Below are 348,295 nucleotides of genomic sequence, written 5' to 3'. Positions count from 1 at the left end.
GGGGGGGGGGGGGGGGGGGTGGGGGGGGGGGGGGGGCCCCCCCCGCCCCTCACCTGCCCCCCCACTCGCGGGGGGGGGGGGGGGGGGGGGGGGGCGGGGCCGCCCCCCCCCCCCCCCCCCCCCGACGGCTCTCAGTCCTCCCCGAGGTACGACTTGCGCACCGACTCGTCCTGCAGCAGCGCAGCGCCCGTGCCGCTGAGCACGATCCGGCCGGTCTGCATCACATAGCCCTGGTCGGAGAGCGAGAGCGCGGCTTGGGCGTTCTGCTCGACCAGCAGGACGGTGGTGCCGGCGGACTTGAGCTCCACGATGGTCGCCATGATCTTCTGCATCATGAGCGGGGACAGGCCCATGGAGGGCTCGTCGAGCATCAGCAGCTTGGGGCGGGACATCAGCGCCCTGCCCATGGCGAGCATCTGCTGCTCACCGCCGGAGAGGGTGCCGGCGGCCTGCTTGCGGCGTTCGCCGAGGATCGGGAAGAGCGTGTAGGCGCGTTCGATGTCCTCGGTGATGCCGGGCGGGTCCTTGCGCAGGAACGCGCCGAGCAGCAGGTTCTCCTCGATGGTCATGCGCGGGAAGATGTGCCGGCCCTCGGGGGAGTGGGCCAGCCCCAGCGAGACGATCCGGTGGGCGGGGATGCCGCCGAGGGCCTGCCCGTCGAACCGGATGCTGCCGGCGGTGGGGCGGAGCAGGCCGGACAGGGTGCGCAGGGTGGTGGTCTTGCCGGCGCCGTTGGTGCCGATCAGGGTGGTGACCGAGCCCTGGGCGACGGTGAAGCTGATGCCCTTGACGGCTTCGATCTTGCCGTAGGCGACGCGGAGGTCCTCGACCTCGAGGAGTGCGGTGGTCATGCGGAGGGCTCCGTGGATTGTGCGTCCGTGGGCTGTGCGTCCGTGGCTTGTGCGCCTGCGGGTTGCTCGGCGGTCGGCTGCCCGGCAGGTGTCTGCTCGGTGGGCGGCTGCTCGAGGGGCTCGCCGAGGTAGGCGGTGATGACCCGTTCGTCGTTCTGGACGGTCTCCCGGTCGCCCTCGACGATCTTCTGGCCCTGCACCAGCACGGCGGTGCGGTCGCAGAGGTTGAAGATGAAGCGCATGTCGTGCTCGATGACCAGGATCGCGATCCCGCGGTCGCGGATGGCGAAGACCAACTCCTCGGCGGCCCTGGTCTCCTGGGGGTTCATGCCGGCGGTGGGTTCGTCGAGCAGCAGCAGTCCGGGTTCGCTGGCCAGGGCGCGGGCGATCTCCAGTTTCCGCTGCTCGCCGTAGGGCAGGTTGCGGGCCAGGTGGTCGGCCTTGTCGGCGAGGCCGGTGAACTCCAGGAGGGCCATGGCCTTCTCGCGGTTGTCGGCCTCGGAGCGGCGGTAGCCGGGGCCGCGGATCAGGGCCGCGATCAGGCCCTCCCTGGTGCGGGTGTGCCGGCCGACCAGGACGTTCTCCAGCACGGTCATGTTGGCGAACAGCCGGATGTTCTGGAAGGTGCGGGCGATGCCGGCCTGGGTGACCAGGTGCGGCTTGGGCGGCAGTACCCGGTCGCGGTAGCTGACGGTGCCCTCGGTGGGGACGTAGAGCCCGGTGAGGCAGTTGAAGAAGGTGGTCTTGCCGGCGCCGTTGGGGCCGATCAGCCCGATGATCTCGCCTTCGCGGACGGTCAGGTCGACGTTGTTGACGGCGGTGAGGCCGCCGAAGCGCATGGTGACGCCGCGGGCGTCGAGGAGCGGGGTGCTGCCGGTGCTCATGGGTCACGCCCCTGCCTTGCTGAGGCCGACGGTGTCGGTGGCGGTGCCCTGGGCGGGCAGGTCGGTGTCGTGGAACTCGGCCTGGCGGCGGCGGTTGGCGATGATGCCCTCGGGGCGGAAGCGCATCAGCAGGACCAGGGCCACGCCGAAGGCGAGCAGTTGGTAGTTCTGCAGGAAGACGAGCTTGTCCGGGATCAGGTAGAGCAGGGCGGCGCCGAGCAGCGGGCCGGTGACGGTGCCCATGCCGCCGAGGACCACGGCGGCCAGCAGGAAGGCGGAGTTGGGCGGGGCGGAGCCGGCGAAGACGTAGGGGTCGGGGACCACGTTGTAGGTGACGTGGGCGCTGACGGTGCCGGCGAGTCCGGCCAGGGTGGCGCCGAGCGCGAAGGCGATCAGCTTGGTGCGGAACCCGTTGATGCCCATGGCCTCGGCGGCGGTCTCGTCCTCGCGGATGGCGATCCAGGCGCGCCCGATCCGGGAGTTGCCGGCCCGGCTGAAGACGGCCACCACGATCAGGGTGACGATCAGCATCAGGTAGAAGTAGTTGGCGAAGCGTCCGATGGTGATCGAGCCGAGCTGGTGGACGTTGCCGAGGTTGATGCCGAAGAGGTTGATGTCGGGGATCTGCGGGATGCCGTTGGGGCCGTTGGTCAGCTTGGGTCCTGACGATCCGTCAAGGTTCTGCACGGTGATGTGGAAGATCTCACCGAAGCCGATGGTGACGATGGCCAGGTAGTCGCCGCGCAGTCGCAGGGTGGGCGCGCCGATCAGCACGCCGAACACCAGCGAGACCGCTCCGCCGAGCAATGCGGCTGCCCAGAACGGGAATTGGGTGTGGATGGTGGAGAACTGCGACCCGGAGACCAGGGCGGCGGTGTAGGCGCCGACGCCGAGGAAGGCCACGTAGCCGAGGTCGAGCAGGCCGGTGAGGCCGACCACGATGTTCAGGCCGAGCGCCACGGTGGCGAAGATCAGGATGTTGACGCCGACGTTGGCGTTGTGGTCGTTGCTCTGGGTGAGCGGGAACAGCGCGGCTGCGACGAAGGCGGCTGCCGAGGCGAACGGGCGGTGCCGGCCGAGGAGTTGAGAGAGCCGCTGGGTGGCACCGGAACGGGCGTAGCTGCCTGCCGCGCAGCCGGCGGCGATCAGGAAGCCGATGAACAGCTCGCCGTAGTCGGTGTCGATCGCGTAGGTGAAGACGCCCAGGCCGATGGCGGCGGTGACGACGATCGCGGCGCGTTCCACCCAGGGGTTGGTGTCGGCCACGGGCGGTGCGGGCCGGCTGTCGGTGGGCAGCGCGAGCGCCCCGAACAGGGCCGGGAGCACGGCGAGTCCGGCGATCACCCCGCCGGCGGTGAGGTTGACCAGGCCGCCCAGTTCGTAGCAGATGGCGATCAGGGTGAACCAGGTGGTGGCGAAGGCGGTGAGGGCCAGGCCGCGCAGCGGGCCGGTGTGGCCGGTGGGCGCGAGCACCTTGAGGCCGGGCACGCCGTAGGCGGCGAGGGCCTGGAGGAGCAGCAGGAGCCCGGTGGCGACGGTGAGCCACTGCAGGCCGCCGGGGTAGCCGGTGACGGTGAGGTTGCCGGGGAAGCGGTCGGTCCAGGTCCAGTCGAGGAAGGCCGAGGCGGCGGTGAGGACGGCTCCGCCGGCCACCAAGGCGCGGGCCACCGGTGCGGGGACGGTGCCTTCGAGGCGAGCCAGCAGGCCGGCGATGGCACTGACGGTGCTGCGCGGGAGGTCGGACAGGCGGTTGCCGGATGCGGTGTTGGTGGTCATCTCTGGTTCTCCTTCGGCCTCAGGCCCGGTCCGCTACGCGTTCGCCGAGTAGCCCTTGCGGCCGCAGCAGCAGGACCAGGATGAGCAGCACGAAGGCCCAGACCGAGGCCCAACTGCCGCCGCCCAGCTGGTGCATGCCGGGGATGTCGGAGATGTAGGCGGTGGCCATGGCCTCGGCCAGGCCGAGCACCAGGCCGCCGAGCATCGCGCCGTAGATGTTGCCGATGCCGCCGAGCACCGCCGCGGTGAAGGCCTTGAGGCCGGCCTGGAAGCCCATGCTGTAGTCGACTTCGCCGTAGCGCAGGCCGTAGCAGACGGCGGCGACGGCGGCGAACAGGGCGCCGATGGCGAACGCGGCGGCGATGATCCGGTTGGTGTCGATGCCCATCAGCTGGGCGGTGTCCGGGTCCTGGGCGGTGGCCTGCATGGCGCGCCCGGTGCGGGACTTCTGCACGAAGACGGCGAGGATGATCATGCAGATGGGGGCGGCGATGATGGTGAACAGGTCACCGGACTGGATGTGGATGCTGCCCAGGTTCCATGGCCCGGCCTGCAGTTGCGGGAAGACCCGGGGGCTGGTGGCCTTGGGGTAGAGGTTGTGCACGGCCTGCTGCAGGCCGAGGGACAGGCCGATGGCGGCGATCAGCGGGGCCAGCCGGGGCGCGGTGCGCAGCGGGCGGTAGGCGAACCGCTCGGCGCCGAGGGCGATCAGTACCGAGGTGATGGCGCCGCCGATCAGCATCAGCGGCAGGGCGAGCCAGAGGCTGGTGCCGTGGGGCAGTGCGAGATAGACGGTGAGGGCGCCGAAGCCACCGGTCATGAAGATCTCGCCGTGGGCGAAGTTGATGAGCTGCACGATGCCGTACACCATCGTGTAGCCGATGGCGATGAGCCCGTAAGTCGCGCCAAGGAAAAGGCCGTTGGCGAGTTGTTGCGGCAGGGTGTGCACCGCGGCCTCCATGTCGCTGTGGTGGCGTCTCGGGTGGATGAAGGGACGAGGGGCCGCCCGCGCGGGATGGGCGTGGGCGGCCCCGGTGCCGGAGGTCTGGGTCAGCCGCTGTAGGTGCCGGTCTTGACCGCCGCCCACTGGCCGCTCTTGACCTGGTAGACGGTCAGCTGCTTGTTGGTGGTGTCGCCGTACTGGTCGAAGGAGACGTGGCCGGCGATGCCGTCGAAGTCGGCCTTCTGCACGCCGTCGACGACCTGGGTGCGGGCCGGGAGCGACTTGCCGCCGCCGGCCATCGCGGTGCCGACCGCCTTGATGATGGCGGTGGCCGCGTCGTAGGAGTAGCCGCCGTAGGTGTCGTAGTCGCCGGGGTAGCCGGCGGCCTTGTACTTGGCGATGAAGTCCTTGGCGCTGTCCAGGGTGTTCACCGGCACACCGACCGAGGTGACCAGGTCGCCTTCGGCGGCGGTGCCGGCGGTGGTGATGTACGTCTGGGAGTACATGCCGTCGCCGCCCATCAGCGGGATGTTGTCGCCGGCCGCCTTGAGCTGCTTGGTGATCAGCTCGGACTCGTCGTACTGGCCGCCGTAGTAGAGCAGGTCGGCGCCGGACGACTTGATCTTGGTGACCAGGGCGGAGAAGTCCTTGTCGCCGGTGTTGACGTGGTCGGTGCCGACCACCTGGCCGCCGTCCTTGGTGAAGGAGTTCTGGAAGATGCCGGCCAGGCCGGCGCCGTAGGTCTGCTTGTCGTCCACCACGAAGGCCTTCTTCTTGCCCGCGGGGCCGCTGGCGTACTGCGCGGCGAAGGCGCCCTGCAGCGCGTCGGTGGTGGCGGTGCGGAAGTAGGTCGGGAACTGGCGCTTCTTGTCGTTCTTGGCCCAGTTGGGGCCCTGGGTGAGCGCCGGGTTGGTGTTGGAGGGCGAGATCTCCACCAGGTTGGCGGTCGCGAAGACCTGCTGCATCGACTGCGCCACACCGGAGTTGAGCGGGCCGACGACGCCGAGCACGCTGCTGTCGCCGACCAGCGCGGTGGCGTTCTGCTGGCCGATGGTCGGCTGCGCCTGGTCGTCCAGTGCCTTGACCTTGAAGGTCACACCGGGGACGGTCTTGTTCTTGTTGGCGTCGTCGACGGCGATCTGCACGCCGTACTGGATACCGAGGCCGGTGGCGGAGTTCTGACCGGACAGCGGGGCGTCCACCCCGATGGTGACGGTGAGGCCGTTGCCCGACGTGTCACCACCGCTCTTGCTGCCGCCGCGCGAGCCGCAGGCGGTGACGGTGAGGGCGCCGGTCAGGGCGATGCTGAGGACGAGCAGTGAACGATGGCGCACGAGTGGTCCCCTTCAAAGGCTGGCGGTGACTGGCCGTGACTCTAGAGCTCCCCGGCCGACGGGGGCAGGCCTGTGCGACTGCTGTGATTCTTCTGTTATGAGAGCCACATGCCCGACGTCTCGAATCGTGATCAATCGGCTGTGGCTCAGGTCGGGCCGAACCATGCGGACCGTTACAAGATCACTCAAGTCGCCGAAAATAAGTGGCAGTAGACGATCCGTCCGATGGCCGGACGATCATGTCCGTCGTAAGTCGACCGGGCACCGTTGTCCGCAATGCGGACATGACGCCGTGTCGAGGGAGTCGTCGAGGGAGGGGTGGGGTGCTCGACGGTCGGAGGCGCATTGCCCGAATATTACGCAGCGTTACGATTCGGGGTGCGGCTTCCGGTCGGCGCGCATCGGCCGTGGTGCCGTCGCCGGTTCGTGGGAACCCGTCCAGTAGTCCCCGGACATGCGAAACGCCCCCTCGTCGGCCAGACCTGCCCAGTGCGGGCGGCGGCCAAACGAAGGGGCGCGGGAAGGTTCGTGTGACGTGCGGTGGTGCTGTTACAGGTCGCGCAGCGCGCAGGTGAGGCGGCAGCTGGTGATCCGGCGACCGGTGTCGTCGGTGATCGCGATCTCGTAGGTCGCGGCGGTGCGGCCCTTGAAGACCGCGGTCGCCACACCGGTCACCAGGCCGGAGGTGGCCGAGCGGTGGTGGGTGACATTGAGGTCCACGCCCACCGCGTAGCGGCCGGGGCCGGCGTGCACCATCGCCCCTATCGACCCGAGGGTCTCCGCCAGCGCCGCCGAGGCGCCGCCGTGCAGCAGGCCGTACGGCTGCTGGTTGCCCTCCACCGGCATGGTGCCGACCACCCGGTCCGCCGAGGCCTCCACGATCCGGATGTCCATCTTGTCGCCCAGGGTGCCGCCGGTGAACGTGCTGGGCTCGACGCCGAGCTTGGCGAAGTGGTCGAGCACGTCCTGCGGCACGTCCAGCTTCAGGGGGGCGCGGCTGTCGTGCGCGGCGGAGCTCGCGGCGTCGGGCAGCTCGGTCATGGGGGTCACTCCGGGGGTCGAGGGTCCGGCCGCGGGGCACGGCCATTCGTGATCGTAGCTTTCGTGATCGACAGCATTCCATGGTCATCGGGGGCGGGACGGCCCGACTGACACCGCCGACCGGCCGGCCCGGCGGGCCGTGGCTGGTCGGCGATGTCAGTCGGGCCGCCTAGGATCGATGGCGGCAGTTGGAGTCGGCAGGAACGGACGTTGACGTGGCTACGCAGAGTGCGGTGCAGGGCGCGGGCGGTGCTGGAAAGGCGGCCCGGCCCCGGCTGATGCTGCTCGACGGGCATTCGCTCGCCTACCGGGCGTTCTACGCGCTGCCGGTGGAGAACTTCAACACCTCGACCGGCCAGCCGACCAATGCCGTCTACGGCTTCGCCTCCATGGTGGCCAACACGGTGCGGGACGAGGCGCCCAGCCACCTCGCGGTCGCCTTCGACGTCTCCCGCAAGACCTTCCGCTCCGAGCAGTTCCCCGACTACAAGGCCAACCGGGCCACCACGCCCGACGAGTTCCGCAGCCAGGTCGGCCTGATCGGCGAGCTGCTGGACGCGATGAAGGTGCAGCGGCTGGCCATCGAGGGCTTCGAGGCCGACGACGTCATCGCCACCCTGGCCACCGCCGCCGAGGCGGCCGGCTTCGAGGTGCTGATCGTCACCGGCGACCGGGATGCGCTGCAGCTGGTCACCGACCACATCACGGTGCTCTATCCCACCAAGGGCGTCTCCGAGCTCACCCGCTACACCCCCGAGAAGGTCGGCGAGAAGTACGGGGTGACGCCCCGTCAGTATCCCGACCTGGCCGCGCTGCGCGGCGACCCGTCGGACAACCTGCCCGGCATCCCCGGCGTCGGCGAGAAGACCGCCGCCAAGTGGGTCAACCAGTTCGGCTCCTTCGACGAACTGGTCGCCCGGGCCGACGAGGTGAAGGGCAAGATCGGCGAGAAGCTGCGCGACAACCTGGAGTCCGTCAAGCGCAACCGGGTGCTCACCGAGCTGATCCGGGACGTCGAACTGCCGCTCGGCGTCGACGACTTGTCCCGCGAGCCGTTCGACCGGGAGGCCGTCGGCCGGCTGATGGAGGCACTGGAGTTCCGCAACCCCAACTTCCGCGAGCGCCTCTTCAACCTCGACCCGGGTGCCGCCGAGCCGGCCGCCGCGGCCGCCGCCCCCGGCGTCGAGGTCGAGGGCGAGCTGCTCACCGAGCCGGGCGCGCTCGCCGCCTGGCTCACCGAGCGTGTCGTGGTGGGCGAGCGGGTGGCCCTGGCGTCCGTCTACGACTGGGCGCTGGGCAGCGGCGAGGTGCGCGAGGTGGCGCTGGCCACCGCCGAGGCCGCCACCTGGTTCGACCCGGCCCAGCTCGCGGAGCAGGACGAGCAGGCCTTCGCCGCCTTCCTCGCCGACCCCAAGCAGCCCAAGGCCCTGCACATCGCCAAGCAGGTGATGCGCGCCTTCGCCGAGCGCGGCTGGACGGTCAGCGGGGTCGCCGCCGACACCGCGCTCGCCGCCTACCTGGAGAAGCCCGGCCGGCGCACCTTCACCCTGGAGGTGCTCGCCGAGGAGTACCTGGGCCGCTCGCTCGCCCCGGCCGCCGCCGCCGAGACCGGCCAACTCGCCTTCGACGCACCGGAGGAGGACGCAACCGCCGGCGCCCAGGCGCTGATGGTGCAGGCCCGCACCGTGCTCGACCTCGCCGAGCTGTTCGACAGCCGCCTCGCCGACGTCGGCGCCGTCGAGCTGATGCACGAGATGGAGCTCCCGATCGCGGCCCTGCTGGCCCGGATGGAGCGCACCGGCATCGCCGCCGACCGGGAGTGGCTGAACTCGCTGGAGCAGCAGTTCGCCACCGAGATCCAGCGCGTCGTCGAGGAGGCGCACGCCGCCGCCGGCCACCCGTTCAACCTGGGCTCGCCCAAGCAGCTGCAGGAGATCCTGTTCGGCGAGCTCAACCTGCCCAAGACCAAGAAGATCAAGACCGGCTACACCACCGACGCCGACGCCCTCACCTGGCTGGCCACCCAGACCGACAACGAACTGCCGGTCATCCTGCTGCGCCACCGCGACCAGGCCAAGCTGCGCACCACGGTCGAGGGCCTGCTCAAGACCGTCTCCCCGCAGGGCCGGATCCACACCACCTTCAACCAGATGGTCGCCGCCACCGGCCGGCTCTCCTCGCAGGACCCGAACCTGCAGAACATCCCGGTGCGCACCGAGGAGGGCCGGCTGATCCGCCGCGCCTTCGTGGTCGGCGAGGGCTACGAGTCGCTGCTGACCGCCGACTACTCGCAGATCGAGCTGCGGATCATGGCCCACCTCTCCGAGGACGAGGCGCTGATCGAGGCCTTCGCCAGTGGCGAGGACCTGCACACCACGGTCGCCTCCTCGGTCTTCCAGGTCGCCCCGACCGAGGTCGACGCCGAGATGCGCCGCAAGATCAAGGCGATGTCCTACGGCCTGGCCTACGGGCTCTCCGCCTACGGCCTCTCCCAGCAGCTCGGCATCAAGCCGAACGAGGCGCAGGGCCTGATGGACACCTACTTCGAGCGGTTCGGCGGCGTGCGCGACTACCTGCACCGCGTCGTCGAGGAGGCCCGCGCCACCGGCTACACCGAGACCCTGCTCGGCCGCCGCCGCTACCTGCCCGACCTGACCAGCGACAACCGCCAGCGCCGCGAGATGGCCGAGCGGATGGCCCTCAACGCCCCGGTCCAGGGCTCGGCCGCGGACATCGTCAAGATCGCCATGCTGCACGTCGACGAGGCCCTGACCAAGGCCGAGTTGAAGTCCCGGATGCTCCTCCAGGTGCACGACGAAATCGTCCTGGAGCTGGCCCCCGGCGAGCGCGACCAGGTCGAGTCCGTCGTCCGCGAGCAGATGGCCGGCGCCTACGACCTGCGTGCGCCGCTGGACGTCTCGGTCGGCGTGGGCGCCAACTGGGAGGCGGCGGCGCACTGACGGCGCTGTGACGACGGGCCGGGCTTCCTGGGGAGTCCGGCCCGTTTCGCGTGTCAGTAGCGTCAGTAGGGGAGCAGGGCGCTGGTGTCGAGGGTGAAGGAGAACGGCGCCGGGACGTGGATGGACTGCCCGAAGTCGGCGTCCTCCCGCAGACGGTAGCGGCCGTCCTCGGGCTCGCTGAACAGGGTCACGGTCTTCTGGCTGGGGTCGACGATCAGGTAGAGCGGGATGCCCATCAGCGGGTAGTCGCGGACCTTGCCGTGCCAGTCGTTGTCGGGGTTGGAGGGGGAGACGATCTCGACGGCGATCAGAGCGAGATCGGCGGAGACTCCGCCCTTGGGCGATGTCATGACCTCGTCCGGGAGGTAGGTCAGGTCGGGGTTGCGAACCTTTTCAACGGCTGGCGAGACCAGGTCGGTGTTTTCTGACGGCAGCCAGTCGCTTGAGTGTGCGTCGAACTGGCGACGAACCAGGAGGAGATTGCGTTGGTGGATCGTCGAGGGACTCGCCTGCATGATGATCACATCGCCGGATAGCTCGGCTTTGAAGTCAGGGAGTAGGCGGCGGGCTTCTTCGAGCAGTTCGAAATGCCGGGGGGTCATCGTCGGTCCTCCAATGTTGGCCCGCTCACAGTTTATTCGCGCCGCGGGTTCGCCCGCCGGGTCGGCTCCGCCGTCGTCGGGTCCTCGGGCCAGGGGTGGCGGGGGTAGCGGCCGCGGAGGTCGGCGCGGACGGCTCGGTAGCCGGTGTGCCAGAAGGAGGCGAGGTCGCCGGTGACGGCGGCGGGGCGGCCGGCGGGGGAGAGCAGGTGGACGGTCAGCGGGGCGCGGCCGCCGGCCAGGGCCGGGGCGGCCTGCCAGCCGAAGAGCTCCTGGAGTTTGACCGCGAGAACCGGATGGTCGCCCGAGTAGTCGACCCGGATCCGTGAGCCGCTGGGCACGGTGATCCGCTCCGGGGCCAGCTCGTCCAGCCGGCCGGCCTCGCCGGTGGCCCAGGGGAGCAGGCGGTTCAGGGCGGTGGCGGTGTCGATCCGCTCCAGGCCGGCGCGGCCGCGGGCCCGGGAGAGCTCCGGCTCCAGCCACTGGTCGGCCGCGGCCAGCAGCGCGGCGTCGTCCACCGCGGGCCAAGGGGCGCCGAGTTCGCGGTGCAGGAAGGCCAGCCGCAGGCGCAGCGAGCGGCCGGCCTCGGTCCAGCGCAGCAGCTCGCTGACGCCCTCCCGGGTCAGGCCCTCCAGCAGCGCGGTCCGCACCAGCGCCGGGTCGGGCTTCGACAGCGCGGCCGCATCCAGCTCCAGCGCGCCGAGCGCCGTCACCCGGCGGGCCGTCAGATCGCCGCGCCGACTGCCCGGCGGGGTGGCCCAGTGCACCTCCTCGCGGTCCGTCAGCAGGTGGGCGGCGGCGGTGCGGGCGGTCGGCTCGTCGATCACCGCCGCACGCTGGATCCGGGCACTCGGCGCACCCGCCGGACGGTCCGCCACCGCCACCGCCAGCCACGGCGCACCGCCCAGCGCCGACCCCGGCGCGGTCTCGCCCGCCGTGCCCGAGGCCATCAAGTACCCGGCGCGGCCGCCGGGTTCGGGACGCGGCGAGCGGGCCCGGGCCACCCGCTCGGGATAGGCGAGCGCCACCACCAGGCCGGCCGCCGAGGCATCGTCAGCCGTGCCGCCGCCGGGAACGCCGTCCAGCTGGCTGCGCAGCCGACGGGTCTCGTCACGCCAGCGGGCCCGGTAGCCCGCCGGCAGCTCACCGCCGTCGGCCCGCACCGAGCGCCAGATGCCCGCCAGGTCGTCGCCGAGCGTGCGGGGAGGCTCCTCGGAGAGCAGCGCCACCAGCTCCGCCGCGCGCCGTCCGCCCACCAGCGGTGCGCCGTCGTGCAACGCCCGCGCCAGGCGCGGGTGCAGGCCGGTGCGGGCCAGCAGGCGCCCGCGCTCGGTGGCGCGTCCGGTCGCGTCCACCGCGCCGAGCGCCGTCAGGGTCTGCCGGGCCGCCGTCATGGCGCCCGCCGGCGGCGGGTCGAGCAGTGCAAGGTCGCCGGCGTCCGGGGAGCCCCAGCAGGCGGCCTGGAGGGCGAACGGGGTCAGGTCGGCGAGCGCGATCTCCGGGGTGGGGAACCGCGCGGCGAGTGCGTCGGCCGCCTCCGGCCAGCAGCGGTACACCACGCCGGGGCCCTCGCGCCCCGCGCGGCCGGCTCGCTGCCGTCCGGCCGCCAGCGAGGCGCGCACCGTCACCAGGGCGCTCAGCCCGCGTGCGTGGTCGGTGCGCGGCTCCCGGGCCAGCCCGGCGTCGACCACGATCCGCACCCCGGGCACGGTCAGCGAGGACTCCGCCACCGAGGTGGAGAGGATCACCCGGCGCCGTTCGCCGCCGGTCAGCGCCGCGTCCTGCACGGCCGCCGGCGCCTGCCCGTGCAGCTGCAGCACCTCGGCCGGCACCGTGCCGTCCAGCAGCCCGGCCACCCGGGCGATCTCGCCGACCCCCGGCAGGAAGCAGAGCAGATCGCCGTCCCGCTCACCGAGCGCCCGCCGCACGGTGGCCGCGACGTGCTCCAGCAGCGCGGGGTCGGTGCGGGTGCCCTGCGGCGGCCGCACCGGGCGCGGCGGCGGCGCCCACACCACCTCGACCGGGTGCGTCACCGCCTCGGCGGTCACCACCGGTGCGCCGCCCAGCAGTTCGGCCCAGGCCGCGGTGTCCGAGGTGGCCGAGGCGACCAGCAGCCGCAGCTCGGGACGGAGCGCCGCGCGGACGTCCAGCAGGAAGGCGAGCGCGGTGTCCGCGTCCAGGTGCCGCTCATGGCACTCGTCCAGCAGCACCACGTCCACCCCGGGCAGCTCCGGATCCCGCTGCAGCCGCTGCAGCAGCACCCCGGTGGTCACCACCTCGACCACCGTGCGCGGCCCCACCACCCGGTCGCCGCGCACCGTGTACCCGACGCGGTCGCCCGCCTTCTCGCCGAGCAGCCAGGCCATCCGCCGGGCCGCTGCCCGCACCGCCAGCCGGCGCGGCTCGGCGACCAGTACGCGGCGTGCGGCCGTGCCGTCGTCCAGCAGCCCGGCCAGCGCCAGCGGCACCAGGGTGGTCTTGCCGGTCCCGGGCGGGGCGGCGAGCACGGCCGCACCCTGCTCGTCGAGGGCGGCGGCCAGTGCGGGCAGCGCGGTGCGGACGGGCAGGTCGAGGTTCTTCCGGGCGACGGGACTCACCCGACCAGTATTCAGCCCCGCTGCGTGACGAAGATCGCGGTGCCCGGGATGTGCCGCCCCCGCAGCGGGCTCCAGCCGCCCCAGGTGCTGGTCAGCTGGGCCGGCCACTCCGGCTCCACCAGGTCGAGCAGCGTGAAGCCGGCGCCGGCCAGCTCGCGCACCCGGTCGCCCAGGGTGCGGTGGTGCTCGACGTAGCTGGCCCGCCCGGTCACGTCCTGTTCGACGTAGGGCGTGCGGTCGAAGTAGGAGGCGCTCGCGGTCAGCCCTTCGATGCCGGGCTCGTCGCTGAAGGCCCAGCGGATCGGGTGGGTCACCGAGAACACCCACCGCCCGCCCGGCCGCAGCACCCGGTGCACCTCGCGCATCAGCTTGGCGGTGTCGGCGCTGAACGGCACGGCGCCGTAGGCGGAGCAGGCCAGGTCGAAGGAGGCGTCGGCGAACGGCAGCACCGCCGCGTCTGCCTGCACCACCGGTATCCGGGCGGTGCCGCGCTGCTCGTCGATCCGCCGGGAGTGCTGCAGCTGGCGGTGCGAGATGTCCAGCGCCACCGGCCTGGCGCCCCGCCCGGCCAGCCAGCGCGAGCACTGCGCGGCACCCGCGCCGATCTCCAGCACGGCCAGCCCGCGCAGTGCGGCGGTCGGGCCGAGCAGCTGGGCGTCGGCCTCGTCCAGCCCCTCCGGGCACCAGGTGAAGCGGTCGTCGCCGAGGAAGGCGCCGTGCTCGTCCTGGTACTCGTCGGCGTTGCGGTCCCACCACTGGCGGCTGGCCCGGCTGCTCTCGCCGGCCGCGGCGGGGCGGCGCACGGCGAGGTCGTCGTCGAGGTCGTCGTCGAGCTCGCCGTCGGGGGTGGTGTGAAGGGTCATGGTGGGCCTCGCGTAGGCTATGGGTGCGGAAAGCGCCGCTGCTCGGCACTGCCCCTCGGGGCCGGGTCGGCGGTGGCATCCGGGGTGACTGGGCCCCGAGAACTGCCCCACGCATCACGACCTGCCGGTCGGATACGGGCGCAGTTGGAGGATATGGCCTGATCCATACCGGCCTGGACGGTCTCGCGGGCTTCGACGTTGACCGTTCCTGCCTGTCCCCGTATGCTACAAGTTGCGCTGCGGGCCTGCGCGCCTCGGACGGAGCAGGTCGCGCTCGCATCTGTCGAAGACCCCACGGGCTTTTCGGTGGGAGCGATACGGGCCCCCGCGTGGCATTACCTACGACTTCATGTCCGTACCGGAGCCCTTTTCCTAATGACGAGCCCCACCGACACCTCTGTCAGCACCACCCCGCAGGTCGCGGTCAACGACATCGGCGACGCGGAAGCGTTCCTCGCGGCGATCGACGAGACCATCAAGTACTTCAACGATGGCGACATCGTTGAGGGCATCATCGTGAAGGTCGACCGTGACGAGGTGCTCCTCGACATCGGTTACAAGACCGAGGGCGTCATTCCGTCCCGCGAGCTGTCGATCAAGCACGACGTCGACCCGCACGAGGTCGTCTCCGTCGGTGACGAGATCGAGGCCCTGGTCCTCCAGAAGGAGGACAAGGAGGGTCGTCTGATCCTGTCCAAGAAGCGCGCCCAGTACGAGCGCGCCTGGGGCACGATCGAGAAGATCAAGGAAGAGGACGGCATCGTCACCGGTACCGTCATCGAGGTCGTCAAGGGTGGTCTCATCCTCGACATCGGCCTGCGCGGCTTCCTCCCCGCCTCCCTGGTCGAGATGCGCCGCGTGCGCGACCTGCAGCCCTACGTGGGCAAGGAGCTCGAGGCCAAGATCATCGAGCTGGACAAGAACCGCAACAACGTGGTCCTGTCCCGCCGTGCCTGGCTGGAGCAGACCCAGAGCGAGGTCCGCCAGACCTTCCTCACCACCCTGCAGAAGGGCCAGGTGCGCTCCGGCGTCGTCTCCTCGATCGTCAACTTCGGTGCCTTCGTGGACCTGGGTGGCGTCGACGGCCTGGTGCACGTCTCCGAGCTGTCCTGGAAGCACATCGACCACCCGTCCGAGGTTGTCGAGGTCGGCCAGGAGGTCACCGTCGAGGTTCTCGACGTTGACATGGACCGCGAGCGCGTCTCCCTGTCGCTGAAGGCGACCCAGGAGGACCCGTGGCAGCAGTTCGCCCGTACCCACCAGATCGGCCAGGTCGTTCCGGGTAAGGTCACCAAGCTGGTTCCGTTCGGTGCGTTCGTCCGCGTGGACGAGGGCATCGAGGGTCTGGTCCACATCTCCGAGCTGGCCGAGCGCCACGTGGAGATCCCGGAGCAGGTCGTCCAGGTCGGCGACGAGATCTTCGTCAAGGTCATCGACATCGACCTCGAGCGTCGTCGCATCAGCCTCTCGCTGAAGCAGGCCAACGAGTCGCTCGGTGCCGACCCGGCGTCGGTCGAGTTCGACCCGACCCTGTACGGCATGGCCGCGTCCTACGACGACCAGGGCAACTACATCTACCCCGAGGGCTTCGACCCCGAGGCGAACGACTGGCTGCCCGGCTTCGAGAAGCAGCGCGAGGAGTGGGAGCGCCAGTACGCCGAGGCGCAGGCCCGCTTCGAGCAGCACCAGGCCCAGGTCATCAAGAGCCGCGAGGCCGATGCCGAGGCCGCTGCCGAGGGTGGCGACGCGGTTGCCGCCGCTGCCGGTGGCAACTACTCCTCCTCCAGCGACGAGGGCGCCGGCGCCCTCGCCTCGGACGAGGCGCTGGCTGCCCTGCGCGAGAAGCTGGCCGGCGGCCAGAGCTGAACCGCGTAGCTAGCCTGCTCTAGCCCTGTGGGCCCCACCCGGATTCCGGGTGGGGCCCACATGCGTTTCCCGGCGATCGCCTCCGTATTTCAACGGTCATCAGTTCATTGATCATCATTTCGGTGATCATTTTTATGATCATTCCTGGGTCGCTATTCATGCCCCGCTCATGATCGTGTTCGTGTGCGGATCGTCCCTGTTCAACTGCGGATTGTGCTGTGATCAGGGGCTCATTGCGTTTTTATGGGTCTTTTAGGAGCGACCACCTAGCTTGGGGGGAGTTGCCCGACGGGTTTCCCGCCCCGAAATGCTTAGGCAGACCCGCTTGATGCGCCTCAATGCCACCACCGAGCACCACCTGGCCACGGCGGCCCCCGGCCGCCTGGCCGCCCTCGGCCGCTTCTGCCACCGGCACCGGCGGTGGGTGCTGGCGTTCTGGGTGGCGGTGCTCGCGCTCGGTGTGCTGATCGGCGGCCGGGTCTTCGAGGGCTCGGTCACCCACACCTCCTCCGGCGGGGCCGAGTCGGCTCGCGGGGACGCGATCGTCGCCGCCGCGGATCCGTCGGCGGGCTCCATCACCGCCGTGGTGGCCGGCCGGCCGGTGGACGACCAGGCGGTGCGCACGGCCGTCACCGGCGCGGCCCAGGACATCGCCAAGCTGCCGGGCGTGCTCTCGGTCGCCGACGCCTACCAGGGCGGCCAGCCGAGTGCGCTGACCGCCGTGGACGGCAACGGCAGCCTGGTGAACGTCCGGATGACCGACAGCGCAACCACGGCGCAGCAGCAGGCGGTCGGCCAGCGGCTGGCGCAGATCCAGGCCCCCGGCACCCAGGTCAAGGTCGGCGGCGACCTGGTGGTGCAGCAGGAGGTCAAGAGCCAGACCCAGTCCGACACCACCTTCGGCGAGATCGTCACCCTGCCGCTGACCCTGGTGGTGATGGTGCTGGTCTTCGGCGGCCTGGCGGCCGCCAGCCTGCCGGTGATCGGCGCCGTCGCCTCGGTGGGCGGCGCGCTGCTGGCGATGTTCGGCTTCAGCCACCTGATGGACCTGGACACCTCGGTGCTGCCGATCGCCACCGTGCTGGGCCTGGGCCTCTCCATCGACTACGCGCTGCTGATGGTCAACCGGTTCCGGGAGGAACGCGGGCATGGCTCCTCGCCGGCTGCCGCGATCGAACGCACCGCCGCCACCGCCGGCCGCACCGTGGCGTTCTCCGGCCTGACCGTCGCGGTCGCGCTCAGCGGACTCTTCGTCTTCACCAGCCCGGTCTTCTCGGCCGTGGCCGCCGCCGGGGTCAGTGTGGTGGTGATCGCGGTGCTGGCCGCGCTCACCCTGGTGCCGGCGCTGCTCGGGTTCGCCGGGCACCGGATCAAGCCGCCCAAGCACAGCGAGCCGGACGAGGGGTTCTTCGCCCGCACCGTGCGCAAGGTGCAGCGCCGGGCGGTGCCGGTGGCGCTGGTGTGCGTCGCCCTGCTGATGGCCGCCGGTGCGCCGTTCCTGGGCGCCGACATGCGCAGCACCGGCGCCGCCGCGCTGCCCAGCGGCTCGGCCGGGCGCCAGGTGGCCGACATCGTCAAGGCGGACTACCCGCAGGCCGCTCCGGCGCCGGTGACCGTGGTGGTGCGGGGCAGCGAGCAGGCCGCCGCGCAGTACGCGGACCAGGTGGTGGCCAAGCTGCCGGGCGTGGCCGGGGTGCGCGCGGTGCAGCCGGTCGACGCGCAGCTCAGCACCGTGGAGGTGCTGGTGCACGGGGATCCGCAGGGCTCGGCGGCCAAGCAGGTGGTCAATGAGCTGCGGGACCACCGCGGCGGCCTGGAGACCTATGTCACGGGGGACGCCGCCAGCGTCGTCGACTTCCAGCACGAGCTGACCAGTCGCGGGCCGTGGGCGTTCGGGCTGGTCGCGGTCGGCACCCTGGTGCTGCTCTTCCTGATGACCGGCTCGGTGGTGATGCCGGTCAAGGCCCTGCTGATGAACGTGCTCTCGCTGGGCTGCTCGCTCGGCGCGCTGACCCTGGTGTTCCAGCACGGTTGGTTCGCGAGCACGCTCGGCTTCACCCCGACCGGGGGGCTGGAGACCTTCATCCCGGTGCTGGTCTTCGCCTTCGCCTTCGGGCTGTCGATGGACTACGAGGTCTTCCTGCTCGCGCGGATCAAGGAGCTGAAGGACCGGGGGTACGACTGTCGGCGGGCGGTGCAGCTGGGCCTGCAGCGCAGCGGTCGGATCATCACCTCGGCCGCGCTGCTGATGGTGATCGTCTTCGCCGGGTTCGCGGCCGGGCAGATGCTGATGGTCAAGGAGATGGGCATCGCGCTCGCCGTGGCGGTGGCGGTGGACGCCACGCTGGTGCGCTGCCTGCTGGTGCCGGCCGCGATGAGCCTCTTCGGCGAGTTCAACTGGTGGGCGCCGGCTCCGCTGAAGCGGCTGTACCGCCGGTTCGGGCTGCGCGAGCATGTGGAGCTGCCGCCGGTGGAGGCGGGGGAGGGGGTTCCGGGCGAGGCGGCTCTGGGCGAGGCGGGCGTGGCTGCTCCGGTGGCGCAGGGCGCTGTGGTGCCCGCGCCGCGCGGGGCGGGGGCGACGGCTTCGGCTTCCGCTTCGGGGTGACCGAGCGCTTGCTCAGCTGGTGGGTGCGGTTGCCGGCTGATCGTGACCAAGCGCTTGCTCAGGGCCTCGGGTAGCGGGAGATGCGGCGCAGCAGAGCCATCGCCTGACGGAGCACCAACTGCTCCGCCTCGGACATCTCGCTCTCGATCGCGGCAGCCATCCGGTCCTCGCGCCGCCGCCGCTGCTCCTGCAGCATGGCGATGCCCTCCTCGGTGGCATGCAGCACCACCTTGCGGCCATCGGTCGGGTGCGGCTCCTGGCGGATCAGCCCGGCCTCGCGCAGCTGGGTCACCGTGCGGGCCATCGACTGGTGCCGCACGTGCTGGTGCTCGGCCAACTCGGCGGTGGTGCGCGACCCCTCGCGCACCAGCAGACCGAGCGCGGCGGCCTGCGGCTGCGGCAGCGCCGACTCCTCGTCCCGCAGTCGGCGGGCCAGCTCACCGATGGTGCTGCGCACGTCGAAGGCAAGCTGCTGCGGGTCGATCCGGTCGGTCTGGCTGCTCATGGGGGTCACTCTAGGGCGTGCGGTACCGCCGGGTACCTCCTGGCGGCCGGGCGACGGCTACGGGCGAGTAGTCTGCCGCTATGCGGAAGATCGGACTGACGGGCGGGATCGGAGCCGGCAAGAGCGCGGTCTCCCAGCTGCTGGCCTCCCATGGCGCGGTGCTGGTGGACTCCGACCTGATCGCGCGTGAGGTGGTGGCCCCCGGCACCCCCGGACTCGCCGCCGTGGTCGAGGAGTTCGGCCCCGGGGTGCTGGCGGCGGACGGCTCGCTGGACCGCCCCGCCCTCGGCGCCGTCGTCTTCGCCGACCCGCAGCGGCTCCAGGCCCTGAACGCCATCGTGCACCCCCTGGTCCGGGCCCGCTCCGCCGAACTCGAGGCGGCCGCCGCCGATGACACGATCGTCGTGCACGACATCCCGCTGCTCGCCGAGAACGGCCTGGAGTCCCTGTTCGAGCAGGTGATCGTGGTCGACGCCGACGAGGACGTCCGCCTCGACCGCCTGGTCCGCCTGCGCGGCATGCCCGAGGCCGAGGCCCGCTCCCGCATGGCCGCCCAGGCCACCCGCGAGCAGCGCCTCGCCATCGCCGACCTGGTGGTGGAGAACAACGGCACCCTGGCCGAACTGGAGCAGCGGGTCAACGCGGTGTGGGAGCAGCTGACTTCAAGCTGACGGCCGGCTGACTTCAAGCCGACGGCCGCTCAGCCGACCGGCTCCAGCAGATCCCAGCGGTTCCCGTACAGGTCCTCGAACACCGCCACCGTTCCGTACGCCTCGTGCCGCGGCTCCTCCAGGAACCGCACACCGGCCCCGCGCATCCGGGCGTACGCGCCGGCGAAGTCGTCCGTGCACAGGAACCAGCCCACCCGGCCGCCCGTCTGGTCGCCGATCCGCTCCACCTGCTCGGGCTTGGACGGCCGCGCCAGCAGCAACCCGCTCTCCGCCCCCTCCGGCGCGACCACGACCCAACGGCCGCCGTCGGCGCGCGGGGCGTCCTCGCGCAGCTCGAAGCCGAGCGCGTTGACGTAGAAGGCGATGGCCTCGTCGTAGTCGCGGACGAGGAGCGAAGTCAGGGCGATCACGAGGGTGAGCGTAGAGGAAGGACGAGAAGGGCGTCGGCCTGGCGTCGGAGGTCTGCGGCTGGGAGCCTACGCCGGCCAGCCGGCGGTGCCGATGCATGCTTCGTTGCCCTCGGGGTCGGCCAGCACCCAGTGGGACGGTGCGTGGGCGTCGGTCACCAGGCGGCCGCCGGCGGCGATCGCCGCGGCGATCCGGGCCTCGGCCTGGTCGTACGGGAGCCAGACGTCCACGTGGACCCGGTTGCGCTGCGGGCGTGGGGCGTCCAACTGCTGGAAGTAGAAGGGCGCACCACGACGGCGCGGGTCGATCAGGTCCTCGGCGCTGCCGGCGCGGTCCTGGTAGCCGAGCAGGGCGCGCCAGAACGGCACCACGGCGGGGAGGGCCAGGGCGTCGACGGTGACCTGGACGGTCTGCACGGCGGACGGCTCGGACAGGATGCCGAGCCGGCGGGCGACCGCGGAGATCTGCCGGGCCAGCTCGACATGGCGCTCGGTCAGCCCGTAGTAGTCGTCTGCGACCGTGATCAGCCGCACCGTCACGCCGTCGTTCCGCAGGTCGACGTCGGGGTACTGGCCCTCCAGGCCGGTCAACTCGCCGATCTCCTGCACCAGTCGGCTGCCGGCCGCGAACGAGCCGGTGCGGAAGTACGCGCACGCTCCCTCGCCCAGCACGCGCCAGTCCTCAAGACCGGCCCTCTGGTGGAACTCCTGCGGCCTGATGCGCGTGATCTTGTCCTCGACATGGCTCATGCGCCGACCGTACCGGCCGGCGCCGACAGTGTGGCGGGCCCGGCAGCGGGGTCAGCCCTTGCGCGCCACGCCCGCCCAGATGCCCACCTGGGCGTCCGTCTCGCCCGGCGGCTGCTCGGGGTGCCACAGGGGTGCGGTGACCACGCCGGGGGCGAGTAGGTCCAGGCCGTCGAAGAAGCGGGTGACCTGGGCCTTGGTGCGCAGGGTGAGTTGGGCGGTGGCGTTGCGGTAGATGGCGGGGCCGCGGCTGGTTTCGGGGGCGGGGATGAAATCGCCGGTGCCGTGGGAGAGGGCCAGGTAGCTGCCCGGGGGCAGGGCGTCGACCAGGGTGCGGACGACGCGGTACGGGTCGTCAGCCTCGTCGATGAAGTGCAGTACGGCGAAGAGCAGCAGGGCGACCGGCTCGCCCGTGGAGAGCAACTGCCGCACGGTCGGGTCGGCGAGGATGGCGGCCGGCTCGCGCAGGTCGGCCTGGACCACGCTGGTGCTGCCGGGGGCCCGGGAGGAGAGCAGGGCTCGGCTGTGTACCAGCACGATCGGGTCGTTGTCCAGGTAGGCGACCTGCGCATCCGGGTGCACCCGCTGGGCGACCTCGTGGGTGTTGCCCGCCGTGGGGATGCCGGTGCCGATGTCGATGAACCGCCGCACCCCGAGCCCGGCCAGCTGCCGAACCGCCCGCTGCAGGAACGCCCGGTTGGCGCGGGCGCTTTGCCGCACCATCGGCCCGAGGGCGAGCACCTTCTCGGCGGCCTCCCGGTCGGCCGGGAAGTTGTCCTTGCCACCCAGGTAGTCCCCCAATTCACACATTGGTGCGAGGAGGGGTGGGCATCATGTCTGATGTGATCACAACGGACTACGACGGATGCGGGATGTGCTTCGTCGCGACGCGCAGGCTCAGCCGGACGACCGACAGCACGAGCAGCCCGGAGCGGCAGGCGAACCAGATCATCGATGCCGTCAGCCAGGTGGGCGGGCACATCATCGCGTGGGCGGACGACTGGGAGGTGTCCGGCGCGACCGATCCCATGACCCGCAAGGGGCTTGGTCCCTGGTTGCAGGGGAAGATGGGCCCGTATGACGGGATCGCCGCCGCGAGCGTGGACCGAGCCGGGCGCAACGTGCGGGATGTGCTCAACACGCAGGAGTTACTGACCAGCCAGGGCCGGAAGATCGTCACGGCCGATCACGTGGGCGTGTGGGACTTCAGCAACGTCAACGACGAGAACGAGTGGATGTTGAAAGCGTGGGGCTCGCAGATGGAGCTGAGGGCGATTCAGAAGCGCAACCGTGACGAGACGTTGCGTGCCCGTGCGGCAGGCCAGCCCAAGCAGCGCCCGTCGTACGGGTACATGTACGTGCGGGTGTTCGCGGGAGGCAAGGTCGATCACGTGGAGATCGATCCGGTCGGGGCGGAGATCATCCGCACGGTGGCCGAACGCATCCTCACCGACGAGACCGGAAAGATCACGTGTGCCACCGAGGCCGCACGGCTCAACCGAGAAGGTGTCCCCAGCCCGGGGGACCGCCGCGCCCAGCTGTACGGCCGCGAGCAGAAAGGCTCACTGTGGACGGCGAAGACCGTCAAGCTGATCTTGACCAGTGAGGCCGCACTCGGCTACCTCATGCACGACGGGGCACCCGTCATCGGCGAGGAGGGGCAGCCCAGGCGAATCGCCGAACCCCTGTGGGAACCGGCCACCAGGGACGCGCTGATCACGGCGACCGCCATCAAGCGCACGGCCAGCCGAGCCCCCAAGGGAACGCGCCTGCTGTCGGGCATCGCGTTCTGCGGAACGTGCGGGATGCGCCTGTACATCGCTGGTCGCAAGGGCCCCACCATGGCCTACGGGTGCACGGCCCGGGTGCGCGGCATCGCTACTTCCCAGCACTGCAAGCCAGCCCCCGGCATGTACGTCGATGTGCTTGATCAAGCAGTGGCGGACTGGTTCCTGGTTCGCTTCGGAGCGGCCGAGGTGATGCGCAAGGTCTACGACCCGGGCACCGGCTACGCCGCGCGGATCGCCGAGTTGGAGAAGAGCCGCACGCGTCTGCGCGACGATCGGCAGGCCGGACTGTACGACTCACCCGCCGAAACCGAGTGGTTCCAGGCGAACTACACCCGCATGAGCAGGGAGATCACGGAGCTTCAGGCACTGCCCGAACGCGCGCCCGGGATGCGGATGATGCCCACCGGTGTCACGGTCGCCCAGCAGTGGGAGCAGGCCAGCGACGACGCGGCGCGACGCGAGGTCCTCAACCAGTACGACGTGCGCGTGGTGCTGCACCCCAGGCGCAGGGGCGAGAAGACCTCCCGCTACGAGATCACCGGAATCAATAGCGAGGAGTGGTTTCCGGCCCACTCGTAAGGTACGGCGCACGGTAGTCGCACGTGGAGGGGATCTTCGCGTGCGGCTGCCGCGCCCAGGCATCAACCGGCGTCAGCTGGGACAGCGCCGGGGCCAGGTGGCGCACGAACCCGCCGCCCCGGTGCTTGACGATCACGACCCGTGCTCCCAGGTCACCGAGCGTCCAACCGGCCAGCCTCGCCGCAGTATTCGGCCCGAAGACCTCATCCACCGTCCACGGGCCCAGGTCCAAGCCGATCACTCTGCCCGGAGCCCAGAGCAGCCAAAAGCCCACGACCGACCCCGACGCCCACTTGATCAGCACCCGCAACGTGGGCGCGTCCGTGATCACGACCCAGTCGCCCGAGCCGTCCGGTTCCGCCGAGCCGCCGAGCAGCCCCGCCCAGTGTTCCGCCCGTTCTTGATTCTCCGTCACCAGGCGCCACACCGCCTCCAGATCCCCGCCGGGCACCCGTACACCGTGCACCGTCGCCCAGCCCACAACGTCAGCCCCCACAGCACCCACCTCCTTGATCATCCGTGTTCACCCACTCCCGTCAGCCCGCCTTGGACCCCGCCGCGCCCCACCCACCCGCCCAAGAGCGGGGCCCATGCCGGGTGAGGTTCGCGGTACGCATCAGCCCCGCACCTTCCGGTCACTGCGGACCCCCATCCGAGCCAAGCTCCACACGCGCGATCTCTCGATTAGTGGCGATGTCCTCGGCGACGCCCCGGGCGAACAGCGCCTCACCCGGCGTGTAGCCGCGTCCCACATACCGCCAGGACGCATCGGTGACGACCTCCACGCCGGCGGGCGGCTCAGACGTGCGATGCCGGGCCCTGGCAGCTCGAAGTTCCCCGTAAGTCGTGGAATACGCAACCGACTTGGTCAGACAGTGGCCCCGGTATCCCAGCATGTGAGCCCACGCCCGCAGCCGCAGATGCTCCAACTCAGCCAGACCACCCAGGCGCCAGCACGTACCGATCAGAGCCCGCACATGCGGCGACACGGCCAGACCCGGGATATCAGCGGCGGAGGTGATCGGGTAGTCCACCGCCCCGGCCACCTCAGCACTCTTGGTCACGTACTTGGCGACATACCCGGCCACCGCGTCATCGCGCAGCGCCTCATCGTCCGCGAACCCCCGGATCGGCCGGATGTCCAGCTGCTCACCCCAGCGCAGGACGACATCCCCGTACGCGGCGGACGGCGGCGCCTCCACGTACACGCCAGCCGCAGCGTGCCGTAGACAGTCCTCCAGGAGCAACGCCGACACCCACGACGGAGGCAGTGAGCCGGGGCCGCCCGGACCGTCCAGGCGCACGACGGCATGGAAGTGCACCGCACCGCGCTTCTGGTACTCGGCCACCTTCGCGAAGGAGACGATCACATGCTGGCGCAGCTGAGCCCGGGGCACCCCCACCGCAGTGGCCACAGCCCGGCGCGTCTGATCGGTGAAGCGGTTCCACAGCCGCCCGGCGTGCGCTTGCCACAGCACTTGACCCGGGTAGTCGTAGCAAGCCGGGCACAGCGGCGAGCCGACCAGCGGATCATCCGCAGCATGGACCGCAGCGCAACCGGTGGGCTGACCATGCTGACAGCGCGATGCGCTCCGACGTGACCGGCACAACTCCCCGTCAGTGGTAGCACGGTGGACCCGGCCGAAGGACGGTGCGGTCAGCGTCACGAACAGTCGCGGATGACCGGACACCGTCTCGGGCAGACCCTTGCCGCCGGTCAAGCCCGCCCGGACGAGGTGGAACGTATCTCCCTGGTACAGCCGAGAGCAGGCGGGGCAGCGGGTGACACGGCGGTTGCCGCAGCGCACGGCCAGCCGCTCACCCGGTTCATCGGCGGTCGAGTAGGCGGAGAGGATCTCACCCGTCGCCGCGTCCACGGTCGCCGTGTGGCCGGACAGGTAGACCGGCTCAGCGCACCCGCCGACGCCGTGAACCTGCTCAAGCCAGCGAGTGAAGCCCGGAGCGGAAGCGGTGCGAACCATGTCCCGATCCAGGTCGGACAGAGCACGCAGCCTGGCGTCAAGCTCCAGCTGGGAACGGCGGGCAGTCGGGTCGGACCACGGGTCAGGGCCAGGTCGAGCAGGGATGAACGCGCCATCGGTGACGGACACGATGCCTCCTCCAGGCATGCCAAACGGTCGGGGAGTCGAGCCGAACGAGCAGACCGACTGGTCGTGGTCGATGCATGACGAGCGGTTCCTTTCAAGATCACCAGCTGACGCCGGACGGTCGTGGCCTAGAACGGCGAAGTCGCTTGCAGGCCACGGAAGTTCGCCTGAAGAGACTCCGATACTGACAGTCTCTCAAACAGCACTGACATTCGCCATCATGTTCGAATCAGCTTGCGGGCAGGGCCCCAGCCCAGTGGCGTAAGTCTTCTTTACGTTCCTCAAGCGGCGGCGCATTCGCGCCGCCGGGCGGCCCTTGCCGCTCCGGCCGGGCATGCGGCCTGGCGGCCGGTCCCGGCCGGGCGGCCAGGGCGCCCCACGCGAACACCCACCACGAGAACGACGATCACCCGGGCCAATGCAGCACTCGGACAGCCAAGATCATCCAGCGCCAAGCCGCGGGAGACCAGCCGATCAGCCCGCGGCACGGATGCGCGGGCCCGGCCACCACCAAGGCAGCCGGACCCGTCGAGCCATCGTCACTCCTCCCCGTCGTCCTGGCCTTCGTCATCCTCTTCCGCTTCGCCGTCCTCCACCTCGGCCCACAGAGCCGCTTCTGCGGCAGCCCGCTCCTCGGGGGTCAACCGCTCCAAGCTCGGCGGTGCCTCGGGGTCGAAGAACACCTTGAGGTCACCGAAGCCCCCCGGGTGCACGAACACCCACCGTTGTTCCAACTCGCAGACCGGACGGGCGTAGCGGATCAACGCCGTCGCCACCTCGCCCGCCCGCAAGCCCTCCTCGTCATCGGCGCCCACCGCGCAACGCAGCACATGCCCGACCATCTCCGGGAAGTGGTCAGTCCCGCACGACCCGCTGACCGTGGAGCCAAACTCGTGGGTAAACCAGTACTCGGCGGACCATCGCTTACCCCACCCCGGCGGCAACCCCAGGTCCGACACCATGCGGGGAGAGAAGTCCTCGCTCACTTTCTTCTACTCCTCTGGCTAGCTGTAGCTGATGCCCTGATAGGTGATGCCGTGGACGTGCGCCAGGTGGTTCCGCCACAGCACCCGGGCATCCACCTCAGCGGTCCCGTCTCCCTGCCCGATGGCGATCTCATGCCGCTTCTGGAACTCCAGGCACACACCACACCCGGGACTTGTCTCCGGCATCGGCAGCCTGCCGAACACGGCATCCACGATCGAGGCGGTTTCGTCGGACATGCGCTCTCCTCACGGTTCGGCGTCGCTGGTGCTCACCTCCGGCGAGGACACGCGGACGCCAGATCTCAAACTTCGGTGATCAGTTGCTGATGCGGGCCCAGGTCACTCACTCGGACCGATGACCGCCCAGATCCGTTTGCCACCACCACCGCACGGCTCGTGCCCCCACTCCAGGGCCAGCTGATCCACCAGCCACAGCCCCCGACCGGACTCGTCCTCCGCGCCCGCCAGACGCTGGCTCGGCAGCTTGCTACTGGCGTCGTGCACCTCGATCAGCAGACGCCCCGGCAAGCACTGGAACCGGACGAAGACCGGCTGAGCCGACTGCGCGCTCCCGTGCACGACTGCATTCGAGACCAGCTCGCTCAGCACCAACTCGGCGTCAGAGCAGTAGAGTTCACCGCTCTCGTGAGCCGCCACATACTCCCGCAGCATCGCGCGAGCCCGCCCCACCGAGGTCTCGTGGGGAGGCAGCCACGCCGAACACTCACCAGCCACTACGGGCGGCCCGTCCAAAGCTCGGGATGCCGCGACCGCTTCCATGCACGGGACGCTAAAATCCTGCATGTCGACCTGCTTTCGTCAGGTTGGCCACGCCCCCGGACCGGTCACGCGGTCGCGGGGGTTTGACGTTTCTTGACGCGCAGTGGGATAGCTGCGCCCTGGCGCAGATCGCCTGACTGCCCGTCATGATCACAGTCTGTTGAGACTGATCTCACGCCGAGTAGTCTGCTCCTGACGGCACGCTAAATGCAAGCCATCACCGAAGCTTGCATTTAGCGTGCTATCGAACGGTGAGCGAGCTTGCAGCAAGCATGCAAGGGTGCTTTCATTTCTCATGCTGGGAAAGCTCCCAGCGAGCCAGGAGGGGTGACTTGTGGCAGAGCGAGAGCGGCCGATCGGATCCACCGTTCCCCGGCGTCAACTGGGGAGGCAGCTACAGCACCTGCGTACCTTGAAGGGGTACACGGTAAAGCGCGCAGCGGTGCGTTTTGAGATCTCCGAAGCAAAGCTCTGGAGGATCGAAACGGGTCGAACCTCGGTCCGGGCCATGGAAGTAGAAGCCATGTGCCGGGAATATGACGCCAGCCCCGCTCTTATGGAGGCCCTTGTGGGCCTCGCGCGGGAAACCAAGAACAAGGACTGGTGGTACAGCTTCAAAGACGTGATCCCGGACGGATTTGATCTCTACATCGGACTGGAGCAAGCCGCCACGGAGATCAAGACGTTTGAAACGTCGTTGGTTCCTGGGCTTCTGCAAACCGATGGTTATGCGCGCACGCTCTTCCGGGCCGGCCAGCCCGACGCCGAACCACGAGGGATCGAGCGCCGCGTCCGCCTGCGGACGGCACGAAAGGCCATCCTCGACCGGAATATCGGAGCACCCTCCCTCCAAGTGGCCATTGGTGAGGCAGTGCTCAGGCGTCAGATCGGGTCTCACGAGGTGATGGCAGAGCAGCTGATGCATCTGACTGATCTGCTCGACCGTGTTGACCTGCGGATTATCCCCTTCTCGGCCGGACTTCATCTCGGGGTGCTCAGCGGATCGTTCACCCTCTTGCACTTCCCACTTACGCCAGACGGTGAGGACACCGAACCCCCAACCGTCTACTCCGACGGTTATGCCGGGGATCTTTACCTTGACAGCTTCCGGGAGGTCGATCTGTACGAGAAGACTTTCAAGAGTATCTGGAGTGCCGCACTCACTACTGAGGAATCGAGGCACATGATTTCTGAAGCAGCAAGGAGTAGCAAGAATGCGTGACCTGACGGCCGCCGAGTGGTACAAGTCCAGCTACAGCAACCATCAGTCCAACTGCGTTGAACTTTCGTTGACCGCACACGCGGTCCCGGTTCGTGACAGCAAGGACCCCGAAGGCCCTGCACTGACTTTCCCGCAGACGTCATGGACGGCTTTCGTCAACAGCATCAAGGCTGGCGAGCTGCCGCATTCCTGACTGAATATCAGCCTGTCAGCCCCGGCGGTGACGACGTCTCCGTCGGGGCTTCGCTGCTCCAGGGTCGAGCGCCCGACTGGTTGCCCATGCTGACCTCATCAGGCTGCCGCGCCGGGCTGGGGCCGGTGGCGGGAAGCTTTACGCACCCACCGCTGGCGGGGCCCGAGTCGGGCAAGACCGGGGGGCCACTCGGCCAAATTGCGGTCAGGCCCAGAAGCCTGCCCGAGACCGCCGCCAGCTTACGGCCCCCCGGCCATGCCCGACCCCACCACCGGCAGGACCCCGCCCAAAGCTTCCCCCCACCTCCGCGCGCCAGGTGTCCGACCCACCTTCCACGCCATCAAAAAGGCCCGCTGACCTGCAAACTCAGGCAGCGTGCACGTTTAGCCGAGGCCGCAAAGGGCAAGCTCTGTATAGAGGGACTACCTGCCGAGGTAGTAGTCGTACATCCGGGCCGGGTGGGGGATCTCCGGGTAGAGCTCGGCGGGCGGCGGTGCATCGTCGTCCCAGGACATCCAGCGCTGATCGACGGTCATGGTGGTGTCCCCCCACGGTTGATGACGGTGCGGCGACAGGATACTGGGGGGGTGGTCAGCGGGACGCCAGTGCCTGCGCCTGTGCCTGCGCCCGGGTCAACCGCCAGACCCGGTCCTCGCCGCTCTCGCTCGGGGCGAGCGGCTCGGTGGCCGGGCGGTGATGGTGCTCGGTGTAGCCGAGGCGGGCCGGGACGGCGCCGCTCGCCTGGTTGGCCTTGTCGTGGATGATCTCGACGTAGTCGACGCCGGGCAGTTGGAAGGCCTGCTCGGTCAGCGCCCGGGCGGCCCGGGTGGCCACCCCGCGCCCGGTGGCGGCGGGGTGCAGCCAGTATCCGATCTCGCGTCCGTTCTCCGGGGTGTCCTCACGCCGGAACAGCCCGCAGGCGCCCACGATTTCGCCGTCCAGCGTGATGGCGTAGCTGAACTCCCGCCCGCTGTCCCACTGTTCCGCGCGGCCGGCGAGCCACTCGCCCTGCGCGGCCAGGCTGTGCTCGGCGGCCCAGGGCATCCACGGGCGCAGGTGGTCCAGCGACTCCTCGATGACCCGGAAGAACTCCGGCAGGTCCGCCTGGCCGGCGAACCGGCGCAGCGTCAGGGAGTCGTCCAACTCGATGAGCGCCTGGGTGTGTTCCACGAAGGAGGGGTCCATACGAGAGGATCGTATACGGGCGGCCCCGGTGGCAACAGGGTCAGCAGGATACGCACTCAGCGCGCGGCGGTCGCGAACACGCCTCGGCCGGTGCTGCCGTCGGGCCAGGCCCACTCGGCGACCAGCTGCGCGGCGTCGCCCGCCGCCTCGCCGGCCCGCAGCACCCGGGTGAGCCGCGGCTCGAACTCCTGGGCGTCGGCGGTGCCGTGCACGGCGACCGTCAAGTCCGGGGTGTCGTCCTCGTCCTGGTCCTGCGGCACCGCCGCGCCGGCCAGCAGCGCGCGCAACTGCGCCTGCACCACCGGGTCGTGCGCGCCGTCGTAGAGCCAGCGGGTGCCGAGCACGCCGTGCTCGGAGGTGCCGACCAGCGCCGCCTCGGGCACGCCGTCCAGCGGCTCGCCGCGGTAGCCCATCGGCACCAGGTAGGCGACCGGTTCGGCGCCCGCGGTGTCCACGACCACCACGAACTCGATGCCGACCTCGCCCGCCGGGTCGTCGAGCCGGAACCCGCCCGCCTTGGCCAGCACGGGCGTGCCGGCGCCGCCGAGGTACCAACTCTGCTTCGGCAACCAGTCGGTGAGCAGCTCCACCTTGGTGGGCTCCATGCTGGTCTGGTGGATGATCGCCATACGGGTTCCCTCACGAAAACGGACCACGGCCCGCCGGTCGACGGGCCGTGGCCGAACTTATCCCAGGAGCCTGGTCCCAGTGGTCACCAGCTGTCGTTGTTCGTCGCGTTGCCCGAACCGCCGGTGGTGAAGTACTTGTTGGTGCCGGGCTCCCAGACCACCGAGCCGTCCGGGTTCTTGATGAGGTACTTGTACTCGACGTAGGTGTTGGCCGGCAGCGTGACAGTGCCGTTCCACACCGGGTAGCCGGCCGAGGAGAGCGGGATCGCCTGGCTGGTGGTCCAGCTGCCGAGGGCCGGGATCGAACCGACCAGGAAGACGTTCTGGCCGTACGTGGTGGTCTCGTTGACGCTGAAGGTCTGGCCCACCGTGCCCGCGGCGGCGCTCGGGCTGTACAGCGCCACGGCGTCCATGGCCGGGACGGTGACGGTCGCCGTGCCGTTGGCGGCCACGGTGACGGTCGAGCCGGAGCAGGCGCCGCTGGACGGGGTCAGGTTGCCGTGGATGACGTCGCAGTAGCTGCCCGCGGGCAGGCCGGTCGTCACGGTGACGGTCTTGGCGCTGCTCTCGTTGTTGATCGCGATCCAGCCCCGGTTGCCCCGGCTGAACGCGATCAGGTTGCTGCCGTCGTCGTACCAGTTGCTGACCGACTGGCCGGCCGTGGCGTTGTGCCAGCCGACCATGTTGGATATGCCCTGGTTGCGGTGGGTGCAGAACCAGCCGTTGGAGCAGTCGGTGTTGGTGACGAACCCGTTGGCGTCGGCCGGTGGGGAGTCGTCGCTGTTGGTCCAGGTGAAACTGGAGTACACCTGAGGGACGTCGTAACCCCAGGCCAGTTCGAAGAGGTTGGCCAGGATGTAGGGCGCGCCGCTCTTGTAGTTGAGGGTGCTGCCGTTGCGCTCGGTGTCGTGGTTGGTCACCATCGAGGTCGAGGTGCCGGGCGGCTCCAGGCCCCAACTCTGGCCGAAGCTCTTGAGGTTGGCGATGTTGCCGGTGAACTGGGCCTTCAGGTCGTCGGCGTAGGTGAACTCGATCACGCTGCCGTTGGACTCGAACGCGCCGGGTGCCAGCGAGCCCGAGCTGCCCGGGATGACCTCCTGGTAGACGTACGGCCGGCTGTTGGTCCAGGAGGTGTTCTGCACCTGGGCGAGGATCGCCGCCATGTCGGCCTGCGCGATGTGCTTGGCCGCGTCCATCCGGAAGCCGTCAACGCCCACGGACACCAGGCTGTTGAGGTAGCCCGCCTCGGTCTGGCGGACGTGGCCGCTCTCGGTGTAGAGGTCCTCCAGGTTGGACAGGTCGCACTCCTGCACCTGCTGGACGTTGTTCCAGTCGCTGATCGACAGATCCGAGTTGGGGCAGTTCGCCGGGTAGGCATGGAAGTCGGAGGAGCTGTAACCCGGCTGGGAGTAGCTGTAGTCGGCGGAGTTGAAGGTGTCGCCGCCGTAGGAGTCGGTGCTGGTGTTGTTGTTGCCGGCCATGTGGTTCAGCACGGCGTCCGCGTACACCTTGACCCCGGCGTTGTGGCAGGCCGTCACCATGGACGCGAACTGCGCGGCGGTGCCCATCCGGCTGTTGAGGTCGTACCCGATCGGCTGGTACACCTCCCACCACGGGTGGCTGCTCTGGTTGAGCCGGATCGAGTCCTCGGGCGGCGCGACCTCGACGGCGCCGTAGCCTTTGGGGCCGAGGACGGTGGTGCACTCGTTGGCCACGGACGGCCAGTTCCACTCGAAGAGGTTGGCGATCACATCGCCGCCGTTGGGGGCACTGGTCGCATGGGCGGCGGTCGGGGTGCTGAGCGGCAGTACCGCGCCGCTGAGCAGGGCGCCTGCCACCATCAGGGCGGCTCGACCGCGTCGGCGGGCTCGCTTCATGTGGGGGTCTCTCCTGGGCTGGCGGCCCGGCCACGGGCACCGGGTTGCCGGGCAGCGCGAAGCGTCGGCGCAGCGTCGCGCGAGCACACCAGGAGGCCGTGGGGAGCCGAGGGGTGGGGGGTGCCCCGGGCAGGCTTGGGGGGCCGCCCGGAGCGTGGCAGGCCGTGCGCCGCGCCGAGGTCCCGCCCGGCGCCGGCGACCGACCGGGAGCCGCACGGCCCGTGGACCGCCCGACTCCCTCGCCACTGCGGTGAGCCACCCCGCTGGGGAGGGCAGCCGCCGCGCAGCAGACCTTCTCGCGTGCCGGTGTGGGCGTCAAGGGGGAGTGCAGGTGCTTGCCGAAAGTTGCTGCAAATATTTACATGACGCTGCATGGTGCCCGGGTGGGCCGAGGCTGCCGTGGACAGCACCAGGACCGTGTCCTGCTGCAGTGCAGCTGGCGGATTCTCAATCGGTCTCATCCGCGTTGTCGGATTCTCACTGCGTCACGCTCTCAGCGGCGGGTCTCCTCGTCCGGGGGTATCGCCATGGGGCAACTGTCCGCTACTGCCGCAATATCGGCGGTCCGTTGCCCGCTTGTGTTCAGAGATTGCGTTGTGGTGCTCCAGCTCTACTCCCGCCGTGACCGTCGGTAGTAGAAAGGAAGGATGGGAAGACAGGCAGTCGTCGTGCTCTACGTGGTCGCGCTGGTCGCCGTCGTGGTTGGCGTTGACGTGCTGTTCTTCAGGCACCAGGCCTGGGAGCGGCTGATGGTGAACGTCGGAGTCGTCCTGGTGTTCGGGGCGTTCTATTTGAGGTTCCTGAAGGGTTCATGATCAGACCGCCGAGAGGGTGCGCATCGAACGGCTCCGGACCCGCAGACTTCGCGCCGGAGGCCCGATGCCGACGCGGCTCGCCTTGCAGCCCACCCCGGATTCCGCAGAAGCCGGATGCACTGAGAATTCCGAGTTGAGTGTTCTCATCCGATCTGGCAAGCCCGCGGCACAGCACAAGATCTACAGACAAGCTCAACGCGACAGGACAGCCCGCCGCGACGGGGGTGCGGCGGGCCTGTGAGCGAGCGGCGGGTTACCGTCGGCGCGCCGGGGCGGCTTGTTTGCGCTCGTGGTCCATCCAGGCGCCGCGCTCCCTGATCGTGCGGGCGGTGAGGATGTCCGGCAATACGGCGCCCAGCAGGTAGCCGGCCATGACCGGCAGGATGACGAAGCCCAGCAGAACCACTGGCAGCTGTCCGGCTCTGGCGAGCCCGGGGCCCCGTCCCCTCTTGCGACGCACCTCCTCCGGCGTGGGCGGTGAGGCAGCCCGGCGTCGGAAGTCACGCACGCCGAAACCCACGGCGACCACGGCGGCACCCGTGAGGAGCAGCGTGGCCGCTGGCCGCCACCGCCCCCAGCCCGCGCTGAACTGGATGAACAGATAACTGCCCAGACCTGCCAGGAAGGCAATCAGCGCGAGCTGGAACAGTGCCAGCCAGGCCCGGCGCAGCCAGTAGCCGGCGTCACGGCGGTACCAGCTGCGCTTGAGGAACGGGATGGCCTCAACCCGCTCAGAGGAGGCTGCTGATTTCATGCCAGACCCCCTCATGCCAGACCCCCTCGCCATGCCGCCGACCGCCTTGACGGACTGTATCGGCGACCGGGCGCGACGGTAGCACCGGATACGGATACGGATACGGATACGGATACGAATTACGAAATAGGGATTGCGGACGTGGACAGGGACGGACCGTGACCCGGGTCGGCAGGTGCGTCAGGCGCCGTGCTCCGCGTGGTCCAGACCTGCGGCGCGGGCGGCGAGTTCGAAGAGTGAGGCGTAGTCGGACTCGCCGTGGCCGTGGGCGATGGCGGTCTGGATCAGCTGCTGCACCATCGCGCCGAGCGGCATCGGGACCTCCAGGGCGCGGGCGGCGGCGAGGCCCAGGTCGAAGTCCTTGCGCAGCATGGTGGTGGTGACGGTGGGGGTGTAGTCGCGCTCGGCGAGCGCCCTGCCCTTGTGGCGGGTCACCGTCGAGCCCAGCACGGAGCCGTTGATGAAGTCGATGAAGTCCGCGCGGCTCACCCCGCCCTTCTCGGCGAGCGCCGTCACCTCCACCAGTGATTGGGTGACCATGCCGAGCATCAGGTTGTGGCACAGCTTGACCAGCAGGCTGGTCTGGCCGGGCCCGGTGTACGTCACGGTCGGGGCGATCTTGTCGAGGTACGGGCGCACCCGCTCGAAGGCCTCGGCCGTCCCCGAGGCCACGATGGCCGCCCGCCCCTCCGCCACCATGTCCGGGTTGCCGCTGACCGGTGCGGCGAGGAACGCCACGCCGGCCTCGGCGGCTGCCGTGCTCGCCTGGGCCGATGCCTCGGCGGAGACCGTGGAGAAGTCGACGATGACGGCCGGGCGGTGACCGTTCGCGCCCCCGTGCAGCAGGCCGGCGGGCCCGGTGACCACCTCCAGGAGGTCGGCGGAGGCCGTCACCACGACGAAGACGATGTCGGCATGCTCGGTCAACTCGCCTATGGTGTCGGCGACTTCGGCGCCCTTGTCGGCCAGTGGTGCGGTCTTGGCCCGAGTCCGGTTCCAGACGGTGAGCTTCTCGCCGGCATCGAGCAGGCGTTCACTCATCGCCACGCCCATCCGGCCGGTGCCGAGCCAGCCGAGGCGGGGGTGCGGGTAGTGCTCCATGGTGGGGCCTCCTTCTTGGTGATCTTCTGCGAGGGTGCCCTACCCAATGCCTGCTCTGAACAGTCCGTCTGACTGATCATCAACCTGCAGTGTGGTTGGGGGTGCCGGGTGACGGCGGGCGCTCGAAGAAGGTTTCCAGGGAGACCGTCGAAACCCACCGCGTCGGAAGGGGGCGGGCCTGGCATCCGACGCGGTGGGCCGACGTCACCTCACTCCCGCCCGGTTCCGTGTTCGCGTGCCGACGCCTGCTCCTGCAGCAGCGCGGAGATCTGGTTGACGTCGCCGACCACGTTGAAGAAGCTGTCGATGGTGGGAGTCGACGCACCGGTGACGCCGATGAAGAAGGTGTGCAGGCAGCCGCCGTCCGTCTTCAGGTAGCCGGCCAGGGTCTGGGTGCCCACGGCGACCTGCTGGTTGAGCTGGTCGAAGCCGACCGCGCTGCCCGGCTTGGAGAAGACCTTGCCCTTCGCGGGGCAGTCGTGGGTGCAGAACATCGCGCCCGAGCCGTCCACGCCCAGGATCGGCAGCGACAGGCGGAAGGCGTCCGCGTCAGGGGTCTTCAGCCAGTAGGCGAGGATCTCGTTGAGGCCGATCGGGGTGGCCCGGTCCACCGGGTCGCCGCCGCGCCCGTCGGCGAGCTGGAACTGCGTCGGGTCCACGTGCGCGACCTGGCTCAGGAAGTCGTGCTCGATCTTGAAGGCGTCGAAGCAGTCCTTGCTGCCGTGCGAGACCGCCATGTTGCAAAGGGCCAGGTTGGCACCGAGGTTGTGACTGACCTTCAGGATCAGCTTGGCGTACTCGTGGTACGGCGGCGAGGTGAACGCGGCGACCCGCGGGTCGTTGCCGTACGAAGCGGGCAGCGAGCCCAGCGGGTTGGGGCCGGTCGGCGTGGCGGTGACGGTGACCCCGGCCCGGGCGAGCGCCTCGATCAGCGCGGTGCGGCCGAACGCGTTCGGGTCCTGGACGGGGGAGACCTTGAGGGTCGGCTTCGCATCTGCGGCGATCGTGCCGGACAGGGTGATCCGGGTGCCGTCGGGGGAGGTGGCGACCTGGATGTCCGTCGGCCCGCCGGCTGCCACCGTCCTTACCGTGGAGGTCACTTGGTACGGCGCGACCTGTGGGCGCCAGCTCAGCTCGGCGGGCTGCCCAGCGGCGGTGGGGGTGGTCAGCAGGTCGATCAGGTTGTCGTTGATGATCAGGGGGGTGGGCTGCGGGTCCAGCGCCGGGGGCGTGAACAAGCGCGGGTCGACGATCACATCGCCGTCCACCCGGGTGATGCCCGCGTCGCGCACCTGGCGGGCGAGCTGGTCCAGGCCGGCCAGCGGGTCCTCGGGGGTGAGGGTGGCGCCGGGCAGGTCGTCGGCGTAGGTGTGGTCGATGTCGGTGAACGCCACCGAGCCGTCCGCCCTGGTGCGCCCGCCCATCGTCAGGTCGCCCTGGGCAACGAGCGCCAGGTTCCCGTTGAGCGTTGACCCGTCGCGCGCGCCGACCGCGATGAGCGGCGTGGTGAACCGGTGGTCAGGGCCCAGGGTGTGCCAGGCGGCCGAGATGGTGACCAGCTTGGCGGTCGAGCCCGGGATGAAGAACTGGTTGGCGAAGCGGGAGTGGACGACCTTGCCGGTCGCGGTGTCGACCTCCAACAGGCCCCACTGCGCGTGCTCGTAGCCGGGCTTGTGCATGATCGCCTCGATGGCCGGCCCGAGGTCGTCGTCCGCTACCGCCGTAGGGGCGGAGGCGGACGCGCCCGCCATGGCCACGAGTGTCGCTGCGGCACTGGCAGCTGCCCAGGCCCGCAGCCGGCCGCGGATCATTGCTCTCATGCGTTCCGCCGTTCCTGGAGTGGAGTCGAGGAAGCCCGGGGCCGGGCGCTCACGGCGGCATGCTATGAACCGAAGTCGCTCACTTCCCGGTGGTGGTAGATGAACTGACGGTGTGTGGGACGAATGTCATCCGGTCGGTCGAGCGGTACCGGGTCGGCTGGTGCTGCGATGCGGCGGCGATATGGCAGCGATATGGCAGCGATACGGGCTGCCGTCAGACTCTCCGCCCGGTGCGACGGCGGGTCGGCCGGCGGCAGGGAGAAGAGGAGAGCGCCATGCGTTCGTTCACGAGTTCGTCCATGGGTTCGTTGGCGGGTTCGTTCCCGGGTTCGTTCGCGGGTTCGTTCACGCGGAAGGTCGCCGTCGCCGGGGCGCTGGCGCTCGCGGCGAGCGGGGTGACGGTGGCGACGGCCGGCACCGCATCGGCCAGCGGCTGGGGCTGCTCGGGCACCGAGGTGGCCTCGTACCCGCTGGTCCGGCCCGACACGGGCACCACCTACAGCTACGTCCACCTGTTCTGGGACTCCTCGACCGGCTACAACTGCGCCGTCAACGTCAAGGTCGGCAGCCTCTACGGCGTTCAGACTTCGACGTCCGTCGAGCTCGACGAGTGCGCGCAGGACGCGCCCGGCAATTGCACCATCGTCGGCAACCCCGCGGTGGACAACGGCGCCTACTCCTACTACGCGGGCCCGGTCCGGGTGTACGGCCAGGGGCACTGCATCCAGCTGAAGGCCGACACCTGGGACCAGGACGACAACCTGGCCGGATACAACAGCCTTGGCGGGTACCACTGCTGATCGATCATCAGCTGATGGCCCGCACGTCGCCGAGCCGCCTGTACAGCTCTGCCGCACGCTCGAAGAGCTCCAGCTCCCGCGCTTCCTCGACCCGCTCCTCCAGGAAGCGGGCGTGGATCACCCGGCCGCGGGCCAGTGCAAGGTCCGCCTCGACCTCGTCGAGGCCCCGGTCGGCGGACGCCAGCGCACCGCCGTCGCCGCCGAACACGGCACGTTCGTAGAGGAGTCCGGCCTGCTTGATTCGCTCGTCCGCAGTCATGCCGTGATCGCATCGACCGCACGCAATAGAATTGACGATCAGTCAAACATGATGAAGATGGCGCCAAGGAGCCTTTCATCATCGCGGCGGGCGAGCACAAGAGCCGGTGCACCCGGCCAGTCGCAGCCGAGTTCAAGGCCGTGCAGAGCTCCACTCCGGTGCGTGACGCCGGTTACTGTAGCTCTTCCGTCACCTCGGCGTGGACGACGATCGGGGCTTCCGTATCCGCCCGGGTACGCCGAGCCAATCTTCGCCAGGGCCAACTGGAGCGCGCCTGCTCGATCAGCTGCCTCTGACGGCCCAGAAGGGCATTCTGAGACGATCGGTTCAGTCAGGCGGAGCGCCGGGCGGCCAGCTCCTTCGCCTCCAGCGGGAGCGCCTCGGCGGGCAGCAGCCGCGGCAGCAGGTCGGGCTCCAGGGTCAGGGCGCGGAAGGTGAGTTCCACCGTTACGTCATGGTCGGGCCGGTGGACGACGGCGATGCGGTCGCCCGCCCGGATCTCGCCAGGGTGGAGTACGCGCAGATACGGGCCGGGGCGGGCGGCGGCGGTGAACTGCTTGAGCCAACCGTCGCGGTCCAGCCAGCCCTGGAAGGTCGAGCAGGGGATCCGCGGGCAGGACACCTCCAGGACGACGTCCGACCCGATCTGCCAACGTTCGCCGATCAGGCTGGTGTTGACGTCAATCCCCATAGTGGTGAGGTTCTCCCCGAACGTGCCGTTGGGTAGTGGCCGTCCCAACTCGGCTTCCCAGTCGTCGAGATCCTCACGGGCGTAGGCGTAGAAGGCCTGGTCGGCGCCGCCGTGGTTTCGCACGTCGTACGCCCGATCGCCGGCGAGGCCGACTTCCCCTGTGCCCTTGGGGCCGGGTGCCTGGACGGCGACCGGGCCCTGAACAGGTCGCTTGTCGATGCCCGTTGTGCTGGGGCGCTTCCACGGATTGGGCCGTGGCCTGCCGATGTTGACGGAGAGCAGCATCATGGGGTGACGGTAGGCGGCCGGCTGAGGTGCCGCGACTGAATTCGAGCACCCCTCCGAGAAACGAAGGGCGATCACTGGCGAGCGTCCGTACGAAGGAAGCGTGGAGCTCGTCTTCTCACCCACCGGCGACGGTAGCTGCCGTACCGTCATCCGCCGCCGCGACGGCGTGGCCCTGGAAATGCGCTCATACTCCCGCAGGCACCGCGTGCCCCACGACCTGGCCCATGCTGCAACCGAACGCGAACTCCGGCTGGGTGCAGGCGTCTTCGGCTGCATCGCCGCCGGAGCCGTGTTCTCCTCGATGCACCTGCTGACCAGCACGCCACGACACGACGCTGCGGCACGCAGCGCCGCATCATCAAGGGCAACGCCGGCTCGATCACCCTCGCCGAGGTGCTCAGCGGGGTGGTCCACAAGGCCGTCGAGGGCTCCGGAGTTGAGCTGTTCCGTGAGGCGAGGGACGGGTGGGGGACCGTGGAGGAGCGTCCCTTCCCCTACACGGCAGCCACCCTCGCCGCGGCGGCGGAGACCTTGAGGACGCTGGCCGAGCGATGGTGTGCCCTGACGCCTGGCGCGGAGCTTGCGTTCACCTGGCCCAACGACCTGGCTGCGCCAATCCCGACCACCCGCCGCTGAGAAGCCGTTGTCGTACCGATCTTGCTGAGTATGCGTTCGAATACGGTGGCTCGGTCGGGTGATCTTCGGTCTGTCCGTGCATGAAGACAGGGCCTCTGGTGCAGCTCGGGGTCTGCTCAAAGGGAGCCCGGACCGTCCGGAGGACTGGCCGGGGCCCCGGTCCGCCCGCTCAGGCGCTGAGTTCCCGGGACTGTCCGGCCCACCGGACCACGAACGGCATGGCCAGGCCGGCCGCGACGAAGACGCCGCCCATGACCAGCCAGCCGGGGACGCCCCAGCTCAGGCAGAGCAGGCCGAGCAAGCCCGGAGCGATGGTGTAGCAGAGGCCCATGCCGATACCGAACACGCCGGAGTACTGTCCCTGCGCGTGCGCGGGGGCCAGCCGGAACCGCAGCTCCATCGACCCGGCCGCGTGCCACAGCGAACCCACGGTGTGGATGGCGACGCCGACCGTCATGATCGCCGCGGCGGCCCAGCCCGGCAGGCCCGAGGCCATCGCGATGACCGCCATGCCGACCAGGAACGCCAGCCCGGCGCGCCGGGTGGCCCGGCCGGCGACCTGGCCACCCTTGATCCCGCGGCTGGTCCGGATCTGAAGGATGACCACCATCATGGTGTTGACGGCGAGCGCGATGCCGGTGAACCAGCGCGGTGCATGGGTGTGCAGGACCACCCACAGCGGCAGGGCGTAGGTCACCACCTCGCCCTGGATCCACAGGATGCCGTCCAGTACGACGAACGCCATGTACGGCTTGTCCCTGAGCGCGAGCCACCGGTCCGACTCGGTCGAGGAGGGCAGCGGTTCCAGCTTGGGCACCCCGAGCATGACGGCCGCGCAGCCGATGAAGGTCAAGGCGTTGGCGACGATGAGCGCGCGGTAGGCGGAGCCGGAGTCGAGCTGGATCACCACACCGGCGGCCAGCGCGCCGAAGGTACTTGCCAGGAAGGCGGTCGAGCGCAGGTAGGAGCGGAACTTCGGCACCTCGTCACCGCCGAACCGGCGGATCATCGGGCCGCGCGCCGCGCCCCCCGAGGCACCGGCCAGGTCGGTCACCGCCATGGACACCATGAACACCACGAACGAGTGGGCGAACAGCAGCGACAGCATGGAAACGGTCTGGATCAACAGGGTGACCAGGAAGACGCCGTGAGGGCCGCGGCGGTCGGCGAGGTGCCCGACGGGCGGGCCGGCGAGCAGGCCGACCACTCCCGCGACCCCGAGGCCGAGGCCGACCTGCTCGATCGGCAGGCCGACCACCCGCAGAGCGTACAGCGGCGCCGTTGCCAGGAAGGCCGCGGTGCCGAGCTGGTTGATGAAGCCTCCGAGAGCCAGTCTGCGCTGGGGGCCGGACTCGAGGAGCAGCCCTCGGCGCACCAGCCAGGGCCGACGGTCCGGGGCGATGTCCTCCTGACAGTCGTCGGGGGACAGGGTGCTGGTCTGACTCACGTGGTACTCCTGGATGTTGATCACGGCTGGGCGAGGACGGACGGTGCGGCGCAGTGCCCGGGAGCGAGCCGCGCGTCGAGCGCCTCGGCGAACCCCGGCGAGGGGTTCAGCCGAAGCCGCCTCTATTGATCCGCTCACCGCGACCCCGGTCTGCGAATCAAGGCTTCAAGATCATCTCAAGAGAGAATGCTCGCTGCTCTCGCACCTGGCGAGCCGTCAATCCTCTTTTGGAGGTGCTCGTGCCCCTTTTGGAGATGCTCGTGCCCCACGCCGCCCTGATTGCAGCCGCCCCTGCCATCCTTTGCCTCGCACCAGGCTGCGGCCCCTCGAAGAGCTCGTCGACGTCAGCGGATCGGGCATCGCAGAGACTCGGCGAGATCACCGGGTAACGGGATGCCGAGGATCCGTTCCGCGGCCCGAATCTCCTCTGGTGTCGCCGGTGGGTTGAGCAAGGCGAGGTCGGAAGCCGAGTGCGTCGCCAGCCAGGAATCGATCCGGCTCCATGACTCTGAGAAGCCGCTGTCGTACCGGTCTTGGTGAGCATGGGTTCGAATGCGGCGGCTCGGTCGGGCGATCTTCGGTCTGTCCGTGCATGAAGACAGGGCCTCTGGTGCAGCTCGGGATTGTCGAGACCTTGAGCACACCAGGAGGCGCTGTTGTCGCTGTTCTATGCCCTCGCACCGGCTGGCGCCAACTCGGCTTCACCTGAGTGTGATTGCCAGCGGACGTTCGCGTGGCTGATGCGCTCACGCCGCCTCGCCCGCGACTACGAGGGCCGCACCGACACCTCGGAGGCGATGATCCGATGGTCGATGAGCATGGTCATGAGCCGCCGACTCGCCCGCCGGCCACACTGAACATGCCCGGCTTCTCCTCCGCCAGCCAGCCCCGCGCGACCAGCCGCTTCGCCTTCGACCGCACCCCTTCCACCTTCGCCGGAACCGGCTCCAGCCCGAGTGCCACCGCGAGTTGCCGACAGTCCCTCACCTCCCCACCCGCCCGGCTCCCACCAGTCAGCGCCTTCACGAGCCGCTGATAATCCGGCGCCAGCACACCGACGTTGAGCCCTTCACACCACTGCGGCACCACGGAACCGGGCACCGGTCCGGGTGTCAGGCCCATCTGCGCAGCATCACGTCGCCGCCATTGTCGCCGCGATGAGCTCGCGCGCCTGCTGGCCGTACACGGCCGAGGACTTGAGCAGGCCGAACGCCTTGCGGAACACCGCCAGCCTGGCCGGCTCCGCGATCGTCTCGGAACCGCGGAAGCCCTCGACTTCGATGCGGCAGTCGTCGAAGAAAGAGAAGCCCTCGGCCGGATAGATCAGGAGCCGGGCGCGGGCCGGGATGATCCCCAGGGTGAGCCCCGGCAGGGTGGTGGCGTCGAGCAGCCGCCGCAGCTGGCCGCGCATGACGTCGGCGCCGCCGATGTTGGTCAGCAGGGCCTGTTCGCCCAGGAGCACGTGGTAGGTGCGTCCTTCCCGACCGATGTACTGGGCTCGGGCGGTCCGGGCGGCGACGCCGGCCTCGATGTCGTCGGGGATCTCGTGGAAGTCGACGACGAGTCGCAGCATGGCGGCGGCGTACTCCGGGGTCTGGAGGTCGCCCCAGACGACATCCGGGCTATAGCCGACGTAGTCGCGGGTGTTCTTGGCCAGCTCCAGGAAGCTCTGCTGCACGGGACTGGTTCCGGACTGGAGCAAGTTGTCCCAGGTGGCGTTCGGGGGAGGGGAGTTTTGCACGTGGGTCATCCTTCTTCTTGGTCTGGTCCACCGCTGCCTCGTACACGGGTGGAACGTCGACGGGGCCGACTTTTCCCCGCGCGAGAGACGGCGGTGCGTCCGGTGGGTCTGGCTCCTTGGCGCCGGCGTGGGTTGGGCCGTTGCGGAGGCGGGCGTGTAGGACGTTGGCTGGGACTCGGCGGGGACTGTCATGCCGTCAGGCCGCATAGAGCAGTGCGACCGTCTTCTGAATCTCCATGATGGTGTTGGTGAAGTCGTCGGGGTCGCCACCCCAGGGGTCGGTGATGCCCGGGGAGAGGATGCGGACCGGTCGGTTGGGCCCGGCCAGGTCTTGCACGGCTTGGGCGGTTTCCTGGTCCACGGCGATCAAGTCGTCGGCCCACGCGATGAGTCCCTCGTCGAGGATGGTGCCCCGGTGGTGGGTGAGGTCGTAGCCGAGGGCGGCGGCCGCCTCGATCATCAGCGGGTGTGCGGGTTTGCCGACGTGCCAGTTGCGGAGTCCGGCGGAGCGGACGTCGAGGGTGCCGCCCGATCGCTCGGCGATGATGAGGGCGGCGATGGGGGAGCGGCAGTGGTTGCCTTTGCAGATCACGAGAACTCTGCGGCGGGTGCTACTCATCGGTGTTCACGTTCGTGATCTCGAAGGTGATGACGCCGAGGGCTTCCTTGTGGGGTGGGAAGATCGCCTGAATGGCGCGCAGTTGCTCGGCTTCGGTGGCGTGGGGGTTGACGGCCTTGGGGTCTTCGGTGTCGAACATCTCCTTGAAGGTGCGGTAGTGGCCGATCCGGGTGACCCGGGTCAGGCATTCCTCGCCTCGGCAGGTGAAGTTGAGCAGGTCGCCGACGCGGATCCGCTTCATGGAGTCGTAGGCGACGCGCACCTCGACGGTCTTCTCGCCGGAGGCGATCAGGTCGAAGTACTGCTTGTAGATCTGGATGTTGCGGGGGCGGCCGTGCGTCTGGGGCTGGTGCTTGGCCGGTTGGCGGGTGGTCATGAGGGTTTCCAATGCGGTGGTGGTGTAGGACCGGTAGAAGTGCCTGGGGTTGCTGAGCATCAACTCGCCGAGCCCCGAGAGCGCTGCCAGGTAGTCCGCTTGCGTGCCGGGCCACGTCGTGGGGTCGAGCAGCCAGCCTGAGTGGCCGAGGTCCGCAGCGGGCCCGTGACTGGCGGCGTCGCGAAGGAGGCTCTTGGATAGCTTTCCGCCGTCGCTGCCGAGGACTTGCGGGGTGAAGATGCGCAACGGCAGCGAGCGCGACGGGATGCCAATCGAAACGTGTGCGCCGTCCACGAGTTGGCAGCCGAACGCCCAGTCGCCGCCCTTGACCATGACGTGCAGCGTGCCGTCATCGGGCGGGTAGGAGCGTTCCTTGACCACGTTGCGGTACAGCGTCGCCAGGTCCAGGTAGCCGCCACCGAGCGGAGTGATGTCCGCCTCGTAGCGCCCGTGCTCGTGGCACATCGCCTCGAACAGCGCGCCCGAGCCGTCGAGTTCCAGCAGCCGCGTACGGTCGGCGTACTTCTCGGCCCACCCGCAGTCGGGGCACGGTAGGCGGATGTGCGCGGTGCCGCTGGCCGGAGCGAGCCAGTAGCGGATCTCGTCCAGGTATTCCAGCGTGCGGAGGAACTCGGCGCGGAAATCCGGGCTTGCCTGCTGCTCGGTGTACGTGGCGAGGGTGTACTCGACGCCGGTCCGGTGGGTCATCGTGTCGAGCAGCGGTGTGTAGTACTCGGTCACCAGGGCGCGGATGCCATCGCCGGCCAGCTGGTGATGGTACGTCAGCTGGTTCTTGCGGCCCTCGGATGTGATGGTTCGTGCCGGGGCGTTGTCGAGCGCGGTGAAGGCGACTGCGGCGTCGATGCCGAACTCGTCGCGGGCTCGCTCGGCGATCAGGAACGACAGGCTCTGCACCAGATGCGTGCCGATGTGCGGTCGTCCGTTGATCTGCGTGCCAACGGCGAACTCGATCCGATCCGCTCCAGCTTCCAAGATCCGGGGCCGAAGCACGTCCAACGCATCGTCAACAGCATTGGCCAGCACGGTGTTCGGCGACCTGAGAAGGTCAGCAGTTTTCATGCGGTGTTCTCCGCTCTGCTCGCGAGCCGTCTGGTTGGCGGCCACTCGCCCCGCTTTTTATGACGGGAAACCACGCTAAGACCGATGGAGGCCAGAGGTGGCGGTTAGTCGAGTTCTCGCATGAACTCGTCGGCGCGATCCCGGAGAAACGCGGAGGCAGCCGCGCCGGTAAGGGCGCTGCTCATGAAAAGGTCGAACAGGTCGATATGATGATTGACATCCTGCGGGTCGCGCAGCACGACCTCTCCAGAGAAAAGCTCAACGGTGACCAGTCGGTCGTCATAGATGACGAAGATATTCATGGGCGTGCCACGAACGGCAACTCCTTGGGGAATAACCCCGATCTCGATATTGGGCTTCTCGGAGACATCGGCCATATGTTCGGCTTGTGCGGCCATCACACAGGCCGGCGCGCGACGCCATCGGACAGCCTGCTCCGTCATGAGAAAGACGAACTGACGCGACGGATCATCCAAAATGGCCTGTCGGTCCATTCGCGCTTGAACCACCCTGCCAATGTTCCTGGCCGGGGCGCTTCGCACTGAGGGCGTCAGCGTCGCCATCGCGTACTCCCGCACGTGCAGCAGTCCTGTGGGGATCGCGGGCAGGAAGTGGCGCATCACCTGGGATGACTGCTCGAGGGCTCTCAGCTCGGCCTGCTTCTGGTAAAGGCCCAGTCGAGCATACGTCCGCCAGGCGGTGTAATCGACGTTGGCTACCCTCGCGAGTTCGAGAAGTTCTTGTGCGACCTCGGTGGGGACGTTCAGTGCCGCAAGAATTCTCTCCACATCGATGACGCTCGGAAGAGTCTTTCCATTCTCTATCCGACTAATTTTTGACTGGCTCATGGCGCAGCGGACGGCGAGACGCTCTCCGGACAGATTAGCAGCCAGGCGGAGGCCCCTGAGGGCCTCCGCCAGATCTTTCCGCTGCTTCCCTTGGTGCTCAGGTTCTAGCACTGTTCCACTCTGCGAAGGGTACGGCCTCAGCCAGGGCGGTATCCTGCCAGCGGCGATACATGGCCAGGTCCGGACGCTCGATCAAGGTTCGGTCGATTTGCGTGCCGTCGGGACGATAGTTCAGGTGCACGACGGTGGATTCGTCGAACATCCAGAAGTCCTGGTTAGGGAGGTCGATCTCCCGGTCTGTCAGGTCGAGGATTCGGATGTCCTCGCCGGCCGCCACGTTGCCGGGAATTCCCCAAGCGAGCTGATATCGCTGGTAGTTGGTCAGCGGCTTGCGGATTACTCGGACCCGACCGAAGCTCCTGCCGGCGGCCACGGCAGCTCGCACGGTCACGTGCCAAGGCGCGTTGTGGTTGGACGGCTTGGGCTCACCACGGAGGAACCGTGCCAGGCTCTCCGTCTCGGCTGGCATGGTGTACGTGGGTTGAACCTCCAGCCGCCAGGCGGTTCGCTCGAACTCACGGAAGTGGCGCTGCCATTCCTCACCATCCAAGAGCACGCGCGGCCTCCTTCAGTACAGACTGCGGAATCTCCACCACGGACTCGCCAGCCGGGGTGGCACGGTCAATGTCGTAGCCCTGAACGGCGAGCGTGCCCCGATCAGTCACATAGATCGTCGGGCAGTCGCCCGAGTCGCAGTCTTCTCCATTCCCAGAGTTGCCACACGGGCCACCGGCAATCATGGTCAGCTCCACAGCGCCTCCTTTGTAGGGTGTGCGCGATACGTTACGGACCGTGAAGATCGCGGACAAGGGTGATCGTGCCGCTAGTCGCGTTCTCGCATAGATCGGCTCGTGGCTTGGCGGCTGGGGGTGATCGAAGGCGCCCTGTCAGCATGGCGCTCCAGCGGCCGTGGGCCGCCCTACGCAGTGGCAGGGGGCCGATCTCGACGCACTGGTTGGGCACCAGACGTGAGCGAGGTGGTGCCGACTGCTCAGATAGCGTCGTGCGCCTGGAACTTGATGATGAAGGCCTGCCAGGCACCGCCGGGAAAAACGAGGGCGGGGCCGTGGGGGTCCTTGGAGTCGCGGACGGCCATGGCGCCGGAGACGGTATGTCCCACCTCGACGCACTCGTTGGCCTGGGCGCTGTAGCTGCTCTTGTGCCAGCCTCGCGTGTCGATCTCCGGAGCAGTCATGCGTGGACACCTCGTGTCTGTTCGACTTCTCAAACTTCTGCCGCGATGGCGGTGATCATATCGAGCGACTGCGCCGGATCGAGTGCCGATGAGCGAAGGTGGTCGAAGACCAGGCTGTAGCCGTTGAGTTCTGCTGGCTGTTCGAGATAGTGACTGCTGGTCAGGTTTTCCAGAAACACTGCGCCGGGCAACGCTGAGTCGGTGAAGCCGATCATCACGAACCCGCCGCATGCACCGGCGGTCGCGCCGCCACTGAGCGGCATCACCTGGAGGGTGATATTCGGATGCTGGACCGCGTCGGCAAGGTAGCCGAGCTGGGACCGAAGTACCTCGGGACCGCCTACCGGGCATCGAAGGGCCGGCTCCCAGATGATCGCGCAGAACCGGGCCGGGTTGTCGGCCCGAAGCACTTCCTTCCGCTCCATGCGGATCTTGACGAGTTGATCGATCCGTTCGGGGCGCACGGCGGCGGGGTTGGCTTCGAGCAATGCGTGGGCGTAGCTCTCGGTTTGCAATAGGCCTGGGATGACCAGCGGCTGCCATGTCCGGATGTACCGAGCGTCCCGTTCGAGGTCCAAGTAGTCCGCGTAGATCGGAGGGATCGTGTCCTCGTAGTCGTGCCACCAGCCGCGCTTCTTGCTTTCGCGGGCCAACTCTTCGAGGTTGTCGCGGGTTTTTTGCTCGGAGACCCCGTAGAGGTCGAGCAGCAGCCCGAGGTCCAGCCTGCGGATGCCGGAGGCCCCGGTCTCGATACGGCTGATCTTGGCGCGGGAACACTTGAGCGCACCAGCCGCGTCCTCGGTGGACTTCTTGGCTGCTTCGCGCACGCGCCGAAGTTCTGCGCCCAGGCGGCGGCTTCGCACCGTGGGTCGTGATTCCTCTGGCACCGGTCCTCCCTCTCTGAAAGCCAGTCTGCCCGTTGACCGTGGGTGCGGGACAGAGCCGGCGGCCAGTTGCATCGTTGCAAGCGTTTCGCTTGCATCCTGCACCACGTCGGGGGCAGACTGCAAAGGGTAGTCGCATGGATCGTCTCCGTAATGATGATGATCCGTCGTCGGGCATTCCTTTGCCCTCATCCATGTCTTCTCGGGGGTATGCCCGAGCCCAAATCCCTTCATCTGCACAACTGTTAGGGAGCACCACCATGTCTGAAGCCCTTACCCAGCCCGCCCGGGACCCGCAGACCGCAGAGGGGTGGCTGCCGTGCAGTGGGCGCGCTCCGCTTCTCGCGCGCCGGGCGTTGCGGGAGTTGCTCGCCAGGGTCGATGGGGGTGGGCGGTTCCTGGAGGACGGGGAGCTGTTGGTGAGTGAGTTGGTGACCAACGCGCTGGAGCACGGTATGCAGGCGGCCGGGCAGCGGATCGGCTATGCGTTCAGCGTGGAGGGTGAGTTCCTGCATCTCGCAGTCGAGGATGAGAGCGAGCAGAAGCCGATTCCGCGTCAGGTTGACGGCAGCCAGGAGTCCGGGCGGGGGCTGCTCCTGGTGGAGGTGTTGGCTGTGGAGTGGGGGTTCGAGCCGCAGAAGGGTGGAGGGAAGCGCGTGTGGGTGAAGGTTGGCTGTGTCAGCTGACCCGCTCCCGCTTGGGCAGCAGCCGTCGCGCCCCCGGGCCTTGCTCCCCCTGGATATCGTGCGGGTTGTAGAGCGCGCACCGCCCGAGCGACAGGCAGCCGCAGCCCACGCAGCCCGTCAGGTGGTTCCGGAGGCGCTGGAGATCGGCGATCTGCTCGTCGATGCGGGCCTGCCAGGCCGTCGCCACTGGGCGCCACTCCGCGAGGGTGGGGGAGCGGTCCGCTGGGAGGTCGGCCATGGCGTCGCGGGCCTCCTCCAGTGACAGGCCCACCGTCTGGGCGGCCTTGATGAAGGCGAGCCGCCTGAGGGTCTGCCGGGCGTAGTGGCGGCGGCCCCCCGCCGTGCGTTCGGCGTGGATCAGGCCGAGTTCCTCGTAGTAGCGCAGCGCGGAGTGGGCGATGCCGCTGCGGGCGGCGAGTTCGCCGATGGTGAGGCGGTCGCGAGGGGGGACGGTCATAGAAGTGATCTTACTGCTTGACCTCAAGTCGGCTTGAGGTTGCAGAGTTACAGCCATGACCACGACGTACGCGGATCTCCCCCGCCTGATGGGACGTATGACCGGCGCCGAGAAGCACGGCCCGGCGGCCACCTCCACCCTGGACGCGCTCTGGGTGCTCTATGACCGGGTGCTGAGCGGCACCCCCGGCGACCCCGACCGTGACCGCTTCCTCCTCTCCAAGGGCCACGGCCCGATGGCCTACTACGCCGTGCTCGCCGCCAAGGGCCTGATGCCCGAGGAGTGGCTCAACGACTTCGGTGGGTATGACTCGCCGCTCGGCCACCACCCGGACCGGGTGCTGATCCCGGCTGCCGAGATCGGGTCCGGCTCGCTCGGGCACGGGTTGCCGCTCGCCGTCGGCACCGCGCTCGGCCTCCGGGCCCAGGGCAACCGGGCCGCCGTCTGGACCCTGATCGGTGACGCCGAGTTCGACGAGGGCTCCAACCACGAGGCGCTCGCCTACGCCGGCGCGCTCGGCCTGGACCGGCTGCACACCATCGTCATCGACAACTCCTCGGCCAGCCATGCCTGGTCGGGCGGCATCGCGGCCCGGTTCGCGGCCCACGGGTGGTCAACGGCGACCGTCGACGGCCACGATCACCAAGCTCTGTACGCCGCTTACACCACACCGCACGCCGGGCGGCCGCACGCCGTCATCGCCCAGGTCGAGCCGAAGAACTAGCAAAGAGGAGAAGGAAAGAAATGGACACCATGCGCGAGCGCTTCATCACCGTCACCACCGAACTGCTCACCGAAGACCCCCGAACCGCCCTGGTGTTGGCCGACATCAGCGCCGCCTCCTTCGGCCAGGCCCAGCAGGCCCACCCCGACCGCGTGCTCAACGTCGGCATCCGCGAGCAGCTGCTGATCGGGGTGGCCGGCGGGCTGGCGCTCACCGGGATGCGGCCGATCGCGCACACCTTCGCCAGCTTCCTGGTCGAACGGCCCTTCGAGCAGATCAAGTTGGACCTGACCCACCAAGGCGTGGGAGCCGTCCTGGTCAGCGCCCTGGGCTCCTATGACTGGCCGGCCGGCGGCCGTACCCACATGTCACCCGGTGACGTCGCCCTCCTCGACACCCTCCCGGACTGGACGATCCACGTTCCCGGCCACCCGGACGAGGCCGAGGTCCTGCTCCGTCACGCCGTGGCCGACGGCGACCGCAACGTCTACGTGCGCCTGTCGAACCACAGCAACCAGGACGCGCACCACGTGGAGCCCGGCCGGTTCCTGACCATGCGCCGGGGAACCAGGGCCACCGTCATCGCCGTCGGGCCGATGCTGGACGCCGTGCTCGCCGCGACCGCCGACCTGGACGTCACCGTGCTCTACGCCAGCACCGTCCGCCCGTTCGACGCGGCGGCCCTCCGCGCCACCGGGCACACCGACGTCGTCATCGTCGAGCCCTACCTGGCCGGCACCTCCAACAACGAGGTGCACCAGGCGCTTGCCGATCTGCCGCACCGGGTGCTCGGCCTGGGTGTGCCGAAGGCCGAGCACCGCCACTACGGCAGCATGGACGAGCACCTGCACGCCTACGGCCTGGACGCCGCCGGGATCCGCGAGCAGATCCTCACGTTCACTACGAAGCAGCAGCCGAAGCAGCAGTCGAGGTGATGACGCAGGAGCGCGGCCCGAGCCAACTCCTGGACACCTCGCCCCAGCTGAGCACCACCTCGCCCTCCGGTAGGTCCACCGACTTCTCGCCGAAGTTGACCGCGATCCGGAACCGCCCCCGGTGCACGGTGAGCCGGCCGGCCTCCTCGTCGAAGTCGACCCGCACCCGGCTCAGGTCCGGGTCGGTCAACTCCGGCGTGGACTTCCGCAGCCGGATCAACTCCCGGTACCACTGGAGCAGTTCGGCATGGACCCCGGTCCGGGTCTCGCTCCAGTCCAGGACCGAGGCCCGCACGGTGGCCGGGTCCTGCGGATCGGGGACCTCCTCCGCAGTCCAGCCGTACGCCTCGAACTCCCGCCGCCGCCCCTGCCGGACGGCCTCCGCCAACCCGGGGTCGGTGTGGTCGGTGAAGTACTGCCACGGCGTGCTCGCCCCCCACTCCTCACCCATGAACAGCATCGGTGTGAACGGCGAGGTGAACACCAGCGGCGCGGTCAGGGCCAGTTGGCGAGGAAGCAGCCGGTCTCCGATCGCCCGGTTCCCCACCTGGTCATGGGTCTGCGCGTAACCGAGCAGCCGCTGCCCGTACGCCACCGGGAACGGTCGCCCGTGGTGCCGCCCACGGAACGACGACCACGTCCCGTCGTGGAACCAGCCCCGGGTGAGCACTCGTGCCAGCGCGGCCATCGGCGCCCGCCCGAAGTCGGCGTAGTACCCCTGCGATTCACCGCTCGCCGCCGCGTGCAGCGCATGGTGGAAGTCGTCGCTCCACTGCGCGGTGAGGCCGTAGCCGCCGGCCTGCCGGGGCGAGGTGTGCCGGGGGTTGTTGAGATCGGACTCGCCGATCAGGAACAGCGGCCGCCCCACCGACCCCGCCAACGCATCGACAGCCGTCGACAGTTCCTCCAGGAAGTGCACCGCCCGGTCGTCCACCAGCGCGTGCACCGCGTCCAGCCGCAGCCCGTCGATCCGGTAGTCGCGCAGCCAGGTGAGCGCGCTCTCCCGCAGATAGGCGCGCACCTCGTCCGACCCCGGCGCGTCCAGGTTCACCGCCGAACCCCACGGCGTCTGGTGCCGCTCGGTGAAGTACGGGCCGTACGCGGGGAGGTAGTTGCCGCTCGGCCCCAGGTGGTTGTGCACCACGTCCAGGATCACCCCGAGCCCCAGCCCGTGGGCCGCGTCCACGAAGTGCTTCAGCCCGTCCGGCCCGCCGTACGGCTCGTGCACCGCCCACGGCGCGACCCCGTCGTAGCCCCACCCGCTCCGCCCGGGGAACGGGCAGACCGGCAGCAATTCGACGAAATCCACGCCCAGTTCGACCAGATGCCGCAGCCGCTGCTCCGCCGCCGCGAAGGTGCCCTCCTCGGTGAAGGTGCCGACATGCAGCTCGTACACCACCGCACCGGCCAGTGGCCGCCCCCGCCAGGTGGACGCCGACCACCGGTAGGCGCCGTGGTCCACCAGCCGGCTCAACCCGTCGGGGCCGTACGGCTGGCGGGCCGACCGCGGATCGGGCAGCGCCCGCCCGCCGTCCAGCCGGAACCCGTAGTCGAGCCCGGCCGGGGCCTCGCCGCGCCACCAGCCGCCCTCGCCGCGGGCCAGTGGATGGGCGGTGCCGTCGACCTCGACGTCGACGCGGCCCGCGGACGGGACCCAGACCTGGTATTCCACGGTTACTCCTGGATGAGCAGGGCGGCGGCGGTGACCTCGCCGGTGAACGGACGGTCCGTCAACAGATCGCGCCACTGCCCCGGCAGATCGAGCGTAACCGGAGTGACGCGCTGGGCGAGGGTGTACGGAAGTCGCGGGGCGACGATCGTCAGGTTGGACCCGCGCTGGTACACCACCAGGTGCGGGTCGGCTTCCACCGGTCGGTACGGGCCGAGCGGTCTGGGAAGGTGCAGTGCCGTGCGGGTCAGCGCCAACTTGCGGCGGGCGAAGTCCGACAGCCCCGGCTCCGAGACCCCCGACTCCGAGACGCCCGACTCCGACAGCCCCGACTCCGGCCGGTCGAACACCACGGGCGCCCGGTTGTCCGGGTCGACCAGGGTGTGCAGCGGCAGCTCCGAACCCTGGTAGAGGTCCGGAACCCCCGGCATGGTCAGGTGCAGCAGCGCCGCCGACAGCGAGTTGGACTGCGCGAACGGCTCCAGGAACGCGACGAACTCGCCGATCCGGCTGACGAGTTCGGGCGAGGCCAGAACGGAGCGGGCGTAGCCGGTGACGGCGGCCTCGTAATCGGCGTCCGGGGAGCGCCAGTTGGTGGCCTGCTTGGCCTCGCGCAGCGACTTCAGCAGCACGCCGACCAGCCGGTCCGGCTCGATCGGCCAGGCCGCCACCAGGGTCTGCCAGAGCAGCCATTCGGCGTTGCGGTCGGGCAGCCCGCCGGCCAGCTCGGACCAGGCGGCGCACTCCGCCGCCCAGCGGTCGGGCAGCTCGGAGAGCACGGCGAGCCGGCAGCGGGCGTCGGCGCTGCGCTTGGTGTCATGGGTGGAGAGCACCGTCATGGTGTGCGGCCAGTGCTGCTCCATCCACTTGGCCCAGCAGTGGAAATCGGCCGGGTCCAGGCCGGGGTGGGCCGGGTCGCCACCGACCTCGTTGAGGCTGAGCAGCGGGTGGTAGCGGTAGAAGGCGGTGTCCTCCACGCCCTTGGCGGCCACCGCCGAGGCGGTCTGGGCGAACCGGGTGCGGAACTCGTCCTTGGCAGGGCTGGAACCCAAGTGGCCCTGGGTGAGCAGTTCGACGAACTGCTTCGTGGTCTCCGGCACCGTTATGGTCCGCTCGGCGGGGAACGGGTAGGGCCGGTAGACGGTGTAGTGGGTGAACAGGTCGCACAGCGCGGTGCGCACCGCGAGCGGCGTGTGGTCGGCCAACTCCGGTTCCTCGGTGCCGATCCGATCGGCGAGCCGCACCAGACGGTTGATCTCGGCGGCCAACTCGCCGTGCGCCACCGTCATTTCGGCTCGGCCCAGGCGGCCCGCCTCGGCCGCGGTGGTGTGCACGTCGGTGTACTGGGCGTAGCACTCGGCGAGTCGGGCGACGCCCGCGCGGTCGGTCAGTACGCCGTCGATGTGACGCAGTGCGTCATAGCCGGTGGTGCCCGCGCAGGCCCAGTCCGGCGGGAGGTGCTCCAGGCCGCTGAGGATCTTCTCCACCACGGTGTAGGCGCCGTTGCTGCCCTCTGCCAGCCTGGCCAGGTACCCGCGAGGGTCGGCCAGGCCGTCCGGGTGGTCCACCCGGAAGCCGTCGATCACGCCCTCGGAGTGCAGCCGCAGCAGTACCGCGTGGGTGGCCTGGAAGACCTCGGGGTCCTCGACGCGCAGCGCGATCAGGGTGTTGATGGTGAAGAAGCGGCGGTAGTTGAGCTGGCTGTCGGCCAGCTTCCACCAGGCCAGCCGGTAGTGCTGGCGGTTCAGTAGCTCGGTCAGCGGCAGGTGCTCGGTGCCCGGCCGCAGCGGGAAGACGTGGTCGTAGTAGCGCAGGGTGTCCCCGTCGACCTTCAGCTGGTCCAGCACCGCGCCGAGCCGGTCGCCCAGCACCGGCAGCAGGATCCGGCCGTTGTGCGCCGCCCAGTCGATGTCGAACCAGCGCGCGTACGGCGACCGGGGGCCGTGCCGCAACACGTGCCAGAGCGGGGAGTTGAGGGATTCGGGGACCGGTACCGCCATGTGGTTGGGCACGATGTCGGCGATCAGCTTGAGACCGTGCTGCCGGGCGGTGGCGGCGAGCGCGCGCAGGGCGCGCTCGCCGCCGAGCTGCTCGCTGATCCGGGTGTGGTCGACCGTGTCGTAGCCGTGGGTCGACCCCGGGGCGGCCTCCAGCAGCGGGGAGAGGTGCAGATGGGACACGCCGAGCCCGGCCAGGTACGGGACGGCGGCGGCGGCATCCGCAAGCGTGAACGAGGGTTGGAGCTGCAGCCGGTAGCTAGCAGTTGGTGGTGAGATCACAACCCATTGCTACCCGGTCGGCAGGTGCGGCACGACCGGTTTCGCCCGACCGGGTTCAATGACGTCGCTTGACCGGTCGTTGAAGCACCAGCAAGGAGCGGTCGGTCAGCTTGATCTCCTCGCCGGCGTTGAACCGAACCCCGGTCCCCGGAGTCGGGAGTGTCGCAAGCGTGGTGTCGACCACGACTTGCCACAGTTCACCGAGATCCCGGGGAACGGTGAATTTCAGCGACTCGTAGTGCGCGTTGAACAGCAGCAGGAACGAGTCGTCGGTGATCCGCCCGCCGCGCCGGTCCGGTTCGGAGATCGCCGCACCGTTCAGGAAGACCGTCAGCGACTTGGCGTAGCTGGTGGACCAGTCCCGCTCGGTCATCTCCTCGCCGCCCGGGGTGAACCAGGCGATGTCGGTGAGCGCGTCGTTCGCGCTGGCCACCGGCCGGCCGCGGAAGAACCGGCGGCGGCGGAAGACCGGGTGGTTGCGGCGCAGCCAGACCATGCCCTGGGTGAACTCCAGCAGCGGGCAGTCGTGCGGCCAGTGCACCCAGGAGAGCTCGTTGTCCTGGCAGTAGGCGTTGTTGTTGCCCAGCTGGGTGCGGGCCAACTCGTCGCCGTGCGAGAGCATCGGCACGCCCTGGGAGAGCAGCAGGGTGGCGATGAAGTTGCGCTGCTGGCGGTTGCGCAGCTCGTTGACGGCCGGATCGCCGGTGGGGCCCTCGACGCCGCAGTTCCAGGAGCGGTTGAACGATTCGCCGTCCCGATTCTGCTCGCCGTTGGCCTCGTTGTGCTTGTCGTTGTACGAGACCAGGTCGTGCAGCGTGAAACCGTCGTGGCAGGTAACGAAGTTGATGGAGGCGATGGGCCGCCGGCCGTCGTGCTGGTAGAGGTCGGAGGAGCCGGTCAGCCGGGAACCGAACTCGGCGAGCGTGGCGTTCTCCCCGCGCCACAGGTCGCGCACGGTGTCCCGGTACTTGCCGTTCCACTCCGTCCACAGCGGCGGGAAGTTGCCCACCTGGTAGCCGCCCTCGCCGACGTCCCAGGGCTCGGCGATCAGCTTCACCTGGGAGACCACCGGGTCCTGCTGGACCAGGTCGAAGAACGAGGACAGCCGGTCCACCTCGTGGAACTGCCGTGCCAGGGTGGCCGCGAGGTCGAACCGGAACCCGTCGACGTGCATCTCGGTGACCCAGTACCGCAGCGAGTCCATGATGAGCTGCAGCACGTGCGGCGAGCGCATCAGCAGGCTGTTGCCGGTGCCGGTGGTGTCCATGTAGTACCGGCGGTCGGCGGCCAGCCGGTAGTACGAGGTGTTGTCCAGGCCGCGCATCGACAGCGTCGGGCCCAGGTGGTTGCCCTCGGCGGTGTGGTTGTAGACCACGTCGAGGATCACCTCGATCCCGGCCGCGTGCAGCGACTTGACCATCGACTTGAACTCCTGCACCTGCTGGCCGCGATCACCGGCCGAGCAGAAGGAGCCGTGCGGGGCGAAGAAGCCGATGGTGTTGTAGCCCCAGTAGTTGGACAGCCCCAGGTCGCGCAGCCGGTGGTCGCGGACGAACTGGTGCACCGGCATCAACTCGATCGCGGTGATGCCCAGTTTGCACAGGTGCTCGATCAGCGCCGGGTGCGCCAGCGCCGCGTAACTGCCGCGGATGTCCTCGGGGATGCCGGGATGCAGCTGGGTCAGCCCCTTGACGTGCGCCTCGTAGATCACCGACCGGTGGTAGTCGGTGCGCGGCGGACGGTCGTTGCCCCAGTCGAAGTAGGGGTTGATGACCACCGAGTGCATGGTGTGCGGGCCCGAGTCCAGGTCGTTGCGACGGTCGGGCGCGCCGAAGTGGTAGCCGTAGACCGACTCGTCCCAGTCGATGGTCCCGCTCATCGCCTTGGCGTACGGATCGAGCAGCAGCTTGGCACCGTTGTGGCGATGACCGCGCGCCGGGTCGTAGGGACCGTGCACCCGGAACCCGTAGCGCTGGCCGGGCTGGATGCCCGGCAGGTACGCATGTCGCACGAACGCGTCGGTCTCACGCAGTTCGACGATCTCCTCGGAGCCGTCGGGCTGCAGCAGGCACAACTCGATGCGATCGGCGCTCTCGGAGAACACAGCGAAGTTGGTGCCCACCCCGTCGTAGGTGGCACCAAGGGGGTACGGCTGCCCCGGCCAGACCTGCATATAGCCTCAACTTCCCTGATGTCGAGGGGAGCTGACGCTCCCTCGGGAGTCGGCGCACCGCTGGCTGCGGTATGCCCGGGTGGCGCACGTCACATGTCCGCGCCCCGCCCAGCGTGACGCACGGCACACTGCCGACTGACACACTGTCATTGGCATGGATGCCGCTCCGAGCGCATTCTGACGCCCTTTCGGGGCGCATTAACCCGAACGAGCGGCCAGCCGGAGGGGTTGGCTAGGTCTGCGCCCGTGCTGTCGCAGACCCGTCCTGACGCTCTTTCGAGTCGCCCGGCAGCCGGCCGCAACCAGGGCTCGCACTGGGCTGCCCGGCTGCCCGGCCGGGCAGTACCCTTGATCGTCACGTCGCCTCCAGCCCGGGAGGGGCGGCCGAGAGGTGAGGTAGCGCATGGGGTTCCCCGCCGACGACTGGCCGGACGGGCCCCCGCTCGGCTCGGGTTCGAGAGCCGAGGCGCCGACCGTGGTGCTCGGCTCCCCGGGCGGCGGGCGCCTTCTGCCCGGTCAGGGGAGCGCCGAGGCGGGCGCGCCCGGCTGGACCGGCGAGCAGTGGCAGCGCGCCTACCAGCGGGTCCGGCTCACCGGCCGCGCCTACGTCTGGCTCAACCTGGTCGAGCAGCGGCTGCGCGCCCTGCTCGACCAGCTGCTGCGCCCGGTGTACGCCCCCGCGCACGGCGCGGACTGGGTGACCGCCGCCGCCGGGCCGGTCGGCGAGGAGTGGGTGCGCCGGGCCACCGCGGTGCGCGAGGTCAGCCGGCGCAAGGGGTACCTGCTGGACCCGGCCGACGACGACCCGCTGGTCTTCCTCACGCTGCCGCAGCTGCGCGAACTGATGGTGCAGCACTGGCCGTGCTTCGAGCCGTACCTCGACGACCGGCGCGAGATCGAACTCGCCCTGGACGAACTGGAGGTGGCGCGTCACGTCGTCTCCCGCAACCGCAGCCTGTCGGCCACCGTGCTGGCGCAGACCGAGCGGGCCGCCGCCCGAGTGCTCGGACTGCTGGACGGGCGGCCGGCGGCGTCCGCCGCACCGCCCTCCGATGTCATCGAGGAGCTGGTGGCCGGCCGGTTCGCCGACGTCGCCGCGGTGCACGCCGACCGGGTGCGGCTGCAGCGCGACCTGCCGGTGGAGGACCTGCTGGAGGGCGCCCGGCGGCTGGACGCGATCGGCATCGGGCTCGGCATGCTCTGTCAGAACTTCACCGGCAAGCGGCTGGTGCGCCTCGCCTCCGACGGCTGCCGGGCCCGGCTGCTCTTCCTCAACCCGGCGAGCAGCGCGGTCCGCCGCCGGGAGCGGGAACTCGGGCTCGGGCGCGGTGAGCTGTCCCGCTCGATCGAGATGAACATCATGCACGTCCGCCGGGTCCGCGCCCGGCTGCGCGACCCGGGCGGCTTCGAGATCCGGGTCTTCGACGAGACCCCGCGGTTCACCGCCTACCTGGTGGAGGGCGCCCGGGTGCCCGGCTCGCGGCGGCGCACCGGCGACCTCGGGGTGGTGCAGCCGTACCTGCGCCGGGCGCGCGGGATCGAGTCGCCGGCGCTGGTGCTGCGCGCGGTGGCCGGCGGCGGGGAGGACGGCGAGCAGGGGCTGCTGGACGTCTACCGCGAGGAGTTCGAGGGGGTGTGGACCGACTCCCGGCCCATCAACTGAGGCTCGCACCGGACCCCCCTCTCGTGCCGCGACTAAGGTATGCCTAAGCTAACCTTGGTCGCAGTCGCGGCCCACGCACGCCTAGGGGAGTTCGCCACCGATGTGGGACGACGCGTTTCCAAGCTTTCTGATCGGGCTTCGGGAGGGCCTGGAAGCGGGACTCATCGTCTCGATCCTGGTCGCCACCCTGGTCCGCTCCGGTCAGAAGGGCCGGCTGCCGCAGGTCTGGACGGGCGTGCTGGCCGCGATCGCGCTGGCGCTCAGCTTCGGCGCCGTCCTCACCTTCACCGCGGCCAACCTCTCCGGCACCGCGCAGGAGGCATTCGGCGGCGCCCTCAGCCTGATCGCCGTCGCCTTCGTCACCGCCATGGTGTTCTGGATGCGCAAGTCGGCGCGCAACCTCTCCACCCAGATCCGCGAGAAGGTCACCGCGGCGCTCGGGATGGGCACCGGCATGCTGGTCGTCACTAGCTTCCTGGCGGTGGGCCGGGAGGGCCTGGAGACCTCGCTCTTCCTGTGGACCACCGCCCGCTCCGCCGGTGAGGCCACCGGCCCGGCGATCGGCGCCGGGATCGGCCTGGTGCTCGCCGCCGGGCTCTGCTGGGGCCTGTACCGCCGGGTGCTGAAGATCAACCTGACCAGGTTCTTCACCTACACCGGCGAGGTCCTGATCGTGATCGCCGCCGGGGTGCTCAGCTACGGGCTGCGCGACCTGCAGGAGGGCGGCGTGCTGCCCGGCGGGCACGCCTACGCCTTCGACCTGAGCGGCACGCTGGACGCCGGCTCCTGGTACGCGACGCTGGTGCAGGGCGTCTTCAACATCACCGTCACCATGACCTGGCTGCAGGTGGTCGCCTACGCGGTCTGCCTCGCCGTGGTGATGACGCTCTTCGTCCGCGGAGTGCGGGCGGCGGCGCCCAAGGCCAAGCCCGTCAAGGCCGTTGAGAACACCGAGGCCGTCGAGACCTCGGAAGCCCCCGAGGCCGAGACAACCCCGACCCGCAATCGCTGGCTGCTGCCGGCCGCGCTGGTCACCGTCCCCGCCGTGGTGGCCGGCGTGGTGATCGCGGCCGGCGGCGGCAAGCCGGCCGCCGCCGCCACCGTGACCGTCTCCGACGACAAGACCCAGTGCGGCAAGGGCTTCGCCACCCCGCAGCCCGGCCGGCAGACCTTCCAGATGCACAACGCCGGCTCCAAGACCTCCGAGGTCTACCTGGTCAACCCGGCCACCAACGCGGTCTACGGCGAGATCGAGGGCCTGGCCCCCGGCACCACCCGCCCGCTCACCGCCACCATCGGCAGCGGCGACCTGGCCTGGCGCTGCGTGCCCACCGGCGGCGACGCGGTCACCTCGGCGGCCGTCCACGTCACCGGCGGCGGGCAGGACGTCAAGGCGGTGCTGCCGGTCTCCGAGGACGACCTCAAGGGCCCGCTCGACCAGTACAAGGCCTATGTCAACTCGGGCCTGGCCGACCTGCTGACGCTGACCCAGAAGCTGCAGTCCGACGTGCACGGCGGCAACCTCGACGCGGCCCGCGCCGACTGGCTCACCGCCCACCTCAAGTACTCCTCGCTGGGCGCCGCCTACGGCACCTTCGCCGACCTGGACAAGAAGATCAACGGCCGCGCCGACGGCCTGCCGGACGGCGTCAACGACAAGGACTTCACCGGCTTCCACCGCGTCGAGTACGGCCTGTGGCACAACCAGAGTGCCGCCGACCTCACCCCGGCCGTCGACCAACTGACCGGTGACGTCGCCGACTTGATCAAGGCGTTCCCGACCCAGGACTTCGACCCCGGCGACCTGCCGCTGCGCACCCACGAAATCCTGGAGAACACCCTGCAGTTCGAGCTCTCCGGCGACACCGACGAGGGCAGCGGCACCAACCTGGCCACCGCCGAGGCCAATGTCGCCGGCACCCGCGAACTGCTCACCGTGCTGCAGCCGTTGATCCAGACGCGCAGCCCGCAGCTGCTCGACACCGTCAACGCCGAAATGTTGCGGGTCGGCGACCTGCTGGCCGCCGCCCACCACCCGGACGGCAGTTGGACCCCGGTGCAGCAGCTCGACCAGCCGGCCCGGATGCAACTCAACGGCGCCACCGGCCAGTTGCTCGAAGACCTCGCCCCGATTCCCGACCTGCTTGAGATCCGGAAGTCCGCCTGATGACCAGCCAGCCCACCTCCACCGGTTCCTGCCCGTTCCCGCACGCGGCCGCCGCCCCCGAGGCCGCCTGCCCGGCCGGCCCCGCGCGCCGCAGCTTCCTGGGCGCCGCGCTCGGCGTCGGCGCGGCCGGCGCGGCGCTGGCCGGCGGTGCCTTCGCGCTCGGCGGCGGCTCGCAGCCGGCCGAGGCGGCGGACGCCGGCGCAGCGGACGGCGTGGTGCCGTTCCACGGCGAGCACCAGGCCGGGGTGCTCACCCCGCAGCCGATGGCCGCGGCCTTCCTCTCCTTCGACGTGATCGCACAGGACCGGCCCGCCCTGGAGCAGCTGTTCCACACCCTGACCGAGCGGATCCGCTTCCTCACCGCCGGCGGCACCCCGCCGGACCTGGGCGTCGGCGCGCCGCCGGCCGACAACGGGATCCTCGGCCCCACCGTGCCCAGCGACGACCTGACCGTCACGGTCGGCGTCGGCGCCTCGCTCTTCGACGGCCGCTACGGCCTGGCCAAGGCCAAGCCGGTCAAGCTCGCCCCGATGAAGACCTTCCCCAACGACAACCTGCAGCCCGACGAGCTGCACGGCGACCTGTCGCTGCAGATCTGCGCCAACAGCCAGGACACCGTGCTGCACGCGCTGCGCGACATCGCCCGGCACACCCGCGGCGCGATGCAGGTCAAGTGGCGGATCGACGGCTTCCAGAACGCCCCGCGCCCGGCCGGCGCCCAGCGAAACCTGCTCGGCTTCAAGGACGGCATCGTCAACCCCGATGTGAAGTCCGGCCGCGAGATGGACCGCCTCGTCTGGGTCAAGGACGGCATGGGCGAGCCGGCCTGGGCCACCGGCGGCAGCTACCAGGTGATACGGATCATCCGGATGCTGGTGGAGTTCTGGGACCGGGTCTCGCTGGCCGAGCAGGAGAAGATGTTCGGCCGCCGCAAGGACACCGGCGCCCCGCTCGACGGCGCCAACGAGAACGACGCCCCCGACTACGCCAAGGACCCGGACGGCAAGGCGATCCCGCTGGACGCCCACATCCGCCTCGCCAACCCGCGTACCGACAAGACCGACGACACCCGCATCCTGCGCCGCGGCTACAACTACGACCGCGGCATCGACAAGGTCGGCAACCTCGACATGGGCCTGGCCTTCTGCTGCTACCAGCAGGACGTGGTCCGCCAGTTCGAGGCCACCCAGACCCGCCTGATCGACGAGCCCCTGGTCGACTACATCTCCCCGACCGGCGGCGGCTACTTCTTCGTGCTGCCGGGCGTGAGGGACGCCGGGGACTGGCTGGGGCGGGGGATGTTCGCGGCGGCGTGACGGGCCGTCAGGAGCTGGTCAGATGCCAGGCAGCTGGCCGGCGCCTGGTGCGTCGACCACTTGGTCGGCGGGGGGTTGCGTGATGGTGACCGGGGAGTTGAAGGCGCTGAGGGTGAGAGTCTTGATGCCCTTCTTCTCCTGCAGGACATAGGGTCCGGAGTCCACCGAGACGAGGATGGTCGACGTGCTGCCGTCGGCCGAGGTGTCGGTGATCCAGACCGCCTGGTGGCCGTCGGCGGATATCGTGTCGCCCTTGGTCATGGTGCCGCGCCCGTCGATCAGCTTGGAGATCATCGGGTCGAGCTGACACGTACGAAGCATGTCCTTGAGACCCGGAGAGCCGTTCGGGGTCTTGAAGTAGTGACCTTTCAACCGGTCGGCAGCAGGGGTGGAAGGGTACCCGGCCTCCAGTCGCTCCCAGTTCTGGCCGGCCTTGATGACGAAGCTGAGGTAGGGCGCGCCCTCGACGGCCATCGTTCCCGCGCAGTTCCCGGCGAGCTGATCGACGTCCAGGTGCTCGACATCCCCCTTGTCGGCGGGATTGGTGGCGTCCACCTTGAGGGTCTGGATCTTGTCCGTCGCGGTCACAGCGTCGCTGAGCAAGTCGCCGGCCGACAACCCTGCCCAACCCTGCCAGCCCTGCGGCGATGCCGAGGACGAAGCAACCGGCGTGGCGCTTACGGCGGGTGAGGCGGCGGCCGAGGTGCTCACTGTCGGGCTCGCCGCCTTCTGGCCGCTCGACCCGCAGGCGGCGAGGGCGGCTATCAGCGGCAGGCAGAGCAGGGGGCGCGGCAGGCGCACGGACGGTACTCCTTCATGGGAACGGAGAGCGCACCGGACGCTAGCAGCACCATCACATCTGTGAAGGCGAATTCGTTCGAACAGGGCCTACCAGCCGGATTGTCACAGGTAGCCGTGATGATGGACCCCGACGAACCGAGAGACGGGACGGAAGGGGCGCTGGTGATGGGCGAGCTTGACGCGGGGCCGGTGGCGGCGCCGTGGTGGCAGGGGCCGCTGGTGGGATTCGACCTGGAGACGACCGGGACGGAGCCGGCCGAGTCGCGGATCGTCACGGCCGCGCTGGTGGAGGCGGTCGGCGGGGTGCCGGTGCGCACCACCCGTTGGCTGCTGGATCCGGGGGTGCCGATACCCGAGCAGGCGCGGGCGATCCACGGGATCAGTGACGAGCAGGCCCGCACCCGGGGGCGCCCGGCCGCCGAGGCGGTCGAGGAGATCGCGGTGGCGCTCTGCGAGAAGCTCGGCCGGGGCACCCCGGTGGTGGCGTTCAACGCGCCGTTCGATCTGTCGCTGCTGGACGCCGAGCTACGGCGCCATCAACTGCCGTCGCTGGCAGAGCGGTTGGCGGGAGAGCTGGTGGCGCCGGTGCTGGACGCGCTGGTGATCGACCGGGCGGTGGACCGCTATCGCAAGGGCTCCCGGGGGCTGCAGCGGGTCTGCGAGGTCTACGGGGTGGAGCTGGCGCACGCGCATGATGCGGCCAGCGATGCGCTCGCCGCCGTGCGGGTGGCGGTGGCGCTGGGCCGCCGCTATCCCGCCGAGGTCGGCGAGCTCACCCTGGCCGCGCTGCACGAGCAGCAGGTGCACTGGTACCGCGAGTGGGCCGAGGGCCTGCAGTCCTGGCTGCGCGCCGGCAAGGACCCGCAGGCCGTGGTGGATGCCCGCTGGCCGCTGCGCTGACGGTCGATCAGCTGGTCAGCCGGCCGGGAAGTCGTCAGCCGGCCGGGAAGTCGAAGGTGTAGCCCTGCTGAACCAGCCACGGCAGCAGCTGGGCCAGCGCCGCGACGCTCTCGGAGCGGTCGCCGCCGCCGTCGTGCATCAGGATGATGCCGCCGGGCTTCAGCTCCGACTTGGCATTGGCCAGGATCTGGTCCACGCCGGGCCGGGCCCAGTCGCGGGTGTCCACGGTCCAGCCGAGCGGGCGCAGCCCGTCCTGGGCGGCGATCTGGCGGTTCGCCTTGCTGAAGTCGCCGCCGGGCGCGCGGAACCAGCTGACCTGGGTGCCCGGGCCGCCGGCCGCGACGATCATGTCCTTGGCGGCGGTTATCTCGTAGGTCTGCTTGTCGAGCGAGAGCGTGTGCATCGGCTGCGGGTGGTGCACGGTGTGGTCGCACAGCCGGTGGCCGTCGGCCACGATCCGCTTCACCAGCGCGGGGTTGGCGGTGGCCTGCGGGCCGATCTCGCAGAAGGTCGCCTTGACGTGGTACTGGTCGAGCAGGTCGAGGATCTGGCCGGTGTACGGGCCCGGGCCGTCGTCGAAGGTGAGCGCGACGGTCTTGCCGTTGGTCGTGCTGCTCGCGGTGTTGTAGACGATCGAGGTGCCCGGGGCGTCGGGCGCCGGGCGCGGGGCGGCGGCCGTGGTGGCGGGGGCCGGGTCGGCGGAGGGCGATGCCGGGGTGGTGCGGCCGCCGGTGCCCGCCGAGCCGGACGGAGTCGAGCCGGTGGGGGTCGAGCCGGTGGGCGAACCGCTGGGGCTGCCGCTGGTCGGACCCGCCGTGGTCGTGGGGTCGCCGGTGCTCGCCGAGCTCGACGGATCCACGCCGGCCGAAGCCGAGCCGGCGGACGCCGAGCCCGAAGGGCCCGCGGCCGGAGTGCCGGCGGCGTGGCCGGACCCACCCGAGCTCGGGCCGCATGCGCAGGCCAGAGCGAGCGTGAGGGCCGCTACGCCACCGGCGGCGGCGCGGCGGAGCACGGTGCGGTGGGTGCGGACCGGCATGCGGCGACTCCTGACGTCATGAGGCGGGTTCGGCCGCACCGAAAGTGGTGGCGGCCGCTCCCTACGACGATGACGGCGCGGTCCGCAGTTCCGAAATGCTGAGAGGATTGTGAGAGCTATCTCACCAATCCTGGGAGTTCACTCAGCTTTCGGGTCCGGGTGGTTCTGCAGAGCACCTCTTCGGCCCGCCCGCGGCCGTTCAGAACGCGTGCCAGCGCACCGACTGGTCCGCCTCGCGCAGCGAGGTCACCCGGCGGCGGAATTCGGCCAGCGCGGCCGGATTGCCCGGCACCCGCTGGGCCAGCCAAGCGGTGCCGGCGGTCTCCCGGGCGCCGCGGAGCACCGGGTAGCCGGCCCAGTCCCGCACGTCCCAGCCGTAACTGCGGGTGAACGCGACGTAGTCGGCCTCGGGCAGGCCGTAACGGTGGTGGCTGACCGACAGCACCACCAGGTCGTGCTCCCGCAGGTCGTCGGCGACCGTCTCCAGGTCCAGCAGGACCGGCCCGTGCGGGCCCAGGTGGACGTTGCGCGGCAGCGCGTCGCCGTGGATCACCCCGGTGTGCAGCATCGGCACCAGCTCGGCCACCGCCGGCTGCTGCTCGTCGCGGCGCCGCAGCAGGAACGCCACGTCGGCCGGATCCAGTGCGGTGCCACCGGCCCGCAGCCACCGCTCCACCGGCGCCAGCAGCTCCCGGTGGGGCAACTGCTGCCGGGCCGGGCCGGGCGGGCCGGGCAGCAGGTGCAGCGCCCGCAGCAGCGGTCCGAGGTCGGCCGCGGTGGCCGGCCGCACCGCCGGCGCCAGCCGGTGCCAGAAGCTGACCGGGTGGCCGTCCGCCGGCTGGTCGACCAGCCCGTCGGCCGGCCGCACCACCGGGATGCCCGCTCCGTCCAGCCAGCGGGCGACGGCCAACTCGCGCGCGGTGCGCTCGGCCAGCACCGGGTCCCGGGCCACCTTGGCGACCACGGCGGGGGTGCCGAGGTCGAAGACCGCGTTCTCGCCCAGCGCGAGCAGCCGGGCGCCGGCCGGGTCGGGTAGGCCGGCGGCGGTACAGGCCCGCGCGAGCAGGGTGCGGGCCCGCGCCTCGTCGAATGGCGGTTCTTGGAGGACGTGCATGCCCACGAACTTACCGGCCGCTCCCAAGATCGAGAACGGTCGGTTCCAGCCGCACTGAAAGGCCGTCAGTTGATCAGGGCCGGCTCCGGGTGCGCCCGGCGGAGGGTTCACGCCGGTCTTGCCGCTGTGGGTCTCCAACTGAACGTAACAGGGCGGGAGTTGACCGTTGATCCGGCCGACGGGCGAGTCCCGCCGGGGCTTCCCTCGGGGGAGTGAGGTGGGGTTTTCCCTGGCATCCGCTCCACCTTGGGTACGGGGAGAACTCCACCCTGAGGGGGAGGGATCTCCACCCGAGGGACGAGGTCGGGGGCGCGGATGGCAGGCCAGGATGGTTGCGGGGCAGTAAGCGGGCCCCTGGGGGAAACGTCACGACGTGGTTCAGGGACGGCACCGGCGCTGGTCATAAGTCACTTGCCGGGCGGCCAGTAAGTTCTCGTATGATGCTTCTCCTGACTATCACTTACCTGCCGACCGGCTAAGGTCCGCGACCTCAGCCACAACCCGTCGCCCGTCGTCCCCGTCCCTCAGGGCTGCGGTGAACCCATGCCAGGAGGCATCGGAAGCCATGTTCCACCGAATCGGACAATTCGTCGTCAAGCGCGCCTGGTGGGTGATAGCCGCCTGGGTGGTCGCCGCCATCGCGATCATCGCCACGGCGCCCCAGCTGACCAGCTCGAACGATGAGAGCGACTTCCTGCCGAAGAGCTCCGAGTCGATCCAGGCGGCGAACCTGCAGCAGCAGGCCTTCCCGGCCGCGTTCACCCCGAACGGGTTCCTGCTCTTCCAGCGGACCGACGGCGGCCAGCTGACCGACCAGGACAAGCAGGCCATCAACAAGGTGACCAGCGGTCTGACGGCGGAGAACATCCAGTACGTCAAGACCATCGTGCCGGTCTCCGACAAGGCGGTCTCCAAGGACGGCAAGTTCGCGCTGTCCTCGATCGGCCTGGAGAAGAACGCGCCGCCGCAGAGCACCGACCCCGCCAAGAAGCTCCGCACCGACGCCAAGTCGCTGGCCAACGGCACCGACCTCAAGGTGCAGCTCGGTGGCCAGATGGGTCAGGGCCTGGACCAGGCTGACTCCTCCAACACCGCCAACGCGCTGATCTTCCTCGGCAGCTTCGTGCTGATCGTGGCCATCCTGGCGATCATCTTCCGCAGCGCGATCATCTCGGTGCTGCCGCTGCTGCTGATCATGGCCGTGATCATGCCGACCAGTAACGCGCTGATCGCCGACGCCACCAAGCTGTTCGGGCTCAAGGCGAACGACACCATGTCCGCGATCCTGATCGTGGTGCTGCTCGGCGTCGGCACGGACTACTTCCTCTTCCTGATGTTCCGCTACCGCGAGCGGCTGCGGGCCGGGGAGCCGCGCAAGGAGGCCATGGTCAACGCGATCGGGCGGGTCGGCGAGGCCATCGCCTCCGCCGCCGGCGCGGTGACCGTCGCCTTCGCCGTCCTGATCATCTCCAGCCTCGGCCTGTTCAAGGCGATCGGCCCGGCGCTGGCCATCGCGGTCGTCACCACCGCCATCGCCTCGCTCACCCTGGTGCCCGCGATCTTCTCGGTGATCCCGGAGCGGGCGCTGTTCTGGCCCGGCAAGAAGTGGATGCACGAGAAGGACGGCGCCCGCTTCGCCGCCCTCGGCCGGATGACCCAGCGCCGCCCCGGCATGGTCGCCCTGGTCTCCGGCGGTCTGCTGGTCGCGCTCACCCTGGCCGGGCTCGGCTACAAGGGCACCTTCGACCTGGCCTCCGGCTCGATGCCCGCGAGCAAGGAGTCGATGGTCGTCCAGAGCTCCATGCAGAAGGCCTACTCGGCCGGCGCATCCGACCCGTCCGAGGTCTACGTCACCTCGACCAACGGCTCGCCGCTCGACAAGGGCCAGTTCCCGGCCTACGTCCAGGCGCTCGGCAACGTCAAGGGTGTCGCCGACGTCGTCCCGCAGCCGACGGTCAGCAAGGACGGCATGACCGCCGACTTCACCGTCACGCTCAAGGACGACCCGGCTTCCAATGCGGCGCTGGACACCATGGACGGCCTGCGCTCCGCCGCGCACAAGGCCGCCCCGGCCGGCACCAAGGCCATGGTCGGCGGCATGACCGCGATCGAGGCGGACATCAACTCCGCGATGGACCACGACTACAAGACGGTCTTCCCGATCGCCGCGCTGCTGATCATGATCATCCTCGGTCTGCTGCTGCGCAGCGTCGTGGCGCCGTGGTACCTGATGGTCTCGGTCGGCCTCGGCTTCGGTGCCACCCTCGGTGCCACCAGCCTGGTCTTCCAGCGGTTCGACCACCAGCCGGGCATCATGTTCATGATGCCGATCTTCATCTACCTGTTCGTGGTCGCCATCGGCACCGACTACAACATCCTGATGATCGCCCGACTGCGGGAGGAGGCCCGCGAGGGCCGCGACCCGCGCGCGGCGGCCTACGAGGCGATCAAGCACGGCGGCCCGACCGTCGGCTCGGCCGGCACCATCCTCGCGGCCTCCTTCGCCACCTTCATGCTGGCCGGCAACGTGCTGTTCAGCGAGATCGGCTTCTCGATCGCCTTCGGCATCATCGTCGCGGCCTTCGTGATGGCGATGTTCTTCACCCCGGCGCTCACCGCGCTGCTCGGCCGCGCCGCCTGGTGGCCCGGCCACCAGGAGCCGAAGCCGGTCCCGGCGGGCGAGTGGACCGAGCGGGACGAGATGGTCCCGGCCCGCTACCACACCCCGCAGTAGCAGGGGAGCAGCCGGCGCCGCGCCGGCTGCCCCTCGCAGCACCGCTCATGCACGGCGGACGGGCCGCCCCGGGTACTCTCGGGGCGGCCCGTCCGCCTGCGTCACCGGCGGTCCGCCGACCGTCCACCCGGGCGTTGCGCGGCGGACGAACGGCCGCTGACCTGCGGACTTGCCATGGTGCGGATCGAGCGTCCCGGGTGAAAAATTATCCGATCATTTTGACCCGCACCGTGCTACAGTCGAACCAGTTGCAGTTTTGGTTCCCATGAACGTTTGTGTGCGCCTGCTGGTAATCAACCAACAGGCGCATTTGTTTTGTCCGGTGGGTCATCTCCGGATGGGGATCGCGGCGACGCGAGGCACACGCCGTGTGTGCTTCGTTGCCCCAGGTATGTAGAGGAAATCGGTTATGGCTACCGGCACCGTGAAGTGGTTCAACAGCGAGAAGGGCTTCGGCTTCATCGAGCAGGAGGGTGGCGGCCCGGACGTGTTCGCCCACTACTCCAACATCAGCGCCAACGGCTTCCGCGAGCTGTTCGAGGGCCAGAAGGTCGAGTTCGACGTCACCCAGGGCCAGAAGGGCCCGCAGGCCGAGAACATCACCATCGTCGGCTGACCAGCGGCTTCGCTGGAATCGCTTGACACAGCGAAGGCCCGCACCGCTAGGTGCGGGCCTTCGCCCATGCCGCCGCATCGGCCGGGGCGGCGCACTCACTCCTGGCGGCCGAACCATGGGTCAACCCACCGCGGTGACCACGCAGGACGGAGTACTCCCGTATGACCGATCAGGCACGCCCGGCCACCGGCCGTCGGCCCCGCAGCCGACAGGCGCAGGCGCCCCGCAACGGCCAGGCCACCCGTAACCCGGGCCAGGGCCGCCCCCGCAACTCCGGCGCCGCCGCCCGCACCCGCCCGGTGCCCGCCGCCGCCGACTTCACCACCGTGACCGGCACCCCGGCCCGCCCGCCGGCGGCCACCTTCGCCGAGCTCGACATGCCCAAGGGCCTGCTGTCCGCGCTCACCCGGGAGGGCGTCACCGAGCCGTTCCCGATCCAGTCCGCGACCCTGCCCGACTCGCTGGCCGGCCGCGACGTGCTCGGCCGCGGCCGCACCGGCTCCGGCAAGACCCTGGCCTTCGGCCTGTCGCTGCTGGCCCGGATCGCCGGCGAGCGGGCCGACGCCCGCCGCCCGCTCGCCATGGTGCTGGTCCCCACCCGCGAGCTGGCCCAGCAGGTCACCGAGGCGCTCACTCCCTACGCCACCGCCGTCAACGTGCGGATCGCCACCGTGGTCGGCGGCATGTCGATCACCCGGCAGGCCAACGCGCTGCGCCGCGGTGCCGAGCTGCTGGTCGCCACCCCGGGCCGGCTGGACGACCTGATCGCCCGCCAGGACGTCCGCCTCGACGAGGTGCGGATCACCGTGCTCGACGAGGCCGACCAGATGGCCGACATGGGCTTCCTGCCGCAGGTCAGCAAGCTGCTGGAGCAGGTCGCCGAGGGCGGCCAGCGGATGCTCTTCTCCGCCACCCTGGACAAGAACATCGACCGGCTGGTGCAGCGCTTCCTGACCGACCCGGTGGTGCACTCGGTCGACCCGTCGGCCGGCGCGGTGACCACCATGGACCACCACGTGCTGCAGCTGGAGCCGGCCGACAAGGCCTCCGCCACCGCGCACATCGCCTCCCGGGACGGCCGGGTGATCATGTTCGTGCACACCAAGCACGGCGCCGACCGCCTGGCCAAGCAGCTGCTGGCCAACGGCGTCCGGGCGGCCGCGCTGCACGGCGGCAAGTCCCAGCCGCAGCGCAACCGCACCCTGGAGCAGTTCCGCGACGGCCGGGTCAACGCCCTGATCGCCACCAACGTCGCCGCGCGCGGCATCCACATCGACGGCCTGGACCTGGTGGTCAACGTCGACCCGCCGATCGACCACAAGGACTACCTGCACCGCGGCGGCCGTACCGCCCGGGCCGGCGAGTCCGGCACCGTGGTCACCCTGGTGCTGCCCGAACAGCGGCGCGACGTCTCCAAGTTGATGACCGTCGCGGGCATCCGGCCGACCACCACCAAGGTCCGCCCCGGCGACGCCGAGCTGGCCCGGATCACCGGCGCGCGCACGCCCAGCGGGGTGGCGGTCACCATCGCCCCGGTGGTGGCGCCGGAGGCGGCGGCCGCATCCGCGCCCAAGGCGGGCGGCAGCGCCGGCAACAGCGGCAACCGCCGCCGCTCCGGCGCGCGCAGCAAGCTCCCCACCGACGTGGACATCAACGGCAACGCCAAGCAGCGGCGCCCCAAGCAGCGCCTCGGGGGCACCGCGAGCACCACGAGCACCGGTGGCGGCGGTCGCCGGATGGCGTCCGGCTTCATCGGCAAGGCCAGCGGGTCGCCGGCGCCGGGCAGCGGGTCGAAGAGCGGCTCCAACTACGGCACCGGGCGGCAGCGCCGCAAGGCGAACTGAGGTCGCGAGGCTGATGCGGTTGCCGAGGCCCCCGGTTGAGGCCTCGCTGCCGTCGCGCTGAGTGGAAACGCCCTGCCTCCCCGTCTTCTGGACGGGGAGGCAGGGCGTTCTGCATGGGTCGGGGCTGTCAGACGGCGGCCGGGGAGCCCAACGCGGCCCCCATGGCGGTCAGCAGCGGGAGGCGGTCCGCCGTCGCCAGGTCACGCGGCGACAGCACCACCAACTGCAGCTCGTCCGGGGCCCGCAGCACGATCTGGTCGAAGCGCAGCGGGCCGAGGCGCTCGTGCTCCATGTCCTTGTCGGCGCCCTTGCGGTCCTGCACCTCGTGCTCGTCCAGCCAGGCGGCGGCCTCCGGGAAGTGCTCCCGCAGCCGCTCCAGCAGCGCGGCCATCCGCCGACCGCCCACCGTGGCCTCGCCGCCGCGCTCCGCGTAGGCGGACCGCAGGTGGGCCAGCATCCGTCGGCCGTGCCGCTCCCAGTCCACCGTGCGGGCCCGGCCCGGCCGGTGCGCGAACGCCACCCAGGGGAGGTTGCGGTCCTCCAACTCCCAGGCGGAGAAGTCGAACAGCGCCTCGGCCTCCGGGTTCCAGGCGCGCACCGTCCAGTCCGCGTCCATCAGGAACGCCGGCGCCGGGGACTGCGCCTGCACCAGCCGGACCAGCGCGGCCGGCAGCTCGGGCGGGGCTGAAAGCGTGTGCGGGGCGGGCTGGTTGCCGGCCAACCGGAACAGGTAGTCGGTCTCGGCAGGGTCCAGCCGCAGGGTGCGGGCCAGGCTGCCGAGCACCTCGGGGGACGGGTTGATCTCGCGCCCCTGCTCCAGCCAGGTGTACCAGGTGACCCCGACCCCGGCGAGCACCGCGATCTCCTCCCGGCGCAGCCCCGGCGTGCGGCGCCGCACCCCGGGCGCCATCCCCACCTCGGCCGGCGTCAGCCGGGCCCGCCTGCTGCGCAAGAAGTCGGCGAGTGCGTCCCGCCGCACCTGCCGCCGCTGCTGATCGATCGTCACCACGACCTCCCCCTGGGTATCCGACCACCAGTATCTCCGCGCGCCGGGCCACCCGGCTGCCGCAGACCCGCCCGATCGAGGCCGTCCATGCCCTGATCGGCCGAAACCCGGACCGTGCCCCGCAGACCGTCGTTAACCATGGCGACGCGCAGCGGCTTGCCACCGGGACCGCCGACACGCCCACAGAAACCGCCACCAAGGAAGCCAGCTGATGACACCTCAGGACAACGCCCGGCCCGCCGAGGCCTCCGGCACCTTCGCCCTCGGCGGCGACCTCACCGTCAACCGCCTCGGCTACGGCGCCATGCAGCTCACCGGCCCCGGCATCTGGGGCGACCCGAAGGACCCGGAGGAGGCGGTGCGGGTGCTGCGCCGCGCCGTCGAGCTGGGGGTGAACCTCATCGACACCGCCGACTCCTACGGCCCCTTCGTCAGCGAGCAGTTGATCCGCAAAGCGCTGCACCCCTACACCGACGGCCTGGTCATCGCCACCAAGGCAGGCCTGACCCGCCAAGGCCCGGACCAGTGGCTGCCCGTCGGCCGACCCGAATACCTGCGCCAGCAGCTTGAGCTGAGCCTGCGCCACCTCGGAGTCGAGCGGATCGACCTCTACCAGCTGCACCGGATCGACCCGCAGGTGCCGCTCGCGGAGCAACTCGGTGCGCTGACCGACCTGCAGCGGCAGGGCAAGATCCGCCACATCGGACTCTCCGAAGTCACCGTGGCGCAGCTGACCGAGGCCCGGCAGCACGCCGAGATCGTCTCCGTCCAGAACCTCTACAACCTGGCCGACCGCTCCGCCGAAGCGGTGCTGGAGCACGCCGAGGCTGGGGGCATCGCCTTCATCCCGTGGTTCCCCATGGCCACCGGCGAACTCGCCCGCCCCGGGGGCCCGTTGGACGCCGCCGCCAAGCAGCACGGCGCCACCCCGGCGCAGTTGGCGCTGGCCTGGCTGCTGCGCCGCTCCCCGGTGCTGCTGCCCATCCCCGGCACCTCCAGCGTCGCGCACGTCGAGGAGAACACCGCCGCCGCGCAGTTGTCGCTGACCGATGGCGAGTTCCAGGCGCTCGCCGACGCCGTCTGAGCCACCCGGCCGGGGGCGGCTCCCCAGGCTTCCAAGGCTCCCCCTGGCTCCCATGGCTCCCCTGGTAGTGCGACTACCAGTATCCCCACGCACTGCTGCGCCCGCCCGAACCGCACGAGGCTTGGAGCAGCCAAGTGACAAGGGGAGCAAGCATCATGACGAAGAACGTTGTCCGGGCCGCGCTGGCCGCCACCCTGGCGGTCACCGGCCTGCTGGCCACCGCGGAGAGCGCTGCCGCCGCGGAGACCGCTACTGCCGCGGCGCCCGCTACTGCCGCGGCGCCCGCCGCCGTCGCGGCCGGGGCCGGTCAGTACGCCGCCGTGATCAGCGGGCACGGCGACGCGCTGCACCCGGAGAGCGCGAGTTGGGACCCGATCCACCGCCAGTTCGTCGTCAGCTCGATCCACCAGGGCGTGGTGAGCAGGGTCGGAGCGGACGGCATCGCCCGGCCGCTGGTGACCGACCCGCGGCTGGTCTCGGCCCTCGGCGTCAAGGTGGACGCGGCGCGTGGCCGGGTGCTGGTCTGCAACGCCGACCCGGCGGGCCTGTCGGTGCGCAGCACCGCGCAGACTCCGGGGCACGTCGCGGGGCTGGGCAGCTACGACCTGACCACCGGGCGGCCGCTCTGGTACGTCGACCTGGCCGCGGTCGCCGGCGACGGCGGCCGGCACCTGGCCAACGACATCGCGTTCGACCCCGACGGCACCGCCTATGTGACCGACTCCTTCGCGCCGATCGTCTACCGGGTCACGGCGGACGGTCATGCCTCCGTGCTGCTGCGGGACGACCGGATCGGCGCCGGGCCCGGCCAGATCGGCCTGAACGGGATCGTGCTGCGCGGCGGGCGGCTCTTCCTGGGCAACTACGCCACGGGCGCCGTCTGGGAGTTGCCGCTGCACCGGCCGCAGGCGGTCCGGCTGCTGGTCGCGGACCCGCGCCTGGTCGGCCTGGACGGGCTGGCGGCCGGGCCGGACGGCAGCCTGGTCGGCGTGACCAATCGGATCGGGGTGGATTCCTCGGGCGCGGTGGTGACGGTCCGTCCCGGTGCCCACGGCGGGCCCGCCACGGTCACCGCCCGCCCGTCGGCCGACCCGGCGCCGACCGCCGTCACCCGGGGGCCGGGCGGTGCGCTGTGGGTGCTGTCGGGACGGATGGACATCCTGTTCGGGGGCGGGGTGTCGGACGCGTTCACCTTGCGGCGGGTGTGAGGGGCAGCGGGGGTGGGGCCTGAGGCGTTCCGAAAATAGTAGCCATGGACATAGTAGCCATGTACTGTATTCGGTGTGAGTTCAGCAGCTGAGCGCGCCACGGCGGGGTTCCTGGTGTGGCGCTTGTCGATGAAGTGGCGGGTGGCCGTCGATCGGGCGGTCGCACCGCTGGGCCTGACCCATGCGCAGTACGCGCTGCTGGGGTCGCTGTACGGCATGTCGCGCTCCGGGCTGCAGCCCAGCCAGCGCCGGCTCGCCGACCACACGGGGCTCGAACCGCTGTACGTCTCCAAGCTCGCCCGCGCCCTGGAGGCCGCCGGACTCGTCGCCCGCACCCGGGACCCGAACGACCCGCGCGCCATGCGGCTCGCACTCACTGAGCAAGGGCACGACGTCACCCGCCGCGCCATCACGGTGGTCCAGGGGCTCCTGGACCAGCTGCTGGCGCCGCTCGGGGGACAAGACAGCCCGCGCACAAGGCAGTTCACCCGCGAGCTGGCAGCCCTGCTCGACGCACCTCTTGATGCACCTCTTGATCCACACACCGAGAACGATGAGGAGCAGTCATGACCACCACCGCACCCACCACAGTCAACGGCCGGGTCATCGCCCTGGCCCACAACGCCGCCCGAGCCCTCCTGGAGGGCGTGCTGACCCGCCACGGCGCCACCTTCCACCAGAGCGTGACGCTGCCGTCGTCGTGGTCGCGGGCGGGTCCATCGGCCGCGATGAGCTCGTCGCCGACGTCACCGGCTCGCTGAAGACCGACGGGTCCGTCGTGCTCGGCGTCATCGCAGAGCTGGCGGCCGCGAAGCTGCTGGAGGCGGACCCGTCGCAGGAATCCAGGCTGCAACTCACGGACGCCGGACGGGAGCTGTACGAGCGCACCAGCGCCGAGACTGCCGAGATCACCGCCCGGCTGTACGACGGCATTCCAGTCGAGGACTTGGCGGTCGCGGGCCGCGTGCTGACCCTGATCACGGATCGCGCGAACGCCGAGCTGGCCGGCGTCTGACCACCCGGCGTCTGACCACCCGGAGACGCCCACGGCCCACGGCTACCATGGTGGGCGCATCGCACACGAGTTGTCGGCCGCTCTCCCCCCGCGGCGGCACCGCCCCGGGGCGACCGAAGGAGCACGGTACTGATGACGAGAGGCACGACTGAGGGCGCCGAGGTCGAACGAACCCTGGTGGCCACACCGGTCGGCGATGCGCGGATCAGCTGGCACCGCCCGGCCGGCCCCGCCCGCGCGCTGCTGGGCCTCGTCCACGGCACCGGGCGCGGGATCGAGGCGCCCGACATGGTCGCGCTGGCCGCCGCGCTGCCCGCACAGGGGATCACCGTGGCACTCGTCGAGCAGCCCTGGAAGGTGGCGGGCGAGCCGGACTCGCCCGCCGCGCCGACCCTGGACGCAGGCTGGCTGCCGGTGGCCGAACGGCTGGCGGCCGAAGGCCTGCCGCTGCTGGTCGGCGGGCGCAGCGCCGGGGCCCGGGTGGCCTGCCGCACCGGCGCCCGGAGCGGCGCGGTGGCGGTGCTGGCGCTCTCCTTCCCGCTGGTCCCGCCGGACCGGCCGCAGGAGTCGCGGGCCGGTGAGCTCCTCGGCAGCGGCCTGCCCACCCTGGTCGTCCAGGGCACCGACGACGAGTTCGGCGGCCCGGACGTGTTCCCCGAACTGCCCGCCGGCTGGCGCCTGACCGGGGTGCCGGCCGCGGACCACATCTTCGCGCCGCCCGGCGAGAGCCTGCACCCGACCCCCGAGGCGCTGGCGCTGATCACCGCCACGGTCGCCGACTGGCTCGCGAGCCTGACGCTCTAGCGCTGCCGATGTCCTGGTGACCGTGTTTGGCGGTGCGCCACCGGCCGTCGTACAACTGTCGGGTGCCATCGAACGCCCTGCGCCGCCGCTACCTTTCCGCTTGCGCCGCCGCGCCCAGCTACCCGGAGGTCGGGGCCACCGGGTCGGCCGCGCTGCCGCCCGGCTACTCGTGGCTGCGTCGCCGGATCCACCTCGGCCGCGGCGCCGCGGTGCTGGACCGTGCCGGTGCCTGTGTACTGGGCTGGGGAGCCCAGTTGGGCTCGGGCTTCGCGGTCTACCCGCCGCCCGCGCGGATCGCGGCCGGCGGCACCGTACTGCTGCGGATCGGCCTGCCCGGGCTGCGGCTGCCCCGGCTGGTGATTCCGTGCCGGGTGGTCTGGACCGTCGAGGAGCCCGACCGGATCGGCTTCGCCTACGGCACGCTGCCCGGGCACCCGGAGTGCGGCGAGGAGTCGTTCGTGGTGAGCATGGACGCGGCCGGCGACGTGTGGTTCGAGGTGGCCGCCTTCTCCCGGCTGGCGGCCTGGTACGCGCGGCTCGGTCGACCGGTGGCGGCGCTGCTGCAGCACCTGGCGATCGAGCGCTACCTGCGGGTGGTGGCGCGCGCGGCCGCCGCGGCGTGAAACACCGGGAGCCGCGCCCGCCACCCGCCGTGTGCGGCAAGCGAGTTGGGGCCGGGACCGCGCGCGGTCCCGGGCTCAGGACAGCATGTTGATCCGGTACTGCATGATCCGGTAGTTCTTCGGGTCGTACCACTGGCTGACGACGATGTGGAAGTTGCCGAACGTCGAGCCGGGGATGACGAAGCCGCCGTACGGGCTGGCGACGAGGTTGGCGGCCTCCTGGCCCGGGTTGCAGGGGAGGATCATGGCTTGCTCCAGCGTCCTGGTCAGGTCCGAGGTCGGGAGGGGGAAGACCATCGCCCTGATCGACAGCGGGTTCATGTTCAGCCAGGTGAGGACGTACTTGCCGTCCATCGCGCGGAAGCACATCTCGCCCCACTTGCGGGTGCCGAAGACCGTCGTCGGGGCCGGCGCGTTCCACCGCCAGCCGCCGTCGGCATAGCCCCACGGCTCGTAGGCGTCCGGATGGCCGAGGCTCTCCTTCCGTACCCGGTGCAGCAGCATTCCCGATTCCACGTCGCGGTTGAAGACCGTGGACAGGACGTAGCAGTAGCCGTCGTCGGCCACGGCGTACGTCTTCTGCTGGAACTGGCCGCCGTGCAGGTCGCCCGGCCACTGGCACAGGTACTCCCAGGTCTCACCGTTGTCGGTGGAGCGCCAGAAGTCGGTGTGGTGGGTGTCGTAGATGACGCCGCGCATGAGGTGCATGTACATCACGCCGTCGACCACGAACACGTCGGACGGGATCGCCGTCGTGGCCTTGTCGCCGACCGGGTTGTGCGGCTCGTTGACGAGGCTGTTGGCGTGGCCGCCGCCGACGCTGCCGTCGATGCGCAGGTTGTTCACGTCCGCGCTGCTGGAGCGCAGGCCGACCGGGGCGCGCCAGTCGGCGGCGCCCACGTGGTCGCCGCCGAAGGTGTCGCCGCAGACGAAGAGCATGGTGCCGTTCGGGCACCGCACGGGGATGCCGAGGTCGGTCCACGGCGAGGCGAACGGCCCGGTCTCGACCGGGCCGCTGAGGTTCTTCACCTTGGTGGCGATCGTCGGGCCGGGCGGGTCGTTCGGGCCGCCGGCGAACGCCGCGGGGGCACCCGAACCGATGGCCCCCGCTCCCACGGCGACGCCGAGGCCGATCTTGAGGAGCCTGCGGCGCGAGGGCCCGCCGGTCGTCGCGTCGTTCCTGCCGGTCGTCGCGTCATTCCCGTCCGATGAGTGTGTCATTCTGTCAATGGCCCTTCCGAGTTGAACGAATTCCTGCGGCTTCGAGGCTTCGAATGGATCGCGCACCTCAGTGGCGACGGGTCGCCGATCGAGGCTACGGCGACCCGCCGCCGCTGCGTCGGTCGGTGGACAAACCTTCACTCAAATGAGTTAGGCCCCACGGAAGTTCACGATCCGGACGCCGGGTGGAGACAGCACTCGCCCCACACTCCTGACCAGGCCCCCAAGGGCTGGATGGGCCCGCGCTGTTACCATCGGCCGCGATTCCATTGGGAGGGGGCGGGCGTGGCCGAGACCGACATCCGTAGCGCCGAGGCGGCGATGATCGCGGAGGCGCGCAAGGCGTTCTTCGTGGTGTTCGGGCTGCTCGCGCTGGTCTGGGCGGTGCAGTTGGGCAACTGGTCGGACGGCAACAGCCTGGCCAGGCAGTTCGGCATCCGCCCGCAGGAGTTCGACTCGCTCGGGAAGATCTTCACCGCCCCGCTGCTGCACTACGGTTGGGACCACCTGGAGGCCAACTCCGGCCCGCTGTTCGTCTTCGCCTTCCTGGCCGCCTACCGCGGGGTGGCCCGGTTCCTGGCGCTGACCGCGCTGCTGGCGGTGACCAGCGGCCTGACGGTGTGGATCTTCCAGAACCCGCAGACCGAGACGGTGGGCGCCAGCGGGCTGGTCTTCGGCTACTTCGCCTACGTGGTGCTGCGCGGGATCTTCGACCGGCACCTGATCGACAGCCTGATCGGGCTGGTGATGGCGGCCAGCTTCGCCTACCTGGTGTTCGGCGCGCTGCCCAGCGCCCCGGGCGGGGTGAGCTGGCTGGGCCACCTGGGCGGGCTGATCGGCGGCTGCCTGGGCGCCTGGCTGCTGCGCGACCGCCGCACGAGTGCCACCGCCGGCCCAGCTGCGGCCGCCACCGCACCCGGGCCCGCCACCTCCGAGCGCTCGGCGCTGCTCAAGGAACTCGACGACCTGGGCCTCTGATGAAGGCGCAGCCCTCGCCGTGGCGCGGGCTGCTGGACCGCTACATCGGCACCCCCCAATTTCCTGGCTTCGTCCACCGGTTGACCCACCGGCGCTGGCCGTTGTGTTTGCCGACCCCCTGTACACGATGTCTTCGCAAGGGTGTATGAATGTCCTCCTCGAGCTCACCATACGAGGGGGGAATTCCTCATCATGCGCAAGCGCATGCTCATGCGTGCTGTCGGCATGCTGGTCGGTGCGGGCCTTGCGGCCACCGTCGCTCCTGCGGCCGTGGCCGCCCCGGCTCCGCAGCTCCAGAAGGCTCCGGTCACCAAGAACCAGGTCCGCGTCCAGGCGCCCCGGACGGCCAAGGTCACCGGGAATGCCACCGCCAACGCCGGGAAGCTGACCGCAGGCCAGCAGCTCCTGCCGGGCGCCAAGGCCGTCGACAACGACGCCACCCTGGAGATGCAGGTCGACGGCAACCTGGTCATCTACCTGAACACCTCCAGCGGCCAGCACTTCCAGGCGGCCTGGAGCACCCACACCTGGGGCAACGCGGGCGCCTACCTGGACATGCAGGCCGACGGCAACCTGGTGCTCTACAAGCAGGGTGGTGGCCCGACCACCGGTGGCGCCCTGTGGAGCACCGGGACCTGGGGTCACGCGGGCGCCCTCGCCGACTTCGTCACCGGAGAGCTGGCGGTCCACATGCCGGCGGCGAACCCCATCTGGGCCACCGGCACCGGATACCTGCCGGCGAAGGACGCCGCCGGCAACTACATCGACAGCCCGAGCGACACCCTCTACAGCAACTGGTCGCTCATCCCCGGCAGCTGGATCGAGTCCACCAGCGCCTGGGTGCTGATGCAGGGCGACGGCAACGTGGTGCTCTACCGCAAGCGGGACGGCAAGGCGCTGTGGAGCTCCGGCACCTGGAACAAGTCCAACGTGGTGGCCGTGATGGACCCCAAGGGCGTGCTCGCCGTCATCGACAAGAACACGGGCTACCCCTACTGGGACACCAACACCTGGAACAGCCCCAACGCCTACGCGAAGATCCAGTCCGACCTGAACTTCGTCGTCTACACGCCGGGCGGCAGCGCGGTCTGGAACTCCCAGACCTGGGCGCAGTACTGATCGGCAGTAGCGATCGGTAACGCTCCGAGCAGGGCGTGACGTGCCCGGTGCAGCGGCTTCGGCCGCCGCGCCGGGCACGTTCTCTTCTGCGATGCCGTTGCAGCCGAGCGGGCGGCCGTACGATCGTCGCCATGACCTCCGCATTGATCCTCGTCGACCTGATGCCGCGCCTCATCGCCCTCCCGCTCGCGCCGCACTCCGGGGACGAAGTGCTCACGCGCTGCTGTGAGTTGGCCGAGTCGTTCAGGGCGAGCGGGCGGCCGGTGGTGCTGGTCCGGGTGGAGCGGCCGAACGTCAACGAGCAGCCGCCGGGCAGCGACTTCGCCGACGGCCTGGTGCAGGACGGCGATGTCGTGGTGGTGAAGCGCACCATCGGCGCGTTCTACGGCACAGGCCTCGACGAGCAGTTGCGCGCGCTGGGCGTGGACACCGTGGTGCTCGCCGGGCTGGTCACCACGATGGGCGTGGAATCCACCGCTCGGGCCGCGGCTGACCACGGGTACCAGCTGGAGTTCGTCGCCGACGCGATGTCCGGACTGGCCGCTGACGAGCACGAGTTCGCCGTGCAGCGGACCTTCCCGCGCTTCGGCGAGGTGCGGCAGGCCGCGGACTACAGCTGACGCCCACTCAGCGCCCGTACGCCGGCTGGGCTGAGGGCCCCTTGGCCGGCGAGGGTGACCGGGCGGCATCCGCCGAGGAGAATCGCTCCATGCGCATTCTGATCATCACCGCCGGTTCACGGGGAGACGTCGCGCCCTACACAGGCCTGGGGCGCCGCCTGCTGGACGCGGGCCATCAGGTCGCCGTGGCCGCTCACCCGTCCCACGCCGCACTCGTCGGCGGGTGCGGTCTCGACTACCGGCCCGTGCCGGGAGACCCGCAGGGGCTGATCCGGGAGTGGTCCCGGGCGGCGTCGCGGGAGGAGGCCCAGGCGTTGAGGAGGGCGTACGCGGACGGGCTCGCCGATGGGGTGGCGGATGCCGTGGCGGGCGGAGCCGATCTGCTGCTCACCGCCTTCGGCCCGGCACCGCTCAGCCGGACGGCCGGCGAAGCGCTCGGCATCCCCGTCATCGGCACCTACCTCGCACCGTCGTTCGCCACCAGGCAGTTCCCGCTGCCCAACGCGCGGAACAACGCCGGCCTGGGGCCGGAGGGCAACCTCGCCGCCGGCCGGGACGTGCTGGGGCGCGCGGAAGGGCTCTTCGCGGGCTCCGTGACCCGGCTGCGTGCCCGCCTCGGGCTGCCCGCCGGCGCGCCCTCGGCAGCGGCGGACATCCGGCCGGTCTTCCACGGCTTCAGCCCACTGGTGGTGCCGCGCCCCGAGGACTGGCCGTCCCGGGTCGAAGTGGTGGGCTACTGGTGGCCCGCGCGGCCGGACCGCTGGCAGCCCCCGACCGAACTGGTCGACTTCCTCCAGGCCGGCCCGCCACCGGTGTTCATCGGGTTCGGCAGTATGGCGGTGGGGGAGGGGGAACGGCTCAGTGAGCTGGTGGCCGCGGCGGTGAAGCGGGCAGGCGTGCGCGCGGTGGTGCAGGCGGGGTGGGCCGAGCTGAGCGGCTGCGGCGACGACGTCCTGGCAATCGGCGACGTTCCGCACGACTGGCTGTTCCCCCGCACCGCCGCCGTCGTCCACCACGCCGGGGCGGGTACCACCGCCGCCGGACTGCGGGCCGGCGTACCTGCCCTGCCCGTACCCGTCATGGCCGACCAGCCGTTCTGGGCGGCCCGGCTGCACCGGCTGGGAGTTGCCCCCCGGCCCCTGCCGTTCCAGGACCTCACCGCCGAAGCCCTCGGCGACGCGATCACCGCCTGCCTGTCCGACCCGGCCCACCGCCACCGCGCCGCCGAACTCGCCCACGGGATCGCCGAGGAGGACGGCGCCGCTTCGCTGCTCGCCCACCTCGGCTCACAGGGAGGCGGGTGAACCCGGGGAGTGCTCGGCCTGGATGTGGGCCCCGGACGATGCCGAGGTCGTCGAGGGCGACGAGTTCACGATCGTGCGGCTGCCCGAGCATTTCGCCTGGGACCTCTCGGTGCTCGCCTTCACGCCGGCCGGGCCGCTCGGCCCGGCCGTGGACGCGGTGATTGAGCGGGCGCGAGCGTTCGAAGTGCCGGTGCTGGATTGGGAGGTGGGGCTCGGCGCTCCGGCCGGGCTGGCCGCCGAGCTGACAGCGCGCGGCGGGCAGGTGAAGCTGACCGTGGACGTCCTGGCCAGGGACCTGAGCCAGGACGTGCCCGCGCTGCCGCCGACCACGGCGGACATAACGATGCGGTGGGCGACGGACTTCGAGACCGCGCGGGACGGATCGGCGGTCGCGGTCACCGGGTTCGGTGGGGCGCTGCCGCCCGACGAGCGGATCGAGGCAGCGGCCGCCAAGCACGCGGCCGCCGTCCCCGCGGGTGGTGGCGGCATGCTGGTCGCCTACGTGGACGGGACGCCGGTGGGTTTCGGCGGCCTCTCGCTGGTGGACGGCGTCGCACGGCTGTCGGGCGCGGTCGTGACGCCCTCCGAACGCGGCCGGGGCATCTACCGGGCGCTCATCGACGCGCGGCTGTCCTACGCGGCGACGCACGGGGCGACGATGGCCCTGGTGAAGGGGAACGTGGTTACCTCGGCCCCGATCCTGCGCAAGGCGGGCTTCACGTCCTTCGGTCAGGAGCCGATCTACGCCGTCCCGCTGCGCTGATCCCCCGCCGCCTGGCCTTGCCGGCGAGGCGACGCCCGGGCCCCGCCGCCCCGAGAGCTACCTCACCGACCTCCACCTTCATGCCTCGACGCACTGGCCGCCGCTCTTGCCGCTGTAGCTGGACTTGAACCAGGTGAGCTGCTTCATGTCCGGGGTCGCTCCAGCGTCAGATGGCGTCGAAACCAGCCGACTTGACGCCGTTGACGAAGGCACTGAAGGAGGTGGTGGGGAAGGTGAGGGCGGGGCCGTCGGGGTTCTTGGAGTCGCGGATCGGCATGAGGCCGAGGGGGCGGAGGTCGTGCGAGGTCTGGACGCACTGGCCGCCGTTTTCGCCGGTGTAGCTGGACTTGAACCAGGACATGGCGGTCGGCAGTGGCTGGAGTTCGGGGGACACGTTCAGCAGTCCTTCCATGGTGCGGCGGATCAAGTCGGCTGACTCGGACGCCGAGAGGGCATCCGCTCGCAGTCGATCATAGGCCCGCGAGAGCCGCTCGATCGCGTCTGGACGACGCGAAAAGTGGCCGCGGTCAACGCTCTCCGAGTAGATCACCTCGGTACCGTTGGGCAGCTCCAACAGTGTGAAGCCCATGGTGGCGGCCACGCGTTCACCGAGCTCGTCCGGAGCGATCTGCACCACGATGTTGGGGAAGCGCCGGATCACGTCGAGGGTGTGCTTCAACTGACGGATCATCACTAGGCGGCCGCCCACCATCCGACGCAGCACCACTTCGTCGATGATGAAGATGGCCAGCGGGCCGTCCTCCAGGAAGAAGCGTGCCTGGCGACTCATTCGAGCTGCTACGCGCTGGTCCAGGGTTGGTCCATCCTTGCGGGATGGTCCTCTCGCAAGAAGCGCGCGGGCGTATTCCGGAGCCTGCAGCAGGCCAGGGAATCGGGAGATCTGGTATTCGCGCAGGCTAACAGCGGTTGCTTCCGTCTTGACGAAATGCTTGAACCAATCCGGGTGCTCGATTTCCCGGTGCCAATCCGTATTGTGCCATGCCCGTTCCAGTCGTCCGCCCGTGCCGAGCAGTTCGTCGATCTGCTGAACGATAGTCAGCTTCGGTTGACGCTCGGCCGACTCGTATCGTGACAACAGCGAGCTGTCACAGGGGATTTGGCGGGCGAGCTGGACGATTTTCATACCGGCTGCTTCGCGGAGATCACGCATCAGCCAGCCGAACGCCTCCGGCGTGAGCAGCCGTACAACCTCTTCCGTGGTCCGACGCAGCGCCATTGTCCCAACCTCTTTCTTGCCATCCGGCGAGCGGAAAGCGACGAATAGGAGTCGACCGATGACGAACCACCGTGGTTCCACTCGTATCCGCGAGCTCGCCGCCAATGCTCGCCAGGAAGCCCGCGATGCGATCGACGAGTTGCGCGCCGTGCTCGCGCAGGCGGGGATCGATCTGCCCTCGCTCGGCGAGGACTGGCAGGGCTCGTTCACCGGCGTGGTGCTGGTCGAGCTTGGCCGGGCGCGGCCGGATGTGGTGCGCCGGATCGCGGAGTTGCTGCGCGACGGGCTCGCCGCCCGCGCCCAGCAGCCGAGTTGAGCGTGCCGAGGGCCGCGAGGTCCGAGCAGTGCGCGTGGCCGCCGGGCGCACAGCCGGTGGCCAGGCGAACGCTGGGTTCGGTGGCTGGACGGCTTGCGTGGTCTGGCCTGGTCGACCGGCAACGGCGGGTGCGGCGTTCGGGCGTCCGAAGCACTCACCCGGTACAACCCTGATCATGCGCGCGTCTGCGACGGAGGCCTGCCCGCTCGGCTGGCCGAACTGTCCGGTGTGCGCGAGGAAGTGAGCAACCCATGAGCGACCCCAAGTGCGCCCCTGCGCGCGACCCCGAGCCCGAGCCCGAGCCGCAGCCCGGGGCCAACCCCGACCCCACCCCCACCACCGCCCCGCACCCCGAACCCGATCCCGAGGCCAGCCAGATGACGCTGCAGGTGTTCCGGGTGACCAGTTCGGGCACCCTGATCGAGGTCATCCGCAAGAAGGTCTGGCGCGGCGAGTCCTACTGGAAGAGCCCGATCGGCGGCGAGTGGCCGCCGTGCCGCTGCCCGCGCTGCCTGCCGATGCTGCGCTCCCGGATGCGCCGCGCGGGGCTGATCTGAGTAGGGGAGCGCGGAACTGGCAGAAGTAGCCGCCCCGCTACGGCAGTTGGGATGCCTGGAGACGTCAGATGCTGACCGGCGCGTACTCGCCGACGTAGGCGTCGCGCATGGTCAGCCGCACCTCGGTGAGCCGGGCCTTGACCTCACTGCTCGGGGCAACCCGGTCGGTGACGGGCCGTTCGACGTCCAGGCGGCGCCGGGCGTGGTCCGCGTCACCGCCCTTGTGCCCGATCGCACGGCACATGGGCGCGCAGGGCGAAACCACTCGATCGGGTGACCTTGGAGAGTGGGGTCCCCGTTATGACGATCCGTCAGGCTGCCGCTATGGCCGCCGGCATTCCCGCCTGTTCGTAGCGGGCCAGCAGCAGGCGGGCGATCTCGGGGGCGGCGCCCAGGACGGGCGCGAGCACGTCGGCCCCGGCCTCGGTGGCGGCTGCGGCGATGCGGTCCGGGAGTACGCCGGGGGCGAGCAGGTAGGGCGCGACGGCGGTGCGCTGCACGCCCCGGGCGCGGAGTTCGGCGAGGGCGTCGGGCACCCGGGGGCCGGTGGCGGAGGCGTAGGCGACTGCCACCGCGCCCCAGCCACCCCGGCGCTGCCAGTCGGCGGCCAGCGCGCGGGTGGCGGCGTCGGCGGCCGGGTCGGAGGAGCCGGCGGCGGCCAACACCACGCCGGTGGAGGCCCGTTGGGCGAGGTCCAGCCCGGCCTGCGCCAACCGCCGTTCCAGCGCGGCCAGTAGCAGCGGAGCGGGCCCGAGGACATCGGCCACCGGCATCCCCGCCGCGCCGGCGGAGCGCAGCGCGGCCGGGATGTCGTGCTTGGCGTGGTAGGCGCGGTTGAGCAGCAGCGGCACCGCCACCGCCGGCCCGTCGAGCCGCGCCACCACCTGTGACAGGCGCGGCGCGCAGTGGTCCAGGTAGGCGGTGGCCACCTCCAGGCCGGGCCGCTGCGCCCGCACCTCGCGGACCAGGGCGTCGACCGTCGCCGCGTGCCGGGGGTCGCGGCTGCCGTGGGCGATCTGGAGGAGCGCGGGAGGCATCAGTGCCCGCTCTGCAGCAGGCCGCGGCTGCGCAGCACGCGGTTCTCGATCGGCGTGAAGACCAGCAGATCGATCGCCACGCCGACCACCAGGATGAGGATGATGCCGAGCAGCACGCCCGACATGTCGGAGGCGTCGCGCTGGTTCTCCAGGTAGCGGCCCAGGCCGATGCCGAGGTCGGGGGAGGAGGCGATCAGCTCGGCGGCCATCAGGGAGCGCCAGGAGAAGGCCCAGCCCTGCTTGAGGCCGGCCAGGTAGCCGGGCAGGGCGGCCGGAAGCAGGACGTGGCGGGCGCTGGTGAGGCCACGGGCGCCCAGGGTGCGGCCGGCGCGCAGGAAGAGCGGCGGGACTTGGTCGATGCCGGAGATCAGGCCGTTGGCGATGGACGGGACGGCGCCGAGCAGGATGACGGCGTACATGGCCTGGTCGTTGATGCCGAGCCAGATGACGGCGGCCGGCACCCAGGCGACCGACGGCAGCGACTGCAGTCCGGAGAGCACCGGGCCGACGGCGGCGCGCACGAACTTCACCCGGGCGACGATCAGGCCGATCGGGGTGCCGATGACGACGGCTGCCAGGAACCCGGAGATGCCCCGCCACAGGCTGGTCCAGATGATCGAGAAGAGTGTTCCCTGGTACCAGAGGTCGGTCAGGGAGTGCCAGACGTCCAGCGGGCTGGGCAGTTTGTAGGACGGGGTGACGTGCAGGCTGTAGACGAGCTGCCAAACCGCCAGCACCAGCAGCACGCCCAGCAGCGGCGGCAGCACCTTCTCGCGCAGCACCTGGGTGAGCGGCACGCGCTGGGTGGTGACGGTCTCCAGGGCGTCGAGGCCCTGCAGTTCGTCGTCCACCCGGGTGGTGGGGGTGGTGTCAGTGCTGGACATGGCGGCGGATCTCCCCACGCAGGTGCTCGGTGATCTCGACGGACAGGTCCGCCACGGCGGCGCTCTCGATCCGGCGCGGCTGCGGCAGGTCGATCCGCCACTCGCGGGCGATCCGGCCGGGGCGGGAGGAGAGCAGCACCACGCGCTGGGCGAGCCGGACGGCCTCACGGACGTTGTGGGTGACGAACAGGATGGTCAACTGCCGTTCCTGCCAGATCCGGACGAGCTCCTCGTGCAGCAGGTCGCGGGTGATGGCGTCCAGCGCGGCGAACGGCTCGTCCATCAGCAGCACTTGGCTGCCCTGCGCCAACGCCCGTGCCAGCGCCACACGTTGGCGCATGCCGCCGGAGAGCTCGTGGATCCGCTTGCGGTGCGCGCCGCCCAGGCGGACCAGCTCAAGGAGGCGTTCGGCTTCGGCCTTGCGCTGGTCGCGCGGGGTGCCGTTGAGGCGCAGCGCGAGTTCGATGTTGCGGCCGGCGGTCAACCAGGGGAACAGCGCGTGGTCCTGGAACATCAGGGCGGGCCGGCCGGCCGGGACCTCGATGCTGCCGCTGCTGGGCTGGTCGAGTCCGGCGACCAGGTTGAGCAGCGTGGACTTGCCGCAGCCGGAGGCGCCGAGCAGGCAGAGGAACTCGCCGGGCGCGGCGGTGAGGTTGATGTCGTCCAGGACGGGCGTGGTGCCGTAGGTCTTGTGCACGCCGGCCAGGCGCACGGCGGTGTCGGCAGTGGTGACGGTGGCGTCGGGAGTGGTCAGTGCCGTGCTCATCGCGGGCACCTCCTGGCGTGTGGATGGCGAGCGGGAAGCTGTGCGGGGGCCGGAGTCCGGCCCCCGCCCGGCCCCTGTCAGCAGTGGGGGCATCGACGCGGGGCGGGGCGGGGGACGGACGCCGGAGCTACCGGTGCGGTGCGGTCGGCTAGTTGGTGCCGAGGCCGGCGTCGGCGACGGCGGGCCTGCCCGCTTCCTTCAGCACCTTGTCGAGCAGCGTCAGGTCGTAGATCCCGGCGATGTTCGGCTTCTTCAACAGGCCTGCGGTGACGGCGTGGTCGGCTTCGGCCTGGAGGGTCGAGGCAAGCGGGTCATCGGTGAAGTCGATGCTCTTCCAGGCAGGGTCCAGGATCGCGGCCGGCAGGGCGTTGCCGCCGGCCGTCTTGATCGCGTCATTGGCGTCCTGCTCGGCCTTGGCCGGGTTCTGCTTGATGAAGGCGTTGGTCTTCACCGAGCCGCGCAGCACCGCCTCGACCACGTCGGCGTGCGCCTTGAGGAACTTCTGCGACACGATGATGTTGGTGATCACGAACTGCCGGTCGGGCCACAGGTCCTTCTCGTCGAGCAGGACCTTCGCTCCCTTGGCGACCAGGGTGGAGGCGGTCGGCTCGGGCACCCAGGCACCGTCGATGGAGCCGGAGCTGTAGGCGTCGGGGGTGACCTTGTTGTCGGTGCGGACCACCGAGACGTCACCGGCGCCGGACTGGGCGTCCTCCTTGAATCCCTTGGTGGCCAGGTAGTTGAGCAGCGCCACGTCCTGGGTGTTGCCCAGCTGCGGGGTGGCGATCTTCTTGCCCTTGAGGTCGTCCAGCGACTTCACCTTGGCGGGGTTGACGACCAGTTCGACGCCGCCGGAGGCCGAGCCGCCGATGATCCGCAGGTTGGCACCGCCGGACTGGGTGTAGCCGTTGATCGCCGGGGACGGGCCGATCCAACCGATGTCGATCGAACCGGCGTTGAGCGCCTCGATCTCGGACGGGCCGGCGTTGAAGACCTGCGTCTTGATCCCGGTGCCGCCCAACTCCTTCTGGAACAAGCCCTCTTGCAAGCCGACCAGCGCGGTGCCATGGGTCAGGTTGGCGAAGTAGCCGATCTTCACCGTGTCGGCCGACAGCTTGGCGCCCGAGGCCGCGGCGGCCGGGGCGGCGTCGTTCTTGGGGGCCTTGGAGCCGTAGCTGCACGCGGTCAGCAGGCTGACGGCGGTCAGGCCGGCCAGGGCGGCGGGCAGTGCGCGTCTGGCGCGGCCGGCGTTGGGGCGGGGCCGGGGATGCGTCGGGGAGGGGGCCATCGGAGGAGTCCTTCGCTGGAAAAGGGATGAGGGCGGTGGTGCCAGGCACGCCGGATATCGTCCGCGTGGTGCTCACGGACAGTCAGGTGCTCCGGTGACGGGGTGTCAGTGACCCCGTCCGGACCCACATCGGCCGATGCCGCCCTGGCCGCTGCCACGGACGCCGCTGCCTATGCGGCCGCCCTCCTTGTCCATGCGCGAGAACGCCTCGCCGGACATCAGACCCAGTCCTCCTCTTGCGCTGCCGGGGTGGTGAGGGCGCCGTCGAAGGCTTCGCCCACCATGCCCGCGGTGAGGGTGCTGCCGTCGGCCGGGTCGATCAGCAGGAACGAGCCGGTGCGGCGGTTGTCGGCGTACGCGTCCAGCGCCAGCGGCTCGGCGGTGCGCAGCGTGATGCGGCCGATCTCGTTGACGTTCAACTCGGTTGCACCGGTGTGCTGTTCGAGGGTGTCGATGTCCAGCTGGTAGACGACGTCCTTGACCAGGGCGCGCACCGTGCGGGTGGTGTGCTTGAGCAGCACCTTGTCGCCGGGCTTGAGCGCGCGCTCGTTCAGGTGGCAGACGGTGGCCTCGATGTCCTTGGTGGGCACCGGAGTCGGGCCGGCCGCGATCAGGTCGCCGCGCGAGATGTCGATGTCCTCGGTGAGGCGCACGGTGACGGACTGCGGGGCCCAGGCGAGGTCGGTCTCCGCACCCAGCACGTCGATGCCGGCCACGGTGGTGGTGTGCCCGGAGGGGAGCACCGTCACGGGGTCGCCGGTGCGCAGCACGCCGGAGGCCAACTGGCCCGCGTAGCCGCGGTAGTCGGGGTGCTCGGCGGTCTGCGGGCGGATGACGTACTGCACGGGGAAGCGGGCGGGCTCGTCGCTGGGGTCGGTACCGACCGGAACGGTCTCCAGGTGCTCCAGCAGGGTCGGGCCCGGATACCAGTCCATGTGCGCGGACGGCTCGACCACGTTGTCCCCGGCCAGCGCCGAGATGGGGATGGCGGTGATGTCGGTGACGCCCAGGGAGGCCGCGTAGCCGGTGAACTCGTCGGCGATGCGCGCGAAGACGTCCTCGGCGTAGTCGACCAGGTCCATCTTGTTGACCGCGAGCACGACGTGCGGGACGCGCAGCAGGGCGGCGACGGCGGCATGGCGGCGGGTCTGCTCGACGACGCCGTTGCGGGCGTCGACCAGGACGACGGCGAGTTCGGCGGTGGAGGCGCCGGTGACCATGTTGCGGGTGTACTGCACGTGGCCAGGCGTGTCGGCGAGGATGAAACGGCGCCGGGTGGTGGCGAAGTAGCGGTAGGCGACGTCGATGGTGATGCCCTGCTCGCGCTCAGCCCGCAGCCCGTCGGTGAGCAGGGCGAGGTCGGGGGCGTCCTGGCCGCGGCGGCGGGAGGCGTGCTCGACGGCCTCCAACTGGTCGGCCAGCACCGACTTGGAGTCGTGGAGCAGGCGGCCGACCAGGGTGGACTTGCCGTCGTCGACGGAGCCGGCGGTGGCGAAACGCAGCAGGGAGGTGGCGGTCAGCTCGTGGGTGGTGGTCATGGTTAGAAGTACCCCTCGCGCTTGCGGTCTTCCATGGCGGCCTCGGAGAGCTTGTCGTCGGCCCTGGTGGCGCCGCGTTCGGTGAGGCGGGAGGCGGCGATCTCCGCGATCACCTGGGCGATGGTGGCGGCGTCGGAGTCGACGGCGCCGGTGCAGGACATGTCGCCGACCGTGCGGTAGCGGATCAGGCGCCGCTCGACGGTCTCGCCCTCGCGCGGGCCGCCCCAGTCACCGGCCGTGAGCCACATGCCGTCGCGCTTGAAGACGTCGCGCTGGTGGGCGTAGTAGATCTCGGGCAGGTCGATGTTCTCGCGCTCGATGTACTGCCAGACGTCCAGCTCGGTCCAGTTGGACAGCGGGAACACCCGCACGTGCTCGCCGGGTGCGTGGCGGCCGTTGTAGAGCGCCCACAACTCCGGCCGCTGGCGGCGCGGATCCCACGCCCCGAACTCGTCGCGCAGCGAGAACACGCGCTCCTTGGCGCGGGCCTTCTCCTCGTCGCGGCGGCCGCCGCCGAAGACGGCGTCGAACTTGTTGGAGTCGATGGCGTCCAGCAGCGGCACGGTCTGCAGCGGGTTGCGGGTGCCGTCCGGGCGCTCACGCAGCCGGCCCTCGTCGATGAACTGCTGGACGGAGGCGACGTGCAGGCGCAGGTTGTGCTCGGCCGCCACGCGGTCGCGGTAGGCGATGACCTCGGGGAAGTTGTGCCCGGTGTCCACGTGCAGCAGCGAGAAGGGGATCGCGGCCGGCGCGAACGCCTTCAACGCCAGGTGCAGCATCACGATCGAGTCCTTGCCGCCGGAGAACAGGATCACCGGCCGCTCGAACTCACCCGCCACCTCACGGAAGATGTGCACCGCCTCCGCCTCCAGGGCGTCGAGGTGCGAGAGGGCGAAAGGACTGTCGCTGTGCTCGATCGGCTGTGTGGTCGCGGTCGTCACGCGAGGCCCCTCTCGGTCAGGAAGGCGTGCAGCTCGGCGGCGGACTCGGCCACCGAGCGGCCCTGGGTCTGCAGGCGCAACTCCGGTTGCTCCGGCGCCTCGTAAGGGTCGTCGACTCCGGTCAGGCCGGAGATCTCGCCTGCCGCCTGCTTGGCGTACAGGCCCTTGACGTCGCGCTCGGAGCAGAGCTCGACAGGAGTGGCGACGTGGATCTCCAGGAACTCGGCGCCCTGCTCGGCGTGCCGGGCCCGCACCGCGGCCCGGGAGCGGGCGTAGGGCGCGATCACCGGGGCGAGCACCTTGACGCCGTTGCGGGCCAACTTCTCAGCCACGAAGCCGATCCGGGTCACGTTGGTGTGCCGGTCCGCCTCGGAGAAGCCCAGGCCCTTGGAGAGGAACTCGCGGATCTCGTCCCCGTCGAGCACCTCCACCCGGTGGCCCTCGGCGCGCAGCCGCTCGGCCAGCGCGAAGGCCAGGGTGGTCTTGCCGGCGCTCGGCAGCCCGGTCAGCCACACCGTGGCGCCGCGCTCACACGGAGCGGCCGAACGGGCCGCCTCCGCGGCGGCCAGGGTGTCGGCTGTGGTCACTTTCACTCCTGAATTAAGTAACGGAAAGAAAGAAAGACGCAGGTCAGTGCGGGTGAACGGATGGTGTCGGCCTATCGACCACGGTCAGAGATGGCAGCATCCATCCACCATCAGAGATGGCAGCATCCATCCACCATCAGAGATGGATCCCGCACTCCTGCTTGCCCGACCCCGCCCAGCGCCCGGCGCGGCCCTCCTCGCCCTCGCCCGGCTTGCGGGTGCAGGAGAGCGGCGAGCAGCCCACCGAGGTGTAGCCCTCCCACAGCAGCGGGTTGAGCAGCACGCCGTGCTCCTGGACGTAGGCGTCCACGTCCGCCTGGGTCCAGCGGGCGATCGGCGCGATCTTCACCTTGCGCCGCTTGGCGTCCCACGCCACCACCGGGGTGTTGGCCCGGGTCGGCGACTCGTCGCGGCGCAGGCCGGTGGCCCAGGCGTCGTAGGCCGTCAGCCCGCGCTGCAGCGGCTCGACCTTGCGCAGCGAGCAGCACAGGTCCGGGTCCCGGTCGTGCAGGTCGGGGCCGTACTCGGCGTCCTGCTCGGCCACGGTCTGGCGCGGCGTCAGGGTGATCACGTTGACCGGCATGGTCGCGGCGACCGCGTCCCGGGTGCCGATGGTCTCCGGGAAGTGGTAGCCGGTGTCCAGGAAGACCACGTCGATCCCGGGCAGCGCGGAGGACGCCAGGTGGGCCACCACCGCGTCCTCCATCGAGGAGGTCACGCACAGCTTGCTGCCGAAGGTCTCGGCGGCCCAGCGCATGATCTCCTGCGCCGAGGCGTCCTCCAACTCGCGGCCGGCCGCGGTGGCCAGCGTCTCCAGGTCAGTCATCGGTCGTTCCCCCAGTCGAAGGCGCCAGCAGGCCAAGGAACTTAACCTGGAATGCCCGGCGGCAGCCGGCGCACTCCCAGGCACCGTGCCCGCCCTCGGCGGACGGGCGCAGGTCCTCGTCGCCGCAGTACGGGCAGTAGAACGGGGCTGCGCGCTCGCTCATGCGGCCGCCTCGCAGAGTTCGGCGGTCGCTTCGCGAAACGCGCACCTCTCGATGGCTCTCCCCCAGCCTTCGGCCGGGGGGACCCCCATGCTTCGCTCGCTCACGACAGCTGCTCCTCGCCGGCTCGGGCCGCCCACTGGGCGAACCGCTCGCCGTCCGCGCGGTCGGCCTGGAAGCGGGTCAGCAGCCGCTCGATGTAGTCCGCCAGGTCGTCCTTGGTCACCTTGAGCCCGCGCACCTTGCGGCCGAACCCGGCCTCCAGGCCGAGCGCGCCGCCGAGGTGCACCTGGTAGCCCTCGACCTGGTTGCCGTGCTCGTCGGTGACCAACTGGCCCTTGAGGCCGATGTCGCCGACCTGGATCCGGGCGCAGGAGTTCGGGCAGCCGTTGATGTTGATGGACAGTGGCTCGTCGAAGTCCGGTAGCCGGGCCTCCAGTTCGTCGATCAGGGTGCGCCCGCGCTCCTTGGTCTCGACGATGGCGAGCTTGCAGTACTCCAGGCCGGTGCAGGCCATGGTGCCGCGCCGGAACGGGGACGGGCTGACCCGCAGGTCCAGCGCCTCCAGACCGGCCACCAGCGAGTCGATCCGGTCCTCGGGCACGTCGAGCACCAGCATCTTCTGCTCGGCGGTGGTGCGCAGCCGGTCGGAGCCGTGCGCGGCGGCCAGTTCGGCGACCTTGGCGAGCAGCGCGCCGTCCATCCGGCCGACCCGGGGGGCGAAGCCGACGTAGAACCGGCCGTCGTTCTGCCGGTGCACGCCGACGTGGTCGCGCCAGACGCCGGCGGGTTGCTCGGGCGCCGGGCCGTCGACCAGCTGGTACTTGAGGTACTCGTCCTCCAGCACCTGGCGGAACTTGGCCGCGCCCCAGTCGGCGACCAGGAACTTCAGCCGGGCCCGGTTGCGCAGCCGGCGGTAGCCGTAGTCACGGAAGATGCCGATCACGCCGCCGAAGACGTCCGGCACCTCGTCCAGCGGGACCCAGGCGCCCAGCCGCACGCCCAACTTGGGATTGGTGGACAGGCCGCCGCCGACCCAGAGATCGAAGCCCGGGCCGTGCTCGGGGTGGACCACGCCGACGAACGCCACGTCGTTGATCTCGTGCGCCACGTCCAGCAGCGGGGAGCCGGAGACCGCGCTCTTGAACTTGCGCGGCAGGTTGGAGAAGGCCGGGTTGCCGATGAAGCGGCGCTGGATCTCGTCGATGGCGGGCGTGCCGTCGATGATCTCGTCCGCGGCGATGCCGGCCACCGGGGAGCCGAGGATGACACGCGGCGTGTCGCCGCAGGCCTCCGTGGTGGACAGGCCGACGGCCTCCAGCTTCTGCCAGATCGCGGGCACGTCCTCGATCCGGATCCAGTGGAACTGGATGTTCTGGCGGTCGGTCAGGTCGGCGGTGCCGCGCGCGTACTGCTGCGAGACCTCGGCGATCGCGTTCAGCTGGGCCACCGTCAGCCGGCCGCCGTCGATCCGGACCCGGAGCATGAAGTACTCGGCGTCCAGCTCGTGCGGGTCGAGGATCGCGGTCTTGCCGCCGTCGATGCCCTCCTTGCGCTGGGTGTACAGGCCCCACCAGCGCATCCGGCCGCGCAGGTCGGACGGGTCGATCGAGTCGAACCCGCGGTGCGCGTAGATCGTCTCAATGCGTGTCCGCACATTGAGACCGTCGTCGTCCTTCTTGAACTGCTCATTGGCGTTCAGCGGGGTGTGGTGGCCCATGCCCCACTGGCCCTCGCCGCGATGCCGGGTCACCTTGCGGGCGGCGCGCGGCGCCGGTTCGCTCGCGGGCTGGGCCTCGACCGAGTCGGAAGTGGTGGCCATGTGAACGTCCTTCGGGCAGCAGACTGATGATCCGATGGCTGCCGGTACTCATGGCTCCGACCTGCGGCGACCAGCGCATACCCGCGGGTGGGCGGGTATGCGGGGCGGCGATCGGGAGCCCTGGGCGCCGGGCGTGACCACGGGCGGCTGGGCTGGCGGCGCGGCGGCGCCGGTGCGGTGCTGGCGGGCTTGGGTCGTGCTCTCAGATCACCGGACAGATGGCGCTGGACACGCGAAGGAGATCGACGTGGAGTCGACCGACCAAGGTGGTTCCGGCGCTGGGCATGGCAAGAGACTCGCATGCCGAACTATCCCCGGTCCACCACCATCCATTATCTGGACTCAAGTGTTCCGAATAGCGGGACGAGTACCTGTCTGCCCAGGCGGCAGCGGGTGCCGGGGTGGTGCCGGCGGCGCGAGGGCCGCCGGAGGGGCGGGGGATGCGGCTGGGGGCGTGCGTTTGGACCCGCCCGATACCTTAGGGGTGTGCAGTCACCAGGTGAGATCAGCAAAACGGCCGCCGAACGGCCCACCCGGCGTCGGGGCAAGGGCGGCCGCCGAGCCGCCCGCCGGTCGACCTGGCGGGCGACCGTCTGGGCGCTGATCAAGGACACCACCAACACCTGCGTCGAGTACCGGGTGACCGGGCTCGCCGCCGAGGCGGCGTTCTTCACCCTGCTGTCGATCCCCCCGCTGCTGCTCGGCCTGGCCGGCACCCTCGGCTACCTCGACGACCTGCTCGGCGCCGGCACCATCCAGAAGCTCCAGGCGGACATCCTCTCGGCCGCCGGCACCGTGCTGTCGCAGTCCTCGATCCACCAGACCGTGCAGCCGCTGCTGAACAGCGTCTTCGCGAGCGGCCGGCCGGACCTGATCTCGATCGGCTTCCTGTTCTCGCTCTGGTCCGGCTCCCGCGCGCTCTACATCTTCATCGACACCATCACCGTGATGTACGGGCTGGACGGCAAGCGCGGCATCGTCAAGACCCGGGCGATGTCACTCGGCCTCTACATGGGTGCCCTGGTGATCGGCTCGCTGGTGCTGCCGCTGCTGGTCGCCGGCCCCGGCCTGGTGGTGAACGCGGTGCCCGGCATCGCGGGCGCGGTCAGCGCGCTCTACTGGCCGGTCGCGATCCTGCTGCTGATCGTCTTCCTCACCACGCTCTACCACCTGGCCGTGCCCGTCAGGACGCCCTGGCGCGAGGACATCCCCGGCGCGCTGGTGGCGCTCGGCGTGCTGGTGATCTGCAGCCTGGTGCTGCGGCTCTACCTGGTGCACTCGGTCGAGGGGCCGAGCGTCTACGGCTCACTGGCGGCGCCGATCGCCGTGCTGCTGTGGATCTTCGTGGTCGCGATCGCGGTGCTGATCGGCGCCGCGATGAACGCCGCGATCGACCGCCGGTGGCCCACCGTGGAGACCGCCGACGCCCGCGCCGAGCACGACCGGGCCGCCGAGCAGGCCGCCGCCACCCTGGTCCGCGAGGCCGGCGCCCGGCGGGCCGCCGAACGGGCCGAGCTGGCCCGGGTGCTCGGGCTGGCCGACGGCTACGAGGACGGCGAAGGGGACGTCGACGAGGACGAGGGCGACGACGTGCCCAGCGAGTACCCCGAGCGCTGGGCCGACATGCTGGCGCCGACCAACGTCCGCGGCCGGCTGCTCGCCGGCTCCAAGCGCCGCCGCACACCGCCGCCGCCCCCGGACAGCGACCGCCCCGGCCCGGCGGCCCCGGCCGCGCCGCCGCGGCCGGTGCACCCGCCGCAGCAGCAGCCCCAGCCGCCGCAGCACCGGGTGCACGGCGTGGCCGGCACCGCGATGCCCGGACCGGCGGCGCCCGGGCCCGCGTCCGTCCCCCCGGCCGCTCCCGCTGGCGCGCCCGGCGCCGCTGCCGGTCCGCGCCCGGCGGCGAACGTCCAGGGCGGCACCGGGGAGCCGGTGGTGGAGCGGCCGGAGCAGCCCTGGGGGTCGGACGGCCGGTTCCCCGGCGAGCGCGGGCCGGTGGACTCGGCGCTGCCCAGCTACCCGCCACGGCCGCCGTGGGAGGGGCGCTGAGCGCGGTGCGGGGCGGTCCGGAAGGCTGAGCGCGCTGCGGGGTGGCCCGGGACGGCCGAGCACGGCGCAAGGTGGCCCCGGAAAAACGGATGCGTTGGCGCGGCGCGTGCTCTAGGCTGCCGTCCGCAAGCGGTCACCAGGTAGGTGATCCACCGTCAGGGCCGGTCCTCGGCCCGGGAGCAGAAACAGGAGGTGGGCCCGATGGCTGTCACCGCGTTCGCCGCTGCCCAGCGCAGCGCTTGCCTTCACCTCCACCTCCTCCCGGTTGCCGGCTGACGATCGCTCAGCCCCCCGGGAACCTCAGCTCCCGAAGGGCTCATCCGCGTTGTTCAACGCACTCTCCACCCCTGACAACCTGCTCGCCGCCTACGGCTGGACCGACCGGCTGACCGAGCAGTTCGCCCCACTCACCGACGCCGGCCTGGTCGCCGGCCGGCTGGCCCGGGTCGACCGCGGCCAGGCCGATGTGGTGATCGCCGACCCCGAGACCGGCGCCCTCACCACCGTGCGCGCCGACACCCGACCGGTCAGCGGTGCCGAGACCATCGACAACCCGTGCACCGGCGACTGGGTGGCCGTCGACCCGCACGCCGAACCGATGGCCACCGTCGCCGCCCTGCTGCCGCGCAGCACCGCGATCGTCCGCAAGGGCGCCGGCAAGAGCTCCGACGGCCAGGTGCTCGCCGCCAACGTCGACACCGTGCTGATCGCCGTCTCGCTCGCCACCGAGCCCGACCTCGGCCGCGTCGAACGGTTCCTCGCCCTCGCCTACGAGAGCGGCGCCCAACCGCTGATCGTGCTCACCAAGGCCGACCTGGTCGACGACGCCGAGTACATCCGGGCGGACGTCGAGCAGGTCGCCCCCGGCGCCACCGTGCTGGTGGTCAGCGCCGAGACCGGCGACGGCCTCGACGTGCTGCGCGCCTGCCTGGGCGGCACCGCCGCGCTGATCGGGCAGTCCGGCGCCGGCAAGTCCACCCTGACCAACGCGCTGCTGGGCAGCGAGGTGATGACCGTCCAGCAGACCCGCGACAGCGACAACAAGGGCCGCCACACCACGACCACCCGCGAGATGTTCCCGCTGCCCGGCGGTGGCGTGCTGATCGACACCCCCGGCCTGCGCGGCGTCGGCCTCTACGGCGGCGAAGGCCTCCAGCAGGCGTTCGCCGAGATCGAGGAACTGGCCGAGACCTGCCGGTTCCCGGACTGCTCGCACCGCAGCGAGCCCGGCTGCGCCGTCCGGGCGGCGCTCGCGGACGGCACGCTGGCGCACCGCCGCTGGGACAGCTACCTCAAGCTGCAGCGCGAGAACGAGTGGATCGCGTCCCGCAGCGACGCACGGCTGGCCGCCGAGCGGGAGCGCGTCTGGAAGACGCGCTCCAAGAACGCCCGCGGCAACATCCGCCCCTGGCACGGCAGCCGCGCGCCGAAGTAGGCCCTGGGCCTGCGCGACCCCGGGCGGGGACGGACCTGACGGTGATGTCCGATTCCCGCCAGTCCGACCCGCCCGGGAGGCGCAGACTGGAGGACGTGATCGACGACGAGACCCGCTACCGGGCAGTGGACAGCCGGGACGCCAGGTTCGACGGCGTGTTCTTCACGGCCGTCACCACCACCGGCATCTACTGCCGCCCGAGCTGCCCCGCAGTCACCCCCAAACGGGTCAACTGCACCTTCTACCCGACCGCGGCCGCCGCCCAGGGCGCCGGCTTCCGGGCCTGCCGCCGCTGCCGGCCCGACTCGGTGCCCGGCTCGCCGGAGTGGAACCACCGCGCCGACCTGGTCGGCCGCGCGATGCGGCTGATCGGCGACGGCGTGGTGGACCGCGAGGGCGTCGCCGGCCTCGCCACCCGGCTCGGCTACAGCGCCCGCCAACTGCAGCGCCAGCTCACCGCGGAGCTCGGCGCCGGGCCGATCGCGCTGGCCCGCGCACAACGGGCGCAGGCCGCCCGGCTGTTGCTGCAGACCACCGAACTGCCCGTCACCGAGGTCGCGTTCGCGGCCGGCTTCGCGTCCGTGCGGCAGTTCAACGACACCGTCCGCGAGGTGTACGACCGCACACCGAGCGCACTGCGCACCGAGAGCGGCACCAGACTCGCCACCACCGCCACCCCCGGCGCGCTCAGCCTGCGCCTCGCCTACCGGGGCGCGATCGACGCCGAGCACCTGATGGACTTCCTCGCCCTGCGCGCCGTCCCCGGCGTCGAGGAGGTGGTGCCCGGCAAGCGCGGCATCCGCACCTACCGGCGGACCCTCGCGCTGCCGCACGGTCCGGGCATCGCCGAGGTCGACTCTCCCGCTCCGAGCGGGAGCGGGTCGGCCGCGCGGGGCTGGCTGGACTGCCGGCTGCGGCTGGCCGACCTGCGCGACCTGACCACCGCCGTGCACCGGTTGCGCGCGCTCTTCGACCTGGACGCCGACCCGGAGGCGGTCGCCGAGCAACTCGGCGCCGACCCGCTGCTCGGGCCCGCCGTGGCCGCGCGGCCCGGACTGCGCTCGCCCGGCCACGTCGATCCGCATGAACTCGCGGTCCGGGCCGTACTCGGCCAGCAGGTCACCGTCGCCGCCGCCCGCACCCTGGCCGGCCGGCTCGCCGCCCGCTACGGCACCCCGCTGCCCGAACCGAGCGGCGGCCTGACCGTCCTCTTCCCGACCGCCGCCGCCCTCGCCGAGGCCGACTCGGCGGACCTGGCGATGCCCGCCGCCCGGCAGAACGCGCTGCGCGGCCTGTGCGCCGCGCTCGCCGACGGCAGCGTCCGGCTGGACGCCGGCGTGGACCGCGAGCAGGCGGCCGACCAACTGCTGGCGCTGCGCGGGATCGGCCCGTGGACGGTCGGCTACCTGCGGATGCGGGCGCTCGGCGACCCGGACGTCTTCCTGCCCAGCGACATCGGCGTCCGCGACGGCCTGCGGCGGCTCGGCGCCGCCGCCGACCCGAAGGCCGCCGCCGAGGCCGCCCGCGCCTGGGCGCCGTGGCGGTCCTACGCGGTGCACCAGCTGTGGGCGCTGGCGTCGGCGGGCTGAGGGTCAGGGGTGCCGAACCCCGTTCCGGGCAACCGAGTTGGGCTCAGGGCTCCCGAGTGCTGGGCAACCGAGTTGGGCTCAGGGCTCCCGAGTGCTGGGCAACCGAGTTGGGCTCAGGGCTCCCGAGTGCCGTTCCCGGCGAGCGCTTTGGCGAGCTGCTCCAGGCCGGGCAGGGCCGCCATCACCGCGTCGTGGTCGGCGGGGGAGAGGGTGGCCAGCGCGGCGGCGATCCGGCGCTCATGGGCGTGCTGCCAATCCGCCAGCTGCTGGTGACCGGCCGCGGTGAGCGCGATCCGCGCGGTGCGGCGGTCGCCGGGATCGGCCTGCCGGTCCACGAACCCGGCCTCCAGCAGCTTGCCGACCAGCCCGCTGACCGTGTTCGGCGCCAGCCGCTGGCGGGCCGCCAACTCGCCCACCCGCAGCGGCGCGGCCGCCAGCGTCTGCAGCAGCTCCACCTGCGCCATCGGCAGCGACTCCCACGGGTAGTCGGTGCGGATGCTGCTGCGCAGGGCCCGGCGCAACCGGGTGACCACATCGGTCAGCCGCTGGGCGCGTTCGATCGCGAGCGCCTCGCCGGAGGCGCCGGCGGAGTCGGGGTCATCGATGGGTGTGCGGTGGGGCGCGGCTGACATGGCCGACAGCGTATCCCGTGAACAGACGGGGTCTCAGTCGGCGTTCCGCCAGCTGAGACCCCGTCTCACGATCGCCGTCCGGTGATCACATGTCGGCTGATCACATGTTGGTCGAGTCCGGGAGCGGCTTGGCTCCGCGCTCGGCCAGCATGTCCGTCATCAGCTGGATCTCCGAGCTCTGCGCCGTCACCATGGACTGCGCCAGCCGCTTCTCGGCAGCGTTCTGCGCCACGTCCACATAGCCCTGGGCCATCTCGACCCCGCCCCGGTGGTGCTGGATCATCAGCTGCAGGAAGAGGACCTCCGCGTCCTTGCCGCTGAGCGAACGCAGCTGGTCCATCTGGGCGTTGGTGGCCATGCCGGGCATCAGCGAGCCGTCGTGCGCCTGGTAGCTCATCGGCATCTTCATCCAGGCCATCGGCTGGGCCGCCGAGTTCTGGGTCAGACCCCACTGGTCCAGCCAACCCATCATCATGCCGCGCTGGTTGGCCTGGGTGTTGATGATGTCGAACGCGAAGTTGCGCACCTCGTCGTTGCCGGTGCGGTCCCGGACGATGAACGACAGGTCGATCGCCTGCTGGTGGTGCGTCGCCATGTCACGGGCGAAGCCGGCCTCGGGCGAGTCCGTGGCCGGGGCGGCCGCCACCGTGCCGGAGGCCGAGGAGCCGCTCGCCACCAGCGCCGGCACCCCCAGGCAGAGCGCGACCGTCGCCGCCAGCGCGGCCGGCCACCAGAGCGTGCGGCGCCGCTTGACCGGCGTCGCCGCCGGCTCGTCGACGGACTCGTCGAGCTCCGCGAGCTCCTCGGGCGTCAGGTCGTCGTCGCTCATCACATCTGCCCATCGCTGCAGGACGCGCCGGGCTCCTGGGTCTGCGGGCCCTGCACGTACTTGGTGAAGAACTCGTTGACCCGCGGGTCGGTGGCGCTGTCCACGACCAGCTGGGTGCCCCAGGCACTGAGCGTGATGGTGCCCGACTCGGTCGGGTACGGGCTCATCATCGAGTACTGGGTCGCCTTGACCTTGTCCGAGAGGACCTTGATGTCGCTCGGGGTGGCCTTGCCGTTGTACGTCACCCAGACCGCGCCGTGCTCCAGCGAGTGCACCGCGTGCTCGTTCTGCAGCGGCTGGGTGTAGACGTTGCCCATGCAGGTCTGCCAGACCGGGTTGTGGTCACCGCCGACCGGCGGGGTCATCGGGTAGTTCACCGTGCCCTGCACGTGGTTGCGGGTCAGGTTGTCCCAGGTCTTCACGCCCGGGATCGGCGCCTTGGCGGCCGCCGCCTTGGCGTGCTGCTTGTTCTGCGCGTCGACGATGATGTACGTGCCGCCGGCGATGGTGCCCGCGACCAGCACACCGGCGATCGAGAAGGCTATGACCTTCATCCGCTTCTCGCGGCGCTGCTCCTCGGCACGCAGCTTGGCGATCCGCTCGCGGCGGTCCGCGGCGGCCTGCTTGCCCGGCCGCACCTTGTTGGAGCCGGACGAGTTGGTCTGCTGGGAGGCGGAACCCACGGAAATCTTCCTTGTCCCCGCCGGCGGTAGGGCGCGCGGCGGCATGAGAGGTAAACAGGGCAGGGCGAGACCGCAGGTCAGCCGCGTGGGCCGGGGCGCCGACGGGAGCCGGTGCCACGGCCGCAGGGGCCGACTGCGGGGGTTCCGCTCAGGGCCGATTGACCTGGAGCAGGTGAAGATCAGGAGTGGGGGCCGGCCAGGCCGCCGCGATCACCGGCACCGTCACGGGCGCGGGGCGGGGCGGGACCAGCCGGGGCAGCGCGGCCGCGACCGGCTGCGGCGGGGCGTTCGGCAGCTGCGCCTGCTGACCGCACCACGAATCGCCGGAGCAGCCGTGGCCCGGGCCGGGCAGCGGGGCCTCCTTGGAGCACCAGGCCTTGTCGAACGGCACGGAGTGGGTCCGGGCCGGAGCGGCCGCGGGGGCGCTCTGGGTGGCGGTGCCCCGGGCGGCGCTGCTCTGTGCGGTGCGGTTTCCGGCCGTCCCCGGGGTGGTCCCGGCGGCGGAGCTCTCGGCGGCGGGACCCGGGACGGGCGGCACGGCGGCCAGGGCCGAGCCGGCGCAGGGGAGTGCCACCAGCAGGGCGGCCAGCAGACCGATCAGGGACAGGGCCCATGTCACACCACCCGGGCGGCGCGCGAAAGCGACGCTCCCCGGGGCGGGTTCGACAGGTCCTGGCGCGGTCATGCGCACATATTAGTCAGCCGAATGGGTGAAATGGTCCCCCTGTTAGGGAGCCAGTTTCGGTTTAATCCGATGCTCCGGCTGTTGGCCTGATCCCTACGAAACCCCGGACAGCGCGCCTGCCGGTGGGCAGAATGACCACTGCCCGCCACCCGTTGCCCGTGAGGAGTCGCCAGATGACCGACCAGGGTGGTCCCACCTCGACGAGCTCGGCGGACGCCTGGTGGGGGCGGGTCTATGACGGACCGGCCGGCCGGCTGCCCGACACCCCCGAGGCGGAGGGCGGGAGCGAGAGCGTCGACGAGTGGTTCGACTCGATCGCCTCGGTCGTCGGACTGATCGGCCGTCAGCGGGACAGGGACGTGGTCGACGCGGCGGAAGCAGTCGAACCTGCTGAGCCCGTCGAACCTGTTGAGCCCGTCGAACCTGCTGAGCCCGTCGAACCTGTTGAGCCCGTCGAACCTGCTGAGCCCGCTGAGCCCGCTCCTCGGGTGTCCCTCGTCCCCACTCCCCGGGTCTCCCTCGTCAAGCCGCCCCGCACCCCCAGCACGGCACCGCCGCCACCCGCGGCCCGACCGCCCGCCCCCGCCCCGCACGTCGGAACCCGCCCGCCGACCTACAGCCCCGAACCCACCCTGCTCCCCGCCGCCCCCGAGCAGCTCGCCGCCGTCGTCCCGGACACCGCCCTCGACGGCGCCCAGTACCCGGGGCTCACCCTGCGCGCGGCCTCGATCCGCGGCGACTCCGCCCGCTACCGGGGCGAACCCCGCACCGACGCCCTGCTGCTGACCCGGTTCGGCGACGGCCCCGACGGCCTGCTGCTCGCCGTCCTCGGCAGCCGGGCCCGCCCGCCCGCCGCCGTCGACCCGCGCACCGCGCCGCCGGCAGGCACCGCGCCCGAGCTCGACCTCGGCGCCGCCCCGGCCTCCCACGCCGTCCACCAGGCAGCCACCCACCTCGCCGAGGCGGTCGGCCGCAGCCGCGCCGAACTCGCCGCCGACCTGCGCGCCGGGGCCCGCGACCGGCTCCGCTACGGCCTGCAGCGCCTCACCGCCGGCGCCGCGGCCGGCCTGCGCGGCCCGGCCCCGCACACCGCCGGCGCCCTGCACTGCCTGCTGATCTCCCTCGATCCGCAGGCCAGCCACCGCGCCGCCTTCGGCCTCGGCCCCGGCGGCCTCTACCTGCTCCGCTCCGGCCACTGGATCGACGCCTACGCCGCCCGGCTGCTGCACCACCCCGACGGGCAGGACGACCCGGCCCCCGAGCCGCCCGAGCCGCGCCCGTTCCGGTTCCGCCTGGTCCCGGCCACCCCCGGGGACATCCTGCTGCTCTGCTCCCCGGGCCTGGCCGACCCCGTCGCCGAGGAGCCCGCCGTCGGCCACTTCCTCGCCACCCACTGGTCGCACCCCCACCCACCGGGCACCGTGGACTTCCTGCGCCAGATCCAGGTCCGCGCCAAGGGCTACGCGGACGACCGCACGGCCGTCGCCCTCTGGGCAGACTGACGGTACGTCAACTCTCCTCGTCCGCGCTGATTTCCTCGTCCGCGCCGATTTCCCCGTTCACACCGAGCAGCGCCGCCGCCACCGCCCGCACCCGGCCCAGCGACCGCTCCCGGTCCGCACCCGGCAGCCCGATCGCCAGCGGCACCGAGTACCCGTCCAGCACCGCCCGCAACTGCTCGGCCCGCTCCGCCGCCGCCCCGCCCCGGAACGCGCCGGCCGCCACCCCCTCCTCGATCAGCGCCTCCAGATCGGCCTGCCACGGCGCCTCGATCTCCAACTGCCCGGCCCGCAACTCCGCACTCGCGGGCGACCGCCCCCACACCTCCACCCACAGGATCCACCGCGGATCCCCCGGCCCGTCCGCCAGATACAGCTCCGCATACGCCCCGAACCGCTCCCAGGCACTCACCCCGGCCCGCCCGAGCTCCGCCCGCCGCCGCTCGCCGAGCTGCTCCTCGCTCCACCGCAGCGTCTCCAGCAGCAACTGGTCCTTGCTGCCGAAGTAGTAGAGCAGGTGCCCCGCACTCATCCCCACCTGCTTGCCCAGCCCCGCCATGGTGAGCTTCGCCAGCCCGTGCTCAGCGATCGCCGCCATCGCCACGGCCAGCACCTCCTCCCGCGGTCTCGCGGGCCGCCGAAGACGTGGCGCGGTCATGGTGGGGGCTCCTCGGGGTGGACCTGTGGGGGACTGCCCAGCTTACGGCGCGGGGGTGGAGCTTCCGTTCCGACGTCCGTTCCGGCGTCCGCTCCGACTTCCCACGAGAGGACGGCCCGACTTCCCGCGAGAGGACGGCACCCGTTCGGCCTAACGTTGCGGCAAGAGGGTTCGGTACGTCGGCGATTCGGCTTACCTTGCTGGTGGATCTGGTGGTCCGTCAGGGGAGGAGGCTTCCGTGAAACTGGTGACCCGTGCCGAATGGGGCGCCCAACCGCCCAAACAGCCCTGGACGTATGTCGCGAGCACTCAGGGCGTGAAGGTCCATTACGAGGGTGATCCGGTGCCCGCGGATCTGGTGAGCCATCACGAGTGGTGCGCGGGCCGGGTGCGCGGCATCCAGGCGGCGCACATGGCTGACACCAGCCAGGGCTGGATCGACATCGCGTACACCGCGGTCGCGTGCCCGCACGGCTACGTCTTCGAGGGCCGCGGGCTGCACCACGAGACCGGCGCCAACGGCAACCAGCCGCTCAATCTCGCGCACTACGCGGTCTGCGGGATGGTCGGGAACTCGGGCCTCACCCAGCCGAGCGACGACATGCTCAACGGCCTGCGGGATGCCATCGAGTGGCTGCAGCAGCAGGGCGGCGCCGGGCCCGAGATCAAGGGGCACCGGGACGGGTACCCGACCGACTGCCCGGGTGGCCCGCTCTATGCCTGGGTGCAGCGTGGTGCCCCGCGGCCGGGTGGGGGCGGCGGCTCCGGGGGTGGGGCTGCCGCGCCGCCCTGGCCCGGGGAGTACCTGCGGCTGCAGAGCCCGCTGCTCAACGACGACAACGTCCGCACCTGGCAGCAGCGGATGGCGGAGCGCGGCTGGCCGATCAGCGTGGACGGCTGGTACGGCGCGGAGAGTCAGAGCATCTGCGAGCAGTTCCAGCAGGACTGCACCGCGCACGGCTGGCCGCTGACCGCGGACGGCATCGTGGGTGAGCAGACCTGGAACGCGGCCTGGCAGCGCCCGGTGTCCTGAGCCGCCCGCAGGGGAGTTGACGCTCCGTCCGGTGATTGTCAGTAGTGGGCCGTAGGGTGCCGCCATGACCAACGCACCTGTTCACAGCGTCGACCTCGAGCCCTGGGGTGAAGGCGACTTCTGGCTGCTCGAACGCAACAACACTCCCGAGATGACCGAGCACCTGGGCGGTCCGGAGACCGCGGAGCAACTGGCCGCCCGGCACCAGCGGTATCTGGCGCTCGGGGAGCGGGGGCGGATCTACCGGGTGGTGCTGCCCGATACGGGGGAGACGGCCGGTTCGATCGGCTTCTGGGAGCACGAGTCGAACGGTGTCATGGCGTGGGAGGCCGGCTGGTCGGTGCTGCCCGATTTCCAGGGGCGGGGGGTCGCCGTCGCGGCCGCGCGCGCCGCTGTCGAGGCGGCGCGCGCCATCGGGACGCACCGCTATCTGCACGCGTTCCCGAGCGTCGACCACGCGGCGTCGAACGCGGTCTGCCGCAAGGCCGGGTTCGAGCTGGTGGAGACCATCAAGTTCGAGTACCCCAAGGGGAGTTGGATAACGTCGAACGACTGGCGGCTGGACCTGCTGGGGGAGTGAGGCGACCGCCGGCAGGTCCCAGCCGCCGCTACCCCTAGCCCTGGCTGCGGGGCCTCGCCTGGCTGCGGGGCCTCGCCTGGGTCAGGGCCGCGCCCGCCAGGACGATCACCGCGCCGATCGGGGTCGACCAGCTCATGCGCTCGCCCAGGATGGCGACGCCCGCGATGGCGGCGATGACCGGGATGAAGTAGGTCACCATCTGGCCGGTCGTCGGGCCGACCTCGGCGACCAGGCCGTACTGGACGAGGACGGCCAGGCCGGTGCCGAGCGCGCCCAGAGCGGCGATGGCCAGCAGCGGCAGCACGGCGACATGACTGGGCAGCTTGCTGAACAGCGGTGTGACGACGGCCAGTTGGATGGTGGCCAGGAGCAGCTGGGCGCCGGTCAGGGAGAGGTGGGAGTGGCTGGAGCCGGCCAGGGTGCGGCGGACGTAGATCCAGCCGATCGGGTAGCTGAGCGAGGCCAGCAGGGCCAGCGCCGTGCCCGTGGCGTTCAGGCCGTGGAAGCCCTGCCAGGCGCCGAGCACGGTCAGGACGCCGAGGAAGCCCAGGCCGAGGCCGGCCACCCGGATGCGCGTCGGACGGTCCTCGGAGAGGGCGACCAGGGACAGGACCATGCCCCACAGCGGTGAGGTGGCGTTGCAGATGCCCGCCAGCGTGGACGGGATGGTCAGCTCCGAGTAGGCGAAGAGCGAGAACGGCAGGGCGTTCAGCAGGAAGGCGGCGACCGCGAGGTGCCCCCAGGTGCGCGCGCCGCGCGGGAGCCGTTCGCGCTTCACCGCCATCGTGACCGCCAGCACCACGGTGCCGAAGAACAGCCGCCCGAACGCGACCTGGAGGGGCGGGTACCCCTCCGTCCCGATCTTCATGAAGAGGAAGCTGAAGCCCCAGATCAGCGACAGGGCGCCGAAGCGCAGCCGCCAGTCGAGGCGCGGACCGGGGTGTGCAGGGGCGCTGACCTGGGATCGGGTAGCGGTGGCGGTGCTGGTGCTGCTCATACAGGCAACGATGCTTGCGCCGATCTCGTAGCACAAGCGAGAATTCGAAACCAGTACCTCGTAGTATTGCTAACGTATCGCAGGTCGTTGTATGTCGTTGTCTGGAGCCCGGCCTGTAGCGAGCCCGGCCTGTAGCGAGCCGGACCTCTATGGAGCCGGACCTGTATGGAGCCGAACCGGGAGCGGGCATGTTGAACCTCGAGCGACTGCGCACCCTTGACGCCCTCGCCCGGCACGGCTCGGTCAGCGGCGCGGCCGATGCGCTGCACGTCACGACGTCGGCGGTGTCGCAGCAGATGTCCAAGCTGGAGCGCGAGGTGGGCCAGCAGCTGCTGGCCAAGAACGGGCGGGGCGTGCGGCTGACGGACGCCGGGCGGCTGCTGGCCGAGCACTCGGCGCGCATCCTCTCGCAGGTGGAGCTCGCCGAGTCCGATCTGGACGCGCACCGCGGCCAGGTCATCGGTGAGCTGCGGCTCTCGGCGTTCCCGACCGCCGCGCGCGGGCTGTTCCCCGCCGCGCTGACCATCCTGCGCGCCCAGCATCCGGCGCTGCGGGTGCGCTCCAGCGAGCTGGAGCCGGAGTCCGGCATCGCGGGCGTCATCCGCGGCGACCTCGATCTCGCGGTCGTGCTCGACTGGTACAACAAGCCGATGCCGCTGCCCGACGGCCTGGTGAAGGCACCCCTCCTCGACGACCCGGCCGATGTGGCCATGCACGAGGGCCATCCGCTCGCCGGCCGCGACGAGGTGGACTTGGGCGAGTTCGCCGACGATGAGTGGATCACCTGGGGGGAGGGCGAGTTCTGCCACGAGTGGCTGCTGTTCACCCTGCGCTCGCGGGGCGTGGAGCCGGTCATCGGCCACCGCGCCGCCGAGACGCACACCCAGCTCGGGCTGGTCGCGGCCGGGCTGGGCGTGTGCGTCGCGCCCGTGCTCGGGCGCCAGCCGATCCCGCCCGGCGTGGTGACCGTTCCGCTCAAGCAGCGTGTCCGGCGGCACGTCTATGTCGTCTGGCGAGCGGACGCCGACCGCCGCCCGTCGATCCGCGCGGCGGTCGAGGCACTGCGGGCGGCGGCGGAGAAGGTCCCCGCCTGCTAGACAGCTCTGCTGGAGAGCCCATTGATAGATCCCATCGTCGCCGGATCGCGTCGAACGCGGGGTGAGCAGCTCATGGCGATCCGTCAACTGGGCATCCGCGCCAGGGGTAGCCGGTCCATCATGGAATCCCGCCGGCCGTACGGAGAAGGGCATGGATCGCCATGAGCCAGACCCCACCACCCGCTGCCCCCGGTCCGTCCTGGCCCGGCGGGCGGCGCGGTTCGCGGGGGCCGACGCGCCGAACGCAGCGGCCGCACCCGCCGTTCCCGTATCCGTACCCGGGGCCCGATCCGGGGCCGGCCATCCCCGGTCCCGGTTGGTGGGGGGATTCGCAGCAGGAGGACGGAGAGATCATGAGCCCGCAGAAGGAGCCCTCCGGGGGCCCGAGCAACCTCCCCGGTGTGCCGCCCCCGCCGCCCGGCCCCCGCAACCCGCCCACGCCAGGTGGCAACCCCAACCCGCCGTCCGAACCACCGAAGAGGTAGCGGGAGCTGTAGCAGGATGCCGTCATGAACCGTGACATCCTGAGCTTCCTGCACGCCCGCCTCGACGAGGACGCCGACCTGGCCCGGCGCTGCGACGGCGGTGACGACTGCTGCGGGACGTGGCTTGCCAGCGGGGGCGCGGTGGACTTCTGCCAGTACGAGCTGCCGGGCTTTCATCCGACGACAGCCGCGCACGTCGCCAGCCACGACCCGGAGCGAGTGCTGCGCGAGGTCGCCGCCAAGCGCCGGGTGCTGGCCCGCCACCGGCTCGGCCCGGTGATCGGTGATCCGTTGCGGCCCTGGGACACCGAGGACGACTGCCAGTACGACGGTTTCGACTGGCCCTGTCCGGATGTCGTCGACCTGCTCCTGCCGTACATCGGGCATCCGGAGTTCGGTGCGGGGTGGCCGATGGAGCCGCAACTGCCCTAGCGCGGCTGGGCCGAGGGCATAGGGGACAGGAGAGGCACCACGTGCCTACGTCGCTTTGGAAGACGCCCCGGTTTGCTGGTTACTGAGGGACTTTGAAGTGCCTTGTCGCGGCCTCTGACGACTTGCTGCAGCCTGCCGGGTAGCCGTGCCTTCTCCGGTCAGGTAATTGGCTGCAGCGAGAAGAACATGTGCATCGTCGCGAGCTTGTCCCAAGAGCCGATTGCATCTCGCACACAGTAGCCCTCGGACACATGCGCCACACGAGATCTTCCCCGGGCAACAGGAGTGGTCGTGGTCGACGTGCAGCCGAGACCCGGCATCGGGGAGCTCACGGCATATCGCACACACTCCAGCCTGACTCGCCAGTAGATTCTCAAACTCCTGTTGCGTCAAGCCATACTGACGCTCCAACCAACGTTGCTTCTGTCGAATGCTGTTTCGACTCGCGTAGTCAGGGTTGTCGGCCCGATGTTTCTTCGAGTACGCGGCAGCGCAGGGCCTGCATTTGGCTGCAACTCCCCGACTCCTGCCGGCGCATACGCCGTACTCCGATAGCGGCTTGACCTCTTCGCAAGAGGGGCACCGCTTATGCTGATCGTCTGGGAAGACGCTACTTCCCCAGCGCGAGCGTTTCTGAGTCAGATCAGCAGCTGACCCGTGCCGTCTCCATCGCTGCCAGTGCATGGAGCACATATTTCGTGCCATCGCAGGACGCTCGCACTCATCGATTGTGCAGGTGCTCAATCTATCTTCCAGTCGCAGCCTCGGACTTGCACCGGATGGCCCATCATATTCGTATCTGGGCCAGCATGTTGTGTCAGTCAGTACGTTGACTATCAGCTTGGCCGCCTCGATCAGGCTGAAACCCCAGAAGCCCGCGCCGCTCATGGGCGACCTGCATGGCCTGGATCCCGACGAGCAGGCCATACACCGATAGGCACTGATAAGCACTGTGACCGGCACGACTGCGCTGGAGCTCACGAGACGCCGTGTCAGTCGCCGTGTCAGGACGGTGTCAGACGGGTGACAGGCCCGGCCTGGACAGTAGTGGGCATGAAGAGTTCAGCGATCGCGGTTGCAGGACTGCGAAAGACACACGGGACCAAGGCCGTGCTCGACGGCATCGACTTCGAGGTTGCCGAGGGATCGGTCTTCTCCATGCTCGGCCCCAACGGGGCGGGCAAGACGACCACGGTGAACGTCCTGACGACGTTGACGAAGGCCGACGCCGGCACGGTGCGCGTCGCCGGGCACGACGTGGTGACCGGGACCAAGCAGGTGCGCAAGGCCATCGGCGTGACCGGTCAGTTCGCCGCGGTGGACGAGCTGCTGTCGGGCCGGGAGAACCTGCAGCTGATGGCGGAGCTGAAGCGCGTGCGCTCCGCCGACCGGGTGGTCACGCAACTGCTGGAGCGGTTCGAGCTGGTGGAGTCGGCGCAGAAGATGGCGGCCACCTACTCCGGCGGCATGCGCCGGAAGCTGGACCTGGCGATGACGCTGGTCGGCAATCCGCAGATCATCTTCCTGGACGAGCCGACGACGGGCCTGGACCCGCGCAGCCGGCGCACGATGTGGCAGATCGTCCGCGAGTTGGTGGCCGACGGCACCACCGTCTTCCTCACCACCCAGTACCTCGAGGAAGCCGACCAGCTCGCCGACCGGATCGCGGTGCTCGACCAGGGCCACATCGTCGCCCACGGCACACCGGAGGAGCTCAAGCGCCAGGTCCCCGGCGGCCACGTCCGGCTCCGCTTCACGGACCTGTTCGAACTCGACGTGGCGGCGCGGGCCTTGGCCGGAGCCACCCGGGACGACCAGGAGCTGACCCTGCGGGTGCCCAGCGACGGCGGGCCGAGGTCGCTGCGGGCCCTGCTGGACAGGCTCGACGAACACATGATCAACGCCGAGGAGTTCTCCGTGCACACGCCGGACCTCGATGACGTCTTCTTTGCCCTGACCGGTCAGACCACCACGGAGGCGAACGCACGATGAGCACTCTCTCCACGTCGCTCGGCGACTCGGCGATCATGATGCGCCGCAACTTCAAGCACACGCTGCGGAATCCGGTCACCGTGTTCCAGGCGGTCCTGTTCCCGATCGTGATCATGCTGATGTTCGTCTACGTCTTCGGCGGTGCCTTCAGAGTCCAGGGCAGGTACATCGACTACGCGGTGCCGGGTCTGCTCGTGATGGCCATCAGCTACGGCCTCGGGCCGACCGCGGCGGCCGTGAACGGCGACATGACGAAGGGCATCATCAACCGCTTCAAGGCCATGGACGTCTCGCACGGTGCCGTACTGGCCGGGCATGTCGTCTCCACGACGCTGCGCAGTCTGATCGCCGACGCGGCCATCGTCGGCGTCGGCTTCGCGATGGGATTCCGCCCGCACGCGAGCTTCCTCCAGTGGCTCGCCGCGATCGGCATCATGCTGCTGCTCGCCTTCGCTACCAGCTGGCTCACCGTCGCCATGGGGTTGGGCGCGAAGACCGTCGAATCGGCGGGCATGGCCACCGTGCCGCTGATCATGCTGCCGTTCCTGAGCAGCGCGTTCGTCCCCGCCAGCTCGATGGGGCCCGGCATCCGGCAGTTCGCGGAGTACCAGCCGTTCACCCCGATCATCGAAACGCTGCGCGGACTGCTGGCCGGCCACCCGGCGACCGGCACCGCCCTCACCGCCGTCGCCTGGTGCGTCGGGCTCGCGATCGTCGGGTACGCGTGGGCGGTCTCGACGTTCAAGAAGCGGGCGTGACCGTCCACGAAGCGGGCGTGACCGTCCACGAAGCGGGCGTGGCCATTCAAGAAGCCGGCCTGACCGCTCAAGTAGCGAGCGTGCCAGTTCAGGTGGCGAGCGTGACCGCGACCAGCTCGGACCAGCCGGCCTGCTCCCCCTCCCGAGCCGCCTCGGCGAACTTCGCGTCGCCGAGGCGGCGCCGTGCGGTCTGCGTGATCCGAACCACGTCCGGATGGGAGCGGTCCGGCAGGCCGCGCACGCCGACGCTCGCCGCCAGCAGCCGCGCGGCCTGCACGTACTCGTCGCGGCACAGCGCCAGGTCCGCGACCCCGACGATCGCCTGCGCGATCATCGGCGCGTGGCCCGCCTCGGTCGCCGCCTCGCAGGCCGCCGCGCGGTGCGCCCGGACCTCGTCGAGATCGTCGGCGAGGTAGCCGAGCAGGTCGTGCGTCATCGCGCGGATGTGCACCCCCTCCGCCTCGGCACCCAGAAGGCCCGTTGCGACGCCGAGTTGACGACGTGCCTCGGCGGCGTCGCCGCCCCACCGGGCGAGTTCCGCCCGCGCGAGGGCCAGCTCGGCCAGCGCGTCCGGCCAGGCGACCCGCTCCGCGTACCGCTGCGCCTCGGCGAGGGCGGCCGCGCTGGCGTCCTCGTCGCCCAGCAGCCAGTACAGCTGCGCCTGCCGCGACCGCATCCGCAGGACGTCCTCGGTGGCACCGACCTCGCTGACGACCGCGACCGCCTGCTCGTACTGCTCGCACGCCTCGGCCAACTCACCGCGCACGGTGATCCGCTCCGCCAGCTCGCTGCGGGCGAACGAGATCCCGAACCGCTCGCCGAGCGCCAGGAACTCGGCGAGCGCCGTCTCCAGGTACACGTCGGCCTCCCGCCCCTGCTGACCGAGCACGACCCGCATCTTGCCCAGCTGCAGCCGGGCCAGCGCGCGCACCCAGGGGTCCTCGTCGTCCAGCAGCTCTTCGAACGCGGACAGGACCGACTCGGGCGCCTCCAGCATCCGTTCCAGCGGGACGATGAGCCGCAGCGCCGGGTGGTGGCCCTCACCGCGCCGGCTGAACAGGTACGCCTGGTGGATCCACTCCGCGACCTGGTGCTGGTCGCCCCGCCCGGAGCTGGCGAACATCGCGATCAGTCCGTACACCGTGGCCCGGGCCTGGTCGGTCACCTCACCCGGCGTCTCGGCGGCCGCGGTGAGCAGCTCCATGCCCTCGGCCCGGTGCCCGCCGAGCCACCAGTACCATCCGGCGCCCGCCGCCAGCCGCATCGCCGCCTGCGCCTCACCCGCCGCGAGTGCGCCGCGCATCGCGGAACCGATGTTGTCGTGCTCCGCCTCGAGCACGGCCAGCCACTCCAACTGCTCGGCGCGGCGAAGATGCGGCTCCGCGGTCTCGGCGAGCTCGGTGACGTAGGCGAGGTGTGCCCGGCGTGCCGGCTCGGCTTCCGCTGCCTCCGCGAGCCGGTGCCCGGCGTACTCCTTGATCGTGCCGAGCATCCGGTAGCGCGGCGCGGCGTGGTCCGCCGTGAGCAGCAGCGACTTCTCGGCCAGCGAGGTGAGCAGTTCGAGCACCTCGTCCGGCTCGACCCCGTCGCCGGCGCAGACCCGCTCGGCGGCCTCCAGGCTCGCCCCGCCCGCGAACACCGAGAGCCTGCGCAACACCGCCCGTTCGGCGTCGGTGAGCAGCTCCCAGCTCCAGTCGACCACCGCGCGCAGCGTCTTGTGCCGGGGCAGCGCCGTCCGGCTGCCGCTGGTCAGCAGGCGGAACCGGTCGTCCAGCCGGTTGGCGAGCTGCTCGATGGACATGGTGCGCAGCCTGGCCGCGGCCAGTTCGATCGCCAGCGGCATCCCGTCCAGCGCGCGGCAGACGCGCACCATCGTCGCCAGCGTGCGGGCGTCGGCCGGCGCGTGGGCGTCGACCGCGAGATCCTTGCGCACCGCGCCCGCCCGGTCCCGCAGCAACCGGACGGCCGGGGAGGACTCCATCGCGGCGGCGTCGGCGTACGCGTCCGGCAGGGCCAGCGGCTCGACCGGCCACAGCGCCTCGCCGGTGATGCCGAGCGGTTCCCGGCTCGTCGCCAGGATCCGCAGCCGCCGGCACTCCCCGAGCACCCGGTGCGCGAACACCGCCGCGGACTCGATCACATGCTCGCAGTTGTCCAGGATCAGCAGCGCCTCCCGCTCGCGGACCGCGGCGATGAGACGGTCCGTCAACTCCGCGTTCGAGGCGCCGCCGAGCAGGGCGTCCCGCAGGCCGAGCCCGGCGAGCGCCGGCTGCGCCACGTCGCCGTCCGCGCCGATGGCGGCGAGCTCCACCAGCCAGGCACCGTCCGGCAGATCGCCGGCGCCGAGCAGCGCCCGCGCGGTCTCCGTGGCCAGCCTGGTCTTCCCCGAACCGCCGGGCCCGACCAGGGTAGTGAGCCGGTGCCCGGCGATCAGCTCGCGGACCGCGGCGAGATCGGCGTCCTTACCGACGAAGGTGGTCAACTCGGCGCGCAGGTTGGTCCTGGGGCTCTCCTCGCGCGGCCGCTCCAACTCGCCGCGCAGCAGCGCGACGTGCAACGCGGCCAGCTCCGGCGAGGGGTCCGCGCCCAACTCGTCGGCCAGCACCTCCCTGGCGCGCTGGTACACCTGCAGCGCCTCGCTGTCCCGCCCGACCGCGACCAGGGCGCGCATCAGCGCGGTGACCAGCCGCTCCCGCACCGGGTAGGCGGCCACCAGGTCGGTCAACTCCGTGACCAGCGCCGCACCGTGCCCGAGGGCAACCTCCGCGTCGAACCGCTCCTCCCGGGCGGTCAGGCGCAACCCCTCCAGCCGGACCACCGCCGCGTCGAACGCCTCGCTCTCCTGGAGACCGACATCCTGCATGGCCGCGCCGCGCCACAGTTCGAGCGCCTCGCGCAGCAGCCGCACCCGCCCGGAAACGTCCTCAGCGCGGGCCTGGCCGGCGATGACCAGCCGCTCGAACCGCACGGCATCGACCGCCTCCGGCTCCACCGCCAACCGGTAGCCGTCCGGCTGCCCCTCGATCACCCCGTCCGGCAGCACCTTCCGCAACCGGGAAACCAAGCGCTGCAGCGCGTTGGTCGCATCGGCGGGCGGCTGCTCCCCCCAGATCCAGTCGACGAGCGACGCCTTCGTCACCACCTGCCCCGCCCTGAGCGCCAGGGCCACCAGCAGCCCGCGCAACCGCGCGCCCGGCACGTCGGACAGCCCCCCGTCGCCCGTGCGAATCTCCAATGGCCCCAGCATCTTGATCTGCACCCGCCGATTCTGTCACGGCGTGCTCGCCAAGCACCCTGGTGGTGACGGGCTCATCGCCGCACGGCACGACCGATCAGCGTGCCGATGTGCCCCGGGGTGGGGGCGTGGATCTCGCGCACGTCCACCTGGCCGAAGCCAGCCTCGGTCAAGTACCGTGCCCAGCCCTCCGGTTCGTAGCTGTAGCGGTAGGTGTACATCGCCGGCCCGGCGAAACCGCCCTTGTACATGCCCTGCGGCCCGTACGCACCCGGGATCGCCGGCGGCTGCGAGAAGACGAAGACGCCACCCGGGTTCAAGTGGGTGGCCACCAGGGGGAACAGCCGCTCCGGGGCGGTGAACCAGGCCGCACCGAAGACGGAGTACACGGCGTCGAACCGCTGCGTCGTGCCGCTCAGGTAGTTGAGGACGTCCGCCTGGACGAACTCCACACCCAGCGACCCCCACCGCTCGGCTGCTCGCTCCACCATCACCGGGGAGAGGTCGACACCGGTGCCTTTGACGCCCCGCTGCGCGAGGTAGGCCAGGGCGCGGCCGGTGCCGCAGCCGATCTCCAGGACTGCTGCTGGGCTGCCCAGCAGTTCCGGGCCGGGGGCGTCGGGGTGGTCCTGGTACTGCGTCCAGCGGAACACCGGTTCCAGGTCGTCCTTGAACGCCGACCCGGCGTAGGCGTCCCACAGTTGGCGTTCGTGGTCCAGGTTGTGCGGGGCGGTCGGCATCGGGGTGTCCTCACTCGGCTTGGTTGGAACGGGAGGGCCCCGCCGTGGTGCGCCGGCGGAACCCTCACTTGAGAACGGTCCGTCAGCCGTCAGTGACTGTCGGGGACCTTGCTGTCGCACGGGGAGCACTCGGCTCCGTCGCGGGCCCACAGCTCCTCATCGGGGTCGAACCCGATCGAGCGCAGGAACTCGGCGGTGTCGAGGATGACCTGGTGCACGCCGATGTCCACGACCTTGCCCACACCCAGGTGGACATCGGGGTGTTCCATGGACGCGACCACATACATCACGGCATTGCCGAGGATCCGCTCGGCGAGGTCCCGGACCATGACCTCGTCGCGGAGCAGCAACGCGACCTCGCGGTCCCAGATGGTCATACCGGAGTCGAGGACGTTGACGCTCAGGTGCTGGATGCGGGGCTGCACGGCGTTCAGCAGCTCGCGCGGGTCCCGGGGTCGCGTGGCGCCGGGGCTCTGCAGGGTGACGGTCACGATGGTGCTCCTCCGTGAGTGTGGGAGTGGTGCGTTCACGACCTGGGTGGCGAGGTCCACAACGGCGGGTGGCTGCGCTTCGACGGCTCCCGGCTGGCTGAACAGCGGGGGTTGTGCCATCTCGCCCTTGGGCAGATCGACTCAGCGGAGCGGTACCTGTCGATGGCCGTCCGCCAGGGTCTGTCCGCCCGGCGGCAAGGTGCGGTGCTCGCGGATCTAGCGGAGCTGGGGGCCCGCCACGGCGACGCGGACCGGGTGGTGCACTACTGCTCAGCCGCGCTCGCCCTGGCGGAGCGAACCGGCTCCGGGTACATCGCGCGCAGACTGGATGGGCTGCGGGGCCCCCTTGCGCCGCTTATGTCCGACCCGCGAATCGAATCTCAACGAGCAGATCACCTACCGAGGAGCGTCATGACTGACACGACTGCGCTGGAGCCCGGCGAGTTCTTCCGTGAGGCGTGGGTGGCCGGGGTGAAGAAGTACTTCCCTGGTGAGCCGAAGGCTGGCTACGTCGCCCCCTGGGCCGAGACTCCGGAGTGGGAGCGGCAGGCTGCGGCAGCGGTGTACCGGCAGGTGGCCGACTTCGTCCGTGTCTCGGATGGCAGCACCGCCAAGCTGTCCCGCGAACAGAAGGGGCGTTTCGTCGCCCTGTGTTGGATCGCGCAGATCCACAAGCACTTTGACAGCCCGAAGCCGGGCTATGTCGCCGACTGGGACGAACTGCCGCAGTGGCAGCGGGAGACGGACAGCGACATCTTCGAGCGGATCGAGCAGGCCATCTGAGCGCCAGATCAGGGCTGGAGGTGGCGAAGCGTGAAGTCCGGTTCCGCATAGGGGCCGGCCTGCGGGGACTCGGGGTCGGGCGGGGTGGCGGCGCCCGGGATGTCGGCCGCGTAGGTCTCGGCGTCGTCGATGGGCGTGTAGGCGAGGACATCGGGAGTGGGCAGTTCCCAGAAGCGGCGGGAGTTGGCGGAGACGGCGTACGCGGTGGCGAATCGGGTCGACGCCGGGGCGGTCAGCGCCGCCTTGACGTACCCGATGGCATCGCGGGGGCTCAACCAGGTTGCCAGGTGCCGAGGTTCGCTGGGTGCCGGCTCGAAGCTGCCGATCCGCAAGCAGATGACGGACAGGCCGAACTTGTCTGCGTAGAGCCGCCCTAGGGCCTCCACGGCCACCTTGCTCACCCCGTACAGCCCATCCGGACGCACCGGCTCTGCGGGGTCGGTGCGGTGACCGGTGGCGTAGAAGCCCGTGACCCGGTTGCTGCTGGCCAGCACCACCCGGTGGATCCCCGAGCGGCGGGCGGCCTCCAGGACGTGGTGGGTGCCGAGCACGTTGGCGTCCAGCAGGTCGGGTAGCGGCGCCTCATCAGGGATCCCGCCCAGGTGCAGCACGGCGTCCACGCCCGCGAGCGCCGACTCCACGGCGGCCGCGTCGCGCAGGTCGACGGTGTGCACCGTTTCGTTCACATGCTCGGCGTGGAGTGGAACCCGGTCGAGTAGGACCAGCCGCGTTGCTTCCCCGCGCAGTGCCGTCCGCATGACCTGCCCGATGGTCCCCGCCGCGCCGGTGATCGCGACTGTTCCCAGTGCCATCGCTCCCCCTGTCGCTGAACTGCTTCGAAGCCCTGACAATGCACCGGCAGCGTAGCGGGCGTGACCGGCTCGATGCAGTGTCCGCTGTTCCGGGCCGCCGGGCGACCGTTCGTCCGGGTGGACGACGAGATCACCGACGCCGATCGGGCGTGGGTGGCGGCGCATCACTCCGGCGGTGCTCTGCTGCATCGCGTGGATCCGAAAGTCGGCCTGGCCGACGTCGACTACCAGGTTCTTTCATCCTGGCTGAGGTGACGTTCAAATCAATGTGGGTGAGCGGAGTTTGCCGCGGCTGATGGACGGTCAGAACGTGTTTGTTCGGCGGATAGGGCACGGGGGAGCCCTTCACGTCACCCCCTCCGGCCCTCCTCTCCATCCTCACGAAGGAGAACTCCTGATGGGTATCTTCGGACAGGACTGGGCGTCGTACCAGTCGTCCGCCCCGGGCACCAACGGGCTCAGCTTCGCGTTCATCAAGGTCACCGAGGGCCTCACGTACACCAACCCGGAGTGGGCCAGTCAGCGGGACGCGGCGCGCAACGCGGGTCTGGTGGTCGGCTACTACCACTACCCGGACATGCGGAACTCGGCGCAGAGCGAGGCGGATCACTTCCTCTCGATCGCGCAGCCGGCGGTCGGTGAGCTGCTCTGCCTGGACTGGGAGGGCTACGACGCCGCCAACTCGGGTGTCTCGCACGGGAACCAGTTGGCGTACAAGGAGGCCTTCCTGAAGCACCTGAAGGCCTCGGCTCCGCAGCGGCCGGTCGGCATGTACTGCAACGCCGACTACTGGAACAACGTCGACACCACCGGCTACTACCAGGACTACCTGTGGATCGCCACCGAAGGCCGACCGGTCGGCCAGCCCGGGGTCAGCGCCAACTGGCTGTTCCACCAGTACAACAGCGCCAGCGGTGTCGACCAGGACTTCTGCCACCTCGGCAGCACCGCCGAACTGCGCTCCTGGGCCTCATCGTTCGCGTCTGCGCCCGCCGGGCACCAGCCGTGGCCCGGCTATGACTTCAAACTCCAGCCGAACGAGATGCACGACGGCAACATCTTCAACTGGCAGCAGCAGATGGCCCACCGCGGCTGGCAGATCACTGTGGACGGCTGGTACGGCCCCGCGTCCGCGAGCATCTGCCGGCAGTTCCAGCAGGACAGCACCGACCACGGCTGGCCGCTGACGGTGGACGGCATCGTCGGGGCGCACACCTGGGACGCCGCCTGGCAGCGGCCCATCAGTCACTGATCGGCCATGGCGGCCGTGGCGGCCGTGGCGGGCGATGGCGGCGACTCCTGGTCGGTGTCATCACTGGCGCTATGGCCGGTCGGCATACCAGTCGACGCGCGTCCGGGGGGTGACCGGCAGGGCCTCGAGTTCATCGTCACCAAGGAGCCGCTCGGCGGTCCGCGCAGAGCAGCCGACATAGGTGGACAGCAGGTCGTAGTCGCTGGTGACCACCCAGCTCCGGTCCTGCGGCCACCAGAACTCCGGGCCGCTGGTCCCCACCGCGTCCGCCACCGCCTCCCGTACGGTCTCCAGGTCGGCCAAGGTGGAACGGCGAACGAGGGGCTCCTCCTCGCCCCGGCAGAGGGCCGCAAGGTCGTAGGCGAAGAAGACGGCCTGGTCGCCGGTCACCCCGGCGAGGCAGCGTGACAGCGCCCGCCGACTGCGGTCATCGAGGGCGCCCTCCTCGGTCTGCCACCGAGGGCCGTCACCGTCGCGGCCCTCGTCACGCAGCGACAGATGGGACAGCTCGGCGTGAAAGGGGACGGCCGTGTCGTCGGCCCACGCCTGCCAGGTGCGACTACGGCCGGACCCGTCCGAGGCCTCGAAACGGTGGAAGATCCGCACATACGCCTCGAAGCCGCTCGGCACGAGCTCGGCCACCACGTGGCCGGGCCCGGTCTCGGGCTGTCCCAGCTGCTCCTGGAGCCAAGCCAGCCCTGTCCCTTCGTACGTCCATGCGCGGGTCTTCGTCATGGCGCCCATTGTCTCGGCGTCGGCGTCGGCTTCGGCGGGGCAGGGTGGGGGCGGTTCACCCTGCATGGCTCGGCGGCCCGTCCCCGGCTGGTCGGCTCCTGCGGGAGCCAAGCTCACGCCCTCGGCTGCTGCTGGGTGATGCAGTGGATGCCGCCGCCGTTGGCGAAGATCTCGCGGGCGTCGACGAGTTCGACGGTCCGGCCCGGGTAGGCCTTGCCGAGGATGGCGGCGGCTTCCTGGTCGCGGGGGTCGTCGAAGGCGCAGAGGATGACCGCGCCGTTGGCGACGTAGTGGTTGATGTAGGAGTAGTCGACCGGTTCCCCGTCGGCGTCGTGGATGACGGTGGGGGCCGGGACCTCGATGACCTCAAGGGGGCGGCCTGCGGCGTCCGTTGAGGCGCGCAGCAGGGCGACGAGATCCTGGCAGACGGTGTGGTCCGGGTGGGCCGGGTCGGGCTGGACATGGGCGAGGACGACGCCCGGGCGGGCGAAGGAGGCGACGATGTCGATGTGGCCGCGGGTCCCGAACTCGTCGTAGTCGCGGGTGAGTCCGCGCGGCAGCCAGATGGCCTTGGTGGTGCCCAGGTGGGCGTGGAGCTCGGCCTCGACCTCCGCCTTGGTCCAGTCGGCGTTGCGGCCCTCGCCGAGTTGGACGGTCTCGGTGACCAGCACGGTGCCCTCGCCGTCGACGTGGATACCGCCGCCCTCGTTGATCAGGCGGGAGGCGAACCGCTGGACCCCGGTGAGGCCGACGATCTCCTCCGCGATGTGCTGGTCGTTCTCCCAGCGGGCCCAGGACTGCGCACCCCAGCCGTTGAAGATCCAGTCGGCCGCGGCGAGGCGGCCGCCCGGGCCGAGCAGGAAGGTGGGGCCGATGTCGCGCATCCAGGCGTCGTCCAGCGGGCGTTCGACGATCTCGACGTCCGCGGAGACGTAGTCGCGTGCGGCCTCGGTCTCGCCCACGTTGACGACCAGCGTCACCGGCTCGTAGCGGACGATGGTGTCGGCGACCTTGGCCCAGGCGAGCCGGGCGGCGTGCAGGTCCTCGGCGGAGGAGAAGGTGGGGTTGTCGGTGGGGAAGGCCATCCAGGTGCGCTCGTGCGGGTGCCATTCGGCGGGCATCGAGTAGCCGAGCGAGGCGGGAGTGGTCATCGCAGTGAAGTCCTAAGCGGGGAGGGGAAGTCAGAGGAAGTAGAGGCGGCTGAGCGAGACGCTCTCGGAGGGTTCGGAGCGCAGCGGGGTGCCGTCGAGCGAGACCAGGCCGCTGGCGGCGTCGACGCCGACCTGGCCGGTACGGGCGTTGCGCACCATGTCGCGCGGGCCGATGCCGCGGGTGCCGCGTACGCCCACCCGCCGTCGCCTGGTGGGAAGTTGGTCGCCGTTCTGGACGGCTGCCCCGGCGACGAACGCCACCGAGAGGTCGGCCGCGGTGGCACCGTGGGCGCCGAACTGCGGGCCGAGCACCAGGGGTTCGCAGCGGTCGGTGGAGGCGTTGGGGTCGCCGACCACGCCGTAGGCGGGGAATCCGGCCTTGAGGACCAGCTGCGGCTTGGCGCCGAAGTGGTCGGGGCGCCAGAGCACGAGGTCGCCCAGCTTGCCGACCTCGATCGAGCCGACCTCGTGCGAAAGCCCGTGCGCGATGGCCGGGTTGATGGTCAGCTTGGCGATGTAGCGGAGCACCCGCTCGTTGTCGTCGCCGCTCTCCCGGGTGCCGTAGCCACCGTCGGGGCCGTCCAGCGGGCCGCGTTCGGCCTTCATCTTGCCGGCCATCGCGAAGGTGCGGCGCACGGTCTCACCGGCCCGGCCCATGCCCTGGGCGTCGGAGGAGGTGATGCCGATCAGGCCGAGGTCGTGCAGCACGCCTTCGGCGCCCATGGTGCCGTGCCGGATCCGGTCGCGGGCCATGGCGGCGTCGCCGGGCAGGTCGAGCTTGAGGTCGTGGGCCGAGACGATCATGCCGGCGGCCTCGGCCAGCGCGTCCCGGCCGAAGGGCAGCGTCGGGTTGGTGGAGGAGCCGATGACGTTGGCGACGCCGGCCATCTTCAGCACATTGGGCACGTGGCCGCCGCCGCAGCCCTCGATGTGGAAGGCGTGAATGGTGCGGCCTTCGAGCACCGCGAGGGTGTCCTCCACCGACAGGCACTCGTTCAACCCGTCGGTGTGCAGGGCGACTTGGACGTCATACTCCTCGGCGACCCGGAGCGCGGTGTCCAGTGCGCGGGTGTGCGCGCCCATGTCCTCGTGCACCTTGAAGCCGCTGGCCCCGCCCTCGGCCAGCGCCTCCACCAGCGGGCCGGGGTCGGAGGACGAACCGCGGCCCAGGAAGCCGATGTTGACCGGCCAGGCGTCGAAGGCGTTGAAGGCGTGCCGCAGTGCCCAGGGGGAGTTGACGCCGACGCCCCAGACCGGGCCGAACTCCTGGCCGATGATGGTGGTCACGCCGGAGGCCAGCGAGGCTTCCATGATCCGCGGCGACAGCAGGTGGACGTGGGTGTCGATGGCGCCGGCGGTGGCGATCAGGCCCTCGCCGGAAACGATCGTGGTGCCGGTGCCGACCACCACGTCGACGCCGTCCATGGTGTCGGGGTTGCCGGCCCGGCCGATCGCGGCGATCCGGCCGTTGATCAGGCCGATCGAGGTCTTGACGATGCCCTGGACGGCGTCGATCAGCAGCACGTTGCTCACCACGACGTCGCAGGTGTCGCGCACGGTGGCGGCCTTGAGGTGCAGGCCGTCGCGGGCCGTCTTGCCGAAACCGGCCAGGAACTCGTCGCCGGGGGCCTGGGAGTCGTGCTCGACCCGGACGATCAGGCCGGAGTCGCCGAGTCGGATCCGGTCGCCGGCCCGGGGGCCGTGCACGGAGATGTAGTCGTGCGGGGAGATCGACGTCATGACTCCACCTCCGTGTCATCGAAGTTGATCAGGTATCCGGTGGCGCGGGCCTTCTCCAGGGCGGCTTCGCGGGCGCCGGGCGCGTCCAGCGGGCCGTCCACCAGTCCGGCGAAGCCGATCGCCACCCGCTCACCGCCGATCGGGGCCAGGCCGACCTCGACGACCGCGCCCGGGTCGAACCGGACCGAGGAGCCGGCCGGGATGGCCAGCCGGGTGCCGTAGGCGGCGGCGCGGTCGAACGCCAGGCGCGGGTTGACCTCGAAGAAGTGGTAGTGCGAGGTGACCGAGATCGGCACCGGCGAGGTGTTGTGGACGGGCAGCACCACGGTCTCCTCCACCGGGTCGTAGCCGGCACCGGAACCGGGCAGAGCGGCCCCCGGACCGTCCTCGCCGAGTGAACCGGCGCCCTGGAACGGGTCGTTGACCACGGCCAGCCGGGTGCCGTCGTCGAAGACGGCCTCCACCTGGATCACGGTGACCACGTCCGGCACGCCGGGCAGCACGTCGGCGGCGGTCAGCACGGAGCGGCCGGCCTCGATCGCCTCGGCCAGCCGCTTGCCGTCGCGGGCGGCCTCGCAGACGGTGTCGGCGATCAGCGCGGTGGCCTCCGGCACGTTGAGCCGCAGGCCCCGGGCGCGCCGGGCCCGGGCCAGTTCGGCGGCTGTGAAGATCAGCAGCCGGTCCCGTTCGGTGGGGGTGAGTCGCACGGTGCCTCGCTGAGGTCTGAGGTCGGAGGGGCGAGTGGGGAGAGTGGGGCGAATGAGTGTTTAGAACGGCGTTCAAACGTAATGCTGGTCATTGAACCCGGAACGGGTCGCCATGTCCAGCCTTGCCCGGCACGGCCGGTTCCGCCCGCTGCGATGACCGCTCGGCGTGTCGTCCGGCCCCGGCGGGGCGGGCGCGCGGACGCGGGCGCGACGGAGATCGCGGCGGGGGCGTAGTTGACGAACTGTCAGCAGCACGTCACCTCGCGAGCCCCCGCACGCACCGTTGCGGCCCAGGGCGGCGGCGCTCACGATGGACGGGAACGAACCGGGCGTAGCTGGGGGGCGTGCCTGATGGACCGTCAGCAGCAGTGGGACACCCCGCACACCGCGTGCGCGCTCCAATGCGCCGTGGCCCCCGCCGACCTGGCCGCGCTGGCCCCGCTGCGGGCCCGGCTGCGCGAGGCGCTGGCCGACTGGGGCCTGGCCGAGCTGGCCGACACCGCCGAACTGCTGGCCAGCGAGCTGGTCACCAACGCCCTGCTGCACACCGGCACCGGTGCCCGGCTGGCGGCCGCCGTCACCTCCGAGAACCGGCTGCGGATCGAGGTCAGCGACGGGGGCACCGGCCTGCCCCGGCCCCGAGCGGCCGACGCGGACGCCACCGGTGGCCGCGGCCTGCTGCTGGTCGACGCACTGGCCGACGACTGGGGGGTGCGGCTGCGCGCCAGCGGCAAGGTCACCTGGTTCGAGCTGGGCGGTTAGCCGGCGAGGGCACGGTGGTGCCGGCCGCCGCTGCCGGTCGCCATTGCTCCCGCGCCGAACATTCGACAGGATAGTGAGAATGTGTGCTCGGACCTGGCGTCCCGCACCACCACCACTGGACCTGGCATGGGCAGGAGAACCATGGCGACTGAGCCCGAGCCGCAAGGGCCCGCAAGTCGTCGGATCGGCCCGCCGACCCAGGGCGGCCGCCGCCCCGGGCCCCGAGCCACCGGCCACACCGCAGGCCTGAGTACCGTCCCCACCGCGCTGCCGGCCGTGCAGCCGCTCCCTACCAAGGGCGGCGACTCCACCCCGGAGTGGCTGGAGCCGGCGATGGCCGCCAACGGCATCGGCTCGTTCGACTGGGACATCCGGCGCGACCTGATCGAGGCCGACCATCGCGCCGCCACCATTCTCGGCGTGGCAGGATCCAACCTCAGCCTGAGCTCCGAGGCCTTCCTCGCGCTGCTCCACCCCGAGGACGCGCCGGTGGTGCGCCGGCGGGTTGAGCGCGCGGTGGCCGAGCTCGGCCAGTGCGGCGCCTACTACCGCACCGTCTTCCCGGGCGGCGCGCTGCACGCGGTCCGGTTCCGGGGCCGGGTGCTCGCCGACGCGTTCGGCCGGCCCTCCCGGATGGTCGGCTTCATCTGGGACGCCACCGCCGAGCTGCACAAGCGCGAGGACGCCGACCGGCACGCCGCGCTGCGCGAGGACCGCTCGCGGTTCATCAAGGAGGCCGCCCGGGCGCTCTCCGAGGCGGTGACGGTCCGCGACGTGGCGCGGGTCTTCGCCGAGCTGCCGCTGCCCGGCCTGCCGCCGGACGGCCTGGTGCTGGCCGCCTTCGAGACCGGCCGGCTGCAGGTCCTCGGCGCCACCGGGTACCCCCGGGAGACGGTCGCCAACTACGACCGGATGCCGCTGGAGCCGTTCCAGCCGGCCGCCGAGGCGATCCGCAACCGCCTGCCGATCTTCCTGTCCAGCCGCGCCGAGTACCAGGAGCGCTACCCGGAGGCCTGGCCCAAGGCGGCCGCCGCCGGCCGCAGCGCCTGGGCCTTCCTGCCGCTGGTGGCGAGCGGGCGGACCATCGGCCTGTGCGTGGTGAGCTTCGACGAGGCCCGCGAACTGGACGCCGACGAGCGCACCCTGCTCTCCACCCTGGGCGGCCTGGTCGCCCAGTCGCTGGCCCGGGCCCGGCTGCACGACGCCGAGCACGAGCTGGCCGCCGGCCTGCAGCGGGTGATGCTGCCCCGCACCGTGCCCAGCGTCTCCGGGGTGACCACGGCGGTGCGCTACCTGCCGGCCGGCTCAGGGCTGCAGATCGGCGGCGACTGGTACGACGTGGTGCCGCTGCCCGGCGGCCACGTCGGCCTGGTGATCGGCGACGTGCAGGGGCACGACGTGCACGCGGCCGGGATCATGGGCCAGCTGCGGATCGCGCTGCGCGCCTACGCCGCCGAGGGCCACCCGCCGGCCGCCGTGATGGCCCGCGCCTCCCGCTTCCTGGCCGACCTGGACACCGACCACTTCGCCACCTGCACCTACGCCGAGGTCAACGTCGACTACGGCGTCGTCTACGCCGTCCGGGCCGGCCACCTGGACCCGGTGGTGCGCCGCGCGGACGGCAGTAGCGCCGTGCAGAGCGTGGTCGGCGGGCTGCCGCTCGGCCTGTCCGCCGACCAGGAGTACCAGGTCACCCGGTTCAGCCTGGACCCGGGTGAGACCGTGGTGCTCTGCACCGACGGGCTGGTGGAGTCCCGCTCGATGGACCTGGACACCGGGATGAGCCGGCTCTGCGGCTCGGTCGCCGGGGACCTGCCGTTCGCCGACGGCGACCCGATCGAGGCGCTGGCCGACCGGATCGCGAACCGCGCCGCCGACTCGGCCGAGCGCGAGGACGACATCGCACTGCTGCTGCTGCGCTGGGACGGCCCCGAGGGCGGGCTCGCGGCCCAGCAGCTGCGCCGCCGGATCGGCCAGGCCGACCTGGCCCGGGTCTCCGAGCTGCGCGGCGAGCTGCGGGACGCGCTGCGCCGCTGGGGAGTCGCCGAGCTGATCGACACCGCCGAGCTGCTCGCCTCCGAGCTGGTCACCAACGCGATCCGGCACACCGACCGGGACGCGATGTTCACCGCCCGCCTCTACCGCGAGGACGGCCGCGAACCACGGCTGCGGATCGAGGTCGAGGACGAGTCGGACCTGTGGCCCAAGCGCCGCACACCCGGTGAGCAGGCCTCCTCGGGGCGCGGCCTGATGCTGGTCGAGGCACTGGCCGACTCCTGGGGCGTGGAGCCGCGCGGCTCGGGCAAGCGGATGTGGTTCGAGCTGACGGCGGGCGGCGAGGAGAACTGACGCTGCGTCAGTCATCTGTTGTCAGTTGGCTCTGGCTTGGCGGCAGTTGCGCGGGCAGCCGGCGCAGGGCCGGTCCGGGCGCAGCGTGTAGAAGAGGCAGCAACTCACTCGGGAGCGCCGCAGGTCCGGGCCGTCGGAGCGGAAGGAGGCCGCGCCGGCGAACGGTTCGGCGGGCAGCAGCCCGGTGAGCGCCGCCACGGCCCGCGCCTCCTCGCCCAGCAGCCTGGCGGCGAACCAGAGCCCCTCCACCAGCTCATCGGTGGCCAGCCCCCACAGGGTGCGCGGGCCGCGCCGCAGCTCGGGGCCGAACGCGGCGAAGAGCGGCCCGAGTTGGGCCGCGACGGTGCGGCGCAGGGCAGCGTCCAGGGTGACCTGGTTCGGTAGCACCAGGGCGCCCGGGTGGCCGGCCGACGGATCGTCCGGCAGACAGGCGAAGCGCGTCGAGCCACTGCCCAGCACGGCCAACTCGGCCGGTCCGCCCCGAGGTTGGTGACGGCACGCCAGGCGCTCCGGCCCGAACAGCGGCACCCGCCGCTGCAGCAGCCAGGGCAGCGTGAACAGCAGGCACAGCGGCCAGGCGTACCGGTGCAGCCAGAAGCCGGCGGCCACGTCCGGGCGCGGCGCGCGGCCGTAGCGGCGCTCGGCGGCGCGCAACTCGTCGGTGATCAGCCGGGCCCGCAGCGCAGGTGAGCCCAGCAGTCGGCGGACGGGCACCCAGCCGTGCTCCAGCCGCCCATCCAGCCGCCGGTCCAGCCGCACCCGCAGATCCGGGAAGACCCGGGTGAACGCCGGGTAGGCCGTCGCCCAGGGGACGGGCGGGGCGGCGCTGCGCGCGGTCATGGCGAGGCCCCCAACGGGTCGGCCGGTGCTCCACACGAGCCCGGGTGCGGCGGAAAACCGATCGGGTGAGGCGCGCACGCCTCACCCGATCAAGTAAGCCTCACCTTAGCTGACAGGGCGTCCGATCTCCGCTGGGGCCTGGTCCGTCCGGGTGGCCCGCAGCACGGCCACACGGCGCTGCGGGCGTGCGGGTGCGGGTGCGGGCGTGCGGGCGTGCACGCTGCGGCGCTCGGCCCTGCGGGTGCGTGGGCGCGTGGGGTGCCGGGGTGGGGCGCCTAGGGGTGCACCTGGTGGGTCGCTGAGGGTGGGGCGGCCGGCCGGCCAGGGCGGGGCTGTGCCGAGTGGTTGGGCCGGCCGCGTGGCTCCTCAGTTCGTCCTGCGGCCGCGGGGGGCGCCGGGGCGGGCTCGGGGTGGGGCGCCCAGGGGGGCGCCTGGTGGGCCGCTGGGGGGTGGGGCGGTGTCGCCGAGGCGGCCGACCAGCCAGACCGGGACCCCGCCGAGCGACTGGACCAGCCGCCCGGCCTCGGCACGCAGTTGCTGGGCTTCGTCCGGCTCGCTGACCTCGGCGAGCGCCGCCAGCGCCGGCGCCACCCCGACCATGAAGCCCAGCTCCTCGCGCAGCCGCAGTGAGGCGGCGAACCCCTCGCGCGCCCGTACCCGGTCGCCGCCGGCCAGCGCCAGCGCGGCCAGGTGCCGCCAGGTCGAGGAGGCCAGCAGGGTGTCGCCGTGGGCCAGCGCGCCGTCATGCGCCCGGCGGTAGGCGATCCAGGCGGCGGTCTGGTCGCGCAGCAGGTTCTCCGCGACCAGCCCGCGTCTGAAGTCCAGCAGTGGCCGGCCGGCCGCGTGCGGCGGCAGCAGTGCCGAGGTGCGGCCGAGTGCGGCCTGGGCCTCGTCCAGCCGGTCGCGCGGGCCGAGCACACTGCCCAGATAGGCGAGGAACCCCCGGGCGCAGGCGGCCGCCGCCCGTTGCTCGGTACTGGTCACCCCGGCCTCGGCCAGCCGCAGCGCGGCCTCCGCCTCCTCCCAGTGGTCGGCGGTGAACAGGCATTGCTCGATGAGGAGTTCGGCTCGGCATAACGCCGCCCTCGGGTCCCGGTCGGCGGTCGGCGTCAGTAGTTCGGCGGCCTCCTGCCAGCAGGCGCGGGATCTCAGCCGCCAGACCGTGCCGCTGGTGATCTCGTCCAGATGGCCGGCCGTGCCCGGATGAAGCCCCCCACCGTGCGGTGGCACCCCTGGCGGCCCGTGATGTTCCGCCCCGGTGCCTCTTCCGCGCGTCTCCCCGCTCAGCGGGGCTGTTCCGTGCTCCGACAACGCCACCTCCTTGTGTGCGTGTCCCACGGGCCTGCGGTGCGCCACGGCGTGGCCGTGGAGCATCGCAATTCAACACGCGACCGAGCTTGTGCACCAGATCACGAGCGCGACGGGTTTTTTCCCTCATCCCGGGCCGCACGGCGTTTACGGAGGTAGATGGCCTGCCAGGGGAGATGGATTGACGATGGATCAGGAGCTCAATCGATCAGGAAGCCCAACGGGTCAGGACGTCCAAGCCCAACGGGTCAGGACGTCCAGCCGGTCTCCAGCAGTGCCTCGGCGGCGCCGTTGACGGGGTGCGGCACCCCGCCCTCGTCCAAGCTGAAGAGGGCGACCAGCAGTTGCTCGCCGCGGACGGTGGCCTGGTGCGAGTAGCCGGACATGGTGAACATGGCGGCGGCCATCTCCTCGGCATGCAGGGTCTGCAGCCACAGGCACTCCACCGAGCGCAGGTCGGCCTGCTCGGGCCAGGTGTCGACCTGGGCCACCATGCGGCCGGTGAGCAGCGTGACCGCCTCGCGTTCGGTGCCCTCGGCCAGCTCGACCTCCCCGAAGCCGAGCCACTCCAGGTAGCGGGCGGCGGCCAGTACGGCGTCCTGGTTGGAGCGGATCGGATGCGGGCGGAACGGCTGGCGCTGCTGGTGCCGCTCCCGCGAGGCGCCGGACCCCGGGTGGGTCGGCGGGCGCCGGTCCGGTCCGCCGGCGGGGCCGGGCTGCGGGCCGCCCTCGGCGTAGAACGGCGCGGTCGGGGTGTCGGGGCGTGGACTGCCGAGCGGGCGCGAGGCCGCACCGCGGCGGGGTGCGCGGTCCACCGGCAGCCGCACCGTGGCACCGCAGTTGCAGATGAACTCGGGCTGCGGCCACTGGTCGGAGCGGCCGCACTGCGGGCAGCGCATGCTCAGCCAGGAGTCCTCCCAGGAGCGGAACCGCACCTGCACCGGCACCCCACCGCGCAGCAGCGGCACCTTGAGCGCCGCCCCGCACGGGCACGGGAAGGTCGGCGGCTCGTAGACGTGCTCGCGGCGGCAGGCCGGGCAGCGGATGGCTCGCGCGGCGGCCGGGCTGGTGGCTGCCTCCGGTAGGTCCGGGGTGCCGGAACCGGTGAAGTCGTCGGGCAGTTGGTAACCGGACAAGGCACACCGTCCGTTCTGGTGGAGTGGGCGGGTCGCCTCCATCGTCCCCGATCCGGGGCCGCCGCGGCAGTGATTAACGTAATGATCAGGGTGCAATCAGGGTCAAATAGCCCACGTGTTCACGGGCGGCAGCGCGGCCCGAGGTTTCGTCAGCCGCCCTCTTCTTCGACCCCTTCAGTCGACGCCCCAGCGCTCCAGGTCCTCGGGCGTGTCCAGGTCGTCGGGGACGGCGATGTCGCCGCACTCGACCAGCCGCAGCTCGGCCCGGTGGGCGGCCAGCAGGGCACGGGCGCCGGCGTCGCCGGTGGCCCCGGCGGCGGCCTCGGCGAAGTGGCGGGCGCCGATCAGCACCGGGTGGCCGCGGCGGCCCGCGTAGCCGGCGGCGGCCAGCTGGGCGCCGTCCCGGTGGGCGGCGAGCAACCGGGCCACCGCGGGCGGGGTGACGCCGGGGGTGTCGACCAGGGTCACCAGGACGGCCGGGCTGCCGGGCGGCAGGGCGGCCAGGCCGGCGCGCAGCGAACCGCCCATGCCGGCGGCCCAGTCGGGGTTGGCGACCACCGTGCAGCCCGTCAGGTCGGCGGCGGCCGCCACCTGGTCGCGGGCGGCGCCGAGCACCACCACGACCGGGGCGCAGCCGCCCTCCCGGACCACCCGGACGGCGTGCTCGACCAGCGGCCGACCGTGTAGGCCGAGCAGCGCCTTGGGGCGGCCGCCGAGCCGCCGCCCGCCGCCGGCGGCCAGCACCAGGGCGGGGACGGCGGGTACGTCGCCGAGTTCGGGCATGCCGCTACTCCGTCACGTTTCGCTGGGCCAGGTCGGACATACCGCTACTCCGTCTGGTCCTGCTGGTCCAGGTAGTCCTCGTAGCAGTGGACCTTGTGGGTGATCACGTCCATGCAGCGGCCCAGCTCGGCCAGTTGGCCGCGCAGCCGCTGCTGGTGCTCCCGCAGCAGCTCCAGGCGCTCCCGCTCGGTGCCGGCGCCGGCGCGGGCCAGTTCGGTGTAGCGGCGGATCTCCGGCAGCGGCATGCCCGAACCGCGCAGCACCACGCAGAGGTTGAGCCACTCCACGTCGTGCTCGGCGTAGAGCCGGTGGCCGCCCGCGGCGCGGCGCGGCGGCGTGGCCAGCACGCCCTCCTTCTCGTAGAAGCGCAGCGTGTGGACGCTCAGCCCGGTCCGCTCGGCCACCTGCCCGATGGTCAGATCCATGCTGGTCAGGATAGGGGCCCAGGACAGGGGCCTTGATCTAGAGCCGACTCTAGTCCCTACAGTTCCCAGGCAGTGAGCGACGCCGGCAAGCAAGGCGACGCCGGCGAGCAAGGGGGCACCACCATGCGTTACCGCACTCTCGGCGGTACCGGGATCGAGGTCAGCAGCTACGGCCTGGGCACCATGATGTTCGGGTACATCGGCAACGGCGACCACCAGGAGTGCGCGCGGATCGTGCACACCGCGCTGGACGCGGGGATCAACTTCGTGGACACCGCGGACATGTACTCGGCCGGGGAGTCGGAGGAGATCGTCGGCAAGGCGCTGCGCGGGCGCCGGGACGACGTGGTGCTGGCCACCAAGGTGCACTTCCCGCTGACCGAGGGCCCCAACCGGGGCGGCAACTCGCGCCGCTGGATCACCCGGGCGGTGGAGGACAGCCTGCGCCGCCTGGACACCGACTGGATCGACCTCTACCAGGTGCACCGGCCGGACCACACCACGGACATCGAGGAGACCCTCGGGGTGCTCGGCGACCTGGTCCGGGCCGGCAAGATCCGGGCGTTCGGCCACTCCACCTTCCCGGCGGAGCAGATCGTCGAGGCGCAGCACACCGCCGAGCGCCGGGCGCTGCCCCGGTTCCGCACCGAGCAGCCGCCCTACTCGTTGCTGGCGCGCGGCATCGAGGCCTCGGTGCTGCCGGTCTGCCAGCGGTACGGGATGGGCGTGATGACCTGGAGCCCGCTCGCCTTCGGCTTCCTGACCGGCCGCTACCGCAAGGATCAGCCGATCGATCTGACCCACGGGCGGGCCGCGCTCGCCCCGGCCCGCTTCGACCCCGAGCTGCCCGTCACGGCCGCCAAGCTGGACGCCGTGGAGCAGTTCGTCGCCCTGGCCGAGCAACTCGGCTGCACGCTGCCGGAGCTGGCGATCGCCTTCCCGCTGGCGCATCCCGCCGTGACCTCGGTGATCGTCGGCCCGCGCACCCCGGAGCAGCTGGACGCGCTGCTCAAGGGCGCCGAACTGGAGCTGGACGACGCGGCGTTGGACCGGATCGACGAGATCGTGCCGCCCGGCACCAACCTCTACCACCCGGACGGCGCCTGGACCCACCCCGCCCTGACCGACCCGGCGCAGCGGCGGCGCCTGCCGGGGCAGCGCGCGGCCGCCTGAGCCTGGGAGCACCCGCAGCCGACGCGCGGCCGCCTGAGCCCCGGAGCACTGCGGCCGCCTGACGCCCGGAGTACCGCGAATTCCTTATAGTGCCGGCGGGTCCTTAGGTGAAAGAGTGTTCGAAGTGACGGAACAATCCACTTCGAGCGGCTCCCTGACCCTGGTGCAGGGCACCGCCATGTACGTCGGCGCGGTGCTCGGCACCGGTGTGATCGCCCTGCCCGCGCTGGCCGCCAAGGTCGCGGGCCCGGCCTCGCTGCTCGCCTGGGTGGCCCTGGTGGTGCTCTCCGCGCCGCTGGCGGCGGTCTTCGCGGCGCTCGGCTCCCGCTACCCGGACGCGGGCGGGGTCTCCTACTACGCCAGGCTGGCGTTCGGGCCGCGCGCCGCCGCGGTGACCGGCTGGTGCTTCTACTTCGCCATCCCGTGCGGAGCGGCGGCGGCCGGCCTGTTCGGCGGGGCCTATGTGGCCGCCGCGGTGGGCGGCGGTCAGCTGACCACCGGGGTGACAGCGGCCGTGCTGATGGTGCTGGTCGGGCTCGGCAACACCTATGGCGTCAAGGTCTCCGGGCGGTTCCAACTCGGGCTGGCCGGCCTGCTGGTGGCCCTGCTGGTGGCGGCCGTGGCGGCCTCGCTGCCGCACGCCGACCTGGCCCGGCTGCACCCGTTCGCGCCGCACGGCTGGGGCGCGGTCGGCTCGGCGGCGGCGCTGCTGGTATGGAGCTTCGCCGGCTGGGAGGCGATCACCCACCTGGCGGGGGAGTTCCGCTCGCCGCGCCGCGACCTGCCCCGGGCCACCGCGCTCGCGGTGGTGCTCGTCGGCGCGCTGTACCTGGCGCTGGCGTTCGCGGTGATCGTGGTGCTCGGGCCGGGCGCCGCCGACTCCTCGGCGCCGCTGGGCGATCTGATGGCCACCGGCCTCGGCGGCAACGCCCGCTGGCTGGCGGCCGGGTCGGCACTGCTGCTCACCCTGGGGGCGATGAACGCCTACTGGGCGGGCGCGGCCAAGCTCGGCGCGGCGCTCGGCCGGGACGGGCAGCTGCCGGCCGGGCTGGCCCGGGGGAGCATGGCGGGGGAGGTGCCGCGGCGCAGCCTGGCCGTGATCACGGTGCTCTCCGGGCTGTCGCTGGGTGCGGTGGAACTGGCGGGCGTCGGGCCGCAGCCGCTGGTGCTGCTCACCACCGGCTGCTTCACCGCGGTCTACGTCATGGGCGTGGCGGCCGCCGTACGGCTGCTGCCGCGCCGCAGCCCGGCCTGGTGGCTGGCGCTGGTGGCGCTGGCCGCGGTGGCGGTGCTGCTGGTGATGTCGGGCCCCTACCTGCTGTGGCCGCTGCTGCTGGCGGCCGGCGCGCTGGGCTACCAGCGCTACCGGGGGCGGGAGATGAAGCCGGGAGTCCGCGAACTCGCCTGAGTGCGGCAGGGTTTGCCGCGGCACGCGTGGGAAGGGCGGCCGACCTGCTAGGACGGGGAGCAGCTCAGGGACCGCGGCTTCAACCCGATCGGGGCCGACCCGTCCGAACTGCTGCCGACCGGCGGCAGCGTCAAGTGCCGCACCCTCGACCTGCGTTCATGATCCGCTGACACGACGGAGCGGCCCGGGACATCTCGTCCCGGGCCGCTCCGTCGGGTGCGCCGTTACTTGGCGGCGACTGGGAGAGCCGTCAGAGCGCGCATCAACGTGCTGTTCCGGTAGCGGAGTTCCTGCGGCTGCCGAGCCAGTCGCAGCCCCGGGAAGCGCTCGAAGAGCCGGCGCAGCGCGATCTCGATCTCCACCCGGGCCAGCGGTGCCCCGACGCAGTAGTGCACGCCGTGGCCGAAGCCCAGCACACCGGCGTGCTTGCGGGTGACGTCCAGGACCTCGGGCTGCTCGAACTTGTGCGGGTCCCGGCCGGCCGAGCCCAGCGAGAGGACCAGGATCTCCTCGGCGGGGATGGTCACGCCGTCGCTCAGCGGGATCGGCTCCTTGGTGAACCGGAAGCTGGCAATGCTGACCGTGCTGTCGTAGCGCATCAACTCGTCGAAGGCCGACCCGTACAGCTCGGGGGCGCCGGTCAGCTTGGCCAACTGCTCCGGGTTGCGCAGCAGCGCCAGGATGGAGTTGCCGATCATGTGTGTCGACGCCTCCTGGCTGGCGACCACCAGCAGGAAGAACATCGCGACCAGTTCCGCCTCGGACAGCGACTCGCCGTCCTCGGTGGCGTGCACCAGGCCGCTGAGCAGGTCGTCCTGGGGCTCTGCGCGCTTGCGCTCCAGCAACTGCCTGGCGTACTCGATGACCGCGTTGGAGGCGGCCTCCACCTCCTCGGGCGCGTGGTCGGCCCCGACCAGCGTGGTGGCCCAGCCCTGGAACGGCGCGCGGTCTTCGGCCGGGATCCCCAGCAGTTCCGCGATCACGGTGATGGGGATCGGGACCGCGTAGTCGGCCACCAGGTCGATCTCGTCGCGCCCTTCCATCCGGTCCAGCAACTCGTCCACCACCGCGACGATCTGCGACCGGATCTGCTCCACCCGGCGGGTGGTGAACTCCCGGGCCACCAGCTTGCGCAGCCTGGTGTGCTTGGGCGGGTCCGAGTTGAGCATGTGGGCCGTCAGGTCGTCGTTGAAGCTGGTCGACGACTCGTCGGCCCCCGAGTGTCTCGCGTAGAGCTGGTTGACCCGTCTTCCGTCCTTGCTGACCCGGTCGTCGGCCAGCAGCATCCGCACGTCGTCGTAGCGCGTGACGATCCAGACCTTGACGCCGTGCGGCATCACGATCTCCTTGGCCGGGCCCTCGGCGCGCAGCCTGCCGTAGAGCTCGTAGGGCTGGTGAATGAAATCGGCGGCAAGGCGCTCGATCGCCTCTGGACTGCTCATCACGGTGGTCCTTTCCGGACTGACTGAACTCACTTGTCCACGTGGCTGGTTGACAGATTCACGGTTCATACACAGGACCGTCAAGGGGATCGACAGGTGTACGGATACGAATTCATGCGGCGGCCGGAATTGGGCGAATTCGTCCTGGTCGATGCTTCCAGATGAAGATCACCGTATTGACAATGGGCATTCAATTTTATCATTGACAATGGGCACTCAACTTTGTCCGGTGGCCAATCCGGCCAACGGAAACGCCGAAAGCGACAGGAGTGCCATGGCCTTGGAGATATGCGATCGCTGCGAAAAGTGCCAGACCGCGGCACTTTCGCCCGCCTCGCCCGTATCTGCCGGCACGGGCGCACATTCCGCGTGCCGCGAGGTGACGCGATGCGGGACATTTGCCCCAACTGCGGCGGTGAACTCGTCACCCGCCCTCGCGGTATTCCGATCTCGGCCGGCAAACCCGCCCAAGTGCGCCCGCGTTCGCCCCGACGGCCGCCACAACCCCGGTTCGCCTGCTACGACGGGGAGATGAGCGGATCTCAATTCGTGGCGGCCGGTGCGCCCCTGGCGCCGATCGGCGCCCACTCGATGCTCCTGCTGCTGCTCCAACTCGCCGCGCTGCTGGGCCTGGCACTGCTGCTCGGCCGGCTCGCGGTGCGCCTGGGCTGGCCGGCGGTGGTGGGCGAACTGGCCGCCGGGGTGCTGCTCGGGCCCTCGCTGCTCGGCGCGCTCGCGCCCGGGGCGGCCGGCTGGCTGTTCCCGCAGCACAGCGAACAGGTCCACATGCTCGACGCGGTCGCCCAGTTGGGCGTGCTGCTACTGGTCGGGATCAGCGGCAGCCACCTGGACGTCGACCTGGTGCGCCACCAGAGCGGCGCCGCCCTGCGGGTGAGCCTCTTCGGGCTGACGCTGCCGCTGGCCCTCGGCGTCGGGCTGGGGCTGCTGCTGCCCGCGAGCGGCCACACCGATCACGCCGTCTACGCGGCCTTCCTCGGCGTGGCGATGTGCGTCAGCGCCATCCCGGTGATCGCCAAGACTCTGCTGGACATGGACCTGCTCCACCGCGACATCGGCCAACTCACCCTCACCGCCGGGATGATGGACGACGCGGTGGGCTGGGTGCTGCTCTCGCTGGTGACCGCGATGGCCACCACCGGGGTGACCGGCGGCGCCGTGCTGCATGCCGTGCTGGCCCTGCTGGTGGTGCTGGCCGCCGCGGTGCCACTCGCCCGTTGGGTGATCCCGCCGCTCTTCCGCCGGGCCGAACGGACGGGCGGCGCGGGCGTGTTGTCGGCGACCGCCACCGTGCTGATGCTGCTGGCCGCCGCCGGCACCCAGGCACTCGGCCTGGAGCCGATCTTCGGCGCCTTCGTGGCGGGGGTGACGATCGCCGCCTCCCGCTCGGTCGGGCCGATGGCCCTGGCACCGCTGCGCACCGTGGTCACCGCGGTGCTGGCGCCGGTCTTCCTGGCCTCGGCCGGACTGCGGATGGACCTGACGGCGCTGGGGCGCCCGATGGTCGCGCTGACCGCCGCGGCCGCCCTGCTGGTCGCGGTGGCGGGCAAGTTCGGCGGGGCGTTCCTGGGCGCCAGGGCCAGCCGACTGAACCGCTGGGAGGCGCTGGCGCTGGGGGCCGGGATGAACGCGCGCGGCGTGGTGCAGGTGGTGATCGCGATGGTCGGGCTGCGCCTCGGGGTGCTGGACTCGGCCGGCTACACGGTGATCGTGCTGGTCGCCGTGGTCACCTCCACCATGGCGCCGCCGGTGCTGCGCGCCGCGATGGCCAGGATCGTCCAGACGCCCGCCGAACTGCGGCGCCGGGAGCGGCAGTTCGGGCAGGCGAAGGAGGTGGAACGGGTGTAGCGCTGCTCAGCGGTCCCGCAGAAGGCTCTCAGAGCGCCGTCAGGAGGCGGTCAGCGCGGCCGGCACGGACAGCTGGTGGCCCAGCCACTCCAGGGCCGGCGGCATCTCCCGGGACCAGGTGTGGAAGTTGTGGCCGCCGCTGTTCAGCGTGATCGTGGAGAGCTTGGTGGGCGCCTTGAACGCGCCCACCATCTCCTGGGTGGCCTTGTAGTTGTCCTCGTTGTAGCTGGTCGCCAGCAGCAGCGAGACGGGGGCCGCCGGGGCGTTGCGCAGCCGCCAGACCAGGTCGTTCTCCTGCTTCAACTGGGCGCTGCCGCCGAACAGGTCGCCGGTGGTCGGGTCGTTGCTGACCGAGTAGTCGGCGGACAGCGCGACCGCCGCGCCGTAGGCGTCCGGCTTGCGCAGCGCGAACTTCAGCGCGCAGTAGCCGCCGGTGGAGTCGCCCATCGCGGCGTGCGCGGAGGCGGCCGGCAGGATCCGGTAGCCGGTGGCCAGCGCCTTGGGCAGGTCCTCGGTGAAGAAGGTCTCCACCTGCGGGCCGTGCGGCACGTCCATGCACTCGGTGTCCCGGTTGCCCACCAGGGTCGGCCGCATCATCACCAGCACGGTCGGCGGCAGCTTCTTGTCCTGGATCGCCTGGAGCGTGGTGGTCGGCCACTGCATCAGCGTGATCAGCTTCTCCGCCGTGCCCGGGTAGCCGGTGAGCACCAGGGCCATCGGGAACTGCTGCTTGGCGTAGCCGGCCTGGAAGTACTGCGGCGGCAGGTAGACGTAGCCCGAGGTGCTCAGTCCGGACTGCGCGCCGGTCAGGTTGATCTTCTGGATCAGCCCGGAGCGCTCCGGGGCCGAGCCCTGGGTGCTGTAGACCTTCTGCTCGCCGGTGACCGACAGGGCGTTGCTCGGCTTGTGGTCCACCACCGTGCCGGGCCCGCCGGCGGTGCCGAGCAGATCGGTCCAGGAGGTGTAGAAGCCGAAGTAGGAGTTGGCGATCAGGCCCATCGCGACCAGCACCAGCACCTGGGTGCCGAAGAACGCGCCGAGTCGGCCGAGCATCGCCTTCCAGCCCTTGCCGCCCAGCTTGGGCCAGAGCCAGATGGTGGCGACGAAGGCCAGCAGGGCGAGCACGCAGGCAATGATCTGCAGTGGGGTTCCGGTCAGCGCGAGCACCCGGCGATCCTAGTTGACCTTTTCATACCGGCTGCGTCGGGGCTCCTCCCCGAGCGGCCGACCAGCCGTGTTGACCGGCCGAACCGGACTGCGGGAGGCTGATCGCGCACGCGCACGCGAGGGCTGCGCACGCGAGGAGTCTTGGGGGGCTGGCTGTCTTGCCCGGTTCACACATGTCCCGTTCACTGCCGCACGCCGCGCTGCTGGTCGGCGCGGTGCTCCTGGTCACGAGTTGCAGTTCCACGCCCGGTCCGCCGCCGAAGCACAGCGGCAACGGCGGCGACGCGATCGGCACCATCACCTCGCCGAGCCCCGATCCCTACGGCGCGACGCTGACCACCTACGTCGGCCCGGTCAACGACGCACTGGCCAAGGTGGCCTCGGCCGGCAGCATGGACGACCTCCGCACCGCGCTCTCCAACCTGGAGACGGCGGCGAAGAGCGGCGCCACCGGCCTGCAGGGCGCCTCGGTGCCGCCCGCGGTCAGCGTCGACAACGGGCAGCTCGCCACGGCGCTCACCACCCTGGGCGGCAATGCGGGCGAGGTGCAGACCGACATGGGGGACGACAAGGTCTGCGCGACCTCCTCCGCGCTGGCCGAGGTGGGCGGCATGCAGGGCCTCAAGGACATTCAGTCGGCGCTGCAGACCATCTCCGGCTCCGGCTACAGCTTCACCTTCACCGTGCCGCAGACCCCCGCCGCGCAGCACCGCGCCCTGGACAACGGCACCGCCGTCCGCCAGGGCCAGAACGACGGCAGCGGCCAACTGACCGTCGACAACGGCAACGGCGACGTGGACGCCGTGCTGACGCTCTCGCAGAACGGTCAGGCCGCGTACTCGTTCTACGTGCAGAAGGGCCAGACCGCGAAGATGAACGGGCTTCGCGACGGCCACTACGACATCTACTTCGCGGGCGGCGGCGACTGGGACTCCGGCACCAAGAAGTTCACCCAGAACTGCAGCTACACCAAGTTCGACCAGGGCGCCGACTTCACCACCACCGACACCACCTACTCGACGCTCACCCTCACCCTGAAGGCCACCCTCGGCGGCAACGCCACCACCAGCGACGTGCCGCCCGGCCAGTACCCGCAGCCGTAAGCACCACGGCCCCCGCGCACCGTCAGCCGCCGGTGCGCGGGATCCGCCGCTCCCAGTCGCGCTCGAAGAGCACCGCGCCGCCCTCCCAGGCGGTGAGGCGGCTGCGCGCCGTGAAGGCGTCGGCGTCGCAGTCCAGCTCGGTGCCGGCCCGCACGGTGACGTCCCAGCCCAGCTCGGGCCGTTCCAACCGGATGCTCCAGTCGCAGTGGACGGCGGCGGCCAGCGGGTCGTGCTGCTGGATGCGGTAGTACTCCCGGGCCTCCTCGGCGCGCACCAGGCCGTCCGGCAGGGTCACCGCGCCGCCCTGGTGCGGGGCCAGCTCGACCCGCCACTGCCCGGTCGCCGTGAACTGCTTCAGCACCCGCTCGGGGCGCGGCGCCACCGGGCTGGTGCGCCGCACCGGCGGCGGCGCGGCCTGCTCGGGCTCGGCGAAGACCACCGGGGGCCGGCCGACGTCGGCGGCCAGATGGCGCACCGGCAGGGTGAGCGCGCCGTGGCCGGGGTCGACCAGCACGCCCTGGGTGGCCGGCTGCGGCCAGACCAGCGGCCAGTAGGCCGAGGAGAGGGCGAGCCGGAGCCGGTGGCCGACCGCGAGGGCGTGCCCCGTCGCGGCGAGGTCGAACGCCACCTCCTCGACCGCGTCCGGCGGCCACGCCACCGCGAGATCGGTGCCGCGCCGCGCCGCGAGGTTGAGCGCGCCCCGGGTGATCGGCACCGAGCTGCCGTCCGGCGCCACATCGCAGAGCCGGGCGGCGAGTTGGCCCCCGGTGACGCCGCCGGGCAGCCGCACCCGCAGGCGCACGGCGGGTCGGCCCAGCAGCACCAGCGGTTCGGAGAGCGGCGCGCTGTCGAAGCAGACCGAGCGGCCGTCCTCGGCCCGCTGGTCGACGGGCCGGCCGTGCCACGGCGCGTCGGCCCCGGTCTGCTGCGGTGAGCGGACGGTGACGAAGCGCTCCCCGGCGGGGGTGCCGGCCGTGCGCAGCGCCTCGGTCAGGTCGTAGTGGATCTCCCGGACGTCGTCGGACGGCCAGGACTCGTCGCCGATCCAGTGGCCGGCGTCGCTCTCGCCGGGTGTGGCCAGCCAGCTGCGCAGCCGGGGCTCGGCCGGCATGCCGGTGTCCTGCCGCCGCAGCCAGTGGTCCCACCAGCGCAGGGTCTCCTGGAGGAACCCGATCGCCGGCCCCGGGTCGCCCTGGTCGGGGTAGCCGTGCCGCCAGGGGCCGATGATGCCGAAGGCCGGCGCGGTCAGCCGCTCCAGCAGCCGCAGCACGGTGTCGGCACCGGGGCCGGCCCAGCCGGCGACGGCCAGCACCGGCGCGGTGATGGCGGTGAGCGGCGCCTCGGCCCAGAAGGCGTCCCGGGTCTGGTGGGCCAGCCGGCCGTGCAGCGGCGGCTGCAGCTCGGCCAGCCGGTCCAGCCACTGGCGGCGCCAGTCCTCGCCGACCCGGACCGGGTCGGGCGGGCAGGCGGCGGCGGCGAGCCGGGCGGTGGCCGCGGCGGGCAGTTCGGCGGCGCGCACCGAGCCGCCGAGGTAGTGCTCGCCGTACCGGTCGTCGCTCGGGCACACGGCGACCACGGCGGCCACCGCGGCCGGCCCCTGGGCGGCCAGTCGCAGTGCGGTGGTGGCGCCGTCGCCCAGCCCGAGCAGGCCGATCCGCCCGTCGCACCAGGGCTGGGCGGCCAGCCAGTCGAGCACCGCCAGCCCGTCGGCCGGTTCGGTCTCGCCGCCCTCGGGGCCGGGAACCCCGCCGGAGCTGCCCCAGCCCCGGGCGTCCACCCGCAGCGACGCATAGCCGTGCCCCGCGTACCAGGGGTGGCGTTGGGCGTCGCGCTCCACCGTGGCGTCGCCGAGCCGGTCGGCGCAGTACTCCAGCACGGCCGGCACCGGCTGCTCGGTCACCGGGCGCCAGAGCCGGCCGGACAGCTCCGCCCCGTCCGGCAGGGGGATCCGCACGTCCGCGCGGGTGGCCTGGTGGGGGTAGGAGGCGGGGTGGTGCACGGCTGCCTCTCTCCGTTGTCGAAAGTGTCGAAGCGCACGGCAGTAAGCCGACCATAGCGGACATACCCCTTCACTACCTGACGAATCGGTAGCCGCCCGCCGGCCGGAGTTGGCCGCTTATTGCGAGAGGCTTGCAAATGCGCATGTTCTCGGGGAAGGATGACCCGGTTCCAATCCGTCCCAGAGAGAGCAGAGGCCCGCGCCGATGAGCAGCGCACCCCGTTGGACGGCACGGCTGACCAGGCAGGAGTGGCTGCGCCTGGGCGGCATGGGCGGCTTCATCCTGGCCCTGCACGTGATCGGCTGGTTCACCCTGCTCGCCGTGATCGCCCCGCACCACTACCACGTGGGCACCGAGGTGTTCGGCGCCGGCATGGGCCTGACCGCCTACACCCTGGGCATGCGGCACGCCTTCGACGCCGACCACATTGCGGCCATCGACAACACCACCCGCAAGCTGATGGGCCAGGGCAAGCGGCCGCTCTCGGTCGGCTTCTGGTTCTCGCTCGGCCACTCGTCGATCGTCTTCGGCCTCTGCGCGCTGCTCGCCTTCGGCATCCGCTCGCTGGCCGGGTCCGTGGAGGACGACGGCTCCAGCCTGCACCAGACGACCTCGCTGATCGGCACCGCGGTCTCGGGCACCTTCCTGCTGCTGATCGGCCTGATCAACCTGGGTGCCTTCAACGGGATCCTGCGGGTCTTCCGGAAGATGCGCACCGGCGAGTTCGACGAGGCCGAGTTGGAGGAGCAGCTCGACAAGCGCGGCCTGCTCAACCGGATCCTCGGGCGGGCCACCCGGGCGGTGACCAAGCCCTGGCACATGTACCTGGTGGGCCTGCTGTTCGGCCTCGGCTTCGACACCGCCACCGAGGTCTCGCTGCTGGTGCTGGCCGGCGGTGCGGCGGCCTTCTCGCTGCCCTGGTACGCGCTGCTGGTGCTGCCGGTGCTGTTCGCGGCCGGGATGAGCCTGCTGGACACCATCGACGGCTCGTTCATGAACTTCGCCTACGAGTGGGCGTTCTCCCGCCCGGTCCGCAAGATCTACTACAACCTCACGGTGACCGGCCTGTCCGTGCTGGTCGCGCTGGTGATCGGCCTGATCGAGCTGGTCGGGCTGCTGGCCGACAAGTTCGGCATCACCGGCGGTCCGCTCGGCTGGATCGCCTCGCTGGACCTGAACAACGTGGGCTTCGCGATCGTCGGCCTGTTCGTGCTCACCTGGGCCGGGGCGCTGGCCTTCTGGAAGTTCGGCAAGGTGGAGCAGAAGTGGGGGGCGGGACTGCGCGAGCGGGCGCTGCCGGAGGCGGCTGAGGCGTCGACCTCCGGCAGCTGAAACCCCCGCTACCGCAGGGAGTTGAGCACCGCCTGTGCCATGGCCTGCTCGCCGGTCGCATTCGGATGGAACGGGACGGCCGGCGAGCCGGGCAGCGCACCCTCGATCCAGCGGTCGTCGGAGCAGACGTCATGCCCGGCGGTCGGCGTCCGGGTGTCCACGTACGTTGCGCCGTTGGCCGCCGCGGTGCTCGCCAGCATGGCGTTCACCTTGGCCAGGATGCCGTACAGGTAGGACACGTCGCCCACCGTCACCGGCTGCCTGCCGGCGCAGCTCGCCGCGTCGGCCGGCAGCACCGACGGGTAACCGACCAGCAGCACCCGGGCGCCCGGCGACTTGGCGTGGATCTGCTGGAGGTCGGCGGCCAGTTGGGGCGCGGCACCGTTGATCCGGTCGACCAGGTCGTCCCCGCTGTAGGTCCACTGCCAGCGGAACGATGACCAGTCCCAGGCCCAATGCCCGTGCTCGTACACGTCCTTGCACGGGGTGCCGGCCGGGTTCACCACCGCGCCGGCGATGCAGGTGGCGATCACGTCGGCGATGCCGAGCGAGGAGGTGCCCAGGTCGTTGCCGCCGATCCCCAGGGTGACCAGCGTGGTGCCGGGGGTCAGGGCGTTGAACTGCGGGTCGTTGACCGGGATGCCGAAGTCGGTCTGGGTGCCGGTCAGATCCTTCACCTTGGCGGCCGAGCAGGTCACGTCGGTGTAGGAGGCGGCGCCGAGGGCCGCGGCGACCAGGTGGCCGTAGTTGTGGTCGGAGCGCAGGCAGAGCCCGGCCGACTGGCCGGGCACCCCGGCGCCGGCCGCGTAGGAGTCACCGAGGGCGACATAGGCGGGGCCGGTGCTGCCGTCCGCGACGGCGGGCGTGGCCGAGAGTGCGGCCAGTGCAGTGGCCGCGAGCAGGCCGCCGATGATTTTCCGGGCAGGGCGAAGCACGGTTCCTCCTGGGGGAGAGAAACATGGGTGGGTGGGGGCAAAGCCGCGGCTGCTACTCCCAAGTAAGTTACCGTCAGGTTTCGTAACCGTCTACGGAAAGCGGGCGGGGAAATTTGCCGCCGAATTACGCGTCATTGCGGAGCGAAATTCGGGCGGATAGTCGGCCGGTTGACGGAGCCGAACGGAACCCCACAGGATCGGACCGACCTGGAAATCCCTGGAGGACGCCGTATGGCACTGGACGCCGACGTGATCGTGATCGGAGCCGGCCTGGCCGGACTCGTCGCCACCGCCGAACTGGCCGACGCCGGACGCAAGGTGATCCTGCTCGACCAGGAGCCCGCGGCCTCCCTCGGCGGCCAGGCGCACTGGTCGTTCGGCGGCCTCTTCCTGGTCGACTCGCCCGAGCAGCGCCGGATGCGGATCCGCGACTCACGCGAACTCGCCTGGCAGGACTGGCTCGGCACAGCCGGCTTCGACCGCCCCGAAGACCGCTGGCCGCGCGCCTGGGCCGAGGCCTACGTGGACTTCGCCGCCGGGGAGAAGCGGGCCTGGCTGCGGGCCCAGGGGGTGCGGTTCTTCCCGGTGGTCGGCTGGGCCGAGCGCGGCGGACTGCTGGCAGACGGACCGGGCAACTCGGTGCCCCGCTTCCACATCACCTGGGGCACCGGGCCGGGCCTGGTCGAGCCGTTCGCCCGCCGGGTGCGCACCGCCGCCGCAAAGGGCCTGGTGGAGCTGCGGTTCCGGCACCGGGTCACCGAACTCGCCGCCACCGCGGGCAGCTTGGACACGGTGCGCGGCGAGGTGCTGGCGCCCAGCGCCGTGCAGCGCGGCCAGGCCAGCTCGCGCAGCGCCGTCGGCGCCTTCGAACTGCGCGCCCAGGCCGTCATCACGGCCTCCGGCGGGATCGGCGGCAACCACGAACTGGTCCGCAAGGCCTGGCCGGCCCGGCTCGGCACCCCGCCCACCCGGCTGCTCAGCGGCGTGCCCGCCCACGTCGACGGGCTGATGCAGCAGGTGGCCGGCGCGGCGGGCGGCCACCTGATCAACGGCGACCGGATGTGGCACTACACCGAGGGCATCGAGAACTGGAACCCGATCTGGGAGCGCCACGGCATCCGCATCCTGCCCGGCCCGTCCTCGCTCTGGCTGGACGCCCGCGGCAACCGGCTGCCCGTCCCGCTCTTCCCCGGCTTCGACACCCTGGGCACCCTGGAGCACATCATGCGCACCGGGCACGAGCACACCTGGTTCGTGCTCACCCAGAAGATCATCGAGAAGGAGTTCGCGCTCTCCGGCTCCGAACAGAACCCCGACCTGACCGGCCGCGACATCCGCCAGGTGCTGGGCCGCGCGCTGCCCGGCGCGCCCGCCCCGGTGGAGGCGTTCAAGAAGTACGGCGCCGACTTCGTGGTCGCCGACCGGCTGGACGAACTGGTGGCCGGGATGAACAGGGTCACCGGGGACGAGCTGGTCGACGCCGCCGCGCTGCGCCGCCAGATCGAGGACCGCGACCGGGAGCTGGCCAACCCGTTCAGCAAGGACCTCCAGGTCACCGCGATCCACGGCGCCCGCCGCTACCTGGGCGACCGCCTGGTGCGCACCGCCACCCCGCACCGGCTGCTCGACCCCAAGGCCGGCCCGCTGATCGCGGTGCGGCTGCACATCCTCACCCGCAAGTCGCTCGGCGGCCTGGAGACCGACCTGTCCGGTCGCGTGCTGCGCGCCGACGGCTCGGTGCTGGACGGGCTCTACGCGGCCGGCGAGGTGGCCGGCTTCGGCGGCGGCGGGGTGCACGGCTACCGCTCCCTGGAGGGCACCTTCCTGGGCGGCTGCCTGTTCTCGGGGCGCGCGGCGGGGCGGGCGGCAGCCGCGGCCACGGCTTGACGCGCCGGGGGCTGGAGCCGTGGTGGCCGCCGCCCGATGCGTCGGGGGCTGCGCCCGTGGCGGCCGCCTGATGCGTCGGGGGCTGCGCCCGTGGCGGCGGCCCGGGTGGTGGCTTGACGCGTCGGAGCTGCTGCCCGGGTGGTGGCCTGACGCGTTGTGAGTGGCTCCTCGGGAGAGAATCGTTCCGGAGACCGTTCGGGATCCATCCGTTTGAGAAAGGTCAGGGCCGTATGTCACAGCAGGTCAGGGGCGTCATCGCACCGGGCAAGGGTGAACCGGTACGGGTCGAGACGATCGTGGTGCCCGACCCGGGGCCGGGCGAGGCGGTGGTCCGGGTGCAGGCCTGCGGTGTCTGCCACACCGACCTGCACTACCGCGAGGGCGGGATCAACGACGACTTCCCGTTCCTGCTCGGGCACGAGGCCGCGGGCATCGTCGAGCAGGTCGGCGAGGGCGTCACCGAGGTCGCGCCCGGCGACTTCGTGATCCTCAACTGGCGTGCCGTCTGCGGACAGTGCCGCGCCTGCCGCCGAGGCCGGCCGCAGTACTGCTTCGCCACCCACAACGCCAAGCAGCCGATGACGCTGCTGGACGGCACCAAGCTGTCGCCCGCCCTGGGGATCGGCGCCTTCGCCGAGAAGACCCTGGTCGCCGCCGGCCAGTGCACCAAGGTCGACCCGGCCGCCTCCCCGGCCGCCGCCGGCCTGCTCGGCTGCGGTGTGATGGCCGGCCTGGGTGCCGCCGTCAACACCGGTGCGGTCGGCCGCGGCGACAGCGTCGCGGTGATCGGCTGCGGCGGCGTCGGCAACGCCGCCGTGCTGGGCGCCCGGCTGGCCGGCGCCGCCAAGATCATCGCCGTCGACCTGGACCCCCGCAAGCTGGAGCGCGCCCGCGGTCTCGGCGCCACCCACACCCTGGACGCCGGTGACGGCGACGTGGTGGAGGCCATCCGCGAGCTCACCGGCGGCTTCGGCGCCGACGTGGTGATCGACGCGGTCGGCCGCCCCGAGACCTACAAGCAGGCCTTCTACGCCCGCGACCTGGCCGGCACCGTGGTTCTGGTCGGCGTGCCCACCCCGGAGATGACCCTCGAACTGCCGCTGCTCGACGTGTTCGGCCGCGGCGGAGCGCTGAAGTCCTCCTGGTACGGCGACTGCCTGCCGTCCCGCGACTTCCCGATGCTGATCGACCTCTACCTGCAGGGCCGCCTGGACCTGGACGCCTTCGTCACCGAGACCATCGGCCTGGACGACGTCGAGGCCGCCTTCGAGAAGATGCACGGCGGCGACGTGCTCCGTTCGGTGGTGCTGTTCTGATGCGTCAGCTGCCCCCCGAGCCCGAGATCGAGCACCTCGTCACCGCCGGCACCTTCGAACTGGACGGCGGCAGTTGGGAGGTGGAGAACAACGTCTGGATCATCGCCAACGAGGACGAGGCGGTGGTGATCGACCCCGCGCACGACCCCGTCGCCATCGCCGATGTCCTCGGCGAGCGCCAGGTGCTGGCCATCATCTGCACCCACGCCCACAACGACCACGTCAACGCGGCCCCCGAGCTGGCCGCGATCACGGGTGCCCCGATCTACCTGCACCCCGAAGACCTGCCGCTGTGGAAGCAGGCCCACCCCGACGACACTCCGGACGAGGAGCTGACGGACGGCCAGCGCATCGTCGTCGGCGGCCTCTACCTGCACATCCGCCACACCCCGGGCCACACCCCGGGCGGCGTGAGCGTCTACGTTCCGGCGCTGGGCGTGGTGTTCACGGGTGACACCCTCTTCCAGGGCGGCCCGGGCGCCACCGGGCGGTCGTTCTCCGACTTCCCGACCATCATCCGCTCGATCGAGACCCGGCTCTTCGACCTGCCCGGCGAGACGGTCGTGCACACCGGCCACGGGCCGACCACGACCATCGGCGAGGAGCGCCCGCACCTGGGGGAGTGGGTGGCGCGCGGGTACTGATTGCATTGTGATGGGCCGTCAGCTCGGTTGAGCTGACGGCCCGTTGGGTCTTCTGCGGACGGATCTCGGCCAGGCGAACGGACCGCCCTTGGCCGCGGCGTGGTCGACGGGGACTCCCCGTGCGTTGATCGTAACGATGTTCGCAGCGCCGGCCGCACTCACCGCATCAGTCTTGCTCTGCCGCCGGGGCCAGTCGACTCGATGCGCGGGCCCTCGGGCAGTCGAACTCGACACCCGCATCGACCTGCGCGACGCGGTCGGCCGGATCACCGCGCCCACCCTCGTGCTGTCGAGCGCCGACGACCAGATCATCCCGCCCCACCACCAACGCGAACCGGCCGCCGCCATCCGGCAGGTCGACCACCTCCAGGTCCCCGGCAGCCACGGCCTGCCTGCCGTTCGAGGACCCCCGGCGCGGTTCTTCTCGATCGTCACCGAGGACGTCGACAAGCAGCAGGCGCAGGGCCGGATTTGAGGCCACGTGTCGAGGCCACCACCTGCGCGTCCGGGCCATGCGGAGGGTGCCTGAGGGGGCGCTGCTAGCCTGATCGGCGTGATCGGGAAGGGCACCAGACCGCGGATATCCGGCTTACTGGCGCCAAGCGGTCCGCAACGGGCGCTCATCGCCGCGAGCTTCGTCAACCGGGTGGGCAACGGGCTGTTCAACACCGCCGCGGTGCTCTACTTCACGCTGGTGGTGCACCTGCCCGCCGCACGGGTCGGTGTCGGCCTCACGATCGCCGGGCTGGTCGGGCTGCTGTCCGGGATCCCGGCCGGAAACCTGGCCGACCGGTACGGGCCGCGCACGGTCTGGCTGACGGCCCTCGCGATGCAGGCCGCGACGATGGCCGCCTTCGTCTTCATCCACGGCTGGGTCACGTTCACGCTCATCGCCGCCCTGGACCGGCTGGCGGCAACGGCGAGCGGCGCCGCAGGCGGTGCGCTCATCGCCCGTGCCGGCGGCGAGCGCCCGGCCGCCTTCAGGGCGAAACTCCGCACGTTCGTCAACCTCGGCGTGGTTCTGGGCGCCCTCGGCGCTGCCTTCGCCGTCTCGGTCGGCACCCGCACGGCCTACACCGCGCTCATCCTCGCCAACGCCGCCAGCTTCGCCTGCGCCGGCCTGATCGCCCTGGTCGGCGTCCCGAACTACCAGCCCCTGCCCCGGCCCAAGGAACACCACCGCGGGGCCGTCCTGTCCGACCGGCCGTTCGTGTCCTTCGTCGCGCTCTACGGCGCGATGGGCCTGCAGTACCAGACCGTCTCCCTGCTGCTGCCGATCTGGCTCTCCGCCCACACCGACGCGCCCCGCTGGACCGTGGCGGCGGTCAACGCCGTCAACAGCGGGGTGTGCGTGCTGCTCCAGAGCCGGATCGGCTCCCGGGTGGAAACGCCGCGCCAGGGCGGCCGGGCGTTCCGCCTCGCGGGGCTGCTCTTCCTGGTCAGCTGCCCCTTGATGGCCCTGACCGCGGACGTTCCGGTCTGGGTCGCGCCAGTGCTCGCCGTCCTCGCCGTCGGCGTGCACAGTCTCGGCGAGGTGTGGGAGTCCTCCGGCGGCTACGCACTCGGCTACGGTCTCGCCCCCGACCACGCCCAGGGGCAGTACCAGGGCCTCTTCGGCGCCGGCTTCGACGCCGGCCAGGCCCTGGCTCCGGTGGTCCTCACCACAGCAGTCCTCGGACTCGGACACGCCGGCTGGCTGCTGCTCGGCGCGCTCTTCGCGGCTGTCGGCGCGGCCGGCCCACCGGTGGCCGCCTGGGCGGAGCGCACCCGCCGCCCGAGCCCTTCGCCGACTCCGGTTGCGCCCACCGCCCGGTGATCCAAACGACCGACGCCGAGAGGGGCCGCGCGGGAGCGGATCCGGCTTCAGGCCGTGGTCCGCTTCGGGGGCGGGGGGAGAGACTCGGGCTCGCCGATCCACAGGTGGACCGAGTATCCAGCCAGGGCCGCGCAGCGGTTCACGTGTCGGCTTGGTCTCGGGGCGGCCGGATCCTCGGCAGGCCGAAGCCTGCCATCTGCTTCTCCTCGTAGGAGAGGAAGCCCATCTGCCGGTAGAAGGCGTGGTTCCTCTTCCCCTCCGGTGTCGACTCATGGTCGGTGGACAACAGGAAGAAGCGACAGTGCGCGTACCGCTCCATCAGGTGTTCAAGCAACGCCCGGCCGATGCCGTGCCGGTGGAACTTCGGGTTGACCAGCAGGTCCTGGACGTAGCAGATGCTTTCATCGTCGGAGACCGTTCTGGCCAGGCCAAGGAGCATGCCTGACTCATCGCGGGCAGTGATGACCAGGTGTGAGTTGGCCAGACCGCGACAGAGCTTGTCGACGTCGCAGGTGTACCCCTCCCAACCGACCGAGTCGTAGAGCTCGAACATCTCCTCCGGGTCGAACTCGGTTTCCTCCGCAAGGACCATGCCGGACTCTCCCACTCCACTCAGCCACCTCGCGCCGGCACGGCCCGGGGCTCAGTCTGCGCTGCCTGCGACTTCCCCGCCCGGGCGGCAAGCAAGGTGGTGCCATCCAGCTGCCCGTCCAGCATGCATCCTCTATTGATCTTGCCGGATACACAACGCATGCCGGTCTCCAGGTTGGCGCCCCGCAGCGATCAATTACCCGGTCGACCAATCGAGCCGAGCCACTACACGCCGTAGCTGTATCCGATCGTCAGCCGCGTCGGGAGGCACCACTCCGAGTACTGGATCAGCCCCGCGTCATCGCCCCAGCGGGTGGCCCCGGCCAGGATCGGCGCACCGACTTCGAGCCCGAGGGCAGCGGCCTCGCGCGCATCGGCGGCCCGCCCGTGCATGTCGTCGCGGGCGGTGGTGATGCGGCGGTTCGTCGCTTCGAGAACGCGAGCGGTGATGCCGTCGTTCTTCGCGGGCGCGGTACTGAGTAGATCGGGCACCAGCACCGCGAATTGAGCTGGAAACCAGTCCACGGCGAACAGCGTCCGCACACTGCTGCGGCCGGCCACGTACTCGCGCCGCACCACCTGGTCCCCGTGGTCGAGGTCGAACAGGTCGGCCACATACACGGGAGGAACGACCAGCTGAGCTGCCGTCACAATGCTGGTCTCGCCGTCCATGAAGGTCCGCATGGTGCTCCGGACTGCGGAGAGACGGTCGGCCGGGCTCGCGGCGGCGGGGGTCTCGTCCGCTACGAAGGTGCCGCGCGGGCTGGTGCGGATCAGCTTCTCCACCTGGAGCTGCGAGAGCGCCTTGCGCACCGTCTCGACTGCGACGCCCCAGGTGGTGGCAAGTTCCTTGTTGCTGGGGAGCTTTGCGCCTGCCGGGAGGGCGCCGGTGAGGATCTGGCGCCGGTAGTGGTCGGTGAGTTGGGCGAACGTCTTCTCAGCAGGCATGAATGAATCCTCCTCCGCTTGGACGGTCTCTACGGTCAGGGGCAGTCTCAACACCTCACGTTGCGCGCGGCCAGCAGCGGCCTGGCCCGCTCGTACAGGCTCCGAGCGAGGTGGTTGCGGCGGATGTGCGGGCCGATGGCTGTCAGCATGGCGCGCATCCGGTCGTCCGCTCGGCCGGACTGCACCAGCGGGTAGTCGTCCAGTACTTGGTGCCAGTCCGCGCAGGCCTCCTCCAAGTGGCCGATCTCCAGTTTCCGTTCTGCCAGCAGCGAGTTGTAGCGGACGCGGGTTTGGCGATTACCAGGGCCGCGGAGCCGGGCGGACTCCTGGAGGTCAGCGATCGCCCCGGCGCGGTCGCCCAGTTCGTAGCGCACCTGACCCTTGTGATAGGCGAGAGCTGACCAGTCGTAGGACCCGACCACCGTGGTTCGCGACTCGGCGTGGTCCATGGCGACCTCGGCTTCCCTGAGGTGCGCAAGCGCCTCGGCCCGGTTCCCGACCTGGGCTGACGCGTGCGCCAGCTGACCGGCGAGGAAGGCCCGCTTGCGTGGCCCGGCGGTCGGACTGGCAGACGAGGCCGCCCCGGCCAACCGCAGCGCCACCTGGCTGTGCCTGAGATCGACGGCCTGCACACTCATGCCACGCAGCGCGGTGCAGTAGGCCTGGTGATCGCCCGCTGCCCCGGCCAGTTCAAGCGCGTTGACGTAGTACCGCTGCGCCAGGTGGTCGGCGCGCTCGTCCATCGCCATGTGTCCTGTCAGATAAAGGTGATCGGCGGCGGCAGACAGCATCGCCTTGCGGACCTTCTCGGAGGCGTTGGCCCGCAAACAGGGGGCGATGTTGTTGACCAGGAACGCGGCGGCCATCGGCCGGGCCGTACGGCCGCCGAACTGGTCTTCCAGGTCGCTGATCCGCTCGGTCATGGCGGTGACCGAGTCGACCTCGGCCATCCCGATCCGCGCGTGCGGATTGGTCTTCAGCCGGGCGAAACGTGAGAGAGAGTCAGGCCAGTCCGGGATGGTCAGAGCGACCGAGTACAGGCCGGCTGCGAGGACGCCCCTGCGTGATGGATCCATGTCCGTGCTCCCAAGGTCGACCAACCCGACGACGGCGTCAGGGGATTCGGGCTGCAAGTCGGGCTGGTCGGCGAATCCGGCTTCGAAGGCCGTGATCTGCCGTCCGAGCTTTCGAGTGAGGGCTTCGAGGACGATCGGCTGGTATTTGGCCATGGGGCGTGTGCCGGACAGCCAATGAGAGACAGCAGACTCGTCGTATTTCAGGCGACGGCCGGTCTCCGTGCCCAAACGATTGACGGCGCGGGCGAAGTCACCGAGACCCCAGCGGGTCTCCGCCAGCAGTGCGGAGAGCTTGAGATTCGGGGTCTTCACACGCGCCATCTCGGCACCTCCTGGAGAGGTTTCAAGGGTTTCAAGGTCCTGCGTCAGCCATGCAACGCCCACAACCAGTATCCGTCTGTTGACTGTACGTCATGCAGGTCACTCGGGTCACGGGCTTCTGAAGATGCCCAAGGCCGGGCTGCGGCCTGCCCCCGTTGCACCTCATGAAGGGCTCACCGTCCATGCGCGTGTCCAGCAACAGCTTCCTCCTGATCCGGGCCGCGAGCGCCGTCCCGGCCAGCCGAGCGCACGTAGCCCGGCTGCTGCGCCGATGGGGAGTGCGAACTGACGAGGACTCTTCGCTGGCCCTGGAAATCGTCGTGTCGGAGCTGGTGACCAACGCGGTGACGCATGGTGCGGGGCTGCTGATCACGGTGGCGCTGGCTGTCAACGTCGGTGCTGGGAGCCTCATCGTGGAGGTCCATGACCGGTCGGCGAGGATGCCGCGGTGCCGTCAGGCTGCGGAGGATGATGAGGGCGGTCGGGGCCTTGCCCTGGTTGCGGCGCTGGTCATCGCGCATGGGTGTGAACGCACCCTGCGCGGCAAGAAGGTGTGGGCTGAGATTGCCTTGCCTCCCCAGGTGTTGACCCGTCGCCAGTTCATTTTCCGGTCCCGCCGCGCCACTTGGCCGCCGCTCCAAATGGTTTCTGGCGCGATGCGGCGATTGGCAGAGCAGCGAGATGACGAGGTGCGCTGAAGGAACATGTTCATGTAACTGATCTGTGGCATGAGGATGGTTGGTCGGGGACCGTCTTCCCGTCAACATGCAGACTACTGCCGGGATATGAGCCGCCGACTCCCCTGCTATGGTGCGCCAATGTCATCGATCAAGAAGTTCCAAGTCACCTTTGACTGTGCAGAACCTGAGCGCGTCGGCCGCTTCTGGTGTGAGGTGTTGGGGTACGTCGGACCGCCGGCGCCGGAGGGGTTCGCCAGTTGGGAGGATTTCGACCGCTCCCAGTCTCCTGACGATCAGGGTTCATGGTTCGCCTGCAGTGATCCCACGGGTGTGGGCCCGCGACTGTACTTCCAGCGCGTTCCCGAAGGGAAGGTCGCCAAGAACCGGGTGCACCTTGACGTGAGGGTCGGCACCGGACTCGTGGGTGAAGAGCGCCTCGCCGTGCTCGAAGCCGAGTGCACACGACTGATGGCGCTCGGCGCGGTACGCGTGGAACTGCTGTATGACGGCCACGACTCATGCATCGTGATGCAGGACATCGAGGGCAACGAGTTCTGCGTCGACTGAGCATCCTCCGAGCAGGCGAGGTGGAGCCGAGCCTCGCGGTGTGAATGCCGTCGCCCTCCGAACTCAACCCAGCGTGATCCACCGGATGCCTAAGCGGCCCACCTCCGCCAGCTCCCCCTCGCCGATCGGGTCGCGTCCCGTCGCCTTGCGCAGGAAGCGGAGTTGGCCCCAGCCCAGTTGCTCCAGGCTTGCCGTGCTGTCCGGGCCGAGCAGGAGTTCCTGCACCACGCTCGCCGCTTGCGGGGTCAGCCACGGCTCACGCCCGAGCGCATCGGCCAGGTCGAGGCCGTGGATGGCGAGTTCGACCACTCTGGTCACCAGGAAGTCCGACAGCAGCATCGGATCGCCGTGCCGGGTGCGGACCACGCGGCTGTCGGGCTCGGCTTGGCACAGGCGGTACGCCTCCTGCCAGGTGGCGTCGAAACCCTCCACGAGGCCGTCCCCGTCCGCCTGTTGGGCTGCATCGTGCTGGGCCAGTGCGATGCGTGCCGCGTTGGTGCCCGGGGCGAAGCGGGCGTCGGGCCGGTAGTACTCGGTTGCCGAGACCTCCGGGCGGGGCGGTGCCGGGGCGGCCAGCATGCCGGGCAACCAGGCGATCACTACCCGGACATGGGCCAGGAGTTCGCCAACCGTCCACGGCGTGCACCGCGTTGGCAGCCGCCACTCGGCCTGCGCTACCCCGGTCATGGCCTGGGTGAGCCGCCCGGCCTCCAGGCGAAACGCCTCGACTACCCGCCCCTGGTTCATGCTGATCAAGCTACCCGGTGCTGACTCGTGCGCCCCACGCGCTGGAGGATTGGCGACGCCCTTGTGGGCATGGAATGGCTGCCTCTTTGGGAACTCTTTGTCTTTATCAGGCTTTTGCATTGCCTGGCTGGTTACCGTTCACCACAAGCGGGTTGCGAATGCGACCCACCACAGACGGAGGTTCAGGTATGCGACGAACCATCAGCAAGCTCGGCGGTATCACCGCTGTCTCGATGCTCGCCGTGGCGTTGGCCCAGCCCGCGCAGGCGGCTCAGAGCAGTAGTGCCGCTGCCCGCCCCGCGGACGCCACGGCGCCGGCCTACTTCGAGTTCACCGACGGCACGGACACCTTCGTCATCCAGCTGACCGACCCGACGAGGATCCAGCAGGCGCGGAACGTCCTGGCCGGCGTGGACACCGAGAACGTCAGCGTGATGGGGACGGTCGTCAAGAGCCCGGCTCCGTACAACCAGCAGTGGAACTACCAACTCGACCCGAACTCGGTGAAGTTCTTCAGCATGGCCACCGAGGTGTGCGACGCGAGCATCGCGTACGTCAACGACCACCTGAACGAGGTCGGCGGCGCGTTCCTGCCCAACTCCACCTGGTGCCCCTGGCATTCGAAGCTGACGCGCGAGGTCACGGCGCCGTAAGGCGGTACCGTCCGCACGGCTGAGCGCCCCGGCGGCTGGAGCGGCAGGCTTGGTGTGCCGCTCCAGCCGCTGGGGTGCCGCCGTTCGGGTGGCACTTGGGCCCGCCCGGCATGGCTGGGATCCCGCCCTGGAACACCTGCCGGTGAACCCCGACCCCCCAGTCCCCGGTAGGTCCTCATGCCCGAGAACGAGCTCCCGCGCTTCCTCGCCGCTCTCAGCCCCGCCAGCCTTGAGAAGGTGCGGCAGCAGACTCCCGAGAAGCAGGCGCAGTTGGCCTCGGCCTGGGAGACCGAGCTCATCGAGGACACCGATCTGGACACGCTCAGCGAGCTGTCCCCGCCGGCGGCGGAGGAGGAGGCGGCCGAGCGGGTGGTGAGGGCCTACTTCAAGCAGTGACCCCGGCCCCGGCTCCACCCCCGCGCCCGGCCGCCTCTAACCTCTGAACCCTGGTCCGAGGGAGGCGGGAGGGCGCGGGTAGTGAGTGGTGTCGAATCCGTCGCCGCCCTGGTGCGGCTGCTGCGGGCGCACCCGGACACCTGCCGGTGGACCGGCGGCCTCGGCCCCGCGGACCTTGCACGTGCCGAGCGGGAACTCGGCTCCCCCTTCCCGTCCTCCTACCGCTACTTCCTTGCGGAGCTTGGCAGTTGCGAGGCCGACGGTACGGACTTCCTCGGCGTCTACCGGACGGCGGCCCTGGGGGACACGCTGCTCGGGACGGTCGAGGCGACCCTTGACGCCCGCACCGACGAGCGCTTTCCGCGTGAACTCCTGGTCATCCAGTACGACGGCATGGGCGGCCTGGTGTCACTCGACACCGCACAGCGCGACGCGGACGGCGAACACCCGGTCGTCGTCTGGGATCCGGGCTCGGGCGACCGCGGCGGCCCCGAGCGGCTCGCCGACGATTTCGGCAGCTACGCGCTGCGGCAGTGCAGCAGGTCGTTGCTCGACGGGTGACCAGGCTGTCGTGGCGTCACCGATGACAGCTGTCATACCGGATTGCTGCCTGCGGACACTGAGGCGCGATCGGCTCCCCGGCCTACCGTTGGGGCCATGGAGATCAGCAAGAACCTCAGCGTCCCGGCCGTCCGCGGTACCCAGTGGAGCGTCGCCCTGCTCGGCGGTCTGAAGCGGGATGGTGCCTTCCGGGCCAAGGAGCGGACCGTGCACGTCTCGGCAGTGGGTGGCGCCAAGCTGGACCACTCCGAGGCACAGCTGCCGGCCGGCCCGACCCACCTGGTGAAGGCGAGCCTGGTCGGTGGCGCGGAGCTGACCTACCCGGCCGGCGCCTCCGCCGAGGTCGACGCCTTCTCGGTGCTCGGCGGCGTCGACCTCGCCGTCCCGGCGGGCACCACGGTCGAGGTGAGCGGCTTCTCGCTCTTCGGCCCGCGCAGCACGGGCGTGGCCGGTGAGGTGGACGGCCCGGTGGTCAAGGTGCGGTCCTACTCGCTGATCGGCGGCGTCAAGGTCCGCCAGGCGTGACCCCCGAGCGGCCGAAGGGCGGCTCAGAGCGCCGCGAGTTGCTCGGTCAGGGTGTCGGTCTGCTGGAAGGTCAGGCCGGCCAGGGCGATGTGGCGCCAGTGGACGGTGCCGTCGGCGTCGAGGATGAAGACGGAGCGGCGCAGGCCGAGGCCTGGGACGGCGATACCGTAGGCCTTGGCGACGGTGCGCTCGGGGTCGGCGAGCAGCGGGAAGCGCAGGTCGTAATGGCGGGCGAAGGCCTCGTGGCTCTCCAGGCCCTGCGGGCTGATGCCCCAGACGGTGGCGCCGAGGTCGCGGAAGCGGTCCAGGTCCGAGGTGTAGGAGCAGAGCTGCTTGGTGCAGACGGGGGTGTTGTCGCCCGGGTAGAAGACCAGGACCAGCGGGCTGCCCTTGGCGTCGGCGAGGCGGTAGTCGCGGTGCTCGGCGGTGCCGTCGGTGGAGAGCAGCAGGCCGGGAAGGGTGAAGTCCGGGGCGGGGGAGCCGACTTCGGGGGACTTGGCCATCGGAGAATCCTTCGGCAGGCAGGAGAGAGAACGTTCGTTCTTCCAGCGCATGGTAGTACGGTCGCAGCTGTGAGTACACCTTCCCCCGCCCGTGAGCGCCTCCTCACCACCGCCACCCGCCTGTTCTACGCCGAGGGGATCCACGCGGTCGGGGTGGACCGGATCGTGACCGAGGCCGGGGTCACCCGGGCCACCTTCTACCGGCACTTCCCGAGCAAGGAGGACCTGGTCCGCAGCTACATCCAGGCGTGGGACGCCGGAGTGCGGGCCGAGGCCGCGGCGGCGATGGCCGGCGGGCTGACGGGGGAGCAGGGGCTCGCGTTGCTGGTGAGCCGGCTTGGGCAGGAGATGTGCGGGCCGGGGTTCCGGGGGTGCCCGTTCATCAACGCGGCGGCGGAGTACCCGGATCCGGCGCACCCGGTGGCGCAGGCGATCGTGGCGCACCGGGAGTGGCTGCTCGGGGTGTTCGAGGAGTGGCTGCGGTCTGCCGGGGTGCCCGAGCCGCAGCAGCGGGCCGGGGTGCTGATGCTGCTGCGGGACGGCGCGATGGTGGGGGCCGCGCTCGGGGAGCCGGAGGCGGTCGCGGAGCAGCTGACGGCGGGGGTGACGGCGCTGGTCGCGGGGGGCTGACGGGCGTCGGAGGGGCGGCCCGTGCACCTCAGCGGTCTGGACGGCGTCAGCGTCCGCGCCCTTCAGCGGCGCGGGCGGCTCAGGCGGTACAGGCGGTACAGCGTCAGCCGCACAGGCGTTACGGCGTCAGCGGCGCGGCCCGTACATGATGACGGCGACCCCGGCCAGGCAGATCGCGGCGCCGATCAGGTCGTAGCGGGTCGGCCGGAATCCGTCGGCGACCACGCCCCAGGCGAGCGAGCCCGCCACGAAGACGCCGCCGTACGCGGCCAGCACCCGGCCGAAGTGGCTGTCCGGCTGCAGGGTGGCCACGAAGCCGTACGCCCCGAGCGTCACCACGCCGGCCCCGATCCAGGCCCAGCCCCGGTGCTCCCGGACGCCCTGCCACACCAGCCAGGCGCCGCCGATCTCCAGCAGCGCGGAGAGCAGGAACAGCACGATGGAGCGGGCGACGGTCATGAGCAGCGAGTTTACGGTGTGCCCGGGGCGGGACAGCGGGACGGCGGGGGGCGGTACGCCCGGGCACGCGGCCGGGCAGGCGGCCGGGCCCGGTCGGGTCGGGCGGCTCATGCGGTCGGGACGCGGGCGCACGGACCGTGAGAGGGCAACCAGGTCCGGGGATGCTCACCTTCGACCCGTTCGGCCGGGGCCCGGGCGCCGTGCTCCGCTACGGGCAGGGCACCGCGCAGGGTCTGCTGCTGGCGGCGCGGCTCGCCGAGCGGCTCGGGCTGCTGGATGCCGCCGGGGCGGCCGCCCACCTGCGGTTGCTGGCCGCGGCGGGGCTGCCCACCGAGCTCGGCCGAAAGGCGGTGGCAGCACGGGAGTTGGTGCTACTGCGGGCGCTCGGGAACCCCCGGGTGGCCGGCGGATCGATGCTGACCGCCGTCTCGCCGGACGACGCCGACGCGCTGCGCCCGGTCGAGCAGCCCGCGGTGCCGGTGGCGCGGGCGGTGCGGGCCGCAGTGGTGGCGTAACCCGGAGCCCTCCCGCAAGCGGGGCTCCCAGCGTGCGGCCCCCTGTGACCGCCGCCCCAGGACCCGGCCGTGGCCGTACTCCCGTGCGATCGGGACATCAGGACACGGAACTGGAGCCGTTCTACGCCGAGGCCGAGCGGCTCTACCGGGTGCACGGCCACCCGCGCGGCGCCGAGCGGCCGGGCGACCCGACCGCGCCGCCGCGCTCCGGCCCGTTCCCGCACCCGCCCGTCGAGCACGAACCCTATGTGGCCGACCTGGAGCGGCGGTTGCGCCGACAGGGCCTGCACCCGTTCCCGCTGGAACTCGGCATCGACCTCGCCCTGGGCCGCTCCTGCCTGCGCTGCGGCACCTGCGACGGGTTCCCGTGCCGGGTCGGCGCCAAGAGCGACGCCGAGACCCGGGCGCTGCGCCCCGCGCTGCGCCGCGGCAACGTCCGCCTGCTAACCCACACCCGGGTCACCCGGCTGGACACCGACAGAGCCGGCCGGGCCGTGACCACTGTGCACGCCCTGCGCGAGGGCCGCCCGGTGACGGCGACGGTGACCGCCGGCCGGGTGGTGCTCTCCGCCGGCGCGATCAACTCGGCTGCCCTGCTGCTGCGTTCGGCGAACAAGCAGTATCCGGACGGCCTGGCGAACGGCTCAGGCCTGGTGGGCCGCAACCTGATGCTGCACAACAACAGCGTGGTGGTGGCGGTGGATCCGCGCCGCCGCAACCCGGTCACCTTCCAGAAGACCCTGGCCGTCAACGACTTCTACCACTCGGGCCCCAGCGGCCGGTATCCGCTCGGCAACCTGCAACTGATGGGCAAGGTGCGCCCCGAGATGCTGCCCGCCGCCTGTCCCCACGGGCTGCGGGTCGGGCTCACCGCGCATAGCCTCGACTGGTGGGTGATGTCGGAGGACCTGCCCGACCCGGACAACCGGGTCACCCCGGCGCCCGACGGCCAGATCGTGCTGCGCCGCGAGCCCACCAACCTGCGTGCCCACCGCGAACTGCTGCGGGCCGCCCGCCGGATGCTGCGCCGAGCCGGTTATCCGCTGGTGCTCGCCCACCGGATGGGCATCGACGCGACCGGTCACCAGTGCGGCACCACGGTCGCCGGGCTGGACGGGGCACGCTCGGTGCTCGACCCGCTGCGCCGCAGCCACCAGCTGCGCAACCTCTATGTGGTGGACGGCGGTTACTTTCCGTCCTCCGCCGCCGTCAACCCGACCCTGACCATCGCGGCCCGAGCCCTGCGCACCGCCCGACTGGGCGGACTGCTCGACTGATGAAACCCAACGGGTGAACCCTCAAGAAGCAAGAAGAGCAAGAGAGTTGCTCAGACAGCTAGGAGAGTCATGTCAACCGCAACCGCAACCGCCGCCGTCGCCCGGTCCGCCGGGCAGGCGTTCGGCATCGAGCGGATCCAGCTCGACGACCCCCGCCCGCACGAGGTGCTGGTGGAACTGGAGGCCGTCGGCATCTGCCACACCGACCTGAGCGTGCGGGCCGGTCACACCCCGTTCCCGCTGCCCGGCGTGCTCGGCCACGAGGGCGTCGGCACGGTCGCCGCCGTGGGAGACGCGGTCACCGCGACCACCCGCGGTGAGCGGGTGCTGCTCAGCTTCGACTCCTGCGGTGCCTGCCGGGCCTGCCGGGAGCTGCGCCCGGTGCAGTGCCTGCACTGGCAGGCGCTCAACCTGTTCGGCGGCCGCCGCCTGGACGGCTCGCCGGTGCTGTGGGACGACGCCGGCCGATCGCTGCACGGCAAGTTCTTCGGGCAGTCGTCCTTCGCCACCCTGGCACTGGCCTCCGACCGCAACGTGGTGCCGGTACCCAAGGGGTTGCCCGCCGAGGCGCTGGCCCCGTTCGGCTGCGGAGTGCAGACCGGCGCCGGCGCGGTGCTGAACGTGCTGCGCCCCGAGCCCGGCCACACGCTCGCCGTCTTCGGAGCCGGCGGCGTCGGCCTGGCCGCCGTGATGGCCGCCCGGCTCACCGCCGCCACCCGGATCATCGCCGTCGACCTCCACCCCGCCCGCCTGGAGCTGGCCCGCGAGCTGGGCGCCACCGACATCGTCGACGCCCATGAGCAGGACGCCGTGGCCGCGATCGAGGACCTGACGGACGGTCATGGCGCCGACCGCGCACTGGAGGCCAGCGGCGCCCTCCCGGCGCTGCGGCAGGCGGTCACCGCGCTGGCCGTCGGCGGCGTGCTCGGCGTGGCCGGCGCACCGCCGCAGGGCACCGAGCTCGGGCTCGACATCCCGCAGCTGCTGGACCGGGCTCCGCGGATCGTCGGCATCAACCAGGGCGCCAGCATGCCGCAGCGGTTCCTGCCCGCCCTCGTGGAGCTGTTCCGCACCGGCAGACTGCCGGTCGACAAGCTGGTCCGCGGCTATCCCTTCGAGCAGATCGACCGGGCCGCCGAGGACGCGCTGTCCGGAGCGGTCGTCAAACCCGTGCTGCAGATGAGCGGATAGTTGCCACTTCGTTACTGATGGTGTTCGAATGTGGAAGGGTCGCACGAAGAACAGCAGTCGCACGAGCAGCACCCGGGCGGCGTCGTCCGGGTGCTGCTCGTCGACGACCACCCGCTCTTCCGCGCGGGTCTGCGGGCCGCCCTGGAGAGCGACGCCGGCGGGCTGGTCGTGGGCGAGGTGCCGGACGCCGTCAAGGCCAACGGACCCGACGGCGGTGGGCAACCTGGGCCTGCCGGGCGCCCGGGTCACGGTGGCGACCCGTGGCGGGCCGCGCGAACTGGCCGCCCTCGGGGAGACCGGGCCTGGCGCCGAGGTCTTCCCGATCACCTTCGAGGGCGCGGAGATCGGCGAACTGCACGCCCGACCCCGCTCCGGGCAGCCGCTGCTCGACCGGCAGGACCGCGTGGTGCTGCGCTTCCTGGTCGACGAGTCGGCACCCGCGATCGCCTCGCTGCGCCTCACCGAGGAACTGCAGAGCAGCCGCAAGCAGCTGGTGCTGGCCCGCGAGGAGGAGCGCAAGCGGCTGCGCCACGACCTGCACGACGGCCTGGGGCCCGCGCTGTCCGGACTGCGGCTGCAGATCGACACGGCCCGCAGCGGGCTGCCGCCCGAGGGGGCGGTGGCGGCGTCGCTGCGGACCGCCTCGCTGGGCATCGGCAACGCGATCGACGAGCTGCGCCGGATCACCGACGGCCTGGCACCCGCCGACCTCGGCCGGGTCGGCCTGACCGGGGCACTGCGCGAGCTGGCGGGCCGGATGGACGGCCGCCGGGTGCAGGTGACCATCGAGCTGGCGCCCGACCCGCTGCCGCCGCTGCCGGCCGCCGTGGAGGTCGCCGCCTAGCGGAGTGGTTCAGCGGCGGGCGGCGACCGCGAGCCGGGCGGCGGAGGTGCCCAGACCGGTGAGCTCGCCCGCCCAGCCGGCCGTCGGCGCCGCGGCGGCGGCCGCTGCCGGAGCGACGGCGGCTGGGCGGCGCGGCAGCGGCGGATGGGGCACGGCCGGCACCCGGGCGGCTGCCGCCTCGGGCACGGCCGGTGCCGCCTTGAGCGCCGGCGCCGTGGCGGGTGCCGTCGCCGCGGCGGCCGGGCGGCCTGCCGCCTCGGCCAGCCGGGCCTGGTAGGCCGCCGGCTGGTGCTCCAGCTCGGACTCCCGGTACCGGAGGATGTCGCGGTGCCAGACGTGGATACCGCTCATCCAGTTGCGCAGATCCTGTACGTAGGCTTCCATTTCGGCCCGCTGACCGTCCGTCAGCCGGAAGTCCTGGTAGAGCTGCGGCAGTTCGTTGGCCACCAGGTGCTGGAACTGCTCCAGCCGCGAGTGCTGCAGGTCGCTGACCACCGACAGGGCGTGCGGCAGATCGCAGTTGAGGAAGTTCTGCACCACCAGGACGGCGTTGTGCATGTCGCCCTCGTACTGGATCTCCTTGCGGTGCGAGTAGAGGTCGTTGATCAGCCAGGCGAAGTCGGCGGCCGCGTGCTCCAGGGCCTGGACGGTGCCGGACTCGAAGACCTCGTCCGGCACGGTGCGCTGGTGGGCGAACCGGTTGAGCGCCATGGTCAGGTCGGTGCCGAAGGTGTCCCGGCGCATCTCGATGAAGTCCACCGGATCGGGGATCCGGTTCTCGGCGAGGTTGGCGACCTCCCAGACCCAGCTGCGCAGCATCGCGTTGATGGCGCCCTGGAAGGTGCGGCGGGCCTTCTCGTCCATCGGGCCCGCGGTCTTCGCCCACAGCTCGGCGAGACCGCGCTCGATGGCGCTGGCGGGCTCGGGCCCGGCCGCCGGATCGTCCAGCGGCATGAAGGCGGCCAGCCGCTCCACGCAGGCCCGGGCGCCGGTCACATCGCCGCTGTAGCCGAAGGCGAGCGGGAACCAGTCGTCCGCATAGGTGCCCCAGATCAGCCACCGGGCGGAGAGCAGCAGTTCCTCAGGCGTGCCGTCCGGGTCGAGGCCGGCCGAGCAGAGCGCCAGGTCGTAGTCCCGGAACTTCTTCTCGCTCCACACCCCGGAGTCGGGCACGCCCGGGACCACCTCCAGGTATCCCAGCTCGCGGGCCCAGGTGGCGGAGTCGCGCCGGGCCGACTCCAGATGGGGGTTGCGGCCCGGGGTGAACGGCATCGGGATCTCGGGGCGCTCGTAGGGCGGCAGCACCTGGTAGCGCCGGTGGGCGAACTGCCGCAGCGCGGGGAGGTGGATCAGCTTGCGCAGATCGGCGGCGGCGGTGCCCAGGCCGGTCGGGACCGCCGAGAAGCCCGGCAGCTCGCTGCTGCCGACCAAGCCCTTGTTCATGTAGCGGCTGGACCGCATGTGCCACTCGTGGCCGCCGGACTGCCAGTCCTGCAGGCCCTTGGCGTAGGCCAGCACCCGGCCCATCTCCGCCATGTCCAGCTGGTGCTGGGCGAACAGCGGCGGCAGTTCGGTGAAGAAGGTGTTCTCGAACTGGTGCAGCCGGGAGCTGAGCATCTCGTTGACCGCGTCGGCGGCCTCCTGGGTGGAGTAGTCGAGGAACCGCTCCAGCACCAGCACGCCGTTGCTCAGCTCGCCCTCGGAGCCGATCTCGCGCTCGTAGGAGAAGAGGTCGTTGCGCAGGTGGACGCCGTCGGAGAAGGTGTCGCGCAGCACCCGCAGCGGGCGGCTGCCGGCCACCCGGGCGGGCACCTCGGCGTTGGCCGCGAACTCCACCAGCCCGGCGGACCAGGGCGCGCCGCCGACCTTGCGGCGCATCTCGATGTACTCCACCGGGTTGGCGACCCGGCCCTTGTTGATGTTGGAGAGCTCCCAGAGCGACTCGTTGAGCAGGTGCTCGGTGGACTCGCGGAACCGGGCCCGCCAGTCCAGCGACATGTGCGGCACGGTGCGCGCCCACAGGTCGGCGAGGCCGGCCTCGACCGGGTTGGTCGGCTCCGGGAAGCCATCTTCCAGGTCCATCGGCATGAAGAGCGGCAGCCGGTCCAGATACGCCTTGCCGCCGGCCCGGTCCAGGGTGCGCTTGAAGATCTCCAGGAAGTGGTCGTCGAAGAAGAACACCCAGACGTACCAGTCGGTGACCAGGTCGAGCGCCTCGGCATCGCAGTCGGGGTGGGTGTAGGCGCAGAGCAGGGCGTAGTCGTGGTCCTCCAGGTCCTGGAGCTCCCAGACGCCGCTGCCCTCCAGCATGCCCATCCGGCGGGCCCACGCCCTGGTGTGCTCGCGCGCGCCCTCCAGGTGCGGGTTGAGCCTGGCCGGGTGCGGCAGGTAGAAGTCTGGTAGCTGGAACGGCTGCGCCATCGGAAGATCCCCCCACCGGGAAGTCGGAACGTCGATCTTCCTCATCTTCGGCGGAAGATCGACGTCCGTTAAGCCGCGCGCAGCAGCGCGGACCCGGCGTGCGGTTCTCGGTGTACGTGTTCTTTCGAGTGAATTTCCGTCAGATCGGCATGATCCAGCGAAGGGCCCCCGTGCGGGCTACTGCTTGTAGGTCGTCAGGAACCGGCCGATCCGGCTGATCGCGGTCTCCAGATCGTCGGCCCGCGGCAGCGTGACGAACCGGAAGTGGTCCGGGCGCGGCCAGTTGAAGCCGGTGCCCTGCACGATGTGGATCTTCTCGCGGAGCAGCAGGTCCAGGGCGAACTGCTCGTCGTCCTTGATCTTGTGCACCGCCGGGTCCAGCTTGGCGAAGGCGTACAGGGCGCCCTTGGGCTTGACGCAGCTCACCCCGGGCAGCTCGTTGAGCGCCCGCCAGGTGACGTCGCGCTGCTCGGTCAGCCGGCCGTTCGGCAGGGTCAGGTCGTGGATCGACTGGTGGCCGCCGAGCGCCGCCTGCACCGCGTACTGGGCCGGCACATTGGGGCAGAGCCGCATGCCGGCCAGCATGGTCAGCCCCTCCAGGTAGTCCCTGGCGTGCTGCTTGGGGCCGGAGACCACCAGCCAGCCGCTGCGGAAGCCGGCCACCCGGTAGGCCTTGGAGAGGCCGTTGAAGGTCAGGGTCACCACGTCGTCGGCGAGCGCGGCCAGGCAGTGGTGCTCGGCATCGTCGTAGAGGATCTTGTCGTAGATCTCGTCGGCCAGCACCATCAGGCCGTGCCGGCGGGCGAGTTCGAGGATGCCGGTGAGCAGTTCCCTGGGGTAGACCGCGCCGGTCGGGTTGTTGGGGTTGATCACCACGATGGCCTTGGTGCGGGAGGTGATCTTGGCGGCGATGTCGTCCAGGTCCGGGTACCAGTCGGCCTCCTCGTCGCACAGGTAGTGCACCGCCTTGCCGCCGGCGAGGCGGACCACGGCCGTCCACAGCGGGAAGTCGGGGGCCGGGACCAGCACCTCGTCGCCGTCGTCGACCAGCGCCTGGACGGCCATCTGGATCAGCTCGGAGGCGCCGTTGCCCAGGAAGACGTCATTGACGTCGACGCCGGTCACGCCACGCTGCTGGTAGTACTGCACCACTGCGCGGCGGGCCGGCAGGATCCCGCGGGCGTCGCTGTAGCCGTGCGCCCTGGGGAGGTTGCGGATGATGTCCTGCAGGATCTCCTCGGGCGCCTCGAAGCCGAACGGCGCCGGGTTGCCGGTGTTCAGCCGCAGCACGCTGTGCCCGGCCTCCTCCAGGGCGTTGGCCTGGTCGACCACCGGGCCGCGGATCTCGTAGCACACGCCCGCGAGCTTGCTGGACTGCCGGAACTCCATGACTGAGCCTCCACACCGCCGAACCTGGTTGCTTTGTTCTACCAAGCGAGCACTTGGAAAGTCCAACCTCTTGGCTATGCTGATGCCATGTCACGCCGAAGCTACGACCAGTACTGCGCGATCGCCCGGGCCCTGGACGCGGTGGGAGAGCGCTGGAGCCTCCTGATCGTCCGTGAGCTGCTCGGCGGACCGCGCCGCTACACCGACCTGCACGCCGACCTGCCCGGGGTGTCCACCGACATCCTGGCCGCCCGGCTCAAGCAACTGGAGGCCGAGGGCCTGGTGGTCCGGCGCCGGCTGGAGCGGCCGGCCAACGCCACGGTCTACGAGCTGACCGAGCGCGGCGCGGCGCTGCACCCGGTGCTGACCGCGCTGGGCGACTGGGGGCTGCCGGCGCTGGGGGAGCAGCGGCCGACCGACGCGGTGCGCGGGCACTGGGTCACGGGCGGTGCGCCGATCAACGGGGTCAGCCCGGCAGGCGCAGCGCCGAGTTGATCCACTCGTGGGCGTCGCCCATGGTCGGCCCCGGGTGCAGGGCGCGGGCCAGGTGCCAGTAGCGGGCGATCACCGGGTGGGTCAGCTCGAAGGCCGCCAGTTCGCGGCGGAACGCGGCGTCGTCGACCCGCCCGGCGCCGCGGGCGAACGCCGCGACATAGGCGTCCAGTGCCTCCCCGGGGCCCGGCTCGGCGCCCCGGGCCAGCTCGGCCAGGGCGAGCCGGTAGGCCTCGCTGGTGCCCTCGTAGGTCAGGCTGAGGCTGGGCGTGTCCTTCGCGGCCGGGGTCCGGGCGGCGGCGGCCAGCTCCCGGTCACTGCTGAGCGCGTGCAACCGGGCATAGGCAAGCGCTTGTTGAGGCGTCGGCTCGGCGGGTAGCTCCGGCAGCACGGCGTCCACGATCGCGCGCTTCAGCCCGGTCGGCAGCCGCACCGGCAGCACCCGGCGCCAGAAGGCCGCGAAGACATCCATCCTGGGCGCCTCGCGCAGCGCCTCGCCCAGCGTCAGCAACTCCTCGGGGTGGTCCGCCAGCGCGGCCAACGCGGCCTCCCGCCAGCGCAGTTCGGTGAGCTGCCGGGCCAGCTCGGCCCGCTCCTGGGCCAACGCCCGGTCAAGCGCCAGCTCACCGGCCGCCACCTCCCCGGCCGTCGGCAGCGACAGCCCCAGCGCCCGCAACCCGCGAAGCTGCCGCAACCGGGCCAGCGCCGGAGTACCGTAACGCCGGTGGCCGCCCGCGCTGCGCTGCGCGGCGGGCAGCAGCCCCTGGTCCGAGTAGTAGCGCACGGTCTTGACGCTGACCCCCGCCGCCTCGGCCAGCATCCCGATGCTCAGGCTGGTTTCTCCCCCTGGGGGAGTTCCTACGGTCACGTCCATGAGCATATTCGTACTGATTCCCGGAGCCTGGCTGGACGGCTGGGCCTGGCGGCAGGTGGCGGCCGAACTGACCGCCGCCGGACACCGCGCGGTGCCGGTCACCCTCGGCACCGCGCCGAGCGACGGACTGACCGAGCACATCGCCCAGGTCTCCAAGGTGCTGGCCGAGCAGGACGAGCCGGTGGTGCTGGTCGGCCACAGCTACGGCAGTTTCCCGGCGCTGGCCGCGGCCGACGCCTGGCCGGAGCGGGTGGCCCGCACGGTGCTGATCGACGCGCCGCTACCGGAGGACGGCGAGTCGCTGGTCGACCTGGCGCCGGGTGAGCACGGGGCCACCGTGACGGGCGAGTTGGTGCCCTACCCCGAGGTGGCCTGGTTGTCCGGCGGCGACCTGCCGGCCGAGATCGCCGAACAGCTGCCGCAGCGGGTGCCGTTCTGGCCCGCACGCAGCATGACCGAGCCGATCCGGCTCACCGGCGCCTTCAAGCGGCTGCCGATGACCGGCGTGCTCTGCACCCTCAGCGGCGCCGACCTGGCCCTGGTGCGCGGCCTGCACGCCACCGGCGCGCCCAGGTTCGCCTGGCTGGCCAACCCGGCCAACCGCTACGTCGAACTGCCCAGCGGCCACAGCCCGATGTTCTCGATGCCCGAGCGGCTGGCCGAAGTGCTGGCCGGGGCCGCACGGGGCGAGGGCGAGCCGCTGCTCGCCGACTAGCGCACGGGTGCTGACGGGCCGGGCGAGGGGACGGCCCGTCAGCACCCGGGGGCTACTTGATCGAGCAGCCGCCGGCCCGGTTGCTCCAGAGCGGCTGCATCGCGAAGGTGCCGGTGGGGAGTGCCACCTTCTGGAAGTTGCTCTCGCAGGTGTCGCCGATCTCCTGGCCCGCGTAGTTGACCCAGCCGGAGCTGGGCTGCGGGTCGCTGATCGACTCGGCGTACTCGTGGCCCTCGACGATGCTGAAGGCGTCCAGTTTGCCGCCGAGCGCGCTGTTGGGGCAGCGGCTGCCGGCCGGGGCGTCCAGCTGGTAGGGCATGTTGGTGTACGAGACGCTGCCGCTGTAGTCGTGGTAGGCGCAGAAGCCCGAGTTGGGCCAGCCGTCGGGCGAGGTGCCGTGCGGGCTGAGCACCACGATCTGCGCGTCCGTGTCGCCGGCCACCCCGAAGTGGTCGGCGGCGTTGTCGGCCTCGGCGGCGATGTCGTACTGCTGCGAGGAGGCGGGCGCGGGAGCCGCGTTGTCCACCCAACTGCCGCCCAGTACCGGGCCGCTGAACGTGGGGCCGGTGCCGGAGGAATCGGTGTACTGCGAGGTGATGGCGGACCAGGTGTCCTGGCTGGTGCCCAGGCCCTGGAAGAGCTTGGTCAGGTAGGGCTGCACACCGTTGGTGTCGCTGTTCCACTGGCTGCCCCAGAAGTCGAGGTAGACGACCGGGTGGTGCTGCACGGGCCCGCCGTGGTAGCGCATCTGCGAGCTGCTTCGGGTCGGGCTCTGCTGTGCGTAGGAGGCGCTGTGGGCGGGGCTCGCAGCGGCGCCTGGGGCGGCGGCGAGTTGGGCGGCCGGCAGCGCGGCCACGGCCAGGGCGGCGGCGACGGCGGCCATGGCGCGGCGGACGGAAGTGCTCTGGCGAAGAGTCATGGGGGCGCTCGCATTCACGGATCAGGAAGAACGTGTGGGGGGCTGTGCTGCGGCGACTCGGTCCAGATACTGGTGGCGTGCCGCGCGGTCCTCAAGCTCGCCGGCGAGACGTATACACGCCAAGGCGGGAAACCGTCCCAAGGGAGTCGCCGTGACCAACCCCACCCCGACCGACCGCTATCGTGCCGCGCGGGACCTGCTACTGCGTCAGGAGCCGTTCGCCTGGCCCGAGCTCGGCGAGCGGTTCAACTGGGCCGTCGACTGGTTCGACGCGATCGCCCGGGACAACGACCGCACCGCGCTGTGGATCGTCGAGGAGGACGGGCGGGAGCAGCGCCACAGCTTCGACGAGCTGGCCCGCCGCTCCGACCAGGTCGCCCACCACCTGGCCGGCCTCGGCGTGCGCAAGGGCGATCGGGTGCTGCTGATGCTCGGCAACCAGGTCGAGCTGTGGGAGGCGATGCTGGCGGTGATGAAGCTCGGCGCGGTGATCATGCCGACCACCACCGCGCTCGGCCCCGCCGACCTGGCGGACCGGATCGAACGCGGGCGGGCCCGCCATGTGGTGGCCAACGCCGCCGACACGGAGAAGTTCACCGGCGGCGACTGCACCAGGATCGTGGTCGGCGGCCCGGTCGAGGGCTGGACCCCCTTCGAGGACGCCTACCGGATCACCGAGCCGGCACCGCTGCCCGCCGTCACCGCGCCCGAGGACCCGCTGTTGGTCTACTTCACCAGCGGCACCACCAGCCGCCCCAAGCTGGTGCAGCACACCCAGGTCTCCTACCCCGTCGGCCACTTGACCACGATGGCGTGGTCCGGCCTGCGCCCCGGCGACGTGCACCTCAACATCAGCTCACCGGGCTGGGCCAAGCACGCCTGGAGCTGCTTCTTCGCGCCGTGGATCGCCGAGGCCACCATCTTCGTGCACAACTACACCCGCTTCGACCCGGTGCGGCTGCTGGCCGAGCTGCGGCGGGCCGAGGTGACGACCTTCTGCGCGCCGCCCACGGTCTGGCGGATGCTCATCCAGAGCGACCTGTCGGCCGGCCCGGGCACGCTGCGCGAGCTGTTCGCGGCCGGTGAGCCGCTCAACCCGGAGGTGATCGCCCAGATCGAGCGGCGGTGGGGGCTGACCATCCGGGACGGCTTCGGGCAGACCGAGACCACCCTGCTGATCGGCAACACCCCGGGCGGCACGGTCAAGCCCGGCTCGATGGGCCGTCCGCTGCCCGGCGTGCCGGTGGTGCTGGTCGACCCGGTCAGCGGCAAGCCCGCCGACGAGGGCGAGATCTGCCTTGACCTGGCGCAGCGCCCGGTCAACCTGATGACCGGCTACCTGGACGACGAAGAGCGCAACGCCGCCGCCATGGCCGGTGGTTACTACCACACCGGCGATGTGGCCGCCCGGGACGCCGACGGCTACATCACCTACATCGGCCGCACCGACGACGTCTTCAAGGCCTCCGACTACAAGATCTCCCCGTTCGAGCTGGAGAGCGTGCTGATCGAGCACCCGGCGGTCGCCGAGGCGGCGGTCGTCCCGGCACCCGATCCCACCCGTCTGGCGGTACCGAAGGCCTATGTCGCGCTGGCGCCCGGCTGGGAGCCGACCCGGGAGACCGCGCTGGCGATCCTGCGGCACGCCCGCGAGAACCTGGCCCCCTATCTGCGGGTGCGCCGGCTGGAGTTCTTCGAGCTGCCGAAGACCATCTCGGGCAAGATCCGCCGGGTCGAGCTGCGCACCCGCGAGGAGCAGGGCGGCGAGCTGTCCGCCGAGTGGCGCGAGGACCAGTTCCCGGAGCTCAGGAGCTGAGGGCGATCCGGATCCCGACCGTCCCCCCGGTGCCGCGGCGCAGCCGGCTGCCCAGCATGGTCAGCCGCCCGAGCAGGCCGTACTTGCGGGCCAGCAGGGGACGGTACGGGGCCGCGTCGACGAGCTCGGCGGTGGCCGGCACCGGTTCGCCGGTCGGGTTGCCGCGCATGTCGCACGGCCCGACCAGCACCTCGGGCCGGCGCCGGATCCGCTTGACCTTCCAGCTGTCGGCGGCCGTCCACACACCCAGCGCCTGCCCGTCGCGGACCACCCACACCGGGGTGGCCACCGGCGTGCCGTCCTTCTTGTACGAGGTGATCAGCAGGTACTTGCCGTTCCCCAGCCGGTCCAGCAGCGCGTCATCCATATGCGGACTGTACAGCTGACACAATGCGGTGCGTACGTGCAGCGACACACTGGAGAAGGTGACCGGCTTCGTGACCACACCAGCCGAAGTAGCAGTCGGGCGGCGGATCGCCGAGGAGCTCGGGGTCCGGGAGGGGCAGGTGAAGGCGGCGGTCGAGCTGCTGGACGGCGGGTCGACCGTGCCGTTCATCGCCCGCTACCGCAAGGAGGTCACCGGCGAGCTGGACGACGCCCAGCTGCGCACCCTGGAGGAGCGGCTGCGCTACCTGCGGGAGCTGGAGGAGCGCCGGGCCGCCGTGCTGGAGTCGATCGAGGCCCAGGGCAAGCTGGACGACCCGCTGCGCGCGCAGATCCTGGCCGCCGACTCCAAGGCCCGGCTGGAGGACATCTACCTGCCCTTCAAGCCCAAGCGCCGCACCAAGGCGCAGGCGGCCCGGGAGGCCGGCCTGGAGCCGCTGGCCGACACCCTGCTGGCCGACCCCGCCCAGGACCCGGCCGCGCTGGCCGCCGGCTACCTCAATGAGAACGTCGCCGACGCGGCCGCCGCCCTGGACGGCGCCCGGTCGATCCTGGTCGAGCGGTTCGCCGAGGACGCCGACCTGATCGGCTCGCTGCGCGAGCGGATGTGGACCCGCGGCCGCCTGGTCGCCAAGGTCCGCGACGGCAAGGAGCAGGACGGCGCCAAGTTCGCCGACTACTTCGACTTCGCCGAGCCCTACAGCAAGCTGCCCTCGCACCGGATCCTGGCGATGCTGCGCGGCGAGAAGGAGGAGGTGCTCGACCTCGACCTGTCGCCCTACGAGGGCGAGGAGGCCGACCTGCCGGACGAGCGCGACTACGAGCAGCGGATCGCCGCCCGGTTCGGCGTCGCCGACCACGGCCGTCCGGCCGACAAGTGGCTGGGCGACACGGTCCGTTGGGCCTGGCGCACCCGGATCCTGGTGCGGCTCGGCCTGGACCTGCGCGGCCGGCTGCGCCAGGAGGCCGAGGACGAGGCGGTCAAGGTGTTCGCCGCCAACCTGCGCGACCTGCTGCTGGCCGCGCCCGCCGGCACCCGCGCCACCATGGGCCTGGACCCGGGCTTCCGCACCGGCGTCAAGGTCGCGGTGGTGGACGCCACCGGCAAGGTGGTCGCGCACGACACCATCTACCCGCACCAGCCGGCCAACAAGTGGGACGCGGCGCTGGCCACCCTGGCCAAGCTGGCCAAGGCGCACGACGTCGACCTGGTGGCGATCGGCAACGGCACCGCCTCCCGGGAGACCGACAAGCTCGCCGAGGACCTGATCAAGCGCCACCCGGAGCTGAAGCTGACCAAGGCGATGGTCTCCGAGGCCGGCGCCTCGGTCTACTCCGCCTCGGCCTTCGCCTCCCAGGAGCTGCCGGAGCTCAACGTCTCGATCCGCGGCGCGGTTTCGATCGCCCGCCGGCTGCAGGACCCGCTGGCCGAGCTGGTGAAGATCGACCCCAAGTCGATCGGTGTCGGCCAGTACCAGCACGACCTCAGCGAGGTGAAGCTGTCCCGGTCGCTGGACGCCGTGGTCGAGGACTGCGTCAACGCGGTCGGGGTGGACGTCAACACCGCCTCCGCGCCGCTGCTCACCCGGGTCTCCGGGGTGACCTCGACGCTGGCCGACAACATCGTGGCGCACCGCGACGCCAACGGCCCGTTCCGCACCCGCAAGTCGCTCAAGGACGTGGCCCGGCTGGGCCCGAAGGCCTTCGAGCAGTGCGCGGGCTTCCTGCGGATCCCGGGTGGTGACGACCCGTTGGACGCCTCCGCGGTGCACCCCGAGGCCTACCCGGTGGTGCGGCGGATCCTGTCGAAGACCGGCGGCACCGTCAAGGAGCTGATCGGCAACGGGTCGGCACTGCGGGCCCTGAAGCCGGCCGAGTTCGCCGACGAGACCTTCGGCATCCCGACGGTCACCGACATCCTGGGCGAGTTGGACAAGCCGGGCCGCGACCCGCGCCCCGCGTTCCGCACCGCGACCTTCAAGGAGGGCGTGGACACCATCGGCGACCTGGTGGTCGGCATGGTGCTGGAGGGCGTGGTGACCAATGTCGCCGCGTTCGGCGCCTTCGTCGACGTGGGCGTCCACCAGGACGGCCTGGTGCACGTCTCGGCGCTGTCCACGAAGTTCGTCAAGGACCCGCGCGAGGTGGTCAAGCCGGGTGACGTGGTGACCTGCAAGGTGGTCTCGGTCGACGTGCCGCGCAAGCGGATCGGCCTGTCGCTGCGGCTGGACGACGAGGCGCAGCCGGCCCGTGGCGGCGGCCAGGGCGGCCAGGGCGGCCAGGGTGGCGGTCAGGGCGGTGGCGGTCGGGAGCGCGGCTCGCGCCCGCCGCGTCAGGACCGGCGCGGTGGCTCGGCACCGGCGCCCGTGGTGAACAGCGCGATGGCGGACGCGCTTCGCCGGGCCGGGCTGAGCCGCTGAGCCAGCTGAGCCAGCTGAGCCGCTGAGTCAGCCGAGCGGAGCGGGGCGGGTCCGTGACCCGCCCCGCTGCGTCATGCCCGGCGCAGTTCGGCGGCGAGCCTGATCAGTTCGGCCCGCCAGGGCTCGGCGCCCATCAGCGCGGCGGCCTCGGCGACCGGCAGGGCCCGGACCTGGACGACCTGTTCGCCGTCGTCCGGGTTGGTCGGCGCGCCGTCCAACTCCACCTCGGCCCAGCCCCAGAGCCAGGCCTTCTCCGGGTGCGGCTGCCACGGTCGGTAGGGGGCGGGCCGGTCGGTCACCGCGAGGTGCGCGCCGATCCAGAACGGCTCGCCGCACAGCCGCGCGCCGGCCTCCTCGCGCAGTTCGCGGACCAGGCAGTCGCGCACCGTCTCGTCGGCCTCGCGGGTGCCGCCGGGCAGGAACCAGTGGCCCCGGTTGTCCTCGCAGACCACCACCTGGTCGCCGATGAAGCCGATCAGGTGAATGTTGGTGATCAGTCCGTCGGGCGGCATGGCTAGGCTGAACTGGGCGTCGATGCCGCCCCACTCCCACCGCTGGGGCGCGAACAGCGCCGGATACCGGTCCTGCGGCGGGCTGATGAGCTCAGGGCTGTTGGTCACCGCTGGATCCTAGTCGCGGCTACCCGTGTGGCGTGAGTGACTACGCACCGTATTGACGTCGTATGGTTTCGGTGACGCATTGGTTGTGGATCGGTGCTGGGAAGGCGGAAGACATGGCGGTGCTCTGCAGGCCGGCGACCGAAGTGCCGGAACACGTCATCACTATGGACGACACCCTGGCGATCGCCCGCGACAAGCACCGGGACCACCCGGACCTGGGCCTGGTGCTGCGGCTGATCAAGAACACCGGGGTGCGCAAGCGGCACATCGTCCAGCCGATCGAGCGGACCCTGGCGCATCCGGGCTTCGAGAGTCGCAACCTGCTGTTCTTCGAGGAGGCGCGCAAGCGGGTGCCCCGGGTCGTCCAACAGGCCCTGGACCATGCCGAACTGACGGTCCGCCAGATCGATCTGATCGTCTTCGTCTCCTGCACCGGCTTCAGCATGCCGTCGCTGACCGCCTGGCTGATCAACGAGATGGGCTTCAACGCGCAGACCAGGCAGCTGCCGATCGCCCAACTCGGTTGCGCGGCAGGCGGCGCGGCGATCAACCGGGCGCATGACTTCTGCACCGCCTACCCGCAGCGCAACGCCCTGGTCGTGGCCTGCGAGTTCTGCTCGCTCTGCTACCAGCCGGCCGACCTCGGAGTAGGCCAGCTGCTCTCCGACGGCCTGTTCGGGGACGCGGTCGCGGCGGCCGTGGTGCGCGGCGGGGACCAGGGCTGGGGGGTGCGGCTGGAGCGCAACGGCTCCTACCTGATCCCCGGGACCCAGGACTGGATCTCCTACGCGGTGCGGTCCACCGGCTTCCACTTCCAGCTGGACAAGCGGGTGCCCGGCACCATGGAGCCGCTGGCCCCGGCGCTGGAGGCGCTCGCCGACGAGCATGCCTGGAAGGCCGCCAACCTGGACTTCTACATCATCCACGCGGGCGGCCCGCGGATCCTGGACGACCTCAGCCGGTTCCTGGAGGTGCCCGGCGAGGCCTTCCGGCACAGCCGGGCCACCCTCACCGAGTACGGCAACATCGCCAGCGGCGTGGTCCTGGACGCGCTCGGCCGGCTCTTCGACGAGGGCACGGCGATCAGCGGGCACCGCGGCATCCTGGCCGGGTTCGGTCCCGGCATCACCGCCGAGATGTCGCTCGGCACCTGGATCGACCGCCGTCGCGAGCGACTGAACTGAACCGAACGGAAAGGGTTTCGGATGTCGGAAACCGAGCCGGTCTTCTGGACCGTCGACGAGTTGGACGAGTTGGAGTTCGACCCGGTGCTGCACGGCGCGCTCTCCCGGGAGGACCTGGGCCGGATCCGGCTGCCGCACGGCACCGGCCAGGCCTGGCTGGCCGGCAAGTACGCCGACGTCACCAAGGTCACCTCGGACGCGCGGTTCAGCCGGACCCGGCTGCTGCGCCAGGACGTCACCAGGCTGGCGCCCAACCCGATCCCGCTGAACGACGCGGTGGGCTTCGCCGACCCGCCCGAGCACACCAAGCTGCGCCGCGCCGCCTCAAGGGCCTTCACCAGCAAGCAGACCGAGGCCCGGCGGCCGCACTCCGAGGCGCTGGCCGACCGGCTGCTGGACGCGATGGTCCAGCACGGCTCGCCGGCCGACCTGATGGAGCACTACTACACCCCGTTCGCGCTGCACGGCATGAGCGACCTGATGGGCATCCCGGAGGCAGGCCGCGCGCAGGTCGCCGACTGGACGGTGCAGATCATCACCGCCGCGCGCAGCCCCGAGGAGAGCGAGCGGGCCAAGCAGGAGATCGGCGCCTACCTCGACGGCCTGGCCGAGCAGCGGCACCCCGAACCGCGGGACGACCTGCTCAGCCACCTGGTCCAGGGCGAGAAGGACGGCGAGCTGACCCGCGAGCAACTGGTGGCCTTCGCGGTGCTGATGCAGATCAGCGGCATGAACTCGGTGCGCTTCAACAGCAGCACCATGGCCTACATCCTGCTCACCCGCCCGCACTTGTGGCAGCGGCTGCTCGACGAGCCGCAGCTGCTGCCGCAGGCGGTGGAGGAGCTGCTGCGCTGGCTGCCGCACCGCAATGCCACCGGGCAGGCCCGGATCGCCACCGAGGACGTCGAGTTGGGCGGGGTCACGGTCCGCGAGGGCGAGGCGGTGCACTCCTCCTACCTGGCGGCCAACCGCGACCCGGCGGTCTTCGCCGATCCCGACGAGCTGGACTTCGACCGGCAGCCCAACCCGCACCTGGCCTTCGGGCACGGCCCGCACTACTGCGTCGGCGCGACCTTCGCCAGGATGGAGACCCAGACCATGCTGCGCGCCCTGCTGAACCGCCTGCCAGGGCTGCGACTTGCCGTGCCCGCCGATCAGGTGCCATGGCGCAAGGGCGAGTTGATCCGCGGCCCGCGCGCCCTGCCGGTCACCTGGTGAGCGGCCCGTTGAGCGGGCTGATCCTGCCGCCCGGCGGCGGGCGGACGCTGACCGGGCCGGCCCAGCACGTCACCTTCAAGATCACGGGGGAGCGCAGCACCGTCGGCTCGCTCTTCGAGGTGGTGGTCCCGGTGGGCTTCGACGTCGGCGCCCACCGGCACACCAGGACCGAGGAGTTCTTCTACGTGCTGGACGGCGAGGTGGACATGTTCGCCTTCGAGCCCGAGGTGCGCACCGCCGGCGGCTGGCAGAACTGGCGCTCCGCGGAGGGCGAGACGGTGCGCCGCGGCACCCCCGGCGCCCTGATCCACATTCCGCCCGGCTGCCCGCACGGCTTCGCCAACCCCGGGCCCAACCCCGCCCGGATGCTCTTCCAGGCCGCCCCGCCGCCCGACCACGAGCGCTACTTCGAGGAGCTCTTCGAGCTGCTGGCCGATGGCGCACCCCCGCCCGGCGCAGTCGAGGAGCTGCGCCGCCGCTGGGACGTCGAGCAGTTCACCCCGCTGAAGCCGGGGCAGCCGCTGCCCACCGAGCCGCTCGGGACCGATCCGCTCGGCACCGATCCGGCCGGGGTCGGTTCGACTGGGGCCGGTTCGACTGGAGCTGGCCCAACCGGCGCGGGATGAGGCAGGCTGGGACTGACACTTACTCACGAGTAGGGAGCAGGCCGTGCCGCACACCCACGAGGTCACCAACCAGGTTCCGCTGCCGTACGGGCACAACACCGCCGAGGACCCGGCCATGCTCGCCGCGCTGCACCGGGCCGGGGCCGACTGGGTGCTGCCCGAGCTGCACGAGCTGGGCCGGCTGGCCGGTACCGAGCAGGCCGCCGAGTGGGGGCGCCTCGCCAACGAGCACGAGCCGGTGCTGCACACCCACGACCGGTTCGGCCACCGGATCGACGAGGTCGAGTTCCACCCGGCCTGGCACGAGCTGATGACCATCGCCGTCGAGCACGGCCTGCACGCCGCGCCCTGGCAGGACGCCCGCCCCGGCGCGCACACCGCCCGGGCCGCCAAATTCTACCTGTGGAGCCAGGTCGAGGCCGGGCACGGCTGCCCCATCTCGATGACCTACGCCTCCGTCCCGGCCCTGCGCACCACCCCCGAGCTGGCCGGCTGGCTGGAGCCGCTGCTGGCCGCCCGGCACTACGACTTCGGCCTGCGCGAGCCGCACGGCAAGCGCGGCCTGATCGCCGGCATGTCGATGACCGAGAAGCAGGGCGGCTCGGACGTGCGCACCAACACCACGGTGGCGCTGCCGGCCGGCGACGGCACCTACCACCTCACCGGGCACAAGTGGTTCACCTCGGCGCCGATGTCCGACGTCTTCCTGACCCTGGCCCAGGCGCCGGGCGGGCTCAGCTGCTTCGTGCTGCCCCGGGTGCTGCCGGACGGCACCCGCAACGCCCTGCGGATCCAGCGGCTCAAGGACAAGCTCGGCAACCGCTCCAACGCCTCCTCCGAGCTGGAGTACGAGGAGGCGGTCGGCTGGCTGGTCGGCGAGGAGGGGCGCGGGGTGCGGACCATCATCGAGATGGTCAACATGACCCGCCTGGACTGCACCCTGGGCGCCGCGGCCGGCATGCGGGTGGCCGTCCAGCGGGCCGTGCAGCACGCCACCCACCGCAAGGCCTTCGGCGCCGAGCTGATCCACCAGCCGCTGATGCGCAACGTGCTGGCCGACCTGTCCCTGGAGTCGGAGGCGGCCACCACCATCGCGCTGCGCCTCGCCGAGGCCACCGACCGGTCACTGGCCGGCGACGAGGACGAGGCCGACTTCCGCCGGCTGGCGCTGGCCGTCACCAAGTACTGGACCTGCAAGCGCGGTCCGGCGCACGCCGCCGAGGCGCTGGAGTGCCTGGGCGGCAACGGCTACGCGGAGGAGTCCGGCATGCCCCGGATCTACCGGGAGGCGCCGCTGGTCTCGATCTGGGAGGGCTCGGGCAATGTCGCGGCGCTGGACGCGCTGCGCGCGATGGCCCGCAACCCGCGCTCGGTGGACGCCTACTTCGCCGAGCTGGAGGCGGCGGCCGGGGCCGACCGCCACCTGGACGCGGCCGTCGCCGGGCTGCGCAAGCAACTCGGCGACACCAGCGAGCTGGAGTACCGCACCCGGCGGGTGGTGGAGCAGATGGCCGTCACGCTGCAGGCCGCGCTGCTGGTCCGGCACGCCCCGGCCGCGGTGGCCGACGCGTTCTGCGCCTCCCGGCTGGGCGGCGACCACGGCGCCGCCTTCGGCACGCTGCCGACCGGGGTGGACACCGAGACGCTGATCAGCCGGGCCGCGATGGTCCAGGCGTGATTCCCGGGGCTTGATCTCGTGGGGGCGGGCCGTCAGCAGGCGGTCCGCTCCTTGATCCAGATCAGCTTCTTGCCGGTCTCGGCCGGGGTGGTGGGGGACTCCTCGTGCACCCGGTCGAGCCGGTAGCCGAGCTTGCGCGGCACCGCGGCGCTGGCGGCGTTGGCCTGGTCGCAGTGGATCTCCACCCGTTCGACGTCGGGCAGCGCCAGGGCGGCCTCGGTGAGCGCGGCGGCGCCGTTGGTGGCCAGCGAACGGCCGGTGTACTCGCGGGCCACCCAGTAGCCGATCTCGATCGCGCCCGGCCCGATCCGCCGGTGCAGGCCGAACATGCCCAGCACGCTGCCGGGTTGGTCGGCCCGGCCCAGCACGTACATGAAGTCCGTGCCGTCCTCCCAGAGCTGCCAGCCGATCTTGGTCATCTCCCGGGAGCGCTCCAGGGTCGGGGCGGTGGTGGCCCAGGCCATCCACGGACGCAGATGCTCCAGGTCGCGGACAATCACCTCGTTGACCGTGTCGGCGTCCGCCAGGGTGCGGCGGCGCAGCACGAAACCGTCGGGCAGGTCGAGGAGCTCGGGCGGCCGGGCGGTGGCCTGGGCGATGGTCTGCGTGGTGGTCGGCGCCGCGAGACTGACAGGGCCGTCGTCAGTGTGGTTCATGTCAAGCATCATGGCAGCCGGATCCCCTCGCCGACCACGGAATTCGTGCGGTCGGCCGGCGCCGTCACAGCCGGACCAGCACCTCGTCCAGCTCCTTGCGGTGCAGGTCCGGCACTCGGGCGCCGTCGGCCGGGTAGCCGACCGGGATCACATAGGCGGCGCGCTCCTCGGGCGGGCGCTCGCAGATCTCGTTGAGGAAGCGCATGGGGCTCGGCGTATGGGTGAGGGTCGCCAGGCCGGCCTGGTGCAGGGTGGCCAGCAGCAGGCCGACCGCGATGCCGACCGACTCCTTGGTGTAGTACGGGCGTGGCGTGTCGGGGCCCTTGTGCACCTCGAAGACCACGATCACGGCCGGCGCGTCCTCCAGGAACGGCTTGTGCCAGTCGGTGCCGATCGGGGCGAGCGCGGCCAACCACTCCTCGGAGGCGCGGTGGTCGTAGAACTCGCGCTCCTCGGCCTCCGCCGCCTCCCGCAGCCGCCGCTTGCGCTCCGGATCGGTGACGACGACGAACCGCCACGGCTGCACGTGCGCACCGCTGGGCGCCGTCGCCGCCGTACGGATCGCCCACTCCAGCACCCCGTCCGGCAGCGGGCGCGGCGAGTAGTCGCGAACGGTCCGCCGCCGGGCCATCACGTCGTGGAAGCTCCGGGCGCGCGCCTCGGCCTGGTCGGCCGGCACGGGCATCGGGGCGAGCGGGACGGTGGGGTGGGACGTCGTCATACCAGCAAGTATGAGAAGCCCCGCAGTGGTCTAAACCTCCGTCAACTTCCCGTCCGCCATGGAGATCCGGCGGTTCACCGCGACCGACTCCAGCATCCGGCGGTCGTGGGTGACCAGCAGCAGGGTGCCGGTGTAGGAGGCGAGCGCCGACTCCAACTGCTCGATGGCCGGCAGGTCGAGGTGGTTGGTCGGCTCGTCCAGCACCAGCAGGTTCACCCCGCGCGCCTGCAGCAGCGCCAGCGCGGCCCGGGTGCGCTCGCCGGGGGAGAGGGTGTCGGCCGGGCGCAGCACGTGCACCGCCTTGAGGCCGAACTTGGCCAGCAGGGTGCGCACATCGGCCTCGTTCAGCTCGGGCACGGCAGCCCCGAACGCGGCCATCAGGGTCTCCGGGCCGAAGAACAACCCGCGCGCCTGGTCCACCTCGCCGACCACCACGCCCGAACCCAGCGACGCCTGGCCGGAGTCCAGCTCCAGCCGGCCCAACAGCGCTGCCAGCAGAGTGGACTTGCCGGAGCCGTTGGCGCCGGTGATGGCCACCCGGTCCGCCCAGTCGATCTGCAGGTCCACCGGCCCGAAGCCGAACTCGCCGCGCTTCAGGACGGCTTGGCGCAGCGTTGCCACCACCGAGCCGGAGCGCGGGGCGACGGCGATCTCCATCCGCAGCTCCCACTCCTTGCGCGGCTCCTCGACCACCTCCAGGCGCTCGATCATCCGCAGGGTCTGCTTGGCCTTGGCGGCCTGCTTCTCGGAGGAGGAGACCGAGGCGGCCTTGCGGTTCTTGTCGTTGTCCGGGCTCTTCTTCAGCGCGTTGCGCGTGCCCTTGTCCGCCCAGGACTTCTGCATCCGGGACCGGGCCTCCAGCGAGGCCTTGGTGTCCGCGTACTCCTCGTACTCCTCGCGGGCGTGCCGGCGGGCCCGGTCGCGCTCGTCCAGGTACGACTGGTAGCCGCCGCCGTAGAGGTTGACCTGCTGCTGGGCCAAGTCCAGCTCCAGCACCCGGGTCACGGTCCGGGCCAGGAACTCGCGGTCGTGGCTGATCAGCACGGTGCCGGCGCGCAGGTTCTTGACGAACGCCTCCAGCCGCTCCAGACCGTCCAGGTCCAGGTCGTTGGTCGGCTCGTCCAGCAGGAAGACGTCATAGCGGGAGAGCAGCAGCGAGGCCAGCCCCGCGCGGGCCGCCTGGCCACCGGAGAGCGAGGTCATCTCCTGGTCCAGGCTGACGGTCAGGCCGAGCGAACCGGCCACCTGCTCGGCCCGCTCCGCGAGGTCGGCGCCGCCGAGGTCCAGCCAGCGGTCCAGGGCGTCCGCGTAGGCGTCGTCGGCCCCGGGCGCCTCGGCCACCAGCGCTTCGGTGGCGGCGTCCAGCGCCGCCTGGGCGGCGGCCACCCCGGTGCGCCGCTCCAGGAACTCCCGCACCGACTCGCCGGGGCGCCGCTCGGGCTCCTGCGGCAGGTGGCCCACGGTGGCGCTCGGCGGGCTGAGCGCGATGCTCCCGTGCTCCGGCCGGTCCAGCCCCGCCAGCAGCCGCAGCAGCGTCGACTTGCCGGCGCCGTTCACGCCGACCAGTCCGATCACCTCGCCGGGGGCGACGACGAGGTCGAGTCCGCTGAACAGGGTCCGCTCGCCGTGTCCGGCGGCCAGGTCTTTGGTGACGAGAGTTGCGCTCATGATGGTGTCGATCCTATTGGCTGCCCGGCGAAGTACCCCAGCACCATCGTGACCAGGGCGTCGACGTCGGCATCGGCCATCGGTTCGCCGGTCATGCCCATCCGGTGGAGCAGGGTGCCGACGACGACGTCGATGAAGAAGAGGACCCGCTGCGAGGGCTCGTCGAGCGCGCTCAGCAGGGTGAGCCGGTAGGGCTCCTGCAAGCGCGCGGCCAGGACTTCGCGCAGGGCCGGGTCGCTGACGGCGTCGCTGAACACGCCGGCGAACGCGTCGCCCACCCCGGGCTCGCTGATCTTCGCCGCGATCCAGCGGATGGTTGTGGCCAGCAGCTCGGCTTGACCGGCGCCCTCCTTGAGGGGCGCCGGCCCGAACGCGTCGAGCAGGCAGTCCACGATCAGCTCGCCCTTCGACGGCCAGCGGCGGTAGACCGTCGTCTTCGCCACGCCGGCCTTGGCGGCGATGCGTTCCACGGTGGCACGGGCGTAGCCGAGCTCCTGGACGGTGCACAGGGTGGCGGCGAAGACCTCGGTGGTGACGCCGGTGCGCGGGCGGCCGGGAGGTCGGGGCGAAGAGGGCATTCCCATACGGTAGCTTGTTTCGCTACCTTAGGTATCGATACCTGAGGTAGCGAAACTATGGGCACCGAGGAGAGACGACATGAGCCAGGCTTTAGCGGCACAGCAGGACTGGGCGACGATGACGGACGAGGAACTGGCCGCCTACCGGGAGGCGGAGAACCGCAGGCGGGCGGCGCCTCAGGCGCGGGAGATCACCGGAGTGCCGGATCCGGGCGCGGCGATCGACTGGCAGGAGCTGGCGCTGCCGGGGCGCCGCCTGCCGGTGCGGGTCTACCGGCCGGCGTCCCTCGGGCACGGCGACCTGCCTCTGGTGCTCCATGTGCACGGCGGCGGGTTCGTGGGCACGGCGGTGCAGAGCGACTGGGTCAACAGCCACCTCGCCGCCCAACTGCCCGCGCTCGTCGTCTCGGTGGAGCACCGCCTGCTCGCCCCTGACACCGCGCTGGCGGCCGCGGTCGACGACGGCTGGGACGTGCTTGAGCATGTGGTGCGCCACGCCGACGAGTTGGGCATCGACCCGGCGCGCGTCGCCGTCTTCGGTGAGAGCTGCGGCGGCCTGATCGCCGCCCTGGCCGCCATCCGGGCCCGCGCGGCCGGCCTCGATGTGAGGGCGCAGGTCCTGGTCAACCCCGTCGTCGACGTCACCGGGACGATGCTCGACCACCCCTCGATCGCCGAGCACGCGGTCAGCCCGACCCTCACCGTGCCCCAACTGCGCCTGCTCCAGCGCCTCGCCGTCCCGTCGGGAACCGACCCGCGCACCCTGTCACCGCTGTACGCCGACGACTTGAGCGGCCTCGCCCCGGCGCTGGTGGTGCTGCCGACCCACGACCCGCTCGCCGACCACGGCCGCCGCTACGCCGAACGCCTGCGCGAGGGCGGGACGTTGGTGCGGCTGACGGAATACCCCGGTGCCCGGCACGCCTTCCTCAGCATGCCGGGCGTGGTCGGGCCGGTCGCCGAGGCCGCACGGGCGGAGGTCACCGAGTTCCTCCGGGGTGCCGTCAGCACCGCACTCGACTAGCCAGTACTGCAACGGTGTTCATCGTTACGGCTGTTCGGATCGGTCGCCGACCCAGTCATGGTCGGGCGAAAATATCGGGCGATCACAGCTGAACGATCGTCATGCTGAGCACCGTTGCCGTACTAGCGCGTGCCTGCGGAATCCCCGGTGCGGATCCGCTGGCGCAGGAAGAGGGCGGCCCGGTCCAGGGCCTCGTCCGCCTCGTCGAGGACGCCGGCGAACGCCTGGAACACGTGCGGCACGTCGGCGGTGACGTCGAGGATCACGTCCACGCCCGCCGCGCTTGCTCGCGCGGCCAGCCGGGTGGAGTCGTCCAGCAGCACCTCGTTGGCGCCGACCTGGATCAGCATCGGGGGCAGGCCGGTCAGGTCGGCGTGGACGGCCGGGCTCAGCAGCGGGTGGCGGGGGTCGGCGCCCGCCAGGTACATGGCTCCGGTGTGGGCGAGGGCCGCCCGGGTGAAGATGGGGTCGACGCCCTCCTTGCTGTCCATGCTCTCGCCGGTGCGGGTCGCGTCCGTGCCGGGGGAGAAGGCGAGGACGGCGGCGGGCATCGGCAGGCCCGCGTCACGGGCGGCGAGGCAGGTGGTGACGGCGAGTCCGCCGCCGGCCGAGTCGCCCGCGATGACGATGGCCGCGGGGTCCCCGCCGCTCTCCAGCAGGGCGCGGTAGGCGCTCAGGGTGTCCTCGATCGCGGCCGGGAAGGGGTGTTCCGGAGCGAGCCGGTAGTCCAGCGAGTGGGCGCCGAGGCCGGTCCTGGCCACCAGCTGCCCGGTCAGCGAGAGCGCGGTCTCGGGCGAGCCGAAGACCCAGCCGCCGCCGTGGAAGTAGAGCATCGTCCCGGCTCCCGGGCCCGGTCCCCCGACCGGCTCGACGCGCAGCGCGGGCCGGCCGCCGAGCGTCGACGGTGCGGTGCGGATGCGGTCGTGCGGCACGATCATCTGGCCCATCAACTGCCGGAATCCGGCGCGGATCTCCTCGACCGACCGGGGTCCCTCGGGGCCTGGCTGTCGCAGGATCGCGTCGACCCGGATGCGCTGTTCCCTGCTCATGGCACACTCCTGCCATAGGTAGCTTCCTGTACAGTATATGCCGTGGAATATACATCCGGCGCAGACGGCGCCGCAGCTGATTTCCCCGGGGTGTTCGCCGATCTGGTCCGGTGCGAGACGCGCCTCTACAACGCCGTCGGCGACCGCCTCCGCGAGCGGCACGGGATCGTCACCTCGCAGTACGAGTTCCTGGGCTATCTGCGCGACCACCCCGGCTGCCGGGTGGCGGACCTCGCCGCCGAGTTCGCCATCGGGGTCGGAGCGACCAGCAAGGGCATCGACCGCCTGGAGAAGCGGGGCTGGGCCGCCCGCCGCCCGAACCCGGCGGACCGCCGCTCCTCGCTGCTGGCCCTGACCGATGACGGTGCCCGGCTCGTCGCGGAGGCGGAGCGGACGTTCGCGGAGGCCTTGGCGGAGCTGCTCGGGGGCGCCCTGGATGCTCCCGCGCTGGCGGCGGTCGCGCAGGCCCTCGCGGTGCTGCGGTCCGCGCTCGAACGCGACCAGGTCGGGATGCCCACGGGCTGACGAGCGCGTCGGCACGCGAAGCCGGGGGCAGGATCGCGGCCCGGGCTTGGGACGCCGGGCCGGCGTCCTGGCCCAACTCGCGCGGAGGGGGAGTGCGGAGGGCCGATCGGGCAGGCTCCTGCCGGACATGGTCTACTTCGGCGTCGACCGCCCGAATGATCGACCGGAAGCCGAGGCCATGACGCGACACTGCTGCGACCAGATGACGGAACAGGTCAACTGGCAGTGCGACCAGCACGACGACCCGTTCTCCTGCCCCGATGCCCTGGTGTACTTCGCGGCCAAGTACCAGGAGTACGGGCTGATCATCCACGACGGTGGTGCGTCGGTCATCGGGATCGAGTTCTGCCCGTGGTGCGGACGGCGGCTCCCCGAGTCCCAACGGGACCGGTGGTTCCAGGAGTTGGAGAGCCGCGGCATCGATCCGTGGGAGGACGAGGTGCCCGCCGAGTTCGAGGACGAGCGGTGGCTCGCGCTGTAGGTCGGTGACTGCGGTGACTGCGGTGACTTCGGTGCGACGCCGCTGCGGTGCTCAGAGAAGGCGGCGCAGGAGACGGGACTTGACGGCGGTGAAGGGCGGGTAGGCGAGGCGGAGGGGGTCGGCGAGGAGGGGCTTGTCGAGGACGGACTTGGTGTGGCTGAAGGTGTCGATGGAGTGGGCGCCGTGGTAGCCGCCGAGGCCGCTCTCGCCGACGCCGCCGAACGGGAGCCCGGGGACGGCGATGTGGGCGTTGGGGACACCGAAGGCGAGGGCGCCGGAGGAGGTTTCGGAGGCGAGGCGGCGCTTGGTGGTGGGGGATGAGGTGAAGGCGTACAGGGCGAGGGGCTTGTCGCGGGCGGTGATGAACGCGATCGCGGCATCCAGGTCGGGCACGCGGACGATCGGCAGGACGGGGCCGAAGATCTCCTCCCGCATCACCGGAGCCTCCGGGTCGACGTCGGCGAGGACGGTCGGAGCGAGATAGCGGTCGGCGCGGTCGTGATCGCCGCCGGTGACGATCCGGCCGTCGGAGAGCAGGGCGGCCAGGCGCTCGAAGTGGCGCTCGTTGACGATGCGGCCGTAGTCGGGGCTCTTCGCCGGGTCGGTGCCGTACATCTCGCGGATCGCCGCGGTCAGGTGCCGTTCGAGGGCGGTGGCGGTGTCGCCGATGGCGAGGACGTAGTCGGGGGCGACACAGGTCTGGCCGGCGTTCATGAACTTGCCCCAGGCGATCCGGCGGGCCGCCGTCGCGAGGTCGGTGCCGGGCTCCACCACGACGGGGCTCTTGCCGCCCAACTCCAGGGTGACCGGGGTGAGATGGCGGGCTGCGGCGGTCATCACGACGCGGCCGACGGTGCCGTTGCCGGTGTAGAAGACGTGGTCGAAGCGCTGCTTCAGCAGGGCGGTGGTCTCCGGCACCCCGCCCTCGACGACGGCCACGGCCTGCCGGTCCAGCGTGCGGGGCAGCCAGTCGGCGAGCGCCGCCGAGGTGGCCGGGGCGAGTTCGCTGGGCTTGACCACCGCGCAGTTGCCCGCCGCCAGCGCGCCCACCAGCGGGGCCAGTGCCAGTTGGAGCGGGTAGTTCCACGGGCTGATGATCAGCACGGTGCCCAGCGGCTCGCGCACCGTACGGGCCCGGGCCGGCTGCAGCGCCAGCGGCACCGGGATGCGGCGCGGGCGCACCCAGCGGTCGAGGTGGCGCAGGGTGTGGTCGATCTCGGTGATCGTGAAGCCGATCTCGGTGGTGTACGCCTCGGCGGCGCTCTTGCCGAGGTCGGCGCGCAGGGCAGCGGTGAAGGCGGCCTCCTGCTCGACCAACAGGCGCCGCAGGGCGCGCAGTTGGGCCTTGCGCCAGGCGAGCGGCTTGGTGCGGCCGGTGGCGAAGGCGGCGTGCAGGCGGGAGACGGTCGCGGCGGGGCCGGTGCTGTCGGCGGTGTCCGTGGTCGCGGTGGGCTCGTTGCTCTCGGCGTGGCGAGTGTCAGCGCTCATGCCTTGAGCATAAACGAAACGAAACGATTTCGTTTCTTGTTTTGAGTAAACTCTGTGGCATGACCCGCAGCACGTTCCCGTCACAGCCCGCCGAGTCCGCATCCGCATCCGCATCCGCAGCCGAGTCCGCGCCGCGTCGGGGCCGCCCCCGCGATGCCGGCCGGGACCGGGCGCTGCTGGACGCCACGCTGGCCGTCCTGGCGGAGAGCGGTTACGGCGGATTGACCACCGCCGCCGTGGCGGCCCGGGCGGGGGTGTCGACGGCGACCCTCTACCGGCGCTGGTCGTCCAAGGAGGAGTTGGTGATCGCCGCCGCCGCGCTCCACGGGGAGGTGTCGTACGACCAGCCGGACACCGGCAGCCTCGAAGGTGACCTGCGGGTCGTCCTGCACGACAAGGCTGCCAGCATGACGGGTGAGGGGGGCCGACTGATCCGGGCCCTGATCGGCGAGGCGGCCCACAACAGCACCCTCGCCGGGGCGCTGGTCACGGCATTCCTCCAGCCGCTGTACGGGAGGGTGGCGGAGGTGGTGCGGCGGGCGGTCGAGCGCGGGGAGATCCCACCGGTCGAGGACGCGGACCTGCTCGGCGAGGTGGTGGCCGGCCCGGTGATGACCCACTTCCTGCTGACCCCGCAGCTGCCGGAGGACGTCGACGAGACCACGGCCCGCGAGACCGCCGACCGGCTGCTCCCCTTCGCCCTGCGGGCCGTGGGCGGTCGGCCGGCCTGAAGAGTGATCGTCCAGCGCAGACGCGAATGCCCAGAGGGTGATGTCTGAAATACCGGACTAGGAGTCAGCCAGCCACGACAGCAAACGGCCCTGCGACCAGCAGCGGCCAAGGGCCTCGGCGCGCAGAGCCGACTGCTCGAACACCGCCAGGCCGATGATGCTGTGGCCAGACGCGCGGCGATCGCCAAAGGTCGGGATCGTCGGCGCGACTCCCACCCCCTCCGCTGACGCCCACGCGACCGGCCGGCCGCTCGCCGCTTCGTCGAGGCGGTGCAGGAAGCGCAGGCGGCTCTCGAGCGAGAAGCGCGACAGCGCCCATGTGGTGGTGACGACGGGCAGGGCGTCCGCAGGAACCCGGGCGAAGGCGTCAGGCAGCACCTCGACGGCATCGCCCGTCAGCAGCAGTGGAGGGGCTGTCGCCGCCAAGGCCAGTTCCGCGTCGAGCTTCGCGGCGCGATCCGGCTGATCGGGCCACAGGCAGGCGCGCAACCATCGAGCTTCATCAGCGTCGGTCACGTCCACCGGATCAAGGTCGACACCCACCCGGGCGACCACCTCGGGCATCGCCCCCGTTGGAACGGGCCGGTCTCCCACGAGAGAACACGACAACTGCACCGGAGACAACGAGTCGCCCAACGATTGGCCGTTGCTGTAGGTGATGCCAACGCGATCGACATTGAGATTGAGCCCAGCCGAACAGCCCACGTCGATCAGCCCGACCGTCTTCGCACCCACCCGACGCGCCGCCTCGGCAATGGCCGGATACAGCACGGCGCAGTGTCCGGACTCGGTGGCCCGCATCCGGCGCCGCGCGGCGATGGCCACGACCGAGTCGGTCATTTCCAGCAGCGTGTCGATCGCCGCGCCGGCGGCAGCGTCGCCATCCGCAGCGGCATAGGCCGCAGCAAGAGCCGGGGCGCGTCCAGCGAGGGCGAGATCGTGCAGCGCTGCGAGAATCACCGTGGGTTGCCGCTTGCGCGCCGGCGCCGTCTCGATGGCGCGCAGAGCCTCGCCGGACTCACTCATGGCGAGGGCGACGCGCGCGTACAGCGGCGATGCCTCGGCGGCGTCGACCTCACCGAAATGCCGGTATACCTGAGCGAGCGTGCGAGCCCCACGCCCGGGAACGGGGTCTCCTGCGGCCGACTTTGGCATCCGACGACTCTAGCCCCCGTTCACGTCTCGCAGTTGATGCTCCCCCTCATCCCGAGAAGTCGGACCAGAAGATCCCGACGCCCGCCCCGCTCTCGTCCCGGCCGACCAGGATGCTGTCCGAGTTGAATTGGCAGGTGGGGAACACCAGGGCGTTCGCCTCGTTCGCCGGGTCGACCACCACATCGAGCACCGGGGTCCGCGAGCCGGCCTCCTGCTGAGCCTCGAACTGGGCCACGGCATGCGCCTCCGGGTCCTCGGCGTCCGCGAATCCGGCGGTCCGCCGGAGCGCCCAGCCGACCACCAGGTTGTCGGGAGTGCTGGAGGAGATCGCCGAGGCCCGGTCGCTCAGCGCGTTGACGTCTTCCGCCGCCTCCTCCCAGGTCGCCCCCGCCAGGGCCTCCGGCGTCGTCCCACTCGCCACCAGCGCGACGGCGGAGACGGTGGCGCCCTGCTCGTCATCCCAGTCGTACGCCAGATACACCTCGTGCAGGCCGTCGGCGACCTCGTCGAACGTGAAGAAGTCGCCGCCCTCCAAGCCGCACACCGCGATGTTCCCACGGCTCAACAGCTGCCCGGCCAGCGTGAACTCACCCCGGTAGCCGAGGCGTTCCTCCCCCGCCCCCCAGAACGACGGCTTGCTGTTGGCTTTCAGAACCGCTTCGATCGCGTCGATCATCTTCATGGCGGCGAGTTTGGCATCCTCCTCCGACAACCTGGTCGTCACCCTAGGGAACGTGCGATGCGGAATCCCACGTCGTCGACCTGGAAGGTGGGGTGGCTGCGGCGCCGCGCGGAGGCCCGGCAACTCCAGTGCTCATCGAACCAACCGCCGCCACGGAGCACCCGGTAGGTGCCGTAGACCTCGGCGTCGTAGACGTCCCAGCACCAGTCCCAGGCGTTTCCGAGCATGTCGTAAATCCCCCACGGGTTGGGGCGTTTACCGCCCACGTCGTGGATGCGCTCGTCCGAGTTGCCGCGATACCAGGCGATCTCGTCGAGGTCCCCGTAGCGCGGTCCTGCCGTACCGGCACGGCAGGCGTGCTCCCACTCGGCTTCGGTCGGCAGTCGGTACCCGTCGGCGGACGCGTCCCACTCGATACCTTCGCCGTCCGGGTGGATGTGGTACGCGGGCGTGAATCCCTCGCACAGGGACAGGGCGTTGCAGAACCGCGCCGCGTCCCACCAGGAGACGCACTCGACGGGCAACTGGTCCCCATGGGCGGTACTCGGCCGCCGGCCCGTGATCTGTGCGTACAACGCCTGGGTGACCGGGAATGCCGCGAGCTGGTAGGGAGCAAGCTCGACCGACCAACTGCGCTGCGTCCGCCGGTCCGACAGCGTCACCTGCCCTGGCGGGATGGCGATCATCTCATTGCCCATCATGACGTCCATGATCAGGAGATCCTAACGAAAGCCGCCGGTGCGAGACGGCAGAGCCGAACCAGATCGACTGAGGCAAGGTCTGGTACCAAGCGCCTCAGTGGTGGCGGGCAGCGGGCAGCGGGAGGTAGGCGGCCTCGACGATCTTGCCGCCGGGGATCCGGCGCCAGTTCATGCTGGTGGCAGTGGCCTTGACGAGCGCGAGCCCACGGCCGCCCTCGGCGAGGTTCAACCAGTCGTCGTCCTGGGGGAGTTCACCTGCGGCGGGTGCCTGCTCGGAGGAGTCCCGGACGCGGACGACGATGCCGCCGCTGCCCAGGAAGTCGACGGTGACGACGGCGCGTCGGTCCGGGACGTGCTCGGCCACGTTGGTCAGCAACTCGGTGAGCCCGACCTCCATGTCCGCGATTCTCGGGCCGTCGAGCGCCCCGAACAGGTGCGCCAGCTCCCGGAGTTGCCTCCTGAGGCCGCCGATGATCTGCGGCTGGGAATCGACCGGCGAGTGGCAGACCTTCGTCACCGGCCTCACCACCGGCGCTGCACCCTCCACCGTCACCGAGTAGGGCAAGCAGAGCGACTGTCCGCTCGGAGTGGCAGCGCAGCACCGTGCCCGCCGACCCAGCCTTGGGGCGGCGGGCACGGTGCTGAAGGCCTGCGGAACCTCACCAGTGCAGCGGGTCTCCTTCGACCCGCCGTGGATCGAGCTGCTCCGTCGGCTGCTTTCCTACGTGAGCGGGCTCCCGTTGCGATCGGTCGCTTCCTCGCCGGCCAGTCCTGACCCTCCGGGCCCGGTACCTGGCGTGCCGACGAGCGGGCGATGCCACCGGCGGCTACATTTCCCGCACCCCACACGCTATTTGATGCGGGTCGGCTTCACTTCCAAACGGCAGGCGGTGAGGCCTACTGTGGCGAAGCACCTGCACCGTCCCGACGGAACTGGCAGCGGCCGTGTGGCGGCTGTCCCTCTGCCATCCGCCAGTCGAGGGCTGTGCTCCATCACAGCCTGGTGGCCAGCCAGGTGGTCACAGCCGCGGTGGTGGTGAGCCCGACGTTGAGTGCGATCCGGTGGTCTTCGCCGGGCAGGTGGACGGCGATCGCACCTGCCTGGAGGAGTACGAAGCCGCTGGCCGCGGCCAGCGCCAGCGGGGGCGCGATGCCCGTCAGTGGCGGCAGGATCAGGCCGGTCGCGCCGAGTAACTCGACCGTTCCCAGCGCCCTGAGGGCGGGCAAGGGTATGCGGTCGACCCAGGCCATCATCGGTCGGAGCTGATCGCGGCTGCGGGTCACCTTCAGCGTGCCCGCGTAGAAGTAGAAGAGGGCGAGCAGTCCCGCGACGATCCAGTAGGCGATGTTCATGGTTCCCGTTCATGAGTCCCCGGTTCACGGGGAGCCGTCGGCTGCCTCAGGCGGGGTCGGTGGCAGGCTCGGTCGCGTAGCGGCTCATCGCGTCGACATTGGCCTGCGGCGTCAGCGGCCGGCCACCGGCGAGCACCTCTTGGAGGTCTCGGAAGTACTGCACGTACAGGTCGGGGGTGAATGTGCTGAGCATGACGGCGGGTTGGTCGGTCAGGTTGGCGAAGGTGTGCGGGGTGCCGGGCGGAACCATCACGAGCGTGCCCGCGGCGGCGTCGTGCTCCTCGTCCCCGGCGGTGAACCGCACGGTGCCGGAGAGGATGTAGAAGCCCTCGTCGTGCTGGGCGTGGCGGTGCTGCGGCGGTCCCGGAGTGTGCGGGGCGAGGACGGACTCGGCGATCGCGAGGCGGTGCCCGGTGTGGCTGCCGTCCTCCAGGACGCGCATCCGCGTGGTGCCCAGAACGATCGTCTCGCCGTCGCCAGGGCCCACCACCGATACGGCGGGGTGGGCCTGCGATGCGTTGGTCTTCGCTTCTTCGGTCATGCCACAAGTGCACCGCCGGGGGCCTGCCAGTGTCCAAGACCCATCCCGCGGCGCCGATACCTCGTGGGTATCGTTGCAGCGTGGAGCTACGGACTTTGCGCTACTTCGTGGCGGTCGCCGAGGAACTCCACTTCGGCCGGGCCGCCACCAGACTGCACATGAGTCAGCCGCCGCTGAGTCGGGCGATCAAGCAGTTGGAGGCCGATGTCGGGGCCCTGTTGTTCGCCCGCTCGCCGATCGGCGTGACGCTCACTCCCGTGGGCGAGGTGCTGCTCGACGAGGCGCGGGCCCTACTCGACCACGCCGACCGCGTCCGGGTACGCGTGAGCGCTGCGGCCGGCGTCGCGACCATCACCGTCGGCATCCTGGGCGATGGCACCGACCCGGGCGTGTCCAGGCTGGCCGCCGCCTACCGCCGAACCCACCCGGGCATCGACATCCGCATCCGCGACACCGATCTGACCGACCCGACCTGCGGGCTGCGCGCCGGACTGGTCGACGTCGCCCTGACCCGGGCGCCGTTCGACGAGACCGCCCTGACGGTGTGTGCGCTGCGAACCGATCCGGTCGGCGTGGTCCTGCGCGCCGACGATCCGCTGGCCCGCCGCGAGCGGCTGCGGCTCGCCGAGCTGAGCGACCGCCGCTGGTTCCAGTTCCCGCAGGGCACCGACCCCATCTGGCAGGCGTATTGGAACGGCGGCAGGCCGCGTGAGGGCCCAGTGGTGCGCGCCGTCCAGGAATGCCTGCAGGCCGTGCTGTGGAACGGCACGGTCGGCCTGGCCCCGCTCGGACACGACCTGCCCGCCGAGTTGGCGGTGGTGCCGCTGATCGACATGCTGCCGAGCCGAGTGGTGGCGGTGTGGAATGAAGGGGACACCAACCCGTTGATCCGATCCTTCATCGAGATCGCGACAGCCGCCTACCGCAACTGAGTTGTCGCCGACTATCGCCCGCGTCCCACGCCAAGCACCGGCTGCGCTCGAACGGCGATGGCGGACGTGAGGGGAGGCCCAAACATTCAGTCCGTTTTGGACTCTTGGAATTCCACCACGGCCGCGCCGTGCTCGTGAGCCCACTCGGTCAGCACGGCGATCGGCTTCACCAGCGTCCGGCCCAAGTCTGTCAGCACGTACTCGATCTTCCCGGCCTCGGCGTGGCGGTCGACCAGGCCGTACCCCTGCAACCGCCGCAGCGTCTGGGTCAGCACTTTCCGCGAGATTCCGCCGATCAGGTCGACCAGCTCGCCGTGCCTGCACGGTTCCCGGCTCAGCGCGAACAGCACGACCACCGCCCACTTGTCGGCGATGATCTCGATCGCCAGCCGAGCCGAGCCGGGCAGTCGGCGAGGAAGACGCTGCCGGGGTACTCACGCATACCCCGACGGTAGCCCGCTGCCAGGAACCTGGAGGTACCCGCCGCCTCACTAGCGTCCACGGCAGAAGCTACCGAGCGGGGGAACCGAATGAGGGCAGTAACCGACTGGCCGGGCGGGCGGAAGGTCGTCGCGCTGATCACCGTCGCGTTGGAGCTGTGGTCACCAGGGCACTGGCCCGCCTACGCGCCGATGGCCGCGGCGTGGCCGCTGTCCGGCATCGACGACACCCACAGCACCTCCTGGGCGGACTACGGCGTCACCACCGGCATCTGGCGGTTGCTCGACGTCCTCGGTGACCTGCCCGCCACCGTCGGCGTCAACGGACTGGTGGCCGAGCGGCACCCCGAGACCGTCATGGCCGTGCACGAGGCGGGCCACGAGGTCGCCGCACACTCCTGGGCCCAGGACGTGGTGCCCGCGCTGCTCGACGTCGATGCCGAGCGGACCAACATCCGTCGCTGCACCGACATCCTTCGCCGAGTCACCGGCGTTCGCCCGACGGGGTGGATGAGCCCACGCGCCACCGGTTCGAGGCACACTGCCGACCTGCTCGCCGAGGCCGGCTACCGCTGGACCGGCGACCACGGCGACCACGACCTCCCGCAGATCCTGTCCACCGCTCACGGTCCACTGGTCTCCCTCATGCACAGCGACCACTCCGACGTCCGCGACGCCGCGGCCGGCCCGTACGCCTACCGCGACCTGCACCGTGAGCTACTGGACCAGCTGCTCGCCGCCCCCGGCCCAGGCGTCTTCCGCCTGACCATTCACGCCCACGTCGGAGGCCGACCGCTCCTCGCGGGCATGGTCGGCCAGATCCTCGACCACATCCGTGAGTCCGGCGACGTCTGGGTCGCCACCCACGCCCAAGCGGCCGAACACGTCCTGACACACCAGGGAAGAACGCCATGACCCACGTCCTCGTCGTCGGCGGCACCGGAGCCATGGGCAGCCACGTGATCCACCACCTGCTGGCCACCACCGACGCCACCATCACCGTCCCCACCCGCCACCCGGAGTCCGCCCACGCCACCGAACTCACCGCCACCGCGCCCGACCGCGTGCGACTGGTCCACTCCGACCCGGCGGCCCTCGATGTCCTGATCGGGAAGGCCGACCGCGTGTTCGCCAACACCGACTTCTTCGCGACGGGCAGCGCCGTGGGTGAGTACCGGCAAGGGCTGCACTTGCTGGCCGCCGCGGAGCGGGCCGGCGTGGAGCGCTTCATCTGGTCCTCGTTGGACAGCGCGGTGTCCCTGACCGGCCACCCCGTCCCGCACTTCGACAGCAAAGCCGCCGTCGCCGCCCACATCGACCTGATGCGGTCGGAGGAAATGCTCCGCAAGGAGACCGACGGCTGGTACACGGACCACGTCTCGGTACTGACCACGGCGCCGTACTTCGAGAACCTGCGGGACCGACTCACCCCCCGACCGGACGGCCGGGGCGGCCTGACCTTCAGGCTCCCCCTCGGCACCGCCCGCTACCCGCTCGTCGCCCTCGACGACATCGCCTGGTTCGCCTGCCACATCTTCGACAACTGGCAGTCCTGGGGCGCCCGCGACCTCGCGGTGATCGGCGACAGCCTCACCGGCGACGAGATCGCCGCTACCTTCGCTCAAGTCACGGGCACCCCCAGCACCTACATCCCGATGCCGCACGACGACCTGCGCGCCGCCGTCCCCGACTTCGGCCACGACTACGCAGCGATGTTCCAGTTCTTCGCCCACCGTGATCTCTACGCCCGAGACCGGGACATCAACCTCCTGCGCCGCCTGCACCCCGCCTTGATGACCTTCGAGCACTGGCTGCACCACACCGGATGGACGGGACGACCACCCACCACGTCACGTCCGAACGCGAGCACGCACGACAGGCGTCGTCGCTCCGGACCGGGGCCGACGCCAGCCTGAGACCTGGCAAACCTGGCATGGCACACACCAAGGACCCGCCGAGGAAGATGCCACGGTTTGAGACCGATCACGACGGCAGCACGGAGAGTTGCAAAGATTCCTTGCAAATGTCATTTGCAACTCGTAGCCTTCGGACATGGCCGAACAACCGCCTGCCCAAGAGATCACCGATGTCGAGGCGCTGCGCGCCTTCGCGCACCCGATGCGGCAGAAGATCGAGCAATGCCTGCGCCGGGGACCGGCCAACTCTGCCGCTCTCGCACGCGAGTTGGGTGAGAGTACGGGGTTGGTCAGCTACCACCTGCGACAGCTGGCCAAGCACGGCTTCGTCGAGGAGGTACCGGAGCTGGCGAAGGGGCGGGAGCGGTGGTGGCGTGCGGTGCCGGGGGACCGGCGGTTCCCGCCGTACAGCCGGCAGACGCCGCAGATGCGCGAGGCGCTGACCGAGATGCACCGGCTGAACCTCGCCGAACTGATCGACTCCGCCCGGCGGTTCGAGGAGGCGCGCGACACGCTGGGGCCCTGGGCCGACGCGGCGCTCTTCTCGCGCGCCACGCTCCGGGTCGATCCCGGCCAACTCCGTGCGTTCTTCGAGGAGTACATCGCGCTCCTCTACCGGTACTCGGTCCCGGAGGGCGAGGCGGCGCCCGAGGCGCGGGCCGTGCTCGTCCGGCTGCTCGGCATTCCCGAGATCAACTGACCGCCAGGCCCAAGCGACTGCGAAGGGGGACGCACGCCGTGCTGTTCCGGGCTCGTTCCGCATTACTGATACGCACCGTACTGGCCGTCCTGTCCGGGGCGTTGGTCGGCGCCCTCCTCCTGCTGGCCGCGCCGGTGGCGTACGCCGGCGGGGACGGGCTGGTCCGCCAGGAGGTCACCTTCCGGGGCGGCGGTGGGCTCGTCCTGCACGGCACCGTCCTCAGCAAGGACGGAGCATCCGGCCCGGGGCCCGGCATCGTGCTCGTCGGCGGCTCGGGTGCCGGGCCCCGGGAGGAGTACCGGCAGGAGGCCGAGGCGTTCGCGCGGGCCGGGATCACCACGCTCGTCTACGACAAGCGGACCGTCGGCTACTCCCGGCTCCACGTGTACTTCGGCCTGCTCGCCGACGACGCACTCGCCGGAGTGCGGCTATTGCAGTCCAGGAACACGGTGAACCCACGCCAGGTCGGGATGTGGGGGTTCAGCGAGGGGGGCTGGGTGGCGCCGCTGGCCGCGTCGCGCTCGGCTGACGTAGCGTTCGTCGTCACCATCGGCGGGTCCGGCTACGACCCGCTGCGTACCCAGGCCTGGAACCTCACCACGCACCTGCGCCACCAGGGGGTTGACGGACCGTTCCGTCGCACCGTGGCCGGCGCGACCGCCCAATTCCTGGGCTCGACCGGCCTGTTCCCCGAAGGAGGCTACGACCCCGTGCCGGTGCTCGAACAGCTGCACCGAACACCGGTGCTGGCGCTGTGGGGTGAGCACGACACGCAGGTGCCGCCCCAGGAGAGCTCGCGGATCTTCCGCGAGACCCTGGCCCGGGCGGGAAACCAGCACGCCGTCATCGGCTTCGTCGCCGGCGGTGCGCACAACGGGCACCGCACGACGGACGGGTTCGACCGGATCGGCGGCCCACTCTTCGACGGCAAGAACCTGGGGGAGCTGGCCCCGGGTTATGCGCAGACCATGACCTCATGGGTGCGGGCCGTGGCCGCCGGCCACCCACCGGCGTCGAGTGCCGCCCCCGCGCCCGGGCAGGCGCTCACCACGACCCCCGTACCGAGCCATGCCTGGTACGCCTGGCTTGCACCGGCGTTGCTGCTTCTCGGCTTCGCCGCCTATCCGGTGAGTGCCGTCCTGCGCCGGGGCCCAGTCCTGCGCCCGGTACGGTGGTTGGCCGTCTTCGGCCTGCTGGCGGTCGTGGCGGCGGTGGCCTGCCCGCTCGCCGTCTTCGTGGCGGGGGACGGTACGGCGGCGCCCGTTGTGTGGGGCCGTCCCGTGGTATGGCTGGTGGTGCAGGGGCTCGCCGTCGCCGTGGTGGTGTCCGCCGGTGTCTCGGCAGCCGCACTCTGGCGCCGACGGGTGACGCCGAGCTGGGCGCTCTGGCTGCGCCTGGCCCCGGTCGGGCTGGCCGCGGTCGGGTTCGTACCGTGGGCGGTGTGGTGGGGTGTTGCTCCGTGACGGTCATTGCGGTGAACAGGGGCGCCGAACTCCGTCCAGGCGACCGGCGATGTCGGGGGCTTCTCCAGTCCGTGCGGCCCCTCCGGCGTCAGCGCCACCGTGGACACCTCACCGTAGCGGTCTGAACCAACCTGAGGAGGGAGATCCGGTCGCCGCAGCAGGAGTGACGATCCGTCATCTGGCCGGGCGGGCCTCCGGTGCAACGGGCTGGCTGAAGGCGGCGGTGCGCGGAGGCCGTGGTGGACGGCGTCGCCGACCGGATCGGAAATAACCCTTTGCGCCCGTGGCGAGTCTGGGCGTACCGTTGTTGTCGTTGGTTCGCCGGAAGTCTGGAGAAGGCCGTTGCTCTACTGAGGTCCTGAGACACCGCTCTCGCGCTGAGGATTCGCGCGGTTCATGGAGCGTGCCTGCGATCTCGGTATGGAGCTGTCCCCGTGCGGACGCCTTCCGTTGCTCTCGCTTCGCCCTCCTGGCGGTGTCTCCCGTGTTGCTCGTTCCCACATTCGCGCAACCTCGCAGGAGGCCCCTATGGCATCACCTACCACCGCGATCCTCTGTACTGACCTCAGCTTCGAGTGGCCCGACGGCAAGCCCGTGCTGGAGAACTTCCACCTTGTCGTCGGGCCCGGCCGGACCGGGCTGATCGGCCTCAACGGGGCCGGCAAGTCCACGCTGCTGCGGTTGCTCGCCGGTGAGCTCACCCCGACCGGCGGGACTGTCCGGATCGGTGGTGAACTCGGCTATCTGCCGCAGGACTTGGCGCTGGACACCGGCCTGCGGGTGGACGAGGCACTCGGCATCCGGGGCCGCCGGGAGGCGTTGCGGGCGATCGAGTCCGGGGACGTCGCCGAGGAGCACTTCGCCGTGATCGGCGACGACTGGGACGTTGAGGAGCGGGCTGAGGCCACCCTCGACAAGCTCGGCCTCGGCGCGCTGGGGCTGGACCGGACCGTCGGCGAACTGTCCGGCGGCGAGGCGGTGTTGCTCCGGCTGGCCGCTCTGCTGCTGGACCGCCCCGACGTGCTGCTGCTCGATGAGCCGACCAACAACCTGGACCGCGCTGCCCGCGAACGCCTGTACGAGGCGGTGGAGAGCTACTCCGGCGTGATGGTGATCGTGAGCCACGACCGGGAGTTGCTCTCCTATGTGGACCAGATCGCCGACCTGCGGGACGGCGAAGTCCACTTCTATGGCGGCAACTTCGAGGACTATGAGGCTGCGCTCGCCGTGGAACAGGAGGCCGCCGAGCGGATGGTCCGGGTCGCCGAGAGCGATGTGCAGCGGCAGAAGCGTGAACTGGCCGAGGCCCAGGTGAAGTTGGCTCGCCGGGTGCGCTACGGCAAGAAGATGTACGAGAACAAGCGGGAGCCCAAGATCGTGATGGGCGAACGCAAGCGGCAGGCCCAGGTCTCCGCAGGCAAGCACCGCACCCTGCACGCCGACCGGTTGGCCGACGCCCAGGAGCGGCTGGTCGCCGCCGAGGAGGCGTTCCGCGAGGACGCCGAGATCCGGATCGACCTGCCGCGCACCGAAGTTCCGGAGGGGCGCAGCGTGGTGCGGATGGCGGACGTCGCGCTGGCGCACGGCGGCACTGTCAACCTGACCCTGCGCGGCCCCGAGCGGGTCGGCCTGGTCGGGGGCAACGGCGCCGGCAAGACCACGCTGCTGCGCACCATCGCCGGTGAACTCGCGCCAGTCAGTGGCGAGTTGCTGACGCCGGTGACCATCCGCTACCTGCCGCAGCGACTCGACCTGCTGGACGACAAGCTCAGCGTGGTGGACAACGTCAAGGCGCTGGCGCCCGGGATCAGCGACAACCTGGTGCGGGCCCGGTTGGCGCGGTTCCTGTTCCGGGGGAGGCGTGCCGACCAGCCGGCCGGCACGCTCTCCGGCGGCGAGCGGTTCCGCGCCACCCTGGCGGCGCTCCTTCTCGCCGACCCGCCGCCGCAGTTGCTGCTGCTCGACGAGCCCAGCAACAACCTCGACCTGGCCAGCATGCGCCAGCTCACCGAGGCGCTGGAGTCGTACCGCGGTGCGTTCGTGGTGGTCAGCCACGATGTGCGCTTCCTGCGGCGGCTCGGGCTGACCCGGTGGCTTCAGCTGGACGGTGAGGGGTTGCGGCAGGTGGATCCGATGTAGGCGGTGTAGGAGATGCAGGAGTGGTGATCGGTGCGCCGATCCGTCCCCCGGGCGGATCGGCGCACCGGCCGTTCCGGCGCGGCTACTTGGTGGGGCCGTGCCAGGTCGGGCTGATCGCGATCGCCTTGACCTGGTCGACGGTGAGCGCGGGCAGGCTGCGGGTGATCATGTCGCCCTTGTAGTCGATGCCGTTGAAGGCCTCGACCAGCACCATGACATGGTTCGGCGTCAGGACCTGGGCCCAGTTGCGGGTCACGCCCTTGTAGTTGAAGGCCGGGTTGTCGGCGCCGGAGTTCAGCTTGTCGCCGTTCGGCAGGACGGTGGCGTCGGTGAACTCGGTGTCGATCGGCGGTCCGCTGTACCGGGTCTGCTTGAAGTCGCTCCAGTCCTCGACGGTCAGCCGGACCATGCTTGCCCCGGAGCCGTCGTCGACGGTGAAGGTGGCGAATCCGTCGTCCTTCGCAGCCCCCGTGATCTGCTTCTCGGTCAGGCCGGCCGGCAGCAGCGGGGCGGCGATCCGCAGGATGTCGTCGGTCGGCAGTCCAGCCCACTGGGGGTGGGCCGACTGGTTCTCGGGGACGTCCTGCGCCGCGGCGAGTGCGGCGCCGACTTGCAGCCAGACCGGGTCGAGGGCGATGGCCTTCAGCTGATCGGCCGTCAGTACCGGTGCGTCGCGGGTCGGGGTGGGGCTCATGGGCTGGCCGGGGCCGGGGAGATCGCTTGAGCTGGCCGTTACCACGATGCCATCGGGCCGCTGCAGTTGGACTGCCCAGAGCTGCTCGCCGCCGGCGGCCTTGGGGGGCAGGTCGAGGCGCAGATAGCTGCCGTCGGGCTGGGCGGTCCGGGTGCAGTTGGTCCAGCCGGGGGAGCAGACCATGCCCGCCGAGTTGAGGTCCGCCTTCTGGTGGGTGACGGTGATCTCCACCCCGCCCGAGCCCTTGCTGTCCACGACCGTGTAGCCGGCCATCGCCTCCTGGATGCCGGACTGGCTGTCGGACCCGGTGCCCTGGCCGAGCGGCCTGGTCAGCTGCAGGCCGCTCGGCAGCTTCGTCTTGAACAGGGCCAGCATCTGATCGCCCGTCATCGACTTCGGGGCAGCGACATCGGCCTGAGCGGCGGAGCGCGAGGGGGAGGCGCTGTCGGCGGCGGCCGACAGGTTGGTGGCGGGGGCCGGGCGGGTCACCGGGGCGCCGAGCTTCACGGCCAGGGTGCCGGCGACGGCCAGCACGGCAACCGAGGCGGTCGCGGCGAGCACGGTGCGGCGGCGCTTGGTGCGCCGGCCGCGCTGGGCGGCGCCGGTGGCCATCAGCTGCACCGGCGGTGCTTCGGAGGCGTCGGCCGCCTCTCGTAGGGCGTTGCTGAAGTCATCCTCAAAAGGCATGGCTTAGGCCTGCTTTCTGGTCAGATCTGACAGGACGTGGTCGAAGTCCGCTTGGGCGGAGGGTGGATCCGCGCTCAGCGGGGTCCGCCGCTCCCGGTCTGTTCGGCGAGACTGTCGCCGAGCAGGGCCCGCATCCGGTTGAGCGCGCGGTGGGCGCGCGACCGGACGGCGGTGGGACTCAACTGCAGTGCGGCTGCCGTCTCCTCGACGCTGCGGTCCTCCCAGTACCGCAGCACCAGGACCGCGCGGTCCGAGGCGGAGACGTCCTGCAGCGCGCGCAGCAGGGTGAGCCGGAGGGTTGGATCGGTGTCGCTGACGGCCACTTCGGGGAACTCGAAGGTCACCCGCTCGGTGCTGCTGCGCCGGCGACGCAGCGAGAGAAAGGTGTTGACCAGCACCGTCTGCGCGTAGCCGGCCGGGTTCTCCACCTTGCACACCCGCCGCCAGCGCACGAACAGACGGCTGAGCGCCTCCTGTACGAGGTCCTCGGCCAAGTGGCGGTCGCCGCCGGTGAGCAGGTACGCCGTCTTGAAGAGGTGACCGCCGCGGGCCGTGGCGAATTCCAGGAAGTCAGGCGGGCCTGGAGCTGCCGGTCCGGTCGTCGGTGAGTGCTTCATGCCTGGCTAACGCGATGGGCTGGTGGGCCTGTTGCAGCCGTTCGCGAGATAGTTCGATCGCCCTCCCGGGCCGGTACCTCTCCGGTACCCTGAGCGCATGCCAGCACTCAACATCGAGTACACCGAGGCGGAACTGGCCGCGATCCGCGAGGCCGCCGCGGCAGACGGCAAGACCGTCAAGGCGTATGTGCACGATCTGAGCGTGCGTGAGCAGCAGCGCCGAACCTTCGTCAACCACGCGGTGGCGTTCTGGAACGCGCACCTGGAGGAGTTCGACGCCGCCTTTCCCGAGGACACCCCGGCGGCAAGGCGCACCGCGGCGTGAGCATGCTGCGCGTCGACATCCGCTGGCTGCTCGACGTCCAGGAGCAGGCCTCGCCCGAGGATCTGAGCGTGCGGGACTACTCGGCGCTGCAGGCCGCCGTCGCGCGGCACCGGGTGAACACCGCTCAACTCGGCCATGACGCCGACCCGGCCTGGTGTGCGGCCGCCCTGATGCACACCATCGTGCTGCTGCGCCCGCTGCCGGTGCGCAACAACCTCTACGCCTGCATGGCGACGGCGGCCTACATGCACGCCGCGAAGGAGGGCATCGACCCGCCGTACGGCGCGCTGGTGGAGCTGGCCCGGGACGTGGCCGCCGCCGAGGCCGACATCTTCGCGGCGGCCGACCGGATCCGCTCCTGGCGGATCTGAAGCGGCCAGGCGGCCAGGCGGCCAGGCGGTCAAACGGCCAGGCGGCCGGACGGCGTTCAGGCGCTCGGGGCGGCGGCCGCTTCCCGTTCCGGCTCGGCGATGGCCGCAGCGGTGTCGCTCAGGCCGAGGCGGAGATGGTCGACGTGGTACAGGGCCTGGTCGAGCAGTTCGCAGACGTGGTCGTCGTAGAGGGAGTACACCACCGAGCGGCCCTTGCGGGTGCCGACCACCAGGTCGAGGTTGCGCAGCAGGCGCAGCTGGTGGGAGCAGGCGGACTGCTCCATGCCGACCTCGGCGGCCAACTCGGTTGCCGGGAGCGGGCCCTCGCGCAGGCGGGCGAGGATCAGCAGCCGCGACGGAGTGGCCAGTGCCTGCAGCGTGGCGGCCACCTTCGCGGCGTTGTCCGCCGTGAGGCGGGTGCGCGGGACGCGGCTGGCGGGAGGTGCTCCATGACCCATGCGACTATCGTACGCTGCCTTGTTATGAACACATGAATCGGTGTTCATGTATTCCTGTTACGGTGGTGGGGCTGGACGCTGCCCGCCCACATCCGCGTAAGGACCCCGTCTCGATGTCTTCCACCCTCACCCGCCCGGCGCCCGTCGGCGACGCAGCCGTGCGCGACGCGGCCGCGCCCAGGCGGCGCACGCGGATCTTCGCGCTCCCCGAGGCCCGCTGGGCGGCGGCCGCCCTGGTGCTGTTCCTGATCGGACTGCCGCTGCACCTGCTCGGGGCACCGGCGTGGGCGTGGGGGCCGCTGTTCGCCCTGGCCTACGCCGCCGGCGGCTGGGAACCCGGCTGGGCGGGCCTGCAGGCCCTGCGGGAGAAGACGCTGGACGTGGACCTGCTGATGGTCGTCGCGGCCCTGGGCGCGGCGGCGATCGGGCAGGTGCTGGACGGCGCTCTGCTGATCGTCATCTTCGCCACCTCCGGTGCCCTGGAGGCGGTCGCCACCGCCCGCACCGCGGACTCGGTCCGCGGCCTGCTCGACCTCGCCCCGACCACCGCCGCCCGCCTGCTGGACGACGGCAGCGAGGAGACGGTGCCCACCGGGCAACTGGCCGTGGGCGACACCATCCTGGTGCGCCCGGGCGAACGGGTCGGCGCCGACGGCCGCGTCGTGGACGGCGCCAGTGAGGTGGACCAGGCGACCATCACCGGCGAGCCGCTGCCGGTGGCCAAGGAGGCCGGGGACGAGGTGTTCGCCGGCACCCTGAACGGCACCGGCGTCCTGCGGGTGAAGGTCGAGCGCGACCCGGCCGATTCGGTGATCGCCCGGATCGTGGCCATGGTGGAGGAGGCCTCCGAGACCAAGGCGCCGACCCAGCTGTTCATCGAGAAGGTCGAGCAGCGCTACAGCCTCGGCATGGTCGCGGCGACGATCGCGCTGTTCGCGCTGCCGCTGCTCTTCGGCGCCGCGCTGCAGCCCACCCTGCTGCGGGCGATGACCTTCATGATCGTCGCCTCGCCGTGCGCGGTGGTGCTGGCCACCATGCCGCCGCTGCTGTCGGCGATCGCCAACGCGGGTCGCCACGGTGTCCTGGTCAAGTCCGCCGTGGTGATGGAACAGCTCGGCCAGATCGACGCCGTGGCGCTGGACAAGACCGGCACCCTGACAGAGGGCACCCCGCAGGTGACCGAGCTCCGTCCGCTGGCCGCCGCCGGCCTGACCGAGGAGGAGCTGCTGCGGGTCGCGGCGGCGGCCGAGCATCCCAGCGAGCACCCGCTGGCCCGAGCGATCGTGGACGCCGCCCGTGCCCGCGACCTGGACATCCCGGCGGCGGAGGACTTCAACTCCGCCCCGGGCACCGGTGTGACCGCCACCGTCGAGGGCAAGGCGGTCGCGGTCGGCAGCCCCGCCCGGCTGTTGGCCGGGCGCACCGACCATCCGGCCGCCGCGGTGGCCGCCCAGCTGGAGCAGGAGGGTCGCACCGCGGTCCTGGTGGAGGTCGAGGACACCCTGGTGGGCGTGCTGGGAATCGCCGACCGGCTGCGTGAGGAGGCCGCCGCCACCGTCACCGCCCTCACCGGCCTGACCGGCGGCACTCCGGTTCTGGTCACCGGCGACAACCCGCTCGCCGCCGCCCGCCTCGCGCAGGAAGTCGGCATCACCGACGTCCGTGCGGGACTGCTGCCCCAGGACAAGGTCAACGCCGTACGGGAGTTGGAGAAGGCCGGGCGCAAGGTGCTGGTGGTGGGCGACGGCGTCAACGACGCCCCCGCGCTGGCCGCCGCCCACACCGGCATCGCCATGGGACGGGCCGGATCCGACCTCGCGTTGGAGACCGCCGACGCCGTCGTGGTGCGCGACGAGCTGGCCAGCATCCCCGCGGTCGTGGCGCTCTCGCGCCGGGCCCGGCGCCTGGTGGTGCAGAACCTGGTGATCGCCGCGTTCTTCATCACCGGCCTGGTCGTCTGGGACCTGGTCGGCACCCTGCCGCTGCCGCTCGGTGTCGCCGGGCACGAGGGCTCCACCGTCATCGTCGGCCTCAACGGCCTGCGCCTGCTGGCCGATTCCGCCTGGCGCCGCGCCCGCCACGGGAACGGGCGCTGAGCCGTCGGTTCGTGGGTGGTGGTACGGCTGGAGGCCGCCCCGCTTGGGGCGGCCTCCAGCCGTACCACCACCGGTCAGACGCCAGGCCGGATCAGAAGATCTTCATGGCGTCGAGTTCCACCCCGCCGGGGTGGTTCGGGAACGTGAAGTAGGTGTACTTCCCGACCGGGTTGTCGGGCTGCCACCTGCGGTCCGACTCGTACTGCACGACGTTGTTGCCCGTCGAGAACGCGTCGAGCCAGCAGGGACCGCCGCTGCACTGCGGAAACTGGAACGTGTACGTCCCGGCGTTGGCGAAGCAGGTCTCGTCGGTGCGCGGGTTTTCGTACTCCTGGTGCCACCAGACCTGCAGGTAGTCATTGCTGTTGCAGGGGACGACGCTGATGGCCGGCTTGGCGGTTTCCGCCGACGCGCTTCCGGTGGGGGCGATTGCCAAGCCGACGGTCGCCAGGGTGGCGACGACAGCGGCTGCGATCTTGTTCTTCGGGCGTGCCACGGGGGCCTCCTCGCAGTCCAGTACGCCTGAGCGGCCGACCAGGGATCGGCCTGCCGGCAGGCCCGGATCAGGTCCCGCCCGGCGACCTCACTATGAGGCCGCGGAACATATCCTGACTATTGAATCTTTTGCATGGACCAATGCGCGAAGCGTATTGCCCAGTAGGGCTGGGTATACGAAGGATCGCCATGGTGATAAGAGGGATTCGGTCGAAAAGATGCTTAAATTGCCGCCGCCTCGGGTGACCTTCGACCTGGACCTGGTGTGGTGCTTCATCGTCGTGGCCGAGTTCCGGCATTTCGGGCGCGCCGCCGAGGCGCTGCACACCACTCAGCCGTCACTGAGCCGAAAGATCCGCCGCCTTGAACAGCGGCTCGGTGCCCAGCTGTTCGACCGCACACCGCACGGCAACCGCCTCACCCGGGCGGGCGAAGTCTTCCTCCCGCTGGCCGGCGCGCTGCTGCGCTCCGCCGACCAGGCCGCGGCACGCACCCAGGCCGCCGCCCGCCCCGACCGCGTCACCATCGGCTACACGCCGGGCATCATCATCACCCCGGCCGTGCGCGAACTGCGTCGGCATCACCCCGGCGCTGCGGTGGCGACCCGTCACCTGACCGTGCACGACTGGCGCCAGGCCCTGGCGGATCACCGCGTGGACGCCGTGGTCACCCGGCTGCCCTTCCCGACCGACGGCCTGGAGCTGACCCCGCTCTACGACGAACCCCGCCTGCTGCTGGTGCCGTTGGACCACCGCCTGGCCGGCAGAGACTCAGTCACCCCGGACGACATCGCCGACGAACCCCTGCCCAGGATCCGGGGACTCGACCCGATGACGAGCGCCTTCTGGCGCCTCGACCCCAGACCCGACGGACGCCCGGCCCCCGACGGACCGCTCGCCGACGCCATCGAGGACGTTGTCGAACTCACCGCCGCCGGACAGGCCGTGATGACGACTGTCCCCGCCCACCCCGTGCGCCCGGACCTCACCGCCATCCCGCTGGAGGGGGTCGAGCCCAGCCACGTCGTCCTGGTCACCCGTGCCCACGACCGCAGCCCCCTGGTGGCGGCCTTCCGCGCCCGGGCCCGCGCCCACCTCACCGGCCCTGCCTCAACCGGACATCTCCCAAGAGCCCGCTCTTCCTGAAGCAGGCTCACGAGCTCGTCCATCGACTGCCGGCCGGACATCCCTTCCCCCTCCCCGCTCGCCGGGTGGGGCGGTCAGCGGACCCGACCCGGTGGAGCCGCGCGGCCAGAGCGCTGGCTTCGGAAGCTGGTCACCTCGGAAGCCTCTCACTTCGGAAGCTGGTCACCTCGGAAGCCTCTCACTTCGGAAGCTGGTCACCTCGGAAGTGGTCACTTCGGAAGTACGAAGCCGGAGTCGTAGGCCATGATCACCGCCTGCGTCCGGTCGCGGGCGCCCAGTTTGGCGAGGATGCCGGCCACATGGGACTTGATCGTCTCCGGGCTCACCACCAACTCGGCAGCGATCTCCCCGTTGTTCAGGCCGGTCGCCATCAGCCGCAGCACCTGACCCTCGCGGTCGGTCAGCCGGCGGATCGGTCCGCCGCCGTCCTTGCGGGAGGGGCCCGGGCCGTCCGCAGTGGCGGACGCGGCCCGGTGGGCGGCCAGCTCGCGGATGGCGGCCGGGTAGAGGAGGGAGTCGGTGCGGGCCACCAGGCGCACCGCCTGCACCATCTCCTCCGCACTGGAGCGCTTCAGCAGGAACCCGGCGGCCCCGGCCTGCAGTGCCTGGTAGACGTAGTCGTCGTGCTCGAAGGTGGTGACCACCAGGATCCGCGGCGGCTCCGGCATCGCGGCCAGGATCAGCGCGGTGGCCCGGATACCGTCGATCTGGGGCATCCGGACGTCCATGAGCACCACGTCCGGTGCTGTTTCGCGCACCAGCGGCACCACCTCGCTGCCGTCGGCCGCCTCGCCGACCACGGTGAGGTCGGGCTCCGAGTCGATCACTACCCGCAGGCCGAGCCGGACCAGCCGCTCATCGTCGGCGATGACCACGCGCAGGGCGGGGGCGGCCGCGTCCGGTGCGCCCGTGCTGATCCCGCTCATGCCGCCCCCACCGGCAGCCAGACCGCGAGCCGCCAACCGCTGCCGTCAGCCGTGCGGCCGCTCTCGCAGCCGCCGCCGCGCGCCGCCGCGCGCTCGGCCACTCCGCGCAGCCCGCGCCCGCCGCCGGGCCGGCTCGGGCGCGCCGCGCCCATCGGGTTGATCAGTTCCACGGTCAGCCGTCCTTGGTCGATGTCGAGCGTCAGCGTGGCCGGCACCGAGCCGGCATGGCGCAGCACATTGGTCAGCCCCTCCTGCACGATCCGGTACGCCTCCCGGGAGAGCGCATCGGGCAGCGCCGTCACCCCGGGGCCGGTCCGTGCCGCCACCGAGACCCCGGCCAGGCCAAGTTGACGGATCAGCAGGTCGAGCGCGGCCAGCGTCGGGCCGGTGGCGTCACCGGCGCCGCCGGTCGGGCGGCCGGCGCCGTCGTCGACGTCCTCGCGCAGGATGCCGAGCACGGTGTCCAGCTCGCCGACCGCGGCTCGGGCCACCTCCTCGATGGCGAGCAGCGCCTCCTCGGCGAACGCGGGATCACGGTGCAGCACCCGGCGGGCCGCGCCGGCCTGGATCGTCACCGCGGTGAGCGCATGCCCCACCGAGTCGTGCAGCTCCCGGGCCAGCCGGTTGCGCTGCGCCAGCACCAGGGAACGGCGCTCCGCTGCGGCCAGTTGCTCGGCCGGCGTCGGGCCGAGCAGCACCGGGGCGCAGCGGGCCAGCAGGGCACCGGCGCCAGCGTTGACCAGGAGCAGCCCGAGCAGCACCGCCAGGCCTAACGGGGGAGTGGGCGGCGGGTGCGCGCCGAGCGCCTGGTGGACCAGCGTGCGCCCGGGGTGGCCCAGGAACCCCAGTGGCGAGACGCAGAGCAGTAGAACCAGCGGCGGCACCGCCAGCGACAGCCCGCTGACCACCCCGCCGACCAGCAGATGCAGCACGAACCAGTGCGCGGTGCGCCGCCGGGCCGCCCAGCTGTGGGCCGGCGTGTGGGCGAACTCCCCGGCGTGGCTGGCCGCCAGTGCCCGGGAGGCGGTGGCGAGCAGCACCCGGGCGACCGGCAGCAGCGCCACCACCCAGGCCATCGGCAGCGCCACCAGCACCGCCAGCAGCTCAGCCACCACGGTGCGCTGCGGATCGGTCTGGCCGTTGGCGCCCGGGTTGACGTAGACCGCGGAAACCAGCACCGTGCCGAGCATCCAGAACGGCATCAGCAGCGCACCGCCCAGCACCAGGTGCACCCAGCGCACCCAGGCCGTGCGGCCCACCAGAAATGCCGTCAACGTTCGCATAGGACCGACCCTACGGCGCCGCAGCTGACCATGCGTCAATCGTTTGGTTGATCTCCGCATCCCCCATGCGAGGGAGGGGTCCGAACAGAGCGCGGAGGAGGGTCAGGCCGGCGGCGTCCAGCGGTACTGGGTCGCCGTGGTGATCGCCTGGAAGCCGAGCCGGCGCAGGATCGGCGCGCTGTGGTCGGAGGCCTCCACATGCAGATAGCGGTAGCCGTGCTGCTCGGCGATGCGGGCCCGGTGGGTGACCAGCGCACGGTAGATGCCGCGACCCCGCCAGGCCTTGAGCGTGGATCCGCCGAGCAGGGTGGCGAAGTCGCTGTCCTCGCGCAGCAGCATCCAGGCGCTGCACACCAGGGTGCCGTCGGCGGCCTCGGCCAGCAGGATCGGGATGCCGTCCGGCCGGTCGGCCAGCCGGTCCTTGAGGATCTTGGCGAGGAAGCCCAGATCCTCGCCCCACACCTCGGTGTGCTGGTCGGCGATCCGGTCGGCGTCGGCCGGATCGGTGGTCCGACGGATCGTCACGCCGGGCGGCAGTGGCACGTTGGCCGGCAGCGTCACCCCGGTCGGCAGCGGCACCCCGGCCGGCGGCGTCACGTCGGTCGGCGGCGCCAACTCGCCCGTCAGGGCCGCCGTCTCGCCGACCAGCACGGTGCCGCTGCGTTTGGCGGTGAACCCGGCGGCCAGCAGCCGGTCGCCCAACTCGCCAGGCCGGTCGTGACCGTGGAGCCGCCAGTCCACCGCCGTACCGCCCGCGATCTGGCGGTGGATCAACTCGTCCAGCGCGGCCCCCGTCACCCCGAGATCGGGCTGTCGGCTGGTGAGGATGCCGCTCACGCCGCCCCGCACCAGCGGGCCGCTGTCGTCCGCCAGCAGCCTGCCCCGGGCATCGGAACTGCGGCGGAACTGGCGGTCGTACAGCTTCAGGAGTGCATCGGGTGTCGTCACCCGAAGGAGCCTACGGGCGGCTGCAACCAGTTTTGCGGACGCGGAAGTTGCTCCGAGACCAGCAGCGCCGCGCCGGCCACCGCGCCGGGCATCAGCAGCACGGTGGCGAACGGGACCAGGAAGGCCAGGACCAGCGGCAGCCCGAAGCCGATCGCCAGCATCCGGCGACCGCGCAGCCGCTCCCGGGGCGGCACGCCGTGCAGGTCGAAGACGATGCCGGTGAGCTCCACGGTGAGGAAGTACCCGGCGACGCAGAACCCGAGCGCCGGCGCCAGCAACTGGCCGAGCAGCGGCACGCAGCCGATCGCGAACAGCCCGACCGAGCACAGCGCGGTGCGGAACCCGATCCGCACCGCAGCGGCCAGCGCATCGCCGATCCCGATCTCCGGCCCACCGGGCGGCGGCGGTGCCACCGCGCGCACCAACCGCTCGTAGAACGGCTGCCCGATGGCCAGGGTGAGACCGGTGAACGCGACGATCGCGATCAGCACCCCGCCGCCGATCAGCAGCGCGGTGGCCACATCGCGGAACAGCACCCGCTCCCCGGAGCTCCAGTGCGCGGCGAACGGAGTGGCCCAGTTGACGATGTCGCCCGCCCACCAGGCGAGTGCGCTCAGCGCTGCACCGATCAGCACCATCGCGATCAGCGCCGGGAGCAGCCCGAAGAACCACCAGCGCGGCCGCCGTGCGACCCACGCTTGCCCGCGCCACAGCGCGCTCACACCCGTCAGCAGATCAGACATGCGGCTTAGCCTATGGGGCGCCGCTGACCGGCTGTGATGCCAGGACCACGGTTGTTGCGGTTCCGGCACTGTGGCCGGTTCCGTCCGCCCCCGGGCACCGTCGTCCGGGCAGCTCGGGCGCTGTCGCCCAGGTACCCCGGGGGCTCCGCCGCCCCGGGCGCCTCGGGGCCGTCGCCCAGGTACCCCGGGGGCCCCGCCGTCCGGGCGCCTCGGGGGCCGTCGCCCAGGTATCTCGGGGGCCGTCGCCCCGGCTTCCCGGGGGCTGTCGCCCAAGCACCTCGGGCACCGCCGCCCCGGCTTCCCGAGCAGTTCAGTCCGGGCATCCCCAGGCACCCCGGCCCGGGCACCCCCGGCTCTTGTTACTCGCCGGTCACCGGCATACCATCCGCAGTGTTACAGCTTCACTGTCACGCTCGCGAGGAGGCGATCGCGTGGTCGGTTCCGGGACAGCCGGCACAGCCGGGACAGCCGGCGCGGCCGGGCCGCTGGCCGGTGTCCGGGTGGTCGAGCTCGCGGGCATCGGCCCCGGGCCGTTCGCCGCGATGCTGCTCGGCGACCTGGGTGCCGATGTGGTGCGGGTCGACCGGCCGAACGGCTCGCCGCTGGCGCAGGATCCGGTGCACGACCTCACCAACCGCAACAAGCGCTCGGTGCTGGTCGACCTCAAGACCCCCGAGGGGGTGGAACAGGTGCTGGCGCTGGTGGAGCGGGCCGACCTGCTGATCGAGGGCTACCGGCCGGGCGTCGCCGAACGGTTGGGCGTCGGCCCCGAGGCGTGCCTGGCCCGCAACCCGGCGCTGGTCTACGGCCGGATGACCGGCTGGGGCCAGGACGGGCCGCTCGCCACCACCGCCGGCCACGACATCGACTACGTCGCCCTCACCGGCGTGCTCGGCATGATCGGCCCGCCCGACGGCCCGCCGTCGATCCCCGCCAACCTGCTCGGCGACTTCGCGGGCGGCTCGCTCTACCTGGTGGTCGGCCTGCTCGCCGCCATGCACCACGCGCGCGCGACCGGCGCCGGCCAGGTGGTGGACGCCGCCATCGTGGACGGCACCGCCCATCTGGCCACCCTGATCTGGGGGTTGCTCGCCCAGGGCAGTTGGCACGACCGCCGCGGCGTCAACCTGCTGGACGGCGCAGCCCCGTGCTACGCCGTCTACCAGGCAAGCGATGGCGGGCACTTCGCGGTCGGCGCGCTGGAGCCGCAGTTCTACGCCGAGTTCGCCCGTCTGCTGGAGTTGCCGGCCGATGCGCCCGGCCAGTACGAGATGAACCGCTGGCCCGAACTTCGCGCGCTGATCGCCACCCGCTTCGCCTCACGCACCAGCGCCGAGTGGCGGACCGTCTTCGCCGGCTCCGACGCCTGCGTCACCGAGGTCCTGACGCTCCGTCAAGCCGCCGCAGATCCGCACCTGGTGGCCCGTGGCACCTATCCGACGTGGCACGGCGTCACCCAACCCGCCCCCGCCCCGCGGTTCTCCGCCACCCCCGGCGCACTGCGGCGCCCGCCCGGTCAGCCCGGTGCCGACACCGCCGAAGTCGCCCGCGACTGGGGCGTTCCCGCACTTGACCCCGCCGACCGTCCGTCCTGACTCCGCCCGACCGTCCTGATCCCGCCGACCGTCCTGACCCTTCAGAGAGGCCATCGTGAGCACCGAAGCGTACGTCTACGAGGCGATCCGCACCCCGCGCGGGCGCGGCAAGGCAGGCGGCGCCCTGCACGGCACCAAGCCGATCGACCTGGTGGTCGGGCTGATCCGCGAGATGCGCCACCGGCTGCCCGACCTCGACCCGGCCGCGATCGACGACATCGTGCTCGGCGTGGTCAGCCCGCACGGCGACCAGGGCTCCGACATCGCCCGGATCGCCGCCATCGCCGCCGGCCTGCCCGACACCGTGGCCGGCGTGCAGGAGAACCGCTTCTGCGCGTCCGGCCTGGAGTCGGTCAACATGGCTGCGGCCAAGGTCCGTTCGGGCTTCGAGGACTTGGTGCTGGCCGGTGGCGTCGAGTCGATGTCCCGGGTGCCGATGGGCTCCGACGGCGGCGCCTGGATGATGGACCCGATGACGTCCTTCGACGTCAACTTCGTGCCGCAGGGCATCGGCGCCGACCTGATCGCCACCATCGGCGGCTTCTCCCGTACCGACGTGGACGGTTATGCGGCCGAGTCCCAGGCCCGCGCCGCCAAGGCCCAGGCCGACGGCCTCTTCGACCGCTCGGTGGTGCCGGTGCGCGACCGCAACGGCCTGGTGGTGCTGGAGCGGGACGAGTACCTGCGCCCGGGCACCACGGTGGAGACCCTGGCCGCCCTCAAGCCCGCCTTCGCCACCATCGGCGAGCTGGGCGGCTTCGACGCGGTGACGCTGCAGAAGTACCACTGGGTCGAGCAGATCGACCACGTGCACACCGCCGGCAACTCGTCCGGCATCGTCGACGGCGCCTCGCTGGTGGCGATCGGCAACCGCGAGATCGGCGAGCGCTACGGGCTGCGTCCGCGCGCCCGGATCGTCTCGGCGGCGGTCTCCGGCTCCGAGCCCACCATCATGCTGACCGGCCCGGCCCCCGCCACCCGCAAGGCGCTGGCCAAGGCCGGCCTGACCGCCGCCGACATCGACCTGGTCGAGATCAACGAGGCGTTCGCGTCGGTGGTGCTGCGCTTCATGGGCGAACTCGGCTTCTCGCACGAGCAGGTGAACGTCAACGGCGGTGCGATCGCGCTGGGCCACCCGCTGGGCGCAACCGGCGCGATGATCCTCGGAACCCTGATCGACGAGCTGGAGCGCCGCGAGCTCCGCTACGGCCTGGCCACTCTCTGCGTGGGCGGCGGCATGGGCATCGCCACCATCGTCGAGCGCATCTGACCGCCCCCTCACTGGAGTTACTGGAGCTACCTGTTATGAGCGAGCTGACCGTGATCCGCTGGGAGCAGGACCAGGAGGGCATCGTCACCCTCGTCCTCGACGACCCGGACCAGTCCGTCAACACCATGAACTCCCGCTTCACCGAGCAGTTCCAGGAGGTCGTGGCGCGCCTGGCCGCGACCGAGGGCCTGCGCGGTGTGATCCTCACCTCCGCCAAGAAGACCTTCTTCGCCGGCGGTGACCTGCGGCTGCTCTCCGCCGTCCAGCCCGAGCACGCCGAGGAGTTCCTCGCCGGCTCGTTGAAGCTGAAGCAGGCCATGCGCACCCTGGAGACCCTCGGTGCTCCGGTGGTCGCCGCGATCAACGGCAGTGCCCTGGGCGGCGGTCTGGAACTGGCGCTGGCCTGCCACCACCGGATCGCGCTGAACACGCCGAAGAGCAAGATCGGGTTCCCCGAGGTGACGCTCGGCCTGCTGCCGGGCGGTGGTGGCGTGGTGCGCACCGTGCGGCTGCTCGGCTTGGCCGACGCGCTGCTGAAGTGGCTGCTGACCGGCCGCCAGTACCGCCCGGCGGCTGCGGTCGAAGCCGGCCTGGTCCATGAACTGGCGGACACCCAGGAGGAGTTGCTCGTCAAGGCGCGGGCCTGGGTGCTGGCGAACGAGACCGCCCAGCAGCCGTGGGACGTCAAGGGCTACAAGATCCCGGGCGGCACTCCCTCGACGCCCGCGCTGGCCGCCCAACTCCCGGCCTACCCCGCGAACTTGCGCAAGCAGCTGAACGGCGCGCCGTACCCCGCGCCGCGCAACGTGCTGGCGGCGGCGGTGGAGAGCAGCCAGGTCGACGTCGACACCGCGATGGTCATCGAGGCCCGCTACTTCACCGAGTTGGCGACCGGCCAGACCGCCAAGAACATGATCCAGGCGCTGTTCTTCGACATGCAGGCGGTCAACGCCGGCGCCTCCCGTCCGACCGGGGTGCCGGAGCGGCCGGTGTCAAAGGTCGCCGTGCTGGGCGCCGGGATGATGGGTGCGGGCATCGCCTACGCATGCGCCAAGGCCGGGCTGCAGGTGGTGCTCAAGGACATGACCGTCGAGGCCGCCGAGCACGGCAAGGCGTACTCCGCCGGGCTGTTGGACAAGGCGGTCGCGCGCGGGCGGAGCACGGCGGAGCAGCGCGACGAGCTGCTCGGCCGGATCACGGCCACGGCGGACGTCGCCGACCTGGCGGGCTGCGACGCGGTGATCGAGGCCGTCTTCGAGAACGTCGAGCTCAAGCACAAGGTCTTCCAGGAGGTGCAGGGCGTCGTCGCGCCGGACGCGCTGCTCTGCTCCAACACCTCCACCCTGCCGATCAGCCTGCTGGCTGAGGGAGTCGAGCGGGACGCCGACTTCATCGGCCTGCACTTCTTCTCGCCGGTCGACAAGATGCCGCTGGTCGAGATCATCCGCGGCGTGCGGACCGGCGAGGAGGCGGTGGCCCGCGCCTTCGACCTGGTCCGGAAGTTGGGCAAGACCCCGATCGTGGTCAACGACTCGCGCGGGTTCTTCACCTCGCGGGTGATCGGCCAGTTCATCAACGAGGGTGTCGCGATGGTGGCGGAGGGCGTGGAGCCGGCCTCCATCGAGCAGGCGGCCGCCCAGGCCGGGTACCCCGCGAAGGTGCTTTCCCTGCTGGACGAGTTGACGCTGACGCTGCCCCGCAAGATTCGTGGCGAGGCGCGCCGCGCGGTCGAGGAGGCCGGCGGGGTGTGGGAGCCGCACCCGGCGGACGTCGTCTTCGACCGGATGGTCGAGGAGTTCAACCGGCCCGGGCGCAGCGGCGGCGCCGGCTTCTACGAGTACGACGAGAACGGCCGGCGCGGTCGCCTCTGGCCGGGCCTGCGCGAGCACTTCGCCCGCCCCGACGTCGAGGTCCCGTTCGAGGACATGAAGGAGCGGATGCTCTTCGCGGAGGCGCTGGACAGCGTGCGGTGCCTGGAGGAGGGCGTGCTGACCTCGGTCGCCGATGCGAACGTCGGCTCCATCCTGGGCATCGGCTACCCGGCCTGGACCGGTGGCGTGCTGCAGTACATCAACGGCTACCAGGGTGGCCCGGCCGGATTCGCCGCACGGGCCCGGGAGTTGGCCGCCAAGTACGGTGAGCGGTTCGCCCCGCCGGCGATGCTGGAGCGGATCGCCGCTGAGGGCGAGACGTTCAGGGACTGAGCGGGTCGCGCAAGGACTGAGCGGGACGTTCAGGGACTGAGCGGGACGTTCAAAGAGTGAGCGGGTCGCGCAAGGCATGACGCCGCGGGTGCCCACCGGCATGGTGGGCACCCGCGGCGTCGGTGCTCGGGCCACGAGGCCACGAGGCCACAGGGGGCACGGGATCACGAGGGCACGGGGTCACCGTGTCACGCGGTGTACCCGCCGTCCACCGCGAGGGCGGTACCGGTGATGTAGCGGCCGCCGGGGCCCGCCAGGTAGGCCACCGCGTTGGCGATGTCGTCGGCCTCGCCGTACTGACCAAGGGCGGTGAGGTCGCGCTGGACCTCGGCGCTGTCGCCGTCGGCCGGGTTCATGTCGGTGTCGATCGGGCCCGGGTCCACGATGGTGGCGGTGATGCCGCGCGGCCCCAGCTCCCGGGCAAGTCCCTTGGTCAGCCCGATGAGTGCGGACTTGGCCGTCGCCTGCAGCACGAAGTTCGGGAACGGCACCCGCCCGTTGAAGCACGAGCCGATGCTGATGATCCGCCCGCCGTCGCTCATGCGGTTGGCGGCGGCCTGGGCGGCGAGGAACACCGAGCGGACGTCCACCGCCAGCACCCGGTCCAGTTCCTCGGCGGACACCTCGGCCAGTGGGCCGTAGGTGAGGAAGCCCGCGTTGTTCACCAGGATGTCGATGCGGCCCAACTCCCGCACCGTCTGCTCCACCGCATCCGCCGCGGCGTTCGGCCGGGTCAGGTCGGCCTGGATGGCAACGGCCTTGCCGCCGGCCGCCTCGATCCGCTTGACGACCTGGCGCGCCTCGTCCGCCGCCCGGACGTAGGTGAGCGCCACCGCCGCGCCCTCGTCGGCCAGTCGCCTCGCTATCGCCGCACCGATCCCGCGGCTGCCACCGGTCACCAGGGCCACCTTGCCAGTCAGGTCACTCATCGCTTTCTCCTCCGTTGACGCGGGCGTTGACGTGAGCGGTGCGCTCGTTCACACCGGCATGGTAGAAGTTGCCATCAGTGTCAGATTCAAGGTCGAGTGGCGGTTTCAAGCTGAAGCGTCAGTGTCAGACTCGAGTTGAAGCGGCATCAGGTGAGGGGTGAGGACATGCGGATCGGTGAGCTGGCCCGGCGCAGCGGGGTGAGTGAGCGCTCCCTGCGCTACTACGAGACCCAGGAACTGCTGCGCGCCGAGCGCACGCCAGGCGGCCACCGGGACTACGGGGAGTGGGCGGTGGACCGTGTGGTCCGGATCCAGACGCTCTACGCGGCGGGCCTCAACAGCAAGAAGATCGCCCAACTGCTGCCCTGCATGAGGGACGCGGACGGCCGCCCGAACGAGATCGCCACTCCGGAGCTGGTCGATGAGCTCACTGCGGAGCGCGACCGCATCAACCGCATGATCACCGAACTGGTGCGCTCCCGCGATGTGCTGGACGAAGTGATCGACACGGCCTCGGAGACCGCGACCATCGGGGCGGCGTAGCCCGCCTCGGAATCGGCAGCAACCAAGGGGGAGGGGAACCGGGATGGAGTTGAGGATCAGCCGGATCGTGGGCGCCGCCGTCGTGTTGGCGGTGGCGGGCGCGGCGCTCGTCGGCTGCGACGGCAAGCAGGCGGTGAGCTGCGGCAAGACGGCCATCACCATCACCGGTGATGTGCAGGACTTGACGGATTCGGCCACCAACGTCGGTCAGCTGACCGACCAGGCGCGTCGTCAACGCACCGCCGACGCGCTCAAGAAGCTGAACGACGACGCCAAGAAGGTCCACGCCGGTAGCGACAGCGCCAAGGCGGCCGACAGCCTCTCCAAGGCGGTGCAGAACGCCCAACAGGCCGTGGCGGACGGCAAGCAGCCCGATCTCGGGCCGATAGCTTCTGCGGCAGGTGACTTGAGCAAGGCCTGTGCTTCAGCAGGCTGATGACGATGCGTCAGTCAACGTGATCGGGAAGGGTACTGGACACGGTGAACATGTTGGACGAGGTGCTGAGGGGTAATCCCTACCCCGGGCGCGGTGTGCTGTGGTGCCGGACCGGCGACGGCAGCACGCTCGGCGCGTACTTCCTCACCGGACGCAGCCCCGCATCCCAGGCCCGCACCCTCCATCGCACTCCGCGGGGTGAACTCATCGTCGCCCCATCGGATGACTCACCCGCCCAGGACCATCTGCGCCACTACGTCGCCGCCCGCCAGACCGGAGACTGGCTGGTCTTCGGCAACGGAGAGCAGATCGCCATAGTCGCCAACCGCCTCACCGTGGGCCAGACTCCCACCCTGGCCCTGGACGGCCTGGACTACGAGCCGGACCCGCCGATCTTCACCCCGCGCCTGACCGTCATCGCCGACGGACGTGGCGGCGGCCCGGTGTGGTTCGGCGCCGCGCGGCGCAGCGGCGGTGACCGCGCTGCCACCAACCGGATGACCTTGCAGATCAGCGACCTTCAGCCGGGCCAGGGCGTGCTGATGACCACCTACCGCTCGGACGGGCAGGAGATCGCCACGGGCGAGCCGTTCACCGAAGTGTGTACACGTGCGGAGAGCCGTGGTGCGCTGCTCGACGAGCTGTGGTCCGCCCTGGCACCGCAACTGCGGGTCGCCGCAGCGGTCTTCGCGCCGGGCGGGCTGGCGGAGGCCGACATCCGGCAGGCGGGGGCGGGACTGAGCTGACGGCCTGACGGCCTGACGGCACTGCCAGGCACCGGGCCTGCCACCACTGCAGGTCGAGCCAGGTGCCGGGTCGGCCGCCCCCGCTCAGGAGTTGGTGCCGCCCTTGCAGAACTCGGCTTCCAGTTCCGCCGTGAACACCCCGATCGGCCATGTCCAACTCCCGTTCGCCCAGTCGCCGTTCACCTCCGTGGACAGCATGTGCCGCCTGTCCCGGGTGCCAACGGTGTACGACCACGAGCCGTCGATCGCGCCGCCCATGCCCCAGACCTCACCGCAGGAGAGGGTGATCTCACCGACGCCCAGACCGTAGTGGGACTTCGGGACCCAGCCGTCCCCCGGGTCCTGCATCACGAACATCTCGCCCTGCTGCGCAGGCGGCAGCAGCCGGCCCTGCATCAGCGCGCGGAAGAAGGTGTCGAGGTCACCGGTGGTGGAGATGATGTCGCCCGAGCCGTAGCCCCAGGAGGGGTTGAGCTCGGTCACGTCGTAGAACGGGGTGTGGTCGCCGGACGCTCCCAGCTTGGAGTAGAAGCGGCCGTGCGGGCCGTGGATCCGCGGGTCGACTCGCCCGCAACGAGGGGAGCGCCCATGCCAGATGCCAGGCTGACTCAGGAAGACCGCCAGCGGATCGCCGACGGACTCGCCGCGAGGCTCGACCATGCGGAGATCGCCAGCCGGCTCGGCCGCCCCAGCCCTATCGCGCGCGTCAGTTCGGGACGGTGAACTGCATGCCGGCGACCGCGATGGTCCCGTGACCCAACGCGGATCCATGCGCCGCGCAGACCCTGGCGTTGATGCTTCTTCGTGCACGAGAACATGCGCATCTCCACCTTTGTGTCACAGACCTGTCTCAGCTTCCCTTGATCCGCAACGTGGCTGACCGGCGGTCACGTCTGCCTGCTCAGAAAGCCATTTATCGGGGAGAAAATCATGCGTGTCCGCAAGGTCTCAGTGTTCACCCTTGCCGCTGTGGCTGTCGGCCTGTCGCTGACAGCCTGCAGCGGTGGCAGCAACACGGCCTCGGCATCCGCTGCCAGCGCATCGGTCGCGACGAGTACCGCTGCCACGCCGACCGGTACCCCGCAGACCAACGCCGGCCACGACTCCGCCGACGCCGCCTCGTCGGGCACCCCGAAGTCGTCAGGTGCCCCGAAGCCGTCGGGCACGCCGAAGTCGTCGGGCACGCCGAAGTCGTCAGGTACCGCGAAGCCGTCGGGCACCGCCAAGAAGCCCGGCGTGAGCTGCACGAATCAGGTCGACTACGCGGGGGACCCGAGGTCCAACGCCGAGATCAACTCGATCGGTGAGGAGACCGGCTACTGCCCGGTGCCGGAGAAGGGCAGCACGCCGTCGGGCACCCCGAAGAAGGCGGGGGTGAGTTGCACGAATCAGGTCGACTACGCGGGGGACCCGAGGTCCAACGCCGAGATCAACTCGATCGGTGAGGAGACGGGCTACTGCCCGCCAGTCCAGCACTGATCAGCCGTGGACAGCTCCCGGAGCTCCCGGAGCCCGAGACGTCGGACGGCCATCAGGTGGCCGTCCGCGTCCCAGGGCACCATCGACCTGTTCAACAAGTCGATCTCCGAAGCGAGGTGGCGCAGTGGCCGGTGAGTTCATGATGGACGCCGACGAGGGGATGCGACGCTTCTTCTCGCAGATCGCCGACGAGATGATCACGCTCTTCGGCATCGACCGCGCCGAGGCCGTGGCCCGCCTCAACGAGGCCTGGGGCTCGCTGGCCTTCGACCCCTACCCCGATCTGGTCTGCCACGAGTCCGCCGAGTACTGGGCCTACGGCATGTACTACGGCGACGTCCCGTACTGGGACGAGCAGGCCGACCGCTCCGAGTGGCAGGTCGGTCCCCTGCCACCAGCGGACTCTCCGGCCTGGACCCTGCCCCGGAGCGGGTGAAGGCGCCCGGAGAAAAAACTTCGGTCGATGTCCGGCTACCGTGTCGATCTGCGCCCGCGCCGTTCGACCTGGGGTAGAGAGGGTCGAGAGGCGACCCCCGTTCAAGGAGAACGACGATGGCGAAGTACATGCTGATCATGCGAGGCACGGACGAATCCGTCGCGAAGATGATGGAGACGCCCTTCGAGGAGATGCTCGAGACGGTGGGCCGCTTCAACGAGGAGTTGATCCGGGCGGGCGTGCTCGTCGCAGCCGAGGGCCTGGACGACCCGTCGCAGGGCGTGGTGGTCGACTTCAGCGGGGAGACCCCGGTCGTCACCGACGGCCCGTACGGTGAGACGAAGGAACTGTTCGGCGGCTACTACGTGCTCGACGTCGCCTCCAAGGAGGAGGCCGTCGAGTGGGCCAAGCGGCTCCCGCGGTTCCCCGGCTCGAAGGTCGAGGTCCGTCGGGTGCCGGGCATCGAGGAGTTCCCGCAGGACAACGAGTGGATCATCAGGGAGCGGGCGTGGCGCGAGCGGACGGGCCAGCTCTGACAGCCGCGGCCTCCGACGGCCCGCCGAGCGCCGAGTCGGCGCGGCGGGCCGTCGAGGCGGTCTGGCGGATCGAGTCCGCGCGGATCGTCGGCGCGCTGGCCCGCTACACGGGGGACTTCGCCCTCGCCGAGGACGTCGCGCAGGAGGCGCTGGCGGAGGCCCTCGTCTCCTGGTCGCGCGACGGTGCGCCGGCCAACCCGGTGGGCTGGCTGCTGGCGACCGCACGGCGGCGGGCCATCGACGCCTTCCGCCGCAGGTCGGCGCTGGACGAGCGGTACACCATGCTCGCGGGCCAGCTGGCCGACGGTGAGTTCAGCTCGGGTGCGGTGGCCTCGCGGGACGGGTCGGACGACCTGCCGTGGGATCCCGACCGGGTCGACGACGACGTCCTCGCGCTGATGTTCACGGCCTGTCATCCGGTGCTCTCGCCCGAGGCCCGGGTGGCGCTCACGCTGCGCGTGGTGGGCGGTCTGTCCAGCGAGGAGATCGCCCGGGCGTTCCTGGTGCCCGTGCCGACCGTCCAGGCCCGGATCACCCGGGCCAAGAAGACGATCGCCGCGGCGCACGTGCCGTTCGAGCTGCCGCCGGCCGCCGAGCGGCGGGAGCGGCTCGGCGGCGTCCTGAGCGTCCTGTACGTGATCTTCACGGAGGGCTCGACGGCGTCGACCGGCGACCGCCTGCTGCGTACCGATCTCGCGTACGAGGCGGTCCGGTTGGCCCGGACGCTGGCCGCCCTGCTGCCCGGTGAGCCGGAGGTGTCCGGGCTGCTCGCGCTGTTCGAGCTCACCGCCGCGCGCTTTCCGGCGCGTACCGGGCACGACGGGGAGGCGGTGCTCCTGGAGGACCAGGACCGGCGGCTGTGGGACCGCTCCGCGATCCGTCGTGGTCTGGCCGCTCTCGGCCGGGCCGCGGCCGTCGGGCAGGGCCTCGGACCGTACGGTCTGCAGGCCGCGATCGCCGCCTGCCACGCGGCGGCGCCCTCGGTGGGGGAGACCGACTGGGAGCGGGTCGTGCTCCTCTACGAGGCGCTCGGCCGGGTGGCTCCGTCACCCGTCGTCGAGCTCAACCGGGCCGTGGCCGTCGCGATGGCGAGCGGACCGCAGCAGGCGCTGTCCATGGTCGACGAACTGGTCGCCTCCGGCCGCCTGTCGGGGTCGCACCTGCTCCCGAGCGTGCGCGGCGAACTCCTGGCCCGCCTCGGCCGGACCGCCGAGGCCCGGGCCGAGCTGGAGCTCGCCGCCCGGCTGTGCAGCAACACCCGCGAGCGGTCGGTGCTGCTGCGCAAGGCGGCGGAGCTGGGGTGACGGCCATCGGCCGGGCGTGGGGCCGCCGTAGTGGGGTGTGGCCTGGGCGAAGGCCCGGGCCACACTGCCCCCCATGACCGGTGCCCGCGCCTCCGTCTACGGACCGAACTGACGTCGCCGGCTGAATCGGCTAGCGCCCGCCAGCCCCATCGCCCAGCGCCCAGCGCCCAGCGTCCAGCGTCCGCCGGCCGGGAGAGCAGAACAGCCGTACGTGGGCGGTCATTCCCGCGATGACAGGAAATCGACGATTGGACGTGGACGCGTGACCCACAATCTCTGACGCTTGATCAGGACCAGCCGCTGGAGCGGGAACTGTGGCGGCGGCTTCGTGGTTGGCGAGAGTGGACCAGGCCGTGCCGTCCAGAGGCGTGGCCATCCCTCGATGGAGAGTGATTGTCGTGCCTTCCAGCTCCAGTTCCGGTTCCAGTGACTCGACCGCCCGTGCCACGAGTGTGCTGGCCCGCCCCTTCACTCTGGGCAGCCTCACGCTCCGGAACCGGATCGTGATGGCGCCGATGACCCGCGAGTTCTCGCCCGGCGGGGTGCCGGGCGCCGATGTGGCGGAGTACTACGCCCGCCGGGCGGCAGGCGGGGCGGGCCTGATCGTCACCGAGGGGACGTACATCGGCCACGACTCGGCGGGGACCAGCGACCGCGTGCCCCGGTTCCACGGCGACGACGCGCTCGCCGGCTGGAGCGAGGTGGCGCAGGCGGTCCACCGGGCGGGCGGGAAGATCGTGCCGCAGCTGTGGCACGTGGGCATGGCGCGCACCGCCGGTGCGCCGCCCGTCCCGGAGGCCCCGCAGGTCGGCCCCTCGGGGATCTCCATCGACGGCTCGGCGGCGGGAAAGGCGATGACCTCGCAGGACGTCGACGACGTGATCGCGGGCTTCGCCGCCGGTGCGGCCGCCGCCGAAGCCCGCGGCTTCGACGGCGTCGAACTGCACGGAGCCCACGGCTATCTCATCGACCAGTTCCTGTGGGCCCGGACGAACCAGCGCAGCGACGGCTACGGTGGCGACATCGCCTCCCGGGCCCGGTTCGCCGCCGAGATCGTGGCCGCATGCCGCCAGGCCGTATCGTCGGACTTCCCGATCATCTTCCGGCTCTCCCAGTGGAAGATGGGCGCCTACGAGGCGAAGATCGCCGAATCGCCGCAGGAGCTCGACGCGCTCCTCGCCCCGCTCGCCGAGGCGGGTGCCGACGCCTTCCACTGCTCGACCCGCCGCTTCTGGCTGCCGGAGTTCGACGGCTCGGACCTCAACCTCGCGGGCTGGGCGAAGAAGGTCTCCGGCAAGGCGACGATCAGCGTCGGCTCGGTCGGCCTCGACGTCGACTTCACCAAGGCACTGTTCCAGGGCGAGCGCTCCAGCGCCACGGACATCGCGGCGCTGCTGGACCGGCTGGAGCGTGACGAGTTCGACCTCGTGGCGGTCGGCCGCTCCATGCTGGGCGACCCGGAGTGGGCCGCGAAGATCCTCAGCGGCCGCGCCGACGAGCTCAAGCCCTTCGACCTGCGGGCACTCGGCACCCTGTACTGAGTCGACGGTCCCGGTCCGCGTCGGCTACGCCCTCACCCCGCTCGGCCACTTCGGCGCCTCGACGACGGTGGCGGCACTACGGCGAGACCAACCCCGTCTCGTACGCCGTGATCACCAGATGCACCCGGTCCCGCACCCCCAACTTCATCATCAACCGGGCCACGTGGGTCTTCGCGGTACCCGGCGCGATGCCCAGTCGCGTCGCGATCTCCTGGTTCGACAAACCGCGCCCGACGAGAGTCAGCACCTCGCACTCCCGCTCGGTGATGGCGTCCAGCCGTGGCCCGTGCCTTCGGCGCCGCCCCGCGAACTCCTCGATCAACTGCCGCGTCACGCTCGGCGCGATCAGGCCGTCGCCCGCCGCGACCAGCCGGATCGCACCGAGCAGCTCCGGCACCGGCATGTCCTTCACCAGGAATCCGCTGGCGCCGGCTCGCAGTGAACCGAACACGTTCTCGTCGTCGTCGAACGTGGTCAGTACCAGTACTCGAGTGTCGGCCGTCTGACTCGTGATCAGCCGGGTTGCCTCGATGCCGTCGACGCCCGGCATCCGGAGATCCATCAGCACCACATCCGGTGCGAGTGCGCGCACCACCCGCACCGCCTCCGCGCCGGTGCCCGCCTCGCCCACCACCTCCAGGTCCGACGTCCGCGAGATCGCCAACTTCAGGCCCGCGCGGACCAGTTCCTGATCGTCCACCAGGACCGTCCGCACCCTCATACCGGCAGCCTCGCGCTCACCCGGAAGCCGCCCTCCGGCCGTACCCCCGCGCTGAACCGGCCCGCCAGCAGCTCGACCCGCTCGCGCATCCCCGCGATGCCGTAGCCGTCCCCGTCCCCGTCCCTGTCCCCGGAACCCGCCCCGCCCCGCCCGTCGTCCACCACCTCGATCGCCAACTCCGCCTCCCCGTAGTCCACCGACACCCAGCAGCGCCGCGTGTTCGCGTGCCGCACCACGTTGGTCACCGACTCCCGCACGATCCGGAAGGCGGAGAGCTCGACGTCCGGGGCCAGCGTCCGCCGCCGGCCCTGCCACCGCACGTCCACCCGCACGCCGGACTGCGCCGCGGTCTTTGCCAGCCGGTCTGCAGCTGCAGCAGGCCTTGCGGGACGCCACCGGCGACAACCCGCTGATCCAGGTGCAGTCCAGTCACGACCTCCAGGCCGCGTACGCCTCGCGGATGTCCCTGCTGATCGAGGTGATGTACGGGCTGCTCGGGATGGCCGTGGTGATCGCCGTGCTGGGCGTGGTCAACACGCTGACCATGTCGGTCTTCGAGCGCCGGCGGGAGATCGGCCTGCTCCGGGCCGTCGGCCTGGACCGGCGCGGGATCCGGCGGATGCTACGGCTGGAGTCGGTGGCCATCGGTACCTTCGGTGCGGTGCTCGGCATCACGATGGGTGTGCTGATGGCCTGGGTGGTGGTGCGGATGTCCAAGGACGAGGTGAGCGATCTGACCACCGTGGTGCCGTACGGCCGGCTCGCCGCCTACGTACTCGGCGCGGGCGCGGTGAGCCTGCTGGCGGCCCTCTGGCCGGCCCGGCAGGCGACCCGGCCGAGCATCCTCGACGGGATCGCGACCGACTGACGGGGCGTCGGCTGGACGTCGTCAGTAACCGGACTTCGGGGATACCTGCGCGGTGGTGAGAGCTGAAACGCCCGCCCGGCCCGCCCGGCCCGCCCGGCCCGCCCGGCCCGCCGCCTGCCTGACCGGGCAGCCCGCCGTGCTACGGGTGCGCGGCGGGTGCGGCATCGGTGCCGCTCATGCCGAGCCGGCGGGCCAGCTCGTCCTCACCGGCCGAAGTCAGGCGCAGAGCACGGGTATTGGCTGCTCGGGTGATCCATCCGGCGGTGCTGAAGACATCGAGCAGGTCCGCGCCGAGACGCCCGGCCAGGTGGTGCCGTTGCTCGGTCCAGTCCAGGCAGAAGCTCAGCAGCGGGCGCTCCTGATCGTCGGTCAGGTGGCTCTCCGGCACCCCGAGGCCGGTCAGCACCGGTATCGCGGCCGGGCCGAGCCGATATGGGTGCTCCGACTCCGCGGTCTGCCCGGCAGTCTGCTCGGTGCCGCCCACGGGGACCAGCGCGCCGCTGCTCAGCAGGGCCTCGGTGATGGTGACCCCGAGCAGCCCGGCGGTGTGGTCGTAGCAGACGCGCGCCCGCCGCAGCGCTGCACTGCGGCTGCTGGCGCGGAGCGTCCGCGCCACCGGCTGGGCGGGGGCGAGCGCGGCCAGGCTCTCCATCAGCTCGGCGATCCGGCGGTCGGCGAGCTCGTAGTAGCGGTTCCGCCCCGACGGCCGGACGGTGATCAGCCCGGCCTGGCTGAGCCGGTTCAGCTGGGTGCTGGCGGCCTGGGGAGTGACGCCCGCGTGCTCCGCCAGCACGCTCGCGGGCAGGCTGCCGCCTCCGGCGAGCGCCATGAGGATGCGGGCGCGGGTGCCGTTGGCGAACAAGCTCGCCACCCGGGCGATGTCAGGTTCGCCGGTGCGCGCGGGGGAGGTCATGCGGTCATTGTCACCCGGGCACACTTCCACCGGCGTGGAGGTGAACCGCTGCCATGGTCGGGGCATGAACGAGACAGTCCAGGCCATGCCACCACCCGCGAGGCCGGCGCCGCAGTCCGCGACATCGGGCGCCCGGCATCAAAGACGCGTGCTGGCGGCGACCGGTGTCAGCTATGTCGTCGTCCTGCTGGACGCGTCGATCGTGAACGTCGCACTGAACGGCATCTCCGGCAGCCTCGGCGTCGGCATCGACGGCCTGCAGTGGGTGGTGAACGCCTACACGCTCGCCTTCGCCGGCCTGCTGCTGACCGGTGGCACCCTGGCGGACCGCTGGGGCGCCCGCCGGGCGTATCTGGCGGGCCTGCTGCTGTTCACCGCCGCATCCGCAGGCTGCGGCCTGGCGACCGGCCTTCCGGTGCTGGCCGCCGGCCGGGCGGTACAGGGCCTTGGCGCGGCGGTCCTGGTACCGGCCGCCCTCAAACTGATCAACCAGGCCCATCCCGAGCCCGAGCTGCGGGCCCGGGCGATCGGGATCTGGATGTCGCTCGGCGCAGTCGCCATGGCCGCGGGGCCGTTGATCGGCGGCGGCCTGATCAGCTGGCTCGGCTGGCGCAGCATCTTCTTCGTCAATGTGCCCATCGGGCTGGCTGGGGTGTGGCTGGCGCGGACCGTCGCCGACCAGCCGGCCCGGTCGCTGCCGCAGCGCCTGGACCTGGTCGGGCAGGGGAGCGCGGTCGTAGCGCTCGGCCTGCCGATCGCCGCCCTCATCCAGGGCCGTGACTGGAGCCCGCCGCTGCTGTGGGCAGCCCTGGCGGTCGCCGCCGTGGCCGCGGCCGCCTTCGTCGTCACCGAGAGCCGCAGTCCGCACCCGATGCTCCCGCTGTCGCTGTTCCGCGGCCGCGTGTTCGCGGGTTCCACGGTGGTCTCCGCGACCTCGGCGCTGGTCTTCTACGGCCTGCTGTTCGTCTGCGGCCTCTACTTCCAGCAGGTACGCGGATACTCGCCGTTCCAGGCCGGGCTGGCGCTGCTGCCGCTGACCGCGACGGTCGCCGTCGGTGGCTTCGGCTCCGCCCGGGCAGCGCGTCTGCTCGGTCCGCGCTGGTCGATGTGCGCGGCCTTCGGCGGTTACGCGCTCGGGGCGCTGGGGCTGCTCAGCGCCACCCGCAGCTCGCCGTACTGGCTGGCGCTCGCGCCGATGGCGGTGATCGGGCTGGCCGGCGGATTCATCTCCCCGGCCGCCACCGCACCGGCCCTGGGCACCGTCGGCGATGCCCGCGCGGGCATCGCCGCTGCCGCGCTCAACACCGCCCGGCAGTTCGGATCGGCGGTCGGCGTCGCCGCCTTCGGCACACTTGTCACCGCCGTCCACCCCTTCACCCGTGGACTGCACGCCGTCCTCTGCGCGATCACCCTCGCCTCGATCGGCGCGGCGGTCGTGTGGGCGTACACCTGGCGGCGGTCAAGCAAGGCCTAGGAACTCACCCGGGAACGCGGCCAGTTGGCCTGGGGTGGGTGTGGGTGAGCGGCTCGCTGGCTCGCCGAGCATGTCAGCCGGATGGTTGCGCGCAGGGTCGGGTTATCCCCCCAACGGCCCGGGGTGGCTTCCCCATTGGCCCGGTCCGGGGCACCCAGCGAGACTGGCGCTTGCGCGCCCCGCCCGCGCGATTTCCATCCTCACACCGAGCCGATCGGGCCACCATGACCACCACCGCAGCCGCTCCCACCACCCCCGTCACGCGAGCCAGGAGAGGCTCACGGGTGAGCTGGAGCGTCGTCCTGCTGACGTCCCTCGCAGTAGTCGGGTATGCCGTGGGCAGCTACGCCGATGTCGAACTCCCCATCAGAGCAGGGCACCAGGGCCTGGCCGCGACCTACGCCGAGCGCCCGATCGCCATCCAGGTCGCCTTCTACCTCCACATCGTGACGGCCGCGCTCGCGCTGCTGGTCGGCCCGTTCCAGTTCTCCACCGTGCTGCGCGAACGGTTCCCGGCCGTGCACCGCTGGAGCGGCCGGCTCTACGTCCTCGGGGTCGGTGTCGGATCGGTGGCCGCGTTCCTCATGTCCTTCTTCAACTCGGCGGCCTTCGACGGCTTCTTCGGGTTCGGCGGCCTCGCCGTGCTCTGGGCCTGGTCAACCTGGCGCGGATACCGGGCCATCCGCGAGCGCGACGTGCCCAACCACCGTGCCTGGATGATCCGCAGCTTCGCCATCACATACGCCGCCGTAACGCTCCGGGCCTGGCTCGGTGTCCTCATCGTCCTCCAGCTGGCCACCGCGCACGGAACCGTCGACGGCACGCGCATCTTCGACAACGCCTACGCCCCGCTGCCCTTCCTGGCCTGGCTTCCCAACCTCGTCGTCGCCGAGTTCCTCATCCGCCGCCGCGGACTTCCCTCCTACCGGCTCACCCCGGTTGCCGGCTGACGGCCCGTCATGCGGGTTGCACCGGCGTCGCGGAGGAGGCGGCTGCAACTCCGCCGCGACGAGGCCGTGATCGACATGGCACACCGTAAGGACCCCATGCCGTACGGCCATACGGGCTTGAGGACCACCAAATACGCCCCTTGAACTGGAGTTCATCGAGCCGCAGCTGCCGATTGGCGTCACTCCCCTGCCCGTGCAGAGGGGTGACGCCCATCGGCCCCGCGCGGTCAGAGGATCAGTAGTAGGCGTACGCGGCGCCCGCCGTCACGTCGGTGTTCCCGCTGGTGGGCTGCGAGTGGATTGCGTCGGTGACGAAGCCCCCGGTTACGGCAGCAACGGTGAAGGCCAGGGCGGCGAGCCGGGCCAGGTACTTCTGACGCACGCTCATTCCCCACTGTCGCCGGGGAACAGTCCGCCAAGCGTGAGAGGTGGTGTCGTCGCTCACCCGTTTCTCCGTAGGAGAGTTGGGCTTGATCCAGCCGGATGCGGTTCCGCGGCGGACCTGTTTGACGTCAACAGTGGGGTGCGGCTGTTCTGGAGGAAGGGCTGATCTGGGAGAACACTGTCCGGTGACCTGCCGGAGGTCAGCGATGCCGTGCGCAAGTTGATCGGCCACTGGCCGGTTGCCTCGAACAGGAGGGTCCGCCTTCGCGATTCGCGACGGCGGGCCGTGCGCGGTTGACGTGCTGCCCAGGCTGGGGGGCTGACGCGTGGGCTGGGCAGGGGAGTTGAGGCGATGGGCCGTCAGGGGCCGGTGGGGCGGATGCCGGCGATGGCGGACTTGCCGCGGGTGGGGCGGGACTTGACGCCCCAGGCGTCGCTGAGGGACTCGACGGTGATGAAGAAGGCGGCGGGGGACCTGAGGAACGCTACCGCTGCGCCAGTGGTGGGTACGTGGTGACGCCGGTGGAGACGATGCGAGCCGGCAGCCTCGGCGGGTTGCTGATGTCGCTGGTGCTGCTGGTGGGCGCGCTGGGCCCCGTCGGAGCAGCATCCGAGCCCTCAGAGCGGGCCTGAGCACCCCTGCCGCCCGCCCCCGAGTTCGGTGGCGAGCAGGCCGGTGCGGGCGGCGATGACCCCGGCCTGGAAGCGGCTGCGTGCGTCCATCCGGTCCAGCAGTTCGGCGATGTGCTGGCGGCAGGAACGGACCGACAGACCGACGCGCTTGGCGATCACCTCGTCCTTGAGCCCAGCCGCGAGCAAGGTGGTGATCAGGCACTTGATGTCCTCCGCGCTCTCGTGGGCGGCCTGCGGACCGGTCCGGTACTCCGAGGCGGTGGCCCAGGCCTGCTCGAAGGACGCGCACAGATGTGCCACGATCGACTCCTCGCGCACGATCACCGCGCCACCGGGCCGCTGCCGATGCGGCAGGAAGGCCACCTGCCGGTCGAAAATGACCATCAGTCCGGGGATTTCGGCCATCGTGCGGATCTCCGAACCGGCCTTGGTTACCGCCTCCACATATGCCTGGGTCGCGGCGTGGAATCGCGCGGTGTGCTGGTAGAGCGTACGGATCCGGATCCCTCGCTCCAGCATGGCGAGATCGCGGGGCAGTGCGTCCGCCAGTGCCGCGGGCGGTCGCGCGCCTCCTGGCTGACATGCCATCAGTTCACTGCGGCAATTGGCCCCGTGCTCGGCCAGCATGGTTCGGACGGTGAACTTGTCGTCCAAACTGTCGACCGCCTCATCCTGATTGCGCTGCCGGCGGGCATCGAAGTAGATCCCGGAGAGTGCCGACAGCGAGCTGCGGACCCGCTCGCTCTCCCGCTGCCTTCGCTTCAACTCGGCTTCTGCCTCGCGCAACTCGTCCTCGGTTGGGCCGAGCAGCGCGGCGATCGCGGCGTCAGGACCGTTCGGCAGCAGAAGGCTGCTGCCGACCACCGGAGTGAGTAGGTGAAGCGCGGTCAGGACGTCAACGGAGGCCGCCAATTCGCTTGTCTTGAGGCCGAGATCGCCTGCGCTAAGGGCAATTTCCGCGGCATCCAGGCCGCCGTGGCGGACCGCCCAACGGTAGGCAGCAACCGCCGACTCGTCGATCACGGGGGAGTCAGCTGGACCGTTCTGTTCGGATTTGCCCATAGATGCCATCCCTCATTTCGTTGCTGCCACAGCAGATGACCCATCAAATACATGTCAACGAAGCGGTGTCCACGGGCACTCTGGAGTCAGCCGAAGGGCCGGATCCCCACAGCGGGGAAACGGCCTGATGACACGGGGGGAGGACTCGTGCGAGCAGCAATTCGCAAAGCCTGTCTGGGAGTTCTGATGGCCATCGCCGTGGTCGCGGCGGTGCCCGCGATCGGGACCGCAACGGCCCGACCTGCGGGCACCACGCCGCGAGCGGACAGCGGCTGGGGCGACGGCGGACACTCCGGCAGCGCAACGAGTACCTTCCCGCTGCCGCCCGGTCAGGCCGGGTGAGGTTGCGACGGCAGCAGCCTGCTGCCGCCGGGTGGGAGGTGGGACCTTTCCCAGCCGACCGGACCGCACATCAGGCAGCACCGGATACCGCGAAGCGCCGATCTCCACCGGCGATTCGGAAGCGACACCATCACAACCGCACCATCACATCCACATCAGACCCAAGGAGAACCGAGGATGCTCAAGAAGATCGAAGAGCTGGGCGGGCGCCTGCTGGAGCGCTTCGTCCCCAAGACCGACGCCCAGGCCTGCGGCTACTACAGCTGGAGCCAGTGCTGGCAGTGCGCGGGGTCGCCCTGCACCGTCAACACCTGCACCGGCCAGCTGTGGTGCAACTGACCCGAACCACTGCCCGGCCCAGCCGTGCATGAGCACCGCCGGGGCACTGGTAGCCGAGCCCAGCTCGGTCACCAGCGCCCCGGCGCCTTGTCCGAGGGAATCCCGAGAGCCCGCACGAACCTCGAGAGCCCGGCCGAACCCCGACGAGAACGCCGGTCACCTGACGGCGTCCACCGGAGGAGAGGGAGATGCACTACCTGTCCGTCGGCATCCGTGCCTTGCTGGGCATGGTCTTCCTGGCCTCATCCGTCGGCAAGCTCGCGGGCGGTGCCCGACACGCGGCCTTCATCCAGTCGGTCCTGGAACTGGGTGCCGTACCCGAGCGGTTGGTCCGCCCGGTTGCCCTGGCCGTTCCGCTCGCCGAACTCGCCGACCTCGTCCTGCTGATGCTCCCCGCCAGGACGGCCACGCTGGCCGGACTGCTGCTCGCCGCCGGACTGCTGCTGGCCTTCACGCTCGCGATCGGCCTGGCGCTGCGTCGCGGCGTACGGGCGCCCTGTGGCTGCTTCGGCAGCTCCACCACCCCACTCGGGCCGCGTCACGTGACGCGCAACCTGCTGTTGGCAGCGAGCGCGCTGGCCGCCGTCCGCCTCGACGCCACCGCCGCCGGCACTACCGCCACCGCGCCGACCCTGCTTGCCGTGGTGGCCGGAGCGCTGCTGGGCGTTCTGGTCGCGGTGATCGACGACCTGATCGAACTGTTCCGAACCGTCCACCCCGCGGAGGTCACCGATGTCCGTACTGATCCCGGCCCTGCTCATCGTCGGGGCACTGACCGTGCTGAACCTGCTTCTCACTCTCGGCGTGGTCAAGCGCCTGCGTGAGCACACCGAATTGCTGGCCGTCCCCGGCGGGCCAGGCGGTGCCCCGGCCGCCGTCGAAGTCGGCACGGAGATCGGCACGTTCAGTGCCGAGACGGTCGACGGCGAACGGCTGACCGACGCCGATCTGGGCGATGACACCGTTGTGGCCTTCTTCTCGCCGACCTGCGCGCCGTGCAAGGCAAAGCTGCCCAAGTTCGTCGAGTACGCGGCCGGGCTCCCGACGGGCCCCGCTGGAGCGCTGGCGGTCGTGGTGGGTGAGCCCGAGGAGTCGTCTGCCTTCGTGAGCAGGCTTTCAGCGGTGGCGCGAACGGTGCAGGAGAGTCGTGGTGGCGAACTCGCCGAGGCGTTCCAGGCGCGGGCCTTCCCGACCGTGCTGCGGGTGGGCCGCCCGGCGGACCGACTGGCGGTCACCGCCAACCGGGTTGCGCTGACCCCGGCCGCCCGCGCCCGCGTAGCGGCGTGAAGGCGACACCACGGCCGGGTGGCGACCGCAGGACCTCCTGGCAACTCGTCAGTTCCTGTCTACGGCTGGCCGCCGAGGCCGCCCCCGCTGCCCTGGCCGGCTATCTCGCCTGCTCGCTCTCGGCCGCCGCCGTTCCGGTGGCGCTCGCCTGGTTGACCCGCTCCCTGCTGGACACCTTGGTGAGTCGCGGCAGTTCGGGCCAGCTGGCCGGTCTCGGTGCCGGACTGGTCGCCCTCGGGGTGGCCACCGCACTGCTGCCGCAGGTCAATCGCTACTTGGCCGCCCAACTGCAGCGCCGCACCGGCCTGCTGGCCCAGGACCGGTTGTTCACCGCCGTCGAGTCCTTCACCGGACTCGCCCGGTTCGAGGACCCGCGGTTCCTCGATCGGCTCCGACTCGGCCAGCAGGCCGGACGGACGGCCGTCGGTTCGGCTCTGGAGGGACTGTCCGGCATGGCCCGGTCGGCGCTGACCGCCGCCGGCCTGCTGAGCTCGCTCCTGGTGCTCTCACCAATGCTGGCCGGATTGGTTCTGCTGGCCGGATTGCCCACGCTGGCCGCAGAGTTGATGTTGGGAAGGCGCCGGGTCAGGCTGCTCTGGACCATCGGGCCGGCCGAGCGGCGCGAGGTCTTCTACAGCGAGCTGCTCACGCGGGTGGAGGCAGCCAAGGAGGTCCGACTGTGCGGCTCCGGCACCTTCCTGCGGACCAGGATGCTGGCCGAACGGCGCCGGGCCGATGCTGCCAAGCAGGCTCTGGACCGGCGTGAGGTGCGGGTGCAGTGCGGACTCGGACTGCTCGCCGCCCTGGTCTCCGGCGCTGGGTTGCTCCAGGCGGTGGCACTCGCCCGCAGTGGTGCGACCACACCGGGCGGCGTCACCATGTTCGTCGCGGCGGTGGCGGGTGTGCAGGGCGCGGTCGCCTCTCTCGCCGTGACAGTGGCGACCGCCCAGCAGGCGCTACTGCTCTTCGCCCACCACCTCGCCGTGCTGGACACCCCGCCCGACCTGCCCACCTCCGGCACGGCTCCGAGTACCCTGCCCGCACTGCGCTCGGGCATCGAGCTGCGCGACGTCTGGTTCCGCTACTCGCCGGACCACCCCTGGGTCCTGAAGGGCGTCAACCTCACTATCCCGCATGGGAGTTCGATTGCTCTGGTGGGCCTGAACGGAGCCGGCAAGTCGACCTTGGTCAAGCTGCTCTGCCGGTTCTACGACCCGACGGAAGGCAGCATCCGCTGGGACGGGGTCGACCTGCGGGAGGTGGATCCGAGCGACCTGCGGGCTCGGATCGGCGCGGTCTTCCAGGACTTCATGCAGTACGACCTGACGGCCGCCGAGAACATCGCAATCGGCGACCTCCGGCACCTGGACGACCGCCGCCGGATCGAGGCGGCTGCCGAACGGGCGGGGCTGCACGGCACCTTGGCTGGACTGCCGCATGGCTACGACACGCTGCTCTCCCGAATGTTCCTGCCCGGCGACGCAGATCAGGACGAGGACCCGGGCACCAGCGCGAACCCAGGCACCGGCGTGGTGCTCTCCGGCGGGCAGTGGCAGCGGCTCGCGCTGGCCAGGGCGCTGATGCGAGACCGGCGTGATCTCATGATCCTCGACGAGCCCTCGGCCGGGCTGGATGCCGAGGCCGAAGCCGAGGTGCACGCCTCGCTCCGGGCCACCCGGGCCGGCCGGACGAGCCTGCTGATCTCGCACCGGCTGGGCGCCGTCCGGGAGGCGGACCTGATCGTGGTGCTGCGAGACGGCCGGGTGATCGAGACCGGCGGGCATGAGGAGCTGGTCGCGGCCGCCGGGGCCTACCAGCGGTTGTTCGCTCTTCAGAGCCGCGGCTACCAGGAGACGGCGGTGGCCCCGTGAACGCGCTGACGGTGGCGCCCGGCTTGCTGATCGGTACGGCCGGCGTGCTCGGCGCCGTCGGGGTGGCCGGTTGGATCGCACGCCGACTGCTGGTGGTGGTGACGGTGCGCGGCGCCAGCATGCTGCCCGTATTCTGCGACGGAGAGCGGGTCTTGGTGCTGCGCGCCCAGTCTCTGACGGCCGGTCAGGTAGTGGTGATCGCAGCCCCGGCCCTCCGGGAGAGGACCGCAGCACAGCCACGACAGCTCGGCATCCGGGGCCTGCGAACCGGTGCGCTGGACGGGCGGCGCTGGGTCATCAAACGGGTCGCTGCCCTCCCGGGGGACCAGGTGCCACCGGCAGCCCGCTCGGGTCCCGCGGGAAGCGGGCCGGTGCCGCCGGGCCGTCTCGTCCTGCTGGGGGACAACCCGGCGGCCAGCTTGGATTCGCGCCAGTACGGGTACTTCCCGGCCGGGCAGGTCCTCGGCCGGGTCGTGCGACGACTCCCGAGTCCACCTCGGGGGATCCGGTAGGAGCTGTCCGACCGATCATGTGACCGTCGGCTGATCTGCTCGCTGTTCGGGTATGGGGCGGGATCTGTCGGCCGCGGAGTGGGAACGAATGCGGCCGTCCCTGCCGGTGAGCAATGGGAGGTGGGGGCGGTGGCGTGATCACCGGCAGGTGATCGACGGGATCCGGCACCGGGTGAGGATCGGAGTGCAGTGGCGCGACCTGCCGGAACGGTCCGATCCGTGGAAGACCGTCTACGAGCGCCGCCGGCTGTGGTCGGCGGATGGCACCTGAGAAACGTCTGTTGCAGGAGGTCCAGGCCGTTTTCAGGAAGGCGCCGTGCTGTCCCAGCTGCGGCCGGACGATCCGCATGGTGTGGCCGGCTACCGGCTGCTCGCCAGGATCGGCGAGGGCATGGGATCCGTCTACCTGTCACTCACCCGTGGCGGGCAGCCGGTTGCGTTGAAGCTGATCCGGCGGGAGTTCGCGCAGGACGAGGAGTTCCGTCGGCGCTTCCAGCAGGAGGTGCGGTCCGCCCGCCAGGTACAGGGCTACCACGTCGTGCCCGTAGTCGACCACGACACCACCGGCGACCAGCCGTGGCTCGCCACCAACTTCGTCCCGAGCCTGGCGTTGGATCAAGCGCTGGCCATCCACGGCGCGTTGCCGCTGCCGGTGGTGCTGCACCTGGTCGGTGGCACCGCCGAGGCGCTGCGGGCGGTGCACGCGGCCGGCGTCATCCACCGCGACCTGAAGCCCAGCAACGTCCTGCTCGGCGCGGACGGTCCCTGGCTGATTGACTTCGGCATCGCGCGGGAGGTGACCAGACTCAACTCCCACGGCGAAGACCGCCCCGCATCCGCGCCCGCCCCGCTACACCCCCCCATTCCCAGGCCGTTGACCAGCGGGAATGGAGAAGTCCGCCTGGAGTACCAGGCCCCTAAGTGGTCGGCTGCTGACGTCCTTCGGGGGTTGACCCCGGCGTTGGTGGGTGCAGCGTCGGAGACAGGAGGTGGAGCTCGATTCGCTCGTCAGCTGAGCAGAGTCGCCGTCATCTCGCCCGCGTTACAGCCGGCCTGGGCGACCAGCTCTCCGTTCCGTCCCCAGATGCCCGAGCCGCCGGAGGTCTGCGCGAAGGAGCCGCTGGGTCCAGCCGCGGTGGCAAGGACGACCCAGATGCGATGGACAGCGGCGCGTTCACGCATATGGGCATCGCGGCGGGCCGCGGAGTCGGTGCCAGGACCGTAGAGAGTACTGGCCACGTAGGCATCGATGCCGAGTGCTGCCGAGTCGGCGGCGTGCTGGGGCACGGCAGCGTCGTAGCAGATGGCCAAGCCGAGCCGCCATCCGTCGACGGTGACCACAACTGGCTTATCGCCGGGACTGAACCGGTCGAACTCGGCCCCGTGCAGCCACATCTTCCGGTAGGCCACCGTCACGCCGTCACCGGTCACGGCCAAAGTAGCGATGTAATCGCGGCCGTCCTCGTGGCGGATCGGCGCGCCGACCAGCGCCACCGAGCCAGCGACACGGCAAGCGTCCACCAAAGGCCGGAGGCGATGGTCGTCCGCAGGCAGCGACGGCGCGTCAAGGTCATATCCGGTGAGGGAGAATTCGGGGAAGACCACCAGTCTCACGTCTGCCTTTTCAATGGCCTGCGCGTGTTCCCTGACGTTCGCCAGGACGTCCGCGCCAGCCCACACGGGTTGGACAGCGGCCACCGTGAGCGGCTCTCTCATCGCTTTCCGATCATCCCTCAGAGCGCAGACGCGCATGGACGTGCACGTCGTGCCGGCCGTCCGTCTGCAGCCAGGCACTGCGGCGCACGCCCTCCACGACGAAGCCGGTCTTCTCGGCAACGCGGCAGGACGCCGTATTGCCCATGGCGTGTTCGAGATCAAGACGGTGAAAGCCGGCCACGTCGAAGGCCCACGATGCCATCGCTTCGACTGCCCGCGGACAGACGCCCTTCCCCCGGGCCGCCGGGACGGTCCAGTAGGCGACGCCGGCGGTGCCGTCCGCGAACTTCAGTCCCTTCAATGCGGCGCGAGCCAGCAGCACATCGGTCTCGGAGTCGACCACGGCCCAGTGCGCGCCGGTCTCGGCTGCCCAGCCGCCCTGCCAGCCCGCGATCCGCTCCTGCACCTCGGAATCGGAGTCCGCGCGCTGCACATGCCAGCGCTGGATCTCCCCGTCCTGGTAGGCATCCATCACGGCCTGGGCATCGCCGAGACTCCAGGGCCGCAGCAGCACGCCGTCGCCGGCCCTCAAAGTTGGTTGGGGTTGTGCGGCGAGGGAGCCCACCGGAACGGTTGAGTGGACGAGAGTAGGCATGGCCTGGATTATTCAAGATCGCCAGCCGGGTCGTCCAGCGTCGGACCGGTGACGGCAGGCTGTGGCTGCCCTGATCCACTTCTGCTGATCGGCTTGCCTGCCTTGCCTGTTGCCACCGCGCGCCCAATCATCTTGACCGCCGCAGAGCGGCACCGGTTGAGGAAGGCCGCCTACGGTCACAGGACCGAGCATCGGGATCGGATGCGGGCGCGGATCGTTCTCCTGGCGGCCCGGGGCAGGTCCAACGCGCGTATCGCCGTCGAGGCGGGAGTGCACGTGGACACCGTGCGCACGTGGCGGGGCCGGTTCGCAGACCTGGGCCTTTCCGGGCTCGCTGACCGTAAGCGCCCGGGGCGGCCCGCAGCCTTCACACCCATCCTGGTCGCGCAGGTCAAGTCTCCTTGCCGGAGCCTCATGCACGGTGCAGCGCCAACGACACGCGCGGATCGCTGCCCTGTCAGGTCTGACAGGGCAGTGGAGTTGGGGTGGAGCGGGTGTTCAGGGGGTGGTGAGGCGGATGCCGGCGATGACGGACTTTCCGCGGGTGGGGCGGGACTTGATGCCCCAGGCGTCGCTGAGGGAGTCGACGAGGAGGAGGCCGCGGCCGGTTTCGGTGTCCGGGGCGGGGCGCTTGAGGGTGGGGTGGGTGGGGGAGGGGTCGGAGACGGCGAGCCAGTAGTGGCCGTCGGCGGTCCAGAAGGAGAGCTCGATCAGCTCGTCCTCGTGGGGGTCGGCGCCGTGTCGGATGGCGTTGGTGACGAGCTCGGTGGTGAGGAGGCGGAGCTCGTAGGAGAGTTGCGTGGGGCAGTGGTCGGGGAGCGCGTCGGCGATCGCGCGCCGGGCGCGCGGGACGGACGCGGGCTCGGAGGGGAAGCGCCAGTGGCGGGGGAGGGGCGGGATGGCGGCGATGGCCGGGGAGGAGGGGGAGGTGGCGGCGGGCGTGGTGAGCGAGGTTCCGGGCATGGCTGACTCCTGGTCAGGGCGCGGGGGTGGTTGTGCTGTTGGTTGCGGCGGCGCTGCCGGTGGCCTGCCTCCCTGGGCGCGGGCATGCCGGTCCCAGGGAAGGCGGGCATGCTCGCGCGGTGCACTTCCGGCGTAGCCGTATGTGACTCCTGCAACACTCAAGGTAGAGCATCGGGGGAACATGTTCCACCGGATCTCCCGAGATGGACCAGCGATCCGGAATCGGGGCACACTGGGCGTCATGCGCGGAGAGGGGACACATGCCACCCAGGAGTAACCCGACGGCCCGTCAGCAACGCCTCGGTGTCGAGCTTCGCAAGCTGCGTGAGGCTGCCGGGATGTCCACGGAGCAGGCGGCTGCCGTGCTGGCCACGAACCGGACCGTGATCACGAACACCGAGGCGGGTCGACACGGCATCAGCCCCGAGCGGGTACGTCGACTGGCGTGCAACTACGACTGCACGGACTCGGCGTTGGTCGAGGCGCTCGTGCGAATGGCCGGCGAGCGCACAGTGGGATGGTGGGAGGAGTATCGGGGGATCCTGCCACCGACATTCTTGGACATCGCCGAACTTGAGTGGTTCGCGAGACGGCTCCGGATGAGCACCATGACTCATATCCCGGGTCCGTTTCAGACGGAGGCATACGCACATGCCCTGTTCTCGGCGGCGATTCCGGAGCTTCCACCGGACGAGTTTGATGCCCGCGTGGCTCACCGAATTCAGCGACGCTGCGTACTTGACCGAGCTGACCCGCCTTCGTACGCGGCCATAATTCACGAGGCAGCTTTGCGGATTGAGGTTGGCGGCCGGAAAGCTATGCGGGAGCAGTTGCACAGCATTTTGGAACTGTCGGAGCGGGACAGCATCACCGTTCAGGTCATCCCATTCTCGGCAGGAGCCTTCCCCGGATCCGGACAGACCATCCTCTACGCCGAGGCCGACGTGCCGGGCCTGGACGTCGTCCAGCTTGACCGCACGATGGTTGCAGAGTTCCTGCATGTTGAAGCGCAACTGCGCAAGTTCGCGCTCCAGTTGGGCCAGATGCAACGAGTTGCGCTGTCGCCTGAAGAGACCCGTAGCCTGATCCACGGCATCACACGCGAGCTATAGGAGACACATCGATGTCTGACATCACTTGGGAAGCCCCGTTCTGTCAGGACTCCGGCAACTGCTTCCGTCTCGGCACCGATTCCGACGGTAACGCGTACATCGCCGTCAACGGCCAAGAGCATCACGCCGTCTCCGACTCCCTTGCCGCTCTCCGTACCCTCATCCTGGACATCAAGGCAGGCAAGGCGGACCATCTGCTGTAGTCCCCAGCAGCCGGGGCTGTCGCACCCGCGCAGTCCCGGCTCGTCCCAACGGAGGCAGCGCGAAATGCCTGACATCACTTGGGAAGACCCGTTTTGTGGCGAGGGTAACTCCTGCTTCCGCCTCGGCACCGACCCCACCGGCAACGCCTACATCGCCGTCAACGGCCAAGAGCAGCACGCCATCCGCGATTCCCTCGCCGCCCTGCGCACCCTCATCCTCGACATCAAGGCAGGCAGGGCGGACCACCTCCTCTGATGCTGTGACCGGGAAGTCCGCCGGGTTGGCACCGGGTTGATCCTTGGGACCGAACGCAGTCCGATTCGATGTCGCAACAGCGTTGCACACCCGCGCCAGCAGGACGGCTCACCTCGGACCCACGAATCCGCGCGGCGGATTCGCCAGCGCCTTCAACCACTGCGCCATCATGCGGTCGGAGAGAACCACGCCGTATCGCATCAGTAGTGGTCACTTCACGGGCGATGGCTGCGTTGGCCTGCCCGTCGGCCGCGGCCAGTGCCGCCTTGGCCCGCTGGACCTGCCGCACAGCGGCCTTCCGAGAACGAGCCAACTGCTTCAGCATCCCCAGTTGGACCTGGTTCCAGCACACGATGAAGGGGCTCTCGACCGCCATGCTCCCACCCCGACCTCAACGAATCCCGTGGTCCCGGGGGCCGACCTGGCCGCATCGTGGTGAAGCACCGGCTCACCGGCACACCGATCGACGCCGGCCAGGGTCTCGGGGGGTCATCCCACTGCCGTGAACGCTCCGTCAGTGAGGACCGGAACGATGCCACAGGCGTCCAACTCGGTCGCGATGCCCACGTCGTCGGCGAAGCCCCCATACGAAAGTTCCCGGCCGGATGCGCTGTCGGCGACCGCAGCCGTGACATCCCTCGTCGCCTCGAAGCAGGCGACCGCAGCGGCTGCCTCAGGCGACATGGAACCACCGCGCTGCTCCCGCAGCGCCGAGAGGACCGCTCCAGCACCGAGCAGGTCCTCCAGGGCGGGGCGCAGGCTGCCGTCCGGCCATCGTTCACCCGAGGCGATCACGGCAACCGCACGCTCAGGTGTTCCATAATCGTGATGCGCGAGCCAGTTCCCCACCGCCGTCGCGTTGCGCAGACAAGCCGCGACGACCACCGACCCACCGGCCGCGGCGGCGATGGAGGAGCCGTTGGGAGACGGCAGGACCAGGCGCGGGACGAACGGAGCGTTCCTCAGCGCCGCCGGCGACAGCGACCACGGCGAGTCCGGGCTGGCCGTCCGTCGCCCAGCGGCCAACTGCGCGCCCATCGCATCAGCGAACTTCACCGCCGACTCGTCATGCCAGGCGTACGGAAAGACCCGCGTTCCGGACTCCACCGCCACCGTCACCGAGGTCGTGAACGACAACACGTCCACAACCACCAAACACGCGACATCCGCCGCGAGCCGCCGCGCGCCAACGGGCCCCCAATCGAACCGTGCCCCGCTGCCCGCCTGCAAGAACCAATCGTCCATAGCTGACGACCATGCCATTGTCTGCAGACACCAACGTCAGCGGGGTGACCCTCGCTCAGAGTAGCCACGCACCGTTACGCCCGTGCCCTTGATCAAGACCCTCGCAGGATCAGTACGGCGCTGCACTAGGAGCGTGGGTCAGGAGGTGGTCCTCGGGCAGCCAGTCGTCCAGCGAGGGCGGCAGCAGCAGGGCCTGGTGCGGGTCGAACGCCCGGAAGGTCTTGTCCACCGCTGCCGCGCGACCCTGCGGCCGCTTCGCCTCGACCGGCTCGATCTCGAAGAGCCCATCCCCACTGCGCATACCGGGATCATCCCGCGCGAAAGATCACGAGACGCAGGCGGGCTGCCCGTCAGTTACCCACGCTCCTAGCTCCTACGGGGGAGAAGGTCCTTCCCGCGGAGGACTCCCCGAGGTCGCGGCTTCAGCCACTGTGGAGTCATGCCGATCAAGCACCATGTGGGCGAGGCAGTGCACCCGGTACCGCACGGGGCAACCGGTCTCCCCCCGGGCAAGTGGGCGGGATACGTCGTTGCGGTGTGGGGAGTCCTGTTCGCGATTCCCAGCTTCGTCTGGGCGATGGGCGGCACCTTCGGCGCCCAGTCGACGGTGGCGCCCGAGCTGGTGAAGATGGCCGAGGACGGGGTGCCGTGGTTCCTGGCCCTGCTCTGGGTGACCGGCTTCCTCAAGCTCTACGCGGCCCTGGTGGGTGTCGGCCTGACCCGCCGCCAGGACGGCTGGATCAGCCGCCTCGTGGTGTTCAGCGCCGGTGGCGCCACGGTACTGCTCGTCTGCCACGGCTCCATGTTCGTCGTCCACGGAATCCTGGCCGAGATCGGCGCGATCGACGTCCGCCCCGACATCGCCGGGCTGACCCACTGGTACCTCTATTTGTGGGGCCCGTACTTCGTCACCGGCGGCCTGGCCTTCGGCGCGGCTCTGCTGCGCTATTTGCGCCGCCACGACACCCGGCAGGTGATCCGACGCTACGCCGCCGTGGGAGCGCTCGGCGCCGGCCTGCTCTCCCTCGCGTCCATCATCACCGGCATCGGCTGAGGCGTCTCCTCAGTTCAGGACCCCAGTACCCCAGGCCACCGACCGACCCGCCCACGACGAGCAGGTCCCTCCCGCACCACGCGGACGCATCCCCGCCGGCGCCACCCTCAAGGAGCGCATGGCCCGCAAACTGCGGACCAAGCCCGGACGGCCGCCTACAGCCGCCGTAAGGCCATCAGAACCCGTGGCCGGCTGACCGACCCGGTCTCCCCGGCCACGAACCAGGCCCTACTAGCCGGCCACCCGACGGGCAGGACCCCACCAGAGCCTCACAGGCGCCAGCAGACAGCCGCGACCGCTCCTTCGATCACGGCCAGCGGGCCCGCTTGCTCGTTACTGACCCACGCTCCTAGGGAGTCCCAGCGGGCGGGCGCCGACGACTGCGTCGGCGCCGCCGGGCTCGGCTCAAGGCGGCGGGGCTGGGTCGCTCGCGCGGTGGGCTGACCGGCAAGGTCCAGTGGTGGTCGCCCTGAAGGTGAGGTCCGGTCGTCTCGGCCCCGGACTAGCCAGCTCCCAATACCGACTCGCCATGGATAGGTGTTTGAACTCGGCTGGGAGTGTGGTTAGTTCGCGTGATGCGGCGAGGGGGTGAGTGGTTCGCTGCCCCGTCTCGTGGGACAGGGCAGCGGAGTTGGGGTGGAGCGGGTGTTCAGGGGTTGGTGATGCGGATGCCGGCGATGACGGACTTTCCGCGGGTGGGGCGGGACTTGATGCCCCAGGCGTCGCTGAGGGAGTCGACGAGGAGGAGGCCGCGGCCGGTTTCGGTGTCCGGGGCGGGGCGCTTGAGGGTGGGGTGGGTGGGGGAGGGGTCGGAGACGGCGAGCCAGTAGTGGCCGTCGGCGGTCCAGAAGGAGAGCTCGATCAGCTCGTCCTCGTGGGGGTCGGCGCCGTGTCGGATGGCGTTGGTGACGAGCTCGGTGGTGAGGAGGCGGAGCTCGTAGGAGAGTTGCGTGGGGCAGTGGTCGGGGAGCGCGTCGGCGATCGCGCGCCGGGCGCGCGGGACGGACGCGGGCTCGGAGGGGAAGCGCCAGTGGCGGGGGAGGGGCGGGATGGCGGCGATGGCCGGGGAGGAGGGGGAGGTGGCGGCGGGCGTGGTGAGCGAGGTTCCGGGCATGGCTGACTCCTGGTCAGGGCGCGGGGGTGGTTGTGCTGTTGGTTGCGGCGGCGCTGCCGGTGGCCTGCCTCCCTGGGCGCGGGCATGCCGGTCCCAGGGAAGGCGGGCATGCTCGCGCGGTGCACTTCCGGCGTAGCCGTATGTGACTCTCTTGATACCTGAAGCTAGCGCCTGTTGTGGCACTGTGCCACTGATTCACCGGTAATTGCCTCGAACGAGTTGGATCGAGGGTGCCCAGGGGGCAGACTGGCCCCAAGTCAGCCTGAGAGGATGGCATGCCGACTCGATCTGTTCCGACGGAACGTCAGAAGCGCTTGGGTGCCGAGCTTCGCAAGCTCCGTACTGCTGCCGGAGTGAGCACGGAGTATGCGGCCGGCTTGCTTGGACTCGACCGAACGAAGATCTCCAACATGGAGTCAGGCGTTCGAGTGGTCAGCGCTGAGCGGGTTCGGACACTGGCCAGCAACTATTCCTGCGCGGACGAGGATCATGTAGAAGCGCTCGTAGCTATGGCCGAGGGCCAGAATCGTGGCTGGTGGGAAGAGTTTCGTGGGGCTCTGCCAGCCGGCCTCAGCGACATCGCCGAGCTTGAATGGCATGCCGCGCGCATCCAGACTGCCCAGACCGTTCACGTGCCTGGCCTCCTGCACACTGACGAGTACGCCCGCACGGTCTTCGGTGCTGTCCTACCGCCATTGTCGCGGTTGGAGATTGAGCTGCGCGTGAGTCACCGGATGGCCAGGCAACGGGTTCTCGAACGACCGGATCCGGTTCCTTACGTCGGGTATGTGCATGAAGCCGCCCTTCGGATGCACTTTGGTGGGCGCAAGGTCATGCGAGGTCAGCTTGAGCACCTCTGTGCTGTGTCGGAGCGCGAGAACATCACGCTCCGAGTCCTGCCGGTCGAGTGTGGAGTGTTTCCAGGGGCAGGTCATGCGCTGCTCTACGCTCAGGGCCCGGTTCCCCAACTCGATACAGTGCAACTGGACTCTGCCCACGGGCCCGAGTTCATGAACGCTGAGGCTCAACTTGCGAAGTATCGTGCACACCTCGACTGGATGGCAGCGGCAGCGCTGTCACCAGAGAAGTCACGGGACTTCATACATGCTATTGCTCAAGACCTTTAGGAGTCCTGATGGCTGATGTCACTTGGGAAGCGCCGTTCTGTGGCGAGGGTAATAACTGTTTCCGTCTCGGTACTGACGCCTCCGGCAACGCCTACGTCGCGGTCAACGGCGAGGAAGAGCACGCAATCTCTGACTCCGTTGCCGCCCTCCGTACGCTGATCCTGGACATCAAGGCGGGTAAGGCAGACCATCTGCTGTAGTGGTCAGAAGCAAGCCGGGGCAAGCGTCTCAGTGCTAGCCCCGGCTCATCTCATTGGGAGGCGCATCGATGCCCGACATCACGTGGGAAGCCCCCTTCTGCGCCGAGGGCAACAACTGCTTCCGCCTCGGCACCGACCCCACCGGCAACGCCTACATCGCCGTCAACGGCCAAGAGCAGCACGCCATCTCCGAATCCCTCGCCGCCCTCCGCACCCTGATTCTCGACATCAAGGCAGGCAAGGCGGACCACCTCCTCTAGGCCGTCCAGCCAGAAGGAAGCGTGTAGTGCCAGCCCGGGCGCCAGGCAGGCGGGGCTGCCACGACGTCTTCCAGTGAGGCGCCGGTGAGTAAGCAGTCCAGGGCCCATCGGTTGGCCGAGTGGGCGATCACCAGGATCCGGCTGCCGTCCCAACGGGTGGCCAGGTCATAGAGGAACGCTTCGGTGGCTGCGAGGACTTGGCGGTAGCTCTGGCCGCCGGGGAAGGGCTCGTCGATGTGGCGGGCCCGTTGGGCGGCGATCCCGGCGACCGGGGTGCCGTTGAGGTCGCCGTAGTTGCACTCGCGCAGCCGGATGTCCTGGTGGAGCGGTGGCCTGCCGTCGGGGAACGCGATCCGTGCCGTCTCCACGGCCCGGTCCAGGTCGGAGGTGAAGACTGCGGCGAAGCCGCCAACGCGTCGGCGTTCGCCGAGTTCCGCGGCCTGGCGGCGGCCGAGTGTCGAGAGCCGGCCGGGGAGCCAGCCGGTGGCGATGCCCGCCTCGTTGTCGATGGTGGTGGAGTGTGTCTCGTAGACGATCTCTACTGCCATTGCGGGGCTCCCAGGTTGCCTCGGCGGGTCGGGCGCTTCGGTAAGCGGTCGACCTCACCAGTACATTGCCCATTCCACTGCGGACGCGGCATGTTTCAGACGAGGACCGCGCGCCGGGCGTGCCACGGAGCCTGCGCGAAAACCTGTTGGCGAACCACGGCGGCCGCCTGCTACCTTTCCGGAGGCCGTGCAAGAGACCGAGGAGGTGGTACCCGTGAACGCAGTATCGACATGGGTGCTCCCCTCTGGGGCCACGGTCGGGCGATAGGTCGTCCGGGAGCGCCGTTCAAGAGCACTCCCGAAAGGTACGACCATGCACTTCACTTCCGAGCAGCGCCACGACGACGGCGTCCTCGAACGCGAATTCACCCTCGGCGAGATCCCCGGCACCCTGTGGACGCCCGGAACCGCATCCGCGTCCGCACCGGTCCCGCTGATCCTGATGGCCCACAACAACGGCCTGCCCAAGGCGGAACCCCGGCTGGTGGCCCGGGCCCGGTACACGGCGGCGTGCGGCTACGCGGTGGCCGCCATCGACGCCCCCGGGGGCGGTGACCGGCCCCGTTCCGCCGCGGACGACCAGGCCCGCGCCGACATCCGCCGGGCGATGCAGGCCGGCGAGCCGGTCGATGAGATCTTCGAGTCCTTCATCGGCCCGCTGGTCGAGAAGGCGGTCCCGGAATGGCAGACCACCCTGGACGCCCTCCTTACGCTGCCTGAGATCGGCGGCCCGGTCGGGTACTCGGGGTGGACCGCCGTCGGCATCCGGCTGGCGGTGGTCGAGCCGCGCATCGCGGCCGCCGGTCTCTTCGCCGGGGGTTACGTGCCCCGCGCCCAGCGCGAGGAGGCCCGGCAGGTCACCATTCCGCTGCTGTTCCTGCTGCAGTGGGACGACGAAGGGAACCCGCGGCAGCGGGCCCTCGATCTGTTCGACGCCTTCGGCAGCAAGCAGAAGACGCTGCACGCCAATCTGGGCGGGCACACCGGCACCCCGTGGTTCGAGAGGGAGGACGGGGACCGGTTCTTCGGCCGGCACCTGAAGTAAGGCCGGGCCGCCAGGCCTACAGCAGCCGGTAGGCGCTGTAGGTCAGGCCAGGCCAGGCCAGGTCAGGCCAGGTCAGGCCAGGCCAGGTCAGGCCACCGCCATCGAGGACAGGTCCCGACCCTCCTCGATGGCGGTGGCCGGCAGATGCACGACCGCCCCGACCGCGGCGGTACCGGCCCGGTCGGGGCGGCGCCCGGCCACCAGCGCCACCATCAGCTGGACCCAGCCTGAGCGGGCGGCTAGCGCAGCTCTGCGGCTGCCGCGCGGAGTTCGTCGAATGCGGCTCGGGTGTGGGTGGCCAGCTCGCCCGGGTTCTCGTCGCGGCTGGGGTCGGCCCACCGGCTGAAGCCGAGCTTGAACGCGAGTACGCCGAGTTCGGCGGCCACGTGGGCCGTGGGTTCCGGGACGTCCCGTCGCTTCAACGCCTCGACCATCGCCGTGGCCATGCCGATGCTCTTCAACGCGTTGCGCTCCTGCAACTCCGCGTTCGCCTCGATCGCCGCGTGCAGCAGCGGGCTGATCTCGCGGTTGAACGATGTCATCTCACCTGATGCGCGCTCCAGGCCGGCCGCGACGGCCGTCATCGGTGTCGCGTCCGCGGGGGCGGCATCGATGCCCTCGGCTAGCAGGCGGCTGAGGGCCTTCTGACCCGCGGTGAGGATCTCCCGCTTGTCGGCGAAGTGGCGGAAGAACGTGCTCCGCGTGAGCCCTGCCCGCTCGGAGATCTGAGCGACCGTCGTTTCGTCATAGCCCTGCTCGGCGAACAGGCCGAGCGCCGCCACGACCAGGCGTTGTCGGGCATCGGGCTTCCATCTCGGCATATGACCATCCTAGACGATGCGACATGTGTCGCATCAGGTGTACGGTGATGGGACACTAGTCGCATCACTCTTTGGAGCTCGCCATGCGCGTCTTCATCACCGGCGGAACGGGCCTGATCGGCTCCGCCGTCGTCGCCGAACTGCTCACCACAGGCCATTCCGTCACTGCCCTCGCTCGTTCCGACGCCTCTGCGGCGCGCGCCGAAGCCGCCGGCGCCGACGTGCTCCGCGGCGGTCTCACCGACCTCGATGTGCTGCGAACCGGCGCGCAGCAGGCAGACGGCGTCATCCACCTCGCCTTCAGCAACGACTTCAGCTCGCCCGAGGCACTCGCGCGAGGGGTCGCCGAAGAGGCCGCCGCGCTCGCGGCGCTCGGTGACGCCCTCGTCGGCACGGATCGGCCGCTCGTCACCGTGTCCGGCACGCCCCACGTGGCGGGACGCGCATCGACCGAGGACGACCCGCTGCCGGCCGACGGACCCGTCGCCGGACGCAGCCGGTCGGTGATGCGCGCACTCGCTCTCGCCTCCCGCGGCGTGCGCAGCTCGGCGGTACGGCTGCCGCGCACGGTCCACAACCAGGGTCAGGGCGGGTTCGCCGGGCTGCTCGCCGACATCGCCCGCCGCACCGGCGTGGCCGGCTACCCCGGGGACGGCGCGCAGCGCTGGCCGGCCGTCCACGCGCTCGACGCCGCCGTCCTGTTCCGGCTCGCGTTGGAGAAGGCTCCGGCCGGAAGCTCGTGGCACGCCGTCGCCGACGAAGGCGATGCGGTGCGCGACATCGTCGGGGTCATCGGGCGGCGGCTCGGCCTCCCGGTCGAGTCGGTGCCGCAGGAGGGTTTCGGTGCCCTCGGCCCGATCTTCGCGACCGACCAGCCCGCATCCAGCGGTCACACCCGCGCCGCCCTCGGCTGGGAGCCGACGCACCCGAGCCTGCTCGACGACCTGGAGAACATCGGGGCCTGAGGCGGCTGCCGGACCGGTCGGCGGTCGCAAAGGAGTCGGAGAGGAACGGACGCGAAGGCGATCTGTTCGTTGACCGGCTGGCGGTTCTTGAAGCAGTGGTAGAGCCGGCCGAGCGTGCGGTTGAACGCCGGAGGCCGGCACGCCGCAGCCCAGCGCCGTGCCGGTGGTCACGACCATGGGCAGGGGCTTCTCGGCCCCTGCCCATGTCGCCTACATGGCTTCCCACGCCCCGGTCGAGGTCCTCCTGCACGGCGGGATCGAGAGCTGGTACGTGATCTGACTGACCGTCAGGTGAGAGCCGCCCAGTCCTGGGTGTTGGCGTTGCCGGCCGGGTTGGTGGTGACGGTTGCGCCGATGCTGACGGCGGCGCTGTCGAGGGAGTATCCGGTCGCCGTGTCGGTGATCGTCAGGGTGCCGCTGCCATTCTGGGTGAGCCGCCATTCCTGGTGCGGGTCGGAGGAGTTGACGGCGCGCAGGGTGGCCTGGCCGCCGGCGGTGCTGGGCCCGGTCAGCACGAGGTGCTGCGGACAGCCGTTGATGATCCGCAGCGTGCCGTCCGCGTTTGTGCGCACCAGCCACTGCTCCGAGGAGAGCGAGGAGTCATAGGCGTTGAGGTCGGCGACGGTGCTGGAGACGCTCGTGCACTGGCCCGCTTGTTCCAGAGCCAGGCCGCCGCCGTTGGTGAGGCTGTGGAAGTGGCCGTCGTCGACGATCGTGGGGCCGTAGTTGACGGTGTGGGCGGCGAGGTAGCTGAGCGCGGGTCCGGTGGTGGCGAGCGGGGGGTTGGCAGCGGGCCGGTCGGTCTTGAAGTAGTCGGCGAAGGTGGACGGGGTGTGCGTGGTCAGCACGCTGATGGTGTTGTTCCAGCCACCGTCCACGTTGTTCCACAGGTCGAGCAGCGAGCCGTCCACGTTGCCCTGGACCTGGTCACCGGTGTTCCAGTTGGTGGTGTAGGTGAAGCTGTAGCTGCTGCCGTCGGACCACACGTAGCGGTAGTCGCCGAGGAGGTAGGCGGCGGTGGAGTCGGCGAAGCCCTCGACCCAGGCGCAGGTACCGGAGCTGACCAGGTTGATGTAGTGCGGGCTGCAGTTGGTGACGGTCGGCCACCAGCCGTTGTACAAGCGGTGCATGAGGAAGTGGCCGGACTCGTGGAGCACGGTGTGCTCGGAGTCGGGGTCGGCGGCGGAGAGGTGCACGGTGTTGGCCAGGTCGTAGTACGGACCGTCGGCCGAGTTGGCGGTCCACTGGACGTTGAGTTCGGTGCAGGCGTTGCTGTCCGCCTCGTGGGCGGACCAGCAGTCGCTGGTGGGGTTGTTGCGGTTCCACCACAGGAGGTTGACGGTGTCGAAAGCGTGCCAGGCCCGGGCGGTGTCGACGGAGGGCTTGAGGGTGCCGAGGGAGGTGCTGGCGGCAATGTTGGTCTGGACGGGCGAGTCCAGGGTGTAGGGGGTGCCCGTGGTGTCGCTGACCTTCCACAGCTTGGTGCTCTCGGTGCGGAACCGCACCCACATGCTGCTCATCGAGGTGGTGGAGGTCGGCGTGTAGCAGAGGTTGAAGCTACCGTCGTTGACGTCGGTGTACTGGTAGTCGGCGGTGAGCTGGTGCGGGCTGTCGGTGGACTTCTCGTTGCCCCACAGCTGGACGTTCGCGTTGCGGACCGGCTTGGTCATCGTGGGCTTTGCCGTGCCGGCTTCGGCCGACTGGTAGTCGTACTGGAGGGTACCGCTCAGGCAGATGGGGGCGGCCGCCGCCAGCGCGGGCGTCGCCGCCAGCGGGACGGCGGCCGTGACGGCGAGGACGGCGATGCCCAAGGCGGCGAAGCCGTGCGGCAGGCGAAATCCGATGGCCATGGGTTTCCCTCTCCTGGGAGTGCACCTGTGGTGGATTCTTGCGACGGTGCACAACGGGCTTGTGGCCCGCCGTCAGGATCAGTGCCAAGCAGCCTCCACGGTAAGAGCGCTTGGGAGCAGGAACACAAGCAGGTCGTCCGATGGAATCACTTTGGTTGCGAACTACGTGCCGCGCGCCCACTCATCTGTCAAAGCGCTAGGTACCCGCACAAGCCGTGGCACCCAAGGGCAGCCGCCCCCGCCCCCGCCCTGCCCCAACGTCCCTACCCCGCCCGGCAATCCCGCTCGTACCCTGCTGCCATGTACGCCCGCGAGCCCCGCAAGCAGGAAGCCGCCCCCGACCAGCGCACCGAAGCGGCCGGCGCCGTGCGTCGGGGGAGCGGCCCACCTGACCTCCTCTCCCTCCAGCGCACCGCCGGAAACGCCGCCGTGGTCCAGCTGATGGCCACCTCCAGCGCACCCGTGACGGTGGCCCGGGTGATGGACGAGAAGACGTTCAAGGGGCAGACCAGCGCCCCCGGGCTGCGGTCCAAGTCGGCGATCACGAATGTCGACCAGGCCCTGCGCAACTTCCACGCCCTGCAGAACCCCTCCCAGCAGCAGCAGGTGACCGCGCTGGGCGCCATCGTGAACGCCTGCCTGACCTACCTCAACGCCAAGCCCAACGGGCAGCGCAGCGCGGGAGTTGAGAACCTGCGCGACCAGGCCGACAGCGAGCGCAGCAATCTCGTGCTGGGCCCGAAGCAACAGATCCTGTCGCAGGGCGAGAAGCGGTTCCGGGACGTGCTGGCCCAGATCGACGCCGGTCTCGCGATCATCCGGCAACACGACTTCGCCCTGGGCGAGTTCCACCGGCGCAACCTGCCCGAGGACGCGCGGGGCGAGGGGCAGGCCCTCAGTCCGGTGGACTTCCAGCAGATGATCCGCAGCTACATCGACGAACTGAACGCCCTGCGCGATGACCAGGACCTTCCTGCCGAAACCCGCGCTGTCATCGAGGAAGTGGTGGGCGTGGCCAACCTGGTGACCACCATGCGGTACCCGACCGGGATGCCCGGCATGTCGGTGAACCAGCCGGCACCGGAGGAACTGGCCGACACCGAGTACACCTTCAACGTCGACACCCAGGCCCGGGGCGGAACGCCCTTCCTGCTGGGCCACATCACCCATGAGCTGACGCACGTCTCCGCACACCAGGCGTTCAACAGCAGCTCCGTGATGGCCCTGGCACCGGTCGACACCACCCCGCAGCAGATCGCCCAACTCGCCCAGCAGCGCGCCCAGACCATGAGGGAGCTCCTGGCGCTCCTGAACGCGGACACCACGTTCCACCCCGACCAGTACGACCTACTGGTGGAGAAGCTCGACTACGGGAGGCAGGGCGGCAAGCTCGGTCGCTACGCGACCGTCTTCCGCCAAGCCGGCAAGATCAACGACGAGGAGGAGGCCAGGCTGCTGGCCTGGGAGGAGGCAGCGGGCCAGAACTCCGGAACGCTCGTCGAGTACGACACCGTGCTCAACCAGATGCTGGTCTACCTGCACCTGTGGCGGATCGACCAAGCCAACCCGTTCTACGTCCGCCTGCGGACCGCGGCCGCCGAGGCCACCACCCGCCGGGCCGCCGCCCAGCAGTAGCCCCCAGGAACGCCCCCCTCACCCCTGGTGCCGCTCCCGACCCCCGCGCAACCGCCTGAACGCGGCCGCGAACGACAGTTCGTGCTCCCGCCACACGATGCCCGTCACCGCACCCAGGATGATCACCACTCCGAGGGCGATCAGCCAGGACATCAGTGAGAAGACCACCCCGATGGGGCCGTACTCCCTCGAGTCCGAGGTGACCATGCCGGAGGCGACGGACGAGAGCACCAGCACCATGCCCAGGTAGTACAGGCCGGTGGCGCAGGCGGACGGGAACAGCTCCCGCCAAGGGATCCGCCCCGCCAGGAGGAGCCACATCGTGAGCCACCAGTACGCGGTGACCCCGACCGTGCCGAGGATGCCGAGCAGTACCGGCCCGCCGGCGTGGTGCAGGGCCGGGGAGGCCCAGGCGGACAGGGCGACGCCCGCCACCAGGACGGCCAGCGCGAGCAGTTGGTGGGGCATGTCCCTGACCCCCCGGCCCTGGAGGCCGAAGATCTGCTGGTAGAGCTCCTGCAGCGCCGCTGCCGCGGCGATGCCGCCCACGACGAAGAAGACCGAGGCCGCCCCGGCGACGGCGTTGCTCGTGGCGGTCGAGGATGCGAACAGGCTCTGGACATCGGTGGCGGCCTGGTGGTTGAGGCCGAGACGCCGGGACATCCTGGTCACCGCCGACCGGCCGGCCAGCGCGTCCGCCACGATCATGAACGGGAAGAAGCACAGCAGCAGGGTGGCGGCGAACAGCATCCCCCGGTTGATGAACCCGAGGGACTGCAGTCGGTTCCACAGCGTCTCGGCCCATGACTCGGCGAACCACTCCTGGGCCGACTCGGCGATCCGGCGCACCTGCCGTACGCCCCAGCGGTCTTGGAGTTTCATGACACCGGGTCAGCCCGCTTCGGGCCTTCCGCCGCGGGCCGGCTCCCGCCGCCGCGCGGAGCGAGCCGGAGCGTCAGGACGTAGGCGACGACCACCGCGATGATCACCAGCGGCATGACGGTGAGACCGTTGACGCCGAGCAGCAGCGTCGCCAGGAGCACCGAAGTCATCGGGAGCCGCAACATCGCGACCGACATGGCGCCGATGCCCATCGCGAACGCCGCCGTGAGGGGCAACCCGGGCAGATGGGAGAGCGCCATCCCCCCGGCCGCCCCCACGAACATCGCCGGGAAGATCGGGCCGCCGCGGAAGGCGCTCAGTGATGCGGTGTACGCCAGCGCCTTGCACGTGATGAGCAGGGTCAGCGCACCGGCCGTGTAGTCGGCGTGGTGCGCCAGCAGCGGGCCCAAGGCGCTCTGCCCCGAGTAGAGCACCTCGGACGCGCCCTTGCCGGTGCCCTCGGTGTAGGCGATGGCGAGTCCGGCGACCGCCAGGCCCATCAGCACGGTCACCGGCATCCGGTGCCGCTCCGCCCGCGCCTGCAGCAGGAGGGCCAGCCGCCGGATGCCGGTGCCGAGGAGGGCGGCCGCCACTCCGATGACGAGCGCCCAGCCGAGGCCGGCGATGTCCGGTCGATCGGCGTGCGGCACGCTCGGCAGCGTCAGGGAGTAGGTGCCCAGGCCGGTCCAGGCGTCCAGGCCGATGAAGATGAGCGAGCCGATGCCGGCGGCGAGCAGGCCGGGAACCAGGACCAGGCCCAGCATCGGACCGCCGAGTCCGGAAGCCTCCATCAGGAGGAAGGCGCCGAGGAGCGGCGACCCCAGCAGTGTGCTGACGCCCGCGAAGGCTCCGGCGGCGCCGACGACGCCCAGAGCCTGTGCGGGGAGGTCCTGGCGCGTCAGCTTGACGGCCAGCACGGCCAGTCCGCTGCTGAGCGCGATCAGCGGAGCTTCGGGGCCGAGGACCGCGCCGAGGGCCAGGGTGGTCAGCGCCGCGACGAACACGCCCGGAAGCTCGATCGGCGCGGGTGCGCCGGACGTCTTCAGGCCCTCGGCCGGCCGGTGGCCACCCGTCCCGGGGAGGTACCGGATGGTCGCGGCGACCAGCACACCGGCGACGCCGAGCAGCGGCAGCGGCCACCAGGGTGGCGTGCCGTGGAAGCCCAGCCCCCTGGGCAGATCGGTGTAGGTCAGCGACTGCAGCCTGGAGACCAGGGCCAGGAAGCCGAAGGCCGCCACGGAGATCGGAACCCCGAGGACGGCTGCCAGGACCAGCAGCTTCAGGTAGCCGGCGGTCCGGACCAGGGCGAAGGGGTCGGGTGCCGCTGCCCCGACCGCCGGGGAACCGCCGTCGGCCGCCAAGCGAATCGCCTCCTCGCCACCGCTCTCGGGTCGCCGGTCTCGGGCCGGCGGTCTCGGGTCGCCGCTCTCAGGTCGCAGGTCGCCGATCTCAGGTCTCAGGTCTTCGGTCTCAGGTCTTCGGTCTCAGCGAAGGACGCGACGGGCCCGCGCCCACGACGTGCACTCGCAGAGCAGCCACCAGCATCCATCGCCACCGGGCGGGCCGACCGCGACGGCCCAGCGATGCGGGGAAGCGTCACGCGAACGGCCCACGCCCGCAGCCAGGTGGCTCACCGTCCGAAGGGGAGGCCGCTCGCCCCCGATCGGCACTCTCCGCCTCCGTCACCGTGCGCCGCACCCGCCACTACCCTGAGTGCCATGCCTGCCACCGGAACACCGGCCACCGCCCGCCCGAACCGCCTGCTCGCCCTCGGCACCCTGCCCGTCGCCGCCGCCGTGCTGACCGCCACGGTCGCGCTCTACCTGCTCCTCGTCGTCTTCGGGAACATCACCGACTTCGGGACCAACCAGCAGTTCGTCCACCATGTCCTGGCGATGGACACCACCTTCCGCGACCGGCACCTGATGTGGCGGGCCATCACCTCGCGCACCCTGCAGGACGTCGCGTACGTCGCGATCATCGTCTGGGAGGCGGCCACCGCCCTGATCCTGATCGCCGCGACGGCCTACTGGCTCCCGGCCCTGCGCCGCCGACGCGGCTACACCAGGGCACGCGAGGCCGCCACCCTCGGGCTGGTGATGATGCTGCTGCTGTTCGGGGCCGGGTTCATCGCGATCGGCGGTGAGTGGTTCGCGATGTGGCAGTCCAAGGCGTGGAACGGGCTGGACGCGGCGATCCGCAACATCACCCTGGCGGGGATCACCCTCCTGGTCGTCCAACTGCCGTCCCGCCACTGGGGCGAGACCGACCGAACCCCAGCGCCGGCTGACCCCGCCGCCGACTGAACCCGCGCGCCCTTGGGTAGGCCTCCGCGCAGCCACGACGGGAGGGACGGAGGGAGTCGGCGTGTCGCTGCCGCCGGGGGTGTCACGGTGATCGCGGTGGAGCAGGCGGTGGCCGCGCCGCCCGCGACCGGGCACCTGGCCGACCTGGGGGCCAGGGTGGTGAAGGTGGAGCGGCCCGACGGCGGCGACTTCGCCCGCGGCTACGACGACCTCCCGATGGGCCCGGTCCCGGCGTTGGGCGAGCGCACCGCCCCGGTGCTGCGGGGGCTCGGGTGCTCGGACGAGCGGGTGGCGCAGCTGCGCGGGAGCGGGGTCTTGGGGGAGTAGGGGCGGAGCGCTACGAGCGGCGCCTCCTGGGACTGTGTGGGGTTGTGCGGAAAACGGGACTTCATCAAGTCCGTTCGGCCAGTCTTGCGTTGGCACTGGCGGGCGCGACCTCACGGGGGTGGGCCGCGCCCGCTCACCAGCTCCGACGAGCCCCGCCGGCCGGGGCCCGCGAGAACGCCGTTCCTTCAGCAGAGGAGTTGCCGTGAAGTTCCGTCCTGCCGCGTCGGCCGGTGTGCTGGCGCTCGCCGCGACCGCCGGTCTGTTCAGTGCCGGCAGCGCAGCAGCCGCCGTCTCCGGTGGCGGCTGCACCTCGTCCTACCTGAATGGCGCCCTGGTCCAGTCCTGCGTCTCCGCGACCGGTGCGACCTCGATCCAGGGTGCCGCCTACACCAGCGACTCCGTCCACAACTCCGTCTACCTGTGCGTCGAGATCGTCAACGCCCAGGGCGCCGCCGTCGCGAACAGCGAGAGATGCGCCGAAGTGGACGCCTACCACGGAAGCGTCATCGGGCCGTCGGTGTCGGTGCCTTCCGGCGCCTACCGCAACGTGGCGTGGTTCACGGCGGGTTCGTCCTACGCAGCCGTCAACTCCCCGTCCATCGCCGTCTCCTGACGGCATCAGTCCCTGACACCCAGACATCGACCAATGGAGTCACCGTGAGGTTTCGTATCGCCGCGTCGGCTGGTGTGCTGGCGCTCGCCGCGACCAGCAGTCTGTTCAGCGCCGGCAGCGCATCGGCTCTCGCCACGGGCGGCGGCTGCCGCGCCCCGTACTACGCCGACGGCGTGAACACCCAGGCCTGCATCACCTACGACGGCGGGAACAACATCCACGCCGCCGCGTACACCGGCGATGCCGTCCACAACACCATCGACCTGTGTATCAAGATCGTCAACAGCGGCGGCGGGCAGATGGGCCCGACCACGTGCCGTCAGGTCGACGCCTACTACGGGTCGGTGGTGGGCCCGTCCATCACCGCGCCTCCCGGAAACTACTACGGTGTGGCGTGGTTCACCTCTCCCACCTACTACTACGCGGGTGAGTCCCCGGCGGTCAACGTCTCCTGATCCCCGGCACTGACGGCCCACCCGAACCCGGGTGGGCCGTCAAGCCATCGGTTCCCCTCTGCCCGCCCGCAGCCCGAGGCCGGCAGCGAACCGGCCCTCCCGCCGGCCGCTGCCGGCCTCAGTCGCGCCGGACCGTGATTCCGCCGGCCTCGGCGTCGCAGGTTCAGGATGTCCGACGGCCGCATGTGTGGTCACGTACTCCACACACCCCCACACGCGCCATAGACTCCAGGCGAACCGACAGGTAGCAGAGGCGTGAAGGCGGCGGGGAAATGGCGGAGTCGGGTCAGCAGGGAGCGCCGGATCCGGGAAAGGCCGCGGATCTGGCGGAATTCATCGTTCTGCTGGGCGAGTTGCGGATCTGGGCCGGTCAGCCCTCCTACCGGGTGCTGGCCAAGCGGGTCGGGCCGCTGCTGCGACCGGCGCGCACCGTCTCGCCGTTCACCGTCGTGGACGCCTTCAAAGTCGCCCGTCGGCGCCTGGACTTGGACCTGGTGGTCGGGATCGTCCGGGCCCTGGGGTTGGGCGAGGACGAGGTGGACCGGTGGCGGAAGGCGTGTGTCAGGGTGCACGCCTGCGCCAAGACCGGCGGGCCGACCGGGGCGCTGCGTCAACTCCCGGCCGACCTGGCCACGTTCACCGGTCGCAGCACGGAACTCGAAGCCCTGCTGGCGGCAGCGGTCCGCCCCCGCGCCGATAACGCGGCCGCCACGGTGGTGATTTCGGCGATCGAGGGGATGGCCGGGGTCGGCAAGACCCAGTTGGCGCTCCATGCCGCACACCGGTTGGTGCGTGACGGCCGCTACCAGGACGTGCAGCTGTACGTGAACCTGCGGGGCTTCGACCCGGAGTCGCCGCCCATCGATCCGGCGGCGGTCCTGGACAGCTTCCTGCGGCATCTGGAGGTGCCGGCCCAGCAGATCCCCGACGGCCTGGACGAACGCGCGGCGATGTTCCGCGACCGGATCAACGGCAAGAGCGCGCTGATCATCCTGGACAACGCCGCCGATGAGCAGCAGGTGCGCCCGCTGGTCCCGTCCTCCCCGTCGTGCCTGGTGCTGATCACCAGTCGCCGCAGCCTGATCGAGCTCGACGACGCGGTCGTGACCCAGCTGGACGTGTTCGATCAGGGGGACGCCGTCTCGCTGCTCACCCGGATCGTCGGCGCGGAGCGGGTGGCGGCCGAGCCGGAGGCGGCGGAGGCCGTCGTCGAGGCGTGCGGCTACCTGCCGTTGGCGGTCGCGCTGGTCGCCGCCCGCCTGCGTTCCCGCCCTTCCTGGAGCCTGGCGTACCTGATGAGCCGGCTGCGCAAGCACGGTGTGGATGCGGTCGGCACCCAGCCGCTGCAGGACGTCTTCGACCTGTCCTACGGGGGACTGGACTCCCGCACCCAGCGCCTGTTCCGGTTGCTGGCGCTGCATCCAGGGCAGGACTTCACCGCGCCGGCGGCTGCGGCGCTGGCCGAACTGGGAGAGGCTGAGTCCGAGTTGCTGCTGGAGTACCTGCAGGACGAGCACCTGGTCCAGCAGCAGACCCCTGGCCGCTACGCTCTGCACGACCTGCTGCACGCCTACGCCAGCGGACTGGCCCAGCAGGAACACGATGAGGAACGCAACGCCGTCGAGCGGGTGTTGAGCTGGTACCTGGCGTCCGTCGATGCTGCCGCCCAGCAGATCATGCCGGCGCGCTACACCCTGCCGTTGGAGCTGCCCCCGATGGCGGCCGTCCCCGCCGGGTTCGACGGTAGCGCCGAGGCGATGGCCTGGTGCGACCAGGAGTACGCGAACCTGCTCGCCGCCGCCGAGCGAGCCGCCGGGATACCCGGCAGCGACCTCGCCTGGCGGCTGGCGACATCGATGTCCATGTACCTGCTCCTGCGCTGCCACTTGCAGGAGACTCTGCACGTCCATGAGTTGGGGCTGGAGTCCGCGCTCGCCGGCCGCCACCTGGCCGGCGAGGCGTGGGTGCGCAGCAACCTGGGGATCTGCCTGGCGGCGCTGGGCCGGCCCGAGTCGGCGGCCCCGCAGCTGACCCGGGCCCTCGAGGTGCGGCGGGAGCTCGGCGATGTGAGCGGTGAGGCGGCGACGCTGAGTAATCTGGCCCGAGTCTTGGTGGAATCGGGGGAGTTGGAGGCAGGTCTCGACTGTTCGATGCAGGCCCTGGCGGCGGCCGGCCGCGCCGGCGACCGCAAACGGGAAGGCACGGCGCTGAACAGCGTCGCGATCTGCCTGTGGGAGCTGAAGCGGCCGCTGGAGGCCCTCGACTACCTGCATCGGAAACTGGCGATGCACCGCGAGGACCGGGACGCCATCGGGCTCGGGCTCGCCCTGCACAACATCGCCGAGTTCCACGAGACGCTCCAGCAGTACGACGAGGCCTTGCAGGTGCTGCGGGAAGCGCAGCACATCGCCAGTGCCTCCGGTGACTTGCACGCCGAGGCCGGTGCGCTCTTCGGCATCGCCCGGTGCCTGTCCGCCACCGGACAGCACCAGGCGGCCCGTCCGGACCTTGAGAGGGCCCTCGCCGTGTTCGAGAAGTTGAAAGCGCCAGAGCTCCGGGATGCTCGTGAACTACTCACCCGGATAACCGAGTTGACTGATGATGAAGAGTGATGAAGCGCCGCTGCGGACCGGTGGCGCGGCTCAGGTGCCGCCCTTCGACCCGGAGTTGGCCGCCGTGCTGGCCACCGTCGGCCCGGGGGAGCCGCTCACCCTGGCGGGGCTGGAGGCTCGGCAGCAGCGGGACGCGGCGGCGCGGCCCAGGCCGACGATCGGCGAACTCCAGGACGACGGCCGGTTCGAGGTGGTCGAGCTGCGGGCGCCGGTGGCGGACGGGAGCGGGGTCGTCCTGGTGGGCGCACGGCCCGCCGGGGTCGCCGGGCCGCTGCCGCTCCTCTACTACCTGCACGGCGGCGGCATGATCATGGGCAATGCCTGGTCCGTGCTGCCGAGGCTGCTTCGCGAGTGGGCCCTTCCGCTGCAACTCGCCGTCATCTCCGTCGAGTACCGGTTGGCCCCGAAGGCGCGGTACCTCGAACCGGTCGAGGACTGCTACGCCGGCCTGCTCCGGGCGGCCGAGCACGCGGCCGAACTCGGCTTGGACGCGGACCGCATCATCCTCGGCGGCAAGAGCGCCGGCGGTGGACTCGCCGCCGCACTGGCCCTGTTGACCCGCGACCGCGGCGGGCCGGCGCCGATCGGCCAGCTGCTGCTGAGCCCGATGCTCGACGACCGGGGCGACACCTTCTCCAGCCATCAGATGGCCGGCCACGACCCGTGGGACCGGGCCGCCAACGCGGTTGCCTGGCAGGCCCTGCTGGGCGACCGGTACGGTGCCGCCGACCTGTCACCCTACGCGGCTCCGGCGCGCGCCACCGAGCTGTCCTCGCTTCCCCCGGCCTACCTGGAGGTCGGCTCGGCCGAGACCTTCAGGGACGAGGCCGTGGCCTACGCCAACGCGATCTGGCAGGCCGGCGGCGACGCCGAACTGCACGTCTGGCCCGGTGCGTTCCACGGCTTCGACACCATCGCACCGCGGGCGGCCCTCAGTCGGGACGCCCGCGACGCCCGCTCCCGCTGGCTGCGGCGGATCCTCGGACGGTGAACCGTCACCAGAGCTTGTCGATCTCCCCGGGGTAGAGCTCGATGCGGCTGTGCGGGAAGGACGGCCCCGCTTGCCGGCCGGCCGGGGAGAAGAAGTCGGCCATGGTGACTTTGTCGAACCCCGGCCGGTCGCTGGGGAAGGGCGTCCGCGCCGTGCCGCCGATCAGCACGGCGCCGGGCAGTAGTTGCCACCCCGCGCTCTCATAGAACCCCTGGAGCGGGCGGTCGCAGCTGAACAGGCCGATGTCGAGCCCTTGGTCGGCCATCAACTGCCTCGCCGCTGACACCAGTTGACGGCCGTGTCCAAGACCGCGCGCGGACCTCCGGGTCACCACCGTGCTGAGCCCGCCCGCCAGCAGACGCCGGCCGGCGTGGACGATCTCCTTCGACAGGATGTCCAGCGCGGCCAGCACCACGGGCCCGTCCACCAGCAGCACCGAGCACGGCCGCAGCGCGGGGTCGTGCGTCAACGCACCGGCGCCCTGGCCCTCGCCGCCGTCGGACGGCCAGGCCTCGTTCTGCAGGTCCAGCACCTGGGCACGCAACTGCCGGGGCGCGGCCTCCTCCGGGAATGACACGATCTGCATGCGCCAAGTCTGCCTGCCGCCGCGCGCGGGGCCCGCAGCCGGTCCCGCGCGCGGCGGGCTCAGACCAGCAGCTCACCCTGCCCTGCCGACCACTCCTGGAGGCCGGACCCCTCCAACTCCCGGACGACACCTGGCCGGTCGTAGTCCAGGTACTCACTGGCGACCAGCAGGCCGTCCCAGGAGTGCGGGTCGATGCCGAAGGCCCGCAGGTCCGCCGCGAAGGTCGGCCAGCGCAGCTGACGCTCCCGGCTGCGCCAGGCCGCCAGGTCGCTGCGGAGCCGGGCGGCGCGGGCGGCCAGCAGCGGCGACATCGCCGCCGCCGCGACCCGGTCCAGGATCCGCCCGGCCGCCCGGCCGACGTCGATGTCATGCGTGGGAGTCCGCTCGTAGAGGTCCTTGACGATCGGGTCGAGGTCGAGTTCGGTCCGGCCGTCGAGGACGTCGGCGATCTGCGCGTACAGGCTCTCGACTCCGGTGGGCAGCAGGATCGGCGGCTCCCGCAGCAGGTCGATCGGCTCGTCCGAGCAGTGCACCGCCGACACGATGCGGTTGGTGGCACCCAGGTGGGTCCGCAGCTGGTGCGGCGTGCGCTCCAGCGGCGAGGAGGCCCCCTTGAGCGCGGTCAGCCGCAGGCTCGCCGGGATGGCCGGGCGCGCGGTGCGATCGCGGACGACCAGCAGCAGCGACTCGGTCCAGGCACAGAACAGGTCGCAGACGTTGCGGCTGTCCTCGGTGGCGGTGTTGACCTGGTAGCGCCAGACCTCGGCGGTCATCTCCGCCTCCAGGACGAACGGAACGGCGGCCACGGGCTCGAAGTCGTGCGCCCGCAGAAAGTCCAGGCACCGCTCGACCCGCCGCTGGGCGATGCAGTCCGGCTGGATGACCAGCAGCGCCAACCGCTGGAGGCGGGCGGGGAAGTCCGGGCCGAGTGCCGCCTCCGCGGCCGTCATGCCGATCCCCAGGTGCGGTTCCCGGAGGAAGAGTTCGGCCTTGCCCGGGCTGGCGGTCAGGGCCCGCCAGGCGACCTCGCGGCCGGGCACGGTGGTCATGTGCTGGGGCATGGTGATGCCTCTCCTTCGAATGCTTCGAAACCGTCGATGGGATGTGCCGGGCCGATGGGGTGCGCCGGTGGTCAGCTTCGGTCGATGCCGTTGGTCAGCTTCGGTCGATGCCGTTGGTCAGGTCCGGCCGATGCCGTCGGCCAGCCGGCCGACCTCGGCACCGGGGTCGGCCGCCGCGCGCCGGGCCAGCTCGGCGATGTCCGCCGCGATCGCGGGGGCGACGCCGCCGCGGCCGGCCGGACCGCCGTGGAAGGTGGTGAGCCGGGTGGCGTGCGCCCCGGTGGCGACCCGGTACACCGTCGTGGTGATGTCACCCGACGGCCGGTAGTCGCCCCACCGCCAGACGCGTTCACCGGCAGCGGCCGGCCGGCCCGGCACGTCGTCGGCGGTGACCTGCAGCTGGACGTAGTCGCAGCCGGGCGTGTGGAGCACCGCCCGGCACGGCGCCACCCGGTCCACCAGGTCGGGCAGCGCCGGCAGCGAACCGCGCATCGCGGTGAGGAACCCGGTGCCGAGTTGCTGTGCCAACCCCGTGACGGTGACGCCGGGCCGGATCCGGTAGGGCACCGGCCGTTCGTTGACCAGGTTGGCCACCAGCGCCTCGCGCTGCGGGGTGTGCCGGTTGGAGACCGGGGTGAACAACACCCCGTCGGCGCAGCCGGTCCACCGCCACAGGGCCGTGGCGTAGAGCGCGGCGGTGACCGTGAAGAGGCTGGTCCGGGTGGACTCGACCAGGGCGGCGAGCGCGCGGTGCGGTTCGCCACCGGGCAGGGTCCGTTCCCAGCACCAGGCCTCGTGGACCCCGGGCTGCGGCGGCGGTGCGGTGCCGTCGCTCGACCGGCTCAGGCCGGTGATCGGGCCGATGCCGTCGAGGGCGCGCTTCCACCGCTCGATCTCGCGCTCGAACGCGCCGTCGGCGGTCAGCACCCGGTGCTGCTCGCGGCAGTACGCGGCGAAGCCGAGGGCCGGCTCCCCGCCCGGGTCGGCGCCCGCGAGCAGGGCCGCCAACTCGCCCAGCACCAGCGCGCGGGCGGGGCCGTCGGCGATCAGGTGGTCGAGGGCGAGGAGCACCCGGCCGCCGGCCCGGTCCAGTTCGGCGACCGCCCTGGCGGCGCCCTGCCGGTCCAGCCGCAGCTGCTCGAGCTGGGCGGGGCGGGCATCGGGCGCGCCGGGTGCGTCCGCGGCGTCGGTGAGCGGGATCGGCAGATCGGCGGTCAGTTGGGTGCTCTCGTCGGCGAGGACGGTGCGCAGCGCCTGGTGCCGCTCGGCGAGCCGGTGCAGGGCCGCCTCGACCGCGTCCCGGGTGGTGTCCGGGGCGAGCGGGACGGCGCCGACGACGTTGTGCAGGATTCCGGGGCCGAGCAGCCGGTCGAGGTGGAGCATGCTGCGCTGCTCGGTGCTGATAGGGAAGGCCATGGGTCCTCCGTGGCTCGGTTCGAGGGGATCGGCCGGTCAGCCCGCGGGGCCCCCGACCGCGACGGGCTGGGCGGCGCCGCCGGCGGGCCGGGCGCCCAGCCGGCGCAGCTCGGGCGTGCCGAGCATGACGGCGCAGCCCACGGCGACGATCGCGGCGGCCGCGACCAGAGCCGGGCCGGCTCCGGTCCAGCCGCTGAGCGGGCCGGTGAGCGCGCGTCCGACGGGCAGCAGCAGGACGGAGCCGACCACGTCGTAGGCGTAGACCCGGTTGAGCGCGCCGGCCGGGACGTGGGTCTGCTCGGTGGTGTTCCACAGCACGGACCACACCGAGCGGCCGAAGGCACCGACGCCGATGGCGGCGGCGATGGCCACCACCGAGGGGTCGGCGGCGAGCACCAGGAACTGCGGGATGATCAGCAGCAGGTAGCAGACCGCCGTGGTCAGCGGCCGGGCCGGGCGCACCCGGGTGGCGACGATCCCGCCGATCGCGGCGCCGATGCCTTCGACGGCCAGCACCGCGCCGAGCGCGGCCGGCCCGTGCCGCTCGGTGACCTGCGCCGAGCTGAGGATGTAGAACGGGCCGAAGACGGTGAGGCCGAAGACGCAGAACACCGTGATCACGACCCACAGCCAGCGGCGCGAGGAGAACTCCCGCCAGCCCTCCTTGAGGTCCGCGATCATGCCTGTGCCTGTGCCTGTGCCGGTAGCGGCCACCGGCCCGCCCGGCAGCCGCATGGCGAGCAGCAGCAGCGCGCTGAGCCCGAAGGAGGCGGCGTCGAGGCTGATCACCGCGTCCGTGCCGACCATCGCCAGCGCCAGGCCGGCCACCGCCGGACCGAGCATGGTGACGATCGCCTCCGAGGTGCGCAGCACCCCGTTGGCCTGCTGGACGTTGCCGGTGATCCGGGTGACGACGCTGCCGACGCCGGGTTGGAACAGCGAGGTGCCGACCCCCGAGACCGCCTGCATGGCGACGATCAACCAGAGCGACGCGTGTCCGGTGGCGAAGGCCGCGGCGAGGACCGCCTGCCCGACCAGGCGCAGCGCGTCCGCGGTGAGCATCATGGGGACCGGGCCGATGCGGTCGGCCCACAGCCCGGCGAACAGCATCAGCACCACCCAGGGGACGAGCGGTGCGGCCAGCACCAGGCCGACTCCTGCTGCGCCGTAACCCTCGTGCAGGACGGCGGCGGTGAGGGCGACGGGCACCATGGAGTCGCCCAGCAGCGAGATGGTCCGGGCGGCGAAGTAGCGGCGGAAGCGGGGCAGTGCCCACACCGCGCCGGCGCTCTGGAGCGGCATGGCGGGTCAGGTGCCCGGGGTGACGCGGGCGGCGGCGGCGAACGGCGGGGGCGCGGCGGGGCTCAGTTCCACGGCGTCGTCGGCGGCGAGTCGGCGGCGCATGTCGCCGTGCCAGCGCAGGTAGCCGCCGTCGACGCCGCCGGCGCTGGCGAACCAGTCGGGGTCGGCGTACTCCGCCAGCCCGCCGAACTCACCGGTCAGGTCGCTGCCGTAGACCCGGTCGACGTGGTGGGCGACCCAGGCGAGGACGCTGCCGAGCCGGTGAGCTGCCACCAACTCACGTATCTCGTCGGCCCGTTCGGCGCCCTGGGCGCGCCAGAAGCGCAGCACGTCCGCGAACTGGGTGAGCCGTACGTCGCCTTCGAGGATGGCGCGTTCGAACCAGGCCTCGCGGAACAGGTGGAGCACGATGAAGAGGAACCCGTAGCGGGCGTCCAGGGCCGGCAGGCGCACGGCGGTCGGGTCCGGGGCCGGGGCGACCGGGACGTGCGGGAGTTCGGCCATCACCCCGTCCATCGGGAGCTGCCAACCGCTGCCGTACCAGGCGGCGTTGAAGGCGATGTCGACCATGAAGTACGGCAGGTGCGGCAAGCCGGTGAGCCGGTGCGCGTGCGGCAGGTGGTCGGGGTAGAGGCCGTACATGAGGATCTCCGAGCGCGGCAGGTCGACCAGTTCGCCGCGGCGGTGGTCGAACTGCTTGGCGGCCTGGTAGCCGAGGTCGGCGAGCAGACGCGCGGTGGCGTCCTTGTCGGCCGGCCGGATCATCAGGTCGATGTCGCTGAACACCCGGGTGCCGCGCCCCTGGTAGAGCAGCTGCTGGAAGACCACGCCTTTGTTGAAGGCCACCGGGACGCCCGCGTCGTCGAAGGCGTCGGCGATCCGGCGGGCCTCCGCGACGGCCTGCTCGGTGCGGTAGACGTTCCAACCGAGCGCACCGCGCAGATGGGCGCGCAGCTGGCCGGGGACCACGCCGAGCAGGTCGTGGGCGACCAGGAGGTCGGCGACGGCCGGGACCAGCGCGTGCCGGGCGGCGCGGCCGAGCAGTTCATGGCTGTCGATGCCGGTGCCGACCAGCTCGGCGGCGGCCTTGCTCCCGGCGCTGTCGGGCCCGTCGGCCAGCGAGACCGATTCCAGCACGCGCCACACCTTGGCGGCGCCATCGGAGTTGGACATCGGGAGCCGTCTCTTTCGCTCGGAGGGATGGAGTGGTGGGCGGTCAGGGGCGCAGCGAGGGCAGGACCAGGTCCGGCACGATGCCGGCGGTCCGGCTTGATCCGGCGGACCGCTGTCCGGCGCCGGTCTCCACCAACGCGGCTGCCCAGCCGCCCTGTTGGGCACCGAGCACGTCGGAGGCCAGCTGGTCGCCGACCATCAGCACGCGGTCGGGGGCGATGTCGCCCAGCAGGGCGGCGCAGTGCCGGTAGACGGCCGGCTCCGGCTTGCCGAAGTTGACCACCGTGCCGCCGCGGGCACGGTATTCCGCGACGAGCTCGGCCATGCCGTACACCACGCCGTCGGGCCGCACCGAGTGGAGGTCGGCGCTGGGGCAGTACACCGGCAGCCCGCGGGCGACGCCGGTGGTGACCCAGGCCAGGTGCTCGGTGAGCGGGGCGCGGGGGCGGACGCTGAGCAGGACGATGGCGTCGGCCCGAGCGCCGTCCGGCACCCGCCGAACGGCGAGGCCGTCCAGCAGGACTTCGTCGCCCTCGTCGGCGACCACCAGCACGCGGGGGGAGTCGAGCGCCGCCAGGTGGGCGCGGACCAGGTCGGCGGAGCTGACCAGCGCGTCATAGAGGCCCGGCGGCACCCCGAACCGGGTGGCCAGCCGCTCGACGTTGCGCTCCCCGCTCTTGCTGGAGTTGGTGAGGATCACGGTGCGGCGGCCACTGTCGCGCAGCAGCCGCAGGGCGTCGAGGACACCCGGGTAGCAGGCGTTGCCCTCGTGCAGGACGCCCCACTGGTCGAGGACGAAGGCGTCGAACCGGGGCAGGAGTTCGCGGATTCCGGCAACCCGGGTCGCGGTGGTCATGTGATCGCCTCCAGGGGAGTCGGTCGCCAGGGTGCTCACAGGGCGGCCGCGAGCTTGGCGCCGACCCGGTCGGCGTTCGCCATGGCGGTGAGCGAGGAGTTGGTGGCGCCGGACGTCGGCATGCTCGCGGAGTCGGCGACGAACAGGCCGCGGGCCTCCCGGCATTGGCAGTCCGGGTCGAGGACGGAGTCGGCCGGGTCGGCACCGAACACCGCGCCGCCGTGGTGGTGTGCGGACACCAGGTCGGGGCCGGCGGGGGCCGGGTGCAGCAGGGTGTGCCGGGCGCCGAGGGCGGTGCCCAGGCGCTCCACCAGGGCCGGAACCCGCTGCTGCAGGGCGAGGTCCACGGGGTGCGGCCGGTAGTGCAGCAGCGGCACCGGCGCTCCGTAGGAGTTCCGCCGGCCGCTCAGGGTGAGGTACTTGCCGCCGGACGGGATCGACTCGCCCTTGAAGCTGGCCTTGACCACGTAGTGCTCGCGCTCGGCGGCGAGGAAGTCGGCCAGGGCGCGCCCGCGCAGTCGCAGGTTGCGCACGTGCCGGGCGGGGGTCTCGGCGACCAGGCCGTCATAGAGCGCGAACTTGCCGCCCTTGCGGAGCACCGGATCGCCGCCGAGGTCGTAGAAGTCCTTGACCGCGACGGTCGCGTGCAGTCCGGCGAGGCGGTCGGCCGCAGCAGCGCTGCGCGGCTCGCCGGTGAGCAGGTAGGCGACCCGCTCCAGGGTGCAGGTGAACCGCTTGCCGAGCAGTCCGTTGGCGTTCGGCAGCCCGGAGGTCAGCAGGATGCGGACGGTCTCCATGGCGCCGCAGGCCAGCACCACGGTGCCGGCCCGCAGCCGCCGCACCCGCGGTCGGCCGTTCCGGTCGCGTTCGACGAACTCGACGCCGCGGACGGTGCCGTGCTCGACCAGGACCCGCACCACGTAGACGCCGCCCGTGAGTCGGACGCGCGGATCCTGGTGCAGGCGGCGGTACAGCCGCGCGTACCAGTTGGGGCGGTGCAGCAGCGGCAGGTCCGGGCGCTCGGGCAGCCGCCCGGTGAGCGGGGAGACGGGATGCAGGTCCCAGGCTCGCCCGCCGAGGCAGCTGCGGCCGACGTACGGCTGCAGTCCGTCGGCCTGCAGCCGGTCGATCACGGTGCGCTCGAAGTGGCTCGGCACGCCGCGGTCGCGGTAGTTGGGGCCTTCTAGTGCGGTATACCGCGCGTACGGGTGCCCGTAACTGCTGCCGTACGGCCGCAGCCGCTCCTCGATCCGCCGGTACCCGGCCGCGAGTTCGCCGAACTCCAGGGGCCAGTCGCGTAGTTCGGTGTCCGGGAGGTCGCCGGCCAGGCTGCCCATGCGCAGGTCCGACGGTTTGAAGCGGGACAGCTGCCCGTACCAGAGCAGCGCCCCGCCACCGGCCCGCCGGGCCGACCACCACTTGGCGAGCGGCCGCGGGGCGGTGCCGTCGGTGAAGAGCACGCAGTCCTCCCGCGCGGGCACGCTCAGCGGGCTGCCGCCGGCGAGTTCGGCCTCACCGGGGTGGCTGACGGCGGCCGGGTCCCAGATCTCGCCGCGGTCGAGCACCGCGATGCGGCCGGCCCGGGATCCGTCCAGCAGCCGTTCCAGCACCGGGCCGCCGGTCATGCCCAGGCCGACCACCGCGACGTCAGCGCGGTCCGTCCATCGGGTGGTCATAGCCCACCTCCCTCCGCCAGCGCGCGCTGCCGAACAGCACGTCGTGCACGGCGCGGTAGAACTCCTCCGGCCCGGTGATGCCGCGCTTGCCGGCCAACTGCTCGGCTTGCCGGGCGAGTTCGGCCAGCACGGCGGGATCCCGGAGGCCGAGCGGTTCGGCGCAGTCGGCGGTCAGGCTCAGCGCGGCACGGTCGCGCGCCATGCGGCCTCCCTCGGGGTGGGCTCGTCATGCAGGGCGTCGTGGTCGCGGAACCAGGCGAGACTGGTGGCCAGTCCGGTGGCGAGCGGTCGGGTGTGGAACGCGTCGGTGGCTTCGAGCCGCTTGGTGTCGAGGGTCAACTCGATGTCGCGGAACGGGAAGTACTCCCGAGCGGGCACCGCGGCATCGGGGGCGGGCAGCAACACGGGCTCCACGCCGGCGACTTCGGCGAGCGTCCGGAGGTACTCGCGGAAGCCGTAGTGGCGCGGCTCGCCGATGTTGTAGGTACCGGCGGGCAGGCGCCCCTCGCAGGCGGCGAGCACGGTCGCGGCCAGGTCCTCGGCGTGGCAGAACTGGATCCGCCGCTCGCCGTCGCCCGGCACGAACACCGGGCTGCCGGAGAGCAGCCGCGCCCACAGGAACTGCTCGCGCGGCTCGGTGTTGTGCGGCCCGTAGACGTAGGGCGGCCGCAGGATGGTCAACTCGCCTGCCACGCCGGCCCGCAGGAGCTGCTCGCAGGCGGCCTTGGCCTCGCCGTAGCCGCCCCACACCGGGTCGCCGTCGGCGGGCGCGTCCTCCGCGAAGGGCGCCAGGGCCCGGGTCCGGTCGTAGACGGCGGCGGAGCTGATGTACACGTAAGCCGGCGCGGCGCCGGCCGGCAGCGCGCCCAGCAGGGTGGTGATGTGCTCCGGCTCGGTCCCGGACACGTCCACGATCGCCTGGAACCCGTCGTCCAACTGCTCGGTCAGTGCCGTCCGGTCGAGCCGGTCGGCGACCAGCTGACCGATCCGCTCGTCCCACAGCGGCCGGGTGCCCCGGTTGAGCACGGTGACCTCGTGCCCGGGCAGCAGCGCCTCGACGATCGCCCGCCCGACGAACCGGGTCCCACCCAGCACCAGCACCTTCATGTCGCGCTCCTCACTTTCTCACGGATCCCGGCCGCTCGGCCGGTTGCGCGGCTGAGCCGCATCGCCGCGTCCAGGTGGCGGCGGTGCGCGGCGGTCGGTTCGCCGCGCACGAGTGTGTGGAAGTTGTAGGTGCGCAGGTGCCACAGCAGCCGCAACAGCCGGATCTGGCGGGTGAAGACCAGCGGGTCGCGGCCGGACCGTTCGAGGTACCGCTCCAGGACGACGCGCTGCCGGCCACCGCTCAGCCAGTGGTCGTGGAGTTGGTTGAAGTCGGCGGCCGGGACCCGGTACCTGGCGGCTTCCCAGTCCAGGACCCAGAACCGGCCGGCGCGGTCGGTGCGGAAGTTGCCCGCGTGCACGTCGCCGTGGCACAGCGTCGGCAGTTCGCCGCGGAAGCAGTGCGCTGCCGACTCCACGGTGCTGCCGCCCAGTCGGTCCCGCTCGGGCCCGTCGGGCAACCGGTGGGCCTCGGCGCGGATCAGGTCGGCCAGCAGCGCGGCGGCCGGCCGCCGCTGCGGCGCGGCTCCCACCGAACCGAAGCCACTGCCGGCGATCCGGTGGACGCGCAGCAGCGCGTCGGCCAGTTCCCGCAGCACCGGTCGGCTGGTCCAGTCCGGCGGGGTGCCGGGCACGAACTCGAAGACCGCGTACCGTTCGCGCCCGCCCGCATCGGGCACCACCTGGATCACCCGGGGGATCCGCAGGGCACCGTCGAGCAGGGGTGCGACATGGCGTTCGGCCGCGAAGGTCTGGCCGTACTCGGGGTCGTCCGTGGTCCGGTGGCGGACGAAGACCCGCCGTCCCCGCAACTCGGCCTCGTAGGTGTCATTGAGGGGACCCCGGGTGATCAACCGGCCCTGCACGCAGGCCTGTTCGACCTCGGCGCAGGTCGGCTCAGGCCGGCGCGAGGTCATCTTCGAACTCCTGTCGGGTCAGCAGCCGGGGCAGCTTGTCCACGGACTTCACCCAGTACCGGTACTCCCGCACCGGGTTGACCAGCGGCCGGGCGGGCCGGTCCGTCGGGTCCAGGGCGAGTCGGCAGTACAAGTCGGGCAGGTTGAGGCCGAGTTCCGCGAGGAAGTGGATCGACGAGTAGAACCGGGCGGGCTGCACCTCGGTGGGCAGCGGGGTGCCGTCCTCGCGGTAGGTGAAGTCGACGCCGGCGATGCCGTGCGGGCGTTCGCAGACGGCCCGCACGCAGCGCACCGCCAGCTCGTGCAACTCGCCGTCCCAGAAGGTCCGTTGGGCGCCCGTGATGCCGGTGACGCCGGAGGCGGTGAGCTCGGGGTACTTCCACGACAGCCGCTCGCGCAGCTGCGAGGCGACCAGCTCGCCGTCGTACCAGAGCCCGCTGAAGGTCGCGGTCCGGCTGCCGAGGCACTCGGCGGCGGTGAACTCCCCCCAGCCGTCGTGCTCGGCGATCCAGGCGGCGGCCAGCGCCTCGGTGCCCGCGGCCACCGAGCCGGCGCCGCCGCTGCCGTTGCGGTGCCGCAGCCAGATCCGCGGGTGGCGCGCCAACAGGGTGCGCAGGTCGTCGGCGTCGTCGACCAGCACGGTGTCGGGGGCGGGGAGGCCGGCGTCGTGGAGTGCCTGCCAGGTGGCCCACTTGTCCTCCATGCGGAGGTGGTCCCCGGGGTCGGGCAGCAGGGTGGGGGCGGCCAGCCGAGCCCGCGCCCGGGCGAGCGCGAGCAGTTCACGGCCGGTGTCGGCCGCGTAGACGAGGTCGACACCCTCGTGCGCCACGATGCTGTTGACCCGCTCGACCAGCTCGCCCTCCTCGCGCCAGCTGAGGAAGTGCCGTCGCTCGGCCTCGGAGGCGTGGAAGTCCTCGACGCTGGTGTCGAGTCCGATCACCCGGTAGCCGCCGGCCAGGGCGAGCGAGCGGATGAAGTTCAGGCCGGTGCCGTCGCCCGAGGCGACGACCAGCACGGTCCGCGGCTCAGAGGACGGGGACATCGGGCAGTCCGAACATCGCGGGGCGGCTCATGACCCGCTCGCGCAGGTCGGTGCGGAGTTCCTCGGCGCTGCCGACCCACGGGTAGAGCGGTTCGGCGACCTCGGGGTTGACGAAGTACATCAGCGAGAGCCGGCCGGCGAGGCGGTGGTTGCGCACCTGGTGGTACAGCGGTGCGATCTTGCCGCCGGTGAGATCGGTGAGCACCGAACCGGGCATCACCAGGATCTCGCCCGGGCCCAGGTCGGCCGGTTCCGGATCGTCGGCCGGCCCGGGGAAGACCTCCAGACCGGGGGCGGTGGCGTGGATGACGGTCAGCAGGTGGCCGTCCTCGTGCCGGTCCTGCAACAGGTCGCGTCCGGAGTCGTCGCGGACGTAGCCGTTGACCTGCAGGTAGGAGGCCGCCGCGAAGTCCGGCGGGTGGCCGCCCGAGAAGTACCGGGCGAGTTCGCCGATCACCTCGGCCACCAGCGGTACCAGTTCGGCGCGCCAGGCGAGCAGGGCCGCGGTGAGGTCGCCGACGTCCGCGGCGGCGGGGATGGTGTCGACGCGGTCCGACCAGAGGGTGAAGCACTCGTTGAGGTCGGGCCGGTCCGCGGAGATCGAGTACTCGTGGCCGAGTGGCCGATAGCCGAAGTTGAGGTCGGCAGTGGAGTGGCGGGCCTTGTCCTCGGCGGGACGCGCGAAGAACGTCCGGCTCCTGGCGAGGGCCTCGTTCAGCGGTCGGGCGGAGGGCTCGGCCAGGGGCAGACGCGCGAAGCCGTTCTGGATCAGTTCCTGGCCCGCGCGAGCGGCGGCAGGCGGCATGGTCGCTCCCGGAGTGGTCGGTGGGGGACGGACGGCGTGCTCGCAGCGTGGGGGTTGACCGAGCGGGCTTCGCCATGAACCTGAGGTTGACCTCTCACGACGGGCTAATATTTACAAGGAGTTTGACTGCCCGTCAGGAAAATCTATACCATGCTCGACGGTCAGCTAGAAAGCTCCGCATACCATCTCGGTCGGGCTTCCAGAGGTTTACACCAGTCGCGCCCCCGGCCGACATGCGCCATCGAGGCCCCACCCGCTGCCCATCGGGGCGTGCGGCTGCCCCCCACCCAGCCACCACTTGACGGAGGACCTCCGCGTGGACCGCGAATGGGACGACCGCTTCGAGACGGTCATCCGTGACAGCGTGCCGGCACTCCCCGCCGACGCCACCCTGACTGCCGAGCACGACCTCACCGCGTTCGGGCTCAGCTCCCTCGGCATCGTCCAGCTGCTGATGCGCCTGGAGGCCGCCTACGGCGTCCAACTCGCCGATGACCTCCTGGACTTCCGCCTCTTCACCAACGTCGGCCGACTCTGGTCGGCGCTGGCGGCCACGCTGCCCGGCACCGCTGCGGCAGCGGAACCGGCATGACCGCGGCACCCTCGGCCGACACCGCCGCCGCGCTCGCCGCGGTGCTTCCCGTGCTGCGCGCCGAGGCGGCGGCCGCGGACGAGAAGGCGGCCTTCCCGACCGACTCGCTCACCGCGCTGCGCAGTTCGGGTCTGCTGGGCCTCACGGTGCCTGCCGAGTACGGCGGCGGCGGCGCCGACCTCGCCGCCTTCACCGCAGTCGCCGCGGAGCTGTCCGGGGCCTGCCTGTCCACCGGTCAGATCTGGGCCATGCACTGCTTCCAGGTGGACGCGATCGCCCGGTACGGCAGTCCGGCTCTCAAGGCCGAGCTGCTGCCCAGGATCGCCGCCGGTGAGGTCTACATCGCCTCCGTCACCACCGAACTCGGTCGATCCGCCTCGCTGTTCGAGGCCCGGGCGCCGCTGCGGCAGGACGGCGAACGGCTGCTCCTGGAACGCTCGGCGCCGGTGGTCACCGGCGGCCGGCACGCCGACGGCTACCTGGTGACCATGCGCGCCCACCCTGACGCGACCGTCAACGAGGTCTCGCTGGTCTACGTCGACCGGGCCGACGCCGAGGTCGAAGTCGGCGGCGACTGGGACCCATTGGGCATGCGGGCCACCGAGAGCATCGGCCTGGTGCTCAGCGGGCGCCCGCCCGCCCGGAACCTGGTCGGTGCGCCCGGCGGCTTCGCCGAGATCGCCAGGGAGAGCATGATCCCGATCTCCCACCTCGGCTGGTCCGCCTGCTGGCTCGGCGCCGCCCGCGGCGCGCTGCGCGAACTGGTGGCCGCCCTGCGCGAGTCGGCACGGACCGAGTACGGCGACCTGTTCTACGAGCGGCTGGCGCGCATCCGCGTCGACCTGGAGATCGTGTCCGCCTACCTCGCCCAGGTCGTCGAGCACCTCGCCCGGGCCCGCGCCGAGCAGCGCCCGCTCGCCACCCCGGCCGTCCAACTCCGGCTGAACGCCCTGAAACTGATCGCCTCCGAGCACACCTTCGGCGCGGTGGACCGCATGGTCCAGCTCGCCGGTCTGCGGCTCGGCTACCTGCGCAACTCCCCGATCGCCCTGGAGCGGCACTTCCGCGACCTGCGCGCCGCCGCGCTCAACCACGCCAACGACAGCCTGTGGACCGGAGTCGGCGCGCTCACCCTGCTGGACCGGTCCGTCGAGCTGGCCTGATTCCCCCTACGGAGTGCCGTGCCCACCCATCGCATCCCGCTGCCCGCACCGCTACCCGCCGCCCGCACCGAGGAGTTGGCCAAGCGGATCTACTACGTCTCGCCCGCCATCGAGGACTTCACGCTGATCGACGAAGCCGGGCAGATCACCGCCGTCGAAGTGCGCACCGCCGACACCGCCGGCACCGCGGACGCCGCGGACCCCGCCGAACTGGCCCGCAAGCTCGGCACCCTGGTGACCAAGGACGTGCTGTCGCAGCGACTCTCGGAGGCCGGCGTGGTGTGGACCTCGCCGCACCCGAGCCTGGTCCGGGAGGGGGTGTTCGCCGCCCTTGAGGATGCCGGCGAGGTGGTCGAGATGGGCGAAGGCCTCTATGCGACCGGGGAGTTGCTCACCAGCACGCTGGCCGCCCTGGACCGCCGGCTGGCCGCCCTGGCGGTCGACGGCTTCGGCGCCGTCCGCTACCGCTACCCGACCCTGGTGCCGACCTCGGTCCTGCGGAAGGCCGGCTACCTCGACGCCTTCCCGCAGTTCCTGATGACGGCCAGCCACTTCCGCCCGGACGTGGACACCTACGACGCTTTCGTGACCGGTCTGGCCGGTGCGCCGGACGAGGCAGCGCACATCGACCGGCACAGCGAGCACCTGGGCTACTGCCTGCCGCCCACCATGTGCTTCCACACCTACCACCAGTGGCGGGGTCGCCAACTCGGTCCGGAGCCAACGGTGGTGACCTCCCGGGGCAAGTCCTTCCGCTATGAGTCGCGCTACCGCCACGCCATGGAACGGCTGTGGGACTTCACCATCCGGGAGATCGTCTTCCTCGGCGACCGGGACACCGTGGCCGAGCAGCGTCGCGGCTTCCTGGCCGCCACCTGCGGGCTGGTCGAGGAGCTGGGCCTCGCCGGACGGGTCGAGGTCGCCAACGACCCGTTCTTCTGCAATGACTTGACACCGGAACGGGTGCTGGCCCAGCGCATGATGGAACTCAAGTACGAGCTGCGGCTGCCGGTGGAGGGCGGGCGAACGGTGGCCGCCGGGTCCTTCAACATCCACGGCGCCACCTTCGGGACGGCCTTCGGGATCACCCTCCCCGGCGGCGAGCCCGCCCACACCGCCTGCGTGGGCATCGGGCTGGAGCGCCTCGGCTATGCGTTCTTCTGCCAGCACGGCACCGACCCCGACCGCTGGCCCGCCACGGTCCGGAGCCTGCTCACACCATGACGCACCCCGCCCCGCCGGATCCGGTGATCCGGCGGGGCGGGTGCTGCGTCCCGATCCACCGTCAGACGGTGCCTCAGTCCAGATGGATCGATGAGGCCATGTCGTTGAACCAGGCCGGCACGTCCACGCAGGTGCCGGGGGAGACCACCATGGCGCCGCCCTGCATCCCGCTGTCCGCGTAGAGCGTGGCGGGCACGCCGCTGTGGTTGCAGACCGAGCTCGTGATGTCGTTGAAGCCGAAGTCACCCAGCCAGCCGATGCTCTCATCCGTGAGCAGCACCCGGCCGCCGCTGGGCTGGTTGAGACCGGAGTTCTCGTACAGGCAGACGAACCCGTCGGCGCAGGCGCCGGCGCCCTGCCCGGCGATGACGCGCGCGCTGCGCTCGACGGCCGTGGCCGTCTGGGTGGGCAGGACGGCCAGGCCGGCCAGCATGGCGGTGCCGAGGACGAACGAGATCCGACGCATCAAGGCTTGCTCCCTGTCTGGAATGCGGGTCCCCCTTGCCCTGCATCCTGGTGACAGCCGCCCGACCCCCGCTGGAGGCACACGGTGTCCACCCGGACAGTCACCGTTCCGGGGGACACGCACGACCCGGTGCCCTCAGGCGGTGCGGCGCCGGTGGCGCAGCCGCTGGACCAGCGCCCACAGGCCACCGCGGGCGACGAGCAGGGTGGCCGCGGCGGCGACGTAGAAGCCGAAGTCCAGGCCCGCCGAGCTGAGGCAGCGGCGGGCCAGTGCGGCCCGCATGGGACTCGAGGCGTGTGCGGTGCCGCAGGCGCTGGTCCCGAGGTCGACCGCCAGCACGCCCAGTACCACCGCCGATTCGAACTTGCTTCTGAGACGGCATCAGAGCTTCTCATCCCAGAGTGTGCGTCCGCCCAGGGAGCTACCCTCACCACCGTGATGACCGTCGCCTCCAGCGGATTCGAGAGCCCCAAGCCGAACACCACTCCCACCGGCGGGGCAGCCAAGGCCCCCAAGCAGTGGACCGACCTCACCGGCGCCGACAGCCCCGTGCTGTCGCTCGTGTACAGCCGCGACGGAAAGTTCCTGGCCGGGGGCTGCGAGAACGGCACCATCAAGATCTGGGACACCGCCACCCGGACCGTCACGGCCACGCTCACCACACAGATCAGGCAGCGCCAAGTCCTGGCGTTCGACCCGGGCCACACCCTTGTCGCCAGCACGATTGACACGACAAACCACGTCCGGTGTTGGGACGCCGCAACCGGTACCGCCACCTCCGCGCTCTCCCCGGACGCGGGAGACTTCCGGGCGCTCAGCCCCGACGGCAGGACGGTCGCAGGCGTCAGGGAAGGCCAGTTGCTGTTGTGGGACGCCGTCACCAACACGCTCAAGTCGCGCCTCGTCGGCAACGACAACGACCTGGACTGGGCACAGTGCGTGGCGTTCAGCCCCGACGGGAAGGCCCTCGCGTTCGGCAGCGGGAATGACCACAAACTCCGGCTGTGGAGCCCGGATTCGGGCGCACCAGCCGTCGAACTGGCCACCCTCGACACGAACGTGGTCACCGTGTCGTTCACACACGACGCAAAGGGCATCATCACCGGCAACCTCGGAACGAACGGACTGCACGAACCGGGACTGCGCAGCGGCGGCAGCCCCGGCTTGCTAACGACTACAGCACGGCGGTCTCCTGCTACGTGGCCGCACTGTTCACCGGCAGCGCGCTGGGCGCCGCGCTCGGCGGCGGAGCGGCGGCCGACGGGCGGTTCGGGACGGTCTTCGGGCTGGCCGCCGCCGCGGCCGTGCCGCTGACCGTCGCCGTGGTCCTCGGCCGCCGCCGCTTCACCGCTCACGGGTGAACCTGCGTGCCGGGCGTGCCCGGCGCCCCGGCGTGCCGGCATGCCGCCCAGGTGGCCGGACCGTCGCCGAGGTACCCGTTGCTGCCCGCCAGGTCACCCGACTCTGCCCCCGCATTGCCTGGGCCTGAGGCGGGGGAGCGGGTATGCATGGAAGGTAGTCATTCGCACGGAGAGGACGTCATGCGTACGCCGTCACAGCCGAAAGCCCCCGACGTCGAGCGCGCCCGTCCTACGGCGCCGGCGGCTCCCGCGCAGGCGGTGCGGCCACCGACCGGCCTGCTGGCGCTGCAGGCCAGGGCGGGCAACGCCGCCGTGGTCCAGATGCTCCGCCGGTCCGGACACCCCCAGGTGCAGCGGCAGCACAGCCACCAGGGCCACGGCACGGCCGAGCAGGCCGCGCCCGTGCAGCGCTCGGCCGTCGAGAACGTGCTGCGCACGCCCGGTCGCCCCATGGACCCGCCCACCCGGGCCGACATGGAGCTCCGGCTGGGCGCGGACTTCGGCGACGTCCGCATCCATGAGGGCGCCGCGGCGCGGGAGTCGGCCGCCGAGATCGGGGCCCGCGCCTACACCTCGGGCAGCCATGTCGTCATCGGCGAAGGCGGCGCGGACGCGCACACCCTCGCCCATGAACTCACCCATGTGATCCAGCAGCGCCAGGGCCCCGTCGCGGGCAGCGACAACGGTAGCGGCCTGCGGATATCCGACCCCTCCGACCGTTTCGAACAGGAAGCCGAGGCCAACGCCAGGCGCGTCATGAGCCGGGCGGCTCCCACGACCGCCGGCCCCGGCGACGATCCCCTACCGCGCAGCGGCGGCGCGGCGGCGGCCGGGATCCAACGCATGAACGCGCCGGGCAACCCAGCCGTCCCCCCGGTTCCGGTTGCCCCAGCGGGCCCCGCCGTGCAGCAGATCGACTTCGCGAACGCCGTGCCCCTGGCGGGCGACGGCACGACCCGGTGGACGCCGACTGCCGGCTTCTCCAACACCACCCACCTGATGACGGACGTGCCGAGCGCCACCGTGCGGGTCTCCGGCCTCGGCGCGCCCGGTGAGAGGGTCGCACTCGCGGCCTTCGACAGCACGGCGCCCGCTACCGAGCTGGGGCGCTCCGCGGAGGTGGACCTCGCGGCGGACGAGCACACCTTCACCGTGCCCCTGGCCGGGCTACCGGGCCAGGGTGCCGTCGGCCTCGACATGCTCAGCGTCGACTGGCGGGTCATCCGGGCGACCGGCACGCAGGATGCGGGCCCCTCGCTCCACTTCGTGTACCACCTGTTCGACACCCCCACCACGACCGGGCAGGCACGGGCCCAAGCGGTCTGGGAGGCCACGGCCATGGCGGCGGGCCACGCCGACGCCCAGGGTGTGGCGACCGCGCTGCGCCAGGGGATCAGGTCCAGGATCAACTACAACCCAGCGGACCCCATCAACGACGACCCGCTGACCGTCCTCAGCGACGGGGTGGGCATCTGCACGGACTTCGGCAACCTCCACGTCCTGCTGGCCCAGACCATCGGCCTGCACGCCAACGCGGCCATGTTCTGGGGCGGGTTCTCGTACGGCGGCCAGAACGTCTGGGTGACCGACCGCCTCGACAACACCACCCTGACCGACGTACGGGCCACCGACACCCAGTACCACCCGAACCAGGGGATGCAGGGCTGGGACTTCACCTACCACGCCATCGCCCGGATCAACGGGGTGCTGCACGACGCCGCCCTCAACCGGGAGGGCGTCGACGCCCGCGCCGCCCACGAGGGGCTGCAGGTGGCCTACCGGGACATCATCACCCTCCTCCCGCTTCCGGCGGGCGCGGTGGGGCAGCCCTACGTCGGCTCCATCATGCGCGACGTGGAGACCGTCTCGCTCACCATCCGCGACTACGGTGACCGGATCACCGCCAACGACTTCGGCGGGATCAGGGTCCTGACGGTTCCGCCGGGGACAACCGGCCTGTACGCCGACCCCGCGCTGCTGGTGGCGCTCGGCCACCTGCCCCCGGGGCTCGCCCTCGACCCGTCGGGCCTGATCACCGGCACCCCCACAACTCCCGGGAACTACCAGTTCGGTGTGGCTCCCTTCGACAACCTGGGCGGTCTCGCCCTCTTCGATATCCAGGTGTCATAACCGATGCTCCGGCCCCTCGCCCCCACCGAAGTGATCGGTGGCGACCACCCCGTCGGCGGCTACAGCCTGACGGGCCTGCTGCCGCCCGCCCCCGTGCCGTTGCCCTCCCGGCGCGCCCTGCTCGGCGGGGCGGCGCTGGTCGTACCGCCCCCGCAGGGCGCGCCGATCGACGCTCCCGGTGTGCCGGAGCGGGCCGCCGCCGAACTGGGCGAGCTGCTCGGCGGGACGTTCGGCTCCGGCGCGACGCTCCCCCTGTCCGTGCACGACGCCCTGGTCTCGCCGCAGACCAGGGCGCAGTACGGGGCTCCCGGCCTGAGCCTGACCTGGGACCGTCCACGGCACGGCTTCTACTGGCTGGCGGCACGGTTGGACGACCGTCAGGTCCAGGCGTGCGGCGAGCCGGGACACCTGCACTGCGTGTCGTTCCACCGCCCGCTGGCCGGCCCGCCGACCGACGACCCGTGGGAGCTGCTCGCGCAGCTCGCCCCCGCCTTGCACGCTCGGCTCCGCGGCGAGCCCGCGGAGCGCGGCGGAGCGGACCTGCGGGACATCACCGCCGCCTTCTCCCCGGGCCTGTTCGGCATCGCCCTGTCCGCGCCCGAACTCCGCATCCGCACCGGGGTCCGGCAGGCGCTGCGGACCGACGGCACCCCCGCCGGCCTCGTCCACGTCCTGCGCATCGACGCCGGCCCGGGCTGCCGCGAGTGGCCGGGCCCGTGACGGACCCGGGACCGTCGTGAGGGGAGGAGCGACTCCCCCGGTGATCCGCCGTGACGAGGAACCGCGCGCCCTGGTGGAACGGGCCCTCACCTGTGGCGGTGGCGAGCACGCCGACGGGTATCGCCGCCCAGCAGACGCCGGTACCGAGGCGGGACCGGCGGGGCCAGGCCGAGGCCAGAGCCAGCACGGTGAGCAGCGCCATCGCCACGGCGGGCGGCCAGACCCACGGCGCCTCCTCCCAGGAGGTCTTGCCGAGCAGCAGGTCCAAGCGGACGGGTGACGGGGTGTCACGGGGTGAGCGAGGTCCGCAGGCGCCGCCGGTGGCGCAGGCTCTCTACCACCGCCCACAGGCCGGCGCAGACGAGCAGCACGGTAGCCGTGGTGGTGACGTAGAAGCCGAAGTCCAGGCCCGCCGAGTCCAGGCAACGGCGCGTCAGCGTGAGCTGCACGGGTGTCGGAGTCGTCGTCTCGTCGCTGAACATGTTGTGGCAGAAGCTGTCCTGCATGGTGGTCGCCAGCCCGCCCAGCGCCACCAGGCAGGCGGTGGCGATCAGGCCGACGGGTATCGCCGCCCAGCAGACGCCGGTGCCGAGGCGGGACCGCCGCGGCCAGGCCGTGGCCAGCGCCAGGACGGTGAGCACGGCCAGTACCGCGGTGGGCAGCCAGGACCACTGTGCCGTGCCCAAGGGGAGGTGGCCGAGCAGGATGTCCAAGCCTGAGTCGGCCACCGTCTGGTGCGACTCCATGGGCAGGGCCAGCGACGCCAGCGAGAGCACGCCGGTCGCCGCGACGGCGATGCGCGGACCGCGGTGGGCGGGCGCGGCGACGTTCTTCGCGCCGAGCGGGACGGTGGCCGGTGAGAACCCGGGCGGCGGGAACCCCGGGAGAGCGAAGGCCGGCGGCTGGCTGACGATGCCGGCCATCACCACCGGAGCCGCGGCCGGCCCACCAGGCACCGGAGCGGGTGCGGCCGGTGGCGGCGCGGCGGGGCCGGGAGCGGCCGCCCCGGCGAGCCTGCACAGCTCGGCCTGGACCTCCGCCGCCGAGGCGGGGCGGTCGGCCGGGTCCTTGGCGAGCAGCCGCAGCACCAGGGCGTCCAGGGCGGCCGGCACCTCGGGGCGCAGCGCGCTCGGGGCGACCGGGGTGCGCCGCAGATGGGCGTTCATCATGGCGACCGGGCCGGTCTCCTGGAACGGCGGGGCGCCGGTGAGGAACTCGTGCAGCACGCAGCCCAGCGCGTACAGGTCGCAGCGGGCGTCCCCCGGGGCGCCGTCGAACCGCTCCGGGGCCATGTAGGAGAGGGTGCCCATCACCTGGCTGGACTGGTTGGTGCTCTCCATGTAGCGGGCGATGCCGAAGTCCAGCACCTTGACCTCGCCGACGGCGGTGAGCATCAGGTTCGCCGGCTTGAGGTCGCGGTGCACCACGCCCGCCTGGTGCGCGGCGCCCAGCGCGGCGGCCGTCTGGTCCGCCCAGTCCAGCGCGGTCGCGACCGGTGGCGGGCCGTCCGCGCGCAGCCGGGCCGCCAGGTTGCCCCCGGTCACCATCTCCATCACCAGGAACAGCGTGCCGTCGGCCTTGTCCTGGCCGATGTCGTGCACGGTGACCACGCCGCGGTGGTTCAGGCCGCCCGCGGTGCGGGCCTCCCGGAAGAACAGGTCCACCGAGCCCGCGCTCTCCTGCTTCGGCAGCAGCTTGACGGCCACCGAGCGCCCGATCACCTGGTCCCGGCCCTCCCAGACTTCACCCATACCGCCTCGGCCGATGAACTCCACCAGCTCGTAACGGTCCGCCAGAACCCGCACCGTGCCTCCCCGTTCGCCGCGGGGCGGTCGGTCCCCGCTGTGCGTGAGCCATTCAACCGCACTCGCCGGGGTGGGCGCGGCCCCGGCGACGTGGAGTGGGCACCTTTTTGTGGGTACTTGGCAGGTGATCACCGGCGAGCGAGGCTGAAGGTGCGCGGTCGGTGACCGACCCGTGAGGAGCGCGAGGTGATGGTGCGTCAACGGGGAGGTCGGGCGGCCGCGAGCTGCTCCAGGCGGCGGTGGCCCCAGTCGGAGAGCGGGGCCAGCGCGGTGGCGAGGTCGCGGCCGAAATCGGTCAGCGAATAGACGGTCTTGAGCGGCAGCACGTCGTGCACCTCGCGGTGCACCAGGCCGTCCTCGGCCATCTCGCGGAGCGCCTGCGTCAGCACCTTCTCGCTGAGGCCCGGCAGCTTCCGGCGCAGCTCGCCGGGGCGGTGCGGGCCGGATTCCAGCAGCCAGAGCAGCACGGTCTTCCACTTGCCGTCGATCACGGCGATCGCGGCGGTCACTCCGCAGACATTCGGGTCCTGAGCTCGACTGCGCGTCACTGTCCATCCTCACACGGGAGTTGAAGCATGTCCGAAATCCTTGACCAGTCTGCCGTCACGGTGCTCGGCCTGGGGCCGATGGGGCGGGCACTGGCCGGCGCCTTCCTCGACGCGGGGCTGCGGACCACGGTGTGGAACCGGACGCCGGGCCGGGACGGGGAGTTGGCCGCCCGAGGTGCGGCCGCTGCGGGATCGGCGGAAGAGGCGGCTGCGGCAGCCGAGTTGATCGTGGTCTGCGTGGTGAACGACGATGCGGTGGATGCCATCGTGCGGCGGCCGGAGGTGGCCGACGCACTGCGCGGCCGCACGGTGGTCAACCTGACGGCCGACACCCCGGCCCGGGCCCGGGAGTTGGCGAAGTGGGCGGCCGAGCAGGGGATCCGCTACCTGGACGGTGCGATCATGACGCCGACCACCTCCATCGGCACGCCTGCCGCAGTGATCAACTATGCGGGCCCGGCGGAGCTGCACCAGGAGCTGCGGCCGACCCTGGCGGCGCTGGGCGGGACGCAGACCCACCTCGGCGAGGAGGTCGGGCGCGCCGCGGCCTACGAGATCGCGCTGCTCGACATCTTCTGGACCGCGATGGCGGGTTATGCGCACGCCATGGCGATCGCGCGGGCCGAAGGCATCGGCGCGCGGGAGTTGCTGCCGTTCGCGAAGGGCATCGGCGCGATCCTGCCGCCGCTCTTCGAGCAGGGCGCGGCGGACCTGGACGGTGGCACCTTCTCCGGTGGGGGCAACCCGATGACCTCGGCGGTGTCATCGATGGCCCATGTCGTGCACGTCTCGGAGGAACACGGCATCGACGCCGGTGTGATGCGTGCCGCCGAGGGCATGGCCCGCCGCGCCATCGGGCTGGGGCACGGCGCGGACGGGTTCCTGCGGACCGCGGAGGTGCTCGGCCGCCGGTGCTGAAGGTGGGCCGGGCCCCCGCCGGCCCGGCCCACCTTCAGCAAGCGGCTAGCAGGTCGGGCACGGCTTGCAGGGCAGCACCTGGACGTTGTCGACCACCGGGCCCGCGTAGCCGGTGGTGGTGCTGGCGAAGGAGAGGGTGGTGGCGGAGTTGGCGGCGACGAAGGTGAACTGGCGGCCCACGTAGCCCATGGTGGTGGTGGACTTGCCGGTGATGTCGAAGCTGAAGTCCTGGAAGTCCTGGCCGTCGATGTCCGCGTGGCCGGTCTTGACGGTCGGTCCGGCCGCCGGGTTTCCGGCCAGGGAGTAGGTCACCGTGTAGGTGGTGCCCGGGGTGGTGGTGAAGGTCTGGGCGATGGTGCCCGCGGTGCTGCCGTTCAGGTCGACGGACTGGTCGCCCTCGGCGGCCTGCCAGAAGCCGGCGCCGATCAGGTCGACGTTACCGCTGGTGATCTGCCACGGGCCGATGCTCTGGCCGGTGCCGGGCTCGGTGAACGAGTTGGCGGGGGCGATCGGGTACTCGAAGCTGCCGTCGTCGAAGCGGCTGGGGGTCCTGGCCTGGGCCGGGGCCGCCAGCGCGGTGGCGCTGCCGAGCAGCAGGGCGGCGACGGCGAGGGTGGTGCTGGTGCGCGAGAACTGCATGAGGTCCTCCCCAGGGTGTGGCACTGGGCGGCCGTTGATCAGCCGCATGCAGAGCATCAACCCTCAACTGAGGTGATGCCAAGACGGGCGCAGTGGTGCGAGGAGGCCGCACTCTGCCGTCGAGCGCCGGTTTGGCCGGATGGGGTGGTGAATTCGGACGTGCACGCCCGTTCGTGCCGCCCGGCACGCCCCCGCACCAGGTATCAGTCCGGTACTGATCATGGTCAATCCGCCGACGGAAAGCGGGACTTCATGGCACCATGAGTGCTCGCCATGCGGCGTGATCACCTTCGAGGGGAGGGGAACGGCAGCGTGCCCGACACACCAAGACGCCTGCTGGGCGTCGAGGCCATCGAGGATCTGGTGCGCGACTGCTGGGTGCGCGCCCGGACGTCGGGGGAGCGGCGGCCGGACCGGGAGCTGCCGGTGCTCGCCCTGCTCGGCCGGCACGGCAGCGGCAAGACCTCGGTGCTGCGCTACCTGGCGCACCGCGCGTCCACCGCGCCGCAGGCCGGGCACGACTTCGCCGCCGGCACGCTGCGCCCGCACGAGGTGGCGGCGCGGCTGGCGTTCAGGTTGTCGCTCAGCCCCAAGGGGCCGCGCTTTCCCAGGCTGACGCACGGACTGGTGGCCGTCGACCCGGATCTGAGGCTGGACGTGACCAGCCCGGACCGGGCGCGCCGCCAACTGGAGAAGCGGATGCGGGAGGCCCGGGCCCGCGGCGCCGGCCTGCTGGCCGACGCGCTCTCCGAAGGCGTCGGCCTGCTCAACGACTTCGGCGTGATCCCGGTGCCGGGGGCCGGGCTGATGGCCGCGCTGCTGCTGCGCGGGCTGGGCCCGCGGCTGCTGAACGCCTCCTCCCGGGCCGGCCTGGAGTGGTACGGCGGCGACCGCGGCCAGCCCGCGCTGGACGCCCTGGTCGCCCTCAACGAGCGGAGCAAGAGCGAGCACCACGCCGACCAGAACCGGGTGGACCGGCTGCTCTGCGAGGCGTTCCTGGCCGATCTGCGGGCCGCCTACCGCCGACCCGGCGGCGCCGGCCGGGAGCGCAACTGCCTGGTGGTGCTGGACAACATCGACCGCGGTGGCGGCGCCCGGTTCCTGGCGCTGCTGCTGGAGGTGCGGGAGTCGCTGATGCAGCGCGAGGGCGGCGGCTGCGATCCGCTGCTGGCGGTCGCCGCCGCCTCCACCGCGCGGGCCGTGCCGGGGCCGTTCGACCCGGGGCCGGCCGGGCTGCGGATCAGGGACGCCCACCAGGCGTCGTACGCCGACTGGCGGTCCGGCATCCCGCAGTTCCCGGCGGACGCCTCCTGGTGGTGGTACGCCGTCCAGCTACCGGATCTGACGGCGGGCCAGGTGTCGCGGCTCGCGGCCGCGATCGACCCGCAGCTGCCGGAGGCCACCCCGCTGGTCCACCGGCTGACCTACGGCCACCCGTGGAGCGTGCTGCGGATGCAGCAGGCCGCCGCCCGCATGATCGACCAGCAGGACGCCGACAACCGGCTGCGCGGCATCCTGGACTCCGGGCCGGTCGGTCCGGAGGTGGCCACCGCCAGGCCGGCGAATGACAATAGGCTGACGCTCCGTCAGGAGTCGCTGCGCTACCTGCTGCAGGACATGGAGGCGGAGCAACTGGCGGCGCTGGCCACCTGCGCGGCCTCGCGGGACATCGAGTCGGCGGTCAACTCCCCGCTGCTGACCGGGTTCTCGGACCGGATCAGGGAGACCCTGCTGGAGGAGACTGCGGAGCGGCTGTGGCTGGTGCCGTCGCTGACCGAGGACGCGGGCACCCGGGGCGGCCGCGGCTCCGGCTATCTGCCGACCACCGGCCGCACCGCCCACCCGCAGCCGCTGCCCGACACCCTGATGCTGCAACCCTGGCTCTGGCTGCTGCTGCTTCGGGAGTTGGCCGCCCGCAGCCCGAACGGCCCGTATCCGGACTGGGACACCGCACACCAGCGCCTGTACGACTGGCACGCCGACCGCGAGGGCCACCAGGTGAGCGCGCTGTCCCATCAACTCTCGCTCGGGCAGGTCGAGTCGGTCGTCGCACACCTGGAGGCCGGCCTGAGCAGCCTGCCCACCGAGGCCTGGCTCTACGAGCTGTACGCGATCACCGCGGCGCCGATGCGCGAGCCGGTGGACGCCACGGTCTCCGCCTCGCACCGGGCCGACCAACTCGCCCGCCGACTGGCCCCCGGGGCCTTCCACCGGCACCGTGCGCTGGCCCTGCTGGTCACCGCGCTGTGGCTGGCCGTCGACCCGCGCAACCGGCTGCCCAGCGCCCGGCCGGAGCTCAACTTCACCATCAGCGCCTCCTTCCGGGACCTCGCCCTGCACACCCCCGACGCGAACGGCGCCGTGCTGCGCTCCGAGGCCGCCCGCTACGAGAGCCACTCGTTCTGAAGCAGTGAGCAGTCTGGAGGTCCACCGCGATGACACCGCTTTCCTCGAACGACCTCAGCGAACCGGAGCCCTGGGACCCGCCGAAGCCCTGGTGGCGGCGGCGCACCGGGGTCACGGCGATGGGGGCGGCGCTCGTGCTGCTCGGCACCGGGCTCTACGTGGGGCTGCGCCCGGCGAGCACCAGCTGCGGCGAGGGCCTGGCCAAGCGCGGCGCGGACCACGAGTGCGTCGGACTGACCGACGGGAGCCGCCACTTCAGCTTCACCCCCGACCTGACGAAGGTCTCCGGGCTGATCGCCACCGAGAACCAGGGGGTGACGACCGGCAGCACCCCCTGGGTCGGCGTGGTCTACCTGCTGCCCGCGGTCCCCAGCGCGGACGGCACCAGCACCGCCGACTCGATCCGGCACGAGCTCGAGGGCGCCTACATCGCCCAGTACCTCGCCAACCACCGGAACACCAACGGCGACGCACCGAAGATCCGGCTGCTGCTGGCGAATCCCGGACACGACGAGGGGCAGCGGGACTACGCGCTCGGCCAGATCGAGGCGCACCGCGCCCAGGACCACATCGTCGCGGTCGCGGGGCTGGGCACCAGCACCACGGACACCAGGGGCACCATCGACCGGATCACCCAGGACGGCCTGGCCGCCTTCGGCTCGGTGATCACCGCGGACGAACTCACCCCGACGCACGGCCTGGTGCGGGTGTCACCGCCCAACTCCGACGAGGCGGCCGCGGCCGGGGCGTTCCTGCAGTCGTACCTCAAGGACAAGCCGGACGCCAAGGTCCAGCTGGTCAGGGACGCCGTGAAGGGCGATCTCTACAGCAGCTCGCTCGCCGACCAGTTCAAGAAGAACTACCATGCGCAACTGCTGCCGCACGACATGGTCTTCGACTCCGGCGAGCAGGGCGTCTCCACCAACTTCGCCAACCAGATGGCCGGCCTGTGCCAGAACCGGCCGGCCGCGGTGTTCTTCGCCGGCCGTGGCATCGACCTGCCCCAGTTCCTTGCGCCGCTCTCGCAACGCCAGTGCGTCGACCAGCAGTTGATCGTGATCGCGGGGGACGACGCATCACAGGTGACGCAGTCGGCGGGCAGGGAGGAGGTGAAGAAGGCGCTGAGCGTGGGCAACATCCGGCTGCTGTACACCGGCCTGGCGCACCCGGACGCCTGGAAGCTGGCGCCGCAGGTCTACTCGGCCGCCGCCATCGAGCCGTTCACCGCCGGCGGCGAGTACACCCGGCAGTTCTCCAACGAGGAACTCTTCGACGGCCAGGCCATCATGGGCCATGACGCGCTGCTGACCGCCGTGGTGGCGATCCGGGCCGCCGTCTCCGCCAGCACCCCGCCCGACCAGGTCACCGGCTCCACCGTCATCCAGATGCTCACCGCCCTCTACGGGCCGACCGCGATCGAGGGGGCCAGCGGCCTGATCTCGCTCGACAACAACGGCAATCCGGTGAACAAGGCGATACCGATCGTCGAGTTCAAGCCGAACGGGCAGGTCGTCGCGCTCGACGTGTCGTCCAGTACCGGCCAGCCGCCGCAGGCGCAGTAGGTCTCAACCGTCGTTGGCGCGGGCCGAGCTTTCGGCCAGCGCCTCGGCGAGCGAGCGGTGGAAGGCCGTCACCAGGGCCTGGGCCAGCAGTGGTTCGACCTCGGCGGTGAGCTCCCGCATCCGGTCCAACTCGGCCGGGTCCGACTCGCGTTCGCGCAGCGGCTTCCAGACCGTCTCGCGGAACAGCCGGTGCAGTTCGCGGGCGGTGGCCTGGCTGTGCAGGCGGACCACGGCCCGGGTGGCCATGATGGTCTCCAGCGGTATCGGCAGGTCCAACACCCGGGCGCCGAGCGGCAGCAGGCCCGGATCGACCCGGAACACCTCGGGCCGGTCGGTGCGGTGCAGCGCGCCCATCGCCACCAGCCGGTCGAGGTCGGCGCCGCTCAACTGCCGGCCGACCCGCTGCGAGAGCCGCTCGACATCGGCCTCCTCGGCCGACTCCGGAGTCCAGGCGGCCACCAGGGCGCGGTGGATGGCCAGGTCCAGGGAGCCGATGTCCTTCGGGAGTTGCGCGAGGTAGCGCTCGATCGCGGCGAGGGTGAGGCCCTGCCGCTGCAACTCCTCGATCAGTTCCAGGCGGTCCAGGTGCACCGCGCCGTACCAGCCGACCCGGCGCGGCCCGAGCTCCGGCGGCGGCAGCAGGCCGCGACCGCTGTAGAAGCGCAGCGTGCGCACCGTGACCCCGGCGCGGGCGGCGAGTTCGTCAACGGTGAGCCGAAGCGGCGCGGTCGGCGGGGTCGCGGGCATCAACGCTCCTGGTGGGACAGTCCTGCTGTGACACTAGCAGTGCCACCCCACCAGAAGTCCGGGCTCAGGCGTGCGCGTAGTACCGCTCGGCGACCTCGGGGTGAGCTCGGCGGTACCCCTTCAACTCGTTCTCGCCGAACTCGGCGAAGAGCGGGTTGGCCGGGTCCTCGGTGGCACCCGGGGCGGTGTGGGCGTGCGGGAACTCCAGCGGGGCGATGTGGGCGTCCAGGCGCGGGTTGTAGAAGAACGGCACCGAGTAGCGCTCACGGGCACCGGGCGGGCTGACCACGCGGTGGTTGGTGGCCTTCAGGTAGCCGTCGGTGGCCACCTCCAGCAGCTCGCCCAGGTTGACCACGAAGGCGCCCGGCTTCGGCGGCACGTCCAGGAAGCTGCCGTCCGGCATCTCCACCTGGAGGCCGGGCACCCGGTCGGTGAGCAGCAGGGTCAGGAAGCCGTAGTCCTTGTGGGTGCCGACGCCCTGGCCGCCGCCGTCGGGGGCGCTGCCGGGGTATCGGACCAGCTTGAGGTGGTGCGCGGGGTGGCCGGCGAAGGCGGTGTCGTAGAAGTCCGGGCGGGCGCCGATCGCGGTGAGCAGCTCGCGCAGCAGCCGGGCGGCCACCTGGTCGAGGCGGTCGATCCAGTGCAGGGCGGCGGTGCGCAGCTCGGGCAGCCGCTCCGGCCACTGGTTGGGGCCCTCCAGCCACCAGTAGGCCGGCTCGCCGGGGCCGGGCCGGTGCTCCGGTAGTTCGGTGCCGATGTCCAGCTGGTCGCGCCAGTCGCTGCGGCCGCCGGTGCGCTCGGCGCCTATCCGCGTGTAGCCGCGGAACTGCGGGGACTTGAGGTTGCTGATCGCCAGCCGGTCGGCATCGGGGAGGGCGAAGAAGGCGTGCATCGCCTCGGTCAGCCGGCTGGTCTCCGCCTCGGTGACGCCGTGGCCGACCAGGTGGAAGAAGCCCACCTCGGTGGTGGCGTACAGCAGGTCCGCGTGGAGTGCGGCCCGCTGCGCGGGGGTGCCGGAGGCGGCGGCGAGGTCGATGACGGGGAGGGTGTTGGTGTGCTGCTGCGACATGAGGGTGCCATCCGCTGGGTGTCGGCCCGGCGGATCCGGCGGTGGCCGGTCGGGTCGGGGGCGCAGCCGTGATGGTGCGGCGCCCCCGGAGCCGGGGTCCTGGAAGAGGAACGGTCTGGGTCAGCGCGAGCAGCGACAGGACATGCTCGTGACGCGGAGCAGGTCCACATGGCGGCGACTGACGAGGAGAGGCACGTTCACCACACTAGACGAGGCAGGGGATAGGGAAGCTTGCGACCTGCATAACATACGCTTATACGGGTGCGTTTTCCAGGTCGTTGATGACCAGATCCGAAAGCCGCAGCTGGTACCAGACTTGGATGCTGGAGCCGTCCCCGAACTCCTCGGTGAGGATCACCGTGGTGTGCCCGGCGCCGCTGCCGCCGTAGCCGACCGTCCAGTCGGTCGGGACGTTCTCGGCCCGGAAGACCGGGTCGGCGTCATGGGTGGCGGCCCACTGGTCGAGCTTCTGGTTGAGCTGCGGCGTCATGTACGCGTGGCGGGCGCGCTTGGCGTCCCCGACGTTGCCGTCGAGGATGTCCTGCCGGTACCGGGCGAAGAAGGTGTCGACCTTCTGCTCGGCCGGGGTCAGGGCGCGCTGGCCGGCGGCCGCCGACGGCCCGTGTGGCGGTGCGGCGGCGAGGGCCGGCGCGGGGGCCAGCAGGGCGGCCAGGGTCAGGGCGAGGGCCGCCGCGGCGGCGGTGCGAAGTCTCATGCGCACCAGTCTGCGAGTGACTGATTACACTCCGTAGGCGGCGCGCTGGCCTTGCATCGGAAGTCGGCGGGGCCGACTTCCGATGCAAGGAGCCATGGCTCAGCTGTTGCCCGACTCCGCGGCGATCTTGCTGCGAACCTCGTTCATGTCCAGGGACTTGGCCTGCTGGATCAGATCCTCGAGCACCGGCGCGGGCAGCGCACCGGGCTGGGCGAAGACCAGGACGTTCTCCCGGACGATCGCCAGGGTCGGGATCGAGCTGATGCCGAAGGCCGCCGCGAGCTCGGTCTGCGCCTCGGTGTCGACCTTGCCGAAGACCAGATCGGGGTGGTCCTCGGCGGCCTTGTCGTACACCGGGGCGAACTGCTTGCACGGGCCGCACCAGGACGCCCAGAAGTCGATCAGCACGAACGAGTCCTCGTTCACGACCTCGTCGAAGTTGTCCTTGGTGAGTTCCACGGTAGTCATGGTGGGCCCAACCACCTGGCCGCCGCCGCTATTCCGCGTCCCGGTAGGTCTCCAGCAGCCGCAGCCAGATCTCGCTGACCGTCGGATACGCCGGCACCGCGTGCCAGAGCCGCGCGATCGGCACCTGGCCCACCACGGCGATGGTCGCCGCCTGCAGCAGATCGCCGACCCCCGGGCCCGCGAAGGTGGCCCCGAGCAGCACACCGCGGTCCTGGTCCACCACCATCCGGGCCCGGCCCCGGTAGTCGTCCGCATAGAGCGAGGCGCCCGCCACGCTGCCCAGGTCGTAGTCGACCACCTTGATCGAGTGACCGGCCGCACGGGCCTCCTCCTCACTCAGGCCGACCGCCGCCACCTCCGGCTCGGTGAAGACCACCTGCGGCACCGCCGCGTGGTCCGCGGTCGCCGCGTGCGCACCCCACGGCTCGGTGTCCACCGGCCGGCCCAGGGCCCGCGCGGCGATCGCGGCCCCGGCGATCCGGGCCTGGTACTTGCCCTGGTGGGTCAGCAGCGCCCGGTGGTTGACGTCGCCCGCAGCGTAGAGCCAGCCGCCCGGCACGCCCTTCACCAGGCAGCTGTCGTCCACGTCCAGCCAGTCGCCGTCCCGCAGGCCGACGCTGCCCAGGCCCAGGTGGTCGGTGCGCGGCGCCCGCCCGGTCGCGAACAGCACCTCCTCGGCGAGCAGCTTCCCGCCATCGGACAGCTCCACCGTCACCTGCGGCCCGTCCCGCCGCACCGCCCGCGCGGCGGTGCCGAACCGCACGTCCACCCCGGCGGCCCGCAGCCCGGCGGTCACCAGCTCGCCGGCGAACGGCTCCAGCCTCGGCAGCAGCGCCGCGCCGCGCACCAGCAGCGTCACCGCCGACCCCAGCGCCTGCCAGGCGGCGGCCATCTCCACCCCGACCACGCCGCCGCCGACCACCACCAGGTGGGCCGGCACGGTGCGCGAGCTGGTCGCCTCCCGGCTGGTCCACGGCCGGGCGTCGGCCAGCCCCGGCAGCTCCGGCACCGCGGCCCGGCTGCCGGTGCACACCGCCACCGCGTGCCGCGCCGTCAGCGTCAGCTCGCCGCCATCCAGGGTGCGCACCAGCACCCGGCGCTCGCCGTCCAGCCGGCCCCAGCCGCGGACCAGCTCCGCGCCGGTCCCCTCCAGCCAGGCGACCTGGCCGTCGTCCTTCCAGTGCGAGGTGAAGCCGTCCCGGCGGGCCAGCACCGCCTCGGCGTCCAGCGTGCCGCCTGCCGCCTCCCGGGAGCCGGCCACCGCCCGGGCTGCGGTCAGCGCGGCGGGCGGGCGCAGCAGCGCCTTGCTCGGCATGCAGGCCCAGTACGAGCACTCGCCGCCGACCAGCTCGCGCTCGATCACCGCGGTGCTCAGCCCCGCGGCCCGGGTGCGGTCCGCCACGTTCTCACCGGTCGGTCCGGCGCCCAGCACGATCACGTCGTACTCGGTGGTCATCCGTTGCTCCCCAGGGGGTCGTTGACGTTATGACCCAATCATCCTCGGGCAGCCGGGGTCTGACGCCACATCAGAGCGCCTTGTGTCGCTGCAGGATCCCGAAGGCCAGCCAGCCGGGCAGCACCGGCAGCAGCACGGTGATCAGCCGGAACAGCACCACCGCGTTGAGGTTGTTCACGCCGGTGGTCTCCGCCAGCAGCGCGGTGGTGGCCAGCTCCACGCCGCCCACCCCGGCCGGCGTGGGCACCGCCGAGCCGAGCGCGTTGCCCAGCAGGAACGCCACCGCGACCGCCGCGAACTTCGGATGGCCGCCGCAGGCCCGCACGCAGCAGTACAGCGTCCAGGCGTAGGTGATCGAGATCAGCAGCTGGCCGAGCATGCCGACCGCCAGGTGCCCCGGGTGCCGGGCCAGCTGCCGCAGCCGGCCCACCGAGCCCTCGGTGAGCGGCACCACCTTGCGCAGCGCCCACCGGCGCAGCGTCGGCGCCACCACCAGCGCCACCGCGAGCAGCACCAGCACCACCAGGCAGGCCATGATCGTCCAGCCCAGCACGGTGTCGTCGTTGGACGAGGTCGGGTCCGGCCGGAAGCCGGTGAGCCAGAGGAAGAAGGCGAGCTGGCCCAGGTGCAGACCCAGCCCGATCAGCTGGCCCGCGCCCACGCTGGAGGCGGCCGGCCCGGGCGCTATCCCGGCCCGCAGCAGCAGCCGGGTGTTCAGCGCCATCCCGCCGAAGCCGCCCGGCGCCACCAGCCGCACGAAGGAGCCGGCCAGCTGCGCCAGCCCGGCTCTCGCGACACCTATCCGCTCCGGCACGAAGCCGAGGAAGCCCATGGTCGCGGCCAGGTAGCTGGCGGCCATGCCCACCACTGACAGCGCCGTCCAGCCCGGGTCGACGCCCTCCACCAGGCGGATCGGATCGACCGAGGAGTGCATGCCCTCCAGGTAGAGCATGACGGCGAAGACCAGCACTCCCGCCACGGTGATCATCGTCCGTGGGCGGAGCCAGGCCGGCCTGCGGACCGATTGCGTCTGCGGTGTCCCCCTTGTCACCGATGCATGGTTTCACGGAGGTAACAGCATCCGCTTACTCCTCAGGTATGACTTGCGGCTAGCCCTGAGGGGTACCTGGGATGGATTCCGACGCCCTGGGGTGGACTCCGACGTCTCACGCCGCCCTTACCCAGGGGCATGACATACTCCGATCCGTGACCACCTGCCTGACCACCCGGACGCTGCGCGCGCTGTTCTTCGCCGCGCTGGCCGTTCCGCTGGCCGCGGCCGGGCAGGTAGTGGTCACCGGGCGTCCGCTGCCGCTGAACCTGCTGGCCGGCGCCGCCGCGGTGGTCTTCGGCGCCGCGCTGCTGCTGGCCGGGGTCGAGCGGGGCTTCCTGCAGATCGCGGCCCTGCTGCTGCCGGTCGAGCTGCTCCTCAACACCACCTTCAACCTGGGCCAGGACACCTGTGCCCCACCGCCCGGTGCCGCGCCGCGCGGGCCGTCCCGCGGCCTCGACCTGATGGTCTGCGGCGGCGGCTCGGTCGGCGGTGGCGCCGACGGGTTCCTCAACCTGGCGCCCGCCGTGCTGGAGCTGCTGCTGCTCACCGTGCACGTCACGGTCACCCTGGTCGCCGCGTTCTGCCTGCGGCTGGCCGACGCCGCCCTGGTGCGGCTGCCCGAGCTGGTCGCCGCGCTGGCCCGGCTGGCGCCCGACGCGCTGCGCGCCCTGCTGCTGCTCGCCCCGCTGCCGGTCCGCCCGGCCCCGGGCGTGCCGCTGCCGGAACCGCGCCCCGAGCACGCCCCGACCGAGGACCTGCCGCTCTCCCCGTCCCGTCGCCGCGGTCCGCCGGCGTCGTTCGCGCTCGCCTGCTGACGCCTTCCCCCTGAGCGGGGGAGTGCTGCGGGCCTGCGCTGCCGACCGCCGCAGCAACCAGCGCTGGTGAACACCACCCCGCGCGGAGCTGCCGGCTCCCGACATCCCGCAGCGAACCAGCGCCGGCGCACCCAAGGCCCGGCGCGGACTGGACATCTCCCATGAGCAGCAACGCGAAGAAGAAGCCCACCCACGCCGAGCAGCAGGCCGCCCGCCGGGAGCGACTGCAGCAGGCCATGCTCACCGAGAAGCGCGCCCAGCGGACCCGCCGCCAGGTGACGATCGGCGTGTCCGGCGCGCTCGCCCTGCTGCTGGTCGGCGGCGTGGCGATAGCCGTCAACAGCGCCGGCTCCTCACACACCGCGTCGACCGCGGCCGCCGGCAACGCGCCGCTGGTCACCCCGGCCAACACCAGCGGCGACGGCACCGTGATCACCTACGGCAAGCCGGACGCCGCGCACACCCTGGCCGTCTACGAGGACTTCCGCTGCCCGATCTGCGAGAAGTTCGAGACCACCAACGGCGCGACCGTGCAGCAGCTCGCCGACAACGGGGACTACAAGATCGAGTACCACCTGGCCGCCTTCCTGGACGACAACCTGGGCGGCAAGGGCTCGATCACCGCGCTGGCCGCGGCCGGTGCGGCGCTCAACCAGAGCGTGGACGACTTCAAGAAGTTCCACGACGTGCTCTACGCGAACCAGCCGAACGAGCGCACCGACGGCTTCGGCGACGCCAACAAGATCCTCGACCTGGCCGGCAAGGTGCCCGGCCTGAAGACCGACGCCTTCACGGCCGCGGTCAAGAACGGCACCTACCTGCCGTGGGCGCAGAAGGTGGCCGCCGCCTTCGACAGCAGCGGCGTCAACGGCACCCCGACCATGAAGTTCGACGGCAAGCAGCTGAACCTGTTCGACAACCAGGGCACCCCGGTCAGCGCCGACAACTTCAAGCAGCAGGTCGACGCGAAATGACCAGGGCCTACGGCTGGCTGCTGGCGGTGGCCGGGGCACTGGGCCTGGCCGCCTCCGCCGAACTCACCCTGGACAAGATCCGGCTGCTGGAGAACCCGAACTACGTCCCCAGCTGCAACATCAACCCGATCATCAGCTGCGGGTCCGTGATGCGGACCGAGCAGGCCTCGGTGTTCGGGTTCCCCAACCCGCTGCTCGGACTGGTCGGCTTCGCCGTGGTGCTGGCCACCGCGGCGGGGCTGGCGGCCGGGGCCAGGTACCGGCGGTGGTACTGGCTGGGCCTGCAGGCGGGCACGCTGCTCGGGGTGGTGATGGTGCACTGGCTGATCGGGCAGTCGCTCTACTCGATCGGTGCGCTCTGCCCGTACTGCATGGTGGTGTGGGCGGTGACCATCCTGCTGTTCTGGTACACCACACTGGCCAACCTGCGCACCGGAGTCATTCCGGTCTCGGAGCGACTGCGGCCGGTGGTACGGGAGTTGGACCGCTACCACTGGGTGGTGCCGGTGCTCTGGTACGGGGTGATCGCGCTCATGGTGCTCAACCGGTTCTGGTACTACTGGCGGACGCTGCTCTGACGGCGGGCGGGCGGCGGTGAACCGTGCGTATGCGGTGGGCCGTCCGCCGAGGGCGGGCCGGTTGCCCGTGGCTGCGTCAATTCGGCGATGCGGCAATTCGGTAATTCGTCAATTCGTCATGGAATTGCGCGGGTTCGGCAACAGGCCCGTCCCGACGGGAGTGCGAACCGCGGCCCAGGGCATCTGGGTCAGTACTGGAAGGAGTACCCGCCATGCCCCCGAAGTCGTTCCCCAAGCTCACCGCCGTCGCCCTGCTGGCCGGGCTGGCGCTGACCGCCTGCTCGCCCTCGTCCTCGTCAGGCTCGACGCACACCTCCAGCCCCAGCGCTCCGTCGACCGGAACCGGAGGTTCGTCCACGCCGACCGGCGAGGCCTCACAGGCACCGCCGCCGGGACTCGGGGCGACCGGAAACATCAGCTCGCCGGCGGCCCACCCGTCGATCCCGGCCACCGGCGGCAGCCCGGTGGCGGCGAGCGGCCAGCAGTGCACCAGCGCGCAGCTCACCGTCGCCCAGACCGACGAGAACGCCGGCGCAGGACAGATGGGCTTCACCATCACCTTCACCAACACCTCCGACCGGTCCTGCACCATGGACGGCTACCCGGGCGTCTCCTACGAGGCGGTGGCCGGCAAGCCCACCGGCGCCCCGGCAGCACGCAGTGGCGCCTCGTACCACACCGTGACACTGGCCCCGCACGGCACGGCCGGCGCCACCTTCCAGGACGCCAACGGCCAGAGCGGCTACGACTCCGGGACCTGCCAGCTCACCGACGCCACCGGCCTCAAGGTCTATCCGCCGGGCGAGCGCACCGCGCTGTTCCTGCCCTGGAAGACCCAGCACTGCACGGGATCGGGGGTGCATCCGGCCACGATCGGCCCGGTCACCCAGGGATGACCGGGTGAGCGCAGACGGCTCCGCGTGTGGTTGAACGCGACCTGGGGTAGACGCGTACCCCAGGTTGGAGCGGCTGGGCAGCCGCGCCGCACACGGACGGAGCAATACCATGTCCACCATCCGCCGGGTCGGATTGCTGGCGGCCTCCGGGGCCGCCGTCCTCGCCTTCGCCACTGCCTGCGGCTCCAGCGGGTACCACAGCAGCACCACGCCGCCGCCGAGCGGGCCGAGCAGCACCGCGCCCATGATGCCGTCGCCCGGCCAGTCGGCAACCACGGTCAAGGTGATCAACAACGGCAGCCTGGGCCAGATCCTCACCGACTCCAACGGCTTCACGCTGTACCGCTTCGACGTCGACAGCAACAACCCGCCCACCTCCAACTGCAACACCGGCTGCATCGATACCTGGTCGCCCGCCACCGTCACCGGCCAGCCGACCGGCACCGGCGTGGACGCCTCGCAGCTGTCCACCATCACCCGGCCCGACGGCACCAAGCAGCTGACCTTCCACGGCTGGCCGCTCTACCGCTACTCCGGGGACAGCAAGGCCGGCCAGACCAACGGGCAGGGCATCGGCGGCACTTGGTGGGCCGTGACGCCGAGCGGCGGCAAGGCGATGGCGGCCTCCAGCAGTCCGACCGCACCACCCAGCACCGGCGGCGGCTACTGACGAGCCGTCAGGAACCGTGAAGTGAGCCCGAGGTGCGCCAGGACTGGCTCATGACCGAGGACCGCCGCCACGCCCCCGGGGCCGACAGCGACGAGGAGCTGATGCGAGCCCTCTACCGGGAGCATGCCGGCCCCCTGCTCGGGTTCGTGATCCACCTGGTCGGCGGCGACCGGCAGCGGGCCGAGGACGTGGTGCAGGAGACCCTGGTGCGGGCCTGGCGGCACGCGGACCAACTGCAGACGGCGAGCGGGTCGGTGCGGCCCTGGCTGGTCACGGTGGCGCGGCGGATCGTCATCGACAGCCACCGGCGCACCTTGGCCCGGCCACCCGAGACCGACGCGGCGCCGCTCGAACTGATCCCGGCCCCGGACGAGATCGAGCGGGCGCTGAAGATGATGGCGATCACCGACGCACTGGGTGCGCTCACCCGGGCCCACCGCGAGGTGATCGTGGAGACGTACCTGCGGGGCCGCTCGGTCGCCGAGGCGGCGGCCGAACTCGGCATCCCGGAAGGTACCGTGAAGTCGCGGGTGTACTACGCACTGCGGTCCCTGCGGGTCGCACTGGAGGAACGAGGGGTGACGTCGTGACCGAATCCCGGTTCCGGGCGGACCCCAACGGCCCGGACGATCCCCACCTGGACGTCGGCGCCTATGTGCTCGGCCTGCTGGACGGCGCCGACCGGGCGGCCTTCGAGACGCACCTCGCCGACTGCCCGCGCTGCCAAGCGGAGGTGGCGCGCCTCGGTGCCCTGGAACCGCTGCTCGCCGAGTACGCGGCCGGCGGTGCGGAGCCCGTGGAGCCGAGCGCGCGGCTGCTGGACGGGCTGCTCGACGAGGTCGCGGCAGGCCGCCGGCGACAGACCGTGCGGCGGCGCTGGCTGGTCGCGGTGGCGGCCGTCCTGGTGCTCGGCGGCCCCGCCGCGACCGCCGTGGTGATGGAGGCGACCACGGTGACCGGCACCGCCGCCTCGTCCAACCCCTCACCCACCGCGCCCGCCACCGGACCCACCACCACCGCCGGCGCCACCGGCCCTGGCGGGGCCGCCGCCACCGTGGGCGTGGCCCCCAGCGCCTGGGGCAGCACGATCACCCTGGCGTTCTCCGGCGTGACCGGGCCGCGCACCTGCGACCTGGTCGCCGTCTCCCAGTACGGCGGGCGGCAGACCGTCACCACCTGGACCATCCCGGCGACCGGCTACGGCAAGGCCGCGCCGCAGCTCCACACCACGGGCGGCACCGGCTTCGCTCCCGATGACCTGTCCCACTTCGAGGTGCGGGACTTGACGACCGGCCAGCTCCTGGTCGCCGTTCCCGCGCCGGCCCGCTGATGCATCAATGTCAGTGCCGGCTGCCAGGATCGGCGGATGACCACGCTGCGCAGCAACATCGCCGAGTACTGGGACGCCGCCGCTTCTTCGTTCGATGAGGAGCCGGACCACGGGCTGGGTGCGGCCGCCACCAGGGCCGCCTGGGCCGCGCGGCTGACCGACTGGCTGCCCGCCGCCCCCGCTGACGTACTGGACGCGGGCTGCGGCACCGGCTCGCTGGCGCTGCTCGCCGCCACGGCCGGGCACCGGGTGACCGGGGTGGACTGCGCGCCCGCCATGGTCGAGCGGGCCCGCGCCAAGCTGGCCGCCGCCGGGCTCAGCGGTAGCTTCCTGGTCGGGGACGCGGCCGAACCGCCCACCGGTGACGGGCGGTTCGACGTGGTGCTGGCCCGCCACCTGCTCTGGACGCTGCCCGACCCGGCCGCCGCGCTGCGTGGCTGGGTCGAACGGTTGCGCCCCGGCGGCCGGTTGGTGCTGGTCGAGGGGCGCTGGCGGCAGAGCGCCGACCCGGAGCCCTATGTGCCGGGTGCCGGTGTGCTGCCCTGGGCCGGTGGTGTCGGCGGGGCGCGACTGGCCGACTCGGTGGCCGAGTTGGGCCTGCCGGTCCGCGTGGTGGACCTGTCGGGTGACGACGCTCTGTGGGGGCGTGCGGTGGACGACGAGCGGTACGCGCTGATCGCCGGGTAGCTGTCCTGGCCTGCGGGCACGATCACGGTCGAAGCCCTCTGGGTGACGTGTCCAGAGGGCTTCGGGAGTTGTCGGCTTGAGGGTCAGGCGCTGGCGAGATCCTTGAGCTTGGCGATGGCGGTGGCCACGTCGCCGGTCTTCACGGCGTCCAGGACGGCCAGGTACTCGTCTCGCCGAGGTAGAAGCGCTCGTCGTTGCCGAGCAGGACGGCGCCGTCAAGGCCGCCACGGAGCTGACGGTCACCGTCGGGGCTTGCCGGCACGACGGGGTGGGCAACCGCTACCTGGAACTCCGCGTGGCGGACAACTGCCCTGTGGTGCCGCCGAGTAGAGCGGAAATGCCCGAACCGGCGGAGCTCGCGGAGAGCGGGCGCGGCCTGCCTCTCGTGGGGCTCCTTGCCCATGAGTCCTGCTGGGAGTCGGACGGCGGCGGCAAGGCCTGCGTGGTCACCCTGCGGGAGGAAGCCAACTCCCCGTCGTCCGTGGAGTAGTCGCCCCAAGGTGCACGAAGTCACGGCACCAGTACCTCGGTTCGCCCACACCAGGGGCGGAGGGCGCGTGCGCCCCGATTGGCGCACGGGCAGTACCGGGGGCGCTGACGTCGCAGTTGGCGCCCCCGGCGCGAGGCCGCTCAGCACCCAGTTGAGGGGAAGAGGGCGGCCGCGCGCACCAGCGCGGGAGCGCGGGTCCACCAGGGGGCCGGCGCTCCCGCCATGCACCCCCACGGTGTACGCCGTGGACGGCGCGGAGGACCTGATCATTCAGGGCGGCGAGGTGGATGATCCGGAAGCGCTGGTGTTCCTCCAGCTCCCAACCCGTGATCCTTAGTCCAACACGGGAATATCGCGGTCCTGTCATAGACCGGCGCCGAGCGACTCTCCAGCGTCGTGGCCAGGCGGTCCGACTGGGCTGTACGCCAAGGGGGTCGAGATGGACAACAGGTCGGGTCTCACACGGCTCCCCAAGACCGGGGGACGAGGCCGAGCGTGAGCGCCGACCCCCTGACGCTGATGAGGCGGTTCGGCGTCACGGAGTCACCGCCGTGCGCTACATCGGCGCGGCCCACCCGGAACGGACCGCGAGGCTGCCCGGGTAGCCTGCCTGGTTCAGCCCTGGAGGGAGGCGAGCCAGGCGGTCAGCAGGCGGTTGACCTCCTCGGGGCACTCCTGCTGGATCCAGTGCCCGCAGCCGTCCAGGACGTGCGAGGCGGCCAGGGCGGGCAGGGTGGCGGGGTGGGCGTCGATGGCGTCGGCCATCCAGGCCGTGGAGGCGTCCAGGGCGCCGCCGATGAACAGCGACGGCTGCTTGATCGGGGCTCCGCGGTGGGGGGCGAGGTCTTCCCAGTCGCGGTCCATGTTGCGGTAGCGGTTGAGGGCCCCGGTCAGGCCGGTGCGCTCGAACTCCCCGGCGTAGACGTCGAGGTCGTCCTCGCCCAGCCAGAAGGGCAGCTTGCCGGTGGGGAAGCGGTCGCGCAGCCGGCCGGAGTCGCGGGTCACGAAGTGCGGGTCGGGCTCGCCCTGGGCGGGCATGGTGTCGGCGGACAGGGCCGCGTAAAAGCCCGCGAGCCAGCCCCGGACGTCGGGCTCTATCTCCGCCTCGGCGCGGCCGGGCTCCTGGAAGTACGAGACGTAGAACTCCTGCTCGGGGCCGCCGATCTGGCCGAAGACGTCGGTGGGGCGGGGGCCACCGGGCGGCGTGTAGGGGACGCTCAGCAGGGCGACGGCGCGGAAGATCTCGGGGTGGAGCAGGGCGGAGGTGGCCGCGATGTTGGAGCCCCAGTCGTGGCCGACGATCACCGCGCTCTCCTCGCCGAGGGCGCGCACGAGGGCGACGTTGTCCTCCACCAGGTCGAGCATCCGGTAGGCGTCCGTCGCGGCCGGCTTGGAGGAGCGGCCGTAGCCGCGCACGTCGAGCGCCACCGCCCGGTACCCGGCCGCGGCGAGGGCCGGGAGCTGGTTGCGCCAGGAGTACCAGGACTCGGGAAAGCCGTGGACGAGCAGGACCAGCGGGCCGGTGCCTTGTTCGACCAGGTGCAGGCGCCCGGCCGGCGCCTCGATGGTGCGGTGGCGAAGGTGGGCGGACGGCTCGGGGTGCATGGGCTTCTCCTCGGTTCACGGGCGGACGCGGGTACCCGTCGATCATGCGGCGCGGCAGCCGTCCGACGCGATCAGTCTTGCCAATCCGGCAAACTTGCAGGACAGGGTCGGGCGGCGTGGCCGGAGGGAGCGGGGCGAGGATGGCGGACGACGGCATAGCCGACACGCTGGCGGCGATGGGCCCCCGGCTGCGGGCCGCGCGCGAGCAGCGCGGCGCCACGCTCACCGGCATCAGCTGTGCGACCGGCATCTCGCTGAGCACGCTGTCGCGGATCGAGACCGGCCGGCGCAAGCCGACCCTGGAGGTGCTGCTGCAGCTGGCGAAGGAGTACGGCGTCTCCCTGGACGAGCTGGCCGGCACCGCACCCGCCGCCGCGACCGGACCGCGCGCCCCGGTGCCGCAGCGCCTCGGCGACGACAAGGCGGTGCTGCCGCTGACCCGGTACGTGGGGGGCCTGCACGCCCATAAGCACGTCCTGCCCGCCGTCGAGGAGCCGCCGGCGCGACCGCGGCAGGTTTCCCACGACGGGTACGAATGGCTGTGCGTTCTGTACGGGCGCCTGTGGCTGGCTCTCGGCGAGCGGGACCTCGTCCTGACCGCCGGGGACGTCGCCGAGTTCGACACCCGCACCGCGCACGGAGTCGCGAACGCCGGACCCGGCGGACCGGTCGAGTACCTGATCATGTTCGGGCCACAGGGAGAGCGCTTGCGACCGCGCACCCCTCCAGCCGCCGGTCGCGGGGCCCGCCAGCCGGATCGCGGCCGGGACGGTCATAGGGCACAGCCGTAGGACCCGGAACTCGTACCGTAGCGAGTGAACCCCGATGAATAGCCGTCGGCGCGGAGTGCTGCTGGTCTGCAAGGGCAACCACTGCCGGTCCCCGCTAGCCGCTCCGATCATCGCCGAACGTTCCGGCGGCACCTTCGACGTCCGCTCAGCCGGCACCCGAAACTGGCACGTGGGCAAGCCTGCGCACCCGCTGATGATCGAGGCTGCTGCCGGGTTCGGCTATGACCTGACCGAGCACCGGGGTCAGGTGCTGGATGAAGGGCTCATCGCGTGGGCTGACGACCTGATCGCGGTGGACGACGAGACCGCACTTGCCGTGGAAGTGCCGGCCGGTCCGGACCGACCCGTTCGCATCCTTGGCTCAGGTATCGCAGATCCGTGGGGTGGTGGCCGAGGGGACTTCGCTGAAGCCATCGTGAAGATCCAGGAAGCTACTGCACTGTTCTACTCGGTGTGAACTCTCCCCAGCTCCCGTCTGCGCGTCATGTCCTGTGACGCACAGGCGGGAGCTGTTCGCATGAAGGGTGGACGACGAGCGGTGCGCGCTGATCGCGGGCACACCACTCGGGGGCGGCACCCCTGAGGCGCTGACTCACCGCCGGTGAGTCCGTCAGGTGCGAGTCATCAGTGGAAGGTCCAGCTCTGGTTGGTCCAGCCGTTGCAGGCCCAGAGCTGGACCTTGGCGCCGTTGCGGCCGATGGTGTTGGTGTCGCCGTCCAGGCACTGCCACTGGTCGGAGTTCCGCAGCGTGGTGCCGTTCCAGACCCAGGTCTGGTTGGCCCAGCCGTTGCAGGCCCAGAGCTGGACCTTGGCGCCATTCTTGCCGATGGTGTTGGTGTCGCCGTCCAGGCACTGCATGGCTTCGCCGTTCTGCAGCGTGTAGTACCCGGAGGGCTGGCCTGCGACCGGCGTCCAGTACCAGCTCTGGTTGTCCCAGCCGTTGCAGCTCCACAGCTGCACGATGGCGCCGTTGTTGGGGATCGTGTTGCGGTCGCCGTCCAGACACTGGCCGCCGTCGTTGTTGGTGAACGCCTTGGTGCGGTAGGTGATCTTCGCCGAGTCGATCCCGGCCGGGAGGGTGCTCGCCTGCGATCCGACGCCGGGGATCTGGTTGGGCGAGGTGACGTCGACGACGATCCGGCCGGCGGCCGGGTTGGAGGAAGGCTGGGCGGCGCCACGGCCATCGGCCTGGGCCGGCTGGGTGGCGGCGGCCATGGTCAGGGCGCTGGCTGCGACGAGAAGGGAGAGGGAGAGCCGGTTGATGCGCACGGGAGGTCCTTAGGTAGACCCGGAGCGGAGCGGAAATCGATCCGCATACGGCGTTTATACGGGCCGGTCAGGACACGAATCAAGCGAGTCGGAAATAGCATGACGATATGAAAACGGCTGGGGTGGCGATGCCGGAAGCACCGCCACCCCAGTGGAGTTGACGCTCGGTCAGCCCTGGTCGTCGCCCTCCAGGTCCCCCTCCGCCTCCAGGAACGCCGCCTGCAGTTCCGCCAGCAGAGCCGGGTCCGGCTCGGCCCACAGGCCGCGCTCGGCCGCCTCCAGCAGCCGCTCGCTGATGCCGTGCAGGGCCCAGGGGTTGGCGTCGGTGAGGAACTCGCGGTTCACCGGGTCGAGCACGTACTCCTGGGTCAGCCGCTCGTACATCCAGTCCGCCACCACGCCGGTGGTGGCGTCGTAGCCGAACAGGTAGTCCACGGTGGCGGCCATCTCGAAGGCGCCCTTGTAGCCGTGCCGCCGCATCGCCTCCAGCCAGCGCGGGTTGACCACCCGGGCGCGGAACACCCGGGCCGCCTCCTCGGTCAGGGTGCGGGTGCGCACCGTCTCCGGGCGGGTCGAGTCGCCGATGTAGGCGGCCGGCGCCGAGCCGGTGAGCGCGCGGACGGTCGCCACCATGCCGCCGTGGTACTGGAAGTAGTCGTCCGAGTCGGCGATGTCGTGCTCGCGGGTGTCGGTGTTCTTGGCCGCCACCGTGATCCGCCGGTAGGCGGTCTCCATCTCCTCCCGGGCCGGCCGCCCGTTCAGCCCGCGCCCGTAGGCGTAGCCGCCCCACACCGTGTAGACCTCGGCCAGGTCGGCGTCGGTGCGCCAGTCCCGGCTGTCGATCAGCTGCAGCAGACCGGCCCCGTAGGTGCCCGGTCGGGAGCCGAACACCCGGACCGTGGCCCGCCGTTCGTCACCGTGCTCGGCCAGGTCGGCCTGCACGTGGGCGCGGACGAAGTTGTCCGCCGCCGCCTCCTCCTGGCCCGCGGCCAACCGCACCGCGTCGTCCAGCAGCGCCACCACGTGCGGGAAGGCGTCCCGGAAGAAGCCGGAGATGCGCAGCGTCACATCGATCCGGGGACGGCCCAACTCGGCCAGCGGGATGGCCTCCAGGCCGGTCACCCGGCGCGACGCCTCGTCCCAGACCGGCCGCACGCCGAGCAGCGCGAAGGCCTCGGCGATGTCGTCGCCGGCGGTGCGCATCGCGCTGGTGCCCCAGAGCGAGAGGCCCACCGAGGGCGGGAACGCGCCGTCGTTGTCGGCCTGGTAGCGCTCGACGAGCGAGGCGGCCAGCGCCTGGCCGGTCTCCCAGGCGAGCCGGCTGGGCACCGCCTTCGGATCCACCGAGTAGAAGTTGCGGCCGGTCGGCAGCACATTGACCAGGCCGCGCAGCGGTGAACCGGACGGCCCGGCCGGTACGAAGCCGCCGCCCAGGGCGTGGATCACGGCATCCAACTCGTCGGTGGTGGAGGAGAGTCGGGGCACCACCTGGCGGGCGGCGAAGTCCAGCACCCGGGCGACATCGGCCGGCAGGCCCTCGGCGGCCTTCTCGACGGCCTCCGGCGCCCAGTCGGCCGCCTCCATCGCCTCGACCAGCTCCCGGGCCTTGGCCTCGGCCGCGTCGGTGGCGCCGAGCTTCAGCGCCGCCTCGTCCAGGCCCAGCGCCTCCCGCAGACCCGGCAACGCGCTGACACCGCCCCAGATCTGACGAGCCCTCAAGATCGACAGAACCAGGTTGACGCGCTCCCCGCCGGTCGGCGCCTGCCCCAACACGTGCAGCCCGTCGCGGATCTGAGCGTCCTTCACCTCGCAGAGCCAGCCGTCGACATGCAGCAGGAAGTCGTCGAAGCCGTCGTCCTCCGGGCGCTCGTCCAGACCCAGGTCGTGGTCCAACTTGGCGGCCTGGATCAGGGTCCAGATCTGGGCCCGGATCGCGGGGAGCTTGGCCGGGTCCATCGCGGCGATGTTGGAGTGCTCGTCGAGGAGTTGCTCAAGCCGGGCGATGTCGCCGTAGGAGTCGGCGCGGGCCATCGGCGGCACCAGGTGGTCCACCAGGGTGGCGTGCGCGCGCCGCTTCGCCTGGGTGCCCTCACCCGGGTCGTTCACCAGGAACGGGTAGATCAGCGGCACATCGCCGAGCGCCGCGTCCGGGCCGCACTCGGCGGACAGCGCGGCCGTCTTGCCCGGCAGCCACTCCAGGTTGCCGTGCTTGCCCAGGTGCACGATCGCGTCGGCGCCGAAGCCGCCGTCCGACTGCGCGGCGGCGATCCAGCGGTAGGCGGCCAGGTAGTGGTGGCTGGGCGGCAGGTCCGGATCGTGGTAGATGGCCACCGGGTTGGCGCCGAAGCCGCGCGGCGGCTGCACCAGCACCAGCAGGTTGCCGGCCCGCATGGCGGCCAACACGATGTCGCCGTCCGGGTTGTGGGTGCGGTCCACATAGAGCTCGCCGGGCGCCGGGCCCCAGTGCTCCTCGACCTGCTCGCGCAGCGCGGCGGGCAGCGTGGCGTACCAGCGGCGGTAGTCGGCGGCGGGGATGCGCACCGGGTTGCGGGCCAACTGGTCCTCGGTCAGCCAGTCCTGGTCGTAACCACCGGCGTCGATCAGGGCCTTGATGAGGGCGTCGCCCTCGTGCTCGTCCTCGGCGGGCTCCATGCCGGGGAACCCGTCCCCGAGGTCCCAGCCTTCCGCCTTCAGGCGGTTGAGCAGCCTGGAGGCGCTCGCCGGGGTGTCCAGGCCGACCGCGTTGCCGACCCGGGCGTGCTTGGTCGGGTAGGCGGACAGGACCAGCGCCAACCGGCGCTCGGCGGGCGGGACATGGCGCAGCCGGGCGTGCCGGACCGCTATACCGGCCACCCGGGCGGACCGCTCCGGGTCGGCGACGTAGACGGTCAGCCCGTCCTCGTCCAACTCCTTGAAGGAGAACGGCACGGTGATCAGCCGGCCGTCGAACTCCGGCACCGCGATCTGGGTGGCGGTGTCCAGCGGGGACAGGCCGTCGTCACTGCCCTCCCACTGCTCGCGCGACCAGGTCAGGCAGAGCGCCTGCAGGATCGGGCGGTCCAGGGCGGCCAGCGCACCGGCGTCCCAGGCCTCCTCGTCGCCGCCGGCCTGCGCCTCGGCCGGCCGGGTGCCGCCCGCCGCCAGCACGGTCGTCACGATCGCGTCGGCCCGGCCCAGTTCGGCCAGCAGCTCCTCCGGAGCCCCGCGCAGCGAGGCGCAGAAGTACGGACGGGCCTGGCCGCCGGTCTCCTCGATCGCCGTGCACAGCGCCTCGACGAAGGCGGTGTTGCCGCTCATGTGGTGCGCGCGGTAGTAGAGGACGGCGACCGTCGGACCCTCGGTGCGGGCCGCGGCGCGCTCCAGCGGACCCCAGTCCGGCGCCGAGGCCGGCGGGGCGAAGCCGTGGCCGGTGAGGAGCACCGTGTCGGAGAGGAACGCGCCCAGCTCGGCCAGGTTGGCCGCGCCGCCGTGCGCCAGGTAGGCGTGCGCCTCGGCGGCCAGACCGGCGGGCACCGTGGACAGCTCCATCAACTGGGCGTCCGGCGCCTGCTCACCGCTGAGCACGATCACCGGGCGCGGGCCGGCCAGCAGCGCGTCCAGCCCCTCCTGCCAGGCGCGCCGGCCGCCGAGCAGCCGGACCACCACCAGGTCGGTGCCCTCCAGCAGCTCCGGCAGGTCGGCGGGTGCCAGCCGGGCCGGGTTGCCGAGCCGGTAACCGACCGGGCCGTTGGCGGCCCGGGCCGAGAGCAGGTCGGTGTCGGAGGTGGACAGGAGCAGGATCATGCGGCGGCCTTCCTCGGGGTCCGCGCCCCGGGTGGGAGGGGAGGACGGCGGGAGTTCCTGACTCCCGCGAGCTCAGTGAGCCGCGGTCACAGTGGCGGGACCGCACCGGTTTCGCACCGGTTTCCTCCCCTTGCGCCGTCCATGGCGTGGCCGGACCTGGCGGTCCGTCCGGGCGTCATCCTAGTGGGCCGCCTCTGCGGCCGGGCCAGTGTGTCGAGAAGGCGCTGTCCGGGCGGATATCGCGCGCGGTGTGGCGAGTGGTGTGGCGCCCGACAACCCGGTTGGCATCCCGCCCGATATAGCGGCCGGCATGCCGCCTGGCATGGGGCTCGGTGTCCCGCCCGGATCCGGCCGGTGTCCCGCCCGGATCCCGGCTGTGTCCTGCCCGGATTCCGCCTGGATCCCGCCAGGATCCCGGCTGGATTGACAACCTGGGTTGATAGCCTGCGGATATGGTCCAGCCCGTGAATGTCGATGACCTGAGCGCGGCGCTCTACGACGGCATCGCCCTGCTCGCTCGGCGGCTTCGCCAGGCGCCGATCCCGGGCGACCTCACGCTTCCCGAACGCTCCGCGCTGTCCCGGCTGGCCCGCGGCGGCCCGGCCACCGCCGCGGCGCTCGCCCGGGCCGAGCAGATCACCCCGCAGGCGATGGGGACGACCCTGAGCGGGCTGGAGGCGCGCGGTCTCGTCGAGCGGCACCCCGATCCGGACGACCGGCGACGGGTCGTCATGTCGTTGACCGGGGAGGGCGTGGCGATGCTGCACCGGCGACGGGGTGCGCGGTCCCGACAGCTCGGGGAGGTGCTGGAACGGGGGTTCACCGCAGGGGAGTTGGAGGCACTGGCGGTGGCGGCGCCGCTGATCGAGCGGTTGGCTGAGGGCATGTGAGCTACGCCGACGCCCGGGCGTACGCGGCGAGCCAGCTCGCACCCGGCTCCCCGCTGCCGGTGGCGCCGATGGCCGAGCAGATCCTCGCCACCGACGGCGCCGCCCGGGCCGGGCTGGGGGCGAGCCTCGCGGCCGGAGCGTTCGCCGACGAGGTGGCCGTCGCCGCCGGCCTCGACCGCCCGCTGGCCGTCCTGCACGGTCGGGACGAGCAGCTGGTCAGCCCCGCCTACCTGGAGTCGCTGCACCTGCCGCCGCTGCGGCGCGGCGCCGTCCAGGTGATCGAGGATTCCGGCCACTCACCGCAGCCGGAGGCGCCGGCGAAGCTGCTCACGGAGTTCGCCGGGTTCGTCGAGTAGCCGTCATCGACACCGTGGACACCGGGCCCGGATCCGGTGCGAGCCGTGAGAACGGCGTGGGTCACCCCGGCGGGGGATGACCCGCAGCGTCGCGCAGCACGGCGCCCCTCGGCCGATCGGGACGCGATCGGCCGAGGGGCGCCGTGCTGGTGCGGAACGTGCGGATCGGAACCCGTGCGCTACGCGGTGACCTTCTCGCGCTCGGCAGCGGCCTGGGCCGGCTCGGCAACAGCGGTCGGGACGTTCTCGCGCGGCGTCGGGAGGACGGCCATGATCGCGGCGGAGACCACGATGGTGGCCATCCAGCCGAGGCCGTACTTGCCGATCGGGGTACCGGCCAGCGGGCCGGAGAACCAGTCGCAGCTGGTGAAGCTGAGACCGGCGAGCAGCGCGACGCCCCAGGCCGTCATCGCCTGCCAGCAGAAGCCGCCGACGTACCAGTAGCGGCTGGTGCGGCCGGTGTCCATCAGGGCCTCGGCGTCGTAGCGCACCGCGCGGGAGCGGCGGCGGAACATGTCGACCGCGTAGACGCCGATCCAGGCGGAGAAGGAGACCGCGAGCAGGATCAGGAAGGTGATGAAGGAGCCGAGGAAGCTGGTGGCGACCAGCATCAGCAGCCCGCCGGCGACCAGCGAGATCACGGCGTTGATGCTCACGGCCATGGCGCGCGGCAGCTTCACACCCATGGTCTGGGCGGTGAAACCGGCCGAGTACATCGACAGGCTGTTGATCAGCAGCATGCCCACGATCGCGGTGAGCAGGTACGGCACCGCCAGCCAGGTCGGCAGCAGGTCGCCGAGGAAGGAGACCGGGTCCTGCGCCTTGGCCAGCCCCGGGGTGGCGACCGCCATCACGGCGCCCATCAGCACCATGGGAACCATCACCAGGCCGGCGCCGGAGACCGTCGCGCCGACGATCCGCTTGCCGGAGGCCTGGTGGGGCAGGTAGCGGGCGAAGTCGGGGCCGGTGGGCACCCAGCTGATGCCGCCGGCCGCGATCGTGCCGACACCGGCGACCATCATCGCGGTCGTCCCGGCGGGCTTGGCGAAGACGTCGCCCCAGTGGATGGTGGCCACCAGGTAGGCGAGCACCAGCATGCTGAACAGGCCGAACAAGTAGGTCGACCACTTGTTGCAGATGTTCAGCACCTTGCGGCCCATGCCGCTGACCAGGAAGGTGCAGGCGACGAAGAGCAGCAGGGTGATCACGATGAGTGCGTCATTGCTCTTGATGCCGAAGAGCAGCTTGAGCACGGTCAGCACGGCGTAGGCGCCGGTGACCGCGTTGATCGTCTCCCAGCCGAACCGGGCGATCCAGAGGATCGCGCCGGGGAACAGGTTGCCGCGCACCCCGAAGGTCGCCCGGGAGAGCGTCGCACCCGGTGCGCCGCCCCACTTGCCGGAGACCGAGAGCACTCCGACCAGGCCGAACGACACGACCGCGGCGCACGCGGCGACGATCAGGACCTGCCAGAAGTTCAGCGAGTTGAAGACCACCAGGGCCGCACCCATGGTGAGCAGCAGGACGCTGATGTTGGCTGCGACCCAGGTCGGGAAGAGCTCTCTGACCCGACCGTGGCGCTCGTGGTCCGGCACGGGCTCGATGCCGCGGGTTTCGATGGCGCCGCTGGAGTCGGCGGAGGACAGACTGTCCATAGGTGGTTCTCCGGCGAGGGAAACGGGGAATTGGGCCAAAACGGACGTTCTAGGAACTCTACGCGGGTTGCACAGTAGCGGTCATCGTACTTTCATCCAATCTCGTGGCAAATTCGGTGTTGGTGATGTCACGGTTGGCGACCACGTGACGGCGATGTCAGGTCAGCGATCGCACGACGGAGCGGTGGCCGGCGAGGCCCCGGCACTCGGGTCTCGGGGGCGTGGGCGTGCTCGGGGCAATCGCGGATCACTGGCGATGGCGGCTATCGCACCTTGTCGCGGCACAGCTCCCGGTCCACGAGGGTGCTCATCGCCCGCTGGGTGTGGTCGTCCCCGTCGCCGGTGGCGAACACCACGGCCGTGCGAGTTCCATCCGGGGTGACGCCGACCCAGGTCCGGTAGCCGGGCACTCCGCCCGGGTGAGCGAAGTAGCTGCCGCCGCAGGACAACGGGAGCTCGCCCAGCCCGAGCCCGTAGTCCGCGCCCAGTTGCGGCGCGGGCACCGTGGTCCTGAGGGGTGTAGGTGCGCGAGTGCTCGGCCTGGTAGCCGGCGGCCGTGTTCAAGGCGGGGATGTCGCCCACGACGCCGGGGATGCCGCTGGTGTGCTGCAGCAGCTGCCGGACGGTGATCCGGCTGCCGTCATTGCCGTTGCCGATGTCGCGCCGTGTTCGCTCAGGCGGTGCCACCGGGGTTCCGCCCGAAGGCAGCCTCGAGGACGGCGGGGACATCGGCCTCGGAGACGGCGGCGCGTACCTTCGCGAGGACGGCGGGGACGTCGGGGTCGTCGATGACTCCCAGATACTCCTGCCGCAACTGGTAGATGAGCTCGACCAGTTCGGGCCGCAAGCGCATCCAGGCGCGGGACGTCCGGATCTCGTCCTCGACCTTGTCCATGAACCACCGCATGACGTCGTACGGGATGTCCACGTGCTGCCCTTGGGAGTTGAAGCAGACTGTCGGCTCCCGGGCCGGGTCCTCATCGGGGACGATCGCGATGACGAGGGCCTGCCGATCCGCGACGAGCCCGAGCTCCAAGTACCAGGCGTCATCGGGGACGGAGTACATCACGGTGATCGCGTATTCGCCGTTCGGGTGCGTGGTGGGCATGGCCGCATGCTGCCATGCCCGTTGAAGTGGCGGGCCCGGAGGGGAGTTGGCCAGCTCCGGGATCGTGGGGCCGGGCGAGGCCGAGCGTGCGCCGTGGACGGCGTTGTCGGCCTCCGTGTCCGGCCAGGGAAATCGGCAACCCCCATCGGCCCGACGAGCCAGAAGCCGCTTTCGCTGGAGGCCCTTTGAGGTTCGTACTCGGTGGGCTTGCGATAGGTTGCCCGACATGACTGAAACCGGATCCGTCCCCTGGCCGCCTGCCCCGATACGGACCGAGCGGCTCGTGCTCCGTGAGTCCGAGGCCCGGGACCGTGCGGCGTTCATCGAGCTGTTCGCTTCACCGGAGGTGGGCACCTACGTCGGTGGCTCCCGACCGCGTGACGAGCTCGAGCGCGCGATGCCCGAGGTGCCCGGGCGGCGCTTCGGCTTCTTCGTGGTCGAGCTCGACGGAACAACGATCGGCATGATCACGCTCGATCGGCGCGACCCGGAGCGTAAGGGCCACATCCGTCCGGAAGGCGGCGAGCCCGAGCTCGGCTACATGTTCCTGCCGCAGGCATGGGGACGCGGGTACGCCACCGAGGCGGGCGCAGCGGCGCTCGACTGGTTCGCCGACGCGCATCCCGGCGAGTCAGTGGTGCTCTCCACCCAGACCGCCAACGACGCCTCGATGCGCATCGCGGCGAAGCTGGGGTTCACCGAGGTGGAGCGGTTCGAGGAGTGGGGCGCCGAGCAGTGGTTCGGCATGTGGTCCCCGGTCACGCCGTCCTGACGCTGTAGGGGGCCTGGGGGAGCACCACGTTGGCCAACCCGGTCTGCTCGTAGGTGGCGTGCGCCTCGGCGCGAGCGGCGTCCGCGCGTTCGGTGCCGCCACCGATGGCGTCCTCACGGGCGGCGAGGGTCTTTTCGATCCGGGGCAAGAGGATCCCGCCGAGCACGGCGAAGATCACGAAGAAGCAGACGAGGCCGACGACGACGTCGGCGAGATGAGGCTGCAAAGGTCCCATGGGATTGCATGGTAGGGGTCATCGGTTGGCAAAGGAAGGCCGGTGTGCGCTGCCCATCTCGGGTGGCCGGCAATGCGGCTGACTGAGCGTCATGAATGGTCAGCGTGCGCCGGGCCGGCAGGGTGTCGGCAGAGGCGCGAGTTCTACCAACTGCGGCGCCGTGAGAACCATGAAACGGACTTCAGCTACCCCCTGCTGACGTACACCATCAGCGAGAGTGATCTGATGCCGCCCGTCTGACCTTGTGTGTGTGGGCGGAGCGGTGAGCGTGCCGGGCCCCCGGAGGGGGAGGCTCCGAGGGACCCGGGGGTGGGGTGTCAGCCGCAGTGGGACCAGCCGCTGGTCCAGGAGGTGCTGCCGTAGGAGCCGCCCCACTCCACGCATGTGCTCGGGGCGTACTCGCGTACCGGGCCGGCGTAGTAGGTGAAGTTGCCCGGGTTGCCGGCGGAGGGCCCGCCCTGGACGGCGAGGGTGGCGTTCATGGCGACGGCGCCGCTGGGGTTGGCGGCGAGGGTGGTGGTGCAGTTGGTGCCGGTCGAGGTGTTGTAGAGGAGGTAGACGGTGGCGTCGCCCAGGCTGTGGGTGTCGATCACCGAGTAGCCGCTGCCGCAGACCTGGCCCGCCGTGTACGGGTTGCCGGTGGCGGGGGAGGGGGTGGGCGAGCCGGTGCCGCAGTGGCTCCAACTGCTGGTCCAGGAGCTGCCGGCGTAGGAACCGCCCCACTGGACGCAGGAGTTGGGGGCGTAGGCGGTCACCGGACCGGCGTAGTAGGTGTAGTTGCCGGAGTCACCGGCCGGACTGCCGCCCTGCACGGTCAGGTTGGCGCTCATCGCCGCGGTGCCGCTTGGGCTGTGAGCAAGGGTGGTGACGCAGTTGCGGCCGGTGGCGCCGTTGTACAGCAGGTAGGTGGTGGCGCTGCCGAGGTCGTGCGAGTCGATCACGCCGTAGCCGCTGCCGCAGACCTGGACCGGGGTGTAGATGTTGCTGCCCACCGGGCCGGGGGCGCCGGAGCCGCCGCCGCAGTGCGACCAGCCGCTGGTCCAGGAGCTGCCGGCGTAGGAACCGCCCCACTGGACGCAGGAGTTGGGGGCGGGCTCGGTCACCGGGCCGGCGTAGTAGGTGTAGTTGCCGGAGTCACTGGTCGAGGGGCCGCCCTGGACGGCGAGGGTGGAGCTCGTTGCGGCCGCGCCGGTCGGGTTGCCGGCCAGGGTGGTCACGCAGTTGCGACCGGTGGAGGAGTTGTAGAGCAGGAAGACGACCGCGTTGCCGAGGCTGTGGGAGTCGATCACGCCGTAGCCGCTGCCGCAGATCGTGCTCGGGCTGTACGGGTTGCCGCCCGGGACCGGCGGCGGGTTGTTGCCGGTGCCGCTGGCGACGGGGGTGGTGTAGCCGACGATGTAGTAGCCGTCGCCGGGGTCCACGCTGCTCGGCTCGTCGCCGACCGCCTTCTGGCCCGCGGATATGGTGATGGACGCCACGTGGGAGCTCACCGCGAAGCCGGCCATCGAGCCGGTGCCGGTGGTGCCGTCCCAGTCGCCGTTGGCGGTGGTGATCGATCCGTCGGAGTTCGCTGCGGTCACGATGCCGACGTGGTGGATCGAGGAGTCGTAGATGCTGCCGTACTCGACGGCGTCACCCGGCTGCGGGTTGTAGGTGGTCGAGGTGTGCTGGGTGCCGTTGTTGAACCCGTAGGTCTGGAAGCTCGCGGCGGCGGCGTCCAGGCCGCCCGTGTAGAAGCCGGAGTTCTCCCAGACCCACATGGCGAAGTCGGCGCACCAGTACTCGGGGCCGCCCGAGTAGCCGCCGGAGCAGCTGTGCTCGTACTGGGAGCCGCCGAGGCTGTTGTAGGTCGGGTTGTCGGCACACGTACCGGCGCTCTTGCCGATGTTGGCGGCGGCGAGCGAGGCCGCGTTGCCGCCGGCCGCCGCGGTGGCGGCCGGGGAGTCGAAGAAGGCGAGCAGGCCGGCCACCAGGATGGCGGCGGCCAGGGCGGCTAAGCGGCGGGCGAATTGCTTGAGCTTCACTGTTCGTTCTCCTTGTGGTCCTCGGCTGGAGCCGCGTCGAGGTGTGGGCTCGGCGTCTGCGTCGATCGGGCGCGCAGTGGTGCGAAGGAGCTGCGGGAAGGAGCTGTGCGAAGTGGAGCCGTGGGCAGAGCGCGGAGCTGAGGCAGCATGTGGAACTGGGGGCGCTCGGGGTGCGATTGGAGCGCGCGCCGGTGGGATTATCAGCGCAGGGAATATGAGAAATCGATAGGGCGGCATGTGGAGATATGGATCACGCCGGGTGGAGGGCATACGTCTGGTCGGATGATCGGTATGCTCGCGGCCATGTCACCCTCACTCGCCGCCCCGGAGCCTGCCCGCGAACGCGCAGGTCGGGGCCGTGACGACGCCTGCCCCGGGGCGCTGCGACTGCACGCGGCGGATGACGGGGCGTTGGCGCGGATCCGGGTGCCGGGTGGGCTGCTGACGGCCGAACAAGCGCTTGCTCTGGCGACGGCTGCCGAGGAACTGGGCGACGGGGCACTGGAGACCACCTCACGCGGCAACGTCCAACTGCGCGGCCTGGCGGCGGATGCCGGTGCGGAGCTGGCGGCGCGGCTGACCGAGGCCGCACTCCTGCCGTCGCTGAGCCACGACCGGGTGCGCAACATCGTCGCCACCCCGCTGGCCGGCCTCGACGGCGGCACCGACCTGCGGCCGTGGCTCCGCGAACTGGACGCGCTGCTCTGCGCCAGCGACACCGCCCGTGCGCTCTCCGGACGGTTCCTGTTCGCCCTGGACGACGGGCGCGGTGACGTCGCCGCGCTGGACGCCGACGTGACGCTGATCGCCCGCCCCGACGGCAGCGCCCTGGTGCGGCTCGGCCGCGCCGACTGGTGCGCGGAGGCGGTGGACGGCCCACGGGCCGCCCTGCGGGCCGCCGAGGCGTTCGTCGCCCTGGCCGACGGCGCCTGGCGGGTGCGCGAGGCCGACCCGGACGGCGCCCGGCTGGCGGCCCGGCTGGGCCTGACGCCCCGCCCGCTGCCCGAGCTGATCGGCCGTCGGCCCGTCGTCGGCGTCCAGGCCGGCGCGCTCGGCGCGGGCCTGCGGTTCGGCCGGGCCACCGCCGACCAGTGGCGAGCCCTGGCCGGCGCGGCTTCGGCGGCCGCGAACGAGCTGCGGGTCACCCCCTGGCGCACCGTCATCCTGCCCGGTGCCGACCTGGCCGTGCTGCCCCGCCTCGCCGCGCTCGGCCTGCGCACCGACCCCCGCTCGCCCTGGGAGGGCGCCACCGCCTGCACGGGCGCCCCCGGCTGCGCCAAGTCGCTCGCCGATGTGCGCGCCGACGCGGCCGCGGCGCTGGAGGCCACCCACGAACCCGGTGCCCTGCCCGTCCACTGGTCCGGCTGCGCGCGCCGCTGCGGCCACCCCGCCGGCGCCTGGGTGGACGTGCTCGCCGCCGGACCGAGCGGCTACCTGATCTCCCAACCGACCGGCAGCACAACCGAAGTGACGAATCAACAGATGGCAGCGGCGGTCGCCGCGGCCCGGAGGACCCCGTGATCGAGTACGAGAAGGACGGTGCGGCGATCTACCGCGAGTCCTTTGCCACCATCCGCGCCGAGGCCGACCTCGCCGCCCTCCCGGCCGACGTGGCACAGGTCGCGGTGCGCATGATCCACGCCTGCGGCATGACCGACCTGGTCAAGGACCTGCTCTGGACCCCCAATGTGGTGGCCGACGCGCGTGCCGCGCTGCGCGCCGGTGCGCCGATCCTGTGCGACGTCTCGATGGTGGCCAGCGGGGTGACCCGCAAGCGGCTGCCCGCCGACAACGAGGTGATCTGCACGCTGTCCGACCCGTCCGTGCCGGCGCTCGCTGCCGAGCTGGGCACGACCCGCAGCGCGGCCGCCATGGAGCTGTGGCGGGACAGGCTGGCGGGCTCGGTGGTGGCCGTCGGCAATGCGCCGACCTCGCTGTTCCGCCTGCTGGAGATGATCGAGGACGGCGCCCCCCGCCCGGCCGCGGTGATCGGTGTGCCGGTCGGCTTCGTCGGCGCGGCCGAGTCCAAGCAGGCGCTCGCCGAGCACCCGTCCGGCCTGGAGCACATCGTGGTGACCGGTCGGCGCGGCGGCAGCGCGATCGCTGCAGCCGCCCTCAACGCGATTGCGAGTGAGGTCGAGTGACGGATCGTCAGGAATCGCAGGACCGCCAGGAGGCGAAGCTGTACGGGGTCGGGCTCGGCCCCGGCGACCCCGACCTGCTGACCCTGCGGGCCGCCCAGGTGATCGCCAAGGCCGACGTCATCGCCTACCACAGCGCCCGGCACGGCCGTTCGATAGCCCGCTCGATCGCGGCTCCGCACCTGACCGGCGACCAGATCGAGGAGAAGCTGGTCTACCCGATCACCGTGGAGACCACCGACCACCCGGGCGGCTACCGGGGTGCGTTGGAGGAGTTCTACGAGGAGGCCGCCGCCCGGCTGGCCGCCCACCTGGACGCCGGCCGGACCGTCGCCGTGCTGGCGGAGGGCGACCCGCTCTTCTACGGCTCCTACCAGCACATGCACAAGCGCCTGGCGCACCGCTACCCGACCGAGGTGATCCCCGGGGTGACCTCGATCAACGCGGCCGCCGCCCGACTGGGCGAGCCGCTGGTGGAGGCGGAGGAGGTGCTGACGGTGATACCGGGCACGCTGCCCGAGGAGGAGCTGACGGCCCGCCTGGCCGCCACCGACTCCGCCGTGGTGATGAAGCTCGGCCGCACCTTCCCGACCGTGCGGCGGGCGCTGGAGCGGGCGGGCCGGCTGGACGAGGCCCGGTACGTCGAGCGGGCCACCATGCCTGGCGAGCGCACCGGCAAGCTGGCCGAGATCGACCCGGACGGCGTGCCGTACTTCTCGGTCGCCGTGCTGCCCAGCCGCATCAACCACCCCAAGCCGGAGCCCGAGCAGGGCGAGGTGGTGGTGGTCGGCACCGGTCCGGCCGGGCCGCTCTGGCTCACCGCCGAGGCGCGCGGGGTGCTGGCCGCCGCCACCGACCTGGTCGGCTACACCACCTACCTGGACCGGGTGCCGGTCCGCCCCGGACAGGTGCGGCACGGCTCGGACAACAAGGTGGAGTCCGAGCGCGCCGAGTTCGCCCTCGACCTGGCCCGCCGCGGCCGCCGGGTCGCGGTGGTCTCCTCCGGCGACCCGGGCGTCTTCGCGATGGCCACGGCCGTGCTGGAGGTCGCCTGCCAGGAGCCGTACCGCGAGGTCCCGGTGCGGATCGTGCCGGGCATGACCGCCGCGCACGCCGCCGCCTCCCGGGCCGGTGCGCCGCTGGGGCACGACTACGCCGTGGTCTCGCTCTCCGACCGGCTCAAGCCGTGGTCCGTGGTCGCCGAGCGCCTGCGGGCCGCGGCGGCCGCCGACCTGGTGCTGGCGCTGTACAACCCGGGCTCCAAGAGCCGCACCACGCAGGTCGGCCTGGCCCGCGACGTGCTGCTGGAGCACCGCGCCCCGGACACCCCCGTGGTGATGGCCCGGGACGTCGGCGGGCCGACCGAGCGGGTGCGGACGGTGAAGCTGGGCGAGCTCGACCCGGCCGAGGTGGACATGCGGACCATCCTGCTGATCGGGTCCTCCCAGACCCAGGCGGTGCGGCGCGGCAACGGCACCGAGGTGGTGTGGACCCCGCGCCGCTACCCGGAGCCGGAGCGGGAGGGCTGAGCAAGCGCTTGGTCAAGGTGCGGCGGTGGCTGAGCGCTTGGTCATCGCCGCAGCGCTGAGCGGACGTTCGGCGCGAGCCCGGCCGGGTGGGGGCCGGCCGGGCTCGGCCCGAGAAGCATCCCAAGCGTGGTAGAAACCCATGCCCAGGACGCCCGGCTGCCCTCCCCTGTATGGCAGCCGGATCTGCCCCCTGCCCCTGAGGGTACGGATGGGTGACCACCTGCGGATACCTCATCCGTGCACTCTCGCCACGGCCGGACCCTCACCACTGCACAGCCCACCGCACCACCGCACCACCACCGACACGACGCCGGACCCAGGGGCCCTGAGGGGGCGGCAGCCGAGACCGGATCAGGAGGACCGCAGATGTCCGTGGGCTCGAGGTCCATGGCCGACGAACCGCGGCCGGGGAGTGGCCGGCCCGGCGATCGGACGGAGGCCGCCCGCCACGGCGACCGGCTGGACGCCCTGTGCGACCAACTGCGGTTGCAGGCCGACCGTCCCGACGGTCCGGCCCGGCTGGTCGGTTGGCTGGCCCGGCAGTTGACCGCCGACGTCACCCTCACCGTGCGCGCCCCCGGCACTCCTGTCGTCCCCACCCGCCCCGCCCCCGGCACCGCACCCCCCGCCCCCGAGGCCTCAGCACCCGCCGGCGCCGCCGAGCGGCTCGCACCGGCCGCCGCAGCGGTGGGCCGCCTGCTGAACGGCGCCCCGCTGCCTCCCACCCCCGCAACACCCGCCACCCCCGACCCCACCGTGCGGCTCTTCCCGATCGGTGGCCGGCACCCCGACGCGGTGCTGGCGCTGCGCCGGAAGGAACCGCTCACCGCCCTCGACGTCCGGCTGATCACCCACACCGAGACGGTGCTGGCCCGCCTGCTCGCCGCCCGCGAGTCGGCCGCCGAGCGCGCCGTCCTGCACCAGGTGTCCGCCTCCCTGCGGGTCGCCGCCTTCCAACTGCTGATGGGCGGCCAGATCACCCTGGCCCGGCGCGCCGCGGCGCCGCTGCTCCCGGGCGTCCTGGTGCACGAGCGCGCCCGGGTCTACCTGGTCGACTGCACCACCACCGACCGCGACGTCACCGCCCGGGTGCTCGGCGGCAGCCTCGCCGGCCAGGCGCTCCTGGTCCGCTGCCCGGCCAACGACACCCACCTGATCGTGCTCGCCCCGCTCGCACTGGACGCGTCGCTGGACGAGCACGGCTGGTGCCCCACCGGGCTGACCCTGCGCGGCGTGGTCGAGCCGCGCCCCGACCACCACCTGGGCGGCAGCACCACGGTGGACATCGCCCACACCGCCGACGCCTACCGCGAGGCGTTCCACGCGCTCACCGTGGCCCGCAACCTGCCGCACCGGCACGCCCTTTACCAAGCGCAGACCCAACTCGCCCAGCTGGTCGGCCAACCGGCCACGGGCTGGGCGGAGCGGCTGCTCGGCCCGGTGCTGGAGCTGCCCCGGAACCAGCGCGACGAGGTGATCGAGACCACCCGCCTGGCGCTCGCCTTCAGCCACGCGCAGACCGGCAAGATACTGGACGTGCACCGCAACACGGTGGCCCGTCGGATCGAACGCGGCGTCGGCCTGCTCGGCCTGGACTGGGGCTCGTTCCAGGACCGGGCACTGCTGGACCTGGCACTGCAACTGCTCACCGAGGCAACCGAGGCAACCGAGGCAACCGAGGTAGCCGAGGCAACCGGGGCAACCGGGGCAAGCGGGGCAACGGACCAGCGGAGCGCCGGCCGGCGGGTCGGGCTGCCCGCGATCCTGTCCAGCGAGGCGGCCCGGGCCTGGGCGCAGGCGTTCCTGGCCCCGCTGGCCGAGGACCGGCGCCCGCTGCTGCGCACCCTGGCCGGCTGGGTGGCGGCGGGGGCCAACGCCCGCGACACCCAGACCGCGCTGGGGCTGCACCAGCAGACCGTGCTGGACCACCTGCGCACCGCCGAGCGGTTGCTGCAGCGGGAGTTGACGGCGGGCCGGAGCGGCGCGTACGAACTGGCCTGGGCGCTGTGGATCAGCGGAGCGGCCGCGCTGCCGAGGCAGCCGCTCAGGTAACGGCTCCGCTCAGGTAACGGCTCCGCTCAAGTAACAGCTCCGGGCGGGCTCAGGCGGGGAACCCCACCCCGGTCAGCTGCTCGGACGCCGTCCAGAGCCGGGCCGCCATCGCCAGGTCGGTGGCCTGTCGCGGCAGCCGCGCCGTGCTCGGCGCACCGACGATCTCGAACGGCCCGCCGGGCCCGTAGTACCCGCCGCCGACCACCCGCGCACCGGTCGCCGCCAGCAGGCTGGGCAGCGCGCCCTGTTCCGCGCTCTGCGAACCCATGGGGAACCGCATGACCAAACCCGCGACTCTGTTCGACTGACGACCGAGGCTCCATGGGCGACCAGGGCTTGCCTGCCGACCAGGGCTCGCCTGCCGACCGAGCCGAGGGCCCGAGTTGACCAGATTGGTCCGGGAGAGGCCCGGGTGCGCGGCGGCGCTGAGGATGCCCCAGCGCTGGCGGTCGCTCAGCCGCTGCAGTTCCTGGGCGAACAGCAGGTTGGCCAGCTTGGAGGCGTTGTAGGCGGGCCAAGGGCGGTAGGAGTGCTCGGCGTTCAGATTGCCCAGGTCGATCCGGCCCAGCCGGGCGGCCAGGCTGCTCACCGTGACCACCCGGGGCGCGGTGGCGGCCCGCAGCAGCGGCAGCAGTCGGCCGGTGAGCGCGAAGTGGCCCAGGTGATTGGTGCCGAACTGGAGCTCGAAACCGTCCTTGGTGGTGTGCCTGGTCGGTACCGCCATCACCCCGGCGTTGTTGACCAGCAGGTCGACCGGCCGGCCGCGCTCCAGCAGGACGTCGGCGAACGAGGCGACCGACTCCAGGTTGGCCAGGTCGACCGTGGCCACCGAGACCGGCCCGGTGGTCGGGGCATTGGCGCGGATCCGGTCCGCCGCCGCCTCGCCCTGGGCGCCGTTGCGGACCGCCAGCACCACTTCGGCGCCGGCCAGCGCCAGCAGCCGCGCGGTGTGGTAGCCGATTCCGCTGTTCGCTCCCGTGACGACGGCCAGCCGGCCGCTCTGGTCGGGGATCGCGATGTTCCGCCCCCGTGGTCCGGCGCTTTGCTGGGGCGTGGTCCGACGGGCCATCGCAGGCTCCCTTCAGGGCCGATTGGTGGTTCGAGCAGGACGGTACCTCACCAAAGCCCCAACTCGCCTAGAGCTTCCGCCACATCAGTCACCACTTGGACACCGGCGGGCGCTTCGGGCCGCCGTACGAGTACCACCGGCAGACCCAGTTCGCGCGCCACCGCCAGCTTCGGGGCGGTCGCCGCGCCGCCGCTGTCCTTGGTCACCAGCAGGTCGATCCGGTGCTCGCGGAACACCGCCCGCTCGCCGTCCAGCGTGAACGGACCGCGTTCCAGCAGCACGGTCAGGTCGGCCGGGAGCGGTGGCTCGGGCGGCTCCACCGAGCGGGCCACCAGGTGCACGCCGGTGACCTGAGTGAACTCCGACAGCCCGAGCCGCCCAGTGGTCAGCAGCGCCCGCCGTCCCAGGCTCGGCAGCAGGGCCGCGGCGGCGGCCAGCGAATCCACCGAGTGCCACCGATCACCCGGGACCGGGACCCAGCTGGGCCGGCGCAGCGCCAGCAGGGGAGTATGGGTCGCGGCGGCCGCCTCGGCCGCGTTCCGGCTGATCACCTGGGCGAAGGGATGCGTGGCGTCGATGAGGGTGTGCACCTGCTGCTCGCGCAGCCAGGCGGCGAGGCCGGCGGCCCCGCCGAAGCCGCCCACCCGCACCTCGCCGGCCGGCAGCCGCGGCTCGGCCACCCGGCCCGCCAGCGAACTGGTCACCCGCACCGACGGCTCGGCCGCCAGTGCCGCGGCCAGCTGCCGCCCCTCGGTGGTGCCTCCGAGGATCAGGATGTGCTTCACGGGTGTCTCCTCGGGGCTTGCTGACGGGCTCTTCGCGGCGGGCCCGGACGGACGAAGGGGTTGGCGTGGCTGAGAGTACGGGTACGGGCGTGGGCGGACGCAGCGGGCAGCTGCGCAGCAGCGGACTGCGCCCCGGGTGGACCACCGGGGCCTGCGCCACCGCTGCCACCACCGCCGCCTACACCGCCCTGCTCACCGGGGCCTTCCCGGACCCGGTCGGGATCACCCTGCCCAAGGGCCAGCAGCCCGCCTTCGCCCTGGCCGGCGAGCGGTTGGCGGACGGCAGCGCGATGGCCGCCGTGGTCAAGGACGCCGGGGACGACCCGGACGTCACCCACGGCGCCGTGGTGCGGTCCACCGTGCGGCACGGCGCGCCCGGCAGCGGCGTGGTGTTCCGGGGCGGCGACGGCGTCGGCACCGTCACCAAGCCCGGCCTGCCGCTGGCCGTCGGCGAGCCGGCGATCAACCCGGTGCCGCGCGAGATGATGCGCACCGCGATCGCCACGGTGGCGGCCGCGCACGGCGGCAGCGGCGATGTGGAGATCGAGATCGCCATCGACAACGGCGCCGAACTCGCCCGCTCCACCTGGAACCCGCGCCTGGGCATCCTCGGTGGGCTCTCGGTGCTGGGCACCACCGGCGTGGTGGTGCCGTACTCCTGCTCGGCGTGGATCGAGTCGATCCGGCGCGGCGTGGACGTGGCCCGGGCCGCCGGACGCACCCATGTGGCCGGCTGCACCGGCTCCACCTCGGAGAAGGTCGCGATCGCCGAGTACGGGCTGCCCGAGGACGCACTGCTCGACATGGGCGACTTCGCCGGCGCCGTGCTCAAGTACCTGCGCCGCCATCCGGTGCCGCGGCTGACCATCGCCGGCGGCTTCGCCAAGCTCTCCAAGCTCGCCGCCGGCCACCTCGACCTGCACTCCGCCCGCTCCCAGGTGGACAAGGGCTACCTCGCGGGGCTGGCCCGGATCGGCGGCGCCGACGCCGAGCTGGTGTCCGCCGTGGCCGGTGCCAACACCGGGCTGCAGGCGGTGCAGTTGTGCCGGGCGGCCGGGGTGCCGCTCGGCGACCTGGTCGCCGAGGCGGCCCGCGCCACCGCCCTCGACGTGCTGCGCGAGGCGCCGGTCGCGGTCGACGTCATCTGCATCGACCGCGCCGGCACCATCGTGGGCCGCTGCGCGCCGGCCGCCAATCGCTGACCGCACCGCGTCGGCTACTGCGCGCCGGCCGCCAATCGCTGACCGCACCGCGTCCGCTACTGCGCGCCGGCCGCCAATCGCTGACCGCACCGCGTCCGCTACTGCGCGCCGACCGCTGACCGCTGACCACACCGCGTCCGCTACTGCGCGCCGGCCGCCAACCGGGCCACGCACTAGGGCTGGAGGGACCGGTCGCGGTCGCAGGAGTACAGGTGGCTGTCCTGGAACTGCTCCGCGGCCAGCGTGCGGCCCACCATGATGACGGCGGTGCGCAGCACCCCCGCCGCCTTCACCTGGTCCGCGATGTCCGCCAGGCTGCCGCGCAGCACCAGCTCGTCCGGGCGGCTGGCCATCGCCACCACCGCGGCCGGGCAGTCGGCGCCGTAGTGCGGCAGCAGCTCGGCCACCACCCGGTCCACATAGCGGGCCGCCAGGTGCAGCACCAGCAGCGCGCCGCTGCGCCCCAGGGTGGCCAGGTCCTCGCCGGGCGGCATCGGGGTGGCCTGCTGGGCGATCCGGGTCAGGATCACCGTCTGGCCGACCGTCGGCACGGTCAACTCCCGCTTCAGCGCTGCCGCGGCCGCCGCGAAGGCCGGTACGCCGGGCACCACCTCGTAGGGCACGCCCGCCGCGTCCAGTCGGCGCATCTGCTCGGCGACCGCGCTGAACACCGAAGGGTCACCCGAGTGCAGCCGGGCCACGTCCTGGCCGGCCCGGTGGGCGGCGACCAACTCCTCGGTGATCTGGTCCAGGTTGAGCTTCGCGGTGTCCACCAGGCGGGCGCCGGGCGGGCATTCGGCCAGCAGCTCGGCGGGGACCAGGCTGCCCGCGTACAGGCACACCTGGCAGCGGGCCAGGGTCCGGGCCCCGCGCACGGTGATCAGATCGGCGGCCCCGGGGCCGGCACCGATGAAGTAGACGGTCACAGGGTTTCTCCTCGCTCCGACCCTCGCTTGACGACGGACCACTGGGTGACCGGCATCGCCTGCCGCCACCCGGTGAACCCGCCCACCGGCACCGCATGTGCGACCGCCAGCTTCACCAACTCCCCACCGCGGCGCCGGTACCACTCGGCCAGCAGGGCCTCCGACTCCAGCGTCACGGTGTTGGCCACGAGCCGCCCGCCCACCGGCAGCGCCGCCCAGCAGGCCTCGAGCAGCCCCGGCGCGGTCAGCCCGCCGCCGATGAACACCGCCTCCGGCACCGGCAGTTCGGCCAGCGCGGCGGGCGCCGGGCCGGTCACCACCCGCAGCCGCGGCACGCCGAGGGCACGGGCGTTGCGCTCGATCCTGGCGGCCCGGGTCTCGTTCTTCTCCACGCTGACCGCCTGGCAACTCGGGTGCGCCCGCAGCCATTCGATGCCGATGCTGCCGGAGCCGCCGCCGATGTCCCAGAGCAGCTCGCCAGGGGCCGGCGCCAGCGCGGCCAGGGTGACGGCCCGAATGTGACGCTTCGTCAACTGCCCATCGTGCTCGAACAGTTCATCGGGTAGCCCCGGGGTCAGGCCGCGACGCGGGGTGGCGTCGGCAGCCCGGCAGTCCACGGCCACCAGGTTGAGGTTCTCGCCGCTCGGGTGCGGCCAGTCGGCGGCCGTGCCGTCCAGGTGGCGTTCCCGCTCCGCGCCGAGCTGCTCCAGTACCCGCAGCCGGCTGGGCCCGTAGCCGTGCTCGGTCAGCAGCGCCGCCACCAGCGCCGGGGTGCCCGCGTCCGCGCTCAGCACCAGCAGCCGCCGCCCGTCGTGCAGCGCGCCGAGCAGGCCCGCCGGGTCGCGGCCCACCAGGCTCACCACAGCGGTCTCCTCCACCGGCCAGCCGAGCCGGGCGCAGGCCAGCGACACCGACGAGGGATGCGGCAGCACCCGCAGCCGCTCGGCGCCCAGCTCCTCGGTGAGGGTCCGCCCGATCCCGTAGAACATCGGGTCCCCGCTGGCCAGCACCGCCACCCGGCGCCCGGCCAGCCCGGCGAACAGGCCCGCCACGGCCGGTCGCAGCGGGGACGGCCAGGCGACCCGTTCGGCCGTCACGTCGGCGGGCAGCAGGGCCAGCTGGCGGCCCCCGCCGACGATCGCCTCGGCCGCGCGCAGCGCCTCCCGCGCCGTGCCGCTCAGCCCCGGCCAGCCGTCCGCGCCGATCCCGACCACGGTGATCGGCGTGGGCGCGGTGGTGCTGCTCAACGGGACTCCTCGCAGGTCAGCGGGACGAAGGGGGCGGACCCGGGCAGCCTATCGCCCGGCCGGAATCCATGGCGGGCTGCGTATAGTTGCCCCGGTCACAGTTGCCGCCACGCGAAACACCAGGTGCCTGCCCGTGTTGAGGATCAGCTCCCGCAATGCCCGCTTCCAGCAGTGGCAGTCGCTGCTGACCAACCGGACCAAGCGGCAGCGCGCCCACGAGTTCCTGGTCCAGGGCGTGCGGCCGATCTCGCTGGCCGTCGAGTACGGCTGGCCGATCCACGCCCTGATCCACGACGCCGACCGCAAGCCGTCCGAGTGGGCGGCCCGCCTGCTGCGCACCGTGCCCGGCGCCGAGCGGATCGCGATGGCCCCCGAACTCCTGGCCGAGCTGGGGGAGAAGAACGAGGCCGCGCCCGAGCTGATCGCCGTGGTCGAGCTGCCCGCCGACGACCTGGCCCGGATCCCGGTCTCCGACGACTTCCTGGGCGTCCTCTTCGACCGCCCCACCAGCCCCGGCAACATCGGCAGCATCATCCGCTCCGCCGATGCCTTCGGCGCCCACGGCATGCTGGTGAGCGGCCACGCGGCCGATGTCTACGACACCAAGTCGGTGCGGGCCAGCACCGGTTCGCTCTTCGCCCTGCCCGCCGTGCGGGTGCCGTCGCCGCGCGAGGTGATGGACTGGGTGACCGCCGAGCGGGCGGCCGGGCACCCGATCGTGCTGGTCGGCACCGACGAGCACGGCGACTGCGACGTCTTCGACTTCGACTTCACCCAGCCCACCCTGCTGCTGGTCGGCAATGAGACGGCCGGTCTCAGCAACGCCTGGCGCGAGCTGTGCGACTACACCGTGGCCATCCCGATGAGCGGGTCGGCGAGCTCGCTGAACGCGGCCAATGCGGCCACGGCGGTGCTCTACGAGGCATCCCGGCAGCGGCTGGTGGCGAAGCGGGCGGAGCGCACGGCGCGGACCTGAGAGGTCTCCGTGACGGCTTGATCGGCGGGCCCCGCCTCGCTCGGGGGCGGGTGGCAGCAGCGCAGCCACCCGCCCCCACAGCTTTCATCAGCCGGTGTTGATGGTCCAGCCCTTGTCATGGAGGATGATGCCGATCGGCACGTAGTAGACCCCGTGGAAGCACCAGGGCTTCCGCTGCCAGGCATCCGCCGTGGTGAAACCGCCGCAGTCCATGGTGTTGTCGAGAGCGGTGATCACCCCGCGAGCCTGATCCTTGGTCCAGCCGTTCGACCCCGTGAACACCGGGCCACCACTGTCGCCGTTGCCCGCGGCTATGCCGTTGGAGTAGGCGAAGTCCACATCCGGCCTGGTGATGCCGTTCTCACCGGTCACGCTGATGTCCGTTTGCCGGATGGAGAGTCCGCAGTGGGCGCCGGAGTTGGCACCGGATGTGCACACCTGGTCGCCGACGTTGTTGCTCCCCCAACCCGAAACAGGCTTCGAGTAGCCGTTCGTGGCGTTCCACGGTCCGTCGTAGACGCGATTTCCGGAGGGGCTGCTGCCGGGGTCCAGGCCGGTGACGTCATCGGTGGCCGACTCGTTCTCGCTCATGGCGGTGCCGACGAACGCCTGGCTGCCACCCCACGTGTAGAAGTTGCCCTTGTCGCCGCAGTGGTAGGCGGTCGTGACGAGCTTCTTCCCGTCCGACTTCCTCGTGACCGCGAAGCCGGTCGAGCAGATCGTGCCGGCGAACGTCTTCAGGCCGGCCCCGCCCTGCCACGGAGCCGCGTCAGCCTCACGTGTTGCCGAGGCGTCGATGCTCAGCAGCTGGTACCGGACATGCGTGTCGACACCGGTGATGCCTTCCGTTGTCGCCTGGACCTCGCGCGTCTTGTCCTGCCGTGTCGCGGACGACAAGGAATCACGCGCATCGAACTTGCCCTGGCCGCGGTCCTCGTCGTAGGTCACGTCGAGCCCGCTGCCGTCAACCGCGGGGGCGATGCTGGTTATTCGGGTGGCGGCCGGTGTCACCTTCGACGCCAGGTCGTTCTGCTTCCCGTTCGGCATGAGCTTGTCCCGGGCGGCGTGAAGTTCCGCCTTCGAGTACTTGGCCGGCACTACCTCCGCAGAAATGCCGGCCGGGAGCTTCGCCAGAACTGCCGCCACCGAGGCCGGGACCGCGCCCTTCCAGTGGAGGCGGATGTGCATGTGGGCGGGGTCGACCTCCACCTCGGTGAAGCCCGGTATCTCGGCCCGATCCGATTCGGACCGTCCGCCGGTGATCTGGTCGACGACCTTGTCGAGCTTCTCCTGGTTGCTCATCACCTGAGCGTCCTGCAGAGTCACTCCGCGTGCAGGGCTACCACTTTGATCATCCGTGAACCCTGCAGCTCCGGCCGGGGAACTCGACGGTGATGCGTCGGCGAGAGCCGGTGACAGGATCGGGGCAGCGGTGAGAATTGCGATGGCGAGAGCCAGTTGTGTCCGGCGCCGTGAAGCTCCGTGATTCATGATTTCCTCCCCAGGCGAACCGTGTCGATTCCATGAAGGAGTCGAGTGGATGCGACGTTACCAACTGCAACGGGGTGACGACACATTGGGGCTCCAGGGCGGCGGAGGCGGATGGGGCGGTAGGCCGGTTGAAGCGGCAGGCCGGTGCGGGTGGCAGGCCGGTGCGAGCGGGCCCTGGTGAGATCGGCGCGCGCGGCGGGAAAGTTTTCCGAGCCCACCTGATCGGCAGGCTCCGCCGCCGCCCGGAAACGGCCCGTGCGGGGCCTTGAGCCGGGTGGGCCGGGGCGTACAAGCGGGCCCTGGAGGGGGAGTTGATCGGCTCCGCCAGGGCCGTGCGGTGCCCCCGTTCCGGCCCCCGGCATCCCCGCTGACCAGCACTAAGCTCCAAAGCACCGACATCGCAAGGAGTTTGCTGATGAACCGTCAGATCCGCACCGCCGAGGACGTCCTGAGTCTGCTCGACGGTCTCTTCACCCCCGAGGCCGACCGCTGGACACCCAGGGGCGCCGACTGGTGGGACCGCTTCTACGCCGACCGCGACCGGGGCGTCCCGTTCTTCGTCGACAAGCCCGACGAGAGCCTGGCCGGCCACCTGGAGCGCGGCCTGCTCACCGGCGGCCGCGCCCTCGACCTCGGCTGCGGGCCCGGCCGCAACGCCCTCCACCTGGCCTCCCACGGCTACGAGGTGGATGCCGTCGACCTCTCCCCGGCCGCCCTGTCCTGGGCTGAGGACCGCGCCGCCGACCATGTCACCCCGCCCCGCTTCCACCAGGGCGACATCTTCACCGTCGACCTCCCGCACGAGCAGTACGACCTGATCTACGACTCCGGTTGCCTGCACCACCTCCCGCCGCACCGCCGGATCTCCTACCTGGCCCTGCTGGCCCGCCGCCTGGCCCCCGGCGGCCACTTCGCCCTCACCGCCTTCGCCACCGGCCACGGCTCCGAGCTCTCCGATGCCGAGTTCTACCGCCGGGGCCGACTGGAGGGCGGACTCGCCTACACCGCAGACGACTTGCGCCACCTCTTCGCCGACCTGGAGGAGGTCGAGATCCGCCCGATGCGCGCGCAGCCCGCCGAGTCCCCGCTGTTCGGGGTGGACTTCCTGCTGACCGGCCTGTTCCGCCGGGCGCGCTAGTCGGCGTGCCCAGTCGCTGAAGGGAGCCGGCCGTCCTGCCCCGCGCCCGCCAGCAGGGTGTCCGTGAGGCGCTCGGCGGTCGGGGCGTCCAGCGGGCCGTGGCCCAGCACGAAGCGGTACCAGAAGAGGCCGTAGACCTGATCGACCATGAGGTCGAGGTCCGCGCCCGTGGCCAGCTCGCCACGGGCGCGGCCGCGCTCCAGGAGGGCGCGCAGGACGGCGCGGCGGGTGGCGGTGTAGCGCTGGAGCAGGTCGGCGAGGTGCGGATCGCGGGCCGACTCGCGCAGCAGGGCGCGCAGGACGGCGCTGGTGGGATCCTGCTGGGCGGCTTCGAAGGTGGTGGCGACGAAGGAGCGCAGTTCGTCGTGGAGGGTGCCGGCGTCGGGGACGGTGACGTCCTGGCCGGCCCGGTCGATCAGGGCGTCCAGCAGGACGGCGCCCTTGGAGGGCCACCAGCGGTAGACGGTCTGCTTGCCGACGCCGGCCGCGCGGGCGATCGCGTCGATGGTGACCGAGGCGCCGTCGGCGGCCCCGGCCAGCCGCAGCGCCGCGTCGAGGATCGCTTGGCGCGCCGCCTCGTTGCGGCGGCGGCCGGTGTGCGGGCGGGGCTCCGGTGTGTCCATGGGTGGGTGCCTTCTCTCGGTGGCTCGCCGGCTCGCGGTGGCTCGGTATCTCGGTGGCTCGGTATGGCGGCAGCTCGGCATCGAGCAGCTTGACAAGACTACCGGTCTCGACAATCATCATTGCCGGGACCAACGGTCTCGACAATGGGGAGGGAACACGATGAGCACTTTCACCGGTCAGCGCGTGGTCGTCATGGGTGGCAGCTCCGGGATCGGGGAGGCGGCCGCGGCGGGCTTCGCCGCCGACGGCGCCGAGGTCGTGATCACCGGGCGCAACCAGCAGCGGCTGCAGGAGGCGGTGGCCCGGATCGGCCACGGTGCCACCGGGCGGGCCGTGGACGCGGTCGACCAGGCTGCGGTGGCGGCCCTCTTCGCCGAACTGGGCACGGTGGACCACCTGGTGCTGTCGGTCAGCGGCTCGGCGGGCGGCGGCGCCTTCGCCGACCTCGACCTGGCCGAGCTGGCTCGGGGCTTCGACGGCAAGTTCTGGCCGCAGATCCGCTCACTGCAGGCCGCGCTGCCGCACCTGCGCAAGGACGGCTCCGTCACCTTCATCACCGCGGGCTCCTCCCGCTCGGCCTTCCCCGGTACGGCCGGCCTGGCCGCGATCAACGGCGCGCTGGACGCGATGGTCCCGCCCCTGGCCGTGGAACTGGCACCGCTGCGGGTGAACGCGGTCTCCCCGGGCGTGATCGACACTCCTTGGTGGGACCGGGTGCCCCAGGAGCAGCGCGAGCAGCTCTTCCAGGGGCTCGCCGCCACCACCCCCGTCGGCCGCGTCGGCCGGCCCCAGGACGTCGCCCAGGCGATCCACATGCTGGCCGCCAACACCTTCATCACGGGCATCGTGATCGACTGCAACGGCGGCGCCAGCCTGGCGACCGGACGCTGAACCGGCCTCGTGCGGGCCCAGTGCGGCTGGGCCCGGACGTCCACTCACCGCCACCCCCGAACTCCAGTGCCGGGCCCACCGCGCCGAGCTCGCCGTGTCGGGTCGGACGCCCCCTCGCCGTCCCCGTGGCACCAGTAGCCGAACTCCTGTGCTTCCTTGACGGCGCGAGGTGTGTCAGGGAACCTTGACGCACATTCCGACCGTGGAAGGGGGCGGCACAGTGGTCTGGGGCGATGAGACCGGCCGTCATGAGGGCTATCTGGCAGCAGTGTTGGCGGACGGCAGCGAGCCGGGGCCGATCGCCGACGGGCGCACCACCTGGTGGCTGTACAACGGGGCGGACGGTCCGCGGGCCGTCGCGGTCCGGGGCGCCTGCAACTGCGGCTGGCGCGGCACCGACACGCATCCGATCGACTTCGGCAACGACGAGAAGACCGAGGGGACCGGCCGCCGCACCGGCCCGTATGCGGACTGGGAGTACCACATCGACCAGGCCGAGGGCGGGATCCCGCGCGACGTCGAGCAGTTGCTCGCCACCCTGGCGCAGCGCGTCGAGCAACTCTCCATGGCCGGCCAGTCGATGGCGGCGCTGCGGATCACGGCCCAGATGGAGCAGGCCAGTTCGCGCTGCACCTTGGACGCGGTCCGCCTCGCCCGCGCCAACCTCCTTTCCTGGCAGGCGATCGGCAAGTCGCTCGGCTGCAGCCGGCAGGCCGCCCACGAGCGGTTCTCCCGCCGTCTCGGATCCCTTGAGGCCATGCCGGACCCGGAGGACTTCGAGGACTGCGACGACTGAGGACTGAGGGCCGAGGACTGAGGCCTACCGAGGCAACGACGCACTGCCGGGCCCTGGACGACATCCAGGGCCCGGCAGTGGCGTTTACTGATGCTCCATCAGATCAGTTGCGCTGCCCGGCAGTCGGCGAGGCGTTCGGGGTGGAGACCGTCACGATGGGCCACTCGTTCTGGTAGACCTTGAACGGCAGGTCCTTCTCCAGGAGCGGGGTGCCGAGAATGGCGATGCGGGCCAGCACCGCCCCGTTGACGTCGAGTCCGGCGTAGAGGCCGGCCTTGCCGGTGAGGGTGGGCTTGCCGGCGCTGGAGTCGATGGTGACGCTGCCGCTGACCGCCGCGCGCAGGTAGGGCTCGATGGTCGCCTTCACGCCCACCGTGTCGTACAGCGCCACCGAGCCGTCGGCCACCAGGCCGGCCCGGACATCGGCGTTGCCCGCGAAGGTGGCCTTGACCGGGGAGACTTCGGTCTTGACCGGCTCGGTGGCGGAGGTCCAGCCGGTGCCCTTGGCGTAGTCGGCGTGGATGCCCCAGTCGCCGTCGACGCTCTGCCCGAGGTCGACGGTGACGGTGCCGTCGGCGGACACCTCGGCGTAGACGGTCAGGTTGAGGACGATCACGACCGGCACCGCGCCGACCATGATGGTGGGGGTGGCGGTGAGGTCGGCGATCGGGATCTTCACCGGACCGGTGGCGGCGCTGAGCGCGCCGCTGACATGCCAGTTGGCGTGCGCGCCGAGCTCGAAGCCGACCTTGGCCTGGTCGGTGCTGAGGATGCCGTTGGTGCCGTGGTAGCTGAAGTCGACGCTCGGGTCGAGGGCGATCGAGCCCGAGAGGTTGATGGAGCCGCCGCCGGGCAGCGGGACGCTGTCGTTGGCGTCGAGCTGCAGCACGGCCGAGGCGGAGCCGCTGCCACCGTCGGGCTTCGGCACGTAGGAGGCCTTGACGTCCTTGAGCTGCGGGGTGACCTGGATCTGGTGCGGGTCAAGGGCGGTGCTGATCGCGGCCTTGGCCTGGCCCAGCAGCTCCGAGATGGTGGCGGGCCGGGTGGCGGCCTCCACCTTGCCGTCGCCGGCCGGCTTGACGTCGGTGACGGCGAGCAGCGCGCCGTGCGGGGCGGCCGCCGTGGGCGGGCTGTCGATGATCTGGCCGGGCTTGACCGCTGCCGTGGCGGCGGCCGAGGCCGACGGGCTCGGGGTGCTGCCGGAGCTGGTGACGGCGGCGAGGACGACCTTGCCGGTCTGCTTGTTGTAGGCGTCCAGCTTGAGCGCGGAGCCGCCCGTCGCGACGGGCTTGCCCGACGGGGACGGGTCGGCCGAGGCGCTCTTCGCGGGCGCGCCGGCGGCGACCGCACGGGACGGGGCCGACGGCGTTGACGCGGCCGGGGTGCCCGGGGTGCCCGGGGTGGCCGATGAGGCCGTGGCCGAGGCGGTCGTGGCGGCAGCCGGGTCGACCAGGGTCACGTCCGACGTGCCGGTGATGGCGGACAGGGTGGTGGCGGTCGAGCCGGCCGCGGCCTGGGCGGCGGCCTCGCTGGTGGGGCCGGCGGGCTGGCCGGTGGACGCGGTCGGGTCGCAGGCGCTCAGCGAGAGCACCACGGATGCGGCGAGCGCGGGCAGGGCGATGGTGCGCATGTGCATGCGGAGGGTCACCTTCGGCGTAAGAACAAGGCAGGGAAGAAGAACCGATTCGGCAACCCGGCTCTGGGTTTGGTGGTGGCCGAAACCCGCCGTCGGCCGTAAAGCACACGCCACCAGACCCGTTGTAAAACTAGAGCCAGTAGTTTTGCCTGAGCGAGAACGTACACTAGCCCGAACCCACAGCTCAAACCCGGGGGAACAGCGCGATCTGACGGGGCGACGAAGTCAGAAGCCGAATGAGAGGACGGGCCGATGGGCAGACCGCCCAGACCGCTGGTGACCAAGGAACGGATCATGCGGACCGCGCTCGCCCTGGTCGACGACGAGGGCCCTGAGGCCCTCTCAACCACCCGGATCGCCGCCCGGCTCGGCGTCAAGGGCCCCTCGCTCTACAACCACATCTCCGGGCGCGACGAGATCCTCGACGGGATCAGCGAGCTCATCGTCGCCGAGATGGACCTCGACCTGAGCATCCGCCCCTGGACCACCGCGCTGGTCACCTGGGCGCGCCGCTACCGCGCCGTCCTCGCCGCCCACCCGCACGCCGTACCGCTGTTCCGCACCCAGCCGGCGCGGTCACCCTCGGCCCTGCACATCTACGCCGAGGCCTTCGCCACCCTGCGCGCCGCCGGCTGGCCCGAGGACCACCTGCTCGTCGTCGTGCACTCGATCGAGAGCTTGATCATCGGCTCCCTGCCCGTCCTGACCGCACCGCGGCACCTCCCGCTGCCCGCCGAGGAGTTGCCGCCCGGCCTCGGCCCCCTCCTCGACCCGCCTCCCGGCCAGCAGGCCCGCACCTTCGAACTCGGCCTGTCCGCCCTGCTCCACGGCTTCGAAGACACCCTGAAGCGCCTGAACGTCGAACTCCTGGTGCGACAGGGATAGTTCGGCCGACGATCAACTCCTGGGCCGTCCACCTATACTGACGGCCATGGCATGCCGCATCAGTGAGCTGGTCATCGACTGCGCCGACCCCGAGCGGCTCGCCGCATTCTGGAGCGAAGTCCTCGGCTACGTCGAACTCGACCGGGAGGACGACGGAAGCATCGAGATCGGGCCGCTCGACACCGGCTTCGGCGGCCCCCAGCCCACCCTCATCCTCAGCCCCAGCAGCGACCCGCGCACCGGGAAGCTGCGGCTGCACATCGACGTCAACGCCACCGACCGCGACCAGGACGCCGAGTTGGAGCGGCTGCTCGCCCTCGGCGCCAAGCCCGTCGACGTCGGCCAGACCGGCACCGAGAACTGGCACGTCCTGGCCGACCCGGAAGGCAACGAGTTCTGCCTCCTGCACGCTCGGCTCCTGCCCGTCTGAGGCGACGAGCATCCGGGTCACGCCCGCTGCCCGCGCGGGGCACTGTCCCAGCGCTGATCGTGGCCGTCGCAGGATTTTCGGACAATGGCCACGCGCGGTTCGCCCCGGTCGCGGTAGGGCGGCGAACCGCGCGGGAAGACAACCCTCATGACCTCGCAGACCCCCGACCGTGAGTACCGCGCGCTCATCCTCGACTTCGGGGGTGTGCTGACCGACAATGCCAGCCTGGCGATCCGCGAATGGTGCGTCAGTGAAGGGCTGGACGAGGCTGCCTGGCGCCGAACTCTCGGCCAGAACCCGGATGTTGGCGCCTGGTACCGGCAGCTGGAGCGCGGCACGATGAGCCAGGCCGAGTGGAACCGGCGCACCGCGCCGATCCTCGGCGTCGCCGACCACGAGAACCTGATGGGCCGCGCCTGGGCCCGGGTGAAGCCCTCCACCGGCATGGTCGCCTTGGCGAAGGCCGCGCGGGCGGCCGGATACCGGCTCGCGATGCTGTCCAACTCCTTCGGCCTCGACCCCTATGACCCGTACGCGGCCTGCGGCGTATGGGAGTTGTTCGACGTCACGGTGGTCTCCGAACTGGAGGGCATGGCCAAGCCCGACCCGGAGATCTACCAACTCGCCCTGGACCGCCTCGGCTTGCCGGGCGAGGCCTGCGTCTTCGTCGACGACTATCCGGGCAACCTCCCACCCGCCGAAGCAATGGGCATCACCACCGTGCTGGCCGCCAAGCCCCACCATGAGACCGTCGGCCGGCTCAGCGCCCTGCTGGGGTTGGATGCCGCGCCGGCGTGAGGTACGGGGAGGTCCACAACACCACACCCACTGCCAGGCGTTCGGGTGCTTCGTGCAAGACTCGCCGCATGGATGGCACGAAGCGCTCTCGGATCTGCCTCGCCGCAGCGGCCACCGGCGTTGCGTGTGCTCTCGCGGGCTGCTCCTCGCCCGGATCACCCACCGGCGGCGGAAGCCAGGGCGGCTTCGTCTCCGCCAAGGGCAGTGCCATCGCGACCGTCCCGCTCGGCCAACGCAAGGATGCCCCAGCCATATCCGGCGCCGCTCTTGACGGTCCATCGGTCCGCATCGCCGACTACCGGGGCAAGGTGGTCGTCCTGAACATCTGGGGCTCCTGGTGCGACCCCTGCCGCGCTGAGGCCAAGGGCCTGGAGTCGCTGTGGGAGAAGTATCGGAGCCAGGGCGTCCAGTTCCTCGGCATCAACACCCGCGACACCAGCCCAGCCAATGCGGTCGCATTCGAGAAGGACAAGGGCGTCACCTTTCCGAGCATCTACGATCCGGACGGCATCCAGATCCTCAAGTTCCCCAAGGGCAGCCTCAATCCGCAGTTCATCCCGACCACACTCGTGGTGGACCGCGACGGAAAACTGGCCGCCAGGGTATTCGGTGGCCAAACCGCCGACACCATCGAGTCGATGCTCCGGCCGGTTCTCACGGAGCAAGGCCAATAGCGCCGGCCGCGCCCGTCCACCTGCGGCAACAGGGCCCAACCCGCTCCCACGCCGCTCACGTCACCTCACCTCGACCTGCCACAAGATCAATTATCAGACCGGCTTGGAGTCCTTCCTGTGGCGGATCATCAGAACGAGACCAGGGCGGCCTACGACGGGGTCGTGGAGCTGTACGCGTCGCTGTTCGCAGACCGGCTGGAGAGGCAGCCGTTCGCCCGGGCCATGATCGGTACCTTCGCCGAACTGGTGCGCGCGACGGGCAACCCGCGGGCAGCGGACGTCGGGTGCGGGCCCGGACATCTGACGGCCATGCTGCACGAACTGGGCCTGGACGCCTTCGGACTCGACCTCTCCCCGGGCATGGTCCACCACGCCCGGCGGGCCCACCCGGCGCTGCGCTTCCAGGAGGCGCGGATGGAGTCCCTGCCGGTCGAGGACGGCGCGCTCGGCGGCGTCCTGGCCCACTACTCGGTGATCCACACCCCGCCGGGGGAACTGCCGGAGCTGCTCGCCGAGCAGGTACGCGTCCTGGCGCCGGGCGGCCTGCTCCTGGTCTCCTTCTTCGGGACCGACGGACCCGAGCCGGTCCGATTCGACCACAAGGTGACGCCCGCCTACAGCTGGCCGGTGGACCGCCTCGCCGAACTGCTGGCCGACGCCGGGCTCGTTCCCTTCGCCCGGCTGCTCCACGACCCGGCCTCCGAACGGGGCTTCCTCGACGCCCACCTGCTGGCCCGCCGTTCGTAGGTCCTGTCCGACCATGCCCGCCAGGCGGTCGACGCACCCCCAGGCGGCTGGCGCGGTCACGGGTGCTGGAAGTCGACCTCCGGGTAGGTCTGCGACGGTCCGTCGAGCAGGGGCTGCGGGGTGCCCTTCAGCTGCTGGTCGAAGAAGGCCGCGACGTAGGTGCGGGTGATCTCCAGGGCTCGGAGTGCGGAGATCGAGCCGTCGGCGCCGGGGATGCCGGCCTCCGTGGCGAGGAGGGGTCCGTCGGTGAAGCTGACGTGGGTGGTGCCGGCGATGGTCAGCCAGCGCTTCCAGCCGTCCAGTTGGGGCCATGCGACACCCCAACTGTGTTCGTCGCCGCCCACGTCGTGGTTGACCGGGTTGCCCAGCAGCAGGAACGGGCGACCGTTGAGGCCGGTGGGCGGTATCGAGGTGTCGATGCTTCCGTCCAGGTCGATCCCGGCCCGTACCCGCTGGTCGGCCACCATGGTGGGGACGGCGGCCGCGCCGCCGATGGAGTGGCCGGCCATGCCGATCCGCTTCGGGTCGATCATGTGCGCGTACAGCCAGGCCGGGTGGCGGCCGACCAACTGGTCAAGCACGAACGAGACGTCCTCGGCCCGGCTCGATTCGATAGCGGCGGGGTCGTTGGTGGGATGGGTGCAGAGCTCGCAGCCGAGTGTCTGCCCGTCGGGGAAGGTCGTCCCGGAGTCCTCGTAGGTGTGGTCGACGAGGGCGACGACGTAGCCGCGGCTGGCCAGGTCCACGGCCAGACCGGTGAGGGTGGCGCGCGGCAGCTTGAAGCCGGGGGAGAGCACGACCAGGGGGTATCTGCCTTGCTCGGGGCGGGCGTTGTCGTAGGCGAAGGTGCGGGTGTCGACCAGTTCCCGGGCCGGGACGGCGCTGTCGGGAATGTCCTCCATATCCAGGAACAACCGGGCTTCCTCGGTGGTCATGTAGGGGGCGGGTTCGCCGCTGTGCGGCCGGGCGGGGTAGTACATCGACACCATCAACTGCCGCGGGCCCGCAGCCGGTACCCAGGGGTCCTGGCGGTGCTCGTCGACGAGGTGCAGGGTGCTGCGGCCGACCGCGTGCGGGCCCGTCGGGCGGGGGAGGTGCAGCTGGACGCTGGACCCGGCCCGGGCCGTCGAAGGGGTGGCAGCGGAGGTCTCGGGGGCGGCGGCGAACGCCGTTCCCGCCGCGGCGATCGGCAGCGGGAGGAGGAGCGCGATTACGGCGGTCGCGGCAGTGCGACGGATTCTGGTCATGAGGTGAACGCTAGGTCGGAGTACGGATTTTGACGTCGCCTCAGAGTTGCACAGTGACCCCAGGGAACACGGGCTCGGCAGCGGGGGTGGCCCCTTAGGGGACTACTTCTGTTCGTCAATTTCTTTGATCCGCAGCCCACTTGCGTCTCGCCGGATGCTGTTGGTTAATGGTCGTCACACACTCGGCCCGTGCCCGGAATCCTGTCGTCCTGCCGCGCCGTACGCCGCGCCGCACGGCGCCCGCGCCAGGTTGAGCTGTGACCGACAGCCTTGGGGGCGCCGATGCAACCGACCGATCCATCGGAACCGGCCGGGGACGGGCCCGCCGCGCCTGCCCCGCCGCCCCCGCCATCGGCCGCACCGCCGATTCCGCCCAAGCCCTGGTTCGCCCCGCACACGCTGAATGTCGCGGTGACTAGGCGCATCCTCTGGATCGGGAACGCGGCCTACCCGCTCGCGGGAATCACCCGGGTCAGCGTCACCGTGATCGTGCCGGCCTACGGCGAGGCGATGCGGCGATTCATGAAGTTCGCGGGGCGCCTCCTGCTCTCCGGGTTCGGCCTCGCCGCGGCGGTGGCCGTCGTGGACCTGGCGAGCCCGGGCCGTTCCAGCGACGACCCGGGACGGCCCGTAGGGTGGATCATCGGGGTGTCCCTGATCCTGCTGGTGCTCTACTTCCTCCTCGACACGTTGCCGGTCCTGCTCAGACGTACGCTCTACGCACTGACCGTCGACACGGCGGGGCCGCCGACCGCGCTGGTTGCCTGGAAGAAGGCGGAGCCCGCGTTCGACTTGGCGCAGGCGATCATCGACGCAATCGAGCACCCGCAGACGGAGTTCCGGCAGTTCATCCACAACACCGTGGTGGACCTGCGGCAGTACCAGTACGGCGACAACGTCAACATCTATGGTGGCCAGGGGAATACGGGGATCATCAAATGAGCAGCGACGACCGCGACGACGGCCCGCGCGTCCACTACGGCGACCAGGTCAGCATCCACGGTGGCAGCAAGCACATCGGCATCCAGCACAACCACGGGCGGGGCGGCGATGAGGGGCTGCCGCCCGAGATCGCCGCCATGTTCGCCCAACTCGCCACCCTGGTCACCCAGCTGGCCGTCGACTCCCGGGTCGGCGACGAGGACCGGCAGAGCCTGACCGAGACCCTGCCGGTACTCAGCCAGCCCGCCAGGGCCGAGCGCCGCCACTGGCGCAACACCCTCTACCTGTTGACCAACCTGGCCCGCGACATCGGCGATGCCGCCGCTCCCATGCTGGGCCTGGCCACCCAGCTGATCTCACTGATCCGCGCCTGAGGCCGGGCTGCCGCACGGCAGTTCGCCGCTGCGCTCCAGCGCCGACGCCCGGGTGCTCCAGCGCCAGTGCCGGCTTCAGTGCCGGCGCCAGGGCCTGGCTCCAGCGCCAGTACGAGTCTGCGAGGCGTCGCCATACGCCGACGGGGCGGGCCCGAAGGCCCGCCCCGCCGTTGTCAGTTGTGGACCGGTAGCGGCCGGCTACCGGCCGCTACCAATCCGGATCAGTGCAGGATCGCGTGCGAGATGGCGCAGCTGTTGGTGTCGTTGGACCAGCTGGCCTGCTCGGCGTAGGTGCCGAAGGTGCCGAACTTGACGTTGGCGGCGCCGCCCGGGGTACCGGGGGAGAGCCAGGCGCACTCGTCGGAGTTCTCCTGGCCGTAGTAGGAGCTGCTGCTCTGGTTGTTGGTCCAGCCGCCGGCCGGGTTCTGGTCGGACATCATCTCGTGCCACTCGTGGCCGAGGGTCATCGTCCAACCGTCAAGGGTGCCGGGGGAGTTGATGAAGCCGACGCCGCAGCCCGCGCCCGAGTCCATGTTGTAGGGCTGGTTGCTGAACGCCAGGTCGCCGTAGGGCGAGTTGACCGCGCCGCCGGTGAGCGAGGAGTCACCGGTGTAGTCGTGCCAGGCGCAGTACTGGTTCTGGTAGTTGTCCGGGTTGGTGCCGTGGGGCGACATGATCACGTAGTAGGCGTCGCGGTTGGCCGCGGCGGTGGTGTTGCCGAAGTGGGAGGCGGCCTTGACGGCCTCCTGGCCCAGCGCGTGGCCCGAAGCGGCGGCCGGCGACTTGGCCGAGTTGTCGTACCAGACGCCGGCCAGCACGCCACCGCTCTGGTACGGGATGAAGTTGGCGTTCGACGGGCAGCTGGTCGCGCCGGCCGCGACGTTCGGGCCGTCACACCACTGGGTCAGGTCGGCCGACCAGGTCTCGCCGCCGGTGCCGATGCCCTTGAACATCTGCTGGGCCGCGCCGGCTCCGCCCTTGCTGTCGCCGGTGAACTTGGCGTTGCCGTTGGAGTCGGTGCTCTTGGTGCCCCACTGGCTGCCGTAGAAGACCAGGTAGACCTTGGAGTGGCCGCTCTGCACGCCGATGCCGTCGATGCCGCCGCCGTAGGACAGCGTCTGGGGACCGGTCGCCGCCGTCGCCGTCTTCGCCGCGTTGGCGTGGCCGAGGGTGGGGAACTCGCCGTGCCGGGTGTGCTGGCCGGCCGAGCTCGCCTGCGAGGCGTCCTGCGGGGTGCTCGCCGAGGCCGGGGCCTGGGCCGCGATGAAGGCGGCGCCGGTGATCATGGTCAGCGAGGCGATTCCGGCAAGGAGCTTGTGGCTCGCACGGCGCTGCTGGGGGTGACCCATGGAATGGTGTCCTCTCTGCGGTGCGCTGACTCTGGGGGAATCGGCGCAGTCGGCCAGCGTGATCCCCCGTGGGGCTGTCACAGCCGCACGGGGGATCACCAACCGGCGTGGGGGAAAACGTGCTTGAGGAAGTTCACGGTGGATCAGACGAGCGGTGCACCACTTGGCCTCAGGTAGCGAACCAGACTTGTTCAGACCAGGTCAATGCCTTGTGCAAAAGACGAAGGCGCCATTACGCATTGCGTTCGCGCCTTCACCGAATCCCACCAAGCACCTAACGAAGCGACGGGCTCTCCTTGGCAGTTGGCGTCACCGGGTTTGCCGAGCCCGTGACCTGAGAGTGCGACGGCGAGGGGCTCGGCGCGGCCGGTGAGCCGCTGGGCGAGGGGGAGCCGCAGCCCGGTGCGGGGGAGCCCGAGGGCGGCGCGGACGGGCCGGTCGCACTGGGCGAGGGCGACGGCGTGCCGGTCGGGGTGGCCGTCGGGGAGGGCGTGGCCGTCGGGGACGGCGTACCGGTCGGCGAGGGCGCGCCGGTCGGCGCGGCCGAGGTGCTTGCCGTGGGCGACGGGCAGCCGGTCGGCGTCGGCGCCGGGGTGGAGGGCGACGGGGACGGCGAGGCGGTCGTCGGCGAACCACTCGGCGAAGGAATGGCGGTGGGCGTGGGCTTCGGCGTGGGCTTGGGCGTGGCCGGCGGGCTGGCGAACGGCGAAGGGCTGGCCGTGGGCGTCGACGCCGGAGTGGAAGGCGACGGGGACGGCGACGCCCCGAAAGCCGGGCCGGGCACGAGCGGTGACGCCGGTCCGGTCGGCAGCAGCACCGGGCCGGGCAGCGCGGGGCTGTCCGGGCTCGTCGAGACGCCCGTCTGGAAGAACGTCATCCAGGACTTGACGGTGCGAAGGTAGTCGTCGGAGTGGTTGTAGCCGAGGACGGCCTGATCGAGCTGGGCCGGCACGGCCAAGTCGCGCCCGTCCGCGCACAGGTAGCGGCCGGCGGCCAGCGCCGCGTCCCAGATGTTGTTGGGGTCCGCCACACCGTCACCGTTGCCGTCGGCACCCCAGGTCGCCCAGGTGGACGGGATGAACTGCATCGGCCCGACGGCCTGCGCCCACACCGTGCTCTCGCCGTACTTGCCGCCATCGCTGTCGGGGATCGCGGCGTTGCCGCCGGTGCCGTCGAGCAGCGGGCCCAGGATCGGCGTGTAGGTCGCGCCGTTGGCGTCGACCCGGCCGCCGTCGGCCTGCCCGGACTCCACCTGGCCGATGCCGGCCAACAGTTGCCACGGCAGGTGGCAGTCGGGGGTCGACAGGGCGAGGGACGCCTCGGCCTTGCGGTAGGCGGCGAACACGGTCGCCGGGAGTTGGGCCCCGCCCATGACCGGGACCACCGGCTGCACCGGGCCGGGGCTCGGCGCGACGCCGGCCGGAGTCGGCGGCTGGGGCAGGCTGCGGTGGGCACCACCGTCCAGCGCCTGCCCGGGTGGCAGGGCCACCGCGCCCACCGGGGATTCGGCACCCAGCGGCGGCGGCGCCGCAGCCAAGGGTGCCGTGGGTGCGGCTACTGCGGCGAAGGTGACGACCGCCCCCGCTGCCCGTAGCACGCGCTTCCGTATCCGCCCAGCCATTCGGTAGTTCCCCTCTCGACGATCACGCGGTCTGTACATGGACGAACCAACGGCACATCAGGTTCCACCCTAGGCGGGCACGGCGGCGGCGAGGGCGCCATTGCGCATCCTCGCCCCGGACCGGCACCGCCGGTGAGCTGCTGTGCGGCCCCGGCCTTACGGGGAGGTAAATAAGATTTGGATGCTACTTTCTGCGAATGCTCTTGGATGCCCGTCAGGCCGGCCCCGCTACGGCGGGAGCGCACCCGGACCGCCGCCTTCGCACCCGGTGGGCGCTGGCGACCGCCGTCGTCGGTGGCGCGCTGCTGTTCTGCGCGTTCCCCCCGATCAACGCGTGGCCGCTCGCCCCGGTCGGTGTCGCCCTGCTGGTCGTGGCGGTGGCGGGGCAGCGGATGCGCACGGCCGCGGGCATCGCCCTCGTCTTCTCACTGGTCTTCTTCGGTCTGCTGGTCCGCTGGTTGTCCGGCAACATCGGTCTGCTGCCCTGGGTGGCACTGAGCGTCGCCGAGTCGCTGCTGCTGGCCGCGATGACCGCGCCGCTGCCGCTGCTGCTGCGGCTGCGCGGCCGGGTACCGCTGATCGCCCTGTGGTGGACGGCGACCGAGGCGGTGCGCAGCCGCCTGCCGCTCGGCGGGTTCCCGTGGGGGCGGCTGGCGTTCAGCCAGGCCGACTCACCCGCGCTGGGGTGGGCCCGGGTGGCCGGGGCGCCGGCCGTCACGTTCGTCGTCGCGCTCGTGGGCGCCGCGATCGCCGGGCTGGTGCTGGCGCCGCCCACGACCCGGCGGCGGCTGTTCGCGGCCGGCTGGTGCGTCGTCGCACTGGCGGTGTCGCCCGCGATCCCGCTGCCGAGCGCGGCCGGCAGCAGTCCTACGGCGGCGGACAAGACCGCGTCAGGCAACTCGATTTCGGCGGACAAGACCGCGGCCGGCAGTTCCACCGCGGTGCTCTCGCTGGTCCAGGGCAACGTGCCGCGCGAGCGCTCGCTCGCGGAGCAGGCCCGCATCCAGCAGGTGACGAGCAACCATGCCGACGCGACCCTGAAGCTGGCCCAGGACATCCACACCGGCAAGGTCCCGCAGCCGGACCTGGTGCTCTGGCCGGAGAACTCCACCGACTCCGAGCCGCGCACCGACCCGGCCCTGAGCTTCCTGATCGACCAGTCGGTGGCCGCCGTCAACCGGCCGATCCTGGTGGGAGCCATCCTCGACGGCCCGCAGGGCCAGACCTACAACGCCGGCCTGCTCTGGGACCCGCTCAACGGCCCCGGCCCCTGGTACGCCAAGCGCCAACTGGTCCCGTTCGGCGAGTACATCCCGCTGCGCAGCCTGTTCGGCGGCCTCGGCGACCTGCAGCTGATCCCGCGCAACTTCACGCCGGGCAGCCAGACCGTCATCTTCAACACCGGCAACATCCACCTGAGCGACGTGATCTGCTACGAGATCGGCTACGACGGGCTGGTCCGGGACGGCGTGCGAGCCGGTGCCAACCTGCTGGTCGAGCAGACCAACGACGCCGCCTTCACCCGCGACGGCAGCCCCGACGAGACCGACCAGCAACTCGCGATGGCCAGGCTGCGGGCCGTCGAGCACAACCGCTCGGTCGCCGTGGTCTCCACCACCGGTGTCAGCGCGGTGATCCGGCCGGACGGCACGGTCGCCGCCCAGACCGGGCTGTGGCAGCAGCAGACCCTCACCGAGCGCGTGCCGCTGCGGACCGGCCTCACCCTGGCCGACCGGGTCGGCGCATGGCCGGAGGCGGGGGCGCTCACCGCGACCGTCGCCGCCCTCGCGTGGGCCGCCCTTCGCAGTCGTCTGGGCCGCAGCCGCAAGGGCCGCCGCAGCGCGGCAGCGGGCTCGGCCGAGGCCGGAGTGCAGGGGTAGGGTGGAACGCATGCCGACGAGTCTTGTCCTCCCACCGCCCGCCGCCTGAGCGGGCGGCCAGGCCACGGATGACGTGAACCCCCGGGTGTCCCGGGGCGGTCGGTGCTGCCCGCAGACGAGAGCACGCGACCATTTCTCGTCCCCTGTGGGAGACCTCCTTGTCTGCGACACCCCTGTCGGCTCCGCGTACCCTCACCGTCGGGCGCGGCCTCTGCTACCTGCTCGTCTCCGCCACCTCCTGGGGCACCGCCGGTGCCGCCGCCGCGCTGCTCTACGGGCGCAGCGGCCTGGGCCCGGTGGCGCTCACCTTCTGGCGCTCGGCCGGCGGGGTGGCACTGCTGCTGCTCGCCTGCGCGGTGCGCGGCCGGCGGCTTCCCAAGCGGCCGCCACTCGGCCAACTGTCCATCAACGGCCTGGGATTGACGCTCTTTCAGATCGCTTACTTCGAGGCCGTGGCCGGCACGGGGCTTGCCGTCGCCACCGTGGTGACGCTGGGCGCGGCGCCGGTCCTGGTGGCCCTCGGGGCGCGCGTACTGCTGCGGGAGCGGCTGGGCCTGGCCGGGGCGACGGCGGTGGCCGGGGCGGTCACCGGCCTGGCGGTACTGATGCTGGGCGGCGCGGGCAGCGGGGCCGTGCGGCCGGGCGGGGTTGCCTGGGCGCTGGCGTCGGCCGCCGGGTACGCCTGCATGACGCTGTACGGGCGCCGGTCGGCGCAACGCGGCGTCACCGCCGACCCGTTGGCCAGCACCCTCTACTCGTTCCTGGTCTGCGCGGTGCTGCTGCTTCCGTTCGCTGCCACCAGCGGATTGCTGCCGCAGACCGAGGGGTTGGGCCGGACGGTGCTGCTGCTGCTCTACATCGCCGCCGTGCCGACCGCGCTCGGCTACGGCCTGTACTTCGCGGGCGTGGCCGTGGTCCGCGCCACGACGGCGTCGGTGATCGCGTTGATCGAACCGGTGAGCGCGGCGGTGATCGCCGTGGCGCTGCTCGGCGAGCACCTGGCGCCGGCCACGGTGGCCGGGACCGGGTTGCTGCTGCTGTCGGTGACGGGGCTGGCGCTCGCGGAGGCGCGGGGCGCGGGCGGGGGCCGGGGCCGCCCCAGCAGCGTTCAACGCCGCTGAGACGAGGTGACCACCGGGTGGGGCGACTCATCGGGCACATGGTTAACCTCAAGCCCGGTCATTCATGGCCGGGTCGTTGACCGGCCAGCTTCAGGCCGGGGCGCGCGGCGATGGCAGCGGCCGACGGGACAGCACTGCTGTCGGCCGACGGACGGGCCAGCCCCATGCGGCTTATGGTGTCCGGAAATTGCACGGCCGCCGGCTCACCGCCGTCGTTGCGGTAGCGTGCCCGGATGGCCATCTCGACACGCAAGGCGGTCCTCGCGGACCGCGCCAGAGTGCTCGCCCTGATCGACAGCGCTCGGGGTGACGGACTGTCCGCGCTCGAGCGCGCCGAACAGGGTTTCGTGCAGGGGCACTTCGACGAGCACAAGCTCGCCTCGATCGAAGCCACCACGGGCATCTACGTCGCCGAGGAGGACGGGCAGATCGCCGGCGCCGCCCTCACCAGTGCCACGTCCGTGATCGACGAAGGCCCGCCGCGGCTGACCGTGGACGCGGCGTTGCGCGCCGGCCTCGCGTCGAGCGCGGACCGGCTCTACCTCTACGGGCCGGTGGTCGTGGACCGGGCTTTCCGCGGACGCGGAGTCGTACGGAGTCTGTTGCGTGCAGTCGACGCGAACCTCAGCGAGCGCTTCGACCACGGGGTCCTGTTCGTGGAGCAGTCCAACGACAAGTCGCTTGCGGTCCATCGACACCTGGGCATGCACGAAGTAGCGGAATTCGCCGTGGCAGACCGCAAGTACACGGTGTTCAGCTTTGCGTCCGGCACCTTCTGCGATCCACCGGCGGGGTCGTCTTCGTCGTCTTCGTCCTCTTCGTCGTCCTCTCCCTCGTGATGCCGTAAGCGCCCGGGTAGACCCCTCCTCGGCGGCGGCAACGGTAGGACTTGGCGGACTGTCGACCTTGCCGATACCGCGCCTTTGCCCGCACCGGCCGAAGCACAGTTCGACCGGTGCGGGCTTCGGGTAGGCGGTTCGTATGCATCGCATAAATGCGCTGAGTCACGCTGCTGACCTGTCACAATGGTCAGCGCCTCGGGAGGAGACCCGACCTCCAGGGCAACGGGGAAACCAGGGGGAAGTACATGAACGACATCAGCGTCCACCCGGGTACGCTGCGGACTTCGGCAGACGGCCTGCAGACCACCGCCGGGCAGGTCGGGCCGGCCGCCGGGCACTGGCTCGACGCCAGCGCCACCGCCGCGGCCTCCATGGCCGGCTGGCAGTCCGGACCCGCGCTCAAAGACTGCGCGGACAACTGGCAGACGCACATCAAGTCGATCGTCGACCAACTTCACACTTATGCCGGGCAGTTGCGTGATTCGGCGCAGTCCTACGACGCGGCCGAGCAGGAAGCCAACCGGCGGATCACCGAGGCTCTGACCGACCTGAATTCGACGGAGAGCTGATCGTGGACATCGCAACTCTCAAGGCTGCCCGGAGCGGCGACGTCGATGCCGCCGCCGGCGGCTGGATGTCCCTCTCCAAGGAGTGCTGGCAGGCCGTCAACGACATCCACGACAACGGTGTCGACCCGCTCAAGGCGAACTGGAAGGACCGCGTCGGCGCCGCCGCCGGTCAGAAGCTCGAGGAGCAGGCCCGCGCCCTGGAGGCCGGTGCCGACATCATGCGCGGCGTCGCCATGGTCCTCGACGGCCTCGGTGCCGAGATCAACCGAGCGCAGTTGTTGCTGAACTCCGCGCTCTCCATGGCCAACGACTACGGGCTGACCGTCGACGAGACGTCCGGAACGGTCCACGCGGCCTCCGGTGGCGCGGACTCCTCCCTGGACTCCGTCGTCCAGGAGGTCAACGCCATGGTCCAGGAGGCGCTGCGCGAGGCCACCCAGGCCGACCAGCAGGCGGCCGCCGAGCTCCAGAAACTCGGCAACGCCACCTGCGAGACCGACCCGGACAAGGCGCTGAACGACCTCCAGAACGAGGCCTCCCAGGTCGAGCTGAACGAGTACAAGGGCGGTATCCCCGACGGCCAGGACCCGCGCCTGGTCGCCGACTGGTGGAAGGCCCTGCCCGACGACCAGCGCCAGCAACTGATGCTCTCCAACCCGGTGGAGCTGGCCAACCTCCCCGGCATCCCCGACGACGTGAAGCTGCAACTGCGCGGTGGCCCCGGCGCCAAGTACGACCGGGTCAAGACGGTGCAGTGGGCGCTCGACCACTGGAACGACCACAGCGTCGACAGGTTCGACGACAACTGCACCGACTTCGCCTCCGAGGCACTGCTCCAAGGCGGCCTCAAGCCCAAGTGGGACTCCTGGTGGGGCTGGCGCGGCGACGACACCTGGGGCCGCAGCGACGACCCGGGCAGCGACTGGCTCTCCCAGCGCACCGACTACTCGAAGAGCTGGGCCGGCGCGCAGAACATGCACGACTTCATGATGCGCCACGGCGGCCAGGAGGTCCCGCCGGACCAGGTGAAGCCCGGAGACCTCGTCTACTACGAGGAGGACTCCAGCCAGGACTCGCAGGACGGCAAGGGCGTCATCCACCACACGGCGGTCGTCACGGCCGTGACCCCGGACGGCGACATCCGCTACACCCAGCACAGCGGCGACCAGCGGGACGTCAGCATCGGTGGTCGCATGGACGCCTTCCAGGAGGGGCGCGGCCACCAGAAGCTGCACTTCGTGCGCGTGAATCCGGACTGGTGAGAGACAGTGATCGACGCCGACGTCAATCGGACACCCGGGTGGCTCAAGGCCCGGTACTCCCTGGTCCTCGTCCTTGCGGCCTGGGCTTGCACCGTTCCCACACTGCTGGCGGACGATGACATAGGAGCGCTGCTGCGCAAGTGCCAGGACAGCCCTGGCGCTCCGGGCTACGTGCTGCCCCTCGCCTGGGCCGGTCTGGTGCTGGGCATCGCTGCTGTCTGCTGGGGCGGATGGCAGTTGGTCGCGGTGATGCGGGCGAAGTCGCACCGGCCCAGCGGCGGGCACGCCCTGCTCTACGCCGTCCTGCCCGTGGCGGTCATCGCCGCGCTGCTCCAAGCGGCGGTGCTGCAGACGGCGGTCAAGGACTCCCACCCGCGACCGAGCCCCTGCTTCGGCAGCGCGCGACTCGCGACGGATTGGACTGCGTCGTCAATCGGCCTGCGGGGCCACGGGGTTGGGAGCGCGAGGCAGGTGCCGGGGTTGTAGTGGTCGATGGCGCGGCTGCCGTCTCAGGTCATGCCTGATGATCTGTGCGCTGCCGCGCCCAGTGATCAATCGCCGAGCAGTAGTGCGGCGACCGCCTCCGGGGCCTCGTGCATGGCGTCGTGGCCGGTCGGGAGGTCGTGGACCTGCCACTCGGGATCGGCTTGGAGTCGGCTGCGGAGTTCAGCGAACGGCGTCCGGTCCTCCCATCCCGAGCAGTAGATGAACTCCCGACGGGGGACCTGGGCGAGCGCGCCGGTGAGCCGGATCGTCTGCAGGAACGAGGCGAGGGGATGGGGGCGGCGGCGGGGATCGCCGCCGCCCGGCGGTCGGACGGCGTAGCCGGTGGCCGCAGCGCCGGCAGCGAACACGTTCCGGAAGTGCTCGTTCGTTGACGACCAGCACGACTCGCCATCGCGCGGTACGTAGGCGTCGAGGTGCACCAGTCGTGAGATCCGGCCCCCGGCGCGATCGGCGGCGGCGGCGACCACCATCCCGGCGTAGCTGTGGCCGACCAGCGTCGCGTCGGTGATGTGCGCGCGATCGAGGTGCCGCAACACGTCGTCGGCGTGCGTGTCGAGATTGGCGGCCGCGACCGTCGCGTAGTCGTCGTCGGGCCCTAGACCGGTCAGGGTCAGGGCATGAACGGTGTGACCGGCACGCTCCAGCAGCGGAACCACTGCCTCGAACGACCAGGAGCCCTTCCAAGCGCCGGGCACGAGGACGAACGTCGCCATGCGTTTCTCCTTCTCTCTCAATCTCACTCAAGCCGCAGCACCGAGGCACGCTGCCTCGATGCCATGTGGTCCGCTCGGGCGCTGTCCGCGACTGAAGGCCACGTGGCATGGAAGTAGTGTCACCAGATCAAGATGTGGCTTGTTAGCGATAGGACGCCAACTGATGCCTGTTCACGGCCAACCTCGCCGGAACGCCGGTGTGACGTCACAGATGTGGCCGTCTGGCGGGCGCCACCTCTGGCCGTCCGGCGGAACGAGCGCACAGCAGTCGCATGCACGGGGACACCTGGTCTACGCAGCCAGCGGCGTCCTGGCAGTTCACACCCAGCGCGGCACGTCGATCGTTCCCGCCAACCGGGTCGCCTGGACCCCCGCCGAGTTCATGCACTACCACCGCGCCCACGGTGACACCGATATGCGGATCGTCTTCCTCGCGCCATCCCTCGCCCGGCTCATACCAGGCCATCCCGCCGTGTTCCTGGCCTCCGGCCTTGCCCGCGAGGTCCTGCTCGCCCTGACCAGGCCCCGAGCTTGCGGGGATGCCGCGCCCGACCACAGCCGCTCCGCGCGCTCCCGCCTCCATCGCGTCCTCGTCGATGAACTCCGCGAAGCACCCGAGGAGCCACTGCACCTGCCGGAGCCACGGGACGACCGACTGCAAGCCATCGCCCGGATGCTGC

The 348,295-nt window shown here is 71.3% G+C and carries 347 protein-coding genes, 11 pseudogenes and 1 riboswitch (1 of these 359 cut by a window edge); of the genes and pseudogenes, 179 read left to right on the top strand and 179 right to left on the bottom strand.

Annotation, left to right across the window (positions count from 1 at the left end):
• Positions 1 to 131: 131 nt before the first annotated feature.
• The 6 genes from P3T35_RS08005 to P3T35_RS07980 form a co-directional block, all read right to left on the bottom strand.
• Positions 132 to 851, bottom strand: coding sequence for an ABC transporter ATP-binding protein (locus P3T35_RS08005; RefSeq protein WP_101379862.1), 720 nt, complete (start codon positions 849 to 851; stop codon positions 132 to 134).
• On the bottom strand, positions 848 to 1,735 hold the full coding sequence (locus P3T35_RS08000; protein ID WP_101379861.1) for an ABC transporter ATP-binding protein: 888 nt from the start codon (positions 1,733 to 1,735) through the stop codon (positions 848 to 850). Before P3T35_RS08000 ends, P3T35_RS08005 begins: the two co-directional genes overlap by 4 nt.
• Before the next feature lie 3 nt (positions 1,736 to 1,738).
• Positions 1,739 to 3,511, bottom strand: a complete 1,773-nt coding sequence (locus tag P3T35_RS07995; RefSeq protein ID WP_101379860.1) for a branched-chain amino acid ABC transporter permease — start codon at positions 3,509 to 3,511, stop codon at positions 1,739 to 1,741.
• Between the two features lie 19 nt (positions 3,512 to 3,530).
• Complete coding sequence (locus tag P3T35_RS07990) at positions 3,531 to 4,460, bottom strand: branched-chain amino acid ABC transporter permease (RefSeq protein ID WP_101384947.1); 930 nt, start codon at positions 4,458 to 4,460, stop codon at positions 3,531 to 3,533.
• Between the two features lie 101 nt (positions 4,461 to 4,561).
• Positions 4,562 to 5,788 carry a branched-chain amino acid ABC transporter substrate-binding protein gene (locus tag P3T35_RS07985; protein WP_101379859.1) on the bottom strand — a complete coding sequence of 409 codons (1,227 nt, stop codon included), beginning with the start codon at positions 5,786 to 5,788 and terminating at the stop codon, positions 4,562 to 4,564.
• Between the two features lie 549 nt (positions 5,789 to 6,337).
• Positions 6,338 to 6,829, bottom strand: coding sequence for a hotdog fold thioesterase (locus tag P3T35_RS07980; protein WP_101379858.1), 492 nt, complete (start codon positions 6,827 to 6,829; stop codon positions 6,338 to 6,340).
• Positions 6,830 to 7,107: 278 nt separating this feature from the next.
• Between P3T35_RS07980 and polA the strand changes: the two genes are divergently transcribed.
• A complete protein-coding gene (gene polA / locus P3T35_RS07975; RefSeq protein ID WP_101379857.1) occupies positions 7,108 to 9,789 on the top strand; it encodes a DNA polymerase I in 2,682 nt (893 codons plus the stop codon).
• Positions 9,790 to 9,851: 62 nt separating this feature from the next.
• Here polA and P3T35_RS07970 read toward each other — a convergent pair whose 3' ends face one another.
• Genes P3T35_RS07970 through P3T35_RS07960 form a run of 3 tightly spaced genes read right to left on the bottom strand, consistent with a single transcriptional unit; the run spans position 9,852 to position 13,848 of the window.
• Positions 9,852 to 10,391, bottom strand: coding sequence for a Uma2 family endonuclease (locus P3T35_RS07970; protein ID WP_101379856.1), 540 nt, complete (start codon positions 10,389 to 10,391; stop codon positions 9,852 to 9,854).
• 32 nt (positions 10,392 to 10,423) lie between these two features.
• Entirely contained in the window at positions 10,424 to 12,985 is a 2,562-nt protein-coding gene (gene hrpB / locus P3T35_RS07965) for an ATP-dependent helicase HrpB (RefSeq protein WP_101379855.1), read from the bottom strand.
• An 11-nt stretch (positions 12,986 to 12,996) separates the two neighbouring features.
• A complete protein-coding gene (locus P3T35_RS07960) occupies positions 12,997 to 13,848 on the bottom strand; it encodes a class I SAM-dependent methyltransferase (RefSeq protein ID WP_101379854.1) in 852 nt (283 codons plus the stop codon).
• 375 nt (positions 13,849 to 14,223) lie between these two features.
• Here P3T35_RS07960 and rpsA point away from each other — a divergent pair, with 375 nt between their 5' ends.
• Together rpsA and P3T35_RS07950 are read left to right on the top strand one after the other, a co-directional pair.
• Positions 14,224 to 15,714: a 30S ribosomal protein S1 gene (gene rpsA, locus P3T35_RS07955; protein WP_101379853.1), complete on the top strand. Its 1,491-nt coding sequence runs from the start codon at positions 14,224 to 14,226 to the stop codon at positions 15,712 to 15,714.
• Between the two features lie 328 nt (positions 15,715 to 16,042).
• Positions 16,043 to 18,319 (top strand): MMPL family transporter, encoded by a 2,277-nt coding sequence (locus P3T35_RS07950; protein ID WP_101379852.1) that lies wholly within the window; start codon positions 16,043 to 16,045, stop codon positions 18,317 to 18,319.
• 58 nt (positions 18,320 to 18,377) lie between these two features.
• Here P3T35_RS07950 and P3T35_RS07945 read toward each other — a convergent pair whose 3' ends face one another.
• Positions 18,378 to 18,824 (bottom strand): MarR family transcriptional regulator, encoded by a 447-nt coding sequence (locus tag P3T35_RS07945; RefSeq protein ID WP_101379851.1) that lies wholly within the window; start codon positions 18,822 to 18,824, stop codon positions 18,378 to 18,380.
• Positions 18,825 to 18,904: 80 nt separating this feature from the next.
• On the opposite strand from P3T35_RS07945, the gene coaE reads away from it, so the two are divergent.
• Positions 18,905 to 19,495: a dephospho-CoA kinase gene (gene coaE / locus P3T35_RS07940; protein WP_101379850.1), complete on the top strand. Its 591-nt coding sequence runs from the start codon at positions 18,905 to 18,907 to the stop codon at positions 19,493 to 19,495.
• 29 nt (positions 19,496 to 19,524) lie between these two features.
• Here coaE and P3T35_RS07935 read toward each other — a convergent pair whose 3' ends face one another.
• The 3 genes from P3T35_RS07935 to P3T35_RS07925 form a co-directional block, all read right to left on the bottom strand.
• Positions 19,525 to 19,905 carry a VOC family protein gene (locus P3T35_RS07935; RefSeq protein WP_101379849.1) on the bottom strand — a complete coding sequence of 127 codons (381 nt, stop codon included), beginning with the start codon at positions 19,903 to 19,905 and terminating at the stop codon, positions 19,525 to 19,527.
• 66 nt (positions 19,906 to 19,971) lie between these two features.
• Complete coding sequence (locus P3T35_RS07930; RefSeq protein WP_101379848.1) at positions 19,972 to 20,652, bottom strand: VOC family protein; 681 nt, start codon at positions 20,650 to 20,652, stop codon at positions 19,972 to 19,974.
• Between the two features lie 51 nt (positions 20,653 to 20,703).
• Positions 20,704 to 21,459 carry an SAM-dependent methyltransferase gene (locus P3T35_RS07925; protein ID WP_101379847.1) on the bottom strand — a complete coding sequence of 252 codons (756 nt, stop codon included), beginning with the start codon at positions 21,457 to 21,459 and terminating at the stop codon, positions 20,704 to 20,706.
• Positions 21,460 to 21,482: 23 nt separating this feature from the next.
• Between P3T35_RS07925 and P3T35_RS07920 the strand changes: the two genes are divergently transcribed.
• Positions 21,483 to 23,018, top strand: coding sequence for a recombinase family protein (locus P3T35_RS07920; RefSeq protein ID WP_218976664.1), 1,536 nt, complete (start codon positions 21,483 to 21,485; stop codon positions 23,016 to 23,018).
• On the opposite strand, the gene P3T35_RS07915 is transcribed toward P3T35_RS07920, so the two are convergent.
• The 5 genes from P3T35_RS07915 to P3T35_RS07895 form a co-directional block, all read right to left on the bottom strand.
• The gene (locus tag P3T35_RS07915) at positions 22,984 to 23,535 is read right to left on the bottom strand and encodes a hypothetical protein (RefSeq protein ID WP_101379846.1); all 552 of its coding nucleotides are present in this window, start codon (positions 23,533 to 23,535) and stop codon (positions 22,984 to 22,986) included. The two genes, P3T35_RS07920 and P3T35_RS07915, sit on opposite strands and share 35 nt — an antisense overlap.
• A 118-nt stretch (positions 23,536 to 23,653) precedes the next feature.
• Positions 23,654 to 25,129 (bottom strand): replication initiator, encoded by a 1,476-nt coding sequence (locus P3T35_RS07910; RefSeq protein ID WP_348533403.1) that lies wholly within the window; start codon positions 25,127 to 25,129, stop codon positions 23,654 to 23,656.
• A 536-nt stretch (positions 25,130 to 25,665) separates the two neighbouring features.
• The gene (locus tag P3T35_RS07905; protein ID WP_101379845.1) at positions 25,666 to 26,112 is read right to left on the bottom strand and encodes a hypothetical protein; all 447 of its coding nucleotides are present in this window, start codon (positions 26,110 to 26,112) and stop codon (positions 25,666 to 25,668) included.
• A gap of 18 nt (positions 26,113 to 26,130) precedes the next feature.
• Entirely contained in the window at positions 26,131 to 26,349 is a 219-nt protein-coding gene (locus P3T35_RS07900; RefSeq protein ID WP_101379844.1) for a hypothetical protein, read from the bottom strand.
• A gap of 102 nt (positions 26,350 to 26,451) precedes the next feature.
• Positions 26,452 to 26,892, bottom strand: a complete 441-nt coding sequence (locus tag P3T35_RS07895) for an ATP-binding protein (RefSeq protein ID WP_280704761.1) — start codon at positions 26,890 to 26,892, stop codon at positions 26,452 to 26,454.
• 334 nt (positions 26,893 to 27,226) lie between these two features.
• On the opposite strand from P3T35_RS07895, the gene P3T35_RS07890 reads away from it, so the two are divergent.
• A complete protein-coding gene (locus P3T35_RS07890; protein WP_101379842.1) occupies positions 27,227 to 28,114 on the top strand; it encodes a helix-turn-helix transcriptional regulator in 888 nt (295 codons plus the stop codon).
• Positions 28,107 to 28,307, top strand: coding sequence for a DUF397 domain-containing protein (locus tag P3T35_RS07885; RefSeq protein ID WP_101379841.1), 201 nt, complete (start codon positions 28,107 to 28,109; stop codon positions 28,305 to 28,307). The genes P3T35_RS07890 and P3T35_RS07885 overlap by 8 nt, the downstream gene beginning before the upstream one ends.
• 422 nt (positions 28,308 to 28,729) lie before the next feature.
• Here the strand turns inward: P3T35_RS07885 and P3T35_RS07880 are convergent, their stop codons facing one another.
• From P3T35_RS07880 to P3T35_RS07865, 4 genes are all read right to left on the bottom strand, one after another.
• A complete protein-coding gene (locus P3T35_RS07880) occupies positions 28,730 to 28,843 on the bottom strand; it encodes an SAM-dependent methyltransferase (RefSeq protein ID WP_218976662.1) in 114 nt (37 codons plus the stop codon).
• A gap of 55 nt (positions 28,844 to 28,898) precedes the next feature.
• Positions 28,899 to 29,492 (bottom strand): GNAT family N-acetyltransferase, encoded by a 594-nt coding sequence (locus tag P3T35_RS07875; protein ID WP_101379840.1) that lies wholly within the window; start codon positions 29,490 to 29,492, stop codon positions 28,899 to 28,901.
• Positions 29,493 to 29,548: 56 nt separating this feature from the next.
• Positions 29,549 to 30,121 carry a 1,4-alpha-glucan branching protein gene (locus P3T35_RS07870; protein WP_101379839.1) on the bottom strand — a complete coding sequence of 191 codons (573 nt, stop codon included), beginning with the start codon at positions 30,119 to 30,121 and terminating at the stop codon, positions 29,549 to 29,551.
• A gap of 83 nt (positions 30,122 to 30,204) precedes the next feature.
• A complete protein-coding gene (locus P3T35_RS07865) occupies positions 30,205 to 31,998 on the bottom strand; it encodes a carbohydrate-binding module family 20 domain-containing protein (RefSeq protein WP_101379838.1) in 1,794 nt (597 codons plus the stop codon).
• A 647-nt stretch (positions 31,999 to 32,645) separates the two neighbouring features.
• Between P3T35_RS07865 and P3T35_RS07860 the strand changes: the two genes are divergently transcribed.
• A complete protein-coding gene (locus P3T35_RS07860) occupies positions 32,646 to 32,813 on the top strand; it encodes a hypothetical protein (RefSeq protein WP_180356402.1) in 168 nt (55 codons plus the stop codon).
• Between the two features lie 253 nt (positions 32,814 to 33,066).
• Here the strand turns inward: P3T35_RS07860 and P3T35_RS07855 are convergent, their stop codons facing one another.
• From P3T35_RS07855 to dacB, 3 genes are all read right to left on the bottom strand, one after another.
• Positions 33,067 to 33,567, bottom strand: coding sequence for a hypothetical protein (locus P3T35_RS07855; protein ID WP_101379837.1), 501 nt, complete (start codon positions 33,565 to 33,567; stop codon positions 33,067 to 33,069).
• A 180-nt stretch (positions 33,568 to 33,747) separates the two neighbouring features.
• On the bottom strand, positions 33,748 to 34,668 hold the full coding sequence (locus P3T35_RS07850) for an NAD(P)-dependent oxidoreductase (protein ID WP_101379836.1): 921 nt from the start codon (positions 34,666 to 34,668) through the stop codon (positions 33,748 to 33,750).
• A 209-nt stretch (positions 34,669 to 34,877) separates the two neighbouring features.
• Positions 34,878 to 36,419, bottom strand: coding sequence for a D-alanyl-D-alanine carboxypeptidase/D-alanyl-D-alanine-endopeptidase (dacB, locus tag P3T35_RS07845; RefSeq protein ID WP_280704758.1), 1,542 nt, complete (start codon positions 36,417 to 36,419; stop codon positions 34,878 to 34,880).
• A 344-nt stretch (positions 36,420 to 36,763) separates the two neighbouring features.
• Between dacB and P3T35_RS07840 the strand changes: the two genes are divergently transcribed.
• Entirely contained in the window at positions 36,764 to 37,288 is a 525-nt protein-coding gene (locus tag P3T35_RS07840; RefSeq protein ID WP_143676784.1) for a hypothetical protein, read from the top strand.
• Between the two features lie 7 nt (positions 37,289 to 37,295).
• Here P3T35_RS07840 and P3T35_RS07835 read toward each other — a convergent pair whose 3' ends face one another.
• Together P3T35_RS07835 and P3T35_RS07830 are read right to left on the bottom strand one after the other, a co-directional pair.
• Complete coding sequence (locus tag P3T35_RS07835; protein ID WP_280704756.1) at positions 37,296 to 37,547, bottom strand: hypothetical protein; 252 nt, start codon at positions 37,545 to 37,547, stop codon at positions 37,296 to 37,298.
• A 331-nt stretch (positions 37,548 to 37,878) separates the two neighbouring features.
• Complete coding sequence (locus tag P3T35_RS07830) at positions 37,879 to 38,526, bottom strand: MOSC domain-containing protein (RefSeq protein ID WP_101379833.1); 648 nt, start codon at positions 38,524 to 38,526, stop codon at positions 37,879 to 37,881.
• A gap of 393 nt (positions 38,527 to 38,919) precedes the next feature.
• Between P3T35_RS07830 and P3T35_RS07825 the strand changes: the two genes are divergently transcribed.
• Positions 38,920 to 39,162, top strand: a complete 243-nt coding sequence (locus tag P3T35_RS07825) for a hypothetical protein (protein ID WP_101379832.1) — start codon at positions 38,920 to 38,922, stop codon at positions 39,160 to 39,162.
• A gap of 169 nt (positions 39,163 to 39,331) precedes the next feature.
• Here P3T35_RS07825 and P3T35_RS07820 read toward each other — a convergent pair whose 3' ends face one another.
• Entirely contained in the window at positions 39,332 to 40,609 is a 1,278-nt protein-coding gene (locus P3T35_RS07820) for an MFS transporter (protein ID WP_280704753.1), read from the bottom strand.
• Between the two features lie 719 nt (positions 40,610 to 41,328).
• Here P3T35_RS07820 and P3T35_RS40390 point away from each other — a divergent pair.
• Positions 41,329 to 41,466 (top strand): annotated as a pseudogene (locus P3T35_RS40390) (IS5/IS1182 family transposase); the annotation flags it as partial.
• Here P3T35_RS40390 and P3T35_RS07815 read toward each other — a convergent pair.
• The 9 genes from P3T35_RS07815 to P3T35_RS07775 all read right to left on the bottom strand — a co-directional run bounded on the left by P3T35_RS07815 (position 41,432) and on the right by P3T35_RS07775 (position 47,487).
• Positions 41,432 to 41,731, bottom strand: a complete 300-nt coding sequence (locus P3T35_RS07815) for a hypothetical protein (RefSeq protein ID WP_348533402.1) — start codon at positions 41,729 to 41,731, stop codon at positions 41,432 to 41,434. The pseudogene P3T35_RS40390 and the gene P3T35_RS07815 overlap by 35 nt on opposite strands.
• A 10-nt stretch (positions 41,732 to 41,741) precedes the next feature.
• Positions 41,742 to 42,359, bottom strand: a complete 618-nt coding sequence (locus tag P3T35_RS07810) for a DUF5753 domain-containing protein (protein WP_143676783.1) — start codon at positions 42,357 to 42,359, stop codon at positions 41,742 to 41,744.
• A 187-nt stretch (positions 42,360 to 42,546) separates the two neighbouring features.
• Positions 42,547 to 42,969: a low molecular weight phosphatase family protein gene (locus P3T35_RS07805; RefSeq protein ID WP_101379828.1), complete on the bottom strand. Its 423-nt coding sequence runs from the start codon at positions 42,967 to 42,969 to the stop codon at positions 42,547 to 42,549.
• Positions 42,962 to 44,470: an ASCH domain-containing protein gene (locus tag P3T35_RS07800; RefSeq protein ID WP_218976661.1), complete on the bottom strand. Its 1,509-nt coding sequence runs from the start codon at positions 44,468 to 44,470 to the stop codon at positions 42,962 to 42,964. Before P3T35_RS07800 ends, P3T35_RS07805 begins: the two co-directional genes overlap by 8 nt.
• 59 nt (positions 44,471 to 44,529) lie before the next feature.
• Positions 44,530 to 45,384: a helix-turn-helix transcriptional regulator gene (locus P3T35_RS07795; protein ID WP_101379827.1), complete on the bottom strand. Its 855-nt coding sequence runs from the start codon at positions 45,382 to 45,384 to the stop codon at positions 44,530 to 44,532.
• Positions 45,371 to 45,889 (bottom strand): DUF6879 family protein, encoded by a 519-nt coding sequence (locus P3T35_RS07790; RefSeq protein WP_101379826.1) that lies wholly within the window; start codon positions 45,887 to 45,889, stop codon positions 45,371 to 45,373. The genes P3T35_RS07795 and P3T35_RS07790 overlap by 14 nt, the downstream gene beginning before the upstream one ends.
• Positions 45,873 to 46,073 (bottom strand): hypothetical protein, encoded by a 201-nt coding sequence (locus P3T35_RS07785; protein ID WP_101384943.1) that lies wholly within the window; start codon positions 46,071 to 46,073, stop codon positions 45,873 to 45,875. The genes P3T35_RS07790 and P3T35_RS07785 overlap by 17 nt, the downstream gene beginning before the upstream one ends.
• A 251-nt stretch (positions 46,074 to 46,324) precedes the next feature.
• Positions 46,325 to 46,528, bottom strand: coding sequence for a DUF397 domain-containing protein (locus P3T35_RS07780; protein ID WP_101379825.1), 204 nt, complete (start codon positions 46,526 to 46,528; stop codon positions 46,325 to 46,327).
• 29 nt (positions 46,529 to 46,557) lie between these two features.
• Positions 46,558 to 47,487 (bottom strand): helix-turn-helix transcriptional regulator, encoded by a 930-nt coding sequence (locus tag P3T35_RS07775; protein WP_280704786.1) that lies wholly within the window; start codon positions 47,485 to 47,487, stop codon positions 46,558 to 46,560.
• A 185-nt stretch (positions 47,488 to 47,672) separates the two neighbouring features.
• On the opposite strand from P3T35_RS07775, the gene P3T35_RS07770 reads away from it, so the two are divergent.
• The gene (locus tag P3T35_RS07770; protein ID WP_101379823.1) at positions 47,673 to 48,098 is read left to right on the top strand and encodes an ATP-binding protein; all 426 of its coding nucleotides are present in this window, start codon (positions 47,673 to 47,675) and stop codon (positions 48,096 to 48,098) included.
• On the opposite strand, the gene soxR is transcribed toward P3T35_RS07770, so the two are convergent.
• Positions 48,091 to 48,555: a redox-sensitive transcriptional activator SoxR gene (gene soxR / locus P3T35_RS07765; RefSeq protein WP_101379822.1), complete on the bottom strand. Its 465-nt coding sequence runs from the start codon at positions 48,553 to 48,555 to the stop codon at positions 48,091 to 48,093. The genes P3T35_RS07770 and soxR overlap by 8 nt on opposite strands.
• 55 nt (positions 48,556 to 48,610) lie before the next feature.
• Here soxR and P3T35_RS07760 point away from each other — a divergent pair, with 55 nt between their 5' ends.
• Both P3T35_RS07760 and P3T35_RS07755 read left to right on the top strand, forming a co-directional pair.
• Positions 48,611 to 49,279 (top strand): transketolase, encoded by a 669-nt coding sequence (locus tag P3T35_RS07760; RefSeq protein WP_101379821.1) that lies wholly within the window; start codon positions 48,611 to 48,613, stop codon positions 49,277 to 49,279.
• Positions 49,280 to 49,299: 20 nt separating this feature from the next.
• The gene (locus tag P3T35_RS07755; protein ID WP_101379820.1) at positions 49,300 to 50,214 is read left to right on the top strand and encodes a transketolase C-terminal domain-containing protein; all 915 of its coding nucleotides are present in this window, start codon (positions 49,300 to 49,302) and stop codon (positions 50,212 to 50,214) included.
• Here the strand turns inward: P3T35_RS07755 and treZ are convergent.
• The 3 genes from treZ to glgX are packed head-to-tail and all read right to left on the bottom strand — an operon-like array spanning position 50,180 to position 56,335.
• Complete coding sequence (treZ, locus tag P3T35_RS07750) at positions 50,180 to 51,886, bottom strand: malto-oligosyltrehalose trehalohydrolase (protein WP_101379819.1); 1,707 nt, start codon at positions 51,884 to 51,886, stop codon at positions 50,180 to 50,182. The two genes, P3T35_RS07755 and treZ, sit on opposite strands and share 35 nt — an antisense overlap.
• 2 nt (positions 51,887 to 51,888) lie before the next feature.
• Positions 51,889 to 54,162: a malto-oligosyltrehalose synthase gene (gene treY, locus P3T35_RS07745; protein ID WP_280704747.1), complete on the bottom strand. Its 2,274-nt coding sequence runs from the start codon at positions 54,160 to 54,162 to the stop codon at positions 51,889 to 51,891.
• Between the two features lie 55 nt (positions 54,163 to 54,217).
• Positions 54,218 to 56,335, bottom strand: a complete 2,118-nt coding sequence (gene glgX, locus P3T35_RS07740; protein WP_101379818.1) for a glycogen debranching protein GlgX — start codon at positions 56,333 to 56,335, stop codon at positions 54,218 to 54,220.
• 403 nt (positions 56,336 to 56,738) lie between these two features.
• On the opposite strand from glgX, the gene P3T35_RS07735 reads away from it, so the two are divergent.
• The 3 genes from P3T35_RS07735 (at position 56,739) to efeB (ending at position 61,481) form a co-directional block, all read left to right on the top strand.
• Entirely contained in the window at positions 56,739 to 57,998 is a 1,260-nt protein-coding gene (locus P3T35_RS07735) for an SAV2148 family HEPN domain-containing protein (protein WP_101379817.1), read from the top strand.
• A gap of 100 nt (positions 57,999 to 58,098) precedes the next feature.
• Positions 58,099 to 60,165, top strand: a complete 2,067-nt coding sequence (efeU, locus tag P3T35_RS07730; protein ID WP_101379816.1) for an iron uptake transporter permease EfeU — start codon at positions 58,099 to 58,101, stop codon at positions 60,163 to 60,165.
• Positions 60,165 to 61,481: an iron uptake transporter deferrochelatase/peroxidase subunit gene (efeB, locus tag P3T35_RS07725; RefSeq protein WP_101379815.1), complete on the top strand. Its 1,317-nt coding sequence runs from the start codon at positions 60,165 to 60,167 to the stop codon at positions 61,479 to 61,481. The genes efeU and efeB overlap by 1 nt, the downstream gene beginning before the upstream one ends.
• A gap of 18 nt (positions 61,482 to 61,499) precedes the next feature.
• On the opposite strand, the gene P3T35_RS07720 is transcribed toward efeB, so the two are convergent.
• Positions 61,500 to 62,282 (bottom strand): hypothetical protein, encoded by a 783-nt coding sequence (locus P3T35_RS07720; RefSeq protein ID WP_143676780.1) that lies wholly within the window; start codon positions 62,280 to 62,282, stop codon positions 61,500 to 61,502.
• 165 nt (positions 62,283 to 62,447) lie between these two features.
• Here P3T35_RS07720 and P3T35_RS07715 point away from each other — a divergent pair, with 165 nt between their 5' ends.
• Positions 62,448 to 63,182: an exonuclease domain-containing protein gene (locus P3T35_RS07715; protein ID WP_101379813.1), complete on the top strand. Its 735-nt coding sequence runs from the start codon at positions 62,448 to 62,450 to the stop codon at positions 63,180 to 63,182.
• Positions 63,183 to 63,216: 34 nt separating this feature from the next.
• Here the strand turns inward: P3T35_RS07715 and P3T35_RS07710 are convergent, their stop codons facing one another.
• Positions 63,217 to 64,218, bottom strand: coding sequence for a polysaccharide deacetylase family protein (locus P3T35_RS07710; RefSeq protein ID WP_101379812.1), 1,002 nt, complete (start codon positions 64,216 to 64,218; stop codon positions 63,217 to 63,219).
• A 199-nt stretch (positions 64,219 to 64,417) separates the two neighbouring features.
• Positions 64,418 to 65,332, bottom strand: coding sequence for an aminoglycoside phosphotransferase family protein (locus tag P3T35_RS07705; RefSeq protein ID WP_101379811.1), 915 nt, complete (start codon positions 65,330 to 65,332; stop codon positions 64,418 to 64,420).
• A gap of 565 nt (positions 65,333 to 65,897) precedes the next feature.
• Here P3T35_RS07705 and P3T35_RS07700 point away from each other — a divergent pair.
• The 3 genes from P3T35_RS07700 to P3T35_RS07690 all read left to right on the top strand — a co-directional run bounded on the left by P3T35_RS07700 (position 65,898) and on the right by P3T35_RS07690 (position 70,526).
• Complete coding sequence (locus tag P3T35_RS07700; RefSeq protein ID WP_101379810.1) at positions 65,898 to 68,066, top strand: MMPL family transporter; 2,169 nt, start codon at positions 65,898 to 65,900, stop codon at positions 68,064 to 68,066.
• A gap of 409 nt (positions 68,067 to 68,475) precedes the next feature.
• Entirely contained in the window at positions 68,476 to 68,682 is a 207-nt protein-coding gene (locus P3T35_RS07695) for a cold-shock protein (RefSeq protein ID WP_101379809.1), read from the top strand.
• A 161-nt stretch (positions 68,683 to 68,843) separates the two neighbouring features.
• Complete coding sequence (locus P3T35_RS07690; protein ID WP_101379808.1) at positions 68,844 to 70,526, top strand: DEAD/DEAH box helicase; 1,683 nt, start codon at positions 68,844 to 68,846, stop codon at positions 70,524 to 70,526.
• Between the two features lie 127 nt (positions 70,527 to 70,653).
• Here P3T35_RS07690 and P3T35_RS07685 read toward each other — a convergent pair whose 3' ends face one another.
• Entirely contained in the window at positions 70,654 to 71,532 is an 879-nt protein-coding gene (locus P3T35_RS07685) for a helix-turn-helix transcriptional regulator (protein ID WP_180356400.1), read from the bottom strand.
• A gap of 211 nt (positions 71,533 to 71,743) precedes the next feature.
• Here P3T35_RS07685 and P3T35_RS07680 point away from each other — a divergent pair, with 211 nt between their 5' ends.
• From P3T35_RS07680 to P3T35_RS07655, 6 genes and pseudogenes are all read left to right on the top strand, one after another.
• Positions 71,744 to 72,616 carry an aldo/keto reductase gene (locus P3T35_RS07680; RefSeq protein WP_101379806.1) on the top strand — a complete coding sequence of 291 codons (873 nt, stop codon included), beginning with the start codon at positions 71,744 to 71,746 and terminating at the stop codon, positions 72,614 to 72,616.
• Between the two features lie 155 nt (positions 72,617 to 72,771).
• Positions 72,772 to 73,824 carry a hypothetical protein gene (locus tag P3T35_RS07675; protein WP_101379805.1) on the top strand — a complete coding sequence of 351 codons (1,053 nt, stop codon included), beginning with the start codon at positions 72,772 to 72,774 and terminating at the stop codon, positions 73,822 to 73,824.
• Positions 73,825 to 73,899: 75 nt separating this feature from the next.
• Positions 73,900 to 74,394, top strand: coding sequence for a MarR family transcriptional regulator (locus tag P3T35_RS07670; protein WP_101379804.1), 495 nt, complete (start codon positions 73,900 to 73,902; stop codon positions 74,392 to 74,394).
• Positions 74,391 to 74,839: pseudogene (locus tag P3T35_RS07665) on the top strand (MarR family winged helix-turn-helix transcriptional regulator). The gene P3T35_RS07670 and the pseudogene P3T35_RS07665 overlap by 4 nt, the downstream one beginning before the upstream one ends.
• Positions 74,840 to 74,971: 132 nt before the next feature.
• Positions 74,972 to 75,643 (top strand): alpha/beta family hydrolase, encoded by a 672-nt coding sequence (locus P3T35_RS07660; protein ID WP_101379803.1) that lies wholly within the window; start codon positions 74,972 to 74,974, stop codon positions 75,641 to 75,643.
• Between the two features lie 62 nt (positions 75,644 to 75,705).
• The gene (locus P3T35_RS07655) at positions 75,706 to 76,266 is read left to right on the top strand and encodes a DUF1990 domain-containing protein (RefSeq protein ID WP_280704737.1); all 561 of its coding nucleotides are present in this window, start codon (positions 75,706 to 75,708) and stop codon (positions 76,264 to 76,266) included.
• Positions 76,267 to 76,341: 75 nt separating this feature from the next.
• Here P3T35_RS07655 and P3T35_RS07650 read toward each other — a convergent pair whose 3' ends face one another.
• Positions 76,342 to 77,487 carry a DUF4185 domain-containing protein gene (locus P3T35_RS07650; protein ID WP_101379802.1) on the bottom strand — a complete coding sequence of 382 codons (1,146 nt, stop codon included), beginning with the start codon at positions 77,485 to 77,487 and terminating at the stop codon, positions 76,342 to 76,344.
• A 285-nt stretch (positions 77,488 to 77,772) separates the two neighbouring features.
• On the opposite strand from P3T35_RS07650, the gene P3T35_RS07645 reads away from it, so the two are divergent.
• The 5 genes from P3T35_RS07645 to P3T35_RS07625 all read left to right on the top strand — a co-directional run bounded on the left by P3T35_RS07645 (position 77,773) and on the right by P3T35_RS07625 (position 82,271).
• A complete protein-coding gene (locus tag P3T35_RS07645; protein ID WP_280704735.1) occupies positions 77,773 to 78,465 on the top strand; it encodes a rhomboid family intramembrane serine protease in 693 nt (230 codons plus the stop codon).
• A gap of 204 nt (positions 78,466 to 78,669) precedes the next feature.
• A complete protein-coding gene (locus P3T35_RS07640; protein ID WP_180356399.1) occupies positions 78,670 to 79,584 on the top strand; it encodes a hypothetical protein in 915 nt (304 codons plus the stop codon).
• Positions 79,585 to 79,715: 131 nt separating this feature from the next.
• Positions 79,716 to 80,204 carry an isochorismatase family protein gene (locus tag P3T35_RS07635; RefSeq protein WP_101379799.1) on the top strand — a complete coding sequence of 163 codons (489 nt, stop codon included), beginning with the start codon at positions 79,716 to 79,718 and terminating at the stop codon, positions 80,202 to 80,204.
• A gap of 89 nt (positions 80,205 to 80,293) precedes the next feature.
• On the top strand, positions 80,294 to 81,508 hold the full coding sequence (locus tag P3T35_RS07630) for a glycosyltransferase (RefSeq protein WP_101379798.1): 1,215 nt from the start codon (positions 80,294 to 80,296) through the stop codon (positions 81,506 to 81,508).
• Between the two features lie 22 nt (positions 81,509 to 81,530).
• On the top strand, positions 81,531 to 82,271 hold the full coding sequence (locus P3T35_RS07625; RefSeq protein WP_101379797.1) for a GNAT family N-acetyltransferase: 741 nt from the start codon (positions 81,531 to 81,533) through the stop codon (positions 82,269 to 82,271).
• 166 nt (positions 82,272 to 82,437) lie between these two features.
• Here the strand turns inward: P3T35_RS07625 and P3T35_RS07620 are convergent, their stop codons facing one another.
• Positions 82,438 to 83,508, bottom strand: coding sequence for a Scr1 family TA system antitoxin-like transcriptional regulator (locus tag P3T35_RS07620; RefSeq protein WP_101379795.1), 1,071 nt, complete (start codon positions 83,506 to 83,508; stop codon positions 82,438 to 82,440).
• Positions 83,509 to 83,566: 58 nt separating this feature from the next.
• On the opposite strand from P3T35_RS07620, the gene P3T35_RS07615 reads away from it, so the two are divergent.
• Positions 83,567 to 83,824 (top strand): hypothetical protein, encoded by a 258-nt coding sequence (locus tag P3T35_RS07615; protein WP_280704732.1) that lies wholly within the window; start codon positions 83,567 to 83,569, stop codon positions 83,822 to 83,824.
• Positions 83,825 to 84,075: 251 nt separating this feature from the next.
• Positions 84,076 to 84,381, top strand: a complete 306-nt coding sequence (locus tag P3T35_RS07610) for a hypothetical protein (protein ID WP_101379794.1) — start codon at positions 84,076 to 84,078, stop codon at positions 84,379 to 84,381.
• Positions 84,382 to 84,445: 64 nt separating this feature from the next.
• On the opposite strand, the gene P3T35_RS07605 is transcribed toward P3T35_RS07610, so the two are convergent.
• The 12 genes from P3T35_RS07605 to P3T35_RS40385 form a co-directional block, all read right to left on the bottom strand.
• Positions 84,446 to 84,625 carry a hypothetical protein gene (locus tag P3T35_RS07605; protein ID WP_101379793.1) on the bottom strand — a complete coding sequence of 60 codons (180 nt, stop codon included), beginning with the start codon at positions 84,623 to 84,625 and terminating at the stop codon, positions 84,446 to 84,448.
• 67 nt (positions 84,626 to 84,692) lie between these two features.
• Positions 84,693 to 85,418: a sirohydrochlorin chelatase gene (locus P3T35_RS07600; protein WP_101379792.1), complete on the bottom strand. Its 726-nt coding sequence runs from the start codon at positions 85,416 to 85,418 to the stop codon at positions 84,693 to 84,695.
• Positions 85,418 to 86,302: an ABC transporter permease gene (locus P3T35_RS07595; protein WP_101379791.1), complete on the bottom strand. Its 885-nt coding sequence runs from the start codon at positions 86,300 to 86,302 to the stop codon at positions 85,418 to 85,420. Before P3T35_RS07595 ends, P3T35_RS07600 begins: the two co-directional genes overlap by 1 nt.
• Positions 86,289 to 87,068, bottom strand: coding sequence for an ABC transporter ATP-binding protein (locus P3T35_RS07590; RefSeq protein ID WP_101379790.1), 780 nt, complete (start codon positions 87,066 to 87,068; stop codon positions 86,289 to 86,291). The genes P3T35_RS07595 and P3T35_RS07590 overlap by 14 nt, the downstream gene beginning before the upstream one ends.
• Positions 87,069 to 87,216: 148 nt before the next feature.
• Positions 87,217 to 88,356 carry an aliphatic sulfonate ABC transporter substrate-binding protein gene (locus P3T35_RS07585; protein ID WP_101379789.1) on the bottom strand — a complete coding sequence of 380 codons (1,140 nt, stop codon included), beginning with the start codon at positions 88,354 to 88,356 and terminating at the stop codon, positions 87,217 to 87,219.
• A 218-nt stretch (positions 88,357 to 88,574) separates the two neighbouring features.
• Positions 88,575 to 89,894: a GTP-binding protein gene (locus P3T35_RS07580; protein WP_101379788.1), complete on the bottom strand. Its 1,320-nt coding sequence runs from the start codon at positions 89,892 to 89,894 to the stop codon at positions 88,575 to 88,577.
• Between the two features lie 2 nt (positions 89,895 to 89,896).
• On the bottom strand, positions 89,897 to 90,835 hold the full coding sequence (gene cysD, locus P3T35_RS07575) for a sulfate adenylyltransferase subunit CysD (RefSeq protein WP_101379787.1): 939 nt from the start codon (positions 90,833 to 90,835) through the stop codon (positions 89,897 to 89,899).
• Positions 90,832 to 91,404 carry an adenylyl-sulfate kinase gene (cysC, locus tag P3T35_RS07570; RefSeq protein ID WP_101384939.1) on the bottom strand — a complete coding sequence of 191 codons (573 nt, stop codon included), beginning with the start codon at positions 91,402 to 91,404 and terminating at the stop codon, positions 90,832 to 90,834. Before cysC ends, cysD begins: the two co-directional genes overlap by 4 nt.
• Before the next feature lie 154 nt (positions 91,405 to 91,558).
• Positions 91,559 to 92,248: a phosphoadenylyl-sulfate reductase gene (locus P3T35_RS07565; RefSeq protein ID WP_101379786.1), complete on the bottom strand. Its 690-nt coding sequence runs from the start codon at positions 92,246 to 92,248 to the stop codon at positions 91,559 to 91,561.
• Complete coding sequence (locus tag P3T35_RS07560; protein WP_180356398.1) at positions 92,241 to 92,411, bottom strand: hypothetical protein; 171 nt, start codon at positions 92,409 to 92,411, stop codon at positions 92,241 to 92,243. The genes P3T35_RS07565 and P3T35_RS07560 overlap by 8 nt, the downstream gene beginning before the upstream one ends.
• Positions 92,412 to 92,511: 100 nt before the next feature.
• Entirely contained in the window at positions 92,512 to 94,230 is a 1,719-nt protein-coding gene (locus P3T35_RS07555; RefSeq protein ID WP_101379785.1) for a nitrite/sulfite reductase, read from the bottom strand.
• A 202-nt stretch (positions 94,231 to 94,432) separates the two neighbouring features.
• Positions 94,433 to 94,516 carry a putative leader peptide gene (locus tag P3T35_RS40385; protein WP_329492070.1) on the bottom strand — a complete coding sequence of 28 codons (84 nt, stop codon included), beginning with the start codon at positions 94,514 to 94,516 and terminating at the stop codon, positions 94,433 to 94,435.
• A gap of 200 nt (positions 94,517 to 94,716) precedes the next feature.
• On the opposite strand from P3T35_RS40385, the gene P3T35_RS07550 reads away from it, so the two are divergent.
• The 3 genes from P3T35_RS07550 (at position 94,717) to P3T35_RS07540 (ending at position 99,303) form a co-directional block, all read left to right on the top strand.
• Entirely contained in the window at positions 94,717 to 96,279 is a 1,563-nt protein-coding gene (locus tag P3T35_RS07550) for a YihY/virulence factor BrkB family protein (protein WP_348533401.1), read from the top strand.
• Between the two features lie 325 nt (positions 96,280 to 96,604).
• On the top strand, positions 96,605 to 97,714 hold the full coding sequence (rsgA, locus tag P3T35_RS07545) for a ribosome small subunit-dependent GTPase A (protein WP_101379783.1): 1,110 nt from the start codon (positions 96,605 to 96,607) through the stop codon (positions 97,712 to 97,714).
• A 44-nt stretch (positions 97,715 to 97,758) separates the two neighbouring features.
• On the top strand, positions 97,759 to 99,303 hold the full coding sequence (locus tag P3T35_RS07540) for an AlkA N-terminal domain-containing protein (RefSeq protein WP_101379782.1): 1,545 nt from the start codon (positions 97,759 to 97,761) through the stop codon (positions 99,301 to 99,303).
• A 113-nt stretch (positions 99,304 to 99,416) separates the two neighbouring features.
• On the opposite strand, the gene P3T35_RS07535 is transcribed toward P3T35_RS07540, so the two are convergent.
• The 4 genes from P3T35_RS07535 to P3T35_RS07520 all read right to left on the bottom strand — a co-directional run bounded on the left by P3T35_RS07535 (position 99,417) and on the right by P3T35_RS07520 (position 102,132).
• Positions 99,417 to 99,935 carry a MarR family transcriptional regulator gene (locus P3T35_RS07535; protein ID WP_101379781.1) on the bottom strand — a complete coding sequence of 173 codons (519 nt, stop codon included), beginning with the start codon at positions 99,933 to 99,935 and terminating at the stop codon, positions 99,417 to 99,419.
• Positions 99,936 to 100,035: 100 nt separating this feature from the next.
• Complete coding sequence (locus P3T35_RS07530; RefSeq protein WP_101379780.1) at positions 100,036 to 100,764, bottom strand: DUF305 domain-containing protein; 729 nt, start codon at positions 100,762 to 100,764, stop codon at positions 100,036 to 100,038.
• Entirely contained in the window at positions 100,764 to 101,447 is a 684-nt protein-coding gene (locus P3T35_RS07525; RefSeq protein ID WP_280704718.1) for a DUF3105 domain-containing protein, read from the bottom strand. Before P3T35_RS07525 ends, P3T35_RS07530 begins: the two co-directional genes overlap by 1 nt.
• Before the next feature lie 148 nt (positions 101,448 to 101,595).
• A complete protein-coding gene (locus P3T35_RS07520) occupies positions 101,596 to 102,132 on the bottom strand; it encodes a hypothetical protein (protein WP_143676779.1) in 537 nt (178 codons plus the stop codon).
• Positions 102,133 to 102,305: 173 nt separating this feature from the next.
• Here P3T35_RS07520 and P3T35_RS07515 point away from each other — a divergent pair, with 173 nt between their 5' ends.
• Complete coding sequence (locus P3T35_RS07515; protein ID WP_280704716.1) at positions 102,306 to 103,634, top strand: protein phosphatase 2C domain-containing protein; 1,329 nt, start codon at positions 102,306 to 102,308, stop codon at positions 103,632 to 103,634.
• 7 nt (positions 103,635 to 103,641) lie between these two features.
• Here the strand turns inward: P3T35_RS07515 and P3T35_RS07510 are convergent, their stop codons facing one another.
• A complete protein-coding gene (locus P3T35_RS07510; protein WP_101379776.1) occupies positions 103,642 to 104,289 on the bottom strand; it encodes a TetR/AcrR family transcriptional regulator in 648 nt (215 codons plus the stop codon).
• Positions 104,290 to 104,527: 238 nt separating this feature from the next.
• Here P3T35_RS07510 and P3T35_RS07505 point away from each other — a divergent pair, with 238 nt between their 5' ends.
• Together P3T35_RS07505 and P3T35_RS07500 are read left to right on the top strand one after the other, a co-directional pair.
• A complete protein-coding gene (locus tag P3T35_RS07505) occupies positions 104,528 to 105,322 on the top strand; it encodes an N-acetylmuramoyl-L-alanine amidase (RefSeq protein WP_101379775.1) in 795 nt (264 codons plus the stop codon).
• A gap of 64 nt (positions 105,323 to 105,386) precedes the next feature.
• Positions 105,387 to 105,902, top strand: a complete 516-nt coding sequence (locus P3T35_RS07500) for a GNAT family N-acetyltransferase (RefSeq protein ID WP_101379774.1) — start codon at positions 105,387 to 105,389, stop codon at positions 105,900 to 105,902.
• Positions 105,903 to 105,936: 34 nt separating this feature from the next.
• Here the strand turns inward: P3T35_RS07500 and P3T35_RS07495 are convergent, their stop codons facing one another.
• Complete coding sequence (locus P3T35_RS07495; RefSeq protein WP_101379773.1) at positions 105,937 to 106,935, bottom strand: DMT family transporter; 999 nt, start codon at positions 106,933 to 106,935, stop codon at positions 105,937 to 105,939.
• Between the two features lie 152 nt (positions 106,936 to 107,087).
• Here P3T35_RS07495 and P3T35_RS07490 point away from each other — a divergent pair, with 152 nt between their 5' ends.
• The 4 genes from P3T35_RS07490 to P3T35_RS07475 all read left to right on the top strand — a co-directional run bounded on the left by P3T35_RS07490 (position 107,088) and on the right by P3T35_RS07475 (position 111,663).
• Positions 107,088 to 107,996, top strand: a complete 909-nt coding sequence (locus P3T35_RS07490) for a LysR family transcriptional regulator (RefSeq protein WP_101379772.1) — start codon at positions 107,088 to 107,090, stop codon at positions 107,994 to 107,996.
• Between the two features lie 509 nt (positions 107,997 to 108,505).
• Positions 108,506 to 108,913, top strand: coding sequence for a DUF6221 family protein (locus P3T35_RS07485; protein WP_101379771.1), 408 nt, complete (start codon positions 108,506 to 108,508; stop codon positions 108,911 to 108,913).
• A 1,053-nt stretch (positions 108,914 to 109,966) separates the two neighbouring features.
• Positions 109,967 to 110,905 carry an ATP-binding cassette domain-containing protein gene (locus P3T35_RS07480; RefSeq protein ID WP_101379769.1) on the top strand — a complete coding sequence of 313 codons (939 nt, stop codon included), beginning with the start codon at positions 109,967 to 109,969 and terminating at the stop codon, positions 110,903 to 110,905.
• Positions 110,902 to 111,663 (top strand): ABC transporter permease, encoded by a 762-nt coding sequence (locus P3T35_RS07475; RefSeq protein WP_101379768.1) that lies wholly within the window; start codon positions 110,902 to 110,904, stop codon positions 111,661 to 111,663. Before P3T35_RS07480 ends, P3T35_RS07475 begins: the two co-directional genes overlap by 4 nt.
• Before the next feature lie 88 nt (positions 111,664 to 111,751).
• Here P3T35_RS07475 and P3T35_RS07470 read toward each other — a convergent pair whose 3' ends face one another.
• The 3 genes from P3T35_RS07470 to P3T35_RS07460 form a co-directional block, all read right to left on the bottom strand.
• Entirely contained in the window at positions 111,752 to 114,922 is a 3,171-nt protein-coding gene (locus P3T35_RS07470; RefSeq protein ID WP_101379767.1) for a BTAD domain-containing putative transcriptional regulator, read from the bottom strand.
• A 50-nt stretch (positions 114,923 to 114,972) separates the two neighbouring features.
• Positions 114,973 to 115,638 (bottom strand): class I SAM-dependent methyltransferase, encoded by a 666-nt coding sequence (locus tag P3T35_RS07465; protein ID WP_101379766.1) that lies wholly within the window; start codon positions 115,636 to 115,638, stop codon positions 114,973 to 114,975.
• Positions 115,639 to 115,727: 89 nt separating this feature from the next.
• Positions 115,728 to 116,129: a hypothetical protein gene (locus P3T35_RS07460; RefSeq protein WP_101379765.1), complete on the bottom strand. Its 402-nt coding sequence runs from the start codon at positions 116,127 to 116,129 to the stop codon at positions 115,728 to 115,730.
• A gap of 411 nt (positions 116,130 to 116,540) precedes the next feature.
• On the opposite strand from P3T35_RS07460, the gene P3T35_RS07455 reads away from it, so the two are divergent.
• The gene (locus P3T35_RS07455) at positions 116,541 to 116,912 is read left to right on the top strand and encodes a hypothetical protein (RefSeq protein ID WP_101384938.1); all 372 of its coding nucleotides are present in this window, start codon (positions 116,541 to 116,543) and stop codon (positions 116,910 to 116,912) included.
• Positions 116,913 to 116,920: 8 nt separating this feature from the next.
• Here P3T35_RS07455 and P3T35_RS07450 read toward each other — a convergent pair whose 3' ends face one another.
• On the bottom strand, positions 116,921 to 117,724 hold the full coding sequence (locus tag P3T35_RS07450; protein WP_101379764.1) for an NAD(P)-dependent oxidoreductase: 804 nt from the start codon (positions 117,722 to 117,724) through the stop codon (positions 116,921 to 116,923).
• A gap of 60 nt (positions 117,725 to 117,784) precedes the next feature.
• Here P3T35_RS07450 and P3T35_RS07445 point away from each other — a divergent pair, with 60 nt between their 5' ends.
• Positions 117,785 to 117,979, top strand: a complete 195-nt coding sequence (locus tag P3T35_RS07445) for a hypothetical protein (RefSeq protein WP_101379763.1) — start codon at positions 117,785 to 117,787, stop codon at positions 117,977 to 117,979.
• 142 nt (positions 117,980 to 118,121) lie between these two features.
• Positions 118,122 to 118,976, top strand: a complete 855-nt coding sequence (locus P3T35_RS07440; RefSeq protein WP_101379762.1) for a GH25 family lysozyme — start codon at positions 118,122 to 118,124, stop codon at positions 118,974 to 118,976.
• A 69-nt stretch (positions 118,977 to 119,045) separates the two neighbouring features.
• Here P3T35_RS07440 and P3T35_RS07435 read toward each other — a convergent pair whose 3' ends face one another.
• From P3T35_RS07435 to P3T35_RS07420, 4 genes are all read right to left on the bottom strand, one after another.
• The gene (locus P3T35_RS07435; RefSeq protein ID WP_143676778.1) at positions 119,046 to 119,711 is read right to left on the bottom strand and encodes a hypothetical protein; all 666 of its coding nucleotides are present in this window, start codon (positions 119,709 to 119,711) and stop codon (positions 119,046 to 119,048) included.
• A gap of 113 nt (positions 119,712 to 119,824) precedes the next feature.
• Entirely contained in the window at positions 119,825 to 120,862 is a 1,038-nt protein-coding gene (locus P3T35_RS07430) for an agmatine deiminase family protein (RefSeq protein ID WP_101379760.1), read from the bottom strand.
• Between the two features lie 30 nt (positions 120,863 to 120,892).
• Positions 120,893 to 122,602, bottom strand: a complete 1,710-nt coding sequence (locus P3T35_RS07425; RefSeq protein WP_101379759.1) for an urease subunit alpha — start codon at positions 122,600 to 122,602, stop codon at positions 120,893 to 120,895.
• Complete coding sequence (locus tag P3T35_RS07420; RefSeq protein WP_101379758.1) at positions 122,599 to 123,309, bottom strand: urease subunit gamma; 711 nt, start codon at positions 123,307 to 123,309, stop codon at positions 122,599 to 122,601. Before P3T35_RS07420 ends, P3T35_RS07425 begins: the two co-directional genes overlap by 4 nt.
• 351 nt (positions 123,310 to 123,660) lie before the next feature.
• Here P3T35_RS07420 and P3T35_RS07415 point away from each other — a divergent pair, with 351 nt between their 5' ends.
• A complete protein-coding gene (locus P3T35_RS07415; RefSeq protein ID WP_101379757.1) occupies positions 123,661 to 124,071 on the top strand; it encodes an ATP-binding protein in 411 nt (136 codons plus the stop codon).
• 141 nt (positions 124,072 to 124,212) lie between these two features.
• Positions 124,213 to 126,420: a SpoIIE family protein phosphatase gene (locus tag P3T35_RS07410; RefSeq protein ID WP_101379756.1), complete on the top strand. Its 2,208-nt coding sequence runs from the start codon at positions 124,213 to 124,215 to the stop codon at positions 126,418 to 126,420.
• Between the two features lie 21 nt (positions 126,421 to 126,441).
• On the opposite strand, the gene P3T35_RS07405 is transcribed toward P3T35_RS07410, so the two are convergent.
• The 5 genes from P3T35_RS07405 to P3T35_RS07385 all read right to left on the bottom strand — a co-directional run bounded on the left by P3T35_RS07405 (position 126,442) and on the right by P3T35_RS07385 (position 130,912).
• Positions 126,442 to 127,260, bottom strand: a complete 819-nt coding sequence (locus tag P3T35_RS07405) for an iron-sulfur protein (protein ID WP_101379755.1) — start codon at positions 127,258 to 127,260, stop codon at positions 126,442 to 126,444.
• 366 nt (positions 127,261 to 127,626) lie between these two features.
• On the bottom strand, positions 127,627 to 128,445 hold the full coding sequence (locus P3T35_RS07400) for a hypothetical protein (protein WP_228718750.1): 819 nt from the start codon (positions 128,443 to 128,445) through the stop codon (positions 127,627 to 127,629).
• 371 nt (positions 128,446 to 128,816) lie between these two features.
• The gene (locus P3T35_RS07395; RefSeq protein WP_280704710.1) at positions 128,817 to 129,704 is read right to left on the bottom strand and encodes a hypothetical protein; all 888 of its coding nucleotides are present in this window, start codon (positions 129,702 to 129,704) and stop codon (positions 128,817 to 128,819) included.
• A gap of 174 nt (positions 129,705 to 129,878) precedes the next feature.
• The gene (locus tag P3T35_RS07390; RefSeq protein ID WP_101379754.1) at positions 129,879 to 130,487 is read right to left on the bottom strand and encodes a nucleotidyltransferase family protein; all 609 of its coding nucleotides are present in this window, start codon (positions 130,485 to 130,487) and stop codon (positions 129,879 to 129,881) included.
• Between the two features lie 44 nt (positions 130,488 to 130,531).
• Positions 130,532 to 130,912, bottom strand: a complete 381-nt coding sequence (locus P3T35_RS07385) for a MerR family transcriptional regulator (RefSeq protein WP_101379753.1) — start codon at positions 130,910 to 130,912, stop codon at positions 130,532 to 130,534.
• Between the two features lie 123 nt (positions 130,913 to 131,035).
• On the opposite strand from P3T35_RS07385, the gene P3T35_RS07380 reads away from it, so the two are divergent.
• The 3 genes and pseudogenes from P3T35_RS07380 to P3T35_RS07370 form a co-directional block, all read left to right on the top strand.
• Positions 131,036 to 132,085: an aldo/keto reductase gene (locus P3T35_RS07380; RefSeq protein WP_101384936.1), complete on the top strand. Its 1,050-nt coding sequence runs from the start codon at positions 131,036 to 131,038 to the stop codon at positions 132,083 to 132,085.
• Positions 132,086 to 132,209: 124 nt separating this feature from the next.
• Positions 132,210 to 133,493: an amino acid permease gene (locus tag P3T35_RS07375; RefSeq protein ID WP_280704707.1), complete on the top strand. Its 1,284-nt coding sequence runs from the start codon at positions 132,210 to 132,212 to the stop codon at positions 133,491 to 133,493.
• A 60-nt stretch (positions 133,494 to 133,553) separates the two neighbouring features.
• A pseudogene (locus tag P3T35_RS07370) lies at positions 133,554 to 133,655 on the top strand (amidinotransferase); the annotation flags it as partial.
• A 62-nt stretch (positions 133,656 to 133,717) separates the two neighbouring features.
• Here P3T35_RS07370 and P3T35_RS07365 read toward each other — a convergent pair.
• Positions 133,718 to 134,935: a cytochrome P450 gene (locus P3T35_RS07365; RefSeq protein WP_180356395.1), complete on the bottom strand. Its 1,218-nt coding sequence runs from the start codon at positions 134,933 to 134,935 to the stop codon at positions 133,718 to 133,720.
• Between the two features lie 531 nt (positions 134,936 to 135,466).
• Between P3T35_RS07365 and P3T35_RS07360 the strand changes: the two genes are divergently transcribed.
• Complete coding sequence (locus P3T35_RS07360; protein WP_101379751.1) at positions 135,467 to 136,801, top strand: cation:proton antiporter; 1,335 nt, start codon at positions 135,467 to 135,469, stop codon at positions 136,799 to 136,801.
• A 39-nt stretch (positions 136,802 to 136,840) separates the two neighbouring features.
• On the opposite strand, the gene P3T35_RS07355 is transcribed toward P3T35_RS07360, so the two are convergent.
• Complete coding sequence (locus P3T35_RS07355; protein ID WP_180356393.1) at positions 136,841 to 137,968, bottom strand: alpha/beta hydrolase-fold protein; 1,128 nt, start codon at positions 137,966 to 137,968, stop codon at positions 136,841 to 136,843.
• Between the two features lie 173 nt (positions 137,969 to 138,141).
• On the opposite strand from P3T35_RS07355, the gene P3T35_RS07350 reads away from it, so the two are divergent.
• On the top strand, positions 138,142 to 139,071 hold the full coding sequence (locus tag P3T35_RS07350; RefSeq protein WP_101379750.1) for a hypothetical protein: 930 nt from the start codon (positions 138,142 to 138,144) through the stop codon (positions 139,069 to 139,071).
• 22 nt (positions 139,072 to 139,093) lie between these two features.
• Here P3T35_RS07350 and P3T35_RS07345 read toward each other — a convergent pair whose 3' ends face one another.
• Positions 139,094 to 141,070 carry a CocE/NonD family hydrolase gene (locus P3T35_RS07345; RefSeq protein WP_101379749.1) on the bottom strand — a complete coding sequence of 659 codons (1,977 nt, stop codon included), beginning with the start codon at positions 141,068 to 141,070 and terminating at the stop codon, positions 139,094 to 139,096.
• Between the two features lie 205 nt (positions 141,071 to 141,275).
• On the opposite strand from P3T35_RS07345, the gene P3T35_RS07340 reads away from it, so the two are divergent.
• The gene (locus tag P3T35_RS07340; RefSeq protein ID WP_101379748.1) at positions 141,276 to 142,403 is read left to right on the top strand and encodes a HoxN/HupN/NixA family nickel/cobalt transporter; all 1,128 of its coding nucleotides are present in this window, start codon (positions 141,276 to 141,278) and stop codon (positions 142,401 to 142,403) included.
• 8 nt (positions 142,404 to 142,411) lie between these two features.
• Here the strand turns inward: P3T35_RS07340 and P3T35_RS07335 are convergent, their stop codons facing one another.
• Positions 142,412 to 143,338 carry an SGNH/GDSL hydrolase family protein gene (locus P3T35_RS07335; RefSeq protein WP_101379747.1) on the bottom strand — a complete coding sequence of 309 codons (927 nt, stop codon included), beginning with the start codon at positions 143,336 to 143,338 and terminating at the stop codon, positions 142,412 to 142,414.
• 231 nt (positions 143,339 to 143,569) lie between these two features.
• On the opposite strand from P3T35_RS07335, the gene P3T35_RS07330 reads away from it, so the two are divergent.
• The 5 genes from P3T35_RS07330 to P3T35_RS07310 all read left to right on the top strand — a co-directional run bounded on the left by P3T35_RS07330 (position 143,570) and on the right by P3T35_RS07310 (position 149,001).
• Positions 143,570 to 145,225 (top strand): FAD-binding dehydrogenase, encoded by a 1,656-nt coding sequence (locus P3T35_RS07330; protein WP_101379746.1) that lies wholly within the window; start codon positions 143,570 to 143,572, stop codon positions 145,223 to 145,225.
• A gap of 230 nt (positions 145,226 to 145,455) precedes the next feature.
• Complete coding sequence (locus tag P3T35_RS07325) at positions 145,456 to 146,541, top strand: S-(hydroxymethyl)mycothiol dehydrogenase (RefSeq protein WP_101379745.1); 1,086 nt, start codon at positions 145,456 to 145,458, stop codon at positions 146,539 to 146,541.
• Positions 146,541 to 147,185, top strand: coding sequence for an MBL fold metallo-hydrolase (locus P3T35_RS07320; RefSeq protein ID WP_101379744.1), 645 nt, complete (start codon positions 146,541 to 146,543; stop codon positions 147,183 to 147,185). Before P3T35_RS07325 ends, P3T35_RS07320 begins: the two co-directional genes overlap by 1 nt.
• A 136-nt stretch (positions 147,186 to 147,321) precedes the next feature.
• Positions 147,322 to 147,660, top strand: coding sequence for a hypothetical protein (locus P3T35_RS07315; protein ID WP_180356392.1), 339 nt, complete (start codon positions 147,322 to 147,324; stop codon positions 147,658 to 147,660).
• Positions 147,661 to 147,738: 78 nt separating this feature from the next.
• Positions 147,739 to 149,001 (top strand): MFS transporter, encoded by a 1,263-nt coding sequence (locus P3T35_RS07310; protein ID WP_280704699.1) that lies wholly within the window; start codon positions 147,739 to 147,741, stop codon positions 148,999 to 149,001.
• 139 nt (positions 149,002 to 149,140) lie between these two features.
• Here the strand turns inward: P3T35_RS07310 and P3T35_RS07305 are convergent, their stop codons facing one another.
• The 3 genes from P3T35_RS07305 to P3T35_RS07295 all read right to left on the bottom strand — a co-directional run bounded on the left by P3T35_RS07305 (position 149,141) and on the right by P3T35_RS07295 (position 151,937).
• On the bottom strand, positions 149,141 to 149,593 hold the full coding sequence (locus tag P3T35_RS07305; RefSeq protein ID WP_101379743.1) for a GNAT family N-acetyltransferase: 453 nt from the start codon (positions 149,591 to 149,593) through the stop codon (positions 149,141 to 149,143).
• Positions 149,594 to 149,817: 224 nt separating this feature from the next.
• A complete protein-coding gene (locus tag P3T35_RS07300) occupies positions 149,818 to 150,540 on the bottom strand; it encodes a GntR family transcriptional regulator (RefSeq protein ID WP_101379742.1) in 723 nt (240 codons plus the stop codon).
• 47 nt (positions 150,541 to 150,587) lie between these two features.
• Positions 150,588 to 151,937: a transcriptional regulator gene (locus P3T35_RS07295; RefSeq protein ID WP_101379741.1), complete on the bottom strand. Its 1,350-nt coding sequence runs from the start codon at positions 151,935 to 151,937 to the stop codon at positions 150,588 to 150,590.
• A 188-nt stretch (positions 151,938 to 152,125) separates the two neighbouring features.
• Here P3T35_RS07295 and P3T35_RS07290 point away from each other — a divergent pair, with 188 nt between their 5' ends.
• Together P3T35_RS07290 and P3T35_RS07285 are read left to right on the top strand one after the other, a co-directional pair.
• A complete protein-coding gene (locus tag P3T35_RS07290; RefSeq protein WP_180356391.1) occupies positions 152,126 to 152,635 on the top strand; it encodes an ATP-binding protein in 510 nt (169 codons plus the stop codon).
• A gap of 120 nt (positions 152,636 to 152,755) precedes the next feature.
• Complete coding sequence (locus tag P3T35_RS07285; protein WP_101379739.1) at positions 152,756 to 153,184, top strand: VOC family protein; 429 nt, start codon at positions 152,756 to 152,758, stop codon at positions 153,182 to 153,184.
• 63 nt (positions 153,185 to 153,247) lie between these two features.
• On the opposite strand, the gene P3T35_RS07280 is transcribed toward P3T35_RS07285, so the two are convergent.
• Complete coding sequence (locus P3T35_RS07280; protein ID WP_101379738.1) at positions 153,248 to 153,931, bottom strand: maleylpyruvate isomerase family mycothiol-dependent enzyme; 684 nt, start codon at positions 153,929 to 153,931, stop codon at positions 153,248 to 153,250.
• Positions 153,932 to 154,119: 188 nt separating this feature from the next.
• On the opposite strand from P3T35_RS07280, the gene P3T35_RS07275 reads away from it, so the two are divergent.
• From P3T35_RS07275 to P3T35_RS07260, 4 genes are all read left to right on the top strand, one after another.
• Complete coding sequence (locus tag P3T35_RS07275; protein WP_101379737.1) at positions 154,120 to 154,584, top strand: calmodulin-binding protein; 465 nt, start codon at positions 154,120 to 154,122, stop codon at positions 154,582 to 154,584.
• Positions 154,585 to 154,761: 177 nt separating this feature from the next.
• Positions 154,762 to 154,980, top strand: a complete 219-nt coding sequence (locus P3T35_RS07270) for a hypothetical protein (protein ID WP_101379736.1) — start codon at positions 154,762 to 154,764, stop codon at positions 154,978 to 154,980.
• Between the two features lie 81 nt (positions 154,981 to 155,061).
• Positions 155,062 to 155,541 carry an SMI1/KNR4 family protein gene (locus P3T35_RS07265; RefSeq protein ID WP_101379735.1) on the top strand — a complete coding sequence of 160 codons (480 nt, stop codon included), beginning with the start codon at positions 155,062 to 155,064 and terminating at the stop codon, positions 155,539 to 155,541.
• A gap of 96 nt (positions 155,542 to 155,637) precedes the next feature.
• On the top strand, positions 155,638 to 156,066 hold the full coding sequence (locus P3T35_RS07260; protein ID WP_101379734.1) for a hypothetical protein: 429 nt from the start codon (positions 155,638 to 155,640) through the stop codon (positions 156,064 to 156,066).
• A 23-nt stretch (positions 156,067 to 156,089) separates the two neighbouring features.
• Here the strand turns inward: P3T35_RS07260 and P3T35_RS07255 are convergent, their stop codons facing one another.
• A complete protein-coding gene (locus tag P3T35_RS07255; protein ID WP_101384932.1) occupies positions 156,090 to 156,569 on the bottom strand; it encodes a peroxiredoxin in 480 nt (159 codons plus the stop codon).
• 69 nt (positions 156,570 to 156,638) lie between these two features.
• On the opposite strand from P3T35_RS07255, the gene P3T35_RS07250 reads away from it, so the two are divergent.
• On the top strand, positions 156,639 to 157,199 hold the full coding sequence (locus P3T35_RS07250) for a TetR/AcrR family transcriptional regulator (RefSeq protein WP_180356390.1): 561 nt from the start codon (positions 156,639 to 156,641) through the stop codon (positions 157,197 to 157,199).
• A gap of 126 nt (positions 157,200 to 157,325) precedes the next feature.
• Here the strand turns inward: P3T35_RS07250 and P3T35_RS07245 are convergent, their stop codons facing one another.
• On the bottom strand, positions 157,326 to 157,658 hold the full coding sequence (locus tag P3T35_RS07245) for a YnfA family protein (RefSeq protein ID WP_101379733.1): 333 nt from the start codon (positions 157,656 to 157,658) through the stop codon (positions 157,326 to 157,328).
• Between the two features lie 161 nt (positions 157,659 to 157,819).
• Here P3T35_RS07245 and P3T35_RS07240 point away from each other — a divergent pair, with 161 nt between their 5' ends.
• The 4 genes from P3T35_RS07240 (at position 157,820) to P3T35_RS07225 (ending at position 161,485) form a co-directional block, all read left to right on the top strand.
• A complete protein-coding gene (locus tag P3T35_RS07240; RefSeq protein WP_180356218.1) occupies positions 157,820 to 158,173 on the top strand; it encodes a hypothetical protein in 354 nt (117 codons plus the stop codon).
• An 83-nt stretch (positions 158,174 to 158,256) separates the two neighbouring features.
• Complete coding sequence (locus tag P3T35_RS07235) at positions 158,257 to 159,450, top strand: GMC family oxidoreductase (protein ID WP_280704688.1); 1,194 nt, start codon at positions 158,257 to 158,259, stop codon at positions 159,448 to 159,450.
• 69 nt (positions 159,451 to 159,519) lie between these two features.
• A complete protein-coding gene (locus tag P3T35_RS07230; RefSeq protein ID WP_101379732.1) occupies positions 159,520 to 160,641 on the top strand; it encodes an NAD(P)-dependent alcohol dehydrogenase in 1,122 nt (373 codons plus the stop codon).
• Positions 160,642 to 160,855: 214 nt separating this feature from the next.
• Positions 160,856 to 161,485: a histidine kinase gene (locus tag P3T35_RS07225; RefSeq protein WP_101379731.1), complete on the top strand. Its 630-nt coding sequence runs from the start codon at positions 160,856 to 160,858 to the stop codon at positions 161,483 to 161,485.
• Positions 161,486 to 161,494: 9 nt separating this feature from the next.
• On the opposite strand, the gene P3T35_RS07220 is transcribed toward P3T35_RS07225, so the two are convergent.
• Together P3T35_RS07220 and P3T35_RS07215 are read right to left on the bottom strand one after the other, a co-directional pair.
• Entirely contained in the window at positions 161,495 to 163,906 is a 2,412-nt protein-coding gene (locus P3T35_RS07220) for a terpene synthase family protein (RefSeq protein WP_180356389.1), read from the bottom strand.
• Positions 163,907 to 164,083: 177 nt separating this feature from the next.
• Positions 164,084 to 165,295, bottom strand: a complete 1,212-nt coding sequence (locus P3T35_RS07215) for a pyridoxal phosphate-dependent aminotransferase (protein WP_101379730.1) — start codon at positions 165,293 to 165,295, stop codon at positions 164,084 to 164,086.
• 87 nt (positions 165,296 to 165,382) lie between these two features.
• On the opposite strand from P3T35_RS07215, the pseudogene P3T35_RS07210 reads away from it, so the two are divergent.
• A pseudogene (locus tag P3T35_RS07210) lies at positions 165,383 to 165,733 on the top strand (helix-turn-helix domain-containing protein); the annotation flags it as partial.
• Between the two features lie 28 nt (positions 165,734 to 165,761).
• Here the strand turns inward: P3T35_RS07210 and P3T35_RS07205 are convergent.
• Entirely contained in the window at positions 165,762 to 166,655 is an 894-nt protein-coding gene (locus P3T35_RS07205; RefSeq protein ID WP_180356388.1) for a MerR family DNA-binding transcriptional regulator, read from the bottom strand.
• Positions 166,656 to 166,659: 4 nt separating this feature from the next.
• On the opposite strand from P3T35_RS07205, the gene P3T35_RS07200 reads away from it, so the two are divergent.
• Positions 166,660 to 167,376 (top strand): alpha/beta hydrolase family protein, encoded by a 717-nt coding sequence (locus tag P3T35_RS07200; RefSeq protein ID WP_180356387.1) that lies wholly within the window; start codon positions 166,660 to 166,662, stop codon positions 167,374 to 167,376.
• A 52-nt stretch (positions 167,377 to 167,428) separates the two neighbouring features.
• Here P3T35_RS07200 and P3T35_RS07195 read toward each other — a convergent pair whose 3' ends face one another.
• Positions 167,429 to 168,295, bottom strand: coding sequence for a hypothetical protein (locus P3T35_RS07195; protein ID WP_143676773.1), 867 nt, complete (start codon positions 168,293 to 168,295; stop codon positions 167,429 to 167,431).
• A gap of 151 nt (positions 168,296 to 168,446) precedes the next feature.
• On the opposite strand from P3T35_RS07195, the gene P3T35_RS07190 reads away from it, so the two are divergent.
• On the top strand, positions 168,447 to 170,111 hold the full coding sequence (locus P3T35_RS07190; RefSeq protein WP_280704683.1) for an AMP-binding protein: 1,665 nt from the start codon (positions 168,447 to 168,449) through the stop codon (positions 170,109 to 170,111).
• Here the strand turns inward: P3T35_RS07190 and P3T35_RS07185 are convergent.
• Entirely contained in the window at positions 170,101 to 170,478 is a 378-nt protein-coding gene (locus P3T35_RS07185; protein WP_101379724.1) for a PPOX class F420-dependent oxidoreductase, read from the bottom strand. The genes P3T35_RS07190 and P3T35_RS07185 overlap by 11 nt on opposite strands.
• A 58-nt stretch (positions 170,479 to 170,536) precedes the next feature.
• Here P3T35_RS07185 and P3T35_RS07180 point away from each other — a divergent pair, with 58 nt between their 5' ends.
• Positions 170,537 to 172,915: a Tex family protein gene (locus P3T35_RS07180; protein WP_280704681.1), complete on the top strand. Its 2,379-nt coding sequence runs from the start codon at positions 170,537 to 170,539 to the stop codon at positions 172,913 to 172,915.
• Positions 172,916 to 172,986: 71 nt separating this feature from the next.
• Here the strand turns inward: P3T35_RS07180 and P3T35_RS07175 are convergent, their stop codons facing one another.
• Positions 172,987 to 173,535: an NUDIX hydrolase gene (locus P3T35_RS07175; protein WP_280704678.1), complete on the bottom strand. Its 549-nt coding sequence runs from the start codon at positions 173,533 to 173,535 to the stop codon at positions 172,987 to 172,989.
• Between the two features lie 113 nt (positions 173,536 to 173,648).
• On the opposite strand from P3T35_RS07175, the gene P3T35_RS07170 reads away from it, so the two are divergent.
• The 4 genes and pseudogenes from P3T35_RS07170 to P3T35_RS07155 all read left to right on the top strand — a co-directional run bounded on the left by P3T35_RS07170 (position 173,649) and on the right by P3T35_RS07155 (position 178,241).
• Positions 173,649 to 174,719 (top strand): type III polyketide synthase, encoded by a 1,071-nt coding sequence (locus tag P3T35_RS07170; protein ID WP_101379723.1) that lies wholly within the window; start codon positions 173,649 to 173,651, stop codon positions 174,717 to 174,719.
• Between the two features lie 21 nt (positions 174,720 to 174,740).
• Complete coding sequence (locus P3T35_RS07165) at positions 174,741 to 175,937, top strand: cytochrome P450 (protein ID WP_101379722.1); 1,197 nt, start codon at positions 174,741 to 174,743, stop codon at positions 175,935 to 175,937.
• A pseudogene (locus P3T35_RS07160) lies at positions 175,934 to 176,446 on the top strand (cupin domain-containing protein); the annotation flags it as partial. The gene P3T35_RS07165 and the pseudogene P3T35_RS07160, both read left to right, overlap by 4 nt.
• Before the next feature lie 160 nt (positions 176,447 to 176,606).
• Positions 176,607 to 178,241 (top strand): isovaleryl-CoA dehydrogenase, encoded by a 1,635-nt coding sequence (locus P3T35_RS07155; RefSeq protein ID WP_101379720.1) that lies wholly within the window; start codon positions 176,607 to 176,609, stop codon positions 178,239 to 178,241.
• Positions 178,242 to 178,273: 32 nt separating this feature from the next.
• Here P3T35_RS07155 and P3T35_RS07150 read toward each other — a convergent pair whose 3' ends face one another.
• The 4 genes from P3T35_RS07150 to P3T35_RS07135 form a co-directional block, all read right to left on the bottom strand.
• Positions 178,274 to 178,897: a GNAT family N-acetyltransferase gene (locus P3T35_RS07150; RefSeq protein WP_180356386.1), complete on the bottom strand. Its 624-nt coding sequence runs from the start codon at positions 178,895 to 178,897 to the stop codon at positions 178,274 to 178,276.
• 64 nt (positions 178,898 to 178,961) lie between these two features.
• Positions 178,962 to 179,618 carry a nitroreductase family protein gene (locus P3T35_RS07145; protein WP_101379718.1) on the bottom strand — a complete coding sequence of 219 codons (657 nt, stop codon included), beginning with the start codon at positions 179,616 to 179,618 and terminating at the stop codon, positions 178,962 to 178,964.
• A 30-nt stretch (positions 179,619 to 179,648) separates the two neighbouring features.
• Entirely contained in the window at positions 179,649 to 181,286 is a 1,638-nt protein-coding gene (locus P3T35_RS07140; protein ID WP_101379717.1) for an ABC-F family ATP-binding cassette domain-containing protein, read from the bottom strand.
• A complete protein-coding gene (locus tag P3T35_RS07135) occupies positions 181,283 to 181,864 on the bottom strand; it encodes a TetR/AcrR family transcriptional regulator (protein WP_101379716.1) in 582 nt (193 codons plus the stop codon). The genes P3T35_RS07140 and P3T35_RS07135 overlap by 4 nt, the downstream gene beginning before the upstream one ends.
• Before the next feature lie 79 nt (positions 181,865 to 181,943).
• On the opposite strand from P3T35_RS07135, the gene P3T35_RS07130 reads away from it, so the two are divergent.
• Positions 181,944 to 182,888 carry an alpha/beta hydrolase gene (locus tag P3T35_RS07130; protein ID WP_101379715.1) on the top strand — a complete coding sequence of 315 codons (945 nt, stop codon included), beginning with the start codon at positions 181,944 to 181,946 and terminating at the stop codon, positions 182,886 to 182,888.
• 122 nt (positions 182,889 to 183,010) lie between these two features.
• Here the strand turns inward: P3T35_RS07130 and P3T35_RS07125 are convergent, their stop codons facing one another.
• The gene (locus tag P3T35_RS07125) at positions 183,011 to 183,937 is read right to left on the bottom strand and encodes an alpha/beta hydrolase (protein ID WP_101379714.1); all 927 of its coding nucleotides are present in this window, start codon (positions 183,935 to 183,937) and stop codon (positions 183,011 to 183,013) included.
• Between the two features lie 42 nt (positions 183,938 to 183,979).
• Here P3T35_RS07125 and P3T35_RS07120 point away from each other — a divergent pair, with 42 nt between their 5' ends.
• Positions 183,980 to 184,462: a MarR family transcriptional regulator gene (locus P3T35_RS07120; RefSeq protein WP_101379713.1), complete on the top strand. Its 483-nt coding sequence runs from the start codon at positions 183,980 to 183,982 to the stop codon at positions 184,460 to 184,462.
• A gap of 178 nt (positions 184,463 to 184,640) precedes the next feature.
• Entirely contained in the window at positions 184,641 to 184,943 is a 303-nt protein-coding gene (locus P3T35_RS07115) for a hypothetical protein (RefSeq protein WP_101384927.1), read from the top strand.
• Positions 184,944 to 184,994: 51 nt separating this feature from the next.
• Here the strand turns inward: P3T35_RS07115 and P3T35_RS07110 are convergent, their stop codons facing one another.
• The gene (locus tag P3T35_RS07110) at positions 184,995 to 186,431 is read right to left on the bottom strand and encodes an aldehyde dehydrogenase family protein (RefSeq protein ID WP_101379712.1); all 1,437 of its coding nucleotides are present in this window, start codon (positions 186,429 to 186,431) and stop codon (positions 184,995 to 184,997) included.
• A gap of 59 nt (positions 186,432 to 186,490) precedes the next feature.
• Here P3T35_RS07110 and P3T35_RS07105 point away from each other — a divergent pair, with 59 nt between their 5' ends.
• Positions 186,491 to 187,162 carry a TetR/AcrR family transcriptional regulator gene (locus P3T35_RS07105; protein WP_101379711.1) on the top strand — a complete coding sequence of 224 codons (672 nt, stop codon included), beginning with the start codon at positions 186,491 to 186,493 and terminating at the stop codon, positions 187,160 to 187,162.
• Positions 187,163 to 187,219: 57 nt separating this feature from the next.
• Here the strand turns inward: P3T35_RS07105 and P3T35_RS07100 are convergent, their stop codons facing one another.
• From P3T35_RS07100 to P3T35_RS07075, 6 genes are all read right to left on the bottom strand, one after another.
• Complete coding sequence (locus P3T35_RS07100) at positions 187,220 to 188,317, bottom strand: DUF2332 domain-containing protein (protein ID WP_101379710.1); 1,098 nt, start codon at positions 188,315 to 188,317, stop codon at positions 187,220 to 187,222.
• A gap of 46 nt (positions 188,318 to 188,363) precedes the next feature.
• Complete coding sequence (locus P3T35_RS07095; RefSeq protein WP_101379709.1) at positions 188,364 to 188,999, bottom strand: hypothetical protein; 636 nt, start codon at positions 188,997 to 188,999, stop codon at positions 188,364 to 188,366.
• A 38-nt stretch (positions 189,000 to 189,037) separates the two neighbouring features.
• A complete protein-coding gene (locus P3T35_RS07090) occupies positions 189,038 to 189,709 on the bottom strand; it encodes an SUMF1/EgtB/PvdO family nonheme iron enzyme (protein ID WP_101379708.1) in 672 nt (223 codons plus the stop codon).
• A gap of 85 nt (positions 189,710 to 189,794) precedes the next feature.
• Positions 189,795 to 190,217, bottom strand: coding sequence for an ATP-binding protein (locus P3T35_RS07085; protein ID WP_180356384.1), 423 nt, complete (start codon positions 190,215 to 190,217; stop codon positions 189,795 to 189,797).
• Positions 190,218 to 190,693: 476 nt separating this feature from the next.
• Positions 190,694 to 191,053 carry a DoxX family protein gene (locus P3T35_RS07080; RefSeq protein ID WP_101379706.1) on the bottom strand — a complete coding sequence of 120 codons (360 nt, stop codon included), beginning with the start codon at positions 191,051 to 191,053 and terminating at the stop codon, positions 190,694 to 190,696.
• A 46-nt stretch (positions 191,054 to 191,099) separates the two neighbouring features.
• On the bottom strand, positions 191,100 to 191,594 hold the full coding sequence (locus tag P3T35_RS07075; RefSeq protein ID WP_101379705.1) for a cupin domain-containing protein: 495 nt from the start codon (positions 191,592 to 191,594) through the stop codon (positions 191,100 to 191,102).
• Between the two features lie 80 nt (positions 191,595 to 191,674).
• On the opposite strand from P3T35_RS07075, the gene P3T35_RS07070 reads away from it, so the two are divergent.
• Positions 191,675 to 192,526 carry a LysR substrate-binding domain-containing protein gene (locus P3T35_RS07070; protein ID WP_280704667.1) on the top strand — a complete coding sequence of 284 codons (852 nt, stop codon included), beginning with the start codon at positions 191,675 to 191,677 and terminating at the stop codon, positions 192,524 to 192,526.
• An 86-nt stretch (positions 192,527 to 192,612) separates the two neighbouring features.
• Here the strand turns inward: P3T35_RS07070 and P3T35_RS07065 are convergent.
• Positions 192,613 to 192,968 (bottom strand): annotated as a pseudogene (locus P3T35_RS07065) (helix-turn-helix domain-containing protein).
• Positions 192,969 to 193,056: 88 nt separating this feature from the next.
• On the opposite strand from P3T35_RS07065, the gene P3T35_RS07060 reads away from it, so the two are divergent.
• The 5 genes from P3T35_RS07060 (at position 193,057) to P3T35_RS07040 (ending at position 199,184) form a co-directional block, all read left to right on the top strand.
• Positions 193,057 to 193,881: a polysaccharide deacetylase family protein gene (locus P3T35_RS07060; protein WP_101379703.1), complete on the top strand. Its 825-nt coding sequence runs from the start codon at positions 193,057 to 193,059 to the stop codon at positions 193,879 to 193,881.
• Positions 193,878 to 194,882, top strand: a complete 1,005-nt coding sequence (locus P3T35_RS07055; protein ID WP_280704666.1) for an NmrA family NAD(P)-binding protein — start codon at positions 193,878 to 193,880, stop codon at positions 194,880 to 194,882. Before P3T35_RS07060 ends, P3T35_RS07055 begins: the two co-directional genes overlap by 4 nt.
• Before the next feature lie 136 nt (positions 194,883 to 195,018).
• Positions 195,019 to 195,582, top strand: a complete 564-nt coding sequence (locus P3T35_RS07050) for a helix-turn-helix domain-containing protein (RefSeq protein ID WP_101379702.1) — start codon at positions 195,019 to 195,021, stop codon at positions 195,580 to 195,582.
• A gap of 38 nt (positions 195,583 to 195,620) precedes the next feature.
• Positions 195,621 to 197,045 (top strand): prolyl oligopeptidase family serine peptidase, encoded by a 1,425-nt coding sequence (locus P3T35_RS07045; RefSeq protein WP_101379701.1) that lies wholly within the window; start codon positions 195,621 to 195,623, stop codon positions 197,043 to 197,045.
• A gap of 528 nt (positions 197,046 to 197,573) precedes the next feature.
• Positions 197,574 to 199,184, top strand: coding sequence for an ABC-F family ATP-binding cassette domain-containing protein (locus tag P3T35_RS07040; RefSeq protein ID WP_180356383.1), 1,611 nt, complete (start codon positions 197,574 to 197,576; stop codon positions 199,182 to 199,184).
• A gap of 82 nt (positions 199,185 to 199,266) precedes the next feature.
• On the opposite strand, the gene P3T35_RS07035 is transcribed toward P3T35_RS07040, so the two are convergent.
• A complete protein-coding gene (locus tag P3T35_RS07035) occupies positions 199,267 to 200,565 on the bottom strand; it encodes a hypothetical protein (RefSeq protein WP_143676771.1) in 1,299 nt (432 codons plus the stop codon).
• A 74-nt stretch (positions 200,566 to 200,639) separates the two neighbouring features.
• A complete protein-coding gene (locus P3T35_RS07030; RefSeq protein WP_101379699.1) occupies positions 200,640 to 201,182 on the bottom strand; it encodes a SigE family RNA polymerase sigma factor in 543 nt (180 codons plus the stop codon).
• A 97-nt stretch (positions 201,183 to 201,279) separates the two neighbouring features.
• Between P3T35_RS07030 and P3T35_RS07025 the strand changes: the two genes are divergently transcribed.
• Together P3T35_RS07025 and P3T35_RS07020 are read left to right on the top strand one after the other, a co-directional pair.
• Positions 201,280 to 201,507: a hypothetical protein gene (locus P3T35_RS07025; RefSeq protein WP_180356382.1), complete on the top strand. Its 228-nt coding sequence runs from the start codon at positions 201,280 to 201,282 to the stop codon at positions 201,505 to 201,507.
• 2 nt (positions 201,508 to 201,509) lie between these two features.
• Positions 201,510 to 201,878, top strand: a complete 369-nt coding sequence (locus tag P3T35_RS07020) for a toxin Doc (RefSeq protein WP_101379698.1) — start codon at positions 201,510 to 201,512, stop codon at positions 201,876 to 201,878.
• A gap of 56 nt (positions 201,879 to 201,934) precedes the next feature.
• On the opposite strand, the gene P3T35_RS07015 is transcribed toward P3T35_RS07020, so the two are convergent.
• Positions 201,935 to 202,336 carry a metalloregulator ArsR/SmtB family transcription factor gene (locus P3T35_RS07015; protein ID WP_101379697.1) on the bottom strand — a complete coding sequence of 134 codons (402 nt, stop codon included), beginning with the start codon at positions 202,334 to 202,336 and terminating at the stop codon, positions 201,935 to 201,937.
• A 113-nt stretch (positions 202,337 to 202,449) separates the two neighbouring features.
• Between P3T35_RS07015 and P3T35_RS07010 the strand changes: the two genes are divergently transcribed.
• Positions 202,450 to 204,432 (top strand): heavy metal translocating P-type ATPase, encoded by a 1,983-nt coding sequence (locus tag P3T35_RS07010; protein ID WP_101379696.1) that lies wholly within the window; start codon positions 202,450 to 202,452, stop codon positions 204,430 to 204,432.
• Positions 204,433 to 204,523: 91 nt separating this feature from the next.
• Here the strand turns inward: P3T35_RS07010 and P3T35_RS07005 are convergent, their stop codons facing one another.
• The gene (locus P3T35_RS07005; RefSeq protein ID WP_180356381.1) at positions 204,524 to 204,928 is read right to left on the bottom strand and encodes a beta/gamma crystallin domain-containing protein; all 405 of its coding nucleotides are present in this window, start codon (positions 204,926 to 204,928) and stop codon (positions 204,524 to 204,526) included.
• A 217-nt stretch (positions 204,929 to 205,145) separates the two neighbouring features.
• Here P3T35_RS07005 and P3T35_RS07000 point away from each other — a divergent pair, with 217 nt between their 5' ends.
• Positions 205,146 to 206,072 carry a LysR family transcriptional regulator gene (locus tag P3T35_RS07000; RefSeq protein WP_101379694.1) on the top strand — a complete coding sequence of 309 codons (927 nt, stop codon included), beginning with the start codon at positions 205,146 to 205,148 and terminating at the stop codon, positions 206,070 to 206,072.
• A 209-nt stretch (positions 206,073 to 206,281) separates the two neighbouring features.
• Here P3T35_RS07000 and P3T35_RS06995 read toward each other — a convergent pair whose 3' ends face one another.
• From P3T35_RS06995 to P3T35_RS06980, 4 genes are all read right to left on the bottom strand, one after another.
• Positions 206,282 to 206,998, bottom strand: a complete 717-nt coding sequence (locus tag P3T35_RS06995) for a response regulator transcription factor (protein ID WP_101379693.1) — start codon at positions 206,996 to 206,998, stop codon at positions 206,282 to 206,284.
• Positions 206,995 to 208,281, bottom strand: coding sequence for a histidine kinase (locus P3T35_RS06990; protein WP_101379692.1), 1,287 nt, complete (start codon positions 208,279 to 208,281; stop codon positions 206,995 to 206,997). The genes P3T35_RS06995 and P3T35_RS06990 overlap by 4 nt, the downstream gene beginning before the upstream one ends.
• Before the next feature lie 102 nt (positions 208,282 to 208,383).
• Positions 208,384 to 209,229 (bottom strand): GNAT family N-acetyltransferase, encoded by an 846-nt coding sequence (locus P3T35_RS06985; RefSeq protein ID WP_101379691.1) that lies wholly within the window; start codon positions 209,227 to 209,229, stop codon positions 208,384 to 208,386.
• On the bottom strand, positions 209,226 to 209,972 hold the full coding sequence (locus P3T35_RS06980; RefSeq protein WP_101379690.1) for an EI24 domain-containing protein: 747 nt from the start codon (positions 209,970 to 209,972) through the stop codon (positions 209,226 to 209,228). Before P3T35_RS06980 ends, P3T35_RS06985 begins: the two co-directional genes overlap by 4 nt.
• 485 nt (positions 209,973 to 210,457) lie before the next feature.
• On the opposite strand from P3T35_RS06980, the gene P3T35_RS06975 reads away from it, so the two are divergent.
• The 3 genes from P3T35_RS06975 to P3T35_RS06965 are packed head-to-tail and all read left to right on the top strand — an operon-like array spanning position 210,458 to position 215,041.
• Positions 210,458 to 211,567 carry a CaiB/BaiF CoA-transferase family protein gene (locus P3T35_RS06975; RefSeq protein ID WP_280704780.1) on the top strand — a complete coding sequence of 370 codons (1,110 nt, stop codon included), beginning with the start codon at positions 210,458 to 210,460 and terminating at the stop codon, positions 211,565 to 211,567.
• A gap of 55 nt (positions 211,568 to 211,622) precedes the next feature.
• Positions 211,623 to 212,837, top strand: a complete 1,215-nt coding sequence (locus tag P3T35_RS06970) for an acetyl-CoA C-acetyltransferase (protein WP_101379688.1) — start codon at positions 211,623 to 211,625, stop codon at positions 212,835 to 212,837.
• 35 nt (positions 212,838 to 212,872) lie between these two features.
• Entirely contained in the window at positions 212,873 to 215,041 is a 2,169-nt protein-coding gene (locus tag P3T35_RS06965) for an FAD-dependent oxidoreductase (RefSeq protein WP_101379687.1), read from the top strand.
• A 188-nt stretch (positions 215,042 to 215,229) separates the two neighbouring features.
• Here P3T35_RS06965 and P3T35_RS06960 read toward each other — a convergent pair whose 3' ends face one another.
• A complete protein-coding gene (locus P3T35_RS06960) occupies positions 215,230 to 215,970 on the bottom strand; it encodes a 3-oxoacyl-ACP reductase family protein (RefSeq protein WP_101379686.1) in 741 nt (246 codons plus the stop codon).
• Between the two features lie 165 nt (positions 215,971 to 216,135).
• On the opposite strand from P3T35_RS06960, the gene P3T35_RS06955 reads away from it, so the two are divergent.
• The 3 genes from P3T35_RS06955 (at position 216,136) to P3T35_RS06945 (ending at position 217,695) form a co-directional block, all read left to right on the top strand.
• On the top strand, positions 216,136 to 216,513 hold the full coding sequence (locus P3T35_RS06955) for a MerR family transcriptional regulator (protein WP_101379685.1): 378 nt from the start codon (positions 216,136 to 216,138) through the stop codon (positions 216,511 to 216,513).
• Between the two features lie 67 nt (positions 216,514 to 216,580).
• On the top strand, positions 216,581 to 216,949 hold the full coding sequence (locus tag P3T35_RS06950; protein ID WP_143676770.1) for a hypothetical protein: 369 nt from the start codon (positions 216,581 to 216,583) through the stop codon (positions 216,947 to 216,949).
• A gap of 50 nt (positions 216,950 to 216,999) precedes the next feature.
• A complete protein-coding gene (locus tag P3T35_RS06945; protein ID WP_280704778.1) occupies positions 217,000 to 217,695 on the top strand; it encodes an IMP cyclohydrolase in 696 nt (231 codons plus the stop codon).
• Between the two features lie 84 nt (positions 217,696 to 217,779).
• Here P3T35_RS06945 and P3T35_RS06940 read toward each other — a convergent pair whose 3' ends face one another.
• Positions 217,780 to 218,355, bottom strand: coding sequence for a hypothetical protein (locus tag P3T35_RS06940; protein ID WP_101379683.1), 576 nt, complete (start codon positions 218,353 to 218,355; stop codon positions 217,780 to 217,782).
• A gap of 227 nt (positions 218,356 to 218,582) precedes the next feature.
• Entirely contained in the window at positions 218,583 to 218,942 is a 360-nt protein-coding gene (locus P3T35_RS06935) for a hypothetical protein (RefSeq protein WP_280704660.1), read from the bottom strand.
• Here P3T35_RS06935 and P3T35_RS06930 point away from each other — a divergent pair.
• The 5 genes from P3T35_RS06930 (at position 218,932) to P3T35_RS06910 (ending at position 222,991) form a co-directional block, all read left to right on the top strand.
• Positions 218,932 to 219,174, top strand: a complete 243-nt coding sequence (locus P3T35_RS06930; RefSeq protein ID WP_280704658.1) for a hypothetical protein — start codon at positions 218,932 to 218,934, stop codon at positions 219,172 to 219,174. The two genes, P3T35_RS06935 and P3T35_RS06930, sit on opposite strands and share 11 nt — an antisense overlap.
• 124 nt (positions 219,175 to 219,298) lie before the next feature.
• On the top strand, positions 219,299 to 219,610 hold the full coding sequence (locus P3T35_RS06925) for a hypothetical protein (protein WP_101379681.1): 312 nt from the start codon (positions 219,299 to 219,301) through the stop codon (positions 219,608 to 219,610).
• Positions 219,611 to 219,726: 116 nt separating this feature from the next.
• A complete protein-coding gene (locus P3T35_RS06920; RefSeq protein WP_101379680.1) occupies positions 219,727 to 220,146 on the top strand; it encodes a YciI family protein in 420 nt (139 codons plus the stop codon).
• Complete coding sequence (locus tag P3T35_RS06915) at positions 220,119 to 221,450, top strand: sigma-70 family RNA polymerase sigma factor (RefSeq protein ID WP_101379679.1); 1,332 nt, start codon at positions 220,119 to 220,121, stop codon at positions 221,448 to 221,450. The genes P3T35_RS06920 and P3T35_RS06915 overlap by 28 nt, the downstream gene beginning before the upstream one ends.
• A 398-nt stretch (positions 221,451 to 221,848) precedes the next feature.
• On the top strand, positions 221,849 to 222,991 hold the full coding sequence (locus tag P3T35_RS06910) for an NADH:flavin oxidoreductase (RefSeq protein WP_101379678.1): 1,143 nt from the start codon (positions 221,849 to 221,851) through the stop codon (positions 222,989 to 222,991).
• Positions 222,992 to 223,067: 76 nt separating this feature from the next.
• Here P3T35_RS06910 and P3T35_RS06905 read toward each other — a convergent pair whose 3' ends face one another.
• Entirely contained in the window at positions 223,068 to 223,712 is a 645-nt protein-coding gene (locus P3T35_RS06905) for a response regulator transcription factor (RefSeq protein WP_101379677.1), read from the bottom strand.
• Positions 223,709 to 224,044, bottom strand: coding sequence for an ATP-binding protein (locus P3T35_RS06900; RefSeq protein ID WP_348533400.1), 336 nt, complete (start codon positions 224,042 to 224,044; stop codon positions 223,709 to 223,711). The genes P3T35_RS06905 and P3T35_RS06900 overlap by 4 nt, the downstream gene beginning before the upstream one ends.
• A 20-nt stretch (positions 224,045 to 224,064) precedes the next feature.
• Here P3T35_RS06900 and P3T35_RS40380 point away from each other — a divergent pair, with 20 nt between their 5' ends.
• Positions 224,065 to 224,580 (top strand): FtsX-like permease family protein, encoded by a 516-nt coding sequence (locus P3T35_RS40380; RefSeq protein ID WP_101379675.1) that lies wholly within the window; start codon positions 224,065 to 224,067, stop codon positions 224,578 to 224,580.
• Between the two features lie 139 nt (positions 224,581 to 224,719).
• Here the strand turns inward: P3T35_RS40380 and P3T35_RS06890 are convergent, their stop codons facing one another.
• The gene (locus P3T35_RS06890; protein ID WP_101379674.1) at positions 224,720 to 225,493 is read right to left on the bottom strand and encodes a helix-turn-helix transcriptional regulator; all 774 of its coding nucleotides are present in this window, start codon (positions 225,491 to 225,493) and stop codon (positions 224,720 to 224,722) included.
• Between the two features lie 64 nt (positions 225,494 to 225,557).
• Here P3T35_RS06890 and P3T35_RS06885 point away from each other — a divergent pair, with 64 nt between their 5' ends.
• Both P3T35_RS06885 and P3T35_RS06880 read left to right on the top strand, forming a co-directional pair.
• Entirely contained in the window at positions 225,558 to 226,967 is a 1,410-nt protein-coding gene (locus P3T35_RS06885) for an MFS transporter (protein ID WP_218976660.1), read from the top strand.
• A 284-nt stretch (positions 226,968 to 227,251) separates the two neighbouring features.
• A complete protein-coding gene (locus tag P3T35_RS06880; RefSeq protein WP_218976659.1) occupies positions 227,252 to 227,917 on the top strand; it encodes a DUF2306 domain-containing protein in 666 nt (221 codons plus the stop codon).
• Between the two features lie 235 nt (positions 227,918 to 228,152).
• On the opposite strand, the gene P3T35_RS06875 is transcribed toward P3T35_RS06880, so the two are convergent.
• Positions 228,153 to 228,305, bottom strand: coding sequence for a hypothetical protein (locus tag P3T35_RS06875; RefSeq protein WP_180356380.1), 153 nt, complete (start codon positions 228,303 to 228,305; stop codon positions 228,153 to 228,155).
• Positions 228,306 to 228,919: 614 nt separating this feature from the next.
• Positions 228,920 to 229,996 carry a LuxR C-terminal-related transcriptional regulator gene (locus tag P3T35_RS06870; protein WP_180356379.1) on the bottom strand — a complete coding sequence of 359 codons (1,077 nt, stop codon included), beginning with the start codon at positions 229,994 to 229,996 and terminating at the stop codon, positions 228,920 to 228,922.
• 186 nt (positions 229,997 to 230,182) lie between these two features.
• Here P3T35_RS06870 and P3T35_RS06865 point away from each other — a divergent pair, with 186 nt between their 5' ends.
• From P3T35_RS06865 to P3T35_RS06830, 8 genes and pseudogenes are all read left to right on the top strand, one after another.
• The gene (locus tag P3T35_RS06865; protein WP_180356378.1) at positions 230,183 to 230,338 is read left to right on the top strand and encodes a hypothetical protein; all 156 of its coding nucleotides are present in this window, start codon (positions 230,183 to 230,185) and stop codon (positions 230,336 to 230,338) included.
• 177 nt (positions 230,339 to 230,515) lie between these two features.
• Entirely contained in the window at positions 230,516 to 230,677 is a 162-nt protein-coding gene (locus P3T35_RS06860; protein WP_180356377.1) for a hypothetical protein, read from the top strand.
• A 188-nt stretch (positions 230,678 to 230,865) separates the two neighbouring features.
• Positions 230,866 to 231,501, top strand: a complete 636-nt coding sequence (locus tag P3T35_RS06855; RefSeq protein ID WP_101379671.1) for a MauE/DoxX family redox-associated membrane protein — start codon at positions 230,866 to 230,868, stop codon at positions 231,499 to 231,501.
• Positions 231,410 to 231,964, top strand: coding sequence for a redoxin domain-containing protein (locus P3T35_RS06850; protein ID WP_101379670.1), 555 nt, complete (start codon positions 231,410 to 231,412; stop codon positions 231,962 to 231,964). The genes P3T35_RS06855 and P3T35_RS06850 overlap by 92 nt, the downstream gene beginning before the upstream one ends.
• On the top strand, positions 231,961 to 233,835 hold the full coding sequence (locus tag P3T35_RS06845; RefSeq protein ID WP_101379669.1) for an ABC transporter ATP-binding protein: 1,875 nt from the start codon (positions 231,961 to 231,963) through the stop codon (positions 233,833 to 233,835). Before P3T35_RS06850 ends, P3T35_RS06845 begins: the two co-directional genes overlap by 4 nt.
• The gene (locus tag P3T35_RS06840; protein ID WP_101379668.1) at positions 233,832 to 234,347 is read left to right on the top strand and encodes a S26 family signal peptidase; all 516 of its coding nucleotides are present in this window, start codon (positions 233,832 to 233,834) and stop codon (positions 234,345 to 234,347) included. Before P3T35_RS06845 ends, P3T35_RS06840 begins: the two co-directional genes overlap by 4 nt.
• A 52-nt stretch (positions 234,348 to 234,399) precedes the next feature.
• A pseudogene (locus P3T35_RS06835) lies at positions 234,400 to 234,615 on the top strand (transposase); the annotation flags it as partial.
• Between the two features lie 123 nt (positions 234,616 to 234,738).
• Positions 234,739 to 235,140, top strand: a pseudogene (locus P3T35_RS06830) (serine/threonine-protein kinase); the annotation flags it as partial.
• 215 nt (positions 235,141 to 235,355) lie between these two features.
• Here P3T35_RS06830 and P3T35_RS06825 read toward each other — a convergent pair.
• Complete coding sequence (locus P3T35_RS06825; protein WP_101379666.1) at positions 235,356 to 236,063, bottom strand: carbon-nitrogen hydrolase family protein; 708 nt, start codon at positions 236,061 to 236,063, stop codon at positions 235,356 to 235,358.
• Positions 236,064 to 236,073: 10 nt separating this feature from the next.
• Positions 236,074 to 236,658, bottom strand: a complete 585-nt coding sequence (locus P3T35_RS06820) for a GNAT family N-acetyltransferase (protein ID WP_101379665.1) — start codon at positions 236,656 to 236,658, stop codon at positions 236,074 to 236,076.
• Positions 236,659 to 236,859: 201 nt separating this feature from the next.
• Between P3T35_RS06820 and P3T35_RS06815 the strand changes: the two are divergent.
• Positions 236,860 to 237,045, top strand: a pseudogene (locus P3T35_RS06815) (helix-turn-helix domain-containing protein); the annotation flags it as partial.
• 111 nt (positions 237,046 to 237,156) lie between these two features.
• Here P3T35_RS06815 and P3T35_RS06810 read toward each other — a convergent pair.
• Positions 237,157 to 237,621 carry an ATP-binding protein gene (locus tag P3T35_RS06810; RefSeq protein ID WP_101379664.1) on the bottom strand — a complete coding sequence of 155 codons (465 nt, stop codon included), beginning with the start codon at positions 237,619 to 237,621 and terminating at the stop codon, positions 237,157 to 237,159.
• Positions 237,622 to 237,881: 260 nt separating this feature from the next.
• Here P3T35_RS06810 and P3T35_RS06805 point away from each other — a divergent pair, with 260 nt between their 5' ends.
• The 3 genes from P3T35_RS06805 to P3T35_RS06795 all read left to right on the top strand — a co-directional run bounded on the left by P3T35_RS06805 (position 237,882) and on the right by P3T35_RS06795 (position 239,192).
• Positions 237,882 to 238,733 carry a helix-turn-helix transcriptional regulator gene (locus P3T35_RS06805; protein WP_101379663.1) on the top strand — a complete coding sequence of 284 codons (852 nt, stop codon included), beginning with the start codon at positions 237,882 to 237,884 and terminating at the stop codon, positions 238,731 to 238,733.
• Positions 238,734 to 238,744: 11 nt separating this feature from the next.
• Positions 238,745 to 238,936, top strand: a complete 192-nt coding sequence (locus P3T35_RS06800; RefSeq protein ID WP_101379662.1) for a hypothetical protein — start codon at positions 238,745 to 238,747, stop codon at positions 238,934 to 238,936.
• Positions 238,937 to 239,000: 64 nt separating this feature from the next.
• The gene (locus P3T35_RS06795; protein ID WP_101379661.1) at positions 239,001 to 239,192 is read left to right on the top strand and encodes a hypothetical protein; all 192 of its coding nucleotides are present in this window, start codon (positions 239,001 to 239,003) and stop codon (positions 239,190 to 239,192) included.
• A gap of 489 nt (positions 239,193 to 239,681) precedes the next feature.
• Here P3T35_RS06795 and P3T35_RS06790 read toward each other — a convergent pair whose 3' ends face one another.
• Both P3T35_RS06790 and P3T35_RS06785 read right to left on the bottom strand, forming a co-directional pair.
• Entirely contained in the window at positions 239,682 to 240,437 is a 756-nt protein-coding gene (locus P3T35_RS06790) for a 2-phosphosulfolactate phosphatase (protein ID WP_101379660.1), read from the bottom strand.
• Positions 240,438 to 240,579: 142 nt separating this feature from the next.
• Positions 240,580 to 240,738, bottom strand: a pseudogene (locus P3T35_RS06785) (IS5/IS1182 family transposase); the annotation flags it as partial.
• Between the two features lie 138 nt (positions 240,739 to 240,876).
• Between P3T35_RS06785 and P3T35_RS06780 the strand changes: the two are divergent.
• Complete coding sequence (locus P3T35_RS06780; protein WP_101379659.1) at positions 240,877 to 241,491, top strand: DUF3995 domain-containing protein; 615 nt, start codon at positions 240,877 to 240,879, stop codon at positions 241,489 to 241,491.
• Positions 241,492 to 242,140: 649 nt separating this feature from the next.
• On the opposite strand, the gene P3T35_RS06775 is transcribed toward P3T35_RS06780, so the two are convergent.
• Complete coding sequence (locus P3T35_RS06775) at positions 242,141 to 242,605, bottom strand: ATP-binding protein (RefSeq protein WP_101379658.1); 465 nt, start codon at positions 242,603 to 242,605, stop codon at positions 242,141 to 242,143.
• A gap of 275 nt (positions 242,606 to 242,880) precedes the next feature.
• Between P3T35_RS06775 and P3T35_RS06770 the strand changes: the two genes are divergently transcribed.
• The 3 genes from P3T35_RS06770 (at position 242,881) to P3T35_RS06760 (ending at position 244,192) form a co-directional block, all read left to right on the top strand.
• Complete coding sequence (locus P3T35_RS06770) at positions 242,881 to 243,732, top strand: helix-turn-helix transcriptional regulator (RefSeq protein WP_101379657.1); 852 nt, start codon at positions 242,881 to 242,883, stop codon at positions 243,730 to 243,732.
• Positions 243,733 to 243,740: 8 nt separating this feature from the next.
• Entirely contained in the window at positions 243,741 to 243,932 is a 192-nt protein-coding gene (locus P3T35_RS06765) for a hypothetical protein (RefSeq protein ID WP_101379656.1), read from the top strand.
• Between the two features lie 68 nt (positions 243,933 to 244,000).
• Complete coding sequence (locus tag P3T35_RS06760) at positions 244,001 to 244,192, top strand: hypothetical protein (protein WP_101379655.1); 192 nt, start codon at positions 244,001 to 244,003, stop codon at positions 244,190 to 244,192.
• On the opposite strand, the gene P3T35_RS06755 is transcribed toward P3T35_RS06760, so the two are convergent.
• Entirely contained in the window at positions 244,189 to 244,740 is a 552-nt protein-coding gene (locus tag P3T35_RS06755) for a histidine phosphatase family protein (RefSeq protein ID WP_101379654.1), read from the bottom strand. The two genes, P3T35_RS06760 and P3T35_RS06755, sit on opposite strands and share 4 nt — an antisense overlap.
• Before the next feature lie 313 nt (positions 244,741 to 245,053).
• Between P3T35_RS06755 and P3T35_RS06750 the strand changes: the two genes are divergently transcribed.
• Positions 245,054 to 245,785: an alpha/beta hydrolase gene (locus P3T35_RS06750; protein WP_101379653.1), complete on the top strand. Its 732-nt coding sequence runs from the start codon at positions 245,054 to 245,056 to the stop codon at positions 245,783 to 245,785.
• A gap of 87 nt (positions 245,786 to 245,872) precedes the next feature.
• Here the strand turns inward: P3T35_RS06750 and P3T35_RS06745 are convergent, their stop codons facing one another.
• Both P3T35_RS06745 and P3T35_RS06740 read right to left on the bottom strand, forming a co-directional pair.
• Positions 245,873 to 245,998: a hypothetical protein gene (locus P3T35_RS06745; RefSeq protein WP_280704650.1), complete on the bottom strand. Its 126-nt coding sequence runs from the start codon at positions 245,996 to 245,998 to the stop codon at positions 245,873 to 245,875.
• Between the two features lie 26 nt (positions 245,999 to 246,024).
• Positions 246,025 to 246,606, bottom strand: coding sequence for a TetR/AcrR family transcriptional regulator (locus P3T35_RS06740; protein ID WP_101379652.1), 582 nt, complete (start codon positions 246,604 to 246,606; stop codon positions 246,025 to 246,027).
• Positions 246,607 to 246,689: 83 nt separating this feature from the next.
• Here P3T35_RS06740 and P3T35_RS06735 point away from each other — a divergent pair, with 83 nt between their 5' ends.
• Together P3T35_RS06735 and P3T35_RS06730 are read left to right on the top strand one after the other, a co-directional pair.
• Positions 246,690 to 247,571: an SDR family oxidoreductase gene (locus tag P3T35_RS06735; RefSeq protein ID WP_101379651.1), complete on the top strand. Its 882-nt coding sequence runs from the start codon at positions 246,690 to 246,692 to the stop codon at positions 247,569 to 247,571.
• 157 nt (positions 247,572 to 247,728) lie between these two features.
• Complete coding sequence (locus tag P3T35_RS06730) at positions 247,729 to 247,851, top strand: hypothetical protein (protein ID WP_280704648.1); 123 nt, start codon at positions 247,729 to 247,731, stop codon at positions 247,849 to 247,851.
• Positions 247,852 to 247,858: 7 nt separating this feature from the next.
• On the opposite strand, the gene P3T35_RS06725 is transcribed toward P3T35_RS06730, so the two are convergent.
• The gene (locus P3T35_RS06725) at positions 247,859 to 249,421 is read right to left on the bottom strand and encodes an RICIN domain-containing protein (protein WP_101379650.1); all 1,563 of its coding nucleotides are present in this window, start codon (positions 249,419 to 249,421) and stop codon (positions 247,859 to 247,861) included.
• Positions 249,422 to 249,721: 300 nt separating this feature from the next.
• Here P3T35_RS06725 and P3T35_RS06720 point away from each other — a divergent pair, with 300 nt between their 5' ends.
• Positions 249,722 to 251,056: a hypothetical protein gene (locus P3T35_RS06720; protein ID WP_101379649.1), complete on the top strand. Its 1,335-nt coding sequence runs from the start codon at positions 249,722 to 249,724 to the stop codon at positions 251,054 to 251,056.
• Between the two features lie 18 nt (positions 251,057 to 251,074).
• Here P3T35_RS06720 and P3T35_RS06715 read toward each other — a convergent pair whose 3' ends face one another.
• Together P3T35_RS06715 and P3T35_RS06710 are read right to left on the bottom strand one after the other, a co-directional pair.
• Positions 251,075 to 251,938: a YhjD/YihY/BrkB family envelope integrity protein gene (locus P3T35_RS06715; RefSeq protein ID WP_143676769.1), complete on the bottom strand. Its 864-nt coding sequence runs from the start codon at positions 251,936 to 251,938 to the stop codon at positions 251,075 to 251,077.
• Positions 251,935 to 253,299: a chloride channel protein gene (locus P3T35_RS06710; RefSeq protein WP_280704647.1), complete on the bottom strand. Its 1,365-nt coding sequence runs from the start codon at positions 253,297 to 253,299 to the stop codon at positions 251,935 to 251,937. The genes P3T35_RS06715 and P3T35_RS06710 overlap by 4 nt, the downstream gene beginning before the upstream one ends.
• 357 nt (positions 253,300 to 253,656) lie before the next feature.
• Between P3T35_RS06710 and P3T35_RS06705 the strand changes: the two genes are divergently transcribed.
• The 6 genes and pseudogenes from P3T35_RS06705 (at position 253,657) to P3T35_RS06680 (ending at position 259,242) form a co-directional block, all read left to right on the top strand.
• On the top strand, positions 253,657 to 254,244 hold the full coding sequence (locus P3T35_RS06705; protein ID WP_101379647.1) for a DUF2165 domain-containing protein: 588 nt from the start codon (positions 253,657 to 253,659) through the stop codon (positions 254,242 to 254,244).
• A gap of 87 nt (positions 254,245 to 254,331) precedes the next feature.
• Positions 254,332 to 254,451, top strand: a pseudogene (locus P3T35_RS06700) (CoA transferase); the annotation flags it as partial.
• A gap of 322 nt (positions 254,452 to 254,773) precedes the next feature.
• Entirely contained in the window at positions 254,774 to 255,184 is a 411-nt protein-coding gene (locus P3T35_RS06695) for a hypothetical protein (protein WP_101379646.1), read from the top strand.
• A gap of 44 nt (positions 255,185 to 255,228) precedes the next feature.
• A complete protein-coding gene (locus P3T35_RS06690) occupies positions 255,229 to 255,639 on the top strand; it encodes a hypothetical protein (RefSeq protein ID WP_143676768.1) in 411 nt (136 codons plus the stop codon).
• 272 nt (positions 255,640 to 255,911) lie between these two features.
• Positions 255,912 to 258,251: a tetratricopeptide repeat protein gene (locus P3T35_RS06685; RefSeq protein WP_101379644.1), complete on the top strand. Its 2,340-nt coding sequence runs from the start codon at positions 255,912 to 255,914 to the stop codon at positions 258,249 to 258,251.
• Positions 258,241 to 259,242, top strand: coding sequence for an alpha/beta hydrolase (locus P3T35_RS06680; protein ID WP_101379643.1), 1,002 nt, complete (start codon positions 258,241 to 258,243; stop codon positions 259,240 to 259,242). Before P3T35_RS06685 ends, P3T35_RS06680 begins: the two co-directional genes overlap by 11 nt.
• A gap of 4 nt (positions 259,243 to 259,246) precedes the next feature.
• Here P3T35_RS06680 and P3T35_RS06675 read toward each other — a convergent pair whose 3' ends face one another.
• The 12 genes from P3T35_RS06675 to P3T35_RS06620 form a co-directional block, all read right to left on the bottom strand.
• Positions 259,247 to 259,828: a GNAT family N-acetyltransferase gene (locus tag P3T35_RS06675; RefSeq protein WP_101379642.1), complete on the bottom strand. Its 582-nt coding sequence runs from the start codon at positions 259,826 to 259,828 to the stop codon at positions 259,247 to 259,249.
• 59 nt (positions 259,829 to 259,887) lie between these two features.
• Positions 259,888 to 260,889, bottom strand: coding sequence for a nucleoside-diphosphate kinase (locus P3T35_RS06670; RefSeq protein ID WP_101379641.1), 1,002 nt, complete (start codon positions 260,887 to 260,889; stop codon positions 259,888 to 259,890).
• A gap of 117 nt (positions 260,890 to 261,006) precedes the next feature.
• On the bottom strand, positions 261,007 to 262,305 hold the full coding sequence (locus tag P3T35_RS06665) for a condensation domain-containing protein (protein WP_101379640.1): 1,299 nt from the start codon (positions 262,303 to 262,305) through the stop codon (positions 261,007 to 261,009).
• 36 nt (positions 262,306 to 262,341) lie between these two features.
• Positions 262,342 to 263,607 (bottom strand): MFS transporter, encoded by a 1,266-nt coding sequence (locus P3T35_RS06660; RefSeq protein ID WP_101379639.1) that lies wholly within the window; start codon positions 263,605 to 263,607, stop codon positions 262,342 to 262,344.
• 6 nt (positions 263,608 to 263,613) lie between these two features.
• Positions 263,614 to 264,780, bottom strand: a complete 1,167-nt coding sequence (locus P3T35_RS06655; protein WP_101379638.1) for a nucleotidyltransferase family protein — start codon at positions 264,778 to 264,780, stop codon at positions 263,614 to 263,616.
• 43 nt (positions 264,781 to 264,823) lie between these two features.
• Entirely contained in the window at positions 264,824 to 265,636 is an 813-nt protein-coding gene (locus tag P3T35_RS06650; protein ID WP_180356375.1) for a TIGR01459 family HAD-type hydrolase, read from the bottom strand.
• A 35-nt stretch (positions 265,637 to 265,671) separates the two neighbouring features.
• On the bottom strand, positions 265,672 to 267,312 hold the full coding sequence (locus tag P3T35_RS06645) for a GMC oxidoreductase (RefSeq protein WP_101379636.1): 1,641 nt from the start codon (positions 267,310 to 267,312) through the stop codon (positions 265,672 to 265,674).
• Positions 267,284 to 267,514, bottom strand: a complete 231-nt coding sequence (locus P3T35_RS06640) for a hypothetical protein (protein WP_101379635.1) — start codon at positions 267,512 to 267,514, stop codon at positions 267,284 to 267,286. Before P3T35_RS06640 ends, P3T35_RS06645 begins: the two co-directional genes overlap by 29 nt.
• Positions 267,490 to 268,419 carry an NAD-dependent epimerase/dehydratase family protein gene (locus tag P3T35_RS06635; RefSeq protein ID WP_101379634.1) on the bottom strand — a complete coding sequence of 310 codons (930 nt, stop codon included), beginning with the start codon at positions 268,417 to 268,419 and terminating at the stop codon, positions 267,490 to 267,492. The genes P3T35_RS06640 and P3T35_RS06635 overlap by 25 nt, the downstream gene beginning before the upstream one ends.
• A complete protein-coding gene (locus P3T35_RS06630) occupies positions 268,416 to 269,333 on the bottom strand; it encodes an aminoglycoside phosphotransferase family protein (protein WP_101379633.1) in 918 nt (305 codons plus the stop codon). The genes P3T35_RS06635 and P3T35_RS06630 overlap by 4 nt, the downstream gene beginning before the upstream one ends.
• Positions 269,314 to 270,375, bottom strand: coding sequence for a hypothetical protein (locus P3T35_RS06625; RefSeq protein ID WP_101379632.1), 1,062 nt, complete (start codon positions 270,373 to 270,375; stop codon positions 269,314 to 269,316). Before P3T35_RS06625 ends, P3T35_RS06630 begins: the two co-directional genes overlap by 20 nt.
• A complete protein-coding gene (locus tag P3T35_RS06620; protein ID WP_101379631.1) occupies positions 270,359 to 271,180 on the bottom strand; it encodes an isopenicillin N synthase family oxygenase in 822 nt (273 codons plus the stop codon). Before P3T35_RS06620 ends, P3T35_RS06625 begins: the two co-directional genes overlap by 17 nt.
• A 316-nt stretch (positions 271,181 to 271,496) precedes the next feature.
• Here P3T35_RS06620 and P3T35_RS06615 point away from each other — a divergent pair, with 316 nt between their 5' ends.
• From P3T35_RS06615 to P3T35_RS06605, 3 genes are read left to right on the top strand one after another with little or no spacing between them, the layout of a single operon-like run.
• Positions 271,497 to 271,772 (top strand): phosphopantetheine-binding protein, encoded by a 276-nt coding sequence (locus tag P3T35_RS06615; protein ID WP_180356374.1) that lies wholly within the window; start codon positions 271,497 to 271,499, stop codon positions 271,770 to 271,772.
• Positions 271,769 to 272,935 carry an acyl-CoA dehydrogenase family protein gene (locus tag P3T35_RS06610; protein ID WP_101379629.1) on the top strand — a complete coding sequence of 389 codons (1,167 nt, stop codon included), beginning with the start codon at positions 271,769 to 271,771 and terminating at the stop codon, positions 272,933 to 272,935. Before P3T35_RS06615 ends, P3T35_RS06610 begins: the two co-directional genes overlap by 4 nt.
• Before the next feature lie 18 nt (positions 272,936 to 272,953).
• A complete protein-coding gene (locus tag P3T35_RS06605; protein ID WP_101379628.1) occupies positions 272,954 to 274,159 on the top strand; it encodes a hypothetical protein in 1,206 nt (401 codons plus the stop codon).
• 73 nt (positions 274,160 to 274,232) lie between these two features.
• Here the strand turns inward: P3T35_RS06605 and P3T35_RS06600 are convergent, their stop codons facing one another.
• Together P3T35_RS06600 and P3T35_RS06595 are read right to left on the bottom strand one after the other, a co-directional pair.
• Positions 274,233 to 274,625 (bottom strand): peptidase inhibitor family I36 protein, encoded by a 393-nt coding sequence (locus P3T35_RS06600; protein ID WP_101379627.1) that lies wholly within the window; start codon positions 274,623 to 274,625, stop codon positions 274,233 to 274,235.
• A gap of 135 nt (positions 274,626 to 274,760) precedes the next feature.
• On the bottom strand, positions 274,761 to 274,976 hold the full coding sequence (locus tag P3T35_RS06595; protein ID WP_101379626.1) for a hypothetical protein: 216 nt from the start codon (positions 274,974 to 274,976) through the stop codon (positions 274,761 to 274,763).
• Positions 274,977 to 275,063: 87 nt separating this feature from the next.
• Between P3T35_RS06595 and P3T35_RS06590 the strand changes: the two genes are divergently transcribed.
• The 3 genes from P3T35_RS06590 to P3T35_RS06580 all read left to right on the top strand — a co-directional run bounded on the left by P3T35_RS06590 (position 275,064) and on the right by P3T35_RS06580 (position 278,836).
• On the top strand, positions 275,064 to 275,939 hold the full coding sequence (locus P3T35_RS06590; RefSeq protein ID WP_101379625.1) for a hypothetical protein: 876 nt from the start codon (positions 275,064 to 275,066) through the stop codon (positions 275,937 to 275,939).
• A 227-nt stretch (positions 275,940 to 276,166) separates the two neighbouring features.
• Positions 276,167 to 278,116, top strand: a complete 1,950-nt coding sequence (locus tag P3T35_RS06585; protein WP_107503347.1) for a DUF4157 domain-containing protein — start codon at positions 276,167 to 276,169, stop codon at positions 278,114 to 278,116.
• Between the two features lie 3 nt (positions 278,117 to 278,119).
• Complete coding sequence (locus tag P3T35_RS06580) at positions 278,120 to 278,836, top strand: hypothetical protein (RefSeq protein WP_101379624.1); 717 nt, start codon at positions 278,120 to 278,122, stop codon at positions 278,834 to 278,836.
• 287 nt (positions 278,837 to 279,123) lie between these two features.
• Here P3T35_RS06580 and P3T35_RS06575 read toward each other — a convergent pair whose 3' ends face one another.
• Together P3T35_RS06575 and P3T35_RS06570 are read right to left on the bottom strand one after the other, a co-directional pair.
• Positions 279,124 to 280,641 carry a serine/threonine-protein kinase gene (locus tag P3T35_RS06575; protein ID WP_218976658.1) on the bottom strand — a complete coding sequence of 506 codons (1,518 nt, stop codon included), beginning with the start codon at positions 280,639 to 280,641 and terminating at the stop codon, positions 279,124 to 279,126.
• A 197-nt stretch (positions 280,642 to 280,838) separates the two neighbouring features.
• Complete coding sequence (locus P3T35_RS06570) at positions 280,839 to 281,189, bottom strand: helix-turn-helix domain-containing protein (RefSeq protein ID WP_101379623.1); 351 nt, start codon at positions 281,187 to 281,189, stop codon at positions 280,839 to 280,841.
• Positions 281,190 to 281,216: 27 nt separating this feature from the next.
• Here P3T35_RS06570 and P3T35_RS06565 point away from each other — a divergent pair, with 27 nt between their 5' ends.
• Positions 281,217 to 282,107, top strand: coding sequence for an NAD(P)-binding domain-containing protein (locus P3T35_RS06565; RefSeq protein WP_101379622.1), 891 nt, complete (start codon positions 281,217 to 281,219; stop codon positions 282,105 to 282,107).
• Positions 282,108 to 282,152: 45 nt separating this feature from the next.
• Here P3T35_RS06565 and P3T35_RS06560 read toward each other — a convergent pair whose 3' ends face one another.
• Entirely contained in the window at positions 282,153 to 282,746 is a 594-nt protein-coding gene (locus tag P3T35_RS06560; protein ID WP_101379621.1) for a choice-of-anchor C family protein, read from the bottom strand.
• Positions 282,747 to 283,058: 312 nt separating this feature from the next.
• Between P3T35_RS06560 and P3T35_RS06555 the strand changes: the two genes are divergently transcribed.
• Both P3T35_RS06555 and P3T35_RS06550 read left to right on the top strand, forming a co-directional pair.
• Positions 283,059 to 285,152: a hypothetical protein gene (locus tag P3T35_RS06555; RefSeq protein WP_101379620.1), complete on the top strand. Its 2,094-nt coding sequence runs from the start codon at positions 283,059 to 283,061 to the stop codon at positions 285,150 to 285,152.
• 29 nt (positions 285,153 to 285,181) lie between these two features.
• Positions 285,182 to 286,714 (top strand): ABC transporter substrate-binding protein, encoded by a 1,533-nt coding sequence (locus P3T35_RS06550; protein ID WP_101379619.1) that lies wholly within the window; start codon positions 285,182 to 285,184, stop codon positions 286,712 to 286,714.
• 3 nt (positions 286,715 to 286,717) lie between these two features.
• Here the strand turns inward: P3T35_RS06550 and P3T35_RS06545 are convergent, their stop codons facing one another.
• From P3T35_RS06545 to P3T35_RS06520, 6 genes are all read right to left on the bottom strand, one after another.
• Positions 286,718 to 287,461, bottom strand: coding sequence for a MerR family transcriptional regulator (locus P3T35_RS06545; protein WP_101379618.1), 744 nt, complete (start codon positions 287,459 to 287,461; stop codon positions 286,718 to 286,720).
• Between the two features lie 64 nt (positions 287,462 to 287,525).
• The gene (locus P3T35_RS06540; protein WP_101379617.1) at positions 287,526 to 288,530 is read right to left on the bottom strand and encodes a 2-oxoglutarate and iron-dependent oxygenase domain-containing protein; all 1,005 of its coding nucleotides are present in this window, start codon (positions 288,528 to 288,530) and stop codon (positions 287,526 to 287,528) included.
• 253 nt (positions 288,531 to 288,783) lie between these two features.
• A complete protein-coding gene (locus P3T35_RS06535; protein ID WP_101379616.1) occupies positions 288,784 to 289,245 on the bottom strand; it encodes a hypothetical protein in 462 nt (153 codons plus the stop codon).
• Between the two features lie 99 nt (positions 289,246 to 289,344).
• A complete protein-coding gene (locus P3T35_RS06530; protein ID WP_101379615.1) occupies positions 289,345 to 289,713 on the bottom strand; it encodes a thioredoxin family protein in 369 nt (122 codons plus the stop codon).
• Between the two features lie 28 nt (positions 289,714 to 289,741).
• A complete protein-coding gene (locus P3T35_RS06525; protein WP_101379614.1) occupies positions 289,742 to 291,169 on the bottom strand; it encodes an NAD(P)/FAD-dependent oxidoreductase in 1,428 nt (475 codons plus the stop codon).
• Between the two features lie 70 nt (positions 291,170 to 291,239).
• The gene (locus P3T35_RS06520; RefSeq protein ID WP_180356373.1) at positions 291,240 to 292,148 is read right to left on the bottom strand and encodes a lysylphosphatidylglycerol synthase transmembrane domain-containing protein; all 909 of its coding nucleotides are present in this window, start codon (positions 292,146 to 292,148) and stop codon (positions 291,240 to 291,242) included.
• 227 nt (positions 292,149 to 292,375) lie between these two features.
• Here P3T35_RS06520 and P3T35_RS06515 point away from each other — a divergent pair, with 227 nt between their 5' ends.
• The 8 genes from P3T35_RS06515 (at position 292,376) to P3T35_RS06480 (ending at position 298,173) form a co-directional block, all read left to right on the top strand.
• Complete coding sequence (locus P3T35_RS06515; protein WP_101379612.1) at positions 292,376 to 293,038, top strand: hypothetical protein; 663 nt, start codon at positions 292,376 to 292,378, stop codon at positions 293,036 to 293,038.
• 161 nt (positions 293,039 to 293,199) lie between these two features.
• Positions 293,200 to 294,012 carry a thioredoxin domain-containing protein gene (locus tag P3T35_RS06510; protein ID WP_101379611.1) on the top strand — a complete coding sequence of 271 codons (813 nt, stop codon included), beginning with the start codon at positions 293,200 to 293,202 and terminating at the stop codon, positions 294,010 to 294,012.
• Positions 294,009 to 294,590 carry a vitamin K epoxide reductase family protein gene (locus tag P3T35_RS06505; protein WP_101379610.1) on the top strand — a complete coding sequence of 194 codons (582 nt, stop codon included), beginning with the start codon at positions 294,009 to 294,011 and terminating at the stop codon, positions 294,588 to 294,590. Before P3T35_RS06510 ends, P3T35_RS06505 begins: the two co-directional genes overlap by 4 nt.
• Before the next feature lie 212 nt (positions 294,591 to 294,802).
• Positions 294,803 to 295,486 (top strand): DUF4232 domain-containing protein, encoded by a 684-nt coding sequence (locus tag P3T35_RS06500; RefSeq protein WP_101379609.1) that lies wholly within the window; start codon positions 294,803 to 294,805, stop codon positions 295,484 to 295,486.
• 109 nt (positions 295,487 to 295,595) lie between these two features.
• Entirely contained in the window at positions 295,596 to 296,156 is a 561-nt protein-coding gene (locus tag P3T35_RS06495; RefSeq protein ID WP_101379608.1) for a hypothetical protein, read from the top strand.
• 50 nt (positions 296,157 to 296,206) lie between these two features.
• On the top strand, positions 296,207 to 296,746 hold the full coding sequence (locus P3T35_RS06490; RefSeq protein WP_101384921.1) for a sigma-70 family RNA polymerase sigma factor: 540 nt from the start codon (positions 296,207 to 296,209) through the stop codon (positions 296,744 to 296,746).
• Complete coding sequence (locus P3T35_RS06485) at positions 296,743 to 297,486, top strand: zf-HC2 domain-containing protein (RefSeq protein WP_101379607.1); 744 nt, start codon at positions 296,743 to 296,745, stop codon at positions 297,484 to 297,486. The genes P3T35_RS06490 and P3T35_RS06485 overlap by 4 nt, the downstream gene beginning before the upstream one ends.
• 36 nt (positions 297,487 to 297,522) lie before the next feature.
• Positions 297,523 to 298,173 carry a class I SAM-dependent methyltransferase gene (locus P3T35_RS06480; protein WP_101379606.1) on the top strand — a complete coding sequence of 217 codons (651 nt, stop codon included), beginning with the start codon at positions 297,523 to 297,525 and terminating at the stop codon, positions 298,171 to 298,173.
• Between the two features lie 139 nt (positions 298,174 to 298,312).
• On the opposite strand, the gene P3T35_RS06475 is transcribed toward P3T35_RS06480, so the two are convergent.
• A complete protein-coding gene (locus tag P3T35_RS06475; RefSeq protein WP_280704625.1) occupies positions 298,313 to 298,435 on the bottom strand; it encodes a hypothetical protein in 123 nt (40 codons plus the stop codon).
• 75 nt (positions 298,436 to 298,510) lie between these two features.
• Here P3T35_RS06475 and P3T35_RS06470 point away from each other — a divergent pair, with 75 nt between their 5' ends.
• Complete coding sequence (locus P3T35_RS06470; RefSeq protein ID WP_180356372.1) at positions 298,511 to 298,663, top strand: hypothetical protein; 153 nt, start codon at positions 298,511 to 298,513, stop codon at positions 298,661 to 298,663.
• A 615-nt stretch (positions 298,664 to 299,278) separates the two neighbouring features.
• Here the strand turns inward: P3T35_RS06470 and P3T35_RS06465 are convergent.
• A complete protein-coding gene (locus P3T35_RS06465) occupies positions 299,279 to 300,268 on the bottom strand; it encodes an alpha/beta hydrolase (protein ID WP_101379604.1) in 990 nt (329 codons plus the stop codon).
• A gap of 140 nt (positions 300,269 to 300,408) precedes the next feature.
• On the opposite strand from P3T35_RS06465, the gene P3T35_RS06460 reads away from it, so the two are divergent.
• The gene (locus tag P3T35_RS06460) at positions 300,409 to 301,059 is read left to right on the top strand and encodes a helix-turn-helix domain-containing protein (RefSeq protein ID WP_101379603.1); all 651 of its coding nucleotides are present in this window, start codon (positions 300,409 to 300,411) and stop codon (positions 301,057 to 301,059) included.
• A gap of 55 nt (positions 301,060 to 301,114) precedes the next feature.
• A complete protein-coding gene (locus P3T35_RS06455) occupies positions 301,115 to 301,516 on the top strand; it encodes a low molecular weight phosphotyrosine protein phosphatase (RefSeq protein WP_218976657.1) in 402 nt (133 codons plus the stop codon).
• Between the two features lie 167 nt (positions 301,517 to 301,683).
• Here the strand turns inward: P3T35_RS06455 and P3T35_RS06450 are convergent, their stop codons facing one another.
• Positions 301,684 to 302,328, bottom strand: a complete 645-nt coding sequence (locus tag P3T35_RS06450) for an RICIN domain-containing protein (protein WP_101379601.1) — start codon at positions 302,326 to 302,328, stop codon at positions 301,684 to 301,686.
• 168 nt (positions 302,329 to 302,496) lie between these two features.
• Positions 302,497 to 306,111: a cobaltochelatase subunit CobN gene (gene cobN / locus P3T35_RS06445; RefSeq protein WP_101379600.1), complete on the bottom strand. Its 3,615-nt coding sequence runs from the start codon at positions 306,109 to 306,111 to the stop codon at positions 302,497 to 302,499.
• A 46-nt stretch (positions 306,112 to 306,157) separates the two neighbouring features.
• Positions 306,158 to 306,268: riboswitch (cobalamin riboswitch) on the bottom strand.
• A gap of 307 nt (positions 306,269 to 306,575) precedes the next feature.
• Here cobN and P3T35_RS06440 point away from each other — a divergent pair.
• A complete protein-coding gene (locus P3T35_RS06440; protein WP_348533399.1) occupies positions 306,576 to 307,001 on the top strand; it encodes a MarR family transcriptional regulator in 426 nt (141 codons plus the stop codon).
• Positions 306,998 to 307,357 carry an alpha/beta hydrolase gene (locus P3T35_RS06435; protein ID WP_101379598.1) on the top strand — a complete coding sequence of 120 codons (360 nt, stop codon included), beginning with the start codon at positions 306,998 to 307,000 and terminating at the stop codon, positions 307,355 to 307,357. The genes P3T35_RS06440 and P3T35_RS06435 overlap by 4 nt, the downstream gene beginning before the upstream one ends.
• A 179-nt stretch (positions 307,358 to 307,536) precedes the next feature.
• Here P3T35_RS06435 and P3T35_RS06430 read toward each other — a convergent pair whose 3' ends face one another.
• The 3 genes from P3T35_RS06430 to P3T35_RS06420 form a co-directional block, all read right to left on the bottom strand.
• Positions 307,537 to 309,012, bottom strand: coding sequence for a cytosine permease (locus P3T35_RS06430; RefSeq protein ID WP_101379597.1), 1,476 nt, complete (start codon positions 309,010 to 309,012; stop codon positions 307,537 to 307,539).
• Between the two features lie 263 nt (positions 309,013 to 309,275).
• A complete protein-coding gene (locus tag P3T35_RS06425) occupies positions 309,276 to 309,515 on the bottom strand; it encodes a serine hydrolase (RefSeq protein ID WP_280704615.1) in 240 nt (79 codons plus the stop codon).
• Between the two features lie 170 nt (positions 309,516 to 309,685).
• Entirely contained in the window at positions 309,686 to 310,120 is a 435-nt protein-coding gene (locus P3T35_RS06420; RefSeq protein ID WP_101379596.1) for a hypothetical protein, read from the bottom strand.
• A gap of 226 nt (positions 310,121 to 310,346) precedes the next feature.
• Between P3T35_RS06420 and P3T35_RS06415 the strand changes: the two genes are divergently transcribed.
• A complete protein-coding gene (locus tag P3T35_RS06415; protein WP_101379595.1) occupies positions 310,347 to 310,892 on the top strand; it encodes a GNAT family N-acetyltransferase in 546 nt (181 codons plus the stop codon).
• On the opposite strand, the gene P3T35_RS06410 is transcribed toward P3T35_RS06415, so the two are convergent.
• Both P3T35_RS06410 and P3T35_RS06405 read right to left on the bottom strand, forming a co-directional pair.
• The gene (locus tag P3T35_RS06410; RefSeq protein ID WP_101379594.1) at positions 310,879 to 311,127 is read right to left on the bottom strand and encodes a hypothetical protein; all 249 of its coding nucleotides are present in this window, start codon (positions 311,125 to 311,127) and stop codon (positions 310,879 to 310,881) included. The two genes, P3T35_RS06415 and P3T35_RS06410, sit on opposite strands and share 14 nt — an antisense overlap.
• Before the next feature lie 317 nt (positions 311,128 to 311,444).
• Positions 311,445 to 313,151 carry a CHAP domain-containing protein gene (locus P3T35_RS06405; RefSeq protein ID WP_180356371.1) on the bottom strand — a complete coding sequence of 569 codons (1,707 nt, stop codon included), beginning with the start codon at positions 313,149 to 313,151 and terminating at the stop codon, positions 311,445 to 311,447.
• Positions 313,152 to 313,454: 303 nt separating this feature from the next.
• Here P3T35_RS06405 and cobG point away from each other — a divergent pair, with 303 nt between their 5' ends.
• From cobG to P3T35_RS06385, 4 genes are all read left to right on the top strand, one after another.
• A complete protein-coding gene (gene cobG, locus P3T35_RS06400; RefSeq protein ID WP_280704611.1) occupies positions 313,455 to 314,672 on the top strand; it encodes a precorrin-3B synthase in 1,218 nt (405 codons plus the stop codon).
• A complete protein-coding gene (locus tag P3T35_RS06395; protein WP_101379592.1) occupies positions 314,669 to 315,295 on the top strand; it encodes a precorrin-8X methylmutase in 627 nt (208 codons plus the stop codon). The genes cobG and P3T35_RS06395 overlap by 4 nt, the downstream gene beginning before the upstream one ends.
• A complete protein-coding gene (locus tag P3T35_RS06390) occupies positions 315,292 to 316,821 on the top strand; it encodes a precorrin-2 C(20)-methyltransferase (RefSeq protein ID WP_101379591.1) in 1,530 nt (509 codons plus the stop codon). Before P3T35_RS06395 ends, P3T35_RS06390 begins: the two co-directional genes overlap by 4 nt.
• 387 nt (positions 316,822 to 317,208) lie before the next feature.
• On the top strand, positions 317,209 to 318,873 hold the full coding sequence (locus P3T35_RS06385) for a helix-turn-helix domain-containing protein (protein ID WP_101379590.1): 1,665 nt from the start codon (positions 317,209 to 317,211) through the stop codon (positions 318,871 to 318,873).
• Positions 318,874 to 318,922: 49 nt separating this feature from the next.
• Here the strand turns inward: P3T35_RS06385 and P3T35_RS06380 are convergent, their stop codons facing one another.
• The gene (locus tag P3T35_RS06380) at positions 318,923 to 319,942 is read right to left on the bottom strand and encodes an SDR family oxidoreductase (RefSeq protein ID WP_101379589.1); all 1,020 of its coding nucleotides are present in this window, start codon (positions 319,940 to 319,942) and stop codon (positions 318,923 to 318,925) included.
• A 47-nt stretch (positions 319,943 to 319,989) separates the two neighbouring features.
• Positions 319,990 to 320,727, bottom strand: a complete 738-nt coding sequence (locus P3T35_RS06375; RefSeq protein WP_101379588.1) for a cobalt-precorrin-6A reductase — start codon at positions 320,725 to 320,727, stop codon at positions 319,990 to 319,992.
• Between the two features lie 65 nt (positions 320,728 to 320,792).
• Here P3T35_RS06375 and P3T35_RS06370 point away from each other — a divergent pair, with 65 nt between their 5' ends.
• On the top strand, positions 320,793 to 321,929 hold the full coding sequence (locus P3T35_RS06370; protein ID WP_101379587.1) for a cobalt-precorrin-5B (C(1))-methyltransferase: 1,137 nt from the start codon (positions 320,793 to 320,795) through the stop codon (positions 321,927 to 321,929).
• Between the two features lie 173 nt (positions 321,930 to 322,102).
• Here P3T35_RS06370 and cobM read toward each other — a convergent pair whose 3' ends face one another.
• Both cobM and cbiE read right to left on the bottom strand, forming a co-directional pair.
• Complete coding sequence (cobM, locus tag P3T35_RS06365; RefSeq protein WP_101379586.1) at positions 322,103 to 322,855, bottom strand: precorrin-4 C(11)-methyltransferase; 753 nt, start codon at positions 322,853 to 322,855, stop codon at positions 322,103 to 322,105.
• Positions 322,852 to 324,102 carry a precorrin-6y C5,15-methyltransferase (decarboxylating) subunit CbiE gene (cbiE, locus tag P3T35_RS06360; RefSeq protein WP_280704608.1) on the bottom strand — a complete coding sequence of 417 codons (1,251 nt, stop codon included), beginning with the start codon at positions 324,100 to 324,102 and terminating at the stop codon, positions 322,852 to 322,854. Before cbiE ends, cobM begins: the two co-directional genes overlap by 4 nt.
• A gap of 127 nt (positions 324,103 to 324,229) precedes the next feature.
• Here cbiE and P3T35_RS06355 point away from each other — a divergent pair, with 127 nt between their 5' ends.
• A complete protein-coding gene (locus P3T35_RS06355) occupies positions 324,230 to 325,078 on the top strand; it encodes an RNA methyltransferase (protein WP_101384920.1) in 849 nt (282 codons plus the stop codon).
• Positions 325,079 to 325,165: 87 nt separating this feature from the next.
• Here P3T35_RS06355 and P3T35_RS06350 read toward each other — a convergent pair whose 3' ends face one another.
• Positions 325,166 to 326,380: a S1 family peptidase gene (locus P3T35_RS06350; protein WP_101379584.1), complete on the bottom strand. Its 1,215-nt coding sequence runs from the start codon at positions 326,378 to 326,380 to the stop codon at positions 325,166 to 325,168.
• A gap of 604 nt (positions 326,381 to 326,984) precedes the next feature.
• Between P3T35_RS06350 and P3T35_RS06345 the strand changes: the two genes are divergently transcribed.
• Positions 326,985 to 327,707, top strand: a complete 723-nt coding sequence (locus P3T35_RS06345) for a class I SAM-dependent methyltransferase (protein ID WP_101379583.1) — start codon at positions 326,985 to 326,987, stop codon at positions 327,705 to 327,707.
• Here P3T35_RS06345 and P3T35_RS06340 read toward each other — a convergent pair.
• On the bottom strand, positions 327,704 to 328,330 hold the full coding sequence (locus P3T35_RS06340) for a TetR/AcrR family transcriptional regulator (protein WP_101379582.1): 627 nt from the start codon (positions 328,328 to 328,330) through the stop codon (positions 327,704 to 327,706). The two genes, P3T35_RS06345 and P3T35_RS06340, sit on opposite strands and share 4 nt — an antisense overlap.
• A 160-nt stretch (positions 328,331 to 328,490) precedes the next feature.
• Here P3T35_RS06340 and P3T35_RS06335 point away from each other — a divergent pair, with 160 nt between their 5' ends.
• Both P3T35_RS06335 and P3T35_RS06330 read left to right on the top strand, forming a co-directional pair.
• Positions 328,491 to 329,222: an SDR family oxidoreductase gene (locus P3T35_RS06335; protein ID WP_218976656.1), complete on the top strand. Its 732-nt coding sequence runs from the start codon at positions 328,491 to 328,493 to the stop codon at positions 329,220 to 329,222.
• Positions 329,223 to 329,406: 184 nt separating this feature from the next.
• Positions 329,407 to 330,018 carry a hypothetical protein gene (locus tag P3T35_RS06330; protein ID WP_180356370.1) on the top strand — a complete coding sequence of 204 codons (612 nt, stop codon included), beginning with the start codon at positions 329,407 to 329,409 and terminating at the stop codon, positions 330,016 to 330,018.
• Positions 330,019 to 330,121: 103 nt separating this feature from the next.
• Here the strand turns inward: P3T35_RS06330 and P3T35_RS06325 are convergent, their stop codons facing one another.
• Positions 330,122 to 331,654 (bottom strand): hypothetical protein, encoded by a 1,533-nt coding sequence (locus P3T35_RS06325; RefSeq protein WP_101379580.1) that lies wholly within the window; start codon positions 331,652 to 331,654, stop codon positions 330,122 to 330,124.
• Positions 331,655 to 331,906: 252 nt separating this feature from the next.
• Between P3T35_RS06325 and P3T35_RS06320 the strand changes: the two genes are divergently transcribed.
• The 5 genes from P3T35_RS06320 to P3T35_RS06300 all read left to right on the top strand — a co-directional run bounded on the left by P3T35_RS06320 (position 331,907) and on the right by P3T35_RS06300 (position 335,188).
• A complete protein-coding gene (locus P3T35_RS06320; RefSeq protein ID WP_101379579.1) occupies positions 331,907 to 332,539 on the top strand; it encodes a TetR/AcrR family transcriptional regulator C-terminal domain-containing protein in 633 nt (210 codons plus the stop codon).
• Positions 332,540 to 332,585: 46 nt separating this feature from the next.
• Positions 332,586 to 332,969, top strand: coding sequence for a VOC family protein (locus P3T35_RS06315; protein WP_101379578.1), 384 nt, complete (start codon positions 332,586 to 332,588; stop codon positions 332,967 to 332,969).
• 147 nt (positions 332,970 to 333,116) lie between these two features.
• Positions 333,117 to 333,767: an HAD family phosphatase gene (locus P3T35_RS06310; RefSeq protein WP_101379577.1), complete on the top strand. Its 651-nt coding sequence runs from the start codon at positions 333,117 to 333,119 to the stop codon at positions 333,765 to 333,767.
• A 68-nt stretch (positions 333,768 to 333,835) separates the two neighbouring features.
• Complete coding sequence (locus tag P3T35_RS06305; RefSeq protein ID WP_101379576.1) at positions 333,836 to 334,441, top strand: TlpA disulfide reductase family protein; 606 nt, start codon at positions 333,836 to 333,838, stop codon at positions 334,439 to 334,441.
• Between the two features lie 117 nt (positions 334,442 to 334,558).
• Positions 334,559 to 335,188: a class I SAM-dependent methyltransferase gene (locus P3T35_RS06300; protein ID WP_101379575.1), complete on the top strand. Its 630-nt coding sequence runs from the start codon at positions 334,559 to 334,561 to the stop codon at positions 335,186 to 335,188.
• Between the two features lie 56 nt (positions 335,189 to 335,244).
• Here P3T35_RS06300 and P3T35_RS06295 read toward each other — a convergent pair whose 3' ends face one another.
• Positions 335,245 to 336,435 carry an alpha/beta hydrolase gene (locus P3T35_RS06295; protein ID WP_101379574.1) on the bottom strand — a complete coding sequence of 397 codons (1,191 nt, stop codon included), beginning with the start codon at positions 336,433 to 336,435 and terminating at the stop codon, positions 335,245 to 335,247.
• Between the two features lie 411 nt (positions 336,436 to 336,846).
• On the opposite strand from P3T35_RS06295, the gene P3T35_RS06290 reads away from it, so the two are divergent.
• Both P3T35_RS06290 and P3T35_RS06285 read left to right on the top strand, forming a co-directional pair.
• On the top strand, positions 336,847 to 337,377 hold the full coding sequence (locus tag P3T35_RS06290; protein WP_101379573.1) for a DUF6232 family protein: 531 nt from the start codon (positions 336,847 to 336,849) through the stop codon (positions 337,375 to 337,377).
• Positions 337,374 to 337,751: a hypothetical protein gene (locus P3T35_RS06285; protein WP_101379572.1), complete on the top strand. Its 378-nt coding sequence runs from the start codon at positions 337,374 to 337,376 to the stop codon at positions 337,749 to 337,751. Before P3T35_RS06290 ends, P3T35_RS06285 begins: the two co-directional genes overlap by 4 nt.
• A gap of 221 nt (positions 337,752 to 337,972) precedes the next feature.
• Here P3T35_RS06285 and P3T35_RS06280 read toward each other — a convergent pair whose 3' ends face one another.
• Positions 337,973 to 339,100 carry a hypothetical protein gene (locus P3T35_RS06280; protein WP_218976655.1) on the bottom strand — a complete coding sequence of 376 codons (1,128 nt, stop codon included), beginning with the start codon at positions 339,098 to 339,100 and terminating at the stop codon, positions 337,973 to 337,975.
• A 274-nt stretch (positions 339,101 to 339,374) separates the two neighbouring features.
• On the bottom strand, positions 339,375 to 340,697 hold the full coding sequence (locus P3T35_RS06275) for a lytic transglycosylase domain-containing protein (protein WP_280704599.1): 1,323 nt from the start codon (positions 340,695 to 340,697) through the stop codon (positions 339,375 to 339,377).
• Between the two features lie 221 nt (positions 340,698 to 340,918).
• On the opposite strand from P3T35_RS06275, the gene lnt reads away from it, so the two are divergent.
• Both lnt and P3T35_RS06265 read left to right on the top strand, forming a co-directional pair.
• Positions 340,919 to 342,601 carry an apolipoprotein N-acyltransferase gene (lnt, locus tag P3T35_RS06270; protein WP_101379570.1) on the top strand — a complete coding sequence of 561 codons (1,683 nt, stop codon included), beginning with the start codon at positions 340,919 to 340,921 and terminating at the stop codon, positions 342,599 to 342,601.
• Between the two features lie 158 nt (positions 342,602 to 342,759).
• Positions 342,760 to 343,722: an EamA family transporter gene (locus tag P3T35_RS06265; protein ID WP_101379569.1), complete on the top strand. Its 963-nt coding sequence runs from the start codon at positions 342,760 to 342,762 to the stop codon at positions 343,720 to 343,722.
• A gap of 58 nt (positions 343,723 to 343,780) precedes the next feature.
• On the opposite strand, the gene P3T35_RS06260 is transcribed toward P3T35_RS06265, so the two are convergent.
• On the bottom strand, positions 343,781 to 343,963 hold the full coding sequence (locus P3T35_RS06260) for a hypothetical protein (protein ID WP_143676766.1): 183 nt from the start codon (positions 343,961 to 343,963) through the stop codon (positions 343,781 to 343,783).
• On the opposite strand from P3T35_RS06260, the gene P3T35_RS06255 reads away from it, so the two are divergent.
• The 4 genes from P3T35_RS06255 to P3T35_RS06240 all read left to right on the top strand — a co-directional run bounded on the left by P3T35_RS06255 (position 343,956) and on the right by P3T35_RS06240 (position 346,881).
• On the top strand, positions 343,956 to 344,561 hold the full coding sequence (locus P3T35_RS06255) for a GNAT family N-acetyltransferase (RefSeq protein ID WP_101379568.1): 606 nt from the start codon (positions 343,956 to 343,958) through the stop codon (positions 344,559 to 344,561). The genes P3T35_RS06260 and P3T35_RS06255 overlap by 8 nt on opposite strands.
• A 248-nt stretch (positions 344,562 to 344,809) precedes the next feature.
• Positions 344,810 to 345,133, top strand: a complete 324-nt coding sequence (locus tag P3T35_RS06250; RefSeq protein ID WP_101379567.1) for a type VII secretion target — start codon at positions 344,810 to 344,812, stop codon at positions 345,131 to 345,133.
• 2 nt (positions 345,134 to 345,135) lie between these two features.
• A complete protein-coding gene (locus P3T35_RS06245) occupies positions 345,136 to 346,395 on the top strand; it encodes an amidase domain-containing protein (protein WP_101379566.1) in 1,260 nt (419 codons plus the stop codon).
• Positions 346,396 to 346,401: 6 nt separating this feature from the next.
• The gene (locus tag P3T35_RS06240) at positions 346,402 to 346,881 is read left to right on the top strand and encodes a hypothetical protein (RefSeq protein ID WP_101379565.1); all 480 of its coding nucleotides are present in this window, start codon (positions 346,402 to 346,404) and stop codon (positions 346,879 to 346,881) included.
• A 65-nt stretch (positions 346,882 to 346,946) separates the two neighbouring features.
• Here the strand turns inward: P3T35_RS06240 and P3T35_RS06235 are convergent, their stop codons facing one another.
• The gene (locus tag P3T35_RS06235) at positions 346,947 to 347,615 is read right to left on the bottom strand and encodes an alpha/beta fold hydrolase (protein WP_101379564.1); all 669 of its coding nucleotides are present in this window, start codon (positions 347,613 to 347,615) and stop codon (positions 346,947 to 346,949) included.
• 415 nt (positions 347,616 to 348,030) lie between these two features.
• Between P3T35_RS06235 and P3T35_RS06230 the strand changes: the two genes are divergently transcribed.
• Positions 348,031 to 348,295: the 5' end (the start) of an AraC family transcriptional regulator gene (locus P3T35_RS06230; RefSeq protein WP_280704592.1), read on the top strand. It continues 329 nt past the right edge of the window; 265 of the gene's 594 nt are visible here — the first part of the coding sequence; its start codon is at positions 348,031 to 348,033; its stop codon lies off the right edge, out of view.

Origin of the sequence: Kitasatospora sp. GP30 (assembly GCF_029892145.1) — a bacterium.
Classification (GTDB): Bacteria; Actinomycetota; Actinomycetes; order Streptomycetales; family Streptomycetaceae; genus Kitasatospora; species Kitasatospora acidiphila.
This window is presented reverse-complemented; position numbering and strand designations above follow the sequence as displayed.

What these genes read in the sequence shown, in the direction of transcription:
- P3T35_RS06770 (WP_101379657.1), top strand. Translation starts at nt 242,881, where the DNA reads ATGCCGACTCGATCTGTTCCGACGGAACGTCAGAAGCGCTTGGGTGCC.
- P3T35_RS07640 (WP_180356399.1), top strand. Translation starts at nt 78,670, where the DNA reads ATGCTCATGCGTGCTGTCGGCATGCTGGTCGGTGCGGGCCTTGCGGCC.
- P3T35_RS07490 (WP_101379772.1), top strand. Translation starts at nt 107,088, where the DNA reads ATGTTGAACCTCGAGCGACTGCGCACCCTTGACGCCCTCGCCCGGCAC.
- P3T35_RS06415 (WP_101379595.1), top strand. Translation starts at nt 310,347, where the DNA reads ATGACTGAAACCGGATCCGTCCCCTGGCCGCCTGCCCCGATACGGACC.
- P3T35_RS06860 (WP_180356377.1), top strand. Translation starts at nt 230,516, where the DNA reads ATGCTCAAGAAGATCGAAGAGCTGGGCGGGCGCCTGCTGGAGCGCTTC.
- P3T35_RS07690 (WP_101379808.1), top strand. Translation starts at nt 68,844, where the DNA reads ATGACCGATCAGGCACGCCCGGCCACCGGCCGTCGGCCCCGCAGCCGA.
- P3T35_RS07675 (WP_101379805.1), top strand. Translation starts at nt 72,772, where the DNA reads ATGACGAAGAACGTTGTCCGGGCCGCGCTGGCCGCCACCCTGGCGGTC.
- P3T35_RS07200 (WP_180356387.1), top strand. Translation starts at nt 166,660, where the DNA reads ATGAGCATATTCGTACTGATTCCCGGAGCCTGGCTGGACGGCTGGGCC.
- P3T35_RS06280 (WP_218976655.1), bottom strand. Translation starts at nt 339,100, where the DNA reads ATGGGTCACCCCCAGCAGCGCCGTGCGAGCCACAAGCTCCTTGCCGGA.
- P3T35_RS06255 (WP_101379568.1), top strand. Translation starts at nt 343,956, where the DNA reads ATGGCCATCTCGACACGCAAGGCGGTCCTCGCGGACCGCGCCAGAGTG.
- P3T35_RS07775 (WP_280704786.1), bottom strand. Translation starts at nt 47,487, where the DNA reads ATGCAACTGGCCGCCGGCTCTGTCCCGCACCCACGGTCAACGGGCAGA.
- P3T35_RS06655 (WP_101379638.1), bottom strand. Translation starts at nt 264,780, where the DNA reads ATGTCCAACTCCGATGGCGCCGCCAAGGTGTGGCGCGTGCTGGAATCG.
- P3T35_RS07770 (WP_101379823.1), top strand. Translation starts at nt 47,673, where the DNA reads ATGTCTGAAGCCCTTACCCAGCCCGCCCGGGACCCGCAGACCGCAGAG.
- P3T35_RS06310 (WP_101379577.1), top strand. Translation starts at nt 333,117, where the DNA reads ATGACCTCGCAGACCCCCGACCGTGAGTACCGCGCGCTCATCCTCGAC.
- P3T35_RS07620 (WP_101379795.1), bottom strand. Translation starts at nt 83,508, where the DNA reads ATGGCGCTGCGTCGGACCACGGAAGAGGTTGTACGGCTGCTCACGCCG.
- P3T35_RS07115 (WP_101384927.1), top strand. Translation starts at nt 184,641, where the DNA reads ATGACGCGACACTGCTGCGACCAGATGACGGAACAGGTCAACTGGCAG.
- P3T35_RS07480 (WP_101379769.1), top strand. Translation starts at nt 109,967, where the DNA reads ATGAAGAGTTCAGCGATCGCGGTTGCAGGACTGCGAAAGACACACGGG.
- P3T35_RS06755 (WP_101379654.1), bottom strand. Translation starts at nt 244,740, where the DNA reads ATGGCAGTAGAGATCGTCTACGAGACACACTCCACCACCATCGACAAC.
- P3T35_RS07125 (WP_101379714.1), bottom strand. Translation starts at nt 183,937, where the DNA reads ATGAGCAGGGAACAGCGCATCCGGGTCGACGCGATCCTGCGACAGCCA.
- P3T35_RS07170 (WP_101379723.1), top strand. Translation starts at nt 173,649, where the DNA reads ATGGCGGTGCTCTGCAGGCCGGCGACCGAAGTGCCGGAACACGTCATC.
- P3T35_RS07880 (WP_218976662.1), bottom strand. Translation starts at nt 28,843, where the DNA reads ATGACCGTCGATCAGCGCTGGATGTCCTGGGACGACGATGCACCGCCG.
- P3T35_RS06635 (WP_101379634.1), bottom strand. Translation starts at nt 268,419, where the DNA reads ATGAAGGTGCTGGTGCTGGGTGGGACCCGGTTCGTCGGGCGGGCGATC.
- P3T35_RS07780 (WP_101379825.1), bottom strand. Translation starts at nt 46,528, where the DNA reads ATGACTGCTCCGGAGATCGACACGCGAGGCTGGCACAAGAGCAGCTAC.
- P3T35_RS06630 (WP_101379633.1), bottom strand. Translation starts at nt 269,333, where the DNA reads ATGACCTCGCGCCGGCCTGAGCCGACCTGCGCCGAGGTCGAACAGGCC.
- P3T35_RS07300 (WP_101379742.1), bottom strand. Translation starts at nt 150,540, where the DNA reads ATGCCTGCTGAGAAGACGTTCGCCCAACTCACCGACCACTACCGGCGC.
- P3T35_RS07035 (WP_143676771.1), bottom strand. Translation starts at nt 200,565, where the DNA reads ATGCCTTTTGAGGATGACTTCAGCAACGCCCTACGAGAGGCGGCCGAC.
- P3T35_RS07810 (WP_143676783.1), bottom strand. Translation starts at nt 42,359, where the DNA reads ATGACCCACGTGCAAAACTCCCCTCCCCCGAACGCCACCTGGGACAAC.
- P3T35_RS07925 (WP_101379847.1), bottom strand. Translation starts at nt 21,459, where the DNA reads ATGTGTGAATTGGGGGACTACCTGGGTGGCAAGGACAACTTCCCGGCC.
- P3T35_RS07605 (WP_101379793.1), bottom strand. Translation starts at nt 84,625, where the DNA reads ATGTGCCGTGCGATCGGGCACAAGGGCGGTGACGCGGACCACGCCCGG.
- P3T35_RS07215 (WP_101379730.1), bottom strand. Translation starts at nt 165,295, where the DNA reads ATGGAGTTCCGGCAGTCCAGCAAGCTCGCGGGCGTGTGCTACGAGATC.
- P3T35_RS07110 (WP_101379712.1), bottom strand. Translation starts at nt 186,431, where the DNA reads ATGAGCGCTGACACTCGCCACGCCGAGAGCAACGAGCCCACCGCGACC.
- P3T35_RS06380 (WP_101379589.1), bottom strand. Translation starts at nt 319,942, where the DNA reads ATGGCCCGTCGGACCACGCCCCAGCAAAGCGCCGGACCACGGGGGCGG.
- P3T35_RS06420 (WP_101379596.1), bottom strand. Translation starts at nt 310,120, where the DNA reads ATGCCCACCACGCACCCGAACGGCGAATACGCGATCACCGTGATGTAC.
- P3T35_RS07705 (WP_101379811.1), bottom strand. Translation starts at nt 65,332, where the DNA reads ATGCACGTCCTCCAAGAACCGCCATTCGACGAGGCGCGGGCCCGCACC.
- P3T35_RS06500 (WP_101379609.1), top strand. Translation starts at nt 294,803, where the DNA reads ATGCCCCCGAAGTCGTTCCCCAAGCTCACCGCCGTCGCCCTGCTGGCC.
- P3T35_RS06940 (WP_101379683.1), bottom strand. Translation starts at nt 218,355, where the DNA reads ATGGTCGAGCCTCGCGGCGAGTCCGTCGGCGATCCGCTGGCGGTCTTC.
- P3T35_RS06885 (WP_218976660.1), top strand. Translation starts at nt 225,558, where the DNA reads ATGAACGAGACAGTCCAGGCCATGCCACCACCCGCGAGGCCGGCGCCG.
- lnt (WP_101379570.1), top strand. Translation starts at nt 340,919, where the DNA reads ATGCTCTTGGATGCCCGTCAGGCCGGCCCCGCTACGGCGGGAGCGCAC.
- P3T35_RS07580 (WP_101379788.1), bottom strand. Translation starts at nt 89,894, where the DNA reads ATGACCACCACCCACGAGCTGACCGCCACCTCCCTGCTGCGTTTCGCC.
- P3T35_RS06340 (WP_101379582.1), bottom strand. Translation starts at nt 328,330, where the DNA reads ATGGACACACCGGAGCCCCGCCCGCACACCGGCCGCCGCCGCAACGAG.
- cobG (WP_280704611.1), top strand. Translation starts at nt 313,455, where the DNA reads ATGTCACCCTCACTCGCCGCCCCGGAGCCTGCCCGCGAACGCGCAGGT.
- P3T35_RS07615 (WP_280704732.1), top strand. Translation starts at nt 83,567, where the DNA reads ATGACGAACCACCGTGGTTCCACTCGTATCCGCGAGCTCGCCGCCAAT.
- P3T35_RS06670 (WP_101379641.1), bottom strand. Translation starts at nt 260,889, where the DNA reads ATGCCCCAGCACATGACCACCGTGCCCGGCCGCGAGGTCGCCTGGCGG.
- P3T35_RS06530 (WP_101379615.1), bottom strand. Translation starts at nt 289,713, where the DNA reads ATGACTACCGTGGAACTCACCAAGGACAACTTCGACGAGGTCGTGAAC.
- P3T35_RS07625 (WP_101379797.1), top strand. Translation starts at nt 81,531, where the DNA reads ATGTGGGCCCCGGACGATGCCGAGGTCGTCGAGGGCGACGAGTTCACG.
- P3T35_RS07320 (WP_101379744.1), top strand. Translation starts at nt 146,541, where the DNA reads ATGCGTCAGCTGCCCCCCGAGCCCGAGATCGAGCACCTCGTCACCGCC.
- P3T35_RS06850 (WP_101379670.1), top strand. Translation starts at nt 231,410, where the DNA reads ATGTCCGTACTGATCCCGGCCCTGCTCATCGTCGGGGCACTGACCGTG.
- P3T35_RS07885 (WP_101379841.1), top strand. Translation starts at nt 28,107, where the DNA reads ATGCGTGACCTGACGGCCGCCGAGTGGTACAAGTCCAGCTACAGCAAC.
- P3T35_RS07660 (WP_101379803.1), top strand. Translation starts at nt 74,972, where the DNA reads ATGACGAGAGGCACGACTGAGGGCGCCGAGGTCGAACGAACCCTGGTG.
- P3T35_RS07140 (WP_101379717.1), bottom strand. Translation starts at nt 181,286, where the DNA reads ATGAGCGCAACTCTCGTCACCAAAGACCTGGCCGCCGGACACGGCGAG.
- P3T35_RS07015 (WP_101379697.1), bottom strand. Translation starts at nt 202,336, where the DNA reads ATGGGTCATGGAGCACCTCCCGCCAGCCGCGTCCCGCGCACCCGCCTC.
- P3T35_RS06260 (WP_143676766.1), bottom strand. Translation starts at nt 343,963, where the DNA reads ATGGCCATCCGGGCACGCTACCGCAACGACGGCGGTGAGCCGGCGGCC.
- P3T35_RS06980 (WP_101379690.1), bottom strand. Translation starts at nt 209,972, where the DNA reads ATGTCTGATCTGCTGACGGGTGTGAGCGCGCTGTGGCGCGGGCAAGCG.
- P3T35_RS06775 (WP_101379658.1), bottom strand. Translation starts at nt 242,605, where the DNA reads ATGCCCGGAACCTCGCTCACCACGCCCGCCGCCACCTCCCCCTCCTCC.
- P3T35_RS07680 (WP_101379806.1), top strand. Translation starts at nt 71,744, where the DNA reads ATGACACCTCAGGACAACGCCCGGCCCGCCGAGGCCTCCGGCACCTTC.
- P3T35_RS07960 (WP_101379854.1), bottom strand. Translation starts at nt 13,848, where the DNA reads ATGACCCTTCACACCACCCCCGACGGCGAGCTCGACGACGACCTCGAC.
- P3T35_RS07610 (WP_101379794.1), top strand. Translation starts at nt 84,076, where the DNA reads ATGAGCGACCCCAAGTGCGCCCCTGCGCGCGACCCCGAGCCCGAGCCC.
- P3T35_RS07970 (WP_101379856.1), bottom strand. Translation starts at nt 10,391, where the DNA reads ATGACCCCCCGGCATTTCGAACTGCTCGAAGAAGCCCGCCGCCTACTC.
- P3T35_RS07710 (WP_101379812.1), bottom strand. Translation starts at nt 64,218, where the DNA reads ATGCCGGTCCGCACCCACCGCACCGTGCTCCGCCGCGCCGCCGCCGGT.
- P3T35_RS07285 (WP_101379739.1), top strand. Translation starts at nt 152,756, where the DNA reads ATGTCATCGATCAAGAAGTTCCAAGTCACCTTTGACTGTGCAGAACCT.
- P3T35_RS06560 (WP_101379621.1), bottom strand. Translation starts at nt 282,746, where the DNA reads ATGCAGTTCTCGCGCACCAGCACCACCCTCGCCGTCGCCGCCCTGCTG.
- P3T35_RS06285 (WP_101379572.1), top strand. Translation starts at nt 337,374, where the DNA reads ATGAGCAGCGACGACCGCGACGACGGCCCGCGCGTCCACTACGGCGAC.
- P3T35_RS07315 (WP_180356392.1), top strand. Translation starts at nt 147,322, where the DNA reads ATGTTCGCAGCGCCGGCCGCACTCACCGCATCAGTCTTGCTCTGCCGC.
- P3T35_RS07360 (WP_101379751.1), top strand. Translation starts at nt 135,467, where the DNA reads ATGAGCGGATCTCAATTCGTGGCGGCCGGTGCGCCCCTGGCGCCGATC.
- P3T35_RS07450 (WP_101379764.1), bottom strand. Translation starts at nt 117,724, where the DNA reads ATGGCACTGGGAACAGTCGCGATCACCGGCGCGGCGGGGACCATCGGG.
- P3T35_RS06460 (WP_101379603.1), top strand. Translation starts at nt 300,409, where the DNA reads ATGGCGGACGACGGCATAGCCGACACGCTGGCGGCGATGGGCCCCCGG.
- P3T35_RS07405 (WP_101379755.1), bottom strand. Translation starts at nt 127,260, where the DNA reads ATGACCGCGCGCAGCGCCGCCCCGCCCGTCCCCTGGGCGACGGCCTAC.
- P3T35_RS07165 (WP_101379722.1), top strand. Translation starts at nt 174,741, where the DNA reads ATGTCGGAAACCGAGCCGGTCTTCTGGACCGTCGACGAGTTGGACGAG.
- P3T35_RS07410 (WP_101379756.1), top strand. Translation starts at nt 124,213, where the DNA reads ATGGCGACTGAGCCCGAGCCGCAAGGGCCCGCAAGTCGTCGGATCGGC.
- P3T35_RS06905 (WP_101379677.1), bottom strand. Translation starts at nt 223,712, where the DNA reads ATGAGGGTGCGGACGGTCCTGGTGGACGATCAGGAACTGGTCCGCGCG.
- P3T35_RS07440 (WP_101379762.1), top strand. Translation starts at nt 118,122, where the DNA reads ATGGGTATCTTCGGACAGGACTGGGCGTCGTACCAGTCGTCCGCCCCG.
- P3T35_RS07515 (WP_280704716.1), top strand. Translation starts at nt 102,306, where the DNA reads ATGACCGACCAGGGTGGTCCCACCTCGACGAGCTCGGCGGACGCCTGG.
- P3T35_RS07875 (WP_101379840.1), bottom strand. Translation starts at nt 29,492, where the DNA reads ATGGACCCCTCCTTCGTGGAACACACCCAGGCGCTCATCGAGTTGGAC.
- P3T35_RS07860 (WP_180356402.1), top strand. Translation starts at nt 32,646, where the DNA reads ATGGGAAGACAGGCAGTCGTCGTGCTCTACGTGGTCGCGCTGGTCGCC.
- P3T35_RS06465 (WP_101379604.1), bottom strand. Translation starts at nt 300,268, where the DNA reads ATGCACCCCGAGCCGTCCGCCCACCTTCGCCACCGCACCATCGAGGCG.
- P3T35_RS07595 (WP_101379791.1), bottom strand. Translation starts at nt 86,302, where the DNA reads ATGTCCAGCACTGACACCACCCCCACCACCCGGGTGGACGACGAACTG.
- P3T35_RS06495 (WP_101379608.1), top strand. Translation starts at nt 295,596, where the DNA reads ATGTCCACCATCCGCCGGGTCGGATTGCTGGCGGCCTCCGGGGCCGCC.
- P3T35_RS07945 (WP_101379851.1), bottom strand. Translation starts at nt 18,824, where the DNA reads ATGAGCAGCCAGACCGACCGGATCGACCCGCAGCAGCTTGCCTTCGAC.
- P3T35_RS06430 (WP_101379597.1), bottom strand. Translation starts at nt 309,012, where the DNA reads ATGGACAGTCTGTCCTCCGCCGACTCCAGCGGCGCCATCGAAACCCGC.
- P3T35_RS07760 (WP_101379821.1), top strand. Translation starts at nt 48,611, where the DNA reads ATGACCACGACGTACGCGGATCTCCCCCGCCTGATGGGACGTATGACC.
- P3T35_RS06410 (WP_101379594.1), bottom strand. Translation starts at nt 311,127, where the DNA reads ATGGGACCTTTGCAGCCTCATCTCGCCGACGTCGTCGTCGGCCTCGTC.
- P3T35_RS06580 (WP_101379624.1), top strand. Translation starts at nt 278,120, where the DNA reads ATGCTCCGGCCCCTCGCCCCCACCGAAGTGATCGGTGGCGACCACCCC.
- dacB (WP_280704758.1), bottom strand. Translation starts at nt 36,419, where the DNA reads ATGGCGGGCGCGTCCGCCTCCGCCCCTACGGCGGTAGCGGACGACGAC.
- P3T35_RS07020 (WP_101379698.1), top strand. Translation starts at nt 201,510, where the DNA reads ATGCTGCGCGTCGACATCCGCTGGCTGCTCGACGTCCAGGAGCAGGCC.
- P3T35_RS06680 (WP_101379643.1), top strand. Translation starts at nt 258,241, where the DNA reads ATGAAGAGTGATGAAGCGCCGCTGCGGACCGGTGGCGCGGCTCAGGTG.
- P3T35_RS08005 (WP_101379862.1), bottom strand. Translation starts at nt 851, where the DNA reads ATGACCACCGCACTCCTCGAGGTCGAGGACCTCCGCGTCGCCTACGGC.
- P3T35_RS07060 (WP_101379703.1), top strand. Translation starts at nt 193,057, where the DNA reads ATGAGGGCAGTAACCGACTGGCCGGGCGGGCGGAAGGTCGTCGCGCTG.
- P3T35_RS06795 (WP_101379661.1), top strand. Translation starts at nt 239,001, where the DNA reads ATGCCTGACATCACTTGGGAAGACCCGTTTTGTGGCGAGGGTAACTCC.
- P3T35_RS07245 (WP_101379733.1), bottom strand. Translation starts at nt 157,658, where the DNA reads ATGACCGTCGCCCGCTCCATCGTGCTGTTCCTGCTCTCCGCGCTGCTG.
- P3T35_RS07850 (WP_101379836.1), bottom strand. Translation starts at nt 34,668, where the DNA reads ATGGAGCACTACCCGCACCCCCGCCTCGGCTGGCTCGGCACCGGCCGG.
- P3T35_RS06715 (WP_143676769.1), bottom strand. Translation starts at nt 251,938, where the DNA reads ATGAAACTCCAAGACCGCTGGGGCGTACGGCAGGTGCGCCGGATCGCC.
- P3T35_RS06725 (WP_101379650.1), bottom strand. Translation starts at nt 249,421, where the DNA reads ATGGCCATCGGATTTCGCCTGCCGCACGGCTTCGCCGCCTTGGGCATC.
- P3T35_RS06825 (WP_101379666.1), bottom strand. Translation starts at nt 236,063, where the DNA reads ATGAGAGAGCCGCTCACGGTGGCCGCTGTCCAACCCGTGTGGGCTGGC.
- P3T35_RS06805 (WP_101379663.1), top strand. Translation starts at nt 237,882, where the DNA reads ATGCCACCCAGGAGTAACCCGACGGCCCGTCAGCAACGCCTCGGTGTC.
- P3T35_RS06745 (WP_280704650.1), bottom strand. Translation starts at nt 245,998, where the DNA reads ATGGTGGCGCTGGTGGCCGGGCGCCGCCCCGACCGGGCCGGTACCGCC.
- P3T35_RS06890 (WP_101379674.1), bottom strand. Translation starts at nt 225,493, where the DNA reads ATGACCTCCCCCGCGCGCACCGGCGAACCTGACATCGCCCGGGTGGCG.
- P3T35_RS07465 (WP_101379766.1), bottom strand. Translation starts at nt 115,638, where the DNA reads ATGCCGACCGCCCCGCACAACCTGGACCACGAACGCCAACTGTGGGAC.
- P3T35_RS06545 (WP_101379618.1), bottom strand. Translation starts at nt 287,461, where the DNA reads ATGCCCGCGACCCCGCCGACCGCGCCGCTTCGGCTCACCGTTGACGAA.
- P3T35_RS06780 (WP_101379659.1), top strand. Translation starts at nt 240,877, where the DNA reads ATGCCGATCAAGCACCATGTGGGCGAGGCAGTGCACCCGGTACCGCAC.
- P3T35_RS07145 (WP_101379718.1), bottom strand. Translation starts at nt 179,618, where the DNA reads ATGACGACGTCCCACCCCACCGTCCCGCTCGCCCCGATGCCCGTGCCG.
- P3T35_RS06305 (WP_101379576.1), top strand. Translation starts at nt 333,836, where the DNA reads ATGGATGGCACGAAGCGCTCTCGGATCTGCCTCGCCGCAGCGGCCACC.
- P3T35_RS07080 (WP_101379706.1), bottom strand. Translation starts at nt 191,053, where the DNA reads ATGAACATCGCCTACTGGATCGTCGCGGGACTGCTCGCCCTCTTCTAC.
- P3T35_RS06385 (WP_101379590.1), top strand. Translation starts at nt 317,209, where the DNA reads ATGGCCGACGAACCGCGGCCGGGGAGTGGCCGGCCCGGCGATCGGACG.
- P3T35_RS07305 (WP_101379743.1), bottom strand. Translation starts at nt 149,593, where the DNA reads ATGGTCCTTGCGGAGGAAACCGAGTTCGACCCGGAGGAGATGTTCGAG.
- P3T35_RS07130 (WP_101379715.1), top strand. Translation starts at nt 181,944, where the DNA reads ATGAGCCAGGCTTTAGCGGCACAGCAGGACTGGGCGACGATGACGGAC.
- glgX (WP_101379818.1), bottom strand. Translation starts at nt 56,335, where the DNA reads ATGCAGGTCTGGCCGGGGCAGCCGTACCCCCTTGGTGCCACCTACGAC.
- P3T35_RS06540 (WP_101379617.1), bottom strand. Translation starts at nt 288,530, where the DNA reads ATGTCGCAGCAGCACACCAACACCCTCCCCGTCATCGACCTCGCCGCC.
- P3T35_RS07100 (WP_101379710.1), bottom strand. Translation starts at nt 188,317, where the DNA reads ATGCCAAAGTCGGCCGCAGGAGACCCCGTTCCCGGGCGTGGGGCTCGC.
- P3T35_RS06650 (WP_180356375.1), bottom strand. Translation starts at nt 265,636, where the DNA reads ATGACCACCGCGACCCGGGTTGCCGGAATCCGCGAACTCCTGCCCCGG.
- P3T35_RS07895 (WP_280704761.1), bottom strand. Translation starts at nt 26,892, where the DNA reads ATGGAAGCGGTCGCGGCATCCCGAGCTTTGGACGGGCCGCCCGTAGTG.
- P3T35_RS07090 (WP_101379708.1), bottom strand. Translation starts at nt 189,709, where the DNA reads ATGGACGTCATGATGGGCAATGAGATGATCGCCATCCCGCCAGGGCAG.
- P3T35_RS06480 (WP_101379606.1), top strand. Translation starts at nt 297,523, where the DNA reads ATGACCACGCTGCGCAGCAACATCGCCGAGTACTGGGACGCCGCCGCT.
- P3T35_RS07585 (WP_101379789.1), bottom strand. Translation starts at nt 88,356, where the DNA reads ATGGCCCCCTCCCCGACGCATCCCCGGCCCCGCCCCAACGCCGGCCGC.
- P3T35_RS07635 (WP_101379799.1), top strand. Translation starts at nt 79,716, where the DNA reads ATGACCTCCGCATTGATCCTCGTCGACCTGATGCCGCGCCTCATCGCC.
- P3T35_RS07075 (WP_101379705.1), bottom strand. Translation starts at nt 191,594, where the DNA reads ATGACCGAAGAAGCGAAGACCAACGCATCGCAGGCCCACCCCGCCGTA.
- P3T35_RS07485 (WP_101379771.1), top strand. Translation starts at nt 108,506, where the DNA reads ATGAACCGTGACATCCTGAGCTTCCTGCACGCCCGCCTCGACGAGGAC.
- P3T35_RS07530 (WP_101379780.1), bottom strand. Translation starts at nt 100,764, where the DNA reads ATGAGCGACGACGACCTGACGCCCGAGGAGCTCGCGGAGCTCGACGAG.
- P3T35_RS07220 (WP_180356389.1), bottom strand. Translation starts at nt 163,906, where the DNA reads ATGGCGCAGCCGTTCCAGCTACCAGACTTCTACCTGCCGCACCCGGCC.
- P3T35_RS07275 (WP_101379737.1), top strand. Translation starts at nt 154,120, where the DNA reads ATGCGACGAACCATCAGCAAGCTCGGCGGTATCACCGCTGTCTCGATG.
- P3T35_RS07435 (WP_143676778.1), bottom strand. Translation starts at nt 119,711, where the DNA reads ATGACGAAGACCCGCGCATGGACGTACGAAGGGACAGGGCTGGCTTGG.
- P3T35_RS06640 (WP_101379635.1), bottom strand. Translation starts at nt 267,514, where the DNA reads ATGGCGCGCGACCGTGCCGCGCTGAGCCTGACCGCCGACTGCGCCGAA.
- P3T35_RS07255 (WP_101384932.1), bottom strand. Translation starts at nt 156,569, where the DNA reads ATGGCCAAGTCCCCCGAAGTCGGCTCCCCCGCCCCGGACTTCACCCTT.
- P3T35_RS06720 (WP_101379649.1), top strand. Translation starts at nt 249,722, where the DNA reads ATGTACGCCCGCGAGCCCCGCAAGCAGGAAGCCGCCCCCGACCAGCGC.
- P3T35_RS07520 (WP_143676779.1), bottom strand. Translation starts at nt 102,132, where the DNA reads ATGACCGCGCCAGGACCTGTCGAACCCGCCCCGGGGAGCGTCGCTTTC.
- P3T35_RS06800 (WP_101379662.1), top strand. Translation starts at nt 238,745, where the DNA reads ATGTCTGACATCACTTGGGAAGCCCCGTTCTGTCAGGACTCCGGCAAC.
- P3T35_RS07380 (WP_101384936.1), top strand. Translation starts at nt 131,036, where the DNA reads ATGCGTTACCGCACTCTCGGCGGTACCGGGATCGAGGTCAGCAGCTAC.
- P3T35_RS07785 (WP_101384943.1), bottom strand. Translation starts at nt 46,073, where the DNA reads ATGATTGCCGGTGGCCCGTGTGGCAACTCTGGGAATGGAGAAGACTGC.
- P3T35_RS07150 (WP_180356386.1), bottom strand. Translation starts at nt 178,897, where the DNA reads ATGAACCACACTGACGACGGCCCTGTCAGTCTCGCGGCGCCGACCACC.
- P3T35_RS06470 (WP_180356372.1), top strand. Translation starts at nt 298,511, where the DNA reads ATGCCCGAACCGGCGGAGCTCGCGGAGAGCGGGCGCGGCCTGCCTCTC.
- P3T35_RS07920 (WP_218976664.1), top strand. Translation starts at nt 21,483, where the DNA reads ATGTCTGATGTGATCACAACGGACTACGACGGATGCGGGATGTGCTTC.
- P3T35_RS07700 (WP_101379810.1), top strand. Translation starts at nt 65,898, where the DNA reads ATGTTCCACCGAATCGGACAATTCGTCGTCAAGCGCGCCTGGTGGGTG.
- P3T35_RS07025 (WP_180356382.1), top strand. Translation starts at nt 201,280, where the DNA reads ATGCCAGCACTCAACATCGAGTACACCGAGGCGGAACTGGCCGCGATC.
- P3T35_RS07135 (WP_101379716.1), bottom strand. Translation starts at nt 181,864, where the DNA reads ATGCCCTCTTCGCCCCGACCTCCCGGCCGCCCGCGCACCGGCGTCACC.
- P3T35_RS07280 (WP_101379738.1), bottom strand. Translation starts at nt 153,931, where the DNA reads ATGAACCAGGGGCGGGTAGTCGAGGCGTTTCGCCTGGAGGCCGGGCGG.
- P3T35_RS07870 (WP_101379839.1), bottom strand. Translation starts at nt 30,121, where the DNA reads ATGGCGATCATCCACCAGACCAGCATGGAGCCCACCAAGGTGGAGCTG.
- P3T35_RS07430 (WP_101379760.1), bottom strand. Translation starts at nt 120,862, where the DNA reads ATGACCACTCCCGCCTCGCTCGGCTACTCGATGCCCGCCGAATGGCAC.
- P3T35_RS06685 (WP_101379644.1), top strand. Translation starts at nt 255,912, where the DNA reads ATGGCGGAGTCGGGTCAGCAGGGAGCGCCGGATCCGGGAAAGGCCGCG.
- P3T35_RS07510 (WP_101379776.1), bottom strand. Translation starts at nt 104,289, where the DNA reads ATGACCGCGCCACGTCTTCGGCGGCCCGCGAGACCGCGGGAGGAGGTG.
- P3T35_RS07500 (WP_101379774.1), top strand. Translation starts at nt 105,387, where the DNA reads ATGACCAACGCACCTGTTCACAGCGTCGACCTCGAGCCCTGGGGTGAA.
- P3T35_RS07095 (WP_101379709.1), bottom strand. Translation starts at nt 188,999, where the DNA reads ATGAAGATGATCGACGCGATCGAAGCGGTTCTGAAAGCCAACAGCAAG.
- P3T35_RS07350 (WP_101379750.1), top strand. Translation starts at nt 138,142, where the DNA reads ATGTCCCGTTCACTGCCGCACGCCGCGCTGCTGGTCGGCGCGGTGCTC.
- P3T35_RS07830 (WP_101379833.1), bottom strand. Translation starts at nt 38,526, where the DNA reads ATGATGCTGCTCTCCGTCAACATCGGCAGGCCACGGCCCAATCCGTGG.
- P3T35_RS07390 (WP_101379754.1), bottom strand. Translation starts at nt 130,487, where the DNA reads ATGCCCGAACTCGGCGACGTACCCGCCGTCCCCGCCCTGGTGCTGGCC.
- P3T35_RS07415 (WP_101379757.1), top strand. Translation starts at nt 123,661, where the DNA reads ATGGACCGTCAGCAGCAGTGGGACACCCCGCACACCGCGTGCGCGCTC.
- P3T35_RS07325 (WP_101379745.1), top strand. Translation starts at nt 145,456, where the DNA reads ATGTCACAGCAGGTCAGGGGCGTCATCGCACCGGGCAAGGGTGAACCG.
- P3T35_RS06610 (WP_101379629.1), top strand. Translation starts at nt 271,769, where the DNA reads ATGACCGCGGCACCCTCGGCCGACACCGCCGCCGCGCTCGCCGCGGTG.
- P3T35_RS07195 (WP_143676773.1), bottom strand. Translation starts at nt 168,295, where the DNA reads ATGACTCTTCGCCAGAGCACTTCCGTCCGCCGCGCCATGGCCGCCGTC.
- P3T35_RS07030 (WP_101379699.1), bottom strand. Translation starts at nt 201,182, where the DNA reads ATGAAGCACTCACCGACGACCGGACCGGCAGCTCCAGGCCCGCCTGAC.
- P3T35_RS07630 (WP_101379798.1), top strand. Translation starts at nt 80,294, where the DNA reads ATGCGCATTCTGATCATCACCGCCGGTTCACGGGGAGACGTCGCGCCC.
- P3T35_RS06765 (WP_101379656.1), top strand. Translation starts at nt 243,741, where the DNA reads ATGGCTGATGTCACTTGGGAAGCGCCGTTCTGTGGCGAGGGTAATAAC.
- P3T35_RS07295 (WP_101379741.1), bottom strand. Translation starts at nt 151,937, where the DNA reads ATGGCGCGTGTGAAGACCCCGAATCTCAAGCTCTCCGCACTGCTGGCG.
- coaE (WP_101379850.1), top strand. Translation starts at nt 18,905, where the DNA reads ATGCGGAAGATCGGACTGACGGGCGGGATCGGAGCCGGCAAGAGCGCG.
- P3T35_RS07365 (WP_180356395.1), bottom strand. Translation starts at nt 134,935, where the DNA reads ATGAGCAGTCCAGAGGCGATCGAGCGCCTTGCCGCCGATTTCATTCAC.
- P3T35_RS06235 (WP_101379564.1), bottom strand. Translation starts at nt 347,615, where the DNA reads ATGGCGACGTTCGTCCTCGTGCCCGGCGCTTGGAAGGGCTCCTGGTCG.
- P3T35_RS07930 (WP_101379848.1), bottom strand. Translation starts at nt 20,652, where the DNA reads ATGAGCCATGTCGAGGACAAGATCACGCGCATCAGGCCGCAGGAGTTC.
- P3T35_RS07755 (WP_101379820.1), top strand. Translation starts at nt 49,300, where the DNA reads ATGGACACCATGCGCGAGCGCTTCATCACCGTCACCACCGAACTGCTC.
- P3T35_RS06760 (WP_101379655.1), top strand. Translation starts at nt 244,001, where the DNA reads ATGCCCGACATCACGTGGGAAGCCCCCTTCTGCGCCGAGGGCAACAAC.
- P3T35_RS06250 (WP_101379567.1), top strand. Translation starts at nt 344,810, where the DNA reads ATGAACGACATCAGCGTCCACCCGGGTACGCTGCGGACTTCGGCAGAC.
- P3T35_RS07425 (WP_101379759.1), bottom strand. Translation starts at nt 122,602, where the DNA reads ATGACGTCGATCTCCCCGCACGACTACATCTCCGTGCACGGCCCCCGG.
- P3T35_RS06960 (WP_101379686.1), bottom strand. Translation starts at nt 215,970, where the DNA reads ATGAGTGACCTGACTGGCAAGGTGGCCCTGGTGACCGGTGGCAGCCGC.
- P3T35_RS06585 (WP_107503347.1), top strand. Translation starts at nt 276,167, where the DNA reads ATGCGTACGCCGTCACAGCCGAAAGCCCCCGACGTCGAGCGCGCCCGT.
- P3T35_RS06620 (WP_101379631.1), bottom strand. Translation starts at nt 271,180, where the DNA reads ATGCCGCCTGCCGCCGCTCGCGCGGGCCAGGAACTGATCCAGAACGGC.
- P3T35_RS07555 (WP_101379785.1), bottom strand. Translation starts at nt 94,230, where the DNA reads ATGGCCACCACTTCCGACTCGGTCGAGGCCCAGCCCGCGAGCGAACCG.
- P3T35_RS07385 (WP_101379753.1), bottom strand. Translation starts at nt 130,912, where the DNA reads ATGGATCTGACCATCGGGCAGGTGGCCGAGCGGACCGGGCTGAGCGTC.
- P3T35_RS08000 (WP_101379861.1), bottom strand. Translation starts at nt 1,735, where the DNA reads ATGAGCACCGGCAGCACCCCGCTCCTCGACGCCCGCGGCGTCACCATG.
- P3T35_RS07900 (WP_101379844.1), bottom strand. Translation starts at nt 26,349, where the DNA reads ATGTCCGACGAAACCGCCTCGATCGTGGATGCCGTGTTCGGCAGGCTG.
- P3T35_RS06875 (WP_180356380.1), bottom strand. Translation starts at nt 228,305, where the DNA reads ATGAGCGTGCGTCAGAAGTACCTGGCCCGGCTCGCCGCCCTGGCCTTC.
- P3T35_RS06920 (WP_101379680.1), top strand. Translation starts at nt 219,727, where the DNA reads ATGGCGAAGTACATGCTGATCATGCGAGGCACGGACGAATCCGTCGCG.
- P3T35_RS07840 (WP_143676784.1), top strand. Translation starts at nt 36,764, where the DNA reads ATGCGTTCGTTCACGAGTTCGTCCATGGGTTCGTTGGCGGGTTCGTTC.
- P3T35_RS07055 (WP_280704666.1), top strand. Translation starts at nt 193,878, where the DNA reads ATGACCCACGTCCTCGTCGTCGGCGGCACCGGAGCCATGGGCAGCCAC.
- P3T35_RS06810 (WP_101379664.1), bottom strand. Translation starts at nt 237,621, where the DNA reads ATGCCCGGAACCTCGCTCACCACGCCCGCCGCCACCTCCCCCTCCTCC.
- P3T35_RS06945 (WP_280704778.1), top strand. Translation starts at nt 217,000, where the DNA reads ATGTTGGACGAGGTGCTGAGGGGTAATCCCTACCCCGGGCGCGGTGTG.
- P3T35_RS07695 (WP_101379809.1), top strand. Translation starts at nt 68,476, where the DNA reads ATGGCTACCGGCACCGTGAAGTGGTTCAACAGCGAGAAGGGCTTCGGC.
- P3T35_RS06790 (WP_101379660.1), bottom strand. Translation starts at nt 240,437, where the DNA reads ATGGACGATTGGTTCTTGCAGGCGGGCAGCGGGGCACGGTTCGATTGG.
- P3T35_RS06550 (WP_101379619.1), top strand. Translation starts at nt 285,182, where the DNA reads ATGACACCGCTTTCCTCGAACGACCTCAGCGAACCGGAGCCCTGGGAC.
- P3T35_RS06820 (WP_101379665.1), bottom strand. Translation starts at nt 236,658, where the DNA reads ATGCCTACTCTCGTCCACTCAACCGTTCCGGTGGGCTCCCTCGCCGCA.
- efeB (WP_101379815.1), top strand. Translation starts at nt 60,165, where the DNA reads ATGACCAGCCAGCCCACCTCCACCGGTTCCTGCCCGTTCCCGCACGCG.
- P3T35_RS07475 (WP_101379768.1), top strand. Translation starts at nt 110,902, where the DNA reads ATGAGCACTCTCTCCACGTCGCTCGGCGACTCGGCGATCATGATGCGC.
- P3T35_RS06665 (WP_101379640.1), bottom strand. Translation starts at nt 262,305, where the DNA reads ATGGCCTTCCCTATCAGCACCGAGCAGCGCAGCATGCTCCACCTCGAC.
- P3T35_RS40385 (WP_329492070.1), bottom strand. Translation starts at nt 94,516, where the DNA reads ATGCCCAGCGCCGGAACCACCTTGGTCGGTCGACTCCACGTCGATCTC.
- P3T35_RS06295 (WP_101379574.1), bottom strand. Translation starts at nt 336,435, where the DNA reads ATGACCAGAATCCGTCGCACTGCCGCGACCGCCGTAATCGCGCTCCTC.
- P3T35_RS07340 (WP_101379748.1), top strand. Translation starts at nt 141,276, where the DNA reads ATGAGCAGCGCACCCCGTTGGACGGCACGGCTGACCAGGCAGGAGTGG.
- P3T35_RS06955 (WP_101379685.1), top strand. Translation starts at nt 216,136, where the DNA reads ATGCGGATCGGTGAGCTGGCCCGGCGCAGCGGGGTGAGTGAGCGCTCC.
- P3T35_RS06490 (WP_101384921.1), top strand. Translation starts at nt 296,207, where the DNA reads ATGACCGAGGACCGCCGCCACGCCCCCGGGGCCGACAGCGACGAGGAG.
- P3T35_RS06735 (WP_101379651.1), top strand. Translation starts at nt 246,690, where the DNA reads ATGCGCGTCTTCATCACCGGCGGAACGGGCCTGATCGGCTCCGCCGTC.
- P3T35_RS07240 (WP_180356218.1), top strand. Translation starts at nt 157,820, where the DNA reads ATGCTCACCTTCGACCCGTTCGGCCGGGGCCCGGGCGCCGTGCTCCGC.
- P3T35_RS07010 (WP_101379696.1), top strand. Translation starts at nt 202,450, where the DNA reads ATGTCTTCCACCCTCACCCGCCCGGCGCCCGTCGGCGACGCAGCCGTG.
- P3T35_RS07980 (WP_101379858.1), bottom strand. Translation starts at nt 6,829, where the DNA reads ATGACCGAGCTGCCCGACGCCGCGAGCTCCGCCGCGCACGACAGCCGC.
- P3T35_RS07735 (WP_101379817.1), top strand. Translation starts at nt 56,739, where the DNA reads ATGGGGTTCCCCGCCGACGACTGGCCGGACGGGCCCCCGCTCGGCTCG.
- P3T35_RS07650 (WP_101379802.1), bottom strand. Translation starts at nt 77,487, where the DNA reads ATGACACACTCATCGGACGGGAATGACGCGACGACCGGCAGGAACGAC.
- P3T35_RS06645 (WP_101379636.1), bottom strand. Translation starts at nt 267,312, where the DNA reads ATGACCACCCGATGGACGGACCGCGCTGACGTCGCGGTGGTCGGCCTG.
- P3T35_RS06705 (WP_101379647.1), top strand. Translation starts at nt 253,657, where the DNA reads ATGCCTGCCACCGGAACACCGGCCACCGCCCGCCCGAACCGCCTGCTC.
- P3T35_RS07105 (WP_101379711.1), top strand. Translation starts at nt 186,491, where the DNA reads ATGACCCGCAGCACGTTCCCGTCACAGCCCGCCGAGTCCGCATCCGCA.
- P3T35_RS06345 (WP_101379583.1), top strand. Translation starts at nt 326,985, where the DNA reads ATGAACCGTCAGATCCGCACCGCCGAGGACGTCCTGAGTCTGCTCGAC.
- P3T35_RS07540 (WP_101379782.1), top strand. Translation starts at nt 97,759, where the DNA reads ATGTCCGATTCCCGCCAGTCCGACCCGCCCGGGAGGCGCAGACTGGAG.
- P3T35_RS07995 (WP_101379860.1), bottom strand. Translation starts at nt 3,511, where the DNA reads ATGACCACCAACACCGCATCCGGCAACCGCCTGTCCGACCTCCCGCGC.
- P3T35_RS07565 (WP_101379786.1), bottom strand. Translation starts at nt 92,248, where the DNA reads ATGACTGACCTGGAGACGCTGGCCACCGCGGCCGGCCGCGAGTTGGAG.
- P3T35_RS06865 (WP_180356378.1), top strand. Translation starts at nt 230,183, where the DNA reads ATGGCCATCGCCGTGGTCGCGGCGGTGCCCGCGATCGGGACCGCAACG.
- P3T35_RS06325 (WP_101379580.1), bottom strand. Translation starts at nt 331,654, where the DNA reads ATGCACATGCGCACCATCGCCCTGCCCGCGCTCGCCGCATCCGTGGTG.
- P3T35_RS07260 (WP_101379734.1), top strand. Translation starts at nt 155,638, where the DNA reads ATGGAGATCAGCAAGAACCTCAGCGTCCCGGCCGTCCGCGGTACCCAG.
- P3T35_RS07815 (WP_348533402.1), bottom strand. Translation starts at nt 41,731, where the DNA reads ATGGGCCTGACACCCGGACCGGTGCCCGGTTCCGTGGTGCCGCAGTGG.
- P3T35_RS06320 (WP_101379579.1), top strand. Translation starts at nt 331,907, where the DNA reads ATGGGCAGACCGCCCAGACCGCTGGTGACCAAGGAACGGATCATGCGG.
- P3T35_RS07535 (WP_101379781.1), bottom strand. Translation starts at nt 99,935, where the DNA reads ATGTCAGCCGCGCCCCACCGCACACCCATCGATGACCCCGACTCCGCC.
- P3T35_RS06625 (WP_101379632.1), bottom strand. Translation starts at nt 270,375, where the DNA reads ATGTCCCCGTCCTCTGAGCCGCGGACCGTGCTGGTCGTCGCCTCGGGC.
- P3T35_RS06525 (WP_101379614.1), bottom strand. Translation starts at nt 291,169, where the DNA reads ATGACCACCGAGTACGACGTGATCGTGCTGGGCGCCGGACCGACCGGT.
- P3T35_RS06505 (WP_101379610.1), top strand. Translation starts at nt 294,009, where the DNA reads ATGACCAGGGCCTACGGCTGGCTGCTGGCGGTGGCCGGGGCACTGGGC.
- P3T35_RS07805 (WP_101379828.1), bottom strand. Translation starts at nt 42,969, where the DNA reads ATGAGTAGCACCCGCCGCAGAGTTCTCGTGATCTGCAAAGGCAACCAC.
- P3T35_RS07835 (WP_280704756.1), bottom strand. Translation starts at nt 37,547, where the DNA reads ATGACTGCGGACGAGCGAATCAAGCAGGCCGGACTCCTCTACGAACGT.
- P3T35_RS07270 (WP_101379736.1), top strand. Translation starts at nt 154,762, where the DNA reads ATGCCCGAGAACGAGCTCCCGCGCTTCCTCGCCGCTCTCAGCCCCGCC.
- P3T35_RS06350 (WP_101379584.1), bottom strand. Translation starts at nt 326,380, where the DNA reads ATGAGCAACCAGGAGAAGCTCGACAAGGTCGTCGACCAGATCACCGGC.
- P3T35_RS07455 (WP_101384938.1), top strand. Translation starts at nt 116,541, where the DNA reads ATGACTGACACGACTGCGCTGGAGCCCGGCGAGTTCTTCCGTGAGGCG.
- P3T35_RS07865 (WP_101379838.1), bottom strand. Translation starts at nt 31,998, where the DNA reads ATGAAGCGAGCCCGCCGACGCGGTCGAGCCGCCCTGATGGTGGCAGGC.
- P3T35_RS07040 (WP_180356383.1), top strand. Translation starts at nt 197,574, where the DNA reads ATGGCATCACCTACCACCGCGATCCTCTGTACTGACCTCAGCTTCGAG.
- P3T35_RS06855 (WP_101379671.1), top strand. Translation starts at nt 230,866, where the DNA reads ATGCACTACCTGTCCGTCGGCATCCGTGCCTTGCTGGGCATGGTCTTC.
- P3T35_RS06335 (WP_218976656.1), top strand. Translation starts at nt 328,491, where the DNA reads ATGAGCACTTTCACCGGTCAGCGCGTGGTCGTCATGGGTGGCAGCTCC.
- P3T35_RS07915 (WP_101379846.1), bottom strand. Translation starts at nt 23,535, where the DNA reads ATGATCAAGGAGGTGGGTGCTGTGGGGGCTGACGTTGTGGGCTGGGCG.
- polA (WP_101379857.1), top strand. Translation starts at nt 7,108, where the DNA reads ATGCTGCTCGACGGGCATTCGCTCGCCTACCGGGCGTTCTACGCGCTG.
- rpsA (WP_101379853.1), top strand. Translation starts at nt 14,224, where the DNA reads ATGACGAGCCCCACCGACACCTCTGTCAGCACCACCCCGCAGGTCGCG.
- P3T35_RS06870 (WP_180356379.1), bottom strand. Translation starts at nt 229,996, where the DNA reads ATGGGCAAATCCGAACAGAACGGTCCAGCTGACTCCCCCGTGATCGAC.
- P3T35_RS06990 (WP_101379692.1), bottom strand. Translation starts at nt 208,281, where the DNA reads ATGCGAACGTTGACGGCATTTCTGGTGGGCCGCACGGCCTGGGTGCGC.
- P3T35_RS06750 (WP_101379653.1), top strand. Translation starts at nt 245,054, where the DNA reads ATGCACTTCACTTCCGAGCAGCGCCACGACGACGGCGTCCTCGAACGC.
- P3T35_RS07715 (WP_101379813.1), top strand. Translation starts at nt 62,448, where the DNA reads ATGGGCGAGCTTGACGCGGGGCCGGTGGCGGCGCCGTGGTGGCAGGGG.
- soxR (WP_101379822.1), bottom strand. Translation starts at nt 48,555, where the DNA reads ATGACCGTCCCCCCTCGCGACCGCCTCACCATCGGCGAACTCGCCGCC.
- P3T35_RS06600 (WP_101379627.1), bottom strand. Translation starts at nt 274,625, where the DNA reads ATGCGTCGGATCTCGTTCGTCCTCGGCACCGCCATGCTGGCCGGCCTG.
- P3T35_RS07330 (WP_101379746.1), top strand. Translation starts at nt 143,570, where the DNA reads ATGGCACTGGACGCCGACGTGATCGTGATCGGAGCCGGCCTGGCCGGA.
- P3T35_RS07590 (WP_101379790.1), bottom strand. Translation starts at nt 87,068, where the DNA reads ATGAGCACGGCACTGACCACTCCCGACGCCACCGTCACCACTGCCGAC.
- P3T35_RS06740 (WP_101379652.1), bottom strand. Translation starts at nt 246,606, where the DNA reads ATGCCGAGATGGAAGCCCGATGCCCGACAACGCCTGGTCGTGGCGGCG.
- P3T35_RS06315 (WP_101379578.1), top strand. Translation starts at nt 332,586, where the DNA reads ATGGCATGCCGCATCAGTGAGCTGGTCATCGACTGCGCCGACCCCGAG.
- cobN (WP_101379600.1), bottom strand. Translation starts at nt 306,111, where the DNA reads ATGATCCTGCTCCTGTCCACCTCCGACACCGACCTGCTCTCGGCCCGG.
- P3T35_RS07950 (WP_101379852.1), top strand. Translation starts at nt 16,043, where the DNA reads ATGCGCCTCAATGCCACCACCGAGCACCACCTGGCCACGGCGGCCCCC.
- P3T35_RS06535 (WP_101379616.1), bottom strand. Translation starts at nt 289,245, where the DNA reads ATGAGACTTCGCACCGCCGCCGCGGCGGCCCTCGCCCTGACCCTGGCC.
- P3T35_RS06660 (WP_101379639.1), bottom strand. Translation starts at nt 263,607, where the DNA reads ATGCCGCTCCAGAGCGCCGGCGCGGTGTGGGCACTGCCCCGCTTCCGC.
- P3T35_RS06995 (WP_101379693.1), bottom strand. Translation starts at nt 206,998, where the DNA reads ATGAGCGGGATCAGCACGGGCGCACCGGACGCGGCCGCCCCCGCCCTG.
- P3T35_RS07855 (WP_101379837.1), bottom strand. Translation starts at nt 33,567, where the DNA reads ATGAAATCAGCAGCCTCCTCTGAGCGGGTTGAGGCCATCCCGTTCCTC.
- efeU (WP_101379816.1), top strand. Translation starts at nt 58,099, where the DNA reads ATGTGGGACGACGCGTTTCCAAGCTTTCTGATCGGGCTTCGGGAGGGC.
- P3T35_RS07050 (WP_101379702.1), top strand. Translation starts at nt 195,019, where the DNA reads ATGGCCGAACAACCGCCTGCCCAAGAGATCACCGATGTCGAGGCGCTG.
- P3T35_RS06510 (WP_101379611.1), top strand. Translation starts at nt 293,200, where the DNA reads ATGAGCAGCAACGCGAAGAAGAAGCCCACCCACGCCGAGCAGCAGGCC.
- P3T35_RS07600 (WP_101379792.1), bottom strand. Translation starts at nt 85,418, where the DNA reads ATGCCTCCCGCGCTCCTCCAGATCGCCCACGGCAGCCGCGACCCCCGG.
- P3T35_RS07185 (WP_101379724.1), bottom strand. Translation starts at nt 170,478, where the DNA reads ATGGATGACGCGCTGCTGGACCGGCTGGGGAACGGCAAGTACCTGCTG.
- P3T35_RS07560 (WP_180356398.1), bottom strand. Translation starts at nt 92,411, where the DNA reads ATGAGCGAGCGCGCAGCCCCGTTCTACTGCCCGTACTGCGGCGACGAG.
- P3T35_RS06965 (WP_101379687.1), top strand. Translation starts at nt 212,873, where the DNA reads ATGAGCGAGCTGACCGTGATCCGCTGGGAGCAGGACCAGGAGGGCATC.
- P3T35_RS06565 (WP_101379622.1), top strand. Translation starts at nt 281,217, where the DNA reads ATGTCCGAAATCCTTGACCAGTCTGCCGTCACGGTGCTCGGCCTGGGG.
- P3T35_RS07000 (WP_101379694.1), top strand. Translation starts at nt 205,146, where the DNA reads ATGCTTAAATTGCCGCCGCCTCGGGTGACCTTCGACCTGGACCTGGTG.
- P3T35_RS07230 (WP_101379732.1), top strand. Translation starts at nt 159,520, where the DNA reads ATGTCAACCGCAACCGCAACCGCCGCCGTCGCCCGGTCCGCCGGGCAG.
- P3T35_RS06590 (WP_101379625.1), top strand. Translation starts at nt 275,064, where the DNA reads ATGACCGTCGCCTCCAGCGGATTCGAGAGCCCCAAGCCGAACACCACT.
- P3T35_RS06675 (WP_101379642.1), bottom strand. Translation starts at nt 259,828, where the DNA reads ATGCAGATCGTGTCATTCCCGGAGGAGGCCGCGCCCCGGCAGTTGCGT.